423 protein-coding genes, 4 tRNA genes, 2 pseudogenes and 1 riboswitch (1 of these 430 running past the window's edge) are annotated in these 453,720 nt (G+C 71.3%); of the genes and pseudogenes, 275 read left to right on the forward strand and 154 right to left on the reverse strand.

The features are described 5' to 3' along the window. On the reverse strand, positions 1-202 hold the start of the coding sequence (locus OG965_RS24155; protein ID WP_371654163.1) for a bifunctional DNA primase/polymerase. It extends 869 nt beyond the left edge of the window; the window shows 202 of its 1,071 coding nt (coding positions 1-202); its start codon is at positions 200-202; its stop codon lies off the left edge, out of view. A gap of 146 nt (positions 203-348) precedes the next feature. After that, positions 349-570, reverse strand: a complete 222-nt coding sequence (locus tag OG965_RS24160; protein ID WP_371654164.1) for a helix-turn-helix transcriptional regulator — start codon at positions 568-570, stop codon at positions 349-351. Positions 571-697: 127 nt separating this feature from the next. Between OG965_RS24160 and OG965_RS24165 the strand changes: the two genes are divergently transcribed. Next, positions 698-1,264, forward strand: a complete 567-nt coding sequence (locus OG965_RS24165; RefSeq protein WP_371654165.1) for a helix-turn-helix domain-containing protein — start codon at positions 698-700, stop codon at positions 1,262-1,264. Further along, positions 1,257-2,579 carry a tyrosine-type recombinase/integrase gene (locus tag OG965_RS24170; protein WP_371654166.1) on the forward strand — a complete coding sequence of 441 codons (1,323 nt, stop codon included), beginning with the start codon at positions 1,257-1,259 and terminating at the stop codon, positions 2,577-2,579. The genes OG965_RS24165 and OG965_RS24170 overlap by 8 nt, the downstream gene beginning before the upstream one ends. A gap of 28 nt (positions 2,580-2,607) precedes the next feature. Here OG965_RS24170 and OG965_RS24175 read toward each other — a convergent pair whose 3' ends face one another. Then, positions 2,608-3,096: a YajQ family cyclic di-GMP-binding protein gene (locus OG965_RS24175; protein WP_371654167.1), complete on the reverse strand. Its 489-nt coding sequence runs from the start codon at positions 3,094-3,096 to the stop codon at positions 2,608-2,610. A 192-nt stretch (positions 3,097-3,288) separates the two neighbouring features. On the opposite strand from OG965_RS24175, the gene OG965_RS24180 reads away from it, so the two are divergent. Next, positions 3,289-3,370, forward strand: a tRNA-Tyr gene (locus OG965_RS24180). Positions 3,371-4,299: 929 nt separating this feature from the next. Next, a complete protein-coding gene (locus OG965_RS24185; RefSeq protein WP_371654168.1) occupies positions 4,300-5,208 on the forward strand; it encodes a hypothetical protein in 909 nt (302 codons plus the stop codon). 316 nt (positions 5,209-5,524) lie between these two features. Here the strand turns inward: OG965_RS24185 and OG965_RS24190 are convergent, their stop codons facing one another. Both OG965_RS24190 and OG965_RS24195 read right to left on the reverse strand, forming a co-directional pair. Beyond that, complete coding sequence (locus OG965_RS24190; protein WP_371654169.1) at positions 5,525-6,181, reverse strand: SDR family oxidoreductase; 657 nt, start codon at positions 6,179-6,181, stop codon at positions 5,525-5,527. A gap of 130 nt (positions 6,182-6,311) precedes the next feature. Continuing rightward, positions 6,312-7,580, reverse strand: a complete 1,269-nt coding sequence (locus tag OG965_RS24195; RefSeq protein WP_371654170.1) for an amidohydrolase family protein — start codon at positions 7,578-7,580, stop codon at positions 6,312-6,314. Positions 7,581-7,895: 315 nt separating this feature from the next. Here OG965_RS24195 and OG965_RS24200 point away from each other — a divergent pair. From OG965_RS24200 to OG965_RS24235, 8 genes are all read left to right on the forward strand, one after another. After that, positions 7,896-7,968 (forward strand) — tRNA-Thr (locus OG965_RS24200). Positions 7,969-8,012: 44 nt separating this feature from the next. Beyond that, a tRNA-Met gene (locus tag OG965_RS24205) sits at positions 8,013-8,085 on the forward strand. 97 nt (positions 8,086-8,182) lie between these two features. After that, complete coding sequence (rpmG, locus tag OG965_RS24210; RefSeq protein WP_158989327.1) at positions 8,183-8,347, forward strand: 50S ribosomal protein L33; 165 nt, start codon at positions 8,183-8,185, stop codon at positions 8,345-8,347. A 119-nt stretch (positions 8,348-8,466) separates the two neighbouring features. After that, positions 8,467-8,919 carry a MaoC family dehydratase N-terminal domain-containing protein gene (locus OG965_RS24215; protein ID WP_371654171.1) on the forward strand — a complete coding sequence of 151 codons (453 nt, stop codon included), beginning with the start codon at positions 8,467-8,469 and terminating at the stop codon, positions 8,917-8,919. Positions 8,920-8,921: 2 nt separating this feature from the next. Further along, a complete protein-coding gene (locus tag OG965_RS24220) occupies positions 8,922-9,356 on the forward strand; it encodes a MaoC family dehydratase (protein ID WP_371654172.1) in 435 nt (144 codons plus the stop codon). 86 nt (positions 9,357-9,442) lie between these two features. After that, entirely contained in the window at positions 9,443-10,009 is a 567-nt protein-coding gene (locus tag OG965_RS24225; RefSeq protein WP_371654173.1) for a TetR/AcrR family transcriptional regulator, read from the forward strand. Between the two features lie 113 nt (positions 10,010-10,122). After that, positions 10,123-11,613 (forward strand): MFS transporter, encoded by a 1,491-nt coding sequence (locus OG965_RS24230; protein WP_371654174.1) that lies wholly within the window; start codon positions 10,123-10,125, stop codon positions 11,611-11,613. Positions 11,614-11,778: 165 nt separating this feature from the next. After that, positions 11,779-12,834, forward strand: a complete 1,056-nt coding sequence (locus OG965_RS24235; RefSeq protein WP_371654175.1) for a UDP-N-acetylmuramate dehydrogenase — start codon at positions 11,779-11,781, stop codon at positions 12,832-12,834. 17 nt (positions 12,835-12,851) lie between these two features. Here OG965_RS24235 and OG965_RS24240 read toward each other — a convergent pair whose 3' ends face one another. The 3 genes from OG965_RS24240 to OG965_RS24250 all read right to left on the reverse strand — a co-directional run bounded on the left by OG965_RS24240 (position 12,852) and on the right by OG965_RS24250 (position 15,930). Next, on the reverse strand, positions 12,852-13,490 hold the full coding sequence (locus OG965_RS24240) for an NAD(P)-dependent oxidoreductase (protein WP_371654176.1): 639 nt from the start codon (positions 13,488-13,490) through the stop codon (positions 12,852-12,854). 56 nt (positions 13,491-13,546) lie between these two features. Continuing rightward, complete coding sequence (locus OG965_RS24245) at positions 13,547-14,566, reverse strand: adenosine deaminase (protein WP_371654177.1); 1,020 nt, start codon at positions 14,564-14,566, stop codon at positions 13,547-13,549. A 137-nt stretch (positions 14,567-14,703) separates the two neighbouring features. After that, positions 14,704-15,930, reverse strand: a complete 1,227-nt coding sequence (locus OG965_RS24250; protein ID WP_371654178.1) for a pyridoxal phosphate-dependent aminotransferase — start codon at positions 15,928-15,930, stop codon at positions 14,704-14,706. A gap of 225 nt (positions 15,931-16,155) precedes the next feature. On the opposite strand from OG965_RS24250, the gene OG965_RS24255 reads away from it, so the two are divergent. The 18 genes from OG965_RS24255 to tuf all read left to right on the forward strand — a co-directional run bounded on the left by OG965_RS24255 (position 16,156) and on the right by tuf (position 37,180). After that, positions 16,156-16,228, forward strand: a tRNA-Trp gene (locus OG965_RS24255). 106 nt (positions 16,229-16,334) lie between these two features. Then, positions 16,335-16,631, forward strand: a complete 297-nt coding sequence (secE, locus tag OG965_RS24260; RefSeq protein ID WP_371654179.1) for a preprotein translocase subunit SecE — start codon at positions 16,335-16,337, stop codon at positions 16,629-16,631. Between the two features lie 77 nt (positions 16,632-16,708). Next, positions 16,709-17,635, forward strand: a complete 927-nt coding sequence (nusG, locus tag OG965_RS24265) for a transcription termination/antitermination protein NusG (RefSeq protein WP_371654180.1) — start codon at positions 16,709-16,711, stop codon at positions 17,633-17,635. A 169-nt stretch (positions 17,636-17,804) separates the two neighbouring features. After that, a complete protein-coding gene (gene rplK / locus OG965_RS24270) occupies positions 17,805-18,239 on the forward strand; it encodes a 50S ribosomal protein L11 (protein WP_053731185.1) in 435 nt (144 codons plus the stop codon). Between the two features lie 87 nt (positions 18,240-18,326). Further along, positions 18,327-19,049, forward strand: a complete 723-nt coding sequence (gene rplA, locus OG965_RS24275; RefSeq protein WP_371654181.1) for a 50S ribosomal protein L1 — start codon at positions 18,327-18,329, stop codon at positions 19,047-19,049. Between the two features lie 170 nt (positions 19,050-19,219). After that, the gene (locus OG965_RS24280) at positions 19,220-20,134 is read left to right on the forward strand and encodes a hypothetical protein (protein WP_371654182.1); all 915 of its coding nucleotides are present in this window, start codon (positions 19,220-19,222) and stop codon (positions 20,132-20,134) included. A 131-nt stretch (positions 20,135-20,265) separates the two neighbouring features. Then, positions 20,266-21,234, forward strand: coding sequence for a hypothetical protein (locus OG965_RS24285; RefSeq protein WP_371654183.1), 969 nt, complete (start codon positions 20,266-20,268; stop codon positions 21,232-21,234). Positions 21,235-21,513: 279 nt separating this feature from the next. Beyond that, entirely contained in the window at positions 21,514-22,044 is a 531-nt protein-coding gene (rplJ, locus tag OG965_RS24290) for a 50S ribosomal protein L10 (RefSeq protein ID WP_371654184.1), read from the forward strand. 110 nt (positions 22,045-22,154) lie between these two features. After that, positions 22,155-22,538, forward strand: coding sequence for a 50S ribosomal protein L7/L12 (gene rplL / locus OG965_RS24295; protein ID WP_283142066.1), 384 nt, complete (start codon positions 22,155-22,157; stop codon positions 22,536-22,538). A gap of 604 nt (positions 22,539-23,142) precedes the next feature. Next, complete coding sequence (gene rpoB, locus OG965_RS24300; protein WP_371654185.1) at positions 23,143-26,628, forward strand: DNA-directed RNA polymerase subunit beta; 3,486 nt, start codon at positions 23,143-23,145, stop codon at positions 26,626-26,628. A 97-nt stretch (positions 26,629-26,725) separates the two neighbouring features. Beyond that, positions 26,726-30,625, forward strand: a complete 3,900-nt coding sequence (locus OG965_RS24305; RefSeq protein ID WP_371654186.1) for a DNA-directed RNA polymerase subunit beta' — start codon at positions 26,726-26,728, stop codon at positions 30,623-30,625. A 94-nt stretch (positions 30,626-30,719) separates the two neighbouring features. After that, on the forward strand, positions 30,720-31,034 hold the full coding sequence (locus tag OG965_RS24310) for a hypothetical protein (protein ID WP_371654187.1): 315 nt from the start codon (positions 30,720-30,722) through the stop codon (positions 31,032-31,034). Between the two features lie 187 nt (positions 31,035-31,221). Continuing rightward, positions 31,222-31,647, forward strand: coding sequence for a helix-turn-helix domain-containing protein (locus tag OG965_RS24315; protein WP_371654188.1), 426 nt, complete (start codon positions 31,222-31,224; stop codon positions 31,645-31,647). A 220-nt stretch (positions 31,648-31,867) separates the two neighbouring features. Next, positions 31,868-32,545 (forward strand): hypothetical protein, encoded by a 678-nt coding sequence (locus OG965_RS24320; RefSeq protein ID WP_371654189.1) that lies wholly within the window; start codon positions 31,868-31,870, stop codon positions 32,543-32,545. Positions 32,546-32,815: 270 nt separating this feature from the next. Next, positions 32,816-33,187 (forward strand): 30S ribosomal protein S12, encoded by a 372-nt coding sequence (gene rpsL / locus OG965_RS24325; protein ID WP_007265893.1) that lies wholly within the window; start codon positions 32,816-32,818, stop codon positions 33,185-33,187. 2 nt (positions 33,188-33,189) lie between these two features. After that, positions 33,190-33,660, forward strand: a complete 471-nt coding sequence (rpsG, locus tag OG965_RS24330; protein ID WP_189821113.1) for a 30S ribosomal protein S7 — start codon at positions 33,190-33,192, stop codon at positions 33,658-33,660. Positions 33,661-33,697: 37 nt separating this feature from the next. Then, on the forward strand, positions 33,698-35,824 hold the full coding sequence (fusA, locus tag OG965_RS24335; protein WP_371654190.1) for an elongation factor G: 2,127 nt from the start codon (positions 33,698-33,700) through the stop codon (positions 35,822-35,824). A gap of 162 nt (positions 35,825-35,986) precedes the next feature. Continuing rightward, on the forward strand, positions 35,987-37,180 hold the full coding sequence (gene tuf / locus OG965_RS24340; RefSeq protein ID WP_371654191.1) for an elongation factor Tu: 1,194 nt from the start codon (positions 35,987-35,989) through the stop codon (positions 37,178-37,180). Positions 37,181-37,299: 119 nt separating this feature from the next. On the opposite strand, the gene OG965_RS24345 is transcribed toward tuf, so the two are convergent. The 3 genes from OG965_RS24345 to OG965_RS24355 form a co-directional block, all read right to left on the reverse strand. Further along, on the reverse strand, positions 37,300-39,447 hold the full coding sequence (locus OG965_RS24345) for a PIG-L family deacetylase (protein WP_371654192.1): 2,148 nt from the start codon (positions 39,445-39,447) through the stop codon (positions 37,300-37,302). 221 nt (positions 39,448-39,668) lie between these two features. Next, positions 39,669-40,259: a Uma2 family endonuclease gene (locus tag OG965_RS24350; protein WP_371654193.1), complete on the reverse strand. Its 591-nt coding sequence runs from the start codon at positions 40,257-40,259 to the stop codon at positions 39,669-39,671. A gap of 49 nt (positions 40,260-40,308) precedes the next feature. Beyond that, a complete protein-coding gene (locus tag OG965_RS24355; RefSeq protein ID WP_371657040.1) occupies positions 40,309-41,157 on the reverse strand; it encodes a helix-turn-helix domain-containing protein in 849 nt (282 codons plus the stop codon). 469 nt (positions 41,158-41,626) lie between these two features. Here OG965_RS24355 and OG965_RS24360 point away from each other — a divergent pair, with 469 nt between their 5' ends. The 37 genes from OG965_RS24360 (at position 41,627) to OG965_RS24540 (ending at position 63,853) form a co-directional block, all read left to right on the forward strand. Further along, positions 41,627-42,019, forward strand: a complete 393-nt coding sequence (locus tag OG965_RS24360; protein WP_371654194.1) for an SseB family protein — start codon at positions 41,627-41,629, stop codon at positions 42,017-42,019. Further along, the gene (locus OG965_RS24365) at positions 42,016-42,684 is read left to right on the forward strand and encodes a hypothetical protein (RefSeq protein WP_371654195.1); all 669 of its coding nucleotides are present in this window, start codon (positions 42,016-42,018) and stop codon (positions 42,682-42,684) included. The genes OG965_RS24360 and OG965_RS24365 overlap by 4 nt, the downstream gene beginning before the upstream one ends. Next, a complete protein-coding gene (locus OG965_RS24370; RefSeq protein ID WP_371654196.1) occupies positions 42,684-44,435 on the forward strand; it encodes a putative T7SS-secreted protein in 1,752 nt (583 codons plus the stop codon). The genes OG965_RS24365 and OG965_RS24370 overlap by 1 nt, the downstream gene beginning before the upstream one ends. Continuing rightward, positions 44,432-44,677, forward strand: a complete 246-nt coding sequence (locus OG965_RS24375; protein WP_371654197.1) for a hypothetical protein — start codon at positions 44,432-44,434, stop codon at positions 44,675-44,677. The genes OG965_RS24370 and OG965_RS24375 overlap by 4 nt, the downstream gene beginning before the upstream one ends. Continuing rightward, a complete protein-coding gene (locus tag OG965_RS24380) occupies positions 44,659-45,246 on the forward strand; it encodes a type VII secretion system-associated protein (protein ID WP_371654198.1) in 588 nt (195 codons plus the stop codon). The genes OG965_RS24375 and OG965_RS24380 overlap by 19 nt, the downstream gene beginning before the upstream one ends. Positions 45,247-45,738: 492 nt before the next feature. After that, entirely contained in the window at positions 45,739-46,047 is a 309-nt protein-coding gene (rpsJ, locus tag OG965_RS24385; protein ID WP_003948644.1) for a 30S ribosomal protein S10, read from the forward strand. Between the two features lie 14 nt (positions 46,048-46,061). After that, positions 46,062-46,706, forward strand: coding sequence for a 50S ribosomal protein L3 (rplC, locus tag OG965_RS24390; protein ID WP_067163147.1), 645 nt, complete (start codon positions 46,062-46,064; stop codon positions 46,704-46,706). 7 nt (positions 46,707-46,713) lie between these two features. Then, a complete protein-coding gene (rplD, locus tag OG965_RS24395) occupies positions 46,714-47,364 on the forward strand; it encodes a 50S ribosomal protein L4 (protein WP_371654199.1) in 651 nt (216 codons plus the stop codon). Next, positions 47,364-47,684, forward strand: coding sequence for a 50S ribosomal protein L23 (gene rplW, locus OG965_RS24400; protein WP_371654200.1), 321 nt, complete (start codon positions 47,364-47,366; stop codon positions 47,682-47,684). The genes rplD and rplW overlap by 1 nt, the downstream gene beginning before the upstream one ends. Positions 47,685-47,723: 39 nt before the next feature. Further along, positions 47,724-48,560, forward strand: coding sequence for a 50S ribosomal protein L2 (gene rplB, locus OG965_RS24405; protein ID WP_371654201.1), 837 nt, complete (start codon positions 47,724-47,726; stop codon positions 48,558-48,560). Between the two features lie 12 nt (positions 48,561-48,572). Next, complete coding sequence (gene rpsS, locus OG965_RS24410) at positions 48,573-48,854, forward strand: 30S ribosomal protein S19 (protein ID WP_371654202.1); 282 nt, start codon at positions 48,573-48,575, stop codon at positions 48,852-48,854. 40 nt (positions 48,855-48,894) lie between these two features. Then, complete coding sequence (rplV, locus tag OG965_RS24415; RefSeq protein ID WP_004571827.1) at positions 48,895-49,242, forward strand: 50S ribosomal protein L22; 348 nt, start codon at positions 48,895-48,897, stop codon at positions 49,240-49,242. Continuing rightward, positions 49,242-50,084 (forward strand): 30S ribosomal protein S3, encoded by an 843-nt coding sequence (gene rpsC, locus OG965_RS24420; protein ID WP_358835979.1) that lies wholly within the window; start codon positions 49,242-49,244, stop codon positions 50,082-50,084. Before rplV ends, rpsC begins: the two co-directional genes overlap by 1 nt. A gap of 5 nt (positions 50,085-50,089) precedes the next feature. Beyond that, positions 50,090-50,509, forward strand: a complete 420-nt coding sequence (gene rplP / locus OG965_RS24425; RefSeq protein ID WP_053727610.1) for a 50S ribosomal protein L16 — start codon at positions 50,090-50,092, stop codon at positions 50,507-50,509. Beyond that, complete coding sequence (rpmC, locus tag OG965_RS24430; RefSeq protein WP_067163159.1) at positions 50,509-50,733, forward strand: 50S ribosomal protein L29; 225 nt, start codon at positions 50,509-50,511, stop codon at positions 50,731-50,733. The genes rplP and rpmC overlap by 1 nt, the downstream gene beginning before the upstream one ends. After that, on the forward strand, positions 50,733-51,017 hold the full coding sequence (rpsQ, locus tag OG965_RS24435) for a 30S ribosomal protein S17 (RefSeq protein WP_371654203.1): 285 nt from the start codon (positions 50,733-50,735) through the stop codon (positions 51,015-51,017). Before rpmC ends, rpsQ begins: the two co-directional genes overlap by 1 nt. 98 nt (positions 51,018-51,115) lie before the next feature. Further along, positions 51,116-51,484 carry a 50S ribosomal protein L14 gene (rplN, locus tag OG965_RS24440; protein WP_053727611.1) on the forward strand — a complete coding sequence of 123 codons (369 nt, stop codon included), beginning with the start codon at positions 51,116-51,118 and terminating at the stop codon, positions 51,482-51,484. A 2-nt stretch (positions 51,485-51,486) separates the two neighbouring features. After that, a complete protein-coding gene (gene rplX / locus OG965_RS24445; RefSeq protein WP_067163164.1) occupies positions 51,487-51,810 on the forward strand; it encodes a 50S ribosomal protein L24 in 324 nt (107 codons plus the stop codon). Further along, a complete protein-coding gene (gene rplE / locus OG965_RS24450; RefSeq protein WP_067163167.1) occupies positions 51,810-52,367 on the forward strand; it encodes a 50S ribosomal protein L5 in 558 nt (185 codons plus the stop codon). Before rplX ends, rplE begins: the two co-directional genes overlap by 1 nt. Positions 52,368-52,372: 5 nt before the next feature. Next, positions 52,373-52,558 (forward strand): type Z 30S ribosomal protein S14, encoded by a 186-nt coding sequence (locus OG965_RS24455; protein ID WP_030890724.1) that lies wholly within the window; start codon positions 52,373-52,375, stop codon positions 52,556-52,558. A gap of 212 nt (positions 52,559-52,770) precedes the next feature. Continuing rightward, positions 52,771-53,169, forward strand: a complete 399-nt coding sequence (gene rpsH, locus OG965_RS24460) for a 30S ribosomal protein S8 (RefSeq protein ID WP_003966947.1) — start codon at positions 52,771-52,773, stop codon at positions 53,167-53,169. A 21-nt stretch (positions 53,170-53,190) separates the two neighbouring features. Beyond that, positions 53,191-53,730: a 50S ribosomal protein L6 gene (gene rplF, locus OG965_RS24465; RefSeq protein WP_371654204.1), complete on the forward strand. Its 540-nt coding sequence runs from the start codon at positions 53,191-53,193 to the stop codon at positions 53,728-53,730. 3 nt (positions 53,731-53,733) lie between these two features. Then, on the forward strand, positions 53,734-54,117 hold the full coding sequence (gene rplR, locus OG965_RS24470; RefSeq protein ID WP_067163175.1) for a 50S ribosomal protein L18: 384 nt from the start codon (positions 53,734-53,736) through the stop codon (positions 54,115-54,117). Between the two features lie 46 nt (positions 54,118-54,163). After that, positions 54,164-54,766, forward strand: a complete 603-nt coding sequence (gene rpsE, locus OG965_RS24475; protein WP_017239585.1) for a 30S ribosomal protein S5 — start codon at positions 54,164-54,166, stop codon at positions 54,764-54,766. Beyond that, a complete protein-coding gene (gene rpmD / locus OG965_RS24480; RefSeq protein WP_007826007.1) occupies positions 54,766-54,948 on the forward strand; it encodes a 50S ribosomal protein L30 in 183 nt (60 codons plus the stop codon). Before rpsE ends, rpmD begins: the two co-directional genes overlap by 1 nt. A 1-nt stretch (position 54,949) precedes the next feature. After that, positions 54,950-55,405 carry a 50S ribosomal protein L15 gene (gene rplO, locus OG965_RS24485; RefSeq protein ID WP_067163177.1) on the forward strand — a complete coding sequence of 152 codons (456 nt, stop codon included), beginning with the start codon at positions 54,950-54,952 and terminating at the stop codon, positions 55,403-55,405. Positions 55,406-55,621: 216 nt separating this feature from the next. After that, on the forward strand, positions 55,622-56,935 hold the full coding sequence (gene secY, locus OG965_RS24490) for a preprotein translocase subunit SecY (RefSeq protein ID WP_371654205.1): 1,314 nt from the start codon (positions 55,622-55,624) through the stop codon (positions 56,933-56,935). After that, positions 56,935-57,594 carry an adenylate kinase gene (locus OG965_RS24495; RefSeq protein WP_371654206.1) on the forward strand — a complete coding sequence of 220 codons (660 nt, stop codon included), beginning with the start codon at positions 56,935-56,937 and terminating at the stop codon, positions 57,592-57,594. The genes secY and OG965_RS24495 overlap by 1 nt, the downstream gene beginning before the upstream one ends. Positions 57,595-57,747: 153 nt before the next feature. After that, the gene (gene map / locus OG965_RS24500; RefSeq protein WP_371654207.1) at positions 57,748-58,593 is read left to right on the forward strand and encodes a type I methionyl aminopeptidase; all 846 of its coding nucleotides are present in this window, start codon (positions 57,748-57,750) and stop codon (positions 58,591-58,593) included. A gap of 163 nt (positions 58,594-58,756) precedes the next feature. Continuing rightward, positions 58,757-58,978 carry a translation initiation factor IF-1 gene (gene infA, locus OG965_RS24505; RefSeq protein ID WP_003956442.1) on the forward strand — a complete coding sequence of 74 codons (222 nt, stop codon included), beginning with the start codon at positions 58,757-58,759 and terminating at the stop codon, positions 58,976-58,978. A 28-nt stretch (positions 58,979-59,006) separates the two neighbouring features. Continuing rightward, positions 59,007-59,120 (forward strand): 50S ribosomal protein L36, encoded by a 114-nt coding sequence (gene rpmJ / locus OG965_RS24510; RefSeq protein ID WP_003956441.1) that lies wholly within the window; start codon positions 59,007-59,009, stop codon positions 59,118-59,120. A gap of 201 nt (positions 59,121-59,321) precedes the next feature. Beyond that, on the forward strand, positions 59,322-59,702 hold the full coding sequence (rpsM, locus tag OG965_RS24515) for a 30S ribosomal protein S13 (protein WP_356886083.1): 381 nt from the start codon (positions 59,322-59,324) through the stop codon (positions 59,700-59,702). A 66-nt stretch (positions 59,703-59,768) separates the two neighbouring features. Next, positions 59,769-60,173, forward strand: a complete 405-nt coding sequence (gene rpsK / locus OG965_RS24520) for a 30S ribosomal protein S11 (protein WP_003956432.1) — start codon at positions 59,769-59,771, stop codon at positions 60,171-60,173. A gap of 125 nt (positions 60,174-60,298) precedes the next feature. Continuing rightward, entirely contained in the window at positions 60,299-61,321 is a 1,023-nt protein-coding gene (locus OG965_RS24525; protein WP_003956430.1) for a DNA-directed RNA polymerase subunit alpha, read from the forward strand. A gap of 82 nt (positions 61,322-61,403) precedes the next feature. Continuing rightward, positions 61,404-61,895 (forward strand): 50S ribosomal protein L17, encoded by a 492-nt coding sequence (gene rplQ, locus OG965_RS24530; RefSeq protein ID WP_371654208.1) that lies wholly within the window; start codon positions 61,404-61,406, stop codon positions 61,893-61,895. A 100-nt stretch (positions 61,896-61,995) separates the two neighbouring features. Then, the gene (truA, locus tag OG965_RS24535) at positions 61,996-62,862 is read left to right on the forward strand and encodes a tRNA pseudouridine(38-40) synthase TruA (protein WP_371654209.1); all 867 of its coding nucleotides are present in this window, start codon (positions 61,996-61,998) and stop codon (positions 62,860-62,862) included. 52 nt (positions 62,863-62,914) lie between these two features. Next, positions 62,915-63,853 (forward strand): hypothetical protein, encoded by a 939-nt coding sequence (locus OG965_RS24540; protein WP_371654210.1) that lies wholly within the window; start codon positions 62,915-62,917, stop codon positions 63,851-63,853. 78 nt (positions 63,854-63,931) lie between these two features. Here OG965_RS24540 and OG965_RS24545 read toward each other — a convergent pair whose 3' ends face one another. Further along, entirely contained in the window at positions 63,932-64,795 is an 864-nt protein-coding gene (locus OG965_RS24545; protein WP_371654211.1) for a hypothetical protein, read from the reverse strand. 56 nt (positions 64,796-64,851) lie between these two features. Between OG965_RS24545 and OG965_RS24550 the strand changes: the two genes are divergently transcribed. The 4 genes from OG965_RS24550 to glmM all read left to right on the forward strand — a co-directional run bounded on the left by OG965_RS24550 (position 64,852) and on the right by glmM (position 69,260). Further along, positions 64,852-66,474, forward strand: coding sequence for an ATP-binding cassette domain-containing protein (locus tag OG965_RS24550; protein ID WP_371654212.1), 1,623 nt, complete (start codon positions 64,852-64,854; stop codon positions 66,472-66,474). A 289-nt stretch (positions 66,475-66,763) separates the two neighbouring features. Beyond that, complete coding sequence (gene rplM, locus OG965_RS24555; RefSeq protein WP_371654213.1) at positions 66,764-67,207, forward strand: 50S ribosomal protein L13; 444 nt, start codon at positions 66,764-66,766, stop codon at positions 67,205-67,207. A gap of 44 nt (positions 67,208-67,251) precedes the next feature. Continuing rightward, positions 67,252-67,770: a 30S ribosomal protein S9 gene (gene rpsI, locus OG965_RS24560; protein ID WP_358836279.1), complete on the forward strand. Its 519-nt coding sequence runs from the start codon at positions 67,252-67,254 to the stop codon at positions 67,768-67,770. Positions 67,771-67,901: 131 nt separating this feature from the next. Beyond that, the gene (glmM, locus tag OG965_RS24565; protein ID WP_371654214.1) at positions 67,902-69,260 is read left to right on the forward strand and encodes a phosphoglucosamine mutase; all 1,359 of its coding nucleotides are present in this window, start codon (positions 67,902-67,904) and stop codon (positions 69,258-69,260) included. Between the two features lie 79 nt (positions 69,261-69,339). Here glmM and coaA read toward each other — a convergent pair whose 3' ends face one another. Further along, a complete protein-coding gene (gene coaA / locus OG965_RS24570) occupies positions 69,340-70,332 on the reverse strand; it encodes a type I pantothenate kinase (protein WP_371654215.1) in 993 nt (330 codons plus the stop codon). 120 nt (positions 70,333-70,452) lie between these two features. Here coaA and glmS point away from each other — a divergent pair, with 120 nt between their 5' ends. From glmS to OG965_RS24610, 8 genes are all read left to right on the forward strand, one after another. Next, positions 70,453-72,300 carry a glutamine--fructose-6-phosphate transaminase (isomerizing) gene (gene glmS, locus OG965_RS24575; RefSeq protein ID WP_371654216.1) on the forward strand — a complete coding sequence of 616 codons (1,848 nt, stop codon included), beginning with the start codon at positions 70,453-70,455 and terminating at the stop codon, positions 72,298-72,300. Further along, on the forward strand, positions 72,297-72,665 hold the full coding sequence (locus tag OG965_RS24580) for a holo-ACP synthase (protein ID WP_371654217.1): 369 nt from the start codon (positions 72,297-72,299) through the stop codon (positions 72,663-72,665). The genes glmS and OG965_RS24580 overlap by 4 nt, the downstream gene beginning before the upstream one ends. A gap of 299 nt (positions 72,666-72,964) precedes the next feature. Then, positions 72,965-74,395 (forward strand): NAD(P)H-hydrate dehydratase, encoded by a 1,431-nt coding sequence (locus OG965_RS24585; RefSeq protein WP_371654218.1) that lies wholly within the window; start codon positions 72,965-72,967, stop codon positions 74,393-74,395. Between the two features lie 271 nt (positions 74,396-74,666). Further along, complete coding sequence (locus OG965_RS24590) at positions 74,667-75,620, forward strand: L,D-transpeptidase family protein (protein ID WP_371654219.1); 954 nt, start codon at positions 74,667-74,669, stop codon at positions 75,618-75,620. Positions 75,621-75,661: 41 nt separating this feature from the next. Beyond that, the gene (alr, locus tag OG965_RS24595; protein ID WP_371657041.1) at positions 75,662-76,804 is read left to right on the forward strand and encodes an alanine racemase; all 1,143 of its coding nucleotides are present in this window, start codon (positions 75,662-75,664) and stop codon (positions 76,802-76,804) included. 26 nt (positions 76,805-76,830) lie between these two features. Then, the gene (locus OG965_RS24600) at positions 76,831-78,042 is read left to right on the forward strand and encodes an alpha/beta fold hydrolase (protein ID WP_371654220.1); all 1,212 of its coding nucleotides are present in this window, start codon (positions 76,831-76,833) and stop codon (positions 78,040-78,042) included. Then, positions 78,014-78,520 carry a tRNA (adenosine(37)-N6)-threonylcarbamoyltransferase complex ATPase subunit type 1 TsaE gene (gene tsaE, locus OG965_RS24605; RefSeq protein WP_371654221.1) on the forward strand — a complete coding sequence of 169 codons (507 nt, stop codon included), beginning with the start codon at positions 78,014-78,016 and terminating at the stop codon, positions 78,518-78,520. Before OG965_RS24600 ends, tsaE begins: the two co-directional genes overlap by 29 nt. A gap of 203 nt (positions 78,521-78,723) precedes the next feature. Beyond that, the gene (locus OG965_RS24610) at positions 78,724-78,852 is read left to right on the forward strand and encodes a hypothetical protein (RefSeq protein WP_371654222.1); all 129 of its coding nucleotides are present in this window, start codon (positions 78,724-78,726) and stop codon (positions 78,850-78,852) included. 64 nt (positions 78,853-78,916) lie between these two features. Here OG965_RS24610 and OG965_RS24615 read toward each other — a convergent pair whose 3' ends face one another. Beyond that, on the reverse strand, positions 78,917-79,501 hold the full coding sequence (locus OG965_RS24615; RefSeq protein WP_371654223.1) for a hypothetical protein: 585 nt from the start codon (positions 79,499-79,501) through the stop codon (positions 78,917-78,919). A 135-nt stretch (positions 79,502-79,636) separates the two neighbouring features. Between OG965_RS24615 and tsaB the strand changes: the two genes are divergently transcribed. From tsaB to OG965_RS24655, 8 genes are all read left to right on the forward strand, one after another. After that, positions 79,637-80,290, forward strand: coding sequence for a tRNA (adenosine(37)-N6)-threonylcarbamoyltransferase complex dimerization subunit type 1 TsaB (gene tsaB, locus OG965_RS24620; RefSeq protein ID WP_371654224.1), 654 nt, complete (start codon positions 79,637-79,639; stop codon positions 80,288-80,290). A gap of 17 nt (positions 80,291-80,307) precedes the next feature. Then, entirely contained in the window at positions 80,308-80,781 is a 474-nt protein-coding gene (gene rimI, locus OG965_RS24625) for a ribosomal protein S18-alanine N-acetyltransferase (protein WP_371657042.1), read from the forward strand. After that, positions 80,781-81,887, forward strand: a complete 1,107-nt coding sequence (tsaD, locus tag OG965_RS24630) for a tRNA (adenosine(37)-N6)-threonylcarbamoyltransferase complex transferase subunit TsaD (RefSeq protein WP_371654225.1) — start codon at positions 80,781-80,783, stop codon at positions 81,885-81,887. The genes rimI and tsaD overlap by 1 nt, the downstream gene beginning before the upstream one ends. After that, complete coding sequence (locus tag OG965_RS24635; RefSeq protein WP_371654226.1) at positions 81,884-82,150, forward strand: hypothetical protein; 267 nt, start codon at positions 81,884-81,886, stop codon at positions 82,148-82,150. Before tsaD ends, OG965_RS24635 begins: the two co-directional genes overlap by 4 nt. Before the next feature lie 60 nt (positions 82,151-82,210). After that, positions 82,211-83,071, forward strand: coding sequence for a polysaccharide deacetylase family protein (locus OG965_RS24640; protein ID WP_371654227.1), 861 nt, complete (start codon positions 82,211-82,213; stop codon positions 83,069-83,071). 156 nt (positions 83,072-83,227) lie between these two features. Further along, positions 83,228-83,584, forward strand: coding sequence for a YciI family protein (locus OG965_RS24645; RefSeq protein ID WP_371654228.1), 357 nt, complete (start codon positions 83,228-83,230; stop codon positions 83,582-83,584). 117 nt (positions 83,585-83,701) lie between these two features. Then, positions 83,702-84,946 carry an RNA polymerase sigma factor gene (locus tag OG965_RS24650; RefSeq protein ID WP_371654229.1) on the forward strand — a complete coding sequence of 415 codons (1,245 nt, stop codon included), beginning with the start codon at positions 83,702-83,704 and terminating at the stop codon, positions 84,944-84,946. A gap of 112 nt (positions 84,947-85,058) precedes the next feature. Further along, on the forward strand, positions 85,059-85,547 hold the full coding sequence (locus OG965_RS24655; RefSeq protein WP_371654230.1) for a VOC family protein: 489 nt from the start codon (positions 85,059-85,061) through the stop codon (positions 85,545-85,547). A gap of 30 nt (positions 85,548-85,577) precedes the next feature. On the opposite strand, the gene OG965_RS24660 is transcribed toward OG965_RS24655, so the two are convergent. After that, on the reverse strand, positions 85,578-86,438 hold the full coding sequence (locus tag OG965_RS24660; RefSeq protein WP_371654231.1) for an NAD(P)-dependent oxidoreductase: 861 nt from the start codon (positions 86,436-86,438) through the stop codon (positions 85,578-85,580). A 181-nt stretch (positions 86,439-86,619) separates the two neighbouring features. Between OG965_RS24660 and OG965_RS24665 the strand changes: the two genes are divergently transcribed. Together OG965_RS24665 and OG965_RS24670 are read left to right on the forward strand one after the other, a co-directional pair. Then, positions 86,620-87,249 (forward strand): hypothetical protein, encoded by a 630-nt coding sequence (locus OG965_RS24665; RefSeq protein WP_371654232.1) that lies wholly within the window; start codon positions 86,620-86,622, stop codon positions 87,247-87,249. 47 nt (positions 87,250-87,296) lie between these two features. Next, positions 87,297-87,662, forward strand: coding sequence for a hypothetical protein (locus OG965_RS24670; RefSeq protein WP_371657043.1), 366 nt, complete (start codon positions 87,297-87,299; stop codon positions 87,660-87,662). A 42-nt stretch (positions 87,663-87,704) separates the two neighbouring features. Here OG965_RS24670 and OG965_RS24675 read toward each other — a convergent pair whose 3' ends face one another. Continuing rightward, the gene (locus OG965_RS24675; protein WP_371654233.1) at positions 87,705-88,910 is read right to left on the reverse strand and encodes a methyltransferase domain-containing protein; all 1,206 of its coding nucleotides are present in this window, start codon (positions 88,908-88,910) and stop codon (positions 87,705-87,707) included. 92 nt (positions 88,911-89,002) lie between these two features. Between OG965_RS24675 and OG965_RS24680 the strand changes: the two genes are divergently transcribed. After that, on the forward strand, positions 89,003-89,953 hold the full coding sequence (locus OG965_RS24680) for a polysaccharide deacetylase family protein (protein WP_371654234.1): 951 nt from the start codon (positions 89,003-89,005) through the stop codon (positions 89,951-89,953). A gap of 397 nt (positions 89,954-90,350) precedes the next feature. Here OG965_RS24680 and OG965_RS24685 read toward each other — a convergent pair whose 3' ends face one another. After that, positions 90,351-91,787, reverse strand: coding sequence for an FtsW/RodA/SpoVE family cell cycle protein (locus tag OG965_RS24685; RefSeq protein ID WP_371657044.1), 1,437 nt, complete (start codon positions 91,785-91,787; stop codon positions 90,351-90,353). Positions 91,788-92,169: 382 nt separating this feature from the next. Here OG965_RS24685 and groES point away from each other — a divergent pair, with 382 nt between their 5' ends. Then, complete coding sequence (gene groES / locus OG965_RS24690) at positions 92,170-92,478, forward strand: co-chaperone GroES (protein WP_344075001.1); 309 nt, start codon at positions 92,170-92,172, stop codon at positions 92,476-92,478. Positions 92,479-92,592: 114 nt separating this feature from the next. Continuing rightward, positions 92,593-94,218, forward strand: a complete 1,626-nt coding sequence (gene groL, locus OG965_RS24695) for a chaperonin GroEL (protein WP_371654235.1) — start codon at positions 92,593-92,595, stop codon at positions 94,216-94,218. Positions 94,219-94,295: 77 nt separating this feature from the next. Here groL and OG965_RS24700 read toward each other — a convergent pair whose 3' ends face one another. From OG965_RS24700 to OG965_RS24725, 6 genes are all read right to left on the reverse strand, one after another. Further along, on the reverse strand, positions 94,296-94,988 hold the full coding sequence (locus OG965_RS24700; protein ID WP_371654236.1) for an ester cyclase: 693 nt from the start codon (positions 94,986-94,988) through the stop codon (positions 94,296-94,298). Between the two features lie 81 nt (positions 94,989-95,069). After that, a complete protein-coding gene (locus OG965_RS24705; protein WP_371654237.1) occupies positions 95,070-96,098 on the reverse strand; it encodes a hydroxyacid dehydrogenase in 1,029 nt (342 codons plus the stop codon). A gap of 62 nt (positions 96,099-96,160) precedes the next feature. Next, positions 96,161-97,099, reverse strand: coding sequence for a carbohydrate ABC transporter permease (locus OG965_RS24710; RefSeq protein ID WP_371654238.1), 939 nt, complete (start codon positions 97,097-97,099; stop codon positions 96,161-96,163). Next, positions 97,096-98,016, reverse strand: coding sequence for a carbohydrate ABC transporter permease (locus OG965_RS24715; RefSeq protein ID WP_371654239.1), 921 nt, complete (start codon positions 98,014-98,016; stop codon positions 97,096-97,098). Before OG965_RS24715 ends, OG965_RS24710 begins: the two co-directional genes overlap by 4 nt. Before the next feature lie 2 nt (positions 98,017-98,018). Further along, positions 98,019-99,344, reverse strand: coding sequence for an ABC transporter substrate-binding protein (locus OG965_RS24720; protein WP_371654240.1), 1,326 nt, complete (start codon positions 99,342-99,344; stop codon positions 98,019-98,021). A gap of 128 nt (positions 99,345-99,472) precedes the next feature. Beyond that, a complete protein-coding gene (locus OG965_RS24725; protein ID WP_371654241.1) occupies positions 99,473-100,660 on the reverse strand; it encodes a substrate-binding domain-containing protein in 1,188 nt (395 codons plus the stop codon). Positions 100,661-100,968: 308 nt separating this feature from the next. Between OG965_RS24725 and OG965_RS24730 the strand changes: the two genes are divergently transcribed. Further along, on the forward strand, positions 100,969-102,864 hold the full coding sequence (locus tag OG965_RS24730) for a DUF2264 domain-containing protein (RefSeq protein ID WP_371654242.1): 1,896 nt from the start codon (positions 100,969-100,971) through the stop codon (positions 102,862-102,864). On the opposite strand, the gene OG965_RS24735 is transcribed toward OG965_RS24730, so the two are convergent. Both OG965_RS24735 and OG965_RS24740 read right to left on the reverse strand, forming a co-directional pair. Then, entirely contained in the window at positions 102,827-103,600 is a 774-nt protein-coding gene (locus OG965_RS24735) for an SDR family NAD(P)-dependent oxidoreductase (protein ID WP_371654243.1), read from the reverse strand. The two genes, OG965_RS24730 and OG965_RS24735, sit on opposite strands and share 38 nt — an antisense overlap. Positions 103,601-103,649: 49 nt before the next feature. Next, the gene (locus tag OG965_RS24740; protein ID WP_371654244.1) at positions 103,650-104,330 is read right to left on the reverse strand and encodes an MOSC domain-containing protein; all 681 of its coding nucleotides are present in this window, start codon (positions 104,328-104,330) and stop codon (positions 103,650-103,652) included. An 82-nt stretch (positions 104,331-104,412) separates the two neighbouring features. Between OG965_RS24740 and OG965_RS24745 the strand changes: the two genes are divergently transcribed. Further along, a complete protein-coding gene (locus OG965_RS24745; RefSeq protein WP_371654245.1) occupies positions 104,413-105,309 on the forward strand; it encodes a LysR family transcriptional regulator in 897 nt (298 codons plus the stop codon). A 212-nt stretch (positions 105,310-105,521) separates the two neighbouring features. Here the strand turns inward: OG965_RS24745 and OG965_RS24750 are convergent, their stop codons facing one another. Continuing rightward, positions 105,522-105,854: a WhiB family transcriptional regulator gene (locus tag OG965_RS24750; RefSeq protein WP_283142026.1), complete on the reverse strand. Its 333-nt coding sequence runs from the start codon at positions 105,852-105,854 to the stop codon at positions 105,522-105,524. A gap of 406 nt (positions 105,855-106,260) precedes the next feature. Here OG965_RS24750 and OG965_RS24755 point away from each other — a divergent pair, with 406 nt between their 5' ends. The 4 genes from OG965_RS24755 (at position 106,261) to OG965_RS24770 (ending at position 110,705) form a co-directional block, all read left to right on the forward strand. Next, on the forward strand, positions 106,261-106,872 hold the full coding sequence (locus OG965_RS24755) for a response regulator transcription factor (protein WP_003948568.1): 612 nt from the start codon (positions 106,261-106,263) through the stop codon (positions 106,870-106,872). A 255-nt stretch (positions 106,873-107,127) separates the two neighbouring features. Further along, positions 107,128-107,703, forward strand: coding sequence for a sigma-70 family RNA polymerase sigma factor (locus OG965_RS24760; protein ID WP_371654246.1), 576 nt, complete (start codon positions 107,128-107,130; stop codon positions 107,701-107,703). A gap of 240 nt (positions 107,704-107,943) precedes the next feature. Next, positions 107,944-109,449, forward strand: coding sequence for an IMP dehydrogenase (guaB, locus tag OG965_RS24765; RefSeq protein WP_371654247.1), 1,506 nt, complete (start codon positions 107,944-107,946; stop codon positions 109,447-109,449). Positions 109,450-109,580: 131 nt separating this feature from the next. Further along, positions 109,581-110,705, forward strand: coding sequence for a GuaB3 family IMP dehydrogenase-related protein (locus tag OG965_RS24770; protein ID WP_067163242.1), 1,125 nt, complete (start codon positions 109,581-109,583; stop codon positions 110,703-110,705). Between the two features lie 94 nt (positions 110,706-110,799). On the opposite strand, the gene OG965_RS24775 is transcribed toward OG965_RS24770, so the two are convergent. Both OG965_RS24775 and OG965_RS24780 read right to left on the reverse strand, forming a co-directional pair. Continuing rightward, complete coding sequence (locus tag OG965_RS24775; RefSeq protein ID WP_371654248.1) at positions 110,800-111,285, reverse strand: hypothetical protein; 486 nt, start codon at positions 111,283-111,285, stop codon at positions 110,800-110,802. 109 nt (positions 111,286-111,394) lie between these two features. Continuing rightward, complete coding sequence (locus OG965_RS24780; RefSeq protein ID WP_371654249.1) at positions 111,395-112,639, reverse strand: nucleotide sugar dehydrogenase; 1,245 nt, start codon at positions 112,637-112,639, stop codon at positions 111,395-111,397. Positions 112,640-112,858: 219 nt separating this feature from the next. Between OG965_RS24780 and OG965_RS24785 the strand changes: the two genes are divergently transcribed. Beyond that, complete coding sequence (locus OG965_RS24785) at positions 112,859-114,565, forward strand: glycerol-3-phosphate dehydrogenase/oxidase (RefSeq protein WP_371654250.1); 1,707 nt, start codon at positions 112,859-112,861, stop codon at positions 114,563-114,565. Here the strand turns inward: OG965_RS24785 and OG965_RS24790 are convergent. Next, positions 114,562-115,659 carry a serine hydrolase domain-containing protein gene (locus OG965_RS24790; protein ID WP_371654251.1) on the reverse strand — a complete coding sequence of 366 codons (1,098 nt, stop codon included), beginning with the start codon at positions 115,657-115,659 and terminating at the stop codon, positions 114,562-114,564. The genes OG965_RS24785 and OG965_RS24790 overlap by 4 nt on opposite strands. Positions 115,660-115,907: 248 nt before the next feature. Here OG965_RS24790 and OG965_RS24795 point away from each other — a divergent pair, with 248 nt between their 5' ends. From OG965_RS24795 to OG965_RS24825, 7 genes are all read left to right on the forward strand, one after another. Continuing rightward, positions 115,908-117,914, forward strand: a complete 2,007-nt coding sequence (locus tag OG965_RS24795; protein ID WP_371654252.1) for a serine/threonine-protein kinase — start codon at positions 115,908-115,910, stop codon at positions 117,912-117,914. A 106-nt stretch (positions 117,915-118,020) separates the two neighbouring features. Beyond that, on the forward strand, positions 118,021-121,044 hold the full coding sequence (locus OG965_RS24800) for a protein kinase (protein WP_371654253.1): 3,024 nt from the start codon (positions 118,021-118,023) through the stop codon (positions 121,042-121,044). Positions 121,045-121,165: 121 nt separating this feature from the next. Next, positions 121,166-122,800: a serine/threonine-protein kinase gene (locus OG965_RS24805; RefSeq protein ID WP_371654254.1), complete on the forward strand. Its 1,635-nt coding sequence runs from the start codon at positions 121,166-121,168 to the stop codon at positions 122,798-122,800. 249 nt (positions 122,801-123,049) lie between these two features. Continuing rightward, positions 123,050-124,534, forward strand: coding sequence for a serine/threonine-protein kinase (locus OG965_RS24810; protein ID WP_371657045.1), 1,485 nt, complete (start codon positions 123,050-123,052; stop codon positions 124,532-124,534). Positions 124,535-124,625: 91 nt separating this feature from the next. After that, a complete protein-coding gene (locus OG965_RS24815) occupies positions 124,626-126,284 on the forward strand; it encodes a serine/threonine-protein kinase (protein ID WP_371654255.1) in 1,659 nt (552 codons plus the stop codon). A gap of 129 nt (positions 126,285-126,413) precedes the next feature. Next, the gene (locus OG965_RS24820; RefSeq protein ID WP_371654256.1) at positions 126,414-128,030 is read left to right on the forward strand and encodes a succinic semialdehyde dehydrogenase; all 1,617 of its coding nucleotides are present in this window, start codon (positions 126,414-126,416) and stop codon (positions 128,028-128,030) included. Positions 128,031-128,085: 55 nt separating this feature from the next. Continuing rightward, on the forward strand, positions 128,086-129,912 hold the full coding sequence (locus tag OG965_RS24825; protein ID WP_371654257.1) for a GMC oxidoreductase: 1,827 nt from the start codon (positions 128,086-128,088) through the stop codon (positions 129,910-129,912). Between the two features lie 814 nt (positions 129,913-130,726). On the opposite strand, the gene OG965_RS24830 is transcribed toward OG965_RS24825, so the two are convergent. Further along, positions 130,727-131,068 (reverse strand): chorismate mutase, encoded by a 342-nt coding sequence (locus OG965_RS24830; protein WP_371657046.1) that lies wholly within the window; start codon positions 131,066-131,068, stop codon positions 130,727-130,729. Positions 131,069-131,320: 252 nt separating this feature from the next. Between OG965_RS24830 and guaA the strand changes: the two genes are divergently transcribed. From guaA to OG965_RS24850, 4 genes are all read left to right on the forward strand, one after another. Continuing rightward, the gene (gene guaA, locus OG965_RS24835; RefSeq protein ID WP_371654258.1) at positions 131,321-132,910 is read left to right on the forward strand and encodes a glutamine-hydrolyzing GMP synthase; all 1,590 of its coding nucleotides are present in this window, start codon (positions 131,321-131,323) and stop codon (positions 132,908-132,910) included. Positions 132,911-133,022: 112 nt separating this feature from the next. Beyond that, positions 133,023-133,838, forward strand: a complete 816-nt coding sequence (locus OG965_RS24840; RefSeq protein ID WP_371654259.1) for a class II aldolase/adducin family protein — start codon at positions 133,023-133,025, stop codon at positions 133,836-133,838. 120 nt (positions 133,839-133,958) lie between these two features. Next, positions 133,959-135,206: a hypothetical protein gene (locus tag OG965_RS24845; RefSeq protein ID WP_371654260.1), complete on the forward strand. Its 1,248-nt coding sequence runs from the start codon at positions 133,959-133,961 to the stop codon at positions 135,204-135,206. A gap of 144 nt (positions 135,207-135,350) precedes the next feature. Further along, complete coding sequence (locus OG965_RS24850) at positions 135,351-135,881, forward strand: DoxX family protein (protein ID WP_371654261.1); 531 nt, start codon at positions 135,351-135,353, stop codon at positions 135,879-135,881. On the opposite strand, the gene OG965_RS24855 is transcribed toward OG965_RS24850, so the two are convergent. Both OG965_RS24855 and OG965_RS24860 read right to left on the reverse strand, forming a co-directional pair. After that, positions 135,785-136,051: a hypothetical protein gene (locus OG965_RS24855; protein ID WP_371654262.1), complete on the reverse strand. Its 267-nt coding sequence runs from the start codon at positions 136,049-136,051 to the stop codon at positions 135,785-135,787. The two genes, OG965_RS24850 and OG965_RS24855, sit on opposite strands and share 97 nt — an antisense overlap. Continuing rightward, a complete protein-coding gene (locus OG965_RS24860) occupies positions 136,038-137,387 on the reverse strand; it encodes a PspC domain-containing protein (protein ID WP_371654263.1) in 1,350 nt (449 codons plus the stop codon). Before OG965_RS24860 ends, OG965_RS24855 begins: the two co-directional genes overlap by 14 nt. A 197-nt stretch (positions 137,388-137,584) precedes the next feature. Between OG965_RS24860 and OG965_RS24865 the strand changes: the two genes are divergently transcribed. The 6 genes from OG965_RS24865 to OG965_RS24890 all read left to right on the forward strand — a co-directional run bounded on the left by OG965_RS24865 (position 137,585) and on the right by OG965_RS24890 (position 144,771). Next, the gene (locus tag OG965_RS24865) at positions 137,585-138,865 is read left to right on the forward strand and encodes a PspC domain-containing protein (protein ID WP_371654264.1); all 1,281 of its coding nucleotides are present in this window, start codon (positions 137,585-137,587) and stop codon (positions 138,863-138,865) included. Further along, positions 138,862-139,563 (forward strand): LuxR C-terminal-related transcriptional regulator, encoded by a 702-nt coding sequence (locus tag OG965_RS24870; protein ID WP_371654265.1) that lies wholly within the window; start codon positions 138,862-138,864, stop codon positions 139,561-139,563. Before OG965_RS24865 ends, OG965_RS24870 begins: the two co-directional genes overlap by 4 nt. A 129-nt stretch (positions 139,564-139,692) precedes the next feature. Then, positions 139,693-140,151: a hypothetical protein gene (locus tag OG965_RS24875; RefSeq protein WP_371654266.1), complete on the forward strand. Its 459-nt coding sequence runs from the start codon at positions 139,693-139,695 to the stop codon at positions 140,149-140,151. 10 nt (positions 140,152-140,161) lie between these two features. Continuing rightward, positions 140,162-142,435, forward strand: coding sequence for a hypothetical protein (locus OG965_RS24880; protein WP_371654267.1), 2,274 nt, complete (start codon positions 140,162-140,164; stop codon positions 142,433-142,435). 3 nt (positions 142,436-142,438) lie between these two features. After that, on the forward strand, positions 142,439-143,419 hold the full coding sequence (locus OG965_RS24885; protein ID WP_371654268.1) for a hypothetical protein: 981 nt from the start codon (positions 142,439-142,441) through the stop codon (positions 143,417-143,419). 215 nt (positions 143,420-143,634) lie between these two features. Then, positions 143,635-144,771 carry an alpha/beta hydrolase gene (locus OG965_RS24890; protein ID WP_371654269.1) on the forward strand — a complete coding sequence of 379 codons (1,137 nt, stop codon included), beginning with the start codon at positions 143,635-143,637 and terminating at the stop codon, positions 144,769-144,771. Here OG965_RS24890 and OG965_RS24895 read toward each other — a convergent pair. Next, complete coding sequence (locus OG965_RS24895; protein ID WP_371654270.1) at positions 144,735-145,814, reverse strand: NlpC/P60 family protein; 1,080 nt, start codon at positions 145,812-145,814, stop codon at positions 144,735-144,737. The genes OG965_RS24890 and OG965_RS24895 overlap by 37 nt on opposite strands. A 325-nt stretch (positions 145,815-146,139) precedes the next feature. Here OG965_RS24895 and OG965_RS24900 point away from each other — a divergent pair, with 325 nt between their 5' ends. Next, the gene (locus OG965_RS24900; RefSeq protein ID WP_067163281.1) at positions 146,140-146,493 is read left to right on the forward strand and encodes a hypothetical protein; all 354 of its coding nucleotides are present in this window, start codon (positions 146,140-146,142) and stop codon (positions 146,491-146,493) included. 214 nt (positions 146,494-146,707) lie between these two features. On the opposite strand, the gene OG965_RS24905 is transcribed toward OG965_RS24900, so the two are convergent. Next, positions 146,708-147,874, reverse strand: a complete 1,167-nt coding sequence (locus OG965_RS24905; protein WP_371654271.1) for an NlpC/P60 family protein — start codon at positions 147,872-147,874, stop codon at positions 146,708-146,710. Between the two features lie 219 nt (positions 147,875-148,093). On the opposite strand from OG965_RS24905, the gene pcrA reads away from it, so the two are divergent. Further along, on the forward strand, positions 148,094-150,553 hold the full coding sequence (gene pcrA, locus OG965_RS24910) for a DNA helicase PcrA (protein WP_371654272.1): 2,460 nt from the start codon (positions 148,094-148,096) through the stop codon (positions 150,551-150,553). Positions 150,554-150,588: 35 nt separating this feature from the next. Here the strand turns inward: pcrA and OG965_RS24915 are convergent, their stop codons facing one another. Continuing rightward, positions 150,589-152,046: a M23 family metallopeptidase gene (locus OG965_RS24915; RefSeq protein WP_371654273.1), complete on the reverse strand. Its 1,458-nt coding sequence runs from the start codon at positions 152,044-152,046 to the stop codon at positions 150,589-150,591. A gap of 244 nt (positions 152,047-152,290) precedes the next feature. Continuing rightward, a complete protein-coding gene (locus OG965_RS24920; RefSeq protein WP_371657047.1) occupies positions 152,291-153,067 on the reverse strand; it encodes an esterase/lipase family protein in 777 nt (258 codons plus the stop codon). Positions 153,068-153,475: 408 nt separating this feature from the next. Here OG965_RS24920 and OG965_RS24925 point away from each other — a divergent pair, with 408 nt between their 5' ends. Further along, entirely contained in the window at positions 153,476-153,889 is a 414-nt protein-coding gene (locus tag OG965_RS24925; RefSeq protein ID WP_371654274.1) for a cobalamin B12-binding domain-containing protein, read from the forward strand. 244 nt (positions 153,890-154,133) lie between these two features. Here the strand turns inward: OG965_RS24925 and OG965_RS24930 are convergent, their stop codons facing one another. Continuing rightward, positions 154,134-155,732: a DUF5691 domain-containing protein gene (locus OG965_RS24930; RefSeq protein WP_371654275.1), complete on the reverse strand. Its 1,599-nt coding sequence runs from the start codon at positions 155,730-155,732 to the stop codon at positions 154,134-154,136. 62 nt (positions 155,733-155,794) lie between these two features. Continuing rightward, complete coding sequence (locus tag OG965_RS24935; protein ID WP_371654276.1) at positions 155,795-157,159, reverse strand: SWIM zinc finger family protein; 1,365 nt, start codon at positions 157,157-157,159, stop codon at positions 155,795-155,797. A 139-nt stretch (positions 157,160-157,298) separates the two neighbouring features. Between OG965_RS24935 and OG965_RS24940 the strand changes: the two genes are divergently transcribed. The 5 genes from OG965_RS24940 (at position 157,299) to sucD (ending at position 164,363) form a co-directional block, all read left to right on the forward strand. Continuing rightward, positions 157,299-158,435: an AAA family ATPase gene (locus OG965_RS24940; protein ID WP_371654277.1), complete on the forward strand. Its 1,137-nt coding sequence runs from the start codon at positions 157,299-157,301 to the stop codon at positions 158,433-158,435. After that, complete coding sequence (locus OG965_RS24945; protein WP_371654278.1) at positions 158,432-160,906, forward strand: DUF5682 family protein; 2,475 nt, start codon at positions 158,432-158,434, stop codon at positions 160,904-160,906. Before OG965_RS24940 ends, OG965_RS24945 begins: the two co-directional genes overlap by 4 nt. A 50-nt stretch (positions 160,907-160,956) precedes the next feature. After that, complete coding sequence (locus OG965_RS24950) at positions 160,957-162,072, forward strand: VWA domain-containing protein (RefSeq protein ID WP_371657048.1); 1,116 nt, start codon at positions 160,957-160,959, stop codon at positions 162,070-162,072. A 206-nt stretch (positions 162,073-162,278) separates the two neighbouring features. Then, a complete protein-coding gene (gene sucC, locus OG965_RS24955) occupies positions 162,279-163,457 on the forward strand; it encodes an ADP-forming succinate--CoA ligase subunit beta (RefSeq protein WP_371654279.1) in 1,179 nt (392 codons plus the stop codon). A 21-nt stretch (positions 163,458-163,478) separates the two neighbouring features. After that, complete coding sequence (gene sucD / locus OG965_RS24960) at positions 163,479-164,363, forward strand: succinate--CoA ligase subunit alpha (protein WP_371654280.1); 885 nt, start codon at positions 163,479-163,481, stop codon at positions 164,361-164,363. An 80-nt stretch (positions 164,364-164,443) separates the two neighbouring features. On the opposite strand, the gene OG965_RS24965 is transcribed toward sucD, so the two are convergent. Further along, a complete protein-coding gene (locus tag OG965_RS24965) occupies positions 164,444-165,718 on the reverse strand; it encodes a sigma factor-like helix-turn-helix DNA-binding protein (protein WP_371654281.1) in 1,275 nt (424 codons plus the stop codon). A gap of 152 nt (positions 165,719-165,870) precedes the next feature. On the opposite strand from OG965_RS24965, the gene OG965_RS24970 reads away from it, so the two are divergent. Continuing rightward, positions 165,871-167,724: a DUF6350 family protein gene (locus OG965_RS24970; protein WP_371654282.1), complete on the forward strand. Its 1,854-nt coding sequence runs from the start codon at positions 165,871-165,873 to the stop codon at positions 167,722-167,724. Between the two features lie 63 nt (positions 167,725-167,787). On the opposite strand, the gene OG965_RS24975 is transcribed toward OG965_RS24970, so the two are convergent. Next, positions 167,788-168,660, reverse strand: coding sequence for a hypothetical protein (locus OG965_RS24975; RefSeq protein ID WP_371654283.1), 873 nt, complete (start codon positions 168,658-168,660; stop codon positions 167,788-167,790). Positions 168,661-169,093: 433 nt separating this feature from the next. Here OG965_RS24975 and purN point away from each other — a divergent pair, with 433 nt between their 5' ends. After that, on the forward strand, positions 169,094-169,729 hold the full coding sequence (gene purN / locus OG965_RS24980) for a phosphoribosylglycinamide formyltransferase (RefSeq protein WP_371654284.1): 636 nt from the start codon (positions 169,094-169,096) through the stop codon (positions 169,727-169,729). Next, positions 169,726-171,282: a bifunctional phosphoribosylaminoimidazolecarboxamide formyltransferase/IMP cyclohydrolase gene (gene purH / locus OG965_RS24985; protein ID WP_371654285.1), complete on the forward strand. Its 1,557-nt coding sequence runs from the start codon at positions 169,726-169,728 to the stop codon at positions 171,280-171,282. The genes purN and purH overlap by 4 nt, the downstream gene beginning before the upstream one ends. A 66-nt stretch (positions 171,283-171,348) precedes the next feature. On the opposite strand, the gene OG965_RS24990 is transcribed toward purH, so the two are convergent. Further along, positions 171,349-171,975, reverse strand: a complete 627-nt coding sequence (locus OG965_RS24990) for a DUF3824 domain-containing protein (RefSeq protein ID WP_371654286.1) — start codon at positions 171,973-171,975, stop codon at positions 171,349-171,351. A gap of 206 nt (positions 171,976-172,181) precedes the next feature. Here OG965_RS24990 and OG965_RS24995 point away from each other — a divergent pair, with 206 nt between their 5' ends. The 7 genes from OG965_RS24995 (at position 172,182) to OG965_RS25025 (ending at position 179,397) form a co-directional block, all read left to right on the forward strand. After that, a complete protein-coding gene (locus OG965_RS24995) occupies positions 172,182-173,042 on the forward strand; it encodes a bifunctional methylenetetrahydrofolate dehydrogenase/methenyltetrahydrofolate cyclohydrolase (protein ID WP_371654287.1) in 861 nt (286 codons plus the stop codon). Between the two features lie 17 nt (positions 173,043-173,059). Further along, positions 173,060-173,560, forward strand: coding sequence for a DUF3017 domain-containing protein (locus OG965_RS25000; RefSeq protein WP_371654288.1), 501 nt, complete (start codon positions 173,060-173,062; stop codon positions 173,558-173,560). Between the two features lie 352 nt (positions 173,561-173,912). Continuing rightward, positions 173,913-174,926 carry a DUF2690 domain-containing protein gene (locus tag OG965_RS25005; protein ID WP_371654289.1) on the forward strand — a complete coding sequence of 338 codons (1,014 nt, stop codon included), beginning with the start codon at positions 173,913-173,915 and terminating at the stop codon, positions 174,924-174,926. Between the two features lie 215 nt (positions 174,927-175,141). Next, positions 175,142-176,131: a malate dehydrogenase gene (locus OG965_RS25010; protein WP_371654290.1), complete on the forward strand. Its 990-nt coding sequence runs from the start codon at positions 175,142-175,144 to the stop codon at positions 176,129-176,131. Positions 176,132-176,321: 190 nt separating this feature from the next. Further along, positions 176,322-178,016 carry a hypothetical protein gene (locus OG965_RS25015; protein WP_371654291.1) on the forward strand — a complete coding sequence of 565 codons (1,695 nt, stop codon included), beginning with the start codon at positions 176,322-176,324 and terminating at the stop codon, positions 178,014-178,016. Then, on the forward strand, positions 178,003-178,380 hold the full coding sequence (locus OG965_RS25020) for a hypothetical protein (protein ID WP_371654292.1): 378 nt from the start codon (positions 178,003-178,005) through the stop codon (positions 178,378-178,380). Before OG965_RS25015 ends, OG965_RS25020 begins: the two co-directional genes overlap by 14 nt. Positions 178,381-178,383: 3 nt before the next feature. Then, positions 178,384-179,397 (forward strand): hypothetical protein, encoded by a 1,014-nt coding sequence (locus OG965_RS25025; RefSeq protein ID WP_371654293.1) that lies wholly within the window; start codon positions 178,384-178,386, stop codon positions 179,395-179,397. Between the two features lie 20 nt (positions 179,398-179,417). Here OG965_RS25025 and OG965_RS25030 read toward each other — a convergent pair whose 3' ends face one another. Genes OG965_RS25030 through OG965_RS25040 form a run of 3 tightly spaced genes read right to left on the reverse strand, consistent with a single transcriptional unit; the run spans position 179,418 to position 181,107 of the window. Further along, entirely contained in the window at positions 179,418-180,146 is a 729-nt protein-coding gene (locus OG965_RS25030; protein ID WP_371654294.1) for an isocitrate lyase/phosphoenolpyruvate mutase family protein, read from the reverse strand. Next, complete coding sequence (locus tag OG965_RS25035) at positions 180,134-180,583, reverse strand: carboxymuconolactone decarboxylase family protein (protein ID WP_371654295.1); 450 nt, start codon at positions 180,581-180,583, stop codon at positions 180,134-180,136. Before OG965_RS25035 ends, OG965_RS25030 begins: the two co-directional genes overlap by 13 nt. Beyond that, positions 180,580-181,107, reverse strand: coding sequence for a carboxymuconolactone decarboxylase family protein (locus tag OG965_RS25040; RefSeq protein ID WP_371654296.1), 528 nt, complete (start codon positions 181,105-181,107; stop codon positions 180,580-180,582). The genes OG965_RS25035 and OG965_RS25040 overlap by 4 nt, the downstream gene beginning before the upstream one ends. Before the next feature lie 47 nt (positions 181,108-181,154). On the opposite strand from OG965_RS25040, the gene OG965_RS25045 reads away from it, so the two are divergent. After that, positions 181,155-182,576 carry a PLP-dependent aminotransferase family protein gene (locus tag OG965_RS25045; RefSeq protein WP_371654297.1) on the forward strand — a complete coding sequence of 474 codons (1,422 nt, stop codon included), beginning with the start codon at positions 181,155-181,157 and terminating at the stop codon, positions 182,574-182,576. 276 nt (positions 182,577-182,852) lie between these two features. Here OG965_RS25045 and OG965_RS25050 read toward each other — a convergent pair whose 3' ends face one another. Next, on the reverse strand, positions 182,853-183,680 hold the full coding sequence (locus OG965_RS25050; protein ID WP_371657049.1) for a hypothetical protein: 828 nt from the start codon (positions 183,678-183,680) through the stop codon (positions 182,853-182,855). 144 nt (positions 183,681-183,824) lie between these two features. Between OG965_RS25050 and OG965_RS25055 the strand changes: the two genes are divergently transcribed. Both OG965_RS25055 and OG965_RS25060 read left to right on the forward strand, forming a co-directional pair. Continuing rightward, positions 183,825-184,157: a hypothetical protein gene (locus OG965_RS25055; RefSeq protein WP_371654298.1), complete on the forward strand. Its 333-nt coding sequence runs from the start codon at positions 183,825-183,827 to the stop codon at positions 184,155-184,157. A 3-nt stretch (positions 184,158-184,160) separates the two neighbouring features. Beyond that, entirely contained in the window at positions 184,161-185,342 is a 1,182-nt protein-coding gene (locus OG965_RS25060) for a glutathionylspermidine synthase family protein (protein ID WP_371654299.1), read from the forward strand. A gap of 31 nt (positions 185,343-185,373) precedes the next feature. Here OG965_RS25060 and OG965_RS25065 read toward each other — a convergent pair whose 3' ends face one another. Together OG965_RS25065 and rocD are read right to left on the reverse strand one after the other, a co-directional pair. Continuing rightward, positions 185,374-186,066, reverse strand: a complete 693-nt coding sequence (locus OG965_RS25065) for a polysaccharide deacetylase family protein (RefSeq protein WP_371654300.1) — start codon at positions 186,064-186,066, stop codon at positions 185,374-185,376. A 100-nt stretch (positions 186,067-186,166) separates the two neighbouring features. Beyond that, the gene (gene rocD, locus OG965_RS25070; protein WP_371654301.1) at positions 186,167-187,375 is read right to left on the reverse strand and encodes an ornithine--oxo-acid transaminase; all 1,209 of its coding nucleotides are present in this window, start codon (positions 187,373-187,375) and stop codon (positions 186,167-186,169) included. 111 nt (positions 187,376-187,486) lie between these two features. Beyond that, positions 187,487-187,576, forward strand: a riboswitch (ZMP/ZTP riboswitch). A 25-nt stretch (positions 187,577-187,601) separates the two neighbouring features. Here rocD and glyA point away from each other — a divergent pair. Further along, a complete protein-coding gene (glyA, locus tag OG965_RS25075) occupies positions 187,602-188,873 on the forward strand; it encodes a serine hydroxymethyltransferase (RefSeq protein ID WP_371654302.1) in 1,272 nt (423 codons plus the stop codon). 55 nt (positions 188,874-188,928) lie between these two features. Here glyA and OG965_RS25080 read toward each other — a convergent pair whose 3' ends face one another. The 3 genes from OG965_RS25080 to OG965_RS25090 form a co-directional block, all read right to left on the reverse strand. Further along, on the reverse strand, positions 188,929-189,693 hold the full coding sequence (locus OG965_RS25080; RefSeq protein WP_371654303.1) for a hypothetical protein: 765 nt from the start codon (positions 189,691-189,693) through the stop codon (positions 188,929-188,931). Positions 189,694-189,974: 281 nt separating this feature from the next. Then, entirely contained in the window at positions 189,975-190,814 is an 840-nt protein-coding gene (locus tag OG965_RS25085; protein WP_371654304.1) for a hypothetical protein, read from the reverse strand. After that, complete coding sequence (locus OG965_RS25090; protein ID WP_371654305.1) at positions 190,807-191,412, reverse strand: RNA polymerase sigma factor; 606 nt, start codon at positions 191,410-191,412, stop codon at positions 190,807-190,809. The genes OG965_RS25085 and OG965_RS25090 overlap by 8 nt, the downstream gene beginning before the upstream one ends. A gap of 287 nt (positions 191,413-191,699) precedes the next feature. On the opposite strand from OG965_RS25090, the gene trpS reads away from it, so the two are divergent. Beyond that, on the forward strand, positions 191,700-192,710 hold the full coding sequence (trpS, locus tag OG965_RS25095) for a tryptophan--tRNA ligase (protein WP_371654306.1): 1,011 nt from the start codon (positions 191,700-191,702) through the stop codon (positions 192,708-192,710). A gap of 181 nt (positions 192,711-192,891) precedes the next feature. Continuing rightward, entirely contained in the window at positions 192,892-193,467 is a 576-nt protein-coding gene (locus OG965_RS25100) for a 2'-5' RNA ligase family protein (protein ID WP_371654307.1), read from the forward strand. 156 nt (positions 193,468-193,623) lie between these two features. Here the strand turns inward: OG965_RS25100 and OG965_RS25105 are convergent, their stop codons facing one another. After that, entirely contained in the window at positions 193,624-194,379 is a 756-nt protein-coding gene (locus OG965_RS25105) for a decaprenylphospho-beta-D-erythro-pentofuranosid-2-ulose 2-reductase (RefSeq protein WP_371654308.1), read from the reverse strand. Between the two features lie 28 nt (positions 194,380-194,407). Next, a complete protein-coding gene (locus tag OG965_RS25110; RefSeq protein WP_371654309.1) occupies positions 194,408-195,763 on the reverse strand; it encodes an FAD-binding protein in 1,356 nt (451 codons plus the stop codon). A 187-nt stretch (positions 195,764-195,950) separates the two neighbouring features. Between OG965_RS25110 and OG965_RS25115 the strand changes: the two are divergent. From OG965_RS25115 to OG965_RS25130, 4 genes and pseudogenes are all read left to right on the forward strand, one after another. Next, positions 195,951-196,451: pseudogene (locus tag OG965_RS25115) on the forward strand (phosphatase PAP2 family protein); the annotation flags it as partial. 179 nt (positions 196,452-196,630) lie between these two features. Continuing rightward, positions 196,631-197,575: a decaprenyl-phosphate phosphoribosyltransferase gene (locus OG965_RS25120; protein ID WP_371654310.1), complete on the forward strand. Its 945-nt coding sequence runs from the start codon at positions 196,631-196,633 to the stop codon at positions 197,573-197,575. Between the two features lie 47 nt (positions 197,576-197,622). Continuing rightward, a complete protein-coding gene (locus tag OG965_RS25125) occupies positions 197,623-198,042 on the forward strand; it encodes a GtrA family protein (protein WP_371654311.1) in 420 nt (139 codons plus the stop codon). Next, entirely contained in the window at positions 198,030-198,941 is a 912-nt protein-coding gene (locus OG965_RS25130; protein ID WP_371654312.1) for a YihY/virulence factor BrkB family protein, read from the forward strand. Before OG965_RS25125 ends, OG965_RS25130 begins: the two co-directional genes overlap by 13 nt. On the opposite strand, the gene OG965_RS25135 is transcribed toward OG965_RS25130, so the two are convergent. Continuing rightward, positions 198,895-200,202: a D-alanyl-D-alanine carboxypeptidase family protein gene (locus tag OG965_RS25135; protein ID WP_371654313.1), complete on the reverse strand. Its 1,308-nt coding sequence runs from the start codon at positions 200,200-200,202 to the stop codon at positions 198,895-198,897. The genes OG965_RS25130 and OG965_RS25135 overlap by 47 nt on opposite strands. Positions 200,203-200,311: 109 nt before the next feature. Between OG965_RS25135 and OG965_RS25140 the strand changes: the two genes are divergently transcribed. Beyond that, complete coding sequence (locus OG965_RS25140) at positions 200,312-200,578, forward strand: SCO4848 family membrane protein (protein WP_371654314.1); 267 nt, start codon at positions 200,312-200,314, stop codon at positions 200,576-200,578. Between the two features lie 164 nt (positions 200,579-200,742). Then, positions 200,743-202,299, forward strand: coding sequence for an ABC transporter substrate-binding protein (locus tag OG965_RS25145; RefSeq protein WP_371654315.1), 1,557 nt, complete (start codon positions 200,743-200,745; stop codon positions 202,297-202,299). 40 nt (positions 202,300-202,339) lie between these two features. On the opposite strand, the gene OG965_RS25150 is transcribed toward OG965_RS25145, so the two are convergent. The 4 genes from OG965_RS25150 to OG965_RS25165 all read right to left on the reverse strand — a co-directional run bounded on the left by OG965_RS25150 (position 202,340) and on the right by OG965_RS25165 (position 205,384). Then, positions 202,340-203,005: a TetR/AcrR family transcriptional regulator gene (locus tag OG965_RS25150; RefSeq protein ID WP_371657050.1), complete on the reverse strand. Its 666-nt coding sequence runs from the start codon at positions 203,003-203,005 to the stop codon at positions 202,340-202,342. Positions 203,006-203,122: 117 nt separating this feature from the next. Further along, positions 203,123-203,638 carry a thiol-disulfide oxidoreductase DCC family protein gene (locus tag OG965_RS25155; protein WP_371654316.1) on the reverse strand — a complete coding sequence of 172 codons (516 nt, stop codon included), beginning with the start codon at positions 203,636-203,638 and terminating at the stop codon, positions 203,123-203,125. Between the two features lie 5 nt (positions 203,639-203,643). After that, positions 203,644-204,069, reverse strand: coding sequence for a hypothetical protein (locus tag OG965_RS25160; RefSeq protein WP_371654317.1), 426 nt, complete (start codon positions 204,067-204,069; stop codon positions 203,644-203,646). Between the two features lie 79 nt (positions 204,070-204,148). Further along, entirely contained in the window at positions 204,149-205,384 is a 1,236-nt protein-coding gene (locus OG965_RS25165) for an MFS transporter (protein ID WP_371654318.1), read from the reverse strand. A 93-nt stretch (positions 205,385-205,477) separates the two neighbouring features. On the opposite strand from OG965_RS25165, the gene OG965_RS25170 reads away from it, so the two are divergent. Continuing rightward, positions 205,478-205,993 (forward strand): MarR family winged helix-turn-helix transcriptional regulator, encoded by a 516-nt coding sequence (locus OG965_RS25170; RefSeq protein ID WP_371654319.1) that lies wholly within the window; start codon positions 205,478-205,480, stop codon positions 205,991-205,993. A gap of 76 nt (positions 205,994-206,069) precedes the next feature. Here OG965_RS25170 and OG965_RS25175 read toward each other — a convergent pair whose 3' ends face one another. From OG965_RS25175 to OG965_RS25195, 5 genes are all read right to left on the reverse strand, one after another. Beyond that, positions 206,070-206,828: a succinate dehydrogenase iron-sulfur subunit gene (locus OG965_RS25175; protein WP_371654320.1), complete on the reverse strand. Its 759-nt coding sequence runs from the start codon at positions 206,826-206,828 to the stop codon at positions 206,070-206,072. Then, positions 206,828-208,582, reverse strand: a complete 1,755-nt coding sequence (gene sdhA / locus OG965_RS25180) for a succinate dehydrogenase flavoprotein subunit (protein WP_371654321.1) — start codon at positions 208,580-208,582, stop codon at positions 206,828-206,830. Before sdhA ends, OG965_RS25175 begins: the two co-directional genes overlap by 1 nt. A 19-nt stretch (positions 208,583-208,601) precedes the next feature. Beyond that, complete coding sequence (locus OG965_RS25185) at positions 208,602-209,090, reverse strand: succinate dehydrogenase hydrophobic membrane anchor subunit (protein WP_371654322.1); 489 nt, start codon at positions 209,088-209,090, stop codon at positions 208,602-208,604. An 8-nt stretch (positions 209,091-209,098) separates the two neighbouring features. Further along, complete coding sequence (gene sdhC / locus OG965_RS25190; protein ID WP_371654323.1) at positions 209,099-209,479, reverse strand: succinate dehydrogenase, cytochrome b556 subunit; 381 nt, start codon at positions 209,477-209,479, stop codon at positions 209,099-209,101. Between the two features lie 216 nt (positions 209,480-209,695). After that, complete coding sequence (locus tag OG965_RS25195; RefSeq protein WP_371657051.1) at positions 209,696-210,241, reverse strand: 2-oxo-4-hydroxy-4-carboxy-5-ureidoimidazoline decarboxylase; 546 nt, start codon at positions 210,239-210,241, stop codon at positions 209,696-209,698. Between the two features lie 392 nt (positions 210,242-210,633). On the opposite strand from OG965_RS25195, the gene OG965_RS25200 reads away from it, so the two are divergent. The 4 genes from OG965_RS25200 to OG965_RS25215 all read left to right on the forward strand — a co-directional run bounded on the left by OG965_RS25200 (position 210,634) and on the right by OG965_RS25215 (position 214,930). Further along, entirely contained in the window at positions 210,634-212,217 is a 1,584-nt protein-coding gene (locus tag OG965_RS25200; RefSeq protein WP_371657052.1) for a family 20 glycosylhydrolase, read from the forward strand. 51 nt (positions 212,218-212,268) lie between these two features. Further along, positions 212,269-212,862, forward strand: a complete 594-nt coding sequence (locus OG965_RS25205) for an RNA polymerase sigma factor (RefSeq protein ID WP_371654324.1) — start codon at positions 212,269-212,271, stop codon at positions 212,860-212,862. A 317-nt stretch (positions 212,863-213,179) separates the two neighbouring features. Beyond that, on the forward strand, positions 213,180-213,821 hold the full coding sequence (locus OG965_RS25210) for an RNA polymerase sigma factor (protein WP_371654325.1): 642 nt from the start codon (positions 213,180-213,182) through the stop codon (positions 213,819-213,821). Then, on the forward strand, positions 213,821-214,930 hold the full coding sequence (locus OG965_RS25215) for a hypothetical protein (RefSeq protein WP_371654326.1): 1,110 nt from the start codon (positions 213,821-213,823) through the stop codon (positions 214,928-214,930). Before OG965_RS25210 ends, OG965_RS25215 begins: the two co-directional genes overlap by 1 nt. A 224-nt stretch (positions 214,931-215,154) precedes the next feature. On the opposite strand, the gene OG965_RS25220 is transcribed toward OG965_RS25215, so the two are convergent. Then, a complete protein-coding gene (locus OG965_RS25220) occupies positions 215,155-216,054 on the reverse strand; it encodes a peptidoglycan-binding protein (protein ID WP_371654327.1) in 900 nt (299 codons plus the stop codon). A gap of 93 nt (positions 216,055-216,147) precedes the next feature. On the opposite strand from OG965_RS25220, the gene OG965_RS25225 reads away from it, so the two are divergent. Further along, positions 216,148-217,746, forward strand: a complete 1,599-nt coding sequence (locus tag OG965_RS25225) for a methylmalonyl-CoA mutase (RefSeq protein ID WP_371654328.1) — start codon at positions 216,148-216,150, stop codon at positions 217,744-217,746. 9 nt (positions 217,747-217,755) lie between these two features. Here the strand turns inward: OG965_RS25225 and OG965_RS25230 are convergent, their stop codons facing one another. Further along, a complete protein-coding gene (locus OG965_RS25230) occupies positions 217,756-219,222 on the reverse strand; it encodes an FAD-dependent monooxygenase (protein ID WP_371654329.1) in 1,467 nt (488 codons plus the stop codon). 38 nt (positions 219,223-219,260) lie between these two features. On the opposite strand from OG965_RS25230, the gene OG965_RS25235 reads away from it, so the two are divergent. After that, on the forward strand, positions 219,261-219,908 hold the full coding sequence (locus OG965_RS25235; RefSeq protein ID WP_371654330.1) for a TetR/AcrR family transcriptional regulator C-terminal domain-containing protein: 648 nt from the start codon (positions 219,261-219,263) through the stop codon (positions 219,906-219,908). A gap of 12 nt (positions 219,909-219,920) precedes the next feature. On the opposite strand, the gene OG965_RS25240 is transcribed toward OG965_RS25235, so the two are convergent. Beyond that, on the reverse strand, positions 219,921-221,240 hold the full coding sequence (locus tag OG965_RS25240; protein WP_371654331.1) for an alpha-2,8-polysialyltransferase family protein: 1,320 nt from the start codon (positions 221,238-221,240) through the stop codon (positions 219,921-219,923). Then, entirely contained in the window at positions 221,240-222,226 is a 987-nt protein-coding gene (locus OG965_RS25245) for a glycosyltransferase family 2 protein (protein WP_371654332.1), read from the reverse strand. The genes OG965_RS25240 and OG965_RS25245 overlap by 1 nt, the downstream gene beginning before the upstream one ends. Positions 222,227-222,413: 187 nt before the next feature. On the opposite strand from OG965_RS25245, the gene OG965_RS25250 reads away from it, so the two are divergent. From OG965_RS25250 to OG965_RS25305, 12 genes are all read left to right on the forward strand, one after another. Continuing rightward, positions 222,414-223,742, forward strand: coding sequence for a DUF6716 putative glycosyltransferase (locus OG965_RS25250; RefSeq protein ID WP_371654333.1), 1,329 nt, complete (start codon positions 222,414-222,416; stop codon positions 223,740-223,742). Then, a complete protein-coding gene (locus OG965_RS25255) occupies positions 223,742-224,941 on the forward strand; it encodes a cytidylyltransferase domain-containing protein (protein WP_371654334.1) in 1,200 nt (399 codons plus the stop codon). The genes OG965_RS25250 and OG965_RS25255 overlap by 1 nt, the downstream gene beginning before the upstream one ends. Before the next feature lie 12 nt (positions 224,942-224,953). Next, complete coding sequence (locus OG965_RS25260) at positions 224,954-225,892, forward strand: N-acetylneuraminate synthase family protein (protein WP_371654335.1); 939 nt, start codon at positions 224,954-224,956, stop codon at positions 225,890-225,892. 15 nt (positions 225,893-225,907) lie between these two features. Then, positions 225,908-227,008: a hypothetical protein gene (locus OG965_RS25265; RefSeq protein WP_371654336.1), complete on the forward strand. Its 1,101-nt coding sequence runs from the start codon at positions 225,908-225,910 to the stop codon at positions 227,006-227,008. A 313-nt stretch (positions 227,009-227,321) separates the two neighbouring features. After that, positions 227,322-228,554, forward strand: a complete 1,233-nt coding sequence (locus OG965_RS25270; protein WP_371657053.1) for an amidohydrolase — start codon at positions 227,322-227,324, stop codon at positions 228,552-228,554. Between the two features lie 140 nt (positions 228,555-228,694). Further along, positions 228,695-229,759, forward strand: a complete 1,065-nt coding sequence (locus OG965_RS25275) for a BMP family protein (RefSeq protein ID WP_371654337.1) — start codon at positions 228,695-228,697, stop codon at positions 229,757-229,759. A gap of 229 nt (positions 229,760-229,988) precedes the next feature. Beyond that, entirely contained in the window at positions 229,989-231,524 is a 1,536-nt protein-coding gene (locus OG965_RS25280) for an ABC transporter ATP-binding protein (RefSeq protein WP_371657054.1), read from the forward strand. Next, positions 231,521-232,642, forward strand: a complete 1,122-nt coding sequence (locus tag OG965_RS25285; RefSeq protein WP_371654338.1) for an ABC transporter permease — start codon at positions 231,521-231,523, stop codon at positions 232,640-232,642. Before OG965_RS25280 ends, OG965_RS25285 begins: the two co-directional genes overlap by 4 nt. After that, complete coding sequence (locus tag OG965_RS25290) at positions 232,639-233,925, forward strand: ABC transporter permease (RefSeq protein WP_371654339.1); 1,287 nt, start codon at positions 232,639-232,641, stop codon at positions 233,923-233,925. The genes OG965_RS25285 and OG965_RS25290 overlap by 4 nt, the downstream gene beginning before the upstream one ends. Then, positions 233,922-234,344, forward strand: coding sequence for a cytidine deaminase (locus tag OG965_RS25295; RefSeq protein WP_371654340.1), 423 nt, complete (start codon positions 233,922-233,924; stop codon positions 234,342-234,344). Before OG965_RS25290 ends, OG965_RS25295 begins: the two co-directional genes overlap by 4 nt. Before the next feature lie 117 nt (positions 234,345-234,461). Then, the gene (locus OG965_RS25300; protein WP_371654341.1) at positions 234,462-235,739 is read left to right on the forward strand and encodes a thymidine phosphorylase; all 1,278 of its coding nucleotides are present in this window, start codon (positions 234,462-234,464) and stop codon (positions 235,737-235,739) included. Positions 235,740-235,812: 73 nt separating this feature from the next. Next, the gene (locus OG965_RS25305; protein WP_371654342.1) at positions 235,813-236,085 is read left to right on the forward strand and encodes an STAS domain-containing protein; all 273 of its coding nucleotides are present in this window, start codon (positions 235,813-235,815) and stop codon (positions 236,083-236,085) included. A 234-nt stretch (positions 236,086-236,319) separates the two neighbouring features. Here the strand turns inward: OG965_RS25305 and OG965_RS25310 are convergent, their stop codons facing one another. Both OG965_RS25310 and OG965_RS25315 read right to left on the reverse strand, forming a co-directional pair. Next, positions 236,320-237,315, reverse strand: coding sequence for a sigma-70 family RNA polymerase sigma factor (locus OG965_RS25310; RefSeq protein WP_371654343.1), 996 nt, complete (start codon positions 237,313-237,315; stop codon positions 236,320-236,322). Between the two features lie 101 nt (positions 237,316-237,416). Next, complete coding sequence (locus tag OG965_RS25315; RefSeq protein ID WP_371654344.1) at positions 237,417-238,688, reverse strand: MFS transporter; 1,272 nt, start codon at positions 238,686-238,688, stop codon at positions 237,417-237,419. A 35-nt stretch (positions 238,689-238,723) separates the two neighbouring features. Here OG965_RS25315 and OG965_RS25320 point away from each other — a divergent pair, with 35 nt between their 5' ends. Continuing rightward, positions 238,724-239,704, forward strand: a complete 981-nt coding sequence (locus OG965_RS25320; protein ID WP_371654345.1) for a LysR family transcriptional regulator — start codon at positions 238,724-238,726, stop codon at positions 239,702-239,704. A gap of 66 nt (positions 239,705-239,770) precedes the next feature. Here the strand turns inward: OG965_RS25320 and OG965_RS25325 are convergent, their stop codons facing one another. Next, positions 239,771-240,535 (reverse strand): alpha/beta hydrolase, encoded by a 765-nt coding sequence (locus OG965_RS25325; RefSeq protein ID WP_371654346.1) that lies wholly within the window; start codon positions 240,533-240,535, stop codon positions 239,771-239,773. A 114-nt stretch (positions 240,536-240,649) separates the two neighbouring features. On the opposite strand from OG965_RS25325, the gene OG965_RS25330 reads away from it, so the two are divergent. From OG965_RS25330 to OG965_RS25340, 3 genes are all read left to right on the forward strand, one after another. After that, positions 240,650-241,804, forward strand: coding sequence for an adenosine deaminase (locus tag OG965_RS25330; RefSeq protein WP_371654347.1), 1,155 nt, complete (start codon positions 240,650-240,652; stop codon positions 241,802-241,804). 134 nt (positions 241,805-241,938) lie between these two features. Next, positions 241,939-242,265 (forward strand): ATP-binding protein, encoded by a 327-nt coding sequence (locus OG965_RS25335; protein WP_371654348.1) that lies wholly within the window; start codon positions 241,939-241,941, stop codon positions 242,263-242,265. 139 nt (positions 242,266-242,404) lie between these two features. Beyond that, on the forward strand, positions 242,405-243,124 hold the full coding sequence (locus OG965_RS25340; protein WP_371654349.1) for a hypothetical protein: 720 nt from the start codon (positions 242,405-242,407) through the stop codon (positions 243,122-243,124). A 19-nt stretch (positions 243,125-243,143) separates the two neighbouring features. Here OG965_RS25340 and OG965_RS25345 read toward each other — a convergent pair whose 3' ends face one another. From OG965_RS25345 to afsQ1, 5 genes are all read right to left on the reverse strand, one after another. After that, a complete protein-coding gene (locus OG965_RS25345; RefSeq protein ID WP_371654350.1) occupies positions 243,144-243,353 on the reverse strand; it encodes a PspC domain-containing protein in 210 nt (69 codons plus the stop codon). A 77-nt stretch (positions 243,354-243,430) separates the two neighbouring features. Continuing rightward, positions 243,431-243,952 (reverse strand): VanZ family protein, encoded by a 522-nt coding sequence (locus tag OG965_RS25350; protein WP_371654351.1) that lies wholly within the window; start codon positions 243,950-243,952, stop codon positions 243,431-243,433. Positions 243,953-244,241: 289 nt separating this feature from the next. After that, the gene (locus OG965_RS25355) at positions 244,242-244,877 is read right to left on the reverse strand and encodes a hypothetical protein (protein WP_371654352.1); all 636 of its coding nucleotides are present in this window, start codon (positions 244,875-244,877) and stop codon (positions 244,242-244,244) included. Beyond that, a complete protein-coding gene (locus OG965_RS25360; RefSeq protein ID WP_371654353.1) occupies positions 244,874-246,364 on the reverse strand; it encodes an ATP-binding protein in 1,491 nt (496 codons plus the stop codon). Before OG965_RS25360 ends, OG965_RS25355 begins: the two co-directional genes overlap by 4 nt. A 49-nt stretch (positions 246,365-246,413) precedes the next feature. After that, a complete protein-coding gene (afsQ1, locus tag OG965_RS25365) occupies positions 246,414-247,091 on the reverse strand; it encodes a two-component system response regulator AfsQ1 (RefSeq protein WP_371654354.1) in 678 nt (225 codons plus the stop codon). 180 nt (positions 247,092-247,271) lie between these two features. Here afsQ1 and OG965_RS25370 point away from each other — a divergent pair, with 180 nt between their 5' ends. Beyond that, on the forward strand, positions 247,272-248,021 hold the full coding sequence (locus OG965_RS25370; RefSeq protein ID WP_371654355.1) for a SigE family RNA polymerase sigma factor: 750 nt from the start codon (positions 247,272-247,274) through the stop codon (positions 248,019-248,021). 150 nt (positions 248,022-248,171) lie between these two features. Here OG965_RS25370 and OG965_RS25375 read toward each other — a convergent pair whose 3' ends face one another. Beyond that, positions 248,172-248,873 (reverse strand): uridine kinase, encoded by a 702-nt coding sequence (locus tag OG965_RS25375; RefSeq protein WP_371654356.1) that lies wholly within the window; start codon positions 248,871-248,873, stop codon positions 248,172-248,174. A 53-nt stretch (positions 248,874-248,926) separates the two neighbouring features. Here OG965_RS25375 and OG965_RS25380 point away from each other — a divergent pair, with 53 nt between their 5' ends. Then, positions 248,927-249,346 (forward strand): hypothetical protein, encoded by a 420-nt coding sequence (locus tag OG965_RS25380; RefSeq protein ID WP_371654357.1) that lies wholly within the window; start codon positions 248,927-248,929, stop codon positions 249,344-249,346. A 179-nt stretch (positions 249,347-249,525) separates the two neighbouring features. Here OG965_RS25380 and OG965_RS25385 read toward each other — a convergent pair whose 3' ends face one another. Genes OG965_RS25385 through deoC form a run of 3 tightly spaced genes read right to left on the reverse strand, consistent with a single transcriptional unit; the run spans position 249,526 to position 252,828 of the window. Further along, on the reverse strand, positions 249,526-250,437 hold the full coding sequence (locus tag OG965_RS25385; RefSeq protein WP_371654358.1) for an aldehyde dehydrogenase family protein: 912 nt from the start codon (positions 250,435-250,437) through the stop codon (positions 249,526-249,528). After that, positions 250,430-251,866 carry an aldehyde dehydrogenase family protein gene (locus OG965_RS25390; protein ID WP_371654359.1) on the reverse strand — a complete coding sequence of 479 codons (1,437 nt, stop codon included), beginning with the start codon at positions 251,864-251,866 and terminating at the stop codon, positions 250,430-250,432. The genes OG965_RS25385 and OG965_RS25390 overlap by 8 nt, the downstream gene beginning before the upstream one ends. A gap of 5 nt (positions 251,867-251,871) precedes the next feature. Further along, positions 251,872-252,828, reverse strand: a complete 957-nt coding sequence (deoC, locus tag OG965_RS25395; protein ID WP_371654360.1) for a deoxyribose-phosphate aldolase — start codon at positions 252,826-252,828, stop codon at positions 251,872-251,874. A 244-nt stretch (positions 252,829-253,072) separates the two neighbouring features. Here deoC and OG965_RS25400 point away from each other — a divergent pair, with 244 nt between their 5' ends. Further along, the gene (locus OG965_RS25400) at positions 253,073-254,527 is read left to right on the forward strand and encodes a hypothetical protein (RefSeq protein WP_371654361.1); all 1,455 of its coding nucleotides are present in this window, start codon (positions 253,073-253,075) and stop codon (positions 254,525-254,527) included. Positions 254,528-254,659: 132 nt separating this feature from the next. Beyond that, the gene (locus OG965_RS25405; RefSeq protein ID WP_371654362.1) at positions 254,660-255,292 is read left to right on the forward strand and encodes a PH domain-containing protein; all 633 of its coding nucleotides are present in this window, start codon (positions 254,660-254,662) and stop codon (positions 255,290-255,292) included. Between the two features lie 27 nt (positions 255,293-255,319). Here OG965_RS25405 and OG965_RS25410 read toward each other — a convergent pair whose 3' ends face one another. The 4 genes from OG965_RS25410 to OG965_RS25425 form a co-directional block, all read right to left on the reverse strand. Continuing rightward, the gene (locus OG965_RS25410) at positions 255,320-256,525 is read right to left on the reverse strand and encodes a glycosyltransferase family 39 protein (RefSeq protein WP_371657055.1); all 1,206 of its coding nucleotides are present in this window, start codon (positions 256,523-256,525) and stop codon (positions 255,320-255,322) included. A 270-nt stretch (positions 256,526-256,795) separates the two neighbouring features. Continuing rightward, on the reverse strand, positions 256,796-258,436 hold the full coding sequence (locus OG965_RS25415) for a phospho-sugar mutase (RefSeq protein WP_371657056.1): 1,641 nt from the start codon (positions 258,434-258,436) through the stop codon (positions 256,796-256,798). A 48-nt stretch (positions 258,437-258,484) separates the two neighbouring features. Continuing rightward, positions 258,485-259,309, reverse strand: coding sequence for a purine-nucleoside phosphorylase (locus tag OG965_RS25420; RefSeq protein WP_371654363.1), 825 nt, complete (start codon positions 259,307-259,309; stop codon positions 258,485-258,487). A 249-nt stretch (positions 259,310-259,558) separates the two neighbouring features. Beyond that, on the reverse strand, positions 259,559-259,996 hold the full coding sequence (locus tag OG965_RS25425; RefSeq protein WP_266982950.1) for a gamma-glutamylcyclotransferase: 438 nt from the start codon (positions 259,994-259,996) through the stop codon (positions 259,559-259,561). A 152-nt stretch (positions 259,997-260,148) separates the two neighbouring features. Here OG965_RS25425 and OG965_RS25430 point away from each other — a divergent pair, with 152 nt between their 5' ends. Both OG965_RS25430 and OG965_RS25435 read left to right on the forward strand, forming a co-directional pair. Continuing rightward, positions 260,149-261,588: an NAD(P)H-quinone dehydrogenase gene (locus OG965_RS25430; RefSeq protein ID WP_371654364.1), complete on the forward strand. Its 1,440-nt coding sequence runs from the start codon at positions 260,149-260,151 to the stop codon at positions 261,586-261,588. 142 nt (positions 261,589-261,730) lie between these two features. After that, positions 261,731-262,687: a DeoR/GlpR family DNA-binding transcription regulator gene (locus tag OG965_RS25435; protein ID WP_266982952.1), complete on the forward strand. Its 957-nt coding sequence runs from the start codon at positions 261,731-261,733 to the stop codon at positions 262,685-262,687. A gap of 73 nt (positions 262,688-262,760) precedes the next feature. On the opposite strand, the gene OG965_RS25440 is transcribed toward OG965_RS25435, so the two are convergent. The 4 genes from OG965_RS25440 to OG965_RS25455 form a co-directional block, all read right to left on the reverse strand. Beyond that, the gene (locus OG965_RS25440) at positions 262,761-263,318 is read right to left on the reverse strand and encodes a TetR/AcrR family transcriptional regulator (RefSeq protein WP_371654365.1); all 558 of its coding nucleotides are present in this window, start codon (positions 263,316-263,318) and stop codon (positions 262,761-262,763) included. Between the two features lie 26 nt (positions 263,319-263,344). Next, positions 263,345-264,364: a hypothetical protein gene (locus tag OG965_RS25445; RefSeq protein ID WP_371654366.1), complete on the reverse strand. Its 1,020-nt coding sequence runs from the start codon at positions 264,362-264,364 to the stop codon at positions 263,345-263,347. Continuing rightward, a complete protein-coding gene (locus OG965_RS25450; RefSeq protein WP_371654367.1) occupies positions 264,357-265,781 on the reverse strand; it encodes a hypothetical protein in 1,425 nt (474 codons plus the stop codon). The genes OG965_RS25445 and OG965_RS25450 overlap by 8 nt, the downstream gene beginning before the upstream one ends. Positions 265,782-265,868: 87 nt before the next feature. After that, complete coding sequence (locus tag OG965_RS25455) at positions 265,869-267,623, reverse strand: biotin carboxylase N-terminal domain-containing protein (protein WP_371654368.1); 1,755 nt, start codon at positions 267,621-267,623, stop codon at positions 265,869-265,871. A gap of 408 nt (positions 267,624-268,031) precedes the next feature. On the opposite strand from OG965_RS25455, the gene OG965_RS25460 reads away from it, so the two are divergent. After that, on the forward strand, positions 268,032-268,502 hold the full coding sequence (locus OG965_RS25460) for a hypothetical protein (RefSeq protein WP_371654369.1): 471 nt from the start codon (positions 268,032-268,034) through the stop codon (positions 268,500-268,502). 107 nt (positions 268,503-268,609) lie between these two features. Here OG965_RS25460 and OG965_RS25465 read toward each other — a convergent pair whose 3' ends face one another. The 4 genes from OG965_RS25465 to OG965_RS25480 all read right to left on the reverse strand — a co-directional run bounded on the left by OG965_RS25465 (position 268,610) and on the right by OG965_RS25480 (position 271,307). Beyond that, positions 268,610-269,230, reverse strand: coding sequence for a nucleoside triphosphate pyrophosphatase (locus tag OG965_RS25465; RefSeq protein ID WP_371654370.1), 621 nt, complete (start codon positions 269,228-269,230; stop codon positions 268,610-268,612). A 61-nt stretch (positions 269,231-269,291) separates the two neighbouring features. Next, complete coding sequence (mmpB, locus tag OG965_RS25470) at positions 269,292-269,420, reverse strand: morphogenic membrane protein MmpB (RefSeq protein WP_344069703.1); 129 nt, start codon at positions 269,418-269,420, stop codon at positions 269,292-269,294. Between the two features lie 70 nt (positions 269,421-269,490). Further along, positions 269,491-269,697: an acyl-CoA carboxylase epsilon subunit gene (locus tag OG965_RS25475; protein WP_371654371.1), complete on the reverse strand. Its 207-nt coding sequence runs from the start codon at positions 269,695-269,697 to the stop codon at positions 269,491-269,493. 17 nt (positions 269,698-269,714) lie between these two features. Next, positions 269,715-271,307: an acyl-CoA carboxylase subunit beta gene (locus OG965_RS25480; protein WP_371654372.1), complete on the reverse strand. Its 1,593-nt coding sequence runs from the start codon at positions 271,305-271,307 to the stop codon at positions 269,715-269,717. Between the two features lie 135 nt (positions 271,308-271,442). On the opposite strand from OG965_RS25480, the gene OG965_RS25485 reads away from it, so the two are divergent. The 5 genes from OG965_RS25485 to hutH all read left to right on the forward strand — a co-directional run bounded on the left by OG965_RS25485 (position 271,443) and on the right by hutH (position 277,714). Further along, positions 271,443-272,303 carry a biotin--[acetyl-CoA-carboxylase] ligase gene (locus OG965_RS25485; RefSeq protein WP_371654373.1) on the forward strand — a complete coding sequence of 287 codons (861 nt, stop codon included), beginning with the start codon at positions 271,443-271,445 and terminating at the stop codon, positions 272,301-272,303. A gap of 145 nt (positions 272,304-272,448) precedes the next feature. Continuing rightward, the gene (locus OG965_RS25490; protein ID WP_371654374.1) at positions 272,449-273,606 is read left to right on the forward strand and encodes an adenylate/guanylate cyclase domain-containing protein; all 1,158 of its coding nucleotides are present in this window, start codon (positions 272,449-272,451) and stop codon (positions 273,604-273,606) included. Between the two features lie 130 nt (positions 273,607-273,736). After that, positions 273,737-274,537 (forward strand): enoyl-CoA hydratase/isomerase family protein, encoded by an 801-nt coding sequence (locus OG965_RS25495; protein ID WP_371654375.1) that lies wholly within the window; start codon positions 273,737-273,739, stop codon positions 274,535-274,537. Between the two features lie 69 nt (positions 274,538-274,606). Further along, entirely contained in the window at positions 274,607-275,761 is a 1,155-nt protein-coding gene (locus tag OG965_RS25500) for a diguanylate cyclase domain-containing protein (protein WP_371654376.1), read from the forward strand. A 411-nt stretch (positions 275,762-276,172) separates the two neighbouring features. Further along, positions 276,173-277,714 (forward strand): histidine ammonia-lyase, encoded by a 1,542-nt coding sequence (gene hutH / locus OG965_RS25505; RefSeq protein WP_371657057.1) that lies wholly within the window; start codon positions 276,173-276,175, stop codon positions 277,712-277,714. 68 nt (positions 277,715-277,782) lie between these two features. Here the strand turns inward: hutH and OG965_RS25510 are convergent, their stop codons facing one another. After that, entirely contained in the window at positions 277,783-278,058 is a 276-nt protein-coding gene (locus tag OG965_RS25510; RefSeq protein WP_371654377.1) for a hypothetical protein, read from the reverse strand. A 109-nt stretch (positions 278,059-278,167) separates the two neighbouring features. Here OG965_RS25510 and OG965_RS25515 point away from each other — a divergent pair, with 109 nt between their 5' ends. Together OG965_RS25515 and OG965_RS25520 are read left to right on the forward strand one after the other, a co-directional pair. After that, on the forward strand, positions 278,168-278,518 hold the full coding sequence (locus OG965_RS25515; RefSeq protein WP_371654378.1) for a hypothetical protein: 351 nt from the start codon (positions 278,168-278,170) through the stop codon (positions 278,516-278,518). Positions 278,519-278,643: 125 nt separating this feature from the next. Then, positions 278,644-279,909: an Ig-like domain-containing protein gene (locus OG965_RS25520; protein ID WP_371654379.1), complete on the forward strand. Its 1,266-nt coding sequence runs from the start codon at positions 278,644-278,646 to the stop codon at positions 279,907-279,909. A gap of 75 nt (positions 279,910-279,984) precedes the next feature. Here OG965_RS25520 and OG965_RS25525 read toward each other — a convergent pair whose 3' ends face one another. Next, entirely contained in the window at positions 279,985-280,887 is a 903-nt protein-coding gene (locus OG965_RS25525) for a helix-turn-helix domain-containing protein (protein WP_371654380.1), read from the reverse strand. 163 nt (positions 280,888-281,050) lie between these two features. On the opposite strand from OG965_RS25525, the gene OG965_RS25530 reads away from it, so the two are divergent. Further along, positions 281,051-282,088 carry an NAD(P)-dependent alcohol dehydrogenase gene (locus OG965_RS25530; protein WP_371654381.1) on the forward strand — a complete coding sequence of 346 codons (1,038 nt, stop codon included), beginning with the start codon at positions 281,051-281,053 and terminating at the stop codon, positions 282,086-282,088. 107 nt (positions 282,089-282,195) lie between these two features. Continuing rightward, positions 282,196-282,552 (forward strand): DUF1330 domain-containing protein, encoded by a 357-nt coding sequence (locus tag OG965_RS25535; RefSeq protein ID WP_371654382.1) that lies wholly within the window; start codon positions 282,196-282,198, stop codon positions 282,550-282,552. Positions 282,553-282,796: 244 nt separating this feature from the next. Here the strand turns inward: OG965_RS25535 and OG965_RS25540 are convergent, their stop codons facing one another. Beyond that, the gene (locus tag OG965_RS25540) at positions 282,797-284,434 is read right to left on the reverse strand and encodes a hypothetical protein (protein ID WP_371657058.1); all 1,638 of its coding nucleotides are present in this window, start codon (positions 284,432-284,434) and stop codon (positions 282,797-282,799) included. Between the two features lie 165 nt (positions 284,435-284,599). Here OG965_RS25540 and OG965_RS25545 point away from each other — a divergent pair, with 165 nt between their 5' ends. Further along, positions 284,600-285,769 carry an AAA family ATPase gene (locus OG965_RS25545; protein ID WP_371654383.1) on the forward strand — a complete coding sequence of 390 codons (1,170 nt, stop codon included), beginning with the start codon at positions 284,600-284,602 and terminating at the stop codon, positions 285,767-285,769. 49 nt (positions 285,770-285,818) lie between these two features. On the opposite strand, the gene OG965_RS25550 is transcribed toward OG965_RS25545, so the two are convergent. From OG965_RS25550 to OG965_RS25565, 4 genes are all read right to left on the reverse strand, one after another. Beyond that, positions 285,819-286,034 carry a hypothetical protein gene (locus tag OG965_RS25550; RefSeq protein WP_371654384.1) on the reverse strand — a complete coding sequence of 72 codons (216 nt, stop codon included), beginning with the start codon at positions 286,032-286,034 and terminating at the stop codon, positions 285,819-285,821. Between the two features lie 265 nt (positions 286,035-286,299). After that, positions 286,300-287,139 carry a helix-turn-helix domain-containing protein gene (locus OG965_RS25555; protein ID WP_371654385.1) on the reverse strand — a complete coding sequence of 280 codons (840 nt, stop codon included), beginning with the start codon at positions 287,137-287,139 and terminating at the stop codon, positions 286,300-286,302. Then, positions 287,136-287,651, reverse strand: coding sequence for a DUF6879 family protein (locus OG965_RS25560; protein WP_371654386.1), 516 nt, complete (start codon positions 287,649-287,651; stop codon positions 287,136-287,138). Before OG965_RS25560 ends, OG965_RS25555 begins: the two co-directional genes overlap by 4 nt. Next, complete coding sequence (locus tag OG965_RS25565) at positions 287,635-287,844, reverse strand: hypothetical protein (RefSeq protein WP_371654387.1); 210 nt, start codon at positions 287,842-287,844, stop codon at positions 287,635-287,637. The genes OG965_RS25560 and OG965_RS25565 overlap by 17 nt, the downstream gene beginning before the upstream one ends. Before the next feature lie 160 nt (positions 287,845-288,004). On the opposite strand from OG965_RS25565, the gene OG965_RS25570 reads away from it, so the two are divergent. Next, on the forward strand, positions 288,005-288,718 hold the full coding sequence (locus tag OG965_RS25570) for a creatininase family protein (protein WP_371654388.1): 714 nt from the start codon (positions 288,005-288,007) through the stop codon (positions 288,716-288,718). Positions 288,719-288,732: 14 nt separating this feature from the next. Here OG965_RS25570 and msrA read toward each other — a convergent pair whose 3' ends face one another. Together msrA and OG965_RS25580 are read right to left on the reverse strand one after the other, a co-directional pair. Then, on the reverse strand, positions 288,733-289,398 hold the full coding sequence (gene msrA, locus OG965_RS25575; protein WP_371654389.1) for a peptide-methionine (S)-S-oxide reductase MsrA: 666 nt from the start codon (positions 289,396-289,398) through the stop codon (positions 288,733-288,735). A gap of 274 nt (positions 289,399-289,672) precedes the next feature. Beyond that, complete coding sequence (locus OG965_RS25580; protein ID WP_371654390.1) at positions 289,673-290,779, reverse strand: hypothetical protein; 1,107 nt, start codon at positions 290,777-290,779, stop codon at positions 289,673-289,675. A 164-nt stretch (positions 290,780-290,943) separates the two neighbouring features. Between OG965_RS25580 and OG965_RS25585 the strand changes: the two genes are divergently transcribed. Beyond that, positions 290,944-292,098, forward strand: coding sequence for a cystathionine gamma-synthase (locus OG965_RS25585; protein WP_371654391.1), 1,155 nt, complete (start codon positions 290,944-290,946; stop codon positions 292,096-292,098). Between the two features lie 66 nt (positions 292,099-292,164). On the opposite strand, the gene OG965_RS25590 is transcribed toward OG965_RS25585, so the two are convergent. Genes OG965_RS25590 through OG965_RS25600 form a run of 3 tightly spaced genes read right to left on the reverse strand, consistent with a single transcriptional unit; the run spans position 292,165 to position 293,442 of the window. Continuing rightward, the gene (locus OG965_RS25590; RefSeq protein ID WP_371654392.1) at positions 292,165-292,416 is read right to left on the reverse strand and encodes a hypothetical protein; all 252 of its coding nucleotides are present in this window, start codon (positions 292,414-292,416) and stop codon (positions 292,165-292,167) included. Continuing rightward, positions 292,413-292,907: a sigma factor-like helix-turn-helix DNA-binding protein gene (locus OG965_RS25595; RefSeq protein WP_371654393.1), complete on the reverse strand. Its 495-nt coding sequence runs from the start codon at positions 292,905-292,907 to the stop codon at positions 292,413-292,415. Before OG965_RS25595 ends, OG965_RS25590 begins: the two co-directional genes overlap by 4 nt. 31 nt (positions 292,908-292,938) lie before the next feature. After that, positions 292,939-293,442 carry a MarR family winged helix-turn-helix transcriptional regulator gene (locus OG965_RS25600; RefSeq protein WP_371654394.1) on the reverse strand — a complete coding sequence of 168 codons (504 nt, stop codon included), beginning with the start codon at positions 293,440-293,442 and terminating at the stop codon, positions 292,939-292,941. Positions 293,443-293,597: 155 nt separating this feature from the next. Between OG965_RS25600 and ilvA the strand changes: the two genes are divergently transcribed. The 3 genes from ilvA to OG965_RS25615 all read left to right on the forward strand — a co-directional run bounded on the left by ilvA (position 293,598) and on the right by OG965_RS25615 (position 296,814). Next, entirely contained in the window at positions 293,598-294,827 is a 1,230-nt protein-coding gene (ilvA, locus tag OG965_RS25605) for a threonine ammonia-lyase (protein ID WP_371654395.1), read from the forward strand. 158 nt (positions 294,828-294,985) lie between these two features. Beyond that, positions 294,986-295,966, forward strand: a complete 981-nt coding sequence (locus OG965_RS25610; RefSeq protein WP_371654396.1) for an ATP-binding cassette domain-containing protein — start codon at positions 294,986-294,988, stop codon at positions 295,964-295,966. Then, positions 295,963-296,814, forward strand: a complete 852-nt coding sequence (locus OG965_RS25615; RefSeq protein ID WP_371654397.1) for an ABC transporter permease — start codon at positions 295,963-295,965, stop codon at positions 296,812-296,814. Before OG965_RS25610 ends, OG965_RS25615 begins: the two co-directional genes overlap by 4 nt. Before the next feature lie 70 nt (positions 296,815-296,884). On the opposite strand, the gene greA is transcribed toward OG965_RS25615, so the two are convergent. After that, positions 296,885-297,382: a transcription elongation factor GreA gene (gene greA, locus OG965_RS25620; protein ID WP_371654398.1), complete on the reverse strand. Its 498-nt coding sequence runs from the start codon at positions 297,380-297,382 to the stop codon at positions 296,885-296,887. Positions 297,383-297,632: 250 nt separating this feature from the next. Next, positions 297,633-298,034 carry a DUF4307 domain-containing protein gene (locus OG965_RS25625; protein ID WP_371654399.1) on the reverse strand — a complete coding sequence of 134 codons (402 nt, stop codon included), beginning with the start codon at positions 298,032-298,034 and terminating at the stop codon, positions 297,633-297,635. 127 nt (positions 298,035-298,161) lie between these two features. Between OG965_RS25625 and mca the strand changes: the two genes are divergently transcribed. Further along, positions 298,162-299,043 carry a mycothiol conjugate amidase Mca gene (mca, locus tag OG965_RS25630; RefSeq protein ID WP_371654400.1) on the forward strand — a complete coding sequence of 294 codons (882 nt, stop codon included), beginning with the start codon at positions 298,162-298,164 and terminating at the stop codon, positions 299,041-299,043. Between the two features lies 1 nt (position 299,044). Beyond that, the gene (locus tag OG965_RS25635) at positions 299,045-299,290 is read left to right on the forward strand and encodes a hypothetical protein (protein WP_371654401.1); all 246 of its coding nucleotides are present in this window, start codon (positions 299,045-299,047) and stop codon (positions 299,288-299,290) included. A 105-nt stretch (positions 299,291-299,395) separates the two neighbouring features. On the opposite strand, the gene OG965_RS25640 is transcribed toward OG965_RS25635, so the two are convergent. Beyond that, complete coding sequence (locus tag OG965_RS25640) at positions 299,396-302,617, reverse strand: tetratricopeptide repeat protein (RefSeq protein ID WP_371654402.1); 3,222 nt, start codon at positions 302,615-302,617, stop codon at positions 299,396-299,398. 135 nt (positions 302,618-302,752) lie between these two features. Here OG965_RS25640 and OG965_RS25645 point away from each other — a divergent pair, with 135 nt between their 5' ends. After that, a complete protein-coding gene (locus OG965_RS25645) occupies positions 302,753-304,756 on the forward strand; it encodes a thioredoxin domain-containing protein (RefSeq protein ID WP_371654403.1) in 2,004 nt (667 codons plus the stop codon). Positions 304,757-304,895: 139 nt separating this feature from the next. Here OG965_RS25645 and OG965_RS25650 read toward each other — a convergent pair whose 3' ends face one another. From OG965_RS25650 to OG965_RS25660, 3 genes are read right to left on the reverse strand one after another with little or no spacing between them, the layout of a single operon-like run. After that, positions 304,896-305,531, reverse strand: coding sequence for a TetR/AcrR family transcriptional regulator (locus tag OG965_RS25650; RefSeq protein ID WP_371654404.1), 636 nt, complete (start codon positions 305,529-305,531; stop codon positions 304,896-304,898). Positions 305,532-305,541: 10 nt separating this feature from the next. Beyond that, positions 305,542-307,095: an MFS transporter gene (locus OG965_RS25655; protein WP_371654405.1), complete on the reverse strand. Its 1,554-nt coding sequence runs from the start codon at positions 307,093-307,095 to the stop codon at positions 305,542-305,544. A 58-nt stretch (positions 307,096-307,153) separates the two neighbouring features. After that, on the reverse strand, positions 307,154-307,834 hold the full coding sequence (locus tag OG965_RS25660; protein ID WP_371654406.1) for a hemolysin III family protein: 681 nt from the start codon (positions 307,832-307,834) through the stop codon (positions 307,154-307,156). Between the two features lie 270 nt (positions 307,835-308,104). Here OG965_RS25660 and OG965_RS25665 point away from each other — a divergent pair, with 270 nt between their 5' ends. The 7 genes from OG965_RS25665 to OG965_RS25695 all read left to right on the forward strand — a co-directional run bounded on the left by OG965_RS25665 (position 308,105) and on the right by OG965_RS25695 (position 315,490). Then, the gene (locus OG965_RS25665) at positions 308,105-309,928 is read left to right on the forward strand and encodes a phosphoenolpyruvate carboxykinase (GTP) (RefSeq protein WP_371654407.1); all 1,824 of its coding nucleotides are present in this window, start codon (positions 308,105-308,107) and stop codon (positions 309,926-309,928) included. 233 nt (positions 309,929-310,161) lie between these two features. Beyond that, positions 310,162-311,145 (forward strand): serine/threonine-protein kinase, encoded by a 984-nt coding sequence (locus OG965_RS25670; protein WP_371654408.1) that lies wholly within the window; start codon positions 310,162-310,164, stop codon positions 311,143-311,145. Then, positions 311,132-311,590, forward strand: a complete 459-nt coding sequence (locus OG965_RS25675) for a hypothetical protein (protein ID WP_371654409.1) — start codon at positions 311,132-311,134, stop codon at positions 311,588-311,590. The genes OG965_RS25670 and OG965_RS25675 overlap by 14 nt, the downstream gene beginning before the upstream one ends. A 95-nt stretch (positions 311,591-311,685) precedes the next feature. Further along, positions 311,686-312,720: a hypothetical protein gene (locus OG965_RS25680; RefSeq protein ID WP_371654410.1), complete on the forward strand. Its 1,035-nt coding sequence runs from the start codon at positions 311,686-311,688 to the stop codon at positions 312,718-312,720. 37 nt (positions 312,721-312,757) lie between these two features. Continuing rightward, entirely contained in the window at positions 312,758-313,522 is a 765-nt protein-coding gene (locus tag OG965_RS25685) for a hypothetical protein (RefSeq protein ID WP_371654411.1), read from the forward strand. A 37-nt stretch (positions 313,523-313,559) separates the two neighbouring features. After that, the gene (locus OG965_RS25690; protein ID WP_371654412.1) at positions 313,560-314,333 is read left to right on the forward strand and encodes a PP2C family serine/threonine-protein phosphatase; all 774 of its coding nucleotides are present in this window, start codon (positions 313,560-313,562) and stop codon (positions 314,331-314,333) included. After that, on the forward strand, positions 314,330-315,490 hold the full coding sequence (locus OG965_RS25695; RefSeq protein WP_371654413.1) for a hypothetical protein: 1,161 nt from the start codon (positions 314,330-314,332) through the stop codon (positions 315,488-315,490). The genes OG965_RS25690 and OG965_RS25695 overlap by 4 nt, the downstream gene beginning before the upstream one ends. 306 nt (positions 315,491-315,796) lie before the next feature. On the opposite strand, the gene OG965_RS25700 is transcribed toward OG965_RS25695, so the two are convergent. Together OG965_RS25700 and OG965_RS25705 are read right to left on the reverse strand one after the other, a co-directional pair. Then, on the reverse strand, positions 315,797-316,180 hold the full coding sequence (locus OG965_RS25700; RefSeq protein WP_371654414.1) for a hypothetical protein: 384 nt from the start codon (positions 316,178-316,180) through the stop codon (positions 315,797-315,799). Between the two features lie 77 nt (positions 316,181-316,257). Further along, complete coding sequence (locus tag OG965_RS25705) at positions 316,258-317,469, reverse strand: pyridoxal phosphate-dependent aminotransferase (RefSeq protein ID WP_371654415.1); 1,212 nt, start codon at positions 317,467-317,469, stop codon at positions 316,258-316,260. Positions 317,470-318,006: 537 nt separating this feature from the next. Here OG965_RS25705 and OG965_RS25710 point away from each other — a divergent pair. The 3 genes from OG965_RS25710 (at position 318,007) to OG965_RS25720 (ending at position 322,582) form a co-directional block, all read left to right on the forward strand. Further along, on the forward strand, positions 318,007-319,896 hold the full coding sequence (locus OG965_RS25710; protein ID WP_371654416.1) for an alkyl sulfatase dimerization domain-containing protein: 1,890 nt from the start codon (positions 318,007-318,009) through the stop codon (positions 319,894-319,896). A 176-nt stretch (positions 319,897-320,072) separates the two neighbouring features. Further along, positions 320,073-321,314 (forward strand): FG-GAP-like repeat-containing protein, encoded by a 1,242-nt coding sequence (locus OG965_RS25715; protein ID WP_371654417.1) that lies wholly within the window; start codon positions 320,073-320,075, stop codon positions 321,312-321,314. Positions 321,315-321,349: 35 nt separating this feature from the next. Further along, complete coding sequence (locus OG965_RS25720; protein WP_371654418.1) at positions 321,350-322,582, forward strand: FG-GAP-like repeat-containing protein; 1,233 nt, start codon at positions 321,350-321,352, stop codon at positions 322,580-322,582. Between the two features lie 7 nt (positions 322,583-322,589). On the opposite strand, the gene OG965_RS25725 is transcribed toward OG965_RS25720, so the two are convergent. Both OG965_RS25725 and OG965_RS25730 read right to left on the reverse strand, forming a co-directional pair. Next, positions 322,590-324,260 carry an amidohydrolase family protein gene (locus OG965_RS25725; protein WP_371654419.1) on the reverse strand — a complete coding sequence of 557 codons (1,671 nt, stop codon included), beginning with the start codon at positions 324,258-324,260 and terminating at the stop codon, positions 322,590-322,592. A gap of 142 nt (positions 324,261-324,402) precedes the next feature. Continuing rightward, positions 324,403-325,674 (reverse strand): amino acid deaminase, encoded by a 1,272-nt coding sequence (locus tag OG965_RS25730; RefSeq protein ID WP_371654420.1) that lies wholly within the window; start codon positions 325,672-325,674, stop codon positions 324,403-324,405. 134 nt (positions 325,675-325,808) lie between these two features. Between OG965_RS25730 and OG965_RS25735 the strand changes: the two genes are divergently transcribed. The 4 genes from OG965_RS25735 (at position 325,809) to OG965_RS25750 (ending at position 329,760) form a co-directional block, all read left to right on the forward strand. Next, positions 325,809-326,957 (forward strand): sugar kinase, encoded by a 1,149-nt coding sequence (locus OG965_RS25735; protein WP_371654421.1) that lies wholly within the window; start codon positions 325,809-325,811, stop codon positions 326,955-326,957. Next, positions 326,954-327,754: an IclR family transcriptional regulator gene (locus OG965_RS25740; RefSeq protein WP_371654422.1), complete on the forward strand. Its 801-nt coding sequence runs from the start codon at positions 326,954-326,956 to the stop codon at positions 327,752-327,754. Before OG965_RS25735 ends, OG965_RS25740 begins: the two co-directional genes overlap by 4 nt. Further along, positions 327,751-328,164 (forward strand): RidA family protein, encoded by a 414-nt coding sequence (locus OG965_RS25745; protein ID WP_371654423.1) that lies wholly within the window; start codon positions 327,751-327,753, stop codon positions 328,162-328,164. The genes OG965_RS25740 and OG965_RS25745 overlap by 4 nt, the downstream gene beginning before the upstream one ends. 120 nt (positions 328,165-328,284) lie before the next feature. Further along, positions 328,285-329,760, forward strand: a complete 1,476-nt coding sequence (locus tag OG965_RS25750; RefSeq protein WP_371654424.1) for a GntP family permease — start codon at positions 328,285-328,287, stop codon at positions 329,758-329,760. Between the two features lie 385 nt (positions 329,761-330,145). On the opposite strand, the gene OG965_RS25755 is transcribed toward OG965_RS25750, so the two are convergent. Continuing rightward, on the reverse strand, positions 330,146-331,501 hold the full coding sequence (locus OG965_RS25755) for a M14 family metallopeptidase (protein WP_371654425.1): 1,356 nt from the start codon (positions 331,499-331,501) through the stop codon (positions 330,146-330,148). 306 nt (positions 331,502-331,807) lie between these two features. On the opposite strand from OG965_RS25755, the gene OG965_RS25760 reads away from it, so the two are divergent. Genes OG965_RS25760 through OG965_RS25775 form a run of 4 tightly spaced genes read left to right on the forward strand, consistent with a single transcriptional unit; the run spans position 331,808 to position 338,027 of the window. Continuing rightward, a complete protein-coding gene (locus OG965_RS25760; RefSeq protein ID WP_371654426.1) occupies positions 331,808-332,917 on the forward strand; it encodes a hypothetical protein in 1,110 nt (369 codons plus the stop codon). Then, positions 332,914-333,588 carry a hypothetical protein gene (locus OG965_RS25765; RefSeq protein WP_371654427.1) on the forward strand — a complete coding sequence of 225 codons (675 nt, stop codon included), beginning with the start codon at positions 332,914-332,916 and terminating at the stop codon, positions 333,586-333,588. Before OG965_RS25760 ends, OG965_RS25765 begins: the two co-directional genes overlap by 4 nt. 3 nt (positions 333,589-333,591) lie before the next feature. Continuing rightward, entirely contained in the window at positions 333,592-334,245 is a 654-nt protein-coding gene (locus OG965_RS25770; RefSeq protein ID WP_371654428.1) for an RES family NAD+ phosphorylase, read from the forward strand. Positions 334,246-334,262: 17 nt separating this feature from the next. Next, positions 334,263-338,027: a CHAT domain-containing protein gene (locus OG965_RS25775; protein ID WP_371654429.1), complete on the forward strand. Its 3,765-nt coding sequence runs from the start codon at positions 334,263-334,265 to the stop codon at positions 338,025-338,027. On the opposite strand, the gene OG965_RS25780 is transcribed toward OG965_RS25775, so the two are convergent. Beyond that, positions 338,008-339,939: a caspase family protein gene (locus OG965_RS25780; protein WP_371654430.1), complete on the reverse strand. Its 1,932-nt coding sequence runs from the start codon at positions 339,937-339,939 to the stop codon at positions 338,008-338,010. The two genes, OG965_RS25775 and OG965_RS25780, sit on opposite strands and share 20 nt — an antisense overlap. A 157-nt stretch (positions 339,940-340,096) precedes the next feature. On the opposite strand from OG965_RS25780, the gene OG965_RS25785 reads away from it, so the two are divergent. The 5 genes from OG965_RS25785 to OG965_RS25805 all read left to right on the forward strand — a co-directional run bounded on the left by OG965_RS25785 (position 340,097) and on the right by OG965_RS25805 (position 344,892). Further along, positions 340,097-340,627 (forward strand): hypothetical protein, encoded by a 531-nt coding sequence (locus OG965_RS25785; RefSeq protein ID WP_371654431.1) that lies wholly within the window; start codon positions 340,097-340,099, stop codon positions 340,625-340,627. Positions 340,628-340,718: 91 nt separating this feature from the next. Further along, entirely contained in the window at positions 340,719-342,491 is a 1,773-nt protein-coding gene (locus tag OG965_RS25790; RefSeq protein WP_371654432.1) for a hypothetical protein, read from the forward strand. Next, on the forward strand, positions 342,488-342,676 hold the full coding sequence (locus OG965_RS25795; protein WP_371654433.1) for a hypothetical protein: 189 nt from the start codon (positions 342,488-342,490) through the stop codon (positions 342,674-342,676). The genes OG965_RS25790 and OG965_RS25795 overlap by 4 nt, the downstream gene beginning before the upstream one ends. A gap of 5 nt (positions 342,677-342,681) precedes the next feature. Continuing rightward, positions 342,682-343,230: a hypothetical protein gene (locus OG965_RS25800; RefSeq protein ID WP_371657059.1), complete on the forward strand. Its 549-nt coding sequence runs from the start codon at positions 342,682-342,684 to the stop codon at positions 343,228-343,230. A 96-nt stretch (positions 343,231-343,326) separates the two neighbouring features. Then, positions 343,327-344,892, forward strand: a complete 1,566-nt coding sequence (locus OG965_RS25805; RefSeq protein ID WP_371654434.1) for an AAA family ATPase — start codon at positions 343,327-343,329, stop codon at positions 344,890-344,892. Between the two features lie 16 nt (positions 344,893-344,908). Here the strand turns inward: OG965_RS25805 and OG965_RS25810 are convergent, their stop codons facing one another. The 4 genes from OG965_RS25810 to OG965_RS25825 form a co-directional block, all read right to left on the reverse strand. After that, entirely contained in the window at positions 344,909-345,469 is a 561-nt protein-coding gene (locus OG965_RS25810) for a GNAT family N-acetyltransferase (RefSeq protein ID WP_371654435.1), read from the reverse strand. Positions 345,470-345,534: 65 nt separating this feature from the next. After that, entirely contained in the window at positions 345,535-346,641 is a 1,107-nt protein-coding gene (locus OG965_RS25815; protein ID WP_371654436.1) for a hypothetical protein, read from the reverse strand. Further along, the gene (locus OG965_RS25820) at positions 346,638-347,597 is read right to left on the reverse strand and encodes an NAD(P)-binding domain-containing protein (RefSeq protein ID WP_371654437.1); all 960 of its coding nucleotides are present in this window, start codon (positions 347,595-347,597) and stop codon (positions 346,638-346,640) included. The genes OG965_RS25815 and OG965_RS25820 overlap by 4 nt, the downstream gene beginning before the upstream one ends. After that, the gene (locus tag OG965_RS25825; protein WP_371654438.1) at positions 347,552-348,700 is read right to left on the reverse strand and encodes a phosphotransferase; all 1,149 of its coding nucleotides are present in this window, start codon (positions 348,698-348,700) and stop codon (positions 347,552-347,554) included. The genes OG965_RS25820 and OG965_RS25825 overlap by 46 nt, the downstream gene beginning before the upstream one ends. Positions 348,701-348,935: 235 nt before the next feature. Here OG965_RS25825 and OG965_RS25830 point away from each other — a divergent pair, with 235 nt between their 5' ends. The 3 genes from OG965_RS25830 (at position 348,936) to OG965_RS25840 (ending at position 351,665) form a co-directional block, all read left to right on the forward strand. After that, positions 348,936-350,261, forward strand: coding sequence for an XRE family transcriptional regulator (locus OG965_RS25830; protein ID WP_371654439.1), 1,326 nt, complete (start codon positions 348,936-348,938; stop codon positions 350,259-350,261). Beyond that, positions 350,258-350,593 (forward strand): ASCH domain-containing protein, encoded by a 336-nt coding sequence (locus OG965_RS25835; protein WP_371654440.1) that lies wholly within the window; start codon positions 350,258-350,260, stop codon positions 350,591-350,593. The genes OG965_RS25830 and OG965_RS25835 overlap by 4 nt, the downstream gene beginning before the upstream one ends. 229 nt (positions 350,594-350,822) lie before the next feature. After that, positions 350,823-351,665, forward strand: coding sequence for a serine protease (locus OG965_RS25840; protein ID WP_371654441.1), 843 nt, complete (start codon positions 350,823-350,825; stop codon positions 351,663-351,665). 81 nt (positions 351,666-351,746) lie between these two features. Here the strand turns inward: OG965_RS25840 and OG965_RS25845 are convergent, their stop codons facing one another. Next, positions 351,747-353,438 carry a chitinase gene (locus OG965_RS25845; protein ID WP_371654442.1) on the reverse strand — a complete coding sequence of 564 codons (1,692 nt, stop codon included), beginning with the start codon at positions 353,436-353,438 and terminating at the stop codon, positions 351,747-351,749. Positions 353,439-353,700: 262 nt separating this feature from the next. On the opposite strand from OG965_RS25845, the gene OG965_RS25850 reads away from it, so the two are divergent. From OG965_RS25850 to OG965_RS25925, 16 genes are all read left to right on the forward strand, one after another. After that, on the forward strand, positions 353,701-354,552 hold the full coding sequence (locus OG965_RS25850; protein ID WP_371654443.1) for a hypothetical protein: 852 nt from the start codon (positions 353,701-353,703) through the stop codon (positions 354,550-354,552). 68 nt (positions 354,553-354,620) lie between these two features. Beyond that, complete coding sequence (gene cpaB, locus OG965_RS25855) at positions 354,621-355,325, forward strand: Flp pilus assembly protein CpaB (RefSeq protein ID WP_371654444.1); 705 nt, start codon at positions 354,621-354,623, stop codon at positions 355,323-355,325. Between the two features lie 7 nt (positions 355,326-355,332). Then, positions 355,333-356,568, forward strand: a complete 1,236-nt coding sequence (locus tag OG965_RS25860) for a CpaE family protein (RefSeq protein WP_371654445.1) — start codon at positions 355,333-355,335, stop codon at positions 356,566-356,568. An 8-nt stretch (positions 356,569-356,576) separates the two neighbouring features. After that, a complete protein-coding gene (locus OG965_RS25865) occupies positions 356,577-356,963 on the forward strand; it encodes a TadE/TadG family type IV pilus assembly protein (RefSeq protein WP_371654446.1) in 387 nt (128 codons plus the stop codon). Continuing rightward, positions 356,960-357,337, forward strand: a complete 378-nt coding sequence (locus OG965_RS25870; protein WP_371654447.1) for a TadE/TadG family type IV pilus assembly protein — start codon at positions 356,960-356,962, stop codon at positions 357,335-357,337. Before OG965_RS25865 ends, OG965_RS25870 begins: the two co-directional genes overlap by 4 nt. A gap of 17 nt (positions 357,338-357,354) precedes the next feature. Further along, positions 357,355-358,692, forward strand: a complete 1,338-nt coding sequence (locus tag OG965_RS25875; RefSeq protein WP_371654448.1) for a CpaF family protein — start codon at positions 357,355-357,357, stop codon at positions 358,690-358,692. An 8-nt stretch (positions 358,693-358,700) separates the two neighbouring features. Then, on the forward strand, positions 358,701-359,639 hold the full coding sequence (locus OG965_RS25880) for a type II secretion system F family protein (RefSeq protein WP_371654449.1): 939 nt from the start codon (positions 358,701-358,703) through the stop codon (positions 359,637-359,639). A gap of 10 nt (positions 359,640-359,649) precedes the next feature. Next, positions 359,650-360,537 carry a DUF5936 domain-containing protein gene (locus OG965_RS25885; RefSeq protein ID WP_371654450.1) on the forward strand — a complete coding sequence of 296 codons (888 nt, stop codon included), beginning with the start codon at positions 359,650-359,652 and terminating at the stop codon, positions 360,535-360,537. Positions 360,538-360,548: 11 nt separating this feature from the next. Beyond that, positions 360,549-361,823, forward strand: coding sequence for a sensor histidine kinase (locus OG965_RS25890; RefSeq protein ID WP_371654451.1), 1,275 nt, complete (start codon positions 360,549-360,551; stop codon positions 361,821-361,823). Further along, positions 361,820-362,584, forward strand: a complete 765-nt coding sequence (locus tag OG965_RS25895) for a response regulator (protein WP_371654452.1) — start codon at positions 361,820-361,822, stop codon at positions 362,582-362,584. Before OG965_RS25890 ends, OG965_RS25895 begins: the two co-directional genes overlap by 4 nt. A 129-nt stretch (positions 362,585-362,713) precedes the next feature. Continuing rightward, a complete protein-coding gene (locus OG965_RS25900; RefSeq protein ID WP_067163534.1) occupies positions 362,714-362,944 on the forward strand; it encodes a hypothetical protein in 231 nt (76 codons plus the stop codon). Continuing rightward, positions 362,941-363,633 carry a pilus assembly protein TadG-related protein gene (locus OG965_RS25905; protein WP_371657060.1) on the forward strand — a complete coding sequence of 231 codons (693 nt, stop codon included), beginning with the start codon at positions 362,941-362,943 and terminating at the stop codon, positions 363,631-363,633. The genes OG965_RS25900 and OG965_RS25905 overlap by 4 nt, the downstream gene beginning before the upstream one ends. Positions 363,634-363,676: 43 nt before the next feature. Next, positions 363,677-364,267, forward strand: a complete 591-nt coding sequence (locus tag OG965_RS25910; RefSeq protein ID WP_371654453.1) for a hypothetical protein — start codon at positions 363,677-363,679, stop codon at positions 364,265-364,267. A gap of 14 nt (positions 364,268-364,281) precedes the next feature. After that, the gene (locus tag OG965_RS25915) at positions 364,282-364,947 is read left to right on the forward strand and encodes an OmpA family protein (protein WP_371654454.1); all 666 of its coding nucleotides are present in this window, start codon (positions 364,282-364,284) and stop codon (positions 364,945-364,947) included. Between the two features lie 265 nt (positions 364,948-365,212). Then, positions 365,213-365,653 (forward strand): SRPBCC family protein, encoded by a 441-nt coding sequence (locus OG965_RS25920; protein WP_371654455.1) that lies wholly within the window; start codon positions 365,213-365,215, stop codon positions 365,651-365,653. After that, entirely contained in the window at positions 365,653-366,081 is a 429-nt protein-coding gene (locus OG965_RS25925) for a MarR family winged helix-turn-helix transcriptional regulator (protein WP_371654456.1), read from the forward strand. The genes OG965_RS25920 and OG965_RS25925 overlap by 1 nt, the downstream gene beginning before the upstream one ends. Positions 366,082-366,090: 9 nt before the next feature. Here OG965_RS25925 and OG965_RS25930 read toward each other — a convergent pair whose 3' ends face one another. Then, positions 366,091-366,489 carry a VOC family protein gene (locus OG965_RS25930; RefSeq protein WP_371654457.1) on the reverse strand — a complete coding sequence of 133 codons (399 nt, stop codon included), beginning with the start codon at positions 366,487-366,489 and terminating at the stop codon, positions 366,091-366,093. A 124-nt stretch (positions 366,490-366,613) separates the two neighbouring features. Further along, positions 366,614-366,985 carry a DUF192 domain-containing protein gene (locus OG965_RS25935; protein WP_371654458.1) on the reverse strand — a complete coding sequence of 124 codons (372 nt, stop codon included), beginning with the start codon at positions 366,983-366,985 and terminating at the stop codon, positions 366,614-366,616. A gap of 252 nt (positions 366,986-367,237) precedes the next feature. Between OG965_RS25935 and OG965_RS25940 the strand changes: the two genes are divergently transcribed. Genes OG965_RS25940 through OG965_RS25955 form a run of 4 tightly spaced genes read left to right on the forward strand, consistent with a single transcriptional unit; the run spans position 367,238 to position 370,728 of the window. Beyond that, on the forward strand, positions 367,238-367,945 hold the full coding sequence (locus tag OG965_RS25940; protein ID WP_371654459.1) for a prepilin peptidase: 708 nt from the start codon (positions 367,238-367,240) through the stop codon (positions 367,943-367,945). Positions 367,946-367,993: 48 nt separating this feature from the next. Next, positions 367,994-368,782, forward strand: a complete 789-nt coding sequence (locus tag OG965_RS25945; RefSeq protein WP_371654460.1) for a methyltransferase domain-containing protein — start codon at positions 367,994-367,996, stop codon at positions 368,780-368,782. A gap of 56 nt (positions 368,783-368,838) precedes the next feature. Further along, entirely contained in the window at positions 368,839-370,329 is a 1,491-nt protein-coding gene (locus tag OG965_RS25950; RefSeq protein WP_371654461.1) for a DUF2079 domain-containing protein, read from the forward strand. 33 nt (positions 370,330-370,362) lie between these two features. Next, positions 370,363-370,728: a winged helix-turn-helix transcriptional regulator gene (locus tag OG965_RS25955; RefSeq protein ID WP_371654462.1), complete on the forward strand. Its 366-nt coding sequence runs from the start codon at positions 370,363-370,365 to the stop codon at positions 370,726-370,728. A gap of 276 nt (positions 370,729-371,004) precedes the next feature. Here the strand turns inward: OG965_RS25955 and mgrA are convergent, their stop codons facing one another. After that, positions 371,005-372,048 carry an L-glyceraldehyde 3-phosphate reductase gene (gene mgrA, locus OG965_RS25960; RefSeq protein ID WP_371654463.1) on the reverse strand — a complete coding sequence of 348 codons (1,044 nt, stop codon included), beginning with the start codon at positions 372,046-372,048 and terminating at the stop codon, positions 371,005-371,007. A 161-nt stretch (positions 372,049-372,209) separates the two neighbouring features. Between mgrA and OG965_RS25965 the strand changes: the two genes are divergently transcribed. From OG965_RS25965 to OG965_RS25980, 4 genes are all read left to right on the forward strand, one after another. Further along, a complete protein-coding gene (locus OG965_RS25965) occupies positions 372,210-372,971 on the forward strand; it encodes an isoprenyl transferase (RefSeq protein WP_371654464.1) in 762 nt (253 codons plus the stop codon). A 306-nt stretch (positions 372,972-373,277) separates the two neighbouring features. Further along, positions 373,278-374,600 carry a PhoH family protein gene (locus tag OG965_RS25970; RefSeq protein WP_371654465.1) on the forward strand — a complete coding sequence of 441 codons (1,323 nt, stop codon included), beginning with the start codon at positions 373,278-373,280 and terminating at the stop codon, positions 374,598-374,600. A gap of 367 nt (positions 374,601-374,967) precedes the next feature. Beyond that, complete coding sequence (locus OG965_RS25975; RefSeq protein WP_371654466.1) at positions 374,968-375,660, forward strand: transglycosylase SLT domain-containing protein; 693 nt, start codon at positions 374,968-374,970, stop codon at positions 375,658-375,660. 152 nt (positions 375,661-375,812) lie between these two features. Beyond that, entirely contained in the window at positions 375,813-377,189 is a 1,377-nt protein-coding gene (locus OG965_RS25980; protein WP_371654467.1) for an AI-2E family transporter, read from the forward strand. 129 nt (positions 377,190-377,318) lie between these two features. Here OG965_RS25980 and OG965_RS25985 read toward each other — a convergent pair whose 3' ends face one another. Both OG965_RS25985 and OG965_RS25990 read right to left on the reverse strand, forming a co-directional pair. Further along, positions 377,319-377,852, reverse strand: coding sequence for an alkyl hydroperoxide reductase (locus tag OG965_RS25985; protein WP_371654468.1), 534 nt, complete (start codon positions 377,850-377,852; stop codon positions 377,319-377,321). A 15-nt stretch (positions 377,853-377,867) separates the two neighbouring features. Beyond that, on the reverse strand, positions 377,868-378,422 hold the full coding sequence (locus OG965_RS25990) for a peroxiredoxin (protein ID WP_329159042.1): 555 nt from the start codon (positions 378,420-378,422) through the stop codon (positions 377,868-377,870). Positions 378,423-378,562: 140 nt separating this feature from the next. Here OG965_RS25990 and OG965_RS25995 point away from each other — a divergent pair, with 140 nt between their 5' ends. Next, positions 378,563-379,561 (forward strand): LysR substrate-binding domain-containing protein, encoded by a 999-nt coding sequence (locus OG965_RS25995; RefSeq protein WP_371657061.1) that lies wholly within the window; start codon positions 378,563-378,565, stop codon positions 379,559-379,561. Between the two features lie 215 nt (positions 379,562-379,776). On the opposite strand, the gene OG965_RS26000 is transcribed toward OG965_RS25995, so the two are convergent. From OG965_RS26000 to OG965_RS26020, 5 genes are read right to left on the reverse strand one after another with little or no spacing between them, the layout of a single operon-like run. Next, on the reverse strand, positions 379,777-382,113 hold the full coding sequence (locus OG965_RS26000) for an ABC transporter permease (protein ID WP_371654469.1): 2,337 nt from the start codon (positions 382,111-382,113) through the stop codon (positions 379,777-379,779). After that, entirely contained in the window at positions 382,110-382,802 is a 693-nt protein-coding gene (locus OG965_RS26005) for an ABC transporter ATP-binding protein (protein WP_371654470.1), read from the reverse strand. Before OG965_RS26005 ends, OG965_RS26000 begins: the two co-directional genes overlap by 4 nt. Continuing rightward, positions 382,799-383,323: a PadR family transcriptional regulator gene (locus OG965_RS26010; protein WP_190089936.1), complete on the reverse strand. Its 525-nt coding sequence runs from the start codon at positions 383,321-383,323 to the stop codon at positions 382,799-382,801. The genes OG965_RS26005 and OG965_RS26010 overlap by 4 nt, the downstream gene beginning before the upstream one ends. 43 nt (positions 383,324-383,366) lie before the next feature. Continuing rightward, a complete protein-coding gene (locus tag OG965_RS26015) occupies positions 383,367-385,709 on the reverse strand; it encodes an FtsX-like permease family protein (RefSeq protein WP_371654471.1) in 2,343 nt (780 codons plus the stop codon). Continuing rightward, on the reverse strand, positions 385,706-386,425 hold the full coding sequence (locus OG965_RS26020) for an ABC transporter ATP-binding protein (RefSeq protein ID WP_371654472.1): 720 nt from the start codon (positions 386,423-386,425) through the stop codon (positions 385,706-385,708). The genes OG965_RS26015 and OG965_RS26020 overlap by 4 nt, the downstream gene beginning before the upstream one ends. A 259-nt stretch (positions 386,426-386,684) precedes the next feature. On the opposite strand from OG965_RS26020, the gene OG965_RS26025 reads away from it, so the two are divergent. Further along, positions 386,685-389,069: a transglycosylase domain-containing protein gene (locus tag OG965_RS26025; protein WP_371654473.1), complete on the forward strand. Its 2,385-nt coding sequence runs from the start codon at positions 386,685-386,687 to the stop codon at positions 389,067-389,069. 94 nt (positions 389,070-389,163) lie between these two features. Here OG965_RS26025 and OG965_RS26030 read toward each other — a convergent pair whose 3' ends face one another. The 3 genes from OG965_RS26030 to OG965_RS26040 form a co-directional block, all read right to left on the reverse strand. Then, positions 389,164-391,263, reverse strand: coding sequence for a SpoIIE family protein phosphatase (locus tag OG965_RS26030; RefSeq protein ID WP_371654474.1), 2,100 nt, complete (start codon positions 391,261-391,263; stop codon positions 389,164-389,166). Between the two features lie 237 nt (positions 391,264-391,500). Further along, entirely contained in the window at positions 391,501-392,175 is a 675-nt protein-coding gene (locus OG965_RS26035; RefSeq protein ID WP_371654475.1) for a DUF402 domain-containing protein, read from the reverse strand. A 98-nt stretch (positions 392,176-392,273) separates the two neighbouring features. Beyond that, positions 392,274-393,665: a class II fumarate hydratase gene (locus tag OG965_RS26040; protein ID WP_371654476.1), complete on the reverse strand. Its 1,392-nt coding sequence runs from the start codon at positions 393,663-393,665 to the stop codon at positions 392,274-392,276. Positions 393,666-393,772: 107 nt separating this feature from the next. Between OG965_RS26040 and OG965_RS26045 the strand changes: the two genes are divergently transcribed. Both OG965_RS26045 and OG965_RS26050 read left to right on the forward strand, forming a co-directional pair. Next, positions 393,773-395,287, forward strand: coding sequence for a ricin-type beta-trefoil lectin domain protein (locus tag OG965_RS26045; RefSeq protein WP_371654477.1), 1,515 nt, complete (start codon positions 393,773-393,775; stop codon positions 395,285-395,287). A gap of 70 nt (positions 395,288-395,357) precedes the next feature. After that, a complete protein-coding gene (locus OG965_RS26050) occupies positions 395,358-397,964 on the forward strand; it encodes a GNAT family N-acetyltransferase (RefSeq protein ID WP_371654478.1) in 2,607 nt (868 codons plus the stop codon). 388 nt (positions 397,965-398,352) lie between these two features. On the opposite strand, the gene OG965_RS26055 is transcribed toward OG965_RS26050, so the two are convergent. Beyond that, positions 398,353-400,020 carry a fumarate hydratase gene (locus OG965_RS26055; RefSeq protein WP_371654479.1) on the reverse strand — a complete coding sequence of 556 codons (1,668 nt, stop codon included), beginning with the start codon at positions 400,018-400,020 and terminating at the stop codon, positions 398,353-398,355. A 173-nt stretch (positions 400,021-400,193) separates the two neighbouring features. On the opposite strand from OG965_RS26055, the gene OG965_RS26060 reads away from it, so the two are divergent. Then, positions 400,194-400,901: a DUF1707 domain-containing protein gene (locus OG965_RS26060; protein WP_371654480.1), complete on the forward strand. Its 708-nt coding sequence runs from the start codon at positions 400,194-400,196 to the stop codon at positions 400,899-400,901. Between the two features lie 149 nt (positions 400,902-401,050). Then, positions 401,051-401,407, forward strand: coding sequence for a WhiB family transcriptional regulator (locus OG965_RS26065; RefSeq protein WP_266983185.1), 357 nt, complete (start codon positions 401,051-401,053; stop codon positions 401,405-401,407). Between the two features lie 79 nt (positions 401,408-401,486). On the opposite strand, the gene glpX is transcribed toward OG965_RS26065, so the two are convergent. Next, a complete protein-coding gene (gene glpX, locus OG965_RS26070) occupies positions 401,487-402,518 on the reverse strand; it encodes a class II fructose-bisphosphatase (protein WP_371654481.1) in 1,032 nt (343 codons plus the stop codon). Between the two features lie 124 nt (positions 402,519-402,642). On the opposite strand from glpX, the gene OG965_RS26075 reads away from it, so the two are divergent. Continuing rightward, entirely contained in the window at positions 402,643-403,176 is a 534-nt protein-coding gene (locus OG965_RS26075) for a DUF4245 domain-containing protein (protein WP_371654482.1), read from the forward strand. Positions 403,177-403,266: 90 nt separating this feature from the next. On the opposite strand, the gene OG965_RS26080 is transcribed toward OG965_RS26075, so the two are convergent. The 4 genes from OG965_RS26080 to OG965_RS26095 form a co-directional block, all read right to left on the reverse strand. Next, positions 403,267-403,857, reverse strand: a complete 591-nt coding sequence (locus OG965_RS26080) for a malonic semialdehyde reductase (RefSeq protein ID WP_371654483.1) — start codon at positions 403,855-403,857, stop codon at positions 403,267-403,269. Positions 403,858-404,219: 362 nt separating this feature from the next. After that, positions 404,220-404,438: an exodeoxyribonuclease VII small subunit gene (locus tag OG965_RS26085; RefSeq protein WP_371657062.1), complete on the reverse strand. Its 219-nt coding sequence runs from the start codon at positions 404,436-404,438 to the stop codon at positions 404,220-404,222. 88 nt (positions 404,439-404,526) lie between these two features. Beyond that, positions 404,527-405,741 (reverse strand): exodeoxyribonuclease VII large subunit, encoded by a 1,215-nt coding sequence (gene xseA / locus OG965_RS26090; RefSeq protein WP_371654484.1) that lies wholly within the window; start codon positions 405,739-405,741, stop codon positions 404,527-404,529. 68 nt (positions 405,742-405,809) lie between these two features. After that, on the reverse strand, positions 405,810-407,195 hold the full coding sequence (locus OG965_RS26095; RefSeq protein WP_371654485.1) for an APC family permease: 1,386 nt from the start codon (positions 407,193-407,195) through the stop codon (positions 405,810-405,812). Between the two features lie 72 nt (positions 407,196-407,267). Here OG965_RS26095 and OG965_RS26100 point away from each other — a divergent pair, with 72 nt between their 5' ends. Both OG965_RS26100 and ppgK read left to right on the forward strand, forming a co-directional pair. Then, a complete protein-coding gene (locus tag OG965_RS26100) occupies positions 407,268-408,257 on the forward strand; it encodes a 4-hydroxy-3-methylbut-2-enyl diphosphate reductase (RefSeq protein WP_371654486.1) in 990 nt (329 codons plus the stop codon). A gap of 98 nt (positions 408,258-408,355) precedes the next feature. Beyond that, positions 408,356-409,096 (forward strand): polyphosphate--glucose phosphotransferase, encoded by a 741-nt coding sequence (ppgK, locus tag OG965_RS26105; RefSeq protein ID WP_371654487.1) that lies wholly within the window; start codon positions 408,356-408,358, stop codon positions 409,094-409,096. 19 nt (positions 409,097-409,115) lie between these two features. Here ppgK and OG965_RS26110 read toward each other — a convergent pair whose 3' ends face one another. After that, positions 409,116-409,709 (reverse strand): DUF6542 domain-containing protein, encoded by a 594-nt coding sequence (locus OG965_RS26110; RefSeq protein ID WP_371654488.1) that lies wholly within the window; start codon positions 409,707-409,709, stop codon positions 409,116-409,118. Between the two features lie 248 nt (positions 409,710-409,957). On the opposite strand from OG965_RS26110, the gene ychF reads away from it, so the two are divergent. Beyond that, the gene (ychF, locus tag OG965_RS26115) at positions 409,958-411,046 is read left to right on the forward strand and encodes a redox-regulated ATPase YchF (RefSeq protein ID WP_371654489.1); all 1,089 of its coding nucleotides are present in this window, start codon (positions 409,958-409,960) and stop codon (positions 411,044-411,046) included. Positions 411,047-411,179: 133 nt separating this feature from the next. On the opposite strand, the gene OG965_RS26120 is transcribed toward ychF, so the two are convergent. From OG965_RS26120 to OG965_RS26130, 3 genes and pseudogenes are all read right to left on the reverse strand, one after another. Beyond that, positions 411,180-411,443: a type II toxin-antitoxin system RelE/ParE family toxin gene (locus OG965_RS26120; RefSeq protein WP_099130288.1), complete on the reverse strand. Its 264-nt coding sequence runs from the start codon at positions 411,441-411,443 to the stop codon at positions 411,180-411,182. Then, the gene (locus OG965_RS26125; RefSeq protein WP_371654490.1) at positions 411,436-411,705 is read right to left on the reverse strand and encodes a type II toxin-antitoxin system Phd/YefM family antitoxin; all 270 of its coding nucleotides are present in this window, start codon (positions 411,703-411,705) and stop codon (positions 411,436-411,438) included. The genes OG965_RS26120 and OG965_RS26125 overlap by 8 nt, the downstream gene beginning before the upstream one ends. Positions 411,706-411,811: 106 nt before the next feature. Then, a pseudogene (locus OG965_RS26130) lies at positions 411,812-411,939 on the reverse strand (Uma2 family endonuclease); the annotation flags it as partial. Positions 411,940-412,037: 98 nt separating this feature from the next. On the opposite strand from OG965_RS26130, the gene OG965_RS26135 reads away from it, so the two are divergent. Continuing rightward, complete coding sequence (locus OG965_RS26135; RefSeq protein ID WP_371654491.1) at positions 412,038-412,904, forward strand: carbon-nitrogen hydrolase family protein; 867 nt, start codon at positions 412,038-412,040, stop codon at positions 412,902-412,904. Positions 412,905-412,915: 11 nt separating this feature from the next. Here the strand turns inward: OG965_RS26135 and OG965_RS26140 are convergent, their stop codons facing one another. Beyond that, positions 412,916-414,067 (reverse strand): threonine synthase, encoded by a 1,152-nt coding sequence (locus OG965_RS26140; RefSeq protein WP_371654492.1) that lies wholly within the window; start codon positions 414,065-414,067, stop codon positions 412,916-412,918. 196 nt (positions 414,068-414,263) lie between these two features. Here OG965_RS26140 and OG965_RS26145 point away from each other — a divergent pair, with 196 nt between their 5' ends. The 6 genes from OG965_RS26145 to OG965_RS26170 all read left to right on the forward strand — a co-directional run bounded on the left by OG965_RS26145 (position 414,264) and on the right by OG965_RS26170 (position 420,623). Further along, positions 414,264-415,526, forward strand: coding sequence for a DUF4190 domain-containing protein (locus OG965_RS26145; protein WP_371654493.1), 1,263 nt, complete (start codon positions 414,264-414,266; stop codon positions 415,524-415,526). Positions 415,527-415,661: 135 nt separating this feature from the next. Further along, positions 415,662-416,414: a GntR family transcriptional regulator gene (locus OG965_RS26150; protein ID WP_371654494.1), complete on the forward strand. Its 753-nt coding sequence runs from the start codon at positions 415,662-415,664 to the stop codon at positions 416,412-416,414. 244 nt (positions 416,415-416,658) lie between these two features. Continuing rightward, positions 416,659-416,838: an SPOR domain-containing protein gene (locus OG965_RS26155; RefSeq protein ID WP_371654495.1), complete on the forward strand. Its 180-nt coding sequence runs from the start codon at positions 416,659-416,661 to the stop codon at positions 416,836-416,838. 90 nt (positions 416,839-416,928) lie between these two features. Further along, positions 416,929-417,357: a (deoxy)nucleoside triphosphate pyrophosphohydrolase gene (locus tag OG965_RS26160; RefSeq protein WP_371654496.1), complete on the forward strand. Its 429-nt coding sequence runs from the start codon at positions 416,929-416,931 to the stop codon at positions 417,355-417,357. A gap of 128 nt (positions 417,358-417,485) precedes the next feature. After that, positions 417,486-417,890: an ATP-binding protein gene (locus tag OG965_RS26165; protein ID WP_371654497.1), complete on the forward strand. Its 405-nt coding sequence runs from the start codon at positions 417,486-417,488 to the stop codon at positions 417,888-417,890. Between the two features lie 168 nt (positions 417,891-418,058). Then, entirely contained in the window at positions 418,059-420,623 is a 2,565-nt protein-coding gene (locus OG965_RS26170; protein ID WP_371654498.1) for a SpoIIE family protein phosphatase, read from the forward strand. Between the two features lie 91 nt (positions 420,624-420,714). Here OG965_RS26170 and OG965_RS26175 read toward each other — a convergent pair whose 3' ends face one another. Both OG965_RS26175 and OG965_RS26180 read right to left on the reverse strand, forming a co-directional pair. Beyond that, positions 420,715-421,431, reverse strand: coding sequence for a PspA/IM30 family protein (locus OG965_RS26175; protein ID WP_371654499.1), 717 nt, complete (start codon positions 421,429-421,431; stop codon positions 420,715-420,717). After that, entirely contained in the window at positions 421,428-423,530 is a 2,103-nt protein-coding gene (locus tag OG965_RS26180) for a TPM domain-containing protein (RefSeq protein WP_371654500.1), read from the reverse strand. The genes OG965_RS26175 and OG965_RS26180 overlap by 4 nt, the downstream gene beginning before the upstream one ends. 243 nt (positions 423,531-423,773) lie before the next feature. Between OG965_RS26180 and OG965_RS26185 the strand changes: the two genes are divergently transcribed. Further along, the gene (locus OG965_RS26185; protein ID WP_371657063.1) at positions 423,774-424,727 is read left to right on the forward strand and encodes a glycosyl hydrolase family 18 protein; all 954 of its coding nucleotides are present in this window, start codon (positions 423,774-423,776) and stop codon (positions 424,725-424,727) included. A 67-nt stretch (positions 424,728-424,794) separates the two neighbouring features. Here the strand turns inward: OG965_RS26185 and OG965_RS26190 are convergent, their stop codons facing one another. Genes OG965_RS26190 through OG965_RS26205 form a run of 4 tightly spaced genes read right to left on the reverse strand, consistent with a single transcriptional unit; the run spans position 424,795 to position 428,620 of the window. After that, entirely contained in the window at positions 424,795-425,568 is a 774-nt protein-coding gene (locus OG965_RS26190) for a succinate dehydrogenase/fumarate reductase iron-sulfur subunit (RefSeq protein ID WP_371654501.1), read from the reverse strand. After that, on the reverse strand, positions 425,565-427,493 hold the full coding sequence (locus OG965_RS26195) for a fumarate reductase/succinate dehydrogenase flavoprotein subunit (protein ID WP_371654502.1): 1,929 nt from the start codon (positions 427,491-427,493) through the stop codon (positions 425,565-425,567). Before OG965_RS26195 ends, OG965_RS26190 begins: the two co-directional genes overlap by 4 nt. Next, complete coding sequence (locus OG965_RS26200; RefSeq protein WP_371654503.1) at positions 427,493-428,311, reverse strand: hypothetical protein; 819 nt, start codon at positions 428,309-428,311, stop codon at positions 427,493-427,495. Before OG965_RS26200 ends, OG965_RS26195 begins: the two co-directional genes overlap by 1 nt. Positions 428,312-428,332: 21 nt before the next feature. Then, positions 428,333-428,620, reverse strand: a complete 288-nt coding sequence (locus tag OG965_RS26205; RefSeq protein ID WP_371654504.1) for a hypothetical protein — start codon at positions 428,618-428,620, stop codon at positions 428,333-428,335. 311 nt (positions 428,621-428,931) lie between these two features. On the opposite strand from OG965_RS26205, the gene OG965_RS26210 reads away from it, so the two are divergent. The 13 genes from OG965_RS26210 to OG965_RS26270 all read left to right on the forward strand — a co-directional run bounded on the left by OG965_RS26210 (position 428,932) and on the right by OG965_RS26270 (position 446,779). Further along, positions 428,932-431,460 carry an ABC transporter family substrate-binding protein gene (locus tag OG965_RS26210; RefSeq protein ID WP_371654505.1) on the forward strand — a complete coding sequence of 843 codons (2,529 nt, stop codon included), beginning with the start codon at positions 428,932-428,934 and terminating at the stop codon, positions 431,458-431,460. A gap of 307 nt (positions 431,461-431,767) precedes the next feature. Continuing rightward, positions 431,768-433,678 (forward strand): translational GTPase TypA, encoded by a 1,911-nt coding sequence (gene typA, locus OG965_RS26215; RefSeq protein WP_371654506.1) that lies wholly within the window; start codon positions 431,768-431,770, stop codon positions 433,676-433,678. Between the two features lie 454 nt (positions 433,679-434,132). After that, positions 434,133-435,755, forward strand: a complete 1,623-nt coding sequence (locus OG965_RS26220; protein WP_371654507.1) for an ABC transporter substrate-binding protein — start codon at positions 434,133-434,135, stop codon at positions 435,753-435,755. Between the two features lie 146 nt (positions 435,756-435,901). After that, entirely contained in the window at positions 435,902-436,828 is a 927-nt protein-coding gene (locus OG965_RS26225; RefSeq protein ID WP_358836005.1) for an ABC transporter permease, read from the forward strand. Further along, a complete protein-coding gene (locus OG965_RS26230; RefSeq protein ID WP_371654508.1) occupies positions 436,821-437,762 on the forward strand; it encodes an ABC transporter permease in 942 nt (313 codons plus the stop codon). The genes OG965_RS26225 and OG965_RS26230 overlap by 8 nt, the downstream gene beginning before the upstream one ends. A gap of 14 nt (positions 437,763-437,776) precedes the next feature. Beyond that, positions 437,777-438,832 carry an ABC transporter ATP-binding protein gene (locus tag OG965_RS26235; protein ID WP_371654509.1) on the forward strand — a complete coding sequence of 352 codons (1,056 nt, stop codon included), beginning with the start codon at positions 437,777-437,779 and terminating at the stop codon, positions 438,830-438,832. Next, positions 438,825-439,973: an ABC transporter ATP-binding protein gene (locus tag OG965_RS26240; protein ID WP_371654510.1), complete on the forward strand. Its 1,149-nt coding sequence runs from the start codon at positions 438,825-438,827 to the stop codon at positions 439,971-439,973. Before OG965_RS26235 ends, OG965_RS26240 begins: the two co-directional genes overlap by 8 nt. 125 nt (positions 439,974-440,098) lie before the next feature. Next, complete coding sequence (locus OG965_RS26245; protein ID WP_371654511.1) at positions 440,099-441,010, forward strand: GNAT family N-acetyltransferase; 912 nt, start codon at positions 440,099-440,101, stop codon at positions 441,008-441,010. A gap of 110 nt (positions 441,011-441,120) precedes the next feature. Next, positions 441,121-442,749, forward strand: coding sequence for an ABC transporter substrate-binding protein (locus OG965_RS26250; RefSeq protein WP_371654512.1), 1,629 nt, complete (start codon positions 441,121-441,123; stop codon positions 442,747-442,749). Positions 442,750-442,837: 88 nt separating this feature from the next. Next, the gene (locus tag OG965_RS26255) at positions 442,838-443,761 is read left to right on the forward strand and encodes an ABC transporter permease (protein ID WP_371654513.1); all 924 of its coding nucleotides are present in this window, start codon (positions 442,838-442,840) and stop codon (positions 443,759-443,761) included. Continuing rightward, positions 443,754-444,770, forward strand: coding sequence for an ABC transporter permease (locus tag OG965_RS26260; RefSeq protein ID WP_371654514.1), 1,017 nt, complete (start codon positions 443,754-443,756; stop codon positions 444,768-444,770). The genes OG965_RS26255 and OG965_RS26260 overlap by 8 nt, the downstream gene beginning before the upstream one ends. Before the next feature lie 13 nt (positions 444,771-444,783). Next, positions 444,784-445,758, forward strand: a complete 975-nt coding sequence (locus OG965_RS26265) for an ABC transporter ATP-binding protein (RefSeq protein WP_371654515.1) — start codon at positions 444,784-444,786, stop codon at positions 445,756-445,758. Beyond that, the gene (locus tag OG965_RS26270) at positions 445,751-446,779 is read left to right on the forward strand and encodes an ABC transporter ATP-binding protein (protein WP_371654516.1); all 1,029 of its coding nucleotides are present in this window, start codon (positions 445,751-445,753) and stop codon (positions 446,777-446,779) included. The genes OG965_RS26265 and OG965_RS26270 overlap by 8 nt, the downstream gene beginning before the upstream one ends. Before the next feature lie 287 nt (positions 446,780-447,066). Here OG965_RS26270 and OG965_RS26275 read toward each other — a convergent pair whose 3' ends face one another. From OG965_RS26275 to OG965_RS26295, 5 genes are all read right to left on the reverse strand, one after another. Beyond that, a complete protein-coding gene (locus tag OG965_RS26275) occupies positions 447,067-448,209 on the reverse strand; it encodes an ABC transporter ATP-binding protein (RefSeq protein WP_371654517.1) in 1,143 nt (380 codons plus the stop codon). Positions 448,210-448,261: 52 nt separating this feature from the next. After that, the gene (locus OG965_RS26280) at positions 448,262-449,329 is read right to left on the reverse strand and encodes an ABC transporter ATP-binding protein (RefSeq protein WP_371654518.1); all 1,068 of its coding nucleotides are present in this window, start codon (positions 449,327-449,329) and stop codon (positions 448,262-448,264) included. 64 nt (positions 449,330-449,393) lie between these two features. Then, on the reverse strand, positions 449,394-450,371 hold the full coding sequence (locus OG965_RS26285; RefSeq protein WP_371654519.1) for an ABC transporter permease: 978 nt from the start codon (positions 450,369-450,371) through the stop codon (positions 449,394-449,396). A gap of 64 nt (positions 450,372-450,435) precedes the next feature. Continuing rightward, positions 450,436-452,088: an ABC transporter substrate-binding protein gene (locus OG965_RS26290; RefSeq protein WP_371654520.1), complete on the reverse strand. Its 1,653-nt coding sequence runs from the start codon at positions 452,086-452,088 to the stop codon at positions 450,436-450,438. Between the two features lie 158 nt (positions 452,089-452,246). Continuing rightward, positions 452,247-453,275 carry an ABC transporter permease gene (locus tag OG965_RS26295; protein WP_371654521.1) on the reverse strand — a complete coding sequence of 343 codons (1,029 nt, stop codon included), beginning with the start codon at positions 453,273-453,275 and terminating at the stop codon, positions 452,247-452,249. Positions 453,276-453,720: the final 445 nt, after the last annotated feature.

Genomic DNA, 453,720 nt, shown 5'->3' on the forward strand with positions numbered 1-453,720 from the left:
GGCAGGCGTGTCCGTCGTGCTCGACATACGAGGGGTTCGGGTGGTCGGCGGTGCCCGGCGAGCAGCGGGCGCAGCCTCGTACGGGCACCTTCAGGCCGGGGGCGAGCGGGTGCACCGCGTATCCCTGAGCGGCCAGCCACAGGGCTACGCGGAGCGGATCGGAGGGCGAGGCGGTCGAGGGGCGGGCGTGCGTAGTGTGCACGGTGGAGCGTCCTTCCGAGCGGACCGGGTGGTGAGAGACCCGGTGCCGCTGGTGGTCACATACGACGTGGGCGGGGAGGGCGTGAGGGCCGTCGGCGTAGCTGCGCCGACGGCCCTTGTCCGTGGTGCGGGCGCATGGCGCGCGCATCACGCGGCGGGGTCGGTGGCCTGCTCGTCGAGCCACTTCTCGATGTCGGACCAACGGGCGCGCAGGTGGCGGCCGACCTTGATCATGCGGGGACCGCCCCCGCGATGGCTCCACTGGTAAACGGTGGCGAGCGGCACGCCACAGTAGTCGGCGAGTTCCTGCGCGGTGGCGAGCCTGCGGCGGGCAAAGTCGGCGGCGTCGGTGATCTGAGCGCGGGGCAACAGTTGACTCCTATGTCCTTTCGACAACTCCCCATGTCGAGGAGTTGATCTCCGTGTCACCTTGCCGATGGCCCGCGTTGTATGTCAACGTGACTTTTGGAATTGTCGTATCGACATAGGAGTGAGTGTGGCGGTCCCCGAATCTGCGAGTGACGTCGTTGCCCAGCGGGCCCAAGAACTACGGAAGCGCCAGGGGCTCACGGCAAAGGGCCTCGCCGAACGCTGCGCCTTGATGGGCGCGCCCGGCATGACCGCCTCGGTCATCGCCAACATCGAGAGCGGGCGCCCCGACCTGCGCGGCCGTCGACGGCGGCAGATCACCCTCGAAGAGTGGCTGATCCTGGCGCAGGCTCTGCATGTGGCGCCGATCCACCTGCTCGTACCGGTCGACGACGAATCCCCGCGCTACGAACTCACCCCGGAGGAGCCGCAGCCCACGCAGGGGATGCGTCGGGAAGGTGTCGGGTGGGTCCGGGAGTGGATCAGGGGCGAGGCGCCGCTGACCTTCACGAACGAACGCATCTACCGCAGCGAAGTCCCTGCGGACGAATGGAAGTCCCGCCAGCGGCGCGAGCGGGAGGGCTACGAGATCAACAAGCAGATCTGGGAAGCCCTGGGGGCGGCAGGCATCACGCCCAAGTCGCCGACCGGCGAGGCGGACCGAGAAGAGGGCGGGGCGGGCGCGAATGGCTGAGGTCTACGACCGGTGGCACAAGTCCCGTCCGGGCAAAGACGACAAGCCGTGCCCAGAGCACACCAGCAAGACGCGCAAGCTCGTTCCGAGCGGCGAGCACGGGAAAGGGAAGCGCTGGCAGGTCCGTTGGCGCGACGCGAGCGGGAAGCAGCGCAAAGAGAACTTCGACAAGCGGGCCGCAGCCGAGACCCGCGCGGCCACGGTGAAGGCCGACCTAGACCGGGGGCTGTACGTCGATCCGGCTGCGGGCAAAGAGAGCTTCCGAGCCGTTGCCGAGCGGTGGCGCACCTCGGCGGTGCACAGACCGACCACTGCGTCGCGCGTCGAGCGAGGGCTGCGGAATCACGTCTACCCGACGTTCGGTGACCGACCCGTGGCCAGCATCCGGACCTCGGACATACAAGCCTGGGTCAAGGACCGGGCACAGGTGCTTGCACCGTCGACGCTAGAGGTCACGTACGCCTACGTCGTCACGCCCCTGCGGACGGCCGTCCGGGACCGAATCATCGCGAGCAACCCCTGTGACGGGGTACGGCTGCCACGGCAGCGCAAGGCCGAGATCGTGCCGCTGCACGCCGACGCCGTACGGGCGCTCATAGACGCGTCGCCCGCCCGCTACCGCGCCTTGTTCCTGCTCGCCGCATCATCCGGGCTGCGTCAGGGCGAGCTGTTCGGCCTCGAAGTCGACGGTGTCGACTTCCTGCGGCGCGAGGTAACGGTGCGGCAGCAGATCATCGACCCGGAAGACGGCGAGCCCTACCTCGGCGAGCCCAAGACGCACGAGAGCTACCGCACAGTGCCGCTCACCAAAGCGGCGGTGGACGCGCTCGCCGTGCACCTCGAACGGTTCCCCGCGCCCGAGGTGAGGATCGAGGACCGGACCGACCCCCGGAAGCCGAAGCAGCGCACCGCGCGCCTGATCTTCCCGAACCAGGACCGCAAGCCGGTCCGGCGCGGAGCCTGGGCGCACGTATGGCGTAGGGCGAGGCAGAACGCGAACAAGGCCCTCGCGGCGGCGTACGAGCAGGCGCTCGCGGCATGGGTTCGGAGAGGTAAGCCCGAGGGCGCCGAGCCCGTCCGCGTCGAGGTCCCGGACGGGGCGAGCCTGCACGACCTGCGGCACTTCTACGCCTCGCTGCTCATCAAGCACCGCGAGAACGTCAAGACGGTTCAGAAGCGGCTCGGCCACGCCAAGCCGTCGATCACGCTCGACACCTACACGCACCTGTGGCCGGACGAGGAGGACACAACGAGGGCCGCCGTCGAGGCCGCCCTCGGCGATGTGCCCCCGTTGTGCCCTGCTCACTCAGCCTGACAACGTCCGTGCAGGTCAGACCACTTGATCAGCGGTAGTTCACGAACTGCAGCGCGAAGTCGAAGTCCTTGCCCTTGAGCAGGGTCTGAACGGCCTGGAGGTCGTCGCGGCTCTTGGAGGAGACCCGCAGCTCCTCGCCCTGCACCTGCGCCTTGACGCCCTTGGGGCCCTCGTCGCGGATGACCTTGGCGACCTTCTTGGCGTTCTCCTGCGAGATGCCCTCCTCGATGGAGGCGAAGATCTTGTACTCCTTGCCGGAGAGCTGCGGCTCGCCGGCGTCCAGCGCCTTGAGCGAGATCCCGCGCTTGACCAGCTTGGTCTGGAAGACGTCGAGGATCGCGTTGACGCGGTCCTCGGAGTTGGCCTCCATCAGGATCTTCTCGCCGGACCAAGCGATCGACGCGCCCACGTTCTTGAAGTCGTAGCGCTGCGAGATCTCCTTCGCCGACTGGTTGAGGGCGTTGTCGACCTCCTGCCGCTCGACCTTCGAGACGATGTCGAAACTGGAGTCGGCCATGTCCTGTGGCTCCTTGGATCGGGTGCGTGGGGGTACGGCCTGGCTGCCGAACCGCTGCCCCAAAGCCTAGCCACCCGGGCCCGCGCGAAGCGCTGATCAACCGGGTGGCGAAGCACCCCCGGGTATCGGGTATCGTTTACGTCGTTGCCAGGGAGCACCGCGAGAGCGGGACCTCTACCAGCGACATCCCATGGCGGTGTGCCCGAGTGGCCAATGGGAACGGACTGTAAATCCGTCGGCTTAGCCTACCCAGGTTCGAATCCTGGCGCCGCCACACTGGGTGAGACCCCCTCTTATCTGCGGAAACGCAGACGAGAGGGGGTTTTCTCGTTGTCCGCCCGCCATCGTTCGGCTGGAACGCGGGTCGGTGAAGTGCCTCACTCCGAGGACTCCGAGGCACTCCGAGGCACTCGGATCCGCGGGGCGGTGTGGTGCCGGCTGCTGTCGGCCGTCTCTTCCGGTACCGGTCTCCTCGACTACTTCCGCATGCCGACGTCGTACGCAAGCGGGCGCGGCGCGGTATACGGAATTGCTGAATCCGATTCTCTTCCTCGGTCTGCCGCTGCCTCTGCCGCTGCCTCTGCTTTTGGGTGCGTCGACTTCTCCGTAGTTACCCGCTGTTAAAGCGGACAAGGTGGGCGCGGAACAGTGCTCTGCCTCTCTCGGACGACATTTCTGTGGGGCAAGGCGCGTCTTGTATTGGTGAAATGCGCGTTATGTGGCCATGGCGAAGGGTGGCGATTGGAGAGGCGGGTCCGGTGCGGGCCGTCCGTGTGTTTCGGGGGCGGCAGACTTTCTCCTGGCGTCGGGCTGTAATCGCGGCCTGACGTTCCGTGCCGCGAGGCGGTGCGTTGTGAAGGCATTTGTCTTCACATACGCCAACTCGGCGGGGCGTGCTACTGCACCACCAGCAACGTGAGGAGGAGAGCGCACGTCTGTGACGTGCGCTGATTCATTCATGATGAGTTCTGTCATCCATGATGCCGGCGCCCACTACATAGCCGAGGTGATGTTCGCGATCACCGCTGTGGTTGTCGGGGTGCTGCGATCCGTGTGGCGCCGAAGGCCACGAATGGTCCGGCACGCGGGAGGCTCGTCGTCCGAAGGGCCGATCGACGGGCCACCGGACACTTCGCGACTGTGCGCGACTGAACGCGACTCTCTGCCGAATGCGTCGTCCAAAAGACGACAGGGGGAGTCGTCATGAAGACGACACGTGCCGCACGGCGTGCGCAGTATCCCGAGGCGGAGTACAACCGGGACCGGGCATGGGGGCGGTTGTTGGAGTCTCCGGGCGGAGTGCGGCGACATTCCCAGCCGGGGAGTTCCGAGTCCGCTCCGACGCTGCTGGAGGTGGCCCGCGCTTACGACCGCATCTGTCAGCGAGCTCGCGGGATAATCCAGCCCGACGTCGAAGAGACGGACATTCTGGCGACGCTCCTGGTTATCCGTATGCTCCGGGACAAATTGGAAAGCGATGAGCTTCAGCTGATCTCCCTGGCGCGAACCAAGCGGATCACCTGGGAGCGCATCGCCGACGCTCTGGAACTGAGCGGTCGTCAGTCGGCGGAACGCCGCCATCTCCAATTGACCCGCGCGCACAGGCGCGCCGACGGCACTCTGCCTCGTACGCAGAGCGAGCGGGTGGAGTCCGTCCGCGAGCATCGCAGCCGGCGCGCGGAGCGGGATTGGGCGCTGCGCCACGGAGAGCTGATCCGGGACCTGGCCGTACGGCTCGCTTCCGTCGAAGGTCTTCAGGCGCGTGTCGACCGATCGCACGAGGCCCGCATACTCACCGCCCTGGAGGACTCCCGGGAAGGGGGGCCACAGGAACACAGAACGGCCATGCGGCTGGTGTGGCCGCAGGCGCTGTCGGACTGGCTCATCGAAGACGAAAGGTTTCGCACCACTCCACAGGAGAGCGAGGAGTCGGCGGCCGACCCTGCCTGGGAGCGCCAGCAGCAGGAGGCCGACATCTTGCACCAGCTGCTTGGATTGATCAGCTATGCCACCAACCCCAGGAACATCGATCTTTCGGATCTTCCGGATCTGTTCCAGGAAATCGTCAGGGTCCATGGCGAGTATCAGCAGCAGACCAGGATCCGTCGCTAGCGGACGGGCGCGGTGCCGGTGTTCGGGCTTGAGGGGAAGGTCGGGCGCTGGGTGGGGAGAAAACGGCGAAGCAAGATCCCGGGCTGCGGGCCATGGGAGCAGAAACGATCGAGCCATGGCGCAAACCACCGGGTGAGGGGCCTGGCACGGTCGGCGGCCGGAACGGACATCCGTCGGCCTGGCCGACCCGGTTCGAAGTTCCCATCCTGGCGCCGCCAGGCGGCGACAGGCCCTAGCCCCCAGACCCCCGTTAGCCCCCAGACCCCCGTTGAATTGCGGAAACGCGGCTCGGCGGGGGTCTTCTCGCCTCGGGCCCTCAGTTCCCCGCCACGTCCTTGACCGCCACCGTCACCGGCACCGACCCGCTGATCGCTTCCAGGGTCAGGCCCGCCGTGGCGGGGGTGTCGACGAGTTCGGCCAGGAGGGCGGCGACGTCGTCGCGGGGGATGGGGCCGCGGCCCGTCGACGCGGCCATGGTGACCAGGCCCGTGCCGGCGTCGTTCGTCAGCATTCCGGGGCGCAGGATCGTCCAGTCCAGGCCGGGGCGGGCCCGTACCGCCTCGTCGGCCGAGCCCTTGGCGCGCAGATACGCGTCGAAGATCTCGTCGCCCTCGTGGCGCGGGTCCGCGCCCATCGAGGAGACGACCACGTAGCGGCGTACGCCCGCCCGCTCCGCCGCGTCGGCGAAGAGGACCGCGGCCGCCCGGTCCACGGTCTCCTTGCGGGCCGCGTCGCTGCCGGGGCCCGCGCCCGCCGCGAAGACCGCCGCGTCGGCGCCCTCCAGGGTGGCCGCGACCTCGTCCACGGACGCCGACTCCAGGTCGAGTACGACGGGCTCGGCGCCCGCCTTTCGCAGGTCGTCCGCCTGTTCCGGCTTGCGGATGATGCCCGCGACCTCGTCCCCGCGCGCCGACAGCAGCCGTTCGAGCCGCAGCGCGATCTGACCATGGCCTCCTGCGATGACAATGCGCATGCTCACGACCGTACGCCGGTGGGCCGCCCGGCGCGCCCCCGGTGAGCCCCTTCGGGCGCCGAAGCCCCGCCCGGCCGGCGCGTCCGCCCGCGTGCCCGCCCCGCACGCCCCTTCGGCCCCCCAAGGGACCTCACCCGCCGGAGTCCGACCGCCCCTGGCGCGGCAGATCCAGTGCCACCGCCGCCGCCGAGTCGCAGTACTCCCGTACCGCGCTCGTCCGTGCCACCACCCGGCCGCGGTGGATCACGATGCGGCTGTACGCGAGGGACAGTACGCCCGCGATGCGTTCGCCGCGGACCGCCAGGAGCTCCGCCGGGAAGCCCGCCTCCACGCGGACCTCGGGCAGGCCCATGGCCTCCCGGGCGGCCGCGCTCACCGCGCCGTACGCGTCCTCGGGGCGCAGGCCCGCCTGGGAGGCGAGGAGGTACGCGGCCTCCAACGGGTCGCCCCGGCCCACCGGGTTGGCGAGGTCGCGCAGGGCGCCGCTGCCCGCCGCCACGCGCACGCCCGCCGCCTTCAGCATCCGCACGGGCGGCATGTCCTGACGGTCGGTTCCCTGACGTTCCGTCATGCCGCAGCGGCCCTGCGGCAGGCAGACCACCGCGACGCCCGCCGACGCGAGCTGGTCCGCCGCCCGTGCCGCCGCCTCGCGCGGCAGCCGGGACAGGCCCGCACAGGGGCCGATCGCCACGCCCGGGCGCAGCCCGGCGGTCATCGCCGCGAGCCGGGCCAGCCGCGCCGGGTCGTCACCGTCCGTGTGGAGGTCGACCGCGCAGCCGTGCTCGGCGGCGATCTCCAGGACCGCCTCCGTGTACCCGGCCGGGTCCGGGTCGAGGTCCGGGCAGCCGCCGACCACCGACGCGCCCATCTTCACCGCGTCCCGCAGCATCGCGAGCCCGTCCGCGCCCGCCGCGCCGGTCAGCAGCCGGGGCACCGCCACCACGTTCAGCTCGGCGAGCCCGCGCAGCGAGCGGCGGGTCTGCAGGGCAGCCTCCAGCGGCTCCAGGCCCCGTACGTCGTCGATCCGCACGTGCGAGCGCAGCGCCGTCGCGCCGTGGCCGAGCTGGAGCAGGGCGGCCTCGGTGGCGCGGCGCTGGACGTCCTGCGCCGCGTACGAGACCGGGCCCTCGGGGCCGAACGCGGTCAGCGCCGTGTCGCTGTGCGCATGCGGCTCGGCGGGCGCCGGGAGCAGCAGGAAGCCGTTCAGGTCGACCTTGGAGAAGTGCGCGGCGAGGCTGCCCGCGGTCCCGACGGCCTCGATGCGGCCGCCGCCGAGCCGGACGTCCACGGTCCGGCCGTCGGCGAGCCGGGCGCCGGACAGCAGGAGCGTGGCGGCGGCCTCGGCGGGGCCGTCCCCGGTGCCGGGCGAGTGGGCCGGCTGCGACTGGCTGTCGGACATCGCGCTCCAGGTGGTCCTCGGGGCCCCGCGGGGCCTTCAGGGCAAGATCACGCAGCGTGAGAGCCGAGCCTAGGGGCGCACCCCGCGCGCATCGAGGAGGAGCGCAATAGTCGTACCGGTGTGGCCACGAGTGGCGTACGTGACACCTGGGGCGGGGTCGTGCGGAAGCGGTTCGCGATCATGTCCCACCCGCCCCCGGGCCCCCGTGCGCCCCCTGCGGGAGCCGCCCCGCGACGGCCGTCCGAGGGCTCCGAGGCGGCCCGGCGAAACGGATTTGGGCGATCGGCGGCCGACCGTGTAATGTCTTCATCGCTCGCCCCAATAGCTCAGTCGGTAGAGCGTCTCCATGGTAAGGAGAAGGTCTACGGTTCGATTCCGTATTGGGGCTCTGGTGAGAGGGTCCCCGCCCACAAGCGGGGACCGGATCATCAAAGCGGTGTAGCTCAGTCGGTAGAGCAAGCGGCTCATAATCGCTGTGTCACCGGTTCAAGTCCGGTCACCGCTACTCCAAGTAGCAACAGTAGCCGATTGTGGGGTCGGTCTCCCGATCGGCTACTCTTTTATGCGTTCATCCGTCTACCTGTCCGTCAAGGAGCACTCACGTGGCTGCCACCGACGTCCGCCCGAAGATCACGCTGGCCTGCGTGGAGTGCAAGGAGCGGAACTACATCACCAAGAAGAACCGGCGTAACAACCCGGACCGACTTGAGATGAAGAAGCACTGCCCGCGCTGCAAGTCGCACACTGCACACCGCGAGACCCGCTAACCACGGGTTTAGCACTCAGGCTCGTACGAGAGGCCGTTCCCTGTTCTGGGGAGCGGCCTCTCGTCGTATCCCGTTCCGTAGATCACCAAGCAGATCACCAAGCAGGAGGTTGCGAGCCCATGGCGCTCGACCAGTCCTTCGTGGGGCGGACCTATCCGCCCACCGCGCCGTACGAGGTCGGCCGGGAGAAGATCCGCGAATTCGCCGAGGCCGTGGGGGACGCCAACCCCGCGTACACGGACCCGGAGGCCGCCAAGGCGCTCGGGCACCCCGATGTGATCGCGCCGCCGACCTTTGTGTTCGCCATCACGTTCAAGGCGGCCGGCGACGTGATCCAGGACCCGCAGCTGGGCCTGGACTACAGCCGGGTCGTGCACGGCGACCAGAAGTTCGCGTACAAGCGCCCGGTGCGCGCGGGGGACCGGCTCACCGTGACCTCCACCATCGAGGCGATCAAGTCCCTCGCGGGCAACGACATCCTGGACATCCGCGGTGAGGTCCACGACGAGGCGGGCGAGCACGTCGTGACCGCCTTCACCAAGCTCGTGTCCCGCGCGGCCGAGGGGGAGTGACGATGAGCGCCAAGATCCGTTACGAGGACGTCGAGACCGGCACCGAGCTGCCGGCGCAGTCCTTCCCCGTGAGTCGCGCCACACTCGTGCAGTACGCGGGCGCCTCGGGCGACTTCAACCCGATCCACTGGAACGAGAAGTTCGCCAAGGAGGTCGGGCTGCCCGACGTCATCGCGCACGGCATGTTCACCATGGCCGCGGCGATCCGGGTGGTCACCGACTGGGTGGGCGACCCGGCGGCGGTCGTCGAGTACGGGGTGCGCTTCACCAAGCCGGTCGTCGTGCCGAACGACGAAACGGGTGCGCTCGTCGAGGTCAGCGCCAAGGTCGCGGCCAAGCTGGACGACGAGGCGAAGACGGTCCGGGTCGACCTGACGGCGATGAGCGCGGGCCAGAAGGTCCTGGGCATGTCGCGCGCGGTGGTCGCGCTGGCGTGAGCCCGCACAACGGCCGCCGGGGTGGGAAACCCGGCGGCCGTTCTTCGGGGTTGCGAAGTTAGTTATTAGCCACTAACTTTAGATCCATGGTCAGGATGAGTGCGGAGGAGCGGCGCGAGAGCGTCGTACGGGCGGCGATGAGTGAGTTCGCTCACCGCGGCTACTACGGGACGTCCACCGAGGCGATCGCCAAGCGGGTGGGTGTCTCGCAGCCGTATCTGTTCCGGCTCTTCCCGAACAAGCCCGCGATCTTCCTCGCGGCGATGCACCGCTGCATGGAGGACACCGTCCGGATGTTCGTCGAGGCGTCCGAGGGGCTCCGCGGCGAGGAGGCGGTGCACGCGATGGCGAACGCGTACACCAAGGTCATCGCGGAGGAGCCGGAGCGGCTGCTCATGCAGATGCAGGTGTACGTGGCGGTCGCCGCGGCCGAGGCGGCGGGCGACCGGACCTTCGGCGAGGCCGTCCGGCGGGAGTGGATGGAGCTGTGGGACGCGGTGAGCATCCCGCTGGAGGGCTACAAGGACACCACGACGTTCCTGGCGTACGGGATGCTGATCAACACGCTGGTGGCGATCGGGTTCCCTCCCGAGCACCGGGTGTGGGAGGAGATCTATCCCTCCGCACGGGTGAAGGGGCGGCTGGAGAAGTAGCCGCGGGGCTGCCCGGGGCGGTGCGGCGTGTGCGGGCGCACACGTATGAGCTCGAAAGTTAGTAACTGATAACTAACCAGCGATACCAACCAGACAGGGGAAGCGGGGAAGCGATGTCCGAGCAGCAGAAGCAGACGCAGAAGCAGCACGAGCAAGGGCCTGGCCAGGAGTCCGAGCAGGGGGCGGCCCGGCGCGGGGGCGCCGTGTGGGCGCTGGTGATCACCAGCGTCGCCGGGTTCATGGCGGCGCTCGACAACCTCGTCGTCACCACCGCACTGCCGTCGATCCGCGAGGACCTGGGCGGGGCGCTGGACGATCTGGAGTGGACGGTGAGCGCGTACACCCTCACCTTCGCCGTGCTGCTGATGTTCGGAGCGGCGCTGGGGGACCGGTTCGGGCGCCGCAAGCTCTTCCTCGTCGGGCTGACGATCTTCACCGGCGCGTCCGCCGCGGCGGCGCTGGCGCCCGGGATCGACGGTCTTGTCGCGGCCCGCGCGGTCCAGGGCGTCGGCGCGGCGATCATGATGCCGCTGACGCTCACGCTGCTCACGGCTGCGGTGCCGGCCGCGAAGCGGGGCCTGGCGTACGGGATATGGGGCGCGATCAACGGCCTCGCCGTCGCGAGCGGGCCGCTGATCGGAGGCGCGCTGACCGAGCACTTCTCCTGGCAGTGGATCTTCTGGCTGAACGTTCCGCTCGGCGTGCTCGTGCTGCCGCTGGCGCGGCTGCGGCTCGCGGAGTCGTACGGGAGCGGGGCCCGGCTCGACATCCGCGGCACGGTGCTCGCCAGCGGGGGGCTCTTCGGGATCGTGTACAGCCTGATCCGGGGCAACGTCGACGGCTGGAGCAGCCCGACGGTGCTGACGGGGCTCGTGGCCGGTACGGCGCTGCTCGGCGCCTTCGTCTGGCACGGGATCGTCAGCGAGGCGCCGCTGCTGCCGATGCGGCTGTTCCGGAGCCGGGCGTTCGCGGCGATCAACCTGTCCAGCCTGCTGATGTTCGTCGGGATGTTCGGCTCGATCTTCCTGCTCAGCCAGTTCCTGCAGGGCGTGCTCGGCTACTCGCCGACCGAGGCGGGGCTGCGGATGCTGCCGTGGACCGCCATGCCGCTGCTGGTCGCGCCGATCGCCGGCATCCTGTCCGACCGGATCGGGGGACGGCCGGTGGTGGCGGCGGGACTGGCGCTCCAGGCGATCGGGCTCGGGTGGTTCGCCCTGATCCTGTCGCCGGACGTGTCGTACGGGACGCAGCTGCCGGCGCTGGTGGTCAGCGGGATCGGGATGGCGCTGTACTTCGCGCCGGCCGCGAATCTGGTGATGTCGAGCGTGCGGCCGTCCGAGCAGGGGATCGCGTCCGGGGCGAACAACGCGCTGCGCGAGGTGGGCGGGGCGCTGGGCGTCGCCGTCCTGGCGGCGGTGTTCTCCGCGCAGGGCGGGTACGGGTCGGCCACCGCCTTCGTGGACGGGCTGCAGCCGGCGCTGTGGGTCGGGGCGGGAGTGGTGGCGCTGGCGGCGGTCAGTGCGGTGTGCCTGCCGCGGGCTTCTGTGGCGGGGTCGGCGTCGGCTCCGGCCGCGCCGGCGCGGGAGGATGCGCTGGTGGGGTAAGGGCGGGTTTCCCGGGGGCTATGCCCCCGGACCCCGCTCGTCTGCGGACCGTATGCGGCTGGTCGCGCAGCGGCATTTTTAGGGGCGCGGGGAACTGCGCGCTCAGCCCCCACCCACCCGCAGGCGAATCCCGCACCCCGCCGGGGGCCCCGTACGCTGGACCCCGTGCACGTACTTCACGACGCCCCCCTCGCCCCCCTCACCACCTTTCGGCTCGGTGGGCCGGCCGAGCGGCTGTTGACGGCTCTCAGCGATGACGAGGTCATCGACGCCGTGCGGGAGGCTGACGGGGCCGGGACCCCTCTGCTCGTCATCGGTGGCGGCAGCAATCTCGTCATCGGGGACAAGGGGTTCGCCGGGACCGCCCTTCGGATCGCCACCCGGGGCTTCTCGCTCGACGGCACCCGGCTCGAAGTGGCCGCCGGGGAAGTCTGGAGCGACACCGTGGCCCGGACCGTGGAGGCCGGGCTCGCCGGGATCGAGTGCCTGGCCGGGATTCCCGGGTCCGCCGGGGCCACCCCGATCCAGAACGTCGGCGCGTACGGCCAGGAGGTCTCCTCCACCATCCGCGAGGTCGTCGCGTACGACCGGGTCGAGCGGCGTACCGTCGTCCTGGCCGCCGGCGAGTGCGAGTTCTCCTATCGGCACAGCCGGTTCAAGGCGCAGCCCGAGCGGTACGTCGTCCTGCGCGTCCGGTTCGAGCTGGAGGACGTCGGCGGGCTCTCCGCGCCCATCAAGTACGCCGAGACCGCCCGCGCCCTCGGCGTCGAGCCCGGCGACCGCGTCCCGGCCGCCACCGCCCGCGAGACCGTCCTCAAGCTCCGGGCCGGCAAGGGCATGGTCCTCGACCCGGATGATCACGACACCTGGTCCGCCGGGTCCTTCTTCACCAATCCCATCCTGGGGGAGAGCCAGTACCGGGCTTTCCTCGCGAAGGCCGAGCGGCGGCTCGGCGGCGATGTCGCTCCGCCCGCCTGGGACCTCGGCGGTGGGCTGACCAAGACCTCCGCCGCCTGGCTCATCGACAAGGCCGGGTTCACCAAGGGGTACGGCTCCGGGCCCGCCCGGATCTCCACCAAGCACACCCTCGCCCTCACCAACCGCGGCGGCGCCACCACCGAGGACCTGCTTGCCCTCGCCCGCGAGGTCGTCGCGGGTGTGGAGCAGGCCTTCGGGGTGACGCTCGTCAATGAGCCGGTGACCGTCAACGCCGAGATCTGACCGGTCCGCGAGGACGGTCAGTACGACACGCAGACTCCCTGTTTCACCGTGGCCTGGTTGTCGATCATTCCCAGCATCGCGTCCGCCACGTCCGCCCGCCCGATCGTGCGCGCGCTGCGCGGGGTCGCCCCTATGGCCGTGCGGTAGGTGCCCGTCCTCGGCTTGTTGACCAGGCGGACCGGGCGTACCGCCGTCCAGTCGAGCGCCGAGGCGGCGAGCGCGGCCTCCGTGCGGCGCAGGTCCTCGTAGACGTCCTTGAGGACGCGCGTGACGATCGTCAGCGTGAGGCGGTCGAGGAACGGGTCGTCCGGCGCCTCCGGGCCGACCGGGCCCGCGCTGACCACCAGCAGGCGGCGGGTGCCCTCGGCGTCCATCGCCTTCACGATCGAGCCGGTCAGGCGGGCCGTGATGCCCGCTGCCGCGTCCGCCCGCTTGTTCGCGCCGAGCCCCGAGAGCACCGCGTCCCGGCCCGCCACCGCCGGGCGCAGTGAGTCGGGGGACGCCAGATCCCCCCGGACCACCTCCAGGCCCGGTCCCGTCACCGTGAACCGTCCCGGGTCCCGTACCACCGCCGTCACCTGGTGTCCGGCGGCCAGCGCCTGCCCGACCACCTCCGCGCCGATCCGGCCCGTCGCACCGAAAACCGTGAGCTTCATTTTCGTCACCCTCCCCTGGTGGATAGGTAATTACTCTGCCAAGGGTGCCTGAGGTGTTACGCGGCCAGCCAGGAATCCACGCCCGCGAGGAGCTTCGCCTTCACCTCTTGCGGCGCCGCCGACCCCCGTACCGACTGCCGGGCCAGCTCGGCCAGCTCCGCGTCGGTGAAGGCGTGGTGGCGGCGGGCGATCTCGTACTGGGCGGCCAGCCGGGAGCCGAACAGGAGCGGGTCGTCGGCGCCGAGCGCCAGCGGCACGCCCGCCTCGTACAGCGTGCGCAGCGGGACGTCCTCGGGCTTCTCGTAGACGCCCAGGGCGACGTTGGAGGCGGGGCAGACCTCGCAGGTGATCCCGCGTTCGGCGAGGCGCTTCAGCAGCCGCGGGTCCTCGGCGGCGCGCACCCCGTGGCCGACGCGGGTGGCGTGCAGGTCGTCCAGGCAGTCCCGGACGGACGCGGGGCCGTTCAGCTCGCCGCCGTGCGGCGCGGCCAGCAGGCCGCCCTCCCGGGCGATCGCGAAGGCGCGGTCGAAGTCCCGTGCCATGCCCCGGCGTTCGTCGTTGGAGAGGCCGAAGCCGACCACGCCCCGGTCCGCGTACCGCACGGCGAGGCGGGCCAGTGTGCGGGCGTCCAGGGGGTGCTTCATCCGGTTCGCCGCGACCAGGACCCGCATGCCGAGCCCCGTCTCGCGCGCGGCCGACTCGACCGCGTCCAGGATGATCTCCAGGGCCGGGATGAGCCCGCCCAGCATCGGCGCGTACGACGTCGGGTCGACCTGGATCTCCAGCCAGCCCGAGCCGTCCCGCACATCCTCCTCGGCGGCCTCGCGCACCAGCCGCTGGATGTCCTCGGGGGTGCGCAGACACGAGCGTGCGATGTCGTACAGGCGCTGGAAGCGGAACCAGCCGCGCTCGTCGGTGGCCCGCAGCTTCGGCGGCTCGCCACTGGTCAGCGCGTCGGGGAGGTGTACCCCGTACTTGTCGGCGAGCTCCAGCAGGGTCGTGGGGCGCATCGACCCCGTGAAGTGCAGGTGCAGATGGGCCTTCGGCAGGTCTCGTACGTCGCGAACGTGCTCCATCGGCTGATCTTGCCGCACCCCGGGCCCGTCCGACAGCCCCTTTCCCCGATCGGGACCTTGCCCGAACGCAGGAACGGGCCACCGGCTCAGGTGAGTCGGTGGCCCGTTCCCGGGAGTGCCTCAAGCACTCACGTGCCTCAGTCGCGCGCTTCCGCCAGCAGCTTCTGGATCCGCGAGACGCCCTCGACCAGGTCCTCGTCGCCCAGCGCATAGGACAGCCGCAGATAGCCCGGGGTGCCGAAGGCCTCGCCCGGGACGACCGCGACCTCGGCCTCGTCCAGGATCAGCGCGGCGAGCTCGACGGAGGTCTGCGGGCGCTTGCCGCGGATCTCCTTGCCGAGCAGGCCCTTCACCGAGGGGTACGCGTAGAACGCGCCCTCGGGGGTCGGGCAGACCACGCCGTCGATCTCGCTGAGCATCTTCACGATGGTCTGGCGGCGGCGGTCGAAGGCCGTGCGCATCTTCGCGACCGCGTCGAGGTTGCCGGAGACCGCGGCGAGCGCCGCCACCTGGGAGACGTTGGCCACGTTGGACGTGGCGTGCGACTGCAGGTTGGTCGCGGCCTTGATGACGTCCTTGGGGCCGACGATCCACCCGACCCGCCAGCCGGTCATCGCGTACGTCTTGGCGACGCCGTTGACGACGATGCACTTGTCGCGCAGCTCGGGCAGGAGCGCCGGCAGTGACACGGAGACGGCGTCCCCGTAGACCAGGTGCTCGTAGATCTCGTCGGTCAGCACCCACAGGCCGTGCTCGACGGCCCAGCGGCCGATCGCCTCGGTCTCGGCCTCGGTGTACACCGAGCCGGTCGGGTTGGACGGGGAGACGAAGAGGACGACCTTGGTCTTCTCCGTACGAGCGGCCTCCAGCTGCTCGACCGAGACCCGGTAGCCGGTGGTCTCGTCGGCGACGACCTCGACCGGGACGCCGCCCGCGAGGCGGATCGACTCCGGGTAGGTGGTCCAGTACGGCGCCGGGACGATGACCTCGTCGCCCGGGTCCAGGATCGCCGCGAACGCCTCGTAGATCGCCTGCTTGCCGCCGTTGGTCACCAGGATCTGGGACGGGTCGACCTCGTAGCCGGAGTCGCGCAGGGTCTTCTCGGCGATGGCCTTCTTGAGCTCGGGCAGGCCGCCCGCCGGCGTGTAGCGGTGGTACTTCGGGTCGTGGCAGGCCGCGGCGGCCGCCTCGACGATGTAGTCCGGGGTCGGGAAGTCGGGCTCACCGGCGCCGAAGCCGATCACCGGCCGCCCGGCGGCCTTGAGGGCCTTGGCCTTGGCGTCGACGGCGAGGGTCGCGGACTCGGAGATCGCGCCGATGCGCGCGGACACCCGGCGCTCGGTCGGAGAAGTTGCAGCGCTCATACGGCCCATCGTCCCAGACCTGCCGTGCCCCGGGCACACCGGTTTCATGGACCGGACGGGGCAGTTGCACAGTGCTTTCGGTGCGTCCGCGCGGAGCTGTCAGGAGCTATCTGTTCGACGCCGGGCCCCGGACCACGTACACTCACCTGTCGTTGGCCTCCACCAACCGATCGACTGCGGGCACTCGGTGCACTCGGTCGGATGCGGTAGGTTGGGGAACCACAAAGGGTCGTAGCTCAATTGGTAGAGCACTGGTCTCCAAAACCAGCGGTTGGGGGTTCAAGTCCCTCCGGCCCTGCTACACACACCTTCGCCAGGATGTGTGCGCATGTACGTACTTCTATGCACCGCCGTGCGGCTCCACCGGGCGCGGCACGGCCACGACCCGGAATCAGGTGAGAAGCGTGACGGACGCCGTGGGCTCCATCGACATGCCTGATGCCCAGGACGAGGCGTCTGCGGACCAGGAGTCCAAGAAGAAGGCCCGCAAGGGCGGCAAGCGCGGCAAGAAGGGCCCCCTGGGCCGTCTCGCGCTCTTCTACCGTCAGGTCGTCGCCGAGCTCCGCAAGGTGGTCTGGCCGACCCGAAACCAGTTGTCGACGTACACCACTGTGGTGATCGTGTTCGTCGTCATCATGATCGGCATCGTGACCGTGATCGACACCGGATTCGAGCACGTCGTCAAGTACGTCTTCGGCTGATCCACTCGCGTAAGGGCGCCCACCCGGCGCCTTTTTCGCATTGTTCCACCCATCTGTAGCCAGGAAGAAGCAGCCACGTGTCTGACCCGAACCTGAACGACGCCATCGAGTCGGCGGAGTCCGTGGAGGACCAGCTCGACATCGTCGAGGCGGCGGACGCCGTGGACCCGGACCAGGCCGAGGCTGCCGACGCCGATGCGGGCGAGGCGGCCGAGCAGGCCGCGCTCCACGTCGAGGACGCGGACGAGCTGGAGGCCGCCGAGTCCGAGGACGAGGCCGCCGAGGACGTCGCTGACGTCGAGGACGAGGACGCCACCGAGGCTGAGGCCGACGAGGACGCCGAGGACGAGGGCGCCGAGGAGGCTCCCGCGGAGCCCGCCGCGCCCGTCGACCCGGTCGAGGCGCTCCGCCAGGAGCTGCGCGGCCTGCCCGGCGAGTGGTACGTCATCCACACCTACGCGGGCTACGAGAAGCGCGTGAAGGCGAACCTTGAGCAGCGTGCCGTCTCGCTGAACGTCGAGGAGTTCATCTACCAGGCCGAGGTCCCCGAAGAGGAGATCGTCCAGATCAAGAACGGCGAGCGCAAGAACGTCCGGCAGAACAAGCTGCCCGGTTACGTTCTCGTCCGCATGGATCTGACGAACGAGTCCTGGGGCGTCGTCCGCAACACCCCCGGCGTCACCGGCTTCGTGGGCAACGCCTACGACCCGTACCCGCTGACCCTGGACGAGATCGTCAAGATGCTCGCCCCGGAGGCCGAGGAGAAGGCCGCCCGCGAGGCCGCCGAGGCCGAGGGCAAGCCGGCTCCGGCCCGCAAGGTCGAGGTCCAGGTGCTCGACTTCGAGGTCGGCGACTCGGTCACCGTCACCGACGGCCCGTTCGCCACGCTCCAGGCCACGATCAACGAGATCAACGCCGACTCGAAGAAGGTCAAGGGCCTCGTCGAGATCTTCGGCCGCGAGACCCCGGTCGAGCTCAGCTTCGACCAGATCCAGAAGAACTAGTTTCTTCCGGACCACACGTCTTCCGAACAGGTCAGACGGGCTCTTCAAAGCCCGTCTGACCTGCTCGGTTTTTAGCCGCAGACAGATACCCGTTATCGTTGTGCGGTATGCCTCCATCCGGATGATCGGATGCCAGGCGGTTCACTCTCACTAGGACCCGGAGAGAGCAATGCCTCCCAAGAAGAAGAAGGTCACGGGGCTTATCAAGCTCCAGATCAACGCCGGTGCGGCGAACCCGGCCCCGCCGGTCGGCCCCGCGCTCGGCCAGCACGGCGTCAACATCATGGAGTTCTGCAAGGCCTACAACGCGGCGACCGAGTCGCAGCGTGGCTGGGTGATCCCGGTGGAGATCACGGTCTACGAGGACCGCTCCTTCACCTTCATCACCAAGACTCCGCCGGCCGCGAAGATGATCCTCAAGGCCGCGGGTGTGGAGAAGGGCTCTGGCGAGCCGCACAAGACCAAGGTCGCGAAGATCACCGAGGCCCAGGTCCGCGAGATCGCCACGACGAAGCTCGCCGACCTGAACGCCAACGACCTGGACGCCGCGTCCAAGATCATCGCTGGCACCGCCCGTTCCATGGGCATCACGGTCGAGGGCTGATCCCAGCCTTCCCCGTAGTACCCCAGTGGTAGGGCCAAGCGCTGGTCCGCACCACGACTCCATGCCTGAACCAACACAGGAGCAGAAGTGAAGCGCAGCAAGACTCTCCGCGCTGCGGACGCCAAGATCGACGCGGACAAGCTCTACGCCCCGCTCGAGGCCGTCCGTCTCGCCAAGGAGACCTCCGCGACCAAGTTCGACGGCACCGTCGAGGTCGCCTTCCGCCTGGGTGTCGACCCGCGCAAGGCCGACCAGATGGTCCGTGGCACCGTGAACCTCCCGCACGGCACCGGCAAGACCGCCCGGGTCCTGGTCTTCGCGACCGGTGACCGTGCTGCGGCCGCGGAAGCCGCCGGCGCCGACATTGTCGGCTCCGACGAACTGATCGACGAGGTTGCGAAGGGCCGTCTGGACTTCGACGCCGTCGTCGCCACCCCGGACCTCATGGGCAAGGTCGGCCGCCTCGGCCGCGTGCTCGGCCCGCGTGGTCTGATGCCGAACCCGAAGACCGGCACCGTCACCCCCGATGTCGTCAAGGCTGTCAACGACATCAAGGGCGGCAAGATCGAGTTCCGCGTCGACAAGCACTCGAACCTGCACTTCATCATCGGCAAGGTGTCCTTCGACGACGCCAAGCTGGTGGAGAACTACGGCGCCGCGCTGGAGGAGATCCTCCGTCTGAAGCCGTCCGCCGCCAAGGGCCGGTACATCAAGAAGGCGACCCTCACCACCACGATGGGTCCCGGTATCGCGCTCGACTCCAACCGCACCCGCAACCTCCTCGTCGAGGAGGACCCGGCCGCGGTCTGAGCCTGACGGCTCGCATCGGCTAGTCCAGAGCCGGGCCCCGCACCTCTTCGGAGGTGCGGGGCCCGGCTTTTTGTCGCAACCGCGTCCCAACAGCCCCGGGCGGGCGCGGTGTTGTCGTACCCCTGCGCTACCGTCGACGGGCAAGGGAAAAGGTATTCGAGGGGGGACGCATGAACACCAGGTCCGTACGGCGTGCAGGTATTTCGCTGGTGGCTGTGGGTGCGGCGCTCTCGGGGCTCGCCGCCTGCGGTGGCTCCGACAGCGGCGACAAGAAGAGCGCGCCCGCCAAGGAGCAGCACAAGGCCGGGTCGGACTTCAGCCCGGTCGCGGCCCTCCAGGCGGTGCAGAAGAAGACCGACGGGGTGGGCTCCGCCAAGGTCGAGACGACGATGTCCATGGGCACCGTGATGGGCCTGGAGGGCACCGGCACCCTGGCGTGGGGCAACGGGACGACCGGCGCCATGCGGATGAAGTACACCCAGGGCACCATGGCGCAGTCCATGAAGCAGCTGGGCAGCGACAGCATCGACGCCCGCTATCTGCACGACGCCTACTTCGCGAACATGGGCCCGGCGTTCGCCAAGGAGCTCGGCGGCAAGCACTGGATCCGGTACGGCTATGACGACATGGCCAGGCTGATGGGCCCCAGCGGCGCCGTCATGAAGGACCAGATGCAGAACTCGACGCCCCAGCAGGGCGTGAAGGTGCTGCTCGCCTCGGGCGACGTCAAGGAGGTCGGCACCGAGGAAGTCCGCGGGGTGCGGACCACGCACTACTCGGGCACGGTCGACATGGCCAAGCTGGTGGTCAGCAGCTCGGGCCTGGACGCGAAGACGCTGGAGGCCTTCAAGTCCCAGATGACCAAGAGCGGCATCTCCACCGACACGGTCGACATCTGGGTGGACAAGGACGACCTCCTGGTGAAGAAGACCGAGCGCGCCGCGACGAAGAACGGCGAGATGAACACCACCGCCTTCTACTCGGACTACGGCGTGAAGGTCTCCGCCGAGGCCCCGGCGGCCTCCGACACCGTGGACTTCACGAGCCTGATCAAGCCCAAGTCGCCCGCCCAGCAGCAGTCGTAACCGCACAACGGCAGTCGCATCCCACGCAACAGCGGTCATAATCCGTCTCACCCGTCACACCCTTGGGTTACGGTGCAGATGATCGACCCGATCTACGGGATCACGGCACGGGGGAACAAGGGGTGGGGTACATGAGCAGGTCCGGATGGACGCGGGCGGCGCTGGCGACGGCGACGGCCGCCCTGGTGGTGGCCGGGGCCGCGGGCTGCGGTGGCGACGACAAGAAGGCCGACGGCGCGGGGGGCGCCAAGAAGGCCGCCGCCGCGCCGCAGTCCCGTACCGCCGCGTCGCAGGTGCTCGCGGCCGCGTACAAGAAGACCGCCGCGGCCAAGTCCGCGAAGGTCCGGATGACCATGTCGGCGCCCGCGTCCGCGGGGGCGGGCTCGGAGAAGACCGAGACCAGCGGTGTCATGGCCTGGAAACCGACGGCCATGGACCTCACCGTGACGTCCTCGGCCGCCAAGGGCATGGCGGGCGCGCCCGAGAAGACCCGCATGCTCTGGGTGAACAACGTCATGTACGTGGACATGGGCGCCATGGGCGAGTCCGCCAAGGAGCTCGGCGGCAAGCGCTGGATCAAGTTCGACCTGACCGCGCTCGCCAAGCAGTCCGGCAAGGACCAGCTGGTCAAGCAGATGACCGCCGGCATGGAGAACATGAACCAGGACCCGGCCCAGCAGCTCGCCCTGCTGCTCGACTCGCCGAACCTGAAGCACCTGGGCGCCGAGCAGGTCGACGGGGTCGCCTCCGAGCACTACAAGGGCACGCTCACCATCGACGAGATGATGAAGAGCAACAAGATGCTCGACACCCTGGCCCCCAAGGAGCGCGAGCAGCTCCTGGCCAACATGAAGAAGACCGGGGTCCAGGGGTACGACACCGAGGTCTGGGTCAACACGGACGGCTACCCGGTCCGGATGGACGTCAACATGAGCAGCCCCCAGGGCAAGGTCATCACGTCCACGCACTACTCGGACTACGGCACCAAGACCCAGGTCACGGCTCCGCCCGCGGGTCAGACCGCCGATCTGTTCGAGATGCTGAAGGGCCTGGGCGACCTGGGCAAGGACGCCGGGAAGGGCGGTCTCGGCGGCGCCTGACGGCCCGGCCCGACCGCCCCGTACGACCGGATTTGCTCGATCCGCTACCCGTCACGTACTCTTCCACAGAAGCCAAAGACCGCTGGTCGTTGCCGTTCCTTCGCAAGAGGGGGCGGTGGCCGAAGGATCCGCCGCATGCGGACGACCCGCGCAGGTGACTGTGGAAAGTTCCCGGACTCGTTCCGGTCGAGCTACGCCCCGTGCACTTGCGCCGGGGCGTTTTTTATGTCGTGGCCCCTTCTGAGCGGTCCTCATCACCCGGAAGGAGGCCGACGCACTATGCCGACGCCCAACAAGGCTGCCGACGTAGCCGAGCTTGAGGACAAGTTCCGCAGCTCTAACGCCGTCGTGCTGACCGAGTACCGGGGTCTCACCGTGGCGCAGCTCAAGACGCTGCGTCGTTCGCTCGGTGAGAACGCCCAGTACGCCGTGGTGAAGAACACGCTGACCAAGATCGCGGCCAACAACGCCGGGATCACCTCGCTCGACGACCAGTTCACTGGTCCGACGGGTGCCGCCTTCATCACCGGTGACCCGGTGGTGTCGGCCAAGGGTCTTCGTGACTTCGCCAAGGAGAACCCCAACCTGATCATCAAGGGCGGTGTCCTTGATGGCAAGGCGCTGTCCGCCGATGACATCAAGAAGCTTGCGGACCTTGAGTCCCGCGAGGTTCTGCTCAGCAAGCTGGCTGGCGCGTTCAAGGGCAAGCAGTCTCAGGCTGCCTCGCTCTTCCAGGCGCTGCCGTCGAAGTTCGTCCGCACTGCGGAAGCGCTTCGCGTCAAGCTCGCCGAGCAGGGCGGTGCCGAGTAATTCGGCTCGCGCATTGATCCGCGCCGCCTAGTGCGCGGGTCGTAGCGGGCCGTTACGCCCGCCTCTATATACATCCGGCACCTGCCGAATTAGTGGAAGGATCGCCCATCATGGCGAAGCTCTCTCAGGACGACCTCCTCGCCCAGTTCGAGGAGATGACCCTCATCGAGCTCTCCGAGTTCGTCAAGGCCTTCGAGGAGAAGTTCGACGTCACCGCCGCCGCGGCCGTCGCCGTTGCCGGCCCCGCCGCCGGTGGCCCCGCCGCCGAGGCCGAGGAGGAGAAGGACGAGTTCGACGTCATCCTCACCGGTGCGGGCGACAAGAAGATCCAGGTCATCAAGGTCGTGCGTGAGCTGACCTCCCTGGGCCTCAAGGAGGCCAAGGACCTCGTCGACGGCACCCCGAAGCCGGTCCTCGAGAAGGTCAACAAGGAGGCCGCCGAGAAGGCTGCCGAGTCCCTCAAGGCTGCCGGTGCGGCCGTCGAGGTCAAGTGACCTTGTGAGTCTTCTGACTCTTTGTGCGTGACGTCCACGGGCGTGTAACGCGTACACACTGAAGGGCGATCACCCATCCGGGTGGTCGCCCTTCGGCGTACCCGGGCGACGCGTGACGGCTGCCTTGCACGGAGGGCGACAGGGAGTATGGTGATCATCGCCGTACGCCCCGTGTGCGCCTCGTAGCCGTAGCAGCCGTAACGGAGCGATCTCCGCGGAGCTGAGGGGTCTTGACGAACCGCACGCAGCGCGCAATTCTCAGGACGCGTCGTCACAAGGATCCAGATCCGAGGCATGGATCGACGGCGAAGAGGGCAGTAACGATGTGCGTCGTCACGGCGCGTGGCTTGCCGAGGTACTGAGAAGAACAATGAGGGTCGCGAAAAATCCGCCCTGGACATCAGTGGGCCGAGTGGCTACACTGACCCTTTGCGCTGCCTGTTAGCTGCCCCCTGCCCGTCACCAGGGGCATGCCCTCGCTTGAGCATCGTTGATTGAACTGCCCTGACCTGGCCTTTCAGCCTCAATCAGGAAATGTCTCTCTCTGTGCCCTCGTGGGACCGGTACGCGCGTAGTGAGTCCGAGCCCTCGGAAGGACCCCCTCTTGGCCGCCTCGCGCAACGCCTCGACCGCCAATACGAACAACGGCGCCAGCACCGCCCCGCTGCGCATCTCCTTTGCAAAGATCAAGGAGCCCCTCGAGGTTCCGAACCTCCTTGCGCTGCAAACCGAGAGCTTTGACTGGCTGCTCGGCAACGCCGCTTGGAAGGCTCGTGTCGAGTCGGCCCTGGAGAACGGACAGGACGTCCCCACCAAGTCCGGTCTGGAGGAGATCTTCGAGGAGATCTCTCCGATCGAGGACTTCAGCGGGTCGATGTCGCTGACCTTCCGCGACCACCGCTTCGAGCCCCCGAAGAACTCGATCGACGAGTGCAAGGAGCGCGACTTCACGTTCGCGGCCCCGCTCTTCGTCACCGCCGAGTTCACCAACAACGAGACCGGCGAGATCAAGTCCCAGACGGTCTTCATGGGCGACTTCCCGCTCATGACCAACAAGGGCACCTTCGTCATCAACGGCACCGAGCGTGTCGTCGTGTCGCAGCTTGTCCGCTCGCCGGGTGTCTACTTCGACTCCAACATCGACAAGACGTCCGACAAGGACATCTACACGGCCAAGATCATCCCGTCCCGGGGTGCCTGGCTTGAGATGGAGATCGACAAGCGCGACATGGTCGGTGTCCGCATCGACCGCAAGCGCAAGCAGTCCGTCACCGTCCTCCTGAAGGCTCTCGGCTGGACCACCGAGCAGATCCTTGAGGAGTTCGGCGAGTACGAGTCGATGCGCGCCACCCTGGAGAAGGACCACACCCAGGGCCAGGACGACGCGCTGCTCGACATCTACCGCAAGCTGCGCCCGGGCGAGCCGCCGACGCGCGAGGCCGCTCAGACGCTGCTCGAGAACCTCTACTTCAACCCGAAGCGCTACGACCTCGCGAAGGTCGGCCGCTACAAGGTGAACAAGAAGCTCGGCGCGGATGAGCCGCTGGACGCCGGCGTCCTCACCACGGACGACGTCATCGCGACCATCAAGTACCTGGTCAAGCTGCACGCGGGCGAGACCGAGACGACCGGTGAGTCGGGTCGGAACATCGTCGTCGAGACCGACGACATCGACCACTTCGGCAACCGTCGTCTGCGCAACGTCGGCGAGCTCATCCAGAACCAGGTCCGTACGGGTCTGGCGCGTATGGAGCGTGTCGTCCGCGAGCGGATGACGACCCAGGACGTCGAGGCGATCACGCCGCAGACCCTGATCAACATCCGGCCGGTCGTCGCCTCCATCAAGGAGTTCTTCGGCACCAGCCAGCTGTCGCAGTTCATGGACCAGAACAACCCGCTGTCGGGTCTCACCCACAAGCGCCGTCTGTCGGCGCTTGGCCCGGGTGGTCTCTCCCGTGAGCGGGCCGGCTTCGAGGTCCGTGACGTGCACCCGTCGCACTACGGCCGCATGTGCCCGATCGAGACCCCTGAAGGCCCGAACATCGGTCTGATCGGTTCGCTCGCCTCGTACGGCCGCGTCAACGCGTTCGGCTTCATCGAGACGCCGTACCGCAAGGTCGTCGACGGCCAGGTCACCGACGAGGTCGACTACATCACGGCCGACGAGGAAGACCGCTTCGTCATCGCGCAGGCCAACGCCGCGCTCAACGACGAGCTCCAGCTCACCGAGGCCCGCGTCCTGGTCCGCCGCCGTGGCGGCGAGGTCGACTACGTGCCGCCGGCCGAGGTGGACTACATCGACGTCTCGCCGCGCCAGATGGTGTCGGTCGCGACCGCGATGATCCCCTTCCTTGAGCACGACGACGCCAACCGTGCCCTCATGGGCGCGAACATGATGCGCCAGGCCGTGCCGCTCATCAAGTCCGAGGCGCCGCTCGTCGGCACCGGCATGGAGTACCGCTGCGCCACCGACGCGGGCGACGTGCTCAAGGCCGAGAAGGACGGTGTGGTCCAGGAGGTCTCCGCGGACTACATCACCATCGCCAACGACGACGGCACGTACACCACGTACCGCCTGCACAAGTTCTCCCGCTCGAACCAGGGCACCTCGGTCAACCAGAAGGTTGTCGTGGACGAGGGCGCGCGGATCATCGCGGGCCAGGTCCTCGCCGACGGTCCGGCGACCGAGAACGGCGAGATGGCGCTGGGCAAGAACCTGCTCGTGGCGTTCATGCCGTGGGAGGGTCACAACTACGAGGACGCGATCATCCTGTCGCAGCGCCTCGTGCAGGACGACGTCCTCTCCTCGATCCACATCGAGGAGCACGAGGTCGACGCCCGTGACACCAAGCTCGGCCCCGAGGAGATCACCCGGGACATCCCGAACGTCTCCGAGGAGGTCCTCGCCGACCTCGACGAGCGCGGCATCATCCGTATCGGTGCCGAGGTCGTCGCCGGCGACATCCTCGTCGGCAAGGTCACGCCCAAGGGCGAGACCGAGCTGACGCCGGAGGAGCGCCTGCTCCGCGCGATCTTCGGTGAGAAGGCCCGTGAGGTCCGTGACACCTCGCTGAAGGTGCCGCACGGCGAGACCGGCAAGATCATCGGCGTCCGCGTCTTCGACCGTGAAGAGGGCGACGAGCTGCCGCCGGGCGTGAACCAGCTGGTTCGTGTCTACGTGGCGCAGAAGCGCAAGATCACGGACGGTGACAAGCTCGCCGGCCGTCACGGCAACAAGGGTGTCATCTCCAAGATCCTGCCGATCGAGGACATGCCGTTCCTGGAGGACGGCACCCCGGTCGACATCATCCTCAACCCGCTGGGTGTCCCGTCCCGAATGAACCCGGGACAGGTCCTGGAGATCCACCTCGGCTGGCTCGCCAGCCGCGGCTGGGACGTCTCCGGTCTGGCCGACGACTGGGCCCAGCGCCTGCAGGCCATCGGCGCCGACCAGGTCGCCCCCGGCACCAACGTCGCGACGCCGGTCTTCGACGGCGCCCGCGAGGACGAGATCGCCGGTCTCTTCGAGGCCACGATCCCGAACCGCGACGGGGACCGCCTGGTCCAGCCGTCAGGTAAGGCCAACCTGTTCGACGGCCGCTCCGGCGAGCCGTTCCCGGACCCGATCTCGATCGGGTACATGTACATCCTGAAGCTGCACCACCTGGTCGACGACAAGCTGCACGCCCGCTCGACCGGTCCGTACTCGATGATCACCCAGCAGCCGCTGGGTGGTAAGGCCCAGTTCGGTGGCCAGCGCTTCGGTGAGATGGAGGTGTGGGCGCTGGAGGCATACGGCGCCGCCTACGCCCTCCAGGAGCTGCTGACCATCAAGTCCGACGACGTCACCGGCCGTGTGAAGGTCTACGAGGCCATCGTCAAGGGCGAGAACATCCCCGAGCCCGGCATTCCCGAGTCCTTCAAGGTGCTCATCAAGGAAATGCAGTCGCTCTGCCTCAACGTGGAGGTGCTGTCCTCGGACGGCATGTCCATCGAGATGCGCGACACGGACGAGGACGTCTTCCGCGCTGCGGAGGAGCTCGGTATCGACCTGTCCCGGCGCGAGCCGAGCAGCGTCGAAGAGGTCTGACGGGTCTGGTGGGGGCTCTCCCGTAGAGCCCCCACCGTCCCCGGACCCCCCTCAGACCATCTTGAAGAATCGACCCCGAAAGAGGGATTGACGACAAGTGCTCGACGTCAACTTCTTCGACGAGCTGCGGATCGGCCTCGCCACTGCTGACGATATTCGTCAGTGGTCCCACGGTGAGGTCAAGAAGCCGGAGACCATCAACTACCGCACCCTCAAGCCCGAAAAGGACGGACTCTTCTGCGAGAAGATCTTCGGTCCGACCCGGGACTGGGAGTGCTACTGCGGCAAGTACAAGCGCGTTCGCTTCAAGGGCATCATCTGTGAGCGCTGTGGCGTCGAGGTCACGCGTGCCAAGGTGCGCCGTGAGCGGATGGGCCACATCGAGCTTGCCGCTCCCGTCACCCACATCTGGTACTTCAAGGGCGTTCCCTCGCGCCTTGGCTACCTGCTCGACCTCGCGCCGAAGGACCTTGAGAAGGTCATCTACTTCGCCGCGTACATGATCACGTTCGTGGACGAGGAGCGCCGTACTCGCGACCTGCCGTCGCTGGAGGCCCACGTCTCCGTCGAGCGTCAGCAGATCGAGAACCGCCGCGACTCCGACCTCGAAGCCCGCGCCAAGAAGCTTGAGACGGACCTCGCCGAGCTTGAGGCCGAGGGTGCCAAGGCCGATGTGCGCCGCAAGGTGCGCGAGGGTGCCGAGCGCGAGATGAAGCAGCTGCGCGACCGTGCGCAGCGCGAGATCGACCGTCTGGACGAGGTCTGGTCGCGCTTCAAGAACCTCAAGGTCCAGGACCTTGAGGGCGACGAGCTGCTCTACCGCGAGCTGCGTGACCGCTTCGGCACGTACTTCGACGGCTCGATGGGTGCCGCTGCCCTGCAGAAGCGCCTGGAGACCTTCGACCTCGACGAGGAGGCCGAGCGCCTCCGCGAGATCATCCGTACCGGCAAGGGCCAGAAGAAGACCCGTGCGCTCAAGCGCCTCAAGGTCGTCTCCGCGTTCCTGCAGACCAGCAACAGCCCCAAGGGCATGGTGCTGGACTGCGTCCCGGTCATCCCGCCGGACCTTCGCCCGATGGTGCAGCTGGACGGTGGCCGCTTCGCGACCTCCGACCTGAACGACCTGTACCGCCGTGTGATCAACCGCAACAACCGTCTGAAGCGTCTGCTCGACCTCGGTGCCCCCGAGATCATCGTGAACAACGAGAAGCGGATGCTCCAGGAGGCGGTCGACGCCCTCTTCGACAACGGCCGTCGTGGTCGCCCGGTCACGGGCCCCGGCAACCGTCCGCTGAAGTCCCTCAGCGACATGCTGAAGGGCAAGCAGGGTCGATTCCGTCAGAACCTGCTCGGCAAGCGTGTGGACTACTCCGCGCGTTCCGTCATCGTCGTCGGTCCGCAGCTGAAGCTGCACCAGTGCGGTCTGCCCAAGGCCATGGCGCTGGAGCTCTTCAAGCCGTTCGTGATGAAGCGCCTGGTCGACCTGAACCACGCGCAGAACATCAAGAGCGCCAAGCGGATGGTCGAGCGCGGCCGCACGGTCGTGTACGACGTCCTCGAAGAGGTCATCGCCGAGCACCCGGTTCTGCTGAACCGTGCGCCCACGCTGCACCGCCTCGGCATCCAGGCCTTCGAGCCCCAGCTGGTCGAGGGCAAGGCCATCCAGATCCACCCGCTCGTCTGCACCGCGTTCAACGCGGACTTCGACGGTGACCAGATGGCCGTGCACCTGCCGCTCTCCGCGGAGGCGCAGGCCGAGGCCCGCATCCTGATGCTGTCCTCGAACAACATCCTGAAGCCGGCCGACGGTCGTCCCGTCACCATGCCGACCCAGGACATGGTGCTCGGCCTCTTCTTCCTCACCACGGACGAGGAGGAGCGCGAGGTCAAGGGTGAAGGCCGCGCGTTCAACTCCACGGCTGAAGCGATCATGGCGTTCGACGCCCGGGAGCTCTCGCTCCAGGCGAAGGTCGACATCCGCTTCCCGATCGGCACCGTCCCGCCGCGTGGCTGGACCCCGCCGGTGGACGAGGACGGCGAGACGACCTGGCAGCAGGGCGACTCGTTCCGTCTGCGCACCTCCCTGGGCCGCGCGCTCTTCAACGAGCTGCTGCCCGAGGACTACCCGTTCGTCGACTACTCGGTGGGCAAGAAGCAGCTCTCCGAGATCGTCAACGACCTGGCCGAGCGCTACCCCAAGGTCATCGTGGCGGCGACGCTCGACAACCTGAAGGCGGCCGGCTTCTTCTGGGCGACCCGTTCCGGCGTCACCGTCGCCGTTTCGGACATCGTCGTCCCGGAGGCCAAGAAGGCCATCGTCCAGGGCTACGAGGCCCAGGACGAGAAGGTGCAGAAGCAGTACGAGCGCGGTCTGATCACCAAGGACGAGCGCACGCAGGAGCTCATCGCGATCTGGACCAAGGCGACCAACGAGGTTGCCGAGGCGATGAACGCGAACTTCCCGAAGACGAACCCCATCTTCATGATGGTTGACTCGGGTGCCCGAGGAAACATGATGCAGATGCGTCAGATCGCGGGTATGCGTGGTCTGGTGTCGAACGCGAAGAACGAGACCATCCCGCGTCCGATCAAGGCGTCCTTCCGTGAGGGCCTCACCGTTCTGGAGTACTTCATCTCCACGCACGGTGCCCGTAAGGGTCTGGCGGACACCGCCCTGCGTACCGCCGACTCGGGTTACCTGACCCGTCGTCTGGTGGACGTCTCGCAGGACGTGATCATCCGCGAGGAGGACTGCGGCACCGACCGCGGCCTGAAGCTGAAGATCGCGGTCCGGGGCGAGGACGGTGTGCTCCGCAAGACGGAGGACGTCGAGACCTCGGTCTACGCCCGCATGCTCGCCGAGGACGTCGTCGTCGACGGCAAGGTCATCGCGCCGGCCAACGTGGACCTCGGTGACGTGCTCATCGACGCGCTGGTCAACGCGGGCGTCGAGGAGGTCAAGACCCGCTCGGTCCTGACCTGTGAGTCGGCCGTCGGCACCTGTGCCTTCTGCTACGGCCGCTCGCTGGCCACCGGCAAGCTGGTCGACATCGGTGAGGCGGTCGGCATCATCGCCGCCCAGTCCATCGGTGAGCCCGGTACCCAGCTGACGATGCGTACCTTCCACACCGGTGGTGTGGCCGGTGACGACATCACCCAGGGTCTGCCCCGTGTCGTCGAGCTCTTCGAGGCTCGTACGCCCAAGGGTGTCGCCCCGATCTCCGAGGCGGACGGTCGCGTCCGTATCGAGGAGACCGAGAAGACCAAGAAGATCGTCATCACCCCCGACGACGGCAGCGACGAGACGGCGTTCCCGATCTCGAAGCGTGCCCGTCTGCTGGTGGGCGAGGGCGACCACGTCGGGGTGGGCCAGAAGCTCACCGTGGGTGCCACCAACCCGCACGACGTGCTCCGGATCCTCGGTCAGCGCGCGGTCCAGGTCCACCTGGTCGGCGAAGTCCAGAAGGTCTACAACTCGCAGGGCGTGTCGATCCACGACAAGCACATCGAGATCATCATCCGGCAGATGCTGCGCCGCGTGACGATCATCGAGTCCGGCGACGCGGAGCTGCTGCCGGGCGAGCTGGTCGAGCGTGGCAAGTTCGAGACCGAGAACCGTCGTGTGGTCACCGAGGGCGGTCACCCCGCCTCCGGCCGTCCGCAGCTGATGGGTATCACCAAGGCCTCGCTGGCGACGGAATCCTGGCTGTCGGCCGCCTCCTTCCAGGAGACGACCCGAGTCCTGACGGATGCGGCGATCAACGCCAAGTCCGACAGCCTCATCGGCCTCAAGGAGAACGTCATCATCGGTAAGCTCATCCCGGCCGGTACGGGTCTGTCCCGCTACCGCAACATCCGGGTCGAGCCGACCGAGGAGGCCAAGGCCGCGATGTACTCGGCCGTCGGCTACGACGACATCGACTACTCGCCGTTCGGCACCGGCTCCGGCCAGGCCGTTCCGCTGGAGGACTACGACTACGGTCCGTACAACCAGTAAGGCGTACGTCCACTGAAGGGCGCCCACTCCGTTTCACACGGGGTGGGCGCCCTTCGGCGTATCGTGGGTCGCCCTTGTCGAACGCATATGCGAAATGCGAGCAGCGGGAGAGGCGGTGCGGCCGATGGTGGTGGGTGCTCAGGAGCGGCTGGTGGACGTGGTGGTGGCCGCGGTGGAGGTGGCGGCCGAGGCGGGGGAGTCCGGTACGTACACCGCCGATGTCGGCCGGGCGCTCGGGGCGGTCGTGGCCAAGGTGGGGGCGCGGATCGCCGTCGACGGGGAGGCGCGGGGGTTCTCCAGCGGGTGGCGGGAGGCCATGGCGTTCATGTCCGGGGGCGGCGCGGAGGGCGGGGCCCGGGTGGTACGGATGCCGGTGCGCGGGGGAGAGGGCGAGGTCACTCCGGGGTGAGGGGCACGTGCCCGGGGAAGTTGCGGGGGCGCACGCTGGTGGCGTGCGAGCGTGCACGCAAATACGGAGGAGAGCGACAAGGCCCGTAATCCCGGCACAAAATCCTTACAGTGGGGGCCGGGTGGGCCATTAATTCCTTGCGCGCAAGCGCGATAGTCTGGTCCTTGCCGCGGAGGAGGCGATCATCATGACCACCAGCGAGCTGGACCGGTTCGCGACCTGGATCGAAGATCTGATCCGTCGGCGCGGCTTCGACATCGACAGCCCGCGCGGCGGCGGCAGGTCGCGCCTCGCCGACGAGGCCGGGGTGCACCGGGCCGCCGTCACCCGTCTGCTGCAGCGCCAGAGCATGCCCGACCTGGAGACCACCCGGCGCCTGGCGCATGTGCTCCAGGTGCCGGTACGGGAGATGCTGATCCGCTCCGGGCGGCTCACCGAGGACGATCTGCCGCTGCCGTCGCTCCGCGCGGGTGGCGCGCCGTCCTGGACGCTGACCCTGGAAGAGGCGGCCGTGGGGCTCGGCGTGCCGCCGGAGCAGCGGGCGATGTTCATCAAGGTGGCGGGGCAGTTCTTGCCGGACGCGGCGTCCAGGGGGTCGGTGGAGTCCCGCTGACCGCTTCGCGGAGAGGCGTGGTTTTCGCCCGCGGCCCGTGCGCGGCTGATGGGTCCCCCAAGTTCTCGGCTTCGCCCGAACAGGGGGACCCCCATCGCGGCAGGGCCGCACAATGTCACAGCCCCGCGCCCCTTTTGGGCCCCGCCCAGTAAGCTGTCACGGCCTGTCCCACGTCCCATGGGCGGGATTGGCGGCGAGGGGACGCGAGAGAGAGCCGTGCATGGCTGAGAGCGACGGGTTCTCCCGGCCCAGCGGCGACCGAGCCGGTCGTGCGGGCCGCGATCCCGGGTCCCGTCCGCCCGACGACCGCCGCGACCCGCGCCCCGCCTCCCCGTACGACCGCCCGGAAGGCGCCTCGCCGGGCGCTGGGGCCTCCGGGGGCCTGCCGCCGCCCCCGGACAGCCTGTCCGGGCTGCTGGCTTCCTTAGGGGCCCATCTCGAACGCCACTCCGCCGAGGAGCTCATCGTCCTGCTCCGCGACGAGCTGGAGCGGCGCGAGCTGCGGGCGTACGCGGCGGGCTGGCGCGACGCGGCCGCCCAGTACCAGCGCGCCCTGGACGAGACCGCCTCGGCCGCCCGGGCGCGGAGCTTACGGAGGGTGGGCCGCCGGCCCGGCCAGGGCGAGGTCATCCCGCTGCACAGGGAGTCCCGTACACCGCCGGACCCGGGCGAGATACCCGACTCCCCGGAAGACCCCGAGCCGCCCGCCTCCCCGCCGCGGCGCCGTGCCGACGGCGCCGCGCCCGGGGCCGCGGCCGATCCCGACGCCCCGCCCGGCACGCCGGGGCTCGTGCCCAAGAGCCCTCGTTCCAGGGCGCCGACGATCCCCCGGCTGGCCGCGCCCCGGCGGGAGCGGGGCCGGGGAGCCGCGGAGTCTCCGGAGGAGGGGCCCGCGTGAGACGCGTCTCACCGGGTCCGCACGGTGTCCCGCGTGTGGGTATTTGTTTTGACCCAAGTCGATGAGGTAGGTACGCTCAGACCTTGTGCCTGGGGTGTGCCTGGGCTCCCCTGCGTGCCTACGTCCGCAGGGCGAGCCAGATACGGCCACCGCAATCTGCGCCCTCTCCGTGCCCACGGCGAGACCTCGCAGTATTCGACACACCCGACCGCGTGGGTCGGTGACGTTCCAGGTTAGTTTTACGATCGGCACACAGAAACCGGAGAAGTAGTGCCTACGATCCAGCAGCTGGTCCGGAAGGGCCGGCAGGACAAGGTCGAGAAGACGAAGACGCCCGCGCTTGAGGCTTCGCCCCAGCGTCGTGGCGTCTGCACGCGTGTGTTCACGACCACCCCGAAGAAGCCGAACTCGGCGCTGCGGAAGGTCGCGCGTGTGCGTCTGACCTCCGGCATCGAGGTCACGGCCTACATTCCGGGTGAGGGACACAACCTGCAGGAGCACTCGATCGTGCTCGTGCGTGGTGGCCGTGTGAAGGACCTGCCGGGTGTTCGCTACAAGATCATCCGCGGTGCGCTTGACACGCAGGCTGTCAAGAACCGCAAGCAGGCCCGCAGCCGCTACGGCGCCAAGAAGGAGAAGTAAGAATGCCTCGTAAGGGCCCCGCCCCGAAGCGCCCGGTCATCATTGACCCGGTCTACCAGTCTCCTCTTGTCACCTCGCTGATCAACAAGATCCTGCTGGACGGCAAGCGCTCCACCGCCGAGCGCATCGTCTACGGCGCCATGGAAGGCCTCCGCGAGAAGACCGGCGCTGACCCGGTCATCACGCTGAAGCGCGCGCTGGAGAACGTCAAGCCGTCGCTTGAGGTCAAGTCCCGCCGTGTCGGTGGCGCGACCTACCAGGTGCCGATCGAGGTCAAGCCCGGCCGCGCCGCCACCCTCTCGCTGCGCTGGATCGTGGGTTACTCCCGCGCCCGCCGCGAGAAGACCATGACCGAACGCCTCATGAACGAGCTGCTCGACGCCTCCAACGGCCTCGGCGCTGCCGTCAAGAAGCGTGAGGACACGCACAAGATGGCCGAGTCCAACAAGGCCTTCGCGCACTACCGCTGGTAGTCGTACCCACATCGAGACCGAGAGAAGACTGAGCCTTATGGCCACCACTTCGCTTGACCTGGCCAAGGTCCGCAACATTGGGATCATGGCCCACATCGACGCGGGCAAGACGACCACCACCGAGCGGATCCTGTTCTACACCGGTGTTTCGTACAAGATCGGTGAAGTCCACGACGGCGCTGCCACGATGGACTGGATGGAGCAGGAGCAGGAGCGCGGCATCACGATCACGTCCGCCGCGACGACCTGCCACTGGCCGCTTGAGGACGTCGACCACACCATCAACATCATCGACACCCCGGGTCACGTGGACTTCACGGTCGAGGTGGAGCGTTCGCTCCGCGTCCTCGACGGTGCCGTCACCGTGTTCGACGGTGTCGCCGGTGTGGAGCCGCAGTCCGAGACGGTCTGGCGTCAGGCCGACCGTTACGGCGTGCCGCGCATCTGCTTCGTGAACAAGCTCGACCGCACCGGCGCTGAGTTCCACCGCTGCGTGGACATGATCGTGGACCGCCTCGGCGCGACCCCGATCGTGATGCAGCTGCCGATCGGCGCCGAGATGAACTTCGAGGGCGTTGTCGACCTCGTTCGTATGAAGGCGCTTGTCTGGTCCGCCGAGGCCACCAAGGGCGAGATGTACGACGTCGTCGACATCCCGGCCACGCACGTCGAGGCTGCTGAAGAGTGGCGCGGCAAGCTGGTCGAGACCGTCGCGGAGAACGACGACCAGATCATGGAGCTGTTCCTGGAGGGCGTCGAGCCCACCGAGGAGCAGCTGTACGCCGCGGTCCGTCGTATCACCATCGCGTCCGGCAAGGGCGGGGACACCACGGTGACCCCCGTCTTCTGCGGCACCGCGTTCAAGAACAAGGGCGTTCAGCCCCTGCTCGACGCGGTCGTGCGCTACCTGCCTTCGCCCCTGGACGTCGAGGCCATCGAGGGCCACGACGTCAAGGACGCCGAGGTTGTCGTCAAGCGCAAGCCGTCCGAGGACGAGCCGCTGTCGGCCCTCGCGTTCAAGATCGCGAGCGACCCGCACCTCGGCAAGCTCACCTTCATCCGGATCTACTCCGGTCGCCTGGAGGCCGGCACCTCGGTGCTGAACTCCGTCAAGGGCAAGAAGGAGCGCATCGGCAAGATCTACCGCATGCACGCGAACAAGCGTGAGGAGATCGACGCGGTGGGCGCCGGCGACATCGTCGCCGTCATGGGCCTGAAGCAGACCACCACCGGTGAGACGCTGTGCGACGAGAAGAACCCGGTCATCCTGGAGTCCATGGACTTCCCGGCGCCGGTCATTCAGGTCGCCATCGAGCCCAAGTCCAAGGGTGACCAGGAGAAGCTGGGTGTAGCCATCCAGCGTCTCGCGGAGGAGGACCCCTCCTTCCAGGTGCACTCGGACGAGGAGACCGGCCAGACCATCATCGGTGGTATGGGCGAGCTTCACCTCGACGTCCTCGTCGACCGTATGCGTCGCGAGTTCAAGGTCGAGGCGAACGTCGGCAAGCCGCAGGTCGCGTACCGCGAGACGATCCGCAAGGCCGTCGAGCGTCACGACTACACCCACAAGAAGCAGACCGGTGGTACCGGTCAGTTCGCCAAGGTGCAGATCGCGATCGAGCCCATCGAGGGCGGCGAGGCGTCGTACGAGTTCGTGAACAAGGTCACCGGTGGCCGCATCCCCCGGGAGTACATCCCGTCGGTGGACGCGGGTGCGCAGGAGGCCATGCAGTTCGGCATCCTGGCCGGCTACGAGATGACTGGCGTCCGCGTCATCCTTCTCGACGGTGGCTACCACGAGGTCGACTCCTCCGAGCTCGCGTTCAAGATCGCCGGCTCGCAGGCCTTCAAGGAGGCCGCGCGCAAGGCTTCCCCGGTGCTCCTTGAGCCGATGATGTCCGTCGAGGTCACCACGCCCGAGGACTACATGGGCGACGTCATCGGTGACATCAACTCCCGCCGTGGCCAGATCCAGGCCATGGAGGAGCGCAGCGGCGCTCGCGTCGTGAAGGGCCTCGTGCCCCTCTCGGAGATGTTCGGCTACGTCGGAGACCTCCGCAGCAAGACCTCGGGTCGCGCAAGCTACTCGATGCAGTTCGACTCCTACGCCGAGGTTCCGCGGAACGTCGCCGAGGAGATCATCGCGAAGGCCAAGGGCGAGTAACTCTTCCGAGTTCAATCGCTTTAGGCTTGTCACCGGAGTCCGGCGGGGCATTCGGCGCAATACGGGAGTATTGCGTCGGATGCCCCCGGGCCCGGCATCCCAGCAAAGATCACCTGGCGCCGATGAAGCAAGGCGTACAGAACCACTCCGCAGGAGGACTCAGTGGCGAAGGCAAAGTTCGAGCGGACTAAGCCGCACGTCAACATCGGCACCATCGGTCACATCGACCACGGTAAGACGACCCTCACGGCCGCCATTACCAAGGTGCTGCACGACGCGTACCCGGACCTGAACGAGGCCTCGGCCTTCGACCAGATCGACAAGGCTCCTGAGGAGCGCCAGCGCGGTATCACGATCTCGATCGCGCACGTCGAGTACCAGACGGAGTCGCGTCACTACGCGCACGTCGACTGCCCGGGTCACGCCGACTACATCAAGAACATGATCACGGGTGCGGCGCAGATGGACGGCGCCATCCTCGTGGTCGCGGCCACCGACGGCCCGATGCCGCAGACCAAGGAGCACGTGCTCCTGGCCCGCCAGGTCGGCGTTCCGTACATCGTCGTCGCCCTGAACAAGGCCGACATGGTGGACGACGAGGAGATCCTGGAGCTCGTCGAGCTTGAGGTCCGTGAGCTCCTCTCCGAGTACGAGTTCCCGGGCGACGACCTTCCGGTCGTCCAGGTCTCGGCGCTCAAGGCCCTTGAGGGCGACGCCAAGTGGGGCCAGACCGTCCTCGACCTGATGAAGGCCGTCGACGAGTCCATCCCGCAGCCTGAGCGTGACGTCGACAAGCCGTTCCTGATGCCGATCGAGGACGTCTTCACGATCACCGGTCGTGGCACCGTCGTCACCGGTCGTATCGAGCGTGGTGTCCTCAAGGTCAACGAGACCGTCGACATCATCGGCATCAAGACCGAGAAGACCACCACCACGGTCACCGGCATCGAGATGTTCCGCAAGCTGCTCGACGAGGGCCAGGCCGGTGAGAACGTCGGTCTGCTCCTCCGTGGCATCAAGCGCGAGGACGTCGAGCGCGGCCAGGTCATCATCAAGCCCGGTTCGGTCACGCCGCACACCGAGTTCGAGGCCCAGGCGTACATCCTGTCCAAGGACGAGGGTGGCCGTCACACGCCGTTCTTCAACAACTACCGTCCCCAGTTCTACTTCCGTACGACTGACGTGACGGGCGTTGTGACCCTCCCCGAGGGCACCGAGATGGTCATGCCGGGTGACAACACCTCCATGACCGTCAACCTCATCCAGCCTGTCGCGATGGAAGAGGGCCTGAAGTTCGCCATCCGTGAGGGTGGCCGGACCGTGGGCGCCGGCCAGGTCGTCAAGATCAACAAGTAATCACTTGTTGTCTGACCTGGTAGCTCGCAACTGAGCACCAAGAGAGGGCCCCGCACCGAAAGGTGCGGGGCCCTCTTGCTGTACGCGTCTTTGCTGTACGCGCCTTCTCTGTACGCGTCTCAGCCCGCGGCCCGCACCGGCGGAGCTCCGGCCGACCCCAGCGCCCACACCCAGGGCGCCCCGTCCACACCGAGCCCGACGGCGACCGGCCCGCGCGCGGTGAGGTGCAGGGTCGGGGCGTCGACGGGGACCACGCCCTGCGTACGGGTGTGCCGCTCGCCCCCGACGAGGGCCTGCACCCGCCCCTTGACGTCCTTGCCGAGCACGACGAGCCCGTCCTTGGGCGACAGGAGCGCGCCGACGGGCCCGTACCCGGCGAAGTCGTGGGGCGGGGGAGTGCGGCCGGTCCCATCGGCGCGTACGGAGACGAGCCGCGGGTCGGCCGGAGCGAGCCCCTTGCCCTTGGTCTTCCGCGGATCGGTGAGCGTCCGGTAGAGCAGTTGCACGCCACCCTCCGGCAGGCCCACGGCGGTGGGGGCGTCGACGGCGAGCGGCAGCCGGGGCCCGCGCGCGACGTACGCGAGGGGCTCGCCGGGCGCGTCCTGCGTCCAGTGGTGGACGAAGTCGTACCCCGGCGCGAAGACGTGCACGCGGCCCTGGGCGTCCACGGTCGCGCCGAGCCCGTCCTGCACGGTTTCCCCACCGAGCGCGCGCCAGGCCCCCCAGGAGCCGTCCGCCTCCCGCACGCGCGTACTGACCCCCTTGTCGGCATTGCGTACGAACAGATGGACGCGGCCGTCGGGGGCGGTGACGGCGACGGGCGAGCCGATCCTGCGCCCCCGGTCGTCACCGGCCTCCGGGTTCCCGAGCCCCCGCCAGGCCCGGAAGGGCCCGCCGGGGGAGCCCTGCTCCAGGAGGACGACCTCCCTCGTGTTGGCGCCGGCGCGCCCGGCTATCGCGGCGAACCGCACCCCGAAGAGCAGCTGCCGCCCGTCCCTGAGCGCGGCCCCGCCGAGCACCGGCGCGAGCGGCCCGCCGCCGAGGTCGTCCGCCGCCCCGAACCGCCCGCTGCCGGGCGCGGTCTCCCGCCACCGCACGGCGCGCAGCCCCAGCACCCCGTACGCGGCGAGCCGCCCGTCGGGCTCGTTGCCGACGACCGGCCGGGGCCCGGGGAAGCGGTAGTGGGTGGAGCGCACCCACCCCTTCCAGTTGGTCAGCGGCCGCTTCCCGCCGACGTTGTAGTCCCCGCAGCCGCCGGGGTTGCCGCACCGCCAGTCGGGGGCGCCGCCGTAGGGCTTGAGGTGGGAGGCCTTCTCGGCGAGGACGGCGGGAGGGAGGTTCTTGGGCCAGTGCCGGTTGTAGTAGGCGCGATAGGAGGTGACGGCGAACCCGGGCACGCCCCTCTTGTCGCGGGTGGCCTGGGCGACATACCGAACCATCCCCGCCCAGGCGAAGGAGGCGGCGGCGGTGTGGTCGGCGTGGTCGGCGTACCCCGGCTGCTCGCTGTCGTGCTGGCGGGCCTTCTCGGTGCTGTGCTGGAGATCGGGGTCGGGGTCGAGGGTCTGGACGAGGGTCGGCGCGTACGTGTCGAGCAGCCCGGCGACGACCTCGACGAGTTCGTCGTACGTGTACGGGGCGGCCGCACGCAGGGGCGACCCCTCGGCGATCACGACGGGCAGCGACAGCGCCCGGTCCTCCCAGAGGCTGGGCAGCCCCATGCGCCCGCCGCGCAGGGTGTGCATGGCGGTGTTGAGGAACACCAGCTCGGCGTGGCGCCCGTTGTGGACGAGCGTGTTGACCTCGGCGCGGTGCCCGCCGCGCAGGTCGAGGACGGACTTCTGCCAGGGGGTGAACACCGGCAGCCCGAGGAGCGAGGCGTAGGCCTGCCGGAGCCCCTGGTGCCGGGCGGAGGAGTAGGCGGCCTTGTTGTAGATCCGATCGGAGGGATCGCTGACGACCCGGTTGTCCCCGTTGGCCTCCCCACCGGTGAGATACACGCTGACGATCTTGGCGCCGCCGTCCAGGGCGTGCTGGGTGTCGGGGTTCATGAAGTACAGGTCGTCATCGGGGTGCGCCACGATCTGCAACAGCACGGCCCGCCGCCCGGCGGACACGGGCTGGCCCGGGGCGGCGGTGGGGTTGTCGCTGCGGTGCCGCTGGCTGCTGGGGACGGAGCACGACCCGACGGCTGCGGCAAGCCCGACGGCGGCCGAGGCGCCGAGCACGGCGCGTCTGCTGGGACGCCGATACCTGCTTGCTCCGAACACGTACGTTCCCCGTCCCCGTCCGCTGATTCCACTGTTTCGGATCGCTTTTCTTGGTCGCCGGACTAGACGAGGAGAGGGGGGTGCTGGTTGCTCGGGGGAATTCGATTGGCGGGTGATTTACGGGGTGGTCGGAATTGGTTTGATTGGAGTTTTCTTTGTGGATGCTTTCTATTTGCCGGGCGGGGGCTTGGTGGGGCCCAGGCGGTGAGGACGGCCCGTCGCTACGCGTAGCGGGGCAGGCCGTCCGTCGGGATCGTCCAGTCGGCGATCGTCACGTCCTCGCCGTACACGAAGTCCTTGCGGGTGGCGTAGCGGGGCCCGTCGGGGGTGGGGTGGATGTCGGTGAGGACGGCGCCCGTGCCGGTGCGCGGGTCGAAGATCGCGTAGACCGGGATCCCGAGCAGGGGGTAGTCCTTGACCTTGCCCACCCAGTCGTTGTCCGGGTTGGAGCGGGAGACGACTTCGATGGCGGCGATGAGGGTGCGGGGGTCGAAGGAGTCCTGGCCTTCCATATCGGCAAGGGCGATCATGATGATGTCGGGGAGCCGCAGGATGCTCTCTGGCTCGTCCTCCACATCGGGCGCCCCTGTGTGGGCCACCAGTTCCTCCGGCATGACCTTCTCAAGCCGTTTCCGCAGGTGCAGAGCGGTCAGCTCATGAGGTCGACTCGGGGACATCATGTCGTGGACGATCCCTTCCTTGGTGATTTCGAACTTGCCGGGAATGGTGTCGTCCATCGACTGAAGGAATTCCCGCATGGCCCGGTACAGGGGAGAGGCGTCCTGCTGTGCGTCGTCAGCGGCGATGCTCATGGCGTGCGCTCCTCGTCTGTGCCCGGAGGCAAGGGTCGTCACGTTCATGCTAGGCGGCCTCCAAGGCGGCGGTTCGGCAGTCGCGGCAGCGGCCGGGGCCGGTGTCGCGGAAGGCCCGGTCGCAGTCCTCGCACGTCTGGAGGGGGTCCGGACGTGCGATTGCCCGGGGTGCGGGGAGGGGTGGCGGCAGCAGTGTGGTCAGGCGGTGCGCGAGCAGGGCGGTCGGGTGGCGCAGGGGCTCCGGGAGGTTCGCCGTGAGGGTGCGGCGTACGGCGTCGGGCGCGGCCCCGCGTTCCAGCCAGGCCGCGACGTCGGGCGCGAGGCGGTGGACGTCCCGCTCGGAGAGCAGGAGGCGGGGGTCGTGGCGGCGGAGGTCTGCCAGCAAGTCGGCTGCTGGGTGCGGGAGTTGAGGCGCATGGGTGCCGGGCAGGCTGGCCGGTGGGGCTGGGGTCGGGCGTACGTCTGCCGGTGTGGTGGCGCGGGCCGGAGCCTTCGAGACCTCCGGGGCGGGAGGCGTGGCGGCTTCCGCTCGGGCTCCCGGCTGGTTGTACGACACCGTCCGCGTCACGACCCGCCCGCTGGGCAGCCGTTCGCGGGTCCGCTCCAGGTACCCGTACGCCTCTAACTCCCGCAGAGCCGCCGCGATGCGCGTCTCGCCCTCCGGGAAGCGGTCCGCCAGCGTCTTGATGCTGATGCGGGCGCCTGCGGGCAGCGACTGGATGTGGACGGCGAGGCCGATCGCGACGAGGGAGAGCCCGCGGTGCTGGGCGAGGTGGTTGCCGACGACGGTGTAGCGGCTGGTGTGCCGGGTGTTGACGTGGATGACACCTGAACGAGGGGTGCCGCCGGGAACGGGGGACGTGGCGCGCGAGGGCGCGCTAAGGTGCTGAAGAGCCATCGGGAAGGGTTTGTCTTCCTTGGTGGTAGCCACGGGAAGGTGCTACTTCCTTGGTGGTTAGGCCCTCGATCGGGATCGCTAGTCCCGGCCGGGGGCCGACGCATGTCTGGAGTTGTTGCTCGGTCGTGGTGAGCATATGCCGCTCAACCGGCCCGAAATCCAGCCCAGTTGGCACAGATCACCCGTGTGGGTGATGGGAGGCTGGAGGGGTTGGGAAGGGTGATTTCCCTCCGGGATTGAAAGCTTTTGATGTCGCGCGGCACCGGGTTGCGGCCCGCCGGGTCGCGGTTGCCGGGGTGGCCGAGACCGCTCCCCTTTGACACCTTTCGGTCATCCTGCTCGGTGCGCGCGTTGCACAACGAAATATCTCCATGTGAATGTATGCCGCATGGGAATGTCCGGCTGCCCAGAGCGGCGCCAGCGACTGGTGGATCTGGTGGCTGCCTCACCTGGACCTCGGTCCGGCGCGATGCCCGCCGTAGGAGTTGGCCACCGCGAATTCAGCGCACGACTTGCCGAGTTCCGGGGCGCGGCGGTGTTGGTTCCGCTGGTAGACGGACACGCGCCGTGGTCGGCGTACTGGGGCGGGGTCCGGTGGATCTGCGCGTTCTCGGACGAGGCGGCGCTGGCTCGGTTCGGGCACGCGCGGCGCGAGGCCGAGGTTGAGTGGACGTACCGCCGGATGCCCGGCGCGCGGCTGCTGGACGTGGTGGTGCCCGCGCTGGGCGTGGCCACCGGGGTGGCCCTGGACGCGGGGAGTGAGGACGGCACGCTCTTCCCGCCGGTCGCGGGGATCGTGCCGGAGCGCGTGGCGGTACTGGACGGACAGGGACGGGCGATGCGTTACGGGGGAGCGGTGTGAGCGACAGGGGCATCCCGAATCCGAATCCCGGGGGCGATCCCGACCTCTCCGCACCGAGGCAGGCACTCGCGTCGATCACGGCGGGGATCAACGACTGCCTGGGTGAGTTGAAGGACATCGGCATGGTCGGGCAGGGGTCCGTGGGCCGGGGGTTCACGGCGCTTGAGGTGTCCGGCCTCGACATGGGGCACGAGGGGCTGACGAGTGAGTTCAAGACTTTCTGCGAGCGCTGGGAGTGGGGCGTCCGCGCTCTGGTCCAGGAGGGCAATCGCTTCGCGGCAGACGTGGGGCTTTCGGCGGGCATGCTTCACGAGCAGGACCAGTACCTCAGCGGCAGCCTGAAGACGCTGGTCAACTCGGTGAACGGTGACCCCAACCTGAGCGAGGAGGAGATCGCCAAGAAGGGCTGGGGCGATGTCCTGACGCAGAGCCCGACCGACAACGCGGACTACAGCGCCGACTCGTTCAAGCAGGCGCACGAAGACGTCAAGCGGACCGTCCACAACTCTGCCTACGACGTGCAGGCCGGGCTCATGGACCATCTCGCCGATTACGGGGTCATCGACGAGCAGACGCGTGCGCAGGTCGACGAAGTGAGCCGGGAGGCCATGGACCCGGACCAGGCGGTGCTCGACCGAGCACACTGGGAGCGGGAGCGCCGCTGATGTCGGGCATCGGGCACCTCCTCGATTCGGGGCTCGGCAAGATCGAGCACGGGGTCGGCTGGGGCAAGAAGAAGCTCGGCGAAGGCGCCGACTGGGCCGCGCACCAGACCGGCGACATGCTGGAATCTGTGGGGGCCGACGGGGTCGCGGACGCCATCGAGGACGCCGGCGACAGGATCGCCTCCGCAATGGGCGCGGCGGTGGACGAACAGCAGCTCGGCCAAACCGAGCAGCCGAACGAGCTGATCCATGGCAGAGCGTCGACGATCCGTGAGAAGGCCAAGCATCTGAACGCCTTCGAGGCGGCGTTCGAGCGAGTCGGCCAGGGCATGAAAGGCCTGGATTCCTGGCATTGGCGCGGGGAATCGGCCGACGCATTCCGTACCGAATTCTCGATGCATCCGGTCAAGTGGCTGTACGCGGCCGAGGCTTGCGCCGGTGCTGCCCAGGCACTGGAGTCGTACGCTTCCACCGTCTCGTGGGCGCAGGGCAAGGCCCAGGAAGCCATCGAGCTCTACAAGCAGGGCAAGCACTCCTCCGAGACGGCGCGCGACGAGTTCAACGAGAAGATCGGTGCCTACAAAGCTCTGGTGAAGGCCGGAGCGAAGCTGGGTTCGCCGCCAGCCCCCTTCAATGACCCGGGTAAGGCCCAGCGCGACCGGGCACACGAGATCCTCGAAGAAGCCAGGCGCCAGCGCGACGAGGCGGCGGATCTCGCGAAGACCGCGGTGATGGCGGCGATGGCGCATGCTCCGCAGAAGCCCCCACCGATGCAGCGGGCCGTGGCCGATGTGGTGGACCAGAATCTCGGCACGAGTGTCGAGGTTGCCCACCTGGGGGGCGGTCTCGCCAAGGGCACTGCGGACCTGATCAATTTCGTACGGGGTGTCAATCCGCTGGATCCGTACAACGTCACGCATCCGGCCGACTACTACCGTCACTCCACCATGACGCTGGCCGGTCTGGCCTCCACGGCTGTCCATCCGGACCGGGCGGCTTCCGACATGCGGCAGGAATTCCAGCAGGATCCCGCCGACTTCACCGGTCGGATGGCCCCCAACTTCGTCCAACCCGAGGCCCTCGCTGCCGCCGGGGCACGGGCCACCTTGAAGGCCGGCGCGAAGGAGGGGCTGGAAGAGGGGGTCGCGCTGGGCTCTGCTGCCGTGCGCGCAGAAGTCCGCGCGGAAGTCCGAGCAGAGGCTCGGGAGGCGCCGGAGTGGTCTGCCGCAGAGGAGGTCTCCGGACCTCCCGCGGAACCCCACGATCCATTGGCGGCCGCCGCGGACCGGACGGTGGACGTCGCGAAGCTCCCGGATCACGTCGTATGGCGCGCCACGCGGGAACCCGTGTGGCGCTTCGACACCCGCCCTCCCGAGAGCATCTTCGACGAGGGGTTCATGCCGCGGAATCCCTCGAACACCGATCTGGAGGGCTACGTCCGCGACAACGTGGGCTCGGCCTACGTCGGCACGAGCCGCGATCCCGAATTGGGCGGGGCGCTGTACAGGTACGAAATCGATGCCCCGGGCGGAATCGATGTGAACAAAACGATCCCCGACAACACGTTCTCCGCAGAGCGGGAGGTCGCTTTTCCAGGGGGCGTCCGCGCCGATCACATCAAGGGGGTCTGGAAACTAACGCCTGATCGAAGCTGGGGGGAATACCTACCGAATCCCCATTACGAACCACCCGCTCCGGCGGTACCCCCGCCGCTTCCGAAAGACGTGCTACCACCAGGATGGACCTTGTGACCGAGATGCTGATGGAGCACCGTGACGACGCCGTCGCGGGGGGCTTGCAGGCCGCTGAGGAGGATCTCTTCGCGGCGCCGGCGGAGGTGCGGCCGCAGCTCGCGGCCGCCGGGCGGCGGCTGTGGGTGAACGGGGCCAGGCCCGATGACATGGTCGAGCTCTTCGACGACGCCGGGGGCGCGCCCGTGGTGTCGGTCGAGGAGCAGCGGACCGTGCACACGGCATGGCAGGCGTCACTGTGACGCCCGGTGGCGGACCGCCGTCGGAGCCCCTGCTCACCGACGCGCTACTGGCGCAGGCCCGGCGAGCCCCCGGGACCTGGCTCTACTCGATCGACCCCGCGTACGACCCGGCGGGCCAGGTGCCCCCATACGCGATCCTCGGGGCCTGGCCGGTGGACGCGGACGGGCGGCCGGGGCCGTTCCAGCACAATCCGAACTACCGGCCGTCCCCGGCGAGCCTCGGCCTGCCCGTGCCCACCGACGCCGTCGAGGCGGCGATGCAGCTGGCGGCTACGGGACACGGGTCGGACGGTGACGTGGTGCGCCTGCTCGCCGGGGCCACGGTGTACCTGATGTCCGATGGTCCCGGGGCCGAGCCGGGGATCACTCTGTACGCCGACGACGAGGGCCGCTTCGTTCCTGTCCTCACGGACGCGCGGCACGCGCCCGCTACCGCGCCGGGCCTCCGTGCCGTGCCGTGCCGCGCCCTGCTCGACGCGCTCCCCGCGGACGTGGCGCTGAAGCTCAACCCGGGGAGCCGGGTCTCGGTGCGGATCCCGTCGGAGGACGTGCGCGCTGCGGCGGGGTAGCTGGGGCGGTCCCCGCCACCACTCGGGCGCACCCCGTCCCCCCGCCAGTGCGTAGCCTCCTGTGACGTGGGGTACGATCCTCGGCTCGATTGGCCAGGCCACCGCCCCGTATGGCAGACTGTCGGGGTTGCTCGGTTGAGTGCCGATGCTGCGCGCCTCCCGCCGGGAGGACCGGAAGCGAGTCCCACAGTACTCGTCGCCCCATCTGTCGCCTGCGGCAGCGCTGGGGCGGACGTACGGGAATCTTTCGGGAAGTGTCAGCGGGGCTCCGACCAGGCGTCCGGTGGGTGTTCTGCCCCCGACTGCTCTTCACTGAGCACGCTCTTCATTGAGCACAGCGCGGTCCCACGGCCCGCATCCCCTTGGTTGGGAAATCCTTATGGGATTTCTGCGTAGAGGGAGTGCGACACGCCCGACCGCGTGGGTCGGAGACAGAGTCGGTAGAACCCCCGGGTTCCAGAGCGTTACGAGACAAAGGACTACTAGGTAGCCATGGCGGGACAGAAGATCCGCATCCGGCTCAAGGCCTACGACCACGAGGTCATCGACTCCTCGGCGAAGAAGATCGTCGAGACGGTGACCCGCACTGGTGCGTCGGTCGCGGGCCCGGTGCCGCTGCCCACTGAGAAGAACGTGTACTGCGTCATCAAGTCGCCGCACAAGTACAAGGACTCTCGCGAGCACTTCGAGATGCGCACCCACAAGCGCCTCATCGACATCCTCGACCCCACGCCGAAGACGGTTGACTCGCTGATGCGTCTCGACCTTCCGGCCGGTGTCGACATCGAGATCAAGCTCTGAAGGGACGGGCCGAGATGAGCAAGAACATCAAGGGCGTCCTGGGCGAGAAGCTCGGCATGACGCAGGTGTGGGACGAGAACAACCGCGTTGTTCCGGTCACCGTCGTCAAGGCCGGGCCGTGCGTCGTGACGCAGGTTCGCACGAACGACGTCGACGGCTACGAGTCGGTCCAGATCGCCTTCGGCGAGATCGACCCGCGCAAGGTGAACAAGCCCCTCAAGGGCCACTTCGCCAAGGCCGACGTGACCCCGCGCCGCCACCTGGTGGAGCTCCGCACCCCTGACGCCAGCGAGTACACGCTGGGCCAGGAGATCACTGCCGAGGTGTTCGAGTCCGGCGTCAAGGTTGACGTCACGGGCAAGAGCAAGGGCAAGGGCTTCGCCGGTGTCATGAAGCGTCACAACTTCAAGGGCCTGGGCGCCGGTCACGGTACCCAGCGCAAGCACCGCTCGCCCGGTTCCATCGGTGGCTGCGCCACCCCTGGCCGTGTGTTCAAGGGCCTCCGCATGGCGGGTCGCATGGGCAACGAGCGTGTGACCACCCAGAACCTGACCGTCCACGCCGTTGACGCCGAGAAGGGTCTGCTGCTCATCAAGGGCGCCGTCCCCGGCCCCAACGGTGGCCTCGTCCTGGTCCGTACTGCGGCCAAGGGGGTTTGAGGAACCGATGAGCACCATTGACATCCTTTCGCCGGCTGGCGACAAGGCCGGGACCGTCGAGCTCCCCGCGGAGATCTTCGACGCGAAGACCAGCGTTCCGCTGATCCACCAGGTCGTCGTCGCTCAGCTCGCGGCTGCCCGCCAGGGCACGCACAAGACCAAGACCCGCGGCGAAGTCCGTGGTGGTGGCAAGAAGCCTTACCGCCAGAAGGGCACCGGCCGCGCCCGTCAGGGTTCGACCCGTGCGCCGCAGTTCGCCGGCGGTGGCGTCGTCCACGGCCCGCAGCCGCGTGACTACTCGCAGCGCACCCCCAAGAAGATGAAGGCCGCCGCCCTGCGCGGTGCCCTCTCCGACCGGGCGCGCCACTCCCGCATCCACGTCGTCACCGGCGTGGTCGAGGGTGCGGTTTCCACCAAGGCCGCCAAGACGCTGTTCGGCAAGATCTCGGAGCGCAAGAACCTGCTCCTGGTCGTCGACCGCGCCGACGAGGCCGCGTGGCTGTCCGCTCGCAACCTGCCCCAGGTTCACATCCTGGAGCCGGGCCAGCTGAACACGTACGACGTGATCGTCTCTGACGACGTGGTCTTCACTCAGGCCGCTTTCGAGTCCTTCGTGTCTGGCCCCCAGACCGCTGAGACCGAAGGGAGCGACGCCTGATGTCTGAGGCGACCGTTACCAGCAAGACCTTCTCGGACCCGCGCGACCTGCTGATCAAGCCGGTCGTCTCGGAGAAGAGCTACGCGCTGCTGGACGAGAACAAGTACACGTTCATCGTGAAGCCGGGCTCCAACAAGACCCAGATCAAGCAGGCCGTGGAAGCGGTCTTCTCGGTCAAGGTCATCGGGGTCAACACGATCAACCGCCAGGGCAAGCGCAAGCGCACGAAGACCGGTTTCGGCAAGCGTGCCGACACCAAGCGCGCCATCGTGACCCTTGCTGAGGGCGACCGTATCGACATCTTCGGCCAGGCCTCCTAACGGAGCGCCCTGGTCCGAATATCGGACGAGGACTGAGAAATGGGTATCCGCAAGTACAAGCCGACGACTCCGGGCCGTCGTGGCTCCAGCGTCGCCGACTTTGTCGAGATCACGCGGTCCACGCCGGAGAAGTCGCTGGTCCGCCCCCTGCACAGCAAGGGCGGCCGTAACAACACCGGTCGTGTGACCGTCCGCCACCAGGGCGGTGGCCACAAGCGCGCCTACCGAGTGATCGACTTCCGTCGTCACGACAAGGACGGCGTGCCGGCGAAGGTCGCTCACATCGAGTACGACCCCAACCGCACCGCGCGCATCGCGCTCCTGCACTACGCGGACGGCGAGAAGCGCTACATCATCGCCCCCCGTGGCCTGAGCCAGGGCGACCGTATCGAGAACGGTCCGTCCGCCGACATCAAGCCCGGTAACAACCTGGCGCTGCGCAACATCCCGGTCGGTACGACCATCCACGCCATCGAGCTGCGGCCCGGCGGCGGCGCGAAGTTCGCCCGTTCCGCGGGTGCCTCCGTGCAGCTGCTGGCGAAGGAGGGCACGATGGCCCACCTTCGTATGCCGTCCGGCGAGATTCGCCTGGTCGACGCCCGCTGCCGCGCCACCATCGGCGAGGTCGGCAACGCCGAGCAGTCGAACATCAACTGGGGCAAGGCCGGCCGTATGCGCTGGAAGGGCGTTCGCCCGACCGTCCGCGGTGTCGCGATGAACCCGGTTGACCACCCGCACGGTGGTGGTGAAGGCAAGACTTCCGGTGGTCGCCACCCGGTCTCGCCGTGGGGTCAGAAGGAGGGTCGTACTCGCTCGCCGAAGAAGGCATCGAGCAAGTACATCGTCCGCCGCCGCAAGACGAACAAGAAGCGCTAGGAGCGGGTTTAGATGCCGCGCAGTCTCAAGAAGGGGCCCTTCGTCGACGGACACCTCATCAAGAAGGTGGACGTACAGAACGAGGCAGGCACCAAGAACGTCATCAAGACCTGGTCCCGTCGCTCGATGATCATTCCCAGCATGCTGGGTCACACCATCGCGGTGCACAACGGCAAGATCCACGTCCCGGTGTTCGTCACCGAGTCGATGGTCGGCCACAAGCTCGGCGAGTTCTCGCCGACTCGCACCTTCCGCGGCCACGTCAAGGACGACCGGAAGTCGAAGCGCCGCTAACGCGGGGTGACTGACTATGACTTACACCGAAGGGACAACCATGGAAGCCAGGGCCCAGGCGCGGTACATCCGCGTCACGCCCATGAAGGCCCGCCGCGTGGTGGACCTCATCCGTGGCATGGATGCCACGGAGGCTCAGGCGGTCCTGCGCTTCGCCCCGCAGGCCGCGAGCGTGCCGGTTGGCAAGGTGCTGGACAGCGCCATTGCCAACGCTGCACACAACTACGACCACACCGACGCCTCTTCGCTGGTCATCAGCGAGGCGTACGTGGACGAGGGCCCGACCCTGAAGCGGTTCCGTCCGCGTGCTCAGGGCCGTGCCTACCGGATCCGTAAGCGGACCAGCCACATCACCGTGGTCGTCAGCAGCAAGGAAGGAACCCGGTAATGGGCCAGAAGGTAAACCCGCACGGGTTCCGGCTCGGCATTACCACGGACTTCAAGTCCCGTTGGTACGCCGACAAGCTGTACAAGGACTACGTCAAGGAAGACGTCGCCATCCGCAGGATGATGACGTCCGGCATGGAGCGCGCCGGCATCTCGAAGGTTGAGATCGAGCGCACCCGTGACCGCGTGCGGGTGGACATCCACACCGCGCGTCCGGGCATCGTCATCGGCCGCCGTGGCGCCGAGGCCGACCGCATCCGCGGCGACCTCGAAAAGCTCACGGGCAAGCAGGTCCAGCTGAACATTCTTGAGGTCAAGAACCCCGAGATGGACGCTCAGCTGGTCGCGCAGGCCGTTGCCGAGCAGCTCTCCTCCCGCGTCTCCTTCCGTCGCGCCATGCGTAAGAGCATGCAGGGCACGATGAAGGCCGGCGCCAAGGGCATCAAGATCCAGTGCGGTGGCCGCCTCGGCGGCGCCGAGATGTCCCGCTCGGAGTTCTACCGCGAGGGCCGTGTGCCCCTGCACACGCTCCGCGCGAACGTGGACTACGGCTTCTTCGAGGCCAAGACGACCTTCGGCCGCATCGGCGTGAAGGTCTGGATCTACAAGGGCGATGTCAAGAACATCGCCGAGGTCCGCGCCGAGAACGCAGCGGCCCGTGCGGGTAACCGCCCGGCCCGTGGTGGCGCCAACGACCGTCCGGCCGGTGGCCGCGGTGGCCGTGGCGGCGAGCGTGGCGGTCGCGGCCGCAAGCCGCAGCAGGCTGCGCCGGCTGCCGAGGCCCCCAAGGCCGAGGCTCCCGCCGCTGCCGCTCCGGCTGAGAGCACCGGAACGGAGGCCTGACCGAAATGCTGATCCCCCGTAGGGTCAAGCACCGCAAGCAGCACCACCCCAAGCGCCGCGGTATGGCCAAGGGTGGTACGACGGTTGCGTTCGGCGAGTACGGCATCCAGGCCCTCACGCCGGCGTACGTGACCAACCGCCAGATCGAGGCGGCTCGTATCGCGATGACCCGCCACATCAAGCGTGGCGGCAAGGTCTGGATCAACATCTACCCGGACCGCCCCCTGACGAAGAAGCCTGCCGAGACCCGCATGGGTTCCGGTAAGGGTTCTCCGGAGTGGTGGGTCGCGAACGTTCACCCGGGTCGGGTGATGTTCGAGCTGTCCTACCCGAACGAGAAGATTGCTCGTGAGGCGCTCACCCGCGCTGCTCACAAGCTCCCGATGAAGTGCCGCATCGTTCGGCGCGAGGCAGGTGAGGCGTGATGTCGGCCGGAACCAAGGCGTCCGAGCTGCGCGAGCTGGGCAACGAGGAGCTTGTTGCCAAGCTCAGCGAGGCCAAGGAAGAGCTGTTCAACCTCCGCTTCCAGGCGGCGACCGGCCAGCTCGAGAACCACGGTCGGCTCAAGTCCGTCCGTAAGGACATCGCCCGGATCTACACCCTGATGCGCGAGCGCGAGCTGGGCATCGAGACGGTGGAGAGCGCCTGATGAGCGAGAAGAATGTGACTGAGACGACTGAGCAGCGCGGTTTCCGCAAGACCCGTGAGGGTCTCGTCGTCAGCGACAAGATGGACAAGACCGTCGTCGTCGCTGTCGAGGACCGTGTGAAGCACGCGCTGTACGGCAAGGTCATCCGCCGTACGAACAAGCTCAAGGCGCACGACGAGCAGAACGCTGCCGGTATCGGCGACCGCGTCCTCATCATGGAGACGCGTCCGCTGTCGGCGACGAAGCGCTGGCGCATCGTCGAGATCCTCGAGAAGGCCAAGTAATTTCCTGAGCTTTTGCTCAGGATGAGTTCCGCCAGGCTCGGCCGGGGCTTGAGAGATCAAGCCCCGGCCGGGAACCGGCAGACGATCAGGAGATAGACGTGATCCAGCAGGAGTCGCGACTGCGTGTCGCCGACAACACTGGTGCCAAGGAGATCCTTTGCATCCGTGTTCTCGGTGGCTCCGGTCGCCGCTACGCGGGCATCGGTGACGTCATTGTCGCCACCGTCAAGGACGCGATCCCCGGTGGCAACGTGAAGAAGGGCGACGTCGTCAAGGCTGTCGTCGTGCGCACCGTCAAGGAGCGTCGTCGTCAGGACGGCTCGTACATCCGCTTCGACGAGAACGCGGCCGTCATCCTCAAGAACGATGGCGACCCCCGCGGCACCCGCATCTTCGGCCCGGTGGGCCGGGAGCTGCGCGAGAAGAAGTTCATGAAGATCATCTCGCTCGCGCCGGAGGTGCTGTAAGCATGAAGATCAAGAAGGGCGACCTGGTTCAGGTCATCACCGGTAAGGACAAGGGCAAGCAGGGCAAGGTCATCGCGGCCTTCCCCCGCGAGGACCGCGTCCTGGTCGAGGGTGTCAACCGGGTCAAGAAGCACACGAAGGCCGGCCAGACCGCTCGCGGTTCGCAGACCGGCGGCATCGTGACGACCGAGGCCCCGATCCACGTGAGCAATGTTCAGCTCGTCGTGGAGAAGGACGGCAACAAGGTCGTCACGCGTGTCGGTTACCGCTTCGACGACGAGGGCAACAAGGTTCGCGTTGCCAAGCGGACGGGTGAGGACATCTGATGGCTACCACCACCACTCCGCGTCTCAAGACGAAGTACCGCGAGGAGATCGCGGGCAAGCTGCGTGAGGAGTTCTCGTACGAGAACGTCATGCAGATCCCCGGCCTCGTCAAGGTCGTCGTCAACATGGGTGTGGGCGACGCCGCCCGCGACTCCAAGCTGATCGACGGCGCCATCCGCGACCTGACCACGATCACCGGCCAGAAGCCGGCCGTGACGAAGGCCCGGAAGTCCATCGCGCAGTTCAAGCTGCGTGAGGGTCAGCCGATCGGCTGCCACGTCACCCTCCGTGGTGACCGCATGTGGGAGTTCCTGGACCGTACGCTGTCGCTCGCGCTGCCGCGTATCCGTGACTTCCGTGGTCTGTCGCCGAAGCAGTTCGACGGCCGTGGCAACTACACCTTCGGTCTCACGGAGCAGGTCATGTTCCACGAGATCGACCAGGACAAGATCGACCGTACCCGGGGTATGGACATCACCGTGGTCACCACGGCGACCAACGACGCTGAGGGCCGCGCGCTCCTTCGTCACCTCGGCTTCCCGTTCAAGGAGGCGTAAGCGAGATGGCGAAGAAGGCTCTTATCGCGAAGGCTGCCCGTAAGCCCAAGTTCGCTGTGCGTGCGTACAACCGCTGCCAGCGCTGTGGCCGGCCGCACTCCGTGTACCGCAAGTTCGGCCTGTGCCGCGTGTGCCTCCGTGAGATGGCTCACCGTGGCGAGCTGCCGGGCGTGACCAAGAGCTCCTGGTAAACCCCGTAATTTCGGGTTTTTCCGGAGTCTCTCGGTAAGTAAAGGGTGGGCGGAGGCCCCTCTCTCCATGGCTTAGGCTAGGAGGGTTGGGCGTCCGCCGCCCAGACGACTTACTACGCCGTAGGTCCCCGTGCCGCACCCGTCCCGCCCATGAGTGGGGAGAGGGATGGCGCATACAGGAAACCCCGGCGAGAGAGGCCGAAGGCCAATTCATGACCATGACTGACCCCATCGCAGACATGCTCACGCGTCTGCGTAACGCGAACTCGGCGTACCACGACTCCGTCGTGATGCCGCACAGCAAGATCAAGTCGCACATCGCGGAGATCCTCCAGCAGGAGGGCTTCATCACCGGCTGGAAGGTCGAGGACGCCGAGGTCGGCAAGAACCTCGTCCTTGAGCTGAAGTTCGGCCCGAACCGTGAGCGCTCGATCGCTGGCATCAAGCGGATCTCGAAGCCGGGTCTGCGTGTGTACGCGAAGTCCACCAACCTGCCGAAGGTCCTCGGCGGCCTGGGCGTGGCGATCATCTCCACGTCCCACGGTCTCCTGACCGGTCAGCAGGCAGGCAAGAAGGGCGTGGGTGGGGAAGTCCTCGCCTACGTCTGGTAGTCGGGAACGGAGGAAAAGCTAATGTCGCGAATCGGCAAGCTCCCCATCCAGGTTCCCGCTGGTGTGGACGTCACCATCGACGGCCGTACGGTCAACGTGAAGGGCCCCAAGGGCACCCTCACGCACACCGTTGCCGCGCCGATCGAGATTGTTAAGGGCGAGGACGGCGTTCTCAACGTCACCCGTCCCAACGACGAGCGTCAGAACAAGGCCCTGCACGGCCTGTCCCGCACGCTGGTGGCGAACATGATCACCGGCGTGACCCAGGGATACATCAAGGCGCTCGAGATCAGCGGTGTCGGTTACCGCGTCCAGGCGAAGGGCTCCAACCTGGAGTTCGCGCTCGGATACAGCCACCCGATCACCATCGAGGCTCCCGAAGGCATCACCTTCAAGGTCGAGTCGCCCACGAAGTTCTCGGTCGAGGGCATCGACAAGCAGAAGGTCGGCGAGGTCGCGGCGAACATCCGCAAGCTGCGGAAGCCCGACCCGTACAAGGCCAAGGGCGTCAAGTACGCCGGCGAGGTCATCCGCCGCAAGGTCGGAAAGGCTGGTAAGTAAGCCATGGCATACGGTGTGAAGATCGCCAAGGGCGACGCTTACAAGCGTGCGGCCAAGGCTCGCCGACACGTCCGCATCCGCAAGCACGTGTCGGGTACGGCGGAGCGTCCGCGCCTCGTCGTGACGCGTTCCAACCGCGGTATCACCGCTCAGGTCATCGACGACATCAAGGGTCACACCCTGGCGTCGGCGTCGAACCTGGACGCTTCGATCCGTGGTGGCGAGGGCGACAAGTCCGCGCAGGCCAAGTCGGTCGGCGCCCTGGTCGCCGAGCGCGCCAAGGCCGCCGGTGTCGAGGCCGTCGTGTTCGACCGTGGTGGCAACAGGTACGCCGGGCGCATTGCCGCTCTGGCTGACGCCGCCCGCGAAGCCGGGCTGAAGTTCTAAGCCCCGGTTCCGGGACTAACGGACGTAACAGAGAGAGGTAAATCCAATGGCTGGACCCCAGCGCCGCGGAAGCGGTGCCGGTGGCGGCGAGCGGCGGGACCGGAAGGGTCGCGACGGTGGCGCTGCTGCCGAGAAGACCGCCTACGTTGAGCGCGTTGTCGCGATCAACCGCGTTGCCAAGGTTGTCAAGGGTGGTCGCCGCTTCAGCTTCACCGCGCTGGTCGTGGTGGGCGACGGTGACGGCACTGTAGGTGTCGGTTACGGCAAGGCCAAGGAAGTTCCCGCGGCCATCGCCAAGGGTGTCGAGGAAGCCAAGAAGAACTTCTTCAAGGTTCCCCGCATCCAGGGCACCATCCCGCACCCGATCCAGGGTGAGAAGGCCGCGGGCGTCGTCCTGCTGAAGCCTGCTTCCCCCGGTACCGGTGTTATCGCCGGTGGCCCGGTGCGCGCCGTCCTGGAGTGCGCCGGCGTTCACGACATCCTGTCGAAGTCGCTCGGCTCCGACAACGCGATCAACATCGTGCACGCGACCGTGGCGGCCCTCAAGGGCCTGCAGCGTCCCGAGGAGATCGCGGCCCGCCGCGGTCTGCCCCTTGAGGACGTCGCCCCCGCGGCTCTGCTTCGTGCACGTGCCGGGGCGGGTGCGTAATGGCCCGCCTCAAGATCACGCAGACGAAGTCGTACATCGGTAGCAAGCAGAACCACCGCGACACCCTGCGTTCGCTCGGGCTCAAGCGCCTGAACGACACGGTTGTCAAGGAGGACCGCCCCGAGTTCCGCGGAATGGTGCACACCGTCCGCCACCTCGTGACGGTTGAGGAGGTCGACTGACATGGCGGAGAACAAGCCGCTCAAGGCCCACGACCTCCGTCCCGCCCCGGGCGCCAAGACCGCCAAGACCCGTGTGGGTCGTGGTGAGGCGTCGAAGGGTAAGACGGCCGGCCGTGGTACCAAGGGTACGAAGGCCCGTTACCAGGTTCCGGAGCGCTTCGAGGGTGGCCAGATGCCCCTCCACATGCGTCTTCCGAAGCTGAAGGGCTTCAAGAACCCGTTCCGCACCGAGTTCCAGGTCGTGAACCTGGACAAGCTCGGCGCCCTCTACCCCGAGGGTGGCGAAGTCACCGTTGCCGACCTGGTCGCCAAGGGTGCCGTGCGCAAGAACAGCCTCGTCAAGGTCCTGGGCCAGGGCGAGATCTCCGTGGCGCTGCAGGTGACGGTCGACGCCGTCTCCGGCTCCGCCAAGGAGAAGATTGCCGCCGCTGGCGGCACCGTCACCGAGCTCGTCTGAGACAGCTCGTTGGCCTGAACATCCGACCGGGGATGCCCTCTCAAATGGGGCATCCCCGGTTGGTCGTTCCTAGGGGGGCAGGGTCGCCGGTAAGGTGGCGTGCACTGTCTAAGTTTCCGTGCGGTATGCCGTGCGGTTCCGCTGACTCATCCGTATCCGTCGATCCTCAAGACCGTCACCTCTGACGCACCTAGCGCGGGGGTCGCAGGAGGCACCGTGCTCACCGCGTTCGCCCAGGCGTTCAAGACGCCTGACCTGCGCAAGAAGCTGCTCTTCACGCTCGGCATCATCGTGCTCTACCGGATGGGGACGCACGTCCCGATCCCCGGTGTGAGCTACAAGAACGTGCAGATCTGTGTGGACCAGGCCCAGCAGGGCAACAGCCTTTTCGGCCTGGTGAACATGTTCAGCGGCGGCGCGCTGCTGCAGATCACGATCTTTGCGCTGGGCATCATGCCGTACATCACGGCGAGCATCATTCTGCAGCTGCTGACCGTGGTGATCCCGCGCCTGGAGGCCCTCAAGAAGGAGGGCCAGGCCGGCACGGCCAAGATCACGCAGTACACGCGTTATCTGACCGTGGCGCTGGCGATCCTGCAGGGCACCGGCCTGGTGGCCACCGCCCGCAACGGCGCGCTGTTCAGCGGCTGCCAGGTCGCCACCGAGATCGTGCCGAACCACTCGATCTTCACCACCATCACGATGGTGGTCACCATGACCGCCGGCACCGCCGCCGTCATGTGGCTCGGTGAGCTCATCACCGACCGCGGCATCGGTAACGGCATGTCGATCCTGATGTTCATCTCGATCGCCTCCAGCTTCCCGACCTCGCTGTGGGCCATCAAGAAGCAGGGCCACCTGGCGCAGGGCTGGATCGAGTTCAGCACCGTCATCCTGGTCGGCCTCGTCATGGTCGCCCTGGTGGTCTTCGTGGAGCAGGCCCAGCGCCGCATCCCGGTGCAGTACGCGAAGCGCATGATCGGCCGCCGTTCCTACGGCGGTACATCGACCTACATCCCGCTGAAGGTCAATCAGGCGGGTGTGATTCCCGTCATCTTCGCGTCGTCGCTGCTCTACATCCCGGCGCTGGTCGTGCAGTTCTCCAACTCGACCGCGGGCTGGGCGACCTGGGTCAAGGACAACTTCGTCAAGGGCGACCACCCGTACTACATCATCACGTACTTCCTCCTGATCGTGTTCTTCGCCTTCTTCTATGTGGCGATCTCGTTCAACCCCGAGGAAGTCGCTGACAACATGAAGAAGTATGGTGGCTTCATCCCGGGCATCCGGGCTGGTCGACCTACTGCTGAGTACCTGAGCTACGTGCTCAACCGGATCACCTGGCCGGGGTCGCTGTATCTGGGACTGATCGCGCTCGTACCGACGATGGCGTTGGTGATCTTCGGGGCCAACCAGAGCTTCCCGCTGGGCGGGACAAGCATCCTCATCATCGTGGGTGTGGGTCTGGAGACCGTGAAGCAGATCGAGAGCCAGCTCCAGCAGCGCAATTACGAAGGGTTCCTCCGCTGATGCGAATCGTCCTCGTCGGGCCGCCCGGTGCCGGCAAGGGAACGCAGGCCGCGTTCCTCGCCAAGAACCTCGGGATCCCGCACATCTCCACGGGCGACCTCTTCCGTGCCAACATCAGCCAGGGCACGGACTTGGGCAAGCAGGCCAAGTCGTACATGGACGCCGGCAACCTGGTGCCGGACGAGGTCACCATCGGGATGGCCAAGGACCGCATGGCCCAGGCGGACGCCGAGAACGGCTTCCTGCTCGACGGGTTCCCGCGCAACGTGGTGCAGGCCGAGGCGCTCGACGAGGCGCTGAAGGCGGACGGTCTGGGGCTCGACGCCGTCCTGGACCTCGAAGTACCCGAGGACGAGGTCGTGAAGCGGATCGCCGGCCGGCGCATCTGCCGCACCGACTCCGCCCACGTCTTCCACGTCACCTACAACGCGCCGAAGACCGAGGGTGTCTGCGACACCTGCGGCGGCGAGCTGTACCAGCGCGGCGACGACACCGAGGACACGGTCCGCAAGCGCCTTGAGGTCTACCACAGCGAGACCGAGCCGATCATCGACTTCTACCGGGCCCAGGGCCTGGTCGTCACGATCTCGGCGCTCGGCAAGGTCGACGACGTCACGGAGCGCGCAATGCACGCCCTGAAGGCCGAGAACACGGCCTGATTTCCGGTACTTCCGGTACGCAGTTGAACGGCCGCGGTGCCCCTCCGGGCGCCGCGGCCGCTGCCGTGTCCGGGCCCGGGTGGCCGTATCGTGGACGTACCCCCGTATCCGTTCCTCCTTCCCCCGCACTCGTTCAGAAAGGCGTCAGTCGCCATGGTGGAGATCAAGACCCCCGAGCAGATCGCGAAGATGCGCGAGGCGGGGCTGGTCGTCGCCGCCATCCACGCGGCGACCCGCGAGGCCGCGGTGCCCGGCGCCACGACGAGGGACCTGGACGAGGTCGCCCGCAAGGTGATCGCCGAGCACGGCGCCAAGTCGAACTTCCTGGGGTACGGCGGGTTCCCCGCGACCATCTGCACCTCGGTCAACGAGGTCGTCGTCCACGGCATCCCGGACGAGAAGACGGTCCTGAAGGACGGCGACGTCATCTCCATCGACGCGGGCGCGATCATCGACGGCTGGCACGGCGACGCGGCCTTCACGGCCTTCGTGGGCTCGGGTCACGCTCCGGAGCTGATCGAGCTCTCCCGGGTGACCGAGGAGTCGATGTGGGCCGGTATCGCGGCGGTGAAGAAGGGCAACCGCCTGGTGGACGTCTCCCGGGCGATCGAGAGCTACATCCGCCGCCAGCCGCGCCCGCCGAAGGGCAAGTACGGGATCATCGAGGAGTACGGCGGCCACGGCATCGGCTCCGAGATGCACATGGACCCGCACCTCCTGAACTACGTGGACAAGCGCCGCCTGCTCGGCCGCCACAACCCCAAGCTGATCCCCGGCTTCTGCCTGGCCATCGAGCCGATGGTGTCGCTGGGCACGCCCCGCACCGAGGTGCTGGAGGACGACTGGACGGTCATCACGACCGACGGCACCTGGTCCTCGCACTGGGAGCACTCGGTCGCCCTGACCGAGGCGGGCCCGATCGTCCTGACCTCCCCGGACTGCGGCAAGGCGAAGCTGGCGGAGTACGGCGTGACGACGGCGCCGGACCCGCTGGGCTGACCCGTCCGGGGCTGTCCGCTTAACGATCTAGTGTTGAGGGCAAACTTCCCTGATTCGTCTTTTCGGGTGCCCTGACGTAGACTGATGCGTCGGCTCTGGTGTACCCGTGTGTCCGCACACGAACGCGAGAGTCGATCAAGGTAGCCGATTCGAAAGGCGAAGCGTGGCCAAGAAGCAAGGTGCCATCGAAATCGAGGGCACCGTGATCGAGTCCCTCCCGAACGCCATGTTCAAGGTGGAACTCCAGAACGGTCACAAGGTCCTCGCGCACATCAGCGGCAAGATGCGGATGCACTACATCCGTATCCTCCCGGATGACCGGGTCGTGGTGGAGCTCTCTCCCTACGACCTGACGCGTGGCCGGATCGTCTACCGGTACAAGTAGATCTCACGACCCGGAGAACCTGAATCCCATGAAGGTCAAGCCGAGCGTCAAGAAGATCTGCGACAAGTGCAAGGTGATCCGCCGTCACGGCCGGGTCATGGTCATCTGCGACAACCTGCGCCACAAGCAGCGCCAGGGCTGACGCACGCCGACCGACCTGCATTTACGCAGTTCTTCGCGCGACGCACGTAAACGTACATACGCAGAGCCCGTCGGGCCGTGTTCCACGGTTGACGACACCTCCGGCGGGGGCCGGGGACCCGGACGTACCACCTCTCAGCAGAGACGGTCGGCGGTCGGGAGTGGTTCTGCGGAAGACCCCCGAACACACAGGAGCCATTGAATGGCACGCGTTTCCGGTGTTGACATCCCCCGCGAAAAGCGGGTGGAGATCGCACTCACCTACGTCTTCGGTATCGGGCGCACCCGGTCCAAGGAGATCCTCGACTCCACCGGCGTGAACCCGAACACCCGCGTTCGTGACCTGGCCGAAGAGGACCTGGTCAAGATCCGCGAGTACGTGGACGCCAACCTCCGCACCGAGGGTGACCTCCGCCGCGAGATCCAGGCCGACATCCGCCGCAAGGTCGAGATCGGCTGCTACCAGGGTCTGCGTCACCGTCGTGGCCTTCCGGTCCACGGCCAGCGCACCAGCACGAACGCGCGTACCCGCAAGGGCCCGCGTCGCGCGATCGCCGGTAAGAAGAAGCCGGGCAAGAAGTAGTCCTCAGCAGGACGCTTACTCAGCGGTCTTCGCTGTAGGACCGACCACCTCCCGTAGGAGATTTAGATGCCCCCCAAGGGTCGTCAGGGCGCTGCCAAGAAGGTGCGCCGCAAGGAAAAGAAGAACGTCGCTCACGGGCACGCCCACATCAAGAGCACGTTCAACAACACGATCGTCTCGATCACGGACCCCTCGGGCAACGTGATCTCCTGGGCGTCCGCCGGCCACGTCGGCTTCAAGGGCTCCCGCAAGTCGACTCCGTTCGCCGCGCAGATGGCCGCCGAGTCGGCCGCCCGCCGCGCGCAGGAGCACGGCATGCGCAAGGTCGACGTCTTCGTCAAGGGTCCGGGCTCCGGCCGCGAGACCGCGATCCGCTCCCTCCAGGCCACTGGCCTTGAGGTCGGCTCGATCCAGGACGTCACCCCGACGCCGCACAACGGCTGCCGTCCGCCCAAGCGCCGCCGCGTCTGACGCACGGCTGCTGGACTGAGGTTTTCGGGCGGTACGGCTCTTCGGAGGCGTGCCGCCCGTACCCTTGCAGTACGTATCACCACGAGGGCGTCAAATAGTGGGCGCCCACGACTGAAGGAACACACATGCTTATCGCTCAGCGCCCCTCGCTGACCGAAGAGGTCGTCGACGAGTACCGCTCGCGGTTCGTGATCGAGCCGCTGGAGCCGGGCTTCGGCTACACCCTCGGCAACTCCCTGCGCCGCACCCTCCTGTCCTCGATCCCGGGCGCCGCTGTCACCAGCATCCGGATCGACGGCGTTCTGCACGAGTTCACCACCGTGCCGGGCGTCAAGGAGGATGTGACCGACCTCATCCTCAACATCAAGCAGCTGGTCGTCTCCTCGGAGCACGACGAGCCGGTCGTGATGTACCTGCGCAAGCAGGGCCCGGGTCTCGTCACCGCCGCCGACATCGCGCCCCCGGCCGGTGTCGAGGTGCACAACCCCGACCTGGTCCTCGCCACGCTGAACGGCAAGGGCAAGCTGGAGATGGAGCTGACCGTCGAGCGCGGTCGCGGCTACGTCTCCGCCGTGCAGAACAAGCAGGTGGGCCAGGAGATCGGCCGTATCCCGGTCGACTCCATCTACTCGCCGGTGCTCAAGGTCACGTACAAGGTCGAGGCGACCCGTGTCGAGCAGCGCACCGACTTCGACAAGCTGATCGTCGACGTCGAGACCAAGCAGGCCATGCGCCCGCGTGACGCCATGGCGTCCGCCGGTAAGACCCTGGTCGAGCTGTTCGGTCTGGCGCGCGAGCTCAACATCGACGCCGAGGGCATCGACATGGGCCCGTCCCCCACGGACGCCGCCCTCGCCGCTGATCTCGCCCTGCCGATCGAGGAGCTTGAGCTCACCGTTCGGTCGTACAACTGCCTCAAGCGTGAGGGCATCCACTCCGTGGGTGAGCTCGTGGCGCGCTCCGAGGCCGACCTGCTCGACATCCGCAACTTCGGTGCGAAGTCGATCGACGAGGTCAAGGCGAAGCTGGCCGGTATGGGCCTCGCGCTGAAGGACTCGCCTCCCGGCTTCGACCCGACCGCTGCCGCCGACGCCTTCGGCGCCGACGACGACGCGGACGCCGGTTTCGTCGAGACCGAGCAGTACTAAGAGAAACTTCCGGCCCGCACTAGCGGGTCGGTAACTGACACCGGTACCTGACACGGCCGGTGCAGACACTAGGAGAAACACCATGCCGCGTCCCGCAAAGGGTGCCCGTCTGGGCGGCAGCGCCGCGCACGAGCGTCTGCTTCTCGCCAACCTGGCGAAGTCGCTGTTCGAGCACGGCCGTATCACGACGACCGAGGCCAAGGCCCGCCGCCTGCGTCCGGTCGCCGAGCGCCTGATCACCAAGGCGAAGAAGGGCGACATCCACAACCGTCGCCTGGTGCTGCAGACGATCACCGACAAGGGCATCGTCCACACCCTCTTCACCGAGATCGCGCCGCGCTTCTCGGAGCGTCCGGGTGGTTACACCCGTATCACCAAGATCGGCAACCGCCGTGGTGACAACGCGCCGATGGCCGTGATCGAGCTGGTCGAGGGCGAGATCGCCAAGAAGGCGACCGTCGCCGAGGCCGAGGCCGCTGCGAAGCGCGCCGTCAAGGAGGCCGACGAGGCCAAGGCCGCCGAGGCGACCGAGGTCGAGGACGCCGCTCCGGCGGAGGAGTCGAAGGACGCGTAAGCGTTCCGCAGACTGACGGACGGGTCCGTTCCCTTCGGGGGACGGGCCCGTTCCGCTTTTGCTGCCGGTCCGGGAGGGCCGGTCTGAGAGGATCTGTTACGTGAGTGATGAGGTGGAGCCCGGCCGCGTCCGGGTGCGTCTTGACCTGTCGTACGACGGCAAGGACTTCTCCGGCTGGGCCAAGCAGCCCAGCGGTCGGCGGACGGTCCAGGGCGAGATCGAGAACGCGCTGCGCACGGTGACGCGGGCGTCCGAGACGTACGCCCTGACGGTCGCCGGGCGCACCGACGCGGGCGTGCACGCGCGCGGGCAGGTGGCCCATGTCGACCTGCCCGAGGAGGTCTGGGCCGAGCACCGCGAGAAGCTGCTGCGGCGGCTCGCGGGACGGCTGCCGCACGATGTCCGGATCTGGCGGGTCGGGGAGGCCCCCGGCGGGTTCAACGCGCGCTTCTCCGCGATCTGGCGGCGGTACGCGTACCGGGTGACGGACAATCCCGGCGGCGTCGACCCGCTGCTGCGCGGCCATGTGCTGTGGCACGACTGGGAGTTGGACGTCGAGGCGATGAACGCGGCCTCGGCCGCGCTGCTCGGCGAACACGACTTCGCGGCGTACTGCAAGAAGCGCGAGGGCGCCACCACCATCCGCACGCTCCAGAAGCTGTCCTGGGTGCGGGGCGAGGACGGCATCGTCACGGCGACCGTGCGGGCGGACGCGTTCTGCCACAACATGGTCCGCTCGCTGGTGGGCGCGCTGCTGTACGTCGGTGACGGGCACCGGGGCGTGGAGTGGCCGGGCAAGGTGCTGGCGGCGGCGGTGCGGGACTCGTCGGTGCACGTGGTCAAGCCGCACGGGCTCACCCTGGAGGAAGTCGGCTACCCCGCCGACGAGTTGCTGGCCGCGCGCAGCCGCGAGGCGCGGAACATGCGGACGTTGCCGGGGGCGGACGCGGGGGCGGGCTGCTGCTGACGGGGGTGCCGCTCGGGCGGGGGTGCTGCTCGGGCGGGGTGTCCGCGACGGCGTGATCCTCTCCGTCCGGGCCACCCGGGGCCTGGATCTGGCGCAGCACTTCTCCAACTGCGATTACAGCGACAGCAAGTGGCACTCGTACGAACGCCGGCTCCTGTGCTTCGTGCCGGGTGCCGTCGAGGCGGGCGCGGCCTACGAGTTGTCGTCGAAGCTGGATGTGGCGGCGGGTCACATCGCGTACAAGGAGTGGCTCCACGCCACCGCGCTGCCGGACACGGCGGCCAACCGGGCGGAGCTGCGCGGTGATGCCAAGGCGGTCAAGGGCGAGGGTCCCGAGCTGAAGCTGAACAAGCTGCCACAGGGCGCGCCGGACCCGAAGCCGTTGGGCGAGGACGAGTTCATCTTCGCGAACAAGGCCGACTTCGCGGTGACGGGCGGCCGGGTGAAGGGCGCGCCGGGTCGGACCGTGAAGGCGACCGTGGAGTTCCGCAACCTCGGGCCCGCGTGGGTGAACGAGCTCTGGCGCCAGCGGTCCATCACGGGCGTCGCGATCGACTTCCCCGCCGGTGTCGAGGTGACCAAGGCGCCGGCCCACTGTGCCCCGCCGAGCCCCCCGGACCTCCCGTCCAAGGCCGGTGTCGACTACACGTGCTTCACGAGTTACATCGTCACCGAGGACGAGCGGGACGCGTTCACGTTCGAGGTGCGGCTCGGCAAGAAGGCCGGGACGGCCAAGGGGAGCGCCGAGATCACCGCCGCGCCGATCGACGCCGACAAGAAGAACAACGTGGCTGAGCTGGTCTTCGAGACGGCGGCCGAGGGCTCGGGCACGGGTGGCGCCACGGGCGGCACATCCGGGACCACCGGCGGATCCGGTGGCCGTCTCGCCGCGACCGGTACCTCGGTCACCCCCGCCCTCGGCGGTGGGGCGCTGCTCCTGGTTGTCGCGGGCGCGGCCGCGAGGACCGCGGTCAAGCGCCGTCGGGGCTGAGGTTCCGCTTCGGCCGCGAGCCGTCCGTGGCCGGCCGCGCCCACGCGGCGGAGCCGCACATGTCACAGCCCCGCGCCCCTATGGGGCGCTCGGTGCCGTCGCGGCCGCCTGGGCCTGGGCCTCGCCGCGGGCGACGATCTGGCGGAAGGTGAATTCGGCCAGATCGTCGCCGGCGGCGAAGGCGTTCTTGTCGCCCTTGGTGACGCTCTTGCCGTCGGTGTAGCCGCTGATACTGAAGTAGGCGTACCGGCCGTACGAGTTGGAGAGGTTGCGGCAGACCGCGTGGCCGCCGTCGCAGAACCCGGAGACCCCGTCACCCGTGAGCGGGGCGAGGCCGATGCCCGCCTGCTGCTTGGCGCGCAGCGCCTTCGCCTCGGTCTCGAAGGTGGCTACACCTATGGTCACGGCGACGCCGTCCCTCACATAGGTGGCCCGGATGACCTGGTCGCAGCCGTTGGACGTGAGGGCCGAGCCGAGCGAGCCGCGGGTCGCGGCGGCGCAGTCGGTGGTCCGGGCGGTGGGGCCCTTGGTGTAGGTGCGGTCGCCCATCTTCAGCGTCTTGCCGGGGAAGAGCGTGTCGGCGCTCAGCGGCGCCTTGTCCTTCTTGGCGCTGGATATGAAGTCGTGCGGGTTGGGCGGGGGCGGCGGCGCCACCGACGAGAACGACGGCTGCGGCTCGGCGGTGCCGCTGGGCAGCGTCTGCGCGGAGGGCAGCTCGCTCGCGGACTTCCCGTCGGCGCCGTTCTTGGAGTCACCGGTGCTCACGATGGCGGTCGCGACGATGGCCACCACCGCGGCCGTGGCGATCGCCCCGCCGCCGATCAGCAGCCAGCGCTTCTTGCGGCCGCGCGCCGCGGCCTCGTCGGCGAGCGCCGCCCAGTCCGGTGTGCCGTTGCCGTTGTCCCCCGGGCCCCATGCGGGTCCCCCTTGCCCAAAGCTCATGGCGCGCATCTTAATTCGGTTGTGGGCGGACGTACGGAGTGGGCGACAATCCGCGTATGGGACATGTAGAGGCCGCACACCTGGAGTACTACCTGCCGGACGGGCGGGTCCTGCTCGCCGACGCGTCGTTCCGGGTGGGGGAGGGTGCGGTGGTGGCCCTGGTCGGGGCGAACGGCGCCGGGAAGACGACCCTGCTGCGGATGATCTCCGGCGAGCTCCAGCCGCACGGCGGGACCGTCACCGTGGGCGGCGGACTCGGTGTGATGCCGCAGTTCGTGGGCTCGGTGCGGGACGAGCGTACGGTCCGTGACCTGCTGGTCTCGGTGGCCCAGCCGAGGATCCGGGAGGCGGCGGCCGAGGTGGACCGGGCCGAGCACCTGATCATGACGGTCGACGACGAGGCCGCGCAGATGGCGTACGCGCAGGCGCTGAGCGACTGGGCGGAGGCGCGGGGGTACGAGGCCGAGACGGTCTGGGACATGTGCACGATGGCCGCGCTCGGCGTCCCGTACGAGAAGGCGCAGTTCCGGCAGGTGCGCACGCTCTCCGGCGGTGAGCAGAAGCGGCTCGTCCTGGAGGCGCTGCTGCGCGGCCCGGAGGAGACGCTGCTCCTGGACGAGCCGGACAACTATCTGGACGTGCCGGGCAAGCGCTGGCTGGAGGGGAAGCTGAAGGAGACCCGCAAGACGGTCCTCTTCGTCTCCCACGACCGCGAGCTGCTCTCGCGGGCCGCCGACAAGATCGTCAGCCTGGAGCCGAGCCCCGCGGGTACGGACGTGTGGGTGCACGGCGGCGGCTTCGCCACGTACCACGACGCCCGCAAGGAGCGGTTCGCCCGCTTCGAGGAGCTCAAGCGGCGCTGGGACGAGGAGCACGCGCGGCTGAAGGCGCTGGTGCTGCGGCTGCGCAACCAGGCGGCGATCAGCCCGGACATGGCGTCGCGGTACCGGGCGATGCAGACGCGCTTCAGGAAGTTCGAGGAGGCCGGGCCGCCGCCGGAGCCGCCGCGCGAGCAGGAGATCTCGATGCGGCTGCGGGGCGGGCGTACCGGTGTACGTGCCGTGACCTGCGAAAACCTTGAGCTCACCGGACTCATGAAGCCGTTCTCGCTGGAGATCTTCTACGGCGAGCGGGTGGCGGTCCTCGGGTCGAACGGTTCCGGGAAGTCCCACTTCCTGCGGCTGCTGGCCGGGGACGCGTCGGTGGCGTCCACGGGCACGTGGAAGCTGGGGGCGCGGGTGGTTCCCGGCCACTTCGCGCAGACCCACGCGCACCCGGAGCTGCTGGGGCGCACGCTCGTCGACATCCTGTGGACGGAGCACGCGAAGGACCGGGGCGGGGCGATGTCGGTGCTGCGGCGGTACGAGCTGGAGCGCCAGGGCGACCAGGCCTTCGAGAAGCTCTCCGGCGGCCAGCAGGCCCGCTTCCAGATCCTCCTCCTGGAGCTGTCCGGGACCACGGCGCTGCTCCTGGACGAGCCGACGGACAACCTCGACCTGGAGTCGGCGGAGGCGCTCCAGGACGGGCTTGAGGCGTACGAGGGGACGGTCCTCGCCGTCACCCACGACCGCTGGTTCGCGAAGTCCTTCGACCGCTACCTGGTCTTTGGCTCGGACGGGGTCGTGCGGGAGACGGGGGAGCCGGTGTGGGACGAGCGGCGGGTGGAGCGGGCGAGGTAGGCCCCCAGGGGGATCACCCCACCCCGCCCGCGCTCAGCCCCCACCCACCCGCAGCCGAAGGCCGGGCCGTTTTGACCCGCACGGGGGACCCCGGGTATTCTTCTGGTTCGTTATGCGTATTGGCTTGCGTCGTTCTCACGCGAGGGGCCATTACGTAGGTTCTCTGGAGCAGTTACCAGTGGCTCGCATACGGGCAGTGTCCCCGGCATTTGTGAGTCCCAGCTGCATGATCGCTTCAGGGTGCAATGTGTCTGGACCCCATCCACTGAAGAAGCGAAGGCATACGACAGTGCGTACGTACAGCCCCAAGCCCGGCGATGTTACTCGCCAGTGGCACGTCATTGACGCGCAGGACGTTGTCCTGGGCCGTCTGGCGACCACCGCTGCGAACCTCCTCCGGGGCAAGCACAAGCCCGTCTATGCGCCTCACATGGACATGGGCGACTTCGTCATCATCATCAACGCCGACAAGGTTCACCTGTCCGGCAACAAGAAGACCCAGAAGCTGGCCTACCGCCACTCCGGCTACCCGGGCGGTCTCCGCGCGGTGCGCTACGACGACCTCCTGGCGAACAACCCGGAGAAGGCCGTCGAGAAGGCCATCAAGGGCATGATCCCCAAGAACACCCTGGGCCGTCAGATGATCTCCAAGCTGAAGGTCTACTCGGGCGACCAGCACCCCCACGCTGCCCAGCAGCCGGTGCCGTTCGAGATCACCCAGGTCGCGCAGTAGTTCCGGCCACACCCCCTAAGACAGAAAAGAATCTGAGGAGCATCGTGGCCGAGACCACTGTCGAGACCCCCGTCGAGGGCGAAGAGACCTACGCGGAGGTCACCACCTTCGAGTCCGAGGTCCCCGTCGAGGGCGAGTACACCACCGAGTCGCTGGCGTCCCGCTTCGGCGACCCGCAGCCGGCCGCCGGCCTGGGCCGTCGCAAGAACGCCATCGCCCGCGTCCGGATCGTTCCGGGCACCGGCAAGTGGAAGATCAACGGGCGTACGCTTGAGGACTACTTCCCGAACAAGGTCCACCAGCAGGAAGTCAACGAGCCCTTCAAGGTGCTTGAGCTTGACAACCGCTACGACGTCATCGCCCGCATCTCGGGTGGCGGCGTGTCCGGCCAGGCCGGCGCCCTGCGCCTCGGCGTGGCCCGTGCGCTGAACGAGGCGGACGTCGAGAACAACCGCCCGGCGCTGAAGAAGGCCGGCTTCCTCTCCCGCGACGACCGTGCGGTCGAGCGCAAGAAGGCCGGTCTCAAGAAGGCCCGCAAGGCCCCGCAGTACAGCAAGCGCTAAATCGCGCCTGCCGCCTGTACGGCTCTCGTCCGCCCCGGCAGCACTCTTCGTGCTGCCGGGGCGGGCTTGTTTTTGGCACCAGTGGTGGGCGCCCGGGTGCGGCGCCTGGCGGATCTCAATGGAGGACAGCAGTGGGACGACTCTTCGGCACGGACGGTGTACGCGGTATGGCCAACGCCGATCTGACGGCTGAGCTCGCGCTCGGCCTGTCGGTCGCGGCGGCTCATGTACTCGCCGAGGCGGGTACCTTCGCGGGCCATCGGCCCACCGCGGTGGTCGGGCGCGACCCCCGCGCGTCCGGGGAGTTCCTGGAGGCCGCGGTCGTGGCGGGCCTCGCCAGCGCGGGCGTCGACGTGCTGCGCGTCGGCGTGCTGCCGACCCCGGCCGTGGCGTACCTCACGGGCGCGCTCGGCGCGGACCTCGGCGTGATGCTCTCCGCCAGCCACAACGCCATGCCCGACAACGGCATCAAGTTCTTCGCGCGCGGCGGCCACAAGCTCGCCGACGAGCTGGAGGACCGCATCGAGCGCGTCTACGAGCAGCACCGCACGGGCGAGCCGTGGGAGCGGCCGACCGGCTCCGGCGTGGGCCGCGTCCGCTCGTACGAGGAGGGCTTCGACAAGTACGTCGCCCACCTCATGGGTGTGCTGCCGAACCGCCTCGACGGCCTGAAGGTCGTCCTCGACGAGGCGCACGGCGCGGCCGCCCGGGTCTCGCCGGAGGCATTCACGCGCGCCGGTGCCGAGATCGTCACGATCGGCGCCGAGCCGGACGGGCTCAACATCAACGACGGCTGCGGCTCGACCCACCTCGACCTGCTGAAGGCCGCCGTCGTCGAGCACGGCGCCGACCTCGGCATCGCACACGACGGCGACGCGGACCGCTGCCTGGCCGTCGACGCGCAGGGCAACGAGGTCGACGGCGACCAGATCCTCGCCGTGCTCGCGCTGGCCATGCGCGAGGCGGGCACCCTGCGGGGTGACGCCGTCGTCGGCACGGTCATGTCCAACCTCGGCTTCAAGATCGCCATGGAGCGCGAGGGCCTCCAGCTGGTCCAGACGGGCGTCGGCGACCGGTACGTCCTGGAGTCGATGAAGGAGCACGGCTACGCGCTGGGCGGCGAGCAGTCCGGCCACGTGATCATCCTCGACCACGCGACCACCGGCGACGGCACGCTCACCGGTCTGATGCTGGCGGCCCGCCTCGCCGCCACCGGCCGCACCCTGGCCGACCTCGCGGGCGTCATGGAGCGCCTGCCGCAGGTCCTGGTCAACGTGCCGGACGTCGACAAGTCCCGGGTGTCCACCTCGGCCGAGCTGACCTCCGCGGTCACCGAGGCCGAGCGCGAGCTGGGCTCCACCGGCCGGGTGCTGCTGCGCCCGTCGGGCACCGAGCCGCTGGTGCGCGTGATGGTCGAGGCCGCCGACATCGACCAGGCGCGGTCGGTGGCGGGCCGCCTGGCGGACGTCGTGAAGTCGGCGCTGGGCTAGGCCGGTCGCGTACCTTCGTACGCCCAACGAGCGGGCCCGCCGGGGGAGTTCCCCGGCGGGCCCGTGCGTTTGTGGAGCGCTACAGCTTGCGCAGGGAAAGCTTCTGGACCTTGTGGTCGGCGCCCTTGCGGACGACGAGGGTGGCGCGGCCGCGGGTGGGGGCCACGTTCTCCAGCAGGTTGGGCCGGTTGATGGTCCGCCAGGCGGTGCGCGCGTAGTCGAGCGCCTCCTCCTCGGAGACCTGGGTGTACTTGCGGAAGTACGAGGACGGGTTCTGGAAGGCCGTCTCGCGCAGCTTGCGGAAACGGTTCAGGTACCAGGTCTCGATGTCCTCGGTCCGGGCGTCCACGTACACGCTGAAGTCGAAGTAGTCGGCGAGGCCGACCCGGGTGCGGCCGTCCTGGCCCGGCAGGGCGGGCTGGAGCACGTTGAGGCCCTCGACGATGAGGATGTCCGGGCGGCGCACGGTGAGCACCTCGTCGGGGACCCTGTCGTAGATCAGGTGCGAGTAGACGGGCGCGGTGACCTCGTCCTTGCCCGCCTTGATGTCGGCGACGAACCGTGTCAGCGCGCGGCGGTCGTACGACTCCGGGAAACCCTTGCGCGACATCAGGCCGCGCCGCTGGAGCTCGGCCATCGGGTAGAGGAACCCGTCGGTGGTGACGCGCTCCACGCGCGGGTGCTCGGGCCAGCGGGCCAGCATCGCCTGGAGGAGCCGGGCCACCGTGGACTTGCCGACGGCGACCGATCCGGCGACGCCTATGACGAACGGGGTGCCGCGCTGGGCGCCGTGCCCGTTCTTTCCCGCGTCGCCCAGGAACGTGTTGAGGGCGCCGCGCAGTTCGGCGGTGGCCTGGACGTACAGGTTGAGCAGCTGGGACAGCGGCAGATAGATGTCCCGGACCTCGTCCAGGTCGATGACGTCGCCGAGTCCGCGCAGCCGCTCCACCTCCTCGGCGGTCAGCGGCAGTGGCGTCTTGTCCCGCAGTGCGCTCCACTCGCTGCGGGTCAGGTCGACGTACGGCGTCGAGTCCGCCCGGCGTTGGGCGCTTCGTGGCGGCGAAGTGATCACAGGCCCATTGTCGGGGCTGGCGGCCGGATGTGGGGGGTGGGGTGGGTCACGCGGCGGACGCCCCGGGCGGGGGCGCGGGAGTGGACCCGATTCGCGGCCGTACGGTCGTAGGCTGCCGCCATGTGCGGAATCGTCGGGTACGTGGGAGCGCAGTCAGCGCTCGATGTTGTCATCGCCGGGCTGAAGCGGCTCGAATACCGGGGCTACGACTCGGCGGGGATCGCGGTCCTCGCCGACGGCGGGCTGGCCGCGGCCAAGAAGGCCGGCAAGCTCGTCAACCTGGAGAAGGCCCTGGTGGACCGGCCGCTGCCGAGCGGCTCCACCGGCATCGGGCACACCCGCTGGGCCACCCACGGCGGGCCGACCGACGCCAACGCGCACCCGCACCTCGACAACGCGGGCCGGGTCGCGGTCGTCCACAACGGCATCATCGAGAACTTCGCGGCGCTGCGGGCGGAGCTGGAGGAGCGCGGCCACGCACTGGCCTCCGAGACGGACACCGAGGTGGTGGCGCACCTGCTGGCGGAGGCGTACTCCTCGACCGAGGACCTCGCGGAGGCGATGCGGCAGGTGTGCCGACGGCTCGACGGGGCGTTCACGCTGGTCGCGGTGCACGCCGACGAGCCGGACGTGGTGGTCGGGGCGCGGCGGAACTCCCCGCTGGTGGTGGGCGTTGGAGAGGGTGAGTCCTTCCTCGCCTCGGACGTGGCCGCGTTCATCGCCCACACGCGGTCCGCGATCGAGCTGGGCCAGGACCAGGTCGTGGAGCTGCGGCGGGACGGTGTGACGGTCACCGACTTCGACGGGGCTCCCGCACAGGTGCGGTCGTACCACGTGGACTGGGACGCGTCGGCCGCGGAGAAGGGGGGCTATGACTACTTCATGCTCAAGGAGATCGCCGAGCAGCCCAAGGCCGTGGCCGATACGCTGCTCGGCCGGATCGACGGCGCGGGTTCGCTGACGCTCGACGAGGTCCGCATCCCGGCCTCGGTGCTGCGCGAGGTCGACAAGGTCGTGATCGTCGCGTGCGGTACGGCGTACCACGCGGGCATGATCGCCAAGCTGGCGATCGAGCACTGGACGCGAATCCCCTGCGAGACGGAGCTCGCCAGCGAGTTCCGCTACCGGGACCCGATCCTCGACCAGCGCACGCTGGTGATCGCGATCTCGCAGTCCGGCGAGACCATGGACACCCTGATGGCGCTGCGGCACGCCCGCGAGCAGGGCGCCAAGGTACTGGCGATCTGCAACACCAACGGCTCGACGATTCCGCGCGAGTCGGACGCGGTCCTCTACACGCACGCGGGCCCGGAGGTCGCCGTCGCGTCCACGAAGGCGTTCCTGACCCAGCTGGTGGCGTGCTATCTGGTCGCCCTGTATCTGGGCCAGGTGCGCGGGACGAAGTGGGGCGACGAGATCCGGGCGGTGATCCGGGACCTGGCGTCGATCGAGCAGGACGTCGACCAGGTGCTGGAGACGATGGAGCCGGTGCGGGAGCTGGCGCGGTCGCTGGCGGAGAAGAACACGGTGCTGTTCCTGGGCCGTCATGTGGGCTACCCGGTGGCGCTGGAGGGCGCGCTGAAGCTCAAGGAGCTGGCGTACATGCATGCGGAGGGGTTCGCGGCGGGGGAGCTCAAACACGGCCCGATCGCGCTGATCGAACCGGATCTGCCGGTGGTCGTGGTGGTGCCGTCGCCCCGGGGGCGCTCGGTCCTCCACGACAAGATCGTGTCCAACATCCAGGAGATCAGGGCGCGCGGGGCGCGGACGATCGTGATCGCCGAGGTCGGGGACGAGGCGGTGGTGCCGTACGCGGACCATCTGATCCGCATCCCCGCGACGCCGACGCTGCTGCAGCCGCTGGTCGCCACCGTCCCGCTCCAGGTCTTCGCCTGCGAGCTGGCCACGGCGCGGGGCAACGAGGTCGACCAGCCGCGCAACCTGGCGAAGTCGGTCACCGTCGAATGATCATCGGGGTCGGGATCGACGTGGCGGAGGTCAAGCGCTTCGGGGAGTCCCTGGAGCGGACGCCCGGGCTGCTCCAACGGCTCTTCGTGGAACAGGAGTTGCTGCTGCCGAGCGGGGAGCGCCGCGGCACGGCGTCCCTGGCGGTCCGCTTCGCGGCGAAGGAGGCCCTGGCGAAGGCGCTGGGCGCGCCGGCGGGGCTGCACTGGACGGACGCGGAGGTGTACGTGGAGGAGAGCGGGCAGCCGCGGCTTCGGGTGCGGGGGAGTGTGGCGGCTCGGGCTGAGGCGTTGGGGGTTCGGGGGTGGCATGTTTCGTTGAGCCATGACGCGGGGGTGGCTTCGGCGGTGGTGATCGCGGAGGGGTGACGTTGCCCCACCCCGCCCGTTCCCGCTGTGACATTTGCGGCTCCGCCGCGTGGCCTCCGGGGGTGGGTGGGGGTGGAGGCTCGTTTCCCGGGGGCTGCGCCCCGGACCCCGTTCGTCTGCAGGCCGTCTGTGGCTGGTCGCGCAGTTCCCCGCGCCCCTAAAAATGCCGCTGCGCGGCAATCCCGCTTCTAGGGGCGCGGGGAACTGCGCGACCAGCCCCCGCCGAACCCGCAGACGAACGCCGGGCCCACTACATCGCCGGGGTGGCACGAGGGGGTGGGATTCGGAAGGGTGGGGCCATGCGTATCGCCTATCGCGTCGAGACCGTCCGTGCCGCCGAGCAGGAGCTCATCGAGCGGCTTCCCGAGGGCGCGCTCATGCAGCGCGCCGCCGCCGGGCTGGCTGCCGCCTGTGCGGGGATGCTCGGGCGGGTGTACGGGGCCCGGGTCGTCGTTCTCGCGGGCAGTGGCGACAACGGCGGTGACGCGCTGTACGCCGGGGCCCGGCTGGCGCGGCGTGGTGCGGGTGTCAGTGCCGTGCTGCTCGCCCCCGACCGAGCCCACCCGGATGGCCTCGCCGCGTTCCTGCGCGCGGGCGGGCGGGTGGCCGACGACCCGTACGAGGTGCTCGCCGGGGCCGATCTCGTCCTCGACGGGATCACCGGCATCGGCGGGCACGGCGGCCTGCGCCCCGACGCGGTCCCCGTCACCCGTGCGGCCCGCGGGTCGAACGCCCTCGTCGTCGCCGTCGACCTCCCCAGCGGGATCGAGGCCGACAGCGGGGAAGTCCTGGGGGAGGCGCTGCACGCCGACGCGACCGTGACCTTCGGCGCGTACAAGCCGGGCCTGCTCGTCGACCCCGCGTACGCCTACACCGGCGCCGTCCGCCTCGTCGACATCGGCCTCGAACCCCACCTCCCCTCCGTACCGGACTGCGAGGCGCTGCAGCACGCCGACGTGGCGCAGCTGCTGCCGGTGCCGACGGGGGAGAGCGACAAGTACCGGCGCGGGGTCGTCGGCATCGTCGCCGGGTCCGCGCGCTATCCCGGCGCCGCCGTGCTCGCGGTGGCGGGCGCGCTGCACGGCGGGGCCGGGGCCGTCCGGTACGTCGGGCACGCCGCCGACGACGTCATCGCCCGCTTCCCCGAGACGCTGGTCTCGGCGGGCCCTCCGGCCAAGGCGGGCCGCGTCCAGGCCTGGGTCGTCGGCCCCGGCCTCGGGGACGCCCCGGGGGTCGAGGACGTCCTCGCCGCGGACGTTCCCGTGCTGGTCGACGCGGACGGGCTGCGCGGTCTGGACCCGGCGGCGGTACGGGCGAGGACCGCGCCGACCCTGCTCACCCCGCACGCGGGGGAGGCGGCGGCGCTGCTCGGGGTGAGCCGGGCGGAGGTGGAGGGCGCACGGCTCCGCTCCGTACGCGAACTGGCCGACCGGTATGGCGCGACCGTCCTCCTCAAGGGTTCGACCACGCTCGTCGCCGATCCGGGCGGCCGCGCGCCGGTCCGGGTCAACCCGACGGGTACGCCCTGGCTCGCCACGGCGGGCAGCGGCGACGTCCTGTCCGGCCTGGCGGGTTCCCTGCTGGCCGCGGGCCTCTCCGCCCGGGATGCGGGCTCGGTCGCGGCGTACCTCCACGGCCTGTCCGCCCGCCACGCCGCGAAATCGGCCCCCCTGACGGCGTCGTCCGTCGCGTCGTCCCTGACGAACGCCTGGCGAGACGTGTACGCGTAAGCCTTCCGGGGCCCGGTGTTCGTCTGCGGCCCGGTGGTGGGTTGCTCGCGCAGTTCCCCGCGCCCCTAAAAGCGCCCCTTCGGGGCGCCCCCGGGGATTGCCGCGGAGCGGCACTTCTAGGGGCGCGGGGAACTGCGCGACCAGCCACACTCAGCCCGCAGACGAACACCATCCCCCGGAGGGTTCAGGGAAGGGGCGGGGTGGGGGAATCAACCCCCCGCCACCCGCGCGGCGCCCCCCACACCCCACCCCCCACCGCTTCCCTGACCCCATGAGCGAACACCACCCCCACCCCCGCCGCCCCAAACGCATCGCCGTCCGCCTCGCCCTCACCCTCGCGACCTCCCTCGCCCTCTGCGCCGCCTACCCCGTCCCCCCGCACCCCGGCCCCGGCCCAGGCCCCTCCGCCCCGGCCCCCGCACCCCCCGCCCCGGAGAGTCCCGTCCCCGCCGACTCCCTCGTCCCGGGCGAGCCGCGGGCGCCGGGGCAGGTCGCGTATCTCATGGACACGCCCGACCAGGTGCTGCCGCCGCTCGTGTACGAGCCCACCGCCGCCGAGGAGGCCGTCGAGCCCGCGGCGCCCGCGGCGGGTGTGGAGCGGCTCGTCGAGTACGTGCCCGGCAACGAGGTCGGGGCCGCCGCGTGCAGCCGGAACGCCGGGCCGTATCAGCGGCAGGTCGAGCGGTGGCTGAAGCTGGCGGCCGACGGGAAGCAGTCCGCCGCCGACTGCGCCGCGATCCGCCGCTTCCAGACCGACCACGGCATCCGGCCGAACAGCGGCTTCGCCGGGCCCGCCACCTGGGGCACCATGCGGCTGCTCTCGGCCCGGGCCGCCCCCAACGCCGCCGGCCGCTGCCCGGTCCGCAAGGGCCGGATCGCCTGCGTCGACCTCGACCGGCAGCTCATGTGGGTGCAGAACCGCACAAAAGTCACCTTCGGGCCCGTCGCCATTCGCAGCGGGCGGCCCGGGTACGCCACCCGTACCGGTACCTACCCCGTCTACTGGCGGCACAAGAACCACTGGTCGACCATCTACAACGCGCCCATGCCGTACGCCCAGTTCTTCAGCGGAGGGCAGGCGTTCCATGCCATTTACGACAACATCTACTCCACCGTCGGGTCACGTGGATGCGTCAATCTGACCTACTCGGAGGCCAAGCGGCTGTGGGGCGCGCTCGCCAAAGGTGACCCGGTCCACATCTGGGGGCGCAGGCCCGGCGCCTGAGCCGGGGGCGGAGCTCTGAGAGACTTGGCGCGATGACCGCGATGACTCAGACAGTGCACACGCGAGCCCGCGCCGAGATCGATCTGGCCGCCCTGCGCGCCAACGTCCGTGCGCTGCGCGCCCGTACCCCCGGCGCGCAGCTCATGGCTGTCGTGAAGGCGGACGCGTACGGGCACGGCGCCGTGCCGTGCGCCCGGGCCGCGATCGAGGCGGGCGCCGCCTGGGTCGGCACGGCCACCCCGCACGAGGCCCTGGCGCTGCGCGCGGCCGGGATCGGCGGGCGGATGCTCTGCTGGCTGTGGACGCCGGGCGGGCCCTGGCGCGAGGCCGTCGAGGCCGACATCGATGTGTCGGTGAGCGGGATGTGGGCCCTGGAGGAGGCCGTGGAGGCCGCCCGCGCCGCCGGGCGCGTCGCCCGTGTCCAGCTCAAGGCCGACACCGGGCTCGGGCGCAACGGGTGTCAGCCCGCCGACTGGCCCGAGCTCGTCCAGGCCGCCCTCGCGGCCCCCGAGGTCCGCGTCACCGGCCTCTGGTCGCACTTCGCCTGCGCCGACGAGCCCGGTCACCCCTCCATCGCCGCCCAGCTCACCCTGTTCCGCGAGCTGGTGGCGTACGCCGAGAAGGCGGGCATCGAGCCCGAGGTGCGGCACATCGCCAACTCCCCGGCCACCCTCACCCTCCCCGAGTCCCACTTCGACCTGGTGCGGACCGGTATCGCCATGTACGGCGTCAGCCCCGCGCCCGAGCTCGGCGCCCCGGGCGACTTCGGGCTGCGGCCGGTGATGACGCTCGCCGCGTCCGTGGCGCTGGCCAAGCAGGTCCCGGCGGGTCACGGCGTCAGCTACGGGCATCACTACGTCACAGAACGCGAGACGACCCTCGCGCTGGTTCCGCTCGGTTACGCCGACGGCATCCCGCGGCACGCCTCCGGGCGCGGCCCCGTGCTCCTCGGGGGCCGGGTGCGGACGGTGGCGGGCCGGGTCGCCATGGACCAGTTCGTCGTCGACCTCGAAGGGGACACCGTCGAGCCGGGCGCGGAGGCGATCCTGTTCGGGCCGGGCGACCGGGGCGAGCCGAGCGCCGAGGACTGGGCGCGGGCCGCGGACACCATCGCGTACGAGATCGTCACCCGGATCGGTTCGCGGGTGCCGCGCGTCTACCGACACGAGAATTCCGACAGCTGAACCCGCGGACCACAAGGAGCGGCACGGTGAGCGAGACCAGCACGGGGGACGTGGCGCAGGCTGCCGTGGGCAGCTGGCGGCTGGCGGGTCTGGCCGGGGCCGCGATAGGTGTGGTCGCGGCGGGGGCCGCCGCCGGGGTCGCGGTCGAGCGGCTCACCGTCGGGCGCGGCATGCGCAGGAAGGCCCGCCTCGCGCTGGACGCGGCGGGGCCGTACGGCGCGCTGCGCGGCACGCCGGGGCGCGCGTACTCCGACGACGGCACCGAGCTCTACTACGAGACCGACGAGGCCGAGCCGTCCGCCAAGGTCAACGGGGCGCGCAAGCGGCGGCTGTTCGGCCGCAAGGCGCCCGCGCCCGTCACCGTCGTCTTCTCGCACGGCTTCTGTCTGAGCCAGGACGCCTGGCACTTCCAGCGGGCCGCGCTGCGCGGGGTCGTGCGGACCGTCCACTGGGACCAGCGCAGCCACGGCCGCTCGGCGCGCGGCGAGGCGCAGGCGCAGGGCAGGCCCGTCACCATCGACCAGCTGGGCCGCGACCTCAAGGCGGTCCTCGACGCGGCCGCCCCCGAGGGGCCGCTGGTGCTGGTGGGGCACTCGATGGGCGGCATGACGGTGATGGCGCTCGCCGACCAGTACCCGGAGCTGATCCGCGACCGGGTCGTCGGCGTCGCCTTCGTCGGCACGTCCTCGGGCAGGCTGGGCGAGGTGAGCTACGGGCTGCCGGTGGCGGGGGTGAACGCGGTGCGCCGCATCCTGCCCGGCGTGCTGAAGGCGCTCGGCTCGCAGGCGGAGCTGGTGGAGCGGGGGCGGCGGGCCACGGCCGACCTCTTCGCCGGGATGATCAAGCGGTACTCGTTCTCCTCGAAGGACGTGGACCCGGCGGTGGCCCGGTTCGCGGAGCGGATGATCGAGGGGACGCCGATCGACGTGGTGGCGGAGTTCTACCCGGCCTTCGACGACCACGACAAGGAGGCGGCGCTCCAGATCTTCGCCGAGGTGCCCGCGCTCGTCCTGGCCGGCGACCGCGACCTGGTCACGCCCAGCTCGCACAGCGAGTCCATCGCGGACCTGCTGCCCGACGCCGAGCTGGTCATCGTCCCGGACGGCGGGCACCTGGTGATGCTGGAGCACCCCGAGACGGTCACCGACCGGCTGGCGGACCTGCTGGTGCGGGTCGGCGCGGTGCCGGAGGCGACTAACGTTGGCACGTATGGAAGCACCGCACAGCCAGGCCACTGACGCCACGACCCGGCTCACCCTCGACTCCCCCGCCGAGATGCAGGAGTTGGGCCGCAAGATCGCCAAACTGCTCCGCCCGGGCGACCTCGTCCTGCTCACCGGCGAGCTCGGCGCGGGCAAGACGACACTGGCGCGCGGCCTCGGCGAGAGCCTCGGGGTGCGCGGCGCGGTGACCTCCCCCACCTTCGTGATCGCCCGGGTCCACCCGTCCCTGACGGGCGGCCCGGCCCTGGTGCACGTGGACGCGTACCGGCTCGGCGGCGGTCTGGACGAGATGGAGGACCTGGACCTCGACGTCTCGCTGCCGGACTCCGTGGTGGTCGTGGAGTGGGGCGACGGCAAGGTGGAGGAGCTCTCCGACGACCGGCTGCACGTGGTCATCGACCGGGTGGTCGGCGAGACGGACGACGACCGCCGGGTGGTGACCGTGACCGGTCTGGGTGCGCGGTGGTCGGGGGCCGGGATCGAGGGCCTGTAGCCGCCTGTGGCCGGGCGGGGCGCGTGGGACACGTACGTTCCGACAAGGCGTCGGCAAAATGTTGCGCGGGTCCCGCCGGGCGTGGTCACATGGTAGGAGAGACCTGGTTAGGTCTACCTAACCACGCCTTCTCCAGGAGCCGGGAGGCCGCCATGACCGTGTCGGAGCGCGAAGCGCAGCCGCGGCGTACGCAGGGTGTGTCCATGAGCGATCTGCTGGCCTCCTGCGCGGCAGCGAGCGCCGTCTCGACCCCGCCGAATCCGGCGGAGCCGGACGAGGAACGGCCGCCCGCCAAGACCGAGGAGAAAGGCGTGCGGCGCGATGCCGCTTAACTCTTTCAGGTGTAACTGACGGTACGGGTGCGGCAGTGCGCACTCAGGGGCGCGGGGCTGTGCCCTACGGCACCACGACGATCTTCGAGCCGATCGTGGCGAACGTCCACAGCGCGTTGCCGTCCTCGCGCTTCATCCGGATGCCGCCGGTGCGCTTGCTCGGGTCCGGGCTGGCCACCTTGCCGTTGACGGCCGCGCTGAAGCCGATCGTCACGGAGTCGACGGTGGCGAACCGGACGACGTGCTCGATCCGCACCCCGTCCGAGCCGGGGACGGACGCGGCCCGCGAGGTCACCGCGTAGTTGCCGGGCTTGGGGCTGACCGTCGACGGCATGACCTCGAAGGTCTTGGGCGCCAGGCCCTTGAGCGTCTTGGTGCCGACCAGCCAGACGCGCTTGCCGCCCAGCGAGTACACGACGCGCGGGCCCACACCGGAGTTCTGCGGCAGCGCCGTCACGTTCTTCGCGGGCACCTTGCCCTTGGGGGATGCCGGCGTCGAGGAGCTCGGGGCGGGCGAGACGGTGGTGCCCGGCGCGGCCAGATCGGCAGCGGAGGGGGCGTTCGCCGACGCCTGGTAAGCGAGGAAGCCGACCGCCGCGAGTGCCGCCGCGGTGAGCCCGGCCACAAATCCCGAGCTGCTCCTTGCCACCTGACTCGCCCCTTTCGTACGTACAGGCTTACGGATGTCTACAAGCCTGCGGTCATATCTGCGGCTGACGGTAGCAGCCGGGGGCGGCCGGGGCGGGACGCCGTGCCCCCGGCGCCGTGGCCGTAGGCTGTTCGCGTGCTCTTGCTCGCCGTTGATACCGCCACCCCCGCCGTGACCGTCGCCCTGCACGACGGCACGGACGTCGTCGCCGAGACCAGCCGGGTGGACGCCCGCCGGCACGGGGAGCTGCTGCTGCCCGCCGTCCACCAGGTGCTCGCGGACGCCGGGCTCACGCTCGACGCCGTCACGGACCTGGTCGTCGGGGTCGGCCCCGGCCCGTACACGGGACTGCGCGTCGGCCTGGTGACGGCCGCGACCTTCGGCTCGGTGCTCGGGGTGCCCGTCCACGGCCTGTGCACGCTCGACGGCCTCGCCTACGCCTCCGGCATCGAGGAGCCGTTCGTCGTCGCCACCGACGCGCGCCGCAAAGAGGTCTACTGGGCCCGCTACGACGACTTCCGCACCCGTGTGAGCGAGCCGTCCGTCGACCGGCCCGCCGACATCGCCGAGCAGGTCGCCGGGGTGCCGGTGGTCGGCGCGGGCGCGGTCCTCTACCCGGAGGCGTTCCCGGACGCCCGCGGGCCCGAGCACCAGTCGGCGGCGGCGCTCGCCTCGCTGGCGGCGGAGAGGCTGGCGGCGGGCGCGGAGTTCCTGGCGCCGGTGCCGCTGTATCTGCGCCGCCCGGACGCGCAGGTGCCCAAGAACTACAAGGTGGTCACCCCCCAGTGAGCGTGGTGCTCCGTGAGATGCGCTGGTGGGACATAGAGCCGGTGCTCGCGCTCGAACACGACCTGTTCCCCGAGGACGCCTGGTCGGCGGGGATGTTCTGGTCGGAGCTCGCACACGCCAGGGGGCCGGGCGCGACCCGGCGCTATGTGGTCGCGGAGGACGGGTCGGGCCGGCTGGTCGGCTACGCGGGCCTCGCGGCCGCGGGCGGCCTCGGTGATGTCCAGACCATCGCCGCGGCCCGCGACCAGTGGGGCACGGGCCTCGGCGCCCGGCTCCTGACCGACCTGCTCAAGCACGCCACCGCCTTCGAGTGCGACGAGGTCCTGCTCGAAGTGCGGGTGGACAACAAACGGGCCCAGAAGCTCTACGAGCGCTTCGGCTTCGAGCCCATCGGATTCCGGCGGGGCTACTACCAGCCGGGCAACATCGACGCGCTCGTGATGCGCCTGATCGTCCAGGAACACGACCGAGAAACAGAAGAGACTGACTGATGGCTGACGAACCGCTGGTACTCGGCATCGAGACCTCCTGCGACGAGACCGGCGTCGGCATCGTGCGCGGCACGACGCTGCTCGCCGACGCCGTCGCGTCCAGCGTGGACACCCACGCCCGGTTCGGCGGCGTGGTGCCCGAGATCGCCTCGCGCGCGCACCTGGAGGCGATGGTCCCCACCATCGAGCGCGCCCTGAAGACGGCCGGGATCTCCGCCAGGGACCTCGACGGCATCGCGGTGACGGCCGGGCCGGGCCTCGCGGGCGCGCTGCTCGTCGGCGTCTCGGCCGCCAAGGCGTACGCGTACGCCCTGAACAAGCCGCTGTACGGGGTGAACCACCTGGCCTCGCACATCTGCGTCGACCAGCTGGAGCACGGGCCGCTGCCCGAGCCCACGATGGCGCTGCTTGTCAGCGGCGGCCACTCCTCGCTGCTGCTCGCGCCCGACATCACCGCGGACGTCCGCCCGATGGGCGCGACGATCGACGACGCGGCGGGCGAGGCGTTCGACAAGATCGCGCGCGTGCTCAACCTGGGCTTCCCCGGCGGCCCGGTGATCGACCGGCTCGCCAAGGAGGGCGACCCGACGGCGATCGCGTTCCCGCGCGGTCTGAGCGGCTCGCGCGACCCGGCGTACGACTTCTCCTTCTCGGGGCTGAAGACGGCCGTGGCCCGCTGGATCGAGGCGAAGCGGAACGCGGGCGAGGAGGTGCCGGTGCGGGACGTGGCCGCCTCCTTCCAGGAGGCGGTGGTCGACGTCCTGACCCGCAAGGCCGTACGGGCCTGCAAGGACGAGGGCGTGGACCATCTGATGATCGGCGGCGGCGTCGCGGCCAACTCGCGGCTGCGGGCGCTCGCCCAGGAGCGGTGCGAGAAGGCGGGTATCCGGCTGCGGGTGCCGCGGCCCGGTCTGTGCACGGACAACGGGGCGATGGTGGCGGCGCTCGGCGCGGAGATGGTGGCGCGCAACCGGCCCGCCTCGGACCTGGACCTGTCGGCGGACTCCTCGCTGCCGGTGACGGACCCTCACGTGCCGGGCACGCACGGCCACGCGCACGACCACGACCATGTGCACGAGATCAGCAAGGAGAACCTGTACCCGTGACGGTCGCGCTGATGTGGGAGGCGCGGGCGGTCCAGGGCCGCGGCGGGGACCTCCTCGCCTGGGCCCGGGCCCAGCCGCTGCCGCAGGTGCCGGTGCGCCGGGAGGTCTTCGCGGCGCACCAGGACCGGGTGCTCGTGATCACCTGGTGGGAGGCGGCGTACGACGCGGAGCTGCCCGAACTGCCGGAGCCGGACGGGGAGTTGGTGACCCGGCCCGTACACCGCTGGCGCTTCGAGTCACTCGGAGTGGAACCTCCGGCCTGAATTCTGCATCGATCTGTACGCAGGGGACGTATCGGTCGGCGGTTCGGGGTTGGTTCCACAGTGGGTAAGAAGAGCGCGGCAGCGGCGGGACTGGTGCTGTCCGGAGTGCTGCTGGCCACGGGGTGCTCGTCGTCGGGCGGCTCCGGGAGCGGCCCGGCCAAGACCGGCGGCAGCGGTACGGCGCCCACCCCCTCCGCGCCGGCCTCCGGCCCCGCGCAGGGCGCCGAGGACGGCGTCGCGAGCGCGTCCGCTTACCGCAAGTGGGGCCTCAAGCCGCTGCCCGCGGCTCCCGCGCCGCCCGCGCAGAAGCCGGTGAAGGCGAAGCCCGGGGAGGTCCCGGTGATCAGTGACATCCCCACGAAGCAGAAGATCGTCTTCGTGACGTTCGACGACGGGGCCGAGAAGGACCCCAAGTTCGTGGAGATGATGCGGGACCTGAAGATCCCTTTCACGATGTTCCTCACCGACGCGGCGATCAGCAGCAACAAGGGCTACTTCAAGCCGCTGCAGCAGCTCGGCAACGGGGTCCAGAACCACACCCTGACGCACCCCAACATGCGGACCGAGAGCGGCGCCCAGCAGCAGCACCAGATATGCGGCCAGCAGGAGAAGCTGACCAAGGAGTACGGCAAGGCTCCCCGGCTCTTCCGGCCGCCGTACGGCAACTGGAACGAGGGGACGCGCGCGGCGGCCAAGGCGTGCGGGATCCAGTCGATCGTGCTGTGGCGCGAGTCGATGCAGATCCAGAACATGCAGTACCAGCGCGGCGACAAGAAGCTCCATCCCGGCGACATCATCCTGGCCCACTTCCGCGGCAAGAGTGAGCTCAAGGGCCACACGATGACCGAGATGACGGCGAACATGCTCCGCCACATCCAGGAACAGGGCTTCGCGGTGGCGCGCCTGGAGGACTACGTCTAGGCCTGTGACCTGTTGGCCGGGCAGCCGGAAAAAATCTTCGGAAGAAATCCGCGGGTCGTGTCGAATCCGGGTCCGGCCGTTCGACGTATGAGTGAGAGGCGGGGAACAGCCCCGCAGCCACCCCTCCGGGCTTCCGGACGTTTCGAGGAGAACACCATGCCGCGCTACCTGTCGATGGTCCGCATCAACGAGACCGACGCCCCCGCCGAGGGTCCGAGCGCCGAGCTGATGGAGCGGATGGGCAGTCTGATCGAGGAGATGACCAAGGCCGGGGTCCTGCTCGACACCGCCGGGCTCACCCCCACCGCCCAGGGCACCAGGGTCACCTGGTCGGGCGGGAAGCTCTCGACGACCGACGGGCCGTTCACCGAGTCCAAGGAGGTCGTCGGCGGCTACGCGCTCATGCAGTGCAAGGACAAGGCCGAGGCGATCGAATGGGCCAAGCGGTTCCTGACGATCCACGAGGAGCACTGGACGGTCACCTCCGAGATCCGCGAGATCTTCGAGGGCTGAGAGCCTGTCTTCGAACCCCCGCCTGCGCCCCGACGCCCGGCACGCACGGCTCTGAGGCCGCGTCCCCGGCCCGGCGCCGATTGCCGATGCGCCGCGCGGGTGCTCTGATGACTGCCCGTGAGCACAGAAAAGGACGCGGTCGAAGCCGTCTTCCGGATCGAGTCCCCGCGCGTCATCGCGGCCGTCGCCCGGATCGTCCGGGACGTCGGCATCGCCGAGGAGCTGGCGCAGGACGCGCTGGTCGCCGCCCTGGAGCGGTGGCCGGAGACAGGGGTCCCGGACAACCCGGGCGCCTGGCTCACGGCCACCGCCAGGCACCGGGCCGTCGACCTGGTGCGCCGCCGCGAGACGTACGCGCGCAAGCTCGCCGAGATCGGCCGCGACCTCGACGAGGCGGTGGCGGAGCCGGAGTTCGCGGTCGCCGAGGACCCGGACGCGATCGACGACGACCTGCTCCGGCTGATCTTCACCGCCTGCCACCCGGTGCTCTCCACCGAGGCGCGCATCGCCCTGACGCTGCGGCTGCTCGGCGGGCTGACGACCGACGAGATCGCCCGCGCCCTCCTCGCCCAGGAGCCGACCGTCGCCCAGCGGATCTCCCGCGCCAAGCGGTCGCTGGCCAGGGCGGGAGTGCCGTTCGAGGTGCCGTACGGCCCGGAGCGCGCCGCGCGGCTCGCATCCGTCCTGGAGGTCGTCTACCTCGTCTTCAACGAGGGTTACTCGGCGACGGCCGGTGACGACCTGGTGCGCCCGGCGCTGTGCGAGGACGCGCTGCGGCTCGTACGGGTGCTGGCCGGGCTCGTGCCCGAGGAGCCCGAGGTCCACGCGCTGGCCGCGCTCCTGGAGATCCAGGCGTCGCGGACGCACACGCGCACGGACGCGACGGGTGCCCCCGTGCTGCTCGCCGACCAGAACCGCTCCCGCTGGAACCGGCTGCTGATCCGGCGCGGCTTCGCGGCGCTGACCCGCGCGGGCGAACTCGGCGGCGCCCCCGGCCCGTACGCGCTCCAGGCCGCCATCGCCGCCTGCCACGCACAGGCCGCCTCGTACGAGGAGACCGACTGGGCGGCGATCGCCACGCTCTACCGGCGGCTCGCGGCGATCGCCCCCTCCCCGGTGGTGGAGCTGAACCGGGCGGTCGCCGTGTCGATGGCCGAGGGCCCCGCGGCGGGCCTGGCGATCGTGGACGCCCTCGCCGCCGACCCGGCCCTGCGCGGCTACCACCTGCTGCCGAGCGTCCGGGGCGACCTGCTGAGACGCCTCGGGCGTACGGAGGAGGCCCGCGCGGAGTTCACCCGCGCGGCGGAGCTGACGCGCAACGAACGCGAGCGGGAGCTGCTGCGGGCGCGCGCGGCGGGCTGATATCCGGGCGGCGGACGCGGGCCCGGCGATGAGTTTCCCGTACGGCCCCGGTCTACCTTCCAGACCCGCCGGCACCCGCGCCGGAGGGCCGGTCGAGAGGGAGGCGGCACCCATGTCCGCTCAGAAGATCACGACGTTCCTGTGGTTCGAGGACAAGGCCGAGGAGGCCGCGCGGTTCTACGTCTCCGTCTTCGGCGGGGACTCGCGGATCGTCGAGACCACGCGGTACCCGGAGGCCATCCCGGACCAGGGCGGCTCGGTGATGACGGTCGTCTTCGAGCTGGCCGGCCAGCAGTACACGGTGCTCAACGGCGGCAAGCAGAACTGGTCCTTCAACGAGTCCATCTCGCTCTCCGTCGACTGCGGGTCCCAGGAAGAGGTCGACGACCTCTGGGCCAAGCTGACCGCCGACGGCGGCGAGCCGGGGCCGTGCGGCTGGCTGAAGGACAAGTACGGCCTGTCCTGGCAGATCGTGCCGCGCTATCTGAGCGAGAGGATCAGCTCGGACGACCGGGCGGCGGTGGACCGCATGGTGGGCGCGATGATGAAGATGGGGAAGCTGGACGTGGCGGCGCTGAAGGCGGCGTACGAGGGGGAGTAGGGGGCGCGGGGGGTTTGCCCATGGGTCCGCTCACGGCCGGTGCAGCAGCTCCACCACACCGGCCAGGCCCTCGTCGCCGTGCCCGTCCGCGACACGGCGGCGCATCAGCTCGAAGAGCGGGGCGAGCAGTTCGGTGCTCACGCCCTGGGCGCGGCCGAGGTCGCCGAGCGCGTCGTGGGCGACCTGCATGGCGAGGTTGGACCCCGCCGCCGGGTACGCGCCCTTGGCGGCCTGGGCCGCCATCTCCGGCAGGGCGCCGGTCATGGCGTGCAGCCACGGGACGAGCAGCGCGGTCGTGAACTCCTCCACGTCCGCGTCCGCCGACCGCACCAGCGCCGCCGACTGGAGGAACCCGGCGAACATCCCGTACATGCCGGTCAGCAGCGCCAGGTCGTACAGCGGGGCCCGGCCCGCGTCGTCGCCCAGACAGACCGCGCGGCCGAACACCTTCAGCACCTCGCGGTGCCCCTCGAAGGCGGGGGTGGAGCCGCTGTAGAGCACGAGGGCTTCCGGGCGGCCGATCATCGCGGGGACGGCCATGATGCCGCCGTCGAGGTACTCGGCGCCCAACGCCCGTACCTTGTCGGCCAGTTCGCGGGCCTCGTCCGGCGACCCGTTGGTGAGGTTCACGACGACGCGCCCGCGCAGGGCGTCCTGGGCGGCGTCGACGAGGGTGTGCACATCGGCGTACCCGAGGACGCAGAAGACCACCACCTCGGCGGCCCCGGCGGCCTCGGCGACGCTCCCGGCCCGCCGCGCCCCGCGCTCGACGAGCGGGTCCGCCTTCGCGGGGGTGCGGTTCCAGACGGTGGTGGTGTGCCCGGCGGCGAGGAGGGCGTCGGCGAGGGCGGTGCCCATGGCGCCCAGACCGACGACGGAAACGGAACTCATGGCGGAGTTCTCCTTGGGGAGGGGGAGTGGGATGGCGGAATCGCCGTGGTTCCGAGTCTCATGTGACGCGCCGGGGGCGACAAGTACCGACTTTTAAGTGCGTACTTACCGAAAGGTGCGTACGGCTGAGTGCGACTGCGTACGGAGGCGGGGCCCCGGGGGCGCCGGTAATCTCGTGCTCATGTCACCCCGCACGCCCCTGCCGCCACCCCCGCCCCCGGTCGAGATCCGTGCCTGGCCCGACCGGAACGCCCTGCTCGTGGACCGTGCGGGCGTCCTGAACGACCTGGTGGCACGGCAGTTGGGGCCGGGTCGGATCGCGGCGCACTGGGGCTGGGCGGTGCTGCTGGCCACCGGCTGGGCGTTCGTGGGGACGGCGGTCATCGCCTTCGCCGAGGCGCTGGACGTGCTGTCGATGCTGTTCGGCGTGATCTGCCTGGTGATCGGGCTGGGTGCGGTGGTGCCGACGGGAGTGGCGATCGTGGCGGGCCTGCGCAAGGACGCCAGGATCCGCCGACTGCTCGCCCAATGGGCGGAGTTGGACCGTCACCCGGCGGCCGACGCCCGGCTGCGTGCGCCCGGCCTGAGCCTGGCGTGGCTGCTGCCGGGCGGGCTGATGTGCGCGCTCGGCCTGTTCGTGTGCGTGACGGTCCCGGCGGCGGCGCGGCCGGGCCACGACACGTACGGCATGGTGGTCCTGACGATGGGCCTGGGCCTGGTGTGCTGGCTGACGGGCCTGATCGCCGTCACCAAGGCGCTCGCCCACCGCCGTTGGGCCCTACGACTCCTGCCGCCCGCGCACCTATCCTGAACGCACGTGCGTACGCCGCACGGTCTACGGGGGAAAGGCGGCAAATGATGGCATGGTACTGGTGGGTCCTCATAGTCTTCTGGATGGGAGGCTTCGGCTGGGCGGCCGACACGGGCCGCACGGCCCTGCGCACCCGCCACGAGCGCAAGCTCGAACGCCTGGAAGCGGCCAAGCGGGAACGCCTCGCCATCGAGACGGCCAACCGCCCCCCGGAGCCCGTCTGCGGTTGCACCCACCACCTCGCCAAGCACGACAAACAGGGCAAGTGCCACGAGCGCGTCGAGGTCCCGGTCGCCTGGGACGAGTCCAAGCACCCGCTCCGCTACGAGTCGGGCCAGTGCAACTGCCAGCAGTACGTGGGGCCGCAGCCGCTGTCCCAGGTGTTCGCGGAGGAGCTCACGGACTTGGCGTAGCCGGGGAAGTCCGGCAGGGCCGCCGGGTACGGCTGGACGGGGTCACCCCTGCCGTACCGGTCGGCCGATCAGCATCGTCGGGGCGCCCGCCACCCGGGTCAGGAACACCGTTGCCGAGCCCCGCCCCTGCAGCTTCATCTTGCGGCGCAGTTCCTCCGGTTCGACCGCCGAGCCGCGCTTCTTTACCGTCAGGATGCCGATCCCGCGCTCCCGCAGCAGTGCCTTCAGCTTCTTCATGTTGAAGGGGAGTTCGTCGGTGATCTCGTACGCGGTGGTGAACGGCGATTCGTACGGCTCGTCGCTCGTCACGTACGCGATGGTCTCGTCGATGAGGCGGCCGGCGCATGCCGTGACGATGTCGGCGACGAGGTGCGCGCGGATGACCGCGCCGTCCGGCTCGTAGAGATAGCGCCCGACCGGTCCGACCGGCGGCGCGGGCAGCGGGGCGGGCGTTCGCAGGGTGGCCTCGGCCGGGAGCAGGGTGGCGCGGACCGTGCCGGGCGTGCGGGCGTGCAGGGGGGCGTGCGCGCCCCCGAACCACAGCACCGCCTCCTTGACGTCGCCGCCGTCCGAGATCCACTCCGCCTCGGCCTCCGGCGGGACCGACTCGTGGGGGATGCCGGGGGCGATCTTCAGGGCGGCGAAGGGAGCCTTCTGGGCCGCGCCGACCGCCCAGGAGAGGGGAGGTGAATACGCCTCGGGGTCGAAGATCCGGCCGCGCCCGCCCCGCCGCGCTGGGTCCACGAACACCGCGTCCCACCCCGACGTGTCCACGTCCGTCACGTCCGCGCACCGCACCTCGATCAGCTCCGCGAGGCCCAGCGCCGCCGCGTTGGCGCGGGCGACCTCCGCCGTCAGCTCGTCGCGGTCCACCGCGAGTACGGAGATGCCCGCCCGGGCGAGGGCCAGCGCGTCGCCGCCGATGCCGCAGCACAGGTCGGCCACGCTCCGTACGCCCTGGGCGGCGAAGACGCGGGCGCGGTAGGCGGCCACCGAGGCGCGCGTCGACTGCTCGACGCCGTTGGGCGTGAAGAACATCCGGTACGCGTCGTCCGCGCCGAACTTCGCGACCGCGCGCTGCCGCAGCCGCGCCTGGGCCAGGGCGGCCGAGACCAGCTCGGGGGCGTACGTCCGGCGCAGCCGGGTCGCCACCGCCAGCTCCTGGGACGGGTCGTAGTCGCGGAGCGAGTCCAGCAGGCCCGTGCCCTCGGGGGTGAGCAGGGTGCGGAAGGTGTCGAGGTCGTTCACCCGCCCCATTGTGGGCCAGGCGGGGGACGGCGCGCGTCCGGTGTCGGGTGTCGCCTCCGGTATACCGCCCCGCACTGACAGGATGCGGCGGCATGCAGCTTGTACGACAAAAGGAAGATTTCAGGCGCGGTGGTATGCCGAAAGCGCCGCTCGTTCTGGTGGCCGGGCTCGTCGTCACCGCGCTCGCCTCCGGGTGCGCCGCCGAGGAGCCCCCCACCGGCCGACACGGGCACGGGCCCGGCGGCAAGGCCGCCGCCGGACCACAGGCCTACGACAACGACGCCGCCCGCGCCCTCGCCGGCTACTCCGCCCAGCTCAAGGAGGCCCAGGCCGCCCGGGTCGTCGCCGCCAAGAAGTGGAAACTGGCCAAGGTGCCGCTGGCCGCGCCCGCCCCGCCCGCCGTCAAACCGAAGATCACCAACCGGCCCGGCTTCGAAACGGACGGCGGCGACTCCCTGCCGCCCGTCTTCACGACCGTGCCGACCAAGGACCGGATCGTCTTCCTCACCATCGACGACGGGGCCGAGAAGGACCCCGAGCTGCTGAAGATGATGCGGGAACTGCGCATCCCCTACAGCGCGTTCCTCAGCGACTACCTCGTCCACACCGACTACCCGTACTTCAAGCGGATGCAGGGCCTGGGCGTCACGCTCAACAACCACACGCTCAACCACCGCTATATGCCCGCGCTCTCGTACGAGGAGCAGCGGCACGAGATCTGCGACCAGCAGGACAAGATCGGGAAATGGGCGGGCAAGCGGCCCCGGCTCTTCCGGCCGCCGTACGGCAACTACAACGAGGACACCCTGCGCGCGGCCCGGTCGTGCGGCGTCCAGGCGGTGCCGCTGTGGGCGGCGGAGGCGTTCCCCGACCACATGGAGTGGCGCGAGTGGGACCGGGATCTGCACCCCGGGGACATTGTGCTCACGCACTTCCGGGGGCGGGGGGACTGGAAGGGGACGATGCCGGACATGGTTCGGCAGGTGATGAAGGTGATTACGGACAAGGGGTATGCGGTGGCCCGGCTGGAGGATTACGTCTGACGCCGGTGGGGTCGGGGGCGTTTTCCCCCCACCCCGCCCGTTCCCCTAGACCCTCCGGGGGTGGGTGGGGGTGGAGGTGGGTTTCCCGGGGGCTGCGCCCCCGGACCCCGTTGCGGGGCCTGCGGCCCCTGCACCCCGCTTTCGGGGCTCCGCCCCGGACCCCGCTCCTCAAACGCCGGAGGGGCTGAATGTGCCCGGGCCCAGCCCCTCGCACGCCGGAGGGGCTGAATGTGCCCGGGCCCAGCCCCTCGCACGCCGGAGGGGCTGATTTTTGGCCGGTCCCCATCCCCCTAAGGGGCGCGGGGAACTGCGCGACCAGCCACACACAGCCCGCAGCCGAATCACACCGCCCCCCGAAGGGGACTGCGCCACCAGCCACACACAACCCGCAGCCGAATCACACCGCCCCCGAAGGGCTCGCCCGCCGTCTCCCCGCCCCATCGCTCACCCGGATCAGCAGCGCGATCATCACCCAGTTCGCCACCAGCGACGATCCCCCCTTCGCCAGGAACGGGAGCGCCTTGCCCGTGAGGGGGATCAGGCCGGTCACCCCGCCCACCACCACGAACACCTGGAGCGCGAGCGCCGCCGCCAGGCCCGTGGCCAGGAGTTTGCCGAAGGCGTCGTGGGCCGCCAGGGCCGTCCGCAGGCCCCGCTGGACCAGCAGTCCGTACAGCAGGAGCACCGCCATCACCCCGGCCATGCCCAGCTCCTCCCCGACCGTGGTCAGGATGAAGTCGCTGCGCCCCGCGAAGCCGACGAGTTCGGGGTGGCCCTCGCCGAGGCCCGTGCCGGTCATCCCGCCGCTGCCGAAGCTGAAGAGCCCTTGCGCCAGTTGGTCGGAGACGAGGCCGGGCGGGCGCTGCTCCGGCGGCAGGAAGACGTCGAAGGGGTGCAGCCAGGCCACGATCCGGCCTTTGACGTGCGGCTCGGTCGAGCCGACGACGTACGCCCCGACCGCCGCCATCAGCACCCCGCACACGACCCAACTGGTGCGTTCGGTCGCCACGTACAGCATGACCACGAAGAGCCCGAAGAAGATCAGCGAGGTGCCCAGGTCGCGTTCGAAGACGAGCACCAGCAGGCTCAGCACCCAGATCGCCACCAGCGGCGCCATCTGGCGGCCAGGCGGCAGCCTGATGCCCAGGACCTTGCGGCCGGTGAGCGCCAGCGAGTCGCGGTGGACCACCAGATAGCCCGCGAAGAACACCGTGATCATGATCTTCACGAACTCGCCGGGCTGGAGCGAGAACGGGCCGAGGTAGACCCAGCGCTTGGCGCCGTACGTGTCCGCGCCGAAGAACGACGGTGCCATCAGGAGGATCAGCGCCACCGCCATCGAGACGTAGATGTAGCGCTGGAGGCGCCGGTGGTCGCGCAGCAGCACCACGGTCAGCAGACAGCCCGCGAGCCCGATGACCGTCCACACCAGCTGCCCCGACGCGGTGGGCGCCGACTTGAACGCCTTCGCGTACGCCGGGTCGAGCCGGTAGAGCAGCACCAGGCCGAGCCCGGACAGGAGCACCGCCAGGGGCAGGATCAGCGGGTCCGCGTACGCCGCGAACCTCCGTACGGTCAGATGCCCGGCCAGTGACATCAGCGTCATGCTGACCGCGAACTCGGCCGTGGCGCGCGGCAGCCCGCCCGTCATCGCCGCCGACACACAGGCGTGGCCGCCGACCGTGACGATCACGACCAGCGCGAGCAGCAGCGCCTCGGTGCGGCGGCGGGCGGACGCGAGCGCCCGCCCCGGCCCGGCCTCACCCTGGCCGTCGCCGATGTCGATGTCGATGTCGCCGTCCGCTCGGGGCCCGGTTCCCGTATCCGTACGCATCGTCCTCATCGGTCTGACCTTAAGGACCCTTTCGTCCGAGTGGCGACGGTTTTTCCGAAAGAGGCCGTGTCGCGAAGTCCACAGGGGTACGGGCGAACCGGATGGGTGAATTCGTCGTCGGACCGGGCCGGGGGCCTGGAGAGGGAGCCGGGCGGACCCGGCGAACAGGCGGCGCCGCACCTGCGAAATCCGGCCGCCACGGTCGTCGGCTTGGCACTCCGCTTGACCGAGTGCTAATCGCCGTCCTAGTCTCGGCTCTGGCACTCCCCACTGGAGAGTGCCAACACAGCGACGGGCAGGTCCGGCACCCGCGACGACGGATCCACCTGGTCGCCACCCAAACAGTTAACCCCGTGAGATCTCCGAAGGGGGAGACCGGATCGTGACGACCGCCAGCTCCAAGGTTGCCATCAAGCCGCTTGAGGACCGCATTGTGGTCCAGCCGCTCGACGCCGAGCAGACCACGGCCTCCGGCCTGGTCATCCCGGACACCGCCAAGGAGAAGCCCCAGGAGGGCGTCGTCCTGGCCGTGGGTCCGGGCCGGATCGAGGACGGAAAGCGCGTCGAGCTCGACGTGTCCGTCGGCGACGTCGTGCTCTACAGCAAGTACGGCGGCACCGAGGTGAAGTACAACGGCGAGGAGTACCTCGTCCTCTCGGCTCGCGACGTGCTCGCGATCATCGAGAAGTAATTCATCTCGAAGCGAATGCTTCTGAGCTGCGCCCCTGGCCACCCCGCTGACAGCCGGGCGGCGAGGGGCGCAGTTTTCGTATCACCGAGTTTCCGAGAGGGCTGAACCGCTCCCATGGCGAAGATCCTGAAGTTCGACGAGGACGCCCGTCGCGCCCTTGAGCGCGGCGTCAACAAGCTTGCCGACACTGTGAAGGTGACGATCGGCCCCAAGGGCCGCAACGTCGTCATCGACAAGAAGTTCGGCGCCCCCACCATCACCAACGACGGTGTCACGATCGCCCGCGAGGTCGAGCTCGACGACCCGTACGAGAACCTGGGCGCCCAGCTCGTGAAGGAGGTGGCGACCAAGACCAACGACATCGCGGGTGACGGCACCACCACCGCCACCGTGCTGGCCCAGGCGCTGGTCCGCGAGGGCCTGCGCAACGTCGCCGCCGGCGCCTCCCCGGCCGCCCTGAAGAAGGGCATCGACGCGGCTGTCAAGGCCGTCTCGGAGGAGCTGCTCGCCACCGCGCGCCCGATCGAGGACAAGTCCGACATCGCCGCCGTGGCCGCGCTCTCCGCGCAGGACACCCAGGTCGGCGAGCTCATCGCCGAGGCGATGGACAAGGTCGGCAAGGACGGTGTCATCACCGTCGAGGAGTCCAACACCTTCGGCCTGGAGCTGGAGTTCACCGAGGGCATGGCCTTCGACAAGGGCTACCTCTCCCCGTACATGGTGTCCGACCAGGAGCGTATGGAGGCCGTCCTCGACGACCCGTACATCCTGATCAACCAGGGCAAGATCTCCTCGATCCAGGACCTGCTGCCGCTCCTGGAGAAGGTCATCCAGGCCGGCGCCTCCAAGCCGCTCCTGATCATCGCCGAGGACGTCGAGGGCGAGGCCCTGTCGACCCTGGTCGTCAACAAGATCCGCGGCACGTTCAACGCCGTGGCCGTCAAGGCCCCGGGCTTCGGCGACCGCCGCAAGGCGATGCTGCAGGACATGGCCACCCTCACCGGTGCCACCGTCATCGCCGAGGAGGTCGGCCTCAAGCTCGACCAGGCCGGTCTGGACGTGCTGGGCTCGGCCCGCCGCGTCACGATCACCAAGGACGACACGACCGTCGTCGACGGTGGCGGCAGCCACGAGGACGTCGTCGGCCGCGTCAACCAGATCAAGGCCGAGATCGAGTCCACGGACTCGGACTGGGACCGCGAGAAGCTCCAGGAGCGCCTGGCGAAGCTTGCCGGCGGCGTCTGCGTCATCAAGGTCGGCGCCGCCACCGAGGTGGAGCTGAAGGAGAAGAAGCACCGTCTGGAGGACGCCATCTCCGCGACCCGCGCCGCGGTCGAGGAGGGCATCGTCTCCGGTGGTGGCTCCGCGCTCGTCCACGCCGTCAAGGTCCTGGAGGGCAACCTCGGCCTGACCGGCGACGAGGCCACGGGTGTCGCGGTCGTCCGCCGCGCCGCGGTCGAGCCGCTGCGCTGGATCGCCGAGAACGCCGGTCTTGAGGGCTACGTCATCACCTCGAAGGTGGCGGAGCTGGAGAAGGGCAACGGCTTCAACGCCGCCACCGGCGAGTACGGCGACCTGGTCAAGGCCGGCGTCATCGACCCGGTCAAGGTGACGCGCTCCGCCCTGGAGAACGCCGCCTCCATCGCCTCCCTGCTGCTCACGACCGAGACCCTGGTCGTCGAGAAGCCGGCCGAGGACGAGGGCGACGCCGGTCACGGCGGTCACGGCCACAGCCACTGACGTACGCATGGCAGGGGAAGGCCCCTGTTCCGCCGGAAGCGGCGGAACAGGGGCCTTCCCTGTTGTACGCAGGTTTCTCAGACGGCGCCGAGCTGCTTCATCAGGCTGAGCGCGTCCTCGTGCCACCAGCCCTCCTGGATCTTGCCGTCCTTGCAGCGGAAGACCGTGGTGCCGGTCATGGTGCACACCTTGCCGGTGGGTGCGATGCCCATGAAGTCGCCCTTGTGGGTGCCGGTCCAGGTCCACAGCGTCACCACGTCGTCGCCCTCGCAGATCTGCCGGTCGAGCGAGAAGGTGAAGTCGAAGGCGGCCCGCCACGAGCTCACGTCCTGGCGGATGACGTCGGCCCCGACGACGGTCTCCTGCTCCTTGATGATGTCGTGGTCGGCGTAGTCGGCCGCGAAGATCTCGTCGATGGCGTCGAGGTTGCCGCCGACGGCGACCTCGTGGAAGAACCGGCGGACGGTTGCGGCGTTCAACTGTTCGTCGCGGACCACATCGAGGTCGGTGAAGGTGGGCATGCCGTCGCAGAGAGCCACCATCTCCTCGAAGATACGGTTCGTCTCCGGGAGCTTGGAGTTCGCCATGGCCTCGTCGTACGAGGGAAATTCGATGACCTCGACGAAGTGCGACCCGTCGGCGCGGTCCTTGCCGACGAGGCCGCGCGTGGCGGTCCGCTTGCCCTTGGTCTGTTCGACCCACCGGTCCAGAAGCCGGTCCAGGTCGTCGAAGTGATCGGTTTTGAAGTCGATTATCTGTGCGAATTTCATGGCGTCTCCCTCGGCTGTGGTCGGGCTGTGGTCCGCGTGGGAATACGTCCAGTTTAGTGTGATTTGACCAAGCCGGGCCGCTCAGGCCGAGTGGCGCAGGGCCGCCGCGTGGACGGGGTCCGCGAACGGCGTCCCGGCCGCGAACCGCTCCACCTCGTCCAGCGCCAGGTCCGCCATCCGGTGCAGCTCGTTGCCGAGCGACCCGGCGATGTGCGGGGTCAGCAGGACGTTGGGCAGGTCGTACAACGGGCTCTCGCGGGACGGGAGTTCGGGCTCGGTGACGTCCAGTACGGCATGGAGGCGGCCGGAGAGGAGCTCGCCCAGCAGGGCGGCCCCGTCCACCAGGGAGCCGCGCGCGGTGTTGACCAGGGTCGCCCCGTCCGGCATCGCGGCGAGCTGACGGGCGCCGATCATGCGCTCGGTGGCCGGGAGCTGCGGCGCGTGCACGGAGACGACGCTGCTGCGGGCGCACAGCTCGTCCAGGGCGACGAGCTCGACACCCAGCCGGGCCGCCTCGGCCGCGTCCACGTACGGGTCGTGGAGCAGGACCCGGAAGTCGAAGGGGCGCAGCAGCTCGATCACCCGGCGGCCGATCCGGGAGGCGCCGACCAGGCCGACCGTGCGGTGGTAGTTGCCGGTGCCGTCGCCCTCGCGCAGCCAGTCGTGCGGGGCGCGCAGCTCCGCGTACCGCTGGGCCGAGGCCAGGACGCGCTTGCCCGCGAGGAGGATCGCCGCCAGCGTGTACTCGGCGACTGGCAGCGCGTTGGCCGCCGCCGCCGAGGTCACCGCGATGCCCCGCTCCCAGCACGCCTCGGTGATGTGGTGCTTCACCGACCCGGCGGCGTGCACGACGGCCCGCAGTCGGGGCGCCGAGGCGAGCACCTCGGCGGTGAGCGGCGGCGCGCCCCAGCAGGTCAGCAGCACCTCGGCCTCGGCCAGCGCCGCCGCCACGGCCGGTGCGGGCGCGACGAGCTCATGGGCGACGAGGTACGGGTCGGTACGGGCGAGGGCGGCGAGGCGGGCGCGGTGCCGCTCGGCGAGCAGGCGCTCGGCGATCCCGGGGCCCATGGCGAGGAGGACGGCGGGGCGGTTGTCAGTGGCGTGGTGCATGGTGGAACTCGGGCTCCTCACGGGGGCGTTGTCCATGGGTAACCGGCTGTGCGTCCGTCCGGTCACTTGACGCTGCCCGCCGTGAGGCCCGCCTTCCAGTGCCGCTGGAGGGCGACGAAGGCGACGACGAGGGGGAGGACGGCGAGGAGGGAGCCGGTGACGACGAGGGGGTAGAAGGCGGGCTCGGCGTGGGTGTTGGAGTTCCACGCGTACAGACCGAGGCTCAGCGGGAAGAGCTTCTGGTCCGAGAGCATCACCAGGGGGAGGAAGAAGTTGTTCCAGATCGCGGTGAACTGGAAGAGGAACACGGTGACGAACCCGGGCATGACCATCCGGAGCCCGATCGACCAGAAGGCGCGCAGCTCGCCGGCCCCGTCGATCCGCGCCGCCTCCAGCGCCTCGTCGGGGATGTAGCTCGCGCTGAACACCCGGGAGAGGTAGACCCCGAAGGGGTTCACCAGGACGGGGACCAGCACCGACCAGTAGGTGTTGACCAGCCCCGCCTTGCTGGCGAGCAGATACATCGGCAGCGCCAGCGCGGTGGACGGCACGAGCACGCCGAGCAGGACCACCCCGAAGAGCTTCTCCTTGCCCCGGAAGCGGTACTTGTCGAAGGCGTACCCGGCGGCGACGCTGATCAGCGCGCAGACGAGCGCGCCCCCGCCCGCGTACAGCAGGGAGTTGAGGTACCAGCGCAGATAGACGCCGTCGTTGTAGGACGCCAGCTCGGAGAGGTTGTGGCCGAGGTCGAAGCCCTTGAAGGAGAAGGCGTCACCGGTGAGCAGCCCGCCGGTGTCCTTGGTGGCGGCGGTGACCAGCCAGACGAGGGGGAAGAGCGTGTAGAGGGCGGAGAGCAGCAGCGCGCCGTTGACGGCGGCCTTGGAGAGCCAGCGGCCGGGAGCGGGCGCCGCCGTCGTGGTACGGACGGTGGCGGCCGTACGGGGAGCGGGCTCGGCGCCCGCGGGTGCGGCGGTGGAGCCGGTGGTGGCCGGGGAGGTCATGCCCGCGCCCCCTTCCGGGTGGTGAGGCGGGTGACGGCGAAGGAGAGCAGCGCCGCGGTGAGGGCGAGCAGGACGGCCGCGGCCGCGGCGAGGCCGTAGTCGTTGCGGGCGAAGGCCGCGGTGTAGGCGTACATGTTGGGTGTCCAGGTGGAGGTGACCGCCGAGCCGGAGCCCTGGTTGAGGATCAGCGGCTCGGTGAACAGCTGGAGCGAGCCGATGACGGTGAACAGCGCGACCATCCCCAACGAGGCCCTGACCAGCGGGATCTTGATGCTGAGCGCGGTGCGCCAGGCGCCCGCGCCGTCCACCGTGGCCGCCTCCAGGACGGAGCGGTCGATGGCCTGGAGGGCCGCGTAGAAGATCACCATGTTGTAGCCGAGCCACTCCCACAGCGCGATGTTGACCACCGAGGGGAGGGTGCCGCCGGAGGAGAAGAAGCTGAAGGCGATGCCGCCGGAGCGCATCGCGCCGACGACCGGGCTGAGGCCGGGCATGTAGAGGTACACCCAGATCAGCGCGGCGATGATGCCCGGCACGGCGTGCGGCAGGAAGAGCGCCAGCTGGAAGAAGCGGCGGGCCCGGGCGAGCCCCGAGTCGAGCAGCAGGGCGAGGGCGAGCGCCCCGATGACCATCAGGGGGATGTAGACGGCGCAGTAGCCGAGCAGGATCCAGAAGCCGTCGCGGAAGGCCCGGTCGCCCAGGGCGGCGGTGTAGTTGTCGAGCCCGCTGAAGACGGACTCGGCGCCGCCGAACCCCAGCCCCGACTGCTTCTCGGTGAACAGGCTCAGCCAGACCGCGTATCCGATCGGCACCACCGTCACCGCGGTGAACAGGACGAAGAAGGGAGCGAGCAGGACGCCCGCGGCGGCGCCCGTGCGGTGTCCCGTGCGGCGGGTGGTCCGGGCCTTCGCTGCCACGGTCAGCCCTCGACCTTCAGCCCGCGCTTCTTCAGCTCGGCCACGGTGGCGTCATGGGCCGCCTTCACCGCGCCCTTGACGGTGACCGAGCCGCCGGAGACCTTGCCGAACTGGTCCTTGAGCGTGGTGTTGGTGGTGCCGGTGGTCGGGCCCCAGCTCCAGCGGGGGTTGATCGAGGCGCCCGCCCCGTCGAAGAGCCGGTAGATGTCCTGGCCGCCGTAGAACCCCGCGTCGAAGGCCTTCTTGGCGGCCGGGCGCAGCGAGACATCGGCCGGGAAGGCGCTCGAAGTGCCCGGCGCGATCCGTGCCCTGACGCCGTCCTCGGTGGTCGACATCCAGGTGGCGAACTCGACGGCCGCCGCGGCCTTCTTGCTGCCCTTGGTCACCGCCCAGGTCGAGCCGCCGAGCATGCCGCTTGCGGGCTTGCCGTCCCAGGTGGGCACCGGTGCGATGCCCCACTTGCCGCTCTGGTCGGGCAGGGTCGACTTGAGGACGCCCGCGCCCCAGGAGGCGCCGAGGTAGCCGACGGTCGAGCCGTCCTTGAGCGCGGCCGTCCACTCCGGACTGAAGGAGGCGGCCGTCTGCACGAGCTTGTCGTCGATCAGCCCCTGCCAGTAGTCGGCGACCTTGTCGGTGGCGGCGTCCGAGGTGTTGAGCTTCCAGGTGTCGCCCTCGGCCTTGAACCACTGGGCGCCGGCCTGCCAGGCCATCGCCTCGAAGGTGGTCGGGTCGTCCGGCATGAAGGTCGCGATCCGCGCCTTCGGGTCGGCCTCCTTCGCCTGCTCGGCGGCGGCGCGGAACGCCGCCCACGTCCTGGGCACTTCGATCTTGTTCTTCTCGAAGAAGTCCTTGCGGTAGAAGTACGTCTGGGGCGCGGCGTCGAACGGGACGGCCCAGCTCCTGCCGCCCAGCGTGGTGAGGTCGACCGCCTGCGGCAGGAACTTCTTCTTCACGTCGTCCGTCAGGTACGAGCCGATGTCCTGGAGCGCGCCCTGGCTGACGAACTCGGGAAGCATCGGGTACTCGACGGCGACCAGGTCCGGGGCGTTGCCCGCCTTCACGGCGTTGGAGATCTTGGCGTAGCCGCCGCCGTTGCCGGACGGTATCTCCTCGAACTTGACCCGGATGTTCCGGTGCGAGGCGTTGAAGGCGTCCACGACGTCCTTCGACCCCTTCTGCCACGCCCAGAAGGTCAGAGTGACGGGCTTGTCGGCGGTGCCCTTGCCCGCGTCGGAGGAGTCGCCGTCACCGCCCCCGCATGCCGTGAGCAGGGCGAGGGCGGTGACGGCGGAGACGGCGGCGGTCGATCTGGTCCAACTGCGGCTCACGGAACGGCTCCTGAACGTGAGGGGACGAGGCGATGGCCGCGATCCTTGAGCCGGTCCTGACCGAAGTCAAGAGCGAAAGTTCGATTGATCGAAAAATGATCGAGTGGGGTGTGGGGTGGGGTGGAGGTCTAGACCACTTGAGGGTCGGTGCTTGCGGCAGCGGGTACGGCGGATGTGGAGACGGCGGGCGTGGCTGCGGGCCCGCCCGCCCGTGGTGCCCCGCACGACGACCGCACCCGCAGCCGGGGCAGCAGGTCCACATGGCGGCGCGGCTGCCCGCCCGGCCCCGCCGGAGCCCCGCGCAGCCGCTCTATCAGCAGCTGCGCCGCATACCGACCCACCTCGTGCTTGGGCGGGGCCACCGCCGTCAGCGGGATGTCCGCGAGCGCCGCCACCTCGTCGTCGTACGCCACGAGCGCCAGGTCCTGCGGCACCCGTATCCCCAGCTCGCCCAGGCGCTGGGCGATCCGGATCGCGTCCACGTCGTTGTGGACCAGGGCGGCCGTCGCCTCCCCGGTGCGGACGGCCGCGAGCAGCGCCCGCACCGCCGCCTCGAACCCCGCCGGATCCGCCTCCGCCGGGACCGAATCGATCACCGGGCACGGCGCCACGAGCCCCAGCGCGTCCAGCGCCTGCCGATACCCGGCGCGCACCGCCAGCGCCGTCGGGCTGTCGGCCCGCGCCACCAGGAGCGGCGCCCGGTGCCCGAGCCCGGTCAGATGGCGTACGGAGAGGAGCACCCCGTGCCCGTGGTCCGAGCAGACCCGGTCCAGGTCGTCCAGCGCCCCGCCCGGCACCCCGCGCCGCTCCAGGAGCACGGTCGGGACCGGCAGTTCGGTGATCCACCGCCCGTGCTCGGCCGGGTCGTGCGGCTCCTTCCAGCCCGGCGCGACCAGCAGCCCCTCGGCCCCGGCGGCCAGCAGCCCGGCCGCCCGGGCCGCGTCCTCCTGCGGGCGGTAGTCCGAGATCCGCAGGATCAGCCGCGCCCCTGCGGCGGCCGCCGCCTCGTGCGCACCCCGGATGACCTCGGCAAAGTAGTACGTGGCGTTGGGCGCGATCATGCCGAGCACCACCTCGCGGCCGCCCCCGCCGGGACCGCCCGGCGCGGGTATCCCGGGCGCGCCCTCCTGATGCGGCCAGGAGACCTTGCCGTGCACCCGGTCGAGCAGTCCCCGTACGGCCAGCGCCTCCACGTCCCGCCGCGCGGTCACGGGGGAGACGCCCAACTGGCCCGCGAGGTCGGAGACTCGGGCCGAGCCGCGCCGGCGCACCAGCTCCAGCAGTCGGTCGTGACGTTCAGCAGCACTCTCTCGCACGGCGGCAGTCCCCCTCGCAGTGTGGCTCGCAGTGTGGCGACCGGTCTCCCGGGGCCACGACCCTAATGCACCGTGATCGAACGACGAGAGTTTCGATCAATCGGTCCAACTCCATTGACGCTCGATCAACCAGAGCCCTAAATTCCGGACTCCGGATCCCGCCCGACGCCACCGGTCGCCAGCCGCCAGCCGCCGGTGGCCGGTCGCCAGTCGGCGTGTGTCGGCCGACACCTGGCCGTCGACCGTCGGTGTCGACGGCCCGACCGGGATCGTCGGCCCGACCGGTATCGACGCGATGGGGGAGCATCATGCCGACACCGTCCGCGAACCGTGAGCTCAGCCCGTACACCGGCTGGACCCGCGGCCACTGGGAGCACACGGCCGACCAACTCCTGCTCGCCGTACGCCCCCACGCCTCGCCGCGCCACGGCCTGATCAACCTGCCCGGCGACCGCCCGAGCTGGTCCGGGCCCCGCTCCGACGGCCTCGAAGGGTACGCCCGCACCTGGCTGCTGGCCGCGCTGCGGATCGCGGGCGCGCACGGCGACGACCCGCACGGCCACCTCGACCGCTACGCCGAAGGTCTGGCATCCGGCACCGAACACCCGCTGCCCACCGGGGAGTTGGGCAGCGGCGCCCCCGACGCGTGGCCCCGCATGGCCGAGGTGCGCCAGGCTGTCGTCGAGTCCGCCTCCGTCGCCCTCGGGCTGCGCCTCACCCGCCCCTGGCTCTGGGACAGGCTCGACGACCGCGTGCGCCAACGGGCCGTCGACTGGCTGCTGCCCGCCCTCGGCCCCTCGCCCGTCGACAACAACTGGTGGTTCTTCGGCCTCACCGTCGCCGGATTCCTCCAGGACGCCGGTATCGAGACCGACCGCGCCGCGGCCACCGTCGAACGCGCGCTGGAACACGTCGATCAGTGGTACCTCGGCGACGGCTGGTACAGCGACGGCCCCAACCGCTCCTTCGACCACTACAACGGCTGGGCACTCCACTTCTATCCCGTCCTGCACGCTCATTTGGGTGACAACCGGGAACTCCTCGACCGCTACGGCCCCCGGCTGCACGCCCATCTCGACGCGTACACCCGGATGTTCGGAGCCGACGGCGCCCCCCTGCCGTACGGGCGCTCCCTCACCTACCGCTTCGCCGCCGCCGCTGCCCCCTGGCTCGGCGCGCTCACCGGCCACACCCCACTCACCCCCGGCGCCACCCGCCGCCTGACCTCCGGGGCGCTGCGGTACTTCACGGACCGCGAGCCCGGCCGGGGCGCCACCGACGAGCGGGGCCTGCTCACCCTGGGCTGGCACGGCCCGTACCCGCCGATCGTGCAGAGCTACTCGGGCCCGGCCTCCCCGTACTGGGCGGCGAAAGGATTCCTCGGGCTGCTCATGCCGCCGGAGCACCCGGTGTGGACGGCGGTGGAGGAGCCGCTGCCGGCGGAGAGGGGGGACGCGGCGGTGGTCCTGCGCCCGCCCAACACCCTGATCCAGTCCACGGCTTCGGACGGCCTCGTACGCCTCCACAACCACGGCACCAACAACCACGTGGGTGCCGACGAGGACCCCTGTTACGCCCGGTTCGCGTACTCGACCCGTACCGGCCCCGCCTCGGCCGAGGTGCGCGACAACCACTTCGGGCTCGTCCTGGACGACGGCACCGTCACGGCCCGGGGGCCCGCCGAGCCACTCGGCCACGGTGTCGGCTGGGCCGCCTCCGCGTCACGGCCGCTGCCCGGCGTACGGATCGTCTCGGCCACCCTCGTCCACGGCCGCGCCGAGGTCCGCGCCCACCTGGTCGACGGCGCCCCGCCCGGTACCCGGGTGCGCCAGACGGGGTGGGCCGTCACCCGCCCGGACGAGACCGGCCAGCTGCACGCCGTCGAGGGGTACGAGCCCCACGCGCGCGTAGTGGCCGCCGGATCCACGCTGTTCGGCTCGCGCTCACACGTGGCCGTGCTCGACGGGGCGACCGGGGACGGTCCGTCCCTCTTCGTCGCGCTCGCCTCGCTCACGGGAGAGGAGCACCCGGCCCCGCTGCCCGGCCTGGTCACGCGTATCCGGCTCGAAGGTCACACGGTCCGGGTGACCTGGCGCGACGGCGCCGTCTCCGAGCTCGCACTCGACGGCATCGCCTCCGAGTCCGCGCCCGGAGACGCCAATCGCCTCACTGAGGGCCGTACTTGCGGCCCGTCCGGGACGTGACCCCGCCCAGGAGACCGCGCGGGGCCAGCTTCACCACACCCATCAGCGCCTTGTAGCGCGGGTCCGGGATCGACAGCGTCTTCCCGCGCGCGAGGTCGGAGAGCGCCGCCGACACCAGCTTGTCGGCGTCCAGCCACAGCCAGCCGGGGATGTTGTCGGTGCCCATCCCGGCCCGCTGGTGGAACTCCGTCCGTACGAAGCCCGGGCACAGCGCCATCAGCCGCACCCCCGACCCCGCCAGGTCGCGCGCCGCGCCCTGGGTGAACTGCACGACCCACGCCTTGGAGGCGCCGTAGGTCCCGCGCGGCACGAACGCGGCGACCGAGGCGACGTTGACGACCCCGCCACGCCCGCGCTCGCGCATGCCCTCGGTCGCGGCCGACGTCAGCCGCAGCACCGCTTCGACGTGCACCTTCAGCATCTTGAGCTCGTCGGCCATGGACACGTCCAGATAGCGGCCCTTGTTGCCGAACCCGGCGTTGTTGACCAGCAGGTCGACCGGCTTGCGGCGCTCCGCGAGCCGCGCCTCGACCGCCGCGATGCCGTCCTCCGCGGACAGGTCGGCGGACAGCACCTCGACCTCCACGCCGTGCCGGTCGTGCAACTCGGTGGCCTGGTCCCGCAGCCGCTTGCCGTCGCGGGCGACCAGCACCAGATCGTGCCCGTCCCTGGCCAGCTGCCGTGCGAACGCGGCCCCGATGCCCGCCGTCGCTCCCGTAATCAGTGCAGTCGTCATACGCGCACGTTAGTGCCCAGACGTGACAGCGGTGTGACGCCCTGTCCGGTCAGGAAGCCCGCCGGGCGGCCTGCTGCTTCAGGTACGTACGTACCTTGTCGTGGGACTCCGGCGCCATCGCCTCGCCCGCCGCCAGCGTGCGCGGCATCAGCTCCCGTTCGGTGGTGAACGCGCGGAACCAGAACGCCACCGACACCTCGTGTGCGGGCCGGTGGACGACCTCGATCGCGTCGCCCCCGCGGATCTCGCCCTCCTCGATCACCCGGAGGTAGGCGCCGGGGGCCGCGGCCTGGGTGAACCGCTTGACCCACCCCTGCTCGTCCAGGGCGCCCGCGAACGTACGGCAGGGAATGCGCGCGCAGGAGACCTCCAGGACCACGTCCGGACCTATCCGCCAGCGCTCGCCGATCCGGGCGTCGCTGACGTCGATGCCGTACGTGGTGAGGTTCTCGCCGAAGATCCCGCCGGGCAGCTCGCGGCCCAGCTCCTTCTCCCAGACGTCGAGATCCTCGCGCGCGTAGGCGTAGACGGCCTGGTGGTCGCCGCCGTGGTGGCGCTTGTCGCACACGTCGTCGCCCGCGACACCGCTGGCGCCCACGCCCTTGGGGCCGGGCCGGAAGATCCGTACGGAGCCCTCCACCGGGCGCTTGCCGATGCCGGTGAGACCGCCCTCGGCGTCGGTGTACCCGACGACCGTGGCGCGCCCCGTGTTCACAGACAGAAGCTTCATGAGGCGCAACGCTAACCCGAACTGTCTCAAAGCAGCTAGTCAATATCCCGCGAGATCCCCAAGCACCCCTTATGCTCGGAGGGTGATCGAGGCCCGTCATCTCCGCGTCCTGCGCGCCGTCGCCGCCACCGGCTCCTTCTCGGCGGCCGCGCGCGAGCTCGGCTGCACCCAGCCCGCCGTCAGCCAGCAGATGAAGGCCCTCGAAGCGTCCGCGGGCACCCCGCTGCTCATCCGCACCGGCCGCGAGACCCGGCTCACCCAGGCCGGTGAGGTCCTGGTGCGCCACGCCTCCGGCATCCTCGCGGGCCTCACCGCCGCCGAGGAGGAGGTCGCGGCCATCGCGGGCCTGCGCGCGGGCCGCGTCCGGCTCGTCTCGTTCCCCAGCGGCTCCTCCACCCTGGTGCCCAGCGCGCTGGCCGCGCTGCGCGCCGCCCACCCCGGCACCCGGGTCTCCCTGGTCGAGGCCGAGCCGCCGCGCTCGGTGGAGATGCTGCGCGAGGGCGACTGCGACATCGCGCTCGCCTTCCGGTACGGGGCGGCCACCGCGGAGGAGTGGGACGACCTGGTCGTACGGCCGCTGCTGATCGACCGCCTGGTCGGGCTCGTCCCCGACGGCCACCGGCTGGCCGAGAGTGGCACGGTCGACATCCGCGACCTCGCCGACGAGCCGTGGATCGCGGGCTGCCCGCGCTGCCGGCGCCAACTGGTCGACGTCTGCGAGGAGTCCGGCTTCACCCCGCGCATCGACTTCGCCACGGACGACTACCCGGCGGTGATCGGCCTGGTCGGGGCGGGGCTCGGGGTCGCGGTGCTGCCGGAGCTGGCGATCGCCTCGGTACGCCCCAAGGGCGCCCGTACGGTCACGGTGGAGCCCGCCGTGGAGCGCGAGATCGTCGCGCTCACGCTGCCCGACCTGGCCCGGGTCCCGGCCGTCGCGGCCACCCTGGACCAACTGGCCGGAGCCGCCGCCCGCAACTGAGCGGCGGCGGGCGGCCGGGCGGGCGCCCGGACGGCGCCACCCCCGCGGGAAGCGCCCACGCGCCACCGCCGCGCGAAGCGGCCTCCTACCTCCTGAAGGAGGCCTCCGCGCCGCTGTCTCACCGCTGCTGCTCGGCGCTGTGGTCTTCGGCGCTGTTGTCCGGTGCTGCGCCATACGGCGCAGGAACGTTTCTGCGAATCCGGGCTCCGGCGCTAGCCGTGGCCCCGCTCGCCCACCGCTCCCGCGCTCGCCGCCGTCACCAGCCGGTTGCGCGCCCTGCCCATCAGCTCTTCGCGCTCGTCCTCCGTGAGCCCGCCCCACACGCCGTAGGGCTCGCGGACGGCCAGGGCGTGGGCCGCGCACTGGGCGCGCACCGGGCAGCGCATGCACACCTCTTTCGCCGAGTTCTCGCGCGCACTCCTGGCCGCGCCGCGTTCGCCCTCCGGGTGGAAGAAGAGGGAGCTGTCGACCCCGCGGCATGCGGCGAGGAGCTGCCAGTCCCACAGATCGGCGTTCGGTCCGGGAAGGCGGGAGAAATCTGCCATTGCTCATATCCCCTTGAAGCCGTGCCTGAGGCGGATGTGCCGGGTACCCCGGATCACTGGGGTGTACCGACGAACGTACATCTACGGTGTAAGTAGATGTAAATATGACTCATTGCGAATCTAGCCACAGACACCAGAAAAAGGGAAGAAAAGCCGCTAAATGGGGCATACCTCCGAGCGAAGGACGGGCAACCCGCGATGCGCGCCCGGCGCACACGCTTCCTCACGTAGAGTGCCGAAGGCCCCCGTCCGACCCGTAACTCTTTCGAGTGACCGTCGTTGAGAGTGCGGAGCGGTTGAGAGAACAAGCGCTCGGGCAGGTGTCCGAGAGCGTCAATCGCACAGGTGACGATACGTAACCAGCCTGGAGGCTCAAGGTGACGCGCATCAGCTGCGGAGGGCGGCCATGACATCCGTCCTCGTCTGCGACGACTCCCCGCTTGCCCGAGAGGCGCTCCGACGTGCGGTAGCGACCGTGCCGGGCGTCGAGCGTGTGACGACGGCGGCCAACGGCGAGGAAGTCCTCCGCCGCTGGGGTGCCGACCGCTCGGACCTCATTCTGATGGACGTACGCATGCCCGGTCTGGGCGGCGTGGAGACCGTCCGGCGGCTGCTGTCCGCCGACCCCGGCGCCCGCATCATCATGCTGACGGTCGCCGAGGACCTCGACGGGGTGGCGCTCGCCGTCGCCGCCGGCGCCCGGGGCTATCTGCACAAGGACGCCTCGCGCGCGGAGCTGCGCGCGACCGTCACGCAGGCGCTCGCCGATCCGACCTGGCGGCTGGCTCCGCGCAGACTGCGCTCGGCCGAGATGGGCGCGGCGCCCACGCTCACCGCGCGCGAGATCCAGGTCCTTGAGGGCATGAGCCATGGCCGGTCCAACGCCGAGATCGGGCGCGAGCTCTTCCTCTCGGAGGACACCGTGAAGACGCACGCGAGGCGGCTGTTCAAGAAACTCGGCGCCTCGGACCGGGCGCACGCGGTGGCGCTCGGATTCCGTTGGGGCCTGGTGCGCTGACCTGCCCGCGGAGTGGTCGGCCGGATCCCCGTTCGTCGTCGGCGGACGGGTCCGACCCCCCGCTCCGTGGAGCGGCGTGTGACGCTTCGCGCGCGATGCCGCATCCTTGAAGGTGTGGAGTTCCTCGGGGACGAGTCGGTCGAGCGGGAGGGGAGGGCGCAGGAGATGACTTCCGGCGCACCTGCTCATAACGCTTCGGTGCACAACTATGGACGCGGTGCCACGGATTCTGCGACGCCGGGGCACCATGGATCGATGCGCGACGACGAGCCAACGGTGATCGGTGCACTCGTTCACCGTGCCGTCGATGGCGACGAACAGGCCACGCATGACCTGCTGGCCCATGTTCACCCGCTCGCACTGCGCTACTGCCGCACCCGGCTGAACCGTCTGCCGGGTGATGCTCGCCACTTCGTGGAGGACCTCGCGCAGGAGGTCTGCGTCGCCGTGCTCATGGCGCTGCCGCGCTACCGGGACACCGGCAGGCCCTTCGAAGCCTTCGTGTTCGCCATCGCCTCGCACAAGGTCGCCGACCTCCAGCGGGCCGCGATGCGCCACCCGGGTTCCACGGCGGTGCCCTCGGACGAGATGCCCGAGCGGCCCGACGACTCACTGGGCCCCGAGGAGCGCGCACTGCTCAGCAGCGACGCCGCGTGGGCCAAGAAGCTGCTCGCCAACCTGCCGGAGAACCAGCGCGAACTGCTGGTGCTGCGGGTCGCCGTCGGCCTCACCGCCGAGGAGACCGGCCAGATGCTCGGCATGTCGCCGGGCGCGGTCCGGGTCGCCCAGCACCGGGCGCTCAGCCGTCTGAGGGCGCTCGCCGAGCAGTGACGTCACCCGGTGCGCGTGATGCCACCGGGGCGTGCGCTGATGCCACCGGGCGCGCCGGGGCCGCCGGGAGCGCACCTTCGCGCCGTCACGCGCGCGCGGCCGCACTGACGCGCGCCCCGCCCCTGCCTCACGCACGTGTGAACGTACAAAGAATTCGGTTGATCTTGTTCATGGAATGAGACACCGCGCCAGCCCGTTAGCATGGACATCCGCACCGATCAAGGCCATGGGGAAGGTGTCATGACTGCAAACGTCGACGGAGTGCCCGACAAATTCGCGATGCTCGGGCTGACGTACGACGACGTGCTGCTGCTGCCGGGCGCGTCCGACATGGCGCCCGACCAGATCGACACTTCCTCGTACCTCTCGAAGAACGTGAAGGTGAACGTCCCGCTGCTGTCCGCGGCGATGGACAAGGTCACCGAGGCGCGCATGGCCATCGCGATGGCCCGCCAGGGCGGCGCCGGTGTCCTCCACCGCAACCTCTCGATCGAGGACCAGGCCAACCAGGTCGACCTGGTGAAGCGCTCCGAGTCCGGCATGGTGACCGACCCGATCACGGTCCACCCGGACGCGACGCTGGGCGAGGCCGACGAGCTGTGCGCCAAGTTCCGCATCAGCGGCGTGCCGGTCACCGACCCGGCGGGCAAGCTGCTCGGCATCGTCACCAACCGCGACATGGCCTTCGAGTCCGACCGCTCGCGCCAGGTGCGCGAGGTCATGACCCCGATGCCGCTGGTCACGGGCAAGGTCGGCATCTCCGGTGTGGACGCGATGGAGCTGCTGCGCCGCCACAAGATCGAGAAGCTGCCGCTCGTCGACGACGCCGGCATCCTCAAGGGCCTCATCACGGTCAAGGACTTCGTCAAGGCCGAGCAGTACCCGAACGCGGCCAAGGACAAGGGCGGCCGGCTCGTGGTCGGCGCGGCCGTCGGTGTCGCGGGCGACGCCTACGAGCGCGCCCAGGCGCTGATCGAGGCCGGCGTCGACTTCATCGTCGTCGACACCGCCCACGGCCACTCCCGGCTGGTCGGCGACATGGTCGCCAAGATCAAGTCGAACGCGGCGGGCGTCGACGTCATCGGCGGCAACATCGCCACCCGCGACGGCGCCCAGGCGCTGATCGACGCGGGCGTCGACGGCATCAAGGTCGGCGTCGGCCCCGGCTCCATCTGTACGACCCGTGTCGTCGCCGGCATCGGCGTCCCGCAGGTCACCGCCATCTACGAGGCCTCGCTCGCCGCCAAGGCCGCGGGCGTCCCGGTCATCGGCGACGGCGGCCTGCAGTACTCGGGCGACATCGCCAAGGCCCTGGTCGCGGGCGCCGACACGGTGATGCTCGGCTCGCTCCTGGCGGGCTGCGAGGAGTCCCCGGGCGAGCTGCTCTTCATCAACGGCAAGCAGTTCAAGTCCTACCGGGGCATGGGCTCGCTCGGCGCGATGCAGTCCCGCGGCGACCGCAAGTCCTTCTCCAAGGACCGCTACTTCCAGGAGGGCGTCGCCTCCGACGAGAAGCTGGTCCCCGAGGGCATCGAGGGCCAGGTGCCCTACCGCGGCCCGCTCTCCGCGGTCGTCCACCAGCTGGTCGGCGGTCTGCGCCAGTCGATGTTCTACGTCGGCGGCCGGACCGTACCGGAGCTTCAGACGAACGGCCGGTTCGTCCGGATCACCTCGGCGGGCCTCAAGGAGAGCCACCCGCACGACATCCAGATGACGGTCGAGGCGCCGAACTACACCAGGCGCTGACCACGCCCACGCGCGCGTGGACCGAGCGAGGGGCGGCCCCGGATTTCCGGGGCCGCCCCTCGCCCGTATGTCGGGGACACACATGTCGGGGATACTGGGACCGCAGACGTAGAGGGAAAGGCCCACACAACGTGACTGAGATCGAGATCGGGCGCGGCAAGCGCGGCCGCAGGGCGTACGCGTTCGACGACATCGCCATCGTCCCGAGCCGGCGCACCCGGGACCCGAAGGAGGTCTCGATCGCCTGGCAGATCGACGCCTACCGGTTCGAGCTGCCGTTCCTGGCCGCCCCGATGGACTCGGTCGTGTCGCCGCAGACCGCGATCCGCATCGGTGAGCTCGGCGGGCTTGGCGTGCTCAACCTCGAAGGCCTGTGGACCCGGTACGAGGACCCGCAGCCGCTGCTCGACGAGATCGACCAGCTGGACGAGGCCGCCGCGACCCGCCGCCTCCAGGAGATCTACGCGGCCCCGATCAAGGAAGAGCTGATCGGGCAGCGCATCAAGGAGGTGCGCGACTCCGGTGTGGTCACCGCGGCCGCCCTCTCGCCGCAGCGCACGGCGCAGTTCTCCAAGGCCGTCGTGGACGCGGGTGTCGACATCTTCGTCATCCGCGGCACGACCGTCTCGGCGGAGCACGTCTCGGGCGCGGCCGAGCCGCTCAACCTCAAGCAGTTCATCTACGAGCTGGACGTCCCGGTGATCGTCGGCGGCTGCGCCACGTACACCGCGGCCCTGCACCTGATGCGCACCGGCGCGGCCGGCGTCCTGGTGGGCTTCGGCGGCGGCGCCGCGCACACCACGCGCAACGTGCTCGGCATCCAGGTCCCGATGGCCACCGCCGTCGCCGACGTGGCCGCGGCCCGCCGCGACTACATGGACGAGTCCGGCGGCCGGTACGTGCACGTGATCGCGGACGGCGGTGTCGGCTGGTCCGGCGACCTGCCCAAGGCGATCGCCTGCGGCGCCGACGCCGTGATGATGGGCTCCCCGCTGGCCCGTGCCACGGACGCGCCCGGCAAGGGCCACCACTGGGGCATGGAGGCCGTTCACGAGGACGTGCCGCGCGGCAAGCTGGTCGACCTGGGCATCGTGGGCACCACCGAGGAGATCCTCACCGGCCCGTCGCACATCCCGGACGGCTCGATGAACTTCTTCGGCGCCCTGCGCCGCTCGATGGCCACCACCGGCTACAGCGAGCTCAAGGAGTTCCAGCGCGTCGAGGTGACGGTGGCGGACGCGCAGCACAAGCGCTGACGCCCGCCGTGCGCGTACGTCTCCCACGTACGTAGTACGTATGTGAAAGGGCCCGGACCGTTCGACGGTCCGGGCCCTTTCACATGTATGGCGGTTACGCGGCGGCCTTCTTGGCGCCCGAGAACGCGGCGGCCGCGGCGATCGCGAAGAACAGGAACGTCATCGGGTCGGCGTCGGACTTCCAGGCCTCGTTCACGACGTCGAGGTGCTGGAACAGCAGTTCCGAGAGGCTGACGGGGAAGTGCTTGGAGATGAGGATGGCCTCACCGACCAGCTGGCCCGCGTAGACGGAGCCGAGGGCGAGGACCGCGCCGAGCACCGGCAGGGCGGGGTTGCGCCCGCCGACCTTGCCCGAGGCCCAGCCGATCAGGAAGCCGACACCGACGGCCGCGTAGCCGATCTCGTGCTTGGTGGCGCCGACGATCGCGCCGTAGACGCCCGCGCAGACGACAGCGGCGGCGAACGCGGTGATCAGCCCGCCGGCGAAGTTGTCGCGGACCGGGGCCGGCGGCGGGACCGGCGCGAAGCCCGGGAACTCCGGCTGGGGCTGGTGCTGCGGTGGCGGAAAGGACTGGCTCATCTTCGGATCCCCCCGAGGTAAGTGAACGCACGAGCCCGTGAATGCGCACGGCTGTGCGATCGGGCGACCCGAAGAGTAGCAACCGGCCGAGGGTGGCGGAGGCCGGATTTCAGAGTCGGTGCGCGGCGCCCCCGGGTGTGACGCCCCGGGTGTCGAGCAGCAGCTGGGCCTTGACCGACAGCCCCTGGAGGTCGTACGTGCGGTGGTGCTGGAGCAGCACCGTCAGGTCGGCGTGGGCGGCGGCTTCGTAGAGCGAGTCCGCGCGCGGTACGGGCTGGTCGCGCACGCGCCAGTCCGGGACATACGGGTCGTGGTAGCTCACCGCCGCGCCGAGGTCGATGAGCCGTCCTGCGATCTCGGCGGCCGGGGAGCCCTCCAGATCGGCGAGGTCGGGCTTGTAGGTGACGCCGAGCAGCAGCACGCGCGCGCCCCGGGCGGACTTGCCGTGCTCGTTCAGGAGCGTGGTGGAGCGCTGGATGACGTACTGCGGCATGTGCGCGTTGATCTCCCGGGCCAGCCCCACCATCCGCAGGCCCGTGTACGGCAGCGGGGTCGGGTCGAGCGGGACGCCGTGGCCGCCGACGCCCGGACCCGGGCGGAACGGCTGGAAGCCGAACGGCTTGGTCTCGGCGCACCGGATCACGTCCCACAGGTCCACGCCCATGTCGTGGCAGAGCACGGCCATCTCGTTGACGAGCGCGATGTTGACCTGGCGGTAGTTGGTCTCCAGGAGCTTGGCCATCTCGGCCTCGCGGGTGCCGCGCGCGCGGACGACCTTGTCGGTGATCCGGCCGTAGAACGCGGCGGCGGACTCGGTGCAGGCGGGGGTGAGGCCGCCGATGACCTTGGGGGTGGTGGCGAAGCCGTGGGTGCGGCTGCCGGGTTCGAGGCGGCCGGGGGAGTACGCGAGGTGGAAGTCGCGCCCGGCCCGCAGCCCCGAGCCCTCTTCGAGCAGCGGGCGCAGGAAGTCCTCGGTGGTGCCGGGGTAGGCGGCGGACTCCAGGATCACCGTGGTGTGCGGGCGCAGCCGGGCCGCGAGCGTGCGGGCGGCTTCGGCGACGGCGCCGAGGTCCAGGGTCCGGTCCGCGCCGAGCGGGGTGGGGGCGCAGATCACAGCGGTACGGACCCGGCCGAGCTCGGCCGGGTCGGTGGCCGTCCGGAAGCCCCCCGAGAGCATCCGGCGCAGCTCGGCGGCGGTCAGGGCGCCGTCGACCGGGGGGCGGCCGGCGCGGAGTTCGGCGAGGACGCGGGGGTCGGTGTCATGGCCGACGGTCTCGATGCCGGCGGCGGCAGCGGCCTGGGCGAGGGGCAGGCCGAGGTGGCCGAGTCCGATGACAGCGAGGTCTGCGGGCATCCGGGTGACCGTCCTTCCCATAACCGGAGGGGACATGGCGCGCAAGCCCTGTGGACAGAATGGGCGGACGCAATGTCAGACTAAGAGTAAATATGACCGTTATGCCGTATTGCGGGCCCGGGGTTGTCCGAGTGTTGTCCACAGGCGGTGGCCGATGTCGGTGGTCGCGTCCAGAATCGAGTGTGTGAGCCAGACCACCCCGATCAACGGGAGGCATCCGTGAGGACAGCGACACTGGGACCGGTGCAGCGTGCCGAGGCGCTCGCCGCGATGGCGGAGCGCGAGCTCGACGTGCTGGTCGTCGGCGGCGGGGTGGTCGGCGCGGGCACCGCGCTGGACGCCGTGACCCGAGGGCTCTCGACCGGCATCGTCGAGGCGCGGGACTGGGCCTCGGGCACGTCCAGCCGGTCGAGCAAGCTGATCCACGGCGGGCTGCGCTATCTGGAGATGCTGGACTTCGCGCTGGTCCGAGAGGCGCTGAAGGAGCGCGGACTGCTCCTGGGGCGCCTCGCCCCGCACCTGGTGAAACCGGTGCCGTTCCTCTACCCGCTCCAGCACAAGGGCTGGGAGCGGTGGTACGCGGGATCGGGCGTGGCGTTGTACGACGCGATGTCGGTCTCGTCCGGCCACGGCCGGGGCCTGCCGGTCCACCGCCACCTCTCCCGCCGCGGCGCCCTGCGGGTCGCGCCCTGCCTGAAGAGGGAAGCGCTGGTCGGGGCGCTGCAGTACTACGACGCGCAGATGGACGACGCCCGTTTCGTGGCCACACTGGTGCGGACGGCCGCGAGTTACGGGGCACAGGCCGCCAACCGGGCCCGGGTGACCGGGTTCCTGCGCGAGGGCGAGCGGGTGGTCGGGGCGCGGGTGCGCGACGTGGAGGGCGGTGGGGAGTACGAGATCCGCGCCAAACAGATCGTCAACGCGACGGGGGTGTGGACGGACGACACCCAGGCGATGGTCGGCGAGCGCGGCCAGTTCCACGTCCGGGCCTCCAAGGGCATCCATCTGGTGGTGCCCAAGGACCGGATCCACTCCACGACCGGGCTCATCCTGCGCACCGAGAAGTCGGTGCTCTTCGTGATCCCCTGGGGGCGCCACTGGATCGTGGGCACGACCGACACGGACTGGGACCTGGACAAGGCCCACCCCGCCGCCTCCAGCGCGGACATCGACTACCTCCTCGAACACGTCAACTCGGTGCTCGCGGTGCCCCTGACCCGGGACGACGTCCAGGGGGTCTACGCGGGCCTGCGCCCGCTGCTCGCCGGGGAGTCGGACGCCACCAGCAAGCTCTCCCGCGAGCACACGGTGGCGCACCCGGTGCCGGGCCTCGTGGTCATCGCCGGCGGCAAGTACACGACGTACCGGGTGATGGCGAAGGACGCGGTGGACGAGGCGGTGCACGGCCTGGACCAGCGGGTCGCGGAATGCGTCACCGAGGACGTGCCCCTGCTCGGCGCGGAGGGCTACCGGGCGCTGTGGAACGCGCGCGCGAGGATCGCCGCGCGCACCGGGATCCATGTGGTCCGCGTGGAGCACCTGTTGAACCGGTACGGATCGCTGACCGAGGACCTCATCGAGCTGATCGTGGCCGACCCGTCGCTGGGGGAGCCGCTCGGCGCGGCGGAGGACTATCTGCGCGCCGAGATCGTCTACGCCGCCTCGCACGAGGGCGCCCGCCACCTCGATGACGTCCTGACCCGGCGCACCCGGATCTCCATCGAGACCTTCGACCGGGGCACGCGGTCGGCCCGGGAGTGCGCGGAGCTGATGGCGCCGGTCCTCGGCTGGGACAAGGAGCAGATCGAGAAGGAGGTGGAGCACTACGAGAAGAGGGTGGAGGCGGAGCGTGAGTCGCAGCGTCAGCCGGACGACCTGACGGCGGACGCGGCGCGGCTGGGGGCGCCGGACATCGTGCCGATCTAGGGAGAAACCGGGGCGCCGGACTGGCCCTGGCGGGCAGTCGGGCAGAACTCGGCGTCGAGTAGCGAGAGTTCAAGGGAGGGGCTGAGGGCGATGTCCGTGTTGATACGGAAAACGGCGGTGTGGCGGCCGTCGGCGGTGGCTGCCGCACGGACCAGGCTGCCGGATATATGCCCGTTGTGGCCCCAGACGGTGAGGCCGCAGGAGAGCCGCCGCGGGTAGACGCCGAGGCCGTAGACGCCGTGGGTGGCGGCGGTGTCGAGCAGTTCGCGCTGCTGGGGCGCGGGCAGCAGGGCGCCGCCGAGCAGGGCCGCGTAGAAGCGGCTCAGATCGGCGAGGGTCGATATGAGTTCACCGGCGGCGCCGGCCTGGCGCGGGTCGAGGTCGGTGACCTCACGGCCGTCGGGGGAGTACGCGCGGCTGTGCGGGGTGGGGAGCGTGGTGCGGGCACCCGGAAAGGAGGTGCCGGTGAGACGGAGGGGGGTGATGATGCGGCGTTCGGCCTCGGCGGCGTACGTATGGCCGGTGACCTGCTGAACGACCATGCCGAGGACGACGTAGTTGGTGTTGGAGTAGGCGTCGGTGCCGAGCGGCCCGGGGGAGTGGGCGAGCGCGGTGCGGACGGCTTGTGAGGGGGTGAGCGGAACCGGGACGGTGCTGTCGGCCGTGTAGGGGAACAGACCGCTGGTGTGGGAGAGCAAGGAGCGCAGGGTGAGGTGGCGGCCGTCGTTTCCATGGCCGCGTATCAGGCCCGGCAGATGTTGTTCCACCGTGTCGTCGAGGCGCAGCCTGCCCTCGGCGGCGAGCTGGAGCACCACCGTCGCGACGAAGGACTTGGTGACGCTGCCCGCCCGGAAGCGGTCGTCGCGGCCGAGCCCGGATCCGGCCGTGCCGAAGCGGGAGCGGTGGCCGTCGTCGGCGAGCAGGGCGGCGGCCGGGGCGCCCGTGCCGGTGACGAGCCTTGCCAGCGCTGTGGCCTGCGGGTCTTTCAGGCCGTCGCGGTCCGGGCGGTCCGGCTCGCCCGGCAGGATCGGCGTGCCCAGGCCGCAGAGCACCACGGTCAGGGGCACGGCGAGCAGCGCCCGGAGTGTCGGCATGGTGGTGGTCCCCCTTCCGGAGCCATCTTGGCGGACGGCGGACCCGGGACAATCATTGGTCCCGACGTGAGAGACAATGGACGCTCTGCCAGGGCGGGTGCCGCTCCCCCGGGGGCCAACCCCCGGACCCCCGGCAGGAGAAGCAGGTCGGAGCGGTGAACCGGGCCGCCTCACGAGGCAAGTTGCGGGGAGTCGTCGGCCGGGACGCGGTCGGCGCGGGCGCGGATCAGGGATCGCAGAGGGGACGCATGTCGGAGGCGGAGCAGTCACGGGAGCCCCAGCGGGACGAGCGGAAGGAGTCCGGCGGGAAAGCCGAGGGCCGACTCCTGGCCGATCGGTACCGGCTCGGGGATGTGCTCGGCCGTGGAGGCATGGGCACGGTCTGGCGTGCCGTCGACGAGACGCTGGGCCGTACCGTCGCCGTCAAGGAGCTGCGCTTCCCCACCAGCATCGACGACGAGGAGAAGCGCCGGCTGATCACGCGCACCCTGCGCGAGGCCAAGGCGATCGCCCGGATCCGCAACACCAGCGCGGTGACGGTCTACGACGTCGTGGACGAGGACGACCGGCCGTGGATCGTCATGGAGCTGGTCGAGGGCAAGTCGCTCGCCGAAGCGGTGCGCGAGGACGGGGTGCTGACGCCGCGCCGGGCCGCCGAGGTCGGGCTCGCCATCCTCGACGTGCTGCGCTCCGCGCACCGTGAGGGCATCCTGCACCGCGATGTGAAGCCGTCCAACGTGCTGATCGCCGAGGACGGCCGGGTCGTGCTCACCGACTTCGGCATCGCCCAGGTCGAGGGCGACCCGTCCATCACCTCGACGGGCATGCTCGTCGGCGCGCCCTCGTACATCTCGCCGGAGCGCGCCCGCGGCCACAAGCCGGGCCCGGCCGCCGACCTGTGGTCGCTGGGCGGCTTGCTCTACGCGTGCGTGGAGGGCGTCCCGCCGTACGACAAGGGCTCCGCGATCGCGACGCTGACCGCGGTGATGACCGAGCCGGTGGACCCGCCGGCGAACGCGGGACCGCTCCTGGAGAAGGTCATCTACGGGCTGCTCGCCAAGGACCCCGAGCAGCGGCTCGACAACGAGGCGGCGCGTGCGCTGCTCACCGAGGTGCTCCACGCCCCGGAGCAGACCGTGCGGGCGCCGGAGCCGGTGTCGTCCGAGGTGACCCGGGTCGTCGCGCTGCCCCCCGTGCCCGGCGAGGCCAAGGGCGACGCGGGCGCCAAGGCGAAGGAGGTGGCCGACGCGGCCGCCGACCGGATGCGCGGCGCCTTCAAGTCCGTGCGGAACGCGGCGGCGGCCGCACAGACCACGGCCAAGGAGAAGGCGAAGGACAAGGCGAAGGACAAGGCGGCGGGCAGGACGGCCGCCAAGCCGCTCGCCTTCGCCGGGTCGGCGCCCGTCGCGCGGCCGGCGCCGTCCGGGCCGCCCGCGCCGGTGCGGGCCCCGCTCACCGATGTCGTCCCGCGCCGGACGCTGGTGATCATCGCGGTCGTCGCGGCGCTGGCCGTGATCGGGACCGTGCTCGCGGTCGTGCTCAGCGGCGGCGATGACGACAAGGGCAACGGCGGCAAGAGCGACAACAAGGCGTCGAGCGGTGCCACCGCGGGCGGCGACGGCAGCGGCAAGGGCAAGACCGGCGGCGCCCAGGGCACCGGTCAGGGCAACGGCCAGCAGCAGGGACAGGGGCAGACCCAGACCCAGACCCAGGGGCAGAGCGGCGGCAAGACCTCCACGTCCCCCCAGACCCCCGGGGCGGGGTCCGGTTCCGGGGGCAGCGGCACGGGCGCCGGGCTGCCCAGCGGGTACTCCACGGTGACCGACGCCACCTTCCACTTCTCCATGGCCATGCCCGCCGGGTTCCACCGCACCGGCATAGCCGGGGACAACTCCGGCGGCATATACAGCGTCAACGGCGGCTTCCCGCGCATCCAGGTCGACTTCAACGCCAAGCCGACCGACGACGCCCGGCGGGCCTGGCTGGAGCTCGCCGGCGCGGTCGCCGGGAGCAGCAGCAACTACCACCTGCTCGGCATCCAGAAGGTCGACTACAAGGGGTACCCGACGGTCGCCGACTGGCAGTTCGAGCGGGACCAGAGCGGCGAGCGGGTACGGATACTCAACCGCGGCTTCAAGGTCGACGGGTCGCACGGCTACGCCATCATGGTCACCTGCAAGACGGCCGAGTGGGACACCGACGCGTGCGTGACGCTGCGCAAGACGGCGTTCGACACGTTCAGCCCCAAGGACTGAGCAGGCCACGTATCGTGAGAGCTCGCGGACCGTACGCAGCCACAATGGGCCGGTAATCGACCGGAATTGACGGGTTCGGGGGAACAGCGCGCTGTGGGGAGGCGTCGTGGACGACTACGCGGGTCGAGTGCTCGCTGACCGCTATCGGCTGCCGCTGCCGTCCTCCGACGAGTACGAGCCGGTCGAGACCCGGGCCTTCGACACCTACAGCGGACAGGAAGTCCTGGTGCGGCAGGTGCCGTTGCCGGAGGTCGTGGACGCGGAGGTGCAGGGCGCGGACGGGCGGTACGGGGACGGGTACGGCGTCGGAGCGGCGCGGCGGCCCGCGGACCCCGCCCTGCGGCGCGCGATCGAGGCGGCCCAGGCGGCCGCGCAGATCCCCGACCACCCCCGGCTCGACCAGGTCTTCGACGTCTTCGCGGAGGACGGCTCGCTGTGGATCGTCAGCGAGCTCGTCATGGCCCGGCCGCTGGCCGCGCTCCTCGCCGAGCAGCCGATGGCGCCGTACCGGGCGGCGGAGGTCGCCTCCGACGTACTGACGGCGCTGCGCGTGCTGCACGCGCACGGCTGGACGCACCGCAACATCACCGAGCGCACGGTGTTGATATGCGACGACGGCCGCGTGATGCTGACCGGCCTGGCGGCCGGCGCGGCGGAGGAGGCGCTGTGCGGCTATGTGGTGCCGCCGCCGCCGCTCGGTGAGGAGAACGACGACTTCGGCGTGCCGGGGGCGACGGGGGCGGCCGACGACGCCGAGGCCGATTGGCCGGATGCCCCGGACTCCGGCCCGGGCTCCCGGGACTTCGGCGGCCCGGACGTGCCCGGCGACCTCTACGACGACCGGGGCCGGTCCTCCGGCACTCCGGACCCGCTGCCCGGTGACCCGTACGGCGACCCCTACGGCGGCTCTGACGGGCCCGCCGCCGACCCCGGCCGCCCCGCCGGGGCTCGCCCCGACGCGCACTTCGGCCCGGCCGCCCAGGCGCCGCCCGCGCCGCACCCCACCCCCCTGCCCTCGACCAGGGCGCCGGCCCTGCCCGCGGGGTGGTCTCCGGCGGGGCCGAGCGGTGAGGAGCAGGGAGTGGTGCCCGTGCCCCCTTCCGGGGCGTCCTCGGGGGCCGCGCGGGCCGGGGCCATCGCGGCGTACCGGGCCGGGGCGCGGGCCGCCGCGCGCGTGGGCGACGACGGGGCCGCGCTGCCGGTGCCGCGGTCCGAGCTCACCCAGGCCGAGTTGGAGGGCGTCTGGCGCGACGCCGCCGACCAGGGCATGTACGACCCGGTGAGCGGGACGCGGGTGCCGCGTACACCCGCGCCGGGGACGTCCTCGGCGGCCAGTCCGTACGCCGTGGAGGAGGGCCCGGACTCGGGGCGTACGCGGCGTGCGTACGACCCGGTGACCGGGCGCTGGGTCCCGCGCCCCGCGCAGCCCCGCCCGACCGGCGCCCACCCCGAAACCTCCGCCCACCCGACGGACACGCACGCCGAGACCCCGCACGCCCGACACCCCCACGCCCCGACCCCCCACCCCCAACTCCCGCGTCTCGAAGTCCCGCACGCGCAGCCCGCGCACCCCGACGCGTCCCGGACCGGTGGGCACCCCCGGCCTCCCGCCACCACCGGGCCGCGGCCCTCCGCAGAGCCGCGGCCCGCGCTTCCGCACGCCGTCGGGGCCGGGGCCGAGGCGCTGCGGGCCGATGCCCAGCGGCAGACGCATGTCAGCGCGCCCGTGCCCGCCCGGGAGGGCGGCTGGGAGGCGGCCGTCCCGCAGCGGCACGTGGGCGGATACCGGGGCCCCGCCACGCGGCTCGCCGCCGAGCGGGCGCGACAGACGCGGATCGCCGTCGTCGGGGCCGTCACCGAGCGGTGGGCGCCCGAGCAGGCCGGGCCCGTGCACGAGAACTGGCGCCTGGCGCCGCCGATCGGGCCCGCCACCGATCTGTGGGCGCTGGGCGCGCTGCTCTTCCGGGCCGTGCAGGGGCACGCGCCGTACCCGGAGGAGAGCGCCGTCGAGCTGGTGCAGATGGTGTGCGGCGAGCCGCCCGCGTTCGCCGAGGAGTGCGGCCCGCTGCGGCCGGTCGTCGAGTCGCTGCTGCGCCAGGACCCCACCGAGCGCCCGGACTTCGAGGAGCTGCGCGGCTGGCTGCGCTCGATCGTGCGGTCCGCGCCCGAGCCGGACGTGGGCACCGAGGCCGTCCCGCTGCCCGCGCCCGACGCGACCCGGCTGCCGATCGTGCGCCGCCGGGGCGAGCTCGTCCGGCGCCGCCGCGCGGCCTCCGGCGAGCACGGCCGCCACCGCCAGCAGCGCCGTACGCAGCCCCGCAGGCCCGACCGGCGGCCCGCGCCCGACGTGTTCGAGGGGCCGCGTCAGGCCAGGCTGCGCTCGGCGGAGTCCCGCACGCCCAAGTCCCGCCAGTCCGCCACGCGTACGCGCGCGCCCCGCTCGCTCGGCCGCACCCTCGTCCTGCTCGTCCTGTTACTCCTGGCCGCCGCGCTCGCGTACGCCGTGTTCTTCATGCCCAAGTCCGGGACGAAGGACGAGGGCAGGGCCGACAACGGGGGCGCCCCGACGGCCCGTACGAGCGCGCAGCCGGGCACACCGGCGCCCAGCACCTCTCCCCGGACCGGTACGCCCTCGGCGCCGCGGACGCAGACCACCGCGCCCGGCGGACAGCCGCCCGCCAAGGGGTACGTGCTGCGCACCGACCCCGAGGGATTCCGGACCGCGGTCGATCCCTCCTTCCAGCGGCGGCCCATCAACGACGCCGGACAAGTCCGTTATGTCGGCGGCGACTTCACTCTGCTCGTGGTGCCCGGCCGGGACGCCGTCAAGGACGTCGGTGACGACCCGCTCGCGTACCAGCGGGACAAGGAGCGCGAACTCCAGCCGTTCCGGGACTCGGCCTGGGCCACCGCGACGGGGATGCGGCGGGTCGACATCGGCCGGAAAGTGACGGCCGAGGGGCAGTTCACCTGGCGGGACAGCACCGGCCGGACGGTTTACGTACGCAATCAAGTCACGATTATCAATGGCCGATATCACCTCGTCGTGGTCATCGGCCCGGAGCCCCAGCGGGACAAGGTGACGGAGATCTACACCCAGGCCACGGCCGCCTACAGCGCCACTCGTTGACGCTTCACAGGTTGCCTCAGACACATACCCCTTGGTAGGTGCGGCACAAGGTGCCCCCGAGGTTCCCTGGCCGGAATCCGCTCCGTAACCTTGCCCCCTAAGGACCGGCCGGGCGGGGGACGTGGAACAGAACCAGAGCAACAGCGGCAAGGGCGCGGAAGTGGTGGCGACAGGGCTGCTGCTGGCCGGGCGCTACCGGCTCGGCGACACCATCGGCCGCGGCGGCATGGGCAAGGTCTGGCGCGCCCACGACGAGGTCCTGCACCGCACGGTGGCCGTCAAGGAGCTGACCGCCGCGCTGTACGTGGCGGAGGCCGACCGCGTCGTGCTGCACGCGCGTACGCAGAAGGAGGCGCGGGCCGCCGCCCGCATCACCCACCCCGGCGTGGTCACCGTCCACGATGTGCTCGACCACGACAACCGCCCCTGGATCGTGATGCAGTACGTCGACGGGCCCTCGCTCGCCGACGCCGTGAAGGCCTCCGAGACCGGGCGGATCGAGGCCCGCGAGGCCGCCCGCATCGGACTGCACGTCCTGGGCGCCCTGCGCGCCGCGCACGCCGCGGGCGTGCTGCACCGCGACGTCAAGCCCGGCAACGTGCTGCTCGCCCGGGACGCGCGCGTGCTGCTCACGGACTTCGGGATCGCCGCCATCGAGGGCGACTCCACCATCACCCGGACCGGTGAACTGGTCGGTTCCATCGACTATCTGGCGCCCGAGCGGGTACGAGGAGGGCAGCCCGGTCCCGCCTCCGACCTGTGGTCCCTCGGCGCCACGCTCTACGCGGCCGTCCAGGGCGAGTCGCCCTTCCGCCGTTCCTCGCCCATATCCACCATGCAGGCGGTGGTGAACGAGGAGCCGCGGCCCGCCACGCACGCGGGCGCGCTGGCGCCGGTGATCACGGCCCTGCTGCGCAAGGAGCCCGAGGACCGCCCCTCGGTCGAAGAGGCCGAGCGGATGTTCCTGGAGGCGATGGAGGGACGCGAGCCGAAGGCGGCGCACGAGTTTGTGCCGACCCGTCAGGTCTCCGAGTCCGAACTGCGGGCCGCCACCGCCCCGGCGGGCGCCTCCGGGACGGTCCGCACCCCCGCGCCCGAGGCGGTCGCTCCTGCCCGCCCCGCCCCGAGAAGGCGCGGGCGGACCATCGCCCTGGTGGTCGCGCTCGCTGCCGTCCTCGGCGGCGCGGCCGGTCTCGCCGCCCTGAAGTACCGCGACAGCGGCGGCGACTCGGGGACCACCCCCACGTCCCCGTCGCCGGTCGTCAAGCCGGGCAAGACGGGCAAGGGCGACGCGTCCGTGCCCGACGGCTGGAAGCGGGTGAAGGACCCGGCCGGGTTCAGCCTCTTCGTGCCCGAGGGCTGGCGGCGCCAGATGTTCGGGAAGGAGACCGACTACACGCCGGACAACGGCCGCCACTACATACGCGTCAGCATCGGCAAGCCCGACTTCGAGAACCCGTACACGCACCAGCTGGACCTGGAGAAGACGCTCAAGAAGCGGGTGCCCACCTACCAGCGGGTGATGCTGAAGCCGAACACTTTCCGGGATCAGGTGAACTCCTCGCTCTGGGAGTTCGCCTTTGTGGAGAAGACCCGCTTCCCGGGCAAGCGGCACGCGATCGACCAGATGTACTTCGCCGACAACGGCGCTGTCGAGTACGCGATCTACATGTCCGGGCCGGAGTCCGACTGGGCGACCACCCGCGAGCAGTTCGACACGGTGCTGCGCGGCTGGCGGCCGCCGCCGCTGAACTGAACGGTCGCGCGCCCCCGTCGCGCGCCCCCGTCCCTCGTGCCCGCCCCCTCTTCCCGCGCCCGCCCGGTCGAATCCGTCTCGTGACCTCGCACCCCGCTCCGGCGCGGCCCCGTGCGGCATGATGGCCACAGGACCAATGAGCGAGGGGAAGCGGTGCCCGCACCAGCCAGTGATCCGCGTGGTGGCGCGGCCGAGGACCGTCTCATCGCCGGGCGTTACCGGCCGACGGCCCGGCTCGGCCGTGGTGGCATGGGCACCGTCTGGCGCGCCACCGACCAGCTCCTGGGCCGCCAGGTCGCCGTCAAGGAGCTGCACCCCGACGGCGGCGCCCCCGCCACCGCGGCGCTGCGCGAGGCGCGTGCCGTGGCGCAGTTCAAGCACCCGCACGTCATCGTCGTCCACGACGTCGTCGAGCAGGACGGGCGCTCGTACATCGTGATGGAGCTGGTCGAGGGCGGCTCGCTCGCCGACCGGCTGCGCGGCACCGGACCGGTCGACGCCCGCGAGGCGGCCCGGATCGGCATCGCGCTGCTTGGCGCGCTGAGCACCGCGCACCGCCAGGGCGTGCTCCACCGCGACCTCAAGCCCGCCAACGTCCTCCTGGAGGAGGGCACCGGCCGCGTCGTGCTCACCGACTTCGGCATCGCGCAGCTGCCGGGGTCCACCACGATCAGCGAGGACGGGGCGTTCGTCGGCTCGCCCGAGTACACCTCGCCGGAGCGGATGCAGGGCTCCGCCGCCGGACCCGAGTCCGATCTGTGGTCCCTCGGCGCGCTGCTGTGCGCCGCGCTGAGCGGCGAATCCCCCTTCCACCGCGACTCGTTGGGCGGCGTGCTGCACGCGGTGGTCACCGACGAGATCCGCCCGCCGCAGGCCGCCGAACCGCTGCTGCCGGTCGTGCGCGGGCTGCTGGAGCGCGACCCCGGGCGCAGGCTCGCCGCCGACGAGGCGCGGGAGCTGCTGCGCGCGTACGTGGCGACCGGCTCCACTCCCGTCGCACCGAGGCACTACACACCGACCGAGCGGGTCGCCGTGGCGAAGCCGGGGAGCGGGTCCCGGACCAGGACCGTACTGATCGCGGCGGCCCTGGTCGTCGTCCTCGGCGGCGCGGGCGCGACCGCCGCGGTGCTGCTGAGCGGCGGCGACGACGGCGGACGGGCCCGGGTCGCGGCGGGCGGCGGCGGGACGACGGCGACGGTCACCGCGTCCGCGTCCTCCTCGGTGAAGCCGGGGCCGCCCGGCCCCACGGTGACGGTCACGCGCGCCGACGAGCCGGCCCCGGCCGGCACCGCCCCCGCCGGGTACCGCCACGTCCGCGACCCGGACGGCTTCCGCCTCACGGTCCCGGCGGGCTACGTCCGTACCACCGACGACAGACGCGTCTTCTACGTGTCGCCGGACGGGGCCTTCCGGCTGGGCATCCGGCTGCAGCACTCCGTCTCCGGCGGCCCGCTCGGCATCATGCGCGCCGCCGACGCCAACGGGCCCTCCACCAACCCCGGTTACCGGGGCGGCAAGGTCGTCGCCACCACCCACCAGGGCCATGACGCGGCGCTGTGGGAGTTCAGCTGGAACGGCTTCAGCGCGGCCGAGGGCCCCCGGCACACCTACGACGAGTGCTGGGACGAGAACGGGAAGATGTACGACGTGTGGGTCTCGGCGCCGGTCGCGCGGCTCGACGAGGCCAAGCGGCACTTCGACACCGCGCTCGACTCCTTCACACCGTCGGCCTGACCCGTCCGCATCCGCCCTGGCCGTGTCACGGGTCCGCATCCCTCACGCCCCTCGGTTGGTGTCGGCACGGGCCGTTCGACAGGATGTGCGCATGACGAACGATGGGGGACGGGCGCCCGAGCCCACCAGCTACGACCTCCGGCCGCCGCGGTCCGTACCGCAGGAGCAGCCGGTGCCCGGGCGACCGGCCGTACCGGGGCAGTACGAGCCGACGCAGGTCACCGGCGGGGACGGGAGGCCGGAGTCCGGCGCGGGCCGGATACTCGGTGGCCGCTACCGGCTCGTCGACCGCCTCGGCCACGGCGGGATGGGCACGGTCTGGCGGGCCCACGACGAGGTGGTGGACCGCGACGTGGCGGTCAAGGAGCCGCGCGTGCCGGATCACCTGGGCGAGCGCGAGCGGGCCACGGTCCATCTGCGGATGCAGCGCGAGGCGCGCGCCGCCGCCCGGATCGACCACCCCTCCGTGGTCACCGTGCACGATGTGGTCGTCGAGGACGACAAGCCGTGGATCGTCATGGAGCTGGTGCGCGGCCACTCGATGGCCGACCGGCTCCAGGAGGGCACCCTCGACGTCCGCGAGGCCGCCCGGATCGGGCTCGCGGTGCTCGGCGCGCTGTCCGCCGCGCACGAGGCGGGCGTCCTGCACCGCGATGTGAAGCCCGCCAACGTGCTGCTGGGGCGCGGCGACCGGGTCGTGCTGACCGACTTCGGTATCGCCCAGGTCGAGGGCGAGCAGGGCCTCACCGAGACCGGGGGGTTCGTCGGCTCGCCCGAGTACATCGCCCCGGAGCGGGTGCTCGGCCAGCGGCCGGGCCCGGAGTCCGACCTGTGGTCGCTCGGCGTGGTGCTGTACGCGGCGGTCGAGGGCGTGTCCCCGTACCGGCGCAGCAACACCCCCGCCACCCTCCAGGCGGTCCTCTCCGCCGAGCCGCAGATGCCGGCGAGGGGCTCGGGCGCCTTCGGCACACTGGTGATGCAGCTGCTGCGCAAGGACCCGGCGGCCCGCCCGGCGCCCGCCGAGATCCGCCAGACCCTGGAGTCGTTCGCCCACCCGGCGCCCGCCTCGCTCGCCGCGACCCGGCTGCTCGCCGACGCGGGCGCGGGCGCGGCCGCGGGGCTGCGCGCCTGGGTCCCGCCGGTCCTGGCCCGCAGCCGGCGCGCCCGGTACGGCCTGGGCGGCGGGGCGCTCGCGGTGGCGGCGGCCCTGGTGCTCGCCCTCGTCCAGCCGTTCGGCGGCGAAGGGCTGCCGTCCGGCTGGCAGGTGCGGCCGGAGACCGAGGTGCTCGACGCGGACGTGGCGGTGCCCGGCGACTACAGGCGGGTGCAGGACGAGAAGATCGACGCGCTCTGGTACTACGACCCCAGCGGGGTCTTCGAGATCGACTTCTGGCGCACCGACCCCGCGAGCGAGAAGGACGTGGTCGGGGGCTCGGCCACCGACTGGAAGGCGCACTACGAAGCGGGCGGTGACCAGAAGACGGAGATGAGGGACGCCCAGGTGACCTCCACGAAGACCAGGTTCCACGGCAGGGACGCCGTCGAGCTGGTCACCGACTACGTCCCGTACAGCACTTCGTCGAGCGACACCGACCCGTACCACTTCAAGTACTTCGAACTGCTCATCCCCGGCGAGGGCTCGGCTTATTGGAAGTTGCGGGTGAAGACACCCGCCGAAGGACAGGCTGCGCAGGACGGCGCAAAGCTGTTCGCACAGGTGCGTGACGGGCTGAAAATTCATAACCTCTGAGCAGGTTCTTCGGGCACAACGCGCTGATCAGCGCTTATGTCGCCAGTAGTCGCTGGCGCGGTGGTGAGGGTTCCGAAAAGTGTTACCGGCGGGTACCCAAACCGCCGTGCCCGGCATACGCTCGCTCCCATGACGGACTCGCAGGCCACGCCCACCAGCACCCGTACGAATCCGGTCGCCGCCGCCCCGGCGGGCGCCCGCACCGCCGCCGATGTGGTCACCCCGGAGGTGGTCGCCAAGCTCACCCGGGGAGTGGTCGGCTCCGGCCGTACGGCCAACCACACGCCGTTCACCGGCGAGAAACTGGCGGACCTGCCCGAGTCCACACCCGACGACGTCGCCGGGGCCTTCGCCCGCGCCCGCGCCGCCCAGCCCGCCTGGGCCGCGACGCCGGCCCGGCAGCGCGCCGCCGTCCTGCTGCGCTTCCACGACCTGGTCCTCGACCGCCAGGCCGAGGTCCTCGACCTCATCCAGCTGGAGACCGGCAAGGCCCGTCTGCACGCGCACGAGGAGGTCCAGGCCGTCGCCGTGGCCGCACGCCACTACGGCCGCAAGGCGCCCGCGTATCTGCGGCCCAAGCGGCACACCGGTGTGGTGCCGACCCTCACCAAGGTCACCGAACTGCGCCAGCCGCGCGGGGTGGTGGGGCAGATCGCGCCCTGGAACTACCCGTTCGAGCTGTCCGTCGGCGACGCGCTGCCCGCCTTCGTCTCCGGCAACGCCGTGGTGATGAAGCCCGACACCGAGACCGCGCTCACCGCGCTGTGGGCCCGTGACCTCCTGATCGAGGCGGGGCTTCCCGCCGAGGTGTTCCAGGTGGTGCTCGGTGAGGGCCCGGTCGTCGGCCCCGAGGTCGTCAAGCACGCCGACTACGTCTCCTTCACCGGCTCGACCCGCACCGGCCGCGAGGTCGCCCAGGGCGCGGCGGCCCGACTGGTCGGCGTCACGCTGGAGTTGGGCGGCAAGAACGCGATGCTGGTGCTGCGCGACGCCGATGTGGAGAAGGCGGCGGCGGGCGCGGTCCGCGCCTGCTTCTCCTCGGCGGGCCAGCTCTGCATCTCGATCGAGCGGCTGTACGTCCACGAGTCGGTCGCGGACGCCTTCGTCGAGCGGTTCGCCGCCCGCACCAGGGCGATGCGGCTCGGCAACTCCCTCGCGTACGGCGCCGACATGGGCTCGCTGGTCGGCGAGGGCCAGCTGGAGACCGTGACCCGGCACGTCGAGGAGGCCGTCGCCAAGGGCGCCCGGCTGGTCGCGGGCGGCGTCGCCCGCCCCGACATCGGCCCGCTCTTCTACGAGCCGACGATCCTGGACGGGGTGGAGGCGCCGATGGCCGTGTGCACCGAGGAGACCTTCGGGCCGGTCGTCTCCCTCTACCGGTTCACCGACGAGGACGAGGTGATCGAGGCCGCCAACGCGACCCCGTACGGCCTCAACTCCTCGGTCTGGACGAAGGATTCGCGGCGCGGCCACGAGGTCGCCGCCCGGCTGCGCACCGGCACGGTCAACATCAACGAGGGGTACGCCCCGGCGTACGGCAGCGTCCAGTCCCCGATGGGCGGCATGAAGGACTCCGGCCTCGGCCGCCGCCACGGCTCCGAGGGCATCCTCAAGTACACCGAGGCCCAGACCGTCGCCCAGCAGCGGATCCTGCCGCTCGCGCCGTCCTTCGGGATGGACGACGAGAAGTACGCCGCGTTCATGAGCCGCAGCCTCAAGGCGATGAAGGCCCTGCGGCTGCGCTGACCCCCGTCCGCTGCCCGTTCCGCCCCGCCCTTTCTGTTTCGTACGAGGAGAGCCGATGCCCCAGGAGACGCGCGCCCGGAATCAGGAACTCCGCCCAGACGACGACTCGTCGTACGACTACGACGTGCTGGTCGTCGGCTCCGGCTTCGGAGGCTCGGTGACGGCCCTGCGCCTGACCGAGAAGGGCTATCGGGTAGGGGTCCTGGAGGCGGGCCGCCGCTTCACGCCCGCGACGCTGCCCAAGAACTCCTGGGACATCAAGAACTACCTCTGGGCACCCAGGCTGGGGATGTACGGGATCCAGCGCATCCATCTGCTCGGCAATGTGATGGTGCTCGCGGGCGCGGGCGTCGGCGGCGGGTCGCTGAACTACGCCAACACCCTCTACGTACCGCCGAAGCAGTTCTTCGACGACCCGCAGTGGAAGGACATCACCGACTGGCAGGAGGAGCTGACCCCGCACTACGAGCAGGCCAAGCGCATGCTCGGGGTCCGGCTCAACCCGACCATGACGCCCTCCGACGTCCACCTCAAGGCGGCCGCGCAGCGGATGGGTGTGGGCGACACCTTCCACATGGCGCCGGTGGGCGTCTTCTTCGGGGACGGGGAGGACGCGCAGGGCACGGTGAGGGCGAGGCCGGGGGAGTCGGTCGCCGACCCGTACTTCGGCGGGGCGGGCCCGGCCCGCAAGGCGTGCACCGAGTGCGGCGAGTGCATGACGGGCTGCCGACACGGCGCGAAGAACACCCTCAACGAGAACTACCTCTACCTGGCCGAGAAGGCGGGCGCGGTCGTGCACCCGATGACGACGGCCGTCTCGGTCACCGACGACTCGCAGGGCGGGTACGCGGTCGCCACGCTGCCCACGGACAACCGCAAGAAGGACGCGGGCCGCCTGTTCAAGGCGCGGCGCGTGGTGATCGCGGCCGGGACGTACGGCACCCAGACCCTGCTGCACCGGATGCGCTCGGGCGGCCAGCTCCCGTACCTCTCCAAGCGGCTCGGCGAGCTGACCCGCACCAACTCGGAGGCGCTGGTGGGGGCGCAGACCAACAACCGCCGCTACCGCAAGGCGCACGGCGCGGCCAAGGCCGACTTCACCCGTGGCGTCGCCATCACCTCCTCGGTCCACCCCGACGAGAACACCCACATCGAGCCGGTCCGCTACGGCCGGGGCTCGAACGCGATGGGCGGCATGTCGATCCTCCAGGTCCCGTACGCGGAGGGCTCCTCGCTTGCGCTGGGCTGGCTGGCGAACGCGGTGAAGCACCCCGGTCTCCTCGCCCGCTCGCTCAGCAACCACCGCTGGTCGGAGCGGACCATCATCGGTCTCGTCATGCAGTCCCTGGACAACTCGCTGACGACGTATCTGAAGCCGGACGGCGTCGGCAAGGGCCTGCTCACCGCCCGCCAGGGCCACGGCGCGCCCAACCCGAAGCAGATCCGGGCGGCGTCCAAGGCGGCGACCGAGCTCGCCGCCGAAATCAACGGCTTCGCCGGCTCGAACGTCGGCGAGCTGATGGGCACCCCGCTGACCGCGCACTTCCTGGGCGGCTGCCCGATCGGGGCGTCGGCGGAGGAGGGCGTGATCGACCCGTACCACCGCCTCTACGGGCACCCGGGCATCTCGGTGGTCGACGGCGCCGCCGTCTCGGCGAACCTGGGCGTCAACCCGTCGCTGACGATCACGGCGCAGGCCGAGCGGGCGATGTCGCTGTGGCCGAACAAGGGCGAGGCCGACCCGCGCCCGGCCCAGGGCCGGCCGTACGTACGGGTCGAGGCCGTGGCGCCGAAGGCTCCGGCGGTCCCGGCGGACGCGTTCGGCGCGCTGCGGCTGCCGTTCCTGGGGATGCCGACGGTGCCGCCGAAGAGCGCCGAGTAGGTCAACTTCGGCCAAATGGAAAACGAGGAGCGCTGCACCCCCCTCCGAGTGCAGCGCTCCTCGCTCGTCCGTGGGCCGCGCGCCGAACAGGCGGGGCCGTTGGTTCCGCAGAGATGACCTGCCAATCCTGTCAATGGTTGTCCCAGGACTCACAGAATTCTTATGTGCTCCCTGTCACACCGGTGGCGCGGGGACATGCGAATCACGCCAAAAGCGGAGGGCAAGGCAACCGGTCGGCAGCGGCCGCGTCCGGACAGCGCGAAGGGCCCCGCATCGGGTCATCCGTCCTGGGGATGGCTCGCGGGGCCCTTGGCCGTCAGCACCGACGTCAGGGCAGCGTCGGTGCTGCGGGAGGCGGCGCCGGGGGGTAGCGCCGCTGGTGGACGAGCGCCGGGTGGCCGACCCGGCGCGCGGGGGGCGCGCGGGTGGTATCGACCACTGGCAGTCGCTCTGCGCAGTGATGGGGACCTGTCTCTGCATCGTGAAGGATGGGCTGCGGAGCACGCAACCGTTTGGACCGGATGCGGCCGGCCCCGGGCGTCCCAGGAGCCGACCGCATTGAAGGGGTGACCGGGCTGCTGTCCCCTGCCGACCGGTCACGCGCGCTGGGGCGAGGTCCCACGACGTGCCATCGGCACGTCACACGCTCCAGCGGAGCCACGCGTGGTTTTTTCGGGCCCGCCCCTGGCTGACACGGACACCCTGCCCAACGAAGTGGGGCACCGGCCGGTCACGGCGCCGGACGGGTGAGGCTGCGGCGAACTCGGATCCGTGCCGAACCCGGATACGTGTCGAACCCGGATGCGCGGCGAACTCAGATCCGGCCCCGGCACAGCTCCAGCATCGTCATCGCGAGCGCGGTGCCGGGCTTGCCCAGGGCGTCTCGGTAGTGGGCGAGGACCTCCATCTCGCGGTTCAGGTTCACCCGGCGCCCGCCGGAGGCGATACGGGACTCCTGGATGACGGCCGAGACGGCCATCCGTTCCTGGATCAGACCGATGATGCGGTCGTCGAGCGCGTCGATGCGCTCCCGGGCACCGGTGATCACGGAGGCGGCCTCGTCGGTGCGGGCGCCAGTCTTCTCGGTCTGGGTGACGGACATGTGGGGCTCCTCGGGTGTCTGGCGCCCCGGAGCGGCAAGGCCCGGAAATGACAGAACGCCCCGGGCCTTGTCGGCCCGGGGCGCCTGGGAAGTCGCTTGTCAGTTGCTCAAGCAGCACGACCATGGCAGCCGGACGGGCCGGTGCCATAGGTAAAGACGAAGGTCTGGTGCTTGAGCATGCGCACAGTATGGACCGGTGCCACCGGGCGGGGCCAATCCCGGTTCGGATGGTGAGACGAAAGGGCCCGGCTCGCGCCCCGGTAGAATCGACAAATACCGACCCCTCCCACCGCCGGAAGGCCGCCAGTGTCCTCAGCGTCCCCAGCTGCCGCGCCCGCATCCAACCCGGACGTAGTCCTCGTTGTCGACTTCGGCGCCCAGTACGCCCAGCTCATCGCCCGCCGCGTCCGTGAGGCCCGGGTCTACAGCGAGATCGTGCCGAGCACGATGCCCGTGGCCGAGATGCTGGCCAAGAACCCGAAGGCGATCATCCTCTCGGGCGGCCCCTCGTCCGTGTACGCGGAGGGCGCCCCGCGCCTGGACCGCGCGCTCTTCGAGGCCGGCGTCCCCGTCTTCGGCATGTGCTACGGCTTCCAGCTGATGGCGACGACGCTCGGCGGCACGGTCGACGACAACGGCGCGCGCGAGTACGGCCGTACGCCGCTGCACGTCACCAAGGTCGGCTCCACGCTCTTCGAGGGCACGCCCGCCGAGCAGTCGGTGTGGATGTCGCACGGCGACGCCTGCTCGGCCGCGCCCGAGGGCTTCACCGTCACCGCGTCCACGGACGTCGTACCGGTCGCCGCCTTCGAGAACGACGAGAAGAAGCTGTACGGCGTGCAGTACCACCCCGAGGTGCTGCACTCCACGCACGGCCAGCAGATCCTTGAGCACTTCCTCTACCGGGGCGCGGGCATCGAGCCGACCTGGACCACGCACAACGTCGTGGAGGAGCAGGTCGCCCTCATCCGCGAGCAGGTCGGCGCCAAGCGCGCCATCTGCGGCCTGTCCGGCGGCGTGGACTCCGCGGTCGCCGCGGCCCTCGTCCAGAAGGCCATCGGCTCCCAGCTGACCTGCGTGTACGTCGACCACGGCCTGATGCGCAAGGGCGAGACCGAGCAGGTCGAGAAGGACTTCGTGGCCGCCACCGGCGTCCAGCTGAAGGTCGTCGACGCGCAGGAGCGATTCCTCACCGCGCTCGCCGGCGTCTCCGACCCGGAGACCAAGCGGAAGATCATCGGCCGCGAGTTCATCCGCGTCTTCGAGCAGGCGCAGCTGGAGATCCTCCAGGAGGACGGCCCCGAGGTCGCCTTCCTCGTCCAGGGCACGCTGTACCCGGACGTCGTGGAGTCCGGCGGCGGCACCGGTACCGCGAACATCAAGTCGCACCACAATGTGGGCGGCCTGCCCGACGACATCGAGTTCGAGCTCGTCGAGCCGCTGCGCCAGCTGTTCAAGGACGAGGTCCGCATGGTCGGCCAGGAGCTCGGCCTGCCGGAGGAGATCGTCCAGCGCCAGCCGTTCCCCGGCCCGGGCCTCGGTATCCGTATCGTCGGCGAGGTCACCAAGGACCGCCTCGACCTGCTGCGCGAGGCCGACGCCATCGCTCGCGAGGAGTTGACGGCGGCCGGTCTGGACCGCGAGATCTGGCAGTGCCCGGTCGTGCTGCTCGCGGACGTCCGCAGCGTCGGCGTCCAGGGCGACGGCCGCACCTACGGCCACCCGATCGTGCTGCGCCCGGTCTCCTCCGAGGACGCCATGACGGCGGACTGGACGCGCATGCCGTACGACGTGCTGGCGAAGATCTCGACGCGCATCACCAACGAGGTCGCCGACGTCAACCGCGTCGTCCTCGACGTGACGAGCAAGCCCCCGGGCACCATCGAGTGGGAGTAATCCCGCATCGGCCGATCGGCGCCGCCGCACCGGGTTCCCGGTGCGGCGGCGCCGTCGTATCCGCTCCCGCACGACTCTGTTCACCTGCCGAACCGCGCGGTAACTTCCGGCCATGACCGAGATCCCGCAGCCGTCCGGGCAACGGCCCGCCCCCGCGCCGATACCCGTCGACCGGCTCCACTTCGCCCTGCCGCCCGTCCACGCCACCCCGGCCGAGGAGCGGCGGCACCGCAAGGAGCGGCTGGCGGGGGCCCTGCGGCTGTTCGCACGGTCCGGCTGCGAGGAGGGGGTCTCCGGGCACATCTCGGCGCGCGACCCGGAGTTCGAGGACTGCTACTGGGTGAACCCGTTCGGGGTGCCGTTTGCGCGGGTCACCGCGGGCGAGCTGGTCATGGTCAACGGGGACGGCCAGGTCGTCGAGGGCCGCTACCACGTCAACCAGGCGGCCTTCGCGGTCCACGCCCAGGTGCACCGGGCCCGCCCCGAGGTGGTCGCGGTGGCGCACACCCACTCGGTGCACGGGCGGGCGCTGGCGGCGCTCGGCGATCTGATCGAGCCGTACACCCAGGAGGCCTGCGCCTTCTTCGAGGACCACGCCCTGTTCGACGCCTATACGGGAGTCGTCGTCGACGCCGAGGAGGGGCGCCGGATCGCGGCCGCCCTCGGCCCGTACAAGGCGGTGATCCTGCGCAACCACGGGCTGCTGACCGTGGGGGACTCGGTGGACGCGGCGGCCTGGTGGTTCCTTTCGATGGAGCGGTGCAGCGAGGTGCAGCTGGCCGCGCGGGCGGCCGGGAAGCCGGTGCTCATCGAACGCCGGGACGCGGTCGCCACCCGCGACCAGCTGGGCAGCGACCTGGTCGCGTGGATCAACTACCAGCCGCTGTGGCACCAGATCAGTGAGTCGGAGCCCGAACTGCTGTCGTAGTACGTCAATTTGATGGTGCGTCAATCACTCGCGCCGCGTGCCCCTGTCGACCGCGGGACGGTTTTAGTACGGCACAATTCCCTGACAGTCGACATGACTTGAGGGAAGGGCGAGATTTCCGTGGCGGTGCAGGAGGCTCGGCAATGCGGTGGTGACTGCGGTCCCGGGACGCGGAACGGCCACCGGCGCGCGGTGGCGGCGTTCCTGGCCAAGCGCGACGGGCTGGCCGCCGGAGAAGGGCTGCCCGCTGCCGTCGCGCACTCCGCCGGGGCGTCCCGCCAGTGGGTGTCGGACGAGCTCACCCAGTCCGCCCGGGCGCTCGCCGAACGCGGCCGGGAGGCGGGGCGGGCCTGGCCGGCCGCGGTGCTGCTGGCCACCCTCGTGACCGTGTGGGGGAGCGTCGCCGTGCTGGCGCTCGTGGAGGCCTTCACCGCGATCGGCGCCGGCTGGACCCACGCCAGGACCGCCGGGCTGCTCGCCGCCCTGGCCGTGGCGGTCGCGCTGACCGGCGCCGCGTGGCTGCACCGGGCGCGCGGCGGACTGCTCGCGCCGGTCGTCGGCGAGGACAACCGGCTCTCCACCTCGCGCGCGGTGGCCGCCGCCTGGGTGCTGCTGGTGGCCTTCGCGGTGCTGCTCCTCGCGGTGCGGCTGGCCGGGGCGTCCGGCGCGAAGGAGCGCGACGCGCTGATCGAAGGCCTCGGACTCTCCCACGGCGCGGGCCTGCTGGCGGTGGTCGCGCTGGTCAGCGCGGTGAGCGTGGTGGTGCGCCGGGTGGTGGCCGTACGCATCGCGGGGCAGCGGCTGCAGAAGGTGCGCGCGGAGCGGCCGCGCGCCGCCGACCTGCTCACCGACGACGCCGGGCGCGGCAGCTTCGCGGACGTCCAGTACGTCCTGGTCTCCACGGTCGCCGTGCTGTTCGCCGCCGTGCGGCTGGCCCGGCGGCCCGACCGGCTGCCCGATCTGCCGTGGGCGCTGGCCTTCCTGGTGGCCGTGTCCGCGCTGACGTACTTCGCCGGGAAGTACGCCGAAGGCGGTCGTCCCGTCGTGCTCTCGGTGGTCCGGGCGCGCGAGGCGGGCGATCTGGACGCGCCGATCCGTACCGGTGACGACATCGAGATCCGCGGCGCCGGATTCGTGCCGCCCGGAGCGGGCACCCCCGACCGGCTCGCCCGGATGGTCGTGCGGATCGGCGCGGTCCACGTCCATGTGCCGCTGATCCCGGTCACCGGCGGCTTCGCCAACCCCAGCGACACCGTGCTGACCGTGCCGGTCCCGGTGGACGTCGAGCCGGGCCGGGTGGAGGTGCGGGTGGTCACGGCCGCGGGCGTCGAGACGAACCGGGTCGCGATCGACGTCACCGGCGACTGAGCCGACGGCACCGACCGAACCGACATCACCGACCGAACCGGCGCCGCCACCCAGGGAAACCAGTTGAGGGGTGAACCGGTTGAGCCGCGCGCCGCTCCCGTACGTATGGTCAGGTGACAGGGGTTACGGAAGGCGGGAACGGCGATGGCACACGGAAATCTCACCCGGGCGCGAGGCGGGGCGGCCACCGGCGGGGGCCTGCGCGGGCTGAAGGAGACGGCCGGCAGGTACGCGCTGCTGCCGCTGCGCGTCTTCCTCGGCGTCACCTTCGTCTACGCCGGGTTCGACAAGCTCACCGGCGGCACCACCACCCTCAAGGCGAGCGGCAGCGGCTCGCTCGGGGAGCTGATGCACTCGGTGCGCGACAGCTCCGCGATCCCCGCCCTCGTAGACCTCGCCCTGAAGAGCCCGGTCGGCTTCGGGTACGCCATCGCCATCGGCGAGATCGCCGTCGGACTCGGCATCCTGATCGGCCTGTTCGGACGGCTCGCGGCGACCGGCGGCGCGCTGATCTCGCTGAGCCTGTGGCTGACCGTGAGCTGGGCGACCACGCCGTACTACTACGGCAACGACCTGGCCTACTTGATGGCCTGGCTGCCGCTGGTGCTCGCCGGGACGCCGCTGCTCTCCGCCGACGCCTGGCTGGCGTCGCGGCGGCGCTTGCGCATCCCGTAGGCGACCCAGCTGGCGAGCCCGGCGAGGCCGAGCCCGCCGCAGACCAGCGGGATCACCGCGTACCAGGGCGTCTGCCACTCGTCCGCCGCGTCGCCCGCGAACAGGACGGCGGTGGCCACCATCACCGCCCCCGCGATCAGCCGTCCGGGACGGAACTCATGACGCGGCACGGTCCACCTCCGCCTGGCCGATGGAGACGTGCAGATCGAGCTCCAGGGTCCCGGCCGGTTTCGCCCCGGCGGGCGGCGGCAGGGTCACCGTCTTCTTCTGGTTCGGCTGGATGTCGACATCCTCCGGCTTCTCGGTCGGCAGCTGTACGTCGCCGACGCCCACCACGATGTGCGCCTTCACGGTCGCGCCCAGGGGCACGACGACCTTGAGCCGCCCCGCGCCGACCTCCGCGCGCGTCTTCACACTCTGCCCCACGGGCACCACGACCTTGCTCAGATCGAGGGTGCCCTCGCCCGACCCCAGGGCGTACGACGGCTGTACTTCGGCCGCGGCGGCCGGGGTCCAGTCGGTCCTGGTCCAGTGGGTCGTGATGGTCTTGGGCATCGCCGAGGCCCCGGCGAGCAGGGCGGCCGTGAGCACCGCCATGAACAGCGTGCCGAACCCGGTCCGCCCCACGAACGCGCTGATCAGCAGGCCGAGGCCGAACACCACGAGGGCCGCGGTGAGGCCGATCTGGAGCGCGGTGCCCAGCGGCTGGTGCCCCCAGGCGCCCGCGGTGCCGACGCCGCCCGCGAGCAGCGCGAGCAGGAAGACGAACCCGCCGATGGAACGTGGGCCACGGGTGGCCCGGTCGGCCGCCTTGTCGGCCCGGTCCGCCTTCTTGGCGCGCGCCCCGGCCCCGAAGGCGGGCGCCGCGTCGGCGCCTTCGGCTCCCCACAGATAGCCGGTGCCGACCGGGCCCGTGGTGCCGTCCTTGACGATCGGGTCGCGCCACCAGGAGGGCGGGACGGGTGTGGGCGGCGCCTTGGTCTCGGGCGGGGCCGTCCCGGGGCCGAAGGGCGGGGAGGTGCCCCCGGCCGCCGTCTGGGCGGTCGCCGTGTCCGGCGGGGCGTCCGGGGGCGTGGCCGAGCGGCGCCGGGACCAGACGCCGATGCCCGCGACGGCCAGCGTCAGCAGCCAGGCGAAGCTCATCACCGAGCCGTTGCTCAGCATGGACAGGAAGATCCCGCAGCCCGCCAGCGCCATCAGCACGGCGGCCAGCGCCGGGCCCTCCACCCGCCCGGACAGCAGCCGCCGGGCCTCGTTCTCGTCCTCGTCGTCCAGCGGGAGCAGCAGCCAGCCGAACCCGTAGAAGACCAGGCCGAGGCCGCTGATGACGGTGAGCACGCCGAACGCGATCCGGAAGATCACCGGGTCGATGTCGCAGTACCGCCCGAGCCCGCCGCAGACGCCGCCGATCACCTTGTTGTGACCGCTGCGGCGCAGCTGCGCGGCGGGCGCCGGGTCCGGATCCGGGTCCGGCGGCGCGACGGGGGTCTCGGTCGGCTGAGTCATGACTCCATGGTGACGGGCGGTCCGCGGGTCCGGCACCCGCCCCGACCCTGGCCTCTCCCTGAGATTGCCCCTGATGCGGGGGTGGGGCCTCCCCCGTGCGGGGGAAGTCGGCTCCCCCGTGCGGGGATCGCGGATCAGGGGCGTCCTGGGGGCTTACCCTGATGCCCGCACCCGCACGGACGTGTGACGATCGGTCCATGCCAGTCGCCGCTTCCCGAACCGCGCCCCCCGAGGCCGACGAACCCCCCGTGCGCAAGCTCTACCGCTCGGCCGAGGGGCGGATGCTCGGTGGCGTGGCGCGCGGCCTCGCCGGACACCTCGGGCTGCCGGTCGTCTGGGTGCGGATCGTCTTCCTCGGCCTGTTCATGATCGACGGGCTGGGGGCGCTGCTGTACGCGGTGTTCTGGTTCGTGGTGCCGCTGGGCCTGGGCGGCACGGCCGCCGAGCCGCGCTCGGCGTTCGAGGTCAGCCCCGACGGCCGCAGACGGCTGCGCAAGCCCGACAAGGGCCAGGTCGTCGCCCTGATCGCGCTCTGCATCGGCGCGGCGATCTTCGCGGGCAATGTGAACGTGGGCGGCTGGGCCAGTCCGTACATCTGGCCGACGCTGCTGGTCGGCGCCGGAGTGGTCCTGGTGTGGCGCCAGGCGGACAACGCCCGGCGGGCCCGCTGGACCGAGGGCGCCCGGCGCAGCCGACTGCTGCCGCTGGCCCGGGGGCTGGCCGGGGTGGCGCTGGTCGGCGCCGGCTTCACCGGGTTCGTGGTGGTGCGCGGCTCGGCCGCCCAGCTCGGCAACGTACTGACGGCGGCGCTCGCGGTCATCGCGGGTATAGCCCTGCTGGCGGGCCCCTATCTCGTCCGGATGACCCAGGACCTCTCCGAGGAGCGCCTGATGCGCATCCGCGCCCAGGAGCGCGCCGAAGTCGCCGCCCATGTGCACGACTCGGTGCTCCACACCCTCACGCTGATCCAGCGCAACGCGGAGAACGTGGGCGAGGTGCGGCGGCTCGCCCGCGCCCAGGAGCGCGAGCTGCGGGCCTGGCTCTACAAGCCGGGGGGCACCGGCAAGGACGAGTCGGAGGAGCCGGAGACCCTGGCCGAGGCGGTGAAGAAGGCCGCGGCCGAGGTCGAGGACAAGCACGGTGTGCCGCTGGAGGTCGTGGTCGTCGGCGACTGCCCGCTCGACGAGGGGCTGTCCGCACAGATGCAGGCCGCGCGCGAAGCGATGGTGAACGCCGCCAAGTACGGTGGCGAGGGCGGCGCCGTCCAGGTCTTCGCGGAGGTCGAGGGCCGTACGGTCTTCGTGTCCGTACGGGACCGGGGCCCCGGCTTCGATCTGGACGCGGTGCCGGACGACCGCATGGGCGTACGAGAATCGATCATCGGCCGGATGCAGCGCAACGGCGGAACGGCGCGGCTGCGTTCGGTGCCCGGTGGGGGCACCGAGGTCGAGTTGGAGATGGAGAGGGCGGACGGATGACGACGGAGCAGACCCAGGGAACCCAGAGCGGTGCCGAGCGGCGGGTGCGGGTCGTCCTGGTCGACGACCACCGCATGTTCCGCACGGGTGTCCAGGCGGAGATCGGCCGTACCGAGGAGACGGGCGTGGAGGTCGTCGGGGAGGCGGCCGACGTGGACCAGGCGATCACGGTCATCACGGCGACCCGGCCGGAGGTCGTCCTCCTCGACGTCCATCTGCCGGGCGGCGGCGGTGTGGAAGTCCTGCGCCGTTCGGCCCCGTTGATGGCGGCCGCGGAGAATCCGGTGCGCTTCCTCGCGCTGTCCGTCTCGGACGCGGCGGAGGACGTGATCGGGGTGATCCGGGGCGGCGCCCGCGGCTACGTCACCAAGACGATCACGGGTACGGACCTGGTCGACTCGATCTTCCGGGTCCAGGAGGGCGACGCGGTGTTCTCGCCGCGGCTCGCGGGCTTCGTCCTGGACGCCTTCGCGTCGACGGACGCGCCGCCGGTCGACGAGGACCTGGACCGCCTCACCCAGCGCGAGCGGGAGGTGCTGCGGCTGATCGCGCGCGGCTATGCGTACAAGGAGATCGCCAAGCAGCTGTTCATCTCCGTGAAGACGGTCGAGTCGCACGTCTCGGCGGTGCTGCGCAAGCTCCAGCTGTCCAACCGCCATGAGCTGACGCGCTGGGCGACGGCTCGACGGCTGGTCTGAGGGGGCCGGTCGACCGGGGGGAGGGGTGCGGGAACCGGGATTGTCAGGACGGCGTCAAAACTCAACGTGCGCTCCTTGCACGGTAGTTACGATGCGAGATGATCGTCGGACACGGGGGAGGGGTCGTCCATGGGCTTTGACGAAGAGTGGGCGTCGAGCAAGGCGGCAGCGGCGGGGCAGCCGGTGGGCACGCGGCTCGACGGGGCGTACGACGGGCCGTTTCCGCCGTCGGGGCCGGGCGGTGACAAGGACCTGAACTCCAGCGCCTCGCGAAAGAAGACCGCCGCCAACGACATAGAGACCGACTTCGAGCCGAACACGAAGAAGGCCGGCGCCTGGGCGGACGAGGCGAACGGGACGGCGGTCAAGGCCTTCGCCGGGTGGGCGGCCGCGGCCGGGCTGACGAAGGCCCAGGAGACCTGGGGCAAGTCGGTCACCGCGTTACTCGGCCGGCTGGCCGGGGAGAAGTCCGCGCTGCGCGGCACGACCGGACTCTTCCTGAACAACGACATAGGCGTCGGCAACGACTTCGGGCCGCTCGTCAAACCGTCCTCGCTCAGCCAGGTCTCGCCGCCGCCGCACTCGTAGGAGTCCCGCAATGCTGACCTACGAACTGATCATGAAGACCGACCTCTCGCAGCTCACCACGGCCGCCACCAAGTGGGACGACATGGCGGGCGAGCTGAAGAAGCTTGAGGAGCGCTACCGGACCCAGGTCCAGAGCGTGAGTCTGGACGGCACCTGGACCGGCCAGGCCTCGCTCTACTCCCGGCCGAACTTCGCCGCCACGCACACGCAGTACGTCGCCGCGCAGACGGAGGCCAAGGCCGTCGCCTCGCTGCTGCGTGACGCCCACGCCCAGTTCGTGGACCTGAAGAAGAGGGTGGAGTCCGCGCGGGACGACGCCGTCAAGGCGGGGATGAAGGTCTCCGAGACGGGCGCCGCGACCTTCGACTACAGCAAGGTCAGCGCCGCGGAGGCCAACACGGTCCGCCATGACCCGGACCTGCGCACCACCGAGAACTCGTGGTCGCAGCACATCGGGCAGGCCGTTACCGCCATGAACGACGCCGACCAGGGCGTGAAGATCGCCCTGGAGGCGGTCGGCGCCGACACCGATCTGTTCGACGACACGAGGAACGGCTTCAACGCCAAGGCCAGCGGCGACGTGGAGCACTACGAGGCCCAGGCCATGATCCAGCTGGCCGACAAGGTCAACGACGGCAAGAAGCTGTCCCCCGAGGAGCTGGCCGAGGCCGAGTCGCTCTTCCGGGACAACTCCCACGACACGGTCTTCACCCAGACCCTGCTCCAGAGCCTCGGCCCGGACGGCGCGATCAAGTTCACCCAGCACGTGAACGACTGGTCGCTCTCCGACAAGTCCCACAAGGACGACTACGCGGCCCTGGAACGCGGCTTCGCCACGTCCCTGGCCACCGCGACGACGGTCCCGGGCAAGGTCACGGACATGCCGCCGGGCTCGGCCAAGTACAACGAGTGGCTGAACAGCCCCGACGGGAAGTTCTACAAGGGGTGGATGGAGGGGATGGAGAAGGCGGGGGTCCACAACTACGGGGACAACCTGCGGCCGCTCAGCGGCTATCACGTGCTGGCCAGCCTCATGGGGCATGCGGACGCCAAGTACGACGACCAGTTCCTGTACGCGCTCGGCGACAAGATGATCGACGCCGAGAAGAAGGACCACAACCTCTTCAAGGTGTGGGGCGCCGACTACAAGGGCATCGAGCCGGACCCGATCGACACGCTGCTCGGCGTGATGGGCAAGAACCCGGACGCCGCCACGGCCTTCTTCGACCCGTCAGGCAACGGCGCGGGCACCGACCACGTCGGCAACGACCACCTCAAGTACCTGGCAGGCCACGGGGACGGGACCCGCCAGTGGCCGAACCACTCGTACTCCGGGGGCGTCGGCGTGGCGAACTACGACAACCCGACGAGCCGAGCCGGGCTGGGCGCGGCGCTGGAGGCGGCCACCACGGGGCATCCGCCGCTGCACGACGGTGAGCGGGGCGGTGCGCCCGGCCCGCACACCCCGGCGCAGGCGCGGGTCATGCAGAACATGCTGACGACGCTGGACGCGGGCCTCAGTGGCGAGAAGCTGGACCCCGACATGCAGAAGAACATCGGCCACGCCCTGGCGGACTACGTCCAGGACACCCATCACATCCTGGCCGAGAGCGGTTCGAAGTACGGGAGTCCGGACGGCCTGGACCACATCTGGAGCCAGGGCGACGACGCGGGAATCGCGGTCAGCAAGGGCACCCTGATGCGTGTGATGCGTGGTGCCTCGTCGGACTCGCAGACCTTCTCGCTGCTGTACGACACCCAACAGCAGTACGCGATCGACCAGTTGTCCAACGCCCCGCATACCGGCGGTGAGGGTTACGAGCGCTGGAAGAACCCGGCGAGCGAGATGGGCTCGGTCATGGGCGCGATGAACTCCATCGGATCCGATGTCATCTTCGACGAGCGCAGCGGCAAGATCCAGGCCGCCAACGACATGGCGAAGTACGCCTACCACTTCGCGGGCGCCCCGGTGACCGGCCTGCCGGTGCTGGGCGACACGGCGCAGCGCCTGATCGACGCGAGCACCTACGAATGGTCGAAGGATGTCATCTCGGCCGCACAGTCCAAGGCGCAGGAGATGAACTCCCACCAGTACTCGTCGGGCGTCACCGGCACGTACAACTACATCGACCAGTGGGCCACCGCCCACGGCGTGGACATCAACGACGAGACGAACAGCAAGGGCAACCCGAACTGGGACGCGTGGCAGTCGATGAGGCGCGAGGCCAAGCAGTCGTACACATCGTCCCGGGGTGACGCCGCCGCGTACCTCGGTTGGGAGTAGCGCGTGGCTGTCCGGCTGTTCTCCGCCTCCGCGGGGAGGAAATGGGTGCTCGGCGCGGTGCTGGCCGTGTTGGTGGCGGGCGGGCTCCACACGGGGTTCAACACCAATGCGTTCGGGCCGGACAGGCTGTGCGGGGGATGGCTGAAGTCCTCGGACGTGGAGCGGGTGCTCGACGGACCCGGACGGCTGTCGGACTCCGGTACGGACACGGTGTGCACGGTGAAGAAGTCGGGCCTCCTGGTCGGCGGCGACGCCTCCGTCACGGTCCGGATAGCCGCCGAGCCGAGCAAGTTCCCGTTCGCGACGGGGAGTTGGACCGCGTCGGCGACTCAGCGGCTGTTCACCGGACAGGCCGGTGGCGGCGTCGACGGGTACGGCGGCTGGGCGCTGCTGCCTGCCTCGTGCCGGATTCCGGCCGGTGTCCCCAGTGACAAGTCGGATGCCAGGGTGGCGGTTGTGGCGTCTCTGGCGGGCGGTTCGACGGAGGAAGGGGCGTTGGTGCGCCTGCTCTCCGCCGCCGCCGAGTCCGCCGCCGCCCGTTCCGGCTGCGCCGCCGAGGGGCGCCCGACCGAGCTCGCCTCGGCCCGGACCTCCCCGGCCGACTTCGCCCGGGTCTGTGCGCTGCCGGGCTTCACGATCCCAGCGGTGACCGGCGACAAGGGCCGTGCCGGCCGCGCGCAGGTCACCGGGGACCTCGGCACGGCCTGGATATGCGACTTGTCGTTCGCCGGCGACAAGAGCGGTCCGTATGCCCGTTTCGCGGCGGTGCGGGATCCGCTGCTGGCCCAGGGCCTGTCCACCAGCGGCGCGGTCCGGCTGGACTGCCCGGGCGGGCCCGTCTACGCAACCGTCGACAACAACACGTATCCCTGGGACCCGGCCGAGCGGAAGGCGGCGGGCCTGTTGCCGGAGAAGGACCTGCGTGACCGGTTCGCCACGGCGGTCGCGGGCGCACTGCACTGCCCGGCGGCGCGACGAACGTAAAAACCCGGCAAATCAGTCAACTCGGACATGCCTGTCACCCCTCTCCCCGCGTGTGACGCCCCTGACCGACCTGACCGGCACCCCCCTCGCCAGGCCTTCCGCCGGCCCAGCGGGGTCGTCGGGGGGCCGGTGGGCGCGGAATCAAGCACCGGAAGAGTAAAGCCCTGGCAAAGTGGGGCAACTCCAGTTAACGCATCCGGCTCTTCCCGTCCGTGATGAGCCTGACCGGTACCCCCTTTCTGCTGACCGCCGTCCTCGTGGCGGCGGCGGCCCTGCTGCTGCCCCTGTTCCTGTGGAGCAGGATCGGCGGGCCGGCCGTGGTGCGCGGGGCCTCGCGGCTGTTCATGCTGCTGTTCGCCCAGTTCACCGCCGTCCTCGTCGTCTTCGTGATGGTCAACAACGCCAACGGGCTCTACGACACCTGGGACGACCTGCTGGGCACCGGCAACCACGTCAACGCCGCCCCCGACCTCGGCCCCGACGGCACCGGCGGCAAGAAGGCCGCCTCCGCGCCCAAGGTCAAGCAGAACTTCAAGGAGTACAAGGGCAAGGTCGGCAACGGCGTCATGAAGACCACGCTCAAGGGCGCGATCTCCGGTGTCGAGGGCGACGTGGCGGTCTGGCTGCCGCCGCAGTACAACGACCCCGCGTACAAGGACAAGACGTTCCCCGTGGTCGAGCTGCTGCCCGGCTACCCGGGTTCCATAGGCGCCTGGTTCGGCTCGCTGCACACCCAGCGGCAGCTCACGCCGATGATGCAGCGCGGCGAGGTCGCGCCGTTCATCCTCGTCTCGCCGCGCACCACGCTCCTGGACGGCCGCGACACCGGCTGCGCCAATGTGCCGGGCACCGTCAACGCCGACACCTGGATCAGCGTGGACGTACGGAAGATGATCACCGACAACTTCCGGGCCGCGACCGGGCCCGAGGGCTGGGCCGTCGCCGGGTACTCGGCGGGCGGCCACTGCGCCGCCAAGCTCGCCGTCGCGCACCCCGACCGCTACCGCGCCGGCGTCGACCTCTCCGGCTACAACGACCCGGCCGCCGAGGGCGTCTCGATCACCGCGCACGACCCGAAGCTGCGCCGCGAGTCCAACCCGCTGTGGATCCTCAAGAACGCCAAGACCCCGCCGCTGACCTCGCTGTTCGTCTCCGGCGACAAGGGCGACGGCTACAACGACGGCCTGGCCCTGAAGAAGGCCGCCAAGGCCCCGACCACCGTCCACGTCGTCCGGCTGAACGGCGGCGGCCACCGCAGCAGCGTCTGGGAGCACCAGGTGCCCGACGTCTTCCGCTGGCTCACCAAGGAGCTCGGTCAGGCGGGCCGGGTCGCGCCCGCGAACGGCATCTGATCGATCGGCGCGAGCCGCACCGGCGCCCCCGGGTGCGGCGCGTGGATCATCTGGCCGCCGCCGATGTAGAGCCCGACGTGGCTGATGCCCGAGTAGAAGAAGACCAGATCGCCGGGGGCCAGGGCGGAACGGGCCACCCGGGCGCCGGAGTTGATCTGCGTGTACGTGGTCCGGGGCAGTGAGACGCCCGCCGCGCCCCAGGCCGCCTGGGTCAGCCCCGAGCAGTCGAACGAGGACGGCCCGGTCGCGCCCCACACGTACGGCTTGCCGAGCGCGGTGTAGGCGTACGCCACGGCGGCCGCCGCCCGACCGCTGGGGGCCGGGAGCAGCGCGGCGGGCGCGGCGGGCGCACCGGGGGCCGAGGAGCGGCCGGCGCGGCCGGTGCTGCCCGCGTCGGTACGGGCGCCGTCCTGGCCCTCGTACGCGGCCCGCTGCTCGGCGGTCAGCTGCGTGAGCAGCGCCTGCGCCGAGTCGAGCTTCGACTTGATGGTCTCCTTCTGGCGCTTGAGCTCGGCCTGCCGGTCGCGCAGCTCGGCGAGCCTGCCGTCGGCGGAGGTGTGCAGCCGCTTCAGCTCGGCGAGCTGCTTGCGGACCCCGGCCACCGCGTTCGCCGTCCGGTCCCCGGCCCGCTCCTGGAAGGCCGCGTCGTCCAGATACCGCTGCGGGTCGGACGACAGCATCAGCTGGAGCGCGGGGGCGATCCCGCCGGTGCGGTACTGGGCGGTGGCGATCGAGCCCAGCGCGTTGCGCGCGCTGTTGAGCCGACCGGTCTTGCGCGCGGCCTCGTCCTGCATCGCGTCGACGGACTTCTGGGTGTCGTCCGCCTTCTCCTTGGTGCCGTTGTACGCCTCGGTGGCGACCTCCGCGTCCTGGTAGAGCCTGTCCACCTTGGCCTTGACCTGGGCCGGGGTCAGGCGGGGCTCGGCGTGGCCGGAGCCCTCGAAGGCGGTGGCGGTGGCGGCTCCGGCCAGTGCGAGGGTCGCCGCGGTACGGGCGGCGGGGCCGGTGAGCGGGTGCTGCCTGGGCTTTCGGTGTGCAGCCACTAGGGCCTTCACGTCCTTCCGTGCACATCCGGCGACGGACCGCACAGGGGGGACGGCCCGCCGCCGGATCTCTCGGCTTGGCGACCGATGACCGCCCTTGAGGGGGCGGCGATGGGGAGTCGGTCACCTGGGGGAGGACGCTAAACCTGGGTGACACGGGGGAGTGACGCAATGCGCGAAGTGATCTGTTCCGGCAGTCGTGTGACCGTATGTGACCGGTCCGCCGTCGATTGGGTCCGCTTCCCGATGCCGCTGTGACCGAGGAGCCTGACGAGGACCCACCTGCCCGCCACCCCGTGATACGGCCTGGCTAGGCTCCCCAACCATGGACGTACTCATCAATGTCTTCGTCGCCCTGCACATCATCGGCATCGCCTCGCTGCTCGGAGGCTTTCTGACCCAGATGAAGGCGATGGGTGCCGGGACCGCGCGGTTCGTGCCCGCGATGCTGCACGGCGCGCTGACGATGCTGGTCACCGGCGTGGCCCTGGTCGGCCTCAACCAGGCCGACGACAACTCCGTGAACACCGCCAAGATCGGCCTGAAGCTGGCGGTCCTGGTGGTCATCCTCGGCCTCGTCTATGTGAAGCGGGACGACGAGAAGGTGGAGAAGGCGCTGTTCGGCGCGGTGGGCGGCCTCACCGTGGCGAACATCTTCATCGCGACGCTGTGGACGTGAGCGCGGCCGCGAGCCGCGCCCACGCCTAGGGCCTGTCCGGCGGATCTTGTCTGGGACGCGGGGTCCTGGCACGCCCATCTGCGGCGTTGTCGTCGGTTGCCGACGCTCCGCGTCGACGCCCTCCTCCGCCTTGCAGCTGGACGCACCAGGACCCCGCTCACCAGGACCGAAAGGCGGAGGCACTTCGCGGGCGACCAGATCCGCCGGACAGGCCCTAAGCGGGCCTGACCGACCCGTAGATCGGCATGTAGTAGATCGACTCCTCGCGGACGTACGCACCCGGCTTCGGCGCGTGGATCATCATCCCGTTGCCGATGTACATACCGACGTGGCTGATGTCGTCGTAGAAGAAGACCAGGTCACCGGGGCGCAGCTCGGCCGTGGCGACCCGGGTGCCGGTCTTGACCTGGTCCCAGGTGGTGCGCGGCAGATCGACCCCGGCGGCCTTCCAGGCGGCCTGGGTGAGCCCGGAGCAGTCGTACGAGGACGGCCCGGTCGCGCCCCACACGTACGGCTTGCCGATCTGGTCGCGGGCGAACGCGAGGGCCTTGGCGGCCTTGGTGGAGGCGGACGGGGTGCCGGTGCCGGTGCCGGTTCCGGTACCCGTACCGGACCCCGTGCCCGGCCCCGTCGGAGGCTTCTTCGCGGCCTCGGCCGCCTCAGCGGCTTCGGCGGCCTTGCGGGCCGCCGCCTGCCGCGCGGCCAGCTCCGCCGCCTTCTTCCGCGCCTCCTCCTGCTTCTTCTCCTCCAGCGCCGCCAGCCGCGCCTTCTCCTGCGCGGTCAGCGTGCTCAGCAGCGTGCGCGCCGCCGCCAGCTTCGTCTGTACGTCCTTCTTGCCGGCCCGCAGTGTCTCCTGCGAGGCGGTCAGCCGCTCCAGCCCCCGGGCCGCGTCCGCGCGCTTCTTCGCGACGCCCGCCCGCTCGGTCTCGAAGTCCCGCAGCGCCTGCTCCTCGCGCCCGGTCAGCTGCTTCATCAGGTGGTTGCGGTCGAAGAAGGCCTGCGGGTCGTCCGCGAGCATCAGGGTCACGGTGGAGGCCATGCCGCCGGTGCGGTACTGCTCGGCGGCGTAGTTGCCCAGCACCCGGCGGGTGTCGTTCAGCCGGGCGGTGCCCCGGGCGACCTCGTCGAGCAGACCGTCGGCCTTCTCGCGCTGGTCGTCGGTGGCCTCCTTGGCCCGGTTGTACGACTCGGTGGCCGTGCCCGCCTGCCGGTAGAGGTCGTCGACCTTGCGCTGGACCTCCTCGACGGTCGGCTTCGGCTTGCCCGGGGCCGCGCCGGCGCTCTGGGCCAGCAGGCTCACCGAGGCGAGCGCGGCCGTGGTGATGCCGACGGCGGGCGCGGCCGTACGAATGCGGGTGCGCGGCTTGCGGTGGGAGGGCAAGGCCGACACCTCCTTCCGGATCGTTCCGGACGGGGGCGGTCCCCGGACGGGGGTGTTCCCCCGTTGAGGCGGCACGCTAGCCAACTCGTGTGGCCGCTGGGAAGGTTGATGTCCGACAGGCCCGATACGTTCCCGTGACCTTTACGCTCCGTAGTCGTTGGTTCGTCTCCGCGAAGGCGGCAGCGGGCTGTCAGAGCGGGGTCCTAGACTCGGTAGACGATGAGCAGCCTCTTTGACGACAGCTTCCTGGCGGACCTCCAGCCCTCCGAGGAGGAGCACCCGCCGCCGCCCGAGGACGGCCCGGTCCGGGAGGAGGTGCCGGACGACCTGTTCCAGGGCCGTTTCGACGCACCCCCGAGCCACGACCCGTACTACCGGGACGGCGCCCCGCGCCCGGTGGTCGACCCGGCGACCCTTCTGGAGGGGCTGAACGGGAACCAGCGGGCCGCCGTGGTCCACGCCGGCTCCCCGCTGCTCATCGTGGCCGGCGCGGGCTCCGGCAAGACCCGGGTGCTCACGCACCGCATCGCCCATCTGCTGGCGACCCGGGGTGTCCACCCCGGCCAGATCCTCGCGATCACCTTCACCAACAAGGCCGCGGGCGAGATGAAGGAGCGCGTCGAGCAGCTCGTCGGCCCGCGCGCGCACGCGATGTGGGTGATGACCTTCCACAGCGCCTGTGTGCGGATCCTGCGCCGCGAGTCCAAGAAGCTCGGCTTCACCTCGTCGTTCTCGATCTACGACGCGGCCGACTCCAAGCGCCTGATGGCGCTGGTCTGCCGCGACCTCGACCTGGACCCCAAGAAGTTCCCGCCGAAGTCCTTCAGCGCCAAGATCTCGAACCTGAAGAACGAGCTGATCGACGAGGAGACCTTCGCCGGCCAGGCCGTCGACGGCTTCGAGAAGACCCTGGCGCAGGCGTACGCGATGTACCAGGCGCGGCTGCGCGAGGCCAACGCGCTGGACTTCGACGACATCATCATGACGACGGTCCATCTGCTCCAGGCGTTCCCGGACGTGGCCGAGCACTACCGCCGCCGCTTCCGCCACGTGATGGTCGACGAGTACCAGGACACCAACCACGCCCAGTACACGCTGGTGCGCGAGCTCGTCGGCCCGGCCGGGCAGGACGAGGCGCCGGGCGAGCTGTGCGTGGTCGGTGACGCCGACCAGTCGATCTACGCCTTCCGCGGCGCGACGATCCGCAACATCCTCCGGTTCGAGGAGGACTATCCGGACGCGACGACGATCATGCTGGAGCAGAACTACCGCTCGACGCAGACGATCCTCTCCGCCGCCAACGCGGTCATCGAGCGCAACGAGAGCCGTCGCCCCAAGAACCTGTGGACGGACGCGGGCGCGGGCGCGCAGATCACCGGCTATGTGGCCGACACAGAGCACGACGAGGCGCAGTTCGTCGCCGACGAGATCGACCGGCTCACCGACGCGGGCGACGCCAAGGCGGGCGACGTCGCGATCTTCTACCGGACCAACGCCCAGTCCCGTGTCTTCGAAGAGATCTTCATCCGGGTCGGCCTGCCGTACAAGGTCGTCGGCGGCGTGCGCTTCTACGAGCGCAAGGAGGTCCGCGACGTCCTCGCCTATCTGCGCGTCCTCGCCAACCCGGAGGACGTGGTCCCGCTGCGCCGGGTCCTCAACGTCCCCAAGCGCGGCATCGGGGACCGCGCCGAGGCGATGATCGACGCGCTCTCGCTGCGCGAGAAGATCACCTTCCCGCAGGCGCTGCGCCGCGTCGACGAGGCGTACGGAATGGCGGCCCGCTCGGCCAACGCCGTCAAGCGCTTCAACCAGCTCATGGACGACCTGCGCACCATCGTCGACTCGGGCGCGGGCCCCGCCGTCGTCCTGGAGGCGGTCCTGGAACAGACCGGCTATCTGGCCGAGTTGCAGGCCTCCACCGACCCGCAGGACGAGACCCGGATCGAGAACCTCCAGGAACTCGCCGCCGTGGCCCTGGAGTTCGAGCAGGCGCGCGGCGAGGCCGAAGGGGCCGAGGGCGCGGTCACCCCCACCCTCGCGGAGTTCCTGGAGCAGGTGGCGCTCGTCGCCGACTCCGACCAGATCCCCGACGAGGACGAGGAGGGCTCCGGCGTCATCACGCTGATGACCCTCCACACCGCCAAGGGGCTGGAGTTCCCGGTGGTGTTCCTGACCGGCATGGAGGACGGCGTCTTCCCGCACATGCGCGCGCTCGGCCAGGTCAAGGAGCTGGAGGAGGAGCGCCGTCTGGCGTACGTGGGCATCACCCGCGCCCGCGAGCGGCTGTATCTGACGCGCTCCTCGATGCGCAGCGCCTGGGGCCAGCCCTCGTACAACCCGCCGTCCCGGTTCCTGGAGGAGATCCCGGTCCAGCACCTGGACTGGAAGCGGACGGGCCCGATGGCCGCCCCGGCCGGCCCGGTCTCGGGCAAGGGCCTGGGCGGGGGACCGTCCTCCTCGCGGGCGCGCTCGGGCCCCTCGGGCTTCGCGACCCGGCGCACCAGCGACAAGCCGGTGATCGCGCTGACCATCGGGGACCGCGTCACCCACGACCAGTTCGGTCTGGGCACGGTGGTGTCGGTGACCGGCTCGGGCTCGGACGCGCAGGCCACGATCGACTTCGGGGACGAGCGCCCCAAGAAGCTGCTGCTGCGGTACGCGCCGGTAGAGAAGCTGTAAATCGTTTTTTCTACAGGCGTGGTGACGGGCTCGGCCTAGGTCGGGTCGAGCCCGTGGCCGCGCAGCCACGGCAGCGGGTCTATCGGCGACCCGCCGCCGGGGCGCACCTCGAAGTGCAGATGCGGACCGGTGGAGTTGCCGGAGTTGCCCGAGTACGCGATGACCTCACCGGCCTTGACCGGGCCGGACCGCAACTTGGTGCTGGAGAGGTGGCAGTACCAGGTCTCGGTGCCGTCGGCGGCGGTCACTATGGCCATGTTGCCGTAGGCGCTGTTCCACTGCGTACGGACGGTGCCGTCGATCGCCGACATCACCGGGGTGCCGTAGTCGACCGGGAAGTCGATGCCGGTGTGCACCGACATCCAGTTGACGCCCGCCTGGCCGTAGTACGCGCTGAGGCCCCGCTGCGTCACCGGCAGCAGGAACTTGGGGCGCGCGGCCTCCTTGCGGGCGGCCGCCTCGGTCTTGCGCTGCCTCTCCGCGTCCTGGCGGGCCTTGAGGTCGAGACGTTCCTGCGTACGGCTGGCGCGGTCGGCGAAGTTGCCCGCCTCCGCGCTGAGGTTGGCGAGCTGGGTGTCCAGCTTGCTGTTGGCGGCGACCGGCTTGACCGACGACGGGTCGGACGCGGTCACGGCCGTGCCCTCGTCCTTGTTCTCACCGCCGAGCCCGCTCACGGACGCGGCCGCGACCCCGGCGACACCCATCACACACACCGACGGCACCGCGACGGTGAGCAGCGCGGACCGCTTGGCCGGACTGCGCCGACGACTGCGGGCACCGGCGGGGCGGCGGGGGGTGACGGGCGCGGCGGCCGCGACGAGCGGCTCCGCTGCGGGCCGACCGTCCAACTCCTCCTCGGAGGAAGGGGTTTCGAGGTTTCCGGAGTCGAGGTCGAGCGCGGGGAACTGCGCGGTGCTCTCCGCCGGCGCCTCGACGTGCTCGTGCTCGTGCACGTTCTCGTACGCGGGCTCGTAGCCGTGCTGCTCGTACGCCTGCTCATGCCCGGCTTCATGACCGGCGCCGGGCTGGGCGACGGCGTCGTGCCCGCCCATGCTCTCGACACCGACGTTCCAGGCGGCCGTGTTGTACGTGCCCGTCTCGTCGTACGCACCGGCCGCGTACCCCGCACCGGGCACGGTCCACTGCCCGGTCGTGTCGTAGGCGGCGCCGTACGCGAAGGCGGTGGTCTCGAACTGCCCGGTCTGCTGCGCCTGGTTCCAGGCGCTGGCGTCCCACTGCCCGGTGACATCGGGCCCTGCCGACTGGGCCGGGATGGTCCACTGCCCGGTGGTGTCGTACGAGGTCTGCTGGTGCTGGTACTGCTGCGCGCCGTAGGCGTCCCACTGGCCCGTGTCGTACGTGCCGGTGTGGCTGGTGTCGTAACCGCCGGGCAGAGCACCGAAGAGCGGGTCGGTGTTGAGGGCGCCGGTGGCGTCCGCCGTGGAATAGCCGTCGTATCCGGCGTATCCGGCGTGGGCGTGTTGGTCGGTCACCAACTTCTCTCTCGCCTCGGCAACAGGACCTGGTCCGGAGGCCCTGGGGAGGGGCTCCCGGTGGGGGAAGCAGTGGCGTGACTGTACCCGGCGGTACGCGACAGCGACAATCTTCCGCAGGTTTTATTGGATGAGGAAACGGGCAATCAGCGTCTTTCGGCGGACTGTGGGCAGAGCCTTGGTCTTTCGTTCGAGAAATGTTCGAGAAAACGGGTGTTGAGCGGGCCGTTCGGACGGCTCGGGCTCAAGCAACCGAGAACGCCTCGCGCGCGCTGCCCGTCTCTTCCTTCTCGGCCTCTTCCACGGTCAACGCCTGACGTATGCCGGTGGCGACGGCCGGGTGGACCGGCAGGGCCAGGTGCCCGATGCCCGAGACCCGTACGTTGTGAACGGTCAGATCCGGGTGGTCGATACGGGCGGTCTCCACCGGGACCATCAGCGTGTCGAGGTCGCTCCAGAAGCTCACGAACCGCGTCCGGCAGCCGGGGGCGGGCCGGCGCAGCTCCTCGACGACATCGGAGCCGGGGCACATCTGGCGGACGATCGGGTGCGCGCTGATGAGCTGCGCCGAGCGGGTGCCCTCGTGCGGCGTGCCGAGCGTGACGAGCGTACGGACGCGCGCGTCGCCGCCGAGGCACTGGACGTAGTAGCGGGCGATCAGACCGCCGAGGCTGTGCCCGACGACGTCCACCTCGGCGTGCCCGGTACGTGCGCAGATCTCCTCGACATGGCGGCCGAGCAACTCGGCTGCGGTACGGATGTCGCAGGTCAGCGGCGAGTAGTTGAGCGATTCGAGATGGCGCCAGCCGTGCCGGGACAGCGAGCGGCGCAGCAGGACGAAGACCGACCGGTTGTCGACGAAGCCGTGCAGCAGCACGACGGGCGGCCGGGCGCGCCCGGCGGTGGGCAGCTGTGGGGCCCCGTCCGGGGCGGGCTCTCTGCGCTCGGCCGCCATGCCGGATGGATACAGGACGAGATGGCCGGCGAGCACGGCGAGGTCGAGTGCGGTGGCGCGCAGCATCGCGGCGGAGACCCAGGCGCGGCGCAGACACAGCGGAAGGAGCGGAAAGAACTGCACGGACGACCTCCCGAACGGCACGCCAGGAGGACGACTCCGTCCCCCGTGTGCCCTCATGGGGCGCCCCCGCGAAAACGCGCTCGTCCAGAACGCTGTGGCCGGACCTCCGTGCTGTGCGGCTGACGGCACGGTGGTCCGGCGCCTTCAGAGCGGCTCCCCTTGCAGCCGACCCGGCAGGTCCGGCCGACGAGCGGCGGACAAACGGGTGCGGCGACGCAAAACGAACATGTCCCACCGTGTGATTTCCCCCTCCCCGGCCACCGCGAAACGGCGGCGTGCGCGATGCTGGAGATAACGTTCGTTCACTTCAGTTCGTCCACTTCAGTTTGTTCACCTCGTGTGGAGGCAGTGATGGGTGTATCCGGTCCGATCCGCGTGGTGGTGGCCAAGCCGGGGCTCGACGGGCACGACCGGGGCGCCAAGGTCATCGCACGGGCGCTGCGCGACGCGGGCATGGAGGTCATCTACACGGGCCTGCACCAGACGCCCGAGCAGATCGTCGACACGGCCATCCAGGAGGACGCCGACGCGATCGGCCTCTCCATCCTCTCCGGCGCCCACAACACGCTGTTCGCCAAGGTCCTGGAACTCCTGAAGGACCGCGACGCGGAGGACATCAAGGTCTTCGGCGGCGGCATCATCCCCGAGGCGGACATCCCCCCGCTGAAGGCCCTCGGCGTGGCCGAGATCTTCACGCCCGGGGCGACGACTACGTCGATTGTGGAGTGGGTCAATGCGAATGTCCGCGAGGGGGCGGGGGCGTAGGGGTTCGTCTGCGGACCGTGGGTGGCTGGTCGCGCAGTTCCCCGCGCCCCTAAAAGCGCCCCTGCGGGGCGCCCCTTTAGGGGCGCGGGGAACTGCGCGAGCAACCCAGCACGGTCCGCAGACGAACGAAGCGGGGTGCAGGGGCCGCAGGCCCCGCCCGGGGGTCCGGGGGCGCAGCCCCCGGGAGCGCCACCCTCACCCCCACCCACCCCCGGAGGGTTTAGGGAACGGGCGGGGTGGGGGCTCAAGCGTCCAGTTCCGCCAGCATCGCCCCCCGCAACCGCAACGTCCCCACCAGCCGCTGAAACGCCTCCGCCCAGTACCCCCCCGCCCCCGGCGACGCCCCCTCCTCCTCCACCGGCACAGCCGTGAGCGCGTCGAGCCGCCCCGCCTCCCCCGGAGACAGGCACCGCTCCGCCAGCCCCATCACCCCGCTGAAGCTCCAGGGGTAGCTGCCCGCGTCCCGCGCGATCTCCAGCGCGTCCACCACGGCCCGCCCCAGCCCCGCCGACCACGGCACCAGACACACCCCCAGCAGCTGGAACGCCTCCGACAGCCCGTGCGCGGCTATGAACGCGGCGACCCACTCCGCCCGTTCCCCCTCCGACAGCGTCGACAGCAGCTTGGCCCGCTCGGCCAGCGACACCGTCCCCGCGTTTCCGCCCGGCGGGGAGGACGGGGTGCCGAGGAGCGCACGCGCCCACTCCGCGTCCCCCTGCCGCACCGCCGCCCGGCACCATGCCGCGTGCAGCTCGTCCCCCCAGTCGTCGGCGACCGGCAACGCCACGATCTCCCGCGCCGAACGCCCCCCGAGCCGCCCAGCCCAGCCCCCCAGCGGCGCGGCCTCCACCAACTGGCCGAGCCACCACGACCGTTCGCCCCGCCCGGTCGGCGGCTTGGGCGCCACCCCGTCGCGCTGCATCCCCGCATCGCACTCGTGCGGTGCCTCCACCGCTATCCGCGCGCCGTCCCCGTCCCCCGACCGGTCGAGCGCGACGCACGACGCCGCCCGCGCCGCCATCCGCCCGGCCAGCGCGGACGCGGGCAGCGCCGAAAGCAGTTCGGCGGCCGTGGCCCGGACGTTACGGCTGCGGTCGGCGAGCGCCCGCTCCAGGAACGGCTCGTCCTCCCCGCAGAGCCCGGCCCGCAGCGAGTCGAGGAACATCAGCCGGTCCTCGGCCCGTTCGGCCGCCCATGTCGTGGCGAGCAACTCCCGTGCGGCCCCCGGCTCGTACGCCCGTACCGCCGCGAGCAGCGCCACCCGCTCGGCGAACAGCCCCTCGTCCCACAGCCGCCGCACCGCCTCGGTGTCCGAGGCGTCGGGCAGGACCGCGCTGCCCGACCCGCCGCGCAGCGCGAACCGCCACTCCGGGTTCAGCCGGGCCAGCCACGTCCCGCGCGGCCCGGCGAACGCCAGTGCCTGCGGCCGCAGATCCGTACGCGCCCGGGCCGCGTCGAGCAGTGCGGGCAGCAGGGCGGGCGGCGCCCGGAAGCCCCGTTCGGCCGCCGCGCCCAGCCACTGCGGCAGCAGCTCCGCCAGATCCGGCGCCGCCCCGCGCCGTCCCCCGGAGTGCGCCGACGCCGAACGGTCCGCGAGCAGTTGCCCGAGCCGTCGCCGCGCGGCCTCCGGCAGCTCCGGCCGCCCGTCGTCCGGCGCCCTCTCGGGCCGTATCGGAGCCGGCGCGGGCAGCAGTCCCGCCCGGCGGCGTACGGTTCGCAGCGCGGCCTCGTCGAGGAGCGCGGCGGGCTCCCCGGCAGCGGGCCGCCGCTCGGTGCCGAGCAACGCGGCGGTGACGAGCTCCTCCCAGGAACCACCCCCGGCCCTGGTCGCGGTAGCGGACATCGTGGCCTCCCCTCCATACATATGCGCAACTTCCTGCACAGCAGCCCTCGAACCCGCAGCACTCACAGCAGCCGCACCGCCTCCGCCTCGTCCTGCGCCCACCCCGCCAGCGGTGCGAACCCCCGGTGTCCGCACTCGCCGAACACCGTGACCGGGCCGCCGCCCGACAGCGCGACGAGCTTCCACAGGCCCGCCCGGTCGGCCGCGCCCGGGGCGACGGGAAGTGCCAACTCGCCGTTGGAGTCGGCTAGTTGCCACCCTTGCCCGCCGCCCTCGCCCGGCGGCACCGGTATCACCCCGCTCAGCGTCACCGGCCACGCGTCCAGCCACGGGTCGTCCCGCAGTGCCCGCCCGTACCGCTCCATCGCCTCGGCCGTGGTGCCGCCGGGTGGCGGGCCCCCGGCCGCCAGTGGCGCCCCGAACCGCTCGCCCAGCGCGGCGCGCAGCTGTCCGCCGCCCGGGTACGGCGTGAGCTCGGCGTCGATCGCGAGGCCGACCGGCAGGGCGAGCTCGGGCGCCCGGCCCGCCGCGCCGAAGTCGAGAAGCATCGCCGCGCGGCCCGACTCCCGTCCGTACAGCCAGATCCGGCGCGTGGTCAGCTTGGCGTCGGCCGTGTCGTACTGGGCCAGGACCTGCCATATGTCCCGCACCAGCGGCCCCTGTGGCGGCGCGGGCACACCGACGCGCGCCCGGACCGTGGCGGCCAGTGGCTCCGGCAGCCCCTCGCGGCCCATCCACGCCCGGTCGAGCAGATGCAGCAGCGCGCACTCCTCCAGGAGCCGCACCGGCCAGCCCGGCCCGGAGCCCGGTATCGCCCCCAACTCCCTTACTCTGCCCGCCAGTCCCGGCGCCTGCGCGTCGACCATGCGGGCGGCCGTCTCCTCCCACAGTCCGTACCCGGGCCGCTCGGCCGCCGCCAGGCCGCCGCGCAGCAGGTCCTCAAGACGCTGCTCCAGCTCGGCCGCCCCGGCCGTGACCCGCTCGGCGCGCTTCTCCGCGCGGCGCCGGGCCGCCTCCGGATCGGCGGTCCTCGCCTCGGCGGGGCCCGCCTCCTCGCTCCCCTTCTTCGCCGCCCGCTCCCGCCGGCCGCGCAGCCACTGCCCGGCCCAGTCGGGCACCTCCCCGTCCGCGACGACCGGCACCGCCTGCTCGTCCGCCGCCCAGAGCAGCAGCAGCCCCAGCGCGTGCTTGCACGGGAACTTACGGCTCGGGCAACTGCACTTGTATCCGAGCCCGCTCGTGTCGACCACCGTCTGGTACGGCTTGCTGCCGCTGCCCTTGCACAGGCCCCACACGCTTGAGTTGTCGCAGCCGCTCTCCGACCACGGCCCGGCCGTGCCCAGCTTGCTTCCCGTCTTGCGTGACGCGGCGTCAGGAGCCAGGGCCAGCACCTGTTCCGCAGTCCAGCGCACCCCCTGCTGATTCATGCTTCCGAAGGTAGATGCCCCCACTGACAATCGCCCCGCCCACAGCTTTGACCTGCGCTTTCACCCTCGCCGAGGTCGATTGTCAGTGGCGTGGTGCACGGTGGAGTCACATCGGGTCGACTGATCTGGAGGGGGATCCATGACCGTGTCCGAAATCAACTCCGCGGACGCCGTAAGCGGTGTCGAGGCGGCCGCCGCCGAGGCCCTGCGCCCGCACGCCGAGCATGCGTTCGCGCACGAACTCAAGGCGCTGGCGGCCGCCGACGACCGGCCCAGGCCCGCCCGTTGGCAGCTCTCGCCGTGGGCCGTCGCCACATATCTGCTCGGCGGCACCCTGCCCGACGGCACGGTGATCACGCCGAAGTACGTGGGCCCGCGCCGCATCGTCGAGGTCGCCGTCACAACGCTCGCCACCGACCGGGCGCTGCTGCTGCTCGGCGTCCCCGGCACCGCCAAGACCTGGGTGTCCGAGCACCTCGCCGCCGCCGTCAGCGGCGATTCCACGCTGCTGGTCCAGGGCACGGCCGGCACCCCGGAGGAGGCGATCCGGTACGGGTGGAACTACGCGCAACTGCTGGCGCACGGCCCCAGCCGGGACGCCCTGGTGCCCAGCCCGGTCATGCGGGCCATGGCCGAGGGGATGACGGCCCGGGTCGAGGAGCTGACCCGTATCCCCGCCGACGTACAGGACACGCTGATCACGATCCTGTCGGAAAAGACGCTGCCCATCCCCGAGTTGGGCCAGGAGACGCAGGCGGTGCGCGGCTTCAACCTCATCGCCACGGCCAACGACCGCGACCGGGGCGTCAATGAGCTGTCGAGCGCGCTGCGCCGCCGCTTCAACACGGTGGTGCTGCCGCTTCCGGCGACCGCCGACGAGGAGGTCGACATCGTCTCGCGCCGGGTCGACCAGCTCGGGCGCTCGCTCGACCTGCCCGCGGCCCCCGAGGGCATGGACGAGATCCGCCGGGTCGTCACCGTCTTCCGCGAGCTGCGGGACGGGGTGACCGGCGACGGCCGCACCAAGCTCAAGTCCCCTTCGGGGACGCTCTCCACAGCCGAGGCGATCTCGGTGGTGACGGGCGGTCTGGCGCTCGCCGCGCACTTCGGCGACGGCGTGCTGCGCTCCGGCGACGTGGCGGCGGGCATCCTCGGCGCGGTCGTCCGCGACCCGGCGGCGGACCGCGTCATCTGGCAGGAGTACCTGGAAACGGTGGTGCGCGAGCGCGACGGCTGGAAGGACTTCTACCGCGCCTGCCGAGAGGTGTCGGCATGACCGTCCTGTCCTCGGCCGCGCCGGATGCGGGCGAACCCGGCACCACGGACCCGGCGCCCGCCGCGCCCCCCGGCCCCTGGCTGCTCGGTGTGCGGCACCACGGGCCCGGGTCGGCGCGGGCCGTGCGGGCGGCGCTGGATGCGGCGCGGCCCCGGGCCGTGCTGATCGAGGGCCCGCCCGAGGCCGACGCGCTGCTCGCGCTCGCCGCCGACCCGGACATGCGGCCGCCGGTCGCGCTGCTCGCCCATGTGGTGGACGACCCGCGCCGGGCCGCGTTCTGGCCGATGGCCGAGTTCTCGCCGGAGTGGGTGGCGCTGCGCTGGGCCCTGGACGCGGGCGCCGAGGTCCGCTTCATCGACCTCCCGGCGGCCCACTCCCTGGCGGAGGGGGCGGCGGCGGGGGAGGAGCCGCCGGAGACCGAGTCGCTCAGTGGGACGGACGGTGGGCCCGACGGCGAGGGCGGTCCACAGGACGGACGGTCCGGGCTGCGGATCGACCCGATCGGCGTGCTCGCCGAAACCGCCGGATACGACGACCCGGAAGCCTGGTGGGAGGACGTCGTGGAGCACCGCGACGGCACGCCGGGAGCCGATCCGTACGGCCCGTTCGCCGTCCTGGGCGAAGCCATGACGGCGCTGCGCGAGGCGTACGGGGACGGCGGCCACGCGCGCGACCTGATCCGCGAGGCGTACATGCGCCAGCAACTGCGAGCCGCCCGGCGCGAGTTCGGGGACGGGGTCGCGGTGGTGTGCGGGGCCTGGCACGTGCCCGCGCTCGCCGCCCGGACCACGGTCGCGGCCGACCGCGCGCTGCTCAAGGGCCTTCCCAAGGTGAAGGCCGAGCTGACCTGGGTGCCCTGGACCCACCGCCGTCTCGCCCGGCACAGCGGCTACGGGGCGGGCATCGACTCGCCCGGCTGGTACGGGCACTTGTTCGGCGCCCCCGACCGGCCCGTCGAGCGCTGGATGACCAAGGTCGCCGGGCTGCTGCGCGAGGAGGACCGGCAGGTCTCGTCCGCGCACGTCATCGAGGCGGTGCGGCTCGCCGGGACGCTCGCCGCGATGCGCGGCCGCCCGCTGCCGGGCCTGACCGAGACGACCGACGCGGTGCGGGCGGTGATGTGCGAGGGCTCCGACGTGCCGCTCGCCCTCGTCCAGGACCGCCTCGTCGTCGGCGATGTGCTCGGCGAGGTCCCGGACGCCGCCCCGGCCGTCCCGCTCCAGCGCGACCTCACCCGCGCCCAGCGCTCCCTGCGGCTCAAACCGGAGGCGCTGGAGCGGGAGTTGGAGCTCGATCTGCGTAAGGAGACCGACGCCGCGCGCAGCCGTCTGCTGCACCGGCTGAGCCTCCTCGGCATCGGCTGGGGCGAGCAGTCGGCGTCCCGGGGAAGCACCGGCACGTTCCGGGAGAGCTGGCGGCTGCGCTGGGAGCCCGAGCTGTCGGTGCGGGTGGCCGAGGCCGGGGTGTGGGGCACGACGGTCCTGGCCGCCGCCACCGCGCGGGCCGAGTCGGAGGCCGCCGGGGCCACGGTCCTGGGCGAGATCACCGCGCTGGCCGAGCGGTGTCTGCTCGCCGAGCTCACCGACGCGCTCCCGGTGGTGATGCGCGCGCTCGCCTACCGGGCCGCGCTCGACACGGACGTCGCCCACCTCGCCCAGGCGCTGCCCGCCCTGGCCCGCACGCTGCGGTACGGAGACGTGCGGGGCACGGAGACGGCCGCGCTCGGGGAGGTGGCGACCGGGCTCGCCGAGCGGATCTGCGTCGGCCTGCCGCCCGCCTGCACGGGCCTGGACGCGGACGGCGCCACCGAGATGCGCCGCCGCATCGACGACGTCCACACGGCCATGGCCCTGCTCCCGGAGGCGCCCGAGGGCCCGACGACACTGCGGGACCGCTGGGCGTCGGTCCTGGCCAGGCTGGCCGGGCGGGACACGGCGGCGGGGGAGATCCGGGGCCGCGCCGTCCGCCTGCTCCTGGACGACGGACGGCTCGACGACGCCGAGGCGGAGCGCCACATGGGCCTGGCGCTCTCGGCGGGGACACCGCCCGGCGACGCGGCCGCCTGGATCGAGGGCTTCGTCGGGGGCGCGTCGGGCGGCGGGATGCTCCTCGTCCACGACGAGCGGCTGCTCGCCCTGGTCGACACCTGGCTGACCGGCGTCCCGGCCGACGCCTTCACGGACGTACTGCCGCTGCTGCGCCGCACCTTCTCGGCGTACGAACCGGGCGTGCGCCGCACCCTCGGCGAGCTCGTCCGGCGCGGCCCCGGCACCGCCGGTCCGGCCCAGGCCGACACGGCCGCCCCCGGCTTCGGGGCCGGGCTCGACGAGGAGCGCGCCGACGCCGTGGAGCCGCTGCTGCGGCTGATCCTCGGCGGAAGCACCCACGGGTCCGGCGCGCCGCCGGAGCCGTCCGACCACCTGGCATCCAGCCCGTTGGCATCCGACCACCTGGCAGGAGTGGGGAAGTGAGCACAGAACAACTCGATGCGGCCGCCGGCGAGCGGCTGCGCCGCTGGCGGATGGTGCTCGGCGGCGAGCAGGGCGCCGACGGCACGGGCCGCACGCTCGCCGGGCGCGACGCCGCGATGGACGGCGCCCTGTCCGCGCTCTACGGCGGCTCCGGCGGACGGGGGTCGTCCAAGGACCGGGGCGCCGGGCTCGGCGCCTCCGCCCCGAGCGTCGCCCGCTGGCTGGGTGACATCCGTACGTACTTCCCCAGCTCGGTCGTCCAGGTCATGCAGCGCGACGCCATCGACCGGCTCGGGCTCTCCGCGCTGCTCCTGGAGCCGGAGATGCTGGAGGCCGTCGAGGCGGACGTGCACCTCGTGGGCACGCTGCTCTCGCTCAACAAGGCGATGCCGGAGACCACCAAGGAGACGGCCCGCGCGGTCGTCCGCAAGGTCGTCGAGGACTTGGAGAAGCGGCTCGCCAGCCGGACGAAGGCCACGCTCACGGGCGCCCTGGACCGTTCGGCCCGGATCAGCCGCCCCCGCCACCGGGACATCGACTGGGACCGCACCATCCGGGCGAACCTGAAGAACTACCTGCCGGAGTACGGCACGGTCGTCCCGGACCGGCTGATCGGATACGGACGGGCCGCCCAGTCGGTCAAGAAGGAGGTGGTCCTCTGCATCGACCAGTCCGGCTCCATGGCCGCCTCGGTCGTCTACGCCTCGGTCTTCGGCGCCGTCCTCGCCTCCATGCGCTCGATCGCCACCCGGCTGGTCGTGTTCGACACGGCCGTCGTCGACCTCACCGACCAGCTCGACGACCCGGTGGACGTGCTGTTCGGCACCCAGCTGGGCGGCGGCACCGACATCAACCGCGCCCTCGCCTACTGCCAGTCGCAGATCACCCGTCCTGCCGACACCGTCGTCGTACTGATCAGTGATCTTTACGAGGGAGGGATCCGGGACGAGATGCTGAAGCGGGTGGCGGCGATGAAGGCGTCCGGGGTGCAGTTCGTGGCCCTGCTCGCCCTGTCCGACGAGGGCGCCCCGGCGTACGACCACGAGCACGCGGCGGCCCTGTCCGCCCTGGGCGCGCCGGCCTTCGCCTGCACCCCCGACCTCTTCCCGGAGATCATGGCGGCGGCGGTCGAGAAGCGGCCTCTGCCGATACCTGACACGCTGTGAGCAGGTGATCTGTGACAGGTATCACCGCTCAGGTGTGATCTGCGATTTAGGGAGCTCGCTCTGGCGGGGATAACCTGCGAGACGGACATGCCGCGTACCCGGACACCGTGTACGCCTCCCTCAGTGACAGCGCCGTCACGTTGCCCTTCGCGGCACGCCCACGCAGAAGAACGAACCGCGAGACCACTGAAAAGGGACGGACGCGCGTGGACCTGTTCGAGTACCAGGCGAGGGACCTCTTCGCCAAGCACGGTGTACCGGTGCTGGCCGGTGAAGTGATCGACACGCCTGAGGCAGCCCGCGAGGCGACCGAGCGGCTGGGCGGCAAGTCCGTCGTCAAGGCGCAGGTGAAGGTCGGCGGCCGAGGCAAGGCCGGCGGCGTCAAGCTGGCCGCCAACCCCGACGAGGCGGTCGCTCGCGCGACCGACATCCTCGGCATGGACATCAAGGGCCACACGGTCCACAACGTGATGATCGCCGAGCTGTCCCCGGAGATCGAGGCGGAGTACTACGTCTCGTACCTCCTGGACCGCACCAACCGCACCTTCCTCGCCATGGCGTCGGTGCAGGGCGGCATGGACATCGAGGAGGTCGCGGAGAAGACTCCCGAGGCCCTCGCGAAGGTCCCGGTCAACGCCGTCGAAGGCGTGAACATCGAGAAGGCCCGCGAGATCGTGGCCCAGGCGAAGTTCCCGGCCGAGGTGGCCGAGGGTGTCGCCGAGGCGATGGTGACCCTGTGGGACACCTTCGTCGCCGAGGACGCGCTCCTCGTCGAGGTCAACCCGCTGGTGAAGACCAAGGACGGCCGCATCCTGGCGCTGGACGGCAAGGTCTCGCTCGACGAGAACGCCGACTTCCGTCAGCCCGGGCACGAGGCGCTTGAGGACAAGGCCGCGGCCAACCCGCTTGAGGCGGCGGCCAAGGCCAAGGGCCTCAACTACGTCAAGCTCGACGGCGAGGTCGGCATCATCGGCAACGGCGCGGGTCTCGTCATGAGCACCCTGGACGTCGTCGCGTACGCCGGTGAGAACCACGGCGGCGTGAAGCCGGCCAACTTCCTCGACATCGGCGGCGGCGCGTCCGCCCAGGTGATGGCGAACGGCCTGGAGATCATCCTCGGCGACGCGGACGTCAAGTCCGTGTTCGTCAACGTCTTCGGTGGCATCACCGCGTGCGACGAGGTCGCCAACGGCATCGTCCAGGCGCTGCAGCTCCTCGCCGACAAGGGCGAAGAGGTCACCAAGCCGCTGGTCGTGCGCCTCGACGGCAACAACGCGGAGCTGGGTCGCAAGATCCTGTCGGACGCGAACCACCCGCTCGTGCAGCGCGTGGACACCATGGACGGCGCGGCCGACAAGGCCGCCGAGCTCGCGGCTGCGAAGTAAGGGACGAGGTCAGACACCACCATGGCTATCTTCCTCAACAAGGACAGCAAGGTCATCGTCCAGGGCATGACCGGCGCCACGGGCATGAAGCACACCAAGCTCATGCTCGCTGACGGCTCCAACATCGTCGGCGGTGTGAACCCGCGCAAGGCCGGCACGTCCGTCGACATCGACGGCACCGAGATCCCGGTCTTCGGCACGGTCGCCGAGGCGATGGAGAAGACCGGCGCCAACGTGTCCGTCCTCTTCGTGCCGCCGGCGTTCGCCAAGGCCGCCGTGGTCGAGGCGATCGACGCCGAGATCCCGCTCGCCGTCGTGATCACCGAGGGCATCGCGGTCCACGACTCCGCCGCCTTCTGGGCGTACGCGAATGCCAAGGGCAACAAGACCCGCATCATCGGCCCGAACTGCCCCGGTCTGATCACGCCGGGCCAGTCCAACGCCGGCATCATCCCGGGCGACATCACCAAGCCGGGCCGTATCGGCTTGGTGTCGAAGTCCGGCACGCTGACGTACCAGATGATGTACGAGCTCCGTGACATCGGCTTCTCGTCCGCCGTCGGCATCGGTGGCGACCCGGTCATCGGCACCACGCACATCGACGCGCTCGCCGCGTTCGAGGCCGACCCCGACACCGACCTGATCGTCATGATCGGTGAGATCGGCGGCGACGCCGAGGAGCGCGCGGCCGACTTCATCAAGGCCAACGTGACCAAGCCGGTCGTCGGCTACGTCGCGGGCTTCACCGCGCCCGAGGGCAAGACCATGGGCCACGCCGGCGCCATCGTCTCCGGCTCCTCCGGCACGGCCCAGGCCAAGAAGGAGGCTCTGGAGGCCGCGGGCGTCAAGGTCGGCAAGACGCCGACCGAGACGGCCAAGCTGGCGCGCGCCATTCTCGCCGGCTGACCTTCTGGTCTGCAGTTCTGTACGCGCGTGGGCCCGCACCCCTGGACAAGGGGTGCGGGCCCACGCGCGTATCACGGGACTCAGCGGAACTCCGGGACCAGCCGTTCCGGCCCGTGTGCGGGCTCTTCGAGCAGCTTCCGGTGGAGCTCCACGTCCTCGTCGTCGTGCCGCTGCGGGCCGCTGTTGAGGGGGACGTCGCCGATGCGCTGGCCCGGGGCGACCGGCGGGATGTAGCGGGTGGGCGCGGTGGAGAGCGTGAAGGCCGTCGCGCCGACGATGACGGCGGTCAGGGTGACGGCGGCGCGTGTCCAGACCCGGATGCGGCGCTCGCCACCGGTGCGCACGCGCCGGGGACCCGGCAGCCGGGTCACGGCCGGGGGCTCGGCGAGGGCGAGTTCGCCGATGCGCCGCCGCAGCAGCGCGGACAGCGCCTGCGGGGTGGCGGCCGCGGCGAGCTCCGGCACGTGCACGGCGACGGCCTCGCGGGCGTTCAGCAGCCGGTTCGCGGCGGCCGGGGTGCTGGCCTCGGTCTCGGCGGCGGTCTCGGGCAGGTCGAGGCCCAGGCCGTCGTAGAGCAGGAGCGTACGGCGGTACCGGGGCGGCAGGTCGAGCAGCGCGCGCAGCAGCGTACGGAGCTCGGGGTCGGCCGGGGGATGGTCGGGGTGCTTGTGCGCGCGGCGGAAGCGGTGCCAGGGGGAGAGGGCGTACTCGTGCGCCGCGGCCCGCACCCAGCCCGCCGGGTCGGCGTCCGTCGCGACCTCGGGCCACCGCTGCCAGGCGAGGTGGAACGCGCGCTCGACGGCCTCCTTCGCCAGCCGCCGCCGCCCGGTGAGCAGATACGTCTGCTGGACGAGGGCGGTGGAGTGGGCGGCGTAGAGCGCGTCGAAGGCGTCGCCGGGGGTGTCGAAGACGGGGCGGGCGGGAGGTGCGGGGGCGGGGTCCGGCGCGGCCACGTCCCGGGGTGTCACATCCGCTTCATCCGCCTCGTCCGCTTCATTCGCCTCGGCGGGGAGCGCGGGCGCGGCGGCGAGTGAGGGGACCGGCACCGGGGCGGGACAGTGGGCGTGGGCCGCGTCGTGGCGGACCGGGGCCGTGGCCGGGCGCTTGGCGGCGCGTTTCGCCGCGGAGCGGGGGCGTCGGGTGCTCAGGGGCTTGGCGGGCGCGCCGGGCTTCACGCGGGTGGTGTGCGCGCCGGGCCCGACGCCCGCATCCGTATCCGCGCCGGTGCCGGAGCCGGTGTCCGCGTCGGAGCCGGGGGGCGGGGCCCCGCCGGAGCCCGTGACCGGCCGTTCCTCCGGGGTCGGCAGGGGCGGCGGCGACATGGCGGCACCGGTGTCGGACGTGCGCTCTGTCATGAAGGGCTCCCAGGGCTCCCCGCGAAGGCCGAGACGGCCGTACCGCCCGCAGCCTTACCCCGAGCGGAAAAGAACATAAACGTATATTGGGCGACACGGCGGGCATTTTCCTGTTACGCGGAGAAAGCGCGTGTCGTTGGCAGCATGGCGGCGTGACACAAGTGACCGATCGCGGCCTGATGTTGCCGGCGGCCCAGGGCCGCTCGTCCGTGCTGGCCACCTGCGTGCTGCGCGGGGTGATGGCGGCGGGGCTGGGACTCGGCGTGCTCGCCGTGCTGGTGACGGTGGTGTGGATCAGCTCGCCCTACCCCGACAGCGGGCCCGGCGGCGCGCTGCGCTCCGCGGCCGCGCTGTGGCTGCTCGCCCATGGAACGCAGCTGGTCAGACCCGACACGCTCAGCGGCGTGCCCGCCCCGGTGGGGATCGTGCCGCTGCTGCTCGTCGGGCTGCCGGTGTGGCTGGCGTACCGGGCGGCGCGGGACGCGCTGTCGTACGAGGGCGAGCCGGAGCTGGGGTACGGCGACGACGACGAGGGGGCCGAGGAGGGCGGCGAGCGGGCGGCGCTGCCACCCGTGTGGGCTGCCTTCACGGCGGTGACCTGCGGATACCTCCTGGTGGGTGCGGCGGCGGTGCTGTACGCGTCCGAGGGGCCGCTGCCCGCCGCGCCCCTCAGCGCCGTGCTGCACCTGACCCTGGTGACCTCGGGCGCGGTGGGCGCCGGGCTCTGGACCGCGTATGGCCGTCCGCGCGCTCCGCTGCCGGGGTGGGTGCCCGGGCCGGTACGCCGGGTGCTGGTCCATCGTCGTACGAATACGGCTGTACGAGCCGGGTCGGCCGGGGCCGCGGTGCTGCTGGCGGGCGGGGCGCTGCTCGCCGGGACGGGGCTGGTGTGGCACGCCGGCGCGGCCCAGGACACGTTCCTGCGGCTGGCGGAGGACTGGCCGGGGCGGCTCGCGGTGCTGCTGCTGGCGCTGGCGCTGGTGCCGAACGCGGCGGTGTGGGGGGCGGCGTACGGGCTGGGGCCGGGGTTCCTGCTCGGCACCGGCGCGGTGGCGACGCCCCTCGGGGTGGCGGGAACGCCGGCCGTGCCGCACTTCCCACTGCTGTCCGCGCTGCCGGCCGAGCCGCGCGGAAGCTGGCTGACCTGGTCGGTGGCGGCGCTGCCGGTGCTGGCCGGACTGGCGGTCGGATGGTGGACGGCGCGGCGGGCGACGGGCGAGGAGGGGGCGTGGGGGCGCGGGGAGACGGCGCTGGCGGCGCTGTACGGGGCGGCGGCGTGCGGGGCGGCGCTCGCGCTCCTGACCGCGCTCTCGGGCGGCCCCCTGGGCTCGGAGCGCCTGGCGGCGCTGGGCCCGGTGTGGTGGCGCACGGGCGGGGCGGCGCTGCTGTGGACGGCGGGGGTGGGGGTGCCGGGGGCGCTGGGGTTGCGGTGGTGGTGGAGGCGGAAGGCGGCGGAGCCGCTGGCTTCGGGTGTGGTGCCGGAGCCGGTTTCGGGTGCGGCACCGGAGGGTGCGGCCGATGCGGCCGGGGCGCGGCGGTGGTGGTCGCGCCTTGCCTGGCGGCGTCGGAAGGGCGAGGTGGTGGAGTCGGGGGACCTGGAGCCGTACGACTTCCTGCCGGTGGGGGCGTGGCACGACAGCGGGGCGCGGGAGGTGCGGTGGGCGGCGCTGCGGGAGGCGTCAGGGGGGCTGATGCCGGACATCGCGGCGGGGGCTGGGGTGCCGGAGCGGCCGGTGGAGGCGCCGGTGGTGGGTGTACCCGTGGAGCCGGGGGTGCCGCCGGAGCCGGACGGGCTGCCCGAGGGTGTGGTGCTGCCCGAGCCGGGGCCGGAGGAGCGGGATGTTGCTGTACCGGGGGATCAGGGTGAACCCGGACCGGAGGGCTCACCCCTCCCCGAAGCCGAAGCCGAAGCCGAAGCCGAAGCCGAAGCCGAAGCCGAAGCCGAAGCCGAAGCCGAAGCCGAAGCCGAAGCCGAGGGCGAGCCCCCGGCCCCGGAGAGGCCCTAGCCGCGGCGGCCCACCCGCCTCGCGGCGAGCCGCCCCGTCAAGCCCCCGCCCCCGCCCCCACTCCTACTCCTTCACCCCGAACAACGGCTCCAGCGGCTTCGGCAGCAAGTCGTTGCATGCCAGGGAGCCCGTCTTCGTCAGGGCGTCGTCCACGCACGTGTAGTAGTCGCGGTACACGAGCTGCATCGTGAACGTCGCCGCCACGATCGACAGGGACAGGATCGCCGTCACCAGGCCCGTGACCGCTGCCGTCGTCTGGGGCTTGGCGGGGGGCGCGGGCGGGGCCGACGCGGGGTGGGCCGGGGTGGTCTCCGGGGGCTTCGGCTTGGCGCGGAGCGAGCTGATCGCCCAGTACAGCGCCAGGGAGCCGAGCAGCAGCGCGATCTCCGTCATGTCGAACAGGGCGAAGAAGAACGCCCACATGCCCGAGAGCAGCGCGTAGCGCGCCCGGCGCTGCGCCGGGTCCGTGGGGTCCCAGCGCAGGGTGGGGCCGGGCGGCGGGTTCTGGCCGGGGCCGGGCCCGGGGCCGGAGCCGCGCTCCGGGTCCTCGGGGCGGTTGCCGAAATCGCCCTGGCCGGCGCCGGGCTGGCGGCTGCTCCACTGGCTGCCCCAGGGGGACGAGCCGTCCGCCGGGCGGCGCGGGCGCCACGGCTGGTCGGGACGCCCCTCCGGCGGCGGCGCGAACGGATTGTCGTCGGCGGGCGCCCGGTCCGGGCCTTCGTCGGCCCCGGGACCGGCCTCGCCACTCGGCGTTCCGGGTGCGCCCCCGGTGCCGGATCCGTCGGCCCCGGCACCGGAACCCTCGCCCCGGGCCTCTTCTTCCCGCGCGCCCGTGGCTTCCTCCCGCCGCGACGGAGTCGGGTTCGTCGGGTCCGTCGAATCCGTCGTCGCGGGGGACTGGCGTTCTGCGAACGGCTGGTCGCGTCGGTCCGGCATCTGGTGAACGTCTTCCCCTCGGACCCCTGGCCAAGGGGGTCGCATTCGTCGAGCATTGAGGTCGAGTGTCAGGCGGGCTCCTGGCGGGTTCCCGCGCGGGGGTCCGGCCAGACGCTCGGCGTGCTCAAATCCGTGCTCATGTCCGTGCTCTTGTCGTCGTCTTGGCGCCGTCCGCGGACGGCGCCTCCCCAGACGCTACCTGCCGGGCCTGCCCCCGTCCCGTGGGGGCGGTTCGGTGTGCCGGTATCGTTGCTGACGGTCGGCGCATTCGTAGGGTTCCCCGTATCGAGGGGGGCGACTCGTTCGTACGACCATACAAAGGTGCGTCGCGGGCGGTCTCCGACCAGGCGCCAGGCCCCGCACGGCGGGGTGCACCGCACGCACCGGCACAGACCCACCACGCCTCACCCCGTACGCGAGAAAGGGCCCAGCCGTGGCCTCCCCGCCCCCCGCCGCCGCTCCGGCACGCCTCGTCGTGCTGGTCTCCGGATCCGGTACGAACCTCCAAGCCCTGCTCGACGCCATCGCCGCCGACCCGGACGGGTATGGCGCGCGGATCGTGGCCGTGGGGGCCGATCGGGGCGCGATCGCTGGGCTGGAGCGGGCCGAAAAGGCTGGTCTGCCCACCTTTGTCTGCCGGGTGAAGGATCACCCCACCCGGGACGCCTGGGACCTCGCGCTCGCCGAGGCCACCGCGGCGTACGCGCCCGACCTCGTCGTGTCCGCGGGTTTCATGAAGATCGTGGGGAAGCACTTCCTCGCCCGGTTCGGCGGGAAGGTCGTCAATACGCACCCCGCCCTGCTGCCCAGTTTTCCCGGCGCCCACGGCGTCCGTGACGCCCTCGCGTACGGCGCCAAGGTCACCGGATGCACCGTCCACTTCGTCGACGACGGCGTCGACACCGGCCCGATCATCGCCCAGGGCGTGGTCGAGGTCGGGGCGGACGACACGGAGGACGCGCTCCACGAGCGCATCAAGGAAGTCGAGCGAAGGCTGCTCGTCGACGTCGTGGGGCGGCTGGCCCGCGACGGATATCGCATTGAGGGACGAAAGGTTCTGTTGCCGTGAGTAGCAAGCGGGAGATCCGTCGCGCGCTGGTCAGTGTCTATGACAAGACTGGTTTGGAGGAGCTGGCTCGTGGGCTGCACGCGGCCGGCGTCGAGCTCGTCTCGACCGGGTCGACGGCCGGGCGCATCGCGGCCGCCGGGGTGCCCGTCACCAAGGTGGAGGAGCTGACCGGCTTCCCCGAGTGCCTGGACGGCCGGGTCAAGACGCTGCACCCGCGCGTGCACGCCGGGATCCTCGCCGATCTGCGCCTCGACTCGCACCGCGAGCAGCTGGCGGAGCTCGGCGTCGAGCCGTTCCAGCTCGTCGTGGTCAACCTGTACCCGTTCAAGGAGACCGTCGCCTCGGGCGCCTCCGCCGACGAGTGCGTCGAGCAGATCGACATCGGCGGGCCCTCGATGGTCCGGGCCGCCGCCAAGAACCACCCGTCGGTGGCCGTCGTCACCAGCCCCGAGCGGTACGCGGACGTGCTCGCGGCCGTCGAGAGCGGTGGCTTCGACCTGGAGGCCCGTAAGCACCTGGCCGCCGAGGCGTTCCAGCACACCGCCGCGTACGACGTGGCCGTGGCCTCCTGGATGACCAATGTGTACGCGCCGGAGGACGGCGCCGCACTGCCCGGCTTCCTCGGCGGGACCTGGGAGCGCAAGTCCACCCTGCGCTACGGCGAGAACCCGCACCAGGCCGCCGCGATCTACACGGACGGTCAGCCGGGCGGCATCGCCAACGCCGAGCAGCTGCACGGCAAGGAGATGTCCTTCAACAACTACGTGGACACCGAGGCCGCCCGCCGGGCCGCCTACGACCACGACGAGCCGTGCGTCGCGATCATCAAGCACGCCAACCCGTGCGGCATCGCCGTCGACGCCGACCTGGCCACCGCCCACCGCAAGGCCCACGAGTGCGACCCGCTGTCCGCCTTCGGCGGGGTCATCGCGGTCAACCGGCCGGTGACCGTGGCCATGGCCGAGCAGGTCGCGGAGATCTTCACCGAGGTCATCGCGGCCCCGGCGTACGAGGACGGCGCGGTCGAGGTCCTGGCGCGCAAGAAGAACATCCGCGTCCTCAAGGTCGACGGCACCCCGCACCAGCCCGGCGACCTCAAGCCGGTCTCGGGCGGCGCCGTGCTCCAGCAGACCGACGTGTTCCAGGCCGAGGGCGACGACCCGGCGAACTGGACGCTGGCCACCGGCGAGGCGCTCTCGGAGGCCGAGCTCAAGGAGCTGGCCTTCGCCTGGAAGGCGTGCCGGGCCGTCAAGTCCAACGCCATCCTGCTCGCCAAGGACGGTGCCTCGGTCGGCGTCGGCATGGGCCAGGTCAACCGGGTCGACTCGGCCAAGCTCGCCGTGGAGCGGGCCGGCGAGGAGCGCGCGCGGGGCTCGTACGCCGCCTCGGACGCGTTCTTCCCGTTCCCCGACGGTCTGGAGATCCTGACCGCCGCGGGCGTGAAGGCGGTCGTGCAGCCGGGCGGCTCGGTCCGCGACGAACTGGTGATCGAGGCCGCGAAGAAGGCGGGCGTGACGATGTACTTCACCGGCACGCGCCACTTCTTCCACTGATCGCGTATGCGAAAGGCCGCACCCCGGTGCGGGGTGCGGCCTTTCGCGCGGTGACGCGGAAGTGGCTCAGTAGCGCGGGCGGTTGAACCAGGCGCTGCCGTCGCGGGTCATCATGGCCGCCGCCATGATGCCGCCGAACGCGATCCACAGGAACGCCCAGATCAGGCCGCCCGAGGAGTCGTTGTTGGCGGAGCCGACGAGGGCCAGCACACCGACGACGGCGCCCAGGATGCCGTAGACCATCGTCGTGATGCGGACGCCCTGGCGGCCCCTGGACAGCCGTACGCCGAGCGTGATCGACAGCGCGGAGAGGCCGAGGAAGAGCAGCGCGATGACGACCATGATCCCGGCGGCGGCGTGGCCGATGTCACCGAACGGGGTGTCGCCGAAGGTGTCGTCCGCATCGTTCGACACGTCGTTGGCCGCGGCGCCGATGAAGAGGAACAGGATGCCGATCAGCACCTGGACGGCGCCCACGATGAACAGGAAGACGCGGGCGGTCTGCATCAGGCCCGGCATCTGCGGCGGCATCATCATGCCGCCGGGGTAGGCCGGGTAGCCGGGCTGCTGCGGGTAGCCGTACGGCTGCTGCGGCGGTACGCCCTGGGGCGCGGCCGGGTAGCCGTAGCCGGGCGGCGCCTGCGGCGGCGGGGGTGCCTGGCCGTACGGGTTGTTCGGGTCGCCGAAGCTCATGACGGGATTCCTCCGTTGTTCCGTGCGGGGACGACGCGGCCCGAGCGGAGGAAAGTTGGTCTGTGAGCGGTCCGCCCCCCGGCACTGCCCGCGGTACTGCGCAGATCATCGTTCTAAACAAGACATAAGTTTGTCCAGCCGGAAGCTGGATGTGTTGTGCAAGTGCAACTTGGGCGATCATGAGTCGCCCTGGAAGAATGGGAAACATGACCGCCCAGATTCTCGATGGCAAGGCCACCGCCGCAGCGATCAAGTCCGATCTGGCCGTCCGCGTGGCGGCCCTCAAGGAGAGGGGGGTCCACCCCGGTCTCGGCACCGTCCTGGTCGGTGAGGACCCCGCCAGCCAGAAGTACGTGGCGGGCAAGCACCGCGACTGCGCGCAGGTGGGCATCGCCTCCATCCAGCGCGAACTGCCCGCCACCGCCACGCAGGAAGAGATCGAGGCGGTCGTCCGGGAGCTGAACGAGGACCCGGAGTGCACCGGCTACATCGTCCAACTCCCGCTCCCCAAGGGCATCGACGAGAACCGGATCCTGACGCTGATGGATCCGGCCAAGGACGCGGACGGGCTGCACCCGACCAACCTCGGCCGTCTGGTGCTCAACGAGCCGGGCCCGCTGCCCTGCACGCCGTACGGGGTCATCCAGCTGCTGCGCAAGCACGGTGTGGAGATCAACGGCGCCGAGGTCGTGGTGATCGGCCGCGGTGTCACCATCGGGCGCACGATGCCGCTGCTGCTGACCCGCCGCTCCGAGAACGCGACGGTGACGCAGTGCCACACCGGCACCCGCGACCTCGCCGCCCATCTGCGCCGGGCCGACATCATCGTGGCCGCCGCCGGGGTGCCGCACCTGGTCAAGCCCGAGGACGTCAAGCCGGGCGCGGCCGTCCTCGACGTCGGCGTCAGCCGGGACGAGAACGGCAGGATCCTCGGGGACGTGCACCCCGGTGTCACCGAGGTGGCGGGCTGGATCTCCCCCAACCCGGGCGGCGTCGGCCCGATGACCCGCGCACAGCTGCTGGTGAACGTCGTCGAAGCGGCGGAGCGCGGCGTGGCCGCGAGCTGACCGGAAGGGATCTGGGCATGGACGCCGATACGAGTACGGGGGACGGCGGCACCGGCGGGGGCGACCCCGCCGAGCCGCCGACGAGCGGCGCCCAGCCGTCCCCGGGGGCCACGACGGGCAAGCCGTCCCGCAAGGGCTCCCGGCGGTTCCCCTCGGTCACGCGGGACACCGCGCGGCCCGAGGGCGGCGGGCGGGCGGCCTCCGGGGCCTCGCCCGCACCCGCGCGCCAGTGGCCGCTGCTGACCGTGCTCGGGTCGACGGGGCTCGGGCTGCTGCTCGTCTCCGTGGACCTGTTCCGGGTCGGGCTGATCATCATCGGCCTGGCCCTGCTGGCGGGCGGCGTGCTGCGCTGGATGCTGCCGTCGGTGGGCATGCTGGCGGTGCGTTCCCGGTTCACCGACATCACCACGTACGGCTCGCTCGGCGTCCTGATCGTGCTGCTCGCGCTGGTGGCGCAGCCCAGGCCCTGGCTGGACATCCCGTTCCTGGAGGACGCGGTCCGGTTCACCGTGCGCTGAGCGGGGCGCGGGTGAACGCCTGCGCGCCCCCGTGCGTACATCCGTACGTAAAACAGAACGGCGCCCGTCCTCTCCCCCGTGGGAAGACGGGCGCCGTCTGTCCCCCGTGGACGTAAGAGTCATGGACGCGCCAAGGCGGCTACAAGGGAAGCCGGAGGCCTGTGGCGCGGAGGTGACCGTTCCGCAACTGTGTGTGCGTCGGGCAACAGCCGCCCCCGGGCGGCGGGGGCCTTGGTGACGGCACCCCGCGCCGATGGGAGGATGGGGGCCTAACAGGGACCAAGGGCGCGTCGGGGGGCGGCACGGTCCCGGGGGTGCATCGGGCACGTATGGGGGGACAAGGGGGAAGCACATGCCTCGCTGGAAGGCGCTGCCGGAAGAACTCGACCCGCAGGTCAGGGAGTTCGCGAGCCAGCTGCGCAGGCTGGTCGACCGCAGCGGACTGAGCCTCGCGGCGGTCGCCGACCGCACCGGCTACAGCAAGACCTCGTGGGAGCGCTATCTGGGCGGACGGCTGCTCGCGCCCAAGGGCGCGATCGTCGCGCTCGCCGAGGTCACCGGCACCAATCCCATCCATCTGACCACCATGTGGGAGCTGGCGGAGCGGGCCTGGAGCCGCGCCGAGATGCGCCACGACCTGACCATGGAGCAGATCCGGATATCCCAGGCGCGGGCGGCGCTCGGCGAGTTCGGCCCGGCCCCCGGGGGCGGCGGGCCGCAGAGCCCGGTGTCCCAGCGCGCCGAGCCGCTGCCGACCGCGCCCCGGCCGTCCGGGCTCGGTGTGCCCGTGGCCGAGCCGGGCGCGGGCCGACGCGTGCCGCCGCAGGGCCCGAACCGGGGTCCGGGCGGCGGGGACGGCCGGGGGACCGGCGGGCGGCGCAGACTGGCGATGTTCGTGGCGGGCGTCGTCGGCGCGCTGCTCGTCATCGCCGCGGCCGTGCTGCTCACCGATCTGGGTGGCGGCAGCGACGACAAGGCGGCCCCGACGCCCTCGCCGACGCCCAGCACCTCGGCGCCCTCGCTGCCCGCGGGAGTGAAGTGCGCCCGCGACAGCTGCACCGGGCAGGACCCGGAAGTGATGGGGTGCGGCGGCGCGTTCGCCAAGACCGTGTCGTCCGCGAGAATCGGCGCCACGCTGATCCAGGTCCGCTACAGCCAGACCTGCCAGGCCGCCTGGGCCCGCATCCAGCAGGCCGCGCCCGGCGACAAGGTGCAGATCAGCGCGGGTACCACGGCGGGCGGGTCCGGGACGGTGGACGCGGACAAGGAGGCGTACACCAAGATGCTCGCGGTCGACGGCCCGACGTCGGCGAAGGCGTGCGCGACCCTCGTCTCCGGCAAGAAGGGCTGCACGGTACGGCAGTGAGCCGCCCGGAGGACGGGGTGAGGCGTCCCACAGGGGGGTGGGGGTTCGAGGTGGTCGGGGTCGGATAGCCTGACCGCTGGATGTCTCTTCACGTCAAGATTCAGTTCGGTCTCCCGCCCCGGGGGCCGGGGAGCACCGAGCCGGACCTTGACGTGAAGAGATAGCCGGAACTAGGGGCAACCCCCCACCACCTGCTGTTCTAAACGGAGATCGCCATGACCCGCACTCCCGTGAATGTCACCGTCACCGGCGCGGCCGGACAGATCGGCTACGCGCTGCTCTTCCGTATCGCCTCCGGTCACCTGCTCGGCGCGGACGTGCCGGTCAACCTCCGTCTCCTGGAGATCCCGCAGGGCCTGAAGGCCGCCGAGGGCACCGCCATGGAGCTCGACGACTGCGCCTTCCCGCTGCTGCGCGGCATCGAGATCACCGACGACCCGAACGTCGCGTTCGACGGCGCCAACGTGGCGCTGCTCGTCGGCGCCCGTCCGCGGACGAAGGGCATGGAGCGCGGCGACCTGCTCTCCGCCAACGGCGGCATCTTCAAGCCGCAGGGCAAGGCCATCAACGACAACGCCGCGGACGACATCAAGGTCCTCGTCGTCGGCAACCCGGCCAACACCAACGCCCTCATCGCGCAGGCGGCGGCCCCGGACGTGCCGGCCGAGCGCTTCACCGCGATGACCCGTCTGGACCACAACCGGGCGATCTCGCAGCTCGCGAAGAAGACCGGCGCGGCCGTCTCGGACATCAAGCGCCTGACGATCTGGGGCAACCACTCGGCCACCCAGTACCCGGACGTCTTCCACGCCGAGGTCGCCGGCAAGAACGCCGCCGAGCTCATCGGCGACGAGAAGTGGCTGGCCGACACCTTCATCCCGACCGTCGCCAAGCGCGGCGCCGCGATCATCGAGGCCCGTGGCGCGTCCTCGGCCGCCTCGGCCGCGAACGCCGCCATCGACCACGTGTACACGTGGGTCAACGGCACCGCCGAGGGCGACTGGACCTCCATGGGCATCCCGTCGGACGGCTCCTACGGCGTCCCCGAGGGCCTCATCTCGTCCTTCCCGGTCACGGTCAAGGACGGCAAGTACGAGATCGTCCAGGGCCTGGAGATCAACGACTTCTCGCGCGCCCGCATCGACGCGTCGGTGCAGGAGCTCAAGGAAGAGCGCGACGCGGTCCGCGAGCTCGGTCTCATCTGAGCCCGGTCTGATCCGAGCCTCCGCTCGAACACAGCCGTAACGCTGTAAACACCACCCCCGGCAGCCTCAACAGGCGGCCGGGGGTGGTCTTTTTGGCGTACGACACGGAGGGTGCCCCTCCTCTACGCTGTGGCCTCCGTCACAGACAACTCGTCTGTGGGCATGGGGAGTTCGCTCATCGGGGGGACCGTTGACGCAGACCTACCTGCCGCAGCAGCCGGGCAGACCGGAGCCGGGCGGCCCGGCCGGTCCGAGGGCGCCCGGCACGAGCGAGGCCACCCGGCTGCTGTGTGCCGGCGCGTATCTCGACGGGGCCTTCCGCGACGCGGTCATCGACGAGCTGTACGTCCACGAGGAGCGCATCGCCGCCCCCTCGCTCGGCATCGACGCGGCGCGCGTGCTGGCGCACGCCCTGCGCGCCCGGCGCCTGGAGCTCGGCTGGTCCGCCGCCATCGTGCTGCTGTGGATCGTGGCCGTCCCGCTCACCCAGTGGCTGATCCTGCTCTACCTCCCGGCGTTCCTGCTGTTCACCCTGGCGGGCTGGATCCGGGGGCCCCTGGAGCGGCCGCTCTGGTACCGCAGGATCGCCGCCTGGTACGTGCGCTGGACCGGGTGGGCGTTCTACCTGTGGGCCCTGGTGATCCTCCTGGGCCCCGCCCTGGAGGGCGGTTCGGCCGGGCTCCCGGGGCTGTTCGGGCCCCTCGGCAGCCGTCCGTCGGGCGACGAGCGCATCCAGGCCTGGTGCGCGCTGGTGCTGCCGCTGCTGCTCGCGTGGGCGGTCGCCATGCAGCGCGGCCAGTTCGCCAAGTCGCTCACCGAGGAGCTGTCCAGACCCCGGTTCCCGGGGCTCGACGCCGACCCGGCCGAGGCGGCGGACGGCGTCCGCTTCCGGCGCCTGTCCCGCCGCATCCGCGCCGAGCAGCACGCGCCGCTGGTGCTCTACCGCGTCGCCAACCCGTTCTGCGGCGCCGGACGGCCGTACGAGCCGTGGTCCCTCTCCGTCGAGCTGCGGCCCGGAAAGGACCGGGAGCCGGACCCGCTCGACAACAGCGCGATCCTGCGCCGGATCGTCCCGCTCCTGGAGGCGCTGCGCGTCCCGTCCCCGCACGGCTCGCCGGAGCTCGCCGACGCGGTCCGCGACCGGCTGCGGGACCTGGAGCTCGACGAGATCGTGTTCCTGCCGGTCGTCGGGCTGCCGACCCGCGCCGACGCCCCGTACACCGCCCGCGCCTTCGAGGAGCACCGCGCGCACGCGATCGAGGAGGGCGGCGAGACCCGGCGGCACTTCCTGCGGATCCGGGTCGGCGGCTGGGGCGAGGAGATCGTCACCACGGTCTTCGTGCGGGTCCACACCCAGGGCGGGATGCTGATGCTGGAGGTCGCCCCGCACGTGCTGCGCCCGGTGAAGCAGCTGTACCAGGACGCCGACCGGGTCGCCCACCGCTACCGGCACAACAACCGCTTCGGCAAGGCCGCCTGGGCGATGGGGCACACCCCGGCCGCCGCCGGGCGCGCGGTGCTCACGCTGTGGCGCGGGGCTGTGTCGCTGTGGCGGCTGGCCACCGGAGGGCACGGCCGGGCGCTGCCGGAGGGTCCGGTCCGGGCGGTGCGCGAGCTCGGCTCCGACAACGACGCCTCGCTCTTCCAGGAGATGGACGTCAGCCGCTATCTGAAGTCGATTCAGGACCGGGTGAACAACGGGGTGCGGCTCGCGCTCCAGGAGGCGGGCTGGGAGACGGACGAGTTCGTCCAGAAGATCGTCAACGTCGCCGAGGGGGCGACGTTCATCGAGACCGCCAAGGGAGCCATCGCCATCGGCAACCGCAACACGGTGGTCAACCGAACGGGCAGAGCGGGAACGGGAGGCGGCCGTGGCGACGGATGACGGACAGGGGAAGCGGCGGAGCGGGATCAGCATCGGCAGTGTGGTGGGCGCGATGGCCATCGGCGACCACAACACCGTGACCAACCAGCAGGGCGGCGCGCCGGCCGACCCAGCGCAGGCCGAACTCCTCGAAGCCATCCGGGAGTTGCGCACCGACCTCGCCCGGGTCGTCGAGGGCGAGCGCACCCGGGCACTCGACGGCGCGGCGGCCGACGCGGAGGCCGAGATCGCCTCGGCGGGCGCGGCGAGCCCGGGGCGCCTGGCCCGGCTGCGCCAGGCGCTCGCCGACGCGGAGGGCCTCACCGGCGTCCTCGCCTCGGCGGCCGCCGTCGGCCGGACGGTCGCCACGCTCCTGGGCGGCTGAGCCATGAGCGCACGCCGTGGCGGGGGCGCCCACTGGAACGACGAGACGCAGAGCTGGGAGCAGGGCGGACCCCCGCCGCGCCGGGGCGCCGGATCGGCTCCCCGGCCACCGGACCCGCCCGCCGCCCCGCCCTCGTCGCCGCCGATGTTCGGGGCGCCGGGGTCGCCACAGCCCCCGCCGCCGGAGCCGCCGGGGTCCGCGCCGGCCTGGCTGAGCCCGGGGTCCGGGCCGTCGCCGGGCGCGTACCACGAGGCGGAGACCCAGGGGGCGTACGAGCTGCCGCGCGATCCGGCGCACCCGCCCCCGTACGCGCCACTGGACCCGGGGCGGCGCAGGCAGCGGGCGATCGTCGCGGCGGTCGCGGCCGCCGTCCTCGCGGGCGGTCTGGCCGGCGGCTGGCTGATGTGGGGCAGGGACGACGGCTCCGGGAGCGGGGGAGTGGCGGGTGCCTCGTCCTCCGCGTCGGCGGGGACCGACCCCTCCGGGACACCGACGGACAGCCCGACGGACACACCCACCGACACGGCCACGGACACGCCCACCGACAGCGCGTCGCCCGGGACGGGCGCCGCCGCCGTGCCGGACGGCTTCCGCCAGGTGGAGGACCCGCTCGGCTGGAGCGTCGCCGTACCGGCCACCTGGACCCGTACCGAGGAGCGCGGCAGCGCCCTCTACCGCTCGCCCGACGAGCGGTATCTGCTCCAGATGTTCCGGCTGACGGAACCGGGGATCACCCCGTACGAGGCGCTGCGCATCACCTCGGACAATCTCGCCGCCCAGCGCGGGTACCAGCAGATCTCGCTGCGCCGGATGGCCGAGGTGACCACCACGGACGCGGCCGAGCTGGTCTACGCGTACAACCGCACCGTCCAGACCGACCGCATCCAGGGCATCGCCCGCTCCTTCGTCGCCGGGAACGGGGTGCCGTACACGGTGCTGGTGTACGGCCCCGACGAGGACTGGCCCGCCCAGCTCGGCGTCCTGAACGCGGTGCTCGGCACGTTCACGCCGGACTGAGAGCGGGCGGGCCCCCGGGCTCAGCCGGTGCGCAGCTGCTCCGCGACCTCCCGTACCGCCTTCATCGCGCGGCGCTGCAGGAGCGGCCCGAACGTGATGCGGGCGGCGCCCAGTTCGCCCAGGCGGCGCGGGGTCGGGCCGTCCGCGAGCGCGACCTGGTTGACCGGGGCGGGCACGGCGGCGGCGATCTTCGGCAGATGGTCGGCGGGCGCCCCGTACGGGTAGACGCAGTCGGCGCCCGCCGCCACGTACGCGCGCGCCCGCGCGATCGTCGCGTCCAGGTCGGTGACGCCCTCGATGTACGTGTCCACGCGCGCGTTGATGAAGAGCCGGTCCCCGGCCTCCGCGCGCACCTCCGCCAGCCAGTCGGCGTGGCGCGCCGGGTCCTTGAGGGCGCCGCCGGCCGAGTCCTCCAGGTTGCAGCCGACCGCGCCGGTGTCGAGCAGCCGGGCCACCAGCTCCTTGGGGGTCAGGCCGTAGCCGCCCTCGACATCCGCCGAGACGGGCACGGAGACGGCCCGGACGATCCGGGCGACCGCCGCGAACATCTCGTCCCCGGGCGTCTCGCCGTCCGCGTAGCCCAGCGACGCGGCGACCCCCGCGCTCGGCGTGGCGAGCGCGGGGAAGCCCGCCTCCTCGAAGACCCGGGCGCTGGCCGCGTCCCACGGGCCGGGCAGGATCAGGGGGTCGCCCGGGGCGCGCCCGTGGTGCAGGGCGCGGAAGGAGGCGACGGGGGTCAGCTGTGCCATTCGGTCTCTCCGGGTGCGGTGCGCCGGGCCACCATCAGCCGGTTCCAGCTGTTGATGGCGGTGATCGCGGCGATCAGGTGGGCCAGTTGGGTCTCGTCGAAGTGCTTGGCCGCCAGCTCGTACAGCTCGTCGGGAACGAAACCGTCGGTCAGAACCGTTATGCCCTCGGTGAGGGCGAGGGCCGCACGCTCGCGTTCGCTGAAGCGGTCGCCCGCCTCCCGCCAGGCCGCGACGAGATCGAGCCGTCCCTCGGTCTCGCCGTGGTCGCGCGCGAGGTCGAGGTGCATGTCGAGGCAGAACGCGCAGTGGTTGAGCTGCGAGGCGCGGACCATGACCAGCTCCGTCAGGGTCGGGTCGAGCGCCTTCTTGGCGGCCGCGCTCACGCCCGCGAGCGCCCGGTAGACCTCCTGCGGAACCTGCCAGGCGCGCGCCGTCACTTGTACATCCCCGGGGTGTAGTGGCCCGGGGTCATCCGGGTGGAGACGCCGATGCGGTTCCAGGCGTTGATCACCGTGATGGCGGCGATCAGATGGCCCAGCTCGGTCGCGTCGAACTGCGCGGCGGCCTTCGCGTACACCTCGTCCGGCACGAAGCCGTCGGTGAGGACGGTGATCGCCTCGGTCAGCTCGATCGCCGCCAGCTCCTTCTCGGTGTAGAAGTGCTGCGACTCGCCCCAGGCGTTGAGCTGCACGATGCGCTCGACCGACTCGCCCGCCGCGAGCGCGTCCTTGGTGTGCATGTCGAGGCAGAACGCGCAGTGGTTGAGCTGCGAGGCACGGATCTTGACCAGCTCGTGGATCACCGGGTCCACCCCGCGCCCGGCCGCGGCCTCCAGCTTGACCATGGCCTTGTAGACCTCGGGGGCGGCCTTGGCCCAGTGCAGCCGGGGGGACTGCTCGGCCGCGTAAGGCGCGTCCTTGCTCTCGTCGCTCTCGCTCACCGTGTTCCCGTTCGTCGTCATGGAAGTGACGGTACGCGGCACATGTCACACGGGTATGGTCCATTTTCATGGTGGAATCCTGGGCCACTTCCTCCGGAACTCTGGCCGAAGTCTTCGGTGTCGACCTCCATGTGGAGGTGGGCGCGGGCGGGCTGCGCGCCGGCCTCATGGACGCGCTGCGCGAAGCCGTACGCGGCGGCCGGCTGGCCCCCGGCGCCCGGCTGCCCTCGTCGCGCTCGCTCGCAGCGGACCTGGGCGTCGCGCGCAACACGGTGGCCGACGCGTACGCCGAACTCGTCGCCGAGGGCTGGCTCACCGCCCGCCAGGGCTCCGGGACCCGGGTCGCCCAGCGGACCGCGCCGCGCCGCCCCCAGCCGTCCGGGCCCCGGCACCCGGCGCGCCGCACCCCCGCGTACAGCCTGATCGCGGGCAGCCCCGACCTGGCGTCCTTTCCGCGCGCCGAGTGGCTGAAGGCGTCCCGGCGGGCGCTGACGGCCGCGCCCCACGAGGCCTTCGGCTACGGCGACCCGCGCGGCCGCATCGAGCTGCGCACGGTGCTGGCCGACTATCTGGCGCGGGCGCGCGGGGTCCACGCGGACCCCGAGCGGATCGTCGTCTGCGCGGGCTTCGTGCACGGCCTGATGCTGCTCGGGCGGGTGCTGCGGGTGTGCCGGGTCCGCGAGATCGGCGTCGAGTCGTACGGCCTCGATGTGCACCGGGACCTGCTGGCGCGGGCGGGCCTGCGCACCCCGCCACTGCCGTTCGACGAACACGGCACGCTGACGGGCGAGTTGGGGGAGTCGAAGGGCCTGGGGGCGGTTCTCCTCACCCCCGCGCACCAATTCCCCGTCGGGGTCGCGCTGCCGCCGGAGCGGCGCGCCGCGGTCGTCGACTGGGCGCGGGCCACGGACGGGCTGATCCTGGAGGACGACTACGACGGCGAGTTCCGCTACGACCGCCAGCCCGTCGGCGCGCTCCAGGGCCTCGACCCCGAGCACGTCGTCTACCTCGGCACGGCCAGCAAGTCGCTCGCGCCCGGGCTGCGGCTGGCGTGGATGGTGCTGCCCGAACGGCTGGCGGGGGAGGTGGCGGAGGCGAAGGGGGACGTGGACTGGTCGTGCGGCGCGCTCGACCAGCTCACCCTCGCCGAATTCATCGCCTCGGGCGCGTACGACCGCCATGTGCGGGGGATGCGGCTGCGCTACCGGCGCCGGCGCGACCAGTTGGTGGCGGCGCTGGCCGAGCGGGCGCCGGAGGTCCGCGTCAGCGGGATCGCGGCGGGCCTGCACGCGGTCCTGGAGCTGCCTCCGGGCACCGAGCGCGCGGTGATCCAGGCCGCGGCCTGGCAGGGCCTGGCCCTCCAGGGCCTCTCCGCCTTCCGCCACCCCCGCACACCGGCGGCCCGGGACGCGCTGGTGGTGGGGTATGCGGCGCCGGCGGACAGTGGGTGGGCGGGGGCGCTGGATGCGCTGTGCAGGGTGTTGCCGTAGGCCTTCGGGGGCGGCGATTCGGCTGCGGGTTCGGTGGGGCTGGTCGCGCAGTTCCCCGCGCCCCTTAGGTAACTCCGGCTGCTCCGCCGTGCGAGGGGCCCGGGCACTTTCAGCCTCTCCGGCGTTTGAGGAGCGGGGTCCGGGGCGGAGCCCCGAAGCGGGGTGCAGGGGCCGCAGGCCCCGCAAAAGGGGGTCCGGGGGCGCAGCCCCCGGGAAACGAGCCTCCACCCCCCACCCACCCCCGGAGGGTTTAGGGAAGGGGCGGGGAGGGGCCACCTACACCGCCCCCTCCCCCGGCGCCTCCCCGAACCGCGCCAGCGCCAGCGCCCCCGTGACCGCCACCGCGAACCCCGTGATCGCCAACCACCCCAGCCCGGACCGCGTGTGGTCACCCAGCCACCTCACCCCCACCAGCGCGGGCCCGATCGTCTCGCCGAGCACCATCCCGGCCGTCGCCGTCGTCACCGAACCCCGCTGGAGCGCAGACGTCAGCAGCAAGAAGGCCGCGCCCCCGCCCAGCAGCAGCGCGTACAACGCCGGATTGGCGAGGTCGAAGGAGTCGATGAGCCGCACCGCGACCTCGACCACCCCGAACCCGCACCCCGCCCCGAGCCCGAGCACCAGCGCCCGCGCCCGTCCCGGCAGCCGCCCGGCGACCGCCCCGGCCAGCAGGATCGCGGCCGCGACGGCGAGCAGCGCCCAGGGCAGCGCGGCGGGCCCGTCCTCGTGGCCCTCCTTGCCGGAGGCGAGCCCCAGCATCGCGAGCCCGGCGCAGACGACCCCGACGGCCGCCCACTCCGTACCGGAGAGCCGTACCGCCAGCACCCGCGCCGCGACCACCGCCGTCACCGCGAGCGACGCGGCGAGCGCCGCCCCGACCGCGTAGATCGGGACCGCCCGCAGCGCCACGATCTGGAGGACGAACCCGAGGCCGTCGAGGCCGAGCCCGGCGACGTAGCGCCACTGACGCACGGCCCGGAGCAGCAGCGCGGGGTCGACCCCGGCGTCCCGGGTGGTTTCGCTTCCCGAAGCGGCCCGGGCCGCGACGGCCTGCAGAACGGTCGCGGTGCCGTAGCAGACCGCCGAACCCAGCGCGCAGATCATCCCAAAGAGCACAGACGGACTGTAATGGAAGGGAGTTCAGGGGGCGCGGGCGAGCGGATTCCGTTTCCTGGATGGCCGGGAACTAGGGTGTGGCCGGTTCACGTCCCAGACATACGTACGAGATCACGAGGGGGAGGCCCACACATGCGCAGATTCCGGTCCACAACGGTGGTGCTCGGCGGTATGGGGGTGCTCGCCGCCACGCTGACGGCGTGCTCCCACGAGCCGGACCGCCGCTGCGTCGACCCCGTCTCGCACAAGGAGCTCCCGAAGTACGAGTGCAAGAGCGGCGGCCACGGCTCGTACTACTACGGCGGCTACTCCCGCAACGGCGCGGTCTACGGCGGCTCTTTCAACAGGTCCGGCTCGGGTTCCTCCGGCTCCTCCGGCACCTCGGGTTCGTCCACCTCCTCCGGCTCCTCCGGCGGCGTCGACCGGGGCGGCTTCGGCGGCCACTCCGGCTCGGGCGGCGGCTGACCGATGCAGCGCCACCGCATCGACCCGCGCCCCGGCTGGCAGCAGACCGTCGAGGCCCAGGGCCTGATCTACCCACTGACCCGCTACCCGGACGACTCGCTGCGCCCGTACTGGGACGAGAGCGCGTACTACTCCTTCACGCTCCCCGAGGTCGAGGCGCTGGAGGAGGTCGTCGAGGAGCTGCACGGGATGTGCCTCGCGGCGGCCGCGCACATCGTCGAGCGGAACCGTTTCGCGGACCTCGGCATCACCGACCCGGCGCTCGCCGCCCGGGTGGCCGAGTCCTGGCACCGCCGCTCCGAACTCCCGTCCATATACGCCCGCTTCGACCTGCGGTACGACGGTACGGGCCCGGCCAAGATGCTGGAGTACAACGCCGACACCCCCACCTCGCTGGTCGAGGCGGCGAGCCCGCAGTGGTTCTGGATGGAGGAGCGCTTCCCCGGCGCCGACCAGTGGAACTCGCTCCACGAACGCCTGATCGCCGCCTGGAAGCGGCAGGCCCCGCTGCTCCCGCCGGGCCCGCTCCACTTCGCCCACTCGGACGACGACGAGCTCGGCGAGGACCTGATGACCGTCGCGTATCTGCGCGAGACGGCGGAGCAGGCGGGCATCGAGACGGCGGCCCTGTCGGTGGAACGGATCGGCTGGGACAGCCTGACCGGCCGCTTCGTCGACGACCGCCTCCGGTTCATCCGCAGCTGCTTCAAGCTCTACCCGTGGGAGTGGCTGACCACGGACCGGTTCGCCCCGCAGGTCCTGGAGACCCTGGACAACGGCGGCGGCACCGGCAGCACCTGCTGGATCGAGCCCGCCTGGAAGATGCTGCTCTCCAACAAGGCGCTGCTCGCGATCCTCTGGGAGCTGTTCCCCGGCCACCCGAACCTGCTCCCGGCGTATCTGGACGGCCCGCGCGAGCTGGCCCGCACCGCCGGATACGTCTCCAAGCCGCTGCTCGGCCGGGAGGGCGCCGGGGTCGAGATCCACGCCCCGGGCGCGCCGCCCGTCCTGCGCGACGAACCCGCCTGCTACCAGGCCCTCTCCCCGCTCCCGGACTTCGACGGGAACCGGGTCGTCCTCGGCGCCTGGGTCGTCGAGGACGAGGCGGCGGGCCTGGGCATCCGCGAGTCCTCGGGCCCGATCACGGACGAGTACGCGCGGTTCATCCCGCACGTGATCCGCTAGCGGGGGCGGGGCCCTGCGGCCCTGCGGCTTCTTACTCCGCGATGTAGTCGCGCAGCGGCGCGGGCCTCAGCCCCGCCGCGTCGGCCGCCGCCAGCGCCCGCGTCAGATCGGCCGCCACCGTGTCGTTGAAGTGCAGCAGCACGATGTCCCCGGCCTTCAACTCCGGCGTCGGCGGCGTCCACTGCCCCCAGGTCGTGAGGTCGTACGTCCAGGTCACCAGGGCCTTGGACCCGCAGGCCCGGGCCGTGGTCCGGGTGGTGTCGTCGTACGTTCCGTACGGCGGACGGGCCAGCCGGGGCCCGTCCCCGAACTGCTTGAGGTGCGCGTCCCGCGCCCCGCACAGCTGCGCCCGCTGGCCCGCCGCGTCGAGCGTCGTCAGATCGGGGTGGTCGACCGTGTGGTTCTCGATCCGCGAGGGCCCGTGGTCGAGGAGCGTCCGGAAGTACCCGGCGTCGTACGAGTACGCCCCCGGCAGCACGAACAGCGAAGCCGGAACCTGCCGTTCGAGCAGCAGCCGCTGTGCGGCCGGGTCGTGGTTCCAGCCGTCGTCGATCGTGATGAAGACGACCGGCTTGTCGGTCTGGACGTGGGTGACGACGGGCACCGGCTCGGGCCAGTCCGCCCGCGCGGGCCCGGCCGGCCCGGCGAGCACCAGCAGAGGAACGAGCAGGGCGAACGCGGCGCGGGCCACGGAGGCGACGCGCGCTGTGCGGGGTCTCGGCATGGCGGCATCATTGGTCTGGACCATCAATCTTGTCAACGGTCCTGCCGCAGAAGCCGGTTGCGCCGGTGACCGGCCGAGCCCCCGCACAGCCCGCCCGGGCCTACTCCTGCGCCAGCACCGCCCGCAGCTGGTCGAGCCCCCAGTCCAGGTCCTCCTTGCTGATCACCAGGGGCGGGGCGATCCGGATCGTCGAGCCATGGGTGTCCTTGACCAGGACGCCCCGGTCCATCAGCTGCTCGGAGATCTGCCGGCCCGTCCCGTACGACGGGTTGATGTCGACGCCCGCCCACAGGCCGCGCCCGCGCACCGCCTCGACCGCGCCGGTACCGGCCAGCAGGCCCAGCTCGTGGTGGAGGTGCTCACCGAGCTCGGTCGCCCGCTGCTGGTACTCACCGGTGCGCAGCATCGCGATGACCTCCAGGCCGACCGCACACGCCAGCGGGTTGCCGCCGAAGGTCGACCCGTGCTCGCCGGGGCGGAACACCCCGAGCACCTCCGCCGAGCCCACCACGGCCGAGACCGGCACGACCCCGCCGCCGAGCGCCTTGCCCAGCACATACAGATCGGGCACCACGTCCTCGTGCTCGCACGCGAACGTCTTCCCGGTCCGGCCGAGACCCGACTGGATCTCGTCCGCGATGAACAGCACGTTCCGCTCCTGCGTCAACTTCCGTACGCCCGGCAGATATCCGTGCGGCGGCACCAGCACCCCGGCCTCGCCCTGGATCGGTTCGAGCAGCACCGCCACGGTGTTCTCCGTGACGGCCGCCGAGAGCGCGGTCAGGTCCCCGTACGGCACGATCTCGAACCCCGGGGTGTACGGCCCGTAGTCCGCGCGGGCCTCCGGGTCCGTGGAGAAGCTGACGATCGTGGTCGTGCGCCCGTGGAAGTTGTTGGCGGCGACCACGATCTTCGCCATCCCGTCCGGCACCCCCTTGACCCGGTACCCCCACTTCCGGGCGGTCTTCACGGCCGTCTCGACAGCCTCCGCCCCGGTGTTCATGGGCAGCACCATCTCCTTGCCGCACAACTCGGCCAGCTGCCCGCAGAACTCGGCGAACCGGTCGTGGTGGAACGCCCTCGACGTCAGCGTCACTCTCTCCAGCTGGGCCTTGGCCGCGTCGATCAGCCTGCGGTTGCCGTGCCCGAAGTTCAGCGCCGAGTACCCGGCGAGCATGTCGAGGAAGCGGCGCCCCTCGACATCGGTCATCCACGCGCCCTCGGCCGTGGCGACGACGACGGGCAGCGGATGGTAGTTGTGCGCACTGTGAGCCTCGGCAGAGCGGATGGCGTCCGATGTAGTCGACACGGGGTCTCCGTTTCATCGTGCGGCGTGGGACGGGGGTAGCGTCCAGTTTCTATCGTCGCTCGGATGCTGGACGAGGAAACCTTGATTCCCGGCGCGCCCGTTAGGGTGGGTGGTACGTACGGCGACTGGCGAACGGGGAAGCGACCCCGGGGAAGCCGTGCGTGACATGCGCACGAGGTGCCGCCCGCCTGGGCACCCGGGACCACGACGGACCCCGGAGGATGCCATGAGCCTGCCCCTTTCCCACCCGGCCCTTTCCGCCACCGACCCCGAACTCGCCGCGCTCGTCGCCGCCGAGGAACGGCTGCAGTCGGACACCCTGCGGCTGATCCCCAGCGAGAACTACGTCTCGCAGGCCGTCCTCGAAGCCTCCGGCACGGTGCTGCAGAACAAGTACAGCGAGGGCTACTCGGGGCGCCGGTACTACGAGGGCCAGCAGAACATCGACCAGGTCGAGACGCTCGCCGTGGAGCGGGCGAAGACGCTGTTCGGCGTCGAGCACGCCAACGTCCAGCCCTACTCCGGCTCGCCCGCCAACCTCGCCGTCTACCTCGCCTTCGCCGAGCCCGGCGACACCGTGATGGGCATGGCCCTGCCGATGGGCGGCCACCTCACCCACGGCTGGGGCGTCTCCGCGACCGGCAAGTGGTTCCGCGGCGTCCAGTACGGCGTACGCCACGACACCGGCCTCATCGACTTCGACGAGGTGCGCGAACTCGCCCTCAAGGAACGGCCGAAGATCATTTTCTGTGGCGGCACCGCCCTGCCCCGCACCATCGACTTCGCGGCCTTCGCGGAGATCGCCCGGGAGGCGGGCTCCGTCCTGGTCGCCGACGTCGCGCACATCGCGGGCCTGATCGCGGGTGGCGCCCACCCGTCCCCGGTCCCGCACGCGGACGTCATCTCCACGACCACCCACAAGACCCTGCGCGGCCCGCGCGGCGCGATGCTCATGTCCCGTGAGCAGCACGCCAAGGCCATCGACAAGGCCGTCTTCCCCGGCCTCCAGGGCGGCCCGCACAACCAGACCACCGCCGCGATCGCCGTCGCCCTCCACGAGGCGGCCCAGCCCTCCTTCCGTGACTACGCCCAGGCCGTCGTCGCCAACGCCGGGGCCCTCGCCGAGCAGCTCCTCGCGCGCGGCTTCGACCTGGTCTCGGGCGGCACCGACAACCATCTGATCCTGATGGACCTCACCCCCAAGGACGTCCCGGGCAAGGTCGCCGCCAAGGCCCTCGACCGGGCCGGGATCGTCGTCAACTACAACACCGTCCCGTACGACCCGAGGAAGCCGTTCGACCCCTCGGGCATCCGGATCGGCACCCCCTCCCTCACCTCCCGCGGTCTCGGTACGCAGCACATGGCGGCCGTGGCCGAGTGGATCGACCGGGGCGTCACCGCGGCCCGCGCCGGCGACGAGGACGCCCTCGCGGTCATCCGCGCCGAGGTGGCCGAGCTGATGGCCGCGTTCCCGGCACCGGGCCTCCCGACGGACTAGGACCTGGCCGTCGGATCCGGGCGGCTTCGGCCCTAGCCGCCACCGCCCGGCGGCCCTAAGCACCACCGCCCCGGCGATCCGGCTCGGCCCGGCCGTCTCGGTCGTCTCCGCCGTCCATGTCTCGCAGCTCCTGGCGCGGTCCGTCGTCGCGGCTTCGCCAGGAGGCGGCGACCGTCGCCGGGAGCCGGGTCGCCCACGGGCGTATGAGCAGGGCCAGCGCGGCCCCGATGGTCAGACCCGGCAGGGCCCACCACCAGCCGGTCGCCGTCGAGTCGTCGGAGACGGACAGCCCGGCCCAGCCGGATCCCTCGTTCCGCGCGCTCTCGCTGCCCGACGCCTCAGCCGTCTCCTCCCGGGGCTCGGCCGGCGGTGTCGTCCACTCCTGTGGCGCCACCCCGGTCGAGCCGTTGCCGGTGACCGGGCCCATCACCCCCAGTTTCGTCAGCAGCGCCCGTAGTTCGGCGGGTCGCTGGGCGCGGTGCCAGTAGCCGTTGAAGGTGCGGGGGACGTCGGCCGCCGTATGTATCCAGACGGTGGTGGTGTCGTCGCTGGTGAAGACGCGGTCCAGCCGCCAGGGATTCATGTCGTGGACCATCCACGTCACATTGATCTGGCGGGACCGCATCGCCGCGTCCAGCGACGGCGGGCGCTCCTTCTGGCCCTGGTTCGGCTCGCCGAGCAGGACCATGAGGGTCGAGTAGTCCGTGTCCGAGTGGTAGCGCGCGGCCGTCTGCCTGCTCTCCGGCGACACGATCAGCACGCTGGTCGGGCCGCCCGCGTGTGCGGCCGGTGCGAAGAGCAGCCCCAGTGCCCCAGCCACGGCGAGGGACAGGATCCCCCGCACCACGGCCCCGCCGCGCCTCCGCCTGCCCGGGCAGCAGCCCCGGCCCCGCCGTGCCCACTCGCTGGGCCTTCGCACCGCCGAGCCCCGGCCCCGTACCGCCGCGACGCCTGCTCCTTCTCCTGCTCTTGCCCTTGTGCCTGTCCCCGCCCCTGCCCGTACTCCTCGCCACCGCATGGGATCCCCCAGCCGACCCCGGTACGGGCCCTCCGTACCGCGTCACTTCTGGTACACCGGCCGAGGCGTCGGGGTTCCCGGTTTCAGGGGGTGGAATCCGCGGAATCCGCGATCTCCTGCGCCCGGGACTTCGAGGACACGCCCTCAAGGCGCAGGGTCAGCTCGCCGTGCGCCTGCCAGACCAGCGTCGGGCCCGCGGTCCGCACCACCGGCGCGTACGCCCGCCCGTCCGGGTTCTGCAGGAGCATCCGCAGCTCATGGGTCTCCCCGAACCACAGCGCCGAGTCCTGGCCGTGCACCCGGGCCGATTCCCAGGGCACCGGGGTCGTCTTGTAGAAGAGCGGGGAGATCGTCGCCCGGAACTCGTCGATCCGGATCGTCCGGCCGCCGGTCGGGTGCCAGCACACCGACAGGATCCGGCGGTCCGCCGAGACCGAGGCGCCCGCAGGCTTGCCCAGCGCCGACGGCAGCAGCGGATCGAACCCGGCCCGCGCCGCCGCCTCCCGCACCGAGAGCGGTCCCGTCCCGTCCGTGCACCCCGGCACCTCGCCGCCGGGCGATCCGGCGCGCGACGCCGTGGGGTCGACCCGGGCGGCCACGCCGCCGAAGCCGAACCAGTCGGCCACCGCCGCCCGGACCGGGGGAGTGAGTACGAGTATCACCAGCAGGCCCGAGAGCGCGGCCGCGAGGGCGCGCCGGCGGCGCCGGGCCCAGGCGCGGGCCCGTGCCCATCGCCCCGGCGGCTCGGCCACCGGCACCGGCACGTGCTCCGCGAGGATCCTGGCCAGCACCCGCTCAGCCATCGACTCGCCGTCCACATCGGGCACGCGGATGCCGCGGCCCAGCGCCCGCAGTTCCTCCGGCAGCGACGCACCACCAGTGGCGTCGCCGTCCTCGCGACGGCCGTCGTCGCCCTCACTCATGCTTCTCCCCACCTCCTCCCAGGACGTCCGGTGGCAGGATCCGGCCCAGCTTCCGCAGCGCCCGGTTGAGCCGGGACTTCACCGTGCCGCGCGCCCAGCCCAGCGCGGCCGCTGTCTCCGCCTCGTCCATCTCCAGGAGATAGCGGCAGGTCACGACCTGGCGGTGCTCCTCGCTCAGCTCGTCGAGCGCGGCCGTGAGCTGTGCCCGGCGCTCCTCCTCGACCGCGGCGACCGCCGGGTCCGCCGATTCCGGTATCAACGGTTCGGCCTCCGTCAGCGCCGCCTCCCGGCCCGTGGCGGCGCGGTGGCGGGCCGAGGAGCGCACTGTGTTCCTCGTCTCATTCACCACGATCCGTATCAGCCAGGGCCGGAACGGGGAGCCGTCCCGGAAGCGGCCCAGAGTGCAGTACGCCTTGAAGAACGCGGACTGCACCACGTCCTCCGCGTCCGCCCCCGCGCCGAACGCCGCCGCCACCCGCAGGGCCGGGGCCGTGTGGGCGCGCACCAGCTCGGCGTACGCCTCCGCCTCCCCGGCGCGTACGCGTGCGATCACCGCGGCCTCGTCGACGTCGATCCGGCCCCCCTCCCGCGTCCTCACACCTCAGATACACCGCCCGCCCCGGATCGGTTCCCACCTGTTCCGGACAAGCTTCCGGAGCCTGTGCGGACCCGTTCGTGTGGCGCCCTCGATGCGGTCCACGACCCGGCCCTCGATCCGGTCCTCGACCCGGTCCACGAGCCGTTCGTGGGTTCGTCCCGGGTCCCGTGCGCCGGTTCGTATCCACAACCGTTTCCGAGCTGTCGGCGCCACCTGAGAGAATGATGTGCATGGCCTCTGATCGCCCGCCCGTCGCCCACCACCACCCTCAAGGGAATGGCTTCGCCATGCAGCATCGCCCGCGAGTGCTCTCCGGAATCCAGCCCACCGCAGGCTCGTTCCACCTCGGCAACTACCTCGGCGCGGTCCGCCAGTGGGTGGCGCTGCAGGAGTCCCACGACGCGTTCTACATGGTCGTGGACCTGCATGCGATCACCGTTCCGCAGGACCCGAAGGAGCTGCGCGCCAACACGCGGCTCGCCGCGGCGCAGCTGCTCGCCGCCGGGCTCGACCCGGAGCGCTGCACGCTCTTCGTGCAGAGCCACGTGCCGGAGCACGCCCAGCTCGCCTGGGTCATGAACTGCCTGGCGGGCTTCGGCGAGGCGTCCCGTATGACGCAGTTCAAGGACAAGTCGGCGAAGCAGGGCGCCGACCGCGCCACCGTCGGCCTCTTCACGTACCCGATCCTCCAGGTCGCGGACATCCTGCTCTACCAGGCCAACGAGGTCCCGGTCGGCGAGGACCAGCGCCAGCACGTCGAGCTCACCCGTGACCTGGCCGAGCGGTTCAACGGCCGGTTCGGGGAGACGTTCAGGATCCCGGCGCCGTACATCCTCAAGGAGACGGCGAAGATCTACGACCTGCAGGACCCGTCGATCAAGATGAGCAAGTCGGCGTCCACGCCGAAGGGCCTGATCAACCTGCTCGACGAGCCGAAGACCACGGCCAAGAAGGTCAAGAGCGCGGTCACCGACACGGACACGGTGATCAAGTACGACGCCGTGAACAAGCCGGGCGTCTCCAACCTGCTGACCATCTACTCCACCCTCACCGGCAAGACGATCGCCGAGCTGGAGACGGAGTACGAGGGCAAGATGTACGGGGCGCTGAAGACGGACCTCGCCGAGGTGATGGTGGAGTTCGTCACGCCGTTCCGGGACCGGACGCAGGAATATCTGGACGACCCCGAGACGCTGGACTCTGTCCTGGCCAAGGGTGCGGAGAAGGCGCGGGCGGTCGCCGCCGAGACGCTGGCCACGGCATATGAGCGGGTCGGGTTCCTGCCCGCCAAGCACTGAGCAGCACCGAGGCGCGGGGCGTGAGGGCGCGCGGCACGCGCGCGTGGCACGCGCCCCGGGTCGTGCCACGGGCCGTGTGACCTGTGGCCCGGCCAAGGGCTCTGGTCAGAACGGCGGCGCGCCCGCCACACTGCACACTGACGGACACAGACGTACCCGGACAACGACGGAGGAGAACGACGTGGGGACCGTAACGCTCGGCGTTTCGATCGCGGTCCCGGAGCCGTACGGCAGCCTGCTCCAGGAGCGGCGGGCGGGCTTCGGGGATCCCGCCGCGTACGGGATTCCCACGCATGTCACCCTCCTTCCGCCGACCGAGGTCGACGCGGGCTGCCTGCCCGCGATCCGGGCGCATCTGGCCGAGGTCGCGGCGGCCGGGCGGGCCTTTCCGATGCGGCTGTCCGGGACCGGGACGTTCCGGCCGCTGTCGCCGGTGGTGTTCGTGCAGGTCGTCGAGGGCGGGGCGGACTGTGCGTGGCTGCAGCAGCGGGTGCGGGACGAGGCCGGGCCGCTCGTGCGCGAGCTGCACTTTCCGTACCACCCGCATGTGACGGTGGCGCACGGGATCTCCGAGGAGGGGATGGACCGGGCGTTCGCCGAGCTGGCGGGGTTCGAGGCGGAGTGGACGTGTGGGGGGTTCGCTCTGTACGAGCAGGGTGTGGACGGGGTGTGGCGGAAGCTGTACGAGTACGGATTCGGGCTGAGCGGGGTGCCGGTTCAGGGGGGATCGCGGGACGAGCCGTCTGTGCGGGCCTGAGGGTTTCCCCACCCCGCCCCTTCCCTTAACCCTCCGGGGGTGGGTGGGGATGAAGGTGGTTTCCCGGGGGCTTCGCCCCCGGACCCCCGTTTGCGGGGGCTCCGCCCCCTGCACCCCTGGCGGGGCTGCGCCCCTGCCCCCGCATACCGGGTAGCCCTACACCGGCAGCCGTCTGAAAATCGGGCGCGGCACATGCCTCAGTGCCGACATCACCACCCTCAGCGTTCCCGGGACCCACACCACCTCCGACCGTCTTCTCAGGCCCGTCTCGATGGCCTCCGCCACTGCCTCCGGTGTCGTGGCCAGGGGGGCCTCCGGGAGGCCCAGGGTCATCTTGGTGCGGACGAAGCCGGGGCGGACCACCATGACGTGGACGCCTGAGCCGTGGAGGGCGTCGCCCAGGCCCTGGGCGAAGGCGTCCAGGCCCGCCTTGCTGGAGCCGTAGATGAAGTTGGCGCGGCGGGCGCGTTCGCCCGCTACCGAGGAGAGGACCACCAGGGAGCCGTGGCCCTGGGTCTGCAGGGCCTTCGCGCAGATCAGGGACGCCGAGACCGCGCCCGTGTAGTTGGTCTGGGCGACCCGTACCGCCGCCAGGGGCGCGCCCTCGTCCCGTACCTGGTCGCCCAGGATCCCGAACGCCAGCAGGACCATGTCGATGTCGCCCTGGGCGAAGACCTTGCCCAGGGCCGTCTCGTGCGACGCCGCGTCCAGCGCGTCGAAGGCGAGGGTGTGCACGTCCGCGCCGAGCTCGCGCAGCTCCGCCGCGGCCGCGTCCAGCGCGGGGGACGGGCGGCCGGCCAGCCAGACCGTACGGGTGCGGCGGGCCACCAGGCGGCGCGCCGTGGCCAGGCCGATCTCGGAGGTGCCGCCCAGGACCAGCAGGGACTGGGGGGTGCCGAATGCGTCCTTCATCTCGTAACTCCTCAGTAAAGGGGGGCCGTTAGAGGTTTAGGCGGCGGGAGAGGTCCGAGGTGAAGACCCCTTCTGGGTCCAATGTGCGGCGCAGAGCGCGGAAATCGGGGAGTCGGGGATACATGCCCTCCAGTACCTCCGGGCGCACCCTCGCGTCCTTCGCCAGGTAGACGCGGCCGCCCGCGCCCGCCACCTCCTCGTCCAGCTCGTCCAGGAAGCCGCCCAGGCCCGGCAGGCCCGCCGGGATGTCCAGGGCCAGGGTCCAGCCGGGGAGCGGGAAGGAGAGCCAGCCGGGGTCGGCCTCGCCGAAGCGCTTGAGGACCGCCAGGAAGGACGGGCAGCCCCGGTGCGCGATCCGGCGCACCACGCGGCGCAGGGCTTCCTCCTGGCCGTGGCCGACCACGAACTGGTACTGGACGAAGCCGCCCCTGCCGTAGACCCGGTTCCAGTGCGGGACGCCGTCCAGGGGGTGGAAGAACTTGGGGATGGGCTGGAGTTCGGCCGTGCGGAGTTTCGGTGATGTTCGGTACCAGAGTTCGTTGAACGCCGATACCGAGGTCCGGGTGAGCAGGCGCTCGGGGAGGTGGCGCGGCATGGGAGGCAGGTGGGGCGCGTTGAAGCGCAGAGGGGTGCGACGGGCGCGCGGGGACAGCGCGTCCAGCGGGGCGTGGTCGCCCCTCGTCAGGACCGCGCGGCCCGTCCTGGCGCCCCGGGCCAGCAGGTCGATCCACGCCACCGAGTAGCGGTAGCGGTGGTCCGTCGCCGACAGTCGCGCCATCAAGTCGTCCAGGTCCGCCGCCCGTTCCGTGTCCACCGACATCAAGGACGTCTGTACGGGGTGGAGTTGGAGCTCGGCCGAGAGGATCACCCCGGTCAGGCCCATTCCGCCCGCCGTCGCCCGGAAGAGTTCGTCGGTGGGCTTCAGCGTGCGGACCTCGCCGTCCGCCGTCAGCAGGTCGAGCGCGCGGACATGGCGCGAGAACGCGCCCGAGCCGTGATGGTTCTTGCCGTGGATGTCCGCGCCGATCGCGCCGCCGACCGTGACGTACCGCGTCCCGGGCGTCACCGGCACGAACCAGCCCAGCGGCAGCAGGACTTCCATCAGGCGGTGCAGGCTGACGCCCGCCTCGCAGACCACCACGCCCGCCTCGGCGTCGATCGTGCGGACGTGGTCGAGGCCGGTCATGTCCAGGACGGCGCCGCCCGCGTTCTGCGCCGCGTCGCCGTACGCCCGGCCCAGGCCCCGTGCGATGGACCCGCGCGTCCCGCCCGCGAGGACCGCGGCCACCGCCTCCTCGTACGTACGCGGGCGGACCAGCCGGGCGGCCGTCGGGGCGGTGCGGCCCCAGCCGGTCACGGGGGTGGGGGGAGTGGCGGCAGGCATGGGAGCGACCGTAACGGTGGTTCTGTTCTCTGTGCGGTGTTATGCCCTATTCATTGTGATACTCACCGAAATGGGTGATTGAGTGAGTGTCAAGCGGCATTGACGCGCATCTGGCGTCGCCGCCGGGGAGAGTCGCGTACGGCTGACGGCCGATCGGCGGGACTGTCTCACGGAACTGGGGTGGCGGATGCGGTACTCCGACGCGGACCACCGGCTGCTGTCGGCGCTGCGCGACTGCGGGGCGCAGCCACGGGTGGCCGCCGTCGCCCGCGCGTTCTCGCTCGCCGGGGAGCACGGGGCGGTGTGGCTGGCGGGCGGGGCGCTCGCCGCCGCCGTCGACCGGGAGCGGCGCCGGGGCTGGCTGCGCGGGGCGGCCCTGGTCGGGGCCGCGCAGCTGGCCAGCATGGGTGTGAAGCGGGTGGTGCGGCGGCCCCGGCCGCGACTGGCCGCCCTGGAGCCGCTGGTGCGCACCGCCGGGCGGCACTCGTTCCCCAGCTCGCACGCCACCTCGGCGGCCGCGGCGGCCGTCGCGTACGGCGCACTGCGGCCCGCCGGGGCGCGGCTCGTGCCGCCGCTCGCGGCCGCGATGTGTGTGTCCCGGCTGGTGGCCGGCGTCCACTACCCCTCGGACGTGCTGGTCGGAGCCCTCCTCGGCGGGGTCACGGCCCGGCTGGGGGCGGGGTGGATGGGCCGCCCGCAAGCCCTGGGCCGCCCGCAAGCCCTGGGCCGCCCGCAAGCCCTGGGCCGCCCGGAACCCCTGGGCCGCCCGCAGTCCTTGGGGCACCCGCAATCCCCGGTCCGTCCACACCCCCCGGCGGGGGCCGCGCTCCGGCCGACCGGGCGGCCCGCCCCCCTCGGAGCCCCCTCATGACCCGCCCCGGGCTCGTCGTCCTCGAAGAGCGGGTGGCCCGGCACCCGGGGCGGCGCGCGCTCGGGGTGCCCGGCGGTGTGCTCAGGACCGCGCGGCCCCGGCAGTGGATCAAGAACGTGCTCGTGGCCGCCGCGCCCGCCGCCGCCGGGCAACTGGACTCGCGTCACACCCTGCACCAACTCGCCCTGGTCTTCGTGCTGTTCACGGCCGCCGCCTCCGCCGTGTACCTCGTCAACGACGCGCGCGACGCCGTCGCCGACCGCGCGCATCCGCAGAAGTGCCACCGCCCGGTCGCCACCGGGCAGGTGCCGGTGCCGGTCGCGTACGCCGTCGGGGGGCTGCTCGCGCTGCTCGCCCCGATCGGCGCGGCCCTCACCTGCAACGCCATGACGGCGGCCCTGCTCACCGGTTACGTGGTGATGCAGCTCGCCTACTGCGTCAAGCTCAAGCACGTCCTCGTCGTCGACCTCGTCGTCGTCACCGCCGGGTTCCTGATGCGGGCCATGATCGGCGGGGTCGCGCTCGCGATCCCGCTCTCGCGCTGGTTCCTGATCACCGCCGGGTTCGGCGCGCTGTTCATGGTCGCGGCCAAGCGGTACTCCGAAGCCGTCCAGATGGAGGGGCGCGGCGGCGCGACCCGGGCGCTCCTCGACGCGTACACCACCGGCTATCTGCGGTTCGTCTGGCAGCTCGCGGCCGGCGTCGCGGTCCTCGCGTACTGCATGTGGGCGCTGGAGAGCGGCGGCGTCGCGGGCGGCTCGCTGCTGCCGTGGCGGCAGTTGTCGATGGTCCCGTTCATCGGCGGGATCCTGCGGTACGCCGTGTTCGCCGACCGGGGGAGCGCGGGCGCCCCCGAGGATGTGGTCCTGCACGACCGGGCCCTGCTGGTCATCGGTCTGGTGTGGGTCGCGCTGTACGGGCTCGCGGTGGCCGACCTGTGAGGCGTGCCGCGGGGGCGGGAACGCGGGCGCGCGGGGCGCGCGGAGGCGTGCGCCGGGCCGAGCTCGTCGGCTTCGCGCTGGCCGGGATCTGCGCGTACGCCGTCGACCTCGGCCTCTTCGTCTGGCTGCGGTCGGGCCTGGCGTGGGACCCGGTCACCGCCAAGTGCCTCTCCTTCGCGGCGGGGTGCACCGTCGCGTACCTCGGCAACGCCTTCGGTACGTACCGGGGCAGCCGGGCCGGGGGCCGCGAGTACGCCGTGTTCTTCGCGGTGAACCTCGCGGGCGCGCTGGTGCAGCTGCTCTGTCTGACCGTCACGCACTACGGCCTCGGTTTCACCTCGCCGCGCGCCGACACGCTCTCGGGCGCGGTGTTCGGCATGGCGCTCGCCACCGGCTTGCGCTTTTGGGGGACACGGACGCTTGTCTTCCGTGGTGAGGAGGGTACTCGGACGTCATGGACTGGCTGAAAAATCTTCCCGTCGTCGGGCCCTGGGTGGTCCGGCTGATGCGGACGCACGCCTGGCGTTCGTACGAGAGGCTCGACCGGGTGCGCTGGTCCCGGCTCGCCGCCGCGATCACCTTCATCAGCTTCCTCGCGCTGTTCCCGCTGCTCACGGTGAGCGCGGCGATCGCCGCCGCCGTGCTCACCCCGGGCCGCGTAGAGAAGCTCCAGAAGAACCTCACCGAGCAGGTCCCCGGCATCTCCGACCAGCTCGACCTCCAGGACCTGACCCGCAACGCGGGCACGATCGGGGTGGTCGCCGGGGCGCTGCTGCTGTTCACCGGCATCGGCTGGATCGGCGCGATGCGCGGCTGTCTGCGGGCGGTGTGGGACCGGGACGACGAGGAGGACGGGAACCCGTTCCTGCGGATGCTCAAGGACGGCGGGGTGCTGGTCGGCCTCGGCGGCGCGGGGCTCGCCTCGTTCGCCGCGTCCTCGATCGGCTCGACGGCCGTCGGCTGGACCGCCGACCAGCTGGGCATCGACGAGAACGGCGTCGGCCGGGTGTTCCTGCGGATCGTGGCGATCGCGGTGGCGGCCGCCGCCGACTTCCTGGTCCTGATGTACGTACTGACCCTGCTGCCCGGGGTCTCCCCGCCGCGCCGCCATCTGGTGACCGCCGGGATCATCGGCGCGGTGGGGTTCGAGCTGCTGAAGCTGCTGCTCGGCGGCTATATGCAGGGGGTCGCCGGCAAGAGCATGTACGGGGCTTTCGGGGTGCCCATCGCGCTGCTGCTGTGGATCAACTTCACCGCGAAGCTGCTGCTGTTCTGCGCCGCCTGGACGGCCACCCCGGCCAAGGCGGACGACCCCGAGCTCACCGCTTCCGGCGCACCAGCTCCGGCAGGGGCCAGCGCCGATTGAGCAGGAACACCCCGGCGGCGACGACCAGGAGCGCGCCGCCCGCGATGGCGAGCGCGGTGCCGATGCCGCCGGCGCCGGGCCCCTTGCGGGCGGTGACCGCCGCCTTGGCGGTGTCGCGGGCGGTGCCGTCCGCAGAGGGCTGCGAGCCCTGCGGGGCGCCGGTCGAGGCCGCCGACCTGGGCGCGACCAGCTCGCCCACCGGGGTGACCTTGCCGGCCGCCGTGAAGCCCCAGTCGAGGAGGCGGCCCGCCTCCTTGTAGACGGCCTGGCCCTCGGAGGAGTCCGGGTTCATCACGGTGACGAGCAGCACCCGGCCGTCGCGCTCGGCGACGCCGGTGAAGGTCGCGCCCGCGTTGGTGGTGTTGCCGTTCTTGACGCCCGCGATGCCCTTGTACGGGATGAGGCCGTTGTCGCCGGTGAGCAGCCGGTTGGTGTTCTGGATCTCGAAGTAGTCCCGCTCGTTGTTCTTGCCCGCGGCGCCGGGGAACTTGGCGGAGGCGGTGGAGCAGTACTCGCGGAAGTCCTTCTTCTGCAGGCCCGAGCGGGCGAACAGGGTGAGGTCGTACGCGCTGGAGACCTGGCCGGGTGCGTCGTAGCCGTCCGGCGAGACCACGTGGGTGTCGAGCGCCTGGAGGTCGTCGGCGTGTGCCTGCATGTCCTGGACGGTCTTGGGCACGCCGCCGTTCATCGCCGACAGGACGTGCACGGCGTCGTTGCCGGAGCGCAGGAAGACGCCGAGCCACAGGTCGTGCACGGTGTACGGCTGGTTCTCCTTGACCCCGACCAGGCTGCTGCCCTCGCCGACGCCGTCGAGGTCGGCCGGGCTGACCTGGTGCACGTCGGTCTTGGGGAACTTCGGCAGCACGGTGTCCGCGAAGAGCATCTTCAGGGTGGAGGCCGGGGGCAGCCGCCAGTGCGCGTTGTGCGAGGCGAGCACCTGGCCGTTCTCCGCGTCCGCGACGATCCACGAACGGCCCGTCAGCTCCATCGGCAGCACCGGCGCCCCCGGCCCGAGCTTCACCTGGGTGCCGGGCTGCCCGAGCAGCGCGCCGCCGACCTTCGACATGGCGGCCGGCGGCGGGTCGGGGTCCTTGCGGGTCTTCCCCGCCCTGCCGGGGTCGGTCGGCTTGCCGGGTTGGCCCTGGGTGCCCGGTTTGTCGTCGTTCGGCAGTGCCGACGCGGGCGCGGAGGCGAGCGCGGGCAGCAGCGCGGCGACGGCGACCGCCAGTGCGATTTTCGCGGGCTTCTTCACAGCAGACACGCACGAGAAATTACAGGTCCGGGGCGCCGATCCGAACACCGGAGGGGTGACCCGCCGGGAGCCGCCACCCGCCCGGCTGCGCCCGCTTCGCCCCGGTGATACTGAATCCATGAAGCTCAGCAACCGCGTCTCCTGGTTCCTGCTCGCGTTCGGAGCGTGGAGCTGGATCATCTGGATCACTTTCGTCAAGAACCTGTGGAAGGACGGCAGCGGGCTGGCCTTCGACGACGCGGGCGACCCGACGGCGTACTTCTGGGTGCACCTCACCCTCGCCGTCGTGTCCTTTCTCCTGGGGACGGGTGTCGGCCTCATCGGGTTCCGTTCCGTACGTCAACTGCGCGCGGAAGCCGACGGTTCCCGGGTCACGGACCGCTAACGACTAGGTGCGATCCCCTTGTCACGTGCGGCTAACGAGTAGCTGTGTAGTGAAGATTTCCTCTTCCGAATGTGAAACCCGTGTGATTGGGTGATCGCCATCACAGGTGTGCCCGGGGGGTCGGGCACGCCTGAAGGGGTGGGCGTTCCGAGGAGAGCACGGCGATGCGGTCGATCCGTATGCGGGTTCTGGCGATATGCGCGGTTTTGGTGGTCGCCGGTGTGGGGGGATGGCAACTGCTGCCGTCCGATGGACAGAAGAAGGACCCGATCACGGTCGGGACGACGGACGCGATCACGTCCCTGGACCCGGCCGGCGCCTATGACGCCGGTTCCTGGGCGCTCTACAGCAACGTCTACCAGACGCTGCTCACCTTCAAGCCGGGCTCGGCGGTGCCGGTGCCGGACGCGGCCCGCGGCTGCAAGTTCATCGGGCTGAAGCTGACGACGTATCAGTGCGAGCTGCGCGACGGTCTGAAGTTCTCGTCGGGGCGCAAGGTCACCGCCGCCGACGTCAAGTTCTCCTTCGACCGGGTGCTGAAGATCAAAAGCGATGTGGGCCCGGCCCCGCTGCTCTCCTCCCTCGGCTCGGTCCAGGCCGACGGTGACACCGTCACCTTCAACCTGAAGACCAAGGACGCGACCTTCCCGTCCAAGCTCGCGACCGGCGCCGGGTCGATCGTCGACAGCAGCGCGTACCCGGAGAAGTCACTGCGCAAGGGCAACGGCGTGGTCGGCTCGGGCCCGTACCTGCTCAAGTCGTACAAGCAGGGCCAGAGCGCGGCCCTGGAGCCGAACCCCGACTACCGGGGCGCGGTCACCAAGAAGGGGCTGCCCGTCCAGGTCCGCTACTTCACCGAGTCCGACCAGCTCAACGAGGCATGGACGGCCAAGCAGGTCGAGGTGGCGCACCGCCAGATGCCGCCCAAGGTGCTCGCCAAGCTGTCGCCCGGCGACCCGGCCATCCGCATCAGCGAGACGCCCGGCGCCGAGACCCGCAACCTGAACATCAACGTCCGCCCCGGCCACCCGCTGGCCAAGGCCAAGGTCCGCCAGGCGCTGGCGGCGCTGATCGACCGGCCCGCGCTGGCCGCCGGCGTCTACGACGGCACCGTCGAGCCGCTGTTCTCGCTGATCCCGCAGGGCTTCACCGGCCACAGCACGGCCTTCTTCGACGCCTACCCCAGGGTGGACGTGGCGAAGGCGAAGGGCCTCCTGAAGTCGGCGGACGTGCATGCCCCGGTGAAGTTCACGCTCGCGTACCGCAAGCTCGGGCCCAACGGCGCCGAGGCCGAACTGCTCAAGAAGCAGCTGGAGAAGGGCGGCCTGTTCGAGGTCGACCTGCTCGCCGAGTCCGACTGGACCAAGATGCAGAAGAACTACGCGGCCGGGGTGTACGACGCGTACACGGCGGGCTGGGTCGCGGACTTCCCGGACCCGGACAACTTCAGCCAGCCGCTCGTCGGCACCGGGAACAGCCTGCACACCGGGTACTCGGACAAGGCCGTCGACGCGATCATCCAGCGCACCCAGCAGTACAGCGACCGGGGCCGCACCGCCGACGACTTCAAGGCGCTGCAGGACAAGGTCGCCGAGGATGTGCCGCTGATCCCGCTGTGGCAGGGCAAGGACTATGTGGTGAGCAGCCGCAGCGTCGGCGGCCTCCAGTACCTGTCGGACGGCACCGGCGTGTGGCGGCTGTGGGAGCTGGGCTGGATCTGAGTCGGCGTGCCCGGGGCTGCGGCCCCGGGCACGGTCGCCGTCACGGCTTCTTCTTCCGGGCCGTCACCGTCTGGGCCATGCCCGGCAGGAAGTCCGTGAACAGCTCGTGCACCTCGTGGACGAGCGGGCGCAGCACCCGGAAGCGGGCGAGCGCCACGCCGCGCGTGGTGAGCTTGGCGCCGCGCGCGGCCAGCCGGTAGCTGCGCTCGCGGCCCTCGGAGCGGTCGAACACCCAGTACAGGACCAGGCCCATCTGGGAGAGCCACATCAACTCGGGCAGCACGTCCACGAGTTCGGCCGGAACCTTGGTCTTGGTCCCCGCAAGCACCTCGCGGTGCACGTCGATGGCCGCCTCGCGGGCGTGCTCGGACTCCGGCGAGAAGGGGCTGAGCGGGCTGTCCGGGTCCGCCGCGTTCTTGAAGAACTGCGCGGCGAACTCGTGGTACGGGGCCGCGATGTCGAGCCAGGCGCTGAGCACCCCGGCCAGACGCGCCTCCAGATCCGTCTCGCGCTCCAGCACATCCCGGACCGCCGCCTGGTGCTCGGCGGCGATCCGGTCGTAGAACCCCTGGATCAGATGCTCTTTGCCGGCGAAGTAGTAGTACGCGTTGCCGACCGAGACCCCGGCCTCCTTGGCGATGGCCCGCATCGTCGTCTTGTCGTAACCCAGCTCCTGGAACAGCCGCATGGCGGTCTCCAGGATCAGGGTGCGGGTCTGCTCGCCCTTGGCGGGACTCTGCTCGCTCCTGGCAAGCTCGGACTCGCTCTTGGGGAGCTCGGACTCTGCGGGCACGCGCGCGTTCTCTGCTGGCACGGCACGAGCCTAATCGGCCGCGGAGCAGCCGCTGTCGCAGGTTGCCGGTCCGGTGTAGGCCCAGCCCCCGCGCGGGTCGTACGTCCAGCCGTCCTCGCGGCGGTAGGCGCCGCCGCCCGCGCCCGCCACCCGGCGGTCGCGGTGGGACTCGCGGTAGCGGGAGGCGGCGATCACCGCGCCGCGCGCGAACCGCGCCCCGGCCGGGGTACTGAAGCGGTGGGCCATGGGCCGGTACTCGCGCAGCGCCCACAGGCAGACGACCCAGGCGGCCGGGCCCCGGTAGACCTGTCCGGCGTCGGCGACGACGGTGATCTCCTCGAAGGTGGCCGCGTGGTCGAGGTGGGGGAAGCGGTGGCGGGCCTCGGCGGACCCGGCGGGCACCAGGTCGAGCGGGACCAGCTGACGCTGCTTCATCAGCCAGCCGCGCAGGAAGGCGCAGAGCGGGCAGTGGGCGTCGTACAGGACGGTGAGCCGGCGGACCGGGGCGCGCGTGGCGCCCCGGTCGGCGGTGGTGGCGGTGGGCATCGGGCTCAGGCCCCGGCGACCGGCGCGGCCCACGGGCCCTGGTTCCCGGTGAAGCCCTGCGGCGGCACCGGCGGGTTCTGCTCCCGCTCCATCAGGCCCCGGCGGCGGAACCTGTTGAGCGCGTACACATTGCCCAGGTGCATCACGCCGAGCACGAGCAGCACCACGCCGAGCTTCTTCGACAGCGCCTCGAAGACCTGCCGGGCGTTGTCGATACCGCCGTCGTCCTGGAGGTAGAGGGCGACGAAGCCCAGGTTCACCAGGTAGAAACCGACCACCAGCAGGTGGTTGACCGCGTCGGCGAGCTTCTCGTCGCCGAGGACGTCCGCGAGGAAGACGCGGCCGTTGCGGCTGAGCGTACGCGCCACCCAGACCGTCAACGCGACGCTGACCAGCAGGTAGATGACGTACGCGACGACTGTGAGGTCCATGTTCCCACCCCTTCTCGGAGCCTTCCTGAACACGTTCAAGAAGCTGTTGTCTGGAGAGTAGACCTCATTTTGAACATGTTCAAGCCGGTGTGGAGGAGAGTACGGGAGCGTCCTCCACGGGGCGGCCGAACCGGCGTACCCCCGGCACCGCCGCCGTCGCCAGACAGGCTCCGCCCACCACCAGCGCGGCGGCCAGCAGCGGCACTTCGGGCCCCCAGGCGTCGGCGGCCAGCGGGGCCAGCGCGTACCCGACGGGCATCGCCGCCAGGGAGAGCAGCCAGTCGTACGAGGTCACGCGGGCCAGGGTGTGGCTGGGGATCGCCGACTGCACCGCGGTCTCCCAGACCGGCGAGAGGAAGCCGAGCCCGAGCTGGGCGATGCCGTAGCCGACGATGGTGACCGGCGCCGGGGCGGAGAGCGCGAGCAGGGTGAGCGGCAGGGCGTAGGCGGCCAGGCCCAGATTGGCCGTCAGGATGGGGCGCCTAGGCCGGGCGCGCCCGGCGATCAGCGAGCCGAGCAGCAGGCCGACGGCGCCCGCCTGCATGAACGCCAGCCAGAACGTCTTGCCGTCGAACTCCTTGAAGGCGATGGCCGGTCCGAGCGTCATCAGGACGGCGGCGGCGCCGTTCCAGGCGGAGTGGGCGAACAGGCTGGTCCAGTACCAGTCCCGCGAGCGCACCTCGCTCCAGCCCTCCTTGAGGTCGGCGGTGAGCGAGCGCCGGACCAGCGGCACGTGCCGCACCCGGAGCGCGCTCAGCAGGGCCGCGCTCACCGCGAAGGAGGCGGAGTCGAGCACGAAGGCCCAGCCGGGCCCGGCGGTCAGGATGAGTACGCTGGCGAGCGCCGGGCCGCCCAGCCGGGTCGCGCTGTTGACCACGCCCATCAGGGCGTTGGCGCGCTGCCGGTTCTCCTCCTCGACCGTGCCGGTGATCAGCGGCGCCATCGCGGGCATCGCGAAGGCGGAGGCGGAGCCGCCGATCGCCTCGGCGAGCGCGATCTGCCACAGCTGGGGGTCGCCGCCGAGCAGTTCGACGCCGACGAAGAGCTGGGTGGCGCAGCGGACGAGGTCGGTGGTGAGTGCGACCGTACGGGCGTTGAAGCGGTCGCCCATGACGCCGCCGAAGGGCAGGAGCAGCAGCTTGGGGACCATCGAGCAGCCGAGCACGATCGCGAGGGCGGCGGTGGAGTCGGTCGCGATGTAGACGGCGAGGGCGAGCGCGGCCGGGATCACGGCGTCGCCGAGCAGGGACAGGCAGCGGCCGATGAAGAGCAGCCGGAACGCGCGCGTGCGCAGGGGATGGGGCAGTGGTGGCATGCCCAGGAATATATTTCGGCACCGAATAATTCGTCAACGAAATATATGGCACCGAAGGAGCGGGTGGGGTGGCCGCGTACGTACGATCAAGACATGGAGCGCGCAGAAGGGGCCGAGGGGCAGCGGGACTGGACCGACGGGCACGTGGAGCAGTGGCTGCCGGTGCTGCCGGGTCTTGACCCGGCCGTCGAGGGCGCGGTGACGCGGATGAAGAAGCTCTCCGTCCACCTCCAGCGCGTACGGGAGCAGTCCCTGGTCGACTTCGCGCTCGACCGGCCGGAGTTCGACACGCTGCACAAGTTGGCGGGGCGGGGTGGCACGGCGACGCCGTCGCAGCTCGCCACCGACCTGGACCTGGCGCCCGCGTCCGTCACCGGGCGCCTCGACGCGCTGGAGCGGCGCGGGTTCGTCCGCCGCACGCCCTCCACCACCGACCGCCGCAGGGTCCACGTGGAGCTCACCGAGTCGGGCCGGGCGACCTGGATGGGCGCGATGGACGTCCTCGGCCACGAGGAGTACCGGCTGCTCGGTGTCCTCAGCGAGGAGGAGCGCGACCGGCTCAACGACATGCTGCGGCGGATCATGGTGGTCGCGGAGGAGCGGCCCTGAGACACGGCGAGGGCCCCGCCGCCCGGAACGGATTCCGGGTGGCGGGGCCCTCGTGCACGTACATCCTGGCGGAAGGTCAGAAGCGACGCGTGATCAGCGCGCGCTTGACTTCCTGGATCGCCTTGGTGACCTCGATGCCACGCGGGCAGGCGTCCGTGCAGTTGAACGTGGTGCGGCAGCGCCACACGCCGTCCTTGTCGTTCAGGATCTCCAGGCGCTGCTCGGCGGCCTCGTCACGCGAGTCGAAGATGAAGCGGTGCGCGTTGACGATCGCCGCCGGGCCGAAGTACTGGCCGTCGTTCCAGAACACCGGGCACGACGACGTGCACGCGGCGCACAGGATGCACTTGGTGGTGTCGTCGAAGCGCTCGCGGTCCTCGGGGGACTGCAGACGCTCGCGCGTCGGCTCGTTGCCCTTCGTGATGAGGAAGGGCATCACGTCGCGGTACGCCTGGAAGAACGGGTCCATGTCCACGACCAGGTCCTTCAGGACCGTCAGGCCCTTGATGGCCTCGACCGTGATCGGCTTCTCCGGGCTCAGGTCCTTGATCAGCGTCTTGCAGGCGAGCCTGTTCTTGCCGTTGATCCGCATGGCGTCCGAACCGCAGATGCCGTGCGCGCACGAGCGCCGGAAGGTCAGCGAGCCGTCGAGGTCCCACTTGATCTTGTGGAGACCGTCGAGCACGCGCTCCTTCGGGTCGATCTCGACCTGGAAGTCCTGCCAGGAGGCCTCGTCCGAGATCTCCGGGTTGAACCGGCGGATCCGGAAGGTGACCGTGATGTACGGGGAGTCGGCGAAGCCCGCCTCCGCCTTGTCCAGAGTGGGGGTGGCCATCAGTACTTACGCTCCATCGGCTGGTAGCGGGTCTGGACGACGGGCTTGTAGTCGAGTCGGATCGAGTCCTCGCCGCCGTCCGCGACCTCGCGGTACGCCATGGTGTGGCGCATGAAGTTGACGTCGTCGCGGTTGGGGTAGTCCTCGCGGTAGTGACCGCCGCGGGACTCCTTGCGCGCCAGGGCGGAGACGGCCATGACCTCGGCCAGGTCGAGCAGGTTGCCCAGCTCGATGGCCTCCAGGAGGTCGGTGTTGAACCGCTTGCCCTTGTCCTGGACCGAGACGTTCTTGTAGCGCTCGCGGAGCTCCGCGATCTTCTCCACGGCCGTCTTGATCGTCTGCTCGGTGCGGAAGACCATGACGTTGGCGTCCATCGTCTCCTGGAGCTCCTTGCGGATCACCGCGACCCGCTCGGTGCCGGTCGACGACAGCAGGCGCTTGACCTGCGTCTCCACCAGCTCCGCCGGGTTCTCCGGGAGCTCGACGTAGTCGGCCTTCGCCGAGTACTCCGCCGCCGCGATGCCCGCGCGCTTGCCGAACACGTTGATGTCCAGGAGCGAGTTGGTGCCCAGGCGGTTGGCGCCGTGCACCGAGACGCAGGCGACCTCGCCGGCCGCGTACAGACCCGGCACGACCGTGGTGTTGTCGCTGAGGACCTCACCCTGGACGTTGGTCGGGATGCCGCCCATGGCGTAGTGCGCGGTGGGCTGGATCGGGATCGGGTCCGTGTACGGCTCGATGCCCAGGTACGTCCGCGCGAACTCCGTGATGTCCGGGAGCTTGGCGTCCAGCTGCTCCGGCGGGAGGTGCGTGAGGTCGAGGTAGACGTGGTCGCCCTCGGGACCGCAGCCGCGGCCCTCACGGATCTCGGTGTAGATGGAGCGCGAGACGACGTCACGGGACGCGAGGTCCTTCATGACCGGCGCGTACTTCTCCATGAAGCGCTCGCCGTCCTTGTTGCGGAGGATGCCGCCCTCACCGCGGGCGCCCTCCGTCAGCAGGATGCCCATGCGCCAGATGCCCGTCGGGTGGAACTGGAAGAACTCCATGTCCTCCAGCGGCAGGCCCCGGCGGTAGCAGGCGGCCTGGCCGTCACCGGTCAGGGTGTGCGCGTTGGAGGTCACCTTGAAGAACTTGCCGGTGCCGCCGGACGCGTAGATCACGGACTTCGCCTGGAAGACGTGGATCTCGCCGGTGGCCAGCTCGTACGCGATGACGCCCGCGGACGTCTTGACGCCGTCGACCTCGACGATGAGCTGGTCGAGGACGTAGAACTCGTTGAAGAACTCCACGCCCTCCTTGATGCAGTTCTGGTACAGCGTCTGGAGGATCATGTGGCCGGTGCGGTCGCCCGAGTAGCACGCGCGGCGGACGGGAGCCTCGCCGTGGTTGCGGGAGTGACCGCCGAAGCGGCGCTGGTCGATCTCGCCCTTGGGCGTCCGGCCGAACGGCAGGCCCATCTTCTCCAGGTCGAGGACGGCGTCGATGGCCTCCTTCGCGAGGATCTCGGCGGCGTCCTGGTCGACCAGGTAGTCACCACCCTTGATCGTGTCGAAGGTGTGCCACTCCCAGTTGTCCTCCTCCACGTTGGCGAGCGCGGCGGCCATGCCGCCCTGCGCCGCGCCCGTGTGGGAGCGGGTGGGGTAGAGCTTCGTCAGCACCGCGGTGCGGCTGCGCTTCGTCGACTCGATGGCCGCGCGCATACCGGCGCCACCCGCGCCGACGATGACGGTGTCGTACTTGTGGATCTTCATCAGAGAATTCCTCAGTCCCTCAGCCCGTGGCCTGGCGGATGTTCGGGTCGAAGGTGAAGATCACCAGCGTGCCCAGCAGGACGGTGAACACCGTGGCGGTGTAGAGCAGCATCTTCAGCCAGAAGCGGGTGTTGTCCCGCTGCGCGTAGTCGTTGATGACCGTACGCAGGCCGTTGGCGCCGTGGAGCATCGCCAGCCACAGCATGGCCAGGTCCCAGACCTGCCAGAACGGGTTGGCCCAGCGGCCCGCCACGAAGGCGAAGCCGATCTTGGAGACACCGCCGTCGAGCACCAGCTGGATGCACAGGTGGGTGACGACGAGGACGACCAGGACGACGCCGGACAGCCGCATGAACAGCCAGCCGTACAGCTCGAAGTTCGTACGGGTCGACTTCGGCGTCCTCTTGGTCCGCTTGCGCGGGGCCTCGATGAGCGGCGCGGGGTTGTCGGCGTCGTACAGGCCGGTGGCCTCGACCTCGCCGATCGCGGAAGTGGTTTCGGCAGACATGTCAGACCTCAGCTCCCGATCAGTTCACGGGTGGCGTGACCGAGCACGGGGTACAGCGCGCCGATCATCAGAAGGACCCAGATGATCACGACGGACCACAGCATCTGCTTCTGGTAGCGCGGACCCTTGGCCCAGAAGTCCACCGCGATGATGCGGAGACCGTTGAGCGCGTGGAAGAGGATGGCGGCGACGAGGCCGTACTCCAAAAGAGCCACGATGGGCGTCTTGTAGGTAGCGACGACCTTGTCGTAGTCCTCGGGGGAGACACGCACGAGAGCGGTGTCGAGGACATGGACGAACAGGAAGAAGAAGATGAGGACACCGGTGACTCGATGAGCCACCCACGACCACATACCTTCCCGGCCGCGGTACAGCGTTCCAGCCGGCACGGAAAAACCCTCCGGGAGCGGGGACTAGGGCCGGCCGGCTTGACTGTCGGTCTGACCCGGCCGGGTACGGTCCACCGGCCCCGGTCATCGTAGCGACGAGATGTCGGTTCGTTCGCGCGGGGTCCTCAGGTGTGATCAAACAGGCAATCAATCTGCCACGGACGGGCTACGGAAGGGCCCGGACGGGCCGTCACGGGGCCGGTGGTGGGGGCGGGTTCAGCGGGGCGCGCCCGCCGTGTCCGGTTCCGGATGGTTGGTCATGAGATGGGCGAGCCGAGCACGGGCGAGTCGGCGCAGCTCGTCGGCGGCGATGGACCGCTCCTCGTCCTGCTCGTTGGTCATCCGCACCCGGATGCCCCCGAGCATCTCGTTCAGGTGTTCGGTGGGTCGCCGTCCCTCCAGGCAGATCACGAAGGCGTGCCCGAACCGGCTCTCGTACGCGGCGTGCGCGGCCCGCAGCGCGGTGTGGGCCGCCTGCGGGGCCGTGCGGTCGAGGCCCGGCGAGCGCTCGTCGGCCAGCGCCTCGGTGAGGTCGTCGGGGGAGAGGTCGTAGCTCGCCTCGTCGGCCGCGGCCAGTAGCGCGTCCAGGTCCGGGTAGGGGCGGTGGGCGGCCACCCGCAGGGCCCAGCGGCGGCTGGCGCAGCAGGCGAGCAGCACGGCTTCGGCGGCTGCCCCGGGGGCGTGGTTGAACCGCGTCAGGCCGTCCTCGACCGGCTCGTACGGGCCCGGAATGACCGGGTTGACGTTGATCTGGCCCGTTATCGCCGGGCGGCCCGTGGAGCGGGGAGTGTGATGAAGTGGCGGCGGTCGCTTCCGGGGGCCGGCGTGGGATTCGCTGGACAGCGTGGGCTCCTAGAACGAACGACGAACGGCGGCCGGCGACGGCTTCGTGCGCGCCGGCGGAGAGACAGCAGAGAGGCGGGAGGTGAAGAAGAGGTGGGAGTGCCGCCACGCTATCGAGGCGCGGTGGAGGGTGCCCGACGGTTGCGCGAATTTCACCCGGACGTGAGGGGTGAGGTGCGCATGGTGGACGCCTCCCGGGTTCCTCGCCTCGCCTTCGCCGTGGTTGTTCCCGTATGGGAGGATTCTGAGTGATGTCGCAGTCCAGGAGTGCCGGCGGCGCCGACGGCGCCCGTGGTGACCGGACGGTCCGGATGAGCCGGGGCGCCCTGGTGGCACGCGTCGCCCTCGCGGCCGCGGCCGCCCTCGTGCTCACCGTGCTGGTCTGGCCCGAGGACGACACCCACGGCGGCCACGGCGGCCGCCTCGATCCCAAGCCCGGCGACTCCTCCTCGCCCGCCCAGATCTACCCGATCTCCTCGCCGCCCCGCACGATCCCCTCCGTACGGCAGCACGAGCCCGCCCGCGGCCCCGGCTTCCGGCCCGTCGCCGCCACCCGCGTCGTCGTCCCCACCGGCAGCGAGGCGCTCTCGGACGAGGCCCAGCTGCTCGCGCAGGAGCTCGACAAGGAGTACGTGCAGGGCGCGGCGCCCCGGCCCGGGGACATCGAGCTGGCCCTGAACCCGAAGGCCAAGGCCACCCCCGAGTCGTACACCCTGACCGCCCGCGAGCGCACGGTGCGGATCACCGGCCCCGACGAGGCCGGGGTCTTCTACGGCACCCGCACCCTCAAGCAGGCGCTGCGCGGCGGCGGGGTGATGCCCGAGGGCGTCGTCGAGGACTGGCCCGACCGCCCGCAGCGCGGCCTCAACCTGGACATCGCGCGCAAGCCGTTCACCGCGGGCTGGATCGAGGCCCGGCTGCGCGAGATGGCCGACCTCAAGATGAACCAGCTCGGTCTGCACTTCTCCGACGACCAGGGCTTCCGGATCGAGTCCGCCTCGCACCCCGAGGTCGTCTCGCGCGACCACCTCAGCAAGCGCGAGGTCGAGCGGATCGTGGCGCTCGCCCGGCGGCTGCACATCGAGGTGGTCCCCGAGATCGACTCGCCGGGCCACCTGGGCGCGGTGCTCAAGGCCCACCCCGCGCTCGGGCTGCGCAGCGCCACGGGCCGGACGGTCCAGGGCGCTGTCGACATCGCGAACCCGGACGCGGCGCGGATCGTCGACGACCTGCTGCGCGAGTACGCGGACCTGTTCCCCGGCGCCTACTGGCACCTCGGCGGCGACGAGTACCTCGCCCTGATGGCCAAGAACCCGGAGGCCACCTACCCGGGCCTGGCCGCCGCCGCGCGCGCCAAGTACGGCGCCAAGGGCGACATAGCGGACCTGGCGACCGGCTGGCTCAACGACCGGGCGGCGGCGCTGCGCCCGTACGGCAAGAAGTTCAAGGCCTGGAACGACGGCTACTTCAAGGGCACCTCCGTCGCCCCCGACCCGGCCCGCGAGGTCGAGTACTGGACCGGCAAGGAGCTCGGCGCCCGCCCGCCGGAGGAGTACCTGGCCGAGGGCCGCAAGACGGTCAACCTCAACGACGAGTACCTGTACTACGTCCTGGGCGAGCCCAACGCCTTCAAGTACCCCACCGGCCGGCGCATCTACCAGGAGTGGACGCCGCTGGTGCTGCGCGGCACCAAGCCCGTCGCCAACCGCTACTCCGACCAGGTGCTCGGCGCCCGGTTCGCCGTCTGGTGCGACCGCGCCGACGCCCAGACCCAGGACCAGGTGGCCCGGGGCATCCGGATGCCGCTGCGCGCCACCGCCCAGAAGCTGTGGGACCCGCGCACTCCGGGCCTGGAGTGGGAGGAGTTCAAGGAGCTCGCCGACAAGCTGGAGTGAGGTTCCGGGCCCCGCTGTGACACTTCCGGCCGCCCGCGCGCAGAACAGACCATGGGCAGGGGTGGGGACCAGCGCCGTGGCCGGATCCGGAGCGACGACGCGGAGCTCGGGGCGGCCGTCGCACGTGCCCAGGAGGGGGACGAGCGGGCCTTCGCCGTGGTCTACCGGCTGGTTCAGCCTGGGCTGCTCGCCCAGCTGCGGGCCCTGGTCGCGGCCGAGGCCGAGGACGTGGCGTCCGACGCGTGGCTGGAGATAGCCCGTGATCTGGCCCGGTTCCGGGGCGACGGGGCGGGCTTCCGGGGCTGGACCGCGACCATCGCGCGCCACCGCGCCCTGGACCATCTGCGCCGCCAGAGGCGAAGACCGCGCACCGTCGGGCTCGACCAGGAGGCGCTGGAGGTGCCGGGCGGCCAGGACACCGCCGAGGCGGCCCTGGAGTTCCTGTCGACCCGCTGGGCGCTCCAGCTGATCGCCGCCCTGCCGCGCGAACAGGCCGCGGCGGTGCTGCTGCGGGTGGTGGCCGGGCTCGACGGCACGGCGGCCGGGCAGGTCCTCGGCAAGCGCCCCGGGTCGGTGCGCACCTCGGCGCACCGGGGGCTGCGGCGGCTCGCGCAGGGGCTGGGGTCGGAGGCGGACGGGCCGTGACGGCGGGGCGCGCCGACGGACTTCAGTCGCGGGGCACCCAACCGGCGGCGGGCGCGGGGGGAGTCGGCGCGGAAGGACGGCCGGGGCCGCCACCCCCCACAGGAGAGGCCCCGGCCGTCTTCCGTCGGGGCCGTGTGGCGACCCCGTACTCCTCTCAGCGCCATGGCTGCGTTTTCTGTCACACCGCGCTGTGTCAGTGAATTGTTGCGGGTTGTACAAGTAATGGACTTAACCGCCGCCCAGGCCGTAGCGTGCTCCTTCGCGCCGGTCGGCGCGGCAGCGATGACCGGCTGCGACACCAGGGCAGGGTGCAGGGAGTGCAGGGGGAAGACGCGGAGCTGACCGCTGCGATACTCGCGGCGCAGGGCGGCGACGAGAGCGCGTTCCGTGCTGTGTACCGCGCGGTGCATCCACGGCTGCTCGGCTACACCAGGACGCTCGTCGGCGAGAGCGACGCGGAGGACGTGACGTCCGAGGCGTGGCTGCAGATAGCCCGGGACATCGAGCGTTTCAGCGGCGACGCGGACAGGTTCCGCGGCTGGGCCGCCACCATCGCCCGCAACCGGGCCCTCGACCACATCCGGATGCGCGGCCGCCGTCCCGCCGTGGGCGGCGACGAGAGTGAGCTGACCGGCCGCGCCGCCGACTCGGACACCGCGGGCGAGGCGATGGAATCCCTCGCCACCGGACGTACGATGGCGCTCATCGCGCAGCTCCCGCAGGACCAGGCCGAGGCCGTGGTGCTGCGGGTGGTGGTCGGGCTCGACGCCAAGACCGCGGCCCAGACCCTGGGCAAGCGGCCCGGCGCGGTGCGGACGGCCGCCCACCGCGGCCTCAAGCGGCTGGCCGAACTGCTGGGGACGGAGGACGCCCCGGCGGATCTCGGCGGTGTGCCGCCGCAACGGAACCGGTCGTGCGGTGTGACGCAATCGGGCGCGCCGACGCAGAAGGACATGTGATGGCCGACGAGCGCCACGAATGGCTGGACGAGGACGCCGCGGAGCGTTTGCTGCGCGGCGAACCGGTCGTTCCCGCCGACGACCGCGCCCGCGAGCAGGCCGAACGGCTCTCCGCCGTGCTGCGCGCGATGGCCGGTCCGGACGTACGGCAGAGCATGGGCGCCTCCGCCGCCCCGGCCGCCGGTGAACTGCCGGGCGAGGCCGCCGCGCTGGCCGCGTTCCGCAGCGCCCGCGCCGAGGCCGGCGCCCCCTCCGGAGCCCGGAGCGACACCGTCGTACGGGTAGGGCGCGAGCCCCGCGGCGCCCGCGCTCCCCGACGGCTGCGGCCGGTCCGCTTCGGCCTGGCCGCCGCACTGGCCGGATGCGCACTGGGCGGCGTCGCCATGGCCGCCGGGACCGGCGTGCTGCCCGGGCTCGGCACCGCCGACCCCGAGCCGGTGTCGTCCGTGTCGGCCGCCGCGACCCCGGGGCCGATCGCCTCGGACTCGCCGTCGGCGCGCACCGGCGACCCCGTCGGCCCGCAGTCGCCCACGCCGGGCCGCACTCCGTCGGGGGAGGCCAGTGCTCCCGGCGCCGCCACGCCGGGCTCCGCCGAGCCCCGGAGGACGACGCCCGCCCCCGAGACCACGACCGGGGGTGCGAGGGGCGACTGGGCTTCCAGGAAGGTCGAGTACTGCCGCGACTTCCGCTCGGGACGCCTTGATCAGACGCGCCGGAATCGGCTGGAAATCGCCGCTCTGGGCGCCGCGAGAGTGAAGCAGTTCTGCGACGCCGTCCTCGCGGAGGCGGACCGGGGCGGCAAGGGCGGCTCCGGGGGCAAGGACGACTCGGGCGGCAAGGGCGGCTCCGGCGACGACAAGGGGGATGGCCATGGCGGGCACGGCGGCATCTCGGGCGGCCGTGACGGCTCGGTCCTGAAGCTGCCCTCCGTGAGCTGGTCGACGCCGCCCGCGAGCGGCTCACCTGCGCTCCCGGGTCTGCCGGGAGTCCCGGGCGTCGGCGACGCGGACCAGAGCGGCCCGACTCTGCCGCCCGCCGTTCCGGTCGTCCCGCCGGCCTCCCGCGCGGTCCCGGCGCAGCACCCGTCGGCGCTGCTCGGCGCGGCGTGAGGGGCGCCGACCAGTGGCTCGCACACCGGCTCGACCGCCCGGTGTGACACTTTTCGGCCCGCCGACGCAGTAGGAAGTGAGCCGACTGGTCATCGGCGGCGCACAGAGCCGGGGTTCCCCCCGTACCCAAGGCTCGGCGCGAACGGCGCGGGCGGGACACGTTCCCCCGGTCCCGCCCGCGCCCTCACTCCTGTGGCCGAGCCGCTACCGGCCCGGCGACCGGATCACCAGTAGATGACGACCTTGTCGTTGACCCGCACTTGGTCGAAGAGCTTGGCGAGCCTGGCCTTGTCGCGCACGTTCACACAGCCGTGCGAGGCGCCCGCGTAACCGCGCTTGGCGAAGTCCGACGAGTAGTGCACGGCCTGGCCGCCGCTGAAGAACATCGCGTACGGCATGGGCGTGTGGTAGATCGACGAGACGTGGTTCCTGCTCTTCAGGAAGACCTTGAAGGTGCCCTCGCGGGTCGGCGTGTACTGCGAGCCGAACCGCACGTCCATCGACGACTGCACCTTGCCGTTGACCACCCAGTTGAGCGTGCGGGTGGTCTTGCTGATGCACAGCACGCGCCCGGTCATACAGCGCTTGTCCAGCTTGGTCTTGGGCTTGTTGACGGCCTTCCCGCTGAGCTCCTCCCGGGTCGGCTTGGTCGTCATGTCGCCGAGCTTCTGCCAGGTGGCGGTGTCGGCGGAGCCGGTGGCGGGCAGGCCGCGCTTGCCCTGGAAGCCCTTGACGGCGGCGGCGGTGACGCTGCCGTACGTACCCGTCGGCGTGTCGTCGAACCAGCCGACCTGGGCGAGCCGGGCCTGGAGCTCCTTGACCTGCGCGCCCTGCGCGCCGGAAGCCATCAGGATCTTCGGCGCCGGCCTGGCGGCCGTGGTGGCGGAGGCGGACGGGGCGACCACGGCGTCGGCCTCGCTCGCGCCGTTGGCGGTGCTTCCGTCGGCCTGGTTGTCGTTCGCGGTGTCGGCCGACGGCGCCGTCGACGGTGCGGCCGCCGCCGGCTTCTGGTCGGCGGCCCCCGACGCCTTGTCCGACTGGGCCCCGCACGCGGCCGTGACGGTCAGCACGGTGGCCGCGGCGAGCGTCCTGGCTATGACAGTGGTGAGATGGTTCCGGCGCATCGTCGCCCCCCTGATATTCCCTCTGGTGATCCCAGAGACTGTTTCCCGGGCCGAACGGTTGCAAGGAGCCGTCGAGGAAGCGAGGCGGAACACATGGCGCGCGAGTCGGACGGTGCCCGGCGCACCGAGAGCGGTCTGCCCCTCGACCCGGTGTACGGGCCGGACGCCCTCGACGGGTGGGACCCGGCCCGGCAGCTGGGTGAGCCGGGCGGGTATCCGTTCACCAGGGGTGTCTACCCGACGATGTACACGACACGCCCCTGGACGATGCGCCAGTACGCCGGGTTCGGCACGGCGGTCGAATCCAACGCCCGGTACAAGCAGCTCATCGCCAACGGCACCACGGGCCTGTCCGTCGCCTTCGACCTGCCCACCCAGATGGGCCACGACAGCGACGCGCCGCTCGCGCACGGCGAGGTCGGCAAGGTCGGGGTGGCCGTCGACTCGGTCGAGGACATGCGGGTCCTGTTCGACGGGATCCCGCTGGGCGAGGTCTCGACGTCGATGACGATCAACGCGCCCGCGGCGCTGCTGCTCCTGATGTACCAGCTGGTCGCCGAGGAGCAGGGCGTCCCCGCGCGCGAGCTGACGGGCACGGTCCAGAACGACGTGCTCAAGGAGTACATCGCCCGGGGCACCTACATCTTCCCGCCCAAGCCGTCGCTGCGGCTGATCGCGGACATCTTCCGGTACTGCCGGGCCGAGATGCCGAAGTGGAACACGATCTCGATCTCCGGCTACCACATGGCCGAGGCGGGCGCCTCGCCCGCGCAGGAGATCGCGTTCACGCTGGCCGACGGCATCGAGTACGTCCGGACGGCGGTCGCGGCCGGGATGGACGTGGACGACTTCGCCCCGCGCCTGTCGTTCTTCTTCGTCTCGCGCACGACGCTCCTGGAGGAGGTCGCCAAGTTCCGTGCGGCGCGCCGGATCTGGGCGCGGGTGATGCGGGAGGAGTTCGGCGCGAAGGACCCCAAGTCGTGGATGCTGCGCTTCCACACCCAGACGGCCGGGGTGCAGCTGACCGCCCAGCAGCCCGAGGTGAACCTGGTCCGGGTCGCCGTGCAGGGCCTGGCGGCGGTGTTCGGCGGTACGCAGTCGCTCCACACCAACTCCTTCGACGAGGCGATCGCGCTGCCCACGGACAAGAGCGCGCGCCTGGCCCTGCGTACGCAGCAGGTCCTCGCGTACGAGACGGATGTGACCGCGACCGTCGACCCGTTCGCGGGCTCGTACGTCGTCGAGTCCATGACCGACGACGTGGAGGCGGCGGCGCTCGCGCTGATGCGGCGGGTCGAGGACCTCGGCGGCGCCGTGAGCGCGATCGAGCACGGGTTCCAGAAGGGCGAGATCGAGCGCTCGGCGTACCGGATCGCGCAGGAGACCGACAGCGGCGAGCGGGTGGTGGTCGGGCTCAACCGGTTCCGGCTCGACGCGGAGGAGCCGTATTCGCCGTTGCGGGTGGATCCGGCGATCGAGGCCCGGCAGGGGGCTCGGCTGACCCGGCTGCGCGCCGACCGCGACACCCTCGCGGTCACCGAGGCCCTGGCCGCTCTCCAGGAGGCGGCCCGGGGCGAGGACAACGTCCTGTACCCCATGAAGACCGCCCTGCGCGCCCGCGCCACGGTCGGCGAGATCTGCGACGCGCTGCGGGAGGTGTGGGGGGCGTACGAGCCGAGCGAGGCGTTCTGAGACGGCGGCTCAGAGCGCGCCCGTGCGTTCCAGATACTCGGTCAGGCCCTCCGGTGTCTCGCCCGCCCAGCCGACGTAGCCGTCGGGGCGGACGAGGAACAGGCCCGTGCCGTACGTCTCGTACGGGCTCATCTCGTACACGTGGACCTGCGGCGTATCGAGCGCCGGGGGTGCGGCGTCGAAGGCCAGCAGGGTGAAGTGGGCGCCCTGGAACAGGTCGAAGAGGCGGCCCTCGGGCAGGGTGCCGTCGGGGGCGCGGTCGCCCGCCTCCAGGGCGCCGGCCCGGCCTTCGGCGAGCGGGCCGCCGCGGTAGCCGATGCCGAGGCCCTTGACCTCGTCGCCGCGGCTGTTGGCCTGGCCGAGGAGCGCCTCGCGGTGCAGCCGGGTGCTCACCCCCAGGACGCCCGCGGCGACCGGCTGCCGCTCGGCCTCGTAGGTGTCGAGCAGGGCGTCGAGGGCGCCGTGCTTCAGCACCTGGCCCAGCTTCCAGCCGAGGTTGTAGGCGTCCTGGACGCTGGTGTTGAGGCCCTGCGCACCGGCGGGGGAGTGGATGTGGGCGGCGTCGCCCGCGAGGAAGACGCGCCCGGAGCGGTACCGGTCGGCCAGCGCCGCGCGCGGCTGGAAGTCGGAGGCCCAGACGACCTCGGCTATCTGCTCGGAGGAGACCGCGGTGCGGGCGGCGAGCAGCTTGCGTACGCCCTCGTCCGTGGCGTCCGGGACGGTGGCCGGGTCGGTGTACTGGGCGACCAGCTGGAACAGCTGCTCGGTGCCCGGCAGCGGGCAGAGCACCGCGCCGCCGTCCGGGTGGGTGGTCCAGGCATGCCAGTTCCGGTCGTCGGGGAAGGCGTTCTCGGTGAGGATCACGTCCGCGACCAGGAGCGGCTTGGGGTCGACGGTCTCGCCGGCCATGGTGATGTCCAGGAGGCGGCGGACCGTGGAGCGGCCCCCGTCGGTGCCGACCAGATAGCGGGCGCGGATGTCCGGGGCGCCGGCGAAGTGCGCGGTGACGGAGTCGGCGTCCTGCTCGATGCCGGTCAGCTCGGTGTCGAGGACGAGGCGGCCGCCGAGCCGGACGAGCCGGTCGTGGAGCAGCGCCTGGAGGTGCGCCTGGCCGATCAGCACCGCGTCCGCGTAGGGCGACTGCCCGGTCGGCTCGGAGCGCTCGATCATGTCCCACTCACGGCCGCGCGTGGTGCCGTCGGGGCCCTCCCAGGCGAGCATTCTGGGGTATGTGCGCGAGGCCCGGCGGACCGCGTCGGCGAGCCCGAGGTCGTGCAGCACCTCCTGGGTGCGGGGCTGGAGGCCCTTGCCGCGCGAGCCGGGGAAGAGGGCCGGGCCCTTCTCCACGAGCACGGCGTCGATGCCGCGCCGGGCGAGCTCGATGGCGAGGACGAGGCCGGCGGGCCCGGCGCCGACGACGAGGACGTCGGTGGTGGCCGGGGCGGGGAGCGAATCCTTAACGCTGTTAAGTGCCATGCCCGGAAGCATGTGCTTAACGGTGTTAAATTGTCAAGGTGGCTACGACGAGAATCGACCGGGCGCAGGTCGCCGACACCGCGCTGCGGCTTCTGAACGAGGTGGGCCTGGACGGGCTCTCCCTCCGGGCGATCGCCAAGGAGCTGAGGGTCCAGGCGCCCGCGCTGTACTGGCACTTCAAGAACAAGCAGGCGCTGCTCGACGAGATGGCGACGGTGATGTACCGCCGCCTGGCACAGGCCGAGGGCGGCGTCCCGGGCATGGCCCCGGGCGCCCCCTGGCAGGAGCAACTGGCGGGCTTCAGTCGGGCGCTGCGCACGATGCTGCTGAGCTACCGGGACGGCGCGAAGGTGTACGAGGGCGCCCGCTTCACCGGCACCGACCATGCGCGCTCGCTGGAGGCGCTCCTGGAGGCGATGGGGGCGGCGGGGATCGCCCCGGCGGACGCGGCGCTGACCGGGACGACCGCGTACTCGTACACGATGGGCTTCGTGGCGGAGGAGCAGGGCATGGGCCCCGAGCCCTTCGACGTCGAGGCCCGCGCGGTCCGCCTCGGCGACTTCCCGCTGGCCGCGGCGGCGGGCCCGGACCTCTTCGGGGACTACGACGACCGCTTCGAGGCGGGCCTGCGGCTGGTGATCGCGGGGGCGGAGGCGGTGTACGGAGGCGGGCCGGGACGGGCTTGAGCGCCGCGTGCCCTACGCGGCCCGCGCCCGCCGAGCCGCCGCCCGCGCCCGCCGCGCCAGCTTCCGTACCGTCGCGTTGCGCGGGATGAAGGCGAGCTGGCCCGGGATCGCGCCCGGGAGGGCCAGGGTCGTCAGGCGGCGGCGCTTGAAGTAGCGCCAGGTGTGCGGGGTCAGCCGGCGGGAGAGGTAGCGCTCGGCCGTGGGGCGCAGATCGGGGCGGATCTCGGACTGCATCGCGTAGCCGACCGCCGCCACCAGCTCCGCCAGGTCGTGCGGCGGCTCGGGCGCCTCGCCCTCCAGCGGCGGCAGCAGCGCGTCCACCAGCGTCACCGGCACCCGGTTGCTGTTCTGGTACGGGGTGAGGCGGTCCAGGAGCAGATCCGTGCCGGTGCGGGCGACCGGGATGCCGTAGAACGCCGACGCGGTCAGGAGCGCGGTGGAGAAGCAGCCGACGACCAGGGCCGGACGGATGCGCTCGTAGAGCACCTCGGCCAGCAACGGGCTCTCCAGGACCGTCAGTTCGACGTCCAGCTCCTGAGCCTGGGTGCGCAGGGACTCGGACCAGGCGGGCGGGGCCGAGGGGTGCGGCTTGAAGACGATGTGGCGGTGGCCGCGCGCGGCCGCGCCCCGCACCATGGCGAGGTGCAGCTTCTCCTCCTCCGCCTCGGTGAGGATCGAGAGCGCGGCCAGGTACTGGCCGAGCAGCAGGGCCGCGCCCCCGGGCACATCGAGCCCGTCGCCCTGGGCGGCCAGTTCGCCCACCACCTTGGTGAAGGCCGCCGTCGGGATCACCTCCGCGCCCACCCCGAACTCGCCGAGCAGCAGCGGCTCCAGGCCCGGCACCAGGTCCAGGTGCAGAACGCGCCGCACCCGCGAACCCACCAGCGGGTCCAGCTTGTTGCGGGTGGGGCCGTAGCTCATCAGCCCGTCCGCGTACACGTGCAGCGGCGCGTCCGGGAAGAGCTGGGCGACCGCGCCCGCCGGGTTGACCTGGATGGACTCGACGGCCAGCTCGATCCGGTCGTCCCCGAGGTCCCAGGCGCGCCGCAGCTGCCGCTCCCACAGCGGGACGTCGTCGGCGCGCGGCGCCCAGCCGCCCGGGTGCATCGGCGCGATGGTCTCGTTCCACGACAGCACCCCGTCGAAGCGCCCCCGCAGTGACTCGAAGCCGGGCATCGTGTCCAGCGACGGCGAAGTCTCCGGGATCGGGGCGTTGTTGCTGACCAGGAGCAGTCGGCGGTCGGCCGGGCCGAAGCAGTCGCTGTCGAGTGCGGCGGCCAGCGTCGCCACTCCGTACAGCGTGGTCGCCAGGAAGATCTGAGTCGTACGCATCAGGCCGCGGCCCCCGCCGAGGTGAGGGAGTTCGTGCGTCCGCGCAGCCGCCGCAGCCGGGAGGCGCGGCCCGAGTCCATGGAGTCGAGCGCCTCCTTGAGAATGTCCTGCGGCATCCTTTTCAGCGCTCCCGCACTCATTGTCCGCAGTTTCCGTGCCACGGCCGGTTCGAACCTTTCACTGTTTCCCAGGTGGTGGGAAATGATGGCGCAGTACGTCCGTACCGCCTTCGGCAGCAGTTCCGCCGAATTTGGATCTTGAGCTGTTTCCTCGATTACCTGGTCGAATGCCCGGATGAAATCGAGCTGGCGTACGTCACCGATCTGCGTCAGCGAAGTGGCCACTCCGCGCCGGTAGTAGACACCGAGCAGACCCACCACCGCGAAGGATTCCGCCTCCCGGTGCAGCCGCCAGATCCACGGCCGGTCCTCGGCCGTGCGCAGCCCGTCCGTGAAGTGCAGCAGACCCCGCTCGACCAGGCGCCGGTGGTAGATCCCGGCCCAGGCGAACGCGTAGTCCACCGAGGTCGAGCGGGTGGTCGGCAGGATCGCCGCGCGCGGGTCGAGCACCTCGCCGCGCCGCCCGTGCGGCACCCGCTGCACCGAGCGCTGGGTGCCGGTGCACTGCACGTGGTCGGTGCGCAGGAAGTCGCAGCCCAACTCCTCGATGGCGGCGACCAGTCGGGAGTAGTGGCCGGGCGCGAGCCAGTCGTCCCCGTCGAGGAAGGTGACGTACTCGCCGCGCGCCGCGTCGATGCCGGTGTTGCGCGCGGTGGCGAGACCGCCGTTCTTCTCGTGTCTGAGGACCACCGCCCCCGGCAGCTCGCGCTCGGCGCGGGCGAGGAGCGCGGCCGTACCGTCCGAGGAGCAGTCGTCGACCAGCAGGAACTCGAAGTCCTCACGCGCGTTGTCGCGCAGACTTCTCAGGGTGTCGGGGGCATAGGTCCGCACGTTGTAGAACGGCACGACCACAGAGAGCTTGACCACCCGGGTGACGCTAAGTGGCGCCGCGTCATTCGCCCTGTCCGGGCGAGGGATGTTGGGTGAACACTGGGCGACCGGATTATTAACCAGTTCGCTTTCCGGGCTCTTTCTTCATTCGTAGACGCGCTGTTAACCATCTGTTGCGGTCCAGTTGGGCCGCCAAACGGAATGGATTCCTAGCTTCTTCGACGTGCCATCACGTACGAACCCCACCGACACCCCGCCACGGATCGCCGTTCTCGCCGATTCCGACACCCGGTGGAAATGGGGTGCCCTCACCGCCCGCCGGATCGCCGAGCGCACTCCCGAGCTCAGCGGCTTCCTGCTGCGCGGCCGGGCCACCCCCACTCCGCGCCAGCTCGCCGAGGTCGGCGTCGACGCCGACGCCCTGCACGAGGTGACGATGGCCGCGTTCCTGCACGCCGTCGAGCGCGAGCCGTACGACGTGGTGGTCCTCGCGCTGGTCGGCGGCGCCGCCCAGGCGGCCCTGCACGGCCTCGCCCGGCTGTGGCCGGCCGGCGCCCGCAGGCCCGTCCTGGTCACCGGCTACGTCGGCGTCGTCTACGAGAAGCTCGCCGACGGCCTGCTGCTGCGCCACGGCGCCGACGTGGTCCTCGCCAACTCCCGGTACGACGCCGAGCGGTTCCGCGCGGTGTACGAGGGCGTGGGCGCCGACGCCTCGGCGGTGACCGAGGCCGCCCTGCCGTTCCTCGGCGGCGAGCCGTACCGGCCCGAGCCGGGCCGCGACACCGTCGTCTTCGCCGCCCAGCCGTCCGTGCCCGAGAGCCGCGCCGACCGGCTGTACCTGCTGCGGCGCCTGATCGCCCACGCACACCGCCACCCCGGCCGCGAGGTGCTGCTCAAACTGCGCTCCAAGCCCGGCGAGCACACCACGCACATCGAGGAGCAGCCCTACCAGAAGCTCGCCCGGTCCCTTCAGCCGCCGCCCAACTTCCGTCTGGTGTACGGGAACATGGGCGAGGTCCTGGACCGCACCGACCTGCTGGTCACGGTCTCCTCGACGGCCGCCCTCGAATCCCTGCACCGCTCGGTGCCCACCGCCGTCCTGACCGACCTGGGCGTCCGCGAGGGCCTCGGCAACCACCACTTCATCGGGTCGGGCTGCCTCGCCTCCTGGGACCAGCTGGACGCCGGCCACCGCCCGGACCCCGACGCCGACTGGCTCGCCGCCCAGGGCGTCGCCCCCGGCGACGCGTACGCCACCGCCTTCGACGCGGCCCGCGCCCGCATCGCGGACCTCCTCGCCCGCCCCGGCCTGCCGCCCGTACGGCCCTACTACACGCCCGCCACCGCGCCCGGCTATCTGCCCGGCATCCTCGCCCGCCACCACCTCGCCCCCGACGGCACCCCGCTGCCGGGTGCCGCGCCCGAGGCGGAGGCGGAGGCCACCGGCGTACGCCGCCTGGTGCGCGACGCCGTACGCGACGCGGCCCGCGGGGCCTACCGCCACGGCGTGCAGCGCGTGGCCCCGGTCATCCGCCGGATGGGAGAACTCTGATGAACGCCCTGCCCAAGAAGGTCCTGGCCGTCATCCCGGCCCGGGGCGGCTCCAAGGGGGTCCCCGGCAAGAACCTCGCCGCGGTCGGCGGCGTCCCGCTGGTCGTCCGGGCCGTACGGGCCTGCCTCGCCGCGCGGCACGTCACCGATGTCGCCGTCTCCACGGACGACCCGGCGATCGCCTCCGCCGCCGCCGCGGCCGGCGCGCACGTCGTCGTGCGCCCCGCCGCCATCGCGGGGGACACCGCGACCAGCGAGGCCGCCGTGCTGCACGCACTCGAAGGGCACGCGGACGCCGACGTCGTCCTGCTCGTGCAGTGCACCAGCCCGTTCCTGACCCACCAGGACGTGGACGGGGTCGCCGCGGCCGTCGTCGTGGACGGCGCCGACACGGCCGTCACCGTCGCCCCCTTCCACGGCTTCGTCTGGCGCGAGTCCGTACCGGAGGGCGGCGAGGGCCTGGGCCACGACAAGGCCTTCCGCCCGCGCCGCCAGGACCGCCCCCAGGACTTCCTGGAGACCGGCGCCGCCTACGCCATGGACGCCGAGGGCTTCCGCACCCACCGGCACCGCTTCTTCGGGCACACCGCGCTCGTACGCACCGACCCGGCCCGGGTCCTTGAGATCGACGACCCGCACGACCTGGCCCGCGCCCGGGCGCTGGCGCCGCTGCTCGACCCGGCCCGCACCCCGGACCACGCCGACGTCGACGCGGTCGTCCTCGACTTCGACGGCACCCAGACCGACGACCGGGTGCTCATCGACTCCGAGGGCCGCGAACTCGTCGCCGTGCACCGGGGCGACGGGCTCGGCATCGCGGCCCTGCGCCGCGCCGGCCTGAAGCTGCTCATCCTCTCCACCGAGCAGAACCCGGTGGTCGCCGCCCGCGCCCGCAAGCTCAAGATCCCCGTACTGCACGGCGTCGACCGCAAGGACCTCGCCCTCAAGCAGTGGTGCGAGGACGCGGGGGTCGACCCGGCGCGGGTGCTCTACGCGGGCAACGACGTCAACGACCTGCCCTGCTTCTCCCTCGTCGGCTGGCCGGTCGCGGTCGCCGACGCCCATGACTCCGTGCGCGCCGCCGCGCGCGCGGTCACCGCCACCCCCGGCGGTGAGGGCGCGATCCGCGAGATCGCCGCCTGGCTCCTCGGACCCGAGCTCCACCACACCCCCTCGCTCCACAACTCCCCTGCCCAGTAAGGACACCCCCTCATGAGCAACCGTCTGCGCACCTTCGGCAGCCGTACCGCCGGACCGGGTCAGCCGGTGTACGTCACCGGTGAGATCGGCATCAACCACAACGGTGACCTGGGCAACGCCCTCGCCCTGATCGACGCCGCCGCCGACGCGGGCTGCGACGCCGTCAAGTTCCAGAAGCGCACCCCGGAGATCTGCACCCCGCGCGACCAGTGGGACATCGAGCGCGACACCCCGTGGGGCCGGATGACGTACATCGACTACCGCCACCGGGTGGAGTTCGGCGAGTCGGAGTACCGCACCATCGACGAGCACTGCAAGAAGCGCGGGATCGACTGGTTCGCCTCCCCGTGGGACACCGAGGCCGTCGCCTTCCTGGAGAAGTTCGACCTCCCGGCCCACAAGGTCGCCTCCGCCTCGCTCACCGACGACGAGCTGCTGCGCGCCCTGCGCGCCACCGGCCGCACCGTCATCCTCTCCACCGGCATGTCCACCCCGAAGCAGATCCGGCACGCCGTCGAGGTGCTCGGCAGCGACAACATCCTGCTCTGCCACGCCACCTCCACGTACCCGGCCAAGGCCGAGGAGCTCAACCTGCGGGTCATCAACAGCCTGATGGCCGAGTACCCCAACGTCCCGATCGGCTACAGCGGCCACGAGACGGGCCTGCAGACGACGCTGGCCGCCGTCGCCCTCGGCGCCGCCTTCGTCGAGCGCCACATCACCCTGGACCGCGCGATGTGGGGCTCCGACCAGGCCGCCTCCGTCGAGCCGGGCGGACTGCAGCGACTGGTCCGCGACATCCGCACCATCGAGGCCGCGCTCGGCGACGGCGTCAAGAAGGTGTACGAGTCGGAGCTCGCCCCGATGAAGAAGCTGCGCCGGGTCAGCGGTGTCGTCGCCGAGGCCGAGGCCGAGGCCGCCGACGCCGACCGCGCGCCGGTCTCGGTCTGAGACGGGCCGGCCGCCGTGCCTCGGGACACCACCGCCACGATCGCCTTCGTGGAGAGCCCGGTCCAGCTGCTCAACGTGCTGGAGTGGGCCCATTCCACGCGCCCGCTGCTGAACGGCGTGCCGGCCCAGCGGTCCGGGCCCGGGGACGCGGCGGCCGCCCACGACGACCTCACCGTCGTCGTCCTCTCGCCCACCGACCCGATGTCGCGCGGCCAGCTGCGCCGGATGGCGGAGCTGGCCCGCGAGGAGGGCATGCGGGTGCGCTGGGAGGAGGCGCGCGGCGGGCCCACCGCCCCGCTGCGCACCATCGGCGGACTCTCCTCGCTGCTGCGCAGCGCCGACCGCATCGTCATCGGCGACCCGTTCTCGCGCTACGTACAGCTGCTGCTGACCGTGGCCCGCGCCCGTGACCTGGTCGTCGTCGACGACGGCACGGCCACCATGGAGTTCGTCGCCCAACTGGGCAGCGGCGAGCGGCTGGTCCGCTGGCACCGGCGCGGCAGCCGGGCGGGGGCGCGCGATGTGCTCTTCGCACCGTTCGCCGCCTCGGCCCGCCGTCGGCTCACGCCGTCGCGCGGGCGTACGGTGGAGGTGTTCAGTGCCATGCCCGTACAGGCACCGGAGGCGGTGACGGTCACCCCGAACACCTTCGGCTGGACCCGGGCCCGGTTCGGTCCGCCGCGCATCACCAAGGGCGCGGACATGGTGGGCACCTCACTGGTGGAGACGGGCGTGGTCGACCCGGACCGCTATCTGGAGGCGGTCGCGGCCCTGGCCCGCACCCACGGCGTGACCCGGTACTTCGCCCACCGCCGCGAGTCCCCCGAGAAGCTGCGCACCCTGCACCTGCGGACCGGCTTGGAGATCGTCCGGCCGGATCTGCCGCTGGAACTCATCGCCCGGCGCGGCCCCGTCGGGCGTACGATCCTCAGTTTTCCCTCCACGGTCGTCCACACCCTGCCGCCCGCCCTGGCGGGCACCGACGTGCGCCTGCTGGTCTGCGACATCGACCCCGCCTGGCTCACCGACAAGGCGTCCCCGCGCGCCCAGGGCTTCCTCGCGGACGTCACCGGCTCGGCCCGCGACGCCCATGGGCTGCGGATGGTCGCGGCCTGAGCGGGGGAGCGTGACCGGGGGCATGAGCGGGGGGACATGAGCGGAGGCGCGCGGGCCGGGGCGCGCGCCGGGCGCGGCCGTGGCCCATGCGGGCTCCCCCCGGGCCCCGGCCTGAGACGGCGCTGAGAGCGCACTGAGAGAACACTGCGAAACATCTGCGACACGTCTGAGAAACGGGCGGCGAGTTTACCCAGCCCCCACGGCCGACAACCCCCGGGCGGGCAGATTTCTTTCCCCTATCGGGCTGAACTTTTGTTGATTGAAGGTCAGTTGGCCCTTACTGGGGCCTACTCTTCAACAGGTGAACCAGTTGATGTCGCGAGCCTCCGACGAACCCGAAGCCGATCTGCCCGGGGAAGCCCCGCTGCCCGGGTTGCTCCCCGAGCCCCTGGGCGCCGAACTCATCGCCTTCCGCCGGGACTTGCACATGCATCCCGAGCTGGGGAACCAGGAGTTCCGCACCACCGCGGCGATCAAGAAGCGGCTGGAGGCGGCCGGGCTCAAGCCCCGGGTCCTCGACAGCGGGACCGGACTCCTGTGCGACGTCGGCACCCGGAAGGACGGGCGGCCCATGCTGGCGATCAGGGCGGACATCGACGCCCTGCCGATTCCGGACGCCAAGGTCAACACGCCGTACCGCTCGACCGTCCCCGATCGGGCGCATGCCTGCGGCCACGACATCCACACCACCACCGTGCTCGGCACCGGTCTGGTCCTGGCCGAGCTGGACCGGCAGGGCCTGCTGCCGAACGCGGTCCGGCTGGTCTTCCAGCCCGCCGAGGAGGTGCTGCCCGGCGGCGCCACCGACGCGATCCGGTCCGGCGCGCTCGACGGCGTGGGCAGGATCATCGCGGTGCACTGCGACCCGCGCGTCGACGCGGGCCGGATCGGGCTGCGGGCCGGGGCGATCACCTCGGCCTGCGACCGGCTGGAGATCACCCTGGCCGGGCCCGGCGGCCACACCGCCCGCCCGCATCTGACCACCGACCTGGTCACCGCCGCCGCCCGGGTGGTCACCGACGTGCCCGCGCTGCTCGCCCGCCGGATCGACGCCCGCGCCGGGCTCGCCGTCACCTGGGGCCGCATCGACGCCGGGCACGCCTGCAACGTCATCCCGATGCGTGCGGAGCTGGCCGGAACCGTGCGCTGCCTGGACCTGGACGCCTGGCGCGACGCGCCCGACAAGGTGCACGCCGCGATCGACGAGGTCGCCACTCTGCACGGCGCGAAGTCCGAGATCAACTACGTCCGCGGTGTGCCGCCGGTCGTCAACGACCCGGCGGTGGCCGAACTCCTGCGCGAGGCTCAGACGGCGCGCCGAGGGGCGTTCGCGATCGAGGACACCGAGCAGAGTCTGGGTGGCGAGGACTTTTCCTGGTACCTGGAGCACGTGCCGGGCGCGATGGCCCGCCTCGGCGTGCGCACTCCCGGGTCCAACGCCCGTCTTGACCTGCATCGGGGTGATTTCGACGCCGATGAGGCCGCTATCAAGGTCGGAGTGGAGCTCTTCACTGCCGCTGCGCTGCTGGAAGGACACCGTTCGTAACCGGACACTTCATCCTCTGTTCGCGGCGATTCGATAACGGCTTCCGAACAGGTCTTTACGCGACATCTACGCGCGTTACGATCCGACGCGAAACCAGCGCCGGTAGGGGCGCTCTCGGTTCGTTTTGAAGGGACCTCCTCGTGCGCCGGGTATCCAAGATCGCTGCGGCCGGTATCGCCACCGCCGCGCTCGCGCTTTCCGCCACCGCGTGTGGCAGCACCTCCTCCGAGAAGGACAAGGACACCTCCTCGTCGTCCAGCGCGGGCGGCAAGGGCGTCAAGGTCGGTGTCGCGTACGACGTCGGCGGCCGTGGTGACCACTCGTTCAACGACTCCGCCGCGCGCGGCATCGACAAGGCCAAGGCCGAGTTCGGCGGTGAGATCAAGGAGCTGACCGCCAAGACCACGGACACCGAGGCCGACCGCGTCGAGCGCCTCACCCAGCTGGCCCAGGCGGGCTACAACCCGGTCGTCGGCATCGGCTACGCCTACGCCAACTCGATGAAGCAGGTCGCCGCCAAGTTCCCGAACACGACCTTCGGCATCGTCGACTCGGTCGTCGAGGGCGCCAAGAACGTCGACAACATCGTCTTCACCGAGGAGCAGGGCTCCTACCTCGCGGGTGTCGCCGCGGCGCTGAAGTCGAAGTCCGGCCACGTCGGCTTCATCGGTGGTGTGGACGTCCCGCTGATCAAGAAGTTCGAGGCCGGCTTCGTCCAGGGCGTCAAGGACACCAAGCCCTCCGACAAGGTCGACGTCCAGTACCTGTCGCACGGCTCGGACACCTCCGGCTTCGCCAGCCCCGACAAGGGCAAGGCCGCCGCGCAGGGCATGCTCGACAACGGCGCCGACGTCGTCTACACGGCCGCCGGCTCCTCCGGCAACGGTGCCATCGAGGCCGTCGCGGGCAAGAAGGGCACCTGGGCGATCGGCGTCGACTCCGACCAGTACAACCAGGCCTCGCTCGGCAAGTACAAGGCGTCGATCCTGACTTCGGTCGTCAAGAACGTCGACATCGGCGTCTACGACCTGGTCAAGTCGGTCAAGGACGGCAAGCCGCTCACCGGCACCAACAGCTACCCGCTGGCCAAGGACGGCGTCTCGCTGGCCACCAGCGGCGGCTTCATCGACGACATCAAGGCCCAGATCGACGCGGCCAAGAAGAAGATCGTCGACGGCGCGATCAAGGTCAAGACGACCCCGTGACCCAAGGCGGTCGGTACTGACCGCCCGCAATCACCGCACCCGGCTCCGGCCGGGGGCACCCGGCCCGGCGGGCAGAGCGGCATCGCTCTGCCCGCCGGGCATAACGAAGTGTCAACTCTACGCGCGTAGGCCGGAGTTGGCGCGCTAGCTTCTCCGGAAGCCCCCTGCCCCCCGCTCCTGCTCATGAGGAGAGTGCGCCATCAACGCGTCCAGCCCTCCCGCCGTCGAACTGCGCGGCATCACCAAACGCTTCCCCGGCGTCGTGGCCAACAAGGACATCGACATCACCGTTCGCAGGGGCACCGTGCACGCCCTGTGCGGTGAGAACGGCGCCGGCAAGTCCACCCTGATGAAGATCCTCTACGGCATGCAGAAGCCGGACGAGGGAACCATCACCGTCGACGGCGAGCAGGTGGTCTTTCACAGCCCCGCCGACGCCATCGCGCGCGGAATCGGCATGGTGCACCAGCACTTCATGCTCGCCGACAACCTCACCGTCCTGGAGAACGTGGTTCTCGGCGGCGAGAAGCTGTACGGCATCGGGGCCAAGGCCCGCAAGAAGATCCGGGAGATCTCGGACGCGTACGGTCTGAACGTCCGTCCCGACGCCGTCGTCGAGGACCTGGGCGTCGCCGACCGCCAGCGCGTGGAGATCCTCAAGGTCCTCTACCGCGGCGCCCGCACCCTCATCCTCGACGAGCCGACGGCGGTCCTGGTCCCGCAGGAGGTCGAGGCGCTCTTCGACAACCTGCGCGAACTCAAGGCCGAGGGCCTGACCGTCATCTTCATCTCCCACAAGCTGGGCGAGGTGCTGAAGGTCGCCGACGAGATCACCGTCATCCGGCGCGGTACGACGGTGGGCACCGCCGACCCGAAGACCACCACCACCAAGCAGCTCGCCGAGCTGATGGTGGGCAGCGAGCTGCCCTCGCCCGAGACCCGCGAGTCGACGGTCACGGATGTGCCGATGCTCAAGGTCGACGACCTGAAGCTGGCCGCCACCGACCCCGACGGTGTGGTCCGCGAGGTGCTCTCCGCGGTGTCCTTCACCATCCACAAGGGCGAGGTCCTGGGCATCGCCGGCGTCGAGGGCAACGGCCAGGCCGAGCTCGTCGAGGCGATCATGGGTATGCGCGATCCGGACGGCGGTGTCATCACCCTCGACGACACCGACATCTCGCACGCGTCGACCCGCAAGCGCCGCGAGGGAGGCGTCGGCTACATCCCCGAGGACCGCCACCGCCACGGGCTCCTGCTGGAGGCCCCGCTGTGGGAGAACCGCGTCCTCGGGCACGTCACCGAGCGCCCCAACTCCAAGCGCGGCCTGCTCGACAACAAGGCGGCCCGGCTCGACACCGAGCGGATCGTGCGCGAGTACGACGTGCGCACCCCCGGTATCGACGTCACCGCGGCCTCGCTCTCCGGCGGCAACCAGCAGAAGCTGATCGTCGGCCGCGAGATGAGCCACGCCCCCAAGCTGCTGATCGCCGCGCACCCCACCCGGGGTGTGGACGTCGGCGCGCAGGCGCAGATCTGGGACCAGATCCGCCAGGCCCGCCGCGAGGGCCTCGCGGTGCTGCTGATCTCCGCCGACCTGGACGAGCTGATCGGCCTGTCCGACACCCTGCGGGTGATGTACCGCGGCCGCCTGGTCGCCGACGCCGACCCCGCCACGATCACCCCTGAGGAGCTGGGCTCCGCCATGACCGGCGCCGCCGTCGGCCATCTGGAGCACGACGACAGCACCGGGGGAGAGGACCGATGAAAAAGTTCACCCAGCGCATCGACAAGGAGAAGCTGCTCCTCGCGATCGCGGCCCCCGTGCTCGCGGTGGTCGCGGCGCTCGTCGTGACCGCCCTGGTCATCCTGGCCACCGGCAAGAACCCGATGCCCGCCTTCGACGACATGCTGTCGTACGGCTCGGCCAGCGACAGCCAGGTCTACATCCTCAACAAGGCGACGACGTACTACCTCGCGGGCATCGCGGTGGCCGTCGGCTTCCGGATGAACCTCTTCAACATCGGTGTGGACGGCCAGTACCGCATCGCGGCCTTCCTCGCCGCCGTCATCGGCGGCGCGGTCTCGCTGCCGGGCATCGTCGCCATCCCGCTGATGATCCTCGCGGCGATGGTGACGGGCGCCCTGTGGGCGGCCATCGCGGGCGTCCTCAAGGTCACCCGGGGCGTCAGCGAGGTCATCTCGACCATCATGCTGAACGCCATCGCGACCGCGATCATCGCCTATCTGCTCCAGCCCGAACGGCTGGGCCAGCTCGATGAGGCGGGCACCCTGGTCTCCACCAAGCCGCTGCCCGAGAGCTCCTGGTTCTTCACCATCGACAACGGCGCCGCCGGTCAGATCTGGGGCTTCGTCGTCGTCGCGGTGCTCGTCGGCGTGGCCTACTGGTTCGTGCTCGGCCGCACCCGGTTCGGGTTCGACCTGCGAGCCGTCGGCCAGTCCGAGTCCGCGGCCGCCGCCAGCGGTGCCAACGTCAAGAAGATGATCGTCACCAGCATGATCATCTCGGGTGCGGTGGCCGGTCTGGTCGGTCTGCCGACGCTGCTCAACGACAGCCACCAGTTCGACAACAGCTTCCCGCTCGGCCTCGGCTTCACCGGTATCGCCGTCGCGCTGCTCGGCCGCAACCACCCGGTGGGCGTCGCCCTCGCCGCGCTGGTCTGGGGCTACCTGGAGCGCACCACCGGCCACTTCGAAGTGATCGGCTACGACAAGGAGATCCTCGGCGTGATCCAGGGCGTCATCGTCCTGTGCGTCGTGATCGCGTACGAAGTCGTCCGCCGCTACGGCCTCAAGCGCCAGCAGCAGCGCGTCGGCGCCGAGCTCGCGGCCCAGGCCGCCAAGAAGCAGGAGGTGACGGCATGAGCGTCACGACCACCCCCGCCAAGACCCCGCCGCCCCCGGCCGGGCTCAAGGGCAACGCCAAGCGCAAGTTCTCCGTGGCGCAGATCCTGCTGATCGTCGCAGGCGCGCTGATCCTGGTCTCCGCCGTGCGCGTCATCACCGGTGCCGACCAGCTGACCTCCGAGGGCCAGATCAGCGCCTCCCTCGGCCTCGCCGTGCCGATCGGCCTGGCGGGCCTGGCGGGCCTGTGGTCCGAGCGGGCCGGCGTGGTCAACATCGGCCTTGAGGGCATGATGGTCCTCGGGACGTTCGGCGCGGGCTGGGTCGGCTGGCAGTCCAGCCCCTGGCTCGGCCTGCTCGCGGGCATCGGCTTCGGTGTCCTGGGCGGCCTCGTCCACGCGGTGGCCACCGTCACCTTCGGCGTCGACCACATCGTCTCCGGTGTGGCCGTCAACCTGCTCGCGGTCGGTGCCACGCAGTACATGGCCAAGCTCTTCTTCAACGAGGGCGACGCCGCGACGGCGGGCGGCAACCCCAAGCAGTCCCCGCCCGCCGAGACCCTGCCGAGCTTCACCGTCCCGGGCCTCTCCTCCGGCCTGGAGTCGATCCAGAAGCACCACTGGTTCCTGATCTCCGACCTCGCCGGGATCCTCGGCGGTCTGGTCACCGACGTCTCCTGGGTCACGGTCATCGCCGTGCTGCTCTTCGTGGGCACCTGGTGGGTGCTGTGGAAGAGCGCGTTCGGCCTGCGGCTGCGCTCCTGCGGCGAGAACCCGATCGCCGCCGAGTCGCTCGGCGTCAACGTGTACACCTACAAGTACGCGGCGGTCGCCATCTCCGGCGGTCTCGCCGGTCTCGGCGGCGCGTTCCTGGCGCTGGTCACCTCGCACATCTACCTGGAGGGCCAGACCGGCGGCCGTGGTTACATCGGTCTCGCCGCGATGATCTTCGGCAACTGGCGGCCGGGCGGACTCGCCATGGGCGCCGGTCTGTTCGGCTTCTCCGACGCGCTCCAGCTGCGCAACGGCGGCACCACGGTGCACGCCCTGCTGCTCCTGCTCGTGGTGCTGCTGGTCGCCCTGGCCGCCTGGAAGGCGTACAAGAAGGCGATGATCCAGGCCGTGATCAGCGCGGTCATGGCCGCCGCGATCCTCGTCTGGTACCTCATGACCGACACCGTCCCCGGCGACTTCGTCGGCGCCACGCCGTACGTGGTCACGCTGCTCGTGCTCTCGCTCTCCGCGCAGCGCCTGCGGATGCCCAAGGCCGACGGTATGCGCTACCGCAAGGGCCAGGGCAAGTGACGCCGGACGCCACCGGCACCTCCGCCGTCGACTGGGAGGCTCTGCGCGAGGCGGCCCGGGACGCCATGTCCCGGGCGTACGCCCCGTACTCGGGCTACCCGGTCGGCGCGGCGGCGTTCGTCGACGACGGGCGCACGATCACCGGCTGCAACGTCGAGAACGCCTCGTACGGCCTGTCGCTGTGCGCCGAGTGCGGGCTCGTCTCGGCGCTGCGGCTCGGCGGCGGCGGCCGGCTGACGCACTTCGTCTGCGTCGACGGCCACGGCGCCGTGCTCGTGCCCTGCGGCCGCTGCCGGCAGCTGCTGTACGAGTTCGGCGGACCGGAGCTGCTCCTGGAGACCCCGGACGGGATCCTGCCGCTCTCCGCGATGCTTCCGCAGGCCTTCGGCCCGGACCATCTGAAGCAACCGCTCAAGTAACCACCGCGGCCCCTCCGTTGCTGATCAGCGAGGGAGGGGCCGCACCCGTCAGACCTCTCTATGCGCGTAGAGTCGCGTGTACCGTACGGACGAACCGCACTTGCCGGAAGGAATGCCATGGACGTCATCTCCGTCATCCGCACCAAGCGAGACCGGGGCGAGCTGAGCCCGGAGCAGATCGACTGGGTCATCGACGCCTACACCCGGGGTGTCGTCGCCGACGAGCAGATGTCGGCCCTCGCCATGGCGATCCTGCTCAACGGCATGAACCGTACGGAGATCGCCCGCTGGACCGCCGCGATGATCGCGTCCGGCGAGCGCATGAACTTCGACGCGCTCTCGCGCCCCACCGCCGACAAGCACTCCACCGGCGGCGTCGGCGACAAGATCACGCTGCCGCTCGCCCCGCTGGTCGCCGCGTGCGGCGCGGCCGTGCCGCAGCTGTCCGGCCGGGGCCTCGGCCACACCGGCGGCACCCTCGACAAGCTGGAGTCCATCCCCGGCTGGCGCGCGCTGCTCTCCAACGAGGAGATGCTGAACGTCCTGGACACCACCGGCGCGGTCATCTGCGCGGCGGGCGACGGTCTGGCCCCCGCCGACAAGAAGCTCTACGCGCTGCGCGACGTCACCGGCACCGTCGAGGCCATCCCGCTGATCGCCTCCTCGATCATGTCGAAGAAGATCGCCGAGGGCACCGGCTCGCTGGTCCTCGACGTCAAGGTCGGCACCGGCGCCTTCATGAAGACCATCGAGGACGCCCGCGAGCTCGCCTCCACCATGGTCGCGCTCGGCACCGACAGCGGTGTCAAGACCGTCGCGCTGCTCACCGACATGTCCACCCCGCTGGGCCTCACCGCGGGCAACGCCCTCGAAGTCCGCGAGTCCGTCGAGGTCCTCGCGGGCGGCGGCCCCCAGGACGTCGTCGACCTCACCCTGGCGCTCGCCCGCGAGATGCTGGACGCGGCCGGGATCAAGGACGCCGACCCCGAGAAGGCGCTCGCCGACGGCTCGGCCATGGACGTCTGGCGCCGGATGATCGCGGCCCAGGGCGGCGACCCGGACGCGACCCTGCCGGTCGCCCGCGAGCAGCACGTCGTCACCGCCTCGCGGTCGGGCGTGCTGACCCGCCTCGACGCGTACGACATCGGCGTCGCCGCCTGGCGCCTGGGCGCCGGCCGGGCCCGCAAGGAGGACCCGGTGCAGGCGGGCGCGGGCGTCGAGCTGCACGCCAAGCCGGGCGACACGGTGACGGCGGGTCAGCCGCTGCTCACCCTGCACACGGACACGCCGGAGAAGTTCGAGTACGCCCTCCAGACGCTGGGCGACTCGTACGACATCGCCCCGGCGGGCACCTCGTTCACCGCGAACCCGATCGTTCTCGACCGGATCGCCTGACGCCCTCCGCGCACCTCCCCGCAGACCCGCACCCGGCCGATGACTTTCTCGGCCGGGGCGGGTCTGTTCCCGTGTGAAGCCCATCGAACCCGCCCACCTGGTCGTCCCCGCCCCCGTCACCCTCGCCGACGTACCACCGCTGTGCGAGCGGCTGCGGGCGCTGTACGCGGCCGGGGCGCGGGAGGTGGTGTGCGATGTGGGCGGGCTGGTACGGGCCGATCTGGCGGCGGTGGAGGCCGTCGCCCGGCTCCGCCTGACTGCCCGGCGGGCGGGCGGGCACCTGTCGATACGCAACGCGGGGCCGGGGTTGGTGGCGTTGCTGCACCTCGCGGGACTGGCGGAGTAGCTGTTCGTCTGCGGGCCGGTGGTGGGCTGGTCGCGCCCACGCGGCGGAGCCGCAAATGTCACGGCCCCGCGCCCCTCAGGTAGTCCGCCGCAGCCGGAGAATCCAGCTCAGCCACAGGCTTTCAGGGGCGCGGGGAACTGCGCGAGCAACCCAGCACGGTCCGCAGACGAATACGGGGTTAGGGGCGCGGGGAACTGCGCGACCAGCCCACCACCGGCCCGCAGGTGAAAGACGTCAGGCCTCGCCCAGCGCTTGGGGCAACCCGAACATCGGGAACCAACGCGCTGTATCCAGAAACGCGTTGAGCCCGACTATCTTCCCGTCGGCGATCTCCACGACCTGGAGCGCCCAGGGTTCATGCCGCCCGCCAGGGCCAGGCCGGTACTGACCGAAGGCGGGCGTCCCGTTGGCGACGGTCGGCACCAGGCGCGAGCCCCGGCACCCGTGCCCCGTGCCCAGGTGCCACGCCACGATGTCCTCGGGGCCGCGCAGCCACAGGTCGTACGGCGGCATGGACAGCGTCGCGTCCTCGTGCAGCAGGGACGTCAGGGCCGACATGTCGTACCCCTCGAACGCCGCCACATAGCGGGCCAGGAGCTTCTGCTGCTCCTCGTCGAGCGGGTCCGCCGCGTCCGAGGCGCGCGGCTCCGACTCCGCCAGCGTCGAACGCGCCCGCTGGAGCGCGCTGTTGACCGACGCCACCGTCGTCCCGAGCAGCTCGGCCACCTCGCTCGCCTTCCACGCGAGCACCTCGCGCAGGATGAGCACCGCCCGCTGCTTGGGCGGCAGGTGCTGGAGGGCCGCGACGAAGGCGAGCCGCACGCTCTCGCGCGCGACCGCCGTCTCGGCCGGGTCGTCCACCGCCGTGGGCAGCACCCGCGCGTCCGGCACCGGCTCCAGCCAGGTCACCTCCGGCCGCGAGCGCAGCACGGCCGAGGACGCCGTCTGCGGGGCCGTGAGGTCCATCGGGCGGGCCCGCTTGCCGCTCGCGGTCAGCATGTCCAGGCAGACGTTGGTCGCGATCCGGTACAGCCAGGACCGCAGGGACGAGCGGCCCTCGAACTTCTCGTAACTCCGCCATGCCCGGACCAGCGTGTCCTGCACCGCGTCCTCCGCCTCGAAGGCCGAGCCGAGCATCCGGTAGCAGTACCCCGTCAGCTCGACCCGGTGCTTCTCCAGGCGGGAGTCCAGGTCCGTCGCCACCGACGGTTCCGTTGACAGATCACCCATCGCGTCCACCCCAGATCGCCCATGTGCTCCAGCTCTTCGGAAGCTACAGGAGCCCACTGACAATCGCGCCTCAGGTGGACGTTTCAGCAGGTCGCGTGGGGTCAGGCGAGGCGCGTCGCGGCGAGCCTGCGCTCGGTGCGGGCGGCGTGGCTGCCGTACAGCGTCACCGAGACGACGCCGAGGACGGCCAGCAGGCCGAGCAGCACCGTGGCGGGCCAGCCGCCCGCGTGGAAGGCGATCGCGCCGAGTGTGCCGCCCGCGCTGCTGCCCAGGTAGTACGCGGACTGGTAGAGCGCCGACGCCTGGGCGCGGCCCGTCTTCGCGGTGCGGCTCACCGAGGAGGAGGCGACCGCGTGGCCCGCGAAGAAGCCCGCGGTGATCAGCACCAGGCCCGCCAGGACCGCCGCCAGCGAGTCGAGCAGGCTCAGCACCAGACCGGCGGTCGTGGTCGAGACGGCCAGATAGAGCGCGCCCCGGCGGCCGAGCCGGGCGACCAGGTTCCCGGCCGCGGCCGAGGAGACCGTACCCACCAGGTAGACCAGGAAGATCGAGCCGACCACACCCTGCGGCAGGTCGAAGGGCGCGGCGCTGAGCCGGTAGCCGATGACTGTGTAGACGGCGCCGAACACCGTCATGAAGAGCGCGCCGATCGCGTACAGGCGCACGAGCAGCGGGTCCGCGAGGTGGCCGCGCACGGTCGCCGCCAGGGCGCGCGGGTCAAGGGACGCGGCCTTGAAGTGGCGGGACCTGGGGAGCAGCAGCCGGAACGCCACCGCGCACCCGGCGGCCAGCAGCCCGACCGCCGCCAGCGCCGCGCGCCAGCCCCACGCCTGGGCCACCCAGCCGGTCAGGATGCGGCCGCTCATGCCGCCGATGGAGTTGCCCGCCACGAACAGGCCGATCGCCGCGACCAGCGCCTTGGGCCGCACCTCTTCCGCGAGATAGGCCATCGCGGAGGCGGGCAGCCCGGCCAGGGCCGCGCCCTGGACCGCCCGCAGCGCCACCAGCCAGCCCACGTTCGGCGCGAAGGGCACGAGCAGCCCCACCGCGACCGCGACCACCAGGGAGACCGTCATCGTCCGGGACCGCCCGAACCGCTCGGACAGCGCGCTCAGCGGCAGTACGCACAGCGCCAGCGCGCCGGTCGCCGCCGACACGGTCCAGCTCGCCGCGGAGGCCGACACCCCCAAGTCGCCCGAGATCAGCGGGAGCAGGGCCTGGGTGGAGTAGAGGAGGGCGAAGGTCGCGACCCCGGCGGCGAAGAGCGCGAAGCTCATCCGGCGGTAGCCGGGAGCACCCGGGAAGAGCTGGTCGGGGGACGGCGCGGTGGAGGCACCCACGGTGGTGGGTGCCCCGGTACTGGCAGGAGGCATACGTCGACCGTAGGCCCGGCAGATTTATGCGTCCAATGCATCGAGCGCGCATAATCAATGCACGTACGCATAAGCACAGCTCAGGCGGGTGTCTGTCATTGAACAGTAACGAAGAAGACATTGTTACGGTGCTCGCGCCCCGCCTCGCGTACTTCGCGGCGGTCGCCCGCCACGAGCACGTCACGCGCGCGGCGCACGAGCTCGGCGTGCCCCAGCCGACGCTCTCGCGGGCCATGGTCCGCCTCGAAGAGGACCTCGGGGTCGCCCTGTTCGCCCGCAGGGGCCGTACGGTCTCGCTCACCCCCGCCGGCCGCACCTTCCTCGGCTCGGCCGAGCGCGCCCTCGCCGAGGTGGAGCGGGCCGCCGAGTCGGTGCGGGCCGACGCCGACCCGGCGGCGGGCAAGGTCGCCTTCGGCTTCCTGCACACCATGGGCTCCGAGACGGTGCCCGCCCTCATCCGGGCCTTCCGGGTCACCCACCCCCGGGTGCGCTTCACCCTCGTGCAGAACTACGGCGAGGCGATGATCGAGCGGCTGCGCGCGGGGGACCTCGACCTCTGCCTCACCTCGCCGGTGCCCGACGCGCCCGACCTCGTGGCCCGGCGCCTCGACGAGCAGCGGCTGCGGCTCGTCGTCCCCGACGACCACCGCCTCGCGGCCCGCAAGCGGGTCCGGCTCGCGGAGGCCGCCGACGAGACGTTCGTGACCCTGGAGCCCGGCTACGGGCTGCGGCGCATCACCGACGACCTGTGCGCGCAGGCCGGGTTCACCCCGAGGGTCGCCTTCGAGGGCGAGGAGGCGGAGACCCTGCGCGGCCTGGTGGCGGCGGGCCTGGGCGTGGCCCTGCTGCCGCCGCCCGCGGTGGCCCGCCCGGGCGTGGTCGAGCTGACGGTGACGGCGCCGCGCGCGGTGCGCGAGATCGGCGTGGCCTGGCTGGACGGCCACCCGGACACCCCGCCGGTGGCCGCCTTCAAGGCGTTCCTGCTGTCGCGCCGCGGGCAGTTGCTGCCGGTGTGAGCCGTACGAGGCCGAATCTGCGCGTGTGAGCCGTACGGGCGCGCGGCGGCCGGTCTCCCGTACCCCTCACACGTGCAGTGACTTCCCGAACCCCGCCGCGAGCGGCATCCGCAGCCCCAGCGGCGGCGGGGCGGCCAGCGCGTCGGCGACGGGACGCGCGTACGCGTGCGTGAAGAGCGACCCCTTCACGAAGTCGGCCGCCAGGGCCAGGACTTCGGAGCGGTACTGGCGCAGCCCGTGCCCGTCCGAGTGGACCTCGAAGCGGCAGGTGTCGCGGTTGGTCTTCTTCGCGCGCGCGGCGAGCCGGAACGACAACTCCGGGTCGCTGCGCGCGTCGTTGGTGCCGTGGACTATCAGCACCCGCCGCCCCACCAGCTGCTTCACCGGCTCCGGCTCGGCCGCCACGTCCTCCTCCGGCAGCCAAGGGGCCAGTGAGAGCACGCAGTTGACGGCCGAGTGCCCCGCCGCCCGCAGTGCGGCACGCCCGCCCATCCCGTGCCCGGCCAGACAGACGGGCACGTCCCCGTACCGCCGTACCACCTCCTCGGCGGCCCACTCGGCGTCCGCCGCGAGCCGGGCGTCGCCGCCGTTCCAGCCCCGGCCCCGGTAGCGGACGAGATGGGCCACGAGCCCGTCGTCCCGCCCCGCCCGGGCCAGGCGCCGGGCCAACGGCAGCGCCGAGGCGTACGAGACGGACGAAGGGCGGCGCGCCGAGACGGGATCGCCGTCCGGCAGCACCAGCACCACACCGCCGACCGAGGAGCCGGCGCCGGTCGCACCGACGGCCCGTCCGAGCCGGGCAGCAGGCAGGGAAGTCGCATGCTGTGCCATGACAGAACAGTCTCAGAAGCCGAGGTGTACTCCACCCGTCCGCGCGGTCACTGTTACGCATCGGCAACCGAGCGACTCCCGGTGATCTACGCGCGTAGGGGCTAGCATGCGCAGATGACGAGCCAGACCACCGACGTTCCGACCACGGACCAGATCCGCCGCGCCCCGAAGGTGCTGCTCCACGACCACCTCGACGGCGGTCTGCGTCCTGGCACCATCATCGAGATCGCTGAACAGACCGGGTATACCGGTCTGCCCGAGAGCGAGGCCGACAAGCTCGGCATCTGGTTCCGGGAAGCCGCCGACTCCGGTTCCCTGGAGCGGTATCTGGAGACCTTCGCGCACACCTGCGCCGTCATGCAGACCCGCGACGCGCTGTTCCGCGTCGCCGCCGAGTGCGCCGAGGACCTGGCGCAGGACGGCGTCGTCTACGCCGAGGTGCGGTACGCGCCGGAGCAGCACCTGGAGGGCGGCCTGACCCTCCAGGAGGTCGTGGAGGCCGTCAACGAGGGCTTCAGGGAGGGCGAGCGCCGGGCCCGCGCCGACGGGAACCGTATCCGCGTCGGCGCCCTGCTCACCGCCATGCGGCACGCCGCCCGCGCCCTGGAGATCGCCGAACTCGCCAACTCCTACCGGGACTCGGGCGTGGTCGGCTTCGACATCGCGGGCGCCGAGGCCGGCTTCCCGCCCACCCGTCACCTGGACGCCTTCGAGTATCTGAAGCGGGAGAACAACCACTTCACCATCCACGCGGGCGAGGCCTTCGGGCTGCCGTCGATCTGGCAGGCGCTCCAGTGGTGCGGCGCCGACCGGCTCGGCCACGGGGTGCGGATCATCGACGACATCGAGGTCGCCGAGGACGGCACCGTGAAGCTGGGGCGGCTCGCCGCGTACGTACGGGACAAGCGCATCCCGCTGGAGATGTGCCCGACGTCCAACCTCCAGACCGGCGCCGCCACTTCCTACGCCGAACACCCGATCGGGCTGCTGCGCCGGCTCCACTTCCGGGCCACCGTCAACACCGACAACCGCTTGATGAGCGGTACCAGCATGAGCGAGGAATTCGAGCGGCTGACCGAGGCATTCGGCTACACGCTCGACGACATGCAGTGGTTCACCGTCAATGCGATGAAATCAGCGTTCATTCCTTTCGACGAACGCCTCGCCATGATCAATGACGTCATCAAGCCCGGCTACGCCGAGCTGAAATCCGAATGGCTGTTCAAGCAGACCGCCGCGACCAGCGGATCTACCCCGTCCATGGGCTGATCGGGTACATCATCGGAACGGCTGGGAGAAGTAAATCCCGGCCGTTTTCCGTGGTTTCACGTGTTTGCGGGGCGAGCGGCGGTCTGACTAGCTTGCAGAGCCGCTCACATTCCCTTCCCTAGGATGAATTCCAGATGAAGCAGTCTGCCGTCAAGTCGCTCGGTGCCGCCGCTGTCGGTGTCGCCTTCGCCGCCGCTGCCGCCGGTACGGCCTCCGCCGCGCCCGCCATCGCCGGAGTGCCCGAGCTCCCCGCCCTCTCGGGCCTGACCAAGACGCTGCCCGTCGAGGGCGTCACCAACAAGCTCCCGATGGGTGCCCCGGAGTCGCTGACCGCCGGTCAGAACGCTCTGGGCAAGGGCGCGTCCACCCTGCCGACCGGGGGTGCTGACCCGGTGGCCGGCCTGCTCGGCGGCCTGCCGGTCGGCGGAGCCCTGGGTGGCGGCCTGCCGCTCGGCGGCTGATGGCCGAAACGTACCGCCTGGCGGTGCTTTGAGGCGTTGTGGCGGGGCGCACATCCGGTCGTGGGTGTGCGCTCCGCCGCGTCTGTGTCAGGATCGCGGCTCGTACGCTGGCTATTGACAGGTGAGTAGGGTTCCGACGATGCGTGTGAAGGCGACTGGACCTGCCGTGCTGATGGCGGCGTCGGCGCTGCTCCTCACCACCGCGTGCGGCTCGTCGGGCGGCGGCTCCGACGGCAAGGCCTCCGCGCCCGCCGCCAAGGGCTCCTCGGCGGCCGCGCGGACCGGGCTCCAGCGGGCGGCCCTCGAACAGGGCGACGTGCCCGGCTACCAGGTCTCCGCCGACACCACCGCCCAGGGCCGGGCCCGCCCGCAGGCCGACCGCAAGCCGTGCCAGCCGCTCGCCGACATCATGGGCGACGAGCCGAACCCGCAGGCACGCGAGACCGTCAACCGGGGCCTGGGCTCCCAGCGCAAACTCGGCCTCGCGGTCGCGGCGTCGCTCAGTACGTACGCGCGCCCCGAAGCCGGGAAGCTGATCAAGGACCTGCGCGCGGCGGTCGCCGCCTGCCCGGGCTTCAAGGCCGAGCTGGGCGGGACGAGCTCCACGTACGCGCGCGTGAAGGCGCGGCCGTACCGGATCGGCGGTGACGAGTCGGTGAGCTGGTCCGCGTCGTCCACGCAGGTGAACGTGGAGACGCCGGTCCACATCGTGGTGGTGCGCCAGGGCGCCACGATCGTACGGTTCATGACGATCAACCTCGGCGCGCCGGTCCAGGGCAGGGCCCAGGAGCTGGTGGAGGTGCCGAGGGACGTGGCGGACAAGCAGCTGGAGAAGGTGCGCCGCGTGCTGGGTTCCTAGTGCCGGGCCCTGAAAGGGGTCACCAGGCGGTGCTGGGGGTGCTGTGGCCCTTCTCGTTCGGGAAGAGGATCCACAGCGCGATGTAGAGCAGGAACTGGGGGCCCGGCAGCAGGCACGAGAGCACGAAGATCACGCGCATCGTGGTGGCCGAGGTGCCGAAGCGCCGTGCCAGCGCCGCGCACACGCCGCCGATCATCCGTCCGTCGCGGGGGCGGGCAAGGGTGGCCATGAGGTGCTCCTTCGGGTCCGGGAGGTCTGTGCTCCGATGCCTCAATGCTGCCGCCCCGAACCGGGCAAAGCGTCGGGCTACGGGGCGATCCCGACCCTGGGAATCGTCGGGGTACGACCCTGAGCCGCCGGTACGGGGACGTCGTCCCGGTCCTGGCGCCGCCGCAGCGCGAGCCGCCCGGCGGGCACCACGGCGATGTGGGCGAACGCCGCGCCCGCCGTGTTCAGGAGCAGCGCGTCCACATCGGCCACCTGCCCCGGCACGGAGGTCTGCAGCAGGGCGATGCCGAGCGAGACGAGTGCGGCGGCGGCGGTCGTACGGAGCAGGGAGCCCACCGGCGAGACGACGAGCCGCCCCCCGACCAGCGGCAGCAGCACGCCGAGCGGGGCGAGCAGCAGCAGCCCCTCCCCGATGCGGAGCGCGGCCTCCAGGGACCCCAGCGCCAGGTCGGCGCGGATTCCGGCGAGCGGGGTGAGGTTGGGTGCGGTCACCCACATGACGTCGCGTGGGCGCAGTGTGAGCCACGCGACGAGCGCCATGTGCGCGAGAAGGAGAGCGCAGCCCGCCGCGCGGTACCGGATGGCGGCGCTGCCGCCCACACCATGACGCTGTAGCACGCCCCCCAAGACGCGCGGGGCGCCGCGATCGGTTCCGCGATTGTCTGCGGCGGTGGTGGGTGCGCGTTCGTCTGCGGGCCGGTGGGGGCTGGTCGCGCAGTTCCCCGCGCCCCTCAAACGCCGCTGCGCGGCATCCCCTGGGCGCCCCGAAGGGGCGCATCCAGGGGCGCGGGGAACTGCGCGACCAGCCACAGTCGGCCCGCAGACGAACGGGGTCCGGGGGTGCAGCCCCCGGGAAGCGAGCCTCCACCCCCACCCACCCCCGGAGGGTTCAGGGAACGGGCGGGGTGGGGGAGCTCCCGGTGGGACGCAGCGCGTCGCCCAGCGTCGGGGACGAGTCCGGCCGGGTCTTCATCTCCGCCGTGCACGCGTACCCCCGCGCCGGATCCTCCCCGGGCCCCCCGAGCACCACCTGCTGCCCCCCGGACGACGTCGGCGTGTTCTCCGCGTACGTACAGACGATCTGCGACAGAGCCAGGGCCGGAAGGTCCTCCGGGCGGCGCGAGAGCCGCAGGGCACCCGAAGGGTCGCCCTTGCGCGCGGCCGTCACCGTCAGAGGACCCCGCACGTCCGTCGTGTACCCGGCCGCCTTCTCGTCCCCCGCCGGCGTGACCTCCAGCTCCGTGAGCAGCGCCTCGGCGAACCGGAGGCGGTCGGCCGAGGCCCGGCCCTCCGGGATCCGCACCGACCGCTCGGCCGACACCAGCTGCGCCCCGCACACCAGATAGACCCGGACGGTGACGCCCTCGAACTGAGGGGTCACCGAGTTCCCCGGCACCTCGCATGGCACCCGGGACGGCGCGGGCCCCGCGTCCACCGGGACCGCCGTGGGCCGGATGCCGCACCCGGTCAGAGTGGCGCCGAGCGCCAGCAGGGCGAGCGCACCGCCCGACAGCCGTACCCTCACGCCTCCTCACCCCCGTCGAGCGGCAGCCGCAGCACGAACACCGCGCCGCCCTCGGGCGAGTTCGCGGCCGTGATGTCACCGCCGTGGATGTGGGCGTTCTCCATCGCGATGGAGAGGCCCAGGCCGCTGCCCTCGGAGCGGGGCCGGGACGCGCTCGCCTTGTAGAAGCGGTCGAACACGTGCGGCAGCACCTCCTCCGGGATGCCGGGCCCGTGGTCCCGTACCGAGATCACCAGCTCCTCGCCCTCCACCCGCACCGAGACCCGTACCGGGGAGCCGCCGTGCTTGAGCGCGTTCCCGATCAGGTTGGCCAGGATCACGTCCAGGCGGCGCGGGTCGAGCCGCGCCATGATGCCGCGTTCGGCGTCCAGGTCCACCGCGTCCAGCCAGGCCCGCGCGTCGATGCACGCGGTGATCTGGTCGGCGATCTCCACGTTGTCCACGACGAGCCTGGCCGTACCGGCGTCGAAGCGCGTGACCTCCATCAGATTCTCGACCAGGACGTTCAGCCGCCGCGTCTCGGAGACCACCAGCTGCACGGCCGGCGCGATCATCGGGTCGAGGCTGTCCGCCTCGTCCTCCAGGACCTCGGTGACGGCGGTCAGCGCGGTCAGCGGCGTACGCAGCTCGTGGGACATGTCCGCGACGAACCGGCGGCTCGCCTCCTCCCGCGCGCTCATGTCGCTGACCTTCTTCTCCAGGCTCTCGGCCGTCTTGTTGAACGTCCGCGACAGATCGGCCAGTTCGTCCGTGCCCGAGACCCGCAGCCGGGTGTCGAGCTTGCCCTCGCCCAGCTGGCGGGCCGCGTCGCCGAGCCGTTGCACCGGCCGCAGCACGGTCGTCGCGGCGGCCTGCGCGAGCAGCGCGGAGCCGAGCAGCGCGAGCCCGGTGGCGATGCCCAGCGACCAGGCCAGCGAGTTGAGGTCCTGGCGCTCCTGGTCGAGCGAGGCGAGCATGTAGCCGGTGGCGCCGCCCCCGATGATCTTCGTGCCGCCCACCAGGTACGGCTTCCCGCGCAGGGTCCGGCGCTGCCAGAACAGGTGGTACGGATAGTCGTTGCTGTCCGTGACCTTCTGCTTCTTGTTCACCGCCTCCTGGAGCGAGCCGGGCACGTCGTCCAGGGTGAAGCGGTCCACGTCGGACGCCCCGACGATCGGCTTGCCCGGGTCGCGCTGGTCCACCAGGAGCACCTGGTAGCCGGAGCTGACGTGGTAGCCGGAGCGGCTGCTGGCCGCCATCTGCTGCGCGGTCGTCTGCAGATCGCGGGCGGTCGGCCGGAGCGGCAGCGAGGCGGCCCGGTTCTGCATCTCCTGCCGGAAGTCGCCGAGCGCCGCGTCCTGGGTGCGCACGAGCACGGCCTCGCGGTTGAGCCAGTACGCGATCCCCGACGCGGAGACGGCGGCGGTCAGCGCGACGAGCGCGAACACGACGACCAGACGCAGGCGCAGGCTGGTCCAGCGGAGGCCGGCGAGTATCGCCTTCTTCACGTTCCGAATCGCTGCTTTCTTGGGTTCATCTCGGGAGGGGCGCCCATGGTCACGACGGGGTGTCGAGGCGGTAGCCCACCCCGCGCACGGTACGGATCAGCGTGGGGGACGACGGTACGTCCTCGACCTTGGCCCGCAGCCGCTGCACGCACGCGTCGACCAGGCGGGAGTCGCCCAGGTAGTCGTGTTCCCACACCAGGCGCAGCAGCTGCTGGCGGGACAGCGCCTGTCCGGGCCGCCGGCTCAGCTCCAGGAGCAACCGCAGCTCGGTGGGCGTCAGTTGCAGGTCCTCGCCGGCCTTGGTGACCGTCATCGCGGCGCGGTCGATCACCACATTGCCGAACGTGGCCGAGTCGGTGGCCTCGCGCTCGCCCCGGCGCAGCACCGCGCGGATCCGGGCGTCGAGCACCCGGCCCTGCACCGGCTTCACCACGTAGTCGTCGGCGCCGGACTCCAGGCCGACCACCACGTCGATGTCGTCGCTGCGCGCGGTCAGCAGGATGATCGGCAGCTGGTCCGTGCGCCGGATACGGCGGCAAACCTCGAAGCCGTCGATCCCGGGCAGCATCACATCCAGCACGACCAGATCCGGCCGCTGCTCACGGAGCAGCTTCAGGCCGTCCTCTCCCGTCGCCGCGGTGGCCACACGGTGGCCCTGGCGGGACAGGGAGAGTTCGAGCGCCGTGCGGATGGCGTCGTCGTCCTCGATCAGCAACAGGAAAGGCACGGAGGTCATTCTGGCCCATGGGGGAGCGGAGTTCGACCTCCCGTGGACATCGCCCCTTCTCCACTGTCCACAGCCCGCTGTGACAGGCCTGTGACAGTCGTCGGACACCGCGATGAAACTGGCCGGGCAGAGTCTTCCTCGTACCGACCGAAACAAGACTCCACCGACGGGGGGCGCGAGATGAACGCACTGCACAGCACCACCTCAAGCGCAGTTGTCACGCGTCTCCACGACGTCGTGCGGAGCGAGAAGTCCGGTGCCGTGAGCGGACGGGGGTGCGCTCGCGGCACCGGGCGTCAGCACCAGACGTACATGACGGTGCTCGACGCGGTGCCGGTCTCGCCCTTCAAGGGCGTGGGGACCAGCGGGGATGCGGCGTACGGGGAGGCCACGGGGGAGCGCTCCGGGTCCGAGGCGGAGTTCACCGCCTATGTGCAGGAGCGCAGGGCCTCCCTGTACGCCACCGCCTACCACCTGACCGGCGACCGGTTCGAGGCCGAGGACCTGCTGCAGAGCGCACTGTTCTCGACCTACCGGGCCTGGGACCGGATCAGCGACAAGGCCGCGGTCGGGGGCTACCTCCGCCGCACCATGACCAACCTCCACATCAGCGCGTGGCGCCGCCGCAAGCTGAACGAGTACCCGACCGAGGAGCTGCCGGAGACGGCGGGCGACACGGACGCGATGCGCGGCACGGAGCTGCGCGCGGTGCTCTGGCAGGCGCTGGCGCGACTGCCCGAAATGCAGCGCACGATGCTGGTCCTGCGGTACTACGAGGGCCGTACGGACCCCGAGATCGCGGACATACTGGACATCAGTGTCGGCACGGTGAAGTCGAGCATCTGGCGGTCGCTCCGCCGGCTGCGCGAGGACAACGTCCTCGCCTTCGGCCGTGACGAGGAAGAGTCCTTCGGCGAGCTCGTGGCCTGAAGGTCTGGCCGGCGGTGGCAGCCGCCGGAGTGCGGGGATGCAGGGGGGAACGTACGGGGGCCGGCGTCTCGGGGGATACGTCGGGCGTACGGGTAACGGGGGAACAGGGCGGGACCGACGGGGCCGGGGGGCCCACTCGGTCCCGCTTTTTCACACCCGCGCCGCGGGCGCGGCCACGCACCGCCCCGCTGCGGCCGCGGCGAGGCGGCCGAGCGCCTCCTCCTTGCCGCACGGGTGCGCGCCCAGCGCGGCCTGGCGCGCCACGATCCCGCGCTCGGCCCGCATCAGCCGCCACCCCCGCCGCAACAGGAACGGCACCGACTTGCGCCCCTCCTTGAGGTCGCGCGCGAGGCGGCGCCGGAACGTGGTCGAGGGCCGCCCGCGCAGACAGAGGGCGTCGGCGAGCACACCGTGCTCCCGCAGGCGCGTCACGATGTCCGCCGCGAAGATCCCCTCCGCGACGAACAGCGGCGTGCGGTCGATGCCGAACAGGCTCGTCCCGGTCCGCGAGCTGGTGGCGATGTCGTACTCCGGTACGGCCGTACGCCCCGTACGGCACAGCTCGACGACGGCCGCCACCGCCGCGTCGGCGTCCCAGGACTGCGGGGAGTCCCAGTCGATGTCCGGCGAGCCGGGCACACGCGGCAGGGTCGGGTCGCCGTCCTCCTTGTAGAAGTCGTCCAGGCGCAGCACGGGCAGGCCCGTGCGGGCGGCGAGCGACGACTTTCCGGAACCGGAGGGGCCCGTGAGGAGAACGACGCGTGTCGGGATGGCGTGTGCGGTCACGGGACACCAGTCTGAGGCATCCACCCGGGAGGTGGACCACTCGGGGAGCCCGTTGGTATCGAGCATCACACCTCAACTACGCTGCGTGCTCGCACCGATACGTAGGAGAGTGGGACGACATGGCACGAAACCAAGCCGGCGGGGCCCGTCGCGGCCGTGTGCTGCTGCGCGCCGGGCTCACCGCGACCGCCGCGGGGGCCGCGCTGGCCGGGGCCACGGGCGCGGCCCAGGCGGCCCCCGGCCCGGCCGGGATGGTCGGGCAGGCCGTCGCGGACCCCGGGGTCGCGGTGGACGGCCCGACACGCTCCGTGACGGGGGACCTGTCGGCCGGGCTGACCAACGGTCTCGCCCCGGCCAAGACGCTCAGCCTCAACCCGTTCGCCAAGACCCCGGTGGACCCGTTGGACAACGCGGTGGGCACCCAGATCGCGGACTTCAAGCCGGTCTCGACGGCGATCGCGACGGCCCCGCTGCACGAGAGCGGCGCCCTCAAGGACTTCCCCCTGATCGGCACGGCCACCCGCCTGCTCCCGGGCTGACCCCGAACAATCCGAACGGCGCCACGGGTGGGGGCCCGGGGCGCCGTTCGGGGTACTTGAGGGGCGCGGTGAACTGGGCTGATTCGGTGCACCCCCTAGGGGCGCGGGGCTGTGACATTTGCGGCTCCGCCGCGTGGGCGCGAGCCCCCCCACCGGCCCGCAGACGAACCCCGGGCGACCTAGTACGCGGAGCCGGACGCGCCCAGCGATCCCGTCGGATGCCAGACCGTCTTGGTCTCCAGGAACGCGGTCATCCGGTGCGTACCCGGAGCCGCGGACCAGTCGGCCGCGGCGGGCCGCAGCACGCGCTTGAGGTTGTCGGCTGCGGCGATCTCCAACTCCTTGGCCAGCACCTCGTCCGCACCCGCCAGGTCGATCGCGTTGACGTCCTGGTGGGCCGCCAGGTGCGGGCCCATCTCCGAAGCCTTGCCGGACAGGATGTTGACAACGCCACCCGGCAGATCGGACGTGGCCAGCACCTCGCCCAGGGACAGGGCGGGCAGCGGGGCCTTCTCCGAGGCGATCACCACGGCCGTGTTGCCGGTGGCGATCACCGGGGCGATCACCGAGACCAGCCCCAGGAAGGACGAGTCCTGCGGGGCGAGGACCGTCACGACGCCCGTCGGCTCCGGCGTGGACAGGTTGAAGTACGGACCCGCCACCGGGTTCGCGCCGCCCACGATCTGGGCGATCTTGTCGGTCCAGCCCGCGTACCAGACCCAGCGGTCGATCGCCGCGTCGACGACCGCGGCGGCCTTCGACTTGGACAGACCCTCCGCCTCGCCCACTTCCCGTACGAACTGCTCGCGGCGGCCCTCCAGCATCTCGGCGACGCGGTAGAGGACCTGGCCCCGGTTGTACGCGGTCGCGCCCGACCAGCCGCCGAACGCCTTGCGGGCGGCGACGACCGCGTCACGCGCGTCCTTGCGGGAGGACAGGGGAGCGTTCGCCAGCCACTTGCCCTTGGAGTCGCTCACCTCGTACACCCGGCCGCTCTCGGAGCGGGGGAACTTGCCCCCGACGTACAGCTTGTAGGTCTTGAAGACGTTGAGACGCGTCGCGGACGCCGTGGACGCAGAAGACTCAGACATCGAGGTAACCCTCCAGACCGTGCCGGCCGCCCTCGCGGCCGAAGCCCGACTCCTTGTAGCCGCCGAAGGGCGAGGTCGGGTCGAACTTGTTGAACGTGTTGGCCCACACGACACCCGCCCGGAGCTTGCCCGCGACCGCGAGGATGCGCGAGCCCTTCTCCGTCCAGATGCCCGCCGACAGGCCGTACTGGCTGTTGTTGGCCTTGGCGACGGCCTCGTCCGGCGTACGGAACGACAGCACCGAGAGGACCGGGCCGAAGATCTCGTCGCGGGCGATGGTGTGCGCCTGGGTGACGTTGGTGAACAGCGTCGGGGCGAACCAGTAGCCGGCGGACGGGAGCTCGCACGCCGGGGACCAGCGCTCGGCGCCCTCGGCCTCGCCGGTCTCGGCGAGCGCGGTGATCCGGGCCAACTGCTCGGCCGAGTTGATGGCGCCGATGTCCGTGTTCTTGTCCAGCGGGTCGCCGAGGCGGAGCGTGGACAGACGGCGCTTCAGCGCGTCGAGCAGCTCGTCCTGGATCGACTCCTGGACCAGCAGGCGCGAGCCCGCGCAGCAGACCTGGCCCTGGTTGAAGAAGATGCCGTTGACGATGCCCTCGACGGCCTGGTCGATCGGGGCGTCGTCGAAGACGATGTTGGCGCCCTTGCCGCCCAGCTCCAGGGTGACCTTCTTGTCGGTGCCGGCGACGTGGCGGGCGATCTTCTTGCCCACGGCGGTCGAACCGGTGAAGGCGACCTTGTTGACGTCCGGGTGCTCGACGAGGGCCGCGCCCGCGTCGCCGTACCCGGTGAGGATGTTGACGACGCCCTTGGGCAGGCCCGCCTGGCGGCAGATGTCCGCGAAGAACAGGGCGGTCAGCGGGGTCGTCTCGGCGGGCTTGAGCACGACCGTGTTGCCGGTCGCGAGCGCCGGGGCGATCTTCCACGCCAGCATCAGGAGCGGGAAGTTCCAGGGAATGACCTGGCCGGCGACGCCCAGCGGCTTCGGGTTGGCGCCGTAGCCCGCGTGGTCGAGCTTGTCCGCCCAGCCCGCGTAGTAGAAGAAGTGCGCGGCGACCAGCGGGAGGTCCGCGTCGCGGGTCTCCTTGATCGGCTTGCCGTTGTCCAGGGTCTCCAGGACGGCCAGCTCGCGGCTGCGCTCCTGGATGATCCGGGCGATACGGAAGAGGTACTTGGCGCGCTCGGAGCCGGGCAGCGCCGACCACTTCTCGAACGCCTTGCGGGCGGCCTTCACGGCCCGGTCCACGTCCGCCTCGCCCGCCTGGGCGACCTCGGACAGGACTTCCTCCGACGAGGGGCTGACGGTCTTGAAGACCTTGCCGTCGGCCGCGTCGACGAACTCGCCGTCGATGAACAGACCGTACGAAGGCGCGATGTCGACGACAGAACGGGATTCCGGCGCCGGTGCGTACTCGAATACAGATGCCATGGTGATCAGTCCACCGTCACGTAGTCGGGGCCGGAGTAGCGGCCGGTCGCCAGCTTCTGACGCTGCATCAGCAGGTCGTTGAGCAGCGAGGAGGCGCCGAAGCGGAACCAGTGGTTGTCCAGCCAGTCCTCGCCCACGGTCTCGTTGACCAGGACCAGGAACTTGATGGCGTCCTTGGTCGAGCGGATACCGCCGGCGGGCTTCACGCCGACCTGGATGCCGGTCTGGGCGCGGTAGTCGCGCACGGCCTCAAGCAGGACCAGGGTGTTGGGGGGCGTCGCGTTCACCGCGACCTTGCCGGTCGACGTCTTGATGAAGTCGGCGCCGGCCATCATGCCGAGCCAGGAGGCGCGGCGGATGTTGTCGTACGTGGAGAGCTCGCCGGTCTCGAAGATGACCTTGAGGCGGGCCTTGTCGCCGCACTCGGCCCGGACGGCCGCGATCTCCTCGTACACCTTGAGGTAGTGGCCGGCCAGGAACGCGCCCCGGTCGATCACCATGTCGATCTCGTCGGCGCCGGCGGCCACCGCGTCGCGCACGTCCGCGAGCTTGACCGGGAGGGCGGCGCGGCCCGCGGGGAAGGCCGTGGCGACGGACGCGACCTTCACGTCCGACCCCTTCAGGACCTCCTTGGCGGTGGCCACCATGTCGGGGTAGACGCAGACGGCCGCAGTGGCCGGGGTGGTGCGGTCGAGCGGGTCGGGGTGGACGGCCTTGGCGGCGAGCGCCCGGACCTTGCCCGGGGTGTCCGCGCCTTCGAGCGTCGTCAGGTCGATCATCGAAATGGCCAGGTCGATGGCGTACGCCTTGGCCGTCGTCTTGATCGAACGAGTGCCGAGGGACGCGGCGCGCGCTTCCAGGCCCACCGGATCGATGCCGGGGAGCCCGTGGAGGAAGCGGCGCAGAGCCGCGTCCGACGCGGTCGCGTCGGCGAGGGCAGCTGCAGGTGCATTGGTGGGCATGGTCACCAGATGAGCATATCTACGCGCGTAGCGTCCTGTACAGCCCCGCTGACCAGGGCCGCTTTGGAACGCAGGCTTCCGGTCCCTGTCACGCCGCTGTGACGCGGCGCGGACAGCTCCGGCGAACAAGATCACTAATTTTGTCGATGCAGCCCGCCGAAGCCTCCAACGGCCCCACCCGAACGAGAACACAGCGGCATGCGGCTCTTCGCTTCCTCCACCCCTTGTCTCCTCGGGAGTCGTCATGCGTAACGCCCTCCGCACCGCCCTCGCCACCGCGGTCGTCGCCGGTGTCGCCCTCACCCCGGTCGTCACCGCGACCACCGCGCTCGCCGCGCCGACCGCCTCCGCCGCCAAGACCACGACGGAGAACCGTTACTCCGGCTACCCCGTCCACCTCGCCAAGGGCTATGTCGCCGTGCTGCGCAACCGCGTCTCCGACGGCGGTCCGGAGGCCTGGATCCGCGCGGTGAAGCCCGACTGGCAGCGCGGCGACGACTACATGGGCCGCCTCATGGCGAAGCTGGACCTGGACAGCAGGAGCGCCACGGTCGACGGGCTGCGGATGGGCCTGGAGAACGCGGACGGCGATGTTCCGCTCCTCAAGTTCAACGGCGCGGGCGAGAGCCGGACGATCATGTTCCCGGAGCGCAAGAACGATGTGGACGGCGTGCTCGTACGGACGGTCCCGCTCAAGGGCGGCCTGACCGCGATGGTCTACCGCTACGGCGGCCGGCACGTCTACTACGGGGCCACCCTCCTCAAGGGCAAGGACAACGAGGAGATCGGCCACCTCACGGCGGGCGGCGGCCACGCCCGCAAGGACACCAAGGTCTTCAACGGCATCCAGGTCACCCTCGACTTCCAGGGCAACGTCACCTCGGTCCAGGACCAGGGCAGCGGCGGCCAGGGCCCGACCACCCCGGTCGGCACGGACCTCGGCAAGCGCAAGCTGGCCGACGGCACGTACGGCGAGCTGTGGAAGAAGAGCGCGGGCTGGTACGTCCTGGAGCTCTCCGCCAAGGACGGCAAGCCGCGCGGCTCCGTCACCGCGGGCGGCCCCAAGGGCCAGGCCGAGAACGGCGACCAGGTCGGCGGCATGTGGGTCGGCCTCAACAACGCGGGCAAGGTGGGCTCCTGGCTCAACCCGTCGGGCGGCTTCGACGCGGGTGACGTCGAGTACACCAAGGGCTGCACCGCCTACCGCACCAGCGGCTCCCCGTTCGGCGGTCTGAGCCTGCGGCTGTCCAACGGCCCCAAGGGCGCGGTCGCCGAGGTGCTGAACGTGAACGACGGCTCGGTGTACGACACCCTCTCCACCGCCGACCACGAGGGCCTCCTGGGCGGTGCCCGGGTCAAGGACCTGGAGCCGGGCCGCCCGACCTTCCAGATGCGTGTGCACGGCGGCCAGATCCCGTGGGACATCGTGAAGTTCCCGAAGAAGCCGGCCGGCAAGGACTGCGCTTCGACCTCCACGACCACCACGACCACCGCGACGACCACCGGCGCCACCGCCCAGACCGCCACCACCGGCACGCAGATCGTCCCCAAGGGCGCCGTCGCGGCCGGGGCCGAGGTCGAGGGCGGCAAGGGCGGCAACACCGCGCTCGTCGCGGGCGGCGCGGGCCTGGCATCCGTGGGCGTGGCCGGGCTCGGCTTCTTCGCCGTGCTGCGCCGCCGGGCGGGTGCCCGCGGCTGACGTCCGCCACCCACCGGGGGTGCTGCCACGACCGTGGCGGCACCCCCGTCCGCGTGGGCTCCGGGACGGGCGGCCGGGCGCGTCCGCGCCCTCTCTCGGCCCCGCTCGAACACGTAGTGCACAATCGGCCCCATGACGAGCCCCACGCCGCCCGCCGAGCCCACCTACGCCGACCGCGTCTACCGGTCACCCGGCGGTATCGCCGGAGGCGCGCTGCTGCTCGTGCTCGGGCTCTGGCTCGCCGGGGACGCGATCCTGCGGGGGCACGGCAGCGCCCCCTGGCTTGCCCTGGCCGGGCTGCTCTGCGGCGTGCCGCTGCTCTTCGCGTTCAGCATCCGCCCGGCCGTGTTCGCGGGCGACGACCGGATGCGCGTCCGCAACCCGTTCCGGACCATCACCCTGCCGTGGGCGGCGGTCGCGGACGTACGGGCCGGATACTCCAGCGAGGTCTTCGACCAGAGCGGCACCAAGTACCAGCTGTGGTCGGTCCCCGTCTCGCTGCGCCGGCGCAAGCGCGCCGCCCGCACCCAGGTGCGCAACGCCGCGTCCGACCCGTACGGCCGCACCTCGTCGACCGCCGGCGCCGACGAGCAGTCCCGTCTCGCGCCCGCCGACCGCACCATCCGCGAGCTGCGCGAGCTGGCCGAGCGCAACGCCGGGCGCGAGGGCGCGCAGGGCGGGCCGAGCGTGCGCTGGGCCTACGAGGTCATCGCACCGGCCGTCGCGGGCGCGATCCTGCTGATCGTGCTCCTCGCCATCGGCTGACACGCCGGTACGGGCCGGGCCGCCGCGTCAGGGCGCCCCCGGCCACACAAGGAGCATGTACGCGCCCAGCCACGCCGACGACAGGGCCGCCGCGCCCAGCATCAGCACGGCCACGTGGCGCCGCGCCCGGGCCAGCGCCACCGCGAGCGGCAGCAGCAGCGGGAAGCCGGGGAGCAGGAAGCGGGCGCGCGGGAAGTAGACGCCGCCGCTGCCCAGGACGACGAGCAGCAGCACGCCCGAGAAGACCAGCAGCACCAGCGGCTGGCGGTCGCAGAGGCAGAGCAGGAACAGCACGCCCGCCAGGATCAGCACGAGCGAGACGATCACCAGGAACAGCGCGGGGAAGCGGTCGTAGACCAGCAGGGTGCGCAGCTCGCGCAGGGTGTCGGCGCCGCCGTCCCACTCGTTCCGCCACAGCCGCTGGACCGCGAAGTAGCCGTCCCAGCGGCCGAGCCGGACCCCGACCCAGGCGACGAACCCGAACCAGCCCAGCGGGGCGAGCAGTGCCCCGGTCAGCGGGCCCCGGACGGATCCGCCGCGCCACACCGCCGCCAGGGCCGCCGCCACGACGGCCGCCGCGACCGCGATGCCCGTCGGCCGGGTCAGCCCCGCCAGCGCGGCCAGCGTCCCGGCCGCCACCCAGCGCCCGGTCAGCACGCAGTACAGCGACCACGCGGCGAGCGCCGTGAACAGCGATTCGGTGTAGCCCATCCACTGCACGGCGGCCACCGGCAGCGCGCCCCACAGGACCGCCAGGACGGTACCGGCGCGCCGCCCGTACAGCCGGTCCCCGACCGCGAAGATCCCCCAGGCCGCGGCCGACGAGCAGAGCACCGCGACGACCAGCCCCACGCTCGCGCGCGAGCCGGGCGTGACGGCGGCGACGGCCTTGACCACGGCCGGGTAGAGCGGGAAGAACGCCAGGTTGTTGTGGTCGACCCGGGTGCCGAGCCCGTGGTCGTAGCCGTGGTCGGCGATGCCGAGGTACCAGTGCGAGTCCCAGGAGGTGGCCAGCGTCGTCCACACACCGTGGTGCTTGAGGTGCGCCCAGTGGGCGAGGACGGCGAGGCCGAGGAGCCGGACGGCGAGGTGACCGGCGAGCGCGGGGGCCGCCGCCCGGGCCGCGGCCCGGATGAAACGGGGACCGTCCCCGCTGCCCGGCCCTTGCGGGCTGCGGGCCGCGGGGACGGCATGGCGGTCCGTACCGCGGGTACGGGGCGCCGGTGAGGCGATCGGGGGCACGGCGGTGCTCCTGGCTCGGCGGGCTGTTCCGGGCCACCCTTTCTCGGATGATCCGGAAAGGGCGCGGGAGGCTGCGCCGGACGCCGTAGGGGGTTCACCTTTACGGGTGCGGTTCCTTCGGCTGCGGCCCGGTGGGGGCTGAGCGCGCAGTTCCCCGCGCCCCTAGGCAGTTAGGGGCGCGGGGAACTGCGCGACAGCCACAGACGGCCCGCAGACAACCGCCGGTCCCAAAAAAGGGGGCGCGGGAGAACCGCAGGTCGCTCAGATACCCGCCGCTGCCGCCAAGTCCCGCTTGATGCCCGCCAGCAGCTCCGCCGCCTTCGTCCGCGCCTCGCCCAGCGCGTCCTGCGACGCCACCGGGACCACCACCTCCAGGTAGCACTTGAGCTTGGGCTCCGTGCCGCTCGGGCGGACGATCACCCGGGCGCCTTCGAGGTAGTAGCGCAGACCGTCGGTCGGCGGGAGTTCCTCGGTGCCCTCGGTGAGGTCCTCGGCCTTGGTGACCGCCAGGCCCGCCAGCGAGGTCGGCGTCTTCTCGCGCAGGCGCCGCATCGCGTCGGAGATGACCGACAGGTCATCGACGCGCACCGACAGCTGGTCGGTTGCGTGCAGCCCGTGCCGTACGGCCAGGTCGTCCAGGAGGTCCGGGAGCGTGCGCCCCTGCTCCTTCAGGACGGACGCGAGCTCCGCGACGAGCAGGGCGGCGGTGATGCCGTCCTTGTCGCGTACGCCCTCGGGGTCGACGCAGTAGCCCAGCGCCTCCTCGTACCCGTACCGCAGACCGTCCACGCGGGCGATCCACTTGAAGCCCGTCAGGGTCTCCTCGTAGCCCAGACCGGCCGCCTCGGCGATCCGGCCGAGCAGCGAGGACGAGACGATCGACTCGGCGAAGACGCCGCTCACGCCCCGGTCGACCAGGTGCTGGGCGAGCAGCGAGCCGACCTCGTCGCCGCGCAGCATCCGCCAGCCGCCCTCCACCGACGTGTCCGGCACGGCGACCGCGCAGCGGTCCGCGTCCGGGTCGTTGGCGATGATGATGTCCGGGTTGACCGCGCGGGCCGCCTCGAAGGCGAGGTCCATCGCGCCCGGCTCCTCCGGGTTGGGGAACGCCACGGTCGGGAACGCGGGGTCCGGGTCGGCCTGCTCGGCCACCAGCGCGGGCGGCGGGAAGCCGGCCCGGGCGAAGGCCGCCGTCAGGACGTCCTTGCCGACGCCGTGCATGGCCGTGTAGACGACGCGGGCGGTGCGCGGGGACCCGGGAGTCAGCACCTCGTCCGTACGCGCCAGATAGGCCTCCAGGACCTCGTCGCCCAGCGTCTCCCAGCTGTTCTCGGGGCGGGGGACGTCGGCGAGCGAGGCGACCGCGGCGATCTCGGCGGCGATCTCGGCGTCGGCGGGCGGCACGATCTGCGAGCCGTCGCCGAGGTAGACCTTGTAGCCGTTGTCGCGCGGCGGGTTGTGGCTGGCGGTGACCTCGACGCCGGCGACGGCGCCCAGATGCCTTATCGCGTACGCCAGGACGGGCGTCGGCAGCGGGCGCGGCAGCACGGCGGCCTTCAGGCCCGCGCCGGTCATCACGGCAGCCGTGTCGCGCGCGAAGTCGGCCGACTTGTAGCGCGCGTCGTACCCGATGACGACCAGACCGTCGCCCTGGCCCTTGGCCTTCAGGTACGCGGCGAGGCCGGCGGCGGCGCGGATGACGACCGAGCGGTTCATCCGCATCGGCCCGGCGCCCAGCTCGCCGCGCAGCCCGGCGGTGCCGAACTGGAGCGTGCCGGCGAACCGGGCGGCCAGCTCGTCGAGCTCCTCGTTGTCGATGAGCTTGGCCAGCTCCTCGCGCGTCTCGCCGTCCGGGTCCTCGGCCAGCCAGGCCTTGGCCCGCGCGATCAGGTCCTGCGTCAGGTCCTGCGTCACGTCGATGAATCCCTTCCGGGTCGGATCAGGGTCAGATCAGATGCGGTCGAGTACCCGGGTCAGCAGCGAACCCATGCGCGCCGCCGAGTCACGGCCGGCCTGGAGCACCTCTTCGTGGTTGAGGGGCTCGCCGGTCAGGCCCGCGGCCAGGTTGGTGACCAGGGAGATGCCCAGCACCTCGGCGCCGGCCTCACGGGCCGCGATGGCCTCCAGGACGGTGGACATGCCGACGAGGTCGCCGCCGAGCACGCGGACCATGTTGATCTCGGCCGGGGTCTCGTAGTGCGGGCCGGGGAACTGGACGTACACGCCCTCTTCGAGGGACGAGTCGACCTCCTTGCACAGCGCGCGCAGCCGCGGCGAGTACAGGTCGGTCAGGTCCACGAAGTTGGCACCGATGATCGGGGACGCGGCCGTGAGGTTGAGGTGGTCGCTGATCAGCACGGGCTGGCCCGGGCGCATGCCCTCGCGCAGACCGCCGCAGCCGTTGGTGAGCACGACGGTCTTGCAGCCGGCGGCGACGGCGGTGCGCACGCCGTGGGCGACGGCGGCGACGCCGCGGCCCTCGTAGTAGTGCGTACGGCCCAGGAAGACCAGCGCGCGCTTCTCACCGATCTTGTACGAGCGGATCTTGCCGCCGTGGCCCTCGACGGCGGGCGGCGGGAAGCCGGGGAGCTCGGTGACCGGGAACTCGGCCTCGGGCTCACCGAGCGCGTCGGCGGCCGGAGCCCAGCCGGAGCCCATCACGAGGGCGACGTCGTGGGTCTCGGCACCGGTCAGCTCGCGCAGGCGGGCGGCGGCGGCGTCGGCGGCGGCGTGGGGGTCGCCCTGGATGTGGTCCGGAATAACAGATGCGTTCACGCGACGAGGGTAACCGCTGGATTCCTACGCGCGTAGATGACTGGCGCACAAGGGCGCGATCGTTGTCTTGTCGTTTCCGACAAGAGGGGGTGCGGTGTCTTTGCCCGCGGGCCGGTGGGGGCTGGCCGCGCAGTTCCCCGCGCCCCTTGAATGCGCCCCTGCGGGGCACCCCTCGTGCGGCGGCCACCCGTACCCCCAGGGGCGCGGGGAACTGCGCGACCAGCCACGCACGGTCCGCAGGCAAAAGGGTCAGCAGGGGCGCTTGCGCAGCTCCATGACGTAGTCGTGCGGCGCCCCCGCCGACTCGGCGGCATCGGCCAGCTCGCCCAAGTAGCGGGCCGAGGGCAGCCCGCCCTCGTAGGCGTTGAGCACGTACATCCACGCCGGCTCCTCCCCGTCCAGCGTGTCCACCCGCACCCGCATCCGGCGGTAGATGTCGAGGCCGACACCCTCCCAGCGGTCCATGGAGTCCTCGTCGAGCGGCGCGATGTCGTACAGCGCGACGAACACCTGGGAACGCGGTGCCTCCACGATCGTGGCGAGGGCGCCCTCCCAGCCCATCTGCTCCCCGCCGAACGTCAGCCGCCAGCCGTTGAGCCAGCCGGTGCCGCGCAGGGGGGAGTGCGGGGCGCGGCGGGTCATCAGCCGCGGATCCATGTTGCCGGCGTACGCGGCGTAGAGCGACATGGTGTCGAGGGTACGACAGCGGCCCACGGGTCCCCGCGCGAGAATGGCACACGGGTGTGACAGCCGGATGGCGCCCCGGGGGGCGAAGCATCTTGAAGCGTGCGGGACAATGAGCTACGTACTGCATTCCACAATGCGAGGCGGACTTTTTCGTGACCCGGATCGTGATCATCGGTGGCGGACCCGGCGGATACGAGGCGGCCCTGGTGGGCGCCCAACTCGGCGCGGAGGTGACCGTCGTCGACTGCGACGGTCTGGGCGGGGCGTCGGTGCTGACCGACTGCGTACCGTCGAAGACTCTGATCGCGACGGCCGAGGTGATGACCACCTTCGACTCTTCGTACGAGGAGTTGGGCATCCTGGTCGCCGACGACACCCCGCCCGAGGAGCAGTCCGCCCGGGTGGTCGGTGTGGACCTCGGCAAGGTCAACCGGCGTGTCAAGCGCCTCGCGCTGGCCCAGTCCCACGACATCACCGCCTCCGTCACCCGGGCCGGCGCCCGTGTGCTGCGCGGCCGCGGCAAGCTCGGCGGCCCGCAGGGCATCGACGGCACCCGGGACGTCATCGTCACGGCCGCCGACGGCAGCGAGGAGATCCTCACCGCCGACGCCGTCCTGATCGCCACCGGCGGGCACCCGCGTGAGATCCCGGACGCGCTGCCGGACGGCGAGCGGATCCTGAACTGGACCCAGGTGTACGACCTGGACGAGCTGCCCGAAGAGCTGATCGTGGTCGGCTCGGGTGTGACCGGCGCCGAGTTCGCCGGCGCGTACCAGGCGCTGGGCTCCAAGGTCACCCTCGTCTCGTCCCGCGACCGGGTGCTGCCCGGCGAGGACCCGGACGCGGCCGCCGTCCTGGAGGACGTCTTCCGCCGCCGCGGCATGAACGTCATGGCCCGCTCCCGCGCCCAGTCCGCCAAGCGCGTCGGAGACCGGGTCGAGGTCACGCTCTCGGACGGCCGCGTCATAAGCGGTACGCACTGCCTGATGGCGGTCGGCGCGATCCCGAACACCGCCGGGATGAACCTGGAGGAGTCCGGGGTCAAGCTCCTGGAGTCCGGTCACATCTGGACCGACAAGGTGTCGCGGACGAGCTCGCCGGGCGTGTACGCGGCCGGTGACGTCACCGGCATCTTCGCCCTCGCCTCGGTCGCGGCCATGCAGGGCCGGATCGCGATGTACCACTTCCTGGGCGACGCGGTGGCCCCGCTGAACCTCAAGACGGTCTCCTCCAACGTCTTCACCGACCCGGAGATCGCCACCGTCGGCTACACGCAGGCCGACGTGGACACGGGCAAGATCGACGCGCGCGTGGTCAAGCTGCCGCTGCTGCGCAACCCGCGCGCCAAGATGCAGGGCATCCGGGACGGCTTCGTCAAGATCTTCTGCCGCCCGGGTACCGGGATCATCGTCGGCGGCGTGGTCGTCTCGCCGCGCGCCTCGGAGCTGATCCACCCCATCTCGATCGCGGTCGACAACAACCTGACCGTCGAGCAGATCGCGAACGCGTTCACGGTCTACCCGTCCCTGTCGGGTTCGATCGCCGAAGTGGCACGGCAGCTGCACACCCGCAAGAAGGCCGGCGAGGCGTAAACCGGCGCGCGGGAGCGGTACGGCGCGGTACAAGGCGCCCGAGAGGGCGCCTATACCACTTCGTGGACACCTCTGTGCACACCTTCTGTTATTCGGCGCAAACTGCTGAAAACAATCGGCCGCTCAGGTTACTGTCAGTTTCGTGTTCGCTGCAGAACGTCGCCAATTGATCCTCGAAATGGTGCGTGCCAACGGGGCGGTATCGCTCCGGGAGCTCGCCCGCGTCGTCCAGACCTCCGAAGTGACCGTACGGCGAGACGTGCGGGCACTGGAGGCGGAAGGACTCCTCGACCGCCGGCACGGCGGTGCGGTACTGCCGGGCGGATTCACGCGAGAGTCCGGCTTCCCGCAGAAATCCCATCTCGCGACCGCGGAGAAGACGGCCATCGCCGACCTCGCCGCGAGCCTTGTCGAAGAGGGCGAGGCCATCGTGGTCGGCGCGGGGACGACCACGCAGGAGCTGGCCCGCCGGCTCGCCCGCGTCCCCGGCCTCACGGTCGTCACCAACTCGCTGCTCGTCGCCCAGGCGCTGGCCCACGCCAACCGCGTGGAGGTCGTCATGACCGGCGGCACCCTGCGCGGCTCCAACTATGCGCTGGTGGGCAGCGGAGCCGAACAGTCCCTCCAGGGACTGCGGGTCTCGCGCGCCTTCCTCTCCGGGAGCGGGCTGACCGCCGAGCGCGGTCTGTCCACGTCCAACATGCTCTCGGCGAGCGTGGACCGGGCCCTGGTCCAGGCGGCCGCCGAGGTGGTCGTCCTCGCCGACCACACCAAGCTCGGCACCGACACCATGTTCCAGACGGTGCCGACGGACGTGATCACGCGCCTGGTCACCGACGAGCCCCCCGGTCACGACGACCGGGCGGCCACCGAGCTCCAGGCCCTGGCCGACCAGGGCGTGCAGATCACGGTGGCCGGGACCGCGTCCAGTGGTGAGGGCGTCCCGCCGGGGCGCCAGCCCCGCCGGGACGTGCCGCTCCCGGGCCAGCGCCGCAGCCATGTGCCGGGCGCGGGGCCGCAGTTGCGCAGCGCGGCGTCGCTGGGTGACCAGCAGGGTCCCGGAGAGCGGGCGAGAGTGGCTGATCTGCGACGCCGCTAGACGGTATTCGGCCAGCCGCCGTCGCGGCGTTCGCGGGCGTCACCGCTGTGGCCGGGGCTCGGTACGGCCCCGGTCACGGCTTCAGGCCCCGCAAGGTCAGGGCGAGCAGCCGGTCGGCCAACTCGGGGTCGTCCGGTGCCTGTTCGGCCGCCAGGGCGATCGCGTTGGTGAGCTGCATCAGGTCGCCGATCGTCACATCGACGCGTACGGAACCGGCCAGCTGGGCCCGTTCCAGCAGGGCGCTGCCCGCCTCCCGCATCGGCACGCTGCACTGCGCCAGGGCCGAACTGTCGTCGTGCGAGGCCGACATGAGGGCGCGGGCCACCCCGCGGTACTCACCCGTATGAGTGATGATGGCGCGCAGCCAGTCCACGAGCGCCGTGCACGGATGCGCGGAGTCGAGCAACTCCCGCGAGTGCGCCAGGAGTACGTCCACCTCGCTCTGGAAGATCGCGTTCATCAGCGCGTGCCGGTTCGGGAAGTGCCGGTAGAGGGTGCCGATCCCGACGCCCGCGCGCTTGGCCACGTCTTCGAGCGACGCGTCCGTCCCGTGCTCCGCGAACGCGCTCCTGGCCACGCCCAGGAGCCGTTCGTAGTTGCGGCGCGCGTCGGCACGCATGGGCCTCGTCATACCCCAAGGATGCCCGAACAGCGCGCTCAGGGGGCCGCCCGGTACCGGTCCAGTGCGGAGGCCCGCTCGTGGAAGGGGATGCGCGAGAACCGCGACACCAAGGTCCACATCCTGCGCTCCTCGGCGAGCTCCTTGGGCAGCACGAGCCCCAGCGAGTCGGCGAGCGGTTTGCGGCCCGCGTTCACCAGGGCGCGCACGGCCGCCGCCCACTCGTCGGTCGCGGCCACCGCGGCCCGGTACCAGAGCGGCACCAGAGCCAGCAGCCCCCCGGCCGCGGTCAGCAGCAGCGGCACGTCGGCGGAGGCCGCCGGGAGGGTGGCGAGCGCGATGACCGCGACCGCGGTGTGCCCGGCGAGCAGCGCCACGAAGAAGTCGACGCTGGTCCGCGCCAGCTCGACCTGGCGGCAGAGCTTGTCGGGCGCGGCGCCGGTCAGCTCGTTCGACAGGAGCTGGGTGTCCAGGCAGTACCGGTTCTGCCCGTACTCCTCGAAGCGGCGGATCGCGTTGCCGAGCCGGGTGGGGGCGATCTGCGCCGGATCCACCGGGAACCGGCTCAGCCGCTCCTGGAGCAGCCCGCGCTGAGCCGAGGTCCGCCGCCGGTCCTTGCCCACGGCCCGGGCCAGGCGCGGATCGCTGCGTACGCGTACGAGATCGGCGGCGGCGAGCGGGCCGAGCGCGGTCCCGTCGCGGGCGCGCCGCTCCAGACCCAGCAGCTGCGTCCGGTCGGCGAGCGCGCCGCGGGCGGCCCGCGCCCGCCGGCACCCCGCCTCGTAGGCGCGGGCGGGCCACAGCACGTACCCCTCCAGGAGCCGGTAGAGGAGGTTCTGCAGCGCGCTGAGGACCAGGCCGCACAGCAGGGTGGCGGTCAGCAGCACCAGCATCGGGCCGGGCGCCGCGTCCGGCCACAGCCGCCGGGCGACGGCGGTCCGGCGCAGACTGGGCGCGACGGCGAGCGCGAGGACCCCGAGGTTGAGGGCGGTCGGCAGTATCCACCCCACGAGCAGCGTCCAGGCGCCCCCGAGCACCCCCTTGGCGATGTCACCCAAGATCGTCTTCCCAGGAGTCGTCGTCGGGGTTGGTGGTGGGGCCGGGGGAGGTGTGGCGGGTGATGTCTCCGGCGCGGGCTTGGGAGCCGGTCGCGAGGGAGCCGCCGGACATGTTGCCGATGTGGATGGCGCCGCCCGGGACGACGCCGTGCGACTCCGCCGGCCCCTCGGCGAGGCCGGGCGCGGACAGGCCCCGGTCGCGCAGGGTGGCGCGCAGGGCGTCGAGGACCAGCAGGTGCACGGTCCGCGAGATCCGTTCGGCGTCGGCCGCGGCCAGCGGCGGGAGGTCCGGCTCGGCGGCCAGTTCGCGGATGGAGGCGTGGGGGCCGGTCGCTGGCGACGGGAGCAGCCGAACCCACCGGACCGGCCAGGCGCCCAGCTCGGCCGGGAGCGCCGCGGGGGCCGTCAGCGCCCGGCCCAGCCGGGACCACGCCTTGCTTGGCGTGAACTGCCGGCGCACCGGCGGCAGGGCGCAGGTGACCTGCTGGACGAAGAGGATCGGGCCGTCCAGCCGGATCTGTACGAAGACGGTGGTCAGCTGGGAGCCGACGCCGCGCGAAACGATCCGCAGCCAGCGGGCGGAGGGGGGAAGGTCGCCGGGGGGCAACGGAGACAGAGGCCGATGAGGCACCCCCTCCTCAGGCAGCAGAACACGCTCGTCAACCTGGGCGGCGAGGCCGGGCACGGCCTCCACGGCTCGCGCAACGCCTCTCAGCGCGTCGGACACGTCGAACGCGCGGGTCCGGCCGCGCACTTCGGTCGCCAGCGCAATGGAGTCCCTTACCGCTCCCGATCCGAGGAACGGGGCCGCGTCCCGGTAGATCGTCACCGGTGACGTCCGGTCCGCACGGATCAGCGCGCTGATGACGTCGAAGCGAGGGGGCTGCGCCGGACCTCTGTACGCGGACGATCCGATGACCCGCAGCCGCCTCTCGACCGCCGCCCGGTGCGCCCCGGCCACCGCCGTCATCAGGACGGGGACCCCGAACGCGCCCGCGACCTCCGGCCAGTCGGCGGTCCGGGCGGTCGCCACGGCGATGGCCACGTAGGCGACAAGCGCCGAGCCGCCCAGCACCCGTGGGATGCCTGCCGTGAGCCGGACCAGCGGGTGGCGCGACATGCGCAGGGCCACCGCCCCGGACAGAGCCGCGCACCCGGCCGCGTACAGCGCGAACAGCCAGCCCGCGAAGAAGAATCCGGCGATCCACAGGAGCGCCATCGGCACGGCCCAGCGCAGCGCCGTCCTGCGGGCGTTCAGCGCCTCGGCGAGGACGGCGGCCGCGTCGACGTCGTACGACGGGGCGCTGTACCGCTCCGCGTGCTCGTACAACTCGTCGATGACGGCGTTCCGGTACCGGGTGTCCAGATGGACACCGGCCATCAACTGCCGTGTGGTGGGGGATGGTTGCTCCGGCACCGCCGAAGCGTACCGCCGTACGCAGCGGCGAGGCCCCCGCCGGACGGATCCGGCGGGGGCCTCGACCGCTCATGCGGCTGCGGGAGTTCAGTCCTTGATCTCGCAGATCAGCGCGCCCGACGTGACCGACGCACCGACCTCCGCCGACAGGCCCTTGATGGTGCCGGAGCGGTGGGCGTTGAGGGGCTGTTCCATCTTCATGGCTTCGAGGACGACGACGAGGTCGCCTTCCTTGACTTCCTGGCCCTCTTCGACGGCGACCTTGACGATCGTGCCCTGCATCGGGGACGCCAGCGAGTCGCCGGAGGCCGCCGAGCCCGCCTTCTTGGCGGCGCGGCGCTTGGGCTTGGCCCCGGCCGCGAGGCCCGTACGAGCGAGCGACATGCCCAGCGACGAGGGCAGCGAGACCTCAAGGCGCTTGCCGCCGACCTCGACCACCACCGTCTCGCGACCCGGCTCCTCGTCCGTCTCGGCGTCGGCCGGGGCGGTGAAGGGCTTGATCTCGTTGACGAACTCGGTCTCGATCCAGCGGGTGTGGATGCGGAACGGGTCGGCGGTGAAGGCGGGGTCGACCACGACGGCCTGGTGGAAGGGGATGGCGGTGGCCATGCCCTCGACCTTGAACTCGCCGAGCGCGCGGGCGGCGCGCTGCAGGGCTTGTTCGCGGGTGGCGCCGGTGACGATCAGCTTGGCGAGGAGGGAGTCCCAGGCGGGGCCGATGACCGAGCCGGATTCGACGCCGGCGTCCAGGCGCACGCCCGGGCCGGTGGGCGGGGCGAAGAGGGTCACTGTGCCGGGGGCGGGGAGGAAGCCGCGGCCGGGGTCTTCGCCGTTGATGCGGAACTCGAAGGAGTGGCCGCGGATCTCGGGGTCGCCGTAGCCGAGTTCCTCGCCGTCGGCGATGCGGAACATTTCGCGGACGAGGTCGATGCCGGTGACTTCTTCGGTGACCGGGTGTTCGACCTGGAGGCGGGTGTTGACTTCGAGGAAGGAGATGGTGCCGTCGGTGCCGACGAGGAACTCGACGGTGCCGGCGCCGACGTAGCCGGCTTCCTTGAGGATGGCCTTGGAGGCGGCGTACAGCTCCGTGTTCTGTGCCTCGCTCAGGAAGGGCGCGGGGGCCTCTTCGACGAGTTTTTGGTGGCGGCGCTGGAGTGAGCAGTCGCGGGTGGAGACGACGACGACGTTGCCGTGGGTGTCGGCGAGGCACTGGGTCTCGACGTGGCGGGGCTTGTCCAGGTAGCGCTCGACGAAGCACTCGCCGCGGCCGAAGGCGGCGACGGCCTCGCGGACGGCCGAGTCGTAGAGCTCCGGCACCTCTTCGAGGGTGCGGGCGACCTTGAGGCCGCGGCCGCCGCCGCCGAAGGCCGCCTTGATCGCGATCGGCAGACCGTGCTCCTCGGCGAAGGTGACGACCTCGTCGGCGCCGGAGACCGGGTCGGGGGTGCCGGCGACCAGCGGGGCGCCGGCGCGCTGGGCGATGTGGCGGGCGGCGACCTTGTCGCCGAGGTCGCGGATGGCCTGCGGCGGCGGGCCGATCCAGGTCAGGCCCGCGTCGAGGACGGCCTGGGCGAAGTCGGCGTTCTCGGAGAGGAACCCGTAACCCGGGTGGATCGCGTCGGCCCCCGAGTCCTTGGCCGCCTGGAGCACCTTGCCCATGTCCAGGTAACTGGTGGCCGGGGTGTCACCGCCCAGAGCGAACGCCTCGTCGGCCGCGCGGACGTGCAGAGCGTCCCGGTCCGGATCGGCGTAGACGGCTACGCTCCCGATCCCGGCGTCCCGGCAAGCACGGGCGACACGGACAGCGATTTCGCCACGGTTGGCGATGAGCACCTTGCGCACGATGGCTCCCTCCTTGAAAAACAAGCTGAGTTTAGGGAAGCCGTACACCGGCCCACGACCCGTCCCCCGTGGTGAGCTTGCCCACACGGAGTGTGATCCGCGGCTCGCTCATGTCGCGAAATCCCTTGTCGCACCACGGTACGCCGGGTCCCTGCCTGGCACATTAGCGTTCTGGTGTGGTCAAGGTCTCTGTCCCGAAGGCCAGCGGGCCCCTCACATTCTTTGTGGAGTCCCTACGAATGGCCGAATGATTCTTTGCGAGCGGAAGGGCGAGCGGAAGCGCGAGTGGAAGATCGGGCTCACGGTCTCGTCCGGACCCTTGCCCAAGGGTTTACCCGTTAGTAGCGTTCGTGATGTCAGACGTACTACCGGTAACAGGGGCTGGGCGTAAGCAGGGGGTGGTGCGCGGTGGCGCGCAGACCGGTGGCTGTGGTGGCCGCGATCGTTCTTCTGGCCGAAGCCGTCGGCATCGTGCTGATCAACTGGTTCTTCGGGCACGCCGTCCATCGGCAGCACATGTCCCTCGGCGGAGTCGACTCGGACACGATGTCGACCACGACGTATGTCATGGGCGGGGTCTTCGGGTTCTACCTCGCCGTGTGCGGGCTTGTCCTGCTGCTTGCGGGTGTACGCGACCGGGCGCCCGGTCGGTTCGGGCGGATCGTGCTCATCACGTGTGCGGTGACGCACGGGGTGCTGGGGGCGTTGACGGTGGGGCTGGTGGGGTGGGCCGCGTTCGCGTTCATGATGGGGGTGCTGGCGCTGGTGGTGCTGGTGCTGCTCATGTATGCGCCTCGCCTGCCGGCGGAGCCGGAGGACGGGGAGCCCGCGGAAACCCCCTCGGGCAAGGGGACACCGCCGGAGCCTGCTGCCGCGTGAGCGCTCCGCTGGGAGCGGGGTGGATTTCGGCTGCGGGCCGGTGGGGGCTGGTCGCGCCCACGGGGCGGAGCCGCACAATGTCACAGCCCCGCGCCCCTTAAAGGCCCCTACGGGGCCACCCACAGATCCGTGATCCCGATCCCCAGCTCGCCCAGCAGCTCGCGCAGCAGTGGCAAGGACAGGCCGATCACGTTGCCCGGGTCGCCGTCGATGCCGTTCACGAACGGGGCCGAGCGGCCGTCCAGGGTGAACGCGCCCGCCACGTGGAGGGGTTCGCCGCTCGCCACGTACGCGGCGATCTCCGCGTCGCTGGGCTCGCCGAAGCGGACCGTGGTGGACGCCGTGGCCGAGGCGCGGCGGCCGTTCGCCGTGTCGATGACGCAGTGGCCCGTCCGCAGCACCCCGGCGCGGCCGCGCATGGACTTCCAGCGGGCCGTGGCCTCCTCGGCGTCGGCGGGCTTGCCCAGCGCCTCGCCGTCCAGTTCCAGGACCGAGTCGCAGCCGATGAGCAGGGCCCCGGCGGCCTCGGGGCGGGCGGCGACCGCGTCGGCCTTGGCCTCGGCGAGGACCAGGGCGAGCTCGCCGGGCGTGGGGGCGGTGAGGGCGTCCTCGTCGACCCCGCTGACGATGACCTCGGGGGCGAGGCCGGCCTGGCGCAGCAGACCGAGCCGGGCGGGCGAGGCGGAAGCGAGTACGAGGCGGCGTGCGGCGGCAGTCATACGGGTCATCGTAAACAGCGCGGAGCGCCCCCCGAACGGCGTACGCCGGTGAACGGAGGTGGCGTACGCGTCAGCGGAAGCTGACCACGAACATCCCCAGCACCATGAGCAGCGCCAGCACCAGGCCCGCGCGCCGCATCATCGCCTGGGCGTCGCGCAGTTCCTTGGGCGGCTCGTTCTTCGGGTCGGACCACAGCATGCCTTCGATACTGCGGCCGGCGGGGTCCCGGCGCCTGAGTACTCGTACTCAAGCGCCGGGGGCCCGGGGACTACGCCGGCCAATACGTGCGCGCCCACGAGCGCGGACCCGGCCGGGGGACCGGGTGGCGGGCGATGCGGGCCGGGTCGGACCACTCCTCGGGCGGCAGTGGCGCGCCGGACGACGCGGACGCCGTCGCCGCGGCGCGCGCCCGGACCACCGCCAGTGCGGCGGCCAGCTCCTCCGGAGTCGGGTTGCCCCGTACGACCTTGATCATGACCGCTCCTTCGGGGCCTAGAGGGGGATGTTGCCGTGCTTCTTCGGGGGAAGGCTTTCCCGCTTCGTCCGCAGCTGACGCAGGCCCCGCACGATGTGCGCACGGGTTTCGGACGGCATGATCACGGCGTCCACGTAGCCGCGCTCGGCCGCGATGTACGGGTTGAGGAGCGTGTCCTCGTAGTCGGCGATCAGCTCCGCGCGGGTGGCCTCGGCGTCGTCCGCGGCCGCGATCGTGCGGCGGTGCAGGATGTTCACCGCGCCCTGCGCGCCCATCACCGCGATCTGCGCGGTCGGCCAGGCCACGTTGAGGTCGGCGCCCAGGTGCTTGGAGCCCATGACGTCGTACGCGCCGCCGAAGGCCTTGCGGGTGATGACCGTGATCAGCGGGACGGTCGCCTCGGCGTACGCGTAGATCAGCTTGGCGCCGCGCCGGATGATGCCGCCGTACTCCTGGTCCACGCCCGGCAGGAAGCCCGGCACGTCCACGAAGGTGATCACCGGCACGTTGAAGGCGTCGCAGGTGCGCACGAAGCGCGCGGCCTTCTCGGAGGCGTTGATGTCCAGACACCCGGCGAACTGCATCGGCTGGTTGGCGACGATGCCGACCGGGAAGCCCTCGACGCGGCCGAAGCCGGTGATGATGTTCGGCGCGAACAGGGCCTGGGTCTCCAGGAACTCGCCGTCGTCCAGGACGTGCTCGATGGCCGTGTGCATGTCGTACGGCTGGTTCGCGGAGTCCGGGATGAGTGTGTCCAGCTCCCGGTCGGAGTCCGAGGGCTCCAGGTCGGCCTCCTCGGGGAAGGCCGGGGGCTCGCTCAGGTTGTTCGAAGGCAGGTACGAGAGCAGGGACTTGACGTACTCGATGGCGTCCTTCTCGTCGCCCGCCATGTGGTGCGCCACACCCGAGGTGGTGTTGTGGGTGCGCGCGCCGCCCAGCTCCTCGAAGCCGACGTCCTCGCCGGTGACGGTCTTGATGACGTCCGGTCCTGTGATGAACATGTGCGAGGTCTGGTCGACCATCACCGTGAAGTCGGTGATGGCGGGGGAGTAGACCGCGCCGCCCGCGCAGGGCCCCACGATGAGGGAGATCTGCGGGACCACGCCCGAGGCGTGCACGTTGCGGCGGAAGATCTCGGCGAACAGGCCGAGCGCGACCACGCCCTCCTGGATGCGGGCGCCGCCGCCGTCGTTGATGCCGATGACCGGGCAGCCGGTCTTCAGCGCGAAGTCCATGACCTTGACGATCTTCTCGCCGTAGACCTCGCCGAGCGAGCCGCCGAAGATGGTGAAGTCCTGGGAGTAGACGCAGACCGGGCGCCCGTCGACCGTGCCGTAACCGGTGACGACACCGTCTCCGTACGGGCGGTTCTTCTCGATCCCGAAGTTGGTCGAGCGGTGCCGGGCGAACTCGTCGAGCTCGACGAACGACCCCTCGTCGAGGAGCAGGTCGACCCGCTCACGGGCGGTCAACTTGCCCTTGGCGTGCTGCTTTTCCACAGCGCGCTCGGAGCCGGCGTGCGTCGCCTCCCCGATGCGGCGCCGCAGATCCGCGAGCTTGCCCGCGGTCGTGTGGATGTCAGTCACTTCTTGCTGCTCCGGCTCGGACATCGGGATGCGGCTCCCTGCCTGGTCACGGGTTTCGGCTGGCTACTGACTCGTAGGGTAGTGGCGCGGATACCGTTCGGCAGTGCGTCGTTTGCCACACCGGGGTGCGCTTGCGCCCGCGCGCCTAACCTGGCTCGTATGACGCCCCAGGACGCATCCGAAAGCCGCTGGTCCGACCTCGACCGGCCTCCTCTCAACGCCTCCGCCCTGCGCCACGCCCTCGTGCGGCCCGGCGCCCTGTGGACCTCCCTGGACGTGGTCCAGGCGACGGGCTCGACCAACTCCGACCTGACCGCCCGGGCCAAGGAGCTCCCCGAGGGCGCGGTCCTGGTGGCCGAGGAGCAGACCGCCGGGCGCGGCCGCCTCGACCGCAGCTGGTCGGCGCCGCCGCGCTCGGGCCTCTTCTTCTCCGTGCTGCTGCGGCCCGGCCCGGGCGTCCCGGTGGACCGCTGGGGCTGGCTGCCGCTGCTCGCCGGGGTGGCGGTGGCCACCGGCCTGTCCCGCGCCGCGGGCGTCGACACGGAGCTGAAGTGGCCCAACGACCTGCTGGTCAAGGTCGGCGGCGAGGAGCGCAAGGCGGGCGGGATCCTGGCCGAGCGGGCGGGCGAGGACGCGGTGGTGGTCGGCATCGGCCTCAACGTCACCCTGCGCGCCGACGAACTGCCGGTGCCCGCCGCCGGGTCGCTGGCGCTGGCGAACGCGATCTCGACCGACCGCGAGACCCTGCTGCGGGCCGTGCTGCGCTCCCTGGAGCAGTGGTACGTGGACTGGCGCGAGGCGGGCGGCGACCCGACGGCGTCCCGGCTCCAGGAGACGTACGCGGCGGGCTGCGCCACGCTCGGCCGGGCCGTGCGCGCCGAGCTCCCGGGCGACCGCGCCCTGACCGGCGAGGCGGTCGCGGTGGACGCGGACGGGCGCCTGGTGCTCGCCACGGAGGAGGGTGGGCGCGAGTCGGTGGCGGCGGGCGACATCGTCCACCTGCGCCCGGCGGCCGACTGAGCCGGTGGTTTCGCCTCCGCACCGCCTCCGAGCGACAAGGCAACGGGTGCGAGGACGTGAGCTACGGCACACCTGCCGTATCGTGGAGCCCGATCCAGCGACAGATCGGCAGGTAAGTGCGCAGGGAACGGGCAGGAGGCGGCTGGTGACCGTCGACGACACGCAGTCCGGTGAGGGTGCCGGCCCCCCCTCGGAGCCGGCGCCCTCCGCGTACCCGACCCCGCACCACGTCGTGGACCACACCGCCGAGCCCACCGCCGATCCGCTCGCCATCCGCCTGGAGCAGCTGATCCTGGGCGCGGACCGCCGGTACACGCCGTTCCAGGCGGCCAGGACCGCCGGAGTCTCCATGGAGCTGGCCTCGCGGTTCTGGCGGGCCATGGGGTTCGCGGACATCGGGCAGGCCAAGGCGCTCACCGAGGCCGACGTGCTGGCGCTGCGCCGGCTGGCCGGTCTGGTCGAGGCGGGGCTGCTCAGCGAGCCCATGGCGGTGCAGGTGGCCCGCTCCACCGGGCAGACCACCGCCCGGCTGGCCGAATGGCAGATCGATTCCTTCCTGGAGGGCCTGACCGAGCCGCCCGAGCCCGGTATGACCCGTACGGAGGTCACGTACCCGCTGGTGGAGCTGCTCCTGCCGGAGCTGGAGGAGTTCCTCGTCTATGTGTGGCGGCGCCAGCTGGCCGCCGCCACCGGGCGCGTGGTGCAGGCCGCCGACGACGAGGAGATGGTCGACCGGCGGCTCGCCGTCGGCTTCGCGGACCTCGTCGGGTTCACGCGGCTCACCCGGCGCCTGGAGGAGGAGGAGCTGGGCGAGCTCGTCGAGGCCTTCGAGACGACCGCCGCCGACCTGGTCGCCGCGCACGGCGGCCGCCTCATCAAGACCCTCGGCGACGAGGTCCTGTTCGCCGCCGACGACGCCGGGACGGCCGCCGAGATATCGCTCCGGCTGATCGAGACCATGGGCCACGACGAGTCGATGCCGGCGCTGCGCGTGGGCATCGCCTTCGGCACGGTCACCACCCGGATGGGCGATGTCTTCGGCACGACCGTGAACCTGGCCAGCAGGCTCACCTCGATAGCGCCCAAGGACTCGGTCCTGGTGGACGGCGCGTTCGCGGAGGAGCTGGCGCGTACGGGCGACGCACCGGTGTCGGAGACGCAGGCCGCGGAGGAGGCCGCGAAGGCGGAGAAGGAGGGCGAGGAGCCCCCCAAGTACCGCTTCGCGCTCCAGCCGATGTGGCAGCGGCCGGTGCGCGGGCTCGGGGTGGTCGAGCCCTGGATGCTGCACCGCCGTGGTGCGTGATCTTTGGCCCGGTGTTCGTCTGCGGGCCGGTGGGGGCTGGTCGCGCAGTTTCCCGCGCCCCTAGGGGACGCTGGCGCGCCCATCTAGGATTCCCCGACGTAACGTTCGTTAACGTCGTCGGGAGGGTCTCATGGGCACGGATGAGCAGCGGTACGGGGAGTTCGTGGGCGTACGGCGGCACGGGTACGTCGCCGAGCTGGTCCTGGACCGGCCCAAGGCGATGAACGCCGTCTCCACCGAGATGGCCCGCTCGATCGCCGCCGCCTGCGACGCGCTCGCCGCCGACCCCTCGGCGCGGGCGGTCGTGGTGACCTCCACGCACGAGCGGGCCTTCTGCGTGGGCGCCGACCTCAAGGAGCGCAACTCCTTCACCGACGCCGAGCTCGTACGCCAGCGCCCCACCGCGCGGGCCTGCTACACCGGCGTCCTGGAGCTGCCGATGCCGACCGTGGCCGCCGTGCACGGCTTCGCGCTCGGCGGCGGGTTCGAGCTGGCGCTCGCCTGCGACCTGATCGTGGCGGACGCGACGGCGGTCGTCGGCCTGCCGGAGGTCTCGGTCGGCGTGATCCCCGGCGGCGGCGGTACGCAGCTGCTGCCCCGGCGCGTGGGCGCGGCCCGGGCGGCCGAACTGGTCTTCACCGCACGGCGGGTGGAGGCTCCGGAGGCGGGCGAGCTGGGCCTGGTCGACGTGCTCGTGGGCGCCGGCGAGGACCGTACGGAGGCGCTGGCGCTGGCCGGGCGGATCGCGGCGAACTCGCCGGTCGGGCTGCGCGCGGCCAAGCGGGCGATGCGGCTGGGGCACGGGCTCGACCTGCGGGCGGGCCTGGAGGTCGAGGACGCGGCGTGGCGGTCGGTGGCGTTCTCGGGGGACCGGGCGGAGGGCGTCGCGGCGTTCAACGAGAAGCGGAAGCCGCAGTGGCCGGGCGAGTGAGCTGATCTTGTAGTCGGCCCGGGCCCGGCCAACTGATCAAAACGGGGCAAACCTCCCTAAGCTGGAGGGATGCGCGGTGAGGGCGAGGGTGTCGGCGGGACCGAGGACGTACGGCTGCGGGCCGTGGTGTCGCTGGCTCAGGCCATGGCGGCGGCCCACACCCCGCGCGAGTCCTGGCGGGCGGCCGCGCTCGGCGCGCGGGACGCGCTCGCCGGGAACTTCGCCGCGCTCTCCACGTGGGAGCGGGAGCTCGGGCGGCTGCGGGTCCTGGTGAACGCGGGCGAACGGGCCGAGGGGGAGGAGGAGTTCCCCGAGGACGAGACGTATCCGGTGCACCAGTTCCCCGAGATCACCGAGTTCCTGCACGAGCGGTGGGCCGGCGGGGGCGAGCCCAACGCCTGGGTGGAGACGGCCGCGGGGCCCGGCGACGCGGCGGGCTACTGCCACGAGCGGGTCACCGCGCTGCGGCGGCGCGGGCGCGGCTGCTGCGTGGTCGCGCCGATCGTGCTGCACGGGCGGGCGTGGGGCGAGCTGTACGTGGCCCGGCCGGTGGGCGCGCCCGTCTTCGACGCGTCCGACGCGGACTTCGCGACCGTCCTGGCGTCGGTGGCGGCGGCCGGGATCGCCCAGACCGAACGCCTGGAGGAGGTCCGCCGCCTCGCCTTCACCGACCCGCTGACGGGCCTGGCCAACCGCAGGGCGGTGGACGTACGCCTGGACGAGGCGGTCGAGAGCCACCGCAGGGACGGCTCGGTGGTGAGCCTGGTGGTGTGCGACCTGAACGGCCTCAAGCGGGTCAACGACACCCGGGGCCACGCGGTCGGCGACCGGCTCCTTGAGCGCTTCGGCTCGGTGCTCTCCCTCTGCGGCGCGAAGCTCCCGGGCGCGCTGGCGGCACGCCTGGGCGGCGACGAGTTCTGCCTCCTCTCGGTGGGCCCGTCACCGGACGACGTCGTCCGGGTGGCGTCCGAACTGTGCCTGCGGGCGGGCGAGTTGGAACTGGGCGAGGGCGTGGCGTGCGGGGTCGCCTCCACGGGCGACCCCATCGGCCCGGTCCGCTCGGCCCGCCGCCTGTTCCGCCTCGCGGACGCGGCCCAGTACCGGGCGAAGGCGGCCCGCTCGACGACGCCGGTGGTGGCGGGGCGGGACGGAGCGGTAATCCAACTCGCGGACACGCCACAGCCGGAACGGGCGGAGCGGAGGCGGTTCCGGGGGAGGGGGTAGGGGGGCCCGGGGTTTGTCTGCGGGTGGGTGGGGGCTGAGCGCGCAGTTCCCCGCGCCCCTTTTTGGCCCGGTGTTTGTCTGCGGGCTGCGTGTGGCTGGTCGCGCCGTTCCCCGCGCCCCTTAGGTATCTCCAGCCCCTCGGGAGTGCGAGGTGCGGGCCCCTTTTAGGGGCGCGGGGAACTGCGCGACCAGCCACAGTCGGCCCGCAGGCGAACGGAGACCCGGGGCGGAGCCCCGTAGCGGGGTGCAGGGGCCGCAGGCCCCGCAACAGGGGTCCGGGGGCGCAGCCCCCGGGAAACGAGCCTCCACCCCCACCCACCCCCGGAGGGTTAAGGGAACGGGGCGGGGTGGGGGACCCGCACTCCACTAGTGACACGCGCCGATTCAATCCGTACGCTGCTGAATATGGATATGCACACTGTCGTGGTGGGGACGTCCGGGACGACCCCGGAGGACGTCGTCGCCGTCGCCCGTCAGGGCGCCCGGGTCGAGCTGTCGGCCGAAGCACTCGACGCCCTCGCCAGGGCCCGAGCGATCGTCGACGCGCTCGCCGCCAAGCCGGAGCCCGTGTACGGCGTCTCCACCGGCTTCGGCGCCCTCGCCAGCCGGCACATCAGCCCGGACCTGCGCGCTCAGCTCCAGCGCAACATCGTGCGCTCGCACGCCGCGGGCATGGGCCCGCGCGTGGAGCGCGAGGTCGTGCGCGCGCTGATGTTCCTGCGGCTGAAGACCGTCGCCTCCGGCCACACCGGCGTACGCCCCTCCGTGGCGCGGACGATGGCGGACATCCTGAACGCCGGCATCACCCCGGTCGTCCACGAGTACGGCTCGCTCGGCTGCTCCGGCGACCTCGCGCCGCTCTCGCACTGTGCCATGACCCTGATGGGCGAGGGCGACGCCGAGGGCCCCGACGGTGTCGTACGGCCCGCGGGCGAGCTGCTCGCCGAGGCCGGCATCGAGCCCGTCGAGCTGCGCGAGAAGGAGGGCCTGGCCCTCCTCAACGGCACCGACGGCATGCTCGGCATGCTGATCATGGCCCTCGCCGACCTCAAGAAGCTCTACACCTCCGCCGACATCACCGCGGCCCTCTCGCTGGAGGCGCTGCTCGGCACCGCCAAGGTGCTCGCGCCCGAGCTGCACGCCATCCGCCCGCACCCCGGCCAGGGCGCCTCCGCCGCCAACATGCTGGCCGTGCTGAAGGGTTCGGGCCTGACCGGGCACTTCCAGCAGGACGAGGCCCCGCGCGTCCAGGACGCGTACTCGGTGCGCTGCGCCCCCCAGGTCGCCGGCGCGGGCCGCGACACCATGGCGTACGCCCTGACCGTCGCCGAGCGCGAGCTCGCCTCGGCCGTCGACAACCCGGTCGTCCTGCCGGACGGGCGCGTGGAGTCCAACGGCAACTTCCACGGCGCCCCGGTCGCCTACGTCCTGGACTTCCTGGCGATCGCCGCCGCCGACCTCGGCTCCATCGCCGAGCGCCGCACCGACCGTCTGCTCGACAAGAACCGCTCGCACGGCCTGCCGCCGTTCCTCGCGGACGACGCCGGCGTCGACTCCGGTCTGATGATCGCCCAGTACACGCAGGCCGCCCTGGTCAGCGAGATGAAGCGGCTGGCCGTGCCCGCCTCCGCCGACTCCATCCCGTCCTCGGCGATGCAGGAGGACCACGTCTCCATGGGCTGGTCGGCCGCCCGCAAGCTGCGCACCGCGATCGACAACCTGACCCGGATCATCGCCGTCGAGATGTACGCGGCGACCCGGGGCATCGAGCTGCGCCACGGCCTCACCGCCGCGCCCGCCTCCCAGGCCGCCATCAAGGCCGCCCGCGAAGCCGGCGTCGGCGGGCCCGGCCCGGACCGCTTCCTCGCCCCCGACCTGGCCGCCGCCGACGCGTTCGTCCGCAGCGGGCAGCTGGTCGCGGCGGTGGAGCCGGTGACCGGCCCGCTGGCCTGACCCACACGCGGTACGCGAAGGGGCGCCCGGGAAGTTCCCGGGCGCCCCTTCGCGTACGTACGCGTACGTCAGTACCGCTGCCGCGCCCGCCGCACCGAGAAGGCGACGAACCCGGCCCCCACGCCCAGGAAGAGCGTGCCGCCGAACAGGTACGGGGACGTGTCCACGGTGCCCGTGTCGGCGAGGGCGAGATCCGCCTGGGTGCCCGGAGCGGCGGCCGTCGAACGGGCCGGGGCCGACGGTGGCTTCCCGTCCGTGGCGTTGGCTGACGGGACGAACCACAGAGCGCAGAGCAGCGAGCCCGCCGCGGTGGCGGTGAGCAGAGGCCGGCGAGCGACGGACACCTAGTCGATCCCCCTTGTGGATACGGCGAATTGGTGGTGTGTGCCGATGCTAGTGAAAGCAGCGGGTCGCAGGAAAGTCGCGGAGGTCCCGAGCCCTACGCTCCGACGCATGACGGCAGAAGAGACACCGCGCTATGTCCGCCTCCGGGTGGATTTGGTACTGGAGATCGACGACCCGGAGGCGCTGACCGGCGCGGCCCTGGAGCGCATCGCGGCGGACGAGCTCCTTCCGGACCAGGAACGCGCGCATGCGCAGTCCGCTGTGCGGGAAGACGAGGCGGAGGCCCTGGCGTATCTGGTCGACCCCTTCGACCTGGTCGCCGAGGTGCCGGGGGTCGAGCTCGCGCAGGCCTCCTGGAGCAGCGAGGAGATCGAGTACGACCCCGACGACGAGGTCTGGGACCTCGACGAGGAAGATGAGAGCGACGAGGAGGACGGAGACGACGGCCCGAGGCCGTGACGTCCGAGGAGCCACGGGGCCGGTTTGTCCGGCCCGGGTGGTGTTTCCCACACCTCCTCCGCAAAAGGAACCACAGCCTCAGTGGCTATGTTGTTCAGTCGATGGCTTGGGGGAGACCGGCAACGATGGAGAAGCGTGTGATAACGGAGAGTAAGCGGCGCAAGAGTCTCGTCGCCGCGTCCGCGGTGCTCGGTGGCGTACTGCTGCTGTCGGCCTGCAACGACGGCGGCGGCAAGGACAAGGGTGCCGACGCCTCGAAGTCGTCGCAGTCCGAGGTCGACAAGGCGGCCGAGAAGGACACCTCCGACGCGAAGATCACCATCACGCCCAAGAACGGCGCCGACAACGTCGGCATCAACAACGACACCAAGGTCTCCGTCGCCGACGGCAAGCTGACCTCGGTCGTCATGACGTCCGTCGAGGGCACGCCGGTCGCGGGCAAGATATCCGCGGACGGGCTGAGCTGGGTGCCGGACAAGCAGCTGAAGCGCTCCGCCAAGTACAAGATCACGGCGACCGCGCAGGACGCGAAGGGCCGCGAGGCGCACGAGAACGCCTCGTTCGCGACCGTCTCGCCCGCCAACAGCTTCGTCGGCAACTTCACGCCGGAGTCCGGCTCCACGGTCGGCGTGGGCATGCCCGTGTCGGTGACCTTCGACAAGGCGATCACCAACAAGAAGGACGTCCAGTCCCACATCACGGTGACCTCCAGCAGCGGCCAGGAGGTCGTCGGGCACTGGTTCGGCGCGCAGCGCCTGGACTTCCGCCCGCAGGACTACTGGAAGTCCGGCTCGACCGTCACCATGAAGCTCGACCTGGACGGTGTCGAGGCCAAGTCGGGCGTCACCGGCGTCCAGGAGAAGACGGTCACCTTCAAGATCGGGCGCAACCAGGTCTCCACGGTCGACGCCCAGACCCACCAGATGACCGTCACGCAGGACGGCAAGACCGTCAAGACGATCCCGATCTCGGCGGGCGCGCCCGACCACAAGACGTACAACGGCACCATGGTGATCTCCGAGAAGTTCAAGGAGACCCGGATGAACGGCGCCACCGTCGGCTTCACGGACGGCGACGGCAAGGGCGAGTACGACATCAAGGACGTCCCGCACGCGATGCGGCTCTCCGCCTCCGGCACGTTCATCCACGGCAACTACTGGGGCGCCAAGTCCATCTTCGGCAGCGCCAACACCAGCCACGGCTGCGTCGGCCTCTCCGACACCAAGGGTGCGGGCGACGCGGGCACCGCGGGTTCCTGGTTCTACGAGCACTCCATCGTCGGTGACGTGGTCGTCGTCAAGAACACCGGCGACAAGACCATCTCGCCCGACAACGGCTTCAGCGACTGGAACATGGGCTGGGCGGCGTGGAAGGCGGGCTCCGCGGTCTGATCCCCCAGCGCGCGACAGCGGCCGCACCCGGAGCCCCGGGTGCGGCCGTTCGCGTTCTCACGGCGGTCGTGACGATCACTGGGAGCGCGTCGGCGGTGTGACGGGGGCCGGGCGGCCGCCGGGACCGGAGGGGTCCGGATCCGGGGCGGCGGCCCAGCTCGCGAGCAGCCGCAGCGAGTCCGCCGAGGGCGAGCCCGGCTCCGCGTAGTACGTCACGAGCGACAGGTCGTGCTCCTCGGGCAGCTTCAGCGTCTCGTACGACAGCGTCAGCTCGCCCACCACCGGGTGGTGGAGCCGCTTGGTGCCGTGGCCCTTCTGGCGGACGGTGTGGGCGGCCCACAGCGTACGGAACTCGTCGCTCTTCACCGAGAGCTCGCCCACCAGCGCCGTGAGCAGCGGGTCGTCCGGGTAGCAGCCCGCGCACAGCCGCAGCACGCCCACCACCTCGGCCGCCTTGTCCTGCCAGTCGATGTACCGCTCGCGGGCGGTCGGGTCGAGGAAGACATGGCGGGCGAAGTTCCGCTCCTCCGCCGGGAGTTCGACGAAGTCGCCGATCAGGGCGGCGGCCATCCGGTTCCAGGCGAGCAGGTCGAGCCGGCGGCCCAGGATGTACGCCGGGACCGCCTCCATCGAGTCGATCAGATGGTGCAACTGCGGCCGCACCGCCGCCTGCCGCCCGGCCTTCTTCTTCTTTGTCGCCGTCGGCTTGGCCAGGTGGGTGAGGTGCTGCTGCTCGGCGTCGGTCAGCCGCAGCGCCCGGGCGATCGCGTCGAGCACCTCGGCCGACACGTTCTGCCCGTTCCCCTGCTCCAGACGCGTGTAGTACGCGACCGACACCCCGGCCAGCTGGGCCAGCTCCTCCCGGCGCAGCCCGGGCACCCGGCGGTGCCGCCCGAAGTCGGGCAGGCCCACGTCCCCGGGCTTGAGCCGGGCCCGGCGGGAGCGGAGGAATTCGCTGAGTTCGGCACGCTGGTCCATGACAACCCAGTATCCGCCGTCGTACGACCGTGAGCCTGACCCTGTCAGTAGTACGCACGGCAGGCGTACGCACGGCGGACGTACGAAGGCCAGGGGGCTGGGTGGCGGGCGGCGGCTGCGGCACCGTGGACGGCGTACCCGACAATCCCGAGGAGTCAAGGCAATGACCACCGTCGCCGCCTACGCCGCCCCCGCCGCCAAGGCCCCGCTGGAGCGCACCACCATCGAGCGCCGCGCCGTCGGCACGCACGACATCCTGATCGAGATCAAGTACGCCGGCATCTGCCACTCCGACATCCACCAGGCCCGCGAGGGCTGGGGCGAGGCCATCTTCCCGATGGTCCCGGGCCACGAGATCGCCGGTGTGGTCACCGAGGTGGGCTCCGGCGTCACCAAGTACTCCGTCGGCGACCGGGTCGGCGTCGGCTGCTTCGTCGACTCCTGCGGCGAGTGCGCGCAGTGCGTGGCCGGGCAGGAGCAGTTCTGCGCCCAGGCCGTCGGCACGTACAACGCCGTCGGCCGGGACGGCGAGCCCACCTACGGCGGCTACTCCACCCACGTCGTCGTCTCCGAGCGCTTCGCGGTCCGCATCCCCGACGCCCTTTCCCTGGACGTGGCGGCGCCGCTCCTCTGCGCCGGAATCACCCTCTACTCGCCGCTCAAGCGCTGGCAGGCGGGCCCCGGCAAGAAGGTCGCGATCCTGGGCCTCGGCGGCCTCGGCCACATGGGCGTCAAGATCGCGCACGCGCTCGGCGCCGAGGTGACCGTGCTCAGCCAGACGCTGCGCAAGCAGGAGGACGGCCTGAAGCTGGGCGCCGACCACTTCCACGCCACCAGCGACCCGAAGACCTTCGAGCAGCTCGCGGGCTCCCTCGACCTGATCGTCTCCACGGTCTCGGCCCCGCTGGACCTCGGCGCCTACCTCGGTCTCCTGAAGCCCGGCGGCGCCCTGGTGAACGTCGGCGCCCCCGAGGAGCCCAACGCGCTCAACATGTTCGGCCTCATCGGCGGCAACAAGATCCTGGCCGGTTCGATGATCGGCGGCATCGCGGAGACCCAGGAAATGCTGGACTTCTGCGCCGAGCACGGCCTGGGCTCGGAGATCGAGCTGATCCGCGCGGACCAGGTGAACGAGGCGTACGAGCGGGTGCTGGCGAGCGATGTGCGGTACCGGTTCGTGATCGACACGGCGACGATCTGACGGGTTGGCGGTGGGGGTGGTCGATTACCCGCCGGGTAATCGACCACCCCCACCGCCCCCGGCAGGATCAAGGCATCCCAACGGCAATCGTTGACCCGGAGGCTGTCATGACCGCTGACGCCATAGCCCACCTGCACCCCACCGAAGGCCCCGTCCCCGAGGAGGTCTTCGTCTACATGGAGCGCGTCCAGGACACGCTGGCCCCCTTCGGCGGCCGGTTCCTGGTCCACGGGACGACGGTGGAGGTACGCGAGGGCGCCTGGCCGGGCGCCGTGGTCATGGTCGCCTTCCCGGGGATGGCGGAGGCCCGTTCCTGGTACGAGTCCCCCGCGTACCAGGAACTCCTCCCCCTCCGCACGGACCACATCCCGGGCGACCTGGTCCTAGTGGACGGGGTGGACCCGGACTACGAGGCGGCGCAGACGGCGAGGCGCTTCAGGGAGGCACAGGCGTCCGGCGTCTAGGGGGCGCGGGGCTTGTGCCGTTGTGCGGCTCCACCGTGGTGGCTTTGAGGGGCGCGGGGAACGGCGAGACCAGCCACGCACGGTCCGCAGGCGACCGGGGGTTTGGGGGCGCGGGGAACTGCGCGACCAGCTACAGACAACCCGCACCCGTATCCACCGCCCCCCGGAGGGATCGGCGGGGAACTGCGCGTCAGCCACAGACAACCCGCACTCGAAGTCACCGCCCCCCGAACCCGCACCGCCCTCAACATCCGCCCCCGCGGGGCCACCGGTAAGCCGAATCCAAGCGGTACACCCCCGCCCGCGGCACCGTGAGCCGGGTCCACTCCCCGTCGCGCGCCACGCACGCCCCCCCATCCGCCCGCAGCCAGGGCGAATAGGCGATCCGGACCGTCGCAGACCCCGCCCCCGGCATCCGGACGACCAGCTGAGCGTCATCCCCCCGCACCACCACCCCCGGCGCGGACACCAGCGGCACCGCATCCCGTACCCGGTACACGGTCCAGTGCGCGTCCCCCCACACCCGCTCCAGCCACGGCGGCCCGCTGCGCACGAGCGCGGCCTCGGCCGTGGCGGGCCCGTCCGGCAGCCCGTCGTGGAGGGCGACGAGGCCGACGGCCCAACGGTCGAGCCAGGCCCGGTACGCGGCCGGCGAGAACGACCCGTCGTAGAAGAGACGCCCGCGCTCCACGTCCAACTGCCGGTTCCACCCACGCGCGTTGTTGACGTCCGCGCCGAGCACCGCGGCCTCGCGGTGATTGCGCGCGGGGACCACTTCGACGCGGGTCCGGTCGGCTCCGAGCCGACGCAGCTCACCGACGAGCCCGTCGGTATGCGACGCCCACGCGGGCGTGACGGTGGAGACCCCGGTGTCGTCGAGCGTCTTGTCGCGCAGCCAGTTGACGGAGATGAGCAGCACCACGGCCAGCACGACCCGCCGCGTCCTGTCGAGCCCGGGCGCGAGGAGCGCGGCGAGCAGGACGGGCGGCCCGGCAAGCCCGACGAGCCGCTCCACGTTCGAGCCGATCGGTGAGGCGACGACGTACGTGAGGACGACGCCCACCGCGTACACGGCGGACCCGGCGCGGACCACCCGCCACGTACGGGACGCGGGCGCGGCCAGCAGCAGCGCGGCGCAGACGCCGAGCGGCAGCCACAGCTTGCCCAGCTGCATGGGCTGTTCGCCCCCGAAGGGGAAGAGGAGGGTGGTGGCCGCGACGATCACACACGGCGGCACGCTCAGGGCGGCGGCCTTGCGCCACTGCCGGTCCAGACCGTACGCGGCGCCGACGACGAGCAGGAAGAGTCCGGCGACGGGGCTGGCCATGGTGGCGAGAGCAGTGCTCACGCATGCGAGCAGCAGTCTGGTTCTGGAGCGGCGCACCGACCCATCACCGAGAGCAGCGCTCTCCATTCGGTCCGGCCCGACCGCCCCCATCGGCCCCTGCACCAGCAGACAGGCCGCAAGCGCGAACGCGATCCCCACCGCGAACGTCGTACGCCCCGACACGACGTTGCACCACAGCGCCGCCGCCGCGAGCAGCGCGGGCGACACCCCCCGCCACGCCCCGTCGCCCCCGAGCCGCCCGCCCCGCGCACCCTCCGCCCGTACGAAGAGCAGCGCCATCAGCCACGTACTGGAGACACCCGCCACCACCGACACCGTGCGTACCCCGAACGCCGCCATCAGCCACGGCGTCAGCAGGCTGTAGTTGGCGGTGTGCGTGCCGCCGTACCAGGACAGGTTGTACGCGGACCCCGGGTGCCGGGCCGCGAAGCCGGCCCAGGCGAGCTGGGCCGCGAGGTCGCCGCCGCCGGTCGCGAGGACGAGCGCCCACACCGCGTACAGCGGAAGGACTGTCAGCGTCGCGACCGCGGGCACGCGCCACCGCGGTCGCAGCCACCTCCCGCGCAGTGGCGAGACGGCTATGTCGCTGGCGGTGTCGGTCCGCAGGTCCTGGCTGATGCCCACCCGGCCCACCCTAAAGCGGGCCCGGCGACGCAACACAGCGGGCGATTGTCAGACCCCCTCCCTACGCTCAAAGGCATGATCACCACACTCGCCGTCGAGAACTACCGGTCGCTGCGGCACCTCGTCGTGCCCCTCGACCGCCTCAACGTGGTGACGGGCGCCAACGGCACCGGCAAATCGTCCCTGTACCGGGCGCTGCGGCTGCTCGCGGACTCCGCGCGCGGGGGTGCGGTCGCCGCTCTCGCGCGCGAGGGCGGGCTGCCGTCGACGCTGTGGGCGGGCCCGGAGAAGGCGAGCCACGCGGTCCGCGAGGGACTGCGCCCGCTCCAGGGCACGGTGCGCACCGAACCGGTGAGCCTGCGGCTCGGGTTCGCGGGGGACGAGTTCGGTTACGCGGTGGACTTCGGGCACCCCGGGGGCGCGGCGGGCGACCCCGCCTCCCTCTTCACGCTCGACCCGGAAATCAAGCGCGAGGCGATCTGGCGCGGCCCGGTGCTGCGCCCGGCGGCGGTGCTCTCCGAACGGGCGGGCCCGGCGGTGAAGATGCGTGCGGCGGACGGCACTTGGCACCGCTCGTCGGGCGAGATCCGGCCGTACGACTCGATGCTGGGCGAACTGGCCGACCCGCAGCGGGCGCCGGACGTGCTGGCGGTGCGCGAGCAGATCCGCGCCTGGCGCTTCTACGACCACGTGCGCACCGACGCGCACGCGCCCGCGCGCGGGACGCACATCGGCACCCGTACCCCGGTCCTGAGCGGCGACGGCGCGGACCTCGCCGCCGCGCTCCAGACGATCCGGGAGATCGGGGACCGGGAGGCGCTGGACGGGGCGGTGGACGCGGCGTTCCCCGGCAGCCGGGTGGAGATCGACCTGGTGGGCGGCCGTCTGGAACTCCGGCTCCGCCAGCACGGGTTGCTCCGCCCCCTGACGGCGGCGGAGCTCTCCGACGGCACCCTGCGCTATCTGCTCTGGGTGGCCGCGCTGCTGACCCCGCGCCCGCCGGCCCTGATGGTCCTCAACGAGCCGGAGACGAGCCTGCACCCGGACCTCCTGGCACCCTTGGCCGACCTGATCCGTACGGCGGCGGCCCACACCCAGCTGGTGGTGGTCACCCACGCCCGTCCCCTCGCCCAGGCCCTGTCGCCCCGGGCGAACGTCATAGAGCTGGTGAAGGAGTTCGGCCGCACGGTGGTGGAGGGCCAGGGAATGCTGGACGAGCCGCTTTGGCATTGGCCGAAGAGGTGAGCAGGGGGACTCACCCGGCGGCGGGCGGGAAGCAACGCGCCCGGAACGCTCAAGGCGCCCCGGCCGCGACGGCTTCCGCGATCCTCACGGCCACGTGTGCCGGGACCATACCGATGTCCACCCAAGGTGTGCCCCTGCCACTCACGGTGGGCCGCAGCCGAATGGTCTGCCCCTCGGGCACCCCGAGCCCCTCAAGGGCCACCTTCAATGCCTGGGTGGCCTCCTCGGCCCGGTCCCAGCCGCCGCGCCATTCATGCATCTCCATCAGTGCGCCGCCTCTCGATGCTGACGCAACTCCACATTGCGGTCGGAGACTGCGCTGCAGTCACCCCGTGAGCGCGCATTCTCTCGCGCGACCACGCAGGACAGGCAATGGGAACAGCCGGGTACGGCAGAGGGCTCGGCCGGTAGTTCCGTCAGTCCGTATCTCTGTGGTTGCTGCGTCTTCATGTGGCCTCCCCGCCGTTCTCTCTGACACGGCAATGATCCACCCGGCCATAACGGCAGCCCAGCTTCATTCATGTTGTGGACTAAAGATCAGCACGGCAAGCCGCCGACCACGCCCGCAACTTCCCCCTGGCCGCTTCATCAAAGAGGGCTCGCTCTTCGTATCGGGCGAACTCGTCGAGATAGGTCCTGATATCCCGTGCGTCCCTGAAAACTATTGATCCAGTGGTCAGCTCGGCCGTGACCATTCTGTCGTCATAGATAGTGAACGTATTCAATGGGAGTCCTGGCGTGTGTGTACCGACAGGGATGACTCCCAGCCGCACATTCGGCAGGTGAGTAAGTGAGGTCAGCCGGTCAATCTGTACGGCCATGGCGTGAGGGGCGACAAGCGGGAACCGTACGGCTTGCTCGGTCAGGATGAACGTAAACCGTTTCGACGTGTCATAGAGAATCTGCTGGCGCTCCAATTTTCCCGCGAGAGCCTTGCTGGTATCGGCTGGTGAATGGGCCAAGCTGGCCCGGACGTATTCCGGAGTAGCAAGTAGGCCGGTGATCAGTGACAGCAGGAAGTACCGCATGTGCCCGGAGGAGGCTTCCAGCGCCTTCAGCTCCGCCTGCCGAGTCCCCAGCCCTGCGCGTCGCAGACTTCGCAGGTTCCGCCACTCGGTGTTTGCGAGCCGAGCCAGGGACATGGCCCGGTCGATTGCTTCCGGTGGAGCGTCAACGCTTCTCAGATACTGCTCTACGTCCACGATGGACGGTCGCACCCTGGCGTTCTCGATCCGGCTCACCTTGGACTGAGAGATATTCATGCGCTTGGCAAGCCGGTCCCCGGAGAGGCCGGCCGCTTTACGCAGTCCTTTCAGCGTCGCCGCCAACTCTTCTGTGGACTGGCCAAGCTGTTCAGGCTCGAACGTCACCCGCTCACGTACTCCGAGAAGGGCGCCGACTCGGCTACCGCGATGCGATGGTACTCGATGAACGGCGCGGGATCGCCCTCGTACAGTTGGCGACTGATCTGCTTGCCATCCGGCTCGTAGTTCATGAGCACGACCGTAGATCGATCGAAGAGCCAGAAATCCTGAACGTCGACCAATGGGTTCTCTCGGTCGGTCACATCAAGGATGCGGATATCCTCTCCGGCCAACACGTGAGGCTCGTAGTATCGAGAGAACTCAAACCGCAGATACTCGGAGAGCGGACGAGTAAGGATACGGACGCGTCGGTTCATCCTGCCTTCCGCGCGCTGCTTCTTGATTCGCTCGGTGTAGCTGGACCTGTAGGACTGAGGGTCGATTCGCTTGCCATCCCTGAATGCCTGGATCTCTGCCTCTTCCTGTGGCATCAGGTATTGCGGAAGTGTTTCGAGTCGCCAGGCTTCCGTGCGGAAGTCGCGGAACATTGCCCGCCACTCATCACCATCCAAGAGCACGCACGGCCTCCCGCAGTACCTCTTCCGGGATCTCTACGAGCCCTTCCCCGACCGGTGGCGTGAACGCTTGGGAGAGGTCGCCCTGGACGACGATGGATCCGGAGGCGGTGCGGTAGACATTCGGGCAGTCCTCTTCTCCGCACGGCCCGCCGTTCCCGTTGCCGGTGAGCCGGGTCAGTTCTTCACGCGCCATTGCCAAACCCCCTGTGCTGGGACCCTGGTTGGGCCTGTTCACCACGACGGTACGAGGGGCGGGCACGGCCGTCCATGCGCGGACGTGACTATGCGCGTCTTGGCATAAACCCGTATCGCACGCATGGGTCGGACCCCAGACGATGAGGGAAGCTGGGGGCATGGACGAACTGATCACGCAGGCGACGTCCGCAGACGAGCGCAACAGGGGACCGGCCGTCGCCGTCCTCCCCGTGGGCAGCTTCGAGCAGCACGGCGACCATCTCCCACTGATCACGGACACGGCGATCGCCTGCCTGATCGCGAAGCGGATCGCGGACGATCACGATCTCTTCCTCTTGCCACCGATCACGATCTCCTGCTCCCACGAGCACGCGTCGATGGCAGGCACGGTCAGCATCAGCGCAGCGACGCTGTACGCGATGGTCAACGACATCTGGCGCTCACTGAAGGCATCAGGCGTTCCCGGTCTGCTCGTCGTCAACGGCCACGGCGGCAACTACGTCCTGTCCAACGTCGCCCAGGAACTCAACGTCGACGGCCCGCGAGTCGCCCTGTTCCCCGTCTCGGAGGACCGAGTCCGCGCCCGCGCTGACGCCGGGCTGGAGAGCACCGGAGCGGAGGACATGCACGGCGGAGAGTTCGAGGTCTCGCTCCTTTTGTACGGCGCACCCCACCTCGTACGCGAAGGCATTGAGCAGGACGACCACGCAGCCCCGAGCCGTCCTCATCTGCTGACCCTGGGCATGGCCGGATACACGACGAACGGCATCATCGGCCAGCCGTCCCTGGCGAGCGCGGCCAAGGGCAAGGCGATCTTGGACAGCTTCTCGGAGTCCGCCCGCGCTCACCTTGCCGTTATCGGCCGCCGCTGACCTGTGGCCCCCGCTCAACCCTCCGCCCGCGCCACCCCGATCGGGCACGAAACCCCAGTCCCCCCGATCCCGCAGTACCCGCCAGGGTTCTTGTCGAGGTACTGCTGGTGATAAGCCTCGGCCGGGTAGAAGGCGCGTCCCTCCGCCGGCAGGATCGTCGTCGTGATCTCGTTGTGGCCCGAGGCCGTCAGGACCTTCTGGTAGGACTCGCGGGACGCGGTCGCCGCCGAGGCCTGGGGGGCGGTGTGGGTGTAGATCGCGGAGCGGTACTGGGTGCCCACGTCGTTGCCCTGGCGGAAGCCCTGCGTGGGGTTGTGGGATTCCCAGAAGAGCTTCAGGAGGGTGGAGTACGGGACGACCGACGGGTCGTAGACCACGCGGACCGCTTCCGTGTGGCCCGTCAGGCCCGAGCAGACCTCGTCGTACGTGGGGTTCTGCGTGTAGCCGCCCTGGTAGCCGACCAGGGTCGTCCAGACGCCCTCCGTCTGCCAGAACTTGCGCTCGGCGCCCCAGAAGCAGCCCAGGCCGAAGTCCGCGATCTCCAGGCCCTCGGGGTAGGGGCCGAGCAGCGGGTTGCCCAGGACCGTGTGGCGGTCGGGGACGGTGAATTCCGGCTCGGGGCGGCCCTTGAGGGCCTCCTCGGGCTTGGGGAGGACGGGCGTGCGGCTGTTCAGGAACATGCTGGGGCTCCTCGGCCAGGGTGGCGGCGCGGCGGCGGCGACGGTTCGGGTCCACCCTTTGCAACGTTTCGGGGCGGGGCCGGATTCCCAGCGGCCTCACCCCGCAAGCCCCCGGGCCTCACCCCGCAAGCCCCCGGGCCCCACCCCGCAAGCCCCCGGGCCCCACCCCGCAAGCCCCCGGCTCCACTCCGCAAGCCCCCGGCTCCACTCCGCAAGCCCCCGGCTCCACCCCGCAAGCCCCCGAGCCCCACCCCGAACGCCCCAGGCTCCGCCCTCAGCGCGGCAGCGTCGCCGGGTTGCCCCCGTTCGCCTCGTACCCCGCCACCGCCAGCGCGCGGTATATCGCGTACTCCGCGGCCGGGTCCTGGGACAGCGTCCACGGCAGGGCGCCCACGAAGCCGTCCAGGTGGACGAACTGGTCCATCGACTCCGACCAGCGCTCCGCGCGGACCAGGAAGAACGCCAGCAGATGGCGGACGTGGGCCAGGACCGGGTCGTCGGGGCGGGCCGAGTGGACCGCGTGCAGGGCGCCCTCCAGGGCGCGGCTCACCACCATCGTGCGGTGGAAGTCCGTGACCAGGACGATGTCGGGCATGTGCTCGTACACCGCGAACAGCGGCAGCGCGGCCAGCAGCGAGCCGTGCGGGGCCCGCGCCGCCGCCGACGTCGCGAACTCGTCCGCGAGCGTGCGCGAGCCGTGCCACTTCTCGCACCAGTAGTGGAGGGCGGACAGGTGCGCCCCCATGTGGTTCGGGGCGCGGTCGATCACCTTGGCCCAGAGCTGCTCGAACTCCGGGTGGGGGTAGCCGAGTCCGCGTGCCACCGCCAGTTCGATGATGTACGGGACCGGGTCGCCCGGGGCCAGCAGCGCCGCCTCCGTACAGACCGCGCGGGCCTCCTCCAGGATGATCCGGAAGTCGTCCTGCCCGGCCGACGACGAGCGCCATGCCTGCTGGACCAGGAACTCCGCGTGCACCTGCGCCGCGCCCGCGTCCTTGGGGGCCTCCGAGCGCCACTTGCGCAGCCAGGCGCCGCCGACGCCGGGGCGCTGCGACAGCTCCAGCGAGGCCGCGCCCGCGAAGGCCTGGACGCGCTGCCAGCGCACCTCGCCCTCCTTGGGCGTGCCCGCGAGCAGCTGCGCCGCGGCCCGCCACTCCTGGGTGGCCTGCACCACGTTCAGTACGTCAAGGAGGTCCTGGTCCGGGCCCGGCAGCCGTACGTCCAGCTCCTCCTGGCGCGCGAAGCCGTACTCCGCCGGGTCCGCCGCGTCGGGCGAGCCCGGCTCGGCCAGCTGGATGCCGGCCCGGCGGCGCCGCATCACCCACGGGCCCAGGGCCATGGTCAGCATGCACGCGGCGATCAGGATCCAGAGAATCTCCATGCCTCAAGCGAACCAGACCCCACTGACATCTGGCCAACCCGGGCACCGGCCGGGGCCCGGGTGCCCGGAGAATCGCCCGCCGCCGTCTCACCGAACGGCGACCCGGATCTCAGAAACCGGCGAGGACGTACACCCCCGCCACCGGCGAACTAGGCTCTGGACCCATGAGCCACGAGCACCTCGACAAGAGCTTCGAGACCATCGCGATCCACGCCGGTAACACCGCGGATCCGCTGACCGGCGCGGTCGTACCCCCGATCTACCAGGTCTCCACCTACAAGCAGGACGGCGTCGGCGGGCTGCGCGGCGGCTACGAGTACAGCCGCAGCGCCAACCCGACGCGTACCGCACTGGAAGAGAACCTGGCGGCGCTGGAGGGCGGTGTCCGCGGGCTCGCCTTCGCGTCCGGCCTGGCCGCCGAGGACTGCCTGCTGCGTACGCTGCTGGCGCCCGGCGACCACGTGGTCATCCCCAACGACGCGTACGGCGGTACGTTCCGCCTCTTCGCCAAGGTCGTCTCCCGGTGGGGTGTGGAGTGGTCGGTCGCCGACACCTCCGACCCGGCGTCCGTACGGGCCGCGGTCACCGACCGTACGAAGGCCATCTGGGTCGAGACGCCCTCGAACCCGCTGCTCGGCATCACCGACATCGCGGCCGTCGCGGCGGTCGCCAAGGACGCCGGGGCCAAGCTGGTCGTCGACAACACCTTCGCGAGCCCCTACCTCCAGCAGCCGCTCGCGCTCGGCGCGGACGTCGTCGTGCACTCCCTGACGAAGTACATGGGCGGTCACTCGGACGTCGTGGGCGGCGCGCTCGTCACCAACTCGACCGAGCTGGGCGAGGAGTTGGCGTACCACCAGAACGCGATGGGCGCGGTCGCCGGGCCGTTCGACTCCTGGCTGGTGCTGCGCGGCATCAAGACGCTGCCCGTCCGTATGGACCGGCACAGCGAGAACGCCGGGAAGATCGCGGAGATGCTGACCCGCCACCCCAAGGTGTCGCAGGTGCTCTACCCGGGGCTGCCCGAGCACCCCGGCCACGAGGTCGCGGCCAAGCAGATGCGCGCCTTCGGCGGCATGATCTCCTTCCGGGTCACCGGCGGTGAGCAGGAGGCGGTCGACCTGTGCGCCGGCACCAAGGTCTTCACGCTCGGTGAGTCGCTGGGCGGCGTCGAGTCGCTGATCGAGCACCCGGGCCGGATGACGCACGCCAGCGTCGCCGGGTCCGCCCTGGAGGTGCCGGGCGACCTGGTGCGTCTGTCGGTCGGCATCGAGAACGTGGACGACCTGCTGGCCGACCTCCAGCAGGCGCTGGGCTGACGGTTCGGGGTGGGGGTTCCGAGGCTCCCGGGACCCTCGGCACCCCTCAGAACCCCTTGGAACACCTCAGAAACCCTCCACCGGTGGCGCCACCGTCGACGGCGGCGCCACCCACGGATGCACCCGCGAGGCCCACACCGCGAAGACGACCGCCGCCGCCACGATCACCAGCCACATCAGCCGCCGCGCGGCCCGGCGGCGGCGCAGCAGCCGCAGGCCCGACTCGGCGGCGCGTACGGCGAGTTCGGCCGGTACCGGCGGGTACGGGCCCTCCAGGAGGCGGCGGACCTCCGCCTCCTTGCGGTCGGGCAGGCTCATGACACCCCCTCCGCGGTCGTCCGCGGGCGCGGGTGCCGGGGGCCCGCCGGGGTGCTGCGCATCGTCGCGATCGCGCGCGTGCAGATCACCCGGACCCGCTCGGACGGCAGGCCGATCAGCGCGGCGACCTGCTCCTCGGCGACGCCCTCGTACAGCCGCAGCACCAGGACGAGCCGTTCCTGCGGGGTGAGCCGGGCCAGGACGCCCGTCGCCCGGTCGCGACGGCGGTGGTAGCGCCAGGCGGTGCTCGCGAACCTGGCCGCCAGCTCCTGGCGGGTGCGGTCGTACGGGTCCTCGCCGCGCTCGGGGGCCCAGTGCGCGTACGTCCGCGCCAGGGCGGCGGTCAGCAGGCGCCGGGCCCGCTCGTTGTGCTCGGGCGGCTCGCCGGTGAGCAGGGTGGCCGCATGCAGCAGCCGGCCCCCCGCGCCCGCCACGAACGCCTCGAACTCGCGGGCGCTGCGGCGCTGCCGTTCCGACTGCCGCTCGCGCATGGCCTCATATGAAGCCCGTGCGCGCGGCAGGTCAAGAGGTCGGCGCCACCGGGTCCTGGGCGGCCGACTGCCGGGCCGACAGAGCGGAGTTGAAGCGGGTCAGGAGGGTGCAGAAGGACTCGCGTTCCTCCTCGCTCCAGCCGTCCGTCACCTGCGCCATGAGCTCGCGGCGCGAGGAGCGCACCTCTTCGAGGCGGGTCTGGCCGCGCGGGGACAGCTGGAGCACGACCGCGCGGCCGTCCTCCGGGTGCGAGGTCCGTTTCACCAGGCCCGTGTCGACGAGCGGGGCGACCTGGCGGGTGACGGTCGACGAGTCGATGCCCATGCCGGCGGCGAGCGCCTTGACGCCCATCGGGCCTTCCTGGTCGAGCCTGTTGAGCAGCAGATACGCCGCGCGGTCCATCGAGTTGCGGACCTGGCCGACGCCGCCGAGACGGGTCTGCTCCGCGCGGCGCGCGAAGATGGCCACCTGGTGCTGGAGGGCATCGAGGAGACCTGGGTCGAGATGGGAAGTCATGTCCTGAGTAGTGGGCATGGCCGGGGCTCTCTCGTGCGGCGGTCGGTGTGGTGGGGGACAGAGTACGCGGCCGGGCCGGTACGCGTACCGGCCCTGCGCAAAGCTGTGGACAACTGCCGGGAGGATCCGGTGCGGAGCGGCCGCCAAGCCCATGAGCTGCGAGACTTGCGGTCATGAGCTTCAGTACGCCTGACCCCTTTCGTCCCCTGATCCTCGATGACGTCCGAGGCGCGCAGAAGATGCTCTCGGGGGTCGCCAGGATGACCGCGATGGAAGGGTCCCGGCATCTGTCGCAGCTGGTCGGCGCCCCGGTCCACCTCAAGTGCGAGAACCTCCAGCGCACCGGTTCCTTCAAGCTCAGGGGCGCCTACGTACGGATCGCCGGGCTGCGCCCCGAGGAGAAGGCGGCCGGGGTGGTGGCGGCCAGCGCGGGCAACCACGCGCAGGGCGTGGCGCTGGCGTCCTCGCTCCTCGGCGTGCGCTCCACGGTGTTCATGCCGGTCGGCGCGCCCCTGCCCAAGGTCGCCGCGACCCGGGAGTACGGGGCCGAGGTCATCCTGCACGGCACGGTCGTCGACGAGACGCTGGCGGCCGCCGAGGCGTACGCGCGCGAGACGGGCGCGGTCTTCATCCACCCCTTCGACCACCCGGACATCATCGCGGGCCAGGGCACGGTCGGCCTGGAGATCCTGGAGCAGTGCCCGGAGGTGCGCACGATCCTCGTCGGGGTCGGCGGCGGGGGTCTGGCGGCGGGCATCGCGGTCGCGGTGAAGGCGGTCCGCCCCGATGTGAAGGTGATCGGCGTGCAGGCGGCGGCCTCGGCCTCGTATCCGCCCTCGCTGGCCGCCGGGCACCCCATCGCGATCGACCCGGCGCCGACGATGGCCGACGGGATCAAGGTGGGGCGGCCGGGGGACGTGCCGTTCGCGCTGATCAAGGAGCTGGTGGACGGGATCCGCACGGTCTCCGAGGACGATCTGTCGAGCGCGCTGCTGCTCTGCATGGAGCGGGCCAAGCTGGTCGTGGAGCCCGCCGGGGCGAGCCCGGTGGCGGCGCTGCTGAGCGATCCGGGGGCGTTCCGGGGGCCGGTGGTGGCGGTGCTGTCGGGCGGCAACGTGGACCCGGTGCTGCTCCAGCGGATCCTGCGGCACGGGATGGCGGCGGCCGGGCGCTATCTGAGCCTGCGGCTGCGCCTGCCGGACCGGCCGGGGGCGCTCGCGGCGCTTCTCAGGTCATTGTCAGTGGTCGACGCTAACGTCCTCGATGTGAGCCACGTACGGACCGATCCGCGGCTCGGACTCACGGAAGTGGAGGTGGAGTTGCACCTGGAGACGAAGGGGCCGGAGCACTGCCTGGAGGTCGGGGCGGCGCTGCGGGAGGAGGGGTACCAGGTCATCTCCTGACGCCCGCGCGCCCGCGCAGCCGACGTCGTCGCACCCCTTGAGTAAACGCGATACATCGCGTTAGCCTGTGTTCCGCGCCACAGCTCCACCGGGCGTCGCATGCCCGGCAAACCTAGGATTTGTGTACGAAACGACACCCAACTCTGGGGGTACCCAACATGCCAGGCGCCATCTATGCCGAAGGCCTGGTGAAGACGTTCGGCGACGTAAAGGCTCTGGACGGCGTGGACCTCGATGTCCCCGAGGGCACGGTTCTGGGCCTGCTCGGCCCCAACGGCGCCGGCAAGACCACCACCGTGCGCGTCCTGACCACCCTGCTCCAGCCCGACAGCGGCCGGGCCACGGTCGCGGGCATCGACGTGCTCAAGCATCCCAACGAGGTGCGCCGCGCGATCGGTCTGTCCGGTCAGTTCGCGGCGGTCGACGAGTATCTGACCGGCCGCGAGAACCTCCAAATGGTCGGCCAGCTCTACCAGATGAAGGCCAAGCAGGCGAAGGTCAGGGCGGGCGAGCTGCTCGACAAGTTCAACCTCGCCGACGCGGCAGACCGCCCCGCCAAGACGTACTCCGGCGGTATGCGCCGCCGGCTCGACCTGGCCGCGGCCCTGGTCGTGTCGCCGCCCGTGATGTTCATGGACGAGCCGACGACCGGCCTCGACCCGCGCAACCGCCAGCAGTTGTGGGAGGTCATCCAGGAACTCGTCGCGGGCGGCACCACCCTGCTGCTCACCACGCAGTATCTGGAAGAGGCCGACCACCTCGCGCACGACATCTGCGTGGTCGACCACGGCCGGGTGATCGAGCGGGGCACCGCCGACCAGCTCAAGGCCCGCACCGGCGGCGAGCGCGTCGAGGTCGTGGTGCACCAGCACGAGGAGATCGAGCCCGCCCGCGCGGTGCTCGCCGGGTTCGGCAAGGGCGAGGTCGCCGTCGTCGAGCACACCCGCAAGCTCACCGTGCCGGTCACCGGCGGCGCCAAGCTGCTCGCCGAGGTCATCCGCGAGCTCGACAACCGCGGAGTGGAGATCGACGACATCGGGCTGCGCCGCCCGACCCTCGACGACGTCTTCATCTCCCTCACCGGCCATGTGGCCGAGCAGAAGGACGAGGACGAGAACGAGAAGGAGGTCTCCAAGTGACCGCCGTCGTCGAAACCCCGCGCCTCACGGCTCCGCAGCCGCGCGGCGGCATCGTCCAGTCGGTCAACGACTCGCTGGTCGTGGCCAAGCGCAATCTGATCCGGATGATGCGCATCCCCGAGATGATCATCTTCGGGCTGATCCAGCCGATCATGTTCGTGGTGCTGTTCAGCTACGTCTTCGGCGGCTCGGTCAACATCGCCGGCAGCACCGACCCGGCGCAGTACCGCGAGTTCCTGATGGCGGGCATCTTCGCCCAGACCGTCACCTTCGCCACGGCCGGCGCCGGCGCGGGCATCGCGGACGACATGCACAAGGGGCTCATCGACCGGTTCCGGTCGCTGCCGATGGCCCGCGGCGCGGTCCTCACCGGCCGCACCCTGGCCGACCTGGTGCAGACGGCCCTGACCGTCGTGGTGCTCGCCGCCGTCGGCCTGCTGGTCGGCTGGCGCGTCCACCACGGCATCCCGAAGGCGCTCGGCGCGTTCGCCCTGCTGCTCCTGCTCGGGTACGCGTTCTCCTGGATCGGCGCCCTGATCGGCCTCACGGTCCGTACGCCGGAGGCGGCCACCTCCGGCGGGCTGATCTGGCTCTTCCCGGTGACGTTCGTGTCCAACGCGTTCGTCGCCACGTCCGGGATGACGCCGTGGCTGCGGCACGTCGCCGAGTGGAACCCGTTCAGCGCCACCGTCCAGGCCTGCCGGGACCTCTTCGGGAACCCGGGCGTGGTGCCGTCCGAGGCCTGGCCGATGCAGCACCCGGTGATCGCCTCGCTGCTCTGGTCGCTGCTGATCATCGTGGTGTTCCGGACCCTGGCGGTGCGCAAGTACCGCTCGGCGACGGCCTGACGCGCACGGCGAAGCCCCCGGCGGCCCTGGGAAGGGCGGCCGGGGGCTTCGCCGTACGTACGGAGCGGGCTCAGCCCGTGTACGGCGTGGCCGCGAGGATCTTCACCGAGGACTTCCTGCCGTTCGGCAGTTCGTACTCGGCGTCCTCGCCGATCTTCTTGCCGTTCACGCCGGAGCCGAGCGGGGACTGCGGCGAGTACGTCTCGATCTCGGTCGACGCGTACTCGCGCGAGGCGAGCAGGAACTCCAGGGTGTCGTCCTTGTCGCCGTCGAAGGCGATCGTGACGAGCATGCCGGGGGCGACCACACCGTCCGCGGCGGGCGCCTCGCCGACCTTGGCGTGTTCGAGGAGCTGGGTCAGCTGGCGGACCCGGAGCTCCATCTTGCCCTGCTCCTCCTTGGCCGCGTGGTACCCGCCGTTCTCCCGGAGGTCACCCTCCTCACGGGCCGCCGCGATCTTTACGGCGATCTCCGTGCGCGCGGGACCAGACAGATACTCCAGCTCGGCCTTGAGCTGGTTGTACGCCTCCTGGGTCAGCCAGGTGACGTTGTCGCTGGTCTGGGTCACAGGTGCTCCTCGTCGGTACTGGGAATACAAGCGCATCGCCCTACCCAGAAGGATGTGCCTTCTCGGGCGGGCGAAACCACGAGCCTAACAATTCGGGGCGCGAAGGGGGAGGACGAAAACCGCAACGAAATCGTCGGCGCAGGTCAGCGCGGACGAGGCGGCGGAATCGACCGGCGGGGCAGCCGGGCGCCCGGCGCGGGACCGGACCGGGCGCGCCGGGCGGGCCCGGGCCGGGCCGCGCGGGCCCGGGTCAGACCGACTTGCAGCCGACGAGGTCGACGGCGGTCGCCCGCGAGGTGGTCTGGACGGTGATCAGCTCGTCGATGCGGCCGCGACGCTGCTCGAAGCGGACGTCCTTGCGGCCCACCTCGTCGCCGCCGGTCTCCAGGGCGCGCAGGGTGCAGACACCGGTCTCGCCCTTGTCCTTGCGCACTTCCAGGTGGACCTCGACGGCCTTGGCGGAGACCACCTTGAACGTGATGACCTGGGCCGAAACGGACTGGCCGCCCACGTAGTCGTAGCCGATCCAGCCGACCACACCGAGCAGGGCGACGCCGAGTACCGACCCGATGATCTTGAGCTTGCGGTCGGCGCGCTGGTCCGCGGTGCGCCCGTAGCGCCCCTCGGGAAGCGGTTGGCTTGCCGCGGCCATGGTCGTCCTCCTGCTGCTGGGGGTGCCAGGAATTTTCCGCCCCCCGATTCGGTCACTATAGAAGCCGCCCATCGCGCCGGATCACAGAGGGCAACACCCAGGGCGCCGAATCACTGAGGATCTTGTCTTGACTGAGCAGCTGCGACTGATGGCCGTGCACGCCCACCCCGACGACGAGTCGAGCAAGGGCGCGGCCACCATGGCGAAGTATGTGTCCGAGGGGGTGGACGTGCTGGTCGTGACCTGCACGGGAGGCGAGCGCGGCTCCATCCTCAATCCCAAGCTCCAGGGCGACAAGTACATCGAGGAGCACATCCACGAGGTGCGCAAGAAGGAGATGGACGAGGCTCGCGAGATCCTCGGCGTCAAGCAGGAGTGGCTGGGCTTCGTCGACTCGGGCCTGCCCGAGGGCGACCCGCTGCCGCCGCTGCCCGACGGCTGCTTCGCCCTGGAGGACGTGGACAAGGCGGCGGGCGAGCTGGTCCGCAAGATCCGCGCCTTCCGTCCGCAGGTGATCACCACGTACGACGAGAACGGTGGCTACCCGCACCCCGACCACATCATGACCCACAAGATCTCCATGGTGGCGTTCGACGGGGCGGGCGACACCGAGAAGTTCCCGGAGTCCGAGTTCGGCCCGGCGTACCAGCCGCGGAAGCTGTACTACAACCAGGGCTTCAACAAGCCGCGCACCCTGGCGCTGCACCACGCGATGCTCGACCGGGGCATGGAGTCGCCGTACGGCGAGTGGCTGGAGCGCTGGAAGGAGTTCGAGCGCGTCGAGCGCACGCTGACCACGCACGTTCCGTGCGCGGACTTCTTCCAGATCCGCGACAAGGCGCTGATCGCGCACGCCACCCAGATCGACCCCGACGGCGGCTGGTTCCGGGTCCCGATGGACATCCAGCGGGAGGTCTGGCCGACGGAGGAGTACGAGCTGGCGAAGTCGCTCGTGGACACTTCCCTCCCCGAGGACGACCTCTTCGCGGGCGTACGCGAGAATGCCTGATATGAGCGCAAGCCTGGCACTGACGCACTTGGTCCCGCTGGCCAAGGAGATCGACAACGACAAGGTGACGCCCGGCGTCCTCGGCTTCATCGTCTTCGCGGCGCTGGCCGTGGGGGTGTGGCTGCTGATGAAGTCGATGAACCGGCACATGGGGAAGGTCGACTTCGAGGAGGGCCCCGAGTCGGGGACATCCCCGGCGGCCGCGGCTGCGACCGCCTCCGGCAAGGGTGAACCGAAGAAGGCGTAGCCCCGCTGGGGTGCGGATTCGTCTGCGGGTCCGCTGTGGCTGGTCGCGCAGTTCCCCGCGCCCCTAAGGGGTGCGGGGTACCGCAACCGGACCTGTCCCGCCGGGCTACCTTCCCGCCCCCACCGGCACCCCCATGACCTCTCGGGAGTGGCGGGTCGGGACCATGCCCAGTTGCCAGGCCTGCCAGCCGTCCTCCAGCTCCACACCGCGCTCCAGCATCAGCGCGTACGCCTCCGCGCAGTCCTCCAGCTTGCTGTCGCGGGTGGCGTGGTGGGCGCGGATCAGCTGGGACAGCTCCTCCTGGGCCACCGCGACCCCGATCTCCGAGCCGCCCGCCGAGGCGTACGGCAGCAGGGTGCAGCGCAGGAAGCGGGCCCAGTCGCCGCCCCTGCGGTCCCCGTACGAGTCGAACAGCTCGACCGCCTCGTCGCACAGCCGCAGCGCCTGGGGCGCGCGGTTGTTGCCCGCGTCGATCAGGGCCAGCTCCAGACAGGTCCAGCCCTCGCCGTGGGCGACCCCGATGCGGTGGAAGTCGGCGCGGGCGTCGACCAGGAGCTGGCGGGCGAAGCCGGAGTTGCGCAGGTTGCCGGTCTGGGCGGCGCGCTGGTCGCGGGTGACCCGCCCGGAGTGGTGGCGGGCGCAGGCCAGGCCGTACACGTCACGCATCCGCGAGAACATCGTGCGGGCCCGCTCCAGCTCGCGGACCGCCTGGTCGCGGTCGCCGCGCTCCTCCAGGGCCTGGCCCAGGTAGTACAGCGTCCACGCCTCGCCGCGTGCGTCCTCCTGCTCCCGGTGGCGGGACAGGGCCTGGCGCAGCCCGTCGACGGCCGGGGACGGGTCGCCGTCCACCAGCCGGGCGCGGGCCAGCTGGGTCAGCGCCCAGGCCTCGCCGCGGCCGTCGCGGGTGCGGCCGTACAGGTCGAGCGCGGTGCGCAACTCCTCGTCCGCGCGCGGCACATCACCCATCCGCAGACACACCTGGCCGAGCTGGAAGTGGGTCCAGGCCTCGCCGTGCAGCGACTCGCCCTCGCGGTGCAGGGCGAGCGCCGTGTCCAGCAGGGTCAGGGCGCCCGCCAGGTTGGCCCGGTCGCGCTCGACCGCCGCCAGCGCGTGCAGCGACCACGCCCGGTCCTCGTCCTGGGCGGGCGAGGACTGGAGCTCGATCGCCTCGCGCAGCCTGGCCGCCGCCTCGGTGAGGTTGCCCTGGTGGTGCAGGGTGATGCCGAGCGAGGCGAGCGCGAGCGCCGCGCCCGCGTCGTTCTGCGCCTCCCGGTAGAGGCCGACCACCGAGGTCAGCGTCGTACGGGCGGTGTCGAGCTCGCCCAGCTGGCGGGCCGCGATGCCGGTGCGCCACCGTACGGAACGCTCAAGGAGGCCCTGGTCGACGGCCTGTGACAGTTCGCTGATCTCGCCCAGGCGGTAGAGGTCGCCGCGCAGCAGGCAGTAGTCGCACAGCGCGCCCAGCAGATTGAGCACCGCCTGCTGGTCCACGTCCTCCGCGTCGCGCAGCGCGGCCGTGATGAAGCTCGACTCGTCGTCGAGCCAGCGCAGGGCGGCGTCGAGGGAGGTGAAGCCGTGGCCGCCGAACTGCCCGGCGCGGGTGGAGAGTTTGCCGTCGACCATACGGATCACCGCGTCGGCGAGGTCCGCGTAGTTCTGGATCAGCCGCTCCTGCGCGGCCGTGCGCTCGGCGGCCTCCTCCTCGTCCAGGAGCCGGGCCCGCGCGAAGGTCCGTACGGTGTCGTGCAGGCGGTAGCGGTCGGCGCGGACCCGGTCGATCAGGCCCGCCCGCGCCAGGTCCGCCAGCAGCCGGCCCGCCTCCGCCTCGCCGGTGGCGAGGAGCGCCGCCGCGGCCGCCGCGCCCAGCGAGGCCCGCCCGGCGAGCGCCAGGCGCCGCAGCAGTCTGCGCGACTGCTCGGACTGGTCGGTGTAGCGCAGCCACAGGGCCCGCTCGACGGGCGCCACCGGCCCGTACGCCCCGAGGTCGGCGGCGAGCGCCCGTGCGTCCCGGGCCCCCAGCGAGGAGCCCGCGATCCGCAGGGCCAGCGGCAGACCGCCGCACAACTCCCGTACGAGGACGGTGGCTTCTGTGTCCTTGAAGGCGGAGGGCTCCTTGAGATCCTCCTGCGCCGACTCGCGCAGCAGCTCCTCCGCGCCCGCCTCGTCCAGCGGCTCCACCGCCAGCTGGTGCACCCACGCCGGGAAGTCGGCGGGCAGCTCCAGCGGGCGCGCGGCCGTCACCAGGACCAGGCTGTCGGACCGCTCGGGCACCAGGGTGCGCACCTGCTCGGCGTCGTGGGCGTCGTCCAGGACCACCGTGACCGGAAGGCCCGTCAGATGCTGGTGATAGAGCTCGGCGAGCCTGCGGACCTGCTGGTCGGCCGACGAGCGCTCACGGAAGAGCAGTTGCTCGCGGGGCGCGCCGAGCCGGTTCAGCAGGTGCAGCAGTGCGTCCCGGGTGGGCAGCGGCGTCTGGGCGCCGCCCCGCAGATCCACCAGGCACGCGCCCCGGAACTGGTCCCGCAACTGGTGCGCGGCCCGTACGGCAAGGGTCGTGCGGCCCACGCCCGCCGGGCCGTGCAGCACCACGACCGTGGGGCGGGTCTCGGTGGCGGCGCGCGCGGACTGCACCCATTGGGTGATCCTGCCGAGTTCCGCGCGCCGCCCCGCGAACGGCCCCTGCGGCTCGGGCAGATGGCCGAACGACTGCTCAAGCACCGACCGGCGCCGGGCCGCGGCGCTCTTGTCGGTGCCGCGCAGCTGGTTGGGCACCGATGTGCTGGTCTTCTTGCCGGTGCGGGCCGCCGGGGCCGTCATGCGCTGCTGGTCCAGGAACGGGCGGATGCCCCGTACGTCCAGGGCCGTCAGCCACTGCAGGCGCAGCTGCTCGGCGCCGCCCGGACGGCCGAGCTCGCCGGCGCGCCGGTGGGCGGCCGGCCAGTGCGCCGCGGTCACCTTGACGACGGTGGTCGCGGCCCCGGCGACGGCCACGGCCGCCCCGGCGCCGACCGCGGGCCCCGCGCCGGTCCCGAGCGCCGCGTCCGCGACGACGGCGGCGACCGCCGCGACCCCGGTCACCAGGAACGCCGTGCCCGCCTTCTCGCTTGCGAACCGGGCGCCGAGCGTCGGCTGCCCGGCCGCCGCCTCGTCCAGCGCCCGGGTGTACGCCGTGTACTCCTCCTCGGCGCTCGCCGCCAGTGCGTCGAGTGCCGCCCGGCCGCGTGTCAGCAGCGCGTTGGCGTCGGCCCGGCCGCCGGAGCGCCGCACCTCCTCCTCGACCGCGCGTACCAACAGCCGCTCGGCCTCCGCCCGATGGCCGTCCCGCATGTGCGTCCCCCTCCGAGAGCGTCCGCTGCGACATGAGTCCTGGTCGAGTGTGCCGTTGGTGTCAAGTGTCCTGCGCGGCGCGCGTCGGCGCGAGGGAGTCGGCGGATCATCTCGCCCGTGGGGGAGGATGGGCCCATGCCGAACCGCCTGGCCCATGAGACGTCCCCGTATCTGCTCCAGCACGCCGACAACCCCGTCGACTGGTGGCCCTGGTCGCCCGAGGCGTTCGCCCAGGCGCGCGAGCGCGGGGTCCCGGTGCTGCTCAGCGTCGGGTACAGCAGCTGCCACTGGTGCCATGTGATGGCCCATGAGTCGTTCGAGGACGAGACGACGGCCGCGTACCTCAACGAGCACTTCGTCAACGTCAAGGTCGACCGCGAGGAGCGCCCCGACGTTGACGCCGTCTACATGGAGGCGGTGCAGGCGGCGACCGGCCAGGGCGGCTGGCCCATGACCGTCTTCCTGACCGCGGACGCCGAACCGTTCTACTTCGGCACCTACTTCCCGCCCGAGCCCCGGCACGGCATGCCGTCGTTCCCGCAGGTCCTGGAGGGGGTGCGGGCCGCCTGGACGGACCGGCGCGAGGAGGTGGGCGAGGTCGCCGCGAAGGTCGTACGGGACCTGTCCGAGCGCGAGCTGGTGTACGGCGGGGGCGCCGGTGTGCCCGGCGAGGAGGAGCTGGCGGGCGCGCTGCTCGGGCTGACCCGCGACTACGACGAGCGGCACGGCGGCTTCGGCGGCGCGCCCAAGTTCCCGCCGTCGATGGCCCTGGAGTTCCTGCTGCGCCACCACGCCCGCACAGGCGCCGAGGGCGCGCTCCAGATGGCCGCCGACACCTGTGAGCGGATGGCGCGCGGCGGCATCTACGACCAGCTGGGCGGCGGCTTCGCCCGCTACTCGGTGGACCGCGAGTGGGTGGTGCCCCACTTCGAGAAGATGCTCTACGACAACGCGCTGCTGTGCCGGGTGTACGCGCATCTGTGGCGGGCCACCGGCTCGGAGCTGGCGCGCCGGGTGGCCCTGGAGACCGCCGACTTCATGGTCCGCGAGCTGCGCACCGCCGAGGGCGGCTACGCCTCGGCCCTGGACGCCGACAGCGACGACGGCAGCGGGCACCACGTCGAGGGCGCGTTCTACGTGTGGACGCCCGCGCAGCTGGCCGAGGTGCTGGGCGAGAAGGACGGCGAGGCCGCCGCGCGGCACTTCGGGGTGACCGAGGAGGGCACCTTCGAGGAGGGCGCCTCCGTCCTCCAACTCCCCTCGGACGGTGGCCCGGTGGCGGCGGACGTACGGGACCGGCTCTTCGCGGCGCGTGAGCGGCGGCCCCGCCCCGGCCGGGACGACAAGGTCGTCGCCGCCTGGAACGGCCTGGCGATCGCGGCACTGGCGGAGACGGGCGCGTACTTCGACCGCCCCGACCTGGTCGAGCGGGCGACCGAGGCGGCGGACCTGCTGGTCCGCGTCCACATGAACGACCGCGCCCGGCTGTCCCGTACGTCGAAGGACGGCCAAGTCGGCCCGAACGACGGCGTGTTGGAGGACTACGCCGACGTCGCGGAGGGCTTCCTGGCGCTCGCGGGGGTGACGGGGGAGGGGGCCTGGCTGGAGTTCGCCGGGTTCCTGCTCGACATCGTCCTGGACCAGTTCACCGGCGGGGGCGGGGTGCTCTACGACACCGCGCACGACGCCGAGCAGCTGATCAGGCGCCCGCAGGACCCCACGGACAGCGCCACCCCGTCGGGCTGGACGGCGGCCGCCGGAGCGCTGCTCTCGTACGCGGCCCACACCGGCTCGTCCGCCCACCGGGCCGCCGCCGAGGGCGCGTTGGGCGTGGTCAAGGCCCTCGCCCCGCGCGCCCCGCGCTTCATCGGCTGGGGCCTGGCAACGGCCGAGGCCCTCCTCGACGGCCCCCGGGAGGTGGCCGTGGTGGGCCCGCCCGGAGGCGAACTCCACCGCGCCGCACTGCTGGGCCGCGCCCCGGGCGCGGTGGTGGCGGTGGGCGACCCGGCCGGTGCGGAGTTCCCCCTGCTGGCGGACCGCCCGCTGGTCGACGGCGGCCCGGCGGCGTACGTGTGCCGCCACTTCACGTGCGAGGCACCGGTGACGAGCGCGGAGGCGTTGGCCCAAGCGCTGTCCTGAGCGCGCCCGCGGGTTCCCCGCGCCCCTGCTTGGGCCGGTGTTTGTCTGCGGACCGTGGTGGGTTGCTCGCGCAGTTCCCCGCGCCCCTCAAGGGGCGCTCCGAGTGGGCGCGATCAGCCCCCACCGGCCCGCAGTCGCATCACCGCAACCCGTCCCGCACCGCGTTCAGCGCCCGCTCCACCAACCCCGCCAAGTCGTCCTCGTGGTCCCGTTCCGCCCAGTACAGCGACGCCTCGTAGACCGCTCCGAGGATCGCCATCGCGTACGCCCGTACCTCCAGTTCGCCCTCGTCGCGGCCCGTGCGTTCCGCGATCACCTGGCACAGGAGGCGGCTGCTGGTCGCCATCGACTGCATCATGCGGGCCCGCAGCGCCGGGACCCGGACGAGGAGCGTCGTCCGCTGGATCGTCTCCTCGTGGTCGTGCTCCAGGATCAGCCGGGTCGCCTCGACCAGGACGTGGCGTACGGACTCCAGGAACGGCTCGCCCGCCGGGCGGGCGCGCAGCGCGGCGACTATGACCGGGTCGAACTCGTCCGTGAGGACGATGTCCTCCTTGGTGGGGAAGTAGCGGAACACCGTCGACGGCGACACCTCCGCCGCCTCCGCGATCTGCTCGACCGTCGTCGCGTCGTACCCCTGCTCGGTGATCAGTCGGTACGTCGCGCGCCGGATCGCGACGCGCGTCTTGAGCTTCTTGCGTTCGCGCAGCCCGAGCTGCGGCTGCATGTCCTCGGCGAGGGAGGCGAGGGACCGGGTGCGTGGCGTGGCGGGCATGTCGACATTCTCAGGCATTCATGGTGTCCACGGCATCAACGGGTGTCCCCGCCACGTCCCGCGCGGCCGGTTCCGGCCCTTCGCGTCCCGGCAGCAGCGCCGCCGCGAGCAGTGCGGTGACCAGCGCCGCCACCCCGCACACCAGCAGCACCGTGTTCATGCCGTGGACGTACGCGGAGTCGGCCGACGCGGCGAGCCGGGAGTCGCCGAGGCGCGCCGCGACCAGGTGTGCGGCCACCACCGAGTCCCCCGCCCGGTCCGCCGCCGGCCCCGGCAGTCCGGCCGTGTCGAGCTTGTCCGCGAACACCCCGGCGAGCAGCGAGCCGAGGAGCGCGATCCCGACCGCGCTGCCCACCTGACGTACGGTCATCAGCAGTCCGGATCCGCTGCCCGCGCGGTCGGGCGGCAGCGTGGCGAGCGCGGCCGTCATCGCGGGCACCATCGCGAAGCCGAAGCCGAGCCCGGTCAGTGTCAGCCACAGCGCGGTGAAGCCGTATCCGCTCTCCACGGTCGTACGGCTGCCGAGGAAGGCCGAGAAGGCGAGCACCACGAGGCCCGCGCAGATCGTGGCCCGCGCCCCGAACCGCCGCACCACCGGCTCCCCGGCCTTGGCCGCGATCGTCAGCCCGCCCATCAGGGGCAGCATCCGCAGTCCGGTGCCGAAGGCGTCGTTGCCGAGCACCGCCTGGAGGTACTGGGGCAGGACGAACATCAGCCCGGCGAGGATGAACATCACCAGCGTGGCCGCCAGCGTGTTCAGCAGGAAAGGCCGGTGGGCGAGCAGCTTCATGTCGAGCATCGGACGCGGCACCCGCCGCTCCCGTACGACCAGGGCGGCGATCAGTGCCGCGCCGCCGCCGAGCGTGGCGACCACCAGCGCGTCGCTCCAGCCGCGCGTCGGTGCCTCGATGATCCCGTAGATGAGGGAGCCCAGACCTGTGGCGGTGAGCGCGGTGGAGAGGGCGTCGAAGCGCGGCGAGGCCGGGTCGCTGGTCTCCGGGAGCAGGAAGGCGCAGGCGGCGATGCCGATCGCGACCATCGGGACGTTGATCAGGAAGACCGAGCCCCACCAGAAGTGGTTGAGCAGGAAGCCGCCGATGATCGGGCCGAGCGGCAGGCCGAGCGCGGAGGAGGCGGTGACGATCGAGACGGCCTTGGTGCGCTCCTCGGCGGGGAAGAGCGACGGCAGTACGGCCAGGGCGAGCGGCATGACGAACGCGGCTCCTATCCCCATGACCGCGCGGGCCGCGATGACCGCCCCGACGCTGGTGGTCAGCGCGCCGACGAGGGAGCCCGCCAGGAAGATCCCGAGGCCGGTGATGAGCATCCGGCGGCGGCCGAAGCGGTCGCCGAGGAGCCCGGCGGGGAGCATCAGGGCGGCGAAGACCACGACGTAGGCGTCGGCCATCCACTGCTGCTGGCCGGTGGTGGCGCCGAGCTGCTGGGCCATCGTCGGCAGCGCGACATTGAGGATGGTCATGTCGAAGCCGAGCACCAGCATGCTCGCGACCATCGCCGCCAGCGCCCACCAGCGCCGTGGATCGGGGCCGGAAACCTGTGTCATGGCACACCTCCGTAAGAGTTACCGTCAAGTGACAGTAACTCTCAAAAGAGGGTCGGCGTCAAGAATGCTGGTAGGCGACCAGGGAGATCCCGACGTAGTGGACGACGAACGCCGCCAGCGTCAGGGAGTGGAACACCTCGTGGAAGCCGAACCAGCGCGGCGAGGGGTTGGGGCGCTTGATGCCGTAGATCACGCCGCCCGCGCTGTAGAGCAGTCCGCCGACGACGACCAGGACGAGCACCGCGATGCCGCCGGTGCGCATGAAGTCGGGGAGGAAGAAGACCGCCGCCCAGCCCATCGCTATGTAGCAGGGGGTGTAGAGCCAGCGCGGGGCGCCGACCCAGAAGACGCGGAAGGCTATGCCGGCGAGCGCCGCCGCCCAGACCGCCCAGAGCAGCACCCGGCCGGTCGAGTCCGGGAGCAGCAGCAGGGTGAGCGGGGTGTAGGTGCCCGCGATGATCAGGAAGATGTTGGCGTGGTCGAGCCGGCGCAGGATCGCCTCGCCGCGCGGGCCCCAGTCGCCCCGGTGGTAGATGGCGCTGACGCCGAACAGCAGGCAGGCGGTCAGGACGTAGACGCCGCAGGCGATCCGCCCCCGGGTCGAATGGGCGAGTGCGGTGAGCACGATGCCCGAGACGACCACCGCCGGAAACATCCCGGCGTGCAGCCAGCCGCGCAGTTTGGGCTTCAGGGGCATTGTCGGCGCAGGGGCCGTCACCTGATCAGTCATGTCCCGCATGCTACCTACGCCTCCGTAAGTTACGGATAGGGGCGGCCCGTAACCGTATGCCCAGACCGTGTGCACCAGAGATGAACGAGGAGTGGCGAGTGGCGATGCTCACGTGAGAGTGCCTCTGGACATATGGGCGAACGGCACGGATGATCAGATGAGTGCGGTCGGCACCGGATGAGCGCCAGGTACCAAAGAAGCGTCCGGGTCGCAGCCCCCACGGGGCAACGAACGAAATTCCCCCACAAGGGGATACCGAACCTTCAACAAGGAGCGATCGTGGCGCGCGACATCGCGGCTTCCACCACTGTCCCGACGAATCACCAGGAGCTGATCTCCTGGGTAGACGAGATCGCAGCCATCACGCAGCCGGACAGGGTGGTCTGGTGCGACGGTTCCGAGGCCGAGTACGAGCGCCTCTGCGAGGAGCTCGTCGCCAAGGGCACGTTCAAGAAGCTCGACCCGATCAAGCGCCCGAACTCGTACTACGCCGCTTCCGACCCGACCGATGTCGCGCGGGTCGAGGACCGCACCTTCATCTGCTCCGAGAAGGAGGAGGACGCGGGGCCGACCAACCACTGGAAGGCTCCGGCGGAGATGAGGGAGATCTTCGCGGGTGAGAAGGGCGTCTTCCGGGGCTCGATGCGCGGCCGCACCATGTACGTCGTGCCCTTCTGCATGGGCCCGCTCGGCTCGGACCTCTCCGCGATCGGCGTCGAGATCACCGACTCCGCCTACGTCGCCGTCTCCATGCGCACCATGACCCGCATGGGACAGCCGGTCCTGGACGAGCTCGGCACCGACGGCTTCTTCGTGAAGGCCGTCCACACCCTGGGCGCCCCGCTGGAGGCGGGCGAGGCCGACGTGCCGTGGCCCTGCAACTCCACCAAGTACATCTCGCACTTCCCGGAGTCCCGCGAGATCTGGTCGTACGGCTCGGGCTACGGCGGCAACGCCCTGCTCGGCAAGAAGTGCTATGCGCTGCGCATCGCCTCCGTCATGGCGCGCGACGAGGGCTGGCTCGCCGAGCACATGCTCATCCTGAAGCTGACCCCGCCGCAGGGCGAGTCGAAGTACGTCGCCGCGGCCTTCCCGTCCGCCTGCGGCAAGACCAACCTCGCCATGCTGGAGCCGACGATCTCCGGCTGGACCGTCGAGACCATCGGCGACGACATCGCGTGGATGCGGTTCGGCGAGGACGGCCGGCTGTACGCGATCAACCCCGAGGCCGGCTTCTTCGGCGTCGCGCCCGGCACCGGTGAGCACACCAACGCCAACGCGATGAAGACACTGTGGGGCAACTCGGTCTTCACCAACGTCGCGCTCACCGACGACGGCGACGTGTGGTGGGAGGGCATGACCGAAGAGGCGCCCGCGCACCTCACCGACTGGAAGGGCAACGCCTGGACGCCGGAGTCCGAGACCCCGGCCGCCCACCCGAACGCCCGCTTCACCGTCCCGGCCGGCCAGTGCCCGACGATCGCCCCCGAGTGGGAGGACCCCAAGGGCGTCCCGATCTCCGCGATCCTCTTCGGCGGCCGCCGCGCCTCCGCCGTACCGCTGGTGACCGAGTCCTTCGACTGGAACCACGGCGTCTTCCTCGGTGCGAACGTCGCCTCCGAGAAGACCGCCGCCGCCGAGGGCAAGGTCGGCGAGCTGCGCCGCGACCCGTTCGCGATGCTGCCGTTCTGCGGCTACAACATGGGCGACTACATGGCCCACTGGGTCAAGGTCGGCGCCACCGCGGACGCCGCCAAGCTGCCCAAGATCTACTACGTGAACTGGTTCCGCAAGAACGACGCGGGCAAGTTCGTGTGGCCCGGCTTCGGCGAGAACAGCCGTGTCCTGAAGTGGATCGTGGAGCGCCTGGAGGGCAAGGCCGAGGGCGTCGAGACCCCGATCGGCATCCTGCCGACCAGGGAGTCCCTGGACACCGCCGGGCTCGAACTGCCCGAGGCGGACCTGGAGTTCCTGCTCAAGGTCGACCCCGAGGTCTGGCGTGAGGAGGCGGCGCTGATCCCCGAGCACCTCAACACCTTCGGGGACCACACGCCCAAGGAGCTGTGGGACGAGTACCGCGCGCTGGTCGCCCGCCTGGGCTGACCCGCCCGCCCGAGACTCGTGGCGGGCTGCCCCGAACACCGCCCTGACCAGTGGGGTCACGACGGTCCGCCACGACACGATCGGCCCCCTGAGCCCCCTCACGGCTCTGGGGGCCGGATCGTTTTCCCGGGAGTGTTTTTCGCCATGGCGGCTGCCGGGGGCGGGTGTTCGCGGGACACTCGGACCCGGAGCGCGTTGGGCCGAGTGAGGGGGCGCGGAGGTTGCGCACACCGGTGAGTGATCCGCAGCGGGTGGGGCCGTACCGCATCGTCGGGCGGCTGGGGTCCGGCGGGATGGGGTGGGTGTATCTGGGGCGGTCGCCCGCGGGCCGGGCCGTCGCGGTCAAGGTCGTACGTCCCGAACTGGCGGCCGACGACGAGTTCCGGCGGCGCTTCGCCCGTGAGGTGGCGGCCGCGCGGCTGGTGGGCGGGGCGTACACGGCGGCGGTCGTCGACGCCGACCCGGAGGCCGAACTGCCCTGGCTGGCAACGGCGTACGTGCCGGGCCCCGCCTTGTCGGAGGCGGTCGGCGCGGACGGGCCGCTGACCGAGGGGCAGGTGCGGCGGCTCGGGGCCGGGCTGGTGGAGGCGCTCCAGGCGATCCACGGCGCCGGAGTGGTCCACCGCGACCTCAAGCCGTCGAACGTGCTGCTCGCCGCCGACGGGCCGCGCGTCATCGACTTCGGCATCTCGGCGGTCGCCGGGGCGACCGGGCTGACCCGGGCCGGGCAGCTGATGGGGACGCCGCCGTACATGTCGCCCGAGCAGATGACCGGCGACCGGGCCGGGCCCGCCAGCGACGTCTTCTCGCTCGGCGGGGTCCTCGTCTACGCCGTCGCGGGGTACGCGCCGTTCCGGCACGGCGTCGGGGTGGCCTACCGGGTGGTGCACGCCGAGCCCGAACTCGACGACGTACCCGGCGAGTTGAGGGACCTGGTCGCCGGGTGCCTGGCCAAGCGGCCCGAGGACCGGCCGGGTCTGGACGTGCTGCTCCAGGGGCTGCTCGGCCCCGAGGCGGGCGCCGCGCGGGCGCTCACCTGGCCGCCGCCCACGGTGGCCCGGCGGATCCGGGTCCGCACCGGCGAGCTCAAGGTCCACCGGGCGCCCGGCAGCGGGGCGTCGCTGCCGTCCTGTCTGCTGCTGCACGCGCAGACGCTGCTCGACGCGGGGCTCAGCGACGCCATGGTGATCGAGGCGGTGGGCCGTGCGGCACTCTGAGGGAACACCGGGCGGCGGCGGGAGAGACCTGGGCGTCCAGTGGCGGTCGCTGGTCCACGGGTGGGCGGCCGGGCGCCATCTGCACTGCGAGGAGGACACGGTCTCCGTCTCGCTGCGCTTCGACCTCGCGGACGCCGGAAGAGCCGTCACCGTCCGGTTCATGACCACCACGAAGCTGCTGGTCGCGTTCATGACCGACGGCCGGTTCCTGCGCGGCGACCAACTGGCGACGGCCGCCGCCGCGGCGAACGCGTGGAACACCGAACAGCTGGTCCCGATGCTGTCGGTGTGGGACGTACGGGGGCCACGGCCCTGTATCGCCGGGGTCTGCACCCTGCCGCTCAACTGCACGATGAACCAGCCCGAATTCGACGCTCTGGCCGGCGATTGGGTGGAACAGGCGAGGCAGATGTTCGTCCGGTGCCACCAGGTTTTCCAGTTGTAGGTGTGGCTATTGGGGATGGCCAAAACCCTTACGGGCAGGCGCCGGTGCCGTCATATTTGCGATGTGCTTTTCCGGGGGCGGGGAGGTTTTCGCACATGGGGCAGCTCCGTTGGCCGCGCGCTGCGCGACGGCTGTGGGCGTTGACCGGGCTGCTGGCCGTGGCCCTGCTCGCCGCGGCCCTTCCGGCCGCCGCCCGCGACATGTCCTGCTCGGGGTCCCTGGCCGAGCGGCTGGACTGCTGGGCCGGGCGCGTCGGCGCCCATGACGCGTCCGTGCTCGTCACCCTGCGCAAGCCGCTGGCGCTCGACGGGAAGGCGGACGACTGGAAGCTCTCCCAGCGCAACGCCGCGTTCGACCGCGGCCCGCTGGTCCTCATGGTCCCGGCCGGGCACCCGACTGGAGCCGGCGGCACCCTGCTGCTCGTCCTCGCCGGTGACCGGCTCGTCGACCCGGACGCCGAGATCACCCGGCTCGACGACAAGACCGTGACCGCCCTGCGCGAGGCGGGCGCCTGCGAGGGCAAGCTGTGCGAGGCCGTCGCGGAGGTCAAGGGCAAGGGCAAGCCCCTGCGCGGCAAGGATCTCGTGGACGCGGGTCTCGCGGCCGAGCTCGCCCGCAACTCCGACAGCGTCGGCGGCTCCGGCGGCGGCTCCCCGCTCCTCGTCCCGGCGCTCGGGGTGGCCGCTCTGCTGCTGCTCCTGGTGACCGCGCTGGTCTTCGCGGTACGCCGCTCGCAGGGCCCGCGCCTCGCGTTCGCCGCACCCGCCGCCGGGCGCCCCGGGGCCGCGCACACCGCTCGTACAAGCAGTGCGGGCAGTGCGGGCACGCCCGGAGCGAGCGCGGCCGGGGCGCCGGGCAGGCACCGTGCGGCGCCCGGCCGGGACATCGGCAGGCCGGCCGCGCCGGGCCGCGTCGCCGTCGTGCGCACCGCGCTGCACCCGCAGGGATACGTCGAGCTGGACCAGTGTCTGCGCCGGGCGGTCTGGGCCGAGCCGGGGACGCCCGCGCCCGCTCCCGGCACCTCCGTCGAGGTCAGCGAGGGCCGGGGCAAGGACGCGGGGATCCTGTACGCCCACGCGTACGCGGGAAACGGACAGACCGTCATCGACCGTGCGCCGCACGGGAGTTGACCCGTAGGACGAAGCAACGGGAACGGGGAGAGGTCAGATGCGCAGGCAGCAGCCACCCAGGACACTTCCGGCGGAGTACGCCGACATCGAGTTCGAGAACAACGCCCAACGGCTGCCGCTGGTGCTGTGCCTCGACACCTCCAGCTCGATGGCGGGACCGCCCATCGACGCGCTCAACACGGCGCTGAGCGAATGGACCCGCGAGCTCCACGACGACGTCAGCCTCAGCTACAGCGTCGAGGTCGCCGTCATCACCTTCGGCGGCCGGGGCGTCACCGCCTGGCGCGGCGGGCAGCCGCTCGAACCGGGCTCGCCGGTCGGCCCGTTCGTCGCTGCCCACATGTTCGAGCCGCCGCGGCTCGACGCCTCGGGGGTGACCTTGATGACCGAGGCCCTGGAGCTGGCCATGCACGTGGTCACCGCCCGCAAGGCCGAGCTGCGCTCCCAGGGCTTCCAGTACTACCGGCCGCAGATCTGCCTGGTCACCGACGGGCTCCCGACCGACGGCACCGGCCACATCAGCCGCACCTGGCAGCGGCTCGTCCCGGTGCTCGCCGAGGAGCAGGCCGCCCGGCGCTTCCGGCTGTACGCGATCGGGGTCGGCGGGCTCACCGACCTGGCCGAGCAGGTGCTCCAGGCGTACGCGCCGAAGTTCAACGCCAGGCTCCAGGGCTTCCCGTTCCGCCAGCTGCTCCAGATGATGTCGGCGAGCGCCAGCGCCGAGACCAAGGGCGCGGGCGACGAGGTCTTCGAGAAGATCTTCAGCCAGTTCAAGACGCAGCGCCCGGCCTGGGAAGCCTGAGCGGGCCATGGGGGCGCGGGCGCACGGGAGTTGGCGGGTGCACGGCCTGAGCGTGGAGGGCTACCGGCACCGCCGGGACGGCGTCGCCTGCCAGGACGCCTGGCGGTCCTCGACGGACGGGCCCCTCACGGTCCTCGCGGTCGCCGACGGCGCGGGCAGCAGGCCGCGCTCGGGCGAGGGCTCACTGCTCGCGGTCCGCCTCGCGGTGGAGCACTTCGGCCGGCTGCCCGCCACGGGCGCCGACGGCCCGGCCGCGCACCGGCTGCTGCGCCGGGGCTTCCAGCGGGTCGTGGACGACTTCCTCGACCGTACGGGCGATGCGGCCGGGGACCACGCGACGACGCTCACCGTGGTGGTGCTCGCGCCCGGCTGGCTGGGGCACGTCAGCGTCGGGGACGGCTTCGTGGTGCTGCGGGCCGGGACGGAGGACGGCGAGCGGCAGTTCCATCTGCTGCCGCAGCCCGCCGCGGTGAGCGAGTACAGCAATGAGACGGTGTTCCTCAGCACGCCGGACGCCGCCCGCTGGGTGCGGACCGACTGCGTACGGGACGAGGGCGTCGACGGCGTCCTGCTCTCCACCGACGGCCTGGCCCAGGCCGCGCTCTCCTGGTCGGCGGGCGCCCCGCAGGCGCCCAACGAGTCCTTCGCCGCGGCGGTGCTGCGCTCCCTGGACACGGAGGCGGTGGCGCCCGGCGACGAGGACGACCGGCTGGCCGCGCTGCTCAGGTCCGACCGGCTGACCGCGCTCAACGGCGACGACAAGACGCTGCTGCGGGCGGTGCGTGCGGTGCGTACGGGAGGGGGCGCATGAGCGTGGCGAACGGCAGCGGTGGCGGGCCCGGCGGGCGGACCGTGCTGCTCGGCGGGGTGCCGGTGGTCCTCGCGGCCGCCCCGCTCAAGGGCGGCGGCCAAGCGGCCGTCTACCCCGTCGAGGGCGACGACCGGGTCGTCGTCAAGCTCTACCGGGACCCGCCCGGCCCCGAGCAGGAGCGGCGGCTGACCCGGATGCTCACGATGTCCCCGCTCGGCGGACGCCCCACCGACCGCTCCCAGCGCCCCGAACTGGCCTGGCCGACGGCGCCCGCGCGGACGCCGGGCGGCGAGTTCCTCGGCTATGCCATGCAGCGGTTCGGGGAGCCCGAACACGTCCAGCTGGTGGGCCTGTTCACGCGTGCCCAGCGCATCCGGCTCTTCCACGACCGGGCCGACTGGCGGTTCCTGCTCGGCGTCTCCTGGAACCTCGCGTTCATGACCGCGCGGATGCACCACGAGGGCCTGGTCATCGGGGACTTCTCCAGCAGCAACGTGGTGGTCGACGCGAACGGCTTCATCACGTTCCTGGACTGCGACTCCATCGCCTTCACCGACGCGGTCACGGGGGAGCTGTTCCCCTGTCTGATGCACACCACCGACTACTCGGCGCCCGAGCGGCACGCGGGCGGCCCGGCGACGCGCGCCAGCGACGACTTCGCGCTGGCGGTCCTCGTCTACCAGCTGCTGACGGCAGGGAACCACCCCTTCGGGGGCGTGCCGCACGACAGCGCGCCGGAGTCGACGGTCCAGGACAACATCGCGGCGAGCATCTCGTACGTGGTGCGGCCCGAGCAGGTGGTGGTGCCGCGCGGGACCGTGGACCCGTCCGTGCTGCCGCCCGAACTGCTCGGCCTGTCTCGGGCGGCGTTCGGGCCGGGCGTCCTCGACCCTGCGGCGCGCCCTTCGGCGGAGGACTGGTTGCGGGCGCTGGATCGGGAGCGGGGGCGTGTGCGGGTGTGTGCGGCTCGCCCGATGCATACGTACGGGTCGCATCTCGCGGGGTGCCCGTGGTGCGGGCGGGCATCCGTGACCGGCCACGACGTCTTCAACCTCGGCCCGGTCCCGGTCGCGCCACCACGGTCGGCGGTGCCGACGGCGCTGCTGGTCGGGCTGGTAGTGCTGGTCCTGCTGGTGCTGATCCTGTCGGTGGGGTGAGCGTTCGCGTGCGGGTGGGTGGGGGCTGGCCGCGCAGTTCCCCGCGCCCCTTAAAGGGTGCGTGCTTGTCTGCGGGTGGTCGTGGGCTGGTCGCGCAGTTCCCCGCGCCCCTGGAAGCGCCCCTTCGGGGCGCCCCCAAGATTGCCGCGCAGCGGCATTTGAGGGGCGCGGGGAACTGCGCGATCAGCCCCCACCGGGTCGCAGGCGATATCGCATCTGGGCGCAGCCCGGGACGTAAGGCGCGTGCGCGTGCGTAGAACGTGGCGCCCGGTCCGCGGACCTCCGCGGCGCGCGGACCGGGGCCGATCAGGGGGCGGCGGTGAGGGCCAGTGCCGCCGAGTGGGCGTCCATGCGCTCCGCCGCCAGGATCGCCGCCGCCGTGTCGGCGCGCGAGGCGGCGACGACGAGGGCGCGGCCCGCGAGAGCGTGCGCGCGGTCGTGCAGCGAGGCCGGGGACGCGCCGCTCAGCCCGGCGTGGCGCACCGGCGGCATACCGCCCCGCAGCCGCGCGACCTGTCGCGCTATCGCGTCCCCGGCCGAGGCCAGACCGAGCTCGTCGGTGACGGCGAGCAGCGCCGCGAGGTGCCCGGCGAGCTGGATGTCCAGCTCCTCCTCGCGGGAACGGTGCGGAATGCGGGCGTCGGCGGCCATCGTGCTGTGCACCGACTTGGTCCGGATCGGCTCGTACATGAGATGGCCTCCTCTTGTTGCAGGAGACCATCCTATCTTAGATTCAGTCTAAAGTTGAGCGGAAGCCAGGAGCCCGGCTACATCTGGCTGTAGCCGTCCAGGAAGCTGCCGATCCGCGTCACGGCCCCGGCCAGGTCCTGCGCCGAGGGGAGTGTCACGATGCGGAAGTGGTCGGGCTCGGGCCAGTTGAAGCCGGTGCCGTGCACGACCATGATCTTCTCGGCCCGCAGCAGGTCGAGGACCATCTGGCGGTCGTCCTTGACCTTGTAGACCGCCGGGTCCAGGCGCGGGAAGAGGTACAGCGCGCCCTTGGGCTTCACGCAGGTCACGCCCGGGATCTGGGTGAGCAGCTCGTACGCCGTGTCGCGCTGCTCCAGGAGCCGTCCGCCCGGCAGCACCAGGTCCTCGATGGACTGGCGGCCCCCGAGGGCGGTGGCCACCGCGTACTGCGACGGCATGTTGGCGCACAGCCGCATGTTGGCGAGGATGGTGAGGCCCTCGATGTACGAGGAGGCGTGCGCCTTCGGGCCGCAGACCGCGAGCCAGCCGGAGCGGAATCCGGCCACCCGGTAGTTCTTGGACAGACCGTTGAAGGTCAGCACCATCAGGTCCGGGGCGACCACGGCCGTCGGCGTGTGGGTGGCGCCGTCGTAGAGGATCCGGTCGTAGATCTCGTCCGAGCAGACGATCAGGTTGTGGCGGCGGGCGATCTCGGTCAGCGACCGCAGCATCTCCTCGTCGTACACCGCGCCCGTCGGGTTGTTCGGGTTGATGATCACGATCGCCTTGGTGCGGTCGGTGATCTTGCGCTCGATGTCGGCGAGGTCCGGCATCCAGTCGGACTGCTCGTCGCAGCGGTAGTGCACGGCGGTGCCGCCGGCCAGTGAGACCGAGGCCGTCCACAGCGGGTAGTCCGGGGCCGGGACCAGCACCTCGTCGCCGTCGTCGAGCAGCGCCTGCATCGACATCTGGATCAGCTCGGAGACGCCGTTGCCGAGGTAGATGTCCTCGACGTCGAGGTCGATGCCCTTGGTCTGGTAGTGCTGCATCACCGCGCGCCGCGCCGAGAGCAGGCCCTTCGCGTCGCCGTACCCGTGCGCCCCGGAGAGGTTGCGGAGCATGTCCTCCAGGATCTCCGGCGGGCACTCGAAGCCGAACGCGGCGGGGTTGCCGGTGTTGAGCTTGAGGATGCGGTGACCTGCCGCCTCCAGCCGCATGGCTTCTTCGAGAACCGGGCCCCGGATCTCGTAACAGACATTGGCGAGCTTGGTCGACTGGATCACCTGCATGACGGTCACCTTACGGGCGCGTTTCGGGGGGCGCGCGGTGTTTGTGGCCCGGGGCGCCCGGGCGGGGCGTTCTGGGCGGAGTGGTGGCTTCCATCGGAATGCGGCGGTGGGGCGGCTGCCGTGGGATTGGTGGGCCGGGGTGGGGCGGGGGCTTGGAATGCGCGCTGCCCGTCCGGGGGTGGGTGAGATGCGACACGGTGCGTTGTCGGCTGCGGGCCGGTGGGGGCTTGTCGCGCAGTTCCTCGCGCCCCTTAAAGGGTGCGTTGTCTTCTGCGGGTCGTGGTGGGCCGGTCGCGCAGTTCCCCGCGCCCCTGAATGCGCCCCTTCGGGTCGCCCCCAAGGATGCCGCGTAGCGGCATTTGAGGGGCGCGGGGAACTGCGCGACCAGCCCACGATCACCCGCAGACGAAGGCCGGGCCCGTGGCTGGTTCAGAACGGGACATTCTCGGCCAAGACCGTCGCCCGCACCCTTCCCGCTCGGGCCGTGCGGAGTTACGTTCCCGCCCCGCACCCGCGCAGCCCTGAGGAGGCAGAACCATGACCAACGGCCGCAACGCCGCCGCTCGCCCCGAGCCCGTCGAGCCGACCCCGTTCGTCGTCCGCAGCAACCGCCCCGCCGTGCAGGGAGTCCCGTCCGACGTCTCCGACTTCCGCAACGCGCAGCAGGGGCTGATCGCGCGGCCGGACGTGCCCGTGATCCCCGCGCGCGACGGCGAGGGTGTGGCCTGGGACTTCGGCCGCTTCGAGTTCCTGAGCGACGAGGACGAGATCCCGCCCTCCGTCAACGCGCGCGTATGGCGGCAGGGCCGGATGAACGCGATGGCGGGCCTCTATCTGGTCACCCGCGCCGAGGACGGCGGCGTCTACCAGGTCCGCGGCTACGACCTGGCCAACATGACGATCGTCGAGGGCCGCACCGGACTGATCGTGATCGACCCCCTCGGCTCGTACGAGACCGCGCAGTACGCGCTGCGGCTCTACCGCGCGACCACCGAGGACCAGCGGCCGGTCAAGGCGATCGTCTACACCGCCAGCTGCGTCGACCACTTCGGCGGCTCGCGCGGCCTGTTCGCCGAGCGCGGCGACGCCGTCCCCGAGGACCTCGCGGTGTACGCGCCCGACGGCTTCCTCGACGACGCGGTCCGCCGCCACGTCGTGGAGGGCCTGGCCACCGCGTGCCTGGTGGACCACACGTACGGCACCCGTCTGGAAGCCGGGCCGTGCGGGCTGATCGACAGCGGCCCGGGGCTCACCGTCTCGGCGGGCGAGGCCACGCTGATCCCGCCCACCCACCAGCTTTCCGGCGAGGTCGAGGCCGACGGCGTCCGGCTGGTCCTCCAGCCCGCCGCGGGCCTCCAGTCGCCGGCGGAGATGAATGTCTACCTCCCCGACCGCAAGGTGCTCTATCTGACCGCCCCCGGCCTGCTCGGCGGTCTCGGGGACGTGCGCGCCCGCCACCTCGACGAGACGCTGAAGGCCTTCGGCGGGGTCGCGGAGATCGTGGCCGGGGCGTACGAGTGGCCCGGCTGGGGCGACAAGGCCGTCTCCGCGCGCCTCGCCGCGCGCCGGGACGCCTGGGTCAGGCGCCAGTCCCAGCCCTCCAACCGGCCCTTCTACGCCGCCGGTTACGTCGGCACCGCCACCCAGGCCGCCCGCCAGACCTGGCTGCGGCTCCTCGGCCACGAGTTCGTCGCCGCCACCGACGCCGTCGCCGCGACCCCCGCCTCCGCCACGACGGCCAAGCGGTACGTGGTGGCCCTGGGCGGCGCCGAGGCGGTGCTCGCCGCCGCGCGCGAGGAGTACGACGCGGAGACGCCCCGGTACGAGCGGGTCGTCGAGCTCCTCGACCACGTGGTGGCCGCCGCCTGCGACCCGGCGACGGTGTCCCCGGCGGTTCTGGAGGCCGCGACTTCCCTCCAGGCCCTCGCCCTGACCCAGCTCGGCTACCTCGCCGAGTACGGCCCGCTGCGCAACGCCTATCTGACGGCCGCCCGCGACCTGAGCCCCGGCTCGCAGCCGCCCGGATCCCGCCCCGTCGTCGGCGACCTGGTCCGCCACGCCAACCCCGCCCAGTACTTCGCGGCCGTGGCCGCCCGCCTCGACGGCCCCAGCGCGGCCGAACTGCGCGACCCGATCGTCCTGTTGTGGATGTTCACCAACACCGGCCAGTCGGGTGTCACGGTGTTGCGCGACGGAGTCCTCGTCTACACGGACACGCGAGGCGACACCATGCCCCCCGGCGTGGACAAGCCGCAGGCCACGATTACGCTGACGCGTGATGTGCTGGACCAACTCCTCGCCCCGGGACCCGATTTCGCCGCGAACTTCGACGCGGCGGTACGCGCGGGCCGCGTCCAGGTCGACGACCGGGCCGCGGCGGACACGGTGTTCGGCTACCTGCTCCCGGCAATCCCGGCCGTGAACTGAGCCCAGGCGGCGGCGGGGACGGCGAACGCAGGACTGTCCCCGCCGGGCATCGATGCGAACGCGGCGGCCGTACGGAATCGGCAAGACGGTCTGGTTCGAACTGATCGTCGACAGGCGGCTATGATCCGCTGACTTTCCACGCATTCACAGCATCCGCACATACCCGGGGGGACCACGTGCGTTCCATTTCTTCGCGCCTCGTACGAGGCGGGCTCGCGGCCGCTGTCACGGCGGGGCTGATCGCCACCGTCACCACCGCGCCTGCCCAGGCCGCCAGCGGCTACGAGCGTTGCGCCTGGGGCAAGCTGTGTGTCTTCAGCGAGCCGCTGGGCAAGGGCGACATGCTGGTCGTCTCGGGGTCCATGCTGCGGCTCGGCTCCTGGGACAACCGGATCAGCTCGTTCGCGAACTACTCCGGCACGCCCGTCTGCTTCAACAGCGAGCCGGACCTCGACGGGAACCCGGAGCGGGCCCAGGCCACGCACTACTACTCGGGCCAGGTGTCCTTCGACGAGAGCTACCGGCCGGAGCTCGACAACGCCGTCAGCTCGCTCGACCTGGACCCCGAGGCGGACTACTTCTGCGGCACCGAGGGGCGCTTCCCCACCTACGCGTGGGACATCGAGCCCAAGCAGCGCCCGGCCGGGCAGCCCGCCGAGGCCGCGTTCGGTGACGCCGACGGCGACGGCTTCGGGGACCTGTACTCGCGCGACAAGTTCGGGCAGCTGTGGACGGACCACCTGTACGGGAGCAAGAGCCGCACCCGTGTCGTGGGCGGCGGCTGGAACGCGATGACCCAGCTCACCCGGCACGGCGACTACAACGGGGACTCCAAGGAGGACCTGTTCGCGCGCGATCGCTCCGGCGTCCTGTGGTTCTACCCGGGCCGTGGCGACGGCACGCTCGGTGACCGCGTCAAGGTCGGCGGGGGCTGGAACTCCATGCGCGACCTGACCGCCGCCGGGGACCTGACGGGCGACGGCCGCGCCGATCTGCTCGCCGCCGACAGCACGGGCACCCTGTGGACGTACCCCGGCGACGGGCACGGCACCTTCGGGGACCGCCGGAAGGTCGGCGGGGGCTGGAAGGCCATGAACGAGCTGGTCGGGGCCGGTGACATGAACTCCGACAAGCGGGCCGACCTGGTGGCCCGGGACACCGCCGGGAAGCTGTGGTTCTACCCCGGCACCGGGCGCGGCACCTTCGGTGACCGCAAGCTCATCGGCACCGGTGGCTGGAACGGGCTCACCGAGCTGGTGGGCATCGGTGACGTCACCGGCGACGGCCACCCGGACCTGCTCGCCCACGCGCCGGGGCAGAAGGCGCTCCGCGTGTACCCGGGCACGGGCGCGGCGGACGGCGGTCTGCGGGCACCGAGACAGTACGCCCAGGCCCGCGCCACGCACCTGGTCTTCTGACCTTCGACCCTCTGATCTCGAACGGAGTTCGGTCCATGCTCGGCACCACCTCGGCCCGGCGCCTGATCGGTACGGCCACCGCCGTCGCCGCCTCGCTGGCCACCCTTCTCGGCGCGGCCCCGCAGGCGGCCGCGGCCAACTACGACCGCTGCCCGGCGGGCAAGCTCTGCGTGTTCCAGTACAAGGACTTCCAGGGCAAGATGGAGATCGTCTCCACCAGCCGCCCCACCCTCGGCATCTGGAACAACTCGATCTCGTCGGTGGTCAACAACAGCGACCTGTACGTGCTGCTGGCCACCGGGGACAACTACACCGGCGAGTACCTGTTCATCAGCCCGCACAGCGGCCCCAACGACTTCTACGGCGGCTCGTTCGGCAAGGTCTGGGACAACAGCGTCAGCTCCATCCGCGTGGCGACCACCGACTACGAGGTCGGCCGGGGCGTGCCGTGGATGGACTGGAACCGCCAGTACGACTACGGCAAGCGGCCCGAGGGGCTGCCCGCCGTCGCGCAGTTCGGTGACCTCGACAACGACCGCCGCCCCGACCTGCTGGAGCGCGCGGACGACGGCCGGCTGTGGTTCCTGCCCGGCACGGAGGACGCCAAGGGGATGTCCAAGGGCAAGCTGGTGGGCGGCGGCTGGAACTCGATGACCCAGCTCACCCGGCACGGCGACTACAACGGGGACGGCAAGGAGGACATCTACGCCCGCGACCGCTCCGGCGTCCTCTGGTTCTACCCGGGCCGCGGCGACGGCGCCTTCGGCGACCGGGTCAAGGTCGGCGGCGGCTGGAACTCGATGCGCGAGATCAGCGCGGCGGGCGAGCTCACCGGCGACGGCCGCCGCGATCTGCTGGCCCGCGACACCTCCGGGGTGCTGTGGTCCTACCCGGGCAACGGCCGCGGCACCTTCGGTGACCGCGTGAAGGTCGGCGGCGGCTGGAACGCCATGAACCAGCTCGCCTCGCCCGGCGACCTCAACGGCGACGGCAAGGCGGACCTGGTGGCCCGCGACGGGTCCCGCAACCTGTGGCTGTACCCGGGCAACGGCCGGGGCACCTTCGGCGGCCGCACCAAGCTGCCGTACGCCTGGCCCGCGGACGCCCCGGTGATGGCCACCGGTGACGTCAGCGGGGACGGGATCTCCGACCTCATGCGGCCCATCGGCTTCCAGGTGTTCGTCTACCGCGGTGACGGGCACGGCGGGCTCGGCGGCCCGTCGGCGGACATGGGCTGGGACACGGCCCGTAACGTACGCGTGTTCTGACGGTTCGTCAGGTCACTTGCGGGGTGGGCGTTCTGCGGACCGCCCGCCCCGCCAGCACGTCCGTACGCCGTCCGTCCTCGATGACGAACTTGCCGTCGATCAGGACGTACGGGATGCCGGTGGGCAGGGTGCGGGGCCGCTCGAACGTCGATCCCGCCGCGACCGTCTCCGGGTCGAAGAGGACGACGTCCGCCCGGTAGCCCTCCTTGATCAGGCCCCGGTCCGGGAGGCGCAGACGGGCCGCCGGGCGCGAGGTCAGATGGGCGACCATCTCCTCCAGGGGGAGGACGCCCAGGTCGCGGGCGTAGTGGCCCAGGTAGTGCGGGAACGTGCCGTAGGCGCGCGGGTGGGGCTTGTCGCCCTGGAGGATGCCGTCGCTGCCGCCGGTGTGGACGCGGTGGCGCATGATCGCCCGGACGTTCTCCTCGTGGCCCACGTGCTGGAGGATCGTCGAGCCGAGGCCGTCGTCGATCAGCAGGCGGCGGGCGGTCGTCCAGGGCGCCTCGCCGCGCGCGCGGGCCGACTCGGCGACCGTCCGGCCCACGAAGGACGCGAGCCCCGGGCCGCTCACCCCCGAGATCTCGATCGTCTCCCAGTCGATCGGGACGCCGTGGCAGCCGTCCGACCCCACCACCTCCATGGCGTGGCGGATCCGCTCGGCCGTCGCGTCGTCCCGCAGCCGCGCCAGGACCGTCCCGGGCCCGCCCTCGCCCGCCCAGCTCGGCAGCATCGCGGCGAGCGTCGTACAGCCCGGGGTGTACGGATAGGTGTCGAGCGTGATGTCCGAACCGGTTTCGAGCGCCCGGTCCAGGAGGGCGAGGAGCTCCGGTGCCCGGCCCTCGTTCACGCCGAAGTTCATCGTGGCGTGGGCCAGATGCAGCGCGCAGCCGGCCGCGCGGGTGAGCTCCATCATCTCCTCGTACGCGCGCAGGGCGCCTGCGCCGTAGGAGCGGTGGTGGGGGCAGTAGTAGCCGCCGTACCGGGCGACGACCTTGCAGAGCTCGGTGAGCTCGGCATCCGGGGCGTACATGCCGGGTGTGTAGGTGAGCCCGGAGGACATCCCGACCGCGCCCTGCTCAAGCCCCTCGGCCACCAACCGCCGCATCCGGTCCAGCTCTTGGGGCGTCGCCTCGCGGTCCTCCCAGCCCATCGCGTACATCCGCACGGTGCCCTGCGGGACGAGATAGGCGGCGTTGACGGCGATGCCCCGGCCGTCGAAGCCGTGGTCGAGGCGGTCGAGGTAGCCGCCGACCGTACGCCAGTCGAAGTCGATGTCCGAACCGTCGCCGTTCCAGCCGGTGATCGCCTTGCGGACCTCGGTGAGGGTGGGGTCGTCGACGGGCGCGTACGAGAGGCCGTCCTGGCCCAGCACTTCCAGGGTGACGCCCTGGGCCGCCTTGGCGCTGTGGTCCGGGTCGCGGAGGAGGGCGAGGTCGGAGTGGGCGTGCATGTCGATGAAGCCGGGGGTCAGGGCTAGGCCTTGGGCGTCGAGGGTGCGGGCGCCGGTCAGGCGCGGCGCGCCCTCGGGGCGTAGCGCGGCGATCCGGCCGTCCCGGATGCCCACGTCGGCCTGGTAGGAGGGCCCGCCGGTGCCGTCTATGACGAGGGTGTCGCGGATGACGAGGTCCATGGTCCGGTTTCCGTTCGCGGTGGCTGATGTCGCGGGCGGATCCCCCACCCCGCCCCTTCCCGAAAGCCCTCTGGCGGGCGGCCGGGTTCATCGTCTGCGGACCGTGGGTGGCTGGTCGCGCAGTTCCCCGCGCCCCTAAAGGGTTAGGGGCGCGGGGAACTGCGCGAGCAACCCTCCACGGTCCGCAGGCTCAGAAGTACGTCCGGATGTAGTCCGTCACCGTGCCGTCCGCCTCCACCAGCGGGATCAGCTGCCACTTGTCGAAGCTGGTGCACGGGTGGGAGAGGCCGAGGCCCACCCAGTCGCCGACCTCCAGCTCCACGTCAGGGGCGGTGCGCAGCCAGGCGTGCTGGTCGGAGAGGGCGGTGACCTCGATGCCGGTCGCGGGCCGCTGGACCCCGTCCCGCGCTCCGCGCACCACCTGTGCCTCGGGCAGGTCGAGGTCGTACGCCGCGTCCCGCTTGCCCGCGTTCACGAACGCCTGGTCGGGACTGGGCCGGGAGACGACCTGCGCCCACAGGCGGAAGGCGGGGTGCAGGGAGCCCTCTTCCGGGATGCGGTTGAAAGGCGTGACCCGTCGGTACTGGCCGTCGTCGTGCGAGACGTACGCGCCCGAGCGCAGCAACTTCAGTACGGGAAGGGAGAGTTCGGGGATCTCGGCGAACACATCGGCCACCGCGTCGAACCAGGCGCTGCCGCCCGCGCTGACCACGATCTCGTCGAGTCCCGTCCCCGAGAAGCGGCCCGCCTTGTCGAACTCCGAGGCCAGCGCGGTCAGCCTGCGCAGCCAGGCCGCGACCAGCTCCGGAGAGGCCCCGGGAACCTCGGCCTCGTAACCCGCCACGCCCACCAGGCGCAGGGTGCGGGTGGCGGCCACCGCGTCGGCGACCGCCGTGCAGTCGGCCTCGGTACGGGCGCCGGTGCGGGCGCCGTCGCCCGCGCCCAGCTCGACGACGACGTCCACCGGGCGGACCGCACCGGCGAGCGCCGCGTCCATCAGCTCGACCCCGCGCACCGAGTCCACGTAGCAGATGAACTGGAATTCGGCGTCCCGCGCCAGCTCCCCGGCGATCCACTTCAGGGCCGCCGCGTCCACCAGCTCGTTGCCGAGGAAGATCCGCCGGGTGCCGAACGCGCGGGCCACGCGCACCTGGTGGGGCACGGCCAGGGTGATGCCCCAGGCGCCGTGGTCGAGCTGGCGGGCGAACAGCTCGGGAGCCATCGTGGTCTTGCCGTGCGGGGCGAAGGCGAGGCCGTGCCGGGTCGCGTACGTCTCCATCAGCGCGAGGTTGTGCTCCAGGCGCTCGGCGGAGAGGGCGAGGACGGGGGTGGTGAAGCCGTCCGTGAACAGGTTCCGGCGCTGGGCCGCCAGCTCGCCGACGGTCAGGCCGTCGGCGTCCGGGGGCAGCCCCTTGAAGCGGTGGTCGACGCGCTCTTCGGCCAGTCCTGCCAGGAACCCCATGGAAGCCTCCGTGATGCGTTGCATCATGTGCAACGCCCGTTGCGTGTATCGCTTGCTGCTGTCTAACATCCGGGCCAACGCCGGGTCAATGGTGCACCGGTTCGTCGGTTCGACGGTGCGAGGAGTGAGGGCGCGTGGTGGATGTGGATGTCGTCTGTCTCGGAGAGTCCATGGTCACCTTCCTGCCGTCCCGGCCCGGGCGCCTCGCCGACGTACCGTCCTTCGCCCGGGGGATCGGCGGCGCCGAATCCAACGTGGCGTGCGCGCTGGCGGCCGCCGGGCACACGGTGAAGTGGGTCAGCCGGGTGGGGGCGGACGGCTTCGGGGACCACCTGGTCGAGGCGGTTGGCGCGTACGGGGTGGACACCTCGGGGGTGCAACGCGACTCCCGTCGCCCCACCGGCGTCTACTTCCGCACCGCCGACGACCGGGCCGCCGGGACGCACGAGGTCGTCTACTACCGGGCCGGTTCGGCCGCCTCCGCCATGTCGGTGGCGAATGTGCCGTGGGGCGAGGTGTGGGCGGGGCGGGTGCTGCATCTGTCCGGGATCACGGCGGCGTTGTCTGCCGGCTGCCTGGAGCTGATGCGGTCTCTGCTGGAGCGTCGGGCCGGGCGGCCGTTGGTGTCGTTCGACGTCAACCACCGGTCGGGGCTGTGGCGTTCGGGGTCCGATCCCCGTGTGTCGCTGGAGCTGGCGCGGGGGGCGGACGTGGTGTTCGTGGGGGAGGACGAGGCGGAGGAGGCGTGGGGGGTGCGGGGGCCTTCGGCGATCCGGGAAGCGCTGCCGGAGCCGGGGGTGGTGGTGGTCAAGGGGGGTGCGCGGGGGGTGACCGTGTTCGAGTCCCCCGCTGCGGACCGTGGCGGGTTGCTCGCGCCCACGCGGCGGAGCCGCAAATGTCACAGCCCCGCGCCCCTAGGAGGGCCCTCCGGGCCCATTGGGGGGCGCGGGGAACTGCGCGCTCAGCCCCCACCGGCGGACGGTCGGACGACAAGCGTGATCACCGTTCCCGCACCCCGCGTGGACGTCGTCGCGACGGTCGGCGCCGGGGACGCCTTCGCCGCCGGGTTCCTGCACGGCACCCTGCGAGGGCTGCCCGTGCGGGAGCGGGCCCGCCACGGGCACCTCATGGCCGCCGCCGCGCTCACCGTGCCCGGTGACCACACGGCCCCGCCGTCCCGCGCGCACGCCGACCGGCTTGCCGCCCTGGACGACGACGCCTGGGGGAGACTTCGTCTCGGCCCCGGGTGGACGGGGGAGGAGCAGGAGGTACGTACGTCATGAGCCAGACCGTCGACCGGGCGTTGAGCATCCTGCCGCTGCTCGCGCAGGGCCCCGCCGACCTCGGTCAGGTCGCCGAGCGGCTCGGGGTGCACAAGTCGACCGCCCTGCGGCTCCTGCGCACCCTGCACGAGCACGGCCTCGTCTACCGCCAGGAGGACCAGCGCTACCGCCTCGGCGCCCGCCTCTTCGCGCTCGCCCAGGAGGCCGTCGAGAACCTCGACGTACGGGAGATCGCGCACCCCCACCTCGTCGCGCTCAACGAGCGGATCGGACACACCGTCCACCTCGCCGTGTACGAGGACGGCGAGGTGCTGTACATCGACAAGGTGGAGAGCCGCTACCCGGTGCGGATGTACTCCCGGGTCGGCAAGCCCGTCGCCATCACCGTCGCCGCCGTCGCCAAGCTGCTCCTCGCCGACCTGCCCGACGCCGAGCGCCGCGCGGTGGCCGACAAGCTCGACTACCCCATGTACACGCCCCGTTCGACGCCGAACGCCCCCGCGTTCCTCAAGGAGCTCGCGGCCGTACGCGAACAGGGCTGGGCCACCGACCTCGGCGGCCACGAGGAGTCCATCAACTGCGTGGGCGCGCCCGTGCGCGGCACCGACGGCCGCGTCGTCGCCGCGATGTCCGTCTCCGCCCCCAACGTCGTCGTCACCGCCGAGGAACTCCTCGGCCTCCTCCCGCTGGTGCGCCGCACCGCGGACGCCATCACCCGGGAGTACTCAGGCAACATCGCCGACACCCCTGACACCCCTGACATCCCTGACACCCCTGACAAGGAAGGCCGTTCATGACCGAGAAGGTCGCCATCACCCCCGCCACCCACACCACCCCGCCCGCCAAGTTCTCGCACGGCGTGCGCAAGGGCAACATCCTCCAGGTCGCGGGCCAGGTCGGGTTCCTGCCCGCCGAGGAGGGCAAGCCGCCCACGACCGCGGGCCCCACCCTGCGCGAGCAGACCCTCCAGACCTTCGCCAACGTCAAGGCGATCCTGGAGGAGGGCGGCGCCACCTGGGACGACGTGATGATGATGCGCGTCTACCTCACCGACGTCGGCCACTTCGCCGAGATGAACGAGATCTACAACGCCTACTTCGAGGAGCAGGGCCTCAAAGCCCCCGCCTCGGCGCGTACGACCGTGTACGTGGGCCTGCCCAAGGGCCTGCTCATCGAGATCGACGCGCTGGCCGTGTTGGACGCCTGATCCCTTGCCCTTAGTACGACCGCTCCACAGGCCGCACGGAGTGGCGCCCCGGACCGCCGGGGCGCCGCCCCGCGGTCCCCCACGCCCTGGAACAGCCCTGCCAGCCACCGGAGTGCCCGCATGTCGTTCCCGCTCGCCCCCGTGCCCCCTCCGCCCCCGCCGCACACCGGCGGGATCCTCCCCCTCGTCGGCGGCACGACCGGTCTGCTGACCGTCGCGGCCCTGGGCATAGCCCTCCTCCTGTACTTGATCATCAAGGTCCGGCTCCAGCCGTTCGTCGCACTCCTCGCCGTCTCCATAGCCGTCGGCCTGGGCGCCGGCCTCTCCGTCACCGAACTCTTCGGCACGGTCCAGAAGTCCGCCGCCGTCTCTACGGTCGAGTCCGGCATGGGCGGCATCCTCGGGCACGTCGCGATCATCATCGGGCTCGGGACGATGCTGGGCGCGATCCTCGAAGTCAGCGGCGGCGCCGAGGTGTTGAGCGCCCGTCTGCTGGCCTTGTTCGGGGAGGAGCGCGCCCCCCTCGCGATGGGCCTGACCGGCCTGGTCTTCGGCATCCCCGTCTTCTTCGACGTGGGCATCTTCGTCCTGGCGCCGATCGTGTACGCGGCCGCCAAACGCTCCGGCAAGTCGATCCTGCTCTACGCGATGCCGCTGCTGGCCGGCCTCTCCATGACCCACGCCTTCCTGCCGCCGCACCCCGGGCCGGTGGCCGCCGCCGGGCTGTTCCACGTCTCGCTCGGCTGGGTGATCCTGATGGGCGCGGTCGTCGGCCTCCCGTCGGTGCTGGCAGCCTGGGCGTACGCCGCGTGGATCGGCAAGCGGATCTTCGTCGAGGTGCCGCAGGACATGGTGGAGGCGGCCGAGGAGGCGAAGGCGGCGGTGGCGGCCGAGCAGTCGGCGGCGGGGGTCGCTCCGCAGGAGAAGCCGGTCGCGCTCGCGACGGTCCTGGCGATCATCGGCACGCCGCTGCTCCTGATCCTGTCGGCGACGTTCTCGTCCATCGCCCTGGACCCGTCCCGTGGCCGCTCGGTGATCGAGTTCTTCGGCAACCCGTTCGTGGCGCTGACGATCGCGCTCGTCCTGGCCTACTACCTGCTCGGCATCCGGCGCGGCTGGTCCCGCAAGTCCCTGGAGACGGTGTCGACGGCCTCCCTCAAGCCGGTGGGCAACATCCTGCTGGTGGTGGGTGCGGGAGGAGTCTTCGGCGCGGTCCTGAAGGCGTCCGGGATCGCGGACGCGCTGGCGAAGACCTTCCACGACGTCGGCCTGCCGGTCATCGTGCTGGCCTGGCTGATCTCGGTGGCCCTGCGGGTCGCCCAGGGCTCGGCGACGGTCGCGATCGTCACGACGGCGGGCATCGTGGTCCCCCTGGTCGAGGGCGCCGACTACTCCCAGGCCCACCTCGCCCTCATCATCATGGCGATCTCGGCGGGCTCGATCTTCGCGTCCCACGTCAACGACGGGGGCTTCTGGATGGTGTCGAAGTACTTCGGGATCACGGAACGGGACACGTTGAAGTCGTGGACGGTGCTGGAGACGGTGCTGTCTGTGGTGGGGTTCGGGGTGGCGGCGCTGCTGAGCTTGGTGATTTAGCCCCCCACCCCGCCCGTTCCCTTAACCCTCCGGGGGTGGGTGGGGGCTGAGGCTCGCTTCCCGGGGCTGCGCCCCGGACCCCGTGTTCGTCTGCGGGTTCGGTGGGGGCTGGTCGCGCAGTTCCCCGCGCCCCCTAAAGGCACCTCCAGCCCCGGCGGCACGAAAATCAGCCCCTCCGGCGCGCAAGGAGCAGGGCCCGGGTAACTCCAGCCTCTCCGGCGTTTGAGGAGCGGGGTCCGGGGCGGAGCCCCGAAAGCGGGGTGCAGGGGCCGCAGGCCCCGCGACGGGGGTCCGGGGGCGTAGCCCCCGGGAGACCACCCTCGCCCCCCACCCACCCCCGGAGGGTCTAGGTGAAGGGGCGGGGTGGGGGACCATCCGTCGGGCGTCAACCCGTGCAGTACTGCTGCTCCTTACCGATCGACCGGTACATGCAGTCCGCGTTCTCCAGCAACTGCAACACCGCGTCCTTGTTCCGCGAAGTCTCCCGCTCGATCACCTCGTCCGGCGGATAGAACCCGCCACCCGCCCCCGACTCACCCGGGTACATCTCGAACGTGAAGTCGAAGATCTTCTGCGTGCCCCACAGGAAGTCGTCGATCGTGCCGTCCGTGATGTACAGGTCGCTGGACTGCTCCGGCGTGTACCCGTTGGACGCCGCCATCTTGCCGCCCACGGCGGCGAACGCGTCGTGGTCGTCCTTCGTCAGCCCCGGCGCCGTGTCGTTGTACGTGTAGCCGAACGGCCACAGCACCAGCTCGCTGTACGTGTGGAAGTCGATCCCCGCCTTGATCTGCTGCTTTCCGCCCACCACCCGGCTGCGGGCGAAGTCGGAGACGACCTTCACCTCGGGCGCGGACTCGGCGGCCGTGCCGCGGTACGTCTCGGAGCCCTTGCTGGAGGAGGAGCCGCCGCAGCAGCCCCACTTGTAGTTCCAGTTGCGGTTCAGGTCCGTACCGACGTACGAGGAACCGGAGTTGGGCTGGCGGTTCTTGCGCCACGAGCGGTAGGAGCCGGTCGCGATGTCGTACTCGCCGCCGTCCGGGTTGAGGTCCGGCACGATCCAGATCTCGCGGTTGTTCACCATGTTGGTGATCCGCGCGTCCTTGCCGTAGCCCGCCCCGAACTCGCGCAGCAGGTACAGCGCCATCTCCACCGTCAGGTGCTCGCGCGCGTGCTGGTGGAAGGTGAGCAGCACCTCCGGCTCGTTCTCGTCCGTCGCCACGTTGTCGCTGACCTTGATCGCGACGATGTCCCGGCCCTGGTACGACTTGCCGATCACGCGCTTGCTCATGATCGAGGGGTAGGCCGCGAGCCGCTGGTCGATCTCCGTCGTCGTCTCCGTGTAGTTGTGGTACCTGGAGTCCGCCTGCGGGAAGTCGAAGGGCTGGGGCGCCGCGCCGTTCGTACGGGCCGGAGGGCCGGGCAGGGCCTTCAGCGCGTAGCCCAGCGTGCGCAGGTTCTTCGCCTGCGCCGCGTCCGCGCTGACCACGACGGTGTGCTCGTGCACCTCGTCGATGGCCACCCCGGTCGCCGCGATGGCGGTGCGCGCGGCGGGGGTGGCCGGGCCGTGGATCTCGTACTGGGTGGTGGCCTCGTCGGCGACCACGTCCGCGCGTTCGCGGGGTGACGGCGCCGGGGAGGCGGTGGCGTGGGCGGTCAGGGGCGCGGCCAGGGCCATCGCGAGGAGGGCCGCTAGGCCCGCCGAGCGTCTGGCGGCGCGCGGGCACGTACGGAGTCGCATGAATTCTCCTGGGGATGTGGAGGAGGTGGGGGTGTTCATGTCGACGTTGCTGAGGGTTCGTTGCTGGGAGTTCGTTCTCGGCTCGCCTCCCGAGCATCTGCTTATGGCATGTCTGCGTCAAGGTGGCTCGGCCTTCGCCCGGGTGGGTGTAGGTGATATCTCGTCAAGAACCATTCAGCCCAGGTGACTTCGACCCGGAAGCGACCCGCTACCGACCCGAGTCCGACCGGCCCCCGGCGGACAATGGGAACCCGAGGACCGGAGCGGGGTTGTGATGCCTGCGCGCGCGGTGCAATTCTTTGCGCCATGCCGCACACTCAACTGCCCGACCACGGGGCGGTCCTCGCGGAGGTGAGGGAAGTGCGGCGGGCCGGGGTCGTCCGACTGCGGGAGCTCCGGGTACCGGCGCTCGCCGCGATATCGGACGGCCTGGAGGCGGCGGCCCCAGGGGCACCGCACTTCCCCGCCGTCGAGCGGCTGCTGCGGCTCGCGGTCTCCCGCATCGGCGGCGGCACGCTCCAGGAGGCCGCCGAGTACAGCCTCGGGCTCGCCCAGGGCACCCGCGACTGGCCGGCCGCCGACCGCCGCAAGCGCGCCGCGCAGGTCTACGGAATCAGCGTCGAGCGCTTCCGCAAGCATCATGAGCTGATGGTGCTCGGCGAGGTCGCCGATCAGATCGTCCGCATGGCCCCGGTGGGCCGTACGGTCGTACGAGATGCCCCTGTGGTGCTCTTCCCGGGCAGCCGGGCGGTCCCGAGCCCGCGCCTCGCCCCCGCGCACCGGCGGCTGCGGGTCCGCTCCGCCCGGATCACCGTCCACGTCCACCCCGCCGACCTGCTCCGCGACATCGACGTGGTGGTGTCGCCCTCCAACACGTACTTCGCGCTCCCCGAGGCCTACAAGTCCTCCGTCTCCGCCTCGCTGCGCCGCGCGGGCGCCCTGCGCGACCAGGCGGGCGGGCTCGTCGAGGACCGGATACACGACGAGTTACGGGCCTGGGTCGCCCGGCACGGCAGGCCCGGCGGCGCCGTCGCCCCCGGCACGGTCGCCGTCACCGGCGCCGGGGCCCTGGAGCGGCAGGGCGTACGGCGGCTCTACCACGCGGCCGTCGCCGTGCCCCGCGCCGGCACCAACGACTACGACGTGCTGCCCGCCGACGTCACCCGCGCCGTGGCCCGCGCGTTCACGCTGCTCGGCGAGGAGGCCGGGCGCCACCGCCCGCCGTTCACCTCCCTCTGTCTGCCGCTGCTCGGCGCCGGGCGCGGCGGGCTCGCCCCGGCGGAGAGCCTCGCGGCCATGTGGGCCGCCGTCGAGGCCGAGCTGGCCCGGGGCGCCCGCTGGGACCTGCACTTCGTGGTGCGGCGCGCCGAACGCGCCGATCTGATCGAGCAGTTGCTGGGGGCGGATACCGCATGAATCCCTATGCCGTCCTCGCGGCGGCCGCCGCCGAGTGGGACACCGTCGGGCCCCGGCTCGACGACCACGTACGGGAGGAGCTGGCTGTGCTGCTCACGCGCGTGCGGGCCGCCGCCCGCCTTGAGGCCGATCCCGCCGATCCCGCCGGTACCGCCGAACGCGCCGTGGAGATGCTGCGCACCGTGCTGCCCGACCGGTTCGGGCCCGGCCGGTTCGCCCCCGCCACCTTCCGGCCGGACACCGACGACGGCCTCGACGCCTCCTATCTGGGCTTTCGCGCCGAGGACCTCGCCGTCCTGCTCCTCGACGGGCACCGGATGGTCGGGCCGGTGCTCGGCGCCGTACGGGAGCGGCTGCTCGCGGCCCCGGCGGTGGACGGCGACACCGTGCTGCGCGCGGGCGGCGACCCGTACGCCCCCGGGCTCGTCCGGCTGCGCGGCGAGGGCGGGGTGCTGCGGCTGCCCGCCTTCCAGTTCTCCGAGGGCACGCTGCCCTGGCTCACCGTCCTGGAGGTCAACGAGGTGCTGGGGGCCGACACCGACCCGTGGGGCGCCGCCGACTGGTGGCTGTCCGAGAACGCCTGGCTGGGCGCGGTGCCCGCCCGGCTGCTCGGCACCCCCGACGACCGGCGGCTCGCCGCGACCGCCCGCCACCTCACCGAGGGGGAGTAGCCCGTGCCCCACTATCAGCCGCCCGCCGCGCTGGCCCAGACCCCGGCCAAGGTGACCCTGACGGCCGGGACCGTGCTGTACCGGGTGCACGCCTCGCGCCGGGCCGGGCACTCCTTCAACCCCGTCCCGGCGCACTGCCTCTACGGGGGCGGCCGGTTCGACTCGACGGGCTGCGACGCGTACGGATATCTGTACGCCGGGCTCAGCCCCGAGTCGGCGGTGAGCGAGACGCTGCTGCACTCGCTGCCGTTCGACCCGGCCGGGGGCGCCCGGCTGGTGCCCAGGGTCGCGGTGGCGGGGCGGCGGCTGACCGTGCTGCGGCTGACCACCGGGCTCGACGTGGTCTCCCTGGTGACCGGGCACGAGCTCGCCGCCGTCCACCAGGACAGCTGGCTGGTCCAGGCCGAGTCGCGGGACTATCCGTACACCCGCGACTGGGCGCACTGGATCCGCCGCCACACCGAACCGTGGGCCCAGGGCTTCCTGTGGGCCTCCAAGCGCGAGCCGGGCGACCGGGCGGTGGTGCTCTTCGGCGACCGCTGCCCGCCGGACGCGCTCGCCGCCACCGACGACGACCCCGTCGAGTTCACCGGCCCGGCGGGCGAGAAGTGGCTGAACTCCGTCCTGCTGCCGTACCACGCGCGCCTAGCGCCCTGACGAGATCCGGACTCCGCGTGCCCGAGAACGACGACCTGAACGACGACCTCAACCAAGTCCTCGACGAACTGTGGGCCGAGCGTGCCGCGTTCATCGAGTCGGACGGGACGGACGAGGAGCGGCTCGCCCTGCTCGACACGTCCGTACGCCATCACGAGGCGCTCCTCGACGCGCTCGCGGACGAGGCCCCCGAGGCCATCGAGCTGCACGAAGGGCTCGGATTCCTCTGCCAGCAGCGGGCGCTGCTCACCGACGAGGGCGAGGACCTGCTGCTCTCCGCCCGCCACTACGCGGCCGTACTCGACGCCGCCCACCCCGACAGCGACCTCCCGCTCGTCCGCCACAGCCGGGCCGTCTCGCTGATGCTGCACGGGCGCGCCACCAGGACCCGGGCCGAACTGGAGGAGGCGCGCGCCGAGTTCGACACGGCGGTCGTCGAGGCGCGGCGGGCCGGCGGTGAGCGGCCGTCGTGGGCGGAGGACGCCGCGTACAAACTGGTCCTGTGCCGGGCGCTGATCTGGACGATGTGGCAGGACGAGGCGCAGGCGGCCGCCGCCGAGGCCGAGCTGGGGACCCTCTTCGCCGCCGACCCGGACGTGGAGGAGCAACTACTGCCGCAGTACGCGGACTTCTTCGGGCGTGTGCTCTACGAGCGGGGGGTCGTCCGGAGCGACGCGGCGGCCAAGGACCGTGGCGTACGGCTGCTGCGGCGCGGGCTCCTGGAGTGGGACCCGGAGCGGGACGGGCGGCTCGCGGCCACCGCCACCGTGCTCGCCGTGGCCCAGCAGACCCGCTACCGCGACGACCCCGACCCCGAGCGGCTGCGCGACGTGGTGCTCGCCTCCCGGCTGGTGATCGGCGAGGAGGGCACCGAGAAGGAGCTGCGGGACATGGCCGTCCTGATGCTCGGCTGGGCCCGGCAGATGCTCGCCGAGCACGGGCCGATCGACGAGGGCGAGGGGCCGGACGTCTCCTACGAGGAGGTGCGGGACGTCTACCGGTCGCTGATGGACGGCTTCCAGGACGGCACCCTCCAGCCGGACTACGGCGAGGAGGGCTACTTCGCGCTGATCAACGACGCCGCATCGCCCGGCCGCGCCAAGCAGGGCTTCGACCACGTCTTCCAGAAGTGGAGCGAGCTGGAGCCCGGCAGCGTCGAGCACAGCCAGGGCGCGGCCGCGCTCCTCGCACACCTGCCGATGTTCGACCCGCACGGCGACCAGGTCAGCAAGGAGCAGAAGGACACACTGACCCGGGCCGTGCTGCGGGCGGGCCCCGACGACGACCCCGACTGGCGGCGCCGGGCCCACGCGGTGGCGGGCGGCGCGCTGCTCACCGAGGAGCTGGCGGCCGGGGCCGGGGCCCGCCTGGACGAGGTCCTGGCCCACTTCGACACCGCCGACGAGGGCCCCGGCGTCGGCGCCGACCTGGGCCTGGTGCGGATGATGGCCACCGTGCACCGGGGCCAGATGAGCGGCACCGCCGACGACATGGCGGCGGGCGCCGAGGCCTGGCGGCAGATGCGCGAGAGTCCACAACTGCCGCCGTACGCCCGGAAGTTGATGGATGCCCAGCAGTCCGGGTACGACGCGCTGAGCGCGTCGAACGCCGGAGACCTGCCCGCCGTGGACCGGCACATCGCGGAGCTGTACGCCGCCGTCGGCACGCTCGCCGAGGACGACACCTCCTGGATCGAGCTGTGGACCCTCCTGGAGAACGCCTGCCTGGGCCGCGCCGAGCTGGCCGACCGGCTCGGCGCCCCGCCCGCCCCGCCGCTCGCCGGGCGCCCCTCGGTGGCCGAACTGCGGCGCGCGGCCGCCCGGTTGAGCCGCGACCACCGGGCGTGGGTGCTCGGCGACGGCGGGATCGTGCGGGCCCGCCGCGCCGGGTCCGCGGGAGACGTGGAGCGGATCCGGGAGGCGCTGGCGCTGATCGAGGAGGGCCTGGCGCTCAGCGACGAGGGCAGCGACAGCTGGCTGCGCTATTCGCACACGGCGGGCAGTGTCTACTGCGGCCTCGCCGCGGGCGAGCGCGTCCCGTACCGCCGCACCGAGCTCCTCGCCAAGGGCATCGGCCTCCTGGAGGCGGCGACCCGCCAGGCCGCCGGACCCGGGCACCGGCTCTGGGCCCAGGCGGCCCTCGCGCTCGGCCGGGCGTACCGCACGCGCGGCCGGACCGGGGACCGGGCGACGGGCCGCCGCTACGGCCTGGACGCGCTGCGCGGCCACGCCTGGGCGGCCCTGCTCCAGTCCGGCACCGCCGACGCCGCCGAGGCCGCCCGGCTGGCCACCGCCATGTCCCTGGAGGTGGCGGCGTGGTGCCTGGCGGACGGGGCGGTCGAGGAGGCCGTGCAGGCCCTCGACTCCTGCCGGGGCCTGGTCCTGCACGCCGCCACCACCGCCTCCTCGGTGCCCGAACTCCTGGAGCGCGGCGGCCACGGCGCGCTGGCCCGCGAGTGGCGTGCCACGGGCGCGAGCGCCGACCTGGTGCCGAGCGCCCTGCGCCGCAAGGCCCTCTCGGCACTGACGGCGGACAGCCCCACCAGGAGCGGCGAGGGGCGAGAGGAGCCGGAGGAGCCCGCCGCCGGCGGCGCGGGAGCGGCCCGCCTCCTCGACACGCCCGCGCCCGGCGAGATCGGCGACGCCCTGAAGGCGCTCGGCAAGGACGCGCTGGTCTATCTGGTGCCCAGGTCCGAGGACGGCGGGGGCGTCGCCGTCCTCGTCACCTCGCGCGGCGACGTGCACCACGTACCGCTGCCCCGGCTCACCGAGGACGCCGGGCCGCTGAGGGAGTACGAGCCGCCGGCCCGGGCCGCCGGGCGCGACGTCGGGCCGGTGCCCGGGTGGGGCGGGGCCGCACCGGCGCGGCCCCTGCGCGACCAGCTCGACCGGCTCTGCTCCTGGGCCTGGTACGCCGCCGTGCGCCCGCTCTTCGACCTCTTCGTGGTGCCCGACCGGCCCGGCCGCGTGCCCCGGCTCGTCCTCGTCCCGATGGGGGCGCTCGGCCTGGTGCCCTGGCACGCGGCGTGGGCGCCGGACGCGGAGGGGGCGCGGCGGCACGCCATCGAGGAGGCGGAGATCTCGTACGCCGCATCGGCCCGGCTGCTCTGCGAGGTAGCCGCCCGCCCCCGCACCCCGCACACCGGCTCGGCCCTGGTGGTGGGCAACCCCACCGGCGACCTGCGGTACGCGGGCGAGGAGGCCGACGCGGTGCTCGGGGCGTTCTACCCGCAGGCGCGCTTCCTCGGGCTGCGCACCGGCGACGGCACCCCGCAGGAGGTCGCGGACTGGCTGCGCGAGGGCGGCGACGGCGGGGCCGTGCTGCACCTGGCGTGCCACGCCGCCGTCGAGGAGAGCCGCAGCAGCAGCGCCTACCTCTCCCTGAAGGGCGGCGAGCTGGCCGCCGAGCAGCTCACCGGCACCCTGCGCGGACAGCTCGGCCTCGTGGTGCTCGCCGCCTGCCGCAGCCATGTCTCCGGGCGCGGCCACAACGAGGCCTACAGCCTGGCCGCCGCCTTCCTGGTGGCGGGCGCCCGCTCGGTCGTCGGCTCGCTCTGGCCGGTCCCGGACGACGCCACCTCCGTCCTGATGTTCATGACCCACTACTTCCTGCGCCGCGAGGACGAGCCGCCCGTACGGGCCCTGCGCCGCGCCCAGTTGTGGATGCTGGACCCGGCGCGCGAGCTCCCGCCCGAGCTGCCGCCGGTGCTCGCGGCCCGGGCCGCCGCCATCGACCCGACGGACCTCAGCGCCTGGGCGGGGTTCACGCACCTCGGCCAGTGACCCCTGGCCTCGGCACGACCGTCCGCAGCGCGATCGTGCGCGTCGCCCACTGGCCGGGACCGGCCGCAGTGGCCGCGCCGACGTCCCGGCGCCCGGGCCCGGCCAGCCGCAGCACGCCGTCGTGGGCGGCGCCGCCGCGCGCCCCCGGCCCGTACGGATCCCACGCCCCCAGCCGGAACGGCACCGTGTTGAGCTCGCCCTCGGCGACGATCAGCTTCAGCCAGTCGCGCGCGTACGCCCCCGGGCGCGGCTCCCGGGTCGCGGGCAGGCTCAGCTGTACGGGCTGGTTGTCGAGGGCGTAGCCGGTGTGGCCGGGAGCGATGAAGTGGCCTGGGAAGAGCGCCGAGTTGATGGCGTAGCGGTCGTTCAGGTCGAGCAGTACGCACCACAGCGGCCGGTCGCCCACATTGCGCAGCCGGATGGAGACCCACGGCTCGCGCGGCCCGTCGTAGGCGCGGACGATCTCGCCGTTCCCGTCCGGCACCAGAGGCCCGGCCCCCTCGTCGCCCCACGACACGACCTCCACGCGCACATGCCCCCGCAGCGGCGAGGTGCGCGCCTCCAGGTCGCGGATGCCGTGCCAGTGGGCCAGGTGCGTGAGGCAGTCCGCGACCCGGGCGGTGTCCGCCGGGTCGTACAGCGGCAGCGGCGCCACGAACGGCGAGCCGTCGCGCCGCAGCACCCGCGCCTGCCCGTCGCCCTGCGCCTCCACGCGGAAGAGCAGTCCGGCGGACTCGCTCTCAGGGCCCGTGACCGGACGTACGACGGGTGAAGTGAGGTGGTCCGCGAGCGACTTGGCGAAACCTTCCGGCCCGACGGCCGTCACGGCGGCCGACGGCAGCGGCGTCGCGGTCAGCGCCACCGGATGCACCCGCCCGGCCGCCGGCGTCCACCCGGCCGGCTCCACCAGCGTGCGGTCCGCCAGTACGGTACGGGCCGCCAGCGCGCCCCCGCCCGGGCCGGTGGCGGTGAACTCGGTGCCGGGCCCGCCGGGCAGCCCGTGGACCCGCCCGCAGTCCACCTCCCAGCCGTCCGCCCCGAACCGCAGCAGATGCGGGCTCGGCGTGCGCGGCGCCCCGCCCAGGAACGGGGTGTCCGCGATGCCGCCCGCATCGGCGGGGAACAGCACCGGGTGCTGCTCGAACCGGGCGCGCCGCACCCGGGCGTGCGCGGCGGCGAGCAGCTCCCGGTAGGTGGCGTCCGGGCCCGCCGTGCGCAGGGCGCCGAGCAGCGCGTGGGTGAAGACCCCGCGCTTGAAGAGGGGCGCGGGCTCCCCGGGTACGCGGTCCGCCTCGTAATCCACCTCGTCATCCGGCTCGTAATCCGCTTCGTACGACAGCTGGTTGAGGCGGCTCGCCGCGAGGAGGACATGGCCGGGCGCGCGCTGCGGCCCGCCCGCGTCCCGGGGCGCGGCGACCGGGCGCCAGGACGGGGCGGGCGGGGTGAACCGCGCGCTCACCCCACTCCCGTGCTCCCGGGTGCCGCCGCCCGAGAAGCAGCAGTCGAGCACCGCCGCCACGTGCGCGCCGCCCGCCGCGAGCCCGTCCAGGAGCGCGCCCAGGCGCTTGTCGGGCAGCGCCCCGTCCACGCAGACCAGCGCCTGGCTGCGGCCGGTCGCCTCGACGGCCAGCTCCTCGGCCGTCCCCAGGGTGAGTTCGGTGCCGTGCCCGGAGAACCAGAGCAGCGCCGTGTCGTCGGGACCGGCCTGGCCGAGGTGGTCGCGGAGCGCGGACTCGACGGCGGCCGTGGTGGCCTCGCCGTCGAGCAGCGTACGGACGGACAGCCGGTCGCCGACGCGGTGTTCGAGGGCCCGCCGGGCCGCCAGGACGTCGTTCACACAGCCCGAGAGCCGGGCGTGCCCGGTGCCGCCGTAGGCGTCGATGCCCACGAGCAGGGTGTAGATCATGCGCATGGCGGGAGTCTGGCAGCAGAACCTGGCCGGAAACAGGTCGTACCCCGGTCGAGGTTCGGGCGTCGGGGCAACAATTCCCGTTCCGGCAGCCAAGAGTGACGTGGAATCACTAGTCTGCCGGAGTCCGACCGCACCACCCATGATCTCCGGGGGACCCATGGGACACATCGAACGACCTCGCCGCGTGGTGCAGCCGCCCGCGACCGCGCCCGTCCAGCCGCTCAAGCACGCAGGACCGGCGCGGACCGGCCATCAGCCGTGGCAGCCCGCGCCGAAGGAGCAGGAGCGGACCTCGCAGCGCCGGGGCGCCACCGCCCCGCCCCTGCGCCACGCGCTGTACGGGGACCGCTCGCCGGAGCTGCGGGAGGCGCTGGCGCGCCTCGACGCACAGGTCGACGAGGCCGCGCGCCGGCAGCTGGCGGACTGGATCCGCAAGGAGTACGAGGTCCAGCACACCGCGATCCCCGTCGGGTTCGTCACCAAGTGCTATCTCGGCGCCCCCTTCGTGGACCACATCCTGGACCTCGCCGGATCGATCGTGCAGCACTTCGCGCCCGGCACGCCCATGCCCGAGCCCTTCTCGGCGGGCCGCATGCTGGCCCGCTCCGGCTCGTACCTCTGCGTCGAGGTCTACGGCGACGGGCTGGTGCTGCCCGTGCTGCCGGACGGCTCGGTCGTCCGCCCGTGAGCACCTCCGCCGTCCCCGCCACCCCCGTCATCCCCGCCATCCCCGCAGACGTGTACACGTACATCTGACGCACCCCGATCGGAGACACCGCATGGCTGACGTCGACTACTCCCTGCACAGGAAGGTGCAGGAAGTCAGCGGCCTCGTCATCAGGCTCAGCGAGCAGGTGGGAGCCGTGGGCGGCCAGGTGGCCGCCGTCGACGCTAACCAGCAGCGGACCCGCACCGAACTCCAGGAGCTGCGCGACGAGTTCCGCGCCTTCGTCCAGCAGGCCCAGCTCACCGCGAACGTCCAGCGCGCGGAGACCCGCGTCGGCGCCATCCAGGACCAGGTCGACCACGAGTTCGGGCACCACAAGGTGGTGCGCCGCACCGCCGTCGGCATGCTCCAGGCGTTCGACGTGGGCCTGGTCTCCGAGGACACCGTGCGCGCGGTCAGCGAGCAGCTGATGATCCAGACGCCCCGGTACTGGCTCGCCCCGGCCCTGGTCGCGCTGTCGGCCTGGTCGGCCGACGACCCGGGGCTCTGCGGGCGCGCCGTCGAGGAGGCGTTCCGCCGCTCCTCCCACCGCACCTCGCTCTTCTTCGCCCTGGTGCTGCGCCGCCAGAGCCGCCGGGACGAGTCGGTGCGCTGGCTGCGCCACTATCTGCTCGCCCAGGACCCGGCGCGGCTCGGCCGCGAGTTCGCGGTGATCCTGGAGTCCATCTCGCAGGGCGCGTTCGGCCCGGCGGGCCGGGAGCTGCTGCGCACCACGCTCGACGGCTGGCGCGAGACGATGCTGAACGACGACGCGGCGCAGCGGGCCCAGATCACCCGCTGGCGCGCCGAGCTCGACTCGCTGCGCCCGGCCGCCCCGCAGGGCGAGTACCCGGTGCTCGCCCAGGTCTCCCCGCAGGGCCCGCAGCTGGCCGGCGTGCTGTCGTCGGCCCGCGTCCAGCGGGTGGCGCACGACAAGTACCGGGCGCTCCTGGAGAGGGAGTTCACGACCTCGGACCGGATCGAGGACGCCGTCGACGACATCCTCGACCGGCTCGTCTCCGAGTACGACAACGAGGAGCTGCCGCTGCGGCGCGACCTCGCCTTCAACCACGCCGTCATCGACCACGGCGGCGACCTCACCGCGGCGAAGGGCTCCGTCGACACGGACTCGGCCGCGTACGAGGAGACGCTGGACTATCTGACCGTGCAGACCACGGCCGCGCTCAGCCCGGAGGCCATCGGCACCTCCGTCGCCACCCAGCGGCTCGCGGTCGCCGCCTGCCGGGAGTGGTTCCGCCACGCCCACCAGCGGTTCTCGGCGGACTACCGGGGGGCCGTGCCGCAGGACGTGCAGGCCAGGTTCGGCGGTGCGTACCCGATCGCCGGGCGCACCTTCCAGCTCCCGCCGTGGACCGGCTCGTACACCCAGCCGCTGCCGGGTCTGGAGCAGCAGCTCGGTGCGCACTGGGACACCCACGCGCGCTCGTTCCTCGCCTCTTTCGCCTATCCGCTGGCCCGCAAGGTGACCCCGCTGGCCCTGGTGCTGCTGGGGATCCTGGTGATCGGCTTCGGTATCAGCGCGGGCGTGACGCTCACGGTCATGGCGGTGACGGGCGCCGTCTGGGGCCTGGTGATCAACCAGGGCCTGAGCGCCGCCCGCAAGGTCGAGAACGCCGCGAAGACCCTGCTCGACCAGTCCAGGCTCGACGCGGTGCACCAACTGCGCGCCGGATCAGCGGAGTTGACCGACTGGTACGAGTCCTACCGCGCCGCCGACGCCATGGAACCGCAGCTGCGCGAACTGATCGACTCACTGGGGGCCGCCCAGGACGGCGCCTCCCCCTTCGACGGCCGTACCGTCCGCAAGGAAGGCAGCAACGCATGACCGTCCCCCACCAGCCCCCGCCGCCGGACCGCCCCGCGCCCTCGCCGTGGGCGGCCACCGCCGCCAAACCCGGCGAGCGCGTCACCACCCGGCTGCGCCGGATCGTCGACGGCCTGCCCGACTGGTCCCCGCTGCCGCCGGGCGAGACCCTGGTGCGCCGCCCGCGCGACCCCTCGGGGCTGTGAGCGCGATGTGGGGGCACGGCGGCAACTACCAGACGTGGGCGGACCATCTGGCCCGCTGGTCGCGCGGCGAGCAGACCGACGGGCGCGCGCTGCCCGCGCTCACCCGGGGCGACTACCACCAGGACACCTGGGTGCGGCTCACCGACCAGCTCACCCGGGCGCTCGGTACCCGGATGCAGGGCTGGGCGGACGATCTCACCCGGGCGCTCAACGCGGAGCAGGACGAGTTCGCGGCCGCCCGCGCGCTCGTCCAGGCCCGGTCCGGGCTGCACGCGGTGCGCGCCCTGGCCGGGCACCCCTCGCTCACGCCCGAGCTGCGCACCCGGCTGCTCAAGCTCGTCGACGGCCAGATCGCCGACCTCCAGCGGCAGTTGGAGACCCAGCTCGACCGCCTCGCGCGCACCGGCGCCGACCCGCGCTGGATCGAGGGCAGACGTCGCACCCTGCGCGACAACCCGCTGACGGGCGGCGCCGCGCCCGGCGCCACCGAGGGCCCGCAGCCGTGGGCGTACGACCCCACGGCGCCGCCGCGCCGCCGCATCGTCACGGACTGAGCAGGCCGGACGCCCGCCTCCCGTAACCGAGCAGGACCGGACGCCCGCCTCCCGTATACGTACGTACGCCACCGACCGGACCGGAGAAGTCCCCGCATGCCCAACTACGCCGAAAGCCATCACGACCTCGACAGCTACATCTCCGCCCGGGTGCCGGTCATCGGGATGCGCACCATCGAGCAGCAGCGGGCGCTGCGGCTGGTGCGGGAGGTGGCGACGCACCCCAGGCGCAGCAGCATGCCGTTCTGGATCTACACCCGGGCCACCGGGCTGCGGGACCTGCGCACCAACGCGCCGCTCCAGGAGGACCGTTCACTCACCGGGGCGATGGAGTACGCGGCGTCCCAGTTCGCCGCCCGCCCCAACGCCACGCTGGTCCTGGTCGACCCGGACGACCTGGAGGGCGACACCCCGCTGACCCGGCACATCGCCGAGGTCGCCCGGCTCGCGGGCAACAACTCCGGCTCGATCATCCTGCTCACCGACACCCCCGTCTGGAGCGGACTCCAGCGGCTCGGCATGAGCCTCCAGCTCGACCTGCCGGACGCGGACGAGATGTACGGAGTCCTCGCGGGCTTCCTCACCGACCACCAGGGGATCATCCCGATCGCCTGGAACGAGGACGACGCCCGCCGGGCCGCCGAGACGCTGCTCGGGGTCACCGAGGCCGAGGCGGTCAACCTGATGGCGACCGTCGCCGCCAAGGGCTCGGTCGACACGGACGACGTACCCGCCCTCGCCCAGTCCAAGGACCGCATCTTCAGCGATCTGACGGGCCTGGTGAAGGTCCAGCTCAAGGACGCCGACTACACCGTCGGCGGGCTCTCCAACCTCCGCGACTGGCTGCGGCGCAAGAACCAGCTGATGCAGGCGGACCTGCGCCACACCGAGATCCGGCCGCCGCGCGGGGTGCTGCTCGTCGGCGTCCCCGGCTGCGGCAAGTCGCTCTCCGCCAAGGCCATCGCCGCCGAGTGGAAACTGCCGCTCTACCGGCTCGACATGGGCGCCATCCACGGCAAGTACCTCGGCGAGTCCGAGGGCCGCTTCCGGGAGGCCCTGGAGACCGCCGACCGGGTGGCCCCGTGCGTGCTGTGGATCGACGAGATCGAGAAGGGCCTGGCGGGCCGGGACGACGGCACGGGCGTGCCGCAGCGGATCATCGGGCAGTTCCTGTTCTGGCTCCAGGAGTCCCGCTCGCGCGCCTTCGTGGTCGCCACCGCCAACGACGTGCGCAGCCTGCCGCCCGAGCTGCTGCGCAAGGGCCGCTTCGACGAATTGTTCTTCGTGGACCTGCCGGACGCGCAGGACCGCAAGGAGATCATCCAGCTCTACTACCGCCGCTATGTGAAGGCCGAGCCCGACCCCGACCAGCTGGCCCGCCTGATCGACCTCTCCGAGGGCTTCGCGGGCTCCGACATCGAGGGCGCGCTGCACGACGTGGGCGCGGAGGTCTACCTGGGCGGCGGCGCGGAGGCCCTGCGCCCGTCCTTCGTGATGGACACCTTCGCCAACACCATCCCGCTGAGCAGGAACAACCCCGAGCAGATCGAGGAGATCCGGGCGTGGGGCCGCGAACGCGCGGTGGCAGCGGGCCGCTCGACGGCGACGGCCACGCAGGGGGTGCCCGGGCCGGCTCGGCGGATCGTGTTCATGGAGGACTGACCGTGTTCGGGCGGGTCTAGTCCCGGTGGTCCAGCGTCAGCAGCATCGCGTGGAACAGGGGAGCGTTCTCAAGGCGGGGCCGGAGGTCGCCGAGGGTGCGCCAGCCCCAGCTTTCGTACAGCGCACGGACCTTGGGATGGGTCTGGTCGACGAGTAGGGTGGCGCGTTCCTCGGGGCGTGGGGACAGCAGTGCGTCGTGCAGCCGGCGGCTGATGCCGGTCTTGCGCCACGGCTCGCGGACCATGAGTTCGGACAGGGCGTAGGTGCGGGAGCCGGTCTCGGCGGTGACGTCGGCGGGCACCTCGGTGATCAGGCCACCCCACCAGCGGGCGTCCTCGGGCAGCGGGGCGCCGTAGGCGTAGCCGACGGCCCGGCCGTCGCTGCCGTAGCCGACGACGCAGCTCCAGCCGGGCCTCGCCGCCCAGCCGTCCAGTCCCTGGGCGAAGCGTTCCACGGTGGCGAACGGGTCGTTCTCGGCGGCCTGTTCGTAGACCTCGGCGTAGACCTCCAAGAGCAGCGGGCGCAGTTCGGCGGCGTGGCGGCGGTCGTGTAGGCGTATGTCGATCCCGCTGGTCACAGGTGTGGTTCTCCTAGGTCGTCAGGGTGCGGCGCAGGGTGGCGAGCCAGCCCACCCGCCACGCGCTAGCGGTCGACCAGCTCGGTGAGCAGGTCGACGTTCGCCTTCACGTCGTGGCCGAGGGTGATCGCGTGCCGGGGCAGCCTGCCCAGGGCCTGGGTGAGGGACGCGCGCCGGACGCGGCTGGTACCCGCCTCGGGCGGGGTGAGGCTGAAGACGTCTGGGTAGCGGTCCTCGGTGCGGGCATTGAAGTAGTCGTTGTCGGCCACCACGCGTGTTGCGCTCTCGATGCGGGGGATGGCGGCCGGGTCGATGGACGGGAACAGAAGCCTGGCTGCCCTGCCCTCGGTGGCCAGGGTGAGGTCGAGCCAGGTGACGAGCTGGGACGGGGCGAACTGGGCCTTCAACTCCTTGCCCGAGCCGCTGAACAGGGGCAGTCGGCGTCCTTCGGTGAGCGCTTTGGTCACGGCCTGGGCCTGGGTGGGGTGCAGGTGCTCACCCCGGAGGGTGCGTTCGCGGACGCCGTCGTACAGGCCGAGGGCGTCCAGGAGGCCGAGGCCGACGGCGGCGGCTGCGGGCCATGGCAGGACGTCTACACCACGTCCCGCACTCGGGCGGACGAACACCCGGTCATTGGCCAGCAGCTGCCACCCGGATCGAGCCAGCAGGAGGGCAGTGGTGGTCTTGCCCGACCCCTTCCCGCCGAGGGCCATGACGGTCAGGCCGTCCTTGACGACGGCCGAGGCGTGCAGGATCGTCCAGCCGTCGCCCAGGAGCTCGGAACGCAGGACTTCGCGTGCGAAGCGGGCGGCGGCCAGCGCGAGGGGCAGTTCATCGTGGCCGGCGATCCGCAGGTGGCCGGGTTCGTACCGGTAGGCCAGATTGTCAGCGGGCTGGATGGCGGTCGCGGTGGGCCCGTCGGCGGCGTACAGCATCGGCGAGTTCGCGTAGACGACCTCCTCGTGGGCGTAACCGGCCACCTGCCGGGCGATCTTGGCGGTCTCGGCCGGGGCGACGTCGGCGGCCACGACCGGACCGGGGAACGGCGCCGAGGCGGCGCCCGCGTTCCACCAGGGGCCGAAGTAGCTCAGTGCCCAGTCGGTGACCGATGTGGTGTTGCTGGTGACGGTCACCTGGCGGCCGGCGCTGGTGATGCGGGTTGCGTGGTTCACGGGGTGGCCCCTTCTTCAACGTGGTGCTCGACCAGGCGGTAGGCGGTACAGATCCTGTGTTCGGCGGAGGCCAGCAGCCGCCGCTCGACCGGGTCGAGGTCGGGCAGCGCCACCGTGGGGGCGCCACCCTTGAACCGCAACGGGGTTCCCAGGCAGGTGCCGTCGGGGTTGACGACGGACAACTCCACCACCGTGTCGGCCAGGCCTAGGGCGGCCCGCAAGGCGGCCAGGACGGCCCCGGCCGGTCCGGAACGGGCCCGGCCCAGGGACTGGTTGATGCGGCGCGGCCGGTCCATCAGTTCGTCGTGGACGGCCCGCAGGGGCACGGCGGCCCGGAGCCCGCCGACGCGGGTCGCGGATGCGCACACCACGGCGGCGTCCCCGTGCTCGCCGATCACCTGCCCCTGGACGGAGTCGACGGGGACGGCGAGGAGGCGGGCGAGGGCGAGTCGGTAGCGGGCGGTGTCGGTCGCCGATCCGACTCCGTACACCCGGGCCGCGCCGGACGCGTCGGTGAACAGCCGGGTCATCACGTCCACCGGGTTGGTTACCACCAGCACGGCACCGTCGTACCCGACGAGCTGGCGGCCGAGGGAGGCGATCACGGGGGCGTTGGCGTGCAGTCCGGCCATGCGGATGTCGTGGTCGGCGGTGTTGGTGAACTTCGCCCTCGGGCACACCACCACCGCTTCGCACGCCCGCAAGGCGGGCACGGTAGCGGTCTCCGCCCGTACGGAGGAGGCGATGACCTCGCGCATGTCCTCCAGATCGGTGACCAGAGCGGTGGCGGAGCGTTCGCTCCCGGAGACGATCAGGAGACGGTCGCACCATCCCGCAGCGGTCAGCAGGGTGGCCACGGTGTGGCCGACGGCCCCGGCGCCGATGATCCCCACCGCGCCGATCCGGCCGGTCACCGCCCGGCCGCCGTCCCGGCGTGCCCGAGGGCGAGCCGCCACACGGCCGCGCCGTCCGCCCGCCCCTCCAGCGCGGCCGAGGTGCGGTCGATCATCGTGGACACCGCCCCGGCCCGGTCGATGACCTGCCTTGCCTGGTCGGGCAGCGGCAGTCCGGCAGGGGCGGTCAGGTAGGTGGTCAGGATGTTGGCGGTGTCCATCAGCCACAGCACGACCAGTTGCCGCAGCCAAGCCGCCCTCGCCTCCCGTTCCATGCTCTGGCCGGCCGCGTCGGCGAACTGGCTGATCCCGCCGAGGACGGCCGCCGTCCCGGCGCCCTGATGCGGGGCGGCGAGCAGGCCGAGGACGAGGCGAGAGACGAGCTTTCCCAGGTCCATTTCCGGGTGCCCCAGCGACATGCCGGGGTCGAGGAACGCCGGGCGGCCGTCCGAGCCGTCGGGGAACACGGCGTGCTCGGGCTTCAGGTCGCCGTAGACCACGGCGGCGGGGGCGCCGGTCAGGCGGACCTTCCGAAGCCGGGCCACGACCTCGGCCAGCACCGGCGCCTGGTCACCGGTCAGCGTCAGGTAGGCGTGGCCGCTGATGCCGTTGAACTTCCGGGCGAACGTCGCGTGCACCGACCGTTCGGGGATCGCGGCCGCCGTCACCAGCGCCATCACGTCCGCACGGTCCAGAGCGCCCAGCTCACCGGTCACGGTGGTGAGGAGTTCGGCGGTGCGGTCCGGTTCCTTCGCGATCAGATCGGCCAGCGTCGGCCCGACGACCGGCTTGGTGAACAGCACCCCGCGCGCGTATCCGGCGATCCTCGGCGCCCGCAGCCGGGCCGTGTGCAGGATCCCGTACTGGATCGTCTCCCGCTCCAGCAGACCTCCCGGCGTCGCACTGTAGGCGTCCTGCTTGGCCTTCACAGCCGCCCAGTTGCCCAGCGTGCCGCGCAGGACGGACACGAGCGAGGACCCGAGCAGGGACACCTTCGCGAACATGGGCCGGTCGTCCACGTCGAGTCGTCGGACGTACCCGGTAACGGACGGCACGTGCGGGCCCAGCCCAACCGTCGCTCCCGGCCACAGGGAGCGGGCCGCTTGCTCAATCCGGCCGCTGACATAGGCGAAGACGTCCGCCGGAACTGGGACGGGTGCGTTCACAGTGCGCTCCTCAAGAGGGAGGTGAGCGGAGGTGCGGGTGCTGTCAGTTCCTGTGCCGTGCATGGGCACTCCCGTTTCAGCATCGGATTCATGACCAACGCCCGAACCCTGTCTCTGTACCGGGTAGTGGGGGGAAGGCCGGGTGGTGTTCAGTGAACGCACGGGGACGGGCCGTGGGGAGGGGCCAGGATGGAGTCCCGCGTAGTCCCGTGCAGTCCAGGAAGGGCGGCAACAGATGGCCACGAACCCTGAACTTGCGGAGCTGATCCGCCTCGCGTGCGGCGAACGCGGCTGGGGCCCGAGCGACCTCGCGCGGGCCGTGGGGGTCGCCGAATCCGGAGACCCGGCGCGCGTCCACCGCGCCAACGCTCGCCGCTGGATCACCGGGGCCAGGACCCCCGACTACTGGTGGCCCCACGTGGCTCAGGTCCTGGGTCTGGACCCCGAATTCAGGGGAACTGGGCTCGATACGCTGGGCGTACAGGCATCGGATCTGGAGGACGACACGAAGCGGCGGGACGCGCTCAAGATCGCCGGGCTGGCCGTGCTCGACCCGGCGTCCGTTGCTGCCGTCCTGGACCGTGCCGCCGACGAAGTCGCCGAGTTCACCCGGCAGGCCGAGGCGACCGCGCTCGGCACCGGCACCCTCGAACACCTCGACTTCGCGATTACCGGCTTCAACGAGGCGTACTCCCTCAAGCCGCCGCACGTCGTGTTCGACGCGGTCATGGACTACCGCCGCAAGGTCGACGCCTTGTTACGAGGCCCTCACACCCACTGCCAGGAACGCGAACTGCTGGTCTGCGCCGGATGGCTGTCCGAGCTGCTGGCCTGGCTCGCCCACGACCTCGGCAACGCCCGCGTCGGCCTCGCCTTCGCCACCGACGCCTACACGCACGCCGAACAGGCCGGGCATGGCGAGTTGTGCGGGTGGGCGATGGACGCCGCTGCGTCCATCAGTCTCTATGAGCACCGCCCCGAGAAGGCCCGCCACGCCGCCGAGCGCGGCCTCGCCCAAGCCCCCACCACGCATCCGCTGTCCGTACGCCTCCATGCCCAGTCCGCCCGAGCGGCAGCGGCCGACGGCGACCACGACAGCTTCACCGTCTCCTTCAACCAGGCCCAGGACGCCTACCGGCTGCTGTCGTCCCGCCCCCCACGCCGGTTCGGTATGCCAACCCTGCCTCTCGCGGACTACGCGTTGACCTCCTATCCAGCGAGCGCCCATATCTGGCTCGGCAACGCCGAACAGGCCCAGCGCGCCGCCGAATCCGCGCTCGCCATCTACCGGACCGCCCCCGCCGCGAACCGGTCCCCGAGCAGGGAAGCGATCGCCCGGATCGACCTTGCCCTGTCCCGTGCTCTGCTCGGCGATCCCGACGACGCCCTCGCCCTCGGCCACCAGGCCCTCGACAGCACGCGCGTGGTGGACTCCGTCCGCAACCGCGCCCACGACCTGGCGGACTGCCTCACCCGCCGCTACCCCCGCATGGACGCGGCGCGCGGACTGACCGAACGTCTCACCGCACAACCGCAACTCGTCCGTGGAGGCGCCCTGTGACCGAGCGGCACATCAACATCCGCAAGCCCTATCTGCGGCTGATCCAGGACGGCACCAAGACGATCGAAGTCCGCGTGGGCTACCCCAGCATGAAGAAGATCACCGCCGGGCAGCTGCTGCGGTTCGTCTCCGGTGACGACTCCTGCCTGACCCGTGTCGTCAAGCTCGTCGAGTACCCGTCCTTCGAGGCCATGGTGGACGCGGAGGACCCGGCCGCCATCGGCGGCGACATGGACAGCGATGCCCTCATCGCCGCCTGCCAGGAAATCTACCCGCCGGAGAAAGAAGCCCTCGGGGTTCTCACGATCCACCTGGAACGGGTCCTTTCCTGACCCAGGCGATGTGAAGCACTGCCGTCGGCCGGGCATGACCAGCCGCCGCCACTTCACTCGTCACCGCCGCACAAGAGGCACCTCGGCCCACGCGGAGGCTCTCTCTCGCGTGGGCGGCTGATCGAACTGGCCTGAACTCGACGGTTGCCCCCGGGGGTTGGCGCGTCCAACAATGCGCATGACAACTTCAGGAACCCACTCCTGAATCCCTTCAGAGGGGAACCCCCACATGAAGAAGCCTCTCGTCGGCACGGTGCTCGCTCTTCTGCTCGTCGGAGCGGGTGCGGCACCGGTCGTCGCGGCGCCGCACACCCACAGCGGCGCCAAGGCGACGGTCAAGGCGGTCGACTTCGCCGGAACGGTTGCGCTCAGCAACTGTTCCGGGTCGCTGATCCGCACGCCCAACTCCCAGCCGAACGACCCCGCTCTCATCCTCTCGAACGGCCACTGCCTGGAGACCGGATTCCCGGCCGCCGGCGAGGTCATCACCGACCAGCCCTCCACGCGCAGCTTCTCGCTGCTCAACGGCTCGGGCAGCAAGGTCGGCACACTGCGGGCCACCAAGGTCTCGTACGCGACGATGACCGACACCGACATCACGGTCTACGAGCTGGGCAAGACGTACGCGCAGATCCAGAGCCAGTACGGGATCGGCGCGCTCACGCTCAACGACCAGCACCCGGTCGCGGGCACCGCCATCAAGGTCGTCTCCGGCTACTGGAAGCGCACCTACAGCTGCAACATCGACGGGTTCGCCTACCGCCTCAAGGAGGGCGACTGGACCTGGAAGGACTCGGTCCGCTACACCTCCGCCTGCCAGACCATCGGCGGCACCTCGGGCTCCCCGGTCATCGACACGGCCTCCGGCAAGGTGGTCGCGGTGAACAACACCGGCAACGAGGACGGTCAGCGCTGCACCGAGAACAACCCGTGCGAGGTGGACCAGAACGGCAAGGTCACCGTCCGCTACAAGATCAACTATGCCCAGGAGACGTACATCCTCGTCCCCTGCATAGGTACCGGGAACAAGTTCGACCTCAGTCGTCCTGGGTGCACCTTGCCCAAGCCGTAGCGGCATAACAGCCGTAACAGCCAGCCGTGACAGCGGAGTTCCCCGCGCCCCCGGGAAAGGGGCGCGGGGAACCTCCCCCGGTTACGGCAGCGCGTGGACGTGCGGGCCCACCGCGTTCGACCAGGCGTTGCCTGACTTGGCGTCCCAGTTCGTGGACCAGGTCATCGCGCCCCGCAGGCCCGGGTACGTCTTCGACGGCTTGAAGGAGCCGCAGTTGGTGCCCGCCGTCAGGCAGTCCAGCGCCGCGTTCACCACCGACGGCGAGACGTAGCCGCTGCCCGCGCCGCTCGTCGAGGCCGGCAGGCCGAGGCCCACCTGGGACGGGTCCAGGCCGCCCTGGAGCTGGATGCAGGCGAGCGCGGTCAGGAAGTCCACCGTGCCCTGCGAGTAGACCTTGCCGTCGCAGCCGTTCATCGAACCGCTGTTGTAGTACTGCATGTTGACGACGGTCAGAATGTCCTTGATGTTCAGCGCCGTCTTGAAGTACTCGTTCGACGTCGACTGCATGTCGATCGTCTGCGGCGCCATCGTGATGACGAGCTTGCTGCCCGCCTTCGACGACAAGGACTTCAGCGCCTGCGTCATGTACGTCGAGTTGAGGCCGTTCTCCAGGTCGATGTCGACGCCGTCGAAGCCGTACGTCTGCATCATCGAGTAGACCGAGTTGGCGAAGTTCGTAGCGGACGTCGAGTCGTTGATCGACACCGTGCCGTTCTGGCCGCCGATGGAGATGATCACCGACTTGCCCGCCGCGTGCTTGGCGGCGATGTCCGCCTTGAACTGGTCGACGGTGTAGCCGCCGAGGCCGTTGGAGTCGAGGTTGAAGGTCACCCCGCCCGGTGTGCCGGTGGCGTCCGCGAAGGAGACGGCGATGATGTCGTAGTTGGCGGGCACATCGCTGATCTTCTGGACGGTCGCGCCGTTGTTGAAGTTCTGCCAGTAGCCGGTCACCGCGTGCTTGGGCACGTTGCCGCCGCCGCCCGGAGTGCCGGTCGCCGACGTCCTGCCGGTCACCGCCGCCGACTTCGTGGACTCGCCGGCCGCGTTGGTCGCGGTCACCTGGAACTGGTACGAGGTCGACGCGCTCAGCCCGGTCACGGTCGCCGAACCGCCGCTCACCGACTGCACCTTGGCGCCGTCGCGGTAGACGTTGTACCCGGTCGCGTTGGAGACCGCGCCCCAGGAGAGGTCCACGGACGAGGAGGTCACCGAGCCGACCGCGAGGCCGCCCGGGGCCGCCGGGACCGTCGGGGCCGGGTCGCCGCCCCCGCCGCCGTCCGGGCCGAAGACCGAGATGTCGTCGGCGTAGTACGCGGGCTGGCCGTACCAGCCGTGCGTGAAGATCTGCACGGACGTGGTGGAGGCGCCCGTCCTGAAGGTCGTCGACAGCTGGTTCCAGCCGCCGCCGGTGCCCGGCGTCCAGGTGGAGACGTCGCTGGTGCCGGTCCCGGTGGCGCCGAGGTAGACGTACGAGCCCTGGACCCAGGAGCTCAGCGTGTACGTCGAGTTGGGCTTCACGGCGACGGTCTGCGCGCACTGGCCGGTGTCGGAGCCCGACGGGGTCGCCTTGAGGGCGGCGGCTCCGCCGTGCACCGGCGAGGAGACGGCCGCGCCGCTTCCGGCCGTGCAGCTCCAGTTGGCGAGGCCCGACTCGAAGCCCGCGTTCCTGGCGTTGTTGACGTCCGCCGCGTGTGCGGTGCCGGTGAGTCCGGCTATGGACAGGGCGCCGGCCGCGGCCAGCGCCAAGCCGATTCTGCCGCCTGCTCGTTTCACTTGCTGCCTCCGGTGGGGGAGTTGGGAGGTCGGTGGGGAGGTGGGGCGCGCGCTGTGCGTACAAGCTGGTCCAGACCTGCGTACAAACTGGTCCAGACCAATCCGCTTGTCAAGACCTCTGGCGCCTCTCGTGGCATCACAGAAACGAGAAGACTGTTCACCCGCAGCTATCTCCTGGATACAGTGCTGGTTCAGGAGGGAAGTGCGGTGATCACTTACGGCTGAGGGGGCCCGCCACGGGCCGAGGGAACGGGGACTTGATGTGCCAACCGCGATAGCCGTCACCAGCCCGGACCTGGTGTTACCGGCGGCCGATCCACACACGCCGCCCCCGGCGGTCTTCTCGTCCCCGGACGTCCAGCCGCTCGACGCCGCGCTCGCCCACGCGCACCGCCTGCTCGACCTGCACGGCCATGTCGTCGTCCTGTACCCGGACTCGCTTCCGGCCGCCCACGAGCAGCGGCTGCACACCGTCCGCTCGATCCTGGAGAGCGACCGGATCGCGCTGATCCCATCGCCGCTGCCGCCGCTCGGCCTGGCCGTCCTCGCGCGCCAGCTGTGCCAGCTGACGGTGTGCGACTTCAGCCCCGGCGTGCTCGCCTCGGCCGCCCGCCTCCTCGCGCACTACATCCACGCGGGCGCCGTACTGAACTCGGTCACCCGGCTCGACCGCGTCCCGGTCGGACTCAAGACGCACGCCAAGTCCTGGCTGCCCGGCAGCCAGTTCGCGGTGCTGGCCCACCCGGTCCCGCAGCTGGTCAGGATCGGCACGGGTGACCTGGAGGGGCCCGACTACGCCTGTCATCTGCTGGTGGCGGGCGCGGCGGCGCCCTCCGAGTGGGTCACCGGCACGCTCGCCCCGGGCTGGCAGGTCGGCGCGGTGCTGGAAGCCCCGCTGCCGGGGTACTCGCCCTCCTGGTGGGGGACGTCCAAGCTCACCGAGTTCGCCGCCCATCTGTCCGACCTGTCGGTGCTCTACCAGCTCGTGGCGTCCGTGCGACGGGAGTCGTGCCGGTGGTGCGGCATGGAACTCATCGGCGACCGCTGCGGGTTCTGCGCCTCCCCCGTCCCCGCCCCCGAGCTCCAGCTGCCCGCGGGAGGCATGTACAGCTAGCCGCCGCGCAGCCCGCCCGGTGGCCTTGTCCGCCCAGTCCCACGTCATCGAACGAGGTCGTACGGTCAATGAACTCCCGTCAGCGCCGTGGCGTCATCCTTCTCCTGGTCTCGGTCCTGTGCGCCGCGGGCGCCTTCGCCGGGGTCCTCTCGGTGATCCACGACGCCAACTCGAAGGTCGGCCCCGAGGTGACGGCGTACCGGGTGAAGGGCGAGATCGAGCCCTACAAGGAGCTGAAGGAGAGCCAGTTCGAGAAGACGTCGATGCCCGAGCGGTGGCTCCCCGACAACGCCGTCACCGACCTCTCGCGCATTCGCGGAATGATCGCCGTCACCAAGCTCAGGGCCGGTTCGCTGCTCCAGTCCGACATGATCGTGAAACGGCCCGAACTCCGGCCCGGGGAGCAGGAGATCGCCATCATGATCGATGCCTCCACCGGTGTGGCCGGCAAGATCACGCCGGGGTCCTCGGTGAACATCTTCGCCACCTTCGCCGCCGCCAAGCAGGGCGACACCCCCCAGTCGAAGATCATCGTCTCCGGCGCCAGGGTCATCGACGTGGGCAGCCTGAAGGCCCTCGAACCCGGCCGCGACGACCGCAACAAGAGCACCGAGGCGGTCCCGATCACCTTCGCCCTGGGCACCGTCGACGCCCAGCGCGTCGCGTACGCGGAGTCCTTCGCCCAGCACGTGCGGCTCGCGCTCGTCGCGCCCGGCAGCGACCCCTCGGTCCCGCCCGGCGACCGTACGTACCGCCTCGAAAAGGACCAGTGAGGTTCGGATGACCACCAGGATCCTCCCGGCCGTCGGGGACGCCGACGCCGCCCGGTCCGTCACCACCCTGCTCAGCCAGCTCCCCGACGCCGAACCCGCCACGCCCGTCGCGGACTCGACCCAGCTCCTGGACACCCTGGCCCGGCTCGCCGGGGACTCCCTGGACGAGCTGCCCGAGGTCGTCCTGGTCCACGAGCGCATCGGGCCGGTCGCCGCCCTCGACCTGGTGCGCGAGGTCGCCCTGCGCTTCCCCGCCGTCGGCGTCGTCCTGATCACCTCCGACGCGGGCCCCGGCCTCTTCGCCGCCGCCATGGACTCCGGCGCGCGCGGCCTGGTCACCCTGCCGCTGCACTACGAGGAGCTGGTCAGCCGGGTGCGGGTGGCTGCCCAGTGGTCGGTCGGGGTGCGCCGCCACCTGGGCGGCGGGGGCGAGGCCTCCAGCGGCCCCGGCGGCACGGTCGTCACCGTCACCGGCGCCAAGGGCGGGGTCGGCGCCACCGTCACCGCCATCCACCTCGCCCTCGCCGCCCGGGCGTCGGGCCGCACCACGGCCCTGGTCGACATGGACCTCCAGGCCGGGGACGTGGCCTCGTACCTCGACGTCCAGTTCCGCCGCTCCATCGCGGACCTCGCCACGATCACCGACATCTCGCCCCGGGTCCTCCAGGACGCCCTGTTCACCCACTCCACCGGCGTCGGCCTGCTGCTCGCCCCCGGCGACGGCGAGCGGGCCGAGGAGGTCACCGACCGCGCGGCCCGCCAGATCCTCGCCGCCCTGCGCCACCGCTACGAAGTGGTGATCGCCGACTGCGGCACCCAGATGAACGGCGCGAACGCCGCCGCCGTCGAACTGGCCGACACCGCCCTCCTGGTCACCACCCCGGACGTGGTGTCGGTACGGGCCGCCAAGCGGATCGTACGGATGTGGGACCGCCTCCAGATCCGCAAGGCCGAGGAGACGACGACCGTGGTCAACCGGCACACCCGCGCCACCGAGATCCAGCCCGCGCTCGTCCAGAAGGTCACCGGCACCCGGATCACCCGCACCTCCGTCCCCGCCAACTTCAAGGAGCTCCAGGCCGTCGTCGACGCCGGGCGCCTGCACGACCTGGACGCCAAGTCCACGGTCAAGCAGGCGCTGTGGACGCTCGCGGGCGAGCTGGGCCTGGTGAAGGGGGTCGGCCCGGCGCCCGAGAAGAGCGGCCGGGGCACCCTCGTGCTGCGGCGCCGGGGGCACGGATGAGGGGCCGGATGAGCGGTATACGCGTACCCGCCGACCGGGACCGGGGCCAGATCATCGTCGAGTTCACCGGGATGGTGCCGATCATCCTGGTGACCCTCGCCGCGATCTGGCAACTGGTCCTGACCGGCTACACGTACACCGTCGCCGGACATGTGGCCGACGAGGGGGCGCGGGCGGGGGCGGCGAAGGGCGGGGGGTCCGCCGCGTGCGATGCGGCGATGCGGGCGGCCGCCCCGGACGGGTGGGACGTGGGGCCCGGCTGCGGCGGAGGCGGCGACCCCGACGTCTTCACGGCCACCGTCGCGATCAAGGTCCCGGTGCTCTTCCCGGGAGCGCTGTCCTTCCCGTTCACGGTGCACGGGCAGGCGGGGGCGGCGCGGGAGGAGACGCCGTGAGGCGCCGCGCACGCGCGAGCGACCGGGGCTCGGCCGCCGTCGAGTACCTCGGCTTCCTGCCGCTGCTGCTCCTGGTCGCGCTCGCCGGCGTCCAGCTGGGCCTCGCCGCGTACGCCGCCCAGCAGGCGGGCACGGCCGCCCGGGCCGCCGCCCGTACCGGCGCGCAGACGGAACGGGCGGGCGGAGCCGAACAGGCAGGGAAGGCAGCCGTCAGCGAATGGGTCGCCGGGCGCAGCGGCATCAGCGTCGGGGGCTGCCCCGGGGCCACGGTGACCGCCACGGTCACCGTCTCCATCCCGTCCGTCTTCCCCGGCATCGACCACTTCGGCCCGGTCCACAAGAGCGCCACCATGCCCTGCGACGAGAGCAACTAGCCGAGGAGGCACGCCACATGAGTCTGCGGGCCCGTATCACCGCCCCCGAGGAGACCCGGGGCGGCGAGGGCGACGCGCATCTCGTCGCCGCCTACCGGGGCAAGCTCCTGGAGGAGATCGACCTCGCCGAGATGTCCTCGCTCGCCGCCGCCGAGCGCCGGGCGCGGCTGGAGCGCGTCCTCGGCCACATCCTCAGCCGCGAGGGCCCGGTCCTGTCCACCGGCGAGCGGGCCCAGCTGATCCGCCGGGTCGTCGACGAGGCGCTGGGCCTGGGCGTACTGGAACCGCTCCTGGAGGACGCCTCCGTCACCGAGATCATGGTCAACGGCCCCGACCAGATCTACGTCGAGCGCGGCGGCCGGGTCGAGCGGCTGCCGATGCGGTTCGCCTCGCACGAGCAGCTGATGCAGACCATCGAGCGGATCGTGTCGACCGTCAACCGCCGGGTCGACGAGTCCAACCCGATGGTCGATGCCCGGCTGCCGTCCGGCGAGCGCGTCAACGTGATCATCCCGCCGCTCTCGCTGACCGGCGCGACCCTCACCATCCGCCGCTTCCCGCGCTCCTTCACGCTCCCCGAGCTGATCGCCTTCGGCTCGCTCGACCAGTCCATGCTGATGCTGCTCGCCGGGCTGATCCAGGCGAAGTTCAACGTGATCGTCTCCGGCGCCACCGGCACCGGCAAGACGACCCTGCTCAACGCCCTCTCCGGCCTCATCCCCGAGCACGAGCGCATCATCACCATCGAGGACTCCGCCGAACTCCAGCTCCAGCAGAGCCATGTGATCCGGCTTGAGGCCCGACCGGCCAACGTCGAGGGCAAGGGCCACGTCTCCATCCGCGACCTGGTCCGCAACTCGCTGCGTATGCGCCCCGACCGGATCGTGGTCGGCGAGGTGCGCGGCGGCGAGTCCCTCGACATGCTCCAGGCGATGTCCACCGGCCACGACGGCTCACTCGCCACGGTCCACGCCAACAGCGCCGAGGACGCCCTGATGCGGCTCCAGACGCTGGCCTCCATGTCCGAGATCAAGATCCCGTTCGAGGCGCTGCACGACCAGATCAACTCGGCCGTGGACGTCCTGGTCCAGCTCACCCGGCACGCCGACGGCTCCCGCCGGGTCACCGAGATCGCCCTGCTCGACTCGCACGGCCGCGACCCCTACCGGCTCGCCACCGTCGCCCGCTTCGACCCCCGCCCGATGGCCGCCGACGGGCGCGTCCACGGCGAGTTCCGCCACTTCCCGCTCCCGCGCCGCGTCGCCGAACGCCTCTACCTCGCGGGCCAGCCCGTCCCGCAGGCGTTCGGCATCGCCTCCTTCGACGAACAGCTCGCCACCCGAGAGGCCAGGTAGCACCGCCCATGTCCGCACTCACCCAGCTGACGATCGGGGTCACGCTGCTCGCCTGCGCGGCGGCGGTCGTCGGTGTGCACGCGTACGCCACGGGGCGCGCCCAGCGCCGGGCCCTGGTCGAACGGCTCTCCACCGCCGGAGAGCTGCCGCCCGCCGGACGCCGGCGGCCGTTCGCCGGGGTGGACCGCAGACTGCGCCGCACCACGGTCGGCAAGCGCATCGAGCGCAAGCTCGCGGTGACCGGCCTGGACCTCACCCCCGGCGAGTTCTTCGTCTACGTACTCGCCGGAGTCGTCGGGCTGTGGGTGGTGGCCGCCTCGGTGCTCGCCTCCTTCTTCGGCCCGCTCGCGGCGCTGGCCGGGCTGTGGGCCGCCAACACCTTCCTCAACTGGCAGCGCACCCGGCGCACCGAGGCGTTCATCAACCAGCTCCCCGAGATCTCCCGGGTGATCGCCAACGCCACCCAGGCCGGGCTCGCCCTGCGCACCGCGATCGCCATGGCGGCGGACGAGCTGGAGGCCCCGGCGGGCGACGAGCTCAAGACGGTCGCCGACCAGCTCGCGGTCGGCCGCACCCTAGACGACGCGCTCGGCGAGCTGGCGCACCGGCTGCCCTCGCGCGAACTGGTCGTCCTCGTCTCGACGTTGATCCTCTCCAACCGGGCGGGCGGCGCGGTCGTCAACTCGCTGCGCAACCTCACCACCACCCTGGAGGAGCGCAAGGAGACCCGGCGCGAGGTGCGCACCCAGCTGTCCCAGGTGAACACCACGGCGTACGCGGTCCCGGCGATCGGGGTCGGTGCCATGCTGCTGGTCAACCAGATCGCGCCGGGCTCGCTCGCCAAGATGACCGGCTCGTTCCTGGGCCAGGCAGCGGTCGTCGTGGCGCTCGGGCTGTACGCGCTGGGCTTCGTCGCGATCCGCCGCATCTCGAAGATCGACATCTGAGGGGGCGGGCATGGAACTGATCCTGGGACTCATCGGCGGACTCAGCGTCCTGGGCGCCTTCCAGGGCGTACGGATGTACCGCGCCGAGGCCAAGCTCCCCGGCGACCTGGCCCTCGCCCTGGAGGTCGGCGCCACCCGCACCACCCGGACCGGCGGCGCCATCGACCGCCTCGGCATCCGCTACGCCCCGCTCGTACTGCGGCTGATGGGCCCCAGGCGCGTCGGCGAGAAGCGCCGCAGGATCGACATGGCGGGCAACCCCGGCGGCCTGACCATCGACCGCTACGCGGCGCGGCGCGCGGTGTACGGGGCGCTCGGCGCGGTCGGCGCGGTGGTGATGATCTCCGGCGGCAACTACCTGATGGCCCTGCTGATGGTCGCGTTCGCGTACTACTGGGTCGAGGTCGGCATCTGGGCGGCCGTCCGCCGCCGCCGCGACGACATCGAACGGACCCTGCCGGACTTCCTCGACGTCCTGGCGGTGGTGGTCTCCGCCGGGCTCGGCTTCCGCCAGGCCCTGGAGCGGGTCGCGGAGAAGTACGAGGGCCCCTGGGCCGACGAGGTGCGGATCGCGCTGCGCCAGATGGACATGGGGGTCAGCCGCCGCCAGGCCTTCGACGACCTGCGCAGGCGCAACGACTCCGAGCAGGTCGCCATGTTCGTCACGGCGCTCCAGCAGGGCGAGGAGCTGGGCGCGCCGATCGTGGACACGCTGATAGCCATCGCCACCGACATGCGCCGCACCGACGCCCAGAACGCCCGCCGCAAGGCCGCCAAGGCGGTGCCCAAGGCCACGCTGATGGTCACCACGTTCATGGTGCCCGCCACCATGATCCTGATGGCGTCCGCGATGCTGCTCGGCTCCGAGGCCGACATCGGCTCGCTCACGGGGAAGTGAGGGGGACCACCATGCCGAGACCCGCACAGCAGCACGGCCCGCCCCCCGAGCCCGAGGTCTCCCTCCAGCTCAACGCCCTCCAGGCGCTCTGCCGCCAGGTCTTCCTGTTCCGGCTCGCGATGATAGGGCTCGGCACCCCCTTCGCCCTGGCCAACTCGGCCCGGGGAATCGCCACTTGGCTGGTCTCCGGGGCCGTACTGATCACCTTCATGGGCTCGTACGCGCTCTACCGCGACTGGGAGCGCTTCGGCCCGCTGCTGCTGCGCCACCCGTGGCTGCTCGGCGTGGACACCGCGTTCGGCGCGCTGCTGCTGTTCACCGCGACCCCCGACTCCCCGCTCGGCTACGTCGTCGTCTGCACCCCGCTGCTCGCCGGTCTGGTCTACGGCTGGCGGGGCGCGGGCGTCTTCGCCGGGCTCCAGTGCGTCATCCTGGCGCTCGCGTACATGGCCCAGCGCCAGCACCACCAGCCGGTAGCCCCCGCCCTGCTGCTGCCCGGCTTCTGCGTCCTCGCGGGCGCGGCCGGGGTCGCGCTGCGGGGCCTGCTGCTGCGTTTCGGGGTGGCCTCGCGGGCGCTCACCGAAGCACGGGCGAGGCTGGCGGTGGAGGAGGAACGGGCTAGGCTGGCACGCGAGTTGCACGACTCGGTCGCCAAGACCCTGTACGGCGTGGCGCTCGCCGCCGAGGGCCTGGCGGCCTCCGCCGACCGCACCGACCCGGCCACGGTCCGCCGGGGAGCGACCCTGGTGGCCCGCTCGGCCCGCCGCGCCGCCGCCGAGTCCCGCGAACTCCTCGCCGACCTGCGCCGCGAGCCGGGCCCGGACGGGGGAGTGGACGTGCTGGCGGAACTGGCGGCACGGGTAAGGGACTTCGCGGCCAGAGGTGAGGACGTGGGCGTGAGCTACCGCTCCCTCTCCCGGGACGGGTCCGCGATGCGGGTCCCGCACCCGATCGCCCGCCAGCTCCTCACCATCGCCTCGGAGGCCCTGGAGAACGCCCACCGCCACGCGGGCCCGGCGCGCGTGGACGTGTCGGCGGGCGTGGTCGGGGACGTGCTCCGCATCAGCGTGTACGACGACGGGCGCGGCCTGCCCCCCGGCACCACCCTCGACGGGCTGCGCCGGGCGGGCCACTTCGGCCTGGTCGGCATGGTCGAGCGCGCGGCGGACCTCGGCGCGCGCATCCGCATCGGCCGGGGCGAGGCGGCGAGGGGCACGGAGGTCCGCCTTGACCTGCCGCTGGCGGCGTTGGGAGCCGGGCGGGCCGTGGAGAGGAGCGGGGTGTGACCCGGGTGCTGGTGGCGGACGACAACCCGGTCGTACGGGCCGGTCTCACCGCGCTGCTCGACGGCCACGGCGACACGGAGGTCGTGGCCGAGGCGGCGGACGGCCGCGAGGCGTACGAGGCGGCCCTACTGCACCGGCCGGACGTGGTCCTGCTCGATGTGCGGATGCCGGGCGTGGACGGCCTCACGGCACTGCCCCGCCTGGTGCGGGTGGCGCCGGTGATGATGCTGACGTACAGCGGCGAGGACGGGACCGTACGCGAGGCGCTGCGGCTGGGCGCACGGGGCTATCTGGTGCACGGCGAGTTCACGGTGGAACAACTGGTCGGCGCGGTACGGGACATCGGGCTCGGCCGCGCACACTTCTCGGCGACGGCGGCGAGGGCACTGGGTGTCATGGAGGGGACCGGGGGCGCTGCCTGCCCCGCCCCCTCTCCGGGTGTCATGCCCTGGTCGATTTCATCAAATCCGAACGAAGAGGCTTCGCGGATGCAACCGGATGTGGGACAGTCGTCACCGGGGCGGCGGAGGGAAACTCCACTCCTCCGCAAGGGACTTGGAGTACACCGGCTCAGCAGGAGGGAGGTGGAGGTGATGGAGCTGATCGCGGCGGGCATGAGCAATCAGCAGATCGCCGCCGCCTGCTTCATCAGCGAGAAGACGGTGAAGAACCACATCAACCGGATCTTCGCGAAGCTACACAGCAACAGCCGCACCCAGGCGGTCGCGACGTGGCTGGGAACGCGGGGGGCGACGGGATGAGGGCTCTTCGGCGTCAACTCGTCTCCCGGGCCCGGAATTGGGCCCAGGGGCCCTGTGCCGGAACCGGAGGGCCCGGGTACGGTGCGGCTGTCGAGCGCGGCACCGCCGTAGACCCCGGAGGGGACCACCATGAACGACAAGCTCCTCAAGCCCGCGACCGCCGCCAGGATCCGGGTCCACGGCTGGCTGAACACCACGGCGACGGCGCTGCGGCGGCGGGGGGACCGGGGGCAGGGCGCGGTCGAGTACATGGGGATCATCATCGTGGTGGTGGCGATCATTCTGGTGCTTACGCAGACGAATTTCGGCACGACGATCGCCGGGAAGATCACGGCGGCGATCAACAAGATCAACCCCTGACCTCACCCGCATCCCGCCGCCTCGCCGGCGACCGAGGGCAGGCCTTCCCCGTCTACATCACCGCGGTGGCAGGCCTGCTCTTCCTCGCGTTCGCGTACTTCGCGGTGGGCCAGGCGGCGGTGAAGCGCAACGAGGCCCAGACGGCGGCGGACGCGGCGGCCCTCGCGGCGGCCCAGGACTTCCGGGACCAGCTGAGGAACGGCCTGCTCGACACCTTCGACCTCGCGCGCTGGCAGAAGCTGCTCGACGGCGACCGGGGCGGGCTGATCCCGCACGACTCCTGCCCGGCGGCGCGTGAGCTCGCCTCGCGCAACGACGCCACGGCCGACATCTGCGAGCTCTCCTTCCAGCCCGAGCCCACCTATCAAGTGGCCGTGCAGACCAACAAGACGGCGGGCCATTCGGTCATCGCCGCCACACAGGACCACAAGGGCAAGGCGAAGGCGGCCGCCGTGGTCGTACCGCGCTGCCAACTCCAGGAGGCGCCCGGGAGCGGGCCCACCACAGAGCCTCCGGAGCCGGGGCCCGGCCCGGCCCCCGGCGAGTCCCCGGGGCCCGGCGGGCCGGGGGGCGAGCAGAAGGCGTACCGACTCGTGTGCGACAAGCGGGACTTCGAGATCGACCCCGGCCACCTCGACCTCCTGCCGAAGGCGTCCGACCTGTTCTCCGTCCATCTGGCCGACAAGTAAGCGTATGAAGTGCGCAGTACGAAGGACCGAGGGGGCTTCACTCATGGACAAGGCCAAGATCAGGGCGCGGACGAGAGGCGCGGTGGTCGCGGCGGCCGCCGCCGCCCTGGCGCTCACCCTGACCGCCTGCGGGGGAGACGGCGGGGGCAAGCCGAAGGGCGGCGACAAGGCCTCCACCCCTCCGGCGGCGTCCGGCGGGAAGAACACCCCGTCCGGCGGCCCGTCCACCCAGAGCACCGAGGTCCTCGCGACCATCAGCGGCACCGACGGCGTCGAGGTGGTGATCAACTCGGCGAAGCGGGACACCGGAGGGTTCGTGACGGTGCAGGGCGTCGTGAAGAACGGGTCCAAGAACCTGTTCTCCGCGCCCGGATGGCAGGGCGGCGAGCAGGAGCTGAGGAGCAACGGCGCCTCCATGGCGGGCGCGGCGCTGGTCGACAAGGCGGGCAAGAAGCGGTACCTGATCCTGCGCGACACGGACGGCCGCTGCCTGTGCTCGCAGTTCACGACGGGCATCCAGGCGGGGGAGGAAGCCCCCTTCTACACCCAGTTCCCCGCCCCTCCCACCCCCGTGACAGACGTCGACTTCCAGCTCCCCACCATGCCCACCGCCACCATCAAGATCTCCGGCTGAGGCTGAGGCACCCCATGTTGGCCACCCAGGCACCACCCGCGACCCCGGCCCCCGGCACCCCCCGCCGCCGTCACGCCCGCCCCGCGGTCCTCGCCGCCGCGGTGCTGCTGTTCGTCGGGGCGGGGGCGGGGGCGGGTGCGGCCGTCGCCGACGATCCGAATCCCACCGCCGTGCCCGCCGCCGCCCCGCCCGTGAAGGTCGACGCCAACGCGCCGGGGCTCAAGCTCTCCGACGGGGCGACGCTCGCCGCGCCGAGGGTCATCGACATCAAGTCGGTGGTCGAGGACATGGGCGGCGAGGAGCGCCGCGCCGACACCAACGCCGACATCTCCTTCGCCCTTCAGGCCGAGGTCCTCTTCGGCAAGGACAGCGCCGCGCTCTCCGCCGAGGCGAGCGGCCGTATCCAGGCGATCGCCGACGAGGTCAAGAAGCAGAAGGCCGCGAACGTCCGGGTGTTCGGGTTCACCGACAACCTCGGTACGCACGAGCACGGCGTCGTCCTGTCCAAGCAGCGCGCGGACGCCGTCCAGGGCGCGCTCTCGCAGGCGGTGGGCGGCTCGGTCACCTTCGACATCCGTGGGTACGCGGAGGACTTCCCGATCGCGGACAACTCCTCGGAGGACGGCCGCCGCAAGAACCGCCGGGTCGAGGTGTCCTTCCCGCGCGGGGCGACCGGATAGGTCCAGCCCGGCGCGGGGCGAGGGCGGGCCCGGCCGGCCGGGTGGAGGTGCGGTCGGCCGGGCCCCGTATGTGCGCGGGCCCCCGTCAACGTCCGTTGGAAGTGACGCTCCCGCGCACCACAGAGGCTGCCAGCCGGGGCGTACCGGGGACTTGGAAAAAAGCGCACGTCGGTGTGAGACGGCTGGGAATCGACGGTGAGGGCAAGGAGTGTGGACAGATAGTCTGCGCGGAGATAATCTACGGGAAGCTTAATTCGCGCAGAGGATGAACAGGGGAGCCGACATGTGGGTGTACGAGCACGGAGTCGAGACCAGCGCCGCTCCTGAGGCCGTCTGGCGGCTGTGGGCCGACGTGGAGAGCTGGAGCGACTGGAACGCGGACGTCCAGAAGATCGAGATCCGAGGGCCGTTCGCGGCCGGATCCGAGATCACCATGGGCGCGGACGGGCAGGACCCGATCGAGCTGCGGCTCACCGAAGTGGCCGAGAACGAGCTGTTCGTGGACGAGGCCCGCTTCGACGGCCTGGTCCTGCGCACCGCGCACCGGCTCGACCGGCCGGGCCCGGACCGTACCCGGGTGGTGTACCGGATGGAGATCACCGGCGCGGCGGCCGACGAGATGGGCCCGGAGATCGGCCCGGCCGTCACCGCCGACTGGCCGGAGACCATGGCCGCGCTCGTCCGGCTCGCGGAGGCGGGGCGCTGATGGCGCTCACCCCCGGCGAGAGCCCCGGGTTCCTGCTCTGGCACGCCACGCTGCGCTGGCAGCGGGGGGTGACCGCGGCCCTCACGCCACTGGGCCTCACACATGTGCAGTTCGTCCTGCTCGCGTGCACCTGGTGGCTCAACGGGCAGGGGGAGCACCCCAACCAGCTGGCGGTCGCCCGCCAGGCCGGCACCGACGTCAAGATGACGTCCCAGGTCGTCCGTACGCTGGAGGGCAAGGGCCTGCTCGTACGCGAGACCGACCCGGCGGACACCCGGGCCAAGCGGCTGCGGGTGACGGACGCCGGGGCGGAGCTCGCGCCGCGGGCGATCGCGGCGGTGGAGGCGGTGGACGCGGAGTTCTTCCGGCCGGTGCCGGTGGGCGAGGCGGTGGCGCTGCTCGCGGCACTGGCCCGGCCGGAAGAGTGAGCGCCGGTTCTACGAACGGGTGGCGCTGCCGCTCCCGTACGGCCTGGTGATCATCTCCATGGCGTGGCCGGACGGGTCGAGGAAGTAGACGCCCCGGCCGCCGTCGTTGTGGTTGATCTCGTCGGGGCGCTTCATGTACGGATCGGCGAAGTGCCGTACGCCCCACTGCTTGATCTTCTCGAAGCCGGCGTCGAACTCGTCCTCGGAGACGAGGAAGGCGTAGTGCTGCGGCACGAATTTGTCCGGGTCGGCGGTGGCGAAGTCCAGGGTGACGCCGTTGCCGGTCTCGACGGGGATGAACGGCCCCCACTCGTCACCGACCCGCAGCCCCAGGATGTCCGCCAGGAACTCGGCGGAAGCCCGCTTGTCGCGGGAGTGGACGATGGTGTGATTCAACTCGACTGACACGGTGGAATGCCTCCAACAGGCATCTCACGGGCACCTCCACGCTCACCCGGCCGGTGACCAACGCGCGATGCCGTGGTCGTGATCGTAAGCAGGGGCGCGCGGGGCGGGCAAGGCGACTTCCGGCTTACGGGTGCGCCCCGTGCAGTTGTACGAGCACCCGCACCCGCACACCCGGGCGGATCCCCCACCCCGCCATCGCACCCGCCTCCGCCTCCAGGATGTGGCGGGCGCGGAGGCGGGGGGCGGTGAGGCGGTTCGGGGGGACGGTGTGGAGGGCGATGACGCGGAGGTGGCGGTCGAGGTAGGCGACGTCGAGGGGGAAGCGCATGCGGAAGGTGTGGACGGAGGTGGCCGGGCTGAGCAGGACGGCCCCCTGGACCCCGTCCCGGCCGAGGAGCCCCCTGGTACGGGCCCGATAGGACGCGGCGATTTCGAGGGGGACGAGGTGTCCTCCGTCAACCGCCAACTGGCCTTGCCCGTCCCGCCATCGCGCCATGCACCCACGCTACAGAGCCCCCGTGTTCGTCTGCGGGTGGGTGGGGGCTGGTCGCGCAGTTCCCCGCGCCCCTAAAGGGGCACGGCAAAATTCAGCCCCTCCGGCGTTTGAGGAGCGGGGTCCGGGGCGGAGCCCCGCAACGGGGTCCGGGGGCGCAGCCCCCGGGAAACCACCCTCACCCCCACCCACCCCGGAGGGTCCAGGTGAAGGGGCGGGGTGGGGAAAACCTCCCGCCGCACCTAGGGTGCCCCCGTGTACCTCGCCCTCCTCGCCGCCACCTGCGGCGCCCCCCTCGGATGGCTGGTCCCGCGCGCCGCCTACCGGCTCTCGGTCGAGCCGGGCGAGCCGTGGCGGGACGTCTGCCCGCGGGGGCACCCCCTCACCCGCTGGCTCGGCCGCCCGGTCTGCCACACGCGCGGCGCGAGGTGGGGCGCGGCCACCGCCACCGCGGCCTCCGCCGCCTCCGCCGCCCTGGCCACCACCACCGGCCCCCGCCCCGAACTCGCCGTCTGGCTGCTCCTCCTGCCGCTCGCCGCACTCCTCGCGGCTGTCGACGCCCGGGTGCACCGGCTGCCGGACGTTCTCACGATCCCCTTCGCCGCCACCGCCGCCGCCCTCCTCGGCGCCGCGGCTCTCGCCCCGCACCACGAGGGGTCCTGGCGGCACGCCCTGCTCGGCGGACTCGCCCTGGGCGGTGCGTACTTCGTGCTCTTCCTGGTCAACCCCGCCGGCCTCGGCTTCGGCGACGTCAAACTCGCCGTCGGCCTCGGCGTGGTGCTCGGCTGGTACGGCTGGGGCATCCTCTTCACCGGCGCCTTCGCGGGGTTCGCGGCCGGCGGTACGTACGGCCTCGGGCTGATCCTCGCGCGCCGCGCCGACCGCCGCGCGGCCATCCCGTTCGGCCCCTTCATGATCGGTGGAGCGTATGTCGGTCTGCTCCTCGGCGGCCTCGCCGCGTAGGGCGGCCCCTGCGCCACACACGGCGTGCGGGCGCGTAGGGTCCGGAACATGGCGCAAACCATCCGTAACCACAACACCCGCACCTTCGAAGACCTGATCGCCGAGGCGGCGGCCGCCCCCGTGGACGGCTGGGACTTCTCCTGGCTGGACGGACGGGCCACCGAGGAGCGGCCGTCCTGGGGGTACGCCCGTGCGATGGCCGCGCGCTGGGCCCGGGCCACGGCCGCGCTCGACGTGCAGACCGGCGGTGGCGAGGTCCTGGCGGCCGTCCCGCAGCTGCCGCCGCTCGCGGTGGCCACCGAGGGGTGGCCGCCGAACGTCGCCCGGGCCACCGCCCTGCTGCACCCGCGCGGCGTCGCGGTGGTGGCCGACGCCGACGAGCCGCCGCTGCCGTTCGGGGACGGTGCCTTCGACCTGGTGACCAGCCGTCACCCCGTCCAGACCTGGTGGCCGGAGATCGCCCGGGTCCTCACCCCGGGTGGCACCTACTTCTCCCAACAGGTCGGACCCGCCAGTGTGTTCGAGCTCGTCGAGTACTTCCTGGGGCCGCAGTCCGCCGACGTCCGGGGCAGGCGCGACCCGGGCAAGGCGCGCGCCGAGGCCGAGTCCGCCGGGCTCCAGGTGGCCGATCTGCGCCAGGAGAAGCTGCGTACCGAGTTCCACGACATCGGCGCCGTCGTCTACTTCCTGCGCAAGGTGATCTGGATGGTCCCCGGCTTCACGGTCGAGGAGTACGAGGAGAAGCTGGCGGCGCTGGACGAGCAGATCCGCACCGACGGCCCCTTCGTCGCGCACACGACACGGTTCCTCATCGAGGCCCGGAAGCCCCTGCGCTAACCCCGAGCCACCTAGCATCCGAGCATATGGAACGGATGCGGACAATCAGTAATGAAGTGTCCTCGTTGCGCAGGGTCGCCGTCGCCGCGATTCCCGGCCGCCAGGGCACGCGTACGGCACGGCCCGCCCTCCTCTGGTGGGGGTGGGCCGCCGCGCTCTTCCTGGTCTACGCCGCCGTCGGTGCCCGCCGTCAGGCGCTGATCCGCACCACCGGCTACGACCTCGGCATCTTCGAGCAGGCCGTGAAGGCGTACGCCCAACTGCGCGCCCCCGTCGCCCCGTTGCGCGGCGACGGGTTCAACCTGCTGGGGGATCACTTCCACCCCGTGCTCGTCGTCCTCGCCCCGCTGTACCGGATCGCCCCCTCCCCGTACACCCTGCTCTTCGCCCAGGCAGCCCTGCTCGCCCTCGCCGTCGTGCCGCTCGCCCGCCGCGCCCGGCAGGCGCTGGGCCGCCGCGCCGCCCATGTCGTCGCCTTCGCGTACGGGCTGAGCTGGGGCATCGCCTCGGCGGTGGCGTTCGACTTCCACGAGGTGTGCTTCGCCGTCCCGCTCGTCTCGTACGCCCTGGAGGCGCTGGCCCTGCGGCGCTGGCGGGCCGCGGTGGCCTGGGCCGCGCCGCTGCTCCTGGTCAAGGAGGACCTGGGGCTCACGCTGGCCGCGGTCGGCGGGTACATCGCCTGGAAGGGGCGGCGCCGGCTCGGCCTGGCGACCGCCGCCGCCGGGCTGCTCGGCAGCGCCCTGGAGTTCAAGGTGCTGATGCCGTTCTTCAGCCCGGCCGGCACCTACGCCCACGCCGCCAACCTCGAACCCGCCCACGGCTCCCTGCTCGCCACCCTCGCCTTCGCCCCGCTCGACGCCGTACGCCCGGAGGTGAAGGCCACCACCCTGGTCCTCGTCTTCGCCCCCGCGGCCCTGATCGCCCTGCGCTCGCCGCTCGCCTGGCTCGCCGTGCCGACGCTCGGCTGGCGGATGCTCTCCCAGAACGCCTTCCACTGGGGCACCTCCTTCCACTACACGGCGGTGCTGATGCCCGTCGTCCTGGCCGCCATGACCGACGCGCTCGCCCCCTACCGGCGCTCCGGCGACGCCCTCGCCCGCCGCCATGTGCGGGCCTCGCTCGCCACCACCGCGGCCGTCACCCTGGTGCTGATCCCGTCCTTCCCGCTCGCCCAGCTCGTCCACCGCTCCACCTGGCGCTCCACCGCGCACATCGCCGCCGCCCGCGACCTGCTGCGCCGCATCCCCGACGGCGCCACCGTCGCCGCCTCCAACCGCCTGGTGCCCCAGCTCACTTCGCGTACGGACGTGGTGCTCTTCCCGACCTACCCGGTCCACTGGCGGCTCTACGACACCGGCGCGCCGGTGCCCCCGCCGACCGCCCGGTGGATCGTCTACGACCGGGTGCCCGCCGAGTCCTGGCCGTACCCGCCGGGCTACTGGCCGTACCCGAAGGACCGTCAGGAAGCCGAGCTGGCCAAGGCGGAACAGGCCTACGGGTACCGGATCGTCGCCCAGCGGGACGGAATCACCCTGCTCAGACGTTGAGACGGCGACGGACGTACGAGACGAGGGAGGGCCATGGCCAGGCACAGCAAGGGCGACGTGAGCTACAACTGCGGGCTCGACGCGGCGGTCGACGTGGTCGGCGGAAAGTGGAAGCCGCTGATCCTGTGGGCGCTGCACGACGGGACGTACCGCTTCGGTGAGCTCAGGCGCCAGGTCGACGGCGTCACCGAGAAGGTCCTCGTCCAGCAGCTGCGCGAGCTGGAGACGGACGGGATCGTCCACCGCGAGGTCTACGGGGAGGTGCCGCCCCGGGTGGAGTACTCGCTGACCCCGCGCGGCCAGGCGCTCAACACGGCACTCACCCCCTTGGGTGAGTGGGGTGCGGCACACATGGAGTGGATCCTGGATGTGAAGTCGCGCTCGCGCAGTGTGGCCTGAGCCGGTTTGCACCGCTCTGACCTGCACAGTCAAAGAAGCGTTCCGCCGCCGGGTCCCCCTTGGGGGTACCCGGCGGCAGTGGATCCACCGTGCCCGGGCGGTTTCGGAGCGTAGTTTCGGCACGCCGTTGCACCCAGGAGCACTTACGAAGGGTTATGGTGGAAACCCCCCCTCGGGCCGGTCCGTATCCCCCCCACGGACCGGCCCGTTTTTTCTTGGCCCCGATCCGGGGCCGGTTCCTGTGACTCCGCTGTCAGTTGGCGATCACCCGGGTGATCAGCCGCGGCCGGCCCAGATGTTGGTGCCCGCGGTGTCCACGGCGAAGGCGTCGATCTCCTTCAACTCCTCGGCCGTCAGCGGCGGTCCGGCGAGCGCCGCCACGTTCTCCTCCAGCTGCTTCACGCTGGACGCGCCGATCAGCGCCGACGTCATCCGCGGGTCGCGCAGCACCCAGCAGATCGCCAGCTGGGCCAGCGACTGGCCGCGCCGGGAGGCGATGTCGTTCAGCCCGCCCAGCCGGCGCAGCACCTCGGCGCTGAGCAGATCGGGGTCGAGCGACTTGCCCTGGGTGGCCCGCGAGCCCTCCGGGATGCCCTTGAGGTACTTGTTCGTGAGCAGCCCCTGCGCCAGCGGCACGAAGGAGATGCAGCCCATCCCCGCCTCTTCGAGCGTGTCGAGCAGGCCGTCGTCCTCGGTCCAGCGGTTGATCATCGAGTACGACGGCTGGTGGATGAGCGCCGGGACGCCCATCTCCTTGAGGATCCGCGCCGCCTCGGCGGTCTGCTCGCTGTTGTACGAGGACACGCCCACGTACAGCGCCTTGCCCTGCTGGACGGCGGACGCCAGCGCGCCCATCGTCTCCTCCAGCGGGGTCTCCGGGTCGAAGCGGTGCGAGTAGAAGATGTCCACGTAGTCGACGCCCATGCGGCCCAGCGAGGCGTCCAGCGAGGACAGCAGGTACTTGCGGGAGCCCCACTCGCCGTAGGGCCCCGGGTGCATCAGATAGCCGGCCTTGGTGGAGATGATCAGCTCGTCCCGGTACGCCCGGAAGTCCTGGCCGAAGATCTTCCCGAAGTTGAGCTCGGCCGAGCCGGGCGGCGGGCCGTAGTTGTTGGCCAGGTCGAAGTGGGTGACGCCCAGGTCGAAGGCGCGGCGCAGGATCGCGCGCTGGGAGCCGAGGGAGCGGTCGTCGCCGAAGTTGTGCCACAGGCCCAGGGAGAGCGCGGGCAGCTTGAGGCCGCTGTGGCCGGTCCGCCGGTACTCCATGGAGTCGTAGCGGCCGTCGGCGGCCAGGTAGTGGAGGGGGAGTGATTCAGTCACGTTTCCCTGCTTATCACGGACTTGTGACAGGCCGAGTTGGGCCGCTGTGACCCGTCCGCAGTACTGTGCCTTCCTCGGGGGTGCCCCCAGGCCGGTCAGGCACTGGGCGAGGGCCGTGCGGTGCCGCGGCGGCCCCCGGAAGCAACGAGAGGGTGGAATCGGTGAACTTGCGCGACCTGGTGTACGGGCTCTACGCACGCCGGGTGGAGGGTCGCCTCGACCACGACCAGGTGCCCAAGCACATCGGCGTCATCCTGGACGGGAACAGACGCTGGGCCAAGGCCTCCGGCGGCAGCCCCGAACAGGGGCACCAGGCCGGCGCGAGCAAGATCCACGAGCTGCTCGGCTGGTGTGCCGAGACGGACGTCGAGGTCGTGACGCTCTGGATGCTGTCCACGGACAACCTGGACCGGCCCGACAACGAGCTGATCCCGCTCCTGGGCATCATCGAGGGCGTGGTGCGCGACCTGGCGGCCGACGGGCGCTGGCGCGTCCACCACGCCGGCACGATGGACCTGCTGCCCGCACGGACGCAGTCGGTGCTCAAGGAGGCCGAGCAGGCCACCCACGACGTCGGCGGCATACTCGTCAACGTCGCCGTGGGCTACGGCGGCCGCCAGGAGATCGCGGACGCGGTCCGCTCGCTGCTGCTCGACGCGGCGTCCAAGGGGACCAGCTTCGAGGAGCTGGCCGAGATCGTCGACGTCGATCACATCTCGGAGCACCTTTACACGCGCGGCCAGCCCGACCCGGACCTGGTGATCCGCACCAGCGGCGAGCAGCGGCTGTCCGGATTCATGCTGTGGCAGTCCGCTCACTCCGAGTACTACTTCTGCGAAGTGTTCTGGCCCGCCTTCCGCAAGGTGGACTTCCTGCGCGCGCTGCGCGACTACGCGGCACGCCACCGGCGCTACGGGACCTGATCCGTCCCGTCATGTCCCCACACGTCACGATCCGTCCCAACGGGTCCTGACCGGGAGTCAATCCCTTTGGTCCCCACCAAGCGCATATGCCTGTGCATGGCCGCGCTTGTTCGAGGGAATACCCCCTCCAGTTGAACGGCCAGAAGTGGCCGCTCACCCGGGAGGCCCTTTGCACCAGGACGCACGTGCACAGTGCACGGACGGAGCGGAGGGCCGGCGCTCGGCCCGCGCATCGTGGCCACAGCCCGGCCCCCACCCCCGCGACGCCGTCGCACCCCGACCTCTTCCGAGGGGGTACGTCCTTCCGTGGTGACCAGCTCAAAGCGCCGCATGCCCGACCGGCGCACCTACGTCCTCGACACCAGCGTCCTGCTGGCCGACCCCAACGCCATGGCCCGGTTCGACGAGCACGAAGTGGTGCTCCCGATCGTCGTGGTCACGGAACTGGAGGCCAAGAGGCACCATCCGGAACTCGGCTACTTCGCCCGTCAGGCCCTGCGCCTGCTCGACGACTTCCGGGTCCGGTACGGACGCCTCGACGCACCCATCCCGTTGGGCGACCTCGGCGGCACGCTCCGCGTCGAGCTCAACCATTCCGATCCCGGCGTGCTGCCCGCCGGCTACAGGTTGGGGGACAACGACTCAAGGATCCTCGCCGTCGCCCGCAATCTCCAGGCCGAGGGGTACGACGTCACCGTCGTCTCCAAGGACCTGCCGCTGCGGATCAAGGCGTCGTCGGTAGGCCTGCTCGCCGAGGAGTACCGGGCGGAACTGGCCATCACCGACTCGGGCTTCACCGGAATGTCCGAACTGTCGCTCTCGGGCGAGCAGGTGGACCTTCTCTACGAGGAGGAGACGCTGTACGTGCCGGAGGCCGCGAGCCTGCCGGTGCACAACGGGCTTGTGCTCCAGTCCGAGCGCGGCAAGGCCCTGGGCCGCGTCACGGCCGACGGCAACGTCAAGCTCGTACGGGGCGACCGGGAGGCGTTCGGCCTGCGCGGCCGCAGCGCCGAGCAGCGCATCGCGCTCGACCTGCTGCTCGACCCGGACATCGGCATCGTGTCGATGGGCGGCCGGGCCGGCACCGGCAAGTCCGCGCTGGCCCTCTGCGCGGGCCTGGAGGCGGTCCTGGAGCGCCGCCAGCACAAGAAGGTGATGGTCTTCCGCCCGCTGTACGCGGTGGGCGGGCAGGAGCTCGGCTATCTGCCGGGCTCCGAGGCCGAGAAGATGGGCCCCTGGGCGCAGGCGGTCTTCGACACGCTGTCGGCGGTCACCACGCGCGAGGTGATCGAGGAGGTGACGTCGCGCGGCATGCTGGAGGTCCTGCCGCTCACCCACATCCGCGGCCGCTCCCTGCACGACGCGTTCGTGATCGTGGACGAGGCCCAGTCGCTCGAACGGAACGTCCTGCTGACCGTGTTGTCCCGGATCGGGGCGAACTCACGGGTGGTGCTCACCCATGACGTGGCCCAGCGGGACAATCTGCGGGTGGGCCGTTACGACGGAGTGGTCGCCGTCGTGGAGAAGCTGAAGGGCCATCCGCTCTTCGCCCATGTCACCCTCACCCGCTCCGAGCGGTCGCAGATCGCCGCACTGGTGACCGAAATGCTGGAGGACGGCCAGATCTGATCCTGTACGTCCCAATTGGCGCCGCCCGCGAAGCCGTTGAGCTTAGCCGGGCGGCGCCTCTTTGTGTGCCGGATCCGGCAAAACCCCTGGGGCGGAGGGGATGTGAGGTTTCACACCCAGGGAAGAATTGCCTTGCGGCGCCGCTCTCCGGCAGAGTCTTGCATCCGTCAGGCCCCGCATACGGCACACCTGTACCTCGTAACTCAATAACGTCGCCGTATGCCGCCCGAGCACCACGCGGCGCTCCCGCAAGGGAGTTGCCCACCGGGTCAGTTCCTCCCGTGACCTGAGCAGTTGGGAGGGGAGAGCCAGGGGCACGATTGCGTCCGTCAGGTCACCAGTGCGGGCGCTGCTGGAAGGAAACCGTGTGAGCCGGATCTCGGTCCGGGGGTTCGCGGTGGCGTCAGCCACTGCGGTCACCACCGTCGGTGCCGTCGTGGGCGTTGCCTCCGGCGCGCCGCAGAGCACCTCGAACGACGTCGAGGCGACCGCTGCCGACACGACGCTTCTCGCGGACATACCCGCGGGCCAGCAGGCCCAGGTGCAGACCGCGTCCCTGACGCAGCAGGCGGACGCCCAGTCGGCCCAGGCGAGCGCCGCCGCGAAGAAGTCCGCCGAAGAGAGCGCACGCCTTCAGGCCGCCAAGGACGCCAAGTCCAAGAAGGAGTCGGCGGAGGAGAAGGCGAAGGAGCGTGAGCGCGAGAAGGAGCAGGTCGCCAGCCGCTCCGAGACCCGCGACCCGTCGTCGTTCCCGCAGCAGAGCTCGTACACGGTGGAGCAGGTCAAGGCCATCGCCCGGCAGATCGTGCCGGCGGACCAGTTCCAGTGCTTCAGCAACATCGTGAACCACGAGTCGACCTGGAACTACCTCGCGGTCAACTCGGGTTCCGGCGCGTACGGCCTGGTCCAGGCGCTTCCCGGCTCCAAGATGTCCTCGGTGGGCTCCGATTGGCGGACCAACCCGGCGACCCAGATCAAATGGGGCCTGAACTACATGAACTCCACCTACCACAGCCCCTGCGGCGCGTGGACGTTCTGGCAGGCGAACACCTGGTACTAGGTCCGCGGGATCTTTACCGGTCCCGGCTGAACCTTTCGAAGCCCCTCACCGTCCTTCGGTGAGGGGCTTTGCCCGTGTACGGTCGGAGGCGACGACTCCGGGTGGGGGGAGTGGTGGGGACGCGCAGCGGGGGAAAGGGAAACGGCAGCATCATGTCGAAAGTGCCGGGGCTGCTCGGGGCGCTGGGCGCCGGTCTGACCCGTATGGGACAGCGGCTGGACGAACGCCGAGTCGAGACCGAGGCGCGCGCCGACGCGGACGCGGGCCTGGACGACCCCGGCAACGCCGCGAGCAGTGACGATTCGGCAGTGGCGGCAGCGGTTCCTTCGCAGGCGCCCGCCGCCGAGGACGCCGCCTCCGCCAACGGCGCCGCGCCCGCCCCCCAGGTCCCCGACCACGTCCCCGCGCCGCCCGCCTACGCCCCCGCCGTCGCCGCGCGGCCCGACCCCGTGGCCGCGGTGCCGTGGGGGATGCGGGTCGCCGCCGAGATCGGGTGGCGCCTCCTGGTGCTCGCGGGCACGCTCTGGGTGCTGATGCGGGTCATCAGCGCGGTGCGGCTCGTGGTCCTCGCGTTCGTCGCCGCGCTGTTCATCACCGCGCTGCTCCAGCCGACCGTCTCCCGCCTCCGGCGGATGGGGCTGCCCAGGGGCCTGGCGACCGCCGTGACCGCGATCTCGGGCTTCATCGTGATGGGCCTGATCGGCTGGTTCGTGGTCTGGCAGGTCATGGACAACCTGGACACGCTCTCCGACAAGGTCAGGGCGGGCATCGAGGAGCTCAAACGCTGGCTCCTCAACAGCCCGTTCCACGTCACCGAGGACCAGATCAACCAGGTCGCCAAGAACCTCAGCGACACCATCGGCCACAACACCAACGAGATCACCTCGGCGGGCCTCCAGGGCGTGACCGTCCTCGTCGAGGTGCTCACCGGCATCCTGCTCGCGATGTTCTCGACGCTCTTCCTCCTCTACGACGGGAAGAACATCTGGCGGTGGGTGGTGCGGCTGGTCCCGGAGCAGGCCCGGCCGGCGATCGAGGGAGCCGGGCCGCGCGCCTGGCGCACGCTCACCGCGTATGTGCGCGGCACGGTGATAGTGGCCCTGATCGACGCGATCTGCATCGGCGTCGGCATCTACTTCCTGGGCGTGCCCATGGCGGTGCCGCTCGCCGTCTTCATCTTCCTGTTCGCCTTCATCCCGCTGGTGGGCGCGGTGATCTCGGGCGCGCTCGCGGTGGTGGTCGCGCTGGTCACCGAGGGCGTGTTCACGGCGGTGATGGTGCTGGCCGTGGTGCTCCTGGTGCAGCAGATCGAGGGGCATGTGCTCCAGCCGTTCATCCTGGGCCGCGCGGTCCGCGTCCACCCGCTCGCCGTGGTCCTCTCGGTCGCCGCGGGCGGCCTGATCGGCGGCATCGGCGGCTCGGTGGTGGCCGTACCGCTGGTGGCGGTGACCAACACGGTGGTGGGGTATTTGCGGGCGACGGCGAAGGAGAACGCGCTGCGGAGTGCGGCGGAGCCGCCGGAGCAGTAATTCGGGTGCGGGTCGTCTGTGGCTGGTCGCGCAGTTCCCCGCGCCCCTGAAGACGGCACCACGTAGCACTGCACGTACGAGAAGGGCCCCCGACGATGGCGTCGGGGGCCCTTCTCGTACGGGCGCGGCCTACTCGGCCAGCACCGCTTCCGCGTCCAGCGTGACGCCCACGGCCTGGATCACCGAAGCGATCTTGAAGGCCTCCTGGATCGTCTCGCGGTCGACACCGGCCTTGCGCAGGACCTGCTCGTGCGAGTCGAGGCACTGGCCGCAGCCGTTGACCGCGGAGACGGCCAGCGACCACAGCTCGAAGTCGACCTTCTCCACGCCCGGGTTGCCGATGACGTTCATCCGCAGACCGGCCCGCAGCGTGCCGTACTCCGGGTCGGAGAGCAGGTGGCGGGTGCGGTAGAAGACGTTGTTCATCGCCATGACCGCGGCAGCGGCCTTGGCGGCGGTGTACGCCTCGGGGGAGAGGTTGGCCTTGGCCTCGGGCTCCAGCTCGCGCAGGACCTTCGGCGAGCGCGAGGCGATGGCGCAGGCGAGGACCGTGCCCCACAGCTGCTGGGCCGGGAGCTCGCTGTTGCCGATGACCGAGCCGAGGTTCAGCTTCAGGTCCTTGGCGTAGTCCGGGAGGGCGGACTTCAGTTCGTCGAGAGCCATGTCAGATCAGTCCGTTCACTCGCCGGAGAGCAGCGCGACCGGGTCCAGGGTGTTCTCGCCCTTGGTCCAGTTGCACGGGCACAGCTCGTCGGTCTGCAGGGCGTCGAGGACCCGCAGGACCTCCTTGGGGTTACGGCCCACGGAACCGGCGGTCACCATCGTGAACTGGATCTCGTTGTTCTGGTCGACGATGAAGACGGCGCGCTGCGCGAAGCCGTCCTCGCCCTCGATGCCGAGGTCACGCATGAGCTCGTGCTTCGAGTCGGCCAGCATCGGGAAGGGCAGGTCGGTCAGGTCCGGGTGGTCCTTGCGCCAGGCGTGGTGCACGAACTCGGAGTCGCCGGAGAAGCCGAGGACCTGGGCGTCACGGTCGGCGAACTCGTCGTTCAGCTTGCCGAAAGCGGCGATCTCGGTCGGGCACACGAAGGTGAAGTCCTTGGGCCATGCGAAGACGATCTTCCACTTGCCCTCGTAGGTCTTGTGGTTGATCTGCTCGAACTCCTTGCCGCTTTCCAGCGACACGCAGGCGGTCAGGTCGAACTCGGGGAACTTGTCACCGACAGTGAGCACGCGCTCTCCTTGCGATCGGGAAGGATCCTTTTTGGGGGCTTCCCTGGGGGTTGGACGGATTCCGGATGGTGTCACAGGAGGCATTGATCAGGGAAATAGCTAGACTCGGTCATCGTGATCGGAGGTGCTTATCAGTGGCTATAAGTAATGGTGCGGGCGGCGCGGGCGCGGCGCGGGTCCGGACGGCTGTGAAGCCCGTCAAACAGCCGAGCCTGGCGCAGCTGCGGGCGTTCGCGGCGGTGGCCGAGCATCTGCACTTCCGGGACGCGGCGGCGGCGATCGGAATGAGCCAGCCCGCGCTGTCCGGGGCGGTCTCCGCGCTGGAGGAGGCGCTGGGGGTGCAGCTCCTGGAGCGCACCACGCGCCGGGTGCTCCTGTCGCCCGCCGGGGAACGCCTCGCGTTGCGGGCGAAGGCGGTCCTGGACGCGGTGGGGTCGCTCCTGGAGGAGGCCGAGGCGGTACGGGCCCCGTTCACCGGGGTGCTGCGGCTCGGGGTGATCCCGACGGTGGCGCCGTATCTGCTGCCGACGGTGCTGCGGCTGGTCCACGACCGGTACCCGGAGCTGGACCTCCAGGTCCACGAGGAGCAGACGTCGTCGCTGCTCGACGGGCTGGCGGCGGGACGTCTGGACGTCCTGCTCCTGGCGGTCCCGCTGGGCGTTCCCGGCGTAACCGAACTCCCCCTCTTCGACGAGGACTTCGTGCTGGTCATGCCGCAGGAGCACTGGCTGGGCGGGCGTACGGACGTGCCGCGCGAGGCGCTGCGCGAGCTGGACCTCCTGCTGCTCGACGAGGGCCACTGCCTGCGCGACCAGGCGCTCGACATCTGCCGGGAGGCGGGGCGGGAGGAAGGGGCGGCCGTGACGACGACCGCGGCGGGGCTGTCCACGCTGGTGCAGTTGGTGGCGGGTGGGCTGGGGGTGACGTTGCTGCCGCGTACGGCTCTGCGGGTGGAGACGTCCCGCAACGACCGCCTGGTCACCGGGTACTTCGCGGATCCGGCTCCGTCGCGGCGGGTGGCTCTGGCGATTCGCTCGGGTGCGGCGCGGCAGGGGGAGTTCGAGGAGTTCGCGGGGGCGTTGCGGGGAGCGCTGGGGGTGTTGCCTGTGCGGTTGTGCCCCTCCCCGCCCCTTCCCTAAACCCTCCGGGGGTGGGTGGGGGTGGAGGCTCGTTTCCCGGGGGCTGCGCCCCGGACCCCGTTCGTCTGCGGGCCGTCTTGGGCTGGTCGCGCAGTTCCCCGCGCCCCTAGGGGGTTGGGGGTATCCGGTGCCGATGGGGCCCGCCCCTCAGGGGCGCGGGGAACTGCGCGCTCAGCCCCCACCGGCTCGCAGGCAACACACCGCGCCCCGCAGAGTCACTCCGTTCGCAACCCGTCCGGTCGCATCAGCCTCCACAGCGGTGGCAGGGACAAAGCCGTCACCAGCAACACCACCGCCCCGCCGATCCCCACCATCCCCGCCACCGACGGCCAGTCGACGTGGATCGGGTGGCCGACCATGCGGAGCAGGACCGCGCCCAGGCCGAGGCCCACGCCCGCCGCCAGGGTGAGGCCCAGGGCCACCGGGACCGCTGTCTGCCACAGGACCGACCAGCTCAGGGTCGTGCGGCGGGTGCCGAAGGCGACCAGGGACGAGAGCAGGCGCTTGCGTTCGCGCAGTTGCTCCAGCATGGAGACCAGCAGGCTCGTGCCGATCAGCAGCAGGACCGCGGCGGCGCCGATGTACAGGCCCCGTCGGACACCGGCGAACTTGACCGCGGTCTTCTCGTCGTTGAGCTGCCGCGCCCGCGTGAACGGGTCCGCCGCCCACGCCGCGTTCAGGACCCGGTCGGCCACCAGCGCGTCGCCCGGCCGCGTCGTCACGTACGTCGTGTAGTACACCCGCGCCTTCGCGAGGTTGCGCATCGCTCCCGGCGTGACCAGCAGGCCGCCGCGCTTGATGCCCACCGGGTCCGTCCGGGCCGGGACCGTCCGCGCGTCGCGCGGCACCGTGTAGGCGATCTCCGTCTCCTTGCGGTTCCCGCCGTCCGTCGGGGAGAAGTACAGCTTCGCGCCCGCCGCCGCGCCCTCCCCGCCGAACTCGCCGCCGCTCGCCACGAACACGTCGCCGTCCTTGCACGAGGTCAGCTCGCCCACCTCGCGCAAGGCCCGGCAGTCGCCCACCGCCATCTCGACGTACTTCTGGTCCTCCGGGTTCCGCGCCTGGGTGTGCAGGCCGACGTTCCCCAGCGTCGTCGTGCCCGTCACGCCCGGCACCGCCCTCAGGTTCTCCTCGCGGCGCGCCTGTTCGGCCTTGGACAGGTCCGAGGACACCGGGACGACCATCTGGGCGCGGGCCGTGTCCTCGCCGCTGGACGTCACGTAGTCGCCCTCGATGCCGCTGAAGAGCATCTGCAGCGCGATCGCCCCGGCCACCGCCACCGCGATGCCGTTCACCAGGCGGGCCGCGGCGCCCGAGTTCAACTGGAGGCGGCGGACGGCCAGTTGCCAGCCGACCCCGCCGCCGCCGAGCCGCCGCACCACCGTCTCGATCAGCCACGGCAGCAGCGCCGACACGCCGATGAGCAGCAGGACCGTACCGCCGATCACCTGGGTCTGGTTGTAGAAGCCGGTGTCACGGCCCTTGTCGAACATCGGCACGAGGAGGCCGAGTCCGACCACCGGCAGCAGCAGACGCCACCACAGGCGCCGCGGGCGCGGCACCGACGTCCGTACGACACCGAGCGGTTCGATCACCACTCCGCGCAGCGCGAACAGCGTCACCCCGACCGCCGCCGCCGGCACCGCCGCTCCCACCAGGAGCGCCAGCGCCGCGCTGGGGTTCAGGTCGGAGGGGAAGACGTTGAGCCGGGCGATCGTGACCTCACCCACGTACTGGCGGGCGATCAGGAAGAACACCGTGCCGAGGGCGAGCCCCAGGAGCGAGCCCGCCAGCGCCTCGCCCGCCGCGATCCACCGGGTCATCCGGCTGTCCGCGCCCACCAGCCGCAGCGCCGCGAGGCGCTTGTCGCGCCGGTCGCCGCCGAAGCGGACGGCTGCCGCGATGAAGACCGCGACCGGCAGCAGCAGCACCACGAAGATGATCACGATGAGCAGCGCCAGGATCGGGTCGATCGGCTCGCCCGCCTTCTTGTCGGGGAAGGTCTTGATGCGCTCGATGTCGATCCGGTCCGAGTTCAGCGCCTTGCGGCCCTTGAGGGCGTCGCTGCCCGCGTAGTAGGCGAGTTCGTGCGGGCCCAGCAGGCCCGCGTGCCCGATCGTGCCGGTGATCTTGTACGGGACGCGCTCGCGCAGCAGTTTGCCGCCGGGCGACTCCAGCAGGTCGCGCAGCTCGGGCGAGACCACCATCGTGCCGGGCGCGGGCAGCGCGGACAGACCCGGCGGCACCGGCGCCCGGTCGCCCTCGGGCTGTGTCAGCCGGCCGCGGATGTCCGCACCGTCGAAGACCGTGTCGGTACGGGCGATCAGCATGGTGTCGGCGGCCGCGGGCGTCTCCTGCCCGGCGCCGTAGTCGTTGCGCGCGTTGTCGCGCGCGTCCCGCGCCGAGAGCGCGCCCGGCAGGGCGGTGGTGGCGAGCAGGAGCGCCACGCCGAGCCCGACGCCGATCGCCGTCATCAGCGTGCGCGTCCACCCCTCGCGGCCGCCGGTGAGCGCGAACTTGGCCCCCAGGGAGAGGTCGCGGAGCCTGTTCATACGGAGTGCTCCAGCATCATGTCGCGGGACTTTCCGTCGCGTACGACGATCTCCCGGTCGGAGTAGGCGGCGACCCGGGCCTCGTGGGTGACCAGGACGACCGCCGCGTTGGTGGACCGGGCGGCCTCGGTGAGCAGCTGCATCACGCGCTCGCCGTTGAGCGAGTCGAGGGCGCCGGTCGGCTCGTCCGCGAAGATCACCCGCGGCGAGGTGACCAGCGAGCGGGCCACGGCGACGCGCTGGCCCTGGCCGCCGGAGACCTCGCCGGGCCGCTTGTTCCCGAGGTCGTCGACCTCCAGGCGCTCCATCCACGACAGCGCCGTGCGCTCGGCCTCCTTGCGCCGCACCCCGGTCAGCCGCAGCGGCAGGGCCACGTTCTCCGTACAGGTCAGCTCGGGGACGAGCTGGCCGAACTGGAAGACGAAGCCGAACTCGCTGCGGCGCAGCGCGCTGCGCTCCGCGTCCTTCATCGCCGACAGCTCACGGCCGTTGTAGACAATCGTCCCCGAGTCGGGCGTGACGATCCCGGCCAGGCAGTGCAGCAGCGTCGACTTGCCCGAGCCGGACGGGCCCATGACGGCGACGACCTCGCCGGGGTGGATGGAGAACTCCGCGCCGTCGAGGGCGGGCGTGGACCCGTACGACTTGCGCAGGTCCTTGGCGAGGAGCAGGGAGCCGGCGGGCGTCATGCGCGTACCTCCGTGGCGAGCTGGTCGAGGCGGGCGGCGGTCAGTTCCAGCCAGCGCAGGTCCGCCTCCAGGTGGAACAGGGCGTGGTCGCAGATCAGTTGGTCGGAGAGGTCGCCGCGGCGCTTGCGGTCGGTGAGGATGCGCATCAGCCGCAGGTGCTCGGCCCGCTGGGTGTCGAGCAGGTCCCCGGCGCTGCGGCCGGTGAGCAGCGCGAGGACGACCTTGGTGTAGAGCGTCGACTGGAGGTACGGCTCGGGCTTCTCCGGCTGCTTGAGCCAGGCCTCGACATCGGTGATGCCGGCCTCGGTGATCGCGTACCGCTTGCGCTCGGGGCCGCCGCCGGCCTCCACGCCGTCGACCTCCACGAGGCCGTTCTTCAGCAGGCGCGACATGGTCGAGTAGACCTGCCCGTAGTGCAGCGGGCGGTCGTGCCCGAACTTCTCGTCGAAGGCGCGCTTGAGGTCGTACCCATGGCGCGGGCCCGACTCAAGGAGTCCGAGGAGGGTGTGGCCGATGGACATGCTCAGATGCCTTTCTGCTGTACGTCTGCGGACGGTGGTCGGGTCACTCGGTACGGAGGCCGTCGGGGCGCATCAGGCGCCACAGCGGGGGCAGGCTGAGCAGCGTCACCACCAGGACGGCGACGGTACCGGTGCCCGCGAGCGGCAGGAAAAGCCACCAGTCGGTGACCTCCTTGCCGACCATGTCGAGCAGGGCCACGCCCAGCGCGGTGCCGCCCGCGACCGCGAGCACGACCCCGAGGACGACCGGCACGGCGGTCTGCCACAGCACGGACAGGGCGAGCGAGGAGCGCCGGGTGCCGAAGGCGACCAGGACCGAGAGGAGCCTGCGGCGCTCGCGCAGCTGCTCGATCTGCGAGACGAGCAGGCTCAGCGCGATCAGCAGCATGGTGGCGATCGCCCCGGTCCGCAGCCCGCTCTGGACACTGGCGTACTGCTTGTCGCGCTCGACGTTGTCGATGGTGCGCACGGTCATGGCCGGGTCGATGGCCGCGGCGGTGTTGCGTACGTACTCGTCGGCGTCCGGCACCTTCCGGTCGACCTTGATCATGGCCTTCGTCTCGGCCGACGGGAGCTTGGTGACGTCGACGGCGCCGGGGGTGGCGAAGATGCCGTACCGGTTCTCGCCCATCGGGTCGGGCCGGGAGAGGACCGGGCGGGCCGACTTGGGCAGCGTCCACAGGACCGGCTTCACCGAGGAGTCGTAGTCGGAGGAGGTGTCCAGGTTGACCACCTCGCCGGGCCGCGCGGTCTCGTCCACCCACGCGCTGAGCCGCTTGTCGTCCGCGGGGTGGACGACGAAGGTGTCGCCGTCCCGGCAGGAGGGGATGCGGGCGAGCTCCGCGAGGGTGGCGCAGTCGCCCACGGTCAGGGTGGTGGTGGGCTGGATCTGGCCCCCGGTGTAGTGGCCGGGCCGGGTCGCGTAGGTCTCGACCGTGCCGATCACCGCCTCGACGCCCTTGGTGGCGCGGAAGTCGTGGATCATCCGCTGGGCGCGCTCGCCGCTCGGGAAGCTCGCGGTGACGTCGATCTGCGCGCGGCTGGGGTCCTGGTCGGTGGTGCGGACGAAGTCGGCGTGGATGCCGGTGGTCATCATCTGGAGCGAGATGGCGCCCGCCACCGCCACGGTGATGCCCGCGACGGCCCGGCTCGCGGTGCCGCCGCCGAGCTGGAGCCTGCGTACGGCCAGCTGCCAGGCGACCGGGCCGCCGCGCAGCCGGGCGACCGCCGCCTCCACCAGCCACGGCAGCAGCGTCGCGAGACCGGTCAGGGTGAGGATCGCGCCCAGCGCGACCAGGTTCGGGTCGGTGACGCCCTCGTCCACGCCCGCCTTGGGGGACACGGTGAGGACGGTGACCCCGGCCGCGGGCAGCAGCAGCCGCCACCACACCCTGCGCCGACGGGGCTTGGCGGCCCGTACGACGCCCAGCGGCTCGACGGCCACCGAGCGCATCGTGAAGAGGGTGACCACGACGGCCGCGAGCGGCACGGCGAGCAGTACGAGCACGGCGAGTGCGGGGGCCGGGGTGAAGTCGGCGGGGAAGGCGGCGAAGCTCCAGAAGCGGACGCCGCCGATGAGTTCGCGGCCGAAGAGGAAGAGGACCGTTCCGAGCAGCAGACCGAGCGCCGAGCCCGCGAGCGCCTCCCCGGCCGCGATCCACCGGGTCATCCCGGTGTCGGCGCCGACCAGGCGCAGGGCCGCGAGCCGCTTGTCGCGGCGCTCGCCGCCGAACCGTACGGCGGTGGCGATGAAGATGATCACCGGCAGCAGCAGCACCACGCAGGCCACCACGGTGAGCGCCACCAGGACCGGGTTGAGCGGCAGCTTCTGGACCTCGCCGCCGAACTTGTCGGTGCGAAGGGCGCCGCCCGCCTGGCTGAGGGTCGAGCTGCCCGCGTAGAAGAAGAGCTCGGTGGGGTCGAGGAGCCCGGCGTCGCCGATGCTCGCGGTGACCTCGTACGGGAGCCGTTGGCGCAGCAGTTCGCCCTTCGGCGAGTCGAGCAGCTCGCGCAGGGCGGGCGAGACGGCCATCTCACCCGGGCCGGGCAGGGCGCTCAGACCGGGCGGCACGGCGGGGTGCTTGCCCTCGGGGCGCAGCAGGAGTCCGCCGAGGGACTCGCCGCGGTACTGGGTGCCCACCATGTCGAAGAGCACCGAGCTGTCGGAGCGCTCGAACGGCTTCTTGCTGCCGGAGGCGGCGGGCACCCGGGCGTCGCCGCGCGCGCTGCTCGCCTGGTTGACATGCGGGATCGACGCGGCCGCGAAGAGCAGCGCGACCCCGAGCCCCACGCCGAGCGCGGTCAGCAGCGTACGGATCCAGCCCTCGCGGCCGCCGGTGAAGGCGAACTTGGCGCCGAGCGCCAGCTCGCGGACGCGGCGGGTCACCGGGCACCGGCCGGGGCGGGCGTGAGATCGCGGGAGCGGCCGTCGCGGACGGTGATCTCGCGGTCCGAGTAGGCGGCGACCCGGGTCTCGTGGGTGACCAGGACCACGGCCGCGCCGGTGTCCCGGGCGGCCTCGGTGAACAGTCGCATCACCAGCTCGCCGCTGAGCGAGTCCAGGGCGCCGGTCGGCTCGTCGGCGAAGACCACCCGGGGCGCGGTGACCAGGGCGCGGGCGACGGCGACGCGCTGGCCCTGGCCGCCGGATATCTGGTCGGGCCGCCGCCGGGCGACTCCGTCGACCTCCAGGCGCTCCAGCCAGTGCATCGCCGCGCGGTCGGCGTCCTTGCGGCGCACCCCGTCGAGCCGCAGCGGCAGCGCCACGTTCTCGGCGCAGGTGAGCTCGGGCACGAGCTGGCCGAACTGGAACACGAACCCGAAGTCGCGGCGGCGCAGGGCCGAGCGCCGGGTGTCGTTCATCGCGGTCACGTCGCGCCCGTCGTACGTGATGGTCCCCGCGTCGGGCCGGACGATCCCGGCGAGACAGTGCAGCAGCGTGGACTTCCCGGACCCCGAGGGCCCCATGACGGCGACGACCTCACCGGGGGAGAGGGTGAAGTCCGCGCCGTCGAGGGCGGGTGTGGAGCCGAAGGCCTTGCGCAGCCCGCTCGCGCTGAGCAGGGGGCCGGACGACGGGCCGGATGACGAGCCGAGTGACATGAGGAGGACTATACGCACTAGGTATACGCGGTGTGTATACCCCTGGTGCATAGCGCCTGGGGGAACATGACATTCCCATGCAAAAACGGGCAGGATCCTGGGTTCTGGCAACCCTCAGGGCCATTTGTCAGTCGGTTCCCATGGACCGGGTGCTGATTCTCACGTACGGAAAAGACGTGATGGGCTCCCCTTTGTCCACACGTGCGGTGTTAGTTTTCTGAGCTGATCTGGCGAGTCAAGAAGGCGAGCGACTGAGGTTATGGGCCGAGCGGAAGAGCGGCGGGCCCGGCAGCGCGGTGCGCGCCGGACCACGCAGAAGAAGGGCGGGCGGATACGCAGGCTCTTCACCTGGAAGAAGATGCTCGGCACCTTCTTCGGCCTCGTCCTGCTCACGATGGGCGGCTTCTACATCATCTATCTGATGACGCCGATCCCTGAGGCGAACGCCCAGGCGCAGCTGCAGAGCAACGTCTACAAGCTCTCCAACGGCAAGATCATCGCCCGCACCGGGCAGCTCAACCGTGAGGTCGTCGGGCTCGACAAGATCCCCGAGAAGGTCCAGCTGGACTTCGTCGCCGCCGAGAACATGTCCTTCTACAAGGACTCCGGCGTCGACTTCAAGGGCACCGCCCGAGGCCTGCTGAACACCCTCTCCGGCAAGGGCAAGCAGGGTGGCTCGACCATCACCCAGCAGTACGTCAAGAACTTCTACCTGAGCCAGGACCAGACGGTCACCCGCAAGCTCAAGGAGCTGGTGATCTCCCTCAAGGTCGACCAGAAGTACGACAAGAAGGAGATCCTGGCCGGGTACATCAACACCAGTTTCTACGGCCGCAACTCCTACGGCATCCAGGCCGCGGCGCAGGCGTACTACGGGGTGGACTCCACCAAGCTGACCACCGAGCAGGGCGCCTATCTGGCGGCGCTGCTCCAGGCGCCCAGCCAGTACGACTGGGCGGTGGCCACGGAGACCGGCAAGAAGCTGGTGACCAACCGCTGGAACTACGTCCTCGACAACATGGTCAAGATGAAGGAACTGGACGCGGCCCAGCGGGCGGCGATGAAGTTCCCGGTGCCGATCGAGCCCAAGCCCGACCCCGGCATGGAGGGCCAGACCGGCTACATGGTCCGGGCCGCCAAGGAAGAGCTCGTCCACAACGGCATCAGCGAAGCGGATCTGGCCAAGGGCGGCTGGACCATCACGCTCAACATCGACCCCAAGAAGCAGCAGCTCCTTGAGGGCGCGGTGAAGCAGGAGCTGACCAGCAAGCTGGACAAGAAGAAGAAGGTCGACCAGGACGTCCAGGCCGGCGCCGTCTCGGTGGACCCGAAGACCGGTTCGGTCGTCGCGCTGTACGGCGGCCAGGACTATATGAAGCACCAGATCAGCAACGCGAAGACGGCCACCTACCAGCCCGCCTCGACCTTCAAGCCGCTGATCCTCGCCGCCGCGCTCAACGACAAGGCCGAGACGCAGGACGGCAAGGAGATCCGGGCCAACACGATCTACAACGGCGACAACAAGCGCCCGGTGAAGGGCAAGGGCGGCGACAGCTACGCGCCGCCCAACGAGGACGACCAGAGCTACGGCCCCATCACCGTGCAGACGGCGATGAACAAGTCCGTCAACAGCGTCTTCGCGCAGATGGGCGTGGACGTGGGGCTTCCGAAGCTGCGGGACACAGCCGTCGCGCTCGGCCTCAACCACATGAAGGGCGTCGGCGCCCATCCCGCCATGACCCTGGGCTCGTACGGCGCGAGCCCGATGGAGATGGCCGGCGCGTACGCCACGCTCGACAACCACGGCAAGAAGGTCACGCCGTCCATCGTCAAGTCGGCCCAGCACAAGACGGCCAAGTACAACAGGCCGGACCCGATCGGCGACCAGGTGGTCAGCCGTGAGGCGGCCGACGCCGTCACCTCGGTGCTCACCGGCGTGGTCGACGACGGTACGGCCAAGAGGTCGGTGCGGGACGCGTCCAACCGCGACGGGCAGGTGGTCGCGGGCAAGACCGGTACCTCCGACGACAACAAGTCGGCCTGGTTCACCGGCTACACGCCCTCGCTGGTGACCTCCGTCGGTCTGTGGGGCGAGGCCGCCGGGCCGCGTACGGTGAAGATCGACGGCAAGGAGACCACGGTCGGCAAGGGCAGCCAGGTCTCCCTCAAGGACGTCGCCGACATCGACGGCCGGGTCGCCGGTGGCTCCATTCCGGCGAGGATCTGGGCCGCGTACACCTTCGACGCGGTCGGCAGTAGCGACTCCGAGTTCGACCTGGACACCGACCAGGGCGCGGCCAAGCAGCCGGACGAGACCCCGGCGACCACGCCGTCCAACACCCCGTCCAACACGCCCTCGCACACCCCGTCGCACACCCCGAGCCGGACACCGTCGCGCACGCCGAGCCACACCCCGTCGCGCACGCCGACGACCGGCGGCACCAACGGGCAGCCCACCAACGGCGGCACCACCACCGGTCAGACCAACGGCGGTACCACCGGCCAGCCCACCAACGGCGGCACGACCACCGGTCAGACCAACGGCGGCACCACCACCGGCACGACCGACGGCGGGACGACCACGGGAACGGCCGACGGCGGGACGAACCAGGGCACCATCCAGGGCGGCGGCAACACGCCGTAGCCCACGCCCGTGACACGCAGGTCGGCCCCCCACCCATCAGGGCGGGGGGCCGACGCGTTTCACCTGCCGCCCGGCAACGGGCCGGGCGATCGCCTCAGGGGCGGGTCGCCAGCTCGAACCAGACCACCTTGCCGCCGGAGAGCCGGGTCGCGCCCCACCGCCTGGCCAGCCGGTTCACCAGGAACAGACCGCGCCCGCCCTCGTCGGTGTCCCGCGCCCGCCGCTGCCGGGGCAGCTGCGGCGAGTCGTCGCCGACCTCGCAGCGCAGGACGTCCGTCTTGAGCAGCCGCAGGGTCACCGGGCGCTCCGCGTACCGCACGGCGTTGGTGACGACCTCGCTGACCAGCAGCTCCACCGAGTCCGTGAGCTCCTCAAGACCCCAGCGGGCCAGGGCGCGCCGGGCCAGTCGGCGGGCCCGGCCGGGTGCCGAGTCCTCCGGGTCCAGGAACCAGTACGCCACGTCGCTCGGCGCGATCCCGTCGAAGCGGGCGGCGAGCAGCGCGATGTCGTCGTCCCGGTCGCCGGGGCCCAGCATGTCCAGGACGTCGTCGCAGAGCGCTTCGAGCGGCGGCGGGTGGTCCGGGCCGGTCAGCTGGGCGGTGGCGGCGAGGCGCTCGCGGAGCTGCTCGATGCCGGTCCACACGTCCCGCAGCCGGGACTCCACCAGGCCGTCCGTGTACAGGAGCAGGGTGGCGCCCGCCGGGGCGTCCAGCTCGACCGCCTCGAAGTCGACCCCGCCCACGCCGATCGGCGCGCCCGGCGGCACCCGCAGCACCTCGGCGCGCCCGCCCAGGTGCAGCAGGACCGGCGGCGGATGTCCGGCGTTGGCGATGGTGATCCGGTGGGCGACCGGGTCGTACACCGCGTACAGGCAGGTCGCCATCCGGTCGGTGCCGAGCCGCTGGGCCTGCTCGTCGAGGTGGTGCAGCACTTCCTGGGGCGGCAGGTCGAGCCCGGCCAGGGTCTGCGCGGTGGTGCGCAGCTGGCCCATGATCGCGGCCGAGGTCATCGAGTGGCCCATGACGTCGCCGACGACCAGCGCGACCCGGCTGCCGGGCAGCGGGATCGCGTCGTACCAGTCACCGCCGACCCGGGCGGTCTCGGCGGCCGGCAGATAGCGCGAGGCGAGCCGCACGCCGGTCGGCTGGGGCAGCGAGTCCGGCAGCATGGTCCGCTGGAGCTCGTCGGCGATGTACGCCTCGCGCCCGTACAGCACGGCCTTGTCGATGCCGAGCGCGGTGTGGGTGGCCAACTGGGCCGCCACCAGCAGGTCGTTCGCCTCGAAGGCGGGCCGCTCCAGGCCGCGTACGAACACGGCGGCGCCGATCACGCGGCGCCGGCCCCGGAGCGGGGCGAGTATGGTCCGGTGGCCGCCCGGGACCGGGCGGTCGGGGCCGAGCAACTCGGCCAGGGCGAGCCGGGCGGGCACGGAGTCGCCGAAGACCGGCCGCACCCCGCGCAGCACCTCGGCGAGGGCGCCGCCGGTGCGGACCTCGCAGAGCTCGGCGGCCGGCGTCAGATCGGTCTGGGCGTTCAGCAGGGACAGGGCGTCGATCGCCTCCGGCTCCTGGAGGGACTCATCGACTAAACGCAGCCGGTCGGTTCGGCGCAGCCGCAGCACGAAGGGGCTGGCGGGCCGCTCGTCCCCGACCGGAAGCGGGTCGCGCAGATGCACGAGTATCGCGTCCGAGAAGGTCGGGACGGTGGCCCGGCACAGCCCGAGCACGATCTCGTCGAGGTCTATGCCGCGCGCGATCCTGCGGGTCGCGGCGCCCACGAACCGCAGCCGGTCGCCCTCGCGGCGGGCCACGGCCGCACTGTCCCCGCCGATGGGGATCTCGCCGCCGCTGCCGGCCCCGGGAGCGCCGGAGGCCGGGCCGCCGGGCACGTCGTCGCCCGGGGACTGGGAGGGACCCCGTCCGGGCGGCACCCCCATCGCGCTCGCGGTCGCCGCCGCGCCCAGATCACGGGCGAGGTCGCGCGAGCCCGGCTCGGGCTGGCCGGGCACGGAGGCGGTGGCCGCGCGGGCCTGGCCCCGCCGGGCGGCCGGAGCCGTGGCCTGGGGAGCGGGCACTGCGGAGTGCGCGGCGGAGCCCGCGCCCGGCTCGTCCGGGCGCGGCCGGGCCGCCTCAGGAGGCCGGGCCAGCTGCTCCTGGTGCCGGCTCTCGTGCGAAGTGGGCTGGTGCTCCGTCACGCGTCGGGTTCCGTCCGTCCGGAGTGAGACATCCACCGTGCTGGAAGCAGGGCAAGGATGCGCGAGGCAGTCGCTTCGTGCGGTATACCCGCTCCATGGGCGGCCGCGACACCGCTCACGTCCCGACCCCCCTTGAGGTGACATACGGTCAATTTGCGCCCTGGGTTCCCTCGTTGTCGATGCGCAGCCTTGCGGAGGACGATCCTACGTTTGAACCCCGGGGGCGCATCAAGGGTCTCACGACGGCATATGCGCCGGGGTGCGATCCCAGTCCGCCGGGAGCGCCGGAACCGGCCACCGCGGATCGGGCCGCCACTCCTCCCACCCGTCCGAGAACGGCCTGCCCCACGCCCGGATCACCTCGACCGCCGCCGCCCCTGCCGCCCGGACCCGCCGGGCCTGGGCCGCGTCCATCAGCCCCACCCGCTGGGCCTGCGCGAACTCGTCCTCGTCCCGCCACTGCCAGGTGCGGTCCGGGTAGACGGAGATGTCGAGAAAGTGGTCCTCGGAGTCGATCCCGCCCGACCACCGCGTGCGCGGCTCCTCCAGGTTCACGTACCAGCTCCGGAAGCGCCAGCCCCGCTCCCAGAACAGCCAGACCGACCAGGGGTCGCCGGGGCGCGCCAGCTTGAGCACCCCGGTGCCGAACCAGCGCGCGCGCTCCGTGGTGCGCGGGGCGGTGTAGCGGGTGGCGAGGGGCTCCTCGTGGACGGGGGTGCCGTCCACGAGCACGGGCTTGACGCACTCGGTGCCCGGCGCCATCCACACGGCGAGCAGTTCGTCGGTGTCCTGGACGACGGTCACCGGGCGGCAGATGTGGACGTGGCTGTTCGGGCCGGGGGCATTGCCGCGGTAGCGCCAGAGGATCTGGTCCCCCGGCGCCCAGTGGTTCATGCCTCCGGTACCTGTCATGCGCAGATCCTAGGAGCACGGTCAAGACCGCGCTGCGACCCGCGTCACGGCCGCGGTCATCGCCCGGTCATCGCTCCGGCACCGGCACCGTCCGCGCCTCACGGCCGGGTCATCCGCAGTACGTCCAGGGCCTCGTCCAGCTGCGCCTCGGTGAGGTCGCCGCGCTCCACGTACCCGCCCGCCAGGACCACTTCGCGGATCGTCCTGCGCTCGGCCAGCGACTTCTTGGCGACCTTCGCCGCCTCCTCGTACCCGATGTACTTGTTGAGCGGGGTGACGACCGACGGCGAGGACTCCGCGTACTCCCGCGCCCGCTCGCGGTTCGCGGTGATCCCGTCGACGGTGCGGTCGGCGAGCAGTCGGGAGACGCTCGCGAGCAGCCGGATCGACTCCAGCAGGTTCCTGGCGATGACCGGGAGCATCACGTTCAGCTCGAAGTTGCCCGCCGCACCCGCCGCCGCGACCGTCGCGTCGTTGCCGGTCACCTGCGCGGCGACCATCAGCACGGCCTCCGGGATGACCGGGTTGACCTTGCCGGGCATGATCGAGGAGCCCGGCTGGAGGTCGGGCAGGTTGATCTCGGCCAGTCCGGTGCGCGGCCCCGACGCCATCCAGCGCAGATCGTTGGAGATCTTGGTGAGCGAGACGCCGACCGTGCGGAGCTGGCCGGACGTCTCCACCAGGCCGTCCCGCGCCCCCTGCGCCTCGAAGTGGTCGCGGGCCTCGGTGAGCGGAAGGCCGGTCGCCCGCGCCACCTCCGCGATCACGGCCGCCGAGAACCCGGGCGGGGTGTTGATGCCGGTGCCGACGGCGGTGCCGCCCAGCGGGAGCTCGGCGAGCCGGGGCAGCGAGGCCCGCAGCCGCTCCACGCCGTAGCGCATGGCCGCCGCGTAGCCGCCGAACTCCTGGCCGAGGGTGACCGGGGTGGCGTCCATCAGATGCGTACGCCCGGACTTCACCACGTCCGCGAACTCGGCGGCCTTGCGCTCCAGGGCCTCGGCGAGGTGTTCCAGGGCCGGGATCAGATCGCCGGTGACGGCGGCCGTGGCGGCGATGTGGATGGAGGAGGGGAAGACGTCGTTGGACGACTGCGAGGCGTTGACATGGTCGTTGGGGTGGACGTCCCGGCCGAGGCGCTCGCTCGCCAGGGTCGCCACCACCTCGTTCATGTTCATGTTGGACGAGGTGCCCGAGCCGGTCTGGAAGACGTCGACCGGGAAGTGCTCGTCCCACCGCCCCTCGGCGACCTCCGCGGCCGCCTCCTGGACCGCCCCCGCGATGTCCTTGTCCAGCACGCCCAGTTCGGCGTTGACCTTGGCGGCGGCCGCCTTGATCCTGGCCAGCGCCTCGATGTGGGCGCGCTCCAGACGCTGTCCGGAGACGGGGAAGTTCTCCACCGCCCGCTGCGTCTGGGCCCGCCACTTGGCGTGCGCGGGGACCCGCACCTCGCCCATGGAGTCGTGCTCGACGCGGTACTCACTGTCGTTCATGTTCTTGAACCTCCTTGTAAAGATGAGCACTTGTCTTGTTCTAGCTATTCCCAAGGGGCCCTACCGGCCAGTAAATACCGGTGGTAACTCATCACCGGGGAGGCGCAATGAGGCGCACCAGGAACAGACTTCGCTGTACGTTCGCGGCCGCCGTGGCCGCGGCGGCCGCGTTCGGGGGCATGACGGCGACAGCGACGGCCGCACCCGCGGCGACGGTACAGTCCACCCCCCTTCCGCCCGAGCTTGAGAAGATCCGCGCCGCCGAGGCGCTCAAGCTGTACGGGGATTCCGCCGAGCGGCCCATGGACCAGCGCAGGACCGGGCTCATCTCGCTCGGCGACAGCGAGATCTCCGGCGAGGGCGTCGGCACCTACGAGGCCGGCACCAACGGCCCCGACAACTGGTGCCACCGGGCGCCGGACTCCGCGATCCACCGCACCGGGATCCCTGCCGACGAGACGTACAACGTGGCTTGTTCGGGCGCGTACACCGGCAATATCCGGATAGGCGGCTCGAAGCAGTACGCGGACGAGCTCGTGCAGAGCGACAGCCTGGCCATCAAGGCCCGCAACACCCGCATCAAGATGGTGCTGCTTGTCGCCGGGGCCAACGACGACCTCCAGTTCGGGCCGGTGATGACCGACTGCGTGGAGCGGTACCTGCTGCTCCAGGGCCCGTGCGAGTCGAAGTACGCGCCCGGCTGGCAGGCGCGGGTCGACGGCCTGGTGCCCAAGGTCGAGCAGACGGTCACCGACCTGAAGAGCGTGATGCGCGACGCCGGGTACGCCGACGGCGACTACAAGCTGGTCGTGATGGGCTACCCGAGCCCGATCGGCCCCGACTTCCACGACAACCCGAACTTCCCGGGCAAGCTCGTCTGCGGCGGCCTCGGCTACGACTCCGACACCGTCTGGGGCCGCAACACCGCCGTCCCGGCCTTCGAGCGCGGGATGCGCAAGGCGGCGGCCGACACCGGCGCGGTCTACCTCGACAACTCGCGGCTCTTCAACGGCCACGAGGTGTGCATGGAGGACACCTGGGCGCGCGGCCTCTACATCGACCTGTCCAAGCCGGGCCTGCCGGACTCCAACTCGGTGCGCCAGTCCTTCCACCCCAACTACCGGGGCCACGGCGCCTTCGCGTCCTGCCTCACCCAGATCTACGACTCGGGGCAGCGTGAGGCCAGTTGCGCCGACCCGGCGTCCACCGGTTCGCCGGTGCTCTACCCGCTCGCCTGGGACGACGCGTACCAGCCGCTGAAGAACGCGTCGACCGGCAGCTGTCTGGACGTGAGCGGCGCGTCCAGCGCCAACAACACCGCCGTCGTCGGCTGGGACTGCCACGGCGGCCGCAACCAGAACTGGTGGTACGACGGCACCCGCAAGTCGGTCCACACCCAGCTCACCCAGGACCGCTGCCTGGACGTGCCGGGCGCGAACTACTCGGCCGGGGCCAAGCTGATCATCTGGAACTGCCACGGCGGCGCCAACCAGGAGTTCGTCAGGGACGGCTCCACCCTGCGCCCGGCGGCGGCCACCGGCCTGTGCGCCACGCTGGCGGCGGCCAAGGACCCGCTGACGCTGCGCCCGTGCGACGGCTCCCCGTCGCAGCGCTTCGCGTAACGGCGGCCTCCACATAACCGTCCCCTCCCTTTAGGTTAGGCTGTCCTAACTTATAGGGAGGGGATCGGGCGTGAGCGCCGAGGTCTATCGCGACACCTGGGGCGTCCCGCACCTGCGGGCGGCCGACGCCCGTGAGCTGGCGTACGCGCAAGGGCGGGTCACCGCCGTGGACCGAGCCTGGCAGCTGGAGGTCGAACGGCACCGGGTGCAGGGCACCACGGCCGCCTTCCTCGGCCCCGACGCGGTCGGCTGGGACGTCTTCGCCCGCCGCGCCCGCCTGGCCGACACGGCCCGCCGGTGCTTCGAGGCGCTGGACGCGGAGACGGCGGACTGGGTCACGGCGTACGTGGCGGGGGTCAACGACGGGCTCGCGGGCGGGGCCGCCGGTCGGCCCGGCTTCGCGGAGTCGGGCCTGGCGCCCGGCCGCTGGGAACCGTGGACGCCGCTGGGCGTCTGGCTCTCCACCCACATCCTCTTCGCCGGTTTCCCCACCAAGCTCTGGCGCGAGCGGGCGGTCGCGGCGCTCGGCGCGGGCGCGGTGGAACTCTTCGCCACCGACGGCCCCGGCACCTCCGGCTCCAACGGCTGGCTGGTCACCGGCGAGCACACCGCCACCGGCGCCGCGATCATCGCGGGCGACCCGCACCGCTTCATCGAGGACCCCGGCGTCTACCAGCAGATCCGCCTCTCCTGCCCGGAGTTCGACGTCGTCGGCCTCGCCGTCCCCGGCGTCCCCGGCATCGCCCACTTCGGCCACACCGGCTCGGTCGCCTGGGCCATCACCAACGCCATGGCCGACTACCAGGACCTCTACCGCGAACGCCTGCGCCGCGACGGTACGGACGTGGCCGCGCTCGGCCCCGACGGCTGGGCCCCGGCGTCCGTCCACGTCGAGACGGTGGAGGTGGCGGGCGCGGCCCCGGTGACGGTCGAGGTGATCGAGACGGACCGGGGCCCGGTGATCATCGGCGGCCCCGACGCGGCCGACGCCATCAGCCTGCGCCACCCGCCCCGCGTCACCGCCGCCCTCGGCTTCGCCGCGCTCCCGGCGCTGCTGCGCGCCCGGACCGCCGACGACGTCGACCGCGCCTTCGACGAGTGGGTCGAGCCGGTCAACGTGGTCCAGGCCGCCGACACCCGGGGCGGCCATCTGCACCGTGTGGCGGGCCGCGTACCGCTGCGCCACGACATCAACCGCGTACGGGTCGTACCGGCGTGGGAGGCGGCCCACGCGTGGCAGGGCTGGGCCCCGATGCCGCGCGCGGAGGTGTCCGGGACGGCCGTGATGGCCAACCAGCGGGGCCTGGCGGCGCCGCTGGGCGTGGAGTTCGCGCCCCCGTACCGCGCGGACCGCATAACGGCCCTGCTGGCCGCCTCGCGCGCGTGGACGGCTCCGCGGATGTCGGCGATCCACACGGACACGGACCTGGCGTCGGCACGCCCGCTGCTGGGACTGCTGACGGACCTCAAGGGCCTGACTCCCCGGGCGGAGACCCTCCGGGACCGTCTGACGACGGGCTGGGACCGCCGCATGGAGGCGGATTCGACGGACGCGATGGCGTACGCGACGGTGCGGGAGCGGGTCGTACGCCACCTGGCGACCCACCCGTCCTTCGCCGACCTGGCCGAACTCCCGCCCCTGCCCGACCTGTTCCTGCCCTGGCTGGCGCTGACGCCGAGGATCGCGTTCGCGCTGGAGACGATCCTGACGACGTCGATGCTGCCCGAGCTCGACCGGGTGGAGCTGGTGCGGGTGGCGCTGGAGGAAGTGGCGGCGGAGGGCGTGGAGTTCGGGCCGTGGGGCGAGGCGCACCGGCTCGCGCCGTGGCAGGCGCTGCCGGCGCCCCAGGAGTGGCCGGGCCTGGCGGGCGACCACGACTGCGTCCTGTCCACGAGCAGCGTCCCCGGCCTCACACACCGCAGCGCCCGGGGCCCGGCCGCGCGGTACGTCTGGGACCTGGCCCGCCGCGAGGACAGCCTCTGGGTGGTCCCGTTCGGCGCGTCGGGCGCACCGGACAGCCCCCACCACCGCGACCAGCTCCCGCTGTGGGTGGCGGGGGAGCTGGCGCCGGTGGTGACCGACTGGAGCGACCTGAGGAGAGAGACGTTGTACGAGCGGAGTGCCCACGCGTACGAGGAGAAGGTCGCCGGCTTCGGAACGGTCCGGCTGCGCCCGCTGGACCCGCCGGAGGACGCGGACCTGATCCACTCGTGGGTCACCCAGGAACGGGCCCGGTTCTGGGGGATGCTGGACGCGGACCGCGCGTACGTGGAGGAGACCTACGCGTACGTCGACTCCCTCCCCACGCACCACGCGTTCCTGCTCCTGCTGGACGACGAGCCGGTGGGGCTGTTCCAGACGTACGAGCCGGGCGCCGATCCGCTGGGGGAGTGCTACGAGGTGCGCCCGGGCGACGTCGGCATCCACATCCTGGTGGCCCCCGCACCGGGCCCGGCGCGCCCCGGCTTCACGGGCGCCCTGATGAGAACCCTGATCAACTACGTCCTCTCCGACCCCGCCCACCAGCGGATCGTGGTGGAACCGGACGTACGGAACGAGAAGTCGATCGAGCGGATGGTGCGGTCGGGGTTCGTGCTGGGGGAGGAAGTGGACAAGCCGGAGAAGCGGGCCCGCCTGGCGTTCCTGGAGAGGCCCCCCACCCCGCCCGTTACCTGAACCCTCCGGGGGTGGGTGGGGGGTTGAGGCGGTTTCCCGGGGGCTGCGCCCCCGGACCCCGGGCGGGGCTGCGCCCCTGCGGCCCCGGACCCCTCGTTTGTCTGCGGGTCGGTGAGGGCTGGTCGCGCAGTTCCCCGCGCCCCTAAAGGCAGAACGGGGCCCGGCCAAATCCAGTCCGGCGGCACGAAATTCAGCCCCTCCGGCGTTTGAGGAGCGGGGTCCGGGGCGGAGCCCCGAAGCGGGGTGCAGGGGCCGCAGGCCCCGCGAGCGGGTGCAGGGGCGCAGCCCCGCCCGGGGGTCCGGGGGCGTAGCCCCCGGGAGACCACCCTCACCCCTCACCCACCCCCGGAGGGTCTAGGTGAAGGGGCGGGGTGGGGCCAAACAACCGCTACTGCTGCGCCGCACCCCGTACCGGGATGTTCAAGAACGTCGGCGGCTCAGCCGGCGCCTGGAAGAAGTCGTTGCCCTTGTCGTCGACGACGACGAACGCCGGGAAGTCCTCGACCTCGATCTTCCACACCGCCTCCATCCCGAGCTCCTCGTACTCGACGACCTCGACCTTCTTGATGCAGTCCTGCGCGAGCCGGGCGGCAGGGCCACCGATGGAGCCCAGGTAGAACCCCCCGTGCGCGTCGCACGCCGAAGTCACCTGCCCCGACCGGTTCCCCTTCGCCAGCATCACCTTGGACCCCCCGGCCGCCTGGAACTGCTCGACGTAGGAGTCCATGCGCCCGGCCGTCGTCGGCCCGAAGGACCCGGACGCGTACCCCTCGGGGGTCTTGGCGGGCCCGGCGTAGTACACCGGGTGGTCCTTCAGGTACTGCGGCATCTCCTCACCCGCGTCGAGCCGCTCCTTGATCTTGGCGTGCGCGATGTCGCGCGCCACGACCAGCGGCCCGGTGAGCGAGAGACGGGTCTTCACCGGGTACTTGGTGAGCTCCGCGAGGATGTCGTCCATCGGCTGGTTGAGGTCGATCTTCACCACGTCGCCGGACTCGTCCAGCTGCTCGTCCGTCGTCTCCGGCAGGAACCGCGCCGGGTCCTTCTCCAGCTCTTCCAGGAACACGCCCTCGGCCGTGATCTTCGCGACCGCCTGGCGGTCCGCCGAGCAGGACACGGCGATGGCCACCGGGAGGGAGGCGCCGTGGCGCGGCAGGCGCACCACGCGCACGTCGTGGCAGAAGTACTTGCCGCCGAACTGCGCCCCGATCCCGATCTTCTGCGTCAGCTCGAAGACCTTCTGCTCCAGCTCCTGGTCGCGGAAGCCGTGCCCGGTCGCCGAGCCCTCGGTCGGCAGCTCGTCGAGGTAGTGCGCCGAGGCGTACTTCGCGGTCTTGAGCGCGAACTCCGCCGACGTGCCGCCCACCACGATCGCCAGGTGGTACGGCGGACAGGCGGCCGTCCCCAGCGAACGGATCTTCTCCTCCAGGAACTTCATCATGGAGGCCTCGTTCAGGACGGCCTTCGTCTCCTGGTAGAGGAACGACTTGTTGGCCGAGCCGCCGCCCTTCGCCATGAAGAGGAACTTGTACGCGCCGCCGTCCGTCGCGTACAGCTCGATCTGCGCGGGCAGGTTCGAGCCGGTGTTCTTCTCCTCCCACATGGTGACCGGAGCCATCTGCGAGTAGCGCAGGTTGAGCTGCGTGTACGCGTCGTAGATGCCGCGCGAGAGGGCTTCCTCGTCGGCGCCCGACGTCAGCACGTTCTGGCCGCGCTTGCCCATCACGATCGCCGTGCCGGTGTCCTGGCACATCGGCAGCACGCCCGCCGCCGCGATGTTCGCGTTCTTGAGGAGGTCGAGCGCGACGAACTTGTCGTTGCCCGACGCCTCCGGGTCGTCGATGATCTTCCGCAGCTGGGCGAGGTGCGCCGGGCGCAGATAGTGCTGGATGTCGTGGATCGCCTCGGCGGCCAGCTTGCGCAGTGCCTCCGGGTCCACCTTGAGGAACGTACGGCCGTCGGCCTCGAAGGTGGAGACACCCTCGGCGGTCACCAGTCGGTAGGGCGTGTGGTCCTCTCCCAGGGGGAGCAGATCGGAGTACGCGAACTCTGGCATCAGTACGGCCATTCCTCACTCGGCAGACAGCGGCTGACCTCCATTGGCACAGCACCCTCAAGCGTATGCCGCCGCCACGCCCCCGATCCTGTGAGGTAAGGCTCAGTTGCGCCCAGGGCACCACCGCCCCGTACCCCTAGTCGCGATCTATCGCGTTTCGGTACGCTGGCTCCGTGGACCTCGAAAAGCACGACGCCAAGCCGCAGCCCGTGGATCCCGCCCGGTCCGCCCCCCTGCGCGCCTCCGACGCCGACCGCGACCGGGTCGCCGACATCCTGCGCGAGGCCCTCGCGGAGGGCCGCCTGGACGCGGAGGAGCACGCCGAGCGCATCGACGGCGTCTACCGCGCCAAGACGATGGGCGAGCTGGAGCCGCTGGTACGGGACCTGCCCGCGGCGGCCGACGGCGCGCACCGGTTCGGCGCGCCCTCGTCCGCGTCGTCCACGCCCGCGTATGCGACCGCACACGCTCCGGACGAGGCCGTGGGACCGGTCGCCGCCGAGAGTCTGGTCGCCGTCTTCTCCAGTTCGACCCGCAAGGGCCGCTGGCGCATCGGCCGCCGTACGAACGCGTTCGCGCTCTTCGGCAGCGTCGAGATCGATCTCACCGAGGCCTATTTCGAACAGCGGCTTTCCGTCATCAACGCCACCTCGATCTTCGGCAACGTGGAGGTCCGGGTCCCCGAGAACCTCACCCTGCGGGGCAGCGGCACCGGCATCTTCGGCAACTTCGAAGTGGACACGCTGGAGGCCGAACACCCCGAGGCGCCCGTGGTCGTCGTCAACGGATACTCGGTATTCGGCAACATCGAGGCCAAGCCCAAGCGCGGCAAGCGGATCGCCGACCTCCACGGCCGCCTGCGCAAACACCTCGACTCCTGACGCGTCGCGTCCGCACACTTCCAGTCATCGGCGGACGATCGGAATTCCGGACATCGGAACTCAGTGCATAGGCACGCGCACAGCGGGTAGGGACTGTCGCATCGTCGCTCGCTCGCGAAGCCGTTGTCAGCCGTCGTCAGGAGTTGGCCGTGCTGCATCCGCCGCATCAGTCCCTGCAGGTCGCCGTCGCAGTCCCGCCCCAGCGCGGCCCAGCTCGGGAGGACCAGGCGGGCCCGTGGCACACGGAGGCGGTCTGCCGCCGGGACGAGGCGGGGCTGTTCTTCGCCCCCTCCAAGGAGCCGACGGCCGCGCGCCTGTCGCGCGAGGAGGCCGCCAAGCGCGTCTGCGCCCGCTGCCCCGTCATGGTCGAGTGCCGCGAGCACGCCCTGCTGATGCCCGAGCCCTACGGGGTGTGGGGCGGTCTGACGGCGGCTGAGCGGCGCGTGGTGCTGGCCCGTCGGCGCCGGCGCGAGGTCGAGCTGAAGAAGTCCGCGTCCGCCGCCTGACGTGCGCGTACGTACGTGAAGGGGCGCCCCCGTCCGCACAACGGGGGCGCCCCTTCACGTACGTACGCGGTCGGGACCGCTACTTCGCGCGATCGAAGTCGATCTGGCTGTACGCGCGGAGCTTGGACAGCTTGTGGGTGGAGTCGATCTGGCGGATCGTGCCCGACTTCGACCGCATGACCAGGGACTGGGTGGTGGCGGTCTCGCCGCGGTAGCGGACGCCGCGCAGGAGCTCGCCGTCGGTGATGCCGGTGGCGACGAAGAAGACGTTGTCGCCGGAGACGAGGTCGCCGGTCGACAGCACCCGGTCGAGGTCGTGGCCCGCGTCCAGCGCACGCCGGCGCTCGGCGTCGTCCTTGGGCCAGAGCTTGCCCTGGATGGTGCCGCCGAGGCACTTGATGGCGCAGGCGGAGATGATGCCTTCGGGCGTGCCGCCGATGCCCATCAGCAGATCCACACCGGTGCCTTCACGTACGGCCATGATGGATCCGGCCACATCGCCGTCGGAGATGAACTTGATGCGGGCGCCGGTCTCCCGGATCTCCTTGACGATGCCTTCGTGACGCGGCCGGTCGAGGATGACGACCGTGACGTCCTCGGGCGAGGAGTTCTTGGCCTTCGCGACACGCCGGATGTTCACCGACACGGGCGCGTTGATGTCGACGAAGTCGGCGGCCTCGGGCCCGGTGACGAGCTTGTCCATGTAGAACACGGCCGACGGGTCGAACATCGTCCCGCGGTCGGCCGCGGCGAGGACCGCGATGGCGTTGGGCATGCCCTTGGCGTTGAGGGTGGTGCCGTCGATGGGGTCGACGGCGATGTCGACCTCGGGGCCGGTGCCGTCACCGATGCGCTCACCGTTGTAGAGCATGGGAGCTTCGTCCTTCTCCCCCTCTCCGATGACGACGACGCCGTTCATGGAGACGGTGGAGACCAGGGTGCGCATGGCGTTGACCGCGGCGCCGTCCGCGCCGATCTTGTCACCGCGCCCGACCCAGCGGCCCGCTGCCATGGCGGCGGCCTCGGTGACCCGGACCAGTTCCAGGGCGAGGTTGCGATCGGGGGCCTCGGGCGAGACCTCAAGTTGGGGCGGCAGGTTGTGCTCGGTCATCGGAGCGCACCTTTCTGTACGGCGACGGCCGGGAAAAGAGGGTGCTTGGACTCTATCGTTACGTCGACAAAATGAGCAGAGGGGGCCACGTATGAGCACCGACATGACCTGAGACCATGGGTGCGTGGCAGGAACACGTGGCAAGCAGAGTGTGCGGAACATGCTGCAGTCGTTGGCGGTGATCGGCATCGCCGTGGCTGTGATGTACATGTTCATCCCGCACGACGGCAAGAAGGACCCGGTCAAGGCGGTCGACTACCGCGTCGAGCTCCTGACGGTCCGGCGCGCCGCGCCGTACCCGGTGGCGGCGCCGGTCGGGCTCCCGGACCAGGACAAGTGGAAGGCGACCTCGGTCACGTACGACGGCCAGGCCGACAACGCCTGGCACCTGGGCTTCCTGGACCCCGCGAAGGAGTACGTGGCGATCGAGCAGTCCTCGGCGCCCAACCGGGACAAGTTCGTGCGGTCCGTCGCCAAGCAGGCGGCGAAGACCGACCGCACCCAGCAGATCGCGGGCGCGACCTGGCGCCGCTGGGAGGGCCCCAAGTACGACGCGCTCGTCCGCGAGGACAAGGGCTCCACGACCGTGGTGACCGGAACGGCGGGCTTCGCGCAGCTGGAGCGGATGGCGGCGGCGCTGGAGCTGAAGAAGGCGTGACGACTGTCTGACGACCCGCTGATGTCGTACGGCGAAGGCCGCCGCACCCCGCTGGGGGTGCGGCGGCCTTCCGCGTTTCCGGGCCGGGGCTCAGACGGTGGTGACGACCTCGTCGTACGACAGGCGCGGGCTGCGCGGGTACGACGCGTCCTCGCCCGGCTTGCCGATGTTGACGACCATCAGCGGGGTGTGGTCGCCGTCCAGGAACTCCTTCTGGATCCCGGCGCCGTCGAAGCCGGTCATCGGGCCGGCGGCCAGCCCGGCGGCGCGGACGCCGACGATGAAGTAGGCGGCCTGGAGCGCGGCGTTCAGACCGGCGGCGTTCTCGCGGACCGGGCGCTCGCTGAAGAACGCGTCCTTGACCTGCGGCCAGGCCGGGAACAGCGTCGGCAGCTCCTCGTGGAACTCGTTGTCGGCGGCGAGGATGGCGACCAGCGGGGCGGTGGCGGTCTTGGCCCGATTGCCCTCGGCCATGTGCCCCAGCAGCCGCTCGCGCGCCTCGGTCGAACGCACCAGCACGATCCGCAGCGGCGTCTGGTTGAAGGCGGTCGGCCCGAACTTGACCAGGTCGTAGATCGCCTGCACCTGCTCCTCGCTCACCGGCTCGTCGGTGAACGTGTTGGCAGTACGGGCCTCACGGAAGAGGAGGTCCTGAGCGGCGGAGTCAAGGGCGAGAGACATTACGTACCTTCCGGACTTACGGGGATTCCGCTTGTGGGGGAATCAAGCGGAGATGCCACCGTACGACGGAGTTAGGTTAAGTTTCAACTAAACGGGGGGCTGGGTGACTGGCCTCACAGGAGGTCGCCTGCGGGTTCGGCGGGGGTTGGTCCCGCCCGCGCACGTCACAGCCCCGCGCCCCTTGAATCCTGCTGCGCGACATCCCCTGGGCGCCCCGGAGGGGCGCATTCAGGGGCGCGGGGAACTGCGCGACCAGCCACGGACGGCCCGCAGACGAACGCAACCCGCAGCGGGGTGCAGGGGGCGGAGCCCACGGGAAACCCACCTCCGCCCCCGGAGGCCACGCGGCGGAGCCGCAAACGTCACCCCTCGGCCTCCAGCGCCGCATCCAACCGCGCCCGAGCCCCCTCCAGCCACCGCCGGCACACCTTCGCCAGCGCCTCCCCCCGCTCCCACAGCGCCAGCGACTCCTCCAGGGTCGTGCCCCCGGCCTCCAGCCGCCGTACGACGTCGATCAGCTCGTCCCGGGCCTGCTCGTACCCGAGCGACTCGGACGACGCCGACGAACCGGAGCCCGACACGTCCGAGCCGGACGCGGACGCGTCCGCCCCCGACGCCGCACCCTCGTCGTCCCCACCCGTCCCAACCTTCGCTGCCATACCCGTCACCCTACGCATCCGTCCCGACGACAACCGTGAACTCACCCTCGGCCACCCTGGCCCGCAACTCCTCGCCCCCGGCGACCTCCCCCGGGGCCCGCACCACCGCCCCGTCCGCCCGCTGGAGCACCGCGTACCCCCGCTCCAGCGTCGCCGCCGGCGACAGCGCGACCACGCGCGCGCGGGTGTGCGCCAGCTCGGAGTCGGCCCGGTCGAGGAGGTGGCCGAGGACCCGGCGCGAGCGGTCCACCAGCGCGTCCACCTCGTCCGCCCGGTCGTCCACCATCCGGTGCGGCCGCTCCATCCAGGGGCGGCCGAGCATCCCGGCCAGTCCCCGCTCCTCCCGGTCGACGAGGCCGACGACATGGCGCCGCGCCCGGTCCCGCAGCATCCTCACCCGGTCCAGCTCCTCCCCGACGTCGGGGACGACCTTCTTCGCCGCGTCCGTCGGCGTCGACGCCCGCAGATCCGCGACCAGGTCGAGCAGCGGCGAGTCCGGCTCGTGCCCGATCGCCGAGACGACCGGCGTACGGCACTCGGCCACCGTCCGCACCAGCTGCTCGTCGGAGAACGGCAGCAGATCCTCCACGCTGCCCCCGCCCCGCGCCACGATGATCACGTCGACCTCCGCGAGGCCGTCCAGCTCCTTCACCGCCTGGACGACCTGCGGCACCGCGTGCACCCCCTGCACCGCCACGTTGCGCACCTCGAACCGCACCGCGGGCCAGCGCCGCCGCGCGTTCTCCAGTACGTCCCGCTCGGCCGCCGAGGCGCGGCCGACGACCAGCCCGACGAGCTGCGGCAGGAACGGCAGCGGCCGCTTGCGGTCGAGCGCGAACAACCCCTCCGCCGCGAGCGACTTCTTCAACTGCTCAAGCCGGGCGAGCAGTTCACCGATGCCGACGGGCCGTATCTCCGCGGCCCGCAGCGACAGCTGGCCGCGCGGCGCGTACCACTCCGGCTTCGCGTGCACCACGACCCGGGCGCCCTCGGCGACGACGTCCGCCACCGCGTCGAAGACCTGCCGGTAGCAGGTGACCGACACCGAGATGTCGTGCGACGGGTCACGCAGCGTCAGGAACACCACCCCCGCGCCCGGCCGCCGCGAGAGCTGGGTGATCTGCCCCTCGACCCACACCGCCCCCAGCCGGTCGATCCAGCCGCCGATGAGCCGCGACACCTCACCGACCGGCAGCGGCGCCTGAGCACTCGTATTCAGACCCATGTACGCAGGCTAACGGCCCCCACTGACACCGGCCCCGCCCACGGGGCCCGGCCCGCGGCCGAGTCCCGCTACCCCACCCGCCCGAACCGCTCCGCCCCCTGCACCATCAGCACCCCCACCCCCAGCACCAGCCAGACGAGCCCGACCACCTGCGCCGTGCGGGTGGCCTCCCACATCACCGCCACGATCACCGCCGCGCCGAGCAGCGGAAGCACCACATGCGTCAGCCAGTTGGGCGCGCCCTCCCGGCGGCGTACCGCGTACCAGCCGATCACCGACGCGTGCAGCAGCAGGAACGCCGTCAGCGCGCCCATGTCGACCACCGAGACCAGGTGGTCCATGCCGTCGTCGCGCCGGGCCGCCCAGACCGCCGCCACCATCGTCACCACGGCCGCCACCAGCAGCGCCGCGCGCGGTACGCCCGAGTCCGTGCGCGACAGGACCTTCGGCAGCCGCCGCTCGCGCGCCATCGCGAAGACGAGCCGCCCCGCCGCGGCCTGCCCGGCCAGCGCCGCGAACGCCGCCCCGATCGCCTTGCTCACCGCCACCAGATCGTGCAGCCAGGTGCCCACGGACGCCTCGACCATGTCGTAGAAGGCCGAGCCCTGCCTGCCCGGATCGGCCGCGAGCGCGGCCGACGAGGTCGGTGCGAGCAGCGCCGCCAGATACGTCTGCGCCACGAACAGCACGCCCGCCAGCGCCAGACAGAACAGCACCGCGCGCGCGACCTTCTCCGAGCCCCCCGTCACCTCCTCCGCGAAGGAGGCGATCGCGTCGAAGCCCAGGTACGAGAGCACCGCCACCGACACCGCACTGAGCACCGCCGCGAGCGAGAACCCGGCGTCCCCGCCGAGCGGCGACAGCCAGTCGCGCTCGGCCCCGTCCCGTACGAGCACGACGACCGCCGCGACCACGAACACCAGCAGGACGACGATCTCCATCGCGAGCACCGCGAACCCGACCCGCGCCGCCGCTCGTACCCCCCAGAGGTTGAGCGCCGTGGTGATCACCACGGCCAACGCGGTCCACACCCACCGGGACACCTCCGGGACCAGCGAGTGCATCGCGATTCCGGAGAAGAGGTACGCGACGGCCGGGATCAGCAGATAGTCGAGCATCGCCATCCAGCCCGCGATGAACCCCGCTCCCTCGCCGAGCCCCGCGCGCGCGTAGGCGAAGACCGAGCCCGCCTGTGGGGCGACGCGCACCATCTGGGCGTAGCTGAATGCGGTGAACGCCATGGCGACGGTCGACACGACGTAGACCAGCGCTACGGCGCCGTGGGACTTCGCGTCGAGCGTGCCGAAGATGCCGACGGGCGCCATCGGGGCGATGAACAGCAGCCCGTACACGACAAGGTCACGGAACCCGAGGCTGCGCCGCAGCCCGCCGTCCCGAGGCACCCGCCGCCCGCTCTCCTCGCTCGCCCCGCTCTCCTCACGCCGCGCACTCATGCGGCCAGTCTCGTCGGCCGGACGATCTTTGGCCCGTCGGGCAGGGCAGGGGTGTCGGACCCCGGCCGTACCATGGAGCGCATGACTGCAACGCCTGCCCGCCGTGTCCTGCTCGCAGCACCCCGTGGCTACTGCGCGGGTGTGGACCGCGCCGTGATCGCCGTCGAGAAGGCCCTGGAGCAGTACGGGTCACCGATCTACGTCCGGCACGAGATCGTCCACAACAAGTACGTCGTGCAGACCCTGGAGAAGAAGGGCGCGATCTTCGTCGAGGAGACGGCGGAGGTCCCCGAGGGCTCGATCGTCATGTTCTCGGCGCACGGCGTGGCGCCGACCGTGCACGAGGAGGCGGCCGAGCGGAAGCTCGCCACCATCGACGCGACCTGCCCCCTGGTCACCAAGGTGCACAAGGAGGCCGTCCGGTTCGCCAACGAGGACTACGACATCCTCCTGATCGGCCACGAGGGCCACGAGGAGGTCATCGGCACCTCCGGCGAGGCCCCCGACCACATCACGCTGGTCGACGGCCCCGAGGACGTGGCGAACGTCGAGGTCCGCGACGACTCGAAGGTCGTCTGGCTCTCCCAGACGACGCTCTCGGTCGACGAGACCATGGAGACGGTGGACGCGCTCAAGCAGAAGTTCCCGCTGCTCATCTCCCCGCCGAGCGACGACATCTGCTACGCGACGCAGAACCGCCAGATCGCGGTGAAGCAGATGGGCGCGGACGCGGACCTGGTCATCGTCGTCGGCTCCAAGAACTCCTCGAACTCGGTCCGTCTGGTCGAGGTCGCCCTCGGCGCGGGCGCGCGCGACGCCCATCTGGTGGACTTCGCCGACGAGATCGACGAGGCGTGGCTGGAGGGCGTGAGCACGGTCGGCCTCACCTCCGGCGCGTCCGTCCCCGAGGTCCTGGTCGAGGGCGTACTGGAGTGGCTCGCCCAGCGCGGCTTCGAGGACGTCGAGCTCGTCAAGGCGGCGGAGGAGTCGATCACGTTCTCGCTGCCGAAGGAGCTCCGCCGCGATCTGCGCGCGGAGGCGGCGGAGCTGTCCGGGAAGTAGCGGTACAACGGTCCCGCGGCACCCGGAAGGCAGTGTGGAACGCCTGGTCATGGGCGTTCTACGGGTGACTGTCAGTGCCCGGCCGTAACGTGGTGTCCATGAACGTGTTCGGAGTGGACATCGGCGGGTCCGGGATCAAGGGCGCTCCCGTGGACCTGGAGCGCGGCGACCTGACCCAGGAGCGGTACAAGGTCCTGACCCCGCACCCCGCGACGCCCGAAGCGGTGGCGGACGGCGTCGCGGAGGTGGTCGGCCAGTTCGGCTGGTCGGGCCCGGTCGGCATCACCTTCCCGGGGGTCGTCACGGGCAACACGATCAGAACGGCGGCCAATGTCGCCCGCGAGTGGATAGGCGTGGACGGGGCGCGGCTGCTCGGCGACCGCCTGGGCGGCCTGCCGGTGACGGTGATGAACGACGCGGACGCGGCGGGCGTGGCCGAGATGAGCTTCGGCGCGGGCCGGGGCCGCAAGGGCACGGTGATCCTGCTGACGTTCGGTACGGGCATCGGCAGCGCGCTCTTCCTCGACGGCCGCCTGGTGCCCAACACCGAGCTCGGCCATCTGGAGCTGCACGGCCACGACGCGGAGAAGCGTGCCTCGACCAAGGCCAAGGAGGACGAGGACCTGACCTGGTCCCACTGGGCCCACCGCGTCCAGAAGTACCTGGCCCACGTCGAGATGCTGTTCTCGCCGGAGCTCTTCATCATCGGCGGGGGCGTGAGCCGCAAGGCCGACAAGTTCCTGCCGCTGATCGAGGGGATCCGGGCGGAGCTGGTCCCGGCGGAGCTGCAGAACAACGCGGGGATCGTGGGGGCGGCGATGACGGCGGCCCGCCGGTAGCGACGGCGCCGCGTTCTGGCTACCGCCGGGGCCCGGGTCCGGCGGGCCGCGTCCTGCGCCGCCCCATCAGCCGCAGCTTCCGTACGCTCGCGATCAGGCCCGCCACCAGCGTGCCGCCGTACAGCCAGCCGGCGTGCAGGGCCAGGGCGGTGACCACGGCCATGGCCTGGCCGCCGAAGCCGCCGGAGCCGCCCGCGATGGGCACGATGCCGAACGCGAAGGCGATCGGGACGCTGATGGGCGCACTCACCAGGTCGGCGGGACGCACCCAGAGCGCGGTGACGGCGCTCACCGGCAGGAACAGCACGCCGTACACGGCGGGCGAGCCGTCGAAGATCAGCCAGTCCAGGCAGCCGAGCAGAAACATGACGGCCGCCGCGAACAGCCCTCCGCCGAGCCCCGTGAGTCGGGGCTGGGGAAGCCGGCGCAGGGCCAGTACGAACGGCGGGGCGGGGCGGGCCGCCACCCGGTACACGGCGGCCGCCTCCCCGGCGGCGGCCTGCGGCCCGAGCGGCGCCCGCCCGGAGGTACGGCCGGGCGCGCGTCCGGCCGGGCCGTCGGCCGTGCGTGCTCGCTGTCCGGGCTGCGGGGTGCGCGTCCTGTATTGCTCCACCGCACCAACGTAGGTCGCAACAGGGGAGGAACCACCCGTGGGACACGCCCTTTGGGTGAGCTTGGCGTTGCGTTCGACGCGAAACCGCCCCTGGAGGCGGTAAGGCGGGGTCGGCGCCGACCCGGTGAGGGCCGTCGCCGACGGCACGGCGCGCCCGTAAACTGGTGAGTCGGCCCCCATCCGCGGGGGCGTCGGCCCCCGGCCCGGGGGCGGACGGACCACCACCCTCGTACCGGGAAGTCGCCAACGTGTCGCTCACGATCGGAATCGTCGGTCTGCCGAATGTCGGCAAGTCGACCCTGTTCAACGCCCTGACCAAGAACGACGTGCTGGCGGCCAACTACCCGTTCGCCACCATCGAGCCGAACGTCGGCGTCGTCGGCGTCCCCGACGCCCGCCTCGCGGTCCTCGCGGGCATCTTCGGCTCGCAGAAGATCCTCCCGGCGACGGTCGACTTCGTCGACATCGCGGGCATCGTGCGCGGCGCCTCGGAGGGTGAGGGCCTGGGCAACAAGTTCCTGGCGAACATCCGCGAGTCGGACGCCATCTGCCAGGTCATCCGCGCCTTCGCGGACGAGAACGTCGTCCACGTCGACGGCAAGGTCTCGCCGAAGGACGACATCGAGACGATCAACACCGAGCTGATCCTCGCCGACCTCCAGTCCATCGAGAAGGCGGAGCCCCGGCTGACGAAGGAGTCCCGCCTCCAGAAGGAGAAGGTCGCGGTCCTCGCGGCCGTCGTCGAGGCCAAGGCGATCCTCGAAGCCGGCGACACCCTCTTCTCCAAGGGCATCACCAAGGGCACCGAGCGCGGCGACCTCCTCCACGAGCTGCACCTGCTGACCACGAAGCCGTTCCTCTACGTCTTCAACGTCGACGAGGACGAGCTGACGGACGACGCCTTCAAGGACGAGCAGCGCGCGCTGGTCGCCCCGGCCGAGGCGATCTTCCTGAACGCCAAGCTGGAGGCGGAGCTCATCGAGCTCGACGACGACGAGGCCCTCGAACTCCTCCAGTCGGTCGGCCAGGACGAGCCGGGCATGGCCACCCTGGGCCGCGTCGGCTTCGACACCCTGGGCCTGCAGACGTACCTGACGGCCGGCCCGAAGGAAACCCGCGCCTGGACCATCAAGAAGGGCGCCACCGCCCCCGAGGCGGCCGGCGTGATCCACACCGACTTCCAGCGCGGCTTCATCAAGGCCGAGGTCATCTCCTTCGCCGACCTCGTCGACTGCGGCTCGGTGGCCGAAGCCCGCGCCAAGGGCAAGGCGCGGATGGAGGGCAAGGACTACGTCATGCAGGACGGCGACGTAGTCGAATTCCGGTTCAACGTGTAGCTAGTCGTGTACTGGGCGTTAACTGATTAGTCAAACGTGCAGGTAAGAAGGGGTCGGACTCCGTTGAGTCCGACCCCTCCGTCGTCACCGTGCTGGATGGGTGCTGGATGGTCTGACGCGGGGTCAGTGGCGATCAGGTCTCGTAAACGGTGGACCGGTGTCCCACGTGAACGACCCAGATCACCAGCTCCCCGTTGTCGATCGTGTAGACGACGCGGTAGTCGCCGACGCGCAGGCGGCGACGTTCGGGCTGGGACACGAGTGCGGTGGTGTTGAAGCCGAGGGGGTCGGTTTCCAACTCGGTCAGCTTGGCCAGGATGCGCAGCGCCATGTCGCGAGGGATCTTCCGGAGTTCGGCCTGCGCCTCGGGGCGGAAGACGGTTCGGTACTCACTCACTGCGCGCCAGCGTCTCCCTCATGATGTCCTCGATCGGGATGCCGGGTGCGGGGTTGGCTACGCGCTCGTCGATGATCCGATTGATCTCGCGCTCTTCCCACTCCTGGTACTTGCGCAGTACGTCGATGGAGACGACGGCGGCGACTTCCTTGCCCCGGCGCGTGATCACTGTGGGCACATCGTCGCGGTCTGCGCGCTCCACGACCTCCGCCAAGTGTGCACGCACGTCGCGGATGGACTCTATGGGCAGTGGCTGCGTCATGCGCTCAAGCGTACCGAGTGTCCCATGTGTACACAACGGGCCGGTGGTGGCGGACAGGATCCCCTCGACGCGGTCGCGCGTGCTGGATGTGCGGCGCTGGGGCGACAAGCATGAAGACCAGCACTCCGTCGATCAGCTCGGTATGGCGGGGGGTGTCTCCGGGAGGCTGTCCAGGTCCTCCGCGAACCAGCCTTCCGCGCGCGGCGGGCGCATCCAGTCGGGCAGTGCGGTCATGGCTTCACCGTACCGGCTCCGGGCCGACGAGAGCCGGGTCTTCCCCGGGACCGGATCGGGGCCGGTCGCCGCCCCCCGACTGTGATCGAATTCCAACCGTGACCCCATTCGCCATACCCTCCCGCCCCCTCCGTATCGCCGCCGCCCAGGCCCCCGTCGCCGCCGGTGATGTCGTCGCCAATGCCGACACCGCCGCCCGGCTCGTCCGGGCCGCCGGGGGCGGTGGGGCACGGGTCGTCGTGCTTGCCGAGAAATTCCTCACCGGGTACGAGCCCGAGCTCATCCGGGCCGATCCCGAGCGGTGCGCCGTGAACGGGCTCGGCGACCCCCGCCTCGCTCCCGTCGTGGCCGCCTGTCGGGAGAGCGGGGTGGTCGCGGTCGTCGGGGCCGCGGTGTACGACGGCGGGGAGCTGTTCGTATCCGCTCTGGTCGTCGACGGAGGCGGGGTCCGCGCGCGGTACGACAAGCAGACGCTGTTCAAGGCGGAGCGGGCCGTGTATCGGCATGGGGCTGCTGGTCTCACCCTTGACGTGGATGGGTGGCGGCTCGGGCTCGGGGTCTGTTACGACTCCGGCTTTCCCGAGCACGCTCGGGCGGCGGCGCTGGACGGCTGCCACGCGTACGTGGTGGGCGCGCTGTTCGGTGTCGGCAACGGGTACCACGAGTCGCGGATCTGGTTCCCCGCCCGGGCCTTCGACAACACGGTGTACGCGGTGCTCGCCAACCACGTCGGACGGACGGGGGAGTGGGAGACCTGCGGGAGCAGTGCGGTGTGGGGGCCGGACGGACGGGTTGTGGCGGAAGCGGGCGCCCGGGACGAGGAGATCGTCTTCGCCGATCTGACCCCCGACGCCCTGCACGCTGCCCGCGAGGCTGAGCCGATGCTGCGGGATCTGTGGGATACCTCAGTGATGCCCAGGCGTGCGGTACGGGCGGCGGCTACTCCACCCGTACCGCCCCCCTAGGCTCCAGCCCGTCAACCCGCCGCCAACCCCGTCTTCAGCCCCGCCCCGCACAGCGGAACCACCGCGTCACGCCCCCCGAGGGAGGACGGCGACGCGGTGACCGCCGCCCAGCACGCCACCCCCGTCGACTCGACGAACAGCCCGCGGCCGGCGAGGTCGCGCTGGGCCGCGCGGATCTGGTCCTCGGTCACCGTCAGGAACGTGCCGCCCGATTCGCGTACCGCTCGCAGGATCTGGCGGCCCCGGGGCGGGCGTGGGATCGCGATGCCCTCGGCCAGTGTGTCGGCCGCCTCCGCGTCCGCGGGATCCTCCGCCCCCGCCCGGAACGCCGCCGCCAGCGGCGACACCGCCTCCGCCTGGACCGCGACCAGGGCGGGGCGCTCGGGGATCAGGCCGTGCGCGTACAGCTCGGCCGTGGCGAGTGCGGCGCCGAGCAGCAGGGTGCCGTTGCCGACCGGGACGACGATCGCGCCGGGCAGCCTGCCGCCCAGCTCCTCCCACAGCTCGTAGACATACGTCTTGGTGCCGTGCAGGAAGTACGGGTTGAAGACGTGCGAGGCGTAGAACGTGCCGGGGGTGTCGGCGGCCGCGCGGGCGACGCGGGCGGTGGCCTCCCGGTCGCCGGGGACGCGCTCGACCCGGGCCCCGTGCGCCCCGATCTGCTCGACCTTCTTCGGCGAGGTGGCCTCGGGCACGTACACGGTGCACGGCAGCCCGGCCCGGGCCAGATACGCGGCGAACGACGTGCCCGCGTTGCCGCTGCTGTCGGCGATCACGCGCTCGGGCGCCAGCCGCCGGGCCAGCTCGGCGAGCACGACCGCGCCCCGGTCCTTGAAGGACAGCGTCGGCATCAGGAAGTCCAGCTTGGCCGAGACCGTGTCGGTGAGCGGCACCAGCGGTGTGCACCCCTCGCCCAGGGTGACCGGCGGCGGCCCGTCGAGCGGCAGGGCCTCCGCGTACCGCCACAGCGAACCGACGCGCCCCGCAAGCGACTTCAGCTCCACGGCCCCGGCGGCGAAGTCCAGGTCCCACGGGCCCCCACAGGCCGGGCAGCACCAGGGGGCGGCGGCCTCGACGGGGGCCCGGGTGCCGTCCCGGGGGCAGCGGTATGCCGCCGCGCTCGCGCCGGAGGGCTGGGAAGGGTGCGTGTTCGTGCGTGTCATACGGCGACCCTAGAACGTCGCTTGTGACGTCGAGTCAGGTCGGGTGGCTCACGGGTGCTCGCCCGCCCCGAACCCGGCCGGGCCGCCGCCCGGCCGCTGCCCGGACGCACTCCGTCCGCTTCGGCGCCGACCCCCCGTCGGCTCCCGCGTACGATTCGCGCAGCAGTTCGCTGACCTCGACGAGGAGCCCTCACCCGTGGACATACCGCCGCCGCCCGCGCCCGAGCCGCCTCCGCAGCCGGGCCAGGGCCACGGCCCCGGCTGGCCGCCGCCCCTACCAGGGCCGCAGCAGCCCTGGTACCCGTATCCGCAGGCGTACCCGCAGCCGTTCCAGGAGCCGGTCAAGACCAGCGGTCTGGCCATCGCCTCGCTGGTCACCGGCATCGTCTGCTGTGTGCCGCCGCTCGGTCTGGTCCTGGGCGTGCTCGCCCTGGGGCGGATCAGGAAGAGGGGGCAGGGCGGTAAGGGCATGGCGATCACCGGTGTGGTGCTCTCCGCGATCAGTACGGTCCTGGCGGTCGTCCTCGTGGTGAGCGGCGCGGTGAGCGCGTTCTGGGACGGGTTCCGCGACGGTATCGACGAGGTCAAGAGCACGCGCAGCACCATGGACCTGCGCAAGGGCGACTGCTTCGACGTCCCCGGCGGCGAGCTGGAGCGCGAGGTCGTGAACGTGACCGTCGTGCCGTGTGCCGGGCCGCACGACGGCGAGGTCTCCGGCTCCTTCAAGCTGGACGGCTCCTCCTTCCCGGGCGACAAGGCGATCACCGCGCTCGCCGACCGCAAGTGCTGGGCCGTCGAGCAGGAGTACGCGATGGACAGCTGGGCGCTGCCGGTCGAGGCCGAGTCGTACTACTACACACCGAGCAGCCGCAGCTGGCGGCTCGGCGACCACTCGGTCACCTGCTCCTTCGCCACCACGAGCGGCAAGCTCAAGGGCTCGGTGCGCAATGACGCCCGCCGTCTGGACGCCGACCAGATGACCTATCTGCGCTCCGCCAACGCCTATGACCGGGTGCTGGCCGCAGGCCCCGACCGGGACCGGGTCGAGGACGACCTGCCCGCCTTCAAGAAGTGGGCCGGGCAGGTCTCCCAGGTGCTGGGCCAGGAGAGCGCCCGGCTGCGCGAGCGCAGCTGGCCCGCCGCCGCGGACGCGCGGGTGCGCGCCCGCGCCAAGGAGACCGAGCTGGCGGGCAAGGAGTGGGCGAAGGCGGCCGGGGCCGCCGACACCGACGCCTTCTACCTCCACTCGGGCGCGGCGGACCGCGCCCTGCGGCAGGCCACCGAGGTCGCCGCGCGGGGCGCCCTGCACCTGGCCACCACACCGCCCGCGACCGACTCCGGGGACAGCGGCGGCGGTTCGGGCGGCGCCGACGGCGGTACGGACAGCGGCGGCACCGAGGACGGGTCGAGCTCGGGAACGGGGAGCGGAACCGGAGGCGACGGTTCCAAGGCGGTCTGAGGCGGGTAGTCCTACCGGCGGTATCCCCTGGGCACGGGCAGGTCATCACTTCGAGTGAAACTGTGGCCTTGGCTTGCGGCGCACAACCCACGGTTGCCACGCTGTTGCAGTCTGTCAACCTGATGGGAGTGGCCAGTGACTTTCGGTGAGCAGCCGGCTTATCTGCGCGTAGCCAGCGATCTCCGGCAGAAAATCGTCAGTGGTTCACTGCCGCCGCATACCCGCCTCCCCTCGCAGGCCCGCATCCGCGAGGAGTACGGCGTCTCCGACACGGTCGCCCTGGAGGCCCGCAAGGTCCTGATGGCCGAGGGTCTGGTCGAGGGCCGCTCCGGGTCGGGTACGTATGTGAGGGAGCGCCCCGTCCCGCGCCGCGTGGCCCGCTCCGGGTTCCGCCCGGCCAAGGGGGCCAGCCCGTTCCGCCAGGAGCAGGCCGAGGACGGCACCCGGGGCACCTGGGAGTCGAGCAGTGAGCAGGAGGACGCGTCCGCCGAGATCGCCGAGCGGCTCGGCATCCCCCCTGGAGACCGGGTGATGCGCACCCGGTACCTGTACCGGGACGCGGGTGAGCAGATGATGCTCTCCACGTCCTGGGAGCCGCTCGCGGTGACCGGGCGCACGCCCGTGATGCTCCCCGAGGAGGGGCCGCTCGGGGGGTGCGGCGTCGTCGAGCGGATGGCCGCGATCGACGTGGTGGTGGACAACGTGGTGGAGGAGGTCGGCGCACGCCCGGGGCTTGCGGAGGAGCTCCTGGCGCTCGGCGGCGTCCCGGGCCATGTGGTGCTCGTCATCGAGCGGACGTACTACGCGTCGGGGCGCGCGGTGGAGACGGCCGACGTCGTCGTCCCCGCCGACCGGTACCGGATCGCCTACCACCTTCCGGTGAAGTAGGTGACGTAGCTGAAGCGGGTGAAGTAGCGGTGTCGGCGGTGGGCTGATCCGGCGTCAACTCCCGTAACGGGGGCGCACTCGAAGGAGTGCGCCCCCGCTGTCTTGCCCTTGCGTGGCCGGATCCGTCTCTCTTTGTGTAAACGCGGATCCGCTGAGTGAAGGTCAGGCGTAGGCTCGGGCATATGCGGAATGCGGTTTCCTGGGGATCTTCACAGACCTGCACGCCGACAGCGGGAGGGGCGCGATGAACGACGGTGGCGTGGTGCTTTCCTGGCAGGTCATACGGCAGGACGACAACGGCAACCGCTACCGCGTCGGCAGGTACGCCACCCGGGCCGAGGCCCAGAAGATCGTCGACAGCCTCGATGACCTGGGACATCACCGGCTCTACTGGGTCGAGAGGATCACCCAGCCGGCGCAGTAGCGGGGCGCCCCGGTGGGTGCGGACGGGGGCGCGGGCCGGACGACGGCCCGCCGGACCGGACCCCGCCGGGAGCGGGTTACGCTCCGGCGCATGGACGTTCGTGTGGTGGTCGCCGGAGCCGTGTTCGACAGGGGCAGGCTGCTCGCCGCGCGCCGCAGCGCCCCGCCCGAGCTGGCCGGGCGCTGGGAGCTGCCCGGCGGCAAGGTGGAGCCGGGTGAGCACCCCGAGGACGCCCTGGTGCGCGAGTTGCGCGAGGAACTGGGCGTGGAGGCCCGGCCGCTGGAGCGGATCCCGGGGGAGTGGCCGCTGAAGCCGGGCCTGGTGCTGCGGGTGTGGACCGCCCGTCTGGTCTCCGGCGAGCCCCGGCCCCTGGAGGACCACGACGCCCTGCGCTGGCTCGCCCCCGACGAGACGGACGAGGTCGACTGGCTGCCGCAGGACCGGCCTGCGGTGGCGGAGGCCGCGCGCATGCTGGCGGCGGGCATCAGGGCGGCGCGGGAGGGCGCGGCGGGCCGCTGAGCGTCCCTCCGTCCCCGTACGCCCCTACGCCGTTCGTGCCACCATGCGCCCCATCAGGGGATAGCTGACCCCAAATATCGGGTATGTGGCTATTAATCCTTCTAAACCCCCCGAAGAATCGGATGCGGGTGAGCGGCGTGATCGACACCTCCGGCGGCTGTGCCGAGTGGACCTTCCCGGCGGAGGCCAACGCCGTGCGCACCGCGCGCCACGCCGTCCGGGACACGCTGCGCGGCTGGGCGCTGGACCCGGCCGTCAGCGATGTGGCGGTGCTGCTGGTCAGTGAGCTCGTGACCAATTCCCTGCGGTACGCGTCGGGGCCCATCGGCGTCCGGATGGGACGGCTGGACCCCGGCGCCCTGCTGGTGGAGGTCTCCGACCCGCTGCCGGAAGAGCCCGTTCAGCGGGACACCGGACCGGACGACGAAGGGGGCCGGGGGCTTCAGTTGGTGGCTTGTTCTGCACGGCGCTGGGGGACCAGGCGCGGCAGGACGGGCAAGACCGTGTGGTTCGAGCTGGCTCTGCCGGGTTAGAAGGAGGTAGGGACGAACGATCACCACCTCTTCGGACGCCGAAGTCGGAAGACGGCCGGAAAAGAACGAGACCGGGATGTGATCGTGAACGCCGTGCCGGTGGGGGCCGTAGTACTGAATACTGCGGTCAAGGCCGGTCCGGTGCGGTGAGCTGGAGGGGACGGTCGCGTGAGCGAGATACCTGAGACGGCTGGCGGCGTCGTGTGGCAGAGCAGCCCGCCTGGCTCGATCTATGACTACATCAGGGTCGCCTCGTTCTCGATCGGGCCCGACGGGCTGATCGAGCAATGGAGTCTGCGGGCCGAGGAGCAGTTCGGCCTGTCCGCCCGCGAGGTCGTGGGAATCGACCCGGTCGACGCCTTCATGCCGCCTGAGCTGCGCTCCCAAGGTCACCGACGGGTCACCGAGATCCTGGACGGGCGCGAGTGGACCGGCCTGGTCCCGTTCCGCACGCCGGAGAGGGACGGCCGGCACGGGCTCGCCGAGCTGTATGTGATGCCGAGCGAGACGGCGGCCGGGGAGCGCGGCGCGCTCTGTATCGTCGTCGACGTCCGGGCGCTGCGCGGCATAGAGACGGATCTCGCGGCCTCGCAGGCCATTTTCGGCCAATCTCCCTTCGGCTTCCTGCTGTTCGGGACGGACCTCACCGTCCTGCGCGCCAACAGGCGCTTCGCCACCGTCTTCGGCGGCGAACCCGACGAGCACCGCGGCCGCACCGTCCACGACTACCTGAACCGCGCCGAGGCCGACCGGATGGCCGCCGCCCTCCAGCGCGTCCTCGACACCGGCGAGGCCGTCACCGACCTCCAGCTCGTCGGCACCGCGCCCGGCGACCCGGCCCGCCGCCACTGGTCGATCAACCTCTACCGGGTGCACAGCGGCACCGGCCGGCCCATCGGCGTCGCCAGCCTCGGCATCGATGTGACCCGCCGTCACAACGCCGCCCGCGAAGCCGCCGACGCCCGTCGCAACCTCGCCCTGCTCAACGAGGCGGGCAACCGGATCGGGAACTCCCTCGACCTGGAGACCACCGCCCGCGAACTCCTCGACGTCGCCGTCCCCGGCTTCTGCGACCTGGCCTCCGTCGACCTCTACCAGGCACTGCTCGCCGGGGACGAAGCCATCCAGAGCCGCGCCGACGGCAGCGCCGAGCTGCGCCGGGTCGCCTTCGCCAGCGCGGTCTCGGACGCACCGCCCACCCTCACCGGCGCCACCGCCCCGATCGCGTCCGTCTCCGTGGGAGACGTCCATCGCTACCCCTTCCACTCGCCCTGCGCCGGCGCCCTGCGCACCGGCCGCCTCCACGCCGTACCGGGCGGCGAGGGCAGCCTGGTGCACACCACGCTCGCCGTCCCGATGGTCGCCCACGACACCGTCGTCGGCCTCGTCCAGTTCTCCCGCGCCAAGGGCAGCGAGCCCTTCGGCGACCGCGACCGCGCCCTCGCCACCGAACTCGCCTCCCGCGCCGCCGTCTGCATCGACAACGCCCGCCTCTACCGGAGGGAGCACGAGCGCGCGCTGATACTGCAGCGCTCCCTGCTCCCGCCCGGCGACCCCGAGGCCGCCGGGCTGGACATCGCCTGCCGCTATCTGCCGGGCAACGCCGCCACCGAGGTCGGCGGCGACTGGTTCGACGTCATCGAACTCCCCGGCCACCGCACCGCCCTGGTGGTCGGCGACGTGATGGGCCGCGGTCTGCGGGCCGCCGTCGCCATGGGTGAACTGCGCACCGCCGTACGGACCCTGGCCATGCTCGACCTGGAGCCCGCCGAGGTGCTCTCGCACCTGGACGAGATCGCCCGGGGCCTGGGCGACCCCGGCGGCCCCGACCGCGCGGGTGGCGGGAACCGGCGCGGCCGCCCCGGCTCCCGCGCCGCCCACAAGTCCCGCGAGGCCGACCTCTCCGAGGTCTATCTGGCGACCTGTGTGTACGCCGTGTACGACCCGGTGACGCGGCGCTGCTCCATCGCCAACGCGGGCCATCTGCCGCCGGTCCTGGTCGAGCCCGGAGAGCCCGCGCTGTTCCTGGACATGCCGCCCGGGCTGCCGCTCGGCGTGGGCGGGGAGCCGTTCGAGGAGATCGAGGTCGACCTCCCCGAGGGCGCCCTGCTCGCGCTCTACACCGACGGTCTCGTCGAGTCCCGCGACCACCCCCTGGACGAGGGCCTGCGGGCCTTCCGCAAGGCCATCAGCGACCCGGTCGCGGGCCTGGAGGACGTCTGCGACCAGGTCCTCAACACCCTCGACACCCGCCACGGCGAGGACGACATCGCCCTGCTCATGGCCCGTATCCAGGGCCTGCCCACGGACGCCGTCGGCGACTGGCGGCTGCCGCGCTCGCCGCGCTCGGTCGGCCGCGCCCGCGAGCTCGCCCGCACCCAGCTGCTCGCCTGGGACCTCGACGACCTCGTCGACACCACCGAGCTGCTGGTCAGTGAACTCGTCACCAACGCCCTGCGGTACGGCGAGGGCGAGGTGCGGCTCCGGCTGCTGCGGGACCGCACCCTCGTGTGCGAGGTGTGGGACGCGGGTCTGGTCCAGCCGAGACGGCGGCGGGCCCGGGACACGGACGAGGGTGGCCGGGGGCTCCAGCTCGTCGGCCTGCTGAGCGCGGCGTGGGGCTCGCGCCGCACCCCGCGCGGCAAGACGGTCTGGTTCGAACTCGCCCTTCCGGACGGGGAGTCCAGCCCCGTGGCCGAGCTGACGGAGGAGCAGCTGCTCAGCATGTTCTGACCCGGGGGCGCTCATCCCCGGGGCGGCACGCCGTAGGGCCGTCGACCGCCGACGCGCCGCCCCTGCGTCGGGCCGCTTCGACCTCCCGCCCCTACGTCGTCGCCTTCAGTGCCGCCAGCCGTGCCTCCACCTCCGCCGTGTCGCCCGGGGCGTCCAGCTGCTCGAACTGGGCGTCCAGGAACGAGGCGGCGAGCTCCCGCGTGCCCCGCGCCCGTGCCTCCTCGCGCCGCACCTTGTCCTCGAAGCGGGGTATCTCGCCGGCCGGGTCGAGCAGAGCGACGCTCTCCAGTCCGTCCAGCAGTTGGCTCCGCGCCCGCGCCGCGTCGGCCGGGGCCGCCAACTCGCCCTGCTCCGCTCTCAGTACGTCCAGCTGGGACTTCATCCGGGCCAGGCCGGACTTGAGTCTGTCCACCACCTCCGTCTGCGCGGCGATCGTCGGCTCCGCCGCCCGCGCCTCGTTCTCCGACTGCACCTGTCTGCCCAACGCCACTTTGGCGAGGCGGTCGAACCGGTCGGCGTCGTCCGCGGAGCCGTCCGCGCGCAGCCCGTCGGCCTTCCTGCTGGCCGCGACCGCCTGGTCGCCCCACTCCTTGGCGGCGGCCAGGTCCTCCACCCGGTCCTGCTCCATCAGGCGCACGTCGCCGACGGCCGAGGCCACGGCCTGCTCCGCCTCCGCGATGGTGCTCGTGTACTCCCGTATCAGCTGGTCCAGCATCTTCTGCGGGTCCTCGGCCTGGTCGAGGAGCGCGTTGACGTTGGCCTTCGCCAGCCGGCCGACCCGGCCCAGTACCGACTGCCTGTCGTTCATGGCTCTTCTCCTTGCGCCGGTCCGCTTCCTGCTTCTGGAACACCGCCCGTTCCTGCTTCTGATACACCGCCCGGCCCGTTCAGGTTCCCGTTCAGGTTCCCATTCTTCTCGAAGGTCCCCGGGCCGTGCTCGTAGGCCTGTACGTCCGCTTCCGCGAGGCTCCACGCCTGCTGCGCCAGGGCGTCCGCCCGCCGCACCTCGGCGAGGCCGCCCGGCGCGTCCGGCCCGGCCGTCTCGTCGGCCTGTGCGAGGTGGCGCCGGGCCTCCGCGAGCCGGGTGCGGGCCGCGCTGCCGACCGCGTCCCGGTGGGTGGTGACGTAGGCGTCCGCCGCCGCGACGGCCGAGCCGGCCGTGAGCACCGCCCAATCCAGGAGCGCGCGGGAGCGTGCCGCGCCGCCCTTGCGCTCCCGTACGCCCGCAAGGGCCGTGTCCAGGGCCTCATCCAGGGCCTCCTCCGCCTCCCCGACCCGGCGCAGCGCGTCGATCGGGTCGTACGGGCTGGCCGCCCGCGCCCGCCCGACGCCCACGAGCACCGTCTCGGCCCGGGCGACCCGATCGCGCAGGCCGACGGGGGACCCAGGGGCGCCTTCTGGCAGCCCGCGCGCCTGCGACGTGCCTTCCAGTCCTTCCAGCAGGCCTCGCGCCTCCGTCAGGGCCGCCTCCGTCCCGGTGAGCGCGGCGGGCAACCGCTCCTCGGCGTCCGCGAGTTCCCGGCCCCGCCGGTCGATCGCGTCCACCAGCGTGGCCGTCCGGGCGACGGCGCCCTCGGCGGCGCGCACTTGCGCCGCGGCCTCGCCCCGGTCCTCCGCGTCGAGGGCCTGGCGGGCCGCGTTGAGGCAGGCAGTGGCGGAGACCAGGTGTTCCTTGGCCTCCTCGACATGGGTCGCGACCGGCGCGGTCGCGGACTCCGCGTACCGCTGGTGCAGCGCGGTCAGCGTCGAGTCCGCCGCGGCCGTACGCCCGGTGAGCGTGCGGAAGGCCGTCTCGACGGCTTCCAGCGCCCGCGGGGCGTCGCGCTCCAGGTCGCGCAGCGCGTCGAAGGACTCCGACTCGGCGTCGAGCCGCCGCCCGGCCGCCGCGCACCGCGAGACGATCTCCCGCAGCATCCGCCGCCGAGCCGCCCCGCCCTCCTCCGGCAGCTCCGGCTCGTCGGGCGGGGCGGGGCCCTCCGGCAGGGCGAGCCCCTCCGGCGGCGGGTCGTCGTCGAGCTGCTGGCGCAGCCGGAACGCGGTGGCCAGTTCGGACCTGGCGTACGCGAGGGCCTGCGCGAACGGCCGGGCCGCCTCATCCCCGAACTGTGCGACGGCGAAACCCAGTTCCTCGTCACTCGTACGGATGGCGTCATCGGTGGCGACCAGGGTCCGGTCCGCCTCGGCCTCCAAGGCGGCGAGGTCCTGCGGCGGCGCCGGATCCCGCTCCCACCCCTGCGCACCCGCGCCCTGGGCGCTCGCGGGTGTGGTCCGGGTGGCGGCCCGCCGCTTCCTGCGCGCGTACGCGTACCCGGCGACCGCGCCCGCGGCGGCGAGGACGACGACCGGCAGGACGTAGTCGCTGGCCGAGAAGGAGCCGTCGTGCCGGGTGGGTTCGGCCAGGGCGGCGTCCAGCCCCTCGGCCGCGCCGATCGCGGCCCCCGCCCAGTCGCCGCGCCGCAGGGCGGGCTCGACCGACTCGCGGGCCACCGCGCCGAGCGTCTGGTCGCTGAGCCGGAAGTACTGGTCGACCGAGTACGCGTACTGCCGCGACCCGGTGGCGACGGCCAGCAGGACGTCGTCTCGGCCGAGCCCGTTCTTCTGCGCGGTGGTGTCGGCCCAGTCCTGGGCGGTGCGGCCGGAGAAGTCGTCCACGTACACCGCGAAGAGCTGGACGAGGCGGTCCTCGTGGAGGCGGTCGAGCGCGGCGGTCACCTGCGGCGCGCGGCCGGCGAGCGCGTGCGCGTGGTCGGTGATCAGCCCGTTCGAGGCGAGCGTCACCGGGTCCTCGGCGTGCGCGGACCCCGCGCCGGGCAGTGCCGTCCAGCACGTGGCCAGCAACACGGCCACGAGGGCCCGGACGGCCCGGGCGGCAATGCGGGGCCCGGTGCGACTGACACGCGGCGTCACATTTGTGAGCGTATGGCGGTATCTGCCGCTCCGCGACCGGGCGGGAGCCGCCGGACCGGGGAATCCGCGCCCCGCTCGTTAGGCAGCACGCCACCGGGAGGTCATACTTCCACGGCACACTGACAGTCAGGGGTACACGTGCGGACAGCTATATCGGCCGGAGTGGAAGGCCTGCGCCGGTGGCTCCGGCGCCCGGCGCGGACGTGGGTGCGGCGTGCCGCGCTGGCGGCCGTGCTCCTGGTGATGGCGCCCATGGTGGTCGGCGCGGTGGCGCTGCGCAGCAGCTACGCGGGCGACCCCGGCGACGGCACCAGAACGCGCGGCCGGGACGCCATCTGGCTCGGCCACGCCTGGGTCGACGGCCGCAAGGGCGACCGCGACCTGGACGCCTTCGCCGCGCGCGTACGGGAGACGGGGATACACGACCTGTACGTCCACGCCGGACCCCTGGAGCACGACGGGTCGCTGCCCGCTGCCCGCTTCCCCAAGGCGCGCTGGCTGGTCGACGGCGTGCACCGCAGGCTGCCCGGCGTGCGCGTCCAGGCCTGGCTCGGCGACAAGCTCGCCACCGAGGGCCCCAGGGGGCTGCGTCTGGAGCGTCCGGCCACCCGCGCCGCGATGGTGGACTCGTCCCGCCGGGCCCTGGCGGGCGGCGGGTTCGACGGCGTGCACTTCGACCTGGAGCCGATGCCCTCGGGCAACCGTCACTTCCTCGAACTGCTCGACGCGGTGCGGCCCGTGACGCGCGCGCACCACGCGACGCTGTCGGTCGCCGCGCACCAGATCGACCCGGTGCCCAGGCTGCACTCGGCCGCCCGCAAGATCGCCGGGCACCCCAAGTGGTGGTCGCAGGCGTACTTCGGGCAGGTGGCCAAGCGCGTCGACCAGATCGCCGTCATGTCGTACGACACCTCGATGCCGCTGGAGAGCCTCTACGGCGGCTATGTCGCCCAGCAGGCCTCGCTGGCGCTCGAAGTGACGCCCAAGGACACCGATCTGCTGATGGGGCTGCCGTTCTTCCAGACGGAGACCATGGGCCACCACGCCTCGGCCGAGACGGTCAAGGCGGCCGTGCGTGGAGTGCGTCTGGGGCTCGGCCGCACCGACCGCCACCGCGAGCACTTCGGCGTGGCCCTCTATGTCGACTTCACCGCGCGCGACCGGGACTGGGCCGCGTACGACAAGGACTGGAACTAGTAGTACGGCAGCGGCGGGGCCCGGCATCCACTGATGCCGGGCCCCGCCCCGTTTCGCGCGGCCGCGGCTAACTCCCGGACCGGCGCCCGATCTTGTTGCCCAGCCAGACCAGCGGGTCGTACTTGCGGTCCACCGCCCGCTCCTTGAGCGGGATCAGCGCATTGTCGGTGATCTTGATGTGCTCGGGGCAGACCTCCGTGCAGCACTTGGTGATGTTGCAGTAGCCCAGGCCGTGCTCGTCCTGGGCGGTGCGCTTGCGGTCCAGGCCCGTCTCGTCCGCCGCGTCCAGCGGATGCATGTCCAGCTCCGCGATCCGCATCAGGAAGCGCGGGCCCGCGAAGGCGGCCTTGTTCTCCTCGTGGTCGCGCACCACGTGGCAGGTGTCCTGGCACAGGAAGCACTCGATGCACTTGCGGAACTCCTGCGAGCGCTCCACATCGACCTGCTGCATCCGGTACTCGCCGGCCGCGACCCCCTTCGGGGGAACGAAGGCGGGAACTTCCCGGGCCTTCTCGTAGTTGAAGGTGACGTCGGTCACCAGGTCGCGGACGACCGGGAACGCCCGCAGCGGGGTGACCGTGATCGTCTCCTCTTGCGAGAAGACCGACATCCGGGTCATGCACAGCAGCCGGGGCCGCCCGTTGATCTCCGCCGAGCACGAACCGCACTTGCCCGCCTTGCAGTTCCAGCGCACGGCCAGGTCCGGGACCTGGGTCGCCTGGAGCCGGTGGATGATGTCGAGGACCACCTCGCCCTCGTTCACCTCCACCTTGAAGTCCTCCAGGGCGCCGCCGCCGGTGTCGCCCCGCCAGACCCGGAAGCTCGCGTCATACGTGGTCACTCGTAGAGCTCCTCTTCGGCGAGGTACTTGACCAGCTCCTCCTTCTCGAAGAGGGCGAGCAGGTCGGCACGGATGGGTTCGGTCTCTTCGCGTACGAGCCGGATCTGGCCCCGGACCGGGTCGGTGGCCGCGAGCTCCGCGGTGGGGTCGGCCAGCCGGCACAGCAGGTTCGCGCGCCGCCAGCCGCGGTCCATCGCGGGCCAGTCCTCGCGGGTGTGGCCGCCCCGGCTCTCGGTGCGCTCCAGGGCCGCGCGCGCCACGCACTCGCTGACCAGGAGCATGTTCCGCAGGTCGAGGGCGAGGTGCCAGCCCGGGTTGAACTGGCGGTGCCCCTCCACCCCGGCCCGCCGGGCCCGTACGCGCAGCTCGGCCAGCTTCTCCAGGGCCTGCCGCATCTCAGCGTCCCGGCGGATGATGCCGACGAGGTCGTTCATGGCCTGCTGGAGCTCCTGGTGGAGGGTGTACGGGTTCTCCGGCGCCGCGCCCTCCTGGGGCTCGGCGCTGAACGGCCGCAGCGCCTCCGCCGCCGCCAGGTCCACCTGGGTCTCGTCGACGCCCGGGCGGGCGCCGGCCAGGGCCGAGGCGTACTCGGCGGCGTGCAGCCCCGCGCGGCGGCCGAAGACCAGCAGGTCGGAGAGGGAATTGCCGCCCAGGCGGTTGGAGCCGTGCATCCCGCCGGCCACCTCGCCCGCGGCGAACAGACCGGGCACCCCGCGCGCGGCCGCGGTGTCCGACTCGACGGCGATGCCGCCCATCACGTAGTGGCAGGTCGGGCCGACCTCCATCGGCTCGGCCGTGATGTCGACGTCGGCCAGCTCCTTGAACTGGTGGTGCATGGAGGGCAGCCGGCGCCGGATGACCTCGGCGGGCATCCGCGTCGACACGTCGAGGAAGACGCCGCCGTGCGGGGAGCCGCGGCCCGCCTTCACCTCGGAGTTGATGGCGCGGGCCACCTCGTCGCGGGGGAGCAGCTCGGGCGGGCGGCGGTTGTGGTCCGGGTCCTCGTACCAGCGGTCGCCCTCCGCCTCGGACTCCGCGTACTTCTCCTTGAAGACGTCCGGCACGTAGTCGAACATGAAGCGCTTGCCCTCGGAGTTGCGCAGCACCCCGCCGTCGCCGCGGACCGACTCGGTGACCAGGATGCCCTTGACCGAGGGCGGCCAGACCATGCCCGTGGGGTGGAACTGCACGAACTCCATGTTCAGCAGCGGGGCCCCGGCGAGCAGCGCGAGCGCGTGGCCGTCGCCGGTGTACTCCCACGAGTTCGAGGTCACCTTGAAGGACTTGCCGATGCCGCCGGTCGACAGGACCACGGCCGGGGCCTCCAGGACGAAGAACCGGCCGGAGTCGCGCTCGTAGCAGAAGGCGCCCGAGACGCGGTCGCCTTCCTTCAGTACGCGGGTGACCGTGCACTCCTGGAAGACCTTCAACCGGGCCTCGTAGTCGCCGAATTCGCGCTTGTCGTCCTGCTGGAGCGAGACGATCTTCTGCTGGAGGGTGCGGATGAGCTCCAGGCCGGTGCGGTCACCGACATGGGCCAGGCGCGGGTACTCGTGGCCGCCGAAGTTGCGCTGGGAGATCCGGCCGTCCGGCGTACGGTCGAAGAGGGCGCCCCAGGTCTCCAGCTCCCACACCCGGTCGGGCGCCTCGCGCGCGTGGAGCTCGGCCATCCGCCACTGGTTGAGGAACTTGCCGCCGCGCATGGTGTCGCGGAAGTGGACCTGCCAGTTGTCGCCGGAGTTCACATTGCCCATGGAGGCGGCGATGCCGCCCTCGGCCATCACCGTGTGGGCCTTGCCGAAGAGGGACTTGCAGATCACCGCGGTGCGGGCGCCCTGTTCCCGGGCCTCGATGGCGGCCCGCAGGCCCGCACCGCCCGCGCCCACCACGACGACGTCCCACTGCTGCCGTTCGAGCTGCGTCATCAGAAGAACCTCGGATCGTCGAACGCCCCGGTGGCGAGGAAGTACACGTACAGGTCGGCCAGCGAGACACTGATCAACGAGGCCCAGGCGAGCAGCATGTGATGGCGGTTCAGCTTCCCCGCCCAGCCCCACAGCCGGTAGCGCACCGGATGCTTGGAGAAGTGCCGCAGCTTGCCGCCGACGATGTGCCGGCAGGAATGGCAGGAGAGGGTGTACGCCCAGATCAGCACGATGTTGACGGTGAAGATCAGGGTGCCGAGGCCCATGTGGCCCCACCGGTACTGCTCGTCGCGGTAGGCGAGCACCGCGTCGTACGTGAGGAACGCGGCGACCGGCAGCGCGAAGTAGAACGTGTACCGGTGGATGTTCTGGATGACGAGCGGGAAGCGGGTCTCGCCCGAGTACTTCTTGTGCGGCTCGGCCACCGCGCAGGCGGGCGGCGAGGCCCAGAAGCCCCGGTAGTAGGCCTTGCGGTAGTAGTAGCAGGTGCCGCGGAAGGCGAGCGGGAAGATCAGGATCAGCAGGGCGGGGGAGAGGCCCCACCAGCTGCCGATGAGGTCGGCGTTCGGGCCGCCCCGCATCGGGACGCAGTTGTCGGCGACGCACGGCGAGTAGAAGGGCGAGACGTACGGAGCCGCGTAGTAGTCGTCGTTCACGAAGGCCCGCCAGGTCGAGTAGACGACGAAGGCGAGCAGTCCGGCGGCGGTCACGGCCGGCGCCAGCCACCAGCGGTCGGTGCGCAGATGGCGGGGCGCGATGGCGGCGCGCGAGGCGTCGTGAACGCCGGTCAGCGGTTGGGGTTCGGTGCCTGTGGCCAACAGTGGCTCCAGTCGCGTGAGTCAGGGGGCGCGCCGGGCGCGGGCGCCCAGACCTTCGTCGTCCGAGTCCGTCCACAGTGAGGCGTCGTACGGCGTGTCCGGGATGGTGACCAGGTCGGGGCGGGCCTCGGCGGTATGGGGAGCGGTCTCGCGCAGCAGCGCGACGCTCTCGCGCAGATGGTCGGTGTCGGTCCGTACCCGCCGGATGTCCAGGCCGCCTTCGCCGACCTGTTTCTCCAGCCGCCCCACCGACCTGACCAGGTCGTCGAGACAGCGCTGGACCGACGTCAACTCGTCGTGCAGGGACATGGCGTGCCCTACCTTCCGCACTAGCGGGCGGTGACCGGTCGTTCCGGAGGGCGACCTCCGGATCCCCCCGAAAGGTCATGCGCCTGAGAGTGTCGCGCGTCACTTCCGTGGTTGTGAAGGTGTGTGCACCGGGTTCCGGGGGCGCGCACTACCTCTTGCGCGCCGTCATTGCGCCGCACGGGTGGGATCCGGCCGCCGTCGCGCCGTGTCGCCGTACGGGCGGGGGTGCCGTCCTCTTCAGTGGGTGGGCAATACGTGTGATCATCGCGAAATGCCATCAAACAAACAAAAACTGACGAAGAGGTACAAACATGCCCCACGTCGGCGTTCAGCGCGGGAGGGCATCCCGGGCGATCCGCACCGTCGCCGCGATCCGCACCGTCGCGTCGCTCCGGTCCGTCGCGCTCCTCACCTCCGGTGTACTGGCGCTCCCCGCACTGACCGGCTGCTCCTCGGGCGACGACGCGGCCGGCGCGGTCGTGGCCCCCCAGGACATCGGCGCGGCGGCCCGGCCCCAGGTCGCCGACGGGGGCACCCTGCGCTGGGCCGTCGACGCGATGCCCCAGACGCTCAACGTCTTCCAGGCCGACGCCGACGCCGCCACCGCGCGGATCACCGGCGCGGTGCTGCCGTCCCTCTTCACCCTGGACGAGCGCGGCCGTCCGCAGCGCAATCCGGACTATCTGGAGCGCGCGGAGATCGTGCAGCGCGAGCCCAAGCAGGTCGTGCTCTACAAGCTCAACCAGAAGGCGGTGTGGAGCGACGGCCGGGAGATCGGCGCGCCCGACTTCGTCGCCCAGTGGCGTGCGCTCAGCGGCCGCGACACGGCGTTCTGGACCGCGCGCAACGCGGGATACGAGCGGATCGAGAAGATCGAGAAGGGCGCGAACGACCTGGAGGTCAAGGTCACCTTCGCCAAGCCGTACGCGGACTGGCGCGCCCTGTTCAGCCCGCTCTACCCGAAGGACGTCACCGGTACGCCGGACGCCTTCAACGACGGCGCCCGCACCAAGCTGAAGGCCACCGCCGGACCGTTTCTCCTGAAGGCCTCGGACCGCGACAAGGGCACCTTCACGCTGGCCCGCAACCCGCGCTGGTGGGGCCGGCCCAGCAAGCTCGACGAACTGGTCTTCCGGGCCGTTCCGCGCGACAAGCGGGTCGCCGCCCTCGCCGACGGCAGCCTGGACGTGGCCGAGATCGACCGGTCCGGCGCCGACCGCATCACCCTGGCCGAGCGCGACAAGGGCGCGGGCCGCGGCAACGACGGCCCCGGGCTCGCCCACGGCCCCGGCGCCGCGATCACTCCGGCCTCCGCACTGCGCTCCTGGGCGGTCGCGCACGGCTCCGACGAGGAGCGGGCCGAGACCGAGCTGCGGGCGCGCAAGCAGACCCGCGAGGCCGTCGAGCGGTACGCGGAGGAGCAGGCGGGCCTGGCCGGGCTCAGCATCCGCAGGTCCCTGGAGCCCGCCTACACCCAGCTCGCCCTCAACGGCAGCTCCGGCCCGCTCGCCGACGAACGGGTGCGCCGGGCGGTGGCCCGGGCGCTGGACCGCCAGGAGCTCGCCGAGATCGTGCTCAAGCCGCTCGGGCTGCCCGTCCGGCCGCCCGGCAGCCATCTGGCGCTGGCGGGCCAGCCGGCGTACGCCGACAACAGCGACGCGCTCGGCGGCCAGGACACGCACGAGGCGCAGGCTCTGCTCGCGGACGCGGGCTGGACCCCGGGCGGCGCCCGCCAGAAGCCCGACACCACCAAGGCGGGCAGCAAGGCGTCCGGCGCCAACGCGGACGACGACGCCAAGCGGGAGAGCGCCGGGGACGCGGGCGGCTCGAACGACGACGGCACGTACATCGTCGGCGACGACAAGGGCAGGAGGGCCCGGCCGGGCCCCGGTCTCTACTTCCTGGGCGGCGCGAAGGTCGGTGAGGGCCCCTATTACGCGGACGAGGAGAGGCCCCGGTCGGGCTCCGGCGCGCAGGACGAGCGGGACGAGCGGGACGGCGCGGCCGGGAGCGACGACAGGCCCGGCGACAACCGGCCCGGCGGCTCCGGTCCGGGCGCCGACACGCATGTGCTCGCCCCGGCCCGTGCCGCCGCCCTCCAGGAGATCGCCCTGATGCGCCAGGCCGACGCGCTGGACGACGCCGGCCACGGCCACCGGGACGAGGCCGGCAAGAGGAAGGACGGGGAGGACGCCCACCGGACCGAGGCCCAGCGCCACGGCGGCGCCCCCGGCGCGTACGCCCCCAAGGGCACCGCGGCCCCCGCGGCGGGCGGCCCGCTCGGCAAGGACGGCAAGCCGCTCACCCTGCGCTTCGTGCTCCCCTCGGGCGCGGGCTCCGAGCAGCTGCGGGCGGTGGGCGACCGGATCGCCCAGATGCTGAAGGCCGTCGGGATCAGCACCGAGATCTCCAAGGTGGCCGACGACAGCTACTTCAAGGACCACATCGCCTCGGGAGACTTCGATCTGGCGCTGTACTCCTGGCCCGGCACCGCCTACCCGGCCACCGACGACCGGCCGGTCTTCGCCAAGCCGGAGGCCGCCTCGGACGGCTCACTGGTGGTCGAGCAGAACTACACCCGGGTCGGCACCGACCACATCGACCAGCTTTTCGACCAGGCGGTCGGGGAGCTCGACGAGGACGAGGCCCGCGATCTGGTGCGCAAGGCGGACGCCAGGATCTGGGCGGCGGCCGGATCCATTCCCCTCTACCAGCGCCCCCAGCTGGTCGCGGTGAAGCCGAACGTGGCCAATGCCGGGGCCTTCGGGTTCGCCGCACCGTACTTCCAGGACATCGGCTTCAAGAAGGCGGAAAGCGCTCCGAAGGGGCCGAAGAAGTAGCAGAAGAGATCAGCGATCGTACTGAGAAGTAGCAGGTCAGAACCTCAGAACTGGCTCAAGTCCCTTGCCCGCCGGTCCGCCGGCGGGCAAGGTCGTACCTGCCCTTGACCCGGCCTTGAGGCTGCCTCGACCAGGGCTGCCTCGTAGTTCCCCGCACCCCGCAGAACGATCATAGGTTCGGCCCGGGAGGCCTCCGGCGCGCCAGCCCCGTACCATAGGACTAGCCGTGGCGTGTTCGCGCCCGGCGGGCGGACGAGGCTTCGACCGTCTGACGCCTGATTCCCGATCGAGAGAAGCGCCAGCCAGCATGCCCACGCGCCACGACATCCGCAATGTCGCCATCGTCGCCCACGTCGACCACGGTAAGACGACCATCGTCGACGCCATGCTCAAGCAGGCGGGCGCCTTCGCCGCGCACGCCGCGGAGTCGCTCGACGACCGCATGATGGACAGCAACGACCTGGAGCGTGAGAAGGGCATCACGATCCTGGCCAAGAACACGGCCGTGAAGTACCACCCGAAGGATGGCGGCGACGTCATCACCATCAACATCATCGACACCCCGGGCCACGCCGACTTCGGTGGCGAGGTCGAGCGTGGACTGTCGATGGTGGACGCGGTGGTCCTGCTCGTGGACGCCTCCGAGGGCCCGCTGCCGCAGACCCGCTTCGTGCTCCGCAAGGCGCTCCAGCAGCGGCTGCCCGTCATCCTCTGCATCAACAAGACGGACCGCCCGGACTCCCGGATCGACGAGGTCGTCAACGAGACGTACGACCTCTTCCTCGACCTGGACGCCGACGAGGACCAGATCGAGTTCCCGATCGTCTACGCCTGTGGCCGTGACGGCATCGCCTCGCTGACCAAGCCGGAGAACGGCACGGTCCCGGCCGACTCGACCAGCCTGGAGCCGTTCTTCACCGCCATCCTGGAGCACGTCCCGGCCCCGACGTACGAGGACGACGCGCCGCTCCAGGCCCACGTCACCAACCTCGACGCCGACAACTTCCTCGGCCGTATCGCGCTGGTCCGTGTCGAGCAGGGCGAGCTGCGCAAGGGCCAGACGGTCGCCTGGATCAAGCGTGACGGCAGCATCTCGAACGTCCGCATCACCGAGCTGATGATGACCGAGGCGCTCACCCGTAAGCCCGCGGAGGTCGCCGGCCCCGGTGACATCTGCGCCGTCGCGGGTATCCCCGACATCATGATCGGCGAGACCCTGGCCGACCCGGAGAACCCGATCGCGCTGCCGCTGATCACGGTGGACCAGCCGGCCATCTCCATGACCATCGGTACCAACACCTCGCCGCTGGTCGGCCGTGGTGGCGGCGGTAAGGGCGCCGACGCCAAGTCGTCGTCCGTCAAGCAGCGCAAGGTCACCGCCCGCCAGGTCAAGGACCGCCTCGACCGCGAGCTGATCGGTAACGTCTCGCTGCGTGTCCTGGACACCGAGCGCCCGGACGCCTGGGAGGTCCAGGGCCGTGGTGAGCTCGCGCTCGCCATCCTGGTCGAGCAGATGCGCCGCGAGGGCTTCGAGCTGACCATCGGCAAGCCGCAGGTGGTCACCAAGCAGGTCGACGGCAAGACCCACGAGCCGGTCGAGCGCCTCACGGTGGACGTCCCCGAGGAGCACATGGGCGCGGTCACGCAGCTCATGGGCGTCCGCAAGGGCCGCATGGACAACATGGCGAACCACGGCTCCGGCTGGGTCCGCATGGAGTTCGTCGTACCGTCGCGTGGCCTGATCGGCTTCCGCACCGAGTTCCTCACCAACACCCGTGGTACGGGCATCGCCCACTCCATCCACGAGGGCCACGAGCCGTGGTTCGGCACCCTGACGACCCGTAACAACGGTTCGCTCGTCGCCGACCGCGCCGGTTCGGTCACCCCCTTCGCGATGATCAACCTCCAGGAGCGCGGTGTCCTCTTCACCGAGCCCGGCACCGAGGTCTACGAGGGCATGATCGTCGGCGAGAACTCGCGCGCCGACGACATGGACGTGAACATCACCAAGGAGAAGAAGCTCACCAACATGCGTGCGGCTTCCGCGGACAACACGGAGAACGTGGTCCCGCCGCGCAACCTCTCCCTGGAGCAGTCCCTGGAGTTCTGCCGCGACGACGAGTGCGTCGAGGTGACCCCGGAGGCCGTGCGCATCCGCAAGGTCGTCCTGGACCAGAAGGAGCGCGGCCGTACGGCCTCGCGCGCCAAGCACGGCTGAGCATAAGCCGGTTGGGCTCCACGGCCCGGTTCTCCGCGATCTTCGCGGGGAGCCGGGCCGTTGTCGTACGGTGGTCCGCGCGGGTCGGTGAGCACTGCCTTCCGACGGCCCCGCGGTCAAGTCGTTTTCCCCTACATCCTGTTCGGATATCGAGCACCGCTCTCCGGAAGATGTGTTAACGGTCCGTTTCGGGCGTGTCTGTCTGTGCTCTGTTTGTCCGGATTTCGGACTGTTGGCCTGAGCTGATGTTGTCAAAACGAGACCCTTTAAGTGTGGTTTACAGCCCGGCCGTACTTAATAGTTGGCTCCATTGAGCTCGGGTCAATGGGTCACGCACTGTGGGGAGTGCCGACTCACGAGCACACTCGGGGCGCTTAATCGATCGCCGTCAGGGGTGTCGGCGATCTTTTTGTGCCCCTCATGTTGTGACAAGTGGACTCATGAGGAGGAACCCATGCGTGGTGCCAAGAGCGCCAAGTGGGTCGCGGGTGCGGCGGTTGTTGCCCTGGCTGCGACCGCCTGTGGTGGCGGCGACGGTGACAGTAAGGGCAAGGGGGGCAGTTCGGGCGGCGTGATCTCCATGGAGATCGGCGAGCCGCAGAACCTGCTCGTGCCCTCGAACACCTACGAGACCGAGGGTGGCGAGGTCGTCAAGGCCGTCTTCACCGGTCTGACCAAGCTGAACGAGAAGAACGAGGTCGTCAACGACCTGGCCCAGTCGATCGAGACCAAGGACTCCAAGGTCTGGACGATCAAGCTGAAGCCCGGCTACACCTTCCACAACGGTGAGGCCGTCACGGCGAAGTCCTTCGTCGACGCCTGGAACTACGGCGCCAACCAGGACAACGCGCAGCAGACGAACCCGCTCTTCTCGCACATCGCGGGCTTCAAGGACTTGAACCCCGGCAAGGGCAAGAAGGTCGCCACGAAGGAGCTGTCGGGCCTCAAGGCCGTCGACGACAACACCCTTCAGGTGACCCTGGAGACGCCGTTCTCCGCCTTCACCTCGCAGCTCTCCTTCTCGGCGTTCATGCCGCTCCCGAAGGTGTTCTTCGACAACCCGAAGGCCTTCGGCGAGGCGCCGATCGGCAACGGCCCGTACAAGATGTCGGGCAGCTTCAAGCACAACGACAAGATCTCCGTCGTCAAGTACGACAAGTACCCGGAGGCCTCGAAGTACGAGGTCAAGGGGATCAACTTCAAGATCTACTCGAACTCCGACACGTCCTACAAGGACCTGGTCGCGGGCAACCTGGACATCGACGACTCGATCCCGACGTCCGGCCTGGCCACGTACAAGAAGGACCTCGGCGAGCGCGCGATCGACGAGTCGGACTCCGGTGTCGGCTACATCGGCTTCCCGCTGAAGTACAACGAGGCCTTCAAGAACAAGGACCTCCGCAAGGCGCTCTCGATGGCCATCGACCGCAAGACGATCGCCGAGAAGATCTTCCTCGGCTCGCGCATGCCGGCCGATGACTTCATCAGCCCGATCATCACCGGCTACCGCCCGGGCATCTGCGGTGACGCGTGCAAGCTGGACGCGGCCAAGGCCAAGGAGCTCTACAAGAAGAGCGGCGGCCTGCCGAACGACACGCTGGAGATCGGCTACAACGCCGACGGCGACCACAAGGGCTGGATCGAGGCGGTCGCCAACCAGATCCAGCAGAACCTCGGCATCAAGGTCACCGCGAAGCCGTTCGAGCAGTTCCAGACCATCCTGAACGACCTGGACGCCAAGAAGTACAGCGGCGGCTTCCGTATGGGCTGGAACATGGACTACCCGAACGCCGAGAACTACCTGCGCCCGATCTTCTCGAAGGACGCCATCGAGAACGGCTCGAACTACGCGGGCTACACGAACGAGAACTTCGAGAAGCTCCTCGTTCAGGGCGACCAGGGCAAGACTCCGGAGGAGGCTGTCAAGGGCTACCAGGCGGCCGACGACATCCTGCTCGACGAGATGCCGTACATCCCGGTGTACTTCTACAAGCTCAACGCTGGCTACAGCTCGAAGATCAAGAGCATGAAGATCGCCGGTGGCGACGTCCTCTGGGACACCGTCAAGCTCAGCTGAGCGATCCAGCCCGTGATCCAACGGGCTGAGGGTGGGCAGGGGGAGTCCATGAAGGGTCTCTCCCTGCCCACCCTGTCTGCCGTCCAGCCGTCCGCACTGCCACCCCTCACCGGCACCGGGCGAGTCAGCACCCCTCTGGAGAACCGATGGGCCGATTCGTCGTGCGCCGTATCTTGCAGGCAATCCCTGTACTGATAGGCGTTACGTTCCTCATCTTCTACCTGGTCTTCGCACTCAAGGGCGACCCGATCCAGGCCCTGGCGGGCGAGAAGCGCGCCGACCCCAACATCGCGGCGATGCTGCGCGAGCAGTACCACCTCAACGACCCGAAGATCGTCCAGTACTGGCACTACATCAGTGGTGTCTTCACCGGTGATCTCGGTACGACGTACACCGGGCGCTCGATCTCGGAGATCGTCAGCGAGCGCTTCCCGATCACCCTCAAGCTGGCGCTCACCGCGTTCGGCATCGAGGCGGTCATCGGTATCGTCGCCGGTATCTTCGCGGCCCTGAAGAAGGGCAAGTTCCTCGACAACCTGGTCCTCATCAGCACGCTGCTGCTGATCTCGATCCCGGTGTTCGTCCTCGGCAACGTGCTCCAGCTGGAGTTCGGCGTCAAGTGGAAGATCACGCCGGTCGCGGGCGTCGACGACGGCTGGCCCACCAGCTACGTCCTCCCCGCCTTCGTGCTGGCCTCGACCTCCATGGCGTACATCGCGCGACTCACCCGCGCGAGCATGATGGAGTCGATCCGCGCGGACTACGTGCGCACCGCGATCGCCAAGGGCCTGCCCCGGCGCCGGGTGATCGGTATCCACACGCTGCGCAACTCGCTCATCCCCGTCGTCACCTTCCTGGGCATGGACCTGGGTGCGCTGATGGGCGGCGCGATCATCACGGAGCGGGTCTTCAACCTGCCCGGTATCGGCGGACAGCTGGCCCAGTCCGTCTATCTGCGCGAGCGTCCCGTGGTGGTCGGAATCGTCACCCTGCTCGTCCTGATCTACCTGGTGGCCAATCTCGTCGTAGACCTTCTCTACGCCGTGCTCGACCCGAGGATTCGCTATGAGTGAGAAGACCATGGAGAAGGCCGCCACGGCCGACGCGACGGTGAGCGACAAGGCGGCCGAGGCCGAGGAGAAGGCGGCGGCCCGCCAGGCGAGCCTGCTGCGCGACGGCTGGCTGGACCTGCGCAAGCGGCCCATGTTCCTCATCTCCGGCTTCGTGATCGTGATCCTGCTGGCACTGGCGATCGCCCCCGGCCTCTTCACCTCGCGCAGCCCCTTCAGCGACGGCTTCTGCCAGCTGCAGAACTCGATGGAGCCGCCCAGCTCCGGCCACCTCTTCGGCTATGACCTCCAGGGCTGCGACATCTACACGCGTACGGTCTTCGGCACCCGGAACTCGATCATCGTCGGTGTGGCCACCACGCTGATGACGACGTTCTTCGGCGCGCTGCTCGGCATGATCGCGGGTCTGCGCGGCGGCTGGCTCGACGCGGTCCTCTCCCGGGTCACCGAGGTCTTCTTCGCGCTGCCGCTCATCGTCGGCGCGCTGCTGATCATGTCGATCATCGGGGGCGGCGACCCCTGGTCGGTGTCGTTCATCCTGGCGGTGCTGGGCTGGCCGCAGGTCTACCGGATCATGCGCGGCGAGGTCATCGCCAACAAGCACAACGACTATGTGATGGCGGCGAAGGCGCTGGGCGCGGACACCAAGCGGATCGCGTTCCGGCACGTCCTGCCGAACACGCTCGCCCCGGTCATCGTCGTCACGACGATGAACCTCGGTGTCTACATCTCGGCCGAGTCGGCGCTCTCCTACCTCGGTATCGGCATCCAGCACCCCAACATCTCCTGGGGTCTGATGATCAGTGACGTGCAGGACCGGTTCCTCACCTCCCCGCACGCCCTGCTCTTCCCCGCCGCCGTGCTCAGCATCACCGTGCTGGCGTTCATCATGCTCGGCGACGTGGTCCGCGACGCCTTCGACCCGAAGATGCGCTAGGGAGGGCGTACTCCATGACCATCATTGAGAAAACGGCGGGTGTACCCGCCCCGCGCGCCGAGAGCGACAGCACTCCGCTCCTGGAAGTCCGCGATCTGCACGTCGAGTTCCACACCCGGGACGGCATCGCCAAGGCCGTCAACGGTGTCAACTACACCGTCGCGGCCGGCGAGACCCTCGCCGTCCTCGGCGAGTCCGGCTCCGGAAAGTCCGTGACCGCGCAGGCGATCATGGGCATCCTGGACATGCCCCCGGGCCGCATTCCGCAGGGCGAGATCCTCTTCCGCGGCCAGGACATGCTGAAGATGTCCGGCGAGGAGCGGCGGAAGATCCGCGGCCAGAAGATCGCGATGATCTTCCAGGACGCGCTCTCCTCCCTCAACCCGGTCCTCACCGTGGGCTACCAGCTCGGCGAGATGTTCCGGGTCCACCAGGGCGCCTCCCGCAAGGTGGCCAAGGCCAAGTCCATCGAGCTGATGGACAAGGTCAAGATCCCCGCGGCCGCCGCGCGGGTCAACGACTACCCCCACCAGTTCTCCGGGGGTATGCGCCAGCGCATCATGATCGCGATGGCGCTCGCCCTGGAGCCCGACCTGATCATCGCGGACGAGCCGACCACCGCGCTCGACGTGACGGTCCAGGCCCAGGTCATGGACCTGCTCGCGGAGCTCCAGCGCGAGTTCCAGATGGGTCTGATCCTGATCACCCACGACCTCGGCGTGGTCGCCGACGTCGCGGACAAGATCGCCGTGATGTACGCGGGCCGGATCGTGGAGACCGCACCGGTGCACGAGCTGTACAAGCGCCCGGCGCACCCGTACACCCGGGGTCTGCTCGACTCGATCCCGCGCCTGGACCAGAAGGGCCAGGAGCTGTACGCGATCAAGGGTCTGCCGCCCAACCTGCTGAAGGTCCCGGCCGGTTGCGCCTTCAACCCGCGCTGCCCCAAGGCGGACGACATCTGCCGTACGGACGCGCCGGTGCTGCACCAGGTCACCGAACGGGACGGCGCGGAGCTGACCGGCCGCGGCAGCGCCTGCCACTTCTGGAAGGAGACGATCCATGGCTGAGCTTGCCAAGAAGGACGAGGCCGTGGACGCGACTCCCGGCGTCACCGACGTCGTGAAGAAGGACGCCTCGACGACGACCGAGGTCGAGGCTCTCCTCGACGTCAAGGTCGACCGCGGCGAGCCGATCCTGCAGGTGCGCAACCTGGTCAAGCACTTCCCGCTGACCCAGGGCATCCTCTTCAAGAAGCAGATCGGCGCGGTCAAGGCCGTGGACGGGGTCTCCTTCGACCTCTACCAGGGCGAGACCCTCGGCATCGTGGGCGAGTCCGGCTGTGGCAAGTCCACCGTCGCCAAGCTGCTGATGACGCTGGAGCGGGCGACCGCCGGCGAGGTCTTCTACAAGGGCCAGGACATCACCAAGATGTCCGGGCGCGCGCTGAAGGCCGTCCGCCGCAACATCCAGATGGTGTTCCAGGACCCGTACACGTCCCTGAACCCGCGGATGACGGTCGGCGACATCATCGGCGAGCCCTTCGAGATCCACCCCGAGGTGGCTCCCAAGGGCGACCGGCGCCGCAAGGTCCAGGAGCTCCTGGACGTGGTGGGCCTCAACCCGGAGTACATCAACCGGTACCCGCACCAGTTCTCGGGCGGTCAGCGCCAGCGCATCGGCATCGCCCGCGGCCTCGCGCTCAACCCCGAGATCATCATCTGCGACGAGCCGGTCTCCGCGCTCGACGTGTCGGTCCAGGCGCAGGTCATCAACCTGATGGCGAAGCTGCAGGACGAGTTCAACCTCTCCTACCTCTTCATCGCGCACGACCTCTCCATCGTCCGGCACATCTCCGACCGCGTCGGTGTGATGTACCTCGGCAAGATCGCCGAGATCGGCTCGGACGAGGAGATCTACGAGCACCCGACGCACCCGTACACCCAGGCGCTGCTCTCCGCGGTGCCGGTGCCGGACCCGGCGGCGCGCGAGCACCGGGAGCGGATCATCCTCACCGGTGACGTCCCGTCGCCGGCCAACCCGCCGTCGGGCTGCCGCTTCCGCACCCGCTGCTGGAAGGCGGAGGAGCGCTGCTCCACCGAGATGCCGCTGCTCGCGGTGCCCGAGCGCTTCCGGGGTCAGGACACCCCGGCCGCGCACGAGTCGGCGTGCCACTTCGCCGAGGAGAAGGACGTCGTGGGCGCGGCCTGACCGCGTCCACCCTCGTCGTACGGAAAGGGGCGCCCGGAACTTCACGGTTCCGGGCGCCCCTTCCGCGTGCCCGCGCCCCGGTAATTGCGTTGCCGCTGGGGTGACTTGGGCCCGACAGTGGGCGGATGGAGAACGTGACCGCGGTCAGGGCCGCCACGACAGAGGACGCGGAGGCGGTCTGCGCGCTGCTGAACGCCGTCGACGAGATCGAGATCGGGGCGCCCGAGACCGCGCTGAACGAGGTCGAGGAGGACCTGGCGAAGGCGCGGGAGGCGTGGGTGGCCGTCGAGGGCGGGCGCACCGTGGCGTACGCGGCGATCCTCGACGCGGGCGCGGACGGTGGCGTCGACATCGACCACTATGTGCTGCCCGACCGTCAGGACGCGGGCCTGCGCCTGCTCGACCTGGCCGAGCGGCGCTCGCGCGAGCTCGCCGCCGAGGCGGGCGCGGGCCACGCGGTGGTCCACCTCCACCTCAACGCGGCCCCCACCATGGACACCGCGCTGCTCACCGGGCGCGGCTGGCGCACGGTGCGCCGCCACAACGTCCTGACCCGCCCGATCTCCCCCGGGGCCGACCCGGCCCCCGAGCCGCCCGCCGGGGTGCGGCTGCGCCTCTGCGCGGACGACGCCGACCGCCGGGCCGCGCACCGCCTCCACCAGGAGACGTTCGCCCGCCACTTCGACTTCCGCCCGCAGGGCTACGAGGAGTGGCTGCGGCAGGTCGCCCCCGACTGGTCGCTCCTATGGATCGCGGCCGTCGACGGCGTCGGCGACGCGGCGGTCCTGATCACCCGCGACGACCGCGAGGGCATGGGCTGGATCCGCACCCTCGGCGTCCGCGAACAGGCTCGCGGCCGCGGCCTGGCCAGCCACCTCCTGCGCCACGCCTTCGCCACGTACGCGCTCCGCGGCCGCGACACGATCGGCCTGGGCGTCGACACGGAGAACGTCACGGGGGCGCTGCGGCTGTACGAGTCGCACGGCATGGGGGTGCACTACGCGGTGGACACATGGGAGGTGCGGCTGGCGGTGTGAACCCCGCGCGGCTCGTTCCCTCGCCCATCCGGGTGCGGTGAACGTGCGCTCTGTCCTCTCCTGGGGTGATATTTGCCCGTAAGTGAGACTTGGGACTCTAGGAGGACTCCATGCGCGGAGCCACGCATGCCAAGTGGGCCGCATGTGCGGTGGCCGTCGCCCTCGCGGCGACGGCCTGCGGGGGCGGAGACAGCGGCGGTGGCAGTGGTGCCTCCGGCATCGTGAGCTCGTCCTGGGGCGATCCGCAGAACCCGCTGGAACCCGCCAACACCAACGAGGTGCAGGGCGGCAAGGTCCTCGACATGCTCTTCCGGGGGCTCAAGCGGTACGACCCGAAGACCGGCGCGGCCAAGGACATGCTCGCCGAGAAGATCGAGACCACCGACTCGACCAGCTTCACCATCACGGTCAAGGACGGCTGGACCTTCTCCAACGGCGAGAAGGTCACCGCGAAGTCCTTCGTGGACGCCTGGAACTACGGCGCCAACCTCAAGCACAACCAGAAGAACGCGTACTTCTTCGGATACATCGAGGGGTACGACAAGACGCACCCCGACAAGGGCGACGCCAGCGCGGAGACGCTCTCCGGGCTGAAGGTCACCGGCGAGCGCACCTTCTCCGTCAAGCTCAACCAGAAGTTCTCCACCTGGCCCGACACCCTCGGCTACGCCGCCTTCGCCCCGCTGCCCAGGGCGTTCTTCGACAACCACTCCGCCTGGCTGTCCAAGCCGATCGGCAACGGCCCGTACACGGTGAACTCGTACACCAAGGGCTCCAAGCTGGAGATGCGCAAGTGGGACGGCTACCCGGGCACCGACAAGGCGCAGAACGGCGGGGTCGACCTCAAGGTCTACACCGACAACAACACCGCCTACACCGATCTGACCGCCGGCAACCTCGACCTCGTCGACGACGTGCCCGCCTCCCAGCTCAAGAACGTCAAGGCCGACCTCGGCGACCGGTACATCAACACCCCGGCCGGCATCATCCAGACGCTCGCGTTCCCGTACTACGACGAGGCCTGGAACACCCCGGGCGCGGCGAAGGTCCGCAAGGGCCTGTCGATGGCGATCAACCGCGAGCAGATCACCGACACGATCTTCCAGAAGACCCGCACCCCGGCCACCGACTGGACCTCGCCGGTGCTCGGCGCGGACGGCGGCTACAAGGCGGGGCTCTGCGGCGACGCCTGCAAGTACGACCCGGCGGGCGCGAAGAAGCTGGTCCAGGAGGGCGGCGGGATCCCCGGCGGCCAGGTGAAGATCTCGTACAACGCGGACACCGGCTCGCACAAGGAGTGGGTCGACGCCATCTGCAACAGCGTCAACAACGCGCTGGGCAACGACAAGGCGTGCGTCGGCAACCCGGTCGGCACCTTCGCCGACTTCCGCAACCAGATCACCCAGAACAAGATGTCCGGCCCGTTCCGGGCGGGCTGGCAGATGGACTACCCGCTGGTCCAGAACTTCCTGCAGCCGCTGTACTACACCAACGCCTCGTCCAACGACGGCAAGTGGACCAACGCCGAGTTCGACAAGCTGGTCAACGAGGCCAACGCCGAGACGGACAAGGCCAAGGCGGTCGACCTCTTCCAGAAGGCCGAAGAGGTGCTGCGGGACCAGATGGGCGCCATCCCGCTCTGGTACCAGAACGGCAGCGCCGGCTACTCGACCCGGGTCTCCAACGTCGCGCTGAACCCGTTCAGCGTCCCCGTCTACAACGAGATCAAGGTCAGCTGACGCCCGCGGAGGTGCGGCCCGGCGCGCGCCCCGCGCCGGGCCGGACCTCTTCCCGGCCCCTCGGATTCCCAGACCCTCGGAGCAGTTCATGGGACGTTATGTGATCCGGCGTCTGCTGCAGATGATTCCGGTCTTCTTCGGCGCCACGCTGCTGATCTTCCTGATGGTCAACGTCATGGGCGACCCCATCGCGGGGCTGTGCGGCGACAAGGCCTGTGACCCGGCGACCGCCTCCCGCCTCAAGCGGGAGTTCGGTCTCGACAAGCCGGTCTGGCAGCAGTACGCGACCTATATGGGGAACGTGTTCACCGGTGACTTCGGGACCGCGTTCAACGGCCAGAAGGTCACCGAGCTGATGTCGACCGCCTTCCCCGTCACCATCCGGCTCACGATCATCGCGATCCTCTTCGAGATCGTCATCGGCATCACCCTCGGCGTGATCACCGGTCTGCGGCGCGGCCGCCCCATCGACACCGCGGTGCTGATCCTCACCCTGGTGGTCATCGCGATCCCGACCTTCGTCACCGGTCTGGTGCTCCAGCTGCTGCTCGGCGTCGAGTGGAAGTGGATCAAGCCCTCGGTGACCCCGGAGGCGCCGTTCGACGAGCTCCTGATCCCCGGCCTGGTCCTCGCCTCGGTCTCGCTCGCGTACGTCACCCGGCTCACCCGGACCTCGATCGCGGAGAACTCCCGCGCCGACTACGTCCGTACCGCCGTGGCCAAGGGCCTCCCCAGACACCGGGTGATCACCCGCCATCTGCTGCGCAACTCGCTGATCCCGGTGGTCACCTTCATCGGTACGGACGTGGGCGCCCTGATGGGCGGGGCGATCGTGACCGAGCGGATCTTCAACATCCACGGCGTCGGCTACCAGCTCTACCAGGGCATCCTGCGCCAGAGCACGCAGACCGTCGTCGGCTTCGTGACCGTTCTGGTGCTGGTGTTCCTGGTGGCGAATCTCGTCGTCGACCTCCTGTACGCCGTACTCGACCCGAGGATCCGCTATGCCTGAGCCCGACTTCGACGAAGGTGCGATCTCCGCGACCGGCGCGGGCGGCGTCGGCCAGGGAGCCATCGCCCCCACCGGCACCGGCGCCGCGATGGACCTCGCCATCAGCGAGGGCGCCACGCTCGAAAAGACGCCGGGAGGGCCGGAAGGCACCGGCCCGGCGGGCAAGCCCCGCAGTCTCTGGGGCGACGCCTGGCGGGATCTGCGGCGCAACCCCGTCTTCATCGTCTCCGGCCTGATCATCGTCTTCCTGGTCGTCATCTCGCTGTGGCCGTCCCTGATCGCCTCCGGCAACCCGCTCAAGTGCGACCTCTCCAAGGCCCAGCTGAGCTCCCGGCCCGGCCACCCCTTCGGCTACGACGGCCAGGGCTGCGACGTCTACACCCGGACCGTGTACGGGGCGAGGACCTCGGTCACCGTGGGCGTCTGCACCACCCTCGGGGTCGCGCTCTTCGGCTCGGTCCTCGGCGGGCTCGCCGGGTTCTTCGGCGGCGGCTGGGACGCGCTGCTCTCCCGGATCACCGACATCTTCTTCGGCATCCCGGTGGTGCTGGGCGGTCTGGTGTTCCTGTCCGTGGTCACCTCGACCACCGTCTGGCCGGTGATCGGCTTCATGATCCTGCTCGGCTGGCCGCAGATCGCCCGGATCGCGCGCGGCTCGGTGATCACCGCGAAACAGAACGACTACGTCCAGGCGGCCCGCGCGCTCGGCGCCTCCAACTCCCGGATGCTGCTGCGCCACATCACGCCCAACGCGGTGGCCCCGGTGATCGTCGTGGCGACCATCGCGCTCGGTACGTACATCTCCCTCGAAGCCACGCTCTCCTACCTCGGCGTCGGGCTGAAGCCGCCGTCCGTCTCCTGGGGCATCGACATCTCGGCCGCCTCCCAGTACATCCGCAACGCGCCGCACATGCTGCTGTGGCCGGCCGGGGCGCTGGCGGTCACGGTGCTCGCGTTCATCATGCTCGGCGACGCGGTGCGCGACGCCCTCGACCCCAAGCTGCGCTGAGGAGTTGGACGCCATGCTGCTCGAAGTGCGCGACCTCCAGGTCGAGTTCAAGACCAGGGACGGCATCGCCAAGGCCGTCAACGGGGTCACCTACTCGGTGGCGGCCGGGGAGACGCTGGCGGTGCTCGGCGAGTCCGGCTCCGGCAAGTCGGTGACCGCACAGGCCGTGATGGGCATCCTGGACATGCCGCCCGGCCGGATCACCGGCGGCGAGATCGTCTTCCAGGGCCAGGACCTGCTGAAGCTCAAGGAGGACGCGCGGCGCAAGGTGCGCGGCTCCGGGATGGCGATGGTCTTCCAGGACGCGCTGTCCTCGCTCAACCCGGTGCTGAGCGTGGGCGCGCAGCTCGCCGAGATGTTCACCGTGCACAAGGGGATGTCCCGCACCGACGCCAAGGCCAAGGCCGTGGAGCTGATGGACCGGGTGCGGATCCCGGCCGCAAAGGAGCGGGTCGGTCAGTACCCGCACCAGTTCTCCGGCGGTATGCGCCAGCGCATCATGATCGCCATGGCGATGGCCCTGGAGCCCGCGCTGATCATCGCGGACGAGCCGACCACCGCGCTCGACGTGACCGTCCAGGCCCAGGTGATGGATCTGCTCGCGGAGCTCCGGCGCGAGATGAACATGGGGCTGATCCTGATCACCCACGACCTCGGGGTGGTCGCGGACGTCGCGGACCGCATCGCGGTGATGTACGCGGGCCGGATCGTCGAGGAGGCCCCGGTCCACGAGATCTACAAGGCCCCCGCGCACCCGTACACGCGCGGCCTGCTCGACTCGATCCCGCGCCTGGACCAGAAGGGCCAGGAGCTGTACGCGATCAAGGGCCTGCCGCCCAATCTGATGCACATCCCGTCCGGCTGCGCCTTCCATCCGCGCTGCCCGATGGCGCAGGACGTGTGCCGCACGGACGTACCGCCGCTGGCAAACGTCTCCGAGGGCCGCAGAAGCGCGTGCCACTTCTGGAAGGAGTGCCTGAATGGCTGAGGCGATTCTGGAAGTGCGCGACCTGGTCAAGCACTACCCGCTGACCCAGGGCATCCTCTTCAAGAAGCAGGTCGGCGCGGTGAAGGCGGTCGACGGGGTCTCCTTCGACCTGGCGGCCGGCGAGACCCTGGGCATCGTCGGGGAGTCCGGCTGCGGCAAGTCGACGGTCGCCAGGATGCTGGTGAACCTGGAGCGCCCGACGGCGGGCCAGATCAAGTACAAGGGCACCGACATCACCAAGATGTCCGGCAAGGCCCTCAGATCCGTCCGCCGCAACATCCAGATGGTGTTCCAGGACCCGTACACCTCGCTCAACCCGCGGATGACGGTCGGGGACATCATCGGCGAGCCGTACGAGATCCACCCCGAGGTGGCTCCCAAGGGCGACCGGCGCCGCAAGGTGCAGGACCTGCTGGACGTGGTGGGCCTCAACCCGGAGTACATCAACCGGTACCCGCACCAGTTCTCCGGCGGCCAGCGCCAGCGCATCGGCATCGCCCGCGGCCTCGCCCTCCAGCCCGAGATCATCGTGGCGGACGAGCCGGTCTCCGCGCTCGACGTCTCGGTCCAGGCGCAGGTGGTCAACCTCCTGGAACGCCTCCAGAACGAGTTCTCCCTGTCGTACGTCTTCATCGCGCACGACCTGTCGATCGTGCGGCACATCTCGGACCGGGTCGGGGTGATGTACCTGGGCCGGATCGTGGAGATCGGCCGGGACGCCGAGATCTACGACCACCCCACGCACCCGTACACCCAGGCGCTGCTCTCGGCGGTCCCGGTGCCGGACCCGTCCGCGCGCGAGCACCGCGAACGGATCATCCTGACCGGGGATGTGCCGTCCCCGGCGAACATCCCCTCGGGCTGCCGGTTCCGTACGCGCTGCTGGAAGGCGCAGGAGCGCTGCACGCTGGAGGTGCCGGAGCTGGCGGTCCCGGCGGTGTTCCGCCTGGTGGAGGGTCCAGCGCAGCACCCTTCCGCGTGCCACTTCGCGGAGGAGAAGCAGGTGGTTCCACCGGAGTGAGTTTCGGCTGCGGGCCGTGGGTGGCTGGTCGCGCAGTTCCCCGCGCCCCTTATCGGGCCGGTGTTTGTCTGCGGGGTGTGGTGGGTTGCTCGCGCAGTTCCCCGCGCCCCTGAAGGGCTCGGCTTCGCCGTCGCCCTCCGCCCGTACCCCCTAGGGGCGCGGGGAACTGCGCGACCAGCCACGCACGGTCCGCAGACGAAGGTGGACACGCCAGAGCCCGCGTCCGTGGCGTAACGGGGTGTACGGACGCGGGCCCCGCTCCGAAGCGGAGGCACTACGAACTCGGGTCAACGGGCCGTATCCGTCGCCTCCTCGATCGCGGCGAGCGCGGGATCGAGCACGACGTCCTCGCCCCGCGCCGCGACCGTCGGTTCCTCGGGGAAGTGGCACGCGGTCAGATGCCCCTCCCGGTTGCCGTCGAGCCGCACCAGCGGGGGCGTCTCGGTCGCGCAGCGCTCCTGCGCCTTCCAGCACCGCGTACGGAACCGGCACCCCGAAGGCGGGTCGATCGGGGACGGCACGTCACCGGCGAGCCGGATCCGCTCGCGCCCCTCGCCCTCGTCGTCCACCACCGCCTCCGGCACGGCGGAGAGGAGCGCGTGCGTGTACGGGTGGCGGGGCCGGTCGTAGATGGAGGCCCGGTCGCCGATCTCGACGATGCGGCCCAGGTACATCACGGCGACCCGCTGCGAGAAGTGCCGCACGATCGCCAGGTCGTGGGCGACGAACAGGAACGCGATCCCCATCTCCCGCTGGAGGTTCTGGAGCAGGTTGACCACCTGCGCCTGGATCGACACGTCGAGCGCGGAGACCGGCTCGTCCGCCACGATCAGCCGGGGCTTGAGCCCCAACGCCCGTGCCACGCCGATGCGTTGACGCTGCCCGCCGGAGAACTCGTGCGGGAACCGGTTGTAGTGCTCGGGGTTGAGGCCGACGATCTCAAGCAGTTCGCGCACCCGCTTCTCGCGGCCGCCCGGCGGATTGACGCCGTTGACGGCCATCGGGTTGGAGATGATGTCACCGACCGTCTGGCGCGGGTTGAGCGAGGCGAACGGGTCCTGGAAGATCATCTGGATCTCGGACCGGATCGGCGCCAGCTCCTTGCGCGAGGCGTGGCTGATGTCCCGGCCCTCGTAGGTGATGGTGCCCCGGGTCGGTTCGAGCAGCCGGGTGATCAGCCGCCCCGTGGTCGACTTGCCGCACCCCGACTCGCCCACCAGGCCCAGGCTCTCGCCGTGCCCGATGGCGAAGTCGACGCCGTCCACCGCCCGTACGTCCCCGACATGGCGCCTGAGGACGAGCCCGCTGGTGATCGGGAAGTACTTGACGAGCCCGGCCACTTCGAGCAGCGGGGCGGACGGCTCCGGGCCCTCCCCGCCGCCCTGGTCGCGGGGGACCGGAACCTTGGTGAGGCTCAGCTGTTCGCTCATGATGTGTTCTCGACTCCTGGTCGGCCGGTCGGCGGAAGGGTCAGCGACCGGGTCAGCGCAGCCGCGGCCGGATCTGCTCGGTGAAGATGGTCGACTTCTGATCGGGCGTCAGATGGCATGCGGCACCGTGCGGTTCGTCGTCCGGGATCGCCGGGCGCACCGTGCGGCACACACCGCCCGCCACCTGGTCCGGGAAGGCGCACCGCGGATGGAAGGGGCACCCCGGCGGCGGCGCGAGCAGGCTCGGCGGCGCCCCCGGGATCGGCACCAGCGGCAGGTCGACGGGCGAGTCGAGCCGGGGGATCGAGCCGAGCAGCCCCCAGCTGTAGGGGTGGCGGGGCGCGCGCATGATCTCCCGTACCGTGCCGCGCTCCACACAGCGTCCCGCGTACATCACCATCACGTCGTCCGCGGTCTTGGCCACCACACCGAGGTCGTGGGTGATGATGATGATCGCGGAGCCGGTCTCCCGCTGGAGGTCCTTGAGCAGGTCGAGGATCTGCGCCTGGACGGTCACGTCGAGCGCGGTCGTCGGCTCGTCCGCGATGATCAGCTCCGGGTCGCAGACCAGCGCCATCGCGATCATCGCGCGCTGGCGCATCCCGCCCGAGAACTGGTGCGGATAGTCGTCGACCCGCAGCTTGGGCTGCGGGATGCCGACCTTGGTGAGCATCTGGACGGCCCGCTCCCGGGCCTCCTTGCGGGAGGCGCCCATGTGCTTCATGTACGGCTCGGCGATCTGGCGGCCCACCGTGTAGTACGGCGAGAGCGCGGCCAGCGAGTCCTGGAAGATCATCGCCATCTTCTTGCCGCGCAGCTGGGCGAGCCGGCGCTCCGAGGCGCCGGTCAGCTCCTGCCCGTCGAGCAGGATCTCGCCCCGGATCGTGGTGTTGCGCGGGTTGTGCAGGCCGAGGACGGCGAGGTTGGTGACCGACTTGCCGGAGCCCGACTCGCCGACGATGCCCAGCGTCGAGCCGCGCGCCAGGTCGAAGGAGAGCCCGTCGACCGCCTTGACGGTGCCGTCCTCGGTGGCGAAGTGGACGTACAGGTCGCGGACCGAGAGGAAGCCGCGGGACGCGTCGGCGACCGGCTTCGCCTCGGGCTGGCTGAGGGTGCTCACGGACGGTTCTCCTCCGGAGGTTCCTGGGTCCCGGGGTTCCGGGACCGTGAGGGTCGACGCGCTCTCAGGAGAGCCGGATCCGCGGGTCGATGAAGGCGTACGCCATGTCGACGACGATGTTGCAGAGGACGATGATCGTGGCGCCGATGAGCATCACGGCCATCTCCAGCGGCAGGTCGCTGCGGAGCACGGCCTGCACCGAGAGCGAGCCGAGGCCGTGCAGGCCGAAGGTGACCTCGGTGATGATCGCGCCGCCGAGCACCGCGCTGAGGTCGACGCCGAAGATGGTGATGACGGTGGCCATCGCGCCGCGCAGCGCGTACCGCAGGAAGACGTAGCGCGAGCTCATGCCCTTGGCGCGGGCCGCGCGGATATGGTCCTCCGACATCTGCTCGACCATCAACGACCGGGTCTGGCGGCTGTAGTTGGACCAGAAGATCACCGACAGGATCAGACAGGGCAGCAGCAGCCCCGACACCGAACCGGCCGGGTCGCTGGTCCAGTTCGGGTCGTGGCCGCGGTCGAACAGGCCCAGCTTGGTGGAGAGCAGCAGGATGGCGATCGGGCCGATGAAGTAGATCTGCACGGACTGGCCGAGCAGCGAGGCCGCGCTCGCGATCCGGTCGAAGAGCTTGCCCTGCTGCCAGGCGGAGACGAGGCCGAGGCCGACGCCGACGGTCAGGAAGATCGCGGCGCCGCCGACGCCCAGCGAGAGCGTCGTGGGATAGCGGTCGGAGATGGTGGTCCACACCAGCTGCTGGTCGGCGAAGGAGTAGCCGAAGCAGGGCGCCGGGCAGTGCCCGACGGGCATGTCGCGCCCGGCGAAGATGCCCACCATGAAGTGCCAGTACTGGACCCAGATCGGATGGTCGAGTCCGAGGTTCTTGCGGATCAGGGCGACGTTCTGCGCGTCGCAGTTCTTGCCGCAGGAGAGCAGCGCGGGGTCGGAGGGCAGGAAGAAGAAGAGGAAGTACGTGATGGCGCTGATCAGCAGCAGGATGACCGCGGCGCCGAGCAGTCGTCGCACAAGGAAGCGGAGCATCGGACTCTTCCGTCTGTATGCGGTCCCCGGCCCGTGAGGCGGGCCGGGGACCGGGCCGCCACTGCTACTGCTTCACGAAGATGGTGCTCGGGTTGATGGTCCCGAAGACCTGGTTGTAGGTGACGCCGCCGAGGCCGTCGCCGTGCAGGTTGAAGTACTTGTCGTAGATGAACGGGATCTGCGACGTGTCGGTCTGCAGCACGTACTCGGAGAGCTTGCGCCACTCGTCGTTCTGCTTGCCGATGTCGGTGAGCGCCATGATCCGGTCGATCTCGGAGTTCACCTTCGGGTCGTTCAGGAACGCGTAGTTGTTGGTGCCGTCCTGGAGGTTGCGGCCGTCCATGGTCGGCGGGACCACCGTCGAGGCGCTCGGCCAGTCGGCGCCCCAGCCGGTGCGGTAGATGTCGTACGGCGTGTTCACCTTGCCGACCACCGTGTAGTACGAGGTCGGGTCGATGGCCTTGCGCTCCACCTGGAAGCCGGCCTTCTCCAGCGCCTTCTGCAGGGTCAGCGAGACGGCCTGCCAGCGCGGGGTGTTGGCGTACGCGTAGGAGAGCTTGACCGGGGTGGTGATCCCGGCCTCCTTCAGGAGCGCCTTGGCCTTCTCCGGGTCGCCCATGGGCTTGGCGAGCTTGCCGAACGGGTCGAACTTCGCCCAGCCGGCCACCGTCGGGCTGATCAGCGTGGTGCCGAGCTCACCCTGTGCGCCGCCGCCGAAGGCCTGCTGGACCTGCTGCATCGGGAAGGCGTACATGATCGCCTGGCGGACCTTGGGGTTGGTGATCCGCTTGGTGTTGATGTTCATGACCTCGACGTACGGCTGGTACTCGTTGACCGTCCGCGACTTGTACTGCGAGTCCGTCGTCAGCGTCTGCATCTTCGACGGGTCGGCGGAGCCGGACATGTTCACGGCGTACTTGTCGGGCCCGGACTGGGCGGCCATCCGGTTGGTGAGGCCCGGCTCGCCGATCCCGAGCTGGAACTCCCACCTGTCGGGGTAGGCGTTGCGGATCGGGTCGCTCTTGGGGTCCCAGTTGGTGTTGCGCACGAAGGACAGCGACTTGCCCGGCTTGTAGTCCGCGATCTTGTACGGGCCGGCGGCGACCGGGTGGTTGTTGTACTTCTGCTTGTCGTCCTTGGCCTTGGGCACCGGCGACACGTTCGGCATCGACATCGCGTACGGGGCGTCCGCGTGCGCTTCCTTGAAGTGGAAGACGAGGGTCTTGTCGTTGGGCGTCGCCAGGACCGTGTCGGGCAGCTCCTTGCCGTCGTACGGGCCCTTGTAGGCCTTGCGGTAGTCGACGCCGAGCATCCACTTCTGGACGTACTGCGGGCCCTGCGTCTGGTAGTCCGCGAAGAGCCGCTCGATGCCGTACTTGAGGTCCTTGGACGTGATCGGCGTGCCGTCCTCGAACTTCAGGTTGTCCTTGAGCGTGTACGTCCAGGTCTTGGCGCCGTCCGACGAGGTGCCGGTGTCGGTGGCGAGGTCGCCGACCAGAATCGTTTTGCCGGTCTTGGCGTCGATCTTGTAGCCGGTCAGTGAGCGGTTGTAGAGCAGCTGCAGCGAGAGCATGTCGCTGACGTACTGCTGGCCCGGGTCCAGATAGTCGAAGCCCGCCTGGTCCAGGTCATAGGCCGTACCCCCCGGCTTGGCCCCCTCGACGGGCACCGCCGGGCCGGTGGAGTCGGCCTTGGAGCCGATGCCGAAGTTCTGCACCGACGCTTTCTTGCCGTCGTCCGAGGGTTTCTTTCCATCGTCGGCCCCGCCGCTGCTGCACGCAGCAGACAGTGTCAAAGCCCCCACCGCCAGAAACGCGGAGGCGTAGCGCGCCTTGCGAATTCTCATTGATTCCTGCCTGTCAGGATGTGGAAGGTTCAGCGGACGGTCTTGGGGTCGAGTGCGTCCCGGACCGAATCCCCGAGCAGGTTGAAGGCGACGACGAAGATCAGCATCGCGATGCCGGGGAAGAACATGAAGGTGACGTCGGACTCGAAGTACGAGGCGCCCGACTGGAAAAGCAGCCCCCAGTCCGGGGTCGGTGGCTGGATACCGACGCCCAGAAAGGAAAGTCCCGCCTCCGCGGTGACATTGGCCGGGAGCAGGAGTGTGGCCTGAACGAGGACGGTCGACCAGATGTTCGGCAGGACTTCTTTGCGGATGATCCGCCAGTTCGAGGCGCCGCTGAGTCTGGCCGCCTCGATGAACTCGCGCTCCCGCAGCGAAAGCACCTGGGCCCGCACGAGCCGGCCCACCACCATCCACCCGAGCAGGAACTGCACCAGGATCAGCGCCACGATCCGCACGTACGTGGGCTCCTCGTCCCGGGGCGAGACGAACAGCGCCACGATCACCGGGGTGAAGGCGATGAAGAACAACTGCTGGGGGAACGACAGCATCAGGTCCGAGAACCGGCCCAGGAAGTAGTCGACCTTGCCGTGCAGATAGCCCTGGACCAGGCCGATCAGCACCCCGGTGGCGACCGAGACCACGGTGACCGCCAGCGAGATGAACAGCGAGGTCCGGATCCCGTAGATCAGCAGCGTGAACACATCGCGGCCCAGGTTCGGTTCGACGCCGAACCAGAAGTCGCCGTCGATGCCGCCGTTGGGCTTCAGCGGAATGCCGTAGCTGTTCAGCAGTCCGCGGTCCTGCCCGTAGAGCTGATAGGGATCTTTTCCGTACAGCTTCGCGATCAAGGGTGCCGCGAAGGCGACGAGAATGAAGGCGAGCACCGTGACGGCACAGGCGATGCCCACCCGGTCGCGTTTGAATCGCGCCCATGCGAGGCGGCCGGGAGAGCGTCCAATGAGTTCGGTCGCCGTCAGTCCCGTGCCCGTGCCCGAATCCCCGCCAGGCGGAAGGGGATCAGTTGGTTCTGTGGCGGCCTGGGTTGAACTCGTCATCGCGCATAGCCCCCGCACCGAGAGAGTCGAACGGCGCCCGAAGGCGTCATTGATTGACCGGAACATTCATGGGCCCGGCCTTGTGCGTCAAGAGGTTTGAGCATGCTGGTGTGTGATCACGAAAGAACTTGGCACAAGATTTCGCACATCGAGGCGACTGCGTGCTTGACAGGGCGGTGGAGCGGGCGACATGACTCCATAAATGCCCATCAATTTCGTTAACAAGCAGGCAACTTGACTGACGCAACACCGATATACGAACGCGCCACGCTGAACACCGTACGGCCGTGCGGGTGCCGTAGGCCGGCCGGGGCGGCCAAGTCGCCCCGGCCGGCCGCCCCCGGCCCGCCCGGGCCACGCACCCCTCTTGTCCATCCGAGCACCGCGGGTGGAGGATTCGCCCGAGCAGGCGCTCGCCACGCCAACCGGGGGGACGGCAAGGGGC

The organism is Streptomyces sp. NBC_00224 (assembly GCF_041435195.1).
GTDB lineage: Bacteria > Actinomycetota > Actinomycetes > Streptomycetales > Streptomycetaceae > Streptomyces.

Bases quoted from the DNA above. Each gene is read 5' to 3' on its own strand.
- OG965_RS24245 (WP_371654177.1), bottom strand. From the start codon at position 14,566: ATGGAGCACGTTCGCGACGTACGAGACCTGCCGAAGGCCCATCTGCAC.
- OG965_RS24545 (WP_371654211.1), bottom strand. From the start codon at position 64,795: ATGAGCTTTGGGCAAGGGGGACCCGCATGGGGCCCGGGGGACAACGGC.
- typA (WP_371654506.1), top strand. From the start codon at position 431,768: ATGCCCACGCGCCACGACATCCGCAATGTCGCCATCGTCGCCCACGTC.
- OG965_RS25160 (WP_371654317.1), bottom strand. From the start codon at position 204,069: ATGGACCTCACAGTCGTCGCGTACGTCATCTACCTGCTGGTCAGCGTC.
- OG965_RS25865 (WP_371654446.1), top strand. From the start codon at position 356,577: ATGAGCGGTATACGCGTACCCGCCGACCGGGACCGGGGCCAGATCATC.
- OG965_RS24900 (WP_067163281.1), top strand. From the start codon at position 146,140: ATGGACGTACTCATCAATGTCTTCGTCGCCCTGCACATCATCGGCATC.
- OG965_RS25545 (WP_371654383.1), top strand. From the start codon at position 284,600: ATGATCACCACACTCGCCGTCGAGAACTACCGGTCGCTGCGGCACCTC.
- OG965_RS25320 (WP_371654345.1), top strand. From the start codon at position 238,724: ATGCATCGAGCGCGCATAATCAATGCACGTACGCATAAGCACAGCTCA.
- OG965_RS25465 (WP_371654370.1), bottom strand. From the start codon at position 269,230: ATGACCCGTATGACTGCCGCCGCACGCCGCCTCGTACTCGCTTCCGCC.
- OG965_RS24875 (WP_371654266.1), top strand. From the start codon at position 139,693: ATGGGCTTTGACGAAGAGTGGGCGTCGAGCAAGGCGGCAGCGGCGGGG.
- OG965_RS25375 (WP_371654356.1), bottom strand. From the start codon at position 248,873: ATGCTCGATACCAACGGGCTCCCCGAGTGGTCCACCTCCCGGGTGGAT.
- rplP (WP_053727610.1), top strand. From the start codon at position 50,090: ATGCTGATCCCCCGTAGGGTCAAGCACCGCAAGCAGCACCACCCCAAG.
- OG965_RS26005 (WP_371654470.1), bottom strand. From the start codon at position 382,802: ATGACGCCCGCCGGCTCCCTGCTCCTCGCCAAGGACCTGCGCAAGTCG.
- OG965_RS24940 (WP_371654277.1), top strand. From the start codon at position 157,299: ATGACCGTGTCCGAAATCAACTCCGCGGACGCCGTAAGCGGTGTCGAG.
- guaB (WP_371654247.1), top strand. From the start codon at position 107,944: ATGACTGCAAACGTCGACGGAGTGCCCGACAAATTCGCGATGCTCGGG.
- OG965_RS26140 (WP_371654492.1), bottom strand. From the start codon at position 414,067: ATGACACGCACGAACACGCACCCTTCCCAGCCCTCCGGCGCGAGCGCG.
- OG965_RS25030 (WP_371654294.1), bottom strand. From the start codon at position 180,146: ATGGCACAGCTGACCCCCGTCGCCTCCTTCCGCGCCCTGCACCACGGG.
- OG965_RS26210 (WP_371654505.1), top strand. From the start codon at position 428,932: ATGCCCCACGTCGGCGTTCAGCGCGGGAGGGCATCCCGGGCGATCCGC.
- cpaB (WP_371654444.1), top strand. From the start codon at position 354,621: ATGAACTCCCGTCAGCGCCGTGGCGTCATCCTTCTCCTGGTCTCGGTC.
- OG965_RS25040 (WP_371654296.1), bottom strand. From the start codon at position 181,107: ATGACGACGAACGGGAACACGGTGAGCGAGAGCGACGAGAGCAAGGAC.
- OG965_RS25860 (WP_371654445.1), top strand. From the start codon at position 355,333: ATGACCACCAGGATCCTCCCGGCCGTCGGGGACGCCGACGCCGCCCGG.
- OG965_RS25805 (WP_371654434.1), top strand. From the start codon at position 343,327: ATGCCCAACTACGCCGAAAGCCATCACGACCTCGACAGCTACATCTCC.
- OG965_RS26045 (WP_371654477.1), top strand. From the start codon at position 393,773: ATGAGGCGCACCAGGAACAGACTTCGCTGTACGTTCGCGGCCGCCGTG.
- OG965_RS25765 (WP_371654427.1), top strand. From the start codon at position 332,914: ATGAATCCCTATGCCGTCCTCGCGGCGGCCGCCGCCGAGTGGGACACC.
- OG965_RS25610 (WP_371654396.1), top strand. From the start codon at position 294,986: ATGCCAGGCGCCATCTATGCCGAAGGCCTGGTGAAGACGTTCGGCGAC.
- OG965_RS25580 (WP_371654390.1), bottom strand. From the start codon at position 290,779: ATGGAGATTCTCTGGATCCTGATCGCCGCGTGCATGCTGACCATGGCC.
- OG965_RS25140 (WP_371654314.1), top strand. From the start codon at position 200,312: ATGAAGCTCAGCAACCGCGTCTCCTGGTTCCTGCTCGCGTTCGGAGCG.
- OG965_RS25785 (WP_371654431.1), top strand. From the start codon at position 340,097: ATGGGACACATCGAACGACCTCGCCGCGTGGTGCAGCCGCCCGCGACC.
- OG965_RS25720 (WP_371654418.1), top strand. From the start codon at position 321,350: ATGCTCGGCACCACCTCGGCCCGGCGCCTGATCGGTACGGCCACCGCC.
- OG965_RS24175 (WP_371654167.1), bottom strand. From the start codon at position 3,096: ATGGCCGACTCCAGTTTCGACATCGTCTCGAAGGTCGAGCGGCAGGAG.
- OG965_RS24370 (WP_371654196.1), top strand. From the start codon at position 42,684: ATGTCGGGCATCGGGCACCTCCTCGATTCGGGGCTCGGCAAGATCGAG.
- trpS (WP_371654306.1), top strand. From the start codon at position 191,700: ATGCAGCATCGCCCGCGAGTGCTCTCCGGAATCCAGCCCACCGCAGGC.
- rpmC (WP_067163159.1), top strand. From the start codon at position 50,509: ATGTCGGCCGGAACCAAGGCGTCCGAGCTGCGCGAGCTGGGCAACGAG.
- OG965_RS25230 (WP_371654329.1), bottom strand. From the start codon at position 219,222: ATGGCACTTAACAGCGTTAAGGATTCGCTCCCCGCCCCGGCCACCACC.
- ilvA (WP_371654395.1), top strand. From the start codon at position 293,598: ATGAGCTTCAGTACGCCTGACCCCTTTCGTCCCCTGATCCTCGATGAC.
- OG965_RS25955 (WP_371654462.1), top strand. From the start codon at position 370,363: ATGGCCAGGCACAGCAAGGGCGACGTGAGCTACAACTGCGGGCTCGAC.
- OG965_RS24945 (WP_371654278.1), top strand. From the start codon at position 158,432: ATGACCGTCCTGTCCTCGGCCGCGCCGGATGCGGGCGAACCCGGCACC.
- OG965_RS25220 (WP_371654327.1), bottom strand. From the start codon at position 216,054: ATGCGCCGGAACCATCTCACCACTGTCATAGCCAGGACGCTCGCCGCG.
- OG965_RS26020 (WP_371654472.1), bottom strand. From the start codon at position 386,425: ATGTCACTCGGCTCGTCATCCGGCCCGTCGTCCGGCCCCCTGCTCAGC.
- OG965_RS26265 (WP_371654515.1), top strand. From the start codon at position 444,784: ATGCTGCTCGAAGTGCGCGACCTCCAGGTCGAGTTCAAGACCAGGGAC.
- OG965_RS25145 (WP_371654315.1), top strand. From the start codon at position 200,743: ATGCGGTCGATCCGTATGCGGGTTCTGGCGATATGCGCGGTTTTGGTG.
- OG965_RS25380 (WP_371654357.1), top strand. From the start codon at position 248,927: ATGGCACGAAACCAAGCCGGCGGGGCCCGTCGCGGCCGTGTGCTGCTG.
- OG965_RS26205 (WP_371654504.1), bottom strand. From the start codon at position 428,620: ATGTCCCTGCACGACGAGTTGACGTCGGTCCAGCGCTGTCTCGACGAC.
- OG965_RS24935 (WP_371654276.1), bottom strand. From the start codon at position 157,159: ATGAATCAGCAGGGGGTGCGCTGGACTGCGGAACAGGTGCTGGCCCTG.
- OG965_RS24990 (WP_371654286.1), bottom strand. From the start codon at position 171,975: ATGAGCTTCGGCGACCCGAACAACCCGTACGGCCAGGCACCCCCGCCG.
- OG965_RS24350 (WP_371654193.1), bottom strand. From the start codon at position 40,259: ATGAGCATCGCCGCTGACGACGCACAGCAGGACGCCTCTCCCCTGTAC.
- OG965_RS26230 (WP_371654508.1), top strand. From the start codon at position 436,821: ATGAGTGAGAAGACCATGGAGAAGGCCGCCACGGCCGACGCGACGGTG.
- OG965_RS25345 (WP_371654350.1), bottom strand. From the start codon at position 243,353: ATGGCCACCCTTGCCCGCCCCCGCGACGGACGGATGATCGGCGGCGTG.
- OG965_RS24880 (WP_371654267.1), top strand. From the start codon at position 140,162: ATGCTGACCTACGAACTGATCATGAAGACCGACCTCTCGCAGCTCACC.
- OG965_RS24590 (WP_371654219.1), top strand. From the start codon at position 74,667: ATGAGCGAACACCACCCCCACCCCCGCCGCCCCAAACGCATCGCCGTC.
- rplR (WP_067163175.1), top strand. From the start codon at position 53,734: ATGGCATACGGTGTGAAGATCGCCAAGGGCGACGCTTACAAGCGTGCG.
- rpmD (WP_007826007.1), top strand. From the start codon at position 54,766: ATGGCCCGCCTCAAGATCACGCAGACGAAGTCGTACATCGGTAGCAAG.
- OG965_RS26040 (WP_371654476.1), bottom strand. From the start codon at position 393,665: ATGAACGACAGTGAGTACCGCGTCGAGCACGACTCCATGGGCGAGGTG.
- OG965_RS26260 (WP_371654514.1), top strand. From the start codon at position 443,754: ATGCCTGAGCCCGACTTCGACGAAGGTGCGATCTCCGCGACCGGCGCG.
- OG965_RS25645 (WP_371654403.1), top strand. From the start codon at position 302,753: ATGCCGAACCGCCTGGCCCATGAGACGTCCCCGTATCTGCTCCAGCAC.
- OG965_RS25475 (WP_371654371.1), bottom strand. From the start codon at position 269,697: ATGATCAAGGTCGTACGGGGCAACCCGACTCCGGAGGAGCTGGCCGCC.
- OG965_RS25570 (WP_371654388.1), top strand. From the start codon at position 288,005: ATGGACGAACTGATCACGCAGGCGACGTCCGCAGACGAGCGCAACAGG.
- OG965_RS25750 (WP_371654424.1), top strand. From the start codon at position 328,285: ATGTCGTTCCCGCTCGCCCCCGTGCCCCCTCCGCCCCCGCCGCACACC.
- rpsK (WP_003956432.1), top strand. From the start codon at position 59,769: ATGCCCCCCAAGGGTCGTCAGGGCGCTGCCAAGAAGGTGCGCCGCAAG.
- OG965_RS25740 (WP_371654422.1), top strand. From the start codon at position 326,954: ATGAGCCAGACCGTCGACCGGGCGTTGAGCATCCTGCCGCTGCTCGCG.
- OG965_RS25425 (WP_266982950.1), bottom strand. From the start codon at position 259,996: ATGTCGCTCTACGCCGCGTACGCCGGCAACATGGATCCGCGGCTGATG.
- hutH (WP_371657057.1), top strand. From the start codon at position 276,173: ATGCACACTGTCGTGGTGGGGACGTCCGGGACGACCCCGGAGGACGTC.
- OG965_RS25335 (WP_371654348.1), top strand. From the start codon at position 241,939: ATGAAGCAGTCTGCCGTCAAGTCGCTCGGTGCCGCCGCTGTCGGTGTC.
- OG965_RS25175 (WP_371654320.1), bottom strand. From the start codon at position 206,828: ATGGCCACCCCCACTCTGGACAAGGCGGAGGCGGGCTTCGCCGACTCC.
- OG965_RS25330 (WP_371654347.1), top strand. From the start codon at position 240,650: ATGACGAGCCAGACCACCGACGTTCCGACCACGGACCAGATCCGCCGC.
- rpsH (WP_003966947.1), top strand. From the start codon at position 52,771: ATGACCATGACTGACCCCATCGCAGACATGCTCACGCGTCTGCGTAAC.
- OG965_RS24740 (WP_371654244.1), bottom strand. From the start codon at position 104,330: ATGAAGCTTCTGTCTGTGAACACGGGGCGCGCCACGGTCGTCGGGTAC.
- OG965_RS25980 (WP_371654467.1), top strand. From the start codon at position 375,813: ATGTCGAAAGTGCCGGGGCTGCTCGGGGCGCTGGGCGCCGGTCTGACC.
- OG965_RS24810 (WP_371657045.1), top strand. From the start codon at position 123,050: ATGGGCACCGTCTGGCGCGCCACCGACCAGCTCCTGGGCCGCCAGGTC.
- OG965_RS25060 (WP_371654299.1), top strand. From the start codon at position 184,161: ATGCAGCGCCACCGCATCGACCCGCGCCCCGGCTGGCAGCAGACCGTC.
- glmS (WP_371654216.1), top strand. From the start codon at position 70,453: ATGTGCGGAATCGTCGGGTACGTGGGAGCGCAGTCAGCGCTCGATGTT.
- OG965_RS24930 (WP_371654275.1), bottom strand. From the start codon at position 155,732: ATGTCCGCTACCGCGACCAGGGCCGGGGGTGGTTCCTGGGAGGAGCTC.
- OG965_RS24820 (WP_371654256.1), top strand. From the start codon at position 126,414: ATGACGGACTCGCAGGCCACGCCCACCAGCACCCGTACGAATCCGGTC.
- OG965_RS24750 (WP_283142026.1), bottom strand. From the start codon at position 105,854: ATGGCAGATTTCTCCCGCCTTCCCGGACCGAACGCCGATCTGTGGGAC.
- msrA (WP_371654389.1), bottom strand. From the start codon at position 289,398: ATGTTCCTGAACAGCCGCACGCCCGTCCTCCCCAAGCCCGAGGAGGCC.
- OG965_RS25025 (WP_371654293.1), top strand. From the start codon at position 178,384: ATGAGCGCACGCCGTGGCGGGGGCGCCCACTGGAACGACGAGACGCAG.
- OG965_RS25875 (WP_371654448.1), top strand. From the start codon at position 357,355: ATGAGTCTGCGGGCCCGTATCACCGCCCCCGAGGAGACCCGGGGCGGC.
- OG965_RS25590 (WP_371654392.1), bottom strand. From the start codon at position 292,416: ATGAGCCTGCCCGACCGCAAGGAGGCGGAGGTCCGCCGCCTCCTGGAG.
- rplC (WP_067163147.1), top strand. From the start codon at position 46,062: ATGAGCAAGAACATCAAGGGCGTCCTGGGCGAGAAGCTCGGCATGACG.
- OG965_RS24220 (WP_371654172.1), top strand. From the start codon at position 8,922: ATGAGCGCCAAGATCCGTTACGAGGACGTCGAGACCGGCACCGAGCTG.
- OG965_RS25695 (WP_371654413.1), top strand. From the start codon at position 314,330: ATGAGCGTGGCGAACGGCAGCGGTGGCGGGCCCGGCGGGCGGACCGTG.
- OG965_RS24380 (WP_371654198.1), top strand. From the start codon at position 44,659: ATGGCAGGCGTCACTGTGACGCCCGGTGGCGGACCGCCGTCGGAGCCC.
- OG965_RS24700 (WP_371654236.1), bottom strand. From the start codon at position 94,988: ATGAAATTCGCACAGATAATCGACTTCAAAACCGATCACTTCGACGAC.
- OG965_RS25655 (WP_371654405.1), bottom strand. From the start codon at position 307,095: ATGACACAGGTTTCCGGCCCCGATCCACGGCGCTGGTGGGCGCTGGCG.
- OG965_RS25385 (WP_371654358.1), bottom strand. From the start codon at position 250,437: ATGTCTGAGTCTTCTGCGTCCACGGCGTCCGCGACGCGTCTCAACGTC.
- alr (WP_371657041.1), top strand. From the start codon at position 75,662: ATGACTCAGACAGTGCACACGCGAGCCCGCGCCGAGATCGATCTGGCC.
- OG965_RS26080 (WP_371654483.1), bottom strand. From the start codon at position 403,857: ATGTCTCTCGCCCTTGACTCCGCCGCTCAGGACCTCCTCTTCCGTGAG.
- OG965_RS24240 (WP_371654176.1), bottom strand. From the start codon at position 13,490: ATGAAGCTCACGGTTTTCGGTGCGACGGGCCGGATCGGCGCGGAGGTG.
- OG965_RS24825 (WP_371654257.1), top strand. From the start codon at position 128,086: ATGCCCCAGGAGACGCGCGCCCGGAATCAGGAACTCCGCCCAGACGAC.
- OG965_RS26095 (WP_371654485.1), bottom strand. From the start codon at position 407,195: ATGAGTGCGCGGCGTGAGGAGAGCGGGGCGAGCGAGGAGAGCGGGCGG.
- OG965_RS24780 (WP_371654249.1), bottom strand. From the start codon at position 112,639: ATGCCCGCAGACCTCGCTGTCATCGGACTCGGCCACCTCGGCCTGCCC.
- OG965_RS25550 (WP_371654384.1), bottom strand. From the start codon at position 286,034: ATGGAGATGCATGAATGGCGCGGCGGCTGGGACCGGGCCGAGGAGGCC.
- OG965_RS26175 (WP_371654499.1), bottom strand. From the start codon at position 421,431: ATGAACGACAGGCAGTCGGTACTGGGCCGGGTCGGCCGGCTGGCGAAG.
- OG965_RS25165 (WP_371654318.1), bottom strand. From the start codon at position 205,384: ATGCCACCACTGCCCCATCCCCTGCGCACGCGCGCGTTCCGGCTGCTC.
- OG965_RS26285 (WP_371654519.1), bottom strand. From the start codon at position 450,371: ATGCTCCGCTTCCTTGTGCGACGACTGCTCGGCGCCGCGGTCATCCTG.
- OG965_RS25780 (WP_371654430.1), bottom strand. From the start codon at position 339,939: ATGCGCATGATCTACACCCTGCTCGTGGGCATCGACGCCTACGGCGGC.
- OG965_RS25240 (WP_371654331.1), bottom strand. From the start codon at position 221,240: ATGCGTACGACTCAGATCTTCCTGGCGACCACGCTGTACGGAGTGGCG.
- rpsS (WP_371654202.1), top strand. From the start codon at position 48,573: ATGCCGCGCAGTCTCAAGAAGGGGCCCTTCGTCGACGGACACCTCATC.
- OG965_RS24315 (WP_371654188.1), top strand. From the start codon at position 31,222: ATGACCACCAGCGAGCTGGACCGGTTCGCGACCTGGATCGAAGATCTG.
- OG965_RS24355 (WP_371657040.1), bottom strand. From the start codon at position 41,157: ATGGCTCTTCAGCACCTTAGCGCGCCCTCGCGCGCCACGTCCCCCGTT.
- rpmJ (WP_003956441.1), top strand. From the start codon at position 59,007: ATGAAGGTCAAGCCGAGCGTCAAGAAGATCTGCGACAAGTGCAAGGTG.
- OG965_RS25005 (WP_371654289.1), top strand. From the start codon at position 173,913: ATGCCTCGCTGGAAGGCGCTGCCGGAAGAACTCGACCCGCAGGTCAGG.
- OG965_RS26255 (WP_371654513.1), top strand. From the start codon at position 442,838: ATGGGACGTTATGTGATCCGGCGTCTGCTGCAGATGATTCCGGTCTTC.
- OG965_RS24815 (WP_371654255.1), top strand. From the start codon at position 124,626: ATGACGAACGATGGGGGACGGGCGCCCGAGCCCACCAGCTACGACCTC.
- OG965_RS25285 (WP_371654338.1), top strand. From the start codon at position 231,521: ATGAAAAAGTTCACCCAGCGCATCGACAAGGAGAAGCTGCTCCTCGCG.
- OG965_RS24655 (WP_371654230.1), top strand. From the start codon at position 85,059: ATGTCCGCTCAGAAGATCACGACGTTCCTGTGGTTCGAGGACAAGGCC.
- rplW (WP_371654200.1), top strand. From the start codon at position 47,364: ATGTCTGAGGCGACCGTTACCAGCAAGACCTTCTCGGACCCGCGCGAC.
- OG965_RS25290 (WP_371654339.1), top strand. From the start codon at position 232,639: ATGAGCGTCACGACCACCCCCGCCAAGACCCCGCCGCCCCCGGCCGGG.
- OG965_RS25050 (WP_371657049.1), bottom strand. From the start codon at position 183,680: ATGATCTGCGCGCTGGGTTCGGCGGTCTGCTACGGCACCGCGACCGTT.
- OG965_RS24665 (WP_371654232.1), top strand. From the start codon at position 86,620: ATGTCACCCCGCACGCCCCTGCCGCCACCCCCGCCCCCGGTCGAGATC.
- OG965_RS25255 (WP_371654334.1), top strand. From the start codon at position 223,742: ATGAACGCCCTGCCCAAGAAGGTCCTGGCCGTCATCCCGGCCCGGGGC.
- OG965_RS24285 (WP_371654183.1), top strand. From the start codon at position 20,266: ATGAGCAGGTCCGGATGGACGCGGGCGGCGCTGGCGACGGCGACGGCC.
- OG965_RS24320 (WP_371654189.1), top strand. From the start codon at position 31,868: ATGGCTGAGAGCGACGGGTTCTCCCGGCCCAGCGGCGACCGAGCCGGT.
- OG965_RS24950 (WP_371657048.1), top strand. From the start codon at position 160,957: ATGGTGCTCGGCGGCGAGCAGGGCGCCGACGGCACGGGCCGCACGCTC.
- glyA (WP_371654302.1), top strand. From the start codon at position 187,602: ATGAGCCTGCCCCTTTCCCACCCGGCCCTTTCCGCCACCGACCCCGAA.
- rplE (WP_067163167.1), top strand. From the start codon at position 51,810: ATGGCTACCACCACCACTCCGCGTCTCAAGACGAAGTACCGCGAGGAG.
- OG965_RS26235 (WP_371654509.1), top strand. From the start codon at position 437,777: ATGACCATCATTGAGAAAACGGCGGGTGTACCCGCCCCGCGCGCCGAG.
- OG965_RS26250 (WP_371654512.1), top strand. From the start codon at position 441,121: ATGCGCGGAGCCACGCATGCCAAGTGGGCCGCATGTGCGGTGGCCGTC.
- rpsC (WP_358835979.1), top strand. From the start codon at position 49,242: ATGGGCCAGAAGGTAAACCCGCACGGGTTCCGGCTCGGCATTACCACG.
- OG965_RS26195 (WP_371654502.1), bottom strand. From the start codon at position 427,493: ATGACGCAGCTCGAACGGCAGCAGTGGGACGTCGTCGTGGTGGGCGCG.
- OG965_RS25650 (WP_371654404.1), bottom strand. From the start codon at position 305,531: ATGCCCGCCACGCCACGCACCCGGTCCCTCGCCTCCCTCGCCGAGGAC.
- OG965_RS25935 (WP_371654458.1), bottom strand. From the start codon at position 366,985: ATGGCGCGATGGCGGGACGGGCAAGGCCAGTTGGCGGTTGACGGAGGA.
- OG965_RS25340 (WP_371654349.1), top strand. From the start codon at position 242,405: ATGCGTGTGAAGGCGACTGGACCTGCCGTGCTGATGGCGGCGTCGGCG.
- rplQ (WP_371654208.1), top strand. From the start codon at position 61,404: ATGCCGCGTCCCGCAAAGGGTGCCCGTCTGGGCGGCAGCGCCGCGCAC.
- OG965_RS26035 (WP_371654475.1), bottom strand. From the start codon at position 392,175: ATGACAGGTACCGGAGGCATGAACCACTGGGCGCCGGGGGACCAGATC.
- OG965_RS24730 (WP_371654242.1), top strand. From the start codon at position 100,969: ATGCCGACACCGTCCGCGAACCGTGAGCTCAGCCCGTACACCGGCTGG.
- OG965_RS25985 (WP_371654468.1), bottom strand. From the start codon at position 377,852: ATGGCTCTCGACGAACTGAAGTCCGCCCTCCCGGACTACGCCAAGGAC.
- OG965_RS24920 (WP_371657047.1), bottom strand. From the start codon at position 153,067: ATGCTGCGCGCCACCGCACTCGACCTCGCCGTGCTCGCCGGCCATCTC.
- OG965_RS25760 (WP_371654426.1), top strand. From the start codon at position 331,808: ATGCCGCACACTCAACTGCCCGACCACGGGGCGGTCCTCGCGGAGGTG.
- rplL (WP_283142066.1), top strand. From the start codon at position 22,155: ATGGCGAAGCTCTCTCAGGACGACCTCCTCGCCCAGTTCGAGGAGATG.
- OG965_RS24795 (WP_371654252.1), top strand. From the start codon at position 115,908: ATGTCGGAGGCGGAGCAGTCACGGGAGCCCCAGCGGGACGAGCGGAAG.
- OG965_RS26245 (WP_371654511.1), top strand. From the start codon at position 440,099: ATGGAGAACGTGACCGCGGTCAGGGCCGCCACGACAGAGGACGCGGAG.
- OG965_RS26275 (WP_371654517.1), bottom strand. From the start codon at position 448,209: ATGAGCGAACAGCTGAGCCTCACCAAGGTTCCGGTCCCCCGCGACCAG.
- OG965_RS25925 (WP_371654456.1), top strand. From the start codon at position 365,653: ATGGCGCTCACCCCCGGCGAGAGCCCCGGGTTCCTGCTCTGGCACGCC.
- OG965_RS24225 (WP_371654173.1), top strand. From the start codon at position 9,443: ATGGTCAGGATGAGTGCGGAGGAGCGGCGCGAGAGCGTCGTACGGGCG.
- OG965_RS25915 (WP_371654454.1), top strand. From the start codon at position 364,282: ATGTTGGCCACCCAGGCACCACCCGCGACCCCGGCCCCCGGCACCCCC.
- OG965_RS26155 (WP_371654495.1), top strand. From the start codon at position 416,659: ATGAACGACGGTGGCGTGGTGCTTTCCTGGCAGGTCATACGGCAGGAC.
- OG965_RS25485 (WP_371654373.1), top strand. From the start codon at position 271,443: ATGACGCCCCAGGACGCATCCGAAAGCCGCTGGTCCGACCTCGACCGG.
- OG965_RS24710 (WP_371654238.1), bottom strand. From the start codon at position 97,099: ATGACCTCCCCGGCCACCACCGGCTCCACCGCCGCACCCGCGGGCGCC.
- rpsE (WP_017239585.1), top strand. From the start codon at position 54,164: ATGGCTGGACCCCAGCGCCGCGGAAGCGGTGCCGGTGGCGGCGAGCGG.
- OG965_RS25700 (WP_371654414.1), bottom strand. From the start codon at position 316,180: ATGTACGAGCCGATCCGGACCAAGTCGGTGCACAGCACGATGGCCGCC.
- OG965_RS25105 (WP_371654308.1), bottom strand. From the start codon at position 194,379: ATGAAGGACGCATTCGGCACCCCCCAGTCCCTGCTGGTCCTGGGCGGC.
- OG965_RS25880 (WP_371654449.1), top strand. From the start codon at position 358,701: ATGTCCGCACTCACCCAGCTGACGATCGGGGTCACGCTGCTCGCCTGC.
- OG965_RS25910 (WP_371654453.1), top strand. From the start codon at position 363,677: ATGGACAAGGCCAAGATCAGGGCGCGGACGAGAGGCGCGGTGGTCGCG.
- fusA (WP_371654190.1), top strand. From the start codon at position 33,698: ATGGCCACCACTTCGCTTGACCTGGCCAAGGTCCGCAACATTGGGATC.
- OG965_RS25755 (WP_371654425.1), bottom strand. From the start codon at position 331,501: ATGCGACTCCGTACGTGCCCGCGCGCCGCCAGACGCTCGGCGGGCCTA.
- OG965_RS25535 (WP_371654382.1), top strand. From the start codon at position 282,196: ATGACCGCTGACGCCATAGCCCACCTGCACCCCACCGAAGGCCCCGTC.
- OG965_RS25370 (WP_371654355.1), top strand. From the start codon at position 247,272: ATGAACGCACTGCACAGCACCACCTCAAGCGCAGTTGTCACGCGTCTC.
- OG965_RS24705 (WP_371654237.1), bottom strand. From the start codon at position 96,098: ATGCACCACGCCACTGACAACCGCCCCGCCGTCCTCCTCGCCATGGGC.
- rplK (WP_053731185.1), top strand. From the start codon at position 17,805: ATGCCTCCCAAGAAGAAGAAGGTCACGGGGCTTATCAAGCTCCAGATC.
- OG965_RS25790 (WP_371654432.1), top strand. From the start codon at position 340,719: ATGGCTGACGTCGACTACTCCCTGCACAGGAAGGTGCAGGAAGTCAGC.
- OG965_RS24755 (WP_003948568.1), top strand. From the start codon at position 106,261: ATGACATCCGTCCTCGTCTGCGACGACTCCCCGCTTGCCCGAGAGGCG.
- OG965_RS25155 (WP_371654316.1), bottom strand. From the start codon at position 203,638: ATGCCCACCGCCACCACCGCCGACCGGGGCGCCACGCGCGCCCCGGTC.
- OG965_RS24170 (WP_371654166.1), top strand. From the start codon at position 1,257: ATGGCTGAGGTCTACGACCGGTGGCACAAGTCCCGTCCGGGCAAAGAC.
- OG965_RS25310 (WP_371654343.1), bottom strand. From the start codon at position 237,315: ATGGGTGATCTGTCAACGGAACCGTCGGTGGCGACGGACCTGGACTCC.
- OG965_RS24250 (WP_371654178.1), bottom strand. From the start codon at position 15,930: ATGAGCGCTGCAACTTCTCCGACCGAGCGCCGGGTGTCCGCGCGCATC.
- rplJ (WP_371654184.1), top strand. From the start codon at position 21,514: ATGCCGACGCCCAACAAGGCTGCCGACGTAGCCGAGCTTGAGGACAAG.
- OG965_RS25795 (WP_371654433.1), top strand. From the start codon at position 342,488: ATGACCGTCCCCCACCAGCCCCCGCCGCCGGACCGCCCCGCGCCCTCG.
- OG965_RS24965 (WP_371654281.1), bottom strand. From the start codon at position 165,718: ATGACAGAGCGCACGTCCGACACCGGTGCCGCCATGTCGCCGCCGCCC.
- OG965_RS25705 (WP_371654415.1), bottom strand. From the start codon at position 317,469: ATGCAGGTGATCCAGTCGACCAAGCTCGCCAATGTCTGTTACGAGATC.
- OG965_RS25000 (WP_371654288.1), top strand. From the start codon at position 173,060: ATGGACGCCGATACGAGTACGGGGGACGGCGGCACCGGCGGGGGCGAC.
- OG965_RS24280 (WP_371654182.1), top strand. From the start codon at position 19,220: ATGAACACCAGGTCCGTACGGCGTGCAGGTATTTCGCTGGTGGCTGTG.
- rplO (WP_067163177.1), top strand. From the start codon at position 54,950: ATGGCGGAGAACAAGCCGCTCAAGGCCCACGACCTCCGTCCCGCCCCG.
- OG965_RS24760 (WP_371654246.1), top strand. From the start codon at position 107,128: ATGCGCGACGACGAGCCAACGGTGATCGGTGCACTCGTTCACCGTGCC.
- OG965_RS25495 (WP_371654375.1), top strand. From the start codon at position 273,737: ATGGGCACGGATGAGCAGCGGTACGGGGAGTTCGTGGGCGTACGGCGG.
- OG965_RS24550 (WP_371654212.1), top strand. From the start codon at position 64,852: ATGGGACATGTAGAGGCCGCACACCTGGAGTACTACCTGCCGGACGGG.
- OG965_RS25595 (WP_371654393.1), bottom strand. From the start codon at position 292,907: ATGCGCGAGCGGCAGTCGGAACGGCAGCGCCGCAGCGCCCGCGAGTTC.
- OG965_RS25130 (WP_371654312.1), top strand. From the start codon at position 198,030: ATGGACTGGCTGAAAAATCTTCCCGTCGTCGGGCCCTGGGTGGTCCGG.
- OG965_RS24215 (WP_371654171.1), top strand. From the start codon at position 8,467: ATGGCGCTCGACCAGTCCTTCGTGGGGCGGACCTATCCGCCCACCGCG.
- OG965_RS24455 (WP_030890724.1), top strand. From the start codon at position 52,373: ATGGCGAAGAAGGCTCTTATCGCGAAGGCTGCCCGTAAGCCCAAGTTC.
- OG965_RS25300 (WP_371654341.1), top strand. From the start codon at position 234,462: ATGGACGTCATCTCCGTCATCCGCACCAAGCGAGACCGGGGCGAGCTG.
- OG965_RS24865 (WP_371654264.1), top strand. From the start codon at position 137,585: ATGCCAGTCGCCGCTTCCCGAACCGCGCCCCCCGAGGCCGACGAACCC.
- OG965_RS24850 (WP_371654261.1), top strand. From the start codon at position 135,351: ATGGCACACGGAAATCTCACCCGGGCGCGAGGCGGGGCGGCCACCGGC.
- xseA (WP_371654484.1), bottom strand. From the start codon at position 405,741: ATGGGTCTGAATACGAGTGCTCAGGCGCCGCTGCCGGTCGGTGAGGTG.
- OG965_RS25635 (WP_371654401.1), top strand. From the start codon at position 299,045: ATGAGCGCAAGCCTGGCACTGACGCACTTGGTCCCGCTGGCCAAGGAG.
- deoC (WP_371654360.1), bottom strand. From the start codon at position 252,828: ATGCCCACCAATGCACCTGCAGCTGCCCTCGCCGACGCGACCGCGTCG.
- tsaD (WP_371654225.1), top strand. From the start codon at position 80,781: ATGGCTGACGAACCGCTGGTACTCGGCATCGAGACCTCCTGCGACGAG.
- rplX (WP_067163164.1), top strand. From the start codon at position 51,487: ATGAAGATCAAGAAGGGCGACCTGGTTCAGGTCATCACCGGTAAGGAC.
- OG965_RS24585 (WP_371654218.1), top strand. From the start codon at position 72,965: ATGCGTATCGCCTATCGCGTCGAGACCGTCCGTGCCGCCGAGCAGGAG.
- OG965_RS26220 (WP_371654507.1), top strand. From the start codon at position 434,133: ATGCGTGGTGCCAAGAGCGCCAAGTGGGTCGCGGGTGCGGCGGTTGTT.
- OG965_RS25215 (WP_371654326.1), top strand. From the start codon at position 213,821: ATGGCCGACGAGCGCCACGAATGGCTGGACGAGGACGCCGCGGAGCGT.
- OG965_RS26055 (WP_371654479.1), bottom strand. From the start codon at position 400,020: ATGCCAGAGTTCGCGTACTCCGATCTGCTCCCCCTGGGAGAGGACCAC.
- OG965_RS25110 (WP_371654309.1), bottom strand. From the start codon at position 195,763: ATGCCTGCCGCCACTCCCCCCACCCCCGTGACCGGCTGGGGCCGCACC.
- OG965_RS24360 (WP_371654194.1), top strand. From the start codon at position 41,627: ATGCCCGCCGTAGGAGTTGGCCACCGCGAATTCAGCGCACGACTTGCC.
- OG965_RS25185 (WP_371654322.1), bottom strand. From the start codon at position 209,090: ATGTCTGCCGAAACCACTTCCGCGATCGGCGAGGTCGAGGCCACCGGC.
- OG965_RS24685 (WP_371657044.1), bottom strand. From the start codon at position 91,787: ATGCGTACGGATACGGGAACCGGGCCCCGAGCGGACGGCGACATCGAC.
- OG965_RS26240 (WP_371654510.1), top strand. From the start codon at position 438,825: ATGGCTGAGCTTGCCAAGAAGGACGAGGCCGTGGACGCGACTCCCGGC.
- mmpB (WP_344069703.1), bottom strand. From the start codon at position 269,420: ATGCTGTGGTCCGACCCGAAGAACGAGCCGCCCAAGGAACTGCGCGAC.
- OG965_RS24890 (WP_371654269.1), top strand. From the start codon at position 143,635: ATGAGCCTGACCGGTACCCCCTTTCTGCTGACCGCCGTCCTCGTGGCG.
- OG965_RS24230 (WP_371654174.1), top strand. From the start codon at position 10,123: ATGTCCGAGCAGCAGAAGCAGACGCAGAAGCAGCACGAGCAAGGGCCT.
- OG965_RS25745 (WP_371654423.1), top strand. From the start codon at position 327,751: ATGACCGAGAAGGTCGCCATCACCCCCGCCACCCACACCACCCCGCCC.
- OG965_RS24860 (WP_371654263.1), bottom strand. From the start codon at position 137,387: ATGACTCAGCCGACCGAGACCCCCGTCGCGCCGCCGGACCCGGATCCG.
- OG965_RS25260 (WP_371654335.1), top strand. From the start codon at position 224,954: ATGAGCAACCGTCTGCGCACCTTCGGCAGCCGTACCGCCGGACCGGGT.
- OG965_RS24185 (WP_371654168.1), top strand. From the start codon at position 4,300: ATGAAGACGACACGTGCCGCACGGCGTGCGCAGTATCCCGAGGCGGAG.
- OG965_RS25055 (WP_371654298.1), top strand. From the start codon at position 183,825: ATGCGCAGATTCCGGTCCACAACGGTGGTGCTCGGCGGTATGGGGGTG.
- OG965_RS24995 (WP_371654287.1), top strand. From the start codon at position 172,182: ATGACCGCCCAGATTCTCGATGGCAAGGCCACCGCCGCAGCGATCAAG.
- OG965_RS25900 (WP_067163534.1), top strand. From the start codon at position 362,714: ATGAACGACAAGCTCCTCAAGCCCGCGACCGCCGCCAGGATCCGGGTC.
- OG965_RS25315 (WP_371654344.1), bottom strand. From the start codon at position 238,688: ATGCCTCCTGCCAGTACCGGGGCACCCACCACCGTGGGTGCCTCCACC.
- OG965_RS25530 (WP_371654381.1), top strand. From the start codon at position 281,051: ATGACCACCGTCGCCGCCTACGCCGCCCCCGCCGCCAAGGCCCCGCTG.
- OG965_RS24190 (WP_371654169.1), bottom strand. From the start codon at position 6,181: ATGCGCATTGTCATCGCAGGAGGCCATGGTCAGATCGCGCTGCGGCTC.
- OG965_RS24840 (WP_371654259.1), top strand. From the start codon at position 133,023: ATGACCGAGATCCCGCAGCCGTCCGGGCAACGGCCCGCCCCCGCGCCG.
- OG965_RS25585 (WP_371654391.1), top strand. From the start codon at position 290,944: ATGAGCCACGAGCACCTCGACAAGAGCTTCGAGACCATCGCGATCCAC.
- OG965_RS25205 (WP_371654324.1), top strand. From the start codon at position 212,269: ATGGGCAGGGGTGGGGACCAGCGCCGTGGCCGGATCCGGAGCGACGAC.
- OG965_RS25500 (WP_371654376.1), top strand. From the start codon at position 274,607: ATGCGCGGTGAGGGCGAGGGTGTCGGCGGGACCGAGGACGTACGGCTG.
- OG965_RS25085 (WP_371654304.1), bottom strand. From the start codon at position 190,814: ATGAGTGAGGGCGACGACGGCCGTCGCGAGGACGGCGACGCCACTGGT.
- OG965_RS24580 (WP_371654217.1), top strand. From the start codon at position 72,297: ATGATCATCGGGGTCGGGATCGACGTGGCGGAGGTCAAGCGCTTCGGG.
- OG965_RS25565 (WP_371654387.1), bottom strand. From the start codon at position 287,844: ATGGCGCGTGAAGAACTGACCCGGCTCACCGGCAACGGGAACGGCGGG.
- OG965_RS25170 (WP_371654319.1), top strand. From the start codon at position 205,478: ATGGAGCGCGCAGAAGGGGCCGAGGGGCAGCGGGACTGGACCGACGGG.
- OG965_RS25480 (WP_371654372.1), bottom strand. From the start codon at position 271,307: ATGTCCGAGCCGGAGCAGCAAGAAGTGACTGACATCCACACGACCGCG.
- rpsM (WP_356886083.1), top strand. From the start codon at position 59,322: ATGGCACGCGTTTCCGGTGTTGACATCCCCCGCGAAAAGCGGGTGGAG.
- OG965_RS24670 (WP_371657043.1), top strand. From the start codon at position 87,297: ATGGCATGGTACTGGTGGGTCCTCATAGTCTTCTGGATGGGAGGCTTC.
- OG965_RS25065 (WP_371654300.1), bottom strand. From the start codon at position 186,066: ATGCCGAGACCCCGCACAGCGCGCGTCGCCTCCGTGGCCCGCGCCGCG.
- OG965_RS26025 (WP_371654473.1), top strand. From the start codon at position 386,685: ATGGGCCGAGCGGAAGAGCGGCGGGCCCGGCAGCGCGGTGCGCGCCGG.
- OG965_RS25200 (WP_371657052.1), top strand. From the start codon at position 210,634: ATGAGCCGGGGCGCCCTGGTGGCACGCGTCGCCCTCGCGGCCGCGGCC.
- OG965_RS24525 (WP_003956430.1), top strand. From the start codon at position 60,299: ATGCTTATCGCTCAGCGCCCCTCGCTGACCGAAGAGGTCGTCGACGAG.
- OG965_RS26010 (WP_190089936.1), bottom strand. From the start codon at position 383,323: ATGTCCATCGGCCACACCCTCCTCGGACTCCTTGAGTCGGGCCCGCGC.
- OG965_RS25685 (WP_371654411.1), top strand. From the start codon at position 312,758: ATGCGCAGGCAGCAGCCACCCAGGACACTTCCGGCGGAGTACGCCGAC.
- OG965_RS26000 (WP_371654469.1), bottom strand. From the start codon at position 382,113: ATGAACAGGCTCCGCGACCTCTCCCTGGGGGCCAAGTTCGCGCTCACC.
- OG965_RS25800 (WP_371657059.1), top strand. From the start codon at position 342,682: ATGTGGGGGCACGGCGGCAACTACCAGACGTGGGCGGACCATCTGGCC.
- rplD (WP_371654199.1), top strand. From the start codon at position 46,714: ATGAGCACCATTGACATCCTTTCGCCGGCTGGCGACAAGGCCGGGACC.
- OG965_RS24645 (WP_371654228.1), top strand. From the start codon at position 83,228: ATGCCGCGCTACCTGTCGATGGTCCGCATCAACGAGACCGACGCCCCC.
- OG965_RS24310 (WP_371654187.1), top strand. From the start codon at position 30,720: ATGCGAGCAGCGGGAGAGGCGGTGCGGCCGATGGTGGTGGGTGCTCAG.
- OG965_RS24195 (WP_371654170.1), bottom strand. From the start codon at position 7,580: ATGTCCGACAGCCAGTCGCAGCCGGCCCACTCGCCCGGCACCGGGGAC.
- ppgK (WP_371654487.1), top strand. From the start codon at position 408,356: ATGAACGTGTTCGGAGTGGACATCGGCGGGTCCGGGATCAAGGGCGCT.
- OG965_RS26270 (WP_371654516.1), top strand. From the start codon at position 445,751: ATGGCTGAGGCGATTCTGGAAGTGCGCGACCTGGTCAAGCACTACCCG.
- OG965_RS25890 (WP_371654451.1), top strand. From the start codon at position 360,549: ATGCCGAGACCCGCACAGCAGCACGGCCCGCCCCCCGAGCCCGAGGTC.
- OG965_RS25390 (WP_371654359.1), bottom strand. From the start codon at position 251,866: ATGGCATCTGTATTCGAGTACGCACCGGCGCCGGAATCCCGTTCTGTC.
- OG965_RS24660 (WP_371654231.1), bottom strand. From the start codon at position 86,438: ATGAGTTCCGTTTCCGTCGTCGGTCTGGGCGCCATGGGCACCGCCCTC.
- rplV (WP_004571827.1), top strand. From the start codon at position 48,895: ATGGAAGCCAGGGCCCAGGCGCGGTACATCCGCGTCACGCCCATGAAG.
- OG965_RS25520 (WP_371654379.1), top strand. From the start codon at position 278,644: ATGGAGAAGCGTGTGATAACGGAGAGTAAGCGGCGCAAGAGTCTCGTC.
- OG965_RS26125 (WP_371654490.1), bottom strand. From the start codon at position 411,705: ATGACGCAGCCACTGCCCATAGAGTCCATCCGCGACGTGCGTGCACAC.
- OG965_RS25525 (WP_371654380.1), bottom strand. From the start codon at position 280,887: ATGGACCAGCGTGCCGAACTCAGCGAATTCCTCCGCTCCCGCCGGGCC.
- pcrA (WP_371654272.1), top strand. From the start codon at position 148,094: ATGAGCAGCCTCTTTGACGACAGCTTCCTGGCGGACCTCCAGCCCTCC.
- OG965_RS24735 (WP_371654243.1), bottom strand. From the start codon at position 103,600: ATGACGACTGCACTGATTACGGGAGCGACGGCGGGCATCGGGGCCGCG.
- sucD (WP_371654280.1), top strand. From the start codon at position 163,479: ATGGCTATCTTCCTCAACAAGGACAGCAAGGTCATCGTCCAGGGCATG.
- OG965_RS25840 (WP_371654441.1), top strand. From the start codon at position 350,823: ATGAAGAAGCCTCTCGTCGGCACGGTGCTCGCTCTTCTGCTCGTCGGA.
- OG965_RS25920 (WP_371654455.1), top strand. From the start codon at position 365,213: ATGAACAGGGGAGCCGACATGTGGGTGTACGAGCACGGAGTCGAGACC.
- OG965_RS24680 (WP_371654234.1), top strand. From the start codon at position 89,003: ATGCAGCTTGTACGACAAAAGGAAGATTTCAGGCGCGGTGGTATGCCG.
- OG965_RS25885 (WP_371654450.1), top strand. From the start codon at position 359,650: ATGGAACTGATCCTGGGACTCATCGGCGGACTCAGCGTCCTGGGCGCC.
- OG965_RS24870 (WP_371654265.1), top strand. From the start codon at position 138,862: ATGACGACGGAGCAGACCCAGGGAACCCAGAGCGGTGCCGAGCGGCGG.
- rpsJ (WP_003948644.1), top strand. From the start codon at position 45,739: ATGGCGGGACAGAAGATCCGCATCCGGCTCAAGGCCTACGACCACGAG.
- OG965_RS24925 (WP_371654274.1), top strand. From the start codon at position 153,476: ATGGGTGTATCCGGTCCGATCCGCGTGGTGGTGGCCAAGCCGGGGCTC.
- OG965_RS25625 (WP_371654399.1), bottom strand. From the start codon at position 298,034: ATGGCCGCGGCAAGCCAACCGCTTCCCGAGGGGCGCTACGGGCGCACC.
- OG965_RS25680 (WP_371654410.1), top strand. From the start codon at position 311,686: ATGGGGCAGCTCCGTTGGCCGCGCGCTGCGCGACGGCTGTGGGCGTTG.
- OG965_RS25710 (WP_371654416.1), top strand. From the start codon at position 318,007: ATGACCAACGGCCGCAACGCCGCCGCTCGCCCCGAGCCCGTCGAGCCG.
- rplB (WP_371654201.1), top strand. From the start codon at position 47,724: ATGGGTATCCGCAAGTACAAGCCGACGACTCCGGGCCGTCGTGGCTCC.
- OG965_RS26185 (WP_371657063.1), top strand. From the start codon at position 423,774: ATGGCGCCCATGGTGGTCGGCGCGGTGGCGCTGCGCAGCAGCTACGCG.
- OG965_RS25045 (WP_371654297.1), top strand. From the start codon at position 181,155: ATGGTGGAATCCTGGGCCACTTCCTCCGGAACTCTGGCCGAAGTCTTC.
- OG965_RS26225 (WP_358836005.1), top strand. From the start codon at position 435,902: ATGGGCCGATTCGTCGTGCGCCGTATCTTGCAGGCAATCCCTGTACTG.
- glpX (WP_371654481.1), bottom strand. From the start codon at position 402,518: ATGACCGAGCACAACCTGCCGCCCCAACTTGAGGTCTCGCCCGAGGCC.
- OG965_RS26295 (WP_371654521.1), bottom strand. From the start codon at position 453,275: ATGACGAGTTCAACCCAGGCCGCCACAGAACCAACTGATCCCCTTCCG.
- OG965_RS26160 (WP_371654496.1), top strand. From the start codon at position 416,929: ATGGACGTTCGTGTGGTGGTCGCCGGAGCCGTGTTCGACAGGGGCAGG.
- OG965_RS25660 (WP_371654406.1), bottom strand. From the start codon at position 307,834: ATGCGGGACATGACTGATCAGGTGACGGCCCCTGCGCCGACAATGCCC.
- rpsQ (WP_371654203.1), top strand. From the start codon at position 50,733: ATGAGCGAGAAGAATGTGACTGAGACGACTGAGCAGCGCGGTTTCCGC.
- OG965_RS24775 (WP_371654248.1), bottom strand. From the start codon at position 111,285: ATGAGCCAGTCCTTTCCGCCACCGCAGCACCAGCCCCAGCCGGAGTTC.
- OG965_RS25515 (WP_371654378.1), top strand. From the start codon at position 278,168: ATGACGGCAGAAGAGACACCGCGCTATGTCCGCCTCCGGGTGGATTTG.
- OG965_RS25325 (WP_371654346.1), bottom strand. From the start codon at position 240,535: ATGGCACAGCATGCGACTTCCCTGCCTGCTGCCCGGCTCGGACGGGCC.
- OG965_RS24975 (WP_371654283.1), bottom strand. From the start codon at position 168,660: ATGCCGGACCGACGCGACCAGCCGTTCGCAGAACGCCAGTCCCCCGCG.
- OG965_RS24610 (WP_371654222.1), top strand. From the start codon at position 78,724: ATGAGCGATCTGCTGGCCTCCTGCGCGGCAGCGAGCGCCGTCTCGACC.
- sdhA (WP_371654321.1), bottom strand. From the start codon at position 208,582: ATGAAGATCCACAAGTACGACACCGTCATCGTCGGCGCGGGTGGCGCC.
- OG965_RS25730 (WP_371654420.1), bottom strand. From the start codon at position 325,674: ATGGGGTTCCTGGCAGGACTGGCCGAAGAGCGCGTCGACCACCGCTTC.
- groL (WP_371654235.1), top strand. From the start codon at position 92,593: ATGGCGAAGATCCTGAAGTTCGACGAGGACGCCCGTCGCGCCCTTGAG.
- OG965_RS25400 (WP_371654361.1), top strand. From the start codon at position 253,073: ATGCGTAACGCCCTCCGCACCGCCCTCGCCACCGCGGTCGTCGCCGGT.
- map (WP_371654207.1), top strand. From the start codon at position 57,748: ATGGTGGAGATCAAGACCCCCGAGCAGATCGCGAAGATGCGCGAGGCG.
- tsaE (WP_371654221.1), top strand. From the start codon at position 78,014: ATGGAAGCACCGCACAGCCAGGCCACTGACGCCACGACCCGGCTCACC.
- OG965_RS25600 (WP_371654394.1), bottom strand. From the start codon at position 293,442: ATGCCCACTACTCAGGACATGACTTCCCATCTCGACCCAGGTCTCCTC.
- OG965_RS25225 (WP_371654328.1), top strand. From the start codon at position 216,148: ATGGCGCGCGAGTCGGACGGTGCCCGGCGCACCGAGAGCGGTCTGCCC.
- OG965_RS25440 (WP_371654365.1), bottom strand. From the start codon at position 263,318: ATGACGAGGCCCATGCGTGCCGACGCGCGCCGCAACTACGAACGGCTC.
- OG965_RS25830 (WP_371654439.1), top strand. From the start codon at position 348,936: ATGGCCACGAACCCTGAACTTGCGGAGCTGATCCGCCTCGCGTGCGGC.
- OG965_RS26100 (WP_371654486.1), top strand. From the start codon at position 407,268: ATGGAGCGCATGACTGCAACGCCTGCCCGCCGTGTCCTGCTCGCAGCA.
- OG965_RS25640 (WP_371654402.1), bottom strand. From the start codon at position 302,617: ATGCGGGACGGCCATCGGGCGGAGGCCGAGCGGCTGTTGGTACGCGCG.
- OG965_RS25010 (WP_371654290.1), top strand. From the start codon at position 175,142: ATGACCCGCACTCCCGTGAATGTCACCGTCACCGGCGCGGCCGGACAG.
- rimI (WP_371657042.1), top strand. From the start codon at position 80,308: ATGCGCTGGTGGGACATAGAGCCGGTGCTCGCGCTCGAACACGACCTG.
- OG965_RS25945 (WP_371654460.1), top strand. From the start codon at position 367,994: ATGGCGCAAACCATCCGTAACCACAACACCCGCACCTTCGAAGACCTG.
- OG965_RS25120 (WP_371654310.1), top strand. From the start codon at position 196,631: ATGACCCGCCCCGGGCTCGTCGTCCTCGAAGAGCGGGTGGCCCGGCAC.
- OG965_RS24790 (WP_371654251.1), bottom strand. From the start codon at position 115,659: ATGCCGACACTCCGGGCGCTGCTCGCCGTGCCCCTGACCGTGGTGCTC.
- OG965_RS25405 (WP_371654362.1), top strand. From the start codon at position 254,660: ATGACGAGCCCCACGCCGCCCGCCGAGCCCACCTACGCCGACCGCGTC.
- rpsG (WP_189821113.1), top strand. From the start codon at position 33,190: ATGCCTCGTAAGGGCCCCGCCCCGAAGCGCCCGGTCATCATTGACCCG.
- OG965_RS25270 (WP_371657053.1), top strand. From the start codon at position 227,322: ATGTCGCGAGCCTCCGACGAACCCGAAGCCGATCTGCCCGGGGAAGCC.
- OG965_RS24495 (WP_371654206.1), top strand. From the start codon at position 56,935: ATGCGAATCGTCCTCGTCGGGCCGCCCGGTGCCGGCAAGGGAACGCAG.
- rplF (WP_371654204.1), top strand. From the start codon at position 53,191: ATGTCGCGAATCGGCAAGCTCCCCATCCAGGTTCCCGCTGGTGTGGAC.